At 44.8% G+C, this 461,373-nt stretch carries 378 protein-coding genes, 4 tRNA genes, 1 CRISPR repeat array and 1 riboswitch (2 of these 384 only partly in view); of the genes, 208 read left to right on the top strand and 174 right to left on the bottom strand.

Annotated features, from left to right (window positions below):
* The 4 genes from C1N53_RS07370 to C1N53_RS07355 all read right to left on the bottom strand — a co-directional run.
* Positions 1 to 4,666, bottom strand: the 5' portion of a protein-coding gene (locus C1N53_RS07370; RefSeq protein WP_137758699.1) for a PAS domain S-box protein. Its footprint begins 2 nt before the window's first position; 4,666 of the gene's 4,668 nt are visible here — the first part of the coding sequence; the start codon lies at positions 4,664 to 4,666; only part of the stop codon is in view: it crosses the left edge, with 1 base visible at position 1.
* Between the two features lie 204 nt (positions 4,667 to 4,870).
* Positions 4,871 to 6,229 (bottom strand): sigma-54 dependent transcriptional regulator, encoded by a 1,359-nt coding sequence (locus tag C1N53_RS07365; protein WP_137758698.1) that lies wholly within the window; start codon positions 6,227 to 6,229, stop codon positions 4,871 to 4,873.
* A gap of 333 nt (positions 6,230 to 6,562) precedes the next feature.
* Positions 6,563 to 7,390 carry a DUF1206 domain-containing protein gene (locus C1N53_RS07360; RefSeq protein WP_137758697.1) on the bottom strand — a complete coding sequence of 276 codons (828 nt, stop codon included), beginning with the start codon at positions 7,388 to 7,390 and terminating at the stop codon, positions 6,563 to 6,565.
* A 66-nt stretch (positions 7,391 to 7,456) separates the two neighbouring features.
* Positions 7,457 to 8,770, bottom strand: coding sequence for an acetyl-CoA hydrolase/transferase family protein (locus tag C1N53_RS07355; protein WP_256377501.1), 1,314 nt, complete (start codon positions 8,768 to 8,770; stop codon positions 7,457 to 7,459).
* A 191-nt stretch (positions 8,771 to 8,961) separates the two neighbouring features.
* Between C1N53_RS07355 and C1N53_RS07350 the strand changes: the two genes are divergently transcribed.
* Positions 8,962 to 9,543, top strand: a complete 582-nt coding sequence (locus C1N53_RS07350; protein ID WP_137758695.1) for a DUF4136 domain-containing protein — start codon at positions 8,962 to 8,964, stop codon at positions 9,541 to 9,543.
* 37 nt (positions 9,544 to 9,580) lie between these two features.
* On the opposite strand, the gene C1N53_RS07345 is transcribed toward C1N53_RS07350, so the two are convergent.
* Together C1N53_RS07345 and C1N53_RS07340 are read right to left on the bottom strand one after the other, a co-directional pair.
* Positions 9,581 to 11,563 (bottom strand): monovalent cation:proton antiporter family protein, encoded by a 1,983-nt coding sequence (locus C1N53_RS07345; RefSeq protein WP_137758694.1) that lies wholly within the window; start codon positions 11,561 to 11,563, stop codon positions 9,581 to 9,583.
* Between the two features lie 32 nt (positions 11,564 to 11,595).
* Positions 11,596 to 12,255, bottom strand: a complete 660-nt coding sequence (locus C1N53_RS07340) for an HD domain-containing protein (protein ID WP_137758693.1) — start codon at positions 12,253 to 12,255, stop codon at positions 11,596 to 11,598.
* Positions 12,256 to 12,669: 414 nt separating this feature from the next.
* Between C1N53_RS07340 and C1N53_RS07335 the strand changes: the two genes are divergently transcribed.
* From C1N53_RS07335 to C1N53_RS07165, 35 genes are all read left to right on the top strand, one after another.
* Positions 12,670 to 13,527: a DUF481 domain-containing protein gene (locus tag C1N53_RS07335; RefSeq protein WP_137758692.1), complete on the top strand. Its 858-nt coding sequence runs from the start codon at positions 12,670 to 12,672 to the stop codon at positions 13,525 to 13,527.
* A gap of 203 nt (positions 13,528 to 13,730) precedes the next feature.
* Positions 13,731 to 14,510, top strand: a complete 780-nt coding sequence (locus tag C1N53_RS07330; protein ID WP_137758691.1) for a polysaccharide biosynthesis/export family protein — start codon at positions 13,731 to 13,733, stop codon at positions 14,508 to 14,510.
* A 26-nt stretch (positions 14,511 to 14,536) separates the two neighbouring features.
* A complete protein-coding gene (locus C1N53_RS07325; RefSeq protein ID WP_137758690.1) occupies positions 14,537 to 16,924 on the top strand; it encodes a tyrosine-protein kinase in 2,388 nt (795 codons plus the stop codon).
* A gap of 200 nt (positions 16,925 to 17,124) precedes the next feature.
* The gene (locus C1N53_RS07320) at positions 17,125 to 18,060 is read left to right on the top strand and encodes a GDP-L-fucose synthase (protein WP_137758689.1); all 936 of its coding nucleotides are present in this window, start codon (positions 17,125 to 17,127) and stop codon (positions 18,058 to 18,060) included.
* Between the two features lie 9 nt (positions 18,061 to 18,069).
* On the top strand, positions 18,070 to 19,182 hold the full coding sequence (gene gmd / locus C1N53_RS07315; protein ID WP_137758688.1) for a GDP-mannose 4,6-dehydratase: 1,113 nt from the start codon (positions 18,070 to 18,072) through the stop codon (positions 19,180 to 19,182).
* 15 nt (positions 19,183 to 19,197) lie between these two features.
* Positions 19,198 to 20,061 (top strand): ABC transporter permease, encoded by an 864-nt coding sequence (locus C1N53_RS07310; protein ID WP_137758687.1) that lies wholly within the window; start codon positions 19,198 to 19,200, stop codon positions 20,059 to 20,061.
* 39 nt (positions 20,062 to 20,100) lie between these two features.
* Positions 20,101 to 21,381 (top strand): ABC transporter ATP-binding protein, encoded by a 1,281-nt coding sequence (locus C1N53_RS07305; protein WP_137758686.1) that lies wholly within the window; start codon positions 20,101 to 20,103, stop codon positions 21,379 to 21,381.
* A gap of 103 nt (positions 21,382 to 21,484) precedes the next feature.
* A complete protein-coding gene (locus C1N53_RS07300; protein ID WP_168193985.1) occupies positions 21,485 to 23,164 on the top strand; it encodes an FkbM family methyltransferase in 1,680 nt (559 codons plus the stop codon).
* Positions 23,161 to 24,381, top strand: coding sequence for a glycosyltransferase (locus C1N53_RS07295; RefSeq protein WP_137758684.1), 1,221 nt, complete (start codon positions 23,161 to 23,163; stop codon positions 24,379 to 24,381). The genes C1N53_RS07300 and C1N53_RS07295 overlap by 4 nt, the downstream gene beginning before the upstream one ends.
* 53 nt (positions 24,382 to 24,434) lie before the next feature.
* Positions 24,435 to 25,247, top strand: coding sequence for a glycosyltransferase family 2 protein (locus tag C1N53_RS07290; protein ID WP_137758683.1), 813 nt, complete (start codon positions 24,435 to 24,437; stop codon positions 25,245 to 25,247).
* Complete coding sequence (locus tag C1N53_RS07285; protein ID WP_137758682.1) at positions 25,237 to 26,076, top strand: glycosyltransferase family A protein; 840 nt, start codon at positions 25,237 to 25,239, stop codon at positions 26,074 to 26,076. The genes C1N53_RS07290 and C1N53_RS07285 overlap by 11 nt, the downstream gene beginning before the upstream one ends.
* The gene (locus C1N53_RS07280; protein ID WP_137758681.1) at positions 26,076 to 26,789 is read left to right on the top strand and encodes a hypothetical protein; all 714 of its coding nucleotides are present in this window, start codon (positions 26,076 to 26,078) and stop codon (positions 26,787 to 26,789) included. Before C1N53_RS07285 ends, C1N53_RS07280 begins: the two co-directional genes overlap by 1 nt.
* Positions 26,790 to 26,887: 98 nt before the next feature.
* Entirely contained in the window at positions 26,888 to 28,021 is a 1,134-nt protein-coding gene (locus C1N53_RS07275) for an acyltransferase (RefSeq protein WP_137758680.1), read from the top strand.
* A 58-nt stretch (positions 28,022 to 28,079) separates the two neighbouring features.
* Positions 28,080 to 29,066 carry a DUF563 domain-containing protein gene (locus C1N53_RS07270; RefSeq protein WP_137758679.1) on the top strand — a complete coding sequence of 329 codons (987 nt, stop codon included), beginning with the start codon at positions 28,080 to 28,082 and terminating at the stop codon, positions 29,064 to 29,066.
* Positions 29,067 to 29,174: 108 nt separating this feature from the next.
* Positions 29,175 to 30,179, top strand: a complete 1,005-nt coding sequence (locus C1N53_RS07265; RefSeq protein WP_137758678.1) for a glycosyltransferase — start codon at positions 29,175 to 29,177, stop codon at positions 30,177 to 30,179.
* A 23-nt stretch (positions 30,180 to 30,202) separates the two neighbouring features.
* A complete protein-coding gene (locus C1N53_RS07260; protein WP_137758677.1) occupies positions 30,203 to 31,180 on the top strand; it encodes a nucleotide-diphospho-sugar transferase in 978 nt (325 codons plus the stop codon).
* Between the two features lie 287 nt (positions 31,181 to 31,467).
* The gene (locus tag C1N53_RS07255; RefSeq protein WP_137758676.1) at positions 31,468 to 32,466 is read left to right on the top strand and encodes an exostosin family protein; all 999 of its coding nucleotides are present in this window, start codon (positions 31,468 to 31,470) and stop codon (positions 32,464 to 32,466) included.
* A 2-nt stretch (positions 32,467 to 32,468) separates the two neighbouring features.
* Entirely contained in the window at positions 32,469 to 33,548 is a 1,080-nt protein-coding gene (locus tag C1N53_RS07250) for a glycosyltransferase family 2 protein (RefSeq protein ID WP_137758675.1), read from the top strand.
* The gene (locus C1N53_RS07245) at positions 33,545 to 34,477 is read left to right on the top strand and encodes a glycosyltransferase (protein ID WP_137758674.1); all 933 of its coding nucleotides are present in this window, start codon (positions 33,545 to 33,547) and stop codon (positions 34,475 to 34,477) included. Before C1N53_RS07250 ends, C1N53_RS07245 begins: the two co-directional genes overlap by 4 nt.
* Before the next feature lies 1 nt (position 34,478).
* Positions 34,479 to 35,360: an FkbM family methyltransferase gene (locus C1N53_RS07240; protein WP_137758673.1), complete on the top strand. Its 882-nt coding sequence runs from the start codon at positions 34,479 to 34,481 to the stop codon at positions 35,358 to 35,360.
* Between the two features lie 69 nt (positions 35,361 to 35,429).
* Positions 35,430 to 36,662, top strand: a complete 1,233-nt coding sequence (locus C1N53_RS07235; RefSeq protein WP_137758672.1) for a glycosyltransferase family 4 protein — start codon at positions 35,430 to 35,432, stop codon at positions 36,660 to 36,662.
* Positions 36,663 to 36,945: 283 nt separating this feature from the next.
* The gene (locus C1N53_RS07230) at positions 36,946 to 37,662 is read left to right on the top strand and encodes an FkbM family methyltransferase (RefSeq protein WP_137758671.1); all 717 of its coding nucleotides are present in this window, start codon (positions 36,946 to 36,948) and stop codon (positions 37,660 to 37,662) included.
* 13 nt (positions 37,663 to 37,675) lie between these two features.
* The gene (locus tag C1N53_RS07225; protein ID WP_137758670.1) at positions 37,676 to 38,644 is read left to right on the top strand and encodes a glycosyltransferase family 10 domain-containing protein; all 969 of its coding nucleotides are present in this window, start codon (positions 37,676 to 37,678) and stop codon (positions 38,642 to 38,644) included.
* Positions 38,645 to 38,649: 5 nt separating this feature from the next.
* Positions 38,650 to 39,507 (top strand): glycosyltransferase family A protein, encoded by an 858-nt coding sequence (locus tag C1N53_RS07220; protein WP_137758669.1) that lies wholly within the window; start codon positions 38,650 to 38,652, stop codon positions 39,505 to 39,507.
* Positions 39,508 to 39,540: 33 nt separating this feature from the next.
* Complete coding sequence (locus C1N53_RS07215) at positions 39,541 to 40,515, top strand: glycosyltransferase family 2 protein (RefSeq protein ID WP_137758668.1); 975 nt, start codon at positions 39,541 to 39,543, stop codon at positions 40,513 to 40,515.
* Positions 40,516 to 41,727: a glycosyltransferase family 4 protein gene (locus tag C1N53_RS07210; RefSeq protein WP_137758667.1), complete on the top strand. Its 1,212-nt coding sequence runs from the start codon at positions 40,516 to 40,518 to the stop codon at positions 41,725 to 41,727.
* Between the two features lie 237 nt (positions 41,728 to 41,964).
* A complete protein-coding gene (locus C1N53_RS07205) occupies positions 41,965 to 43,224 on the top strand; it encodes a glycosyltransferase family 4 protein (protein ID WP_137758666.1) in 1,260 nt (419 codons plus the stop codon).
* 13 nt (positions 43,225 to 43,237) lie between these two features.
* On the top strand, positions 43,238 to 43,984 hold the full coding sequence (locus C1N53_RS07200; RefSeq protein WP_137758665.1) for an FkbM family methyltransferase: 747 nt from the start codon (positions 43,238 to 43,240) through the stop codon (positions 43,982 to 43,984).
* The gene (locus tag C1N53_RS07195; RefSeq protein ID WP_137758664.1) at positions 43,981 to 44,781 is read left to right on the top strand and encodes a hypothetical protein; all 801 of its coding nucleotides are present in this window, start codon (positions 43,981 to 43,983) and stop codon (positions 44,779 to 44,781) included. The genes C1N53_RS07200 and C1N53_RS07195 overlap by 4 nt, the downstream gene beginning before the upstream one ends.
* Entirely contained in the window at positions 44,774 to 45,952 is a 1,179-nt protein-coding gene (locus C1N53_RS07190; protein WP_137758663.1) for a glycosyltransferase family 4 protein, read from the top strand. The genes C1N53_RS07195 and C1N53_RS07190 overlap by 8 nt, the downstream gene beginning before the upstream one ends.
* A gap of 21 nt (positions 45,953 to 45,973) precedes the next feature.
* Entirely contained in the window at positions 45,974 to 47,353 is a 1,380-nt protein-coding gene (locus C1N53_RS07185; RefSeq protein WP_137758662.1) for a hypothetical protein, read from the top strand.
* 153 nt (positions 47,354 to 47,506) lie between these two features.
* Positions 47,507 to 48,370, top strand: a complete 864-nt coding sequence (locus C1N53_RS07180) for a glycosyltransferase family 1 protein (protein ID WP_168193984.1) — start codon at positions 47,507 to 47,509, stop codon at positions 48,368 to 48,370.
* Positions 48,367 to 49,518 (top strand): glycosyltransferase, encoded by a 1,152-nt coding sequence (locus C1N53_RS07175; RefSeq protein ID WP_137758660.1) that lies wholly within the window; start codon positions 48,367 to 48,369, stop codon positions 49,516 to 49,518. The genes C1N53_RS07180 and C1N53_RS07175 overlap by 4 nt, the downstream gene beginning before the upstream one ends.
* Before the next feature lie 2 nt (positions 49,519 to 49,520).
* Entirely contained in the window at positions 49,521 to 50,087 is a 567-nt protein-coding gene (locus C1N53_RS07170) for a WcaF family extracellular polysaccharide biosynthesis acetyltransferase (RefSeq protein WP_137758659.1), read from the top strand.
* A gap of 9 nt (positions 50,088 to 50,096) precedes the next feature.
* Positions 50,097 to 50,846, top strand: a complete 750-nt coding sequence (locus C1N53_RS07165) for a glycosyltransferase family 2 protein (RefSeq protein ID WP_137758658.1) — start codon at positions 50,097 to 50,099, stop codon at positions 50,844 to 50,846.
* Positions 50,847 to 51,051: 205 nt separating this feature from the next.
* Here C1N53_RS07165 and C1N53_RS07160 read toward each other — a convergent pair.
* Together C1N53_RS07160 and C1N53_RS07155 are read right to left on the bottom strand one after the other, a co-directional pair.
* Positions 51,052 to 51,125, bottom strand: a tRNA-Asp gene (locus C1N53_RS07160).
* Between the two features lie 55 nt (positions 51,126 to 51,180).
* Positions 51,181 to 51,254 (bottom strand) — tRNA-Asp (locus C1N53_RS07155).
* 219 nt (positions 51,255 to 51,473) lie between these two features.
* Between C1N53_RS07155 and C1N53_RS07150 the strand changes: the two genes are divergently transcribed.
* The 5 genes from C1N53_RS07150 to C1N53_RS07130 all read left to right on the top strand — a co-directional run bounded on the left by C1N53_RS07150 (position 51,474) and on the right by C1N53_RS07130 (position 55,694).
* The gene (locus C1N53_RS07150) at positions 51,474 to 52,424 is read left to right on the top strand and encodes an acetyl-CoA carboxylase carboxyltransferase subunit alpha (protein ID WP_137758657.1); all 951 of its coding nucleotides are present in this window, start codon (positions 51,474 to 51,476) and stop codon (positions 52,422 to 52,424) included.
* Positions 52,425 to 52,633: 209 nt separating this feature from the next.
* Positions 52,634 to 53,476, top strand: a complete 843-nt coding sequence (locus tag C1N53_RS07145; protein ID WP_137758656.1) for an MBL fold metallo-hydrolase — start codon at positions 52,634 to 52,636, stop codon at positions 53,474 to 53,476.
* 1 nt (position 53,477) lies between these two features.
* Complete coding sequence (locus C1N53_RS07140; RefSeq protein ID WP_137758655.1) at positions 53,478 to 54,254, top strand: patatin-like phospholipase family protein; 777 nt, start codon at positions 53,478 to 53,480, stop codon at positions 54,252 to 54,254.
* Positions 54,255 to 54,415: 161 nt separating this feature from the next.
* On the top strand, positions 54,416 to 54,970 hold the full coding sequence (locus C1N53_RS07135) for an autotransporter outer membrane beta-barrel domain-containing protein (RefSeq protein ID WP_137758654.1): 555 nt from the start codon (positions 54,416 to 54,418) through the stop codon (positions 54,968 to 54,970).
* Positions 54,971 to 55,142: 172 nt separating this feature from the next.
* Positions 55,143 to 55,694 (top strand): 1-acyl-sn-glycerol-3-phosphate acyltransferase, encoded by a 552-nt coding sequence (locus C1N53_RS07130; RefSeq protein ID WP_137758653.1) that lies wholly within the window; start codon positions 55,143 to 55,145, stop codon positions 55,692 to 55,694.
* Between the two features lie 234 nt (positions 55,695 to 55,928).
* Here C1N53_RS07130 and smc read toward each other — a convergent pair whose 3' ends face one another.
* Positions 55,929 to 59,468, bottom strand: a complete 3,540-nt coding sequence (gene smc, locus C1N53_RS07125) for a chromosome segregation protein SMC (RefSeq protein ID WP_137758652.1) — start codon at positions 59,466 to 59,468, stop codon at positions 55,929 to 55,931.
* Positions 59,469 to 59,611: 143 nt separating this feature from the next.
* On the opposite strand from smc, the gene C1N53_RS07120 reads away from it, so the two are divergent.
* Entirely contained in the window at positions 59,612 to 60,139 is a 528-nt protein-coding gene (locus C1N53_RS07120) for a hypothetical protein (protein WP_137758651.1), read from the top strand.
* Positions 60,140 to 60,759: 620 nt separating this feature from the next.
* Here the strand turns inward: C1N53_RS07120 and C1N53_RS07115 are convergent.
* Both C1N53_RS07115 and C1N53_RS07110 read right to left on the bottom strand, forming a co-directional pair.
* A complete protein-coding gene (locus C1N53_RS07115) occupies positions 60,760 to 61,434 on the bottom strand; it encodes a DUF4159 domain-containing protein (protein ID WP_137758650.1) in 675 nt (224 codons plus the stop codon).
* A gap of 31 nt (positions 61,435 to 61,465) precedes the next feature.
* Complete coding sequence (locus tag C1N53_RS07110) at positions 61,466 to 62,182, bottom strand: 16S rRNA (uracil(1498)-N(3))-methyltransferase (RefSeq protein ID WP_137758649.1); 717 nt, start codon at positions 62,180 to 62,182, stop codon at positions 61,466 to 61,468.
* A 680-nt stretch (positions 62,183 to 62,862) separates the two neighbouring features.
* Between C1N53_RS07110 and C1N53_RS07105 the strand changes: the two genes are divergently transcribed.
* Both C1N53_RS07105 and C1N53_RS07100 read left to right on the top strand, forming a co-directional pair.
* Positions 62,863 to 64,296, top strand: a complete 1,434-nt coding sequence (locus C1N53_RS07105; protein ID WP_137758648.1) for a peptide MFS transporter — start codon at positions 62,863 to 62,865, stop codon at positions 64,294 to 64,296.
* Between the two features lie 171 nt (positions 64,297 to 64,467).
* On the top strand, positions 64,468 to 65,100 hold the full coding sequence (locus tag C1N53_RS07100) for a hypothetical protein (protein ID WP_137758647.1): 633 nt from the start codon (positions 64,468 to 64,470) through the stop codon (positions 65,098 to 65,100).
* A 79-nt stretch (positions 65,101 to 65,179) separates the two neighbouring features.
* Here the strand turns inward: C1N53_RS07100 and groL are convergent, their stop codons facing one another.
* The 11 genes from groL to C1N53_RS07045 all read right to left on the bottom strand — a co-directional run bounded on the left by groL (position 65,180) and on the right by C1N53_RS07045 (position 77,411).
* On the bottom strand, positions 65,180 to 66,814 hold the full coding sequence (gene groL, locus C1N53_RS07095; protein WP_137758646.1) for a chaperonin GroEL: 1,635 nt from the start codon (positions 66,812 to 66,814) through the stop codon (positions 65,180 to 65,182).
* 39 nt (positions 66,815 to 66,853) lie between these two features.
* Positions 66,854 to 67,144, bottom strand: a complete 291-nt coding sequence (groES, locus tag C1N53_RS07090; RefSeq protein WP_137758645.1) for a co-chaperone GroES — start codon at positions 67,142 to 67,144, stop codon at positions 66,854 to 66,856.
* Between the two features lie 259 nt (positions 67,145 to 67,403).
* Positions 67,404 to 67,790 carry a preprotein translocase subunit SecG gene (gene secG / locus C1N53_RS07085; RefSeq protein WP_137758644.1) on the bottom strand — a complete coding sequence of 129 codons (387 nt, stop codon included), beginning with the start codon at positions 67,788 to 67,790 and terminating at the stop codon, positions 67,404 to 67,406.
* 1 nt (position 67,791) lies between these two features.
* Positions 67,792 to 69,105, bottom strand: coding sequence for a hypothetical protein (locus tag C1N53_RS07080; RefSeq protein WP_137758643.1), 1,314 nt, complete (start codon positions 69,103 to 69,105; stop codon positions 67,792 to 67,794).
* Between the two features lie 25 nt (positions 69,106 to 69,130).
* Positions 69,131 to 69,661, bottom strand: coding sequence for an LptE family protein (locus tag C1N53_RS07075; protein WP_137758642.1), 531 nt, complete (start codon positions 69,659 to 69,661; stop codon positions 69,131 to 69,133).
* Positions 69,645 to 70,922, bottom strand: coding sequence for a sigma-54-dependent Fis family transcriptional regulator (locus tag C1N53_RS07070; RefSeq protein WP_137758641.1), 1,278 nt, complete (start codon positions 70,920 to 70,922; stop codon positions 69,645 to 69,647). Before C1N53_RS07070 ends, C1N53_RS07075 begins: the two co-directional genes overlap by 17 nt.
* Positions 70,923 to 71,026: 104 nt before the next feature.
* Positions 71,027 to 72,460 (bottom strand): tRNA (N6-isopentenyl adenosine(37)-C2)-methylthiotransferase MiaB, encoded by a 1,434-nt coding sequence (miaB, locus tag C1N53_RS07065; RefSeq protein ID WP_137758640.1) that lies wholly within the window; start codon positions 72,458 to 72,460, stop codon positions 71,027 to 71,029.
* A 280-nt stretch (positions 72,461 to 72,740) separates the two neighbouring features.
* Positions 72,741 to 74,039, bottom strand: coding sequence for an anthranilate synthase component I family protein (locus tag C1N53_RS07060; RefSeq protein ID WP_137758639.1), 1,299 nt, complete (start codon positions 74,037 to 74,039; stop codon positions 72,741 to 72,743).
* An 11-nt stretch (positions 74,040 to 74,050) separates the two neighbouring features.
* Positions 74,051 to 75,526: a DUF3808 domain-containing protein gene (locus C1N53_RS07055; RefSeq protein WP_137758638.1), complete on the bottom strand. Its 1,476-nt coding sequence runs from the start codon at positions 75,524 to 75,526 to the stop codon at positions 74,051 to 74,053.
* Positions 75,527 to 75,575: 49 nt separating this feature from the next.
* On the bottom strand, positions 75,576 to 76,307 hold the full coding sequence (locus tag C1N53_RS07050) for a zinc ribbon domain-containing protein (protein WP_137758637.1): 732 nt from the start codon (positions 76,305 to 76,307) through the stop codon (positions 75,576 to 75,578).
* A gap of 3 nt (positions 76,308 to 76,310) precedes the next feature.
* Complete coding sequence (locus C1N53_RS07045) at positions 76,311 to 77,411, bottom strand: Nif3-like dinuclear metal center hexameric protein (protein ID WP_137758636.1); 1,101 nt, start codon at positions 77,409 to 77,411, stop codon at positions 76,311 to 76,313.
* 224 nt (positions 77,412 to 77,635) lie between these two features.
* Between C1N53_RS07045 and lpxK the strand changes: the two genes are divergently transcribed.
* The 3 genes from lpxK to C1N53_RS07030 all read left to right on the top strand — a co-directional run bounded on the left by lpxK (position 77,636) and on the right by C1N53_RS07030 (position 81,441).
* A complete protein-coding gene (gene lpxK / locus C1N53_RS07040; RefSeq protein ID WP_240773417.1) occupies positions 77,636 to 78,694 on the top strand; it encodes a tetraacyldisaccharide 4'-kinase in 1,059 nt (352 codons plus the stop codon).
* A 38-nt stretch (positions 78,695 to 78,732) separates the two neighbouring features.
* Complete coding sequence (locus C1N53_RS07035; RefSeq protein ID WP_168193983.1) at positions 78,733 to 80,703, top strand: putative porin; 1,971 nt, start codon at positions 78,733 to 78,735, stop codon at positions 80,701 to 80,703.
* A 132-nt stretch (positions 80,704 to 80,835) separates the two neighbouring features.
* Entirely contained in the window at positions 80,836 to 81,441 is a 606-nt protein-coding gene (locus tag C1N53_RS07030) for a tRNA-(ms[2]io[6]A)-hydroxylase (RefSeq protein WP_256377488.1), read from the top strand.
* Between the two features lie 167 nt (positions 81,442 to 81,608).
* On the opposite strand, the gene C1N53_RS07025 is transcribed toward C1N53_RS07030, so the two are convergent.
* Entirely contained in the window at positions 81,609 to 82,874 is a 1,266-nt protein-coding gene (locus C1N53_RS07025) for an asparagine synthetase B (protein WP_137758634.1), read from the bottom strand.
* A 135-nt stretch (positions 82,875 to 83,009) separates the two neighbouring features.
* On the opposite strand from C1N53_RS07025, the gene C1N53_RS07020 reads away from it, so the two are divergent.
* The gene (locus C1N53_RS07020; RefSeq protein ID WP_137758633.1) at positions 83,010 to 84,251 is read left to right on the top strand and encodes an ABC transporter permease; all 1,242 of its coding nucleotides are present in this window, start codon (positions 83,010 to 83,012) and stop codon (positions 84,249 to 84,251) included.
* Positions 84,252 to 84,368: 117 nt separating this feature from the next.
* Here C1N53_RS07020 and C1N53_RS07015 read toward each other — a convergent pair whose 3' ends face one another.
* Complete coding sequence (locus C1N53_RS07015) at positions 84,369 to 84,989, bottom strand: OmpH family outer membrane protein (RefSeq protein ID WP_240773416.1); 621 nt, start codon at positions 84,987 to 84,989, stop codon at positions 84,369 to 84,371.
* Positions 84,990 to 85,080: 91 nt separating this feature from the next.
* Positions 85,081 to 86,400, bottom strand: a complete 1,320-nt coding sequence (gene mtaB / locus C1N53_RS07010) for a tRNA (N(6)-L-threonylcarbamoyladenosine(37)-C(2))-methylthiotransferase MtaB (protein WP_137758632.1) — start codon at positions 86,398 to 86,400, stop codon at positions 85,081 to 85,083.
* A gap of 403 nt (positions 86,401 to 86,803) precedes the next feature.
* Here mtaB and C1N53_RS07005 point away from each other — a divergent pair, with 403 nt between their 5' ends.
* On the top strand, positions 86,804 to 88,996 hold the full coding sequence (locus tag C1N53_RS07005; RefSeq protein ID WP_137758631.1) for a glutamine synthetase III: 2,193 nt from the start codon (positions 86,804 to 86,806) through the stop codon (positions 88,994 to 88,996).
* A 219-nt stretch (positions 88,997 to 89,215) separates the two neighbouring features.
* Positions 89,216 to 91,189 carry a (E)-4-hydroxy-3-methylbut-2-enyl-diphosphate synthase gene (ispG, locus tag C1N53_RS07000; protein WP_137758630.1) on the top strand — a complete coding sequence of 658 codons (1,974 nt, stop codon included), beginning with the start codon at positions 89,216 to 89,218 and terminating at the stop codon, positions 91,187 to 91,189.
* 67 nt (positions 91,190 to 91,256) lie between these two features.
* Here ispG and C1N53_RS06995 read toward each other — a convergent pair whose 3' ends face one another.
* From C1N53_RS06995 to C1N53_RS06975, 5 genes are all read right to left on the bottom strand, one after another.
* Positions 91,257 to 92,669 (bottom strand): sialate O-acetylesterase, encoded by a 1,413-nt coding sequence (locus tag C1N53_RS06995; protein ID WP_137758629.1) that lies wholly within the window; start codon positions 92,667 to 92,669, stop codon positions 91,257 to 91,259.
* A 93-nt stretch (positions 92,670 to 92,762) separates the two neighbouring features.
* Complete coding sequence (locus tag C1N53_RS06990) at positions 92,763 to 93,989, bottom strand: AGE family epimerase/isomerase (protein WP_137758628.1); 1,227 nt, start codon at positions 93,987 to 93,989, stop codon at positions 92,763 to 92,765.
* A complete protein-coding gene (locus tag C1N53_RS06985) occupies positions 93,986 to 95,203 on the bottom strand; it encodes a glycosidase (protein WP_137758627.1) in 1,218 nt (405 codons plus the stop codon). The genes C1N53_RS06990 and C1N53_RS06985 overlap by 4 nt, the downstream gene beginning before the upstream one ends.
* A 51-nt stretch (positions 95,204 to 95,254) precedes the next feature.
* Positions 95,255 to 97,132 carry a sodium:solute symporter family protein gene (locus tag C1N53_RS06980; protein WP_137758626.1) on the bottom strand — a complete coding sequence of 626 codons (1,878 nt, stop codon included), beginning with the start codon at positions 97,130 to 97,132 and terminating at the stop codon, positions 95,255 to 95,257.
* A 36-nt stretch (positions 97,133 to 97,168) separates the two neighbouring features.
* Entirely contained in the window at positions 97,169 to 98,332 is a 1,164-nt protein-coding gene (locus C1N53_RS06975) for a glycoside hydrolase family 26 protein (protein WP_137758625.1), read from the bottom strand.
* A 536-nt stretch (positions 98,333 to 98,868) separates the two neighbouring features.
* Between C1N53_RS06975 and C1N53_RS06970 the strand changes: the two genes are divergently transcribed.
* From C1N53_RS06970 to C1N53_RS06960, 3 genes are all read left to right on the top strand, one after another.
* Positions 98,869 to 99,741, top strand: coding sequence for an AraC family transcriptional regulator (locus C1N53_RS06970; RefSeq protein WP_137758624.1), 873 nt, complete (start codon positions 98,869 to 98,871; stop codon positions 99,739 to 99,741).
* A 105-nt stretch (positions 99,742 to 99,846) separates the two neighbouring features.
* Positions 99,847 to 100,149 carry a Dabb family protein gene (locus tag C1N53_RS06965; RefSeq protein WP_137758623.1) on the top strand — a complete coding sequence of 101 codons (303 nt, stop codon included), beginning with the start codon at positions 99,847 to 99,849 and terminating at the stop codon, positions 100,147 to 100,149.
* A gap of 46 nt (positions 100,150 to 100,195) precedes the next feature.
* Positions 100,196 to 101,002: an NIPSNAP family protein gene (locus C1N53_RS06960; RefSeq protein ID WP_137758622.1), complete on the top strand. Its 807-nt coding sequence runs from the start codon at positions 100,196 to 100,198 to the stop codon at positions 101,000 to 101,002.
* Positions 101,003 to 101,098: 96 nt separating this feature from the next.
* Here C1N53_RS06960 and C1N53_RS06955 read toward each other — a convergent pair whose 3' ends face one another.
* The gene (locus tag C1N53_RS06955; protein ID WP_137758621.1) at positions 101,099 to 103,432 is read right to left on the bottom strand and encodes a glycoside hydrolase N-terminal domain-containing protein; all 2,334 of its coding nucleotides are present in this window, start codon (positions 103,430 to 103,432) and stop codon (positions 101,099 to 101,101) included.
* A 243-nt stretch (positions 103,433 to 103,675) separates the two neighbouring features.
* A complete protein-coding gene (locus C1N53_RS06950) occupies positions 103,676 to 103,885 on the bottom strand; it encodes a hypothetical protein (RefSeq protein WP_137758620.1) in 210 nt (69 codons plus the stop codon).
* A gap of 203 nt (positions 103,886 to 104,088) precedes the next feature.
* On the opposite strand from C1N53_RS06950, the gene C1N53_RS06945 reads away from it, so the two are divergent.
* Positions 104,089 to 105,075 (top strand): GlxA family transcriptional regulator, encoded by a 987-nt coding sequence (locus C1N53_RS06945; protein WP_137758619.1) that lies wholly within the window; start codon positions 104,089 to 104,091, stop codon positions 105,073 to 105,075.
* Between the two features lie 59 nt (positions 105,076 to 105,134).
* Here C1N53_RS06945 and pulA read toward each other — a convergent pair whose 3' ends face one another.
* The gene (gene pulA, locus C1N53_RS06940; RefSeq protein ID WP_168193982.1) at positions 105,135 to 107,066 is read right to left on the bottom strand and encodes a type I pullulanase; all 1,932 of its coding nucleotides are present in this window, start codon (positions 107,064 to 107,066) and stop codon (positions 105,135 to 105,137) included.
* Between the two features lie 93 nt (positions 107,067 to 107,159).
* On the bottom strand, positions 107,160 to 107,936 hold the full coding sequence (locus C1N53_RS06935; RefSeq protein WP_206077624.1) for an NUDIX domain-containing protein: 777 nt from the start codon (positions 107,934 to 107,936) through the stop codon (positions 107,160 to 107,162).
* A 147-nt stretch (positions 107,937 to 108,083) separates the two neighbouring features.
* On the opposite strand from C1N53_RS06935, the gene C1N53_RS06930 reads away from it, so the two are divergent.
* Entirely contained in the window at positions 108,084 to 111,587 is a 3,504-nt protein-coding gene (locus C1N53_RS06930) for a ThuA domain-containing protein (protein ID WP_240773415.1), read from the top strand.
* Positions 111,588 to 111,646: 59 nt separating this feature from the next.
* A CRISPR array of direct repeats spans positions 111,647 to 115,736; the repeat unit is 30 nt; unit sequence CTTTCTATACCTCTAAGGTGCTATTGAAAT.
* A gap of 219 nt (positions 115,737 to 115,955) precedes the next feature.
* Here C1N53_RS06930 and cas2 read toward each other — a convergent pair.
* From cas2 to C1N53_RS06885, 9 genes are all read right to left on the bottom strand, one after another.
* Complete coding sequence (gene cas2, locus C1N53_RS06925; RefSeq protein WP_137758617.1) at positions 115,956 to 116,219, bottom strand: CRISPR-associated endonuclease Cas2; 264 nt, start codon at positions 116,217 to 116,219, stop codon at positions 115,956 to 115,958.
* A 53-nt stretch (positions 116,220 to 116,272) separates the two neighbouring features.
* Positions 116,273 to 117,358 (bottom strand): type I-B CRISPR-associated endonuclease Cas1b, encoded by a 1,086-nt coding sequence (gene cas1b / locus C1N53_RS06920; protein WP_137758616.1) that lies wholly within the window; start codon positions 117,356 to 117,358, stop codon positions 116,273 to 116,275.
* 58 nt (positions 117,359 to 117,416) lie between these two features.
* Entirely contained in the window at positions 117,417 to 117,962 is a 546-nt protein-coding gene (locus tag C1N53_RS06915; protein ID WP_137758615.1) for a CRISPR-associated protein Cas4, read from the bottom strand.
* Positions 117,963 to 117,970: 8 nt separating this feature from the next.
* Complete coding sequence (locus tag C1N53_RS06910) at positions 117,971 to 119,044, bottom strand: CRISPR-associated protein Cas7 (protein ID WP_137758614.1); 1,074 nt, start codon at positions 119,042 to 119,044, stop codon at positions 117,971 to 117,973.
* A 15-nt stretch (positions 119,045 to 119,059) separates the two neighbouring features.
* Entirely contained in the window at positions 119,060 to 120,403 is a 1,344-nt protein-coding gene (locus tag C1N53_RS06905) for a hypothetical protein (protein ID WP_137758613.1), read from the bottom strand.
* 6 nt (positions 120,404 to 120,409) lie between these two features.
* On the bottom strand, positions 120,410 to 122,629 hold the full coding sequence (gene cas3 / locus C1N53_RS06900) for a CRISPR-associated helicase Cas3' (RefSeq protein WP_137758612.1): 2,220 nt from the start codon (positions 122,627 to 122,629) through the stop codon (positions 120,410 to 120,412).
* 6 nt (positions 122,630 to 122,635) lie between these two features.
* Positions 122,636 to 123,226, bottom strand: a complete 591-nt coding sequence (locus C1N53_RS06895) for a hypothetical protein (protein ID WP_137758611.1) — start codon at positions 123,224 to 123,226, stop codon at positions 122,636 to 122,638.
* A gap of 4 nt (positions 123,227 to 123,230) precedes the next feature.
* Positions 123,231 to 123,899: a CRISPR-associated endoribonuclease Cas6 gene (locus C1N53_RS06890; protein ID WP_137758610.1), complete on the bottom strand. Its 669-nt coding sequence runs from the start codon at positions 123,897 to 123,899 to the stop codon at positions 123,231 to 123,233.
* Between the two features lie 238 nt (positions 123,900 to 124,137).
* Positions 124,138 to 125,058: a YafY family protein gene (locus tag C1N53_RS06885; protein ID WP_137758609.1), complete on the bottom strand. Its 921-nt coding sequence runs from the start codon at positions 125,056 to 125,058 to the stop codon at positions 124,138 to 124,140.
* Between the two features lie 203 nt (positions 125,059 to 125,261).
* Here C1N53_RS06885 and C1N53_RS06880 point away from each other — a divergent pair, with 203 nt between their 5' ends.
* On the top strand, positions 125,262 to 125,669 hold the full coding sequence (locus tag C1N53_RS06880; RefSeq protein WP_137758608.1) for a helix-turn-helix transcriptional regulator: 408 nt from the start codon (positions 125,262 to 125,264) through the stop codon (positions 125,667 to 125,669).
* 166 nt (positions 125,670 to 125,835) lie between these two features.
* Here C1N53_RS06880 and C1N53_RS06875 read toward each other — a convergent pair whose 3' ends face one another.
* The 5 genes from C1N53_RS06875 to C1N53_RS06855 form a co-directional block, all read right to left on the bottom strand.
* Positions 125,836 to 126,075, bottom strand: a complete 240-nt coding sequence (locus C1N53_RS06875; RefSeq protein WP_137758607.1) for a WYL domain-containing protein — start codon at positions 126,073 to 126,075, stop codon at positions 125,836 to 125,838.
* Positions 126,047 to 126,697, bottom strand: coding sequence for a WYL domain-containing protein (locus C1N53_RS06870; protein ID WP_137758606.1), 651 nt, complete (start codon positions 126,695 to 126,697; stop codon positions 126,047 to 126,049). Before C1N53_RS06870 ends, C1N53_RS06875 begins: the two co-directional genes overlap by 29 nt.
* A gap of 196 nt (positions 126,698 to 126,893) precedes the next feature.
* Positions 126,894 to 127,988, bottom strand: coding sequence for a hypothetical protein (locus tag C1N53_RS06865; protein WP_137758605.1), 1,095 nt, complete (start codon positions 127,986 to 127,988; stop codon positions 126,894 to 126,896).
* Between the two features lie 13 nt (positions 127,989 to 128,001).
* On the bottom strand, positions 128,002 to 129,330 hold the full coding sequence (locus tag C1N53_RS06860; RefSeq protein WP_137758604.1) for a YaiO family outer membrane beta-barrel protein: 1,329 nt from the start codon (positions 129,328 to 129,330) through the stop codon (positions 128,002 to 128,004).
* 364 nt (positions 129,331 to 129,694) lie between these two features.
* Entirely contained in the window at positions 129,695 to 130,069 is a 375-nt protein-coding gene (locus C1N53_RS06855) for a hypothetical protein (protein ID WP_137758603.1), read from the bottom strand.
* Between the two features lie 454 nt (positions 130,070 to 130,523).
* On the opposite strand from C1N53_RS06855, the gene C1N53_RS06850 reads away from it, so the two are divergent.
* Positions 130,524 to 130,889: a hypothetical protein gene (locus tag C1N53_RS06850; protein WP_137758602.1), complete on the top strand. Its 366-nt coding sequence runs from the start codon at positions 130,524 to 130,526 to the stop codon at positions 130,887 to 130,889.
* A 12-nt stretch (positions 130,890 to 130,901) separates the two neighbouring features.
* On the opposite strand, the gene C1N53_RS06845 is transcribed toward C1N53_RS06850, so the two are convergent.
* Positions 130,902 to 131,231 (bottom strand): hypothetical protein, encoded by a 330-nt coding sequence (locus tag C1N53_RS06845; RefSeq protein ID WP_137758601.1) that lies wholly within the window; start codon positions 131,229 to 131,231, stop codon positions 130,902 to 130,904.
* 80 nt (positions 131,232 to 131,311) lie between these two features.
* Between C1N53_RS06845 and C1N53_RS06840 the strand changes: the two genes are divergently transcribed.
* Positions 131,312 to 131,914: a pseudouridine synthase gene (locus C1N53_RS06840; RefSeq protein ID WP_240773414.1), complete on the top strand. Its 603-nt coding sequence runs from the start codon at positions 131,312 to 131,314 to the stop codon at positions 131,912 to 131,914.
* A 120-nt stretch (positions 131,915 to 132,034) separates the two neighbouring features.
* Positions 132,035 to 133,414, top strand: a complete 1,380-nt coding sequence (locus C1N53_RS06835) for an alpha-L-fucosidase (protein WP_137758600.1) — start codon at positions 132,035 to 132,037, stop codon at positions 133,412 to 133,414.
* A 62-nt stretch (positions 133,415 to 133,476) separates the two neighbouring features.
* Here the strand turns inward: C1N53_RS06835 and C1N53_RS06830 are convergent, their stop codons facing one another.
* The 3 genes from C1N53_RS06830 to C1N53_RS06820 all read right to left on the bottom strand — a co-directional run bounded on the left by C1N53_RS06830 (position 133,477) and on the right by C1N53_RS06820 (position 135,967).
* Positions 133,477 to 134,925, bottom strand: a complete 1,449-nt coding sequence (locus C1N53_RS06830; protein WP_137758599.1) for an amidohydrolase family protein — start codon at positions 134,923 to 134,925, stop codon at positions 133,477 to 133,479.
* Positions 134,926 to 134,945: 20 nt separating this feature from the next.
* Positions 134,946 to 135,437, bottom strand: a complete 492-nt coding sequence (locus C1N53_RS06825; RefSeq protein ID WP_137758598.1) for a GAF domain-containing protein — start codon at positions 135,435 to 135,437, stop codon at positions 134,946 to 134,948.
* 170 nt (positions 135,438 to 135,607) lie between these two features.
* The gene (locus C1N53_RS06820) at positions 135,608 to 135,967 is read right to left on the bottom strand and encodes an STAS domain-containing protein (protein ID WP_137758597.1); all 360 of its coding nucleotides are present in this window, start codon (positions 135,965 to 135,967) and stop codon (positions 135,608 to 135,610) included.
* A gap of 673 nt (positions 135,968 to 136,640) precedes the next feature.
* On the opposite strand from C1N53_RS06820, the gene C1N53_RS06815 reads away from it, so the two are divergent.
* Complete coding sequence (locus C1N53_RS06815) at positions 136,641 to 139,490, top strand: PA14 domain-containing protein (protein ID WP_137758596.1); 2,850 nt, start codon at positions 136,641 to 136,643, stop codon at positions 139,488 to 139,490.
* Positions 139,491 to 139,572: 82 nt separating this feature from the next.
* Here the strand turns inward: C1N53_RS06815 and C1N53_RS06810 are convergent, their stop codons facing one another.
* Positions 139,573 to 143,547 carry a CheR family methyltransferase gene (locus C1N53_RS06810; RefSeq protein WP_137758595.1) on the bottom strand — a complete coding sequence of 1,325 codons (3,975 nt, stop codon included), beginning with the start codon at positions 143,545 to 143,547 and terminating at the stop codon, positions 139,573 to 139,575.
* 235 nt (positions 143,548 to 143,782) lie between these two features.
* On the opposite strand from C1N53_RS06810, the gene C1N53_RS06805 reads away from it, so the two are divergent.
* On the top strand, positions 143,783 to 144,823 hold the full coding sequence (locus tag C1N53_RS06805; RefSeq protein WP_137758594.1) for a chemotaxis protein CheB: 1,041 nt from the start codon (positions 143,783 to 143,785) through the stop codon (positions 144,821 to 144,823).
* Positions 144,824 to 144,845: 22 nt separating this feature from the next.
* Here C1N53_RS06805 and C1N53_RS06800 read toward each other — a convergent pair whose 3' ends face one another.
* From C1N53_RS06800 to C1N53_RS06790, 3 genes are all read right to left on the bottom strand, one after another.
* Entirely contained in the window at positions 144,846 to 145,127 is a 282-nt protein-coding gene (locus tag C1N53_RS06800; RefSeq protein ID WP_137758593.1) for a hypothetical protein, read from the bottom strand.
* Positions 145,128 to 145,337: 210 nt separating this feature from the next.
* A complete protein-coding gene (locus C1N53_RS06795; RefSeq protein ID WP_137758592.1) occupies positions 145,338 to 146,378 on the bottom strand; it encodes an SDR family oxidoreductase in 1,041 nt (346 codons plus the stop codon).
* Between the two features lie 248 nt (positions 146,379 to 146,626).
* On the bottom strand, positions 146,627 to 148,219 hold the full coding sequence (locus C1N53_RS06790) for a hypothetical protein (RefSeq protein ID WP_137758591.1): 1,593 nt from the start codon (positions 148,217 to 148,219) through the stop codon (positions 146,627 to 146,629).
* Positions 148,220 to 148,598: 379 nt separating this feature from the next.
* Between C1N53_RS06790 and C1N53_RS06785 the strand changes: the two genes are divergently transcribed.
* Positions 148,599 to 149,213 carry a PAS domain-containing protein gene (locus tag C1N53_RS06785; RefSeq protein ID WP_137758590.1) on the top strand — a complete coding sequence of 205 codons (615 nt, stop codon included), beginning with the start codon at positions 148,599 to 148,601 and terminating at the stop codon, positions 149,211 to 149,213.
* Between the two features lie 66 nt (positions 149,214 to 149,279).
* Complete coding sequence (locus tag C1N53_RS06780; RefSeq protein ID WP_137758589.1) at positions 149,280 to 150,182, top strand: ZIP family metal transporter; 903 nt, start codon at positions 149,280 to 149,282, stop codon at positions 150,180 to 150,182.
* Here C1N53_RS06780 and C1N53_RS06775 read toward each other — a convergent pair.
* The gene (locus C1N53_RS06775) at positions 150,148 to 151,503 is read right to left on the bottom strand and encodes a sensor histidine kinase KdpD (protein ID WP_240773464.1); all 1,356 of its coding nucleotides are present in this window, start codon (positions 151,501 to 151,503) and stop codon (positions 150,148 to 150,150) included. The two genes, C1N53_RS06780 and C1N53_RS06775, sit on opposite strands and share 35 nt — an antisense overlap.
* Before the next feature lie 549 nt (positions 151,504 to 152,052).
* On the opposite strand from C1N53_RS06775, the gene C1N53_RS06770 reads away from it, so the two are divergent.
* The 11 genes from C1N53_RS06770 (at position 152,053) to C1N53_RS06725 (ending at position 163,669) form a co-directional block, all read left to right on the top strand.
* Entirely contained in the window at positions 152,053 to 152,988 is a 936-nt protein-coding gene (locus tag C1N53_RS06770; protein WP_137758587.1) for a ring-cleaving dioxygenase, read from the top strand.
* Between the two features lie 66 nt (positions 152,989 to 153,054).
* Positions 153,055 to 153,120, top strand: a riboswitch (Fluoride riboswitch).
* Between the two features lie 233 nt (positions 153,121 to 153,353).
* The gene (locus C1N53_RS06765; RefSeq protein ID WP_137758586.1) at positions 153,354 to 154,754 is read left to right on the top strand and encodes a voltage-gated chloride channel family protein; all 1,401 of its coding nucleotides are present in this window, start codon (positions 153,354 to 153,356) and stop codon (positions 154,752 to 154,754) included.
* A 72-nt stretch (positions 154,755 to 154,826) separates the two neighbouring features.
* Positions 154,827 to 155,522, top strand: a complete 696-nt coding sequence (locus C1N53_RS06760; protein WP_137758585.1) for a response regulator transcription factor — start codon at positions 154,827 to 154,829, stop codon at positions 155,520 to 155,522.
* Positions 155,519 to 156,886 (top strand): ATP-binding protein, encoded by a 1,368-nt coding sequence (locus C1N53_RS06755; protein ID WP_137758584.1) that lies wholly within the window; start codon positions 155,519 to 155,521, stop codon positions 156,884 to 156,886. Before C1N53_RS06760 ends, C1N53_RS06755 begins: the two co-directional genes overlap by 4 nt.
* Before the next feature lie 261 nt (positions 156,887 to 157,147).
* Positions 157,148 to 158,572, top strand: coding sequence for a DUF5982 domain-containing protein (locus C1N53_RS06750; RefSeq protein ID WP_168193981.1), 1,425 nt, complete (start codon positions 157,148 to 157,150; stop codon positions 158,570 to 158,572).
* Positions 158,573 to 158,905: 333 nt separating this feature from the next.
* Entirely contained in the window at positions 158,906 to 159,442 is a 537-nt protein-coding gene (locus C1N53_RS06745) for a YceI family protein (RefSeq protein ID WP_137758582.1), read from the top strand.
* Positions 159,442 to 159,594 carry a hypothetical protein gene (locus tag C1N53_RS22490; RefSeq protein WP_168193980.1) on the top strand — a complete coding sequence of 51 codons (153 nt, stop codon included), beginning with the start codon at positions 159,442 to 159,444 and terminating at the stop codon, positions 159,592 to 159,594. The genes C1N53_RS06745 and C1N53_RS22490 overlap by 1 nt, the downstream gene beginning before the upstream one ends.
* 17 nt (positions 159,595 to 159,611) lie before the next feature.
* Positions 159,612 to 160,322, top strand: a complete 711-nt coding sequence (locus C1N53_RS06740) for a pirin family protein (protein ID WP_137758581.1) — start codon at positions 159,612 to 159,614, stop codon at positions 160,320 to 160,322.
* Positions 160,323 to 160,332: 10 nt separating this feature from the next.
* Positions 160,333 to 161,268 (top strand): ring-cleaving dioxygenase, encoded by a 936-nt coding sequence (locus tag C1N53_RS06735; RefSeq protein ID WP_137758580.1) that lies wholly within the window; start codon positions 160,333 to 160,335, stop codon positions 161,266 to 161,268.
* A gap of 11 nt (positions 161,269 to 161,279) precedes the next feature.
* Positions 161,280 to 161,912 carry an alpha/beta hydrolase gene (locus tag C1N53_RS06730; RefSeq protein WP_137758579.1) on the top strand — a complete coding sequence of 211 codons (633 nt, stop codon included), beginning with the start codon at positions 161,280 to 161,282 and terminating at the stop codon, positions 161,910 to 161,912.
* 110 nt (positions 161,913 to 162,022) lie between these two features.
* A complete protein-coding gene (locus C1N53_RS06725) occupies positions 162,023 to 163,669 on the top strand; it encodes an ABC-F family ATP-binding cassette domain-containing protein (RefSeq protein ID WP_137758578.1) in 1,647 nt (548 codons plus the stop codon).
* Between the two features lie 142 nt (positions 163,670 to 163,811).
* Here C1N53_RS06725 and C1N53_RS06720 read toward each other — a convergent pair whose 3' ends face one another.
* Positions 163,812 to 164,954 (bottom strand): putative sensor domain DACNV-containing protein, encoded by a 1,143-nt coding sequence (locus C1N53_RS06720; protein WP_137758577.1) that lies wholly within the window; start codon positions 164,952 to 164,954, stop codon positions 163,812 to 163,814.
* Between the two features lie 296 nt (positions 164,955 to 165,250).
* On the opposite strand from C1N53_RS06720, the gene C1N53_RS06715 reads away from it, so the two are divergent.
* A complete protein-coding gene (locus C1N53_RS06715) occupies positions 165,251 to 165,448 on the top strand; it encodes a hypothetical protein (protein WP_137758576.1) in 198 nt (65 codons plus the stop codon).
* A gap of 109 nt (positions 165,449 to 165,557) precedes the next feature.
* Here C1N53_RS06715 and msrB read toward each other — a convergent pair whose 3' ends face one another.
* From msrB to C1N53_RS06700, 3 genes are all read right to left on the bottom strand, one after another.
* On the bottom strand, positions 165,558 to 166,013 hold the full coding sequence (msrB, locus tag C1N53_RS06710) for a peptide-methionine (R)-S-oxide reductase MsrB (protein WP_137758575.1): 456 nt from the start codon (positions 166,011 to 166,013) through the stop codon (positions 165,558 to 165,560).
* Between the two features lie 77 nt (positions 166,014 to 166,090).
* Positions 166,091 to 167,461, bottom strand: coding sequence for an alpha-amylase family glycosyl hydrolase (locus tag C1N53_RS06705; protein ID WP_137758574.1), 1,371 nt, complete (start codon positions 167,459 to 167,461; stop codon positions 166,091 to 166,093).
* A 59-nt stretch (positions 167,462 to 167,520) separates the two neighbouring features.
* Complete coding sequence (locus C1N53_RS06700) at positions 167,521 to 168,090, bottom strand: TetR/AcrR family transcriptional regulator (protein WP_137758573.1); 570 nt, start codon at positions 168,088 to 168,090, stop codon at positions 167,521 to 167,523.
* Between the two features lie 257 nt (positions 168,091 to 168,347).
* Between C1N53_RS06700 and C1N53_RS06695 the strand changes: the two genes are divergently transcribed.
* From C1N53_RS06695 to C1N53_RS06680, 4 genes are read left to right on the top strand one after another with little or no spacing between them, the layout of a single operon-like run.
* Positions 168,348 to 172,364, top strand: a complete 4,017-nt coding sequence (locus tag C1N53_RS06695) for a response regulator (RefSeq protein ID WP_137758572.1) — start codon at positions 168,348 to 168,350, stop codon at positions 172,362 to 172,364.
* Positions 172,354 to 173,184, top strand: a complete 831-nt coding sequence (locus tag C1N53_RS06690; protein ID WP_137758571.1) for a protein-glutamate O-methyltransferase CheR — start codon at positions 172,354 to 172,356, stop codon at positions 173,182 to 173,184. Before C1N53_RS06695 ends, C1N53_RS06690 begins: the two co-directional genes overlap by 11 nt.
* The gene (locus C1N53_RS06685) at positions 173,184 to 173,756 is read left to right on the top strand and encodes a chemotaxis protein CheB (RefSeq protein ID WP_137758570.1); all 573 of its coding nucleotides are present in this window, start codon (positions 173,184 to 173,186) and stop codon (positions 173,754 to 173,756) included. The genes C1N53_RS06690 and C1N53_RS06685 overlap by 1 nt, the downstream gene beginning before the upstream one ends.
* A gap of 7 nt (positions 173,757 to 173,763) precedes the next feature.
* Positions 173,764 to 174,966, top strand: coding sequence for a response regulator (locus tag C1N53_RS06680; RefSeq protein ID WP_240773413.1), 1,203 nt, complete (start codon positions 173,764 to 173,766; stop codon positions 174,964 to 174,966).
* Positions 174,967 to 175,087: 121 nt separating this feature from the next.
* On the opposite strand, the gene C1N53_RS06675 is transcribed toward C1N53_RS06680, so the two are convergent.
* The gene (locus tag C1N53_RS06675; protein ID WP_137758568.1) at positions 175,088 to 175,513 is read right to left on the bottom strand and encodes a hypothetical protein; all 426 of its coding nucleotides are present in this window, start codon (positions 175,511 to 175,513) and stop codon (positions 175,088 to 175,090) included.
* A 514-nt stretch (positions 175,514 to 176,027) separates the two neighbouring features.
* On the opposite strand from C1N53_RS06675, the gene C1N53_RS06670 reads away from it, so the two are divergent.
* A complete protein-coding gene (locus C1N53_RS06670; RefSeq protein ID WP_137758567.1) occupies positions 176,028 to 177,638 on the top strand; it encodes a peptide chain release factor 3 in 1,611 nt (536 codons plus the stop codon).
* Positions 177,639 to 177,723: 85 nt separating this feature from the next.
* Here C1N53_RS06670 and C1N53_RS06665 read toward each other — a convergent pair whose 3' ends face one another.
* Positions 177,724 to 178,566 (bottom strand): AraC family transcriptional regulator, encoded by an 843-nt coding sequence (locus C1N53_RS06665; RefSeq protein ID WP_137758566.1) that lies wholly within the window; start codon positions 178,564 to 178,566, stop codon positions 177,724 to 177,726.
* Positions 178,567 to 178,793: 227 nt separating this feature from the next.
* Here C1N53_RS06665 and C1N53_RS06660 point away from each other — a divergent pair, with 227 nt between their 5' ends.
* Complete coding sequence (locus C1N53_RS06660) at positions 178,794 to 180,347, top strand: M20/M25/M40 family metallo-hydrolase (RefSeq protein ID WP_137758565.1); 1,554 nt, start codon at positions 178,794 to 178,796, stop codon at positions 180,345 to 180,347.
* Positions 180,348 to 180,613: 266 nt separating this feature from the next.
* Positions 180,614 to 183,046 carry a TonB-dependent receptor domain-containing protein gene (locus tag C1N53_RS06655; RefSeq protein ID WP_137758564.1) on the top strand — a complete coding sequence of 811 codons (2,433 nt, stop codon included), beginning with the start codon at positions 180,614 to 180,616 and terminating at the stop codon, positions 183,044 to 183,046.
* 76 nt (positions 183,047 to 183,122) lie between these two features.
* On the opposite strand, the gene C1N53_RS06650 is transcribed toward C1N53_RS06655, so the two are convergent.
* The gene (locus C1N53_RS06650) at positions 183,123 to 184,496 is read right to left on the bottom strand and encodes a nodulation protein NfeD (RefSeq protein WP_137758563.1); all 1,374 of its coding nucleotides are present in this window, start codon (positions 184,494 to 184,496) and stop codon (positions 183,123 to 183,125) included.
* A 110-nt stretch (positions 184,497 to 184,606) separates the two neighbouring features.
* Here C1N53_RS06650 and C1N53_RS06645 point away from each other — a divergent pair, with 110 nt between their 5' ends.
* The 3 genes from C1N53_RS06645 (at position 184,607) to C1N53_RS06635 (ending at position 187,808) form a co-directional block, all read left to right on the top strand.
* A complete protein-coding gene (locus C1N53_RS06645) occupies positions 184,607 to 185,356 on the top strand; it encodes a DUF4905 domain-containing protein (protein ID WP_168193979.1) in 750 nt (249 codons plus the stop codon).
* A gap of 14 nt (positions 185,357 to 185,370) precedes the next feature.
* Positions 185,371 to 186,351 carry a LysM peptidoglycan-binding domain-containing protein gene (locus tag C1N53_RS06640; RefSeq protein WP_240773412.1) on the top strand — a complete coding sequence of 327 codons (981 nt, stop codon included), beginning with the start codon at positions 185,371 to 185,373 and terminating at the stop codon, positions 186,349 to 186,351.
* Between the two features lie 191 nt (positions 186,352 to 186,542).
* Positions 186,543 to 187,808, top strand: coding sequence for an asparagine synthetase B (locus C1N53_RS06635; protein WP_137761417.1), 1,266 nt, complete (start codon positions 186,543 to 186,545; stop codon positions 187,806 to 187,808).
* 103 nt (positions 187,809 to 187,911) lie between these two features.
* Here the strand turns inward: C1N53_RS06635 and C1N53_RS06630 are convergent, their stop codons facing one another.
* From C1N53_RS06630 to C1N53_RS06620, 3 genes are all read right to left on the bottom strand, one after another.
* Positions 187,912 to 188,394: an ankyrin repeat domain-containing protein gene (locus C1N53_RS06630; protein WP_137758561.1), complete on the bottom strand. Its 483-nt coding sequence runs from the start codon at positions 188,392 to 188,394 to the stop codon at positions 187,912 to 187,914.
* A 66-nt stretch (positions 188,395 to 188,460) separates the two neighbouring features.
* The gene (locus C1N53_RS06625) at positions 188,461 to 192,348 is read right to left on the bottom strand and encodes a hypothetical protein (protein ID WP_137758560.1); all 3,888 of its coding nucleotides are present in this window, start codon (positions 192,346 to 192,348) and stop codon (positions 188,461 to 188,463) included.
* 230 nt (positions 192,349 to 192,578) lie between these two features.
* Positions 192,579 to 194,654, bottom strand: a complete 2,076-nt coding sequence (locus C1N53_RS06620; RefSeq protein ID WP_137758559.1) for a M13 family metallopeptidase — start codon at positions 194,652 to 194,654, stop codon at positions 192,579 to 192,581.
* A gap of 318 nt (positions 194,655 to 194,972) precedes the next feature.
* Between C1N53_RS06620 and C1N53_RS06615 the strand changes: the two genes are divergently transcribed.
* The gene (locus C1N53_RS06615) at positions 194,973 to 195,191 is read left to right on the top strand and encodes a hypothetical protein (protein ID WP_137758558.1); all 219 of its coding nucleotides are present in this window, start codon (positions 194,973 to 194,975) and stop codon (positions 195,189 to 195,191) included.
* A gap of 59 nt (positions 195,192 to 195,250) precedes the next feature.
* On the opposite strand, the gene C1N53_RS06610 is transcribed toward C1N53_RS06615, so the two are convergent.
* Entirely contained in the window at positions 195,251 to 196,492 is a 1,242-nt protein-coding gene (locus tag C1N53_RS06610) for a DUF563 domain-containing protein (RefSeq protein ID WP_168193978.1), read from the bottom strand.
* A 1,227-nt stretch (positions 196,493 to 197,719) separates the two neighbouring features.
* On the opposite strand from C1N53_RS06610, the gene C1N53_RS22765 reads away from it, so the two are divergent.
* A complete protein-coding gene (locus C1N53_RS22765) occupies positions 197,720 to 198,130 on the top strand; it encodes a response regulator transcription factor (RefSeq protein WP_240773411.1) in 411 nt (136 codons plus the stop codon).
* Between the two features lie 9 nt (positions 198,131 to 198,139).
* Positions 198,140 to 198,388: a response regulator transcription factor gene (locus tag C1N53_RS22760; protein ID WP_240773410.1), complete on the top strand. Its 249-nt coding sequence runs from the start codon at positions 198,140 to 198,142 to the stop codon at positions 198,386 to 198,388.
* 56 nt (positions 198,389 to 198,444) lie between these two features.
* Here C1N53_RS22760 and C1N53_RS06600 read toward each other — a convergent pair whose 3' ends face one another.
* Positions 198,445 to 199,965, bottom strand: a complete 1,521-nt coding sequence (locus tag C1N53_RS06600; RefSeq protein WP_137758556.1) for a hypothetical protein — start codon at positions 199,963 to 199,965, stop codon at positions 198,445 to 198,447.
* Positions 199,966 to 200,114: 149 nt separating this feature from the next.
* Positions 200,115 to 200,588, bottom strand: coding sequence for a MaoC family dehydratase (locus tag C1N53_RS06595; protein ID WP_137758555.1), 474 nt, complete (start codon positions 200,586 to 200,588; stop codon positions 200,115 to 200,117).
* A gap of 719 nt (positions 200,589 to 201,307) precedes the next feature.
* Here C1N53_RS06595 and C1N53_RS06590 point away from each other — a divergent pair.
* The 3 genes from C1N53_RS06590 to rlmH all read left to right on the top strand — a co-directional run bounded on the left by C1N53_RS06590 (position 201,308) and on the right by rlmH (position 207,569).
* Entirely contained in the window at positions 201,308 to 202,864 is a 1,557-nt protein-coding gene (locus C1N53_RS06590) for a GAF domain-containing protein (RefSeq protein WP_137758554.1), read from the top strand.
* Positions 202,865 to 202,908: 44 nt separating this feature from the next.
* Entirely contained in the window at positions 202,909 to 207,024 is a 4,116-nt protein-coding gene (locus C1N53_RS06585; RefSeq protein ID WP_137758553.1) for a chemotaxis protein CheB, read from the top strand.
* Positions 207,025 to 207,095: 71 nt separating this feature from the next.
* Positions 207,096 to 207,569, top strand: a complete 474-nt coding sequence (gene rlmH / locus C1N53_RS06580; protein ID WP_137758552.1) for a 23S rRNA (pseudouridine(1915)-N(3))-methyltransferase RlmH — start codon at positions 207,096 to 207,098, stop codon at positions 207,567 to 207,569.
* Between the two features lie 102 nt (positions 207,570 to 207,671).
* On the opposite strand, the gene lepB is transcribed toward rlmH, so the two are convergent.
* The 6 genes from lepB to C1N53_RS06550 are packed head-to-tail and all read right to left on the bottom strand — an operon-like array spanning position 207,672 to position 212,575.
* Positions 207,672 to 208,778 carry a signal peptidase I gene (lepB, locus tag C1N53_RS06575; RefSeq protein ID WP_137758551.1) on the bottom strand — a complete coding sequence of 369 codons (1,107 nt, stop codon included), beginning with the start codon at positions 208,776 to 208,778 and terminating at the stop codon, positions 207,672 to 207,674.
* 12 nt (positions 208,779 to 208,790) lie between these two features.
* The gene (gene dapB, locus C1N53_RS06570; RefSeq protein WP_137758550.1) at positions 208,791 to 209,510 is read right to left on the bottom strand and encodes a 4-hydroxy-tetrahydrodipicolinate reductase; all 720 of its coding nucleotides are present in this window, start codon (positions 209,508 to 209,510) and stop codon (positions 208,791 to 208,793) included.
* Complete coding sequence (locus C1N53_RS06565) at positions 209,511 to 210,170, bottom strand: DUF5683 domain-containing protein (RefSeq protein WP_137758549.1); 660 nt, start codon at positions 210,168 to 210,170, stop codon at positions 209,511 to 209,513.
* Between the two features lie 6 nt (positions 210,171 to 210,176).
* Positions 210,177 to 211,091, bottom strand: a complete 915-nt coding sequence (locus C1N53_RS06560; RefSeq protein WP_137758548.1) for a ParB/RepB/Spo0J family partition protein — start codon at positions 211,089 to 211,091, stop codon at positions 210,177 to 210,179.
* A gap of 13 nt (positions 211,092 to 211,104) precedes the next feature.
* Positions 211,105 to 211,887, bottom strand: a complete 783-nt coding sequence (locus C1N53_RS06555; protein ID WP_137758547.1) for a ParA family protein — start codon at positions 211,885 to 211,887, stop codon at positions 211,105 to 211,107.
* A 7-nt stretch (positions 211,888 to 211,894) separates the two neighbouring features.
* Complete coding sequence (locus tag C1N53_RS06550) at positions 211,895 to 212,575, bottom strand: metal-dependent hydrolase (protein WP_137758546.1); 681 nt, start codon at positions 212,573 to 212,575, stop codon at positions 211,895 to 211,897.
* A 129-nt stretch (positions 212,576 to 212,704) separates the two neighbouring features.
* On the opposite strand from C1N53_RS06550, the gene C1N53_RS06545 reads away from it, so the two are divergent.
* Positions 212,705 to 214,312: an ABC transporter substrate-binding protein gene (locus C1N53_RS06545; RefSeq protein ID WP_240773409.1), complete on the top strand. Its 1,608-nt coding sequence runs from the start codon at positions 212,705 to 212,707 to the stop codon at positions 214,310 to 214,312.
* A gap of 3 nt (positions 214,313 to 214,315) precedes the next feature.
* On the opposite strand, the gene purU is transcribed toward C1N53_RS06545, so the two are convergent.
* From purU to dinB, 10 genes are all read right to left on the bottom strand, one after another.
* Entirely contained in the window at positions 214,316 to 215,152 is an 837-nt protein-coding gene (purU, locus tag C1N53_RS06540; protein ID WP_137758544.1) for a formyltetrahydrofolate deformylase, read from the bottom strand.
* Between the two features lie 177 nt (positions 215,153 to 215,329).
* Positions 215,330 to 216,139 (bottom strand): YsnF/AvaK domain-containing protein, encoded by an 810-nt coding sequence (locus C1N53_RS06535; RefSeq protein WP_137758543.1) that lies wholly within the window; start codon positions 216,137 to 216,139, stop codon positions 215,330 to 215,332.
* 53 nt (positions 216,140 to 216,192) lie between these two features.
* Positions 216,193 to 216,702 carry a YsnF/AvaK domain-containing protein gene (locus C1N53_RS06530; RefSeq protein WP_137758542.1) on the bottom strand — a complete coding sequence of 170 codons (510 nt, stop codon included), beginning with the start codon at positions 216,700 to 216,702 and terminating at the stop codon, positions 216,193 to 216,195.
* A gap of 382 nt (positions 216,703 to 217,084) precedes the next feature.
* A complete protein-coding gene (locus C1N53_RS06525; protein ID WP_137758541.1) occupies positions 217,085 to 217,663 on the bottom strand; it encodes a hypothetical protein in 579 nt (192 codons plus the stop codon).
* A 96-nt stretch (positions 217,664 to 217,759) separates the two neighbouring features.
* Positions 217,760 to 219,604 carry a membrane protein insertase YidC gene (gene yidC, locus C1N53_RS06520; RefSeq protein ID WP_137758540.1) on the bottom strand — a complete coding sequence of 615 codons (1,845 nt, stop codon included), beginning with the start codon at positions 219,602 to 219,604 and terminating at the stop codon, positions 217,760 to 217,762.
* Between the two features lie 29 nt (positions 219,605 to 219,633).
* Positions 219,634 to 221,247, bottom strand: coding sequence for a CTP synthase (locus C1N53_RS06515; protein WP_137758539.1), 1,614 nt, complete (start codon positions 221,245 to 221,247; stop codon positions 219,634 to 219,636).
* 176 nt (positions 221,248 to 221,423) lie between these two features.
* A complete protein-coding gene (locus tag C1N53_RS06510; RefSeq protein ID WP_137758538.1) occupies positions 221,424 to 222,134 on the bottom strand; it encodes a LytTR family DNA-binding domain-containing protein in 711 nt (236 codons plus the stop codon).
* A gap of 139 nt (positions 222,135 to 222,273) precedes the next feature.
* Positions 222,274 to 223,365, bottom strand: coding sequence for a sensor histidine kinase (locus C1N53_RS06505; RefSeq protein ID WP_137758537.1), 1,092 nt, complete (start codon positions 223,363 to 223,365; stop codon positions 222,274 to 222,276).
* Positions 223,366 to 223,626: 261 nt separating this feature from the next.
* Positions 223,627 to 226,131, bottom strand: a complete 2,505-nt coding sequence (locus tag C1N53_RS06500) for a zinc-dependent metalloprotease (protein WP_137758536.1) — start codon at positions 226,129 to 226,131, stop codon at positions 223,627 to 223,629.
* A 101-nt stretch (positions 226,132 to 226,232) separates the two neighbouring features.
* Positions 226,233 to 227,312, bottom strand: coding sequence for a DNA polymerase IV (dinB, locus tag C1N53_RS06495; RefSeq protein WP_256377487.1), 1,080 nt, complete (start codon positions 227,310 to 227,312; stop codon positions 226,233 to 226,235).
* Between the two features lie 237 nt (positions 227,313 to 227,549).
* Between dinB and C1N53_RS06490 the strand changes: the two genes are divergently transcribed.
* The 3 genes from C1N53_RS06490 (at position 227,550) to C1N53_RS06480 (ending at position 230,839) form a co-directional block, all read left to right on the top strand.
* Complete coding sequence (locus C1N53_RS06490; protein WP_137758534.1) at positions 227,550 to 228,833, top strand: sorbosone dehydrogenase family protein; 1,284 nt, start codon at positions 227,550 to 227,552, stop codon at positions 228,831 to 228,833.
* A gap of 195 nt (positions 228,834 to 229,028) precedes the next feature.
* Positions 229,029 to 229,907 (top strand): cysteine synthase CysM, encoded by an 879-nt coding sequence (cysM, locus tag C1N53_RS06485; protein WP_137758533.1) that lies wholly within the window; start codon positions 229,029 to 229,031, stop codon positions 229,905 to 229,907.
* A 77-nt stretch (positions 229,908 to 229,984) separates the two neighbouring features.
* Complete coding sequence (locus C1N53_RS06480) at positions 229,985 to 230,839, top strand: pirin family protein (protein WP_137758532.1); 855 nt, start codon at positions 229,985 to 229,987, stop codon at positions 230,837 to 230,839.
* Positions 230,840 to 230,911: 72 nt separating this feature from the next.
* On the opposite strand, the gene C1N53_RS06475 is transcribed toward C1N53_RS06480, so the two are convergent.
* Together C1N53_RS06475 and C1N53_RS06470 are read right to left on the bottom strand one after the other, a co-directional pair.
* Complete coding sequence (locus tag C1N53_RS06475; protein WP_137758531.1) at positions 230,912 to 231,868, bottom strand: pseudouridine synthase; 957 nt, start codon at positions 231,866 to 231,868, stop codon at positions 230,912 to 230,914.
* Between the two features lie 286 nt (positions 231,869 to 232,154).
* Positions 232,155 to 234,596, bottom strand: coding sequence for a zinc-dependent metalloprotease (locus C1N53_RS06470; RefSeq protein WP_137758530.1), 2,442 nt, complete (start codon positions 234,594 to 234,596; stop codon positions 232,155 to 232,157).
* A 417-nt stretch (positions 234,597 to 235,013) separates the two neighbouring features.
* Here C1N53_RS06470 and C1N53_RS06465 point away from each other — a divergent pair, with 417 nt between their 5' ends.
* The 15 genes from C1N53_RS06465 to C1N53_RS06400 all read left to right on the top strand — a co-directional run bounded on the left by C1N53_RS06465 (position 235,014) and on the right by C1N53_RS06400 (position 249,866).
* Positions 235,014 to 236,693 carry a GMC oxidoreductase gene (locus tag C1N53_RS06465; protein WP_137758529.1) on the top strand — a complete coding sequence of 560 codons (1,680 nt, stop codon included), beginning with the start codon at positions 235,014 to 235,016 and terminating at the stop codon, positions 236,691 to 236,693.
* A 34-nt stretch (positions 236,694 to 236,727) separates the two neighbouring features.
* Positions 236,728 to 238,194 (top strand): Gfo/Idh/MocA family protein, encoded by a 1,467-nt coding sequence (locus C1N53_RS06460; RefSeq protein ID WP_137758528.1) that lies wholly within the window; start codon positions 236,728 to 236,730, stop codon positions 238,192 to 238,194.
* Positions 238,195 to 238,244: 50 nt separating this feature from the next.
* Positions 238,245 to 238,808: a gluconate 2-dehydrogenase subunit 3 family protein gene (locus tag C1N53_RS06455; RefSeq protein ID WP_137758527.1), complete on the top strand. Its 564-nt coding sequence runs from the start codon at positions 238,245 to 238,247 to the stop codon at positions 238,806 to 238,808.
* Positions 238,809 to 238,962: 154 nt separating this feature from the next.
* Positions 238,963 to 240,120 (top strand): Gfo/Idh/MocA family protein, encoded by a 1,158-nt coding sequence (locus C1N53_RS06450; protein WP_206077623.1) that lies wholly within the window; start codon positions 238,963 to 238,965, stop codon positions 240,118 to 240,120.
* A gap of 8 nt (positions 240,121 to 240,128) precedes the next feature.
* A complete protein-coding gene (locus C1N53_RS06445; RefSeq protein ID WP_137758526.1) occupies positions 240,129 to 241,184 on the top strand; it encodes a sugar phosphate isomerase/epimerase in 1,056 nt (351 codons plus the stop codon).
* A 23-nt stretch (positions 241,185 to 241,207) separates the two neighbouring features.
* The gene (locus C1N53_RS06440) at positions 241,208 to 241,693 is read left to right on the top strand and encodes a c-type cytochrome (protein WP_137758525.1); all 486 of its coding nucleotides are present in this window, start codon (positions 241,208 to 241,210) and stop codon (positions 241,691 to 241,693) included.
* 78 nt (positions 241,694 to 241,771) lie between these two features.
* The gene (locus C1N53_RS06435; protein WP_240773408.1) at positions 241,772 to 242,452 is read left to right on the top strand and encodes a DUF1080 domain-containing protein; all 681 of its coding nucleotides are present in this window, start codon (positions 241,772 to 241,774) and stop codon (positions 242,450 to 242,452) included.
* 30 nt (positions 242,453 to 242,482) lie between these two features.
* The gene (locus tag C1N53_RS06430) at positions 242,483 to 243,775 is read left to right on the top strand and encodes a nucleoside permease (RefSeq protein WP_137758523.1); all 1,293 of its coding nucleotides are present in this window, start codon (positions 242,483 to 242,485) and stop codon (positions 243,773 to 243,775) included.
* A 181-nt stretch (positions 243,776 to 243,956) separates the two neighbouring features.
* On the top strand, positions 243,957 to 245,243 hold the full coding sequence (locus C1N53_RS06425; RefSeq protein ID WP_137758522.1) for a sugar MFS transporter: 1,287 nt from the start codon (positions 243,957 to 243,959) through the stop codon (positions 245,241 to 245,243).
* 15 nt (positions 245,244 to 245,258) lie between these two features.
* A complete protein-coding gene (locus C1N53_RS06420) occupies positions 245,259 to 246,146 on the top strand; it encodes a hydroxypyruvate isomerase family protein (protein ID WP_137758521.1) in 888 nt (295 codons plus the stop codon).
* Positions 246,147 to 246,197: 51 nt separating this feature from the next.
* Positions 246,198 to 247,085 carry a sugar phosphate isomerase/epimerase gene (locus C1N53_RS06415; protein WP_137758520.1) on the top strand — a complete coding sequence of 296 codons (888 nt, stop codon included), beginning with the start codon at positions 246,198 to 246,200 and terminating at the stop codon, positions 247,083 to 247,085.
* Positions 247,086 to 247,292: 207 nt separating this feature from the next.
* Entirely contained in the window at positions 247,293 to 248,342 is a 1,050-nt protein-coding gene (locus tag C1N53_RS06410) for an NAD(P)-dependent alcohol dehydrogenase (protein WP_137758519.1), read from the top strand.
* Positions 248,343 to 248,493: 151 nt separating this feature from the next.
* Complete coding sequence (locus tag C1N53_RS22485; protein WP_168193977.1) at positions 248,494 to 248,661, top strand: DUF6728 family protein; 168 nt, start codon at positions 248,494 to 248,496, stop codon at positions 248,659 to 248,661.
* 8 nt (positions 248,662 to 248,669) lie between these two features.
* A complete protein-coding gene (locus C1N53_RS06405) occupies positions 248,670 to 249,020 on the top strand; it encodes an MmcQ/YjbR family DNA-binding protein (RefSeq protein WP_137758518.1) in 351 nt (116 codons plus the stop codon).
* A gap of 348 nt (positions 249,021 to 249,368) precedes the next feature.
* Positions 249,369 to 249,866 (top strand): MarR family transcriptional regulator, encoded by a 498-nt coding sequence (locus C1N53_RS06400; protein WP_137758517.1) that lies wholly within the window; start codon positions 249,369 to 249,371, stop codon positions 249,864 to 249,866.
* A gap of 110 nt (positions 249,867 to 249,976) precedes the next feature.
* Here C1N53_RS06400 and leuS read toward each other — a convergent pair whose 3' ends face one another.
* Positions 249,977 to 252,748 carry a leucine--tRNA ligase gene (gene leuS, locus C1N53_RS06395; protein ID WP_137758516.1) on the bottom strand — a complete coding sequence of 924 codons (2,772 nt, stop codon included), beginning with the start codon at positions 252,746 to 252,748 and terminating at the stop codon, positions 249,977 to 249,979.
* A gap of 225 nt (positions 252,749 to 252,973) precedes the next feature.
* Between leuS and C1N53_RS06390 the strand changes: the two genes are divergently transcribed.
* Positions 252,974 to 253,615, top strand: coding sequence for a DsbA family protein (locus tag C1N53_RS06390; protein ID WP_137758515.1), 642 nt, complete (start codon positions 252,974 to 252,976; stop codon positions 253,613 to 253,615).
* On the opposite strand, the gene C1N53_RS06385 is transcribed toward C1N53_RS06390, so the two are convergent.
* Positions 253,607 to 254,350 carry a spheroidene monooxygenase gene (locus C1N53_RS06385; RefSeq protein WP_137758514.1) on the bottom strand — a complete coding sequence of 248 codons (744 nt, stop codon included), beginning with the start codon at positions 254,348 to 254,350 and terminating at the stop codon, positions 253,607 to 253,609. The two genes, C1N53_RS06390 and C1N53_RS06385, sit on opposite strands and share 9 nt — an antisense overlap.
* Positions 254,351 to 254,459: 109 nt before the next feature.
* The gene (locus tag C1N53_RS06380) at positions 254,460 to 254,963 is read right to left on the bottom strand and encodes a pyridoxamine 5'-phosphate oxidase family protein (protein WP_137758513.1); all 504 of its coding nucleotides are present in this window, start codon (positions 254,961 to 254,963) and stop codon (positions 254,460 to 254,462) included.
* Between the two features lie 132 nt (positions 254,964 to 255,095).
* On the opposite strand from C1N53_RS06380, the gene C1N53_RS06375 reads away from it, so the two are divergent.
* Positions 255,096 to 255,683 carry an ACP phosphodiesterase gene (locus C1N53_RS06375; protein WP_137758512.1) on the top strand — a complete coding sequence of 196 codons (588 nt, stop codon included), beginning with the start codon at positions 255,096 to 255,098 and terminating at the stop codon, positions 255,681 to 255,683.
* A gap of 67 nt (positions 255,684 to 255,750) precedes the next feature.
* Here the strand turns inward: C1N53_RS06375 and C1N53_RS06370 are convergent, their stop codons facing one another.
* From C1N53_RS06370 to C1N53_RS06350, 5 genes are all read right to left on the bottom strand, one after another.
* Positions 255,751 to 256,266 (bottom strand): peptidylprolyl isomerase, encoded by a 516-nt coding sequence (locus C1N53_RS06370; protein ID WP_137758511.1) that lies wholly within the window; start codon positions 256,264 to 256,266, stop codon positions 255,751 to 255,753.
* Positions 256,267 to 256,380: 114 nt separating this feature from the next.
* Positions 256,381 to 258,321, bottom strand: coding sequence for an AAA domain-containing protein (locus C1N53_RS06365; RefSeq protein WP_137758510.1), 1,941 nt, complete (start codon positions 258,319 to 258,321; stop codon positions 256,381 to 256,383).
* Positions 258,322 to 258,452: 131 nt separating this feature from the next.
* The gene (locus C1N53_RS06360; protein ID WP_240773407.1) at positions 258,453 to 259,019 is read right to left on the bottom strand and encodes a hypothetical protein; all 567 of its coding nucleotides are present in this window, start codon (positions 259,017 to 259,019) and stop codon (positions 258,453 to 258,455) included.
* A 175-nt stretch (positions 259,020 to 259,194) separates the two neighbouring features.
* Positions 259,195 to 260,187: a zinc dependent phospholipase C family protein gene (locus C1N53_RS06355; protein ID WP_137758508.1), complete on the bottom strand. Its 993-nt coding sequence runs from the start codon at positions 260,185 to 260,187 to the stop codon at positions 259,195 to 259,197.
* Between the two features lie 48 nt (positions 260,188 to 260,235).
* The gene (locus C1N53_RS06350) at positions 260,236 to 261,609 is read right to left on the bottom strand and encodes a DEAD/DEAH box helicase (RefSeq protein WP_137758507.1); all 1,374 of its coding nucleotides are present in this window, start codon (positions 261,607 to 261,609) and stop codon (positions 260,236 to 260,238) included.
* 140 nt (positions 261,610 to 261,749) lie between these two features.
* Between C1N53_RS06350 and C1N53_RS06345 the strand changes: the two genes are divergently transcribed.
* Positions 261,750 to 262,862 carry an AI-2E family transporter gene (locus C1N53_RS06345; RefSeq protein ID WP_137758506.1) on the top strand — a complete coding sequence of 371 codons (1,113 nt, stop codon included), beginning with the start codon at positions 261,750 to 261,752 and terminating at the stop codon, positions 262,860 to 262,862.
* A gap of 46 nt (positions 262,863 to 262,908) precedes the next feature.
* Here C1N53_RS06345 and C1N53_RS06340 read toward each other — a convergent pair whose 3' ends face one another.
* Positions 262,909 to 263,778 (bottom strand): DUF2911 domain-containing protein, encoded by an 870-nt coding sequence (locus C1N53_RS06340; RefSeq protein WP_137758505.1) that lies wholly within the window; start codon positions 263,776 to 263,778, stop codon positions 262,909 to 262,911.
* Positions 263,779 to 264,364: 586 nt separating this feature from the next.
* Here C1N53_RS06340 and hisG point away from each other — a divergent pair.
* From hisG to hisB, 4 genes are all read left to right on the top strand, one after another.
* Entirely contained in the window at positions 264,365 to 265,237 is an 873-nt protein-coding gene (gene hisG, locus C1N53_RS06335; RefSeq protein WP_240773406.1) for an ATP phosphoribosyltransferase, read from the top strand.
* Positions 265,237 to 266,526: a histidinol dehydrogenase gene (gene hisD / locus C1N53_RS06330; RefSeq protein WP_137761414.1), complete on the top strand. Its 1,290-nt coding sequence runs from the start codon at positions 265,237 to 265,239 to the stop codon at positions 266,524 to 266,526. The genes hisG and hisD overlap by 1 nt, the downstream gene beginning before the upstream one ends.
* Complete coding sequence (gene hisC, locus C1N53_RS06325) at positions 266,519 to 267,565, top strand: histidinol-phosphate transaminase (protein ID WP_137758504.1); 1,047 nt, start codon at positions 266,519 to 266,521, stop codon at positions 267,563 to 267,565. Before hisD ends, hisC begins: the two co-directional genes overlap by 8 nt.
* Before the next feature lie 73 nt (positions 267,566 to 267,638).
* Positions 267,639 to 268,739, top strand: coding sequence for a bifunctional histidinol-phosphatase/imidazoleglycerol-phosphate dehydratase HisB (gene hisB / locus C1N53_RS06320; protein WP_137758503.1), 1,101 nt, complete (start codon positions 267,639 to 267,641; stop codon positions 268,737 to 268,739).
* Between the two features lie 61 nt (positions 268,740 to 268,800).
* Here hisB and C1N53_RS06315 read toward each other — a convergent pair whose 3' ends face one another.
* Entirely contained in the window at positions 268,801 to 269,199 is a 399-nt protein-coding gene (locus C1N53_RS06315) for a hypothetical protein (protein ID WP_240773405.1), read from the bottom strand.
* 709 nt (positions 269,200 to 269,908) lie between these two features.
* Here C1N53_RS06315 and C1N53_RS06310 point away from each other — a divergent pair.
* The 17 genes from C1N53_RS06310 (at position 269,909) to C1N53_RS06230 (ending at position 287,982) form a co-directional block, all read left to right on the top strand.
* Positions 269,909 to 271,318, top strand: coding sequence for an anthranilate synthase component I family protein (locus C1N53_RS06310; RefSeq protein WP_137761413.1), 1,410 nt, complete (start codon positions 269,909 to 269,911; stop codon positions 271,316 to 271,318).
* Between the two features lies 1 nt (position 271,319).
* The gene (locus C1N53_RS06305; RefSeq protein WP_137758501.1) at positions 271,320 to 271,883 is read left to right on the top strand and encodes an aminodeoxychorismate/anthranilate synthase component II; all 564 of its coding nucleotides are present in this window, start codon (positions 271,320 to 271,322) and stop codon (positions 271,881 to 271,883) included.
* A gap of 75 nt (positions 271,884 to 271,958) precedes the next feature.
* Complete coding sequence (gene trpD, locus C1N53_RS06300) at positions 271,959 to 272,966, top strand: anthranilate phosphoribosyltransferase (RefSeq protein WP_137758500.1); 1,008 nt, start codon at positions 271,959 to 271,961, stop codon at positions 272,964 to 272,966.
* A gap of 44 nt (positions 272,967 to 273,010) precedes the next feature.
* Positions 273,011 to 273,826 carry an indole-3-glycerol phosphate synthase TrpC gene (gene trpC, locus C1N53_RS06295; RefSeq protein ID WP_137758499.1) on the top strand — a complete coding sequence of 272 codons (816 nt, stop codon included), beginning with the start codon at positions 273,011 to 273,013 and terminating at the stop codon, positions 273,824 to 273,826.
* The gene (locus tag C1N53_RS06290; RefSeq protein WP_137758498.1) at positions 273,823 to 274,443 is read left to right on the top strand and encodes a phosphoribosylanthranilate isomerase; all 621 of its coding nucleotides are present in this window, start codon (positions 273,823 to 273,825) and stop codon (positions 274,441 to 274,443) included. Before trpC ends, C1N53_RS06290 begins: the two co-directional genes overlap by 4 nt.
* A gap of 84 nt (positions 274,444 to 274,527) precedes the next feature.
* Positions 274,528 to 275,718, top strand: a complete 1,191-nt coding sequence (trpB, locus tag C1N53_RS06285) for a tryptophan synthase subunit beta (protein WP_137758497.1) — start codon at positions 274,528 to 274,530, stop codon at positions 275,716 to 275,718.
* On the top strand, positions 275,708 to 276,484 hold the full coding sequence (trpA, locus tag C1N53_RS06280) for a tryptophan synthase subunit alpha (protein ID WP_137758496.1): 777 nt from the start codon (positions 275,708 to 275,710) through the stop codon (positions 276,482 to 276,484). Before trpB ends, trpA begins: the two co-directional genes overlap by 11 nt.
* Positions 276,485 to 276,487: 3 nt before the next feature.
* The gene (gene aroF / locus C1N53_RS06275) at positions 276,488 to 277,498 is read left to right on the top strand and encodes a 3-deoxy-7-phosphoheptulonate synthase (RefSeq protein ID WP_137758495.1); all 1,011 of its coding nucleotides are present in this window, start codon (positions 276,488 to 276,490) and stop codon (positions 277,496 to 277,498) included.
* Between the two features lie 266 nt (positions 277,499 to 277,764).
* Positions 277,765 to 278,208, top strand: a complete 444-nt coding sequence (locus C1N53_RS06270) for a DUF2141 domain-containing protein (RefSeq protein ID WP_137758494.1) — start codon at positions 277,765 to 277,767, stop codon at positions 278,206 to 278,208.
* 54 nt (positions 278,209 to 278,262) lie between these two features.
* The gene (locus C1N53_RS06265; RefSeq protein ID WP_137758493.1) at positions 278,263 to 279,042 is read left to right on the top strand and encodes a hypothetical protein; all 780 of its coding nucleotides are present in this window, start codon (positions 278,263 to 278,265) and stop codon (positions 279,040 to 279,042) included.
* Positions 279,043 to 279,052: 10 nt separating this feature from the next.
* Complete coding sequence (gene mgtE, locus C1N53_RS06260; RefSeq protein WP_206077622.1) at positions 279,053 to 280,396, top strand: magnesium transporter; 1,344 nt, start codon at positions 279,053 to 279,055, stop codon at positions 280,394 to 280,396.
* Between the two features lie 315 nt (positions 280,397 to 280,711).
* Complete coding sequence (gene hisH, locus C1N53_RS06255; RefSeq protein ID WP_137758492.1) at positions 280,712 to 281,293, top strand: imidazole glycerol phosphate synthase subunit HisH; 582 nt, start codon at positions 280,712 to 280,714, stop codon at positions 281,291 to 281,293.
* Entirely contained in the window at positions 281,290 to 282,012 is a 723-nt protein-coding gene (gene hisA, locus C1N53_RS06250; RefSeq protein WP_137758491.1) for a 1-(5-phosphoribosyl)-5-[(5-phosphoribosylamino)methylideneamino]imidazole-4-carboxamide isomerase, read from the top strand. Before hisH ends, hisA begins: the two co-directional genes overlap by 4 nt.
* Complete coding sequence (gene hisF / locus C1N53_RS06245) at positions 282,006 to 282,764, top strand: imidazole glycerol phosphate synthase subunit HisF (protein ID WP_137758490.1); 759 nt, start codon at positions 282,006 to 282,008, stop codon at positions 282,762 to 282,764. Before hisA ends, hisF begins: the two co-directional genes overlap by 7 nt.
* A gap of 37 nt (positions 282,765 to 282,801) precedes the next feature.
* The gene (locus C1N53_RS06240; RefSeq protein ID WP_137758489.1) at positions 282,802 to 283,236 is read left to right on the top strand and encodes a hypothetical protein; all 435 of its coding nucleotides are present in this window, start codon (positions 282,802 to 282,804) and stop codon (positions 283,234 to 283,236) included.
* Between the two features lie 47 nt (positions 283,237 to 283,283).
* Complete coding sequence (hisIE, locus tag C1N53_RS06235) at positions 283,284 to 283,892, top strand: bifunctional phosphoribosyl-AMP cyclohydrolase/phosphoribosyl-ATP diphosphatase HisIE (protein ID WP_137758488.1); 609 nt, start codon at positions 283,284 to 283,286, stop codon at positions 283,890 to 283,892.
* A 172-nt stretch (positions 283,893 to 284,064) separates the two neighbouring features.
* Positions 284,065 to 287,982 (top strand): choice-of-anchor I family protein, encoded by a 3,918-nt coding sequence (locus C1N53_RS06230; protein WP_137758487.1) that lies wholly within the window; start codon positions 284,065 to 284,067, stop codon positions 287,980 to 287,982.
* A gap of 96 nt (positions 287,983 to 288,078) precedes the next feature.
* Here C1N53_RS06230 and C1N53_RS06225 read toward each other — a convergent pair whose 3' ends face one another.
* The 9 genes from C1N53_RS06225 to mbhE form a co-directional block, all read right to left on the bottom strand.
* A complete protein-coding gene (locus C1N53_RS06225) occupies positions 288,079 to 288,936 on the bottom strand; it encodes an alpha/beta fold hydrolase (RefSeq protein WP_137758486.1) in 858 nt (285 codons plus the stop codon).
* Between the two features lie 62 nt (positions 288,937 to 288,998).
* Positions 288,999 to 290,777: a chloride channel protein gene (locus tag C1N53_RS06220; RefSeq protein WP_137758485.1), complete on the bottom strand. Its 1,779-nt coding sequence runs from the start codon at positions 290,775 to 290,777 to the stop codon at positions 288,999 to 289,001.
* 258 nt (positions 290,778 to 291,035) lie between these two features.
* Positions 291,036 to 291,437: a monovalent cation/H(+) antiporter subunit G gene (gene mnhG / locus C1N53_RS06215; protein ID WP_137758484.1), complete on the bottom strand. Its 402-nt coding sequence runs from the start codon at positions 291,435 to 291,437 to the stop codon at positions 291,036 to 291,038.
* A 9-nt stretch (positions 291,438 to 291,446) separates the two neighbouring features.
* Positions 291,447 to 291,710 (bottom strand): monovalent cation/H+ antiporter complex subunit F, encoded by a 264-nt coding sequence (locus C1N53_RS06210; RefSeq protein ID WP_137758483.1) that lies wholly within the window; start codon positions 291,708 to 291,710, stop codon positions 291,447 to 291,449.
* Entirely contained in the window at positions 291,707 to 292,201 is a 495-nt protein-coding gene (locus C1N53_RS06205) for a Na+/H+ antiporter subunit E (protein ID WP_137758482.1), read from the bottom strand. The genes C1N53_RS06210 and C1N53_RS06205 overlap by 4 nt, the downstream gene beginning before the upstream one ends.
* Positions 292,198 to 293,730, bottom strand: coding sequence for a proton-conducting transporter membrane subunit (locus tag C1N53_RS06200; protein ID WP_137758481.1), 1,533 nt, complete (start codon positions 293,728 to 293,730; stop codon positions 292,198 to 292,200). The genes C1N53_RS06205 and C1N53_RS06200 overlap by 4 nt, the downstream gene beginning before the upstream one ends.
* 5 nt (positions 293,731 to 293,735) lie before the next feature.
* On the bottom strand, positions 293,736 to 294,101 hold the full coding sequence (locus C1N53_RS06195; RefSeq protein ID WP_137758480.1) for a Na+/H+ antiporter subunit C: 366 nt from the start codon (positions 294,099 to 294,101) through the stop codon (positions 293,736 to 293,738).
* A 4-nt stretch (positions 294,102 to 294,105) separates the two neighbouring features.
* Positions 294,106 to 294,657 carry an MnhB domain-containing protein gene (locus C1N53_RS06190; protein ID WP_137758479.1) on the bottom strand — a complete coding sequence of 184 codons (552 nt, stop codon included), beginning with the start codon at positions 294,655 to 294,657 and terminating at the stop codon, positions 294,106 to 294,108.
* Positions 294,654 to 296,981, bottom strand: coding sequence for a hydrogen gas-evolving membrane-bound hydrogenase subunit E (mbhE, locus tag C1N53_RS06185; protein ID WP_137758478.1), 2,328 nt, complete (start codon positions 296,979 to 296,981; stop codon positions 294,654 to 294,656). The genes C1N53_RS06190 and mbhE overlap by 4 nt, the downstream gene beginning before the upstream one ends.
* 166 nt (positions 296,982 to 297,147) lie before the next feature.
* On the opposite strand from mbhE, the gene C1N53_RS06180 reads away from it, so the two are divergent.
* Positions 297,148 to 298,074: a universal stress protein gene (locus C1N53_RS06180; protein WP_137758477.1), complete on the top strand. Its 927-nt coding sequence runs from the start codon at positions 297,148 to 297,150 to the stop codon at positions 298,072 to 298,074.
* Between the two features lie 89 nt (positions 298,075 to 298,163).
* Here C1N53_RS06180 and C1N53_RS06175 read toward each other — a convergent pair whose 3' ends face one another.
* The 4 genes from C1N53_RS06175 to C1N53_RS06160 form a co-directional block, all read right to left on the bottom strand.
* On the bottom strand, positions 298,164 to 299,240 hold the full coding sequence (locus tag C1N53_RS06175) for an alanine racemase (RefSeq protein WP_137758476.1): 1,077 nt from the start codon (positions 299,238 to 299,240) through the stop codon (positions 298,164 to 298,166).
* Between the two features lie 3 nt (positions 299,241 to 299,243).
* Positions 299,244 to 299,696, bottom strand: a complete 453-nt coding sequence (locus C1N53_RS06170) for a GNAT family N-acetyltransferase (RefSeq protein WP_137758475.1) — start codon at positions 299,694 to 299,696, stop codon at positions 299,244 to 299,246.
* Positions 299,680 to 301,209, bottom strand: coding sequence for a sodium:solute symporter (locus C1N53_RS06165; protein WP_137758474.1), 1,530 nt, complete (start codon positions 301,207 to 301,209; stop codon positions 299,680 to 299,682). Before C1N53_RS06165 ends, C1N53_RS06170 begins: the two co-directional genes overlap by 17 nt.
* A gap of 333 nt (positions 301,210 to 301,542) precedes the next feature.
* A complete protein-coding gene (locus C1N53_RS06160) occupies positions 301,543 to 301,740 on the bottom strand; it encodes a hypothetical protein (protein ID WP_137758473.1) in 198 nt (65 codons plus the stop codon).
* 427 nt (positions 301,741 to 302,167) lie between these two features.
* On the opposite strand from C1N53_RS06160, the gene C1N53_RS06155 reads away from it, so the two are divergent.
* The gene (locus C1N53_RS06155) at positions 302,168 to 303,370 is read left to right on the top strand and encodes an aspartyl protease family protein (protein WP_240773404.1); all 1,203 of its coding nucleotides are present in this window, start codon (positions 302,168 to 302,170) and stop codon (positions 303,368 to 303,370) included.
* 2 nt (positions 303,371 to 303,372) lie between these two features.
* Here the strand turns inward: C1N53_RS06155 and C1N53_RS06150 are convergent, their stop codons facing one another.
* Positions 303,373 to 303,648 (bottom strand): hypothetical protein, encoded by a 276-nt coding sequence (locus tag C1N53_RS06150; protein ID WP_137758471.1) that lies wholly within the window; start codon positions 303,646 to 303,648, stop codon positions 303,373 to 303,375.
* A 571-nt stretch (positions 303,649 to 304,219) separates the two neighbouring features.
* Between C1N53_RS06150 and C1N53_RS06145 the strand changes: the two genes are divergently transcribed.
* The 11 genes from C1N53_RS06145 to C1N53_RS06095 all read left to right on the top strand — a co-directional run bounded on the left by C1N53_RS06145 (position 304,220) and on the right by C1N53_RS06095 (position 316,512).
* Positions 304,220 to 304,909: a GNAT family N-acetyltransferase gene (locus tag C1N53_RS06145; RefSeq protein WP_137758470.1), complete on the top strand. Its 690-nt coding sequence runs from the start codon at positions 304,220 to 304,222 to the stop codon at positions 304,907 to 304,909.
* Between the two features lie 32 nt (positions 304,910 to 304,941).
* Positions 304,942 to 306,153 carry an argininosuccinate synthase gene (argG, locus tag C1N53_RS06140; protein ID WP_137758469.1) on the top strand — a complete coding sequence of 404 codons (1,212 nt, stop codon included), beginning with the start codon at positions 304,942 to 304,944 and terminating at the stop codon, positions 306,151 to 306,153.
* The gene (gene argC / locus C1N53_RS06135) at positions 306,135 to 307,145 is read left to right on the top strand and encodes an N-acetyl-gamma-glutamyl-phosphate reductase (protein WP_137758468.1); all 1,011 of its coding nucleotides are present in this window, start codon (positions 306,135 to 306,137) and stop codon (positions 307,143 to 307,145) included. The genes argG and argC overlap by 19 nt, the downstream gene beginning before the upstream one ends.
* Positions 307,146 to 307,436: 291 nt before the next feature.
* The gene (locus tag C1N53_RS06130; RefSeq protein ID WP_137758467.1) at positions 307,437 to 308,588 is read left to right on the top strand and encodes an aspartate aminotransferase family protein; all 1,152 of its coding nucleotides are present in this window, start codon (positions 307,437 to 307,439) and stop codon (positions 308,586 to 308,588) included.
* Positions 308,588 to 309,538 carry an acetylornithine carbamoyltransferase gene (locus tag C1N53_RS06125; RefSeq protein ID WP_137758466.1) on the top strand — a complete coding sequence of 317 codons (951 nt, stop codon included), beginning with the start codon at positions 308,588 to 308,590 and terminating at the stop codon, positions 309,536 to 309,538. The genes C1N53_RS06130 and C1N53_RS06125 overlap by 1 nt, the downstream gene beginning before the upstream one ends.
* A gap of 40 nt (positions 309,539 to 309,578) precedes the next feature.
* Positions 309,579 to 310,382, top strand: a complete 804-nt coding sequence (gene argB, locus C1N53_RS06120) for an acetylglutamate kinase (RefSeq protein WP_137758465.1) — start codon at positions 309,579 to 309,581, stop codon at positions 310,380 to 310,382.
* A gap of 57 nt (positions 310,383 to 310,439) precedes the next feature.
* The gene (gene proC, locus C1N53_RS06115; protein WP_137758464.1) at positions 310,440 to 311,258 is read left to right on the top strand and encodes a pyrroline-5-carboxylate reductase; all 819 of its coding nucleotides are present in this window, start codon (positions 310,440 to 310,442) and stop codon (positions 311,256 to 311,258) included.
* A 141-nt stretch (positions 311,259 to 311,399) separates the two neighbouring features.
* Complete coding sequence (locus tag C1N53_RS06110) at positions 311,400 to 312,479, top strand: M20 family metallo-hydrolase (RefSeq protein ID WP_137758463.1); 1,080 nt, start codon at positions 311,400 to 311,402, stop codon at positions 312,477 to 312,479.
* A 208-nt stretch (positions 312,480 to 312,687) separates the two neighbouring features.
* A complete protein-coding gene (gene argH, locus C1N53_RS06105; RefSeq protein ID WP_137758462.1) occupies positions 312,688 to 314,019 on the top strand; it encodes an argininosuccinate lyase in 1,332 nt (443 codons plus the stop codon).
* A 57-nt stretch (positions 314,020 to 314,076) separates the two neighbouring features.
* A complete protein-coding gene (gene rmuC / locus C1N53_RS06100) occupies positions 314,077 to 315,405 on the top strand; it encodes a DNA recombination protein RmuC (RefSeq protein WP_137758461.1) in 1,329 nt (442 codons plus the stop codon).
* Between the two features lie 312 nt (positions 315,406 to 315,717).
* On the top strand, positions 315,718 to 316,512 hold the full coding sequence (locus C1N53_RS06095) for a thymidylate synthase (RefSeq protein WP_137758460.1): 795 nt from the start codon (positions 315,718 to 315,720) through the stop codon (positions 316,510 to 316,512).
* Positions 316,513 to 316,574: 62 nt separating this feature from the next.
* Here the strand turns inward: C1N53_RS06095 and C1N53_RS06090 are convergent, their stop codons facing one another.
* From C1N53_RS06090 to C1N53_RS06080, 3 genes are all read right to left on the bottom strand, one after another.
* Positions 316,575 to 317,291: a 3-ketoacyl-ACP reductase gene (locus C1N53_RS06090; protein ID WP_137758459.1), complete on the bottom strand. Its 717-nt coding sequence runs from the start codon at positions 317,289 to 317,291 to the stop codon at positions 316,575 to 316,577.
* 114 nt (positions 317,292 to 317,405) lie between these two features.
* A complete protein-coding gene (locus tag C1N53_RS06085; RefSeq protein ID WP_137758458.1) occupies positions 317,406 to 318,572 on the bottom strand; it encodes a Gfo/Idh/MocA family protein in 1,167 nt (388 codons plus the stop codon).
* Positions 318,573 to 318,770: 198 nt separating this feature from the next.
* Positions 318,771 to 319,613: a prephenate dehydrogenase gene (locus tag C1N53_RS06080; protein WP_137758457.1), complete on the bottom strand. Its 843-nt coding sequence runs from the start codon at positions 319,611 to 319,613 to the stop codon at positions 318,771 to 318,773.
* Positions 319,614 to 319,823: 210 nt separating this feature from the next.
* Here C1N53_RS06080 and C1N53_RS06075 point away from each other — a divergent pair, with 210 nt between their 5' ends.
* A complete protein-coding gene (locus tag C1N53_RS06075) occupies positions 319,824 to 322,370 on the top strand; it encodes a family 20 glycosylhydrolase (RefSeq protein WP_137758456.1) in 2,547 nt (848 codons plus the stop codon).
* 132 nt (positions 322,371 to 322,502) lie between these two features.
* Entirely contained in the window at positions 322,503 to 323,111 is a 609-nt protein-coding gene (gene pncA, locus C1N53_RS06070; RefSeq protein ID WP_137758455.1) for a bifunctional nicotinamidase/pyrazinamidase, read from the top strand.
* A gap of 285 nt (positions 323,112 to 323,396) precedes the next feature.
* On the opposite strand, the gene C1N53_RS06065 is transcribed toward pncA, so the two are convergent.
* Positions 323,397 to 324,470, bottom strand: coding sequence for an oxidoreductase (locus C1N53_RS06065; RefSeq protein ID WP_137758454.1), 1,074 nt, complete (start codon positions 324,468 to 324,470; stop codon positions 323,397 to 323,399).
* Between the two features lie 185 nt (positions 324,471 to 324,655).
* Between C1N53_RS06065 and C1N53_RS06060 the strand changes: the two genes are divergently transcribed.
* Genes C1N53_RS06060 through C1N53_RS06050 form a run of 3 tightly spaced genes read left to right on the top strand, consistent with a single transcriptional unit; the run spans position 324,656 to position 327,654 of the window.
* The gene (locus C1N53_RS06060) at positions 324,656 to 325,897 is read left to right on the top strand and encodes an MFS transporter (protein ID WP_206077621.1); all 1,242 of its coding nucleotides are present in this window, start codon (positions 324,656 to 324,658) and stop codon (positions 325,895 to 325,897) included.
* Between the two features lie 24 nt (positions 325,898 to 325,921).
* Positions 325,922 to 326,881 carry a ketopantoate reductase family protein gene (locus tag C1N53_RS06055; RefSeq protein ID WP_137758453.1) on the top strand — a complete coding sequence of 320 codons (960 nt, stop codon included), beginning with the start codon at positions 325,922 to 325,924 and terminating at the stop codon, positions 326,879 to 326,881.
* Between the two features lie 38 nt (positions 326,882 to 326,919).
* A complete protein-coding gene (locus C1N53_RS06050) occupies positions 326,920 to 327,654 on the top strand; it encodes a carboxypeptidase-like regulatory domain-containing protein (protein WP_137758452.1) in 735 nt (244 codons plus the stop codon).
* A 33-nt stretch (positions 327,655 to 327,687) separates the two neighbouring features.
* Here C1N53_RS06050 and C1N53_RS06045 read toward each other — a convergent pair whose 3' ends face one another.
* From C1N53_RS06045 to C1N53_RS06030, 4 genes are all read right to left on the bottom strand, one after another.
* The gene (locus tag C1N53_RS06045; protein WP_137758451.1) at positions 327,688 to 329,136 is read right to left on the bottom strand and encodes a carbon starvation protein A; all 1,449 of its coding nucleotides are present in this window, start codon (positions 329,134 to 329,136) and stop codon (positions 327,688 to 327,690) included.
* Between the two features lie 154 nt (positions 329,137 to 329,290).
* Positions 329,291 to 330,115 carry an aminotransferase class IV gene (locus C1N53_RS06040; protein ID WP_137758450.1) on the bottom strand — a complete coding sequence of 275 codons (825 nt, stop codon included), beginning with the start codon at positions 330,113 to 330,115 and terminating at the stop codon, positions 329,291 to 329,293.
* A 111-nt stretch (positions 330,116 to 330,226) separates the two neighbouring features.
* Complete coding sequence (gene dprA / locus C1N53_RS06035) at positions 330,227 to 331,354, bottom strand: DNA-processing protein DprA (RefSeq protein WP_137758449.1); 1,128 nt, start codon at positions 331,352 to 331,354, stop codon at positions 330,227 to 330,229.
* Positions 331,355 to 331,376: 22 nt separating this feature from the next.
* The gene (locus tag C1N53_RS06030) at positions 331,377 to 331,724 is read right to left on the bottom strand and encodes a MerR family transcriptional regulator (RefSeq protein WP_137761410.1); all 348 of its coding nucleotides are present in this window, start codon (positions 331,722 to 331,724) and stop codon (positions 331,377 to 331,379) included.
* Positions 331,725 to 331,925: 201 nt separating this feature from the next.
* On the opposite strand from C1N53_RS06030, the gene alaS reads away from it, so the two are divergent.
* The 3 genes from alaS to C1N53_RS06015 are packed head-to-tail and all read left to right on the top strand — an operon-like array spanning position 331,926 to position 337,167.
* A complete protein-coding gene (gene alaS / locus C1N53_RS06025; protein WP_137758448.1) occupies positions 331,926 to 334,562 on the top strand; it encodes an alanine--tRNA ligase in 2,637 nt (878 codons plus the stop codon).
* An 18-nt stretch (positions 334,563 to 334,580) separates the two neighbouring features.
* Positions 334,581 to 336,038, top strand: coding sequence for an Asp-tRNA(Asn)/Glu-tRNA(Gln) amidotransferase subunit GatB (gene gatB / locus C1N53_RS06020; protein WP_206077620.1), 1,458 nt, complete (start codon positions 334,581 to 334,583; stop codon positions 336,036 to 336,038).
* Between the two features lie 10 nt (positions 336,039 to 336,048).
* A complete protein-coding gene (locus C1N53_RS06015; RefSeq protein ID WP_137758446.1) occupies positions 336,049 to 337,167 on the top strand; it encodes a TlpA disulfide reductase family protein in 1,119 nt (372 codons plus the stop codon).
* Positions 337,168 to 337,308: 141 nt separating this feature from the next.
* Here the strand turns inward: C1N53_RS06015 and C1N53_RS06010 are convergent, their stop codons facing one another.
* The 3 genes from C1N53_RS06010 to C1N53_RS06000 all read right to left on the bottom strand — a co-directional run bounded on the left by C1N53_RS06010 (position 337,309) and on the right by C1N53_RS06000 (position 339,242).
* Entirely contained in the window at positions 337,309 to 337,968 is a 660-nt protein-coding gene (locus C1N53_RS06010) for a hypothetical protein (protein ID WP_137758445.1), read from the bottom strand.
* Positions 337,969 to 337,987: 19 nt separating this feature from the next.
* On the bottom strand, positions 337,988 to 338,512 hold the full coding sequence (locus C1N53_RS06005) for an acyl-CoA thioesterase (RefSeq protein ID WP_137758444.1): 525 nt from the start codon (positions 338,510 to 338,512) through the stop codon (positions 337,988 to 337,990).
* A 67-nt stretch (positions 338,513 to 338,579) separates the two neighbouring features.
* Positions 338,580 to 339,242, bottom strand: a complete 663-nt coding sequence (locus tag C1N53_RS06000) for a protein-L-isoaspartate(D-aspartate) O-methyltransferase (RefSeq protein WP_137758443.1) — start codon at positions 339,240 to 339,242, stop codon at positions 338,580 to 338,582.
* Positions 339,243 to 339,601: 359 nt separating this feature from the next.
* Here C1N53_RS06000 and C1N53_RS05995 point away from each other — a divergent pair, with 359 nt between their 5' ends.
* On the top strand, positions 339,602 to 340,186 hold the full coding sequence (locus C1N53_RS05995; protein WP_137758442.1) for a riboflavin synthase: 585 nt from the start codon (positions 339,602 to 339,604) through the stop codon (positions 340,184 to 340,186).
* A gap of 2 nt (positions 340,187 to 340,188) precedes the next feature.
* Here C1N53_RS05995 and C1N53_RS05990 read toward each other — a convergent pair whose 3' ends face one another.
* Positions 340,189 to 340,770 carry a phosphatase PAP2 family protein gene (locus tag C1N53_RS05990; protein WP_137758441.1) on the bottom strand — a complete coding sequence of 194 codons (582 nt, stop codon included), beginning with the start codon at positions 340,768 to 340,770 and terminating at the stop codon, positions 340,189 to 340,191.
* Positions 340,771 to 340,772: 2 nt separating this feature from the next.
* Positions 340,773 to 341,675: an oxygen-dependent coproporphyrinogen oxidase gene (hemF, locus tag C1N53_RS05985; RefSeq protein ID WP_137758440.1), complete on the bottom strand. Its 903-nt coding sequence runs from the start codon at positions 341,673 to 341,675 to the stop codon at positions 340,773 to 340,775.
* A 122-nt stretch (positions 341,676 to 341,797) separates the two neighbouring features.
* On the opposite strand from hemF, the gene C1N53_RS05980 reads away from it, so the two are divergent.
* Positions 341,798 to 343,876 (top strand): thiamine pyrophosphate-dependent enzyme, encoded by a 2,079-nt coding sequence (locus C1N53_RS05980; protein ID WP_137758439.1) that lies wholly within the window; start codon positions 341,798 to 341,800, stop codon positions 343,874 to 343,876.
* A gap of 49 nt (positions 343,877 to 343,925) precedes the next feature.
* On the opposite strand, the gene C1N53_RS05975 is transcribed toward C1N53_RS05980, so the two are convergent.
* Both C1N53_RS05975 and C1N53_RS05970 read right to left on the bottom strand, forming a co-directional pair.
* Positions 343,926 to 346,343, bottom strand: a complete 2,418-nt coding sequence (locus C1N53_RS05975; protein WP_137758438.1) for a T9SS type A sorting domain-containing protein — start codon at positions 346,341 to 346,343, stop codon at positions 343,926 to 343,928.
* A 342-nt stretch (positions 346,344 to 346,685) separates the two neighbouring features.
* Positions 346,686 to 349,112, bottom strand: a complete 2,427-nt coding sequence (locus C1N53_RS05970; RefSeq protein ID WP_137758437.1) for a BamA/TamA family outer membrane protein — start codon at positions 349,110 to 349,112, stop codon at positions 346,686 to 346,688.
* Between C1N53_RS05970 and C1N53_RS05965 the strand changes: the two genes are divergently transcribed.
* On the top strand, positions 349,103 to 349,873 hold the full coding sequence (locus C1N53_RS05965) for a TrmH family RNA methyltransferase (RefSeq protein WP_371415960.1): 771 nt from the start codon (positions 349,103 to 349,105) through the stop codon (positions 349,871 to 349,873). The genes C1N53_RS05970 and C1N53_RS05965 overlap by 10 nt on opposite strands.
* 52 nt (positions 349,874 to 349,925) lie before the next feature.
* Here C1N53_RS05965 and C1N53_RS05960 read toward each other — a convergent pair whose 3' ends face one another.
* Genes C1N53_RS05960 through C1N53_RS05950 form a run of 3 tightly spaced genes read right to left on the bottom strand, consistent with a single transcriptional unit; the run spans position 349,926 to position 352,465 of the window.
* Positions 349,926 to 351,047 carry an outer membrane beta-barrel protein gene (locus C1N53_RS05960; RefSeq protein WP_137758436.1) on the bottom strand — a complete coding sequence of 374 codons (1,122 nt, stop codon included), beginning with the start codon at positions 351,045 to 351,047 and terminating at the stop codon, positions 349,926 to 349,928.
* A gap of 12 nt (positions 351,048 to 351,059) precedes the next feature.
* Positions 351,060 to 351,914, bottom strand: a complete 855-nt coding sequence (locus C1N53_RS05955) for a hypothetical protein (protein ID WP_137758435.1) — start codon at positions 351,912 to 351,914, stop codon at positions 351,060 to 351,062.
* Positions 351,915 to 351,931: 17 nt separating this feature from the next.
* Complete coding sequence (locus C1N53_RS05950) at positions 351,932 to 352,465, bottom strand: RNA polymerase sigma factor (protein WP_137758434.1); 534 nt, start codon at positions 352,463 to 352,465, stop codon at positions 351,932 to 351,934.
* A gap of 350 nt (positions 352,466 to 352,815) precedes the next feature.
* Here C1N53_RS05950 and C1N53_RS05945 point away from each other — a divergent pair, with 350 nt between their 5' ends.
* The 3 genes from C1N53_RS05945 (at position 352,816) to C1N53_RS05935 (ending at position 358,917) form a co-directional block, all read left to right on the top strand.
* Positions 352,816 to 353,139: a DUF6660 family protein gene (locus C1N53_RS05945; RefSeq protein ID WP_371415959.1), complete on the top strand. Its 324-nt coding sequence runs from the start codon at positions 352,816 to 352,818 to the stop codon at positions 353,137 to 353,139.
* A gap of 202 nt (positions 353,140 to 353,341) precedes the next feature.
* Entirely contained in the window at positions 353,342 to 357,733 is a 4,392-nt protein-coding gene (locus tag C1N53_RS05940) for a CusA/CzcA family heavy metal efflux RND transporter (protein WP_137758432.1), read from the top strand.
* The gene (locus C1N53_RS05935; protein WP_240773403.1) at positions 357,733 to 358,917 is read left to right on the top strand and encodes an efflux RND transporter periplasmic adaptor subunit; all 1,185 of its coding nucleotides are present in this window, start codon (positions 357,733 to 357,735) and stop codon (positions 358,915 to 358,917) included. Before C1N53_RS05940 ends, C1N53_RS05935 begins: the two co-directional genes overlap by 1 nt.
* Positions 358,918 to 359,203: 286 nt before the next feature.
* Here the strand turns inward: C1N53_RS05935 and C1N53_RS05930 are convergent, their stop codons facing one another.
* Complete coding sequence (locus tag C1N53_RS05930) at positions 359,204 to 359,914, bottom strand: arylesterase (protein WP_137758431.1); 711 nt, start codon at positions 359,912 to 359,914, stop codon at positions 359,204 to 359,206.
* 152 nt (positions 359,915 to 360,066) lie between these two features.
* On the opposite strand from C1N53_RS05930, the gene C1N53_RS05925 reads away from it, so the two are divergent.
* Both C1N53_RS05925 and C1N53_RS05920 read left to right on the top strand, forming a co-directional pair.
* Entirely contained in the window at positions 360,067 to 360,759 is a 693-nt protein-coding gene (locus tag C1N53_RS05925; RefSeq protein WP_137758430.1) for an ABC transporter ATP-binding protein, read from the top strand.
* 62 nt (positions 360,760 to 360,821) lie between these two features.
* A complete protein-coding gene (locus C1N53_RS05920; protein WP_371415958.1) occupies positions 360,822 to 363,398 on the top strand; it encodes an ABC transporter permease in 2,577 nt (858 codons plus the stop codon).
* A 100-nt stretch (positions 363,399 to 363,498) separates the two neighbouring features.
* Here C1N53_RS05920 and C1N53_RS05915 read toward each other — a convergent pair whose 3' ends face one another.
* The 4 genes from C1N53_RS05915 to C1N53_RS05900 all read right to left on the bottom strand — a co-directional run bounded on the left by C1N53_RS05915 (position 363,499) and on the right by C1N53_RS05900 (position 368,312).
* Complete coding sequence (locus C1N53_RS05915; protein WP_240773402.1) at positions 363,499 to 364,656, bottom strand: MFS transporter; 1,158 nt, start codon at positions 364,654 to 364,656, stop codon at positions 363,499 to 363,501.
* Positions 364,657 to 365,040: 384 nt separating this feature from the next.
* On the bottom strand, positions 365,041 to 365,403 hold the full coding sequence (locus tag C1N53_RS05910; protein WP_137758429.1) for a CoA-binding protein: 363 nt from the start codon (positions 365,401 to 365,403) through the stop codon (positions 365,041 to 365,043).
* Between the two features lie 133 nt (positions 365,404 to 365,536).
* Positions 365,537 to 367,117 carry an NAD(P)/FAD-dependent oxidoreductase gene (locus C1N53_RS05905; RefSeq protein WP_137758428.1) on the bottom strand — a complete coding sequence of 527 codons (1,581 nt, stop codon included), beginning with the start codon at positions 367,115 to 367,117 and terminating at the stop codon, positions 365,537 to 365,539.
* A 229-nt stretch (positions 367,118 to 367,346) separates the two neighbouring features.
* Complete coding sequence (locus tag C1N53_RS05900) at positions 367,347 to 368,312, bottom strand: tryptophan 2,3-dioxygenase family protein (RefSeq protein ID WP_137758427.1); 966 nt, start codon at positions 368,310 to 368,312, stop codon at positions 367,347 to 367,349.
* A 307-nt stretch (positions 368,313 to 368,619) separates the two neighbouring features.
* Between C1N53_RS05900 and sdaAB the strand changes: the two genes are divergently transcribed.
* Genes sdaAB through C1N53_RS05880 form a run of 4 tightly spaced genes read left to right on the top strand, consistent with a single transcriptional unit; the run spans position 368,620 to position 373,224 of the window.
* Positions 368,620 to 369,297 carry an L-serine ammonia-lyase, iron-sulfur-dependent subunit beta gene (gene sdaAB / locus C1N53_RS05895; RefSeq protein ID WP_137758426.1) on the top strand — a complete coding sequence of 226 codons (678 nt, stop codon included), beginning with the start codon at positions 368,620 to 368,622 and terminating at the stop codon, positions 369,295 to 369,297.
* Positions 369,298 to 369,311: 14 nt separating this feature from the next.
* On the top strand, positions 369,312 to 370,802 hold the full coding sequence (locus tag C1N53_RS05890; RefSeq protein ID WP_137758425.1) for a TolC family protein: 1,491 nt from the start codon (positions 369,312 to 369,314) through the stop codon (positions 370,800 to 370,802).
* A gap of 6 nt (positions 370,803 to 370,808) precedes the next feature.
* Positions 370,809 to 372,209, top strand: a complete 1,401-nt coding sequence (locus C1N53_RS05885) for an efflux RND transporter periplasmic adaptor subunit (RefSeq protein ID WP_137758424.1) — start codon at positions 370,809 to 370,811, stop codon at positions 372,207 to 372,209.
* Positions 372,210 to 372,234: 25 nt separating this feature from the next.
* Positions 372,235 to 373,224 carry an NAD(P)H-dependent glycerol-3-phosphate dehydrogenase gene (locus tag C1N53_RS05880; RefSeq protein WP_137758423.1) on the top strand — a complete coding sequence of 330 codons (990 nt, stop codon included), beginning with the start codon at positions 372,235 to 372,237 and terminating at the stop codon, positions 373,222 to 373,224.
* Between the two features lie 79 nt (positions 373,225 to 373,303).
* On the opposite strand, the gene C1N53_RS05875 is transcribed toward C1N53_RS05880, so the two are convergent.
* Positions 373,304 to 373,585 carry a hypothetical protein gene (locus tag C1N53_RS05875; RefSeq protein ID WP_137758422.1) on the bottom strand — a complete coding sequence of 94 codons (282 nt, stop codon included), beginning with the start codon at positions 373,583 to 373,585 and terminating at the stop codon, positions 373,304 to 373,306.
* Between the two features lie 371 nt (positions 373,586 to 373,956).
* Between C1N53_RS05875 and C1N53_RS05870 the strand changes: the two genes are divergently transcribed.
* Positions 373,957 to 374,355, top strand: coding sequence for a (deoxy)nucleoside triphosphate pyrophosphohydrolase (locus C1N53_RS05870; RefSeq protein WP_137758421.1), 399 nt, complete (start codon positions 373,957 to 373,959; stop codon positions 374,353 to 374,355).
* A 65-nt stretch (positions 374,356 to 374,420) separates the two neighbouring features.
* The gene (locus C1N53_RS05865; protein WP_137758420.1) at positions 374,421 to 375,809 is read left to right on the top strand and encodes an rRNA methyltransferase; all 1,389 of its coding nucleotides are present in this window, start codon (positions 374,421 to 374,423) and stop codon (positions 375,807 to 375,809) included.
* A gap of 98 nt (positions 375,810 to 375,907) precedes the next feature.
* On the opposite strand, the gene C1N53_RS05860 is transcribed toward C1N53_RS05865, so the two are convergent.
* The 4 genes from C1N53_RS05860 to pdxH form a co-directional block, all read right to left on the bottom strand.
* Positions 375,908 to 377,092: a class I SAM-dependent rRNA methyltransferase gene (locus C1N53_RS05860; RefSeq protein WP_137758419.1), complete on the bottom strand. Its 1,185-nt coding sequence runs from the start codon at positions 377,090 to 377,092 to the stop codon at positions 375,908 to 375,910.
* A gap of 118 nt (positions 377,093 to 377,210) precedes the next feature.
* Positions 377,211 to 377,789 (bottom strand): Maf family nucleotide pyrophosphatase, encoded by a 579-nt coding sequence (locus C1N53_RS05855; RefSeq protein WP_137758418.1) that lies wholly within the window; start codon positions 377,787 to 377,789, stop codon positions 377,211 to 377,213.
* Positions 377,755 to 379,053, bottom strand: coding sequence for a DUF1015 domain-containing protein (locus tag C1N53_RS05850; RefSeq protein WP_137758417.1), 1,299 nt, complete (start codon positions 379,051 to 379,053; stop codon positions 377,755 to 377,757). Before C1N53_RS05850 ends, C1N53_RS05855 begins: the two co-directional genes overlap by 35 nt.
* Positions 379,054 to 379,111: 58 nt before the next feature.
* Positions 379,112 to 379,762, bottom strand: a complete 651-nt coding sequence (gene pdxH, locus C1N53_RS05845) for a pyridoxamine 5'-phosphate oxidase (protein ID WP_137758416.1) — start codon at positions 379,760 to 379,762, stop codon at positions 379,112 to 379,114.
* Positions 379,763 to 380,009: 247 nt separating this feature from the next.
* Here pdxH and C1N53_RS05840 point away from each other — a divergent pair, with 247 nt between their 5' ends.
* The 6 genes from C1N53_RS05840 to C1N53_RS05815 all read left to right on the top strand — a co-directional run bounded on the left by C1N53_RS05840 (position 380,010) and on the right by C1N53_RS05815 (position 384,064).
* Positions 380,010 to 380,579 carry a YqgE/AlgH family protein gene (locus C1N53_RS05840; protein WP_137758415.1) on the top strand — a complete coding sequence of 190 codons (570 nt, stop codon included), beginning with the start codon at positions 380,010 to 380,012 and terminating at the stop codon, positions 380,577 to 380,579.
* Between the two features lie 30 nt (positions 380,580 to 380,609).
* The gene (locus C1N53_RS05835; RefSeq protein ID WP_137758414.1) at positions 380,610 to 382,754 is read left to right on the top strand and encodes a DUF349 domain-containing protein; all 2,145 of its coding nucleotides are present in this window, start codon (positions 380,610 to 380,612) and stop codon (positions 382,752 to 382,754) included.
* Between the two features lie 130 nt (positions 382,755 to 382,884).
* Positions 382,885 to 382,957 (top strand) — tRNA-Thr (locus C1N53_RS05830).
* Positions 382,958 to 383,012: 55 nt separating this feature from the next.
* A tRNA-Thr gene (locus tag C1N53_RS05825) sits at positions 383,013 to 383,085 on the top strand.
* Positions 383,086 to 383,508: 423 nt separating this feature from the next.
* The gene (locus C1N53_RS05820; RefSeq protein ID WP_206077619.1) at positions 383,509 to 383,694 is read left to right on the top strand and encodes a CPCC family cysteine-rich protein; all 186 of its coding nucleotides are present in this window, start codon (positions 383,509 to 383,511) and stop codon (positions 383,692 to 383,694) included.
* 94 nt (positions 383,695 to 383,788) lie between these two features.
* Positions 383,789 to 384,064 (top strand): hypothetical protein, encoded by a 276-nt coding sequence (locus tag C1N53_RS05815; protein WP_137758413.1) that lies wholly within the window; start codon positions 383,789 to 383,791, stop codon positions 384,062 to 384,064.
* A 125-nt stretch (positions 384,065 to 384,189) separates the two neighbouring features.
* Here the strand turns inward: C1N53_RS05815 and ltrA (C1N53_RS05810) are convergent, their stop codons facing one another.
* The 3 genes from ltrA (C1N53_RS05810) to C1N53_RS22480 all read right to left on the bottom strand — a co-directional run bounded on the left by ltrA (C1N53_RS05810) (position 384,190) and on the right by C1N53_RS22480 (position 387,814).
* Positions 384,190 to 385,428, bottom strand: a complete 1,239-nt coding sequence (gene ltrA, locus C1N53_RS05810) for a group II intron reverse transcriptase/maturase (protein WP_137757598.1) — start codon at positions 385,426 to 385,428, stop codon at positions 384,190 to 384,192.
* Positions 385,429 to 385,851: 423 nt separating this feature from the next.
* Entirely contained in the window at positions 385,852 to 387,285 is a 1,434-nt protein-coding gene (gene ltrA, locus C1N53_RS05805) for a group II intron reverse transcriptase/maturase (protein ID WP_137757599.1), read from the bottom strand.
* 361 nt (positions 387,286 to 387,646) lie between these two features.
* The gene (locus C1N53_RS22480) at positions 387,647 to 387,814 is read right to left on the bottom strand and encodes a hypothetical protein (protein WP_168193975.1); all 168 of its coding nucleotides are present in this window, start codon (positions 387,812 to 387,814) and stop codon (positions 387,647 to 387,649) included.
* A gap of 9 nt (positions 387,815 to 387,823) precedes the next feature.
* Here C1N53_RS22480 and C1N53_RS05800 point away from each other — a divergent pair, with 9 nt between their 5' ends.
* The 5 genes from C1N53_RS05800 (at position 387,824) to C1N53_RS05785 (ending at position 393,030) form a co-directional block, all read left to right on the top strand.
* Positions 387,824 to 388,366 (top strand): hypothetical protein, encoded by a 543-nt coding sequence (locus tag C1N53_RS05800; protein ID WP_137758412.1) that lies wholly within the window; start codon positions 387,824 to 387,826, stop codon positions 388,364 to 388,366.
* A gap of 264 nt (positions 388,367 to 388,630) precedes the next feature.
* Positions 388,631 to 388,786, top strand: a complete 156-nt coding sequence (locus tag C1N53_RS22470; RefSeq protein ID WP_168193973.1) for a hypothetical protein — start codon at positions 388,631 to 388,633, stop codon at positions 388,784 to 388,786.
* A gap of 668 nt (positions 388,787 to 389,454) precedes the next feature.
* Positions 389,455 to 390,678: a group II intron reverse transcriptase/maturase gene (ltrA, locus tag C1N53_RS05795; RefSeq protein ID WP_137758411.1), complete on the top strand. Its 1,224-nt coding sequence runs from the start codon at positions 389,455 to 389,457 to the stop codon at positions 390,676 to 390,678.
* A gap of 116 nt (positions 390,679 to 390,794) precedes the next feature.
* On the top strand, positions 390,795 to 391,583 hold the full coding sequence (locus tag C1N53_RS05790) for a hypothetical protein (protein WP_137758410.1): 789 nt from the start codon (positions 390,795 to 390,797) through the stop codon (positions 391,581 to 391,583).
* Positions 391,584 to 391,863: 280 nt separating this feature from the next.
* Positions 391,864 to 393,030 (top strand): hypothetical protein, encoded by a 1,167-nt coding sequence (locus C1N53_RS05785; RefSeq protein ID WP_137758409.1) that lies wholly within the window; start codon positions 391,864 to 391,866, stop codon positions 393,028 to 393,030.
* Here C1N53_RS05785 and C1N53_RS05780 read toward each other — a convergent pair.
* The gene (locus C1N53_RS05780) at positions 393,020 to 394,060 is read right to left on the bottom strand and encodes a potassium channel family protein (protein ID WP_137758408.1); all 1,041 of its coding nucleotides are present in this window, start codon (positions 394,058 to 394,060) and stop codon (positions 393,020 to 393,022) included. The genes C1N53_RS05785 and C1N53_RS05780 overlap by 11 nt on opposite strands.
* A gap of 120 nt (positions 394,061 to 394,180) precedes the next feature.
* Between C1N53_RS05780 and C1N53_RS05775 the strand changes: the two genes are divergently transcribed.
* A complete protein-coding gene (locus tag C1N53_RS05775) occupies positions 394,181 to 395,194 on the top strand; it encodes a metal-dependent hydrolase (protein WP_137758407.1) in 1,014 nt (337 codons plus the stop codon).
* A gap of 67 nt (positions 395,195 to 395,261) precedes the next feature.
* Here C1N53_RS05775 and C1N53_RS05770 read toward each other — a convergent pair whose 3' ends face one another.
* Positions 395,262 to 396,566, bottom strand: a complete 1,305-nt coding sequence (locus tag C1N53_RS05770; RefSeq protein ID WP_137758406.1) for a cytochrome P450 — start codon at positions 396,564 to 396,566, stop codon at positions 395,262 to 395,264.
* A 280-nt stretch (positions 396,567 to 396,846) separates the two neighbouring features.
* Between C1N53_RS05770 and C1N53_RS05765 the strand changes: the two genes are divergently transcribed.
* Complete coding sequence (locus C1N53_RS05765; RefSeq protein WP_137758405.1) at positions 396,847 to 397,575, top strand: hypothetical protein; 729 nt, start codon at positions 396,847 to 396,849, stop codon at positions 397,573 to 397,575.
* A 30-nt stretch (positions 397,576 to 397,605) separates the two neighbouring features.
* On the opposite strand, the gene C1N53_RS05760 is transcribed toward C1N53_RS05765, so the two are convergent.
* Positions 397,606 to 398,529: an N-acetylmuramoyl-L-alanine amidase gene (locus C1N53_RS05760; protein WP_371415957.1), complete on the bottom strand. Its 924-nt coding sequence runs from the start codon at positions 398,527 to 398,529 to the stop codon at positions 397,606 to 397,608.
* Positions 398,530 to 398,946: 417 nt separating this feature from the next.
* On the opposite strand from C1N53_RS05760, the gene C1N53_RS05755 reads away from it, so the two are divergent.
* Both C1N53_RS05755 and C1N53_RS05750 read left to right on the top strand, forming a co-directional pair.
* Positions 398,947 to 399,741 carry an alpha/beta fold hydrolase gene (locus C1N53_RS05755; protein WP_137758403.1) on the top strand — a complete coding sequence of 265 codons (795 nt, stop codon included), beginning with the start codon at positions 398,947 to 398,949 and terminating at the stop codon, positions 399,739 to 399,741.
* A 103-nt stretch (positions 399,742 to 399,844) separates the two neighbouring features.
* Positions 399,845 to 400,909 carry an aldo/keto reductase gene (locus tag C1N53_RS05750; protein ID WP_371415956.1) on the top strand — a complete coding sequence of 355 codons (1,065 nt, stop codon included), beginning with the start codon at positions 399,845 to 399,847 and terminating at the stop codon, positions 400,907 to 400,909.
* Between the two features lie 81 nt (positions 400,910 to 400,990).
* Here C1N53_RS05750 and C1N53_RS05745 read toward each other — a convergent pair whose 3' ends face one another.
* From C1N53_RS05745 to C1N53_RS05730, 4 genes are all read right to left on the bottom strand, one after another.
* Positions 400,991 to 402,085, bottom strand: a complete 1,095-nt coding sequence (locus C1N53_RS05745) for an aromatic acid exporter family protein (RefSeq protein ID WP_137758402.1) — start codon at positions 402,083 to 402,085, stop codon at positions 400,991 to 400,993.
* A 147-nt stretch (positions 402,086 to 402,232) separates the two neighbouring features.
* Positions 402,233 to 403,627 carry an MBL fold metallo-hydrolase RNA specificity domain-containing protein gene (locus C1N53_RS05740; protein ID WP_137758401.1) on the bottom strand — a complete coding sequence of 465 codons (1,395 nt, stop codon included), beginning with the start codon at positions 403,625 to 403,627 and terminating at the stop codon, positions 402,233 to 402,235.
* A gap of 108 nt (positions 403,628 to 403,735) precedes the next feature.
* Positions 403,736 to 406,642 (bottom strand): PD-(D/E)XK nuclease family protein, encoded by a 2,907-nt coding sequence (locus C1N53_RS05735; protein WP_137758400.1) that lies wholly within the window; start codon positions 406,640 to 406,642, stop codon positions 403,736 to 403,738.
* Between the two features lie 30 nt (positions 406,643 to 406,672).
* Entirely contained in the window at positions 406,673 to 407,101 is a 429-nt protein-coding gene (locus tag C1N53_RS05730) for a VOC family protein (protein ID WP_137758399.1), read from the bottom strand.
* Between the two features lie 316 nt (positions 407,102 to 407,417).
* On the opposite strand from C1N53_RS05730, the gene C1N53_RS05725 reads away from it, so the two are divergent.
* The 6 genes from C1N53_RS05725 (at position 407,418) to C1N53_RS05700 (ending at position 413,443) form a co-directional block, all read left to right on the top strand.
* Positions 407,418 to 408,140: a peptidase-C39 like family protein gene (locus tag C1N53_RS05725; protein ID WP_137758398.1), complete on the top strand. Its 723-nt coding sequence runs from the start codon at positions 407,418 to 407,420 to the stop codon at positions 408,138 to 408,140.
* A 3-nt stretch (positions 408,141 to 408,143) separates the two neighbouring features.
* A complete protein-coding gene (locus C1N53_RS05720; RefSeq protein WP_137758397.1) occupies positions 408,144 to 409,616 on the top strand; it encodes a RimK family protein in 1,473 nt (490 codons plus the stop codon).
* Positions 409,609 to 410,865, top strand: a complete 1,257-nt coding sequence (locus C1N53_RS05715; protein WP_137758396.1) for a glutamate-cysteine ligase family protein — start codon at positions 409,609 to 409,611, stop codon at positions 410,863 to 410,865. Before C1N53_RS05720 ends, C1N53_RS05715 begins: the two co-directional genes overlap by 8 nt.
* Positions 410,859 to 411,578: an N-formylglutamate amidohydrolase gene (locus C1N53_RS05710; protein ID WP_137758395.1), complete on the top strand. Its 720-nt coding sequence runs from the start codon at positions 410,859 to 410,861 to the stop codon at positions 411,576 to 411,578. The genes C1N53_RS05715 and C1N53_RS05710 overlap by 7 nt, the downstream gene beginning before the upstream one ends.
* A 157-nt stretch (positions 411,579 to 411,735) precedes the next feature.
* Positions 411,736 to 412,350, top strand: coding sequence for a YqaE/Pmp3 family membrane protein (locus C1N53_RS22975; protein WP_371415955.1), 615 nt, complete (start codon positions 411,736 to 411,738; stop codon positions 412,348 to 412,350).
* Positions 412,351 to 412,531: 181 nt separating this feature from the next.
* On the top strand, positions 412,532 to 413,443 hold the full coding sequence (locus tag C1N53_RS05700; RefSeq protein WP_137758394.1) for a DnaJ C-terminal domain-containing protein: 912 nt from the start codon (positions 412,532 to 412,534) through the stop codon (positions 413,441 to 413,443).
* 26 nt (positions 413,444 to 413,469) lie between these two features.
* On the opposite strand, the gene C1N53_RS05695 is transcribed toward C1N53_RS05700, so the two are convergent.
* Entirely contained in the window at positions 413,470 to 414,207 is a 738-nt protein-coding gene (locus tag C1N53_RS05695) for a pseudouridine synthase (protein WP_137758393.1), read from the bottom strand.
* A 106-nt stretch (positions 414,208 to 414,313) separates the two neighbouring features.
* Here C1N53_RS05695 and C1N53_RS05690 point away from each other — a divergent pair, with 106 nt between their 5' ends.
* A complete protein-coding gene (locus C1N53_RS05690; RefSeq protein ID WP_137758392.1) occupies positions 414,314 to 414,514 on the top strand; it encodes a hypothetical protein in 201 nt (66 codons plus the stop codon).
* Positions 414,515 to 414,533: 19 nt separating this feature from the next.
* On the opposite strand, the gene C1N53_RS05685 is transcribed toward C1N53_RS05690, so the two are convergent.
* Both C1N53_RS05685 and C1N53_RS05680 read right to left on the bottom strand, forming a co-directional pair.
* Positions 414,534 to 414,797, bottom strand: coding sequence for a hypothetical protein (locus C1N53_RS05685; RefSeq protein WP_137758391.1), 264 nt, complete (start codon positions 414,795 to 414,797; stop codon positions 414,534 to 414,536).
* Positions 414,798 to 414,877: 80 nt separating this feature from the next.
* A complete protein-coding gene (locus tag C1N53_RS05680; protein WP_137758390.1) occupies positions 414,878 to 415,297 on the bottom strand; it encodes a hypothetical protein in 420 nt (139 codons plus the stop codon).
* Positions 415,298 to 415,771: 474 nt separating this feature from the next.
* On the opposite strand from C1N53_RS05680, the gene C1N53_RS05675 reads away from it, so the two are divergent.
* The 5 genes from C1N53_RS05675 (at position 415,772) to C1N53_RS05655 (ending at position 419,251) form a co-directional block, all read left to right on the top strand.
* Positions 415,772 to 416,056, top strand: coding sequence for an excinuclease ABC subunit C (locus C1N53_RS05675; RefSeq protein WP_137758389.1), 285 nt, complete (start codon positions 415,772 to 415,774; stop codon positions 416,054 to 416,056).
* A 204-nt stretch (positions 416,057 to 416,260) separates the two neighbouring features.
* The gene (locus C1N53_RS05670; protein WP_137758388.1) at positions 416,261 to 417,256 is read left to right on the top strand and encodes a cation diffusion facilitator family transporter; all 996 of its coding nucleotides are present in this window, start codon (positions 416,261 to 416,263) and stop codon (positions 417,254 to 417,256) included.
* Positions 417,257 to 417,363: 107 nt separating this feature from the next.
* Complete coding sequence (gene msrA, locus C1N53_RS05665; protein WP_137758387.1) at positions 417,364 to 418,029, top strand: peptide-methionine (S)-S-oxide reductase MsrA; 666 nt, start codon at positions 417,364 to 417,366, stop codon at positions 418,027 to 418,029.
* 121 nt (positions 418,030 to 418,150) lie between these two features.
* Entirely contained in the window at positions 418,151 to 418,573 is a 423-nt protein-coding gene (locus C1N53_RS05660; protein ID WP_137758386.1) for a phage holin family protein, read from the top strand.
* A gap of 255 nt (positions 418,574 to 418,828) precedes the next feature.
* Positions 418,829 to 419,251 (top strand): BLUF domain-containing protein, encoded by a 423-nt coding sequence (locus tag C1N53_RS05655; RefSeq protein WP_137758385.1) that lies wholly within the window; start codon positions 418,829 to 418,831, stop codon positions 419,249 to 419,251.
* A gap of 20 nt (positions 419,252 to 419,271) precedes the next feature.
* Here the strand turns inward: C1N53_RS05655 and C1N53_RS05650 are convergent, their stop codons facing one another.
* Entirely contained in the window at positions 419,272 to 421,209 is a 1,938-nt protein-coding gene (locus C1N53_RS05650; protein WP_240773401.1) for a thiamine pyrophosphate-requiring protein, read from the bottom strand.
* Between C1N53_RS05650 and C1N53_RS05645 the strand changes: the two genes are divergently transcribed.
* Positions 421,187 to 422,953 (top strand): alpha-amylase family protein, encoded by a 1,767-nt coding sequence (locus C1N53_RS05645; RefSeq protein WP_137758384.1) that lies wholly within the window; start codon positions 421,187 to 421,189, stop codon positions 422,951 to 422,953. The genes C1N53_RS05650 and C1N53_RS05645 overlap by 23 nt on opposite strands.
* 26 nt (positions 422,954 to 422,979) lie before the next feature.
* On the opposite strand, the gene C1N53_RS05640 is transcribed toward C1N53_RS05645, so the two are convergent.
* The 3 genes from C1N53_RS05640 to C1N53_RS05630 form a co-directional block, all read right to left on the bottom strand.
* Positions 422,980 to 424,062, bottom strand: coding sequence for an AI-2E family transporter (locus tag C1N53_RS05640; protein ID WP_137758383.1), 1,083 nt, complete (start codon positions 424,060 to 424,062; stop codon positions 422,980 to 422,982).
* Between the two features lie 99 nt (positions 424,063 to 424,161).
* Positions 424,162 to 426,531 carry a glycoside hydrolase family 65 protein gene (locus C1N53_RS05635; RefSeq protein ID WP_137758382.1) on the bottom strand — a complete coding sequence of 790 codons (2,370 nt, stop codon included), beginning with the start codon at positions 426,529 to 426,531 and terminating at the stop codon, positions 424,162 to 424,164.
* A complete protein-coding gene (locus C1N53_RS05630) occupies positions 426,531 to 427,484 on the bottom strand; it encodes a ribokinase (protein ID WP_168193972.1) in 954 nt (317 codons plus the stop codon). Before C1N53_RS05630 ends, C1N53_RS05635 begins: the two co-directional genes overlap by 1 nt.
* Positions 427,485 to 427,706: 222 nt before the next feature.
* On the opposite strand from C1N53_RS05630, the gene C1N53_RS05625 reads away from it, so the two are divergent.
* Together C1N53_RS05625 and C1N53_RS05620 are read left to right on the top strand one after the other, a co-directional pair.
* Positions 427,707 to 428,864, top strand: a complete 1,158-nt coding sequence (locus C1N53_RS05625; RefSeq protein ID WP_137758380.1) for a zinc-dependent alcohol dehydrogenase — start codon at positions 427,707 to 427,709, stop codon at positions 428,862 to 428,864.
* 184 nt (positions 428,865 to 429,048) lie between these two features.
* Positions 429,049 to 430,227, top strand: coding sequence for a Gfo/Idh/MocA family protein (locus tag C1N53_RS05620; RefSeq protein ID WP_137758379.1), 1,179 nt, complete (start codon positions 429,049 to 429,051; stop codon positions 430,225 to 430,227).
* Between the two features lie 40 nt (positions 430,228 to 430,267).
* Here the strand turns inward: C1N53_RS05620 and C1N53_RS05615 are convergent, their stop codons facing one another.
* The 5 genes from C1N53_RS05615 to C1N53_RS05595 all read right to left on the bottom strand — a co-directional run bounded on the left by C1N53_RS05615 (position 430,268) and on the right by C1N53_RS05595 (position 437,272).
* Positions 430,268 to 430,960, bottom strand: coding sequence for a YetF domain-containing protein (locus tag C1N53_RS05615; protein ID WP_137758378.1), 693 nt, complete (start codon positions 430,958 to 430,960; stop codon positions 430,268 to 430,270).
* A gap of 82 nt (positions 430,961 to 431,042) precedes the next feature.
* Positions 431,043 to 431,753: a DUF421 domain-containing protein gene (locus C1N53_RS05610; RefSeq protein WP_137758377.1), complete on the bottom strand. Its 711-nt coding sequence runs from the start codon at positions 431,751 to 431,753 to the stop codon at positions 431,043 to 431,045.
* Between the two features lie 525 nt (positions 431,754 to 432,278).
* Positions 432,279 to 433,412, bottom strand: coding sequence for a lipopolysaccharide assembly protein LapB (locus tag C1N53_RS05605; RefSeq protein ID WP_137758376.1), 1,134 nt, complete (start codon positions 433,410 to 433,412; stop codon positions 432,279 to 432,281).
* Positions 433,413 to 433,477: 65 nt separating this feature from the next.
* Complete coding sequence (gene gyrA / locus C1N53_RS05600; RefSeq protein ID WP_137758375.1) at positions 433,478 to 436,054, bottom strand: DNA gyrase subunit A; 2,577 nt, start codon at positions 436,052 to 436,054, stop codon at positions 433,478 to 433,480.
* A 438-nt stretch (positions 436,055 to 436,492) separates the two neighbouring features.
* Positions 436,493 to 437,272 carry an SDR family oxidoreductase gene (locus C1N53_RS05595; RefSeq protein WP_137758374.1) on the bottom strand — a complete coding sequence of 260 codons (780 nt, stop codon included), beginning with the start codon at positions 437,270 to 437,272 and terminating at the stop codon, positions 436,493 to 436,495.
* A gap of 439 nt (positions 437,273 to 437,711) precedes the next feature.
* On the opposite strand from C1N53_RS05595, the gene C1N53_RS05590 reads away from it, so the two are divergent.
* Positions 437,712 to 438,314: an outer membrane beta-barrel protein gene (locus C1N53_RS05590; RefSeq protein ID WP_137758373.1), complete on the top strand. Its 603-nt coding sequence runs from the start codon at positions 437,712 to 437,714 to the stop codon at positions 438,312 to 438,314.
* Between the two features lie 79 nt (positions 438,315 to 438,393).
* Here C1N53_RS05590 and C1N53_RS05585 read toward each other — a convergent pair whose 3' ends face one another.
* The 3 genes from C1N53_RS05585 to C1N53_RS05575 form a co-directional block, all read right to left on the bottom strand.
* Positions 438,394 to 439,665, bottom strand: coding sequence for an ectonucleotide pyrophosphatase/phosphodiesterase (locus C1N53_RS05585; RefSeq protein ID WP_137758372.1), 1,272 nt, complete (start codon positions 439,663 to 439,665; stop codon positions 438,394 to 438,396).
* Positions 439,666 to 439,792: 127 nt separating this feature from the next.
* Positions 439,793 to 440,242 (bottom strand): RES family NAD+ phosphorylase, encoded by a 450-nt coding sequence (locus C1N53_RS05580; protein WP_240773400.1) that lies wholly within the window; start codon positions 440,240 to 440,242, stop codon positions 439,793 to 439,795.
* 11 nt (positions 440,243 to 440,253) lie between these two features.
* Positions 440,254 to 440,682, bottom strand: coding sequence for an antitoxin Xre/MbcA/ParS toxin-binding domain-containing protein (locus C1N53_RS05575; RefSeq protein WP_137758370.1), 429 nt, complete (start codon positions 440,680 to 440,682; stop codon positions 440,254 to 440,256).
* Positions 440,683 to 440,869: 187 nt separating this feature from the next.
* Here C1N53_RS05575 and C1N53_RS05570 point away from each other — a divergent pair, with 187 nt between their 5' ends.
* The 3 genes from C1N53_RS05570 to C1N53_RS05560 all read left to right on the top strand — a co-directional run bounded on the left by C1N53_RS05570 (position 440,870) and on the right by C1N53_RS05560 (position 443,314).
* Complete coding sequence (locus C1N53_RS05570; protein WP_137758369.1) at positions 440,870 to 441,610, top strand: hypothetical protein; 741 nt, start codon at positions 440,870 to 440,872, stop codon at positions 441,608 to 441,610.
* Between the two features lie 86 nt (positions 441,611 to 441,696).
* Positions 441,697 to 442,398: a tetratricopeptide repeat protein gene (locus tag C1N53_RS05565; protein ID WP_137758368.1), complete on the top strand. Its 702-nt coding sequence runs from the start codon at positions 441,697 to 441,699 to the stop codon at positions 442,396 to 442,398.
* A gap of 37 nt (positions 442,399 to 442,435) precedes the next feature.
* On the top strand, positions 442,436 to 443,314 hold the full coding sequence (locus tag C1N53_RS05560) for an OmpA family protein (protein ID WP_137758367.1): 879 nt from the start codon (positions 442,436 to 442,438) through the stop codon (positions 443,312 to 443,314).
* A gap of 84 nt (positions 443,315 to 443,398) precedes the next feature.
* Here C1N53_RS05560 and C1N53_RS05555 read toward each other — a convergent pair whose 3' ends face one another.
* The gene (locus tag C1N53_RS05555) at positions 443,399 to 443,908 is read right to left on the bottom strand and encodes a DUF2062 domain-containing protein (RefSeq protein WP_240773399.1); all 510 of its coding nucleotides are present in this window, start codon (positions 443,906 to 443,908) and stop codon (positions 443,399 to 443,401) included.
* Between the two features lie 338 nt (positions 443,909 to 444,246).
* Here C1N53_RS05555 and C1N53_RS05550 point away from each other — a divergent pair, with 338 nt between their 5' ends.
* Positions 444,247 to 447,048: an outer membrane beta-barrel protein gene (locus tag C1N53_RS05550; RefSeq protein ID WP_137758366.1), complete on the top strand. Its 2,802-nt coding sequence runs from the start codon at positions 444,247 to 444,249 to the stop codon at positions 447,046 to 447,048.
* 130 nt (positions 447,049 to 447,178) lie between these two features.
* On the opposite strand, the gene C1N53_RS05545 is transcribed toward C1N53_RS05550, so the two are convergent.
* Positions 447,179 to 449,632 carry an outer membrane beta-barrel family protein gene (locus C1N53_RS05545; protein WP_137758365.1) on the bottom strand — a complete coding sequence of 818 codons (2,454 nt, stop codon included), beginning with the start codon at positions 449,630 to 449,632 and terminating at the stop codon, positions 447,179 to 447,181.
* Between the two features lie 212 nt (positions 449,633 to 449,844).
* Here C1N53_RS05545 and C1N53_RS05540 point away from each other — a divergent pair, with 212 nt between their 5' ends.
* Positions 449,845 to 450,861, top strand: coding sequence for a sensor histidine kinase (locus C1N53_RS05540; protein WP_137758364.1), 1,017 nt, complete (start codon positions 449,845 to 449,847; stop codon positions 450,859 to 450,861).
* A 162-nt stretch (positions 450,862 to 451,023) separates the two neighbouring features.
* Positions 451,024 to 451,785 carry a LytTR family DNA-binding domain-containing protein gene (locus C1N53_RS05535; protein WP_137758363.1) on the top strand — a complete coding sequence of 254 codons (762 nt, stop codon included), beginning with the start codon at positions 451,024 to 451,026 and terminating at the stop codon, positions 451,783 to 451,785.
* A gap of 30 nt (positions 451,786 to 451,815) precedes the next feature.
* On the opposite strand, the gene C1N53_RS05530 is transcribed toward C1N53_RS05535, so the two are convergent.
* From C1N53_RS05530 to mnmA, 5 genes are all read right to left on the bottom strand, one after another.
* Positions 451,816 to 454,257: a TonB-dependent receptor gene (locus tag C1N53_RS05530; RefSeq protein WP_137758362.1), complete on the bottom strand. Its 2,442-nt coding sequence runs from the start codon at positions 454,255 to 454,257 to the stop codon at positions 451,816 to 451,818.
* 13 nt (positions 454,258 to 454,270) lie between these two features.
* On the bottom strand, positions 454,271 to 454,930 hold the full coding sequence (gene rpe, locus C1N53_RS05525) for a ribulose-phosphate 3-epimerase (protein ID WP_137758361.1): 660 nt from the start codon (positions 454,928 to 454,930) through the stop codon (positions 454,271 to 454,273).
* 78 nt (positions 454,931 to 455,008) lie between these two features.
* Positions 455,009 to 456,667 carry a S8 family serine peptidase gene (locus C1N53_RS05520; protein ID WP_168193971.1) on the bottom strand — a complete coding sequence of 553 codons (1,659 nt, stop codon included), beginning with the start codon at positions 456,665 to 456,667 and terminating at the stop codon, positions 455,009 to 455,011.
* Positions 456,668 to 456,674: 7 nt separating this feature from the next.
* Positions 456,675 to 457,400, bottom strand: a complete 726-nt coding sequence (locus tag C1N53_RS05515; protein WP_137758359.1) for a hypothetical protein — start codon at positions 457,398 to 457,400, stop codon at positions 456,675 to 456,677.
* Positions 457,401 to 458,531, bottom strand: a complete 1,131-nt coding sequence (gene mnmA / locus C1N53_RS05510; protein ID WP_137758358.1) for a tRNA 2-thiouridine(34) synthase MnmA — start codon at positions 458,529 to 458,531, stop codon at positions 457,401 to 457,403.
* Positions 458,532 to 458,765: 234 nt separating this feature from the next.
* Here mnmA and C1N53_RS05505 point away from each other — a divergent pair, with 234 nt between their 5' ends.
* Entirely contained in the window at positions 458,766 to 459,392 is a 627-nt protein-coding gene (locus C1N53_RS05505; protein WP_137758357.1) for a hypothetical protein, read from the top strand.
* Positions 459,393 to 459,530: 138 nt separating this feature from the next.
* Positions 459,531 to 460,436: an alpha/beta hydrolase gene (locus C1N53_RS05500; RefSeq protein ID WP_137758356.1), complete on the top strand. Its 906-nt coding sequence runs from the start codon at positions 459,531 to 459,533 to the stop codon at positions 460,434 to 460,436.
* 27 nt (positions 460,437 to 460,463) lie between these two features.
* Here C1N53_RS05500 and trmB read toward each other — a convergent pair whose 3' ends face one another.
* Together trmB and C1N53_RS05490 are read right to left on the bottom strand one after the other, a co-directional pair.
* Positions 460,464 to 461,117, bottom strand: a complete 654-nt coding sequence (trmB, locus tag C1N53_RS05495) for a tRNA (guanosine(46)-N7)-methyltransferase TrmB (protein ID WP_137758355.1) — start codon at positions 461,115 to 461,117, stop codon at positions 460,464 to 460,466.
* Positions 461,118 to 461,373, bottom strand: partial view of a folylpolyglutamate synthase/dihydrofolate synthase family protein gene (locus C1N53_RS05490; RefSeq protein WP_137758354.1) — the final stretch only. 1,040 nt of this gene lie beyond the right edge of the window; the window shows 256 of its 1,296 coding nt (coding positions 1,041-1,296); its start codon lies beyond the right edge, outside the window; its stop codon occupies positions 461,118 to 461,120.

Raw genomic sequence — 461,373 nt, 5'->3', positions numbered from 1 at the left:
ATTGATCCTGCCTCAGTTTTTCAATTACCTGCTGCATAACCTGGGTTAAATATTGAATATTGCTATGAATATCCGCCAGGTTTTCTGATTTTTTAGCATCTGTCTCGATTTGACGCACTACCTCCTTCAGTTTTTCAATTCGCATCGTGTCAATAGTAGATTTTAGCTTGTGGGCTGCTGAGCTAACACCAAGCCAGTCGGCCTGTTCTGCTTTCGTACTTAGCTCTTCTACAGTAGCCGGCACGGTATCCACGAACAGTTGCTTGGTCCGGTTTATAAATGCCTCATTTCCTCTCGACATCTTGTGCAGCAACGACAAATCGTATAGCTGCTCCTGGCTTTCGTTTGAATTCTCTTTTTGTTCTATAGGTCTGTTATTTCTTTCGTTTGTCACTTTTTTATGGGGCAGTAATGCTTCTATTTTAGAAAATAATACTTCTTCATCAAAAGGTTTGGATATGTAATCATTCATTCCCGCACTCATATACTTTTCCGCATCGCCTTTTAAGGCATTAGCTGTTAAGGCAATGATTGGGATTCCGGCTATTGTCGGATTCTGATGAGAACGGATATGTAGGGTGGCATCTATACCACTCATTTCGGGCATTTGAATGTCCATCAGGATAATGTCGTACCTGTTTTGCTCCACCAGTTCTGTTGCAGCCCGGCCGTTATAGGCAACATCAACAGCAAAGTTCCATCCTTCCAGAATAGACTTAGCCAGGAAAACGTTTACCTCATTATCTTCAGCCAAAAGTACTTTTACACTCGCAAGGCTATAAAAATCGGTCTCCTGCGCCTGGTGAATAACCATTTGCTGGTCTTTCGATTTAGGATAAGTGATCTGTATTTTAAAGATACTGCCCCTGCCTTCTTTGCTCTCTACCCAAATGCGGCCGCCCTGCATTTCCATCAGGTTTTTACAGATGCTCAGCCCAAGACCGGTACCCCCATATTTTCTGGTAGTGCTGGAGTAAGCCTGGGTAAAGCCTTCAAAAATAGTTTCGAACTTGCTCGTGGGTATTCCTATACCTGTATCTTCTACGGTAAAGCACAGCGTGGTGGCATCTTCTGTTTCTTCCACTATTTCGCCACTTAACGTGACGCTACCGCTATCTGTAAATTTGATGGCATTGTTGAGCATGTTCAGCAGTACCTGGTTCAGGCGGTACGGATCTCCGATCAGCAGCTGGTGTCGGAGGTGGAATGGCTTAAAGTGATAGCCGATTTCCTTTTCTTCAGCCTTGTAAATAAAAGTCTGAAACGCTGCCTTAACCGTATCTAAAATATTAAAAGGGATAGACTCCAGTTCCAGTTTACCAGCTTCTATCTTAGCTATATCCAGGATATCGTTGATAACGACCAGAAGATTATCGGCAGATTGCTTTATTATTTTGAGGCAATTCTGCTGAGAGCCGTTTAACGCTGTTTTACTTAATAAACCAGCCATGCCCAAAATTCCGTTCATTGGTGTTCTGATCTCGTGGCTCATGTTTGCCAGGAAATTTTCTTTTACCCGGGCAGACTCTTCAGCCGCTTCTTTTGCTTTTACGAGTTCGCGCTCCGTGAGCATCCGATCAGTTATGTCTTGGGCAATAGCAATGATAAAGGGTTCCACATCAGGCTCCTGCACCTTGTAGGTCTGGTATTGCAGGTAGCGTTCTTCTTTTTCTTTGTTTAAAATGGTTAAAACTCCCGGGACGACGCTCTCTGTTTCGAACTGTTGCAAATAATCTTTGAAATAGGCCTGGTAGCGTAGCGGGAAGAAGCTATTGATCTTTCTGCCCACCATTTCATGTTCCTGGTAGCCGAGCTTCTCGAGTAAGTAAGGGTTAACAGAAAGAATGGTACCTTCCATGTCATGCGTACAGATATAGGCCTGGCTGTAGTTAACCAGGTCTCTGTATTTCTTCTCGCTGTTTTTTATCGTTTCTTCAGAGTTTTTCCGGTCAGAGATATCCCTCAGCGAAGACTGCACCTTTTTTATTTCGCCGTTCTCATCTAATATAGGCTTAATATCAGTCTCAACCCACAGATAATCCCCCTGCTTATTACGCTTTCTATACTGCACCGAAACATTCTTTTTCTGCATCAGGGCTGTTGAAATTTTTTCTGATACTGCCGGAACATCATCAGGATGCGTGAAATCAAAGGGCGACAAACCTATAATTTCTTCAGGCATAAAGCCCAGCAGTTCTTCTGAGGCCCTGGAAACATATAAATAGGTACCGTTGATATCGTGTAAAGAAATAAGATCTTTAGAGTTTTCGGAAAGCAGGCGGTGTAGTTCCTCACTCTGCGCAAGGCGCTGTGTGGATAGTTTCTGGTCTGTTATGTTCGTGGAAATACCTAAAATGTGCACTTCTCCTTTAGCTGTCGTAATAGGCCGTTTAACCGTATTTAGCCAGACTACCTCGCCGTTAGACATAGTATACTTTTCCTCTACCACAATCTCGCGCTTCTCTTCAACTACCTGACGGTCAATCTGCGTATATACATCGCCTTCCTCTTCTAAAAAGGCAAGTTCGAGGTTAGTAGAGCCGATGATTTGCTCTACCGGCCTGTCCAGCAGATTCGCGAATTCCTGGTTAGCCAGCACAAACTTACTCGAACCATCTTTTACATAGATCAGACTCGGGCTGCTATCCAGAACAAGCTGGATAAAATCGTTTTTCTCTTTTACCTCTTTGGCTGTTTCCAGTTCTTCTGTAATATCACGAATGATAGCCAGTATCTGATCAGCATTGTACTTAATTATTCTGCCCTCGAAATGCTTGATCGTATTTTGTAATTCCAGCTCATATTCTGTTTTCTCTGAAATCCCGGAGCTTAATACGCGGGAGATAATTTGCAGCGTAGGAGTGGTTATTTTATCCGGCAAAGATTCTTTGATGTGTTTTCCTACAACCTTATCCTTTGAAACCAGTAAATGCTCCTGCTCCACATTCTTCATGTCGAGGCAGATACCGTCTTTGTCGATAATAAAGATCAGGTCAGGAATAGCCGCCAGAATGGCTCTGTTCTGGGCTTCGCTGGCAACAATAGCATCCTGTGCCTTGCGCAAGTCTGTAATGTTCAGTCCGTGACTTATGACCAGGTTTACCTCTCCTTTCTGGTCCAGAACAGGGTTTAACCGGCGGATATGGTAGGAACTGTTGCCTTTAGCGTCTGTTAACTTTTCTTCGAACTCAATTCTTTTCTTTAGCTCGAAAACGCTTTCGAGGTGGTTTTGCCGGTTCTGGAAACGCGCAAAAGGAACATTTCTGTAGGTGCAATAATCTTCGTTGTTCTTACCGATCAGCCACTCGCGTATGCCCTGATCCGGAATGGCAGCAGGATTTACAAAAAGGTACTGCATCCTGTTGTTATAAACAGCTATGTCGGAAGGAATGTGGTTTAGAATAGACTCGTAAAACTCTTTTTGTTCCAGAATCTGCCTGTTCTTCTCCCGTAATTGAGTAACATCCTCCGAAGAACCGATAATCTGTGTTACCTGTCCGTTCTCTTTTCTTTTAAAGACCGTTTCCCGGCAATAAAGCTCTTTTAATTCCCCGCTTTTAGTGGTAATGCGATAGGTTACTTCCAGCACCTGGCCATCCGCAGCCACACACACCTGTTCTATATGGTGAAGTACTTTATCCAGATCTTCCGGCACTACTTTGTCTGCCAGTTGTTGGCTCGAAACGGTTTCTATTTCATCGAGATGGAAGCCCAAAACAGAAGCAACGTGCTGGTTAGCGTACACCAGTTTCTTCTGTTCAACATCATAGATGTAGATAATATTAGGAACCGTGCTCGTAATTTTTCGCACCATCTGCTGGCTTTCTTCCAGCGCAAGCTCGGCTTTACGTCTTTCTGTTATATCAGTTAGATAAATATTAACGTAGCCTTTGGATTTTAACGGGACGAAAAAAAGAAGATAGTATTTTTCGTTGATATAGGTTTCAAGAGAGTTTTTTGTTCCTGCAGTTTCAAACTTGCTCAGTTTCTGCATCAATAGCCGTTTAAAGCCATTCTCCCAGTTCTTTCTTACTCCGTTAAACAGCTGCTGGCCGGCATCATTCATAAAGATTATTTCGCCACTATAGCTGAGCCTAATAACCGGGTAAGGATAATCAGCCTGTAGCTCAGACAGGAATTCCAGGGTATTTCTGGCTTGAATCCGGGCTGTTATATCTCTGTAAATAAAAGCACAGCCATGCGTTAGTTCATCCAGTTTCACCTGAAAGCTTTCCTGCTCAAGTACTACCCCATTCGGTAAAGTAAATTCCTCTAGGCTCGTGCTGAACGCATCAGGCTGACATATTAAGTTAGAAGAAACATTGTTAAGTAGTCGAAAGCGATTCAGATAATCAGCCGGATAGCCCAAAAGTTCGTTTGGATGCTGATCGATGCCAAAGAAAGTACAAAAGGTCTGGTTAATCAGCATTATGACACCGGTTGAATCTATCACCAGAATAGCTGACTGGGAATAGTTAAAAAGGGATAATAACACTGTATTAAATTTCTCTTTCTGAGCCATAAGAGCTCCGCTAACTGCTTTATCGTTTCGCAGGTAGTGCAGCTCTTTCTCATATTCCTGCGCCAGTTCCTGAGCCTTAAGGCGAGCCTGCCTCTCTTGCTCCAGTTCCTGGCGAAGTAATGCTACATCATGAATCATTTCCATTGAACAGGATTTACAACCTACAATTTAAACCAAAAAATTATGTTATGGTTCATGATCGGATAAATCATTGTGGTAAAGTAAAATAAGCCTTTCCAATCTTATATTGTTGCTATAACTGATTGGACTTTTAGTTGATAACAGTGGAAAAGGTATGTTCTAAAAGAGAACAAAGGTTATAGTTCAGTTACTGCAAGGGCTTCGGTATTATTTCACCCGAAGCTCTTTATTCTGTATCATACGGTAAATAGTAGATTTACCAATGTCGAGTTTGTCGGCCACAAGCAAAACATTCTGATCATACTTGTCCAGGTAGTATTGTATGATGTCTGCTGTGAACTGTTTCAGGGTTCTCTCCGTAGCCAGGAAGTCTTTTTCGGCGTTGTTCGCATGAAAATTGATGTCATGCTCCTGTATCACATCTTCATCGGCCAGTACAACAGCCAGTTCTACCAGGGCCTTCAGTTCGCGCACGTTACCCGGGAAAGAGTAGGAGAGAAGCTTTTCCTGCGCTCCCGAAGATAAAGTTTTTCTGGCCATGCCGTTTTCCTTGGCGAAGGCATCTATAAAGTGCTTGGCAAGTACCAGGATATCGCTGCCGCGCTCACGCAGGGCAGGCAGGTGGATAGGCAAACCAAGCAAACGGTAGTAAAGGTCTTCCCGGAAGTTACCTTTTTTAACTTCATCCGCCAGGTTCTTGTGAGTAGCTACAATTATGCGCGCATCAACAGGAACTACAGTATTTCCACCAACCCGGGTTATTTCTTTTTCCTGCAGCACACGCAGTAATTTTGCCTGTAGGCTGATGTCCAGCTCGCCGATTTCATCTAAGAAAATAGTGCCTTTATTGGCCTCTTCGAACTTGCCTAGGCGGCGGGACACAGCTCCGGTAAAGGCTCCTTTTTCATGACCGAAAAGCTCGCTTTCGATAAGTTCTCTGGGTATGGCTGCTACGTTTACGGCCACGTAGGGCATCTTTTTTTTGATGCCGTTGTAGTGAATAGCTTTTGCAACCAGTTCCTTACCTGTACCTGTTTCTCCTGTTATCGAAACCGTGATGTTGGTTTTGGCAGCTTTATCCATCATCGTGAAGACACGTTTGATAGCTTCGCTATTGCCTATGATAATGTTGCCGAAATCGTACTTCTGGCCTATCTGTTCCCGCAGCTGGTTAATCTCTTCCCGCAGCGATACGTTTTCCCTGATTTTGTTAACCGTATTCCAGACACGTTCAGGTGTTTCTTCATCTTTTACGATATAATCGTAAGCGCCTTTTTTGAGCAGATCAACAGCAGTAGCCACGTCTTCCTGGCCGGAAATAATAATAACCTGCGTATCCGGATTCTGCTCTTTGATTTTCTTTAGTACTTCATCGCCATTTTTATCAGGTAAAGAATAGTCCAATGTAACAACATCAGGCCGCTCATACATGCTGGTAAGACAATCCTTGGCAGAATGAAATTTCTTAAGTTCGTAATCGGGATTTAAAGAAAGATGATACTCAAGCAACTCGCTATACCATACATCGTCATCGAGGATAAAAATCTTGAAATTGGAATTTTTCATGAAAGTACTCTAGCACACTCAGTTCTGATTATCAAATATACTACAATATGATACCAAATAAACATTAATTAGTAAAGTTTTCCATTTTGGGAAAATGTAAATAATTAAATTATTGATAATCAATGTTTTGTTATAATGGGCAAATCTTTGCTAAAGGGCATGAAATCCTGATATTCTGCCGGGTTTAGCAATGCTCAGGGTACAGTGTTTACGCAGCGTGTTTTCAGTATGCTGCTGATTATTGCAAGCTGCACTAAAAAGGTAAAATATTGATAATTAGCTTATTAATGGGTGTCTGCCACAGGTGACTAATTAAATACCTCTTGCGGCTAATTATAAAGCCTGGTACCGGGCCCTTACAAACATAAAGATTCCATAGCAAATCAGTCCAAGTGCTACAGTACCGAGTAAAAAGGAACCATAGGAAGATTCCTGTAAAAATCGGAAAGCACTGGTGGTATTCCCCGCTTCCTGCGGGTTTGCATCCAGGGCGGCTTTCAGGAACAGGTAACCAATGATGTTTAAGACTACTCCTCTTGCCAGATAGCCAACCTTGCCTGTTTTTAGAAGGATGTTCTCGGTGGTTCGGGTGTGGTGCGCCCGCTGAACAGATTTTTTATACTTACCTGAAAATGAACGGTAAATTTGGGACAACCCCCAGATCATGGTGCCGATTGCCACTGCGCCTGCCAGCCATTGCCCGAAAGGTTGCTGCAGTAACTCCCTGGCCAGCGTTTGCCTTGAATCCTCGCCTCCATCGGAACCCCGGCTGCCCATAACCATCTTAGCAGCCAGCACAGCAAATGAGCCATATACAATCCCGCTGAAGGCGTAGCTGATACGGCGGCCAATGCCCATGGGGTCAGAACCTTTCTGTTCGGTATCCTTCACAGCCTGTATAATCCTCCACAAAGCAAAACATAGCAGTCCCACAGCAATGAGCGCCAGCAAAACCTGTCCGAATGGCTGTTGCAAAATAAAACTGAACACGCTGCTGCGGCTGGCATCTTCGGTTGAGTTGCCGTTGATGCGGAAGGCTGCCATAAAGGCGATTGTGCCAACAAGGCAGTATACAATACCTTTGGCCGTTAAGCCAAATTTAGCAAAACGCTCTACCCAGTGCGGCGGCGGAGAAGGTACATAGGTGGCAATATCTTCCATAGATAGTAAGAGCAACAATATAGCTGTTGCTCTTACACGGAAATTTCCTGTTTATGTTGCTTCTGCTTACAGATGTTTGAAGCGGGAATAGGCTTCCCGTTCCAGGTTCTCCTGGTGGTCGGGGTGAGCAATACGAATAAGCTCTTTTGCCCTCTGGCGCAGATTTTTTCCGTATAAATAAGCGACACCATATTCTGTAACCACATAGTGTACGTGAGCCCGGGTAGTGGTAACAGCCGCTCCCTGGTTGATGAAAGGCGTAATTCTGGAAATACCTTTGGCCGTGACAGAAGGAAGCGCAATAATAGGCTTGCCTCCGGCTGACAAGGCCGCGCCTCTGACAAAGTCCATCTGGCCGCCAATGCCGGAGAACTGCTTTGTGCCAATGGTATCAGCCACTACCTGGCCTGTTAAATCTATTTCGATGGCACTGTTTATTGCCGTTACCTTTGGGTTTGAGCGGATAATGGAGACATCATTCACATAATCGGTGCGCTGCATCAGGATAAGCGGGTTGTCATCTACAAAATCGTATAGTTTGCGGTTTCCCACTATAAACCCTGTTGCTATGCGGCCCGGGTGACGGTATTTGTGTTCGTTGGTGATCACACCTTTTTCGATGAGCGGCATCACGCCATTGGAAAACATTTCAGTATGGATACCCAGTTCTTTGTGGTTGGTAAGGCTACCCAGTACAGCATCGGGAATAGCGCCTATACCCATTTGCAGGGTGGCACCATCTTCCACCATTTCTGCTATATAACGGCCAATTGTTTCCTCTTTGCTTGTGATACGCTCGCTGTAATCTACTTCCGGTAAGGCCTCGTCTACCTCTACCAGCACATTAAATCGGCTCACATGAATCAAGCCATCGCCATGTGTTCTCGGCATTTGCGGATTTACCTGCGCAATTACATGCTTTGCGCTCAGTACAGCTTCGCGGGTTACGTCTACAGAAACCCCTAATGAGCAGTAGCCATGTTTATCGGGTGGCGAAACATGCACAATTGCTACATCTAAGGGCAGGATACCGGAACGGAACAAGTGCGGGATTTCACTTAAAAAAACTGGTACATAGTCTCCGCGGCCGCTGTTTACGGCATCCCGCACATTGGCAGAAACAAAGAGCGAGTTAATAAAAAACGAATCTTGATAACGTTCTTCCGTCAGGGGGATTTCTCCATAAGTTGTGATACTGACAAGTTCTACATTTCGGAGCTCTGAGGCACGTTCTGCCAATTTGTGAAGCAGGTACTGAGGTGTGGCAGCGCTTCCCTGCATAAACACACGGTCGCCTGATTTAATTACTGACAGTGCCTCTTCGGCTGTCGCATAGTTAGGATTCGTATGAGTCATTTTCTTATAAACTTTATAGGCTATACCTTTAAGCTCTGCCAGATGTTTTTAATATTTGCATTTCTAATTTGCTGCAAAGCTATACAGCCTTGCTGGCAGCAGGAATGATATTAATCACCTGAAAGAAAACCGTTAATCGTTGCTTTTTTAACTCTTTTGTTTCGGGTAAACGTTTATAAGTAAAACTATTGGAAAGCTTTAACACTGTACTCTACATGAAGAACAGATTTGCCTCAGGCCTTTGCTCGTTACTTTTATCTGTTTTATTTACTGCCTGTGTGGCCACCTCGGGCATTAACCGTACCAGCAGCATAGCTGCGCCCGAAGCAGCATTGGGTAAACCCAAAACCTATGCGTGGTACCAGGACCAGCCCGCTGCACCAGTTGAATTTGAGAAGAGCTTTGGTAAAAGCCTGGATAAAAACCTGAGACAGGCTATTGAGGCAGAACTGAAAGAAAGAGGCTATCAGAAGGTAACCTCTGATCCGGATCTGCTTGTTGCATACGATGTAAGTGTTTCGGTTCCGCTTGAAAAGGATGCCCCCGGCACCTATCCTCCAGGCTTTGGCTACAGCTATGCATATATGGCAGGCTACCGCTATAACTATAAACACGAAGATATGCCCGGTTATCGTTCTGTAGACTTGTTCAAACAAGGCACCCTGATCGTTGACCTGGTTCAGCCACAGACGAATGAACTCCTATGGCGGGGTTGGTCGGAAGAAGCCATTTCAAATTTCAATGCCAGCTATAAAAAGGTGCAGGCGCAGGTAGAAAGCGTTTTGGAAGAACTGTAAGTTCTTCCAAAACGCTTTCTGTAAAATACCAGTGCTGTTATTTCAGGTTATTGTTAAAGCGCATCACGTCCTCCGGCCTTCCCACCACATAAACCAGGTCTCCCTGCCGAAGCTTGGTTTTGGCATTAATATCCAGCAGGGTAGTGTTTTCCCTTTTGATGGCTACGATCGTGATGTTAAATCTGAGCCTGAAATCCGCTTCCAGCAGTGTTTTATCTACAATCGTTTCATCTTGTGTATACACCCGAAGGCTGGCAACCTCTATATCCGGTAAGTCAAAACCAATATTCGATACTGCATTAGCATTGCGTGTGAGGCTGCGGAGCATTTCATAGTTATCGGCCCTGATGCTGTTCGTGAACTCCTGGATTTCATCCCGTGGCATCAGGTATTTGGAAAGAACCCGGGTAAAGATTTCAATAGAAGTTTCAAACTCCTCCGGTATAACTTCATCTGCTCCGAGGCGGTAATTCTCTTCCATTTCCTGCACAAAGCGGGTCCTGACAATAATGTGTACCTTCTCACTTATTTCCCGAATGCTAACGATAATTCGCCTGGTGGCTTCCGGGTCTGAAATAGCAACCACCACGACACGCGCTTTCAGAATATGCAGGTGAGACAGGATAGTGCCATGTACCGCATCACCATATAGGATAGGTTCTCCCTGTTCCCGCTCTGTTTTTACGGTAATGGCATTTAGCTCAACAATAATGTAAGGTATGTTCGCATGTTTGGCTGCTTTGGCTACATTACGTCCATTTATCCCGTAGCCGATTATCACGATGTGGTCGTTCAGGTCGTGCAACAGATCATGATGCGTTTCTTCATGGGGTAAGGTTTCTTTCTGGTGTGGAGCCAGTTTCAGGCTGATCTTGGAAGAAATAGGGTGATAATACTGAATAATAAAAGGAGTAATAGCCATAGTGAGCAGCGAGATCGAAAGGAAATACTGGTAAACCTCTGGTGAGAGCAGACCGCTTTCGATACCGGTTTTCGATAAGATAAAAGCAAATTCACCTACCTGGAAGAGCGACAGACCTACCAGCATGGATGTACGGACAGGAAAATGAAGCACTTTTGCTGCTGTGAAAGCAACCAGGCATTTGAGAATTGCTGCTGCCAAGGTTAAAAGCAAAATTACCGGCAGGTGCTGCACCATAAAGCTGGCATCGAGGAGCATACCTATCGACACAAAAAAGAAACTTGTAAATATCTCCCGGAAAGGCAGAATATTGCTTGTTGCCTGATGGCTGTACTCAGATTCTGAAATAATTAAACCTGCCATAAAAGCTCCCAGCGCCAGAGAAAGACCCAGGGAGGAGGTCAGCCAGGCAACAGCGAAGCAGATCACGACCACGCTTAAAATAAACAGTTCTTTGCTTTTGGTTTGTGCCACCAAGTATAAAAGCTTTGGTACCAGGTAGCGCGCACTGATCAAGACGAAAACGATCACAAACACACCCTTAAGCGCCATGAGCAGCAATTCGGTGAGAATATCATCTGAATCCCCGGCCATTAAGGGGGTAACCAGCATCATGGGCACCACAATAATGTCCTGGAAGATTAAAACACCCAGCACTATTTTACCGTGCGGACTGTTGATTTCACCTTTGTCCTGTAATAGTTTCAGCACAATGGCTGTACTACTTAAGGAAAACAGGAAACCAATAAAGGTTGCATGTGTGAGTGGCATGCCTGTACCCCAAAGTATAGCCGCAACAAAACCAATGGTCAGGAAAACCTGGGTTGTACCGCCCACCAGTACTGTTCTTTTTATAAGTGCCAGATTGCGGAGCGAGAACTCCATCCCTATAATAAACAGCAGCAGGATAACGCCTATCTCTGCCAGTATTTCAATGTTATGGGTATCGGCAATAAGGCTAAGGCCATGCGGACCCGTAATAATGCCCGTAGCCAGGAAGCCCAGGATAGTGGGCAGCTTCAGTTTCTGAAAGATGAGGATTACGACTACTGAAAGCCCTAAAATGATAACTATATCCGTGAGTAAGGGTATTTCCATCCTTCAGAATTTTAATAATTTTTAATCGTATATTATCGCTCCCCATCCCATTCGGCCAGAAACCGGGTAACAAACTCATCCATGAAATCGTGGCGTTTCGCAGCCAGTCTTCTGGCAGAAGCTGTATGCATACGGTCCTTTAGCAGGAAGAGCTTTTCGTAAAAGTGGTTGAGGGTGGGCCCGCTGTTTTTCTTGTATTCCTCGAAACTGGTATGCAACACAGGCGCTACAGCAGGGTTATGCATTTCACGGCCTTTATGGCCTCCATAAGCAAAGGCCCTTGCAATGCCTATAGCTCCTATGGCATCAAGCCTGTCGGCATCCTGCACAACCTGTGCTTCCAGTGAGCTGACAGCCGAAGAGGTTCCGGCACCTTTGAAAGAAACTTCATCTATCACCTGGCAAACCCGCACAATCTTACTTTCGGGCACCTGTTGCTGCTCCATCCAGGCGCGGGAAAGTTTTGCCCCCATGGTTTCATCCCCGTTATGGAATTTATGATCCCCAATGTCGTGCAAAAGGGCCGCCAGTTCCACTACAAACATATCCGCCTGCTCTTCTTCGGCCAATGCTTTTGCTGTTCGCCACACCCGCCGGATATGCCACCAGTCATGGCCGGATCCTTCTCCTGTTAACAGATTTTGTACATGCCGGGCAGTATTGTCAATTATTGAGGTGGAGTATGTGCTCATAGTATAATGGCTGAAAAGAAGAACTGCAATTTGCTTACAAAGTCGTGGTATTACAAGTATGCCTTTCTTTTACCTGAAAAAACCGGTGAAATTCGCGTTAATATCACATAAGTTTTGCAAGAGGTATGGCGTAATGCCCTACCTCTTTTAAGAGGACGAAGTTATACCATGAAAGATAAGCCAGTTATTCATAATTTTCCTTAGCCATTCCTAAACTTTAATGTAGTGAAAAATTTCAAAGGAATATCAAGTCATATTTTCAAAATCAGATTAGCTACTGTCTTTGCCCTCGCTTACTCCAGGTAAAAATTTCCTGTGCTGCACAACACCGTTGAAAAACTTGTCACGGATAGGTATTGCTTTAGCTGCATTTAGTTTTGTTACTAATCCACCTGAAAGGTTATATTTGTCTCTATGGATGCACCTGATCTAGCTTTAGCTAAATTTACAATTGCCTTGCCTCGTACATTTCTCTTTACAATTTTGTTTATCTTATTGTCTACCACTGTAAAGAGCCAGATCCTGAATATAGAACGAGCCCGAATTAGTAAGGATACCACCCATTACTGGACAGGGAAAGGTGGCGTGGACTTTTCTATGTTCAACCGGAATGCAGGAAAAGATAACCCAAATAATTACCTTAGTTTAACCTTGAATGCCGATATCGCTTACATTTCTAAGTACCACGCCTACATGCTTTTTAATAATCTGAATTATGTGCTGATCAATTACACATCCAGGGAAGAGCGGAATACGGTGGCTAATAATGGATTTACCCATTTCCGGGTAAACCTCTGGCACCGCCGTAAGCTGACGTACGAGCTTTACACGCAATATCAGTACGACGATGCACGGGGTTTAAACATGCGGCTGTTAAATGGAGGCGGGGTTCGGTATACCTTGCGCCATACAGATAAGGTGAGCTTTTTTGTTGGTTCAGGTTTTATGTGGGAGCGGGAAGAGTGGCGTGATCCGGAAGTGGAAGGACTGGTACGGGTCTCTGATCTGCCGAAATCTTCTAACTACTTTAGTGCCAGGGCAAAGTTCAGCGAAGCGGTGGGGCTGAATTCAATAGTTTACTTCCAGACAGGTTACGATCATCTGATCGATGCTTTCCGGAACAGGGTGAGTGGTGATGTCAGCCTTAATACGCAACTAAGCAAACATTTAACGATGCGCACAGGCTTTAACTGCACCTTCGAGAACCGGCCAATTGTACCCGTAACGAATTTTATCTATTCCATTACGAACGGAATTCAGGTCTCATTTTAGGAATAAACCATGTGAAATCTATACCAAGATATTAATTTCACCTTTTAATGTATGCTCTTAAGAAGTTGAGCAGTAGAATGCTGTTAATTTTCTGAAAGCAGATGAACAACAAGCTTTTTGAATTATTTTTATTTTTACATAATGAAATAAATTTAGCCTGCTTTTTGTTGCAGGTAAAATCCCAACCATGTTGAATTGCTTACATGACGCATAATCGCTTATTATTAACAGGAGTATGGCTGCTGATTTTTATCCTGGGATCTTGTGTCCCACAAAAGAAAATCACGCTCCTGCAGGATAATCCACCTGTTTCTAACCAGGGCCAGGCCGATGCTTTGCTGAAAACTTATTCGCTGCAGCAGAAAGTGTATACCTTAAAAGCGGGCGATGTCGTTTCCCTTCAAGTGCATAGCACCACAGCTACCGAATTCAACTTTCTGAATGCAGATGCCGGGGCAACTGGATCTGATCCGCTGTTAAGTGGCTATACAATAGATGCAGCCGGCGATATTCTTTTGCCTGTCGTTGGAAAAGTAAAGCTGCAGGGACTTTCTCTGCCAGATGCAAGAATTAAAGTGACAGAAGCCTTAAAGCCGATGCTGGAGAACCCGACCGTTACTCTTCGCTTGCTTACCTTCCGGTTTACTGTTTTAGGAGAAGTGCCCGGGCAGGGGCAGTACGTTACCTACCAGGACAATCTGAACTTGCTGGAAGCAATTGCAATGGCTGGCGGTTTCAGCAATTACTCTAACAGGAGCAGGATAAAGCTTATCCGATACGAGGAAGGGCAGGCAAAGCTTTATACTTTCAGTGTTTTAGATGATGACATTATCAGCCAGTCGAACTTTTTTCTTCAGCCGAATGATATGATTGTGGTTGACCCCTTGCCGGCTCGTAACTTACGGGAAAACTATGTGGCTAATATCGGGCTTACGATCTCCATTATTACCGCTATCAGTGTTTTAGTTACCAGGTTCTTTTAGAACTTCATATTTATACGACAGTTAAATTGGAAAACAAAGCTTTAAAGCCACAAGACAACGGCCTTGATATACAGAAACTACTTTTAAAGGCCCTTTCCTACTGGTATTTTATTGTTGCTGCTGTTATTGTAACAGTGTCTATTGCTTATATTATAAACCGCTACACTATTCCGGTTTATGAGGTAAAGTCATCGGTAATGGTAAACGAACCGGTGGAAGAAGGTGCTTCGGCTGCAGGTCTCTTATATGGGGCAGAGTTTTTTCCGGGAGCCAAAAGCCTTACCAATGAGTCGATTGTGCTTAAAACCAAAGCGCTGGTGCTGCATACCCTCAAAAAGATCGATTTTGGCGTTTCCTACTATTTGCAGGGTAATATCAAGCTTACCGAAGTTTATGGAGGTGCTTCACCTATTCATGTCGAATTCGATTCAGCGTCTGCCAATGTTCCTTATGGGGTTATGTTTAATTTCAATGCCAGGCCAAACAGGCACTATACCTTATCCTCTGAAGATACTTATTGGAATAGCTTATTAGCAGGCAAGAGCTTTGAAAATGGCAGGTACTATGTCGTAAATAATTTTACTTTTAAAATCACCTACGCTGGCGACGGCTTCAGTAAAGACCAGCCGCAGGTAATTTTTAAAATCAATAACCTAGATGAACTGGCCTCTTATTATGCCGGCGCATTGGATGTTTCTTCTCTGGGACGAGATGCATCTGTTTTGACGCTTAAGTTGTATGGGACCAATCCGGGTAAGGAGATTGATTTTCTGAATGCCCACATGATTTCCTATCAAGAGAATAACCTGGCTATCAAAAATAAAAATGCCACCAACACACTGACTTTCCTGGATGAACAGCTGCTGCAGATAGGAGACTCTTTGTCGTTTGTGGAAAGCAGGTTAGAGAACTTTAAGAGAAGCAACAGTGCCCTGGAAATGAGCAGTGAAGGTGGGAGAGTGGTGCAGGATGTGCAGACGCTTGAAGATCAGAAAGCTTCTCTGTTAATGAATGAGCAGTACTTTAAATACCTGGAAGCTTATATCAGGAAAGGTATTGAACTTGAAAAGGTTGTCGTTCCTGCTAATCTTGGAATGGAAGATCCTATTCTGAACCAACTGGTAGGAGCGCTGGTTGAAAAACAAACGCAGATAGAAGTTCTGACACAAAATGACATTCAGGCAAACCCCCTGATCGCGAACCAACTTAAAGTGCAACGGCAGGAGCTGAATGAAATCAGGAAAAATATCTTTGAAAGCTTGTCCAGTTTGTCTGCTGCAAACCAGATGGCACTGCGCGAACTGAATAAAAAAATTGCGGTAGCTTCCAGAACTTTAAGTAGTCTTCCTTCAGCAGAAAGACAATTTATTAACATACAGCGGCTCCACAGTCTGAGTGAAAAGCTTTATGTGTTCCTGATGGAAAAAAGAACAGAAGCAGGAATTGCAAAGGCGGCTAACACTTCTGATGTGACCATTATAACGGAGGCAGCCGTAAGTGCCCAGATAGCGCCTACCACTTCTAAAAACTATACCTCCGCTCTTTTTATAGGGATAGCCATTCCGTTGGCGTTGATTTTTGCCAAGGAGTTCTTTAATAATAAAGTTACCACCTTAGATGACTTAAAGCGACTTACCAGTATTCCGCTTCTGGGTTTAGTTGGTCGTAATACCAAATCCAGCTCACATTTGATAGAGCTTAATCCTAAGTCAGCCCTGGCAGAGGCCTTTCGAACATTAAGGTCTAACCTGAAGTTTATGATTAACTCGAATGTGACAACGGGTGGGAAAATCATTGTGATTACCTCTTCTATCAGTGGAGAAGGCAAAACCTTCGCCGCCAAGAATCTCGCTTACATTCTGGCTATTTCAGGGGAGAGAACGCTGCTTATTAACGCAGATATGCGCAAACCTAATAACAATACAGAATTAGGCGTTAAAAGCATGTTAGGCTTAAGTAACTATTTAGCCGGAGAAGTACCAATCGAAGCAGTGCTGCATCACACGCTGCAGGAGCATCTGCACATTATGCCTTCAGGGGAAATCCCTCCAAATCCATCTGAGTTGCTGCTCAGCCAGCGGTTTAAAGTGCTGATGGAGCATGTAAAGCAAATGTATGACTACATAGTGATAGATACGCCTCCTGTTGGCATCATATCGGATGGCATGGAGCTGATGCAAATGGCTGATGCCAATATTTATATGGTACGGCAGAATTATACCCTTAAAAACTTTCTCAGCAACATTCATAGCCAATACGAATCAGGAAAAGTTAAAAACCTTTCGATACTCTTTAATGATGTAAATTATAAGAAAGCACAGTATGGCTATGGTTATGGCTATGGGTACGGCTATGGTTATGGCTACTATGCCGAAGATGCTGAAACAAAACCTTGGTGGAAGAGAATTGGCTGATAAAAGAGCAAAGTAAATTATTTTAAATAAATATATAGTTATTAGTAAATATTAGTGAAAATGAGAGGAATACTGTAAAAATACTTGTTCTTTTGTAAATATTTTTCTAAGTCTGTAATATAGATGAATATATTTACTCAAATATAAAAACTCTTTTTTCCATTTGACGTTTTCAACACTGTTTCAATTTTTTTAATTCTATGGAAATTACTTCAAAGATCTATGTTGTTGGGCATAGGGGTATGGTTGGCTCTGCAATTACTCGCAAATTAAAAGAAGCCGGCTATAACAATATTATCACCAGTACATCATCTGAATTAGATTTAAGAAATCAGCAGGCAGTGTTTGATTTCTTCGAAGAAAACAGACCTGAGTATGTTTTCTTAGCTGCAGCAAAAGTAGGGGGAATTCATGCTAACAATACGTACAGAGCTGAATTCTTATATGACAATCTTATGATTGAAGGCAATGTGATTCATGCCTCACATACGTATAATGTAAAAAAACTGCTTTTTTTAGGCTCCTCCTGCATTTACCCCAAAATGGCTCCACAGCCATTAAAAGAAGAGTATCTGTTAACCGGTGGACTGGAAGCTACAAATGAGCCCTATGCCATTGCAAAAATTGCTGGTATAAAACTATGTGAAGCTTATCGTGATCAGTATGGAGATAACTTTATCAGTGTTATGCCAACTAATTTGTTTGGCTATAACGACAATTATGATTTAGAGAACTCTCACGTGTTACCGGCATTGATTCGTAAGTTTCATGAAGCAAAGCAAAACAATGAACCTTCTGTTACCGTATGGGGCACTGGTAGTCCAAGAAGAGAATTCCTTTTTGCGGATGATCTGGCTGAAGCATGTATCTTTTTGATGGACAATTATAGTGATCGTGGCCTGATCAATATTGGAACAGGTGAAGATATCACTATTAAAGAACTTGCAAGTTTAATTAAGGATGTAGTTGGTTTTGAAGGTGAACTTACTTTTGATACAACAAAACCCGACGGAACGCCAAGAAAATTAATGGATGTTTCCAAATTACATAGCCTGGGCTTTCACCACAAAACAGAATTAAGGAAAGGCATCGAACTGGCCTACCAAGACTTTCAAAAATCTTTAGTAACAGCTTAAATCACCTTTATGAAAACCGCATTAATTACAGGTATTACAGGCCAGGACGGAGCTTATCTGGCAGAATTATTATTAAGCAAAGGCTATAAAGTTCACGGCGTAAAGCGTCGTAGCTCCTTATTCAACACGGATCGTATAGACCATTTATACCAGGATCCGCACGAGAAGAATATCAACTTTAAGCTGCATTACGGCGACTTAACCGATTCGACCAACCTTATCCGCATCATTCAGGAAACACAGCCTGACGAAATATATAACCTGGCTGCCATGAGCCACGTGAAGGTAAGTTTTGATACACCGGAATATACCGCCAATGCGGATGGTATCGGAACACTTCGTATTCTGGAGGCTATCCGTATTCTGGGGTTAACTAAAAAAACCAAACTTTACCAGGCATCTACTTCAGAGCTTTATGGCTTAGTTCAGGCAGTACCACAGTCCGAAACAACGCCTTTCTATCCGCGTTCACCTTATGCCGTGGCTAAAATGTATGCTTACTGGATTACCGTAAACTATCGTGAAGCTTATGATATGTTTGCCTGCAATGGTATCCTGTTTAATCACGAATCACCACTCAGAGGAGAAACTTTCGTTACACGTAAGATTACCAGAGCTGCTGCCAGAATAGCCATGGGCTTACAAGACTGTGTTTTCCTGGGTAACCTGGATGCCAGACGTGACTGGGGCCATGCGAAAGACTATGTGGAAGCCATGTGGTTGATCTTACAGCAAGAGAAGCCGGAAGATTTTGTCATTGCCACAGGCGTTACCACTACAGTGCGTGATTTCATTAAATTAGCTTTTGCTGAAGTAGGCATTGAAGTTGAGTTCAAAGGAGAAGGCGTGGAAGAAAAAGGCTATATCGCTGCCTGCAACAACCCGGAATACCAGGTGGAGATCGGCAAAGAAGTAGTAGCCGTTGACCCAGCCTATTTCAGACCAACTGAAGTTGACCTGCTGATTGGTGATCCAACTAAATCGAAAGAAAAACTTGGCTGGACTCCAAAATATGATTTGGCTGGCCTTGTGAAAGACATGATGGAGGCTGACCTTGACCTCTTTAAGCGTGACACTTATCTGCTGGAAGGTGGCCACCGCATATTGAATTACCATGAATAAGTGTTAGATTTGTGAATGCAATCTAATTCGAAAGATGAAGAAAAGTGGGACCTGGTCATTGAGCCCAGGTCCTCTTTTTTTGATTTAAAATTAAAGGAGGTTTGGAGGTATCGGGACCTTCTTTGGCTTTGGGTGCGGAGAGAGTATGTTGGTGCTTACAAGCAGACAATTTTTGGACCGCTCTGGCACTTTTTTTCTCCAATTTTTGGAACACTGATATACATCTTTGTGTTTGGAAAACTTGCAGAGTTACCAACTGATGGTGTTCCGATGTTTTTATTTTATAATGCAGGATTGGCTATTTGGAATTTTTTTAGTGGCTGCTTTAGTAGTTCCTCCAATGCTTTTCTTAATAATGCGGGCATTTTTGGTAAAGTCTATTTCCCAAGACTCATCATGCCCATTGCCAGTATAATCTCCAGTCTAATTAAATTTGGCATTCAATTCTCCTTTTTTCTCATCATTTATTTTTATGTTATATTAGTAGAAGGTTATCAACCGAGTGTAGGTTGGGGTTTATTTTTCATACCTGTTACTTTAATACTATTAGCAGGTACTGGTTTTGGCTTTGGAATTTTGGTTTCTTCTATAACTACAAAATACCGTGACTTAAATATGCTGATAGGTTTTGTTATGCAGTTACTAATGTATGCGACTCCTATTATCTACTCTTACACATCTGTAGAGCCCGCATTAAAAAAATACCTGGTTTTTAATCCTCTTGTTGCGCCTGTTGAAGCTTTTAAATTCGCGTTATTTGGAGTGGGCGAGTTTTCTGCGTTTTCATTAGCTTACAGTTTTTGCTGGATGATTTTTTTGCTGCTCATTGGGATGATTGTTTTTAACAAAGTTGAGAGAAACTTTATGGATACTGTTTGATCGCTTTAAGATGTATCGAACATTTTATTAAATTATCGAATGAGTGACGTTGTTATCAAAGTACAAAACTTAAGTAAGCAGTACCGTCTGGGGCAGGTTGGTACAGGCACCTTAAAAGATGACTTTAAAAGGTGGCGTTACCAAATGATGGGAAAGGAAGACCCTTTCTTAACAATTGGTGAAGTAAATGACAGGACAAAGAAAACTACTGCTAATTATGTATGGGCTTTAAAAGATATAAACTTTGAAGTAAACCGAGGGGACGTATTGGGAATAATAGGTAAAAATGGCGCTGGCAAGTCTACTTTACTTAAAATTCTTTCTCGTACAACTGGGCCTACAACCGGTTCTCTTAAAATGAAAGGCAGGATTGCCAGCCTACTTGAAGTTGGTACAGGCTTTCATGGAGAACTTTCAGGAAGGGAAAATATTTTTCTGAATGGAGCAATCATGGGGATGAGTAAGGCTGAAATCCGGAACAAATTCGACGAAATTGTAAATTTTGCTGGTGTAGAAAATTATATAGATACGCCTGTTAAAAGATACAGTAGCGGGATGTATGTTAGATTAGCTTTCGGAGTTGCAGCTCATCTGGAGCCAGATATATTAATTATTGATGAAGTGCTTGCAGTAGGTGATGTAGAATTTCAGAAAAAGGCAATAAGTAAAATACAAGATGTAAGCAAAGGCGAAGGCAGGACTGTATTGTTTGTTAGTCATAATATGTCTTCTATAGAAAGTTTGTGTAACAAGGGGATATTGCTTCATAACGGTACAGTTATATTTTCGGGCAATAGTGTCGATACAGTGCAGCAGTATATACAAGAGAATACAACAATAACTAATTCTGATCTGGCTACAAGATCTGATAGAACAGGGACTGGTGAATTAAAATTCAGTAGCGTTAAACTGCTAGATGAAAGAGATGTAGAGACAGATATATTTAAGCAGGGAGACGATATTATTATAGAGTTACATTACGATATTTTTAATAAAGCATACAATTTTTCAGGTAGTCATTTTTCTATTAATGTCTTTGATAAACAAGGTAATCTTGTAGTATGCCATCAAACATTTCTTAATGGCTTAGCTTTTTCTAATGCTGACATCATATCAAAACAGAAAATACAATTTAGATTAACGCATTGCCCTTTAAAAGCCGGTGAATATCAGCTAGCATGCGATATAATCAATGCTGGTAAATATATAGATGCATTAGAGAGTATTATATCATTTACTGTTATTGAAGGAAATGTTTATGATAATATACGTCCCATTACACATGGATTGGTTGCAGTAAATGGGAAGTGGTATATTTAATTCTATGTTCACCACACCCATTCTCCTTTTAATATTCAATCGTCCGGAAACGACACTTCAGGTCTTGGATAGGATAAGAGTTGTGAAGCCATGTAGTCTCTATGTGGCTGCCGATGGTCCCAGACCCGGTAAGGAAGGAGAGGCCGAATTGTGTAACCAAACCAGGCAACTTGTAAAGAATGGGATTGATTGGGACTGTGAATTGAAATTCCTCTTTAGAGATGAAAATCTGGGATGTGGATTAGCTCCGTCATCTGCCATAACATGGTTTTTTGATCATGAAGAGGCAGGTATAATTCTTGAAGATGACTGCCTGCCTTCGCCCTCTTTCTTTACTTATGCAGCTTATTGCCTGGAGAAATACCAGCACAACCCGAAGATAATGCATATTGGCGGTAACAACTTTTTAGATAACAGTTGGGGCGAACATACTTATTTCTACTCTGCCTATAACCATGTATGGGGCTGGGCAACCTGGCGTCGGGCGTGGCAATTGTATAATTTCGATTTATTAGCATTTGATAAAGCTAAACTCTACAGATCTATGAATGCTTATTTCCCCAAAGAAATAAGTAAAAGCTGGGTTAGCTTTTATAAGTCTTTAACAGAAAAGCATAAAGAAGATCCGGAACGCAGGTGCGACTTCTGGGATTATCAATGGTCCTTTTGTATCTGGTTAAACCAAGGTTTGTGTGTATACCCAAATGTTAATCTTGTTTCAAATATTGGTTTTGGACCAGGAGCTACGCATACGTTTGATGTAGCGCATAAATTTAGTAATTTGCCATATCAAAAACTTCAACGTATTTCTTCACCTCCTCACATAAAACAAAATAAAGAAGCTGACCTTCTATCGAGTGAAGTTGTATTCGCTTTAAAATCTAAGTCTGATTCAAAGGAGCTTACTGTACAATTGCAACAACTGAATCATTTCGCGCTTATGAAAATGAAGCAAATTGCTGGTCGTGTTATTCCTCGAACTATTAAAGAAAGTATTAGAACTGTTTTATACCCAAATAGATTACACCAGGAAGTTAAAAAAAGCGATGAGCAACTTGAGTTAGAAAGAATTAATAACATTCCACGATACATTGAGGGAATGACATCTCTTCTTACTGGTAGCTTTAGTTTTGTGGATAGTGCCTCCTTTATATTTATGTATGATGAGATATTTAAAAAGAACATTTATGCTTTTAATTGTGCTGATAAAAATCCTTACATTATAGATTGTGGTGCTAACATAGGTCTAAGTATCTATTATTTTAAAACTTTATTCCCTGAAGCTAAAATTCTGGCATTTGAGCCTGACCCAAAAGTGTATCAGGTGCTTCAGGCAAATGTACAAGGGCTAAGTGATGTGGTACTAAAAGAAAGAGCATTATGGGATGAAGAGACCAGCATGGAATTCTTTTCTGAAGGTGCGGATGGTGGCAGCTTAAATGAAGTATCCGGAATAGTAGATAGGGTGGAAATTCTGACTGAAAAACTCAGCACTTATATAACCCAAAAAGTCAATTTTCTAAAGATTGATATTGAAGGGGCAGAGCTTAAGGTTTTAGCAGAATGTGAAGGTAAATTACACTTTGTACAAAATATTTTTATTGAATATCATTCTTTTGTTGAGAGCAGCCAGGAACTTGCAGCATTATTGGCAATACTAGAGAGAAATGGTTTCAGGTATCATATCAATAGTCCGGGTTTATCTTCGGGACAACCCTTCATGCATCTGAATACATACAATGGGATGGATATGCAGTTAAACATTTATGCTTTTAAGAAATGAAAGTGCTGCACGTTTCTACCTATAAAACGGGTGGTGCAGGCATTGCAGCTTTCCGGCTGCATAAAGGCCTATTAGCTTTAGGGGTTGCTTCTGAATTCTTGTACTTAAACCATGAAACAGAAAATTTCTTAAAAAAGCCTGCACCTCCGTTGCCGCCGCCACTCCCTTTATACAAAAGAATTTTTTCTAAGATCATAAGCAAAGCTGTCAACAGATCACAAAATAAAAATGATGTTACTACTGGCTCAGCAGATGAAGCGAAAGGTAGTTACGAAGCTTTTACTTCACCTATAACTGACCTTGACATTACGCAGCACCCGGCTTACGAGGCAGCCGATATTGTGCACCTGCATTGGGTGGCAGACTTTCTGGATTATCCATCCTTCTTTTCAAAGAATGTAAAGCCGATCGTGTGGACCCTGCACGATATGAATCCCCTACAAGGAGGCTTTCACTACCTAGGTGATGCTGCAGCAAACCCTCATTTGGCCGCTCTTGAACTTAAGTACCTAAATATGAAAGAGGTGGCGCTATCAGCTGTGCGTAGCATGTCTGTTGTGGCGCTGTCAAGGTGGTTATTACAGCTGTCTACTAATAAATCAATACTAAATCGCTTTTCACATACTCTAATTCCGAATGGTGTTGATATAAATGTTTTCAAGCCATTAAATAAAGGTTTTGCAAGAGAAGCTTTGGGGTTGCCTGCAGCTAAAACAATTGCATTGTTTGTAAGCGAACGGCTTAGTGTCAGAAGAAAAGGGTTCGATCTGATGCAGGATGTTATAAGTAAGTTCAGTGATCAAGATCAGGTATTATTTTGTGCAGTGGGTATACAAGATACGGCACCAAAACCTAATACTGTTTATCTCGGTGCTATACGAGATGAGCAACTTATGGCTATTGTTTATGCCGCCTGTGATGTCTTTATCTTGCCAAGTCGAGAAGATAACCTTCCCAATGTTATGCTGGAAGCTTTAGCATGTGGAACTCCTGTTGTCGCAACTAATGTTGGAGGCATACCTGATGTTGTTATTCCAGACTTTAATGGCCTGCTTGCTCAGGATACAACTGGTGAAGCCTTATATGAAGCGCTTCAGATATTTATAGAAAGAAAAAGCTTATTTGATTCAGGTCAGATAAGAGAAGATCTCTTGAAGAAGTATACTATAGCAAAACAGGCATCTGCTTATTTAAAACTATATAATGAAATTTTATAATTGCTTAATTCTTATAATTAAAGTAGTTGCAGAAAGATACCTGAGTTTTTAGTATGAAAATTAGTGTACTTACAATATGCTTTAATGCTGAAGCCTATATTGAGCGAGCCATTCAATCGGTATTACAGCAGCGACATGCTGATTGGGAGCATATTGTAATTGACGGTGGAAGTACAGATGGTACTGTTGACATATTAAAAAAATATAGTCATTTGAAGTGGATCTCGGAGCCGGATCAGGGCCAGTCTGATGCTATGAACAAAGCCTTTGCCTTATCAGGCGGTGAAGTAATCGGCTATTTAAATGCAGATGATTATTATCAGGATGATGTGTTAAGCGAGGTGATACAATTGTTTAACAGTCCTGCTTTGCCTGATATTGTAACCGGGAAGCTCAGAATTCTCTGGAACGGGGAGGTTGTATATAGAGATGCTGTAGATGACTATAAATTTATAGCTCATTACTGGTTGCATAAGTTTCCTGCTAATCCCGTTAGCTACTTTTATAAAAGAGATGTACAGCTTAAAACAGGGAACTTTCCAGTGGATAACCATCAAACTATGGACTACTGGTTTCTGCTCAGAGCCTTTCGGAACAGAAAGATCTGCAGTACAGAAATTGAGTTTGGGGTTTTTGATCTGCATGCTGATACCAAAACATTTTCCAGTCTCTCTAATAATAGTCTTAACGATAAACTGCTGCGCGAATACCTGAATTATGCTAACACATTGCCTTTATTTCATAAAATAGTATTTCTGTATCCATGGTTTAAGCTTACATATGGCAAAAAAATTTATGAGCGGTTATATTATCTTGAAATCAGAACCAGGATGTTTATTAAGACTCGTTTGTTAAATGTCAGATAAGGCTGTAATTTCCATAATTATTCCCTGCTATAATTCAGGAGATTTTTTGACTGATGCCATAGAGAGCGTGTACAACCAAACTTTTACTGGTAACTATACTATCATCATAGTAGATGACGGTTCAACAGATGGTACTACGCATGTGCTATTGAAGCAACTGCAACAGCAAGATCAGAAGATAAAAATTTTTTACCAGGAAAATAAAGGTCCGGCGGCTGCCAGAAATAGAGGAGTAAGAGCATCTGATTCTAAGTATTTGCTATTTCTGGATAGTGATAATAAACTTAGACCCGAGTACATCTATAAGGCACTAAAAGTGCTTGAAGCAAATGAAGAAATTGGTGTGGTGTATGGTGCTCCCAATTTTTTTGGAGATTCTACAGTTCCCAGGTTCACCCCACATGAATTTGATATGTATACAATGCACAGAGGGAATTGTATAGACATGTGTGCAGTTGTAAGACGAGAGGCGTGGAGCAGTGTAGGAGGATTCGATGAGAATAGATTGCTGATTGGCCATGAGGACTGGGATTTATGGATCATGATAGGAGCAAAAGGATGGAAATTTCACTACATTCAAGAAGTCTTGTATGATTATAGGGTAAGGGAAGGCTCTGTTATTGTGAATGCGAATCAAGGCGACAAAGTGGCCAAGGTATTGGAATACTTTCATGTGAAGCATAAAGAAATATTACTAAGGAATTTCAATCAGCTGTATCAAAAAAAGCTTTTTTATGAGCAGGAACATAAAAATCCTTTTCGGCTTTTTGCAAAATATTTTTATCATGAATTTTTAATTAATTTACTCCCACCCAAGCTAAAGAAGTAATGATAAAGACTTTATTGAAAAGTATTCCCTTGATTAAGAAGTATACTGACGCTAAGACAGAGCTGGTAAAGAATAATTATGCTTTAAGGTTAAGGATAGAATATTTAGAAAAAGAAAATAACATTTTATGTAAAGAAGCTAACCGCTATAAAACGAAATGCAAGATACAGTCTTCTGATACTTTAAAATTAGTTGTAGGTAGCGGAGGTATATCTATAGATGACTGGATTCTTACTGACATTGACACCTTAGATATAACGGAGTATGAGGATTGGGAATTTTATTTTAAAGAGGGATTGGTTGATGTGGTTTTCGCTGAACATGTTTGGGAGCACCTTAACATAGTACAAACAGATGAAGCAAATTTGAATATTTTTAAATTTCTGAAACAATTTGGACGGCTTCGTATTGCGGTCCCAGACGGGTTACATCCAAATTCATCATATATTGAGTATGTAAAGCCGGGTGGAAACGGTCCTGGTGCTGATGATCACAAAATACTTTATACTTACCATTCTATTACTGAAAGTTTAAACAAAGCGGGTTTTACCGTAGAACTTCTGGAGTATTGGGACGAAAGAGGAAACTTTAATTTCAACGAATATGATGAAGCTTTTGGTAAAGTTAAGAGATCAAGCAAACATGATAAAAGTAATATAGGTGGGAGACTTGAATACACTTCATTGATTGTTGATGCAATAAAGGAGAAGTAATTAATGGTGATAACTACACTCGCTTTTTTAAAGGTTGGCTAAGTAGCCTCTTATCGAAGAAGTTAATTTAACTATATTTATCAATTACGTTTTGAACAATGTTAGCTCACCATAATAATTTCGATTTTCTTAGGTTGTTGTTTGCAATACTTGTTATCATTACCCATTCATATACCCTCACAGGCGTTTTCTATAACGATGGGATGTACCAATTAACTAATAAACAGATTACTTTTTCAAGAATAGGCTTATATGGGTTTTTTACTATAAGTGGTTATTTAATTTTGCAGAGTTTGAATAACAGCTCAAGCTTGTCTGAGTATTACATAAAAAGGGTTTTAAGAATTTTCCCAGGGTTATTTGTAGTACTTGTTTTAACAGTGATATTTTTTTCCTTACTGTCCAATACATTTAGCCCAATTGGTTATTTTACCCTCTCAAAAGAGCCCTATACTTATGTGATTAGCAACCTTTTGCCCTTCGGACCTTTTCAAGGTACAATATTAGATACTATCAAAAACAACCCATATCCTGTGTTCATAAATGCATCAATTTGGACTTTACGTTATGAGGTACTTTTCTATATAGTGCTTAGTTCTATCTTCTTTATTAGGAGGAGGAAGCAAATTGTTAATCTTTTATTAGCAGTGACATTTATTGTGTTATATGTGCTTAGATTTCATGATAGTAATTTTTTACAATTTGTATTGTTTAATCAGTTTAATATAGAGCCTGATACATTTATATTAGCAAGTCAACAAACTAATTATAAGATGACTGGTTTTAGACCTTTCGCATTGATAGACTTTGGGCTTTATTTTACTGCAGGTGCTTTGTTATCATCATTTAGATTTGATTCTTATAAGAATAAGGGAAAACTTGCTAGTATATTATTTATAGTTTCATTGATTGCTATAGCTTATAATATTTATGTTCTATTAGAAGTTTTTATGTTCCCCGTCATTATTTTAACAATAGGTTTAGCTAATACAAAATGGATTGGGGGGCTTAATAGTAAGATTGGTGACCTTTCTTATGGAGTGTATATATATGGATTTGTAATACAACAAGTTTTATTACATTTTTTTGACTTTAATCAGTTGGAGTTAACATTAGCAACTATACCGATTGCGCTAATAGCTGGTTACTTTTCATGGAACCTGATAGAAAAGCGGTTTATCAGGTTGAAAAATTCAAAACAAGTCGAACCACGCATACTGGTTTCGAGATAGTGTTTCTATGAATTACGTCAATATATCTTATTTTACTAGCCTAAATTATTTTTAAATAGTGATTATTGCACATCCAGAGTACAATGTAGATAGAAATCTTCCAAGGAATTTTGAAGAAAAAGACAGGGTGTTATTTCAATTTGCTCTGTCTGTTAAAATAACTCCTACAACTGTGGAAGTGGTAAATAATGTGGATATATTAAGAAATACTATATTTAACAGATATAAATTAAAGTTTTATTCAAATCACGCTCTCTTACAAAAAGACTCTATAAAGGAAAAAATTTGTAAGCTGCTAATGTTATGTCGTTCCTCTAAGAAAGTTGATAAAGCTATCTGGATTATTGACTCATGGAGTAGTGGCTATTTTCATTGGTTTACAGATGCTCTTCCAAGATTAATTGCCTCTGAAAAATTACTAAATAACCATGTTGTTTTGCTTCCTAAGGCATATCAGAAAGAAGAATTTATCTTACAATCGCTTGAAATGTTGGATATGCAGGTTGAGTTCTACTCCACTATACAGCGAGTACATTTAGCTGAACTAATATTGCCTTCCCATACTGCACCTGTGTCTGGAAACTATAACCAGGTTTACATAAATAAAGTAAGGGATAAATTTTTGAGGGAGAACAATCTTGCCCCAACTAGAAAAATTTATATAAGCAGAAAAAAAGCCAATAAACGCAAAATATTAAATGAAGATTCTATAGTTCCTTTACTTGAATCATTTGGATATGAGTTACATTATTTTGAAGATTATGAATTTAAGGATCAGTTAACTTTGATGCATCAGACTAAGTATTTGGTTTCACTACATGGAGCTGGTTTAACTAATATGCTTTTTATGGCAAAAGGCGGAAAGATTCTTGAGCTTAGAAACGCTAATGACCCTTATAATAATTGCTATTTTTCGTTAGCGTCAGACTTAAATCATAATTACTACTACTTGTCAAATATTGGTAATACAAGTGAAACCCATAACGTTAATATAACAGTAGACATTCCAAGTTTAATAGAAGTGCTTGAGCTAATGGAAGCTTAAAATTGTTAAATAACTTGTAAGTTGATTAAAACGGTTTAGGTATAACTGCAATTCCTTTGAATATATTAAACTTTTAATTTATTTTAAATTACTATTATTAAAAATATTGTGTTAAATAATCTAGCGTTCACAATCTGTTCTATTAATTACCTTGCTCAAGCTATAACATTAGGCAATTCGCTTAAGGATTCAAATCCAGAAGTAGGATTCAGGATATATCTGGTAGATAAGCTAAAGGGCAAAGAGGATGTTAAGGATAGGATTCCTTTTACAATGGTAGAAATAGAGGATGTGCCTGTAACTGACTTCGAAGGCATGATTGTTCGATACAATATAACTGAATTAAACACTGCTGTAAAGCCTTTTATTATTGATTACATTTTTAAAACAGAGGCAGATGTAAATAATATTGTATATTTTGACCCAGATATAATGGTTTTTGGAAGTCTTGAGCCATTAAAGAAACGGCTCTCTGAGTATTCCATTGTACTTACACCTCAGATTTTATCGCCCAGTAATGAGCATCCTCATGGTATTGATGAAAAAAGTTTTTTAGCAACCGGGGTTTTTAATTTAGGTTTTTTAGCACTCTCAAGGCATGAAGAAACCTTCAGGTTCCTTGATTGGTGGAAGTTACGACTCATTGATCAATGTTATAATAATTCAACACTACAACTATTCTACGATCAGAAGTGGCTTAATTTCGCCCCAATATTTTTCAATACGGTGTATATTGAAAAAGATCCAGGCTACAATATGGCTGGGTGGAATTTACATGAGAGAAAGCTGACAAAGAAGAATAATACTTATGTGGTAAATTATAAAACTGATTTGGTATTTTACCATTTTAGTAGCGTTAAGGTTCATTCTGATAATATTTGTGAATATTTAACACTAAAATTAGATGCTAGGCCTGATTTGAAAGATGTAATTGATACCTATAGAAGCAACTTATTAACGAATGGTAACGATCTTTTTAGTTCTTATTCGTGTTACTATTCGAAGTTTTATAGAGGAATGACGGTTTATTATCCAAGGTTTCATTGGGTTACTATTTACAGAAGAACAAGAATTAATCTAGGGAAGCTTAAAAGACTTATTTTTAAAGATTAATTAATTAGCTTTTTACATTAATTATGTTTGAGACACCAATACTTTTTCTGATTTTCAATCGTCCCGGTACTACAAAAAAAGTATTTGAAAAAATCCGTGAGATCAAACCTAAGATTTTGTTTGTTGCCGCAGATGGTGCTCGTGAAGGTAATATACAAGAAGTAAACAATTGTACTCTTGCCCGCCAAATTGCAACTGATGTCGATTGGGAATGTGAAGTAAAAACCTTATTCAGAAATAAAAATTTAGGTTGTAAAGTAGCAGTGAGTACAGCTCTTAACTGGTTTTTCAGTGAAGTAGAAGAAGGAATAATTTTAGAAGATGATTGTCTTCCATCTCTTTCTTTTTTTAAGTATTGTAAAGTGCTCCTGGAAAAGTTTAGATACAATCCTGAGGTTATTACTATAAATGGTTGCAATTACGGTTATCAGTATGATAAAGCTTCTTATTTTTATTCAAGACATTTTAATGCTTGGGGATGGGCTACCTGGAGAAGAGCATCAGAAGCAGTTTTATATGATCTTCCTGATTGGGATAAATTAACTGAAGATAATAAAAACTCTTTTTTATATGGCAGGCTTAAACTTTCACCAGTTGATCTAGATAAACCTTGGATTGAATACTGGAAAAAAATTTTTGACAGTATTTCTGATGGAGCATTAAATACATGGGATTATTTCTGGCTTTATTATCAGCTAAAGAATAAAAAGTATTCAGTTTTACCTGCCGTTAATCTTATTAAAAATATTGGCTTTGATGAAATGGCTACACACACAACATTTGCCACACATCCAGCTGCTCTATTAGATGCAAATGAACTTCCGTTCCCTTTGAAGGAGAATAAAGAAGTTAGAGTGAATATTGATTTTGAAGCAAATGCTTTACAGCCAATCAGTTATATGTATATAAGGAAGCAAAATTATTTCTACATAAAGAAACAACTTTTAAAAATTCCCTTCTTCAGGCAAATGATTTGCTTTAAAAAGAAAATGTTTAGTTAATATAGAGTGGTGTCCTTCCTGTCATGCCAATCAATGGTGTACACTATATAGGTGTTGATTTTAATAATCTTGCTTTATTAGAGGAGCAAATGGCTAAGGGGACCAATTTTTTAAAACAGGTTGGAGAACAGTGCAGGGAATGGGTACTTAAAAATTATTCGCCTAAGGCAACAGCTAGTCGGTTTATTAATTTGATTGATAAATTCTGATATACTATTAGAAGTGAGAACAATTTATTCAGGAGGCTGAAAATCATAAAATGTAATTCAGTTTTAGAGGATATTAAAATGAGCAAAATCTATATTACGAGTTGTGATATGACTCCGGAAGGGGGTAGGGCACAAAAACGAAAGATGCTTGAGCTATATGAATTTTCTGATAAAACGCATTATATTACAGATGATCCTGTTTCTGCCGAATATATATTGATTTGTGATGCAGTTTGGGAAAATTATGGCAAAAAAATTAGAGATAATAAACTTCTTAGAGAGCATCCTAATAAGTGTTTCATTCTTTCTAATCAAGATAATCCTTATTATTATGCACGGGGGGTACTCACAAGCGCTGAAAAATCTGGTAACTTTCTGAACAGATATAGAACCACATCTTATTCTGCATATTATGATCCTTACCATAATCCCTTTATACTTTTACATCCTGCAGAGCAACAAGTTATAGGAGGTAAAGATTTTCTTTTCAGTTTTGTAGGAAGGAATTCTCATACTATACGAGATGCAATTTTTAAACAAGAGTTTAATAGAAAAGATATATTTATTAATAACACTTCTGATTCTTTCAATTTGTGGGATTTCCCTGATCGAAAACTACAGGAAGAATATTATAATATATTATTAAGATCAAAGTTTGCACTTTGTCCCAGAGGTTTTGGAGTTAATTCAATTAGGTTGTTTGAAGCTATGAAGCTTGGAGTCTCACCCGTTATCGTTTCAAATGATTTTATGTTGCCACTTGGACCAAAATGGGATGATTTCGCAATAATAGTAAATGAAAATGATATCCTTGAAATAGAAACTATTGTTGAAAATTATGAAAATAAGTACCAGGAAATGGGGTATAAAGCTAAAGAGAACTTTGAAAAGTATTTTTCTGATACCAATTATTTTAACTATGTAATTGAAAACATAGAAGATATAGCTGCGAAACAAATTGTCCCAGAGGTAGTAATTCTTTATTTTCTCGACGCTAAAATTTTTTTTAAAAGAATTTCTGGGTTCATAACCAGGGCTAAAAACAGAAGTTCAAGTTATATCAGAGAATTGATATAAACATGTCTAAGGATACATCAATTGCCCCTCCCCTTAATATTGGCAGTAATATATTGGAAACAGAAAAATGGCCGTGGTCATTTACCAAACAAACTGTAAATTATGATACTACAATTATTTGGCCCAAGATTTCTATAGTTACCCCTTCTTTTAACCAAGGAAAGTTCATTGAAGAGACAATTAGATCTGTATTAGCCCAGAACTATCCTAACCTGGAGTATATCATTATAGATGGTGGAAGCTCTGATGAGACAGTAGATATTATTAAAAAATTTGAACCTTGGATTTCTTATTGGATTAGTGAGCCAGACAGGGGCCAAAGCCACGCCATCAATAAAGGATTGGAAAGATGTACTGGAGAGATATTTAACTGGCTAAATAGTGATGATTGGTTGGAACCGAATGCCTTATATGAAGTGGCTAAAACCTTTATCGATAATCCTTCTTCAAAAGTTGTTTCAGGATTTGAGAACCACATTTATGCTACTGGTGAAGTTTCTTTACATGAAGGCACCATGGTTCAAAAGACACTTTCTGAAACTATAGAGATGATTCATATAACTCAACCATCTACTTTTTTCCGATTAAGTGATCTTAAACATATTGGAACCATATCAGAAGATCTACATTATCTAATGGACGGGGAAATGTGGGTGAAGTTCCTGCTGATACATGGGCAAAAAGATTTTTATAAGATAAAAAAAACACTGGTTAATTTTAGACTTCATGAGCAGTCTAAAACGTCTATGTTCCTTTACAATAAGTTTTTGCTGGAAAGGAACAGCCTTATTATAAACCTTCAGCAGTTTATTGGTATCCCTGACACAATAACAGATTTTTGGCTAAAGCATGTATTTAATGCTAATGAAGTGATTCATTTTAATAGAAACTGGGTTTTTAATACTGAACATATTTCTCCCAAACAGCTTCGGCTATATTTCATAAATAAATATATTAACCTTCAATTTCATGCAAAAGCCTACGAAAAAGCGAAATGGGGTATTAAGCTTTTGATTAAGAATAAATCGTTGGACTTATTCTTAATCAAAAGCTTACTTAAATTAATAGTTAAAAAAAGATGATCAATTCGGTTCAAAGACCACTTGTTTCTGTTCTTATTCCCTGTTATAATGTTTCAGAGTTTGTTGAAAGAGCAGTTTATTCAATATTGAACCAGAGTTATGACCATTTGGAAGTTTGGTTAATTGATGATGCCTCAACAGATAAAACCCTTTCAATTTTAAATAAAATTGAAGACAAAAGAATAAACATTGTTAGTTTTGAAGAAAATACCAAAAAAATTGGGGCAGTAAATAGTGTTCTTAAAAAGGTAAACGGTAAGTTTATTACATTTCAAGATGCAGATGATTGGTCTGACCCTGATCGCATAGCAGAACAAGTAAGTCAGTTTTTGTTAAATCCAGATTTAGGAATTTGTTTTACAGGCTATAAATATTTTGGAAATTCCAATGCTCAGCCTAGACAGATTGCTCTTACTGATGTTGACTTAAAGAAAGAATTCTTGAACTTTTGGAAGAATAGGGATATAATAGTAGCACCAACTGTTTGTTCCTCGATGATGATAACGCAAGAGGTTTTAAAGAGCACCGGGGGATACCATGAATATTTCAGGGGCAGAGTTGCTGAAGATATTCACTGGATTTATCGAATTCTTAAAAACTACCCAGGCATTACTGTAAATAAACCTTTGTATCATTACAATATTAGAGAAGGGTCTTTTACGCAACAACAATTCACTGGTAAAAATGCAAAGCAGGCTTATTCCTGGCATTTGCTTTCTAAAATAATTCATAAGGATATTTATGAGAACATTGATCTGTTAATGGATGTAAATAAAGAGGAGCTTCTTAAAACTGAATTATTAGCTTGTGAAGAAGCACTTACTGAAAGTATTTTAGCCGCTCGGCAGCTACAAGAAAATTATGAGAGAAGTATGAGTTTCAGAATAGGAAAATTGCTTCTTAAACCTATACACTTATTTTATAAGTAATATGAATAAAAGATTAATTAACAAATTAAAATATTTTATTACCAGCTTAATAAGGGAGGTCCAGAAAGAACAAAATACACAAGTTGACCAAATTAAGACAGCAGGTCAATATGTGTTAATGAAAAAGCTTTTAACTCCAGCTGAGATGCCAACTTTCGGAGAGGTCGGATTTTCTGTTCATTCAGAGTTTGAAGAAGATGGTATTCTGCTCTACATTTTCTCTCTGATAGGAACAACAAATAAACGTGTTGTAGAAATTTGTGCTGGCGATGGAACACAATGTATGGCAGCCAACTTAATTTTGAATCATGGCTGGTACGGATTATTATTCGATGGTGATAAAGGTTCGGTAGAGAGGGGGAATACCTTCTTTGCAAAACACCAATCCACATTTGCTTATCCTCCCAGGTTTGTGAATGCATGGTTAACAAAAGATAACATAAATGAATTGATAGCCGAAAATGGTTTTTTTGGAGAAATTGACTTATTAAGCTTAGACATAGATGGGAATGACTATTATATAATGGAGGCAATAGATGTAGTAAAGCCTCGTGTTATAATATGTGAAACCCATAACATTATACCAAGCGACCTATCTTTAACTATTCCATACAAAGAAGATTTTTACTACAGAGATGGGAATCAGCATGTGGAATTCAGATCCGTTTCACTTTTAGCCATGAAAAAATTATTAGCTAAAAAAGGATACAGGCTTGTAGGAGGGCATCGGTACGGTTTTAATGCTGTTTTCATTTTAAATGGTGTCGGAGAAGACTATTTTCCCGAAGTGAGCATAGAATCTGTTCATGATAATCCTTATACTAAACATCGGGTAGAAACAGACTGGGATAAGGTTAAACATCTTCCTTGGGTACAGATCTGAGCTGGATCTTAGTATCAGTAGCACTTGTTTGTAGCTCTGCTGAGTAAACAATATTACACTACTTGCCCAATGGCTACTATCCTGACTATTATTCCATATTCATTTTACCCTCCTGTAAATGGTGGTGCACTACGCTGTTTCTATCTTCTCCGGGAAATGGCACGGTACCATACCATTTATGTACTTACCACCCAGGATCCTGAAGATTTTCACCATCAAGGGGAACCTGAATTCCCTGACAATGTGTGCATAATTAGTACGTATGGCGCAAATAAGTATCACTCTATTTTCAACATTCTACCGTCGAGGATCGCTGATGCGCTAAACTACAGGTACATAGTGAGATCTGTGTCCGCAACAGCCAATGAAACGCTTTTAAGGTCTTACTCAACCCTGCAGAAGCTGCTCCATGAACAATCATTTGATATTATTTTTTATGAAAGCTTGAACGCTCTGGGGCTCTTCGGAGATATTATCAGACGAAAAACTCCTACTGCTTACCATTTGTATGATGCCCACAATGTAGATTCTAGGTTATGGCTGCAGCAGGCTAAAGCGCAAAAAATTAAAAAGTTGAAAGCATATGCAAAGGATGCACTCTCTCTTGAAGAGAAGCTTTACAAGAAGGCAAATGCTTTTTTTTGTTGCAGTGAAGAAGATTATAGAAAACTAACTTTTTTGAATAAAAACAAAATACAAGGTGTTGTTATTCCGAATGGAGTAGACCTAGCCGAGAAACCTCTCGATGAGCGTAATGATAAACATTTGAGTAAGCAGCTCATTTTTTGTGGAAGCCTGGATTATCTACCAAATATGGAAGGTCTGCTTTGGTTTTACGAGAAAGTTTATCCTATGGTGAAAGGTAAAATTCCTGGTGTTAGCTTAACTATAATAGGGAGTAATTCTCAACCAAATACGTTTCAAAATTTGATGAATGACTCGTCTGTTGATTTTGTGGGTAGAGTAAGGCGTGTTGTGCCCTATTACCATCGATCTGCTATTGCTATTGCACCTTTACTAAGCGGGAGCGGTACCCGTCTTAAAATTTTGGAAGCCATGAGTTTAGGTAACCCGGTGGTATCTACTAAAGTGGGAGCAGAGGGCATTCTATATAATAATGGGGAGCATCTATTGATAGCAGATAGTGCGGAGCAGTTTGCAGAGCAAATTGCAAGTTTATTAAGCGACAGTTTGAAATTTAATACAATGAGAACTCAGGCATATGAATTGGTGAAAGCTAATTATAACTGGAAGATGATAGGGGATTTGGTTAATAACTATATTAGTAAATTAGCCAGTTAATAATGTTCAGACGAAAATGATTCTTAGCAGTGCCTTGCCCCCTACTATTTGGTTCAGGATTATATTATTAGCTTACTTATTACACACAGTATTCTCTTTCTTCGGATTCTCCGGACCAAAATATCTTTGCCAGCATAGTTGCAGGTTATAGTTTTGCTATTAATAAAGTAAGATGACACACCAGGAAAAAATGTATTTAGTCCGGTCAATTAAAGTATGCATAAAAGAAAAATTTGAAATTCATAATTAGGTTTTTGCCTTAAGATTTTATAAGATATAAAATATGCAGTATTACTCACAATATGGACAGGATAGCTTTATAGTTAAAAACTTATTTAAACATAAACGGAATGGTTTTTCTCTAGATGTGGGAGCTTATGATGGTATAAATATGAGTAATACATTTGTTCTAGAAAAAGAATTGGGTTGGAAAGGCATATGTATTGAGCCTAACCCTGTAGTTTATGAGCAACTTAAAAATAATCGCTCTTGCACAATACTAAATTGTTGTATCAGTGACAAAGTTAGTAATGTACAGTTTATGGCTGTAAGTGGTTGGGGAATTATGCTGAGTGGTATCTTAGACTTCTTTGACAAAGGACACATTCAACGCATAGATCGCACAATTGAAGAACACGGAGGAAGTAAAGAACTTATAGAAATTCCATCTCTGCCGCTTCAAAACATTCTAAATGAGTATAATATAAATGAAGTTGATTATTGTAGTATTGATGTTGAAGGAGGAGAACTCAAAGTTTTAGATTCTATAGATTTTGCAAAAATAAATACAAAGATACTCTCAATTGAAAACAATTATGGAACAGAACACATTAGAAATTATCTAAAACCTTTTAGGTATTCCTTACTAACAAAGATTGGTGCCGATGAAATTTATGAAAAGAATTCAAGAAATCTACTTCTAATATTAAGATTCAAGATGAAAATGATGAAGAAAGATTTATCTCAGTTCATAAAATTCTTGTCGAATAAGAAACAATAAAAAAATACTTGTATTGAGCGCTAAAATTAAAAAGCCGTTCAAAATTTGGTTTTCCGATATGTGGCCAAATTTTGATTTTCAAAATAACTACTTTACTATTTATTTAAGTCAACACTTTGATATAGAACTAAATCCTAAACCAGATTTCCTTATTCATTCTGTCTATAGCAAAAATTATTTGAAGTTTAACTGTTATAAAATCTGTATTACTGGAGAAGATACTAGGCCCAATTTCAGCGAAAGTGATTTCCACATCGGGTTTGATTATAATGACAGTCCCCGTTATCTAAGGTGGCCTCTCTTCTTGATGAACAAGTATAGCCCAGATTATTTAATAGAAGAGAAGGATGTTAATTTGATATTTAAAAAAAAGCAAAGGTTTTGCAGCTTTGTTGTAAGTAACTCATATGCTAACGAAAGAATAAACTTTTTTAATAAGCTCTCTGAGTACAAAAGAGTAGATTCTGGAGGAAAGTGCTTAAATAATATTGGTTCGCCCGTTGTTGATAAATTTGAGTTTATAAGTAAAAGTAAATTTAATATAGCTTTTGAAAATTACTCTTCTTCCGGTTATACCACAGAAAAAATTTTTGATGCCTTTATTGCAAACTGTATTCCTATTTACTGGGGAAACCCTTGTGTAGAGGCTGATTTTAATGAGAAAGCATTTATCAACGTCCATAAATATAATTCTATTGATGAAGTTATAGCATATATAAAATATTTGGATAGGAATGATGATGTCTATAAATCTGTTTTAAGTGAACCTGCTTTTCTTGATAACAAAGTTCCTGAACAATTTCAATTGAAAAAGTTCGTAGAGTTTTTCGCTTTCATTTTTGAGCAATCAAACCAAAAGAAAAAAGTTTATAAATTCGCTCACAAAGGCATATACCTGTGGTATCATATTAAAGCAGAGTTGAATCGTTACAAAGCAAAGTTGGCCAGATTTAAAAATAGCCTGCTGAGCAAAGTATCTTAAATAGAATGGGAAATCGTCCTTTGATTAGTGTATTGATGACAGCTTATAATAGAGAAAAATATATAGCAGAGGCAATAGAAAGTATTATAGGGTCTGTTTATAATAACTGGGAGCTTATTATTTCAGATGACTGCTCTACTGATACTACTTTAGAAATTGCAAAAGCATACGCAGCAAAGGACAACCGGATAAAGGTATATAGTAATGAGTATAACTTAGGTGACTATCCTAACAGAAACCGTGCAGCTAGTTTGGCATCTGGTGAGTTTCTGATGTATGTTGACTCTGATGATTTACTGTTCCCTGATGCGATGGAGCAGTGCCTGGGGCTTTTTGATCAATTCCCTGAAGCTTCGTTTGGTATTTATAACCCTGATGCTACCATAGCAAAGGCTTTAGAGGCAAAGCAAATTATTAATCAGCATTTCTTTGTAAAACCCTGTTTGTTAATTGGACCGGGTGGTACTATGATTAAACATGATTTTTTCAGGCAGATTGGTGGCTATCCTACTAAATACGGTCCAGCTAATGATTGTTATTTTAATTTAAAAGCAACTTCTAAAGTTATCACTATATTGTTGCCTTTTGAGCTAAGTTATTATAGAAGACATGAAGGGCAGGAAATAAATAATAAATATGCTTATTTGGCTAATAACTATCTTTACCTTAAAGATGCATTAAATGAACTTAATTTACCTTTAAGTTTATCGGAGAAAAATTTTATACTAAATAAAAACAAGCGTCGATTTTTAATAAATATTATAAAATACTATACCAGGACTAAAGATTTTGCTAGAACAAGAATAGCGCTGAAGGCAACTGATTATGGTATAAAAGATTTAATGAATGGAATATTTCATTAGAGTTATGAATATTTTTTACTAATTGACCTTGTTATGCTGCCGAAAGTCTCAATTATAATTCCTATATACAATGGTGAAACCTTTATTTCTAATGCAATTACTGCACTTTTAAAGCAGACATATCAGAATACAGAAATTATAATTGTTGATGATTCTTCGGTAGATGCTAGTTATGAATCTGCTAAGAAATTTGAATCTCCTAAAGTAAAAGTATTTAAGCAAAAGAATGCTGGTGCTGGTGTTGCTCGTAATACAGGGTTAGTACACGCAACAGGAGAGTACATTCAGTTTATGGATGTGGATGATTTCTTGTCGGAAGATAAAATAGAGAGGCAAATTAAAGCTTTAAAAGGTCAAGAAAACAAAGTAGCCGTATGCAATTACATTAGTTTCTTAGATGAAAGTGAAATACTGGGCAAGCCTACTCCTGGGGATCAATCCCACTTTATCTACTCTTCTGATTCACCCGTTGATTTTTTAATTAATCTCTGGGGTGGTTATGGTAATCCGAATTTTATCCAGACAAACTCATGGCTAACGCCTCGAAAAATAATTGACAAAGCAGGAGAGTGGCGTAACTATAGGTGCCCAGATGATGATGGTGAGTTTTTTGCACGCGTACTATTAGCCAGTGAGGGAGTTGTGTATGTGCCAGGTGTTTATAATTACTACAGAAGATTGGTTGCTGATGGCAGTTTAAGTAACAATACGAATAAAAAGCATTTGCAGAACACTTTGCTCACTATTGATTTAAAACACCATTACCTGCACCAACACGTAGAAAATTCTGCACTCAATATGGCAATGGCTACGCAATATCTAAATTTTGCCGTATCTACATACCCTCGCAACAAACTGCTATCCCAAATTGCTTATAAAAGATACAAGTCCTTGGGGGTAAAGGTTCTTCCACCCAAGCTAGGGGGGGAACTGGTTGAAGTGGCGAAGAATTTGTTTGGGTGGAAAGCAGCCAGAATATTAAAGTTTTATTTAAGGGAGCAGCGGTAAATGAAAAGATTACTGTTTTTAACTTCAAATAATTTAGCCACTAATCCACGATTGGTTAAGGAACTGCGACTTGCAGAAAATCAATTTGAATGCACTGTTTTTTCCTTTGATTTTTCTAATTGGAGTGATCCTTTAGATGAGAAACTTAGATCCTCTTTGGCGAATGTTGTTTTCAATCGTCTCTCCGCTAGTAAAAAACCATTATTTACATGGCTCTTAAGCTCTGTTATTGAAAAAGCTGCTAAAATTCTATACCCGCTGAGCAGGAGAAGCATGCTATTAAATGCATTTGGTCATTCTAAAAGAAGTTTTTTGCTTTGGGTGGTTTTAAAGTGGCATAAACCTACTTATGACTTAGTTATTGCACATAACTTAGCTTCTTTGTATCCAGCATATATCTTTGCTAAAAAGAATAAAATTCCCTTTGCCTTCGATGTTGAAGATTATCACCCGGGAGAAAAAATTGTAGATGACTTCGAGAATGAGCGCTCCAGACGGATATTCCTGATGAAGCAATTATTGCCAGCCGCTGCTTATATAAGTTATGCTAGTCCCTTGATTGGTGAGGAAACGTTGAAGCTTATAAAAAATCTGAACCGCAGTTCATCTATTCTGGTTAACAACTCCTTCTCTACTAAAGAATTTGCACCTCCAGTTGATAAATATAGTAGCAAGCTGCATTTTGTCTGGTTTTCTCAACATATAGCTGCAGGTAGGGGGTTAGAACATATTATTCCTGCGCTCTATAAGTTCAAAGATTCTGTTCAGATCACCTTGATCGGTAAACTGAATTCTACCTTTTTTAAATCGTATTTACAAACTTATTCTGATATTCTGGATATTCAAGAGCCGAAGCCTCAGTCAGAACTGCATAAGCAGCTAGGAGCGTACGACGTTGGACTTGCATTCGAGTCGGGAGCAGCCGACTTTAATAGGGATATTTGCCTAACGAATAAGATGTTTGCTTACGTACAAGCCGGATTGTTTGTAATAGCCACTAATACTAAAGGGCAAACTTTATTTTTAAAACAAAACCCATGGTGCGGCATGCTCACAGGAGTTACATCAACTGAGCTGAATAAAGCACTAAAAGAACTTATTGCTCAAAAGCAGGAAATAAGGAAAAATGCTAGATCTCGATTTGAAAATGGCAAAACATTGGCCTGGGAGAATGAAGAGGAGAAGCTACTTAATTTATGGAAAGTAATTTGAAAGGCTCAATACATTCAAAATTTATAGTATACTGAAATTCATAATGTATTGAGGCTTCATTCTTTTAAACTATAATAACAAATATACTTTCTTCAATTACAGACTTCTAAGAATTGTTTTCTAATGTCTGCTTTTTATATATGATCAGTAAATAAGTTATTTATATTTTGCTGGAATGGCTATAAATTAAGAAATTAAAGAATATGTTCAAAGTAAAAATATAGCAGTTTCAATTTTTTGAAAAACTTACTCATCATATACCCGCACTGGCCGCCTTCTAATCTAGCGGGAGTTCACCGCCCCAGACTAATTTCTAACTTTGTATCTGAGTTTGGATGGCATCCAATTGTGCTAACAGTGTTGCCTGGATACTATGAAGAGGTACCTGACCAAGATATAGCTAAAACAGTTGCAGATAATGTGGAGGTAATTTATACGAAGGCTTTTAAGCTTACTACCCCACGTTTGATAGGAGACATTGGATTAAGAGCATTTACTTTTTTATACAAGGAAGCTCTGAAACTAATTAGAGAAAGGCAGATTGATTTTGTCTGGATTCCAATACCTTCTTTTTATACGGCACTTATGGGTAGAATTTTGCACGAAAGAACTTCTGTTCCCTATGGCATAGATTACATTGACCCATGGATAAGAGATATCCATAATCGTAAGAACTGGCGTTCAAAACTTAGTCTACAGATTGCTAAAATTCTTGAGCCAATAGCGGTAAAGAAGGCGTCTTTATTATCCGGTGTCTCCGAAGCGTATTATAAACCAGTTAGAGACAGGAATTTTAAGAACAAAGAAATTGAGCACATTGGAATGCCGTATGGTTTCGATCCTCATGATCATGAAATTGTTGTTGATAATATTTTGTTTCCATGGTCAGACATTCCAGATTGCCATCCACTAGTTTATGCCGGCGCTTTTTTACCAAATTCTCATTTGTTTATCAAAGCTATGTTTAGTGCTGTCAGTAAAATGGTCAAAAATGGAGCATGGGACAGCAGAAAGCATTTTTACTTTCTTGGTACTGGCTTTTATGATGGTAAGTCTATTGCAGATTATGCCAAAGAATATGGTATTCAATATTTAGTGCATGAGTTTAGAGAGCGTTTTCCCTTCTTACATGTGCTTAACTATCTTTCAGCAGCCTATGCTGTAATGACCATAGGAAGTACAGAAAAACATTATACAGCCTCGAAAATTTTTCAAGCTTTATTAAGTAAGAAACCCGTTTTAGCTGTTTTTCATGAAGAAAGTAGTGCTGTTTGTTTACTAAAAGAATGTAAAGCACTCCGATTTCTGGTTGAATATAACCCAAGCATAAGCTTTTCAGAATTAGAGGGAGAGTTCACGAAGAGGTTACAGTTTCTTTTCGAAAATAAAGTAGTATGGGAGCCGGATTTAAGTAATTTAGAGCAGTATTCATCTAAAAATTCAGCTAAACTTTTAATTATGCATATAGAATTAGCTTTGAAGGACCAAGGCTCATAAACCTTAATTTATCATGCAGAAAATCAAAGTATTATTAAGGTATATCAACAGGTTTGGCATTGCATTTACAGTAAGCTTTTTAGTACAGCGCTTTATACTGAAGAAGAGTATAATCAAGCTTAACCTAGATAGTTTGAAAAGGCCAATTTATTTAAGAAATAATTATTCTGATTTTCAGGTTTTTACACAGATATTCTTAAATGATGAGTATTTAGTAGACAATTTATCTTCTCCTAAAGTTATTATTGATTGTGGCGCTAACATAGGATTAGCTTCTTTGTTTTTTATAAGCCGCTATCCCGATAGTAGTATAATAGCTCTTGAACCTGCAGCTGAAAACTATAAGATGCTTTCTAAAAATTTAGGTAAATATCATAATGTTTCAATTCTTAATAAAGCTCTGTGGAGTAGTAAAACTTTTATCTCTATAAAAGATAATGGTTGGGGAGATGCTGGATTTATAGTAGAAGAGTGTCAGCAAAATATCACGGGTTGTATCGAAACCATAACCCTTAATGACTTAGTTGAACAATACGAGCTAAATGAGATTGATCTACTTAAAATGGACATTGAAGGAAGCGAAGAGCAAATATTTTCGGGTGATTATAGTTCTTGGTTAGGACAGACTAACAATATGTTTGTGGAAATACACGAAAATTTAAAACCGGGTATTACAGACAAAATTCTTAGAATTACTTCGACCAATTATAGTGTTAATACGAATGGCGAGTATCATATTTTTTCTAGAATTTCATCATGATAGCTTTTGTTATACCTGTCAAACCTAAATTTAATTCTAAAGACTGGGGAAATGACAATGCATTACTGTCTAGAACTTTAAAATCTATTTGTAATCAAACAAATAGTGGCTTTTTAGTTTATGTAGTTTATCATGATCTACCTGAGCTAACCTTTGATCATCCTAATATCAAATTTATTCAATATCCTTTTAGCTATCTTAACAGTGATAGCATCGAAGATTTAGAAGATTATGCATTAAAATATTATAGCAGGAAGTATGCTGAATATATGTTTGATAAAGGGAAAAAAATAACTTTTGGCTGTGATAAAGCAAAGAGAGATGGTTGTAATTTTATAATGGCGGTTGACAGTGACGATCTTGTTTCAAATAAAATTGCAAAATTTGTAAACAGTTCTTCAGCTTCTAAGCCTGGATGGGTAATAGAGAAGGGGTATATCTACCTCGAGAATTCTAAATTTTTAATTAAATCCAAGCTCTTGCAGGGAATTAACGGTAGTACGCATATTATCAATAGCAATTTAGTCCCTATTCCTGATCTCGAAACTAATAGGCTATTTGATTTTAATTTTTTTGAATCGCATGGTTATTTAAGAACTAGAATTCAACAATTATATAATATGAATTTAGAAACATTACCTTTTTACGGTGCTATCTATATAGTTCATAAATTCAATTCATCTGCTATTTCTGATCTTGTAACTAAATTTAAAATTAAGACTTATCTGAAATATTTAATTTTTGGAAAATTGTTAGATAGTAAGACCAGAGAAGAATTTTCTTTATACAATGTATAAAATTAAATCCTCCGCAAAAAAATGCAGGATAGCAATTATAAGTAGTCATCCGATTCAATATAATGCACCTCTTTTTAAATTATTGGCAGCAAATCCTTATTTAAAAGTAAAGGTCTTTTATTCCCTGGGCGAATCTTACTTGAGAGTAAAAGATAAGGGGTTTGCAAAAAAAATTAAATGGGACATTCCATTATTAGAAGATTACGAATATAAATTTCTGACAAATTCTTCAGGCAACCCCAGCACTTCCAGTTTCAATGGCATAGTCAACCCAACGATCATTGATGATATTACTGAATTTAAGCCAGATATCATTTTAGTTTATGGATGGAGCTTTGATAGTCACTTAAAAGTTCTTAGGCATTTCAAAGGTAAAGTTAAAATATACTTTAGAGGGGATTCAACATTGTTAAATGAAAAACCAGGAGTTAAACGTTTCATACGTAAACTATTTCTAACCTGGGTGTATAGTCATATAGATAAAGCTCTTTATGTTGGAACAAATAATAGGCAGTATTATTTGAAGTATGGTTTAAAAGAGAAGAATTTAGTTTTCGCACCGCATGCCATAGACAACGCACGATTCGGAAATGATATATTATATAATCAGGAAGCGTTTCAACTGAGGGAAAGTCTAAAAATTTCAAAATCAGCTACTGTTTTTGCCTTTATAGGCAAATTTGAGGAGGTAAAAAATCCTCTTTTACTTCTTGCTGCGTTCAAGAAGATCAAGTTAAATAATATTGCTTTGCTGATGGTGGGGGATGGCGTTCTGGAGTCTGCATTAAAGCAGGAGGCAAAAGAGGTAGCCAATGTTCATTTTTTACCTTTTCAAAACCAATCCATTATACCATCGATTTATAGAATGGCTAACGTTTTTGTTTTGCCTTCTGTAAGTGAAACCTGGGGATTGGCTGTGAACGAAGCAATGGCATGTGGTTTACCTGTAATAACAAGTAGTAAATTAGGGTGTGCCGTTGATTTGGTGAAAGAAGGCAGGAATGGTTATATATTTGAATCTGAAAATTTGGAATCTTTATCCGAAAAACTGGTGTTGTGTGCATCTAAACCTATAGCAGAGTTGAAGGAAATGGGTTTGGTCTCTAAGGAGTTGATAGCAGATTGGAATTTTGATAGAGTTTGTCACGCATTCCTGGATAATTTACCATAAAATATAGTTTATTCAGTTCAGATGGACAAGCTTATAAAGCACAAAGTATCCGATAAAATCTATTTTCAATTTTTCTCACTATTGATAGTGGGTATATTGATCCTTGTATTCAGCTCTTTGTCATTTCTTGCATTAGTCGGTGCACTTTTCTCACTTTATATTCTAAATAATTTAATGTTTAGTTTTGGCGAAGGCATCCCAATTAATTTGTTAATTGTTTTTTTGGCTTGTCTTCAGTGGATAATAGGACCTATTTTAAGTTATTATACAGGTATAAATCATCCTTTTTACGGCATGCAGGTGCCAGAAGAAGAGTATTTTAATTACATTATTCCTGGTGTAATTCTATATCATCTAGGGTTGTTACTTCCTGTGGCAGGGGTTAAAGATATCCCTAAAACGACTGTTAATGATTTGCATTCAACAACTTCACTTAAAACCAAGGCTGCTTATTATCTTATTGATATTGGATTTATTTCTTCTTTTGCATCTGCTTTTGCACCAGCATTCCTTATTTTTTTTCTACACCTACTCTCACAGCTAAAATTTATAGGCTGCTTTTACCTATATACCAGTAATACGTCAAAAAAAATAGTACTTTATATTGTATTCGGCTCCTTGGTTTTAGATGCTTTGGCAGCAGCTATGTTTCATGATCTGTTATTATGGGGACTTTTTTTCCTGTTTATTTTTTGTATAAAAAATAAGGTGTCTCTTACGAAAAGGTATTCAGCATTATTACTGGTGATGTTTTCATTGCTTGTCCTACAATCAGTTAAGTATCAATTCAGGAACGTTGCTTGGTCTGGTTCCTCCCTAAGTACACTAGATCGAACAGAATTATTTTTTGGGATGGTGAAGGAGAGTTTACTCTCTCCTGGAGCATTGTTCGATTCTAAAGCCAATGTTACTACCATCACTCGCTTAAACCAGGGCTGGATCATCTCCAGGGTGATGACCTTTGTGCCTAATGTAGAGCCATTTGCGGAAGGCGAGACAATTGAGGGTGCTTTCAGTGCTGCGCTTTTACCCAGGTTCATTTCAGAAAACAAGGCAATGGCCGGAGGCCGGGTAATGATGGAGCGGTTTACTGGAATTATTTTACAGGAAGGAACCAGCATGAACATCAGCCTGATTGGGGAAGCCTATGGGAACTATGGTAAAGAGAGAGGAATGCTGTTTATGTTTTTCATTGGGCTGGTGTATAGCTTTATGTTACGCTATATCTTTCTCAAGTGTAGAGAAAATCCAACCTTACTGCTTTGGATTCCATTCCTTTTTCTGCAGGTGATCAAGGCTGAAACAGACCTTACCACTACGCTCAATTACCTCACAAAGGCAGCCATCACAATGTTTATAGTGTTTTATGGCTTTAGAAAGGTCCTGAAACTGGAGCTTTAGAAACGGGAATGTGCCATGCTTGTTAGTTTCTTTTTCCGTAAACCAAGTCTCTCTTTTTACAGCATTGAAACTCTGTTCAATGTTATCATTAAGAATCTCCTAAACCATAGCTCTAATAAAATTTTTTTACCCTATAAAACAGCCATTCATCCCGTGGCTTTAATAAAAAATTGCTTTTATGCTGCCCGCAGACAGGGAGACATTAACCATATTACGGGGGATGTAAACTACATTGCCTTGGTATTAGATGGAAAAAAGACTGTCTTAACCATTCACGATATTGAATCCCTAGCTGGTTCTAATTGGTTGAAGAATCTTTTACTTTCCCTTTTCTGGCTAAAGCTTCCGGTTAAAAGGGCTGCATTTATTACTGTTGTTTCACATCACAGTAAAAAAAAGCTGATTCAGGCCACAGGTGTATCTGAGAGTAAAGTGGTGGTGATACCTAATTGTATACAGATTCCGGAGGCAGCCTACAAGCCAAAGGAAACTATAAATAAGCAGGAACCGGTTTTGCTCCAGGTGGGAACTAAAAGCAATAAAAATCTTTCAATGCTGGTGGAAGCTGTTACAGGCTTGTCCTGTAAAATACTTATTTTAGGTAAATTAACGGAGGATCAGGTAAATTTATTAAATCGACAGGGCATTCGTTATGAAAATTATTTTAATTTGAAGTATCAGGAGGTGTTGGAGCTTTACTACAAAGCGGATATACTTACTTTTGTTTCAACGTACGAAGGATTTGGAATGCCAATTTTGGAAGCGAACGCTTTAGGAATACCTGTTATCACCAGCAATACTGCCTCTATGCCCGAGGTAGCGGGAGAGGGGGCTCTCTTCGTAAACCCTTACAAGGCTTCAGAAATAAGGGCCGCCATTGAAAAGTTAATTGAAGATGACCAGTTAAGAGCTTCTTTAGTAAAGGCTGGCAAGGTAAATGTTGCCCGTTTCAGTCCGGAAAAAATAGCATCGCAGTATGAGGCTTTATATGCCCGTGTAACTGAAACAGCCAAGTGAAACCTTTACCTAAGATATTAATTTTTATAGACTGGTACCTGCCGGGGTTTAAAGCCGGGGGACCTATACAGTCGTGTGCCAACTTGGTTGCTCATCTTAAAGCCTATTTTCAGTTCTATATTATTACCCGCAATACCGATTATTGCTCAGATATACCCTATCCTGGTGTAGCTTCTGACTCCTGGAATGAGGTGGAGGGCGTTCAGGTATATTATCTGTCTAAAGATAAAATCAATTACCGAAATATTAAACGGTTAACAGCAGCAGTACTGGCTGATTATATCTATATCAATGGTATCTATTCTTTAAATTTTTCTTTGATACCATTAGTCGTAGCTAAAAGGCTGAGTCATAAGCATATTATAGTGGCAGGGCGCGGTATGTTTGCCCAAAGTGCTGTGCAGGTTAAAGCAACAAAGAAAACCCTTTTCTTTAAAATTGTCAGGCTTCTTCGGCTTTACCAGGACGTTACGTTTCATGCTACCAACCCAAAGGAGGCGCAGGATATTAAAGGACTTCTTGGTAGTGAAACAAACGTGTGGGTTGCTGCCAACATGGCAAAAGCTGTTAACGCTGGTTCACTTTCTGCAAGAGAAAAAAAAGCAGGGGAATTGAAGCTTGTAAGTATAGCCAGAATATCTCCTGAAAAGAATACATTGTTTGCATTAGAAGTTCTGTCAGCTTACGAGGGCACCGGAAAAATCTGTTTCGATATTTATGGCCCGGTTTATAATATTGCCTATTGGGAGCAGTGCCAGAGAGTAATTGCTAAAATGCCGCATAATGTATCTGTCAGGTATAAAGAAAGCCTTGATCGTGAACTTGTATTTGAAACGTTAAAACAGTACCATGTCCTTTTTATGCCGACTCAGGGTGAAAATTTTGGACATATTATCCTGGAAAGTCTCACAACGGGTTGTCCGGTTATCATCAGTGATCAGACACCCTGGAAAAATCTGCATGAAAAGAAAGTTGGTTATGACATCGCCCTGACAAACCATCAATCATATATAAAAGCCATTGAGGCTTTTCTGGGCATGGAACAGGAGCAGTACGATCAAATTTCAGCAAATGCTTTTAATTGCGCCATCAGCTTCATACACGATCCAACTCATATAGAAGCTAACAAAGCCTTATTTAAAGTGTAACTATGCAGGCTACTCAAAATAAAGTATCCCTCCGAAGCTACAATAACAGCTGGTACAAACCAGGTGGAAACGCATTGAAGCGCACCTGTTGGTATTTTGTAAATATCTTTTTCTTTTTGAACCCGCTTAATCCGTTCAGTAAACTTAAAGTATGGCTCTTGCGGCTCTTTGGGGCAAGCGTGGGGCAGGAGGTAGTGCTAAAGCCTGGCATCCGTATCAAGTACCCATGGCTTTTAGAGATCGGCAGCTATGTCTGGATAGGTGAGAATGTCTGGATTGATAACCTGGTTCAGGTAAGGATAGCTGATAATGTGGTGCTGTCGCAGGGGGCAATGCTACTTACTGGAAGTCATGACTACAAGAAAAAAGGGTTTGATTTGCTGGTGGGTGCTATAGACATACAGGAAGGCGTCTGGATCGGAGCGAAAGCGTTGGTATGTCCTGGTGTAAGCTGTGGTTCGCATAGTGTTTTAGCAGCTGGTTCGGTTGCTACAACTGCTATGGAGCCTTATACTGTATACCAAGGCAATCCTGCAACTGCAAAGCGCACCAGAACAATACTTGCTTAGCTTCTGGAAATGGTAAAGGTTTCTATCATCACGGTTGTTTTCAACGCGTCTAAGACCATTGCTGACACTATACAATCGGTGCTGGAGCAGACGTACTGCAATATAGAATATATTGTGGTAGACGGACTATCTACGGATGGGACCATAGACGTTGTCAGAAGCTTTGGTGATGCTGTGTCTGTTTTCGTTTCAGAAAAAGACAACGGTTTATACGATGCCATTAACAAAGGTATAGGATTGGCTACCGGCGATGTAATAGGCTTGTTACATGCGGATGATATTCTTGATAATCCTGGCACTATCGGTTTAATAGTTGAGACTCTAAATCAGTATGGAGCAGACAGTGCTTACGGTGATCTTCTCTATGTGAAGCAGGATAACACGAGCAAAGTGTTCAGAAACTGGAAAGCAGGAAGCTTTACAAAAAGGAGTTTCCTGTATGGCTGGATGCCTCCGCACCCTACATTTTATGTGCGAAAAACCTGCCTGGAAAAATACGGATTCTATAATACTCATTTTAAGACTGCGGCAGACTATGAACTGATGCTCCGCCTGCTGTATAAGTACCAGGTCAGTACAGTATACATTCCGGAAACATTGGTCCGGATGCGGGTGGGGGGGAAGAGTAATGCTTCTATAAGCAACAGGCTCAAAGCCAATCAGGAAGACTACCTGGCCTGGCAGGTAAATAATCTGAAACCGTTTTTCCTGACGCGCTACCTAAAGCCTTTGCGGAAAATTTTTCAGTTTATAAGATAGTCTAATCAGAAACAGAGACTAACCTCGAATAAAAAAGTCTCTGTTGGTGCGAGCGCCCGCGCTATCTTTTTATAGATCTTTTCTGAACTCGGCCTTTTTGCAGGAAAGAGCTAATGATGTTCCTTTGACAGGGGAAAATAATAACAGGCCATCTTGTAAAAACTTCTAAAACAAAAAAGCCTGAGACTTTCATCTCAGGCTTTCGCGGTCTGGACGGGACTCGAACCCGCGACCTCCGCCGTGACAGGGCGGCATTCTAACCAACTGAACTACCAGACCAATACTTTAAAAAATAGAGCCTTTTGCTCTTGCTACGTTACCGCAGTTTTACCTGCGGTCTGGACGGGACTCGAACCCGCGACCTCCGCCGTGACAGGGCGGCATTCTAACCAACTGAACTACCAGACCGTTTTCGTTTAACTTCTTCCGTTAAAGTGATGCAAAGGTATAGGGTTAATTTTAATTGTGCAAGAGCTGGCGAGTATTTTGCGGTATAAATATTTTAAAAAAAATATAAAGCATTCAGAACCAACTATATTATTTTTTATATCGAGCTAAATTTTTTTTCTACTTGATGCGCTTCGCGATAAACTCTTAAATTTGTAATCCAAAATAGCGACAGATACTATGCTTTTAGATTTCGAACAGCCAATTGCCGCCTTAGAAGGCAAGTTACAGGAGATGAAAAAACTGGCCAGTGAAAGCCAGGTGGATGTTTCAGAGGCAGTAAAGGCACTTGAAGAGAAAATCAAGACTCTGAAAAAAGAGACCTATGCTAACCTTACCCGTTGGCAGCGTGTCCAGCTTTCGCGTCACCCGCTCAGGCCTTATACCTTGGACTATGTAGAGGGCATAACGGATAAGTTTGTAGAACTGCATGGCGATCGTACAGTAGGCGATGACAAAGCGATGGTTGGCGGTTTTGGTGAGATTGACGGGCGTTCGGTTATGTTTATAGGGCAGCAGAAGGGCCGGAATACAAAGCAACGCCAGATGCGTAATTTCGGCATGGCAAATCCTGAAGGTTATAGAAAAGCATTACGCCTGATGAAAATGGCGGAGAAGTTTAACAGACCTATCGTTACTTTCATTGATACACCGGGTGCCTTCCCAGGGCTGGAAGCAGAAGAACGCGGACAGGGCGAAGCCATTGCTCGAAACCTGAAAGAGATGTTTATGCTGAAGGTGCCGGTTATTTGTATCATCATCGGTGAAGGAGCTTCTGGTGGTGCATTGGGCATAGCGATTGGCGATAGGGTAATGATGTTGGAAAATACTTGGTATTCGGTTATTTCACCGGAGTCGTGCTCATCAATCTTATGGCGTAGCTGGAACTATAAAGAACAGGCTGCTGAGGCGTTGAAACTTACAGCTACCGATATGTTGCAGCACAAATTGATTGATGGCATTATAAAAGAGCCGCTTGGTGGTGCACATACAGAACCTGACAAAATGAAGCGCCTGCTTAAAAAGCAAATTATTAAGCTTTTAGATGAACTTGATGCCGTTGATCCGGAAGAGCGCATCATGCAGCGAATAGAAAAATTCGGTTCGATGGGCGTTGTGCAGGAGAACTAATACTATTTATATTTAATCCTGTCCCCCTTCAAAGGAGGACAATTCCTGTTTTTGTAATTCAATGACTAACATCCAGCATGAAAATAACGTGCTATAGCATGTGCTTTCAATTTATTTAATCTGATTTTTTAATATAGCGTACTTAATCTAAAGTTCCGAAAATTTCCAGTCTGGATAATTTCTATTTTTTAATTTCAAATTTAAATCAGGTGAAGCTACACGTTATCGATACAGGATTCTTTAAGCTGGATGGTGGTGCTATGTTCGGGGTGGTGCCCAAAACGTTGTGGCAAAGAACAAATCCTGCCGATGAAAATAATCTGTGCACCTGGGCCATGCGTTGCCTGCTGATTGAGGATGGCGACCGGTTAATCCTGATCGATAATGGCATAGGAGATAAGCAGGACGCCAAGTTCTTTAGTCATTATTACCTACATGGCGACGACAACCTCCTTAAATCGCTGCATAAAGCTGGTTTTGCGCCCGAAGATGTTACGGATATGTTTCTCACGCACCTGCACTTCGACCATTGTGGAGGCGGTGTGAAGTATAAAGCAAACAGCCAGGAGCCAGAGCTTGTTTTTCCCAACGCAACCTACTGGACTAACAAAGACCATTGGCAGTGGGCAACAGAGCCGAATGCGCGTGAAAAGGCATCCTTCTTGAAAGAAAACCTGCTGCCAATGCAGGAGAGCGGACACTTACAGTTTATTGATCAGCAGGCACCATCTCCTTTTCCTCAGTTCGATATATTTTATGCTGATGGGCATACCGACAAAATGATGGTGCCCATCATATCTTACAAAGGGCAGAAGATAGCTTATATGGCCGATTTGCTGCCTTCTGTGGGGCATATTCCACTGCCGTACGTTATGGGCTACGATACAAGGCCTTTACTGACATTGCAGGAGAAAGAGCTTTTTTTAAAGCGGGCAGCTCAGGAAAAACTCATCCTGTTCCTCGAGCATGATGCTGCGCACGAGTGCTGTACAGTTGCAGAAACTGAAAAAGGGATTCGCCTCGACAGCACCTTCTCCTTGAGCGAAGCCTGATATGAAAATAGGCTTAGCACTTTCAGGAGGAGGCGCAAGAGGCATAGCGCACCTTGGTGTTCTAAAAGCGTTTGATGAATTAGGAATCAGGGTGAATGTAATTTCAGGAGTCAGCTCAGGGGCAATTGCCGGTGTGTTCTATGCTGCAGGTTATAAACCCTCTGAAATCCTGAAGCTCATTAAAGAGCTGAGTGTGATTAAAGTAGTCCGTCCTACCTTCAGAAGATCCGGGCTTATGAACCTGAGCGAAGTAGAAAAGCTCTATCATCAGTACTTAGGAGAGCACATCAAATTTGAACATCTAAAGATTCCCGTAGTTATTGGTGCCACTGAAATGTCTCAGGGTATTAATATTTACTATTCGAGCGGCGAATTAATTAAGCCGCTTTTAGGCACTACAGCTGTTCCTGTGCTTTACCAACCCGTTGAATTTGAAGGTAAAAAGTTAAACGATGGAGGTTTGTTAAATAACCTGCCCATCGATGTCATTCAGCAGGAGTGCGATCTAAAGATAGGAGTACATGTTAATCCGATTAACCACCAGGCAAATCTTACGAATCTGCGCAGTTTAACAGAACGAACGGTTCAGCTGGCAATTAACAACAATGTGAGGCCGAATATGCATTTGTGCGACCTGCTACTGGAACCGCAGGAGTTGAAATATTACAGGTTAACAAGTTTTTATAAGGCACAGCAGCTATTTGACATAGGGTATCTGTATACCATGCAGATGGCGGAACATATCCAGGTAAAAATTAATAATATTAAATTTACATAATATTTGTATTTTTTTTATAATACGGTGTAGAAATTGTCAATTTAAATATTAATTTTACCTGCAGTTATTTTTTATGCTTCGTGCAGGTTATGAAACAATATTTACTCTTTTTTTTATTGGTATTATCCAATTTGTGCTTCGCTCAAGAAAACAAGAGCTACTTGATTAAAGCTAAAGTAAAGGCTGGTTCTATTCTTTTAGGAGGTAACATTCAGGGCTCTGTGTTAAGCGTATCCGATCAGATTACCAACCCGCAGGTGAAAGATGAAAGGCAGGAGATCAATCTTTTAGTTAACTCTAAAGTAGGATACTTTATTCTGCATGACTTTGTGGCCGGGCTTGATGTTAACCTGAGCCATGACAGCAGAAGAAATAAACTAGATGCCGAGAGCCTGCCTTTTCGGAGAACGTATCTGTTAGGAGGTCCATTTGTTCGGTACTACTTGGATAATGGCTTTTTTGGAGAGTTAACAGTTGCTGCCGGTCTCGACAACACCTACACAAAAAATAAGCTTAATGTTTGGGAAACGTCTTTCGGAGTAGGATATGCTCATTTTATAAATGAAAAAATCTCTTTAGAACCATATATATCTTACAGATATTTTAACGAGTCTTACGATGGAGGAACGCGTACTTCCATGGGCCCTATGTTCGGCTTCGGTGTTCAGTCATACATACTTCGCCGAAAAGCACACGTTATAAAAATAGCTTTATAACCTTTTATTACCTCTTCAAGTAGCCGTAATTGTTTTATGACTTCACTGGTCAAAAAGCAGTTACGGCTAATATTTTCAGATATAGTCACGGGTAAATATTCTTTTTCATTTAACTTTATAGTTTCTTGTCCGAATTAACAGGCACAGGTTATACAAATCGAAAGAAAGAAGCATGTTTGGTAAATTATTAGCTAAAGCAATATTCAAGGTAAGTGGCTGGAAGTTAAATGGGAATCTAACACCCGAAAATCGCCGTTGTGTTATGATTGCCGCACCTCATACCAGTAACTGGGACTTTATATATGCCAGAGCGGCTTTTTACCTCATGGATGCTCCCATACGCTTCACCATTAAAAAAGAGTTTATGGGTTTCCCCTTCGGTGGCCTACTAAAAGCTATGGGAGCCTTGCCGGTAGATAGGTCCAAAAACACTAAAATGGTAGATGCCATGATTCGGATCTTCCAGGAAAACAAAGAAGATATGTGTGTGATGGTAACACCGGAAGGAACACGTAAGTACCAGCCCCGTTGGAGAAGGGGATTTTATTATGTGGCAGAGGGTGCTGGAGTTCCTATCGTATTGGGTTACCTGGATTATGCTAAAAAAGAAGCAGGCATAGGCCCTACGTTTTATCCTAGTGGTGATATTGAAACCGATATGAAGTTTATTTTAGATTTCTACCGCACCAAGACCGCTAAATTCCCGAAAAATGGCGTAAGGTAAAATTGCATAATTCGCACTTTACGGATATTTATATTGCAGAAGCCGGAATTAGGCCTGCATGCATCAGTCATATGAACTACTGAACTGGTGGCTTGCCAGCAACAGCTTTTAGCTCTTCAACCGCCAGCAGGTATGTCTTGTGCCAAAGATTTATTTGAGTAGCTATGGTTAAAACAAGAGCCCCTGAATTTAATCAAATTCAGGGGCTCTTGCTTTGGGAGGAAATAGGCAAATCTAAGCGATTTGCCTTAAATCAACCGGAATTACCCGGGAAATGCCTGCCTCTATCATGGTAATGCCATACATTACGTCTGTTGAGGCCATGGTACGTTTATTATGCGTTACCACAATAAACTGAGAGTCGTTAGAGAACGTGCGGATGATATTGTTAAACTTATCAATGTTAGCATCATCCAGCGGCGCATCTACCTCATCGAATATACAGAATGGAGCTGGTTTAAGCAGGTAAATCGAGAACAGCAGCGATATGGCTGTCAGGGTTTTCTCTCCACCCGAAAGCTGGTTAATTGTTAATGGCCGTTTGCCTTTTGGCTGTGCCATAATTTCGATGCGGGACTCTAAAGGGTTCTTTGGGTCGGTAAGCACCAGGTCGCAATTATCTTCCTCTGTAAACAGGCTGCGGAATACTTTTATAAAGTTGCTCTTGATCTGGTTAAAGGCATTCATAAACTTCTCTTTGGCTACAGTATCAATTTCATTGATTGTATCGATGAGAATGTTCTTCGCATTTACCAGGTCGTTGCGCTGCTCTGTAATGAATTTGTTGCGCTCCTCAATTTCGGCATAAGCTTCTGCCGCCATTGCATTCACAGGGCCCATTTTATCTAAAGCCGTTTTAACTTCAGCTATGTGTTTGTTTAGTTCATCGTTTGTGAGCGGAATCAATAAACCTTCCTGTTCCGGAATAGGCTGCTCCAGTTCTTCGGTCGTAATATTAAATTCAGCCCCTAAGCGCTCCTGCACCGATACCAGTTTAATTCTGGTGTCGCTGATCGTCTGCTGCATGCGCATCAGTAGCTCGTTAGAGTTCTGGCTTTTCCGTTGAAGCTCCCGAATGGTTTTTTCCTTTTCATCGAGTTCGCCACGTAAGCTGAAGTACTTTTTCTCGATCTCTTCCAGCTCATAGCCGAACTCCCGGCGGGCTTCGGTCATGGTATGTACGATAGCCTCGTTTTCTTCGATAAAAGCGGTTGCCTCTACTGTTTCTTCTTCTGATTTGGCCAGCTCCTGACGTAGTCCTTCAATACGCTCCTGGTTCGTTTCAACAGATTTCTGCTTATAGCTGATTTCCTGCTGCAGGCTGGCAAAGCGGTTCTTGAGTTGGTGATACTGGATGTTCTCCTGGTTATACATACCTGAGATCACCGCTATCTGCTCCTGCTGCTGGTTTACCAGCGATGTCTGAGCGGCTAGTTTCTCTTCCAGGTACTTCAGTTCCTGCTGGTCTTCCTCGGCCTGCGGACTAACCTCCTGGCTCTGAACCTGCAAATCTTCGAGCCGCTGCTGCAGTTCAAACTGCTTCTGATCAAAATTGCGTTGGTTTTGCTGGTGCTGCTCGTGCTTGATTCTTACCGTAAGCAGGTCCTGCTGCAATTTAGCAACTTCTTTTTCTAACAGTTTGATGCTGTCTTTCCCGGATTCACCTTTATAGTTCAGCAAAATCTGGTTTTGTGTGTTGATTCGGCTTTGCAACAAATCCACCTGGCTGCTAAGCTCTTCCACCTCTTTGGCTAGTGATTCCAGATTTTGCTTGCGGCCGAGCCTGTTCCCGTCAAAAACACCTACCGATCCACCGGAAAGACTAAGCGGCTTCTTTATAGCTGAACCGTCTTTCAGGATAAAGGTGCGGTAGTCTTCAGAAGAAAAATCGTCTTCGGTATCATCGCTGATATATACATTGTTGAGCATGTACTTCAGCAGACTGCTGTATTTCTTTTCAGCTGAAACCACCTCATAGGCAGCCGTTAGTTTACCGTCGCTAAATGTGGCGGTGGGCTCCAGTTCCTCTATTTCTGCTAAAATAATAAAGTTAGCCCGGCCTTTATTTTCTCTTTTTAACAAAGCCGTTGCTTCCAGGGCATCCTGTAGTGTTTCCACCACAAAAAAGTTCATGTAGGGCTCCAGGTAGCTTTCAATTAATCCCTTGTAGGCAGGCTGGCACACCAGTATATCTGATAGGAGAGGAGCAGGCTTGTTCCAGTTGTCTGACTGGCAGAGAAACTTAATGGCCTCCGGAAAGCCTTCCATATTTTCAACCAAAGACTTGGTCAGGTTATACTGGTTCTGTTTTGCATCGCGGGTACGGTTCAGCTCCACCAGTTGCTCTTTCAGTTGCTCAATACCTTCCTCTGTCTTTTCAATGTTCTGCAGTAGAGTTTCTTCTTTAGCCTGAAGCCTTACCAGTTCGCTTGTCTTTTCTTCCAGGTTTAACTGCGCTTCCTGTAGTTGCTCAACTAGCAGGCGGGCATCTTCATCAGCACTTAGTTGCTGCTGCTGCATCTTTTCCAGTTCATCGTTAATGTTCCGGATCTGCACCTGGTTTATTTCAAGTGATTTATGCAATTGAAAAACAGCGTTCTGTTTGTTGCGCTGCTGCTGCGTTAAGTCCTGTAGTTCCTCTTGCAGGAATTGCTTTTGTTCGTTGGCCTCCTGTAGTTGCTCCTTCAGATCGCTCACCTGCTCCTCGGCTGCTGCAAAGTTGTCCTGTACTGTTTCCAGTTCTTCCCTCAGAGCCACAATGCTTTCTTTGGTATGATCGAGGTTGGCTGTGTCCTGGCTAATCTGCTGGCGCAATTGCTGCATGCGTTCCTTCAGAAAATTACTCCTTTCAGATTTCAGCTTTATATCGTTTTCCAGCTGGCGTAGCTTTGCCGTTTGCACCTGCATGGTTTTCTGGCTTTCAGCCAGCGCTTCCTGTGTGCGGTTCAACTCTTCTTTCTGATCGACAATGGCATCTTCGGCCTCTGTTACAGCAGCAACATATCCTTCTTTCAATAATGTTTCCTGCTGCACATCCTGCTCCAGGCGGCTTAGCGTATTCTGGTATTGTGCTATGTTACGACGAGCAAATTCGAGGCTATGGTTTTTATAGTCTTCCTTTAACTGGAAGTATTTAATTGCCTGCTTTGCCTGCCGTTCCAGGGTTTTCATGTTTTTGCCGATCTCAAACAGCACGTCCTCCACACGTTCCAGGTCAGCATCGGTTTCCTCAAGCTTCTTAAGTGTCTGTTTTTTACGCACTTTAAATTTTGAAATACCGGCAGCTTCTTCAAACAGAAGGCGGCGTGAGTTCTCTTTGTCATTCAGAATCTCATCCACCATTTTCAGCTCGATAATAGCATAGCTGTCAGATCCGATACCTGTATCCAGAAAAAGTTCGTTGATGTCTTTCAGGCGGCAGGGAACGCTGTTTAGCATGTATTCGCTGTCGCCGTTGCGGTAATACTTCCGGGTTACCGTCACCTGCGAGTACTCCGTAGGCAGAATCCCCTTGTTGTTGTCGAAGGTAATAGACACTTCGGCCATTTGTACAGGTTTACGTGTTTTGGAGCCGTTAAAAATCACGTTCTCCATTTTATCGGAGCGTAAATTACGTGTTTTCTGCTCGCCCAATACCCAACGGATGGCATCTACAATGTTGGACTTGCCACAGCCATTCGGACCAACAATACCTGTAATTCCTTCGTCAAAGTTAATGACAACACGGTCGCCAAAACTTTTAAAACCTTTAATCTCTAATCTTGATACTTGCATTCGCGTTAGCGGAAACTCTCTGATTGAATCTCAAAAATAAGACTAAATCTGTTAACAAAGCATGTGTGGGAGCTATTATTCTCTATAATTATAAATTGTACTCATGTTTATTTTAGCTATATTTGATTTAACACACAACCTGTATGGAAGACTTTAAAGTTATTTTCTATATACTGCTTGCCGTAGGGTATTTTCTGTTTACGGTCTGGCGCAAAGCATTTAAAAGTGCTGACGAAAACACCCCTCCTGACAATGTGCCGCAGCGAAGGCGCCAGGAGCCAGCTGCCGAAACAAGGCCCAGGCCACAGCAGCCAATCCAGCCCAGCACTTCTTATGAAGATATTTTAAGAGAATTAAAACCTAAAGCAGAACGGGCGAAAGAGCATGGCCGGGAACTGGTGAACAATTTTCCTGCACCGGCAGCCCGTCCAGAACCAGTTGCAGAAGAAGTGTTTACGACGGAGAAGTTAAAGCCCAGGGTGCTCTCGTGGGAGAAGCCTGCTGAAGCGAGAGAGGCCGCCAAGCGCTCGATGGAAATCAGGAATAGAAAGAGTAATGCTGGTTCTCCGAAACAAGCAGCTCCCCAGTCCTCATACGCTAAAATGCTACGAAGCCCGAACGGTATGCGTGATGCTGTTATATTATCAGAAATCTTGAAAAGAAAGTTTTAGATAAAGTTTAAGTTATAGGGGAACAACTTTCGTGTATAGCTAAGTTGCCTCTTACGGATATGTAACTACACAATTGTCCGCAGATGTATTCATTCCCCAATGCCCTTTGAAGCTAATCTTAATGGGATACTTTTTGAAACCGCTAATAGATAGATCTTCAAGTATATTTCAGGTTTATGAGCAACGGGTAAAAACCTATGTCCCCCTTTAGAGGAGGGACGTTTTATTCTCGGGTAATATCCCCTTGAGGACAATCTGAAGCGGGAGCTTTAGAGTTGCTAGCGGAGCTAAATAGGGGTGTAAATTTAGGAGGTAAGGTGTTTGAATAAAGTTCTTTGGGACTAATCGCAGCCTTAAACACTCCTCTGGCTCCCCTCAAGGGGAGAATTTGCTAGAATGAAACGACCCTTACCCCCTTCAAAAGGGGACGAGATTGTACCTAAAATGGCAAACTGACTATTCATAATTTTCTTTAACCACTCTTACACTTAGGTGATAAAACGAGCAGGAAACAGGTGGCACAAAAAAACTCCTTTTCGAAACTCGCACCTGCGCACTTATGGTAGATTTTCCCTATAAGATAGCTTCGTAGGGGGACATTAACACGTCTGTGTAACGGCTTATAAATACTGTGTCAGCGCATAGGATAGGATGTTTGCGCCCATGCGGAGGGCCTGCTGCCGTTTCTCTTCCGGATCGTTGTGTACTTCGGAGTCTTCCCATCCATTGCCTAAATCGGTTTCGTAGCTGTAGAAGCATACCAGGCGACCCTTATGAATAATACCAAAGCCCTGTGGCGGCTTGTTGTCGTGCTCGTGTATTTTGGGTAAGCCATTCGTGAAAGTATACTTTTGCCTGTAAATAGGGTGGTCGAAAGCTATTTCCACAAACTCATACTCCGGAAAAACCTTTTTCATTTCTTTCCTGATATACTTGTCCAGGCCATAGTTATCATCTACATGCAGAAAGCCGCCGCTTATCAGGTAATTCCGAAGGTTTTCAGCCTCTGCATCCGAAAACACAACATTGCCATGGCCTGTCATGTGCACAAAAGGATAACTCATCAGTTCCGGGCTTCCAACTTCTACAACAGCTTCTTCCGGAGCAATATTCATGTTCAGGTTCTGATTGCAGAAGCGGATGAGATTTGGCAGCGAAGTTTTGTTGGCATACCAGTCTCCGCCGCCATTATACTTAAGTTTTGCAATTTTGAAGCTATATTTCTGTGCAGACACAGAAAAAGCAAGCCCATTAAGGAGCACCAGTAGCAGGATGCTAAACTTTAAGTATCTCATTATAAAGATCTGGTTCATATATCTGTATGGCTTAGGCGGGTGCATGAATATCATGGAGCACCTGCAAGGTGTGGCAGGCAACTAAACCGGCAGTCTCTGTTCTTAACCTGCTTGTGCCTAACGTAACTGGGCGAATTCCTCTTTCGTAAGCTGCCTCAATCTCAGAACGGGAAAAGTCTCCTTCTGGCCCAATCAGAATGCAATGCGCCCTGTTGTGTCTGTAATAATCTTTCAGTCCTTTGGTTGCATCATCTTCCAAGTGTGCAATAAAGGTATCTTCGGGTACACAGGTTTGTAAAAATTTCTGATAGGGCACCATGTCATGCAGCAACGGCAGGTATCCTTTTTTAGACTGCTTCATGGCACTTATGGCTATTTTTTCCAAGCGATCAAGACGTAAATCCTTTCGTTCAGAGTGTTCACACTTCAGGAATGATATTTCACTTACACCTACTTCTACGGCTTTTTCTACAAACCATTCAATCCGGTCAAGGTTTTTTGTTGGAGCTACCGCTATGTGTGCCACATAAGGCACCTTCCCAAATTCCAGTTGCTTGTCGATTACCTGCAACTGACACTTTTTCTGGTGCGCATCCTGAATAATAGCTGTGTACAGGCCACCACAACCATCAATGAGGTTTACTGAATCTCCCTGCTGTAGCCTCAGCACACGGGTACAGTGCTTCGATTCTTCTTCGCTTAAACTATAAAAATCTGAATTAATGTCGGGTGTATAAAAAATGTGCACAGGTTAAATTTATAATTTTAAAACTTTCGCGAAAGGTTTGCTTGTAAAGGCAACTGTATTCTTCCTGTATCTTTTTCCTATTGCCTCTTTACGGGAAGAAGCCTAAGAAACAATAAAGCCATCTTTTCTAAAACATCACTTTTTTATTAGATGAAGCATCAGCAATAGGTCTTATGCCTTTTTTGCTATACGAAAGTATTCATTTGAAGGTGAATTTGAAAGTGCATCAAAAAATCTATGTCTTTTGTAGTGAGGTTCAGTAATTAATGTTTCGGCCCCAAACACAGGATGTGTTTGATAGGCAATATCTTCCGGGGTATTATGTAAAGCTGCTTTGGGTATGGCCGTTGTTTTGACAGGAGTTGCATATTACTGATTAGCTTAATGTCAGGTCTAAATTTGTTGTTATGTGCCGAAACTGATATATTTACTACTTAAGGTTGTAATAGCATAGAAGAAACTATAGCAAATGTAATCATTCAATGGTTAACTCTATCAGTTTTCACCTTTACGTTTCCTGCTATTCTGATACAGGTATAAGTGAAGCATGGGGCATTGGATACGGAGCAGTTACAGCAGGCCACACCTTCTAATGCTCTATAACTATATTTTAAGTAGATTTTTTGCTGATCTTGCTGAACAGGTTTTAGAACTTTTAATTTAAATATATACTAGATTTTATGTCAACATCCCAAAATATCTCCGGAGGGAAGGCGCCAAGTTTTATTGAGCCGCACGGTACGCTCTTTGGGCATCCCAAAGGACTGATGATTTTGTTTTTCACTGAAATGTGGGAGCGTTTTAGCTACTATGGTTTAAGAGGTATTCTGGTTCTTTTCTTAACATCTACCACAATGGGTGGTTTCGGTTGGGATAAAGAAAACGCACTCCTGTTATTATCTATTTATACAGCCATGGTTTATATTATGGCTATACCTGGTGGTATTCTGGCTGATAAGGTATTTGGCCAGAGAAAGGCGGTGATGTATGGCGGCTTTATTCTGGTAGCTGGCCACTTTCTGATGGCTATTCCATTGCAGTTCACATTTTATTTTGCGTTAGCTCTGATTGTTTTTGGCACGGGTTTACTTAAACCCAATATTTCCACTTTAGTTGGGGAGCTGTACAAGCAGGGTGATCCCCGCCGAGATGCCGGATTTACTATCTTCTATATGGGGATTAATGTGGGGGCACTTCTGGCTTCGATTATAGTAGGCTATGTAGGCGAGCGCATCGGCTGGCACTATGGCTTCTCCTTGGCTGGTTTTGGTATGCTACTGGGGCAGCTGGTATTTATTACAGGCCGCAAGTATCTGGCGCATATTACCGACATCGTGAAGCCAGAAGATAAGATCTTTACAAAAGACGAAGATGATTTCTCAGCACCTGCCAAAAAGAGCTTCACCAAGAACGAAAAAGACCGTGTGTTAGCCATTATCCTTTCCTTCGTAATTGTGCTTGTGTTTTTTGCTTCTTTTGAGCAGGCTAGTGGCCTTATGAATCTTTATGCCAAAGACTATACCGATCGGTTTGTTTTTGGCTGGGAAGTTCCCGCTTCCTGGTTGCAAGGCTTGAACTCTTTCTTCATCATCACTGCTGGTCCGCTTGTGGCCTGGTTCTGGGTTGCTTTGGGCAGAAGAAACATCAACCTGTCTTCTATCTTTAAAATGGGACTTGGTACAGCGGTACTGGGCATCGGATTTATATACATGGTAGCGGCTGCCTTAGAGCGTACAGATGCAGTGGATGGAAAGTCTGCTCTTTCATGGCTGGTGCTGGCTTACCTGTTTCAGACGTTAGGTGAACTGGCCCTTTCTCCTGTTTCGCTTTCCTTTATCACCAAAGTTGCTCCGAAGCGAATCGTAGCTTCTATGATGGGACTCTATTTTGCCGTAACGGGTATGGGTAATTTCCTGGCAGGTCTGATAGGTATTTGGGCGCAGCGCCAGGGCGAGCTGCAAATATTTGCCGGTATTGCTGTTGTAACCATTGTGCTTGGCGGCTTATTGATGATTCTTTCCAGAAGAATTAATCGCCTGACGCACGGAGCTGAGGATAACAGGCAGAAAGAAGTAGATGCACAGACAGGGCAGTTGCTGGAAGCAGGGCTGTAATTTCTGCTTTAACTCCTTCTGTATTAATAATATAACTATAGTGGCCTTTGCTGTTATAACAGCAAAGGCTTTTTTTGTTTTCAAAAATTAAACTTTTTCAGGAAATATAATTGTTAGATGGCTTTAAAGGAGTTCTTAATTTAAAACTTTCAAGATTCACTTTTAGCCAAAATGAAACTTTCTGTTCATGCCTTATACAGTAATATACTGTTAATGGCCATGCTATGCATCTCGTCATGCAATGTAGTACCCTCTCTTGAAGAAGTTTCTGATCCGGGTCAGAAAAACATTCCTGCTTCAACCACAAGCCCAGTACTGGCTCCTGCTGTTTACACGATAAAGAAAGGAGAGCAGTATTCCACCAATGCGATTAAGTTCGTTTCTGCCTCATCTATGCGTTTCGAAGCTACTTTCGATCAATCTGCTGTTTATACCACGGCGGCAGCCTCCAACCAGGCAGACATTAATAAACTATATGGGCTATCAGACGGAAATACACATCATCATACCAACAGTGCCCGTTTTGGCTGGAGATGGTTTAACAACCGACTTGAGATTCATGCCTATACATATAGAAACATGGCGCGGATGTCGGAACTGGTGGATATAGTAGAGCTGAATAAGCCGTATACCTATGAAATCAGGCTTGAGGACAATAAGTACATATTTGTTCTTAATGACAAGCGTGTAGAACTACCGAGAGCTTTTACCGGAAAAGGAGAGGGCTACATGTTGTATCCTTATTTTGGTGGGGATGAAGTAGCGCCACATGATATTCAGATCAAGATAAAAGATTTGAAATAAGCGGTATAGCCGCTAAAGCAAAAGCCCTGAACCTATAAGGTTCAGGGCTTTCTTTATAGCATTTACTATGGGAATCAGATTACATCATGCCACCCATTCCGCCCATGCCGCCTGGCATAGCTGGAGCACCTTTTTCCTCTTCAGGATCTTCTGATACCACGCACTCAGTCGTTAACAGAAGGCCAGCGATAGAAGCAGCGTTCTCCAAAGCAAGACGAGTTACTTTTGTTGGGTCGATGATACCTGCAGCAAACATGTTTTCATATTTGTCGTCGCGGGCATTGTAACCGTAATCAGCTTTACCTTCGCGTACTTTCTGTACTACTACAGAACCTTCGCCACCAGCGTTAGCTACAATTGTTCTTAATGGAGCTTCGATAGCGGTTTTGATAATCTGAACACCTGTCAATTGGTCTTCGTTCTCAGCCTGAAGGTCAGTTAAAGCATCAATCGCACGGATCAGGGCAACACCACCACCTGCTACAATACCTTCTTCAACAGCAGCTCTTGTAGCGTGCAAAGCGTCATCTACACGGTCTTTCTTCTCTTTCATCTCTACCTCAGTAGAAGCACCGATGTACAGAATAGCCACACCGCCAGAAAGTTTTGCTAAACGCTCCTGTAGTTTTTCTTTGTCATAGTCAGATGTAGTTGTTTCCATCTGCGCTTTGATCTGGTTTACACGAGCAACGATATCATCTTTTGTGCCGGCACCATTTACAATAGTAGTGTTGTCTTTGTCGATGATCACTTTCTCAGCCTGACCTAAATAATCAAGCGTAGCGTTCTCTAATTTATAACCTCTTTCTTCAGAGATAACAGTACCACCAGTCAGGATAGCGATATCTTCCAGCATTGCTTTTCTTCTGTCACCAAAGCCAGGAGCTTTAACAGCAGCAATTTTAAGAGAACCACGCAGTTTGTTAACTACCAGTGTAGCCAAAGCCTCACCATCTACATCTTCTGCGATGATAACAAGGCCTCTGCCAGTCTGAACCACTTGCTCCAAAACTGGAAGCAGTTCTTTCATGGTTGAAACTTTTTTGTCGTAGATCAGGATGAAAGGATTGTCGAAGTCAGCTTCCATTTTCTCCGCGTTAGTAACGAAGTATGGAGACAGGTAACCACGATCAAACTGCATACCTTCAACAGTTTTTACTTCTGTTTCAGTACCTTTTGCTTCTTCAACAGTAATTACACCATCTTTACCAACTTTGTCCATGGCATCGGCAATCATTTTACCGATTTCAGCATCGTTGTTGGCAGAGATAGTACCTACCTGTGCAATTTCAGATGAGTTCTCAATTTTCTTAGACTGTGAACGCAGGTTCTCAACAACAGCTGTAACCGCTTTGTCGATACCTCGCTTCAGGTCCATTGGGTTTGCACCAGCTGCCACGTTTTTGATACCGGCGCTATAGATAGCCTGTGCCAGTACAGTAGCAGTTGTAGTACCATCACCAGCCTGATCGGCAGTTTTAGAAGCTACTTCTTTTACAAGTTGTGCACCCATGTTCTCGATGGCGTCTTTCAGCTCAATTTCTTTTGCTACAGACACACCGTCTTTTGTGATAGTAGGGGCACCGAATTTCTTATCGATAATAACATTGCGGCCTTTAGGACCTAACGTAACTTTAACAGCATTTGCCAGTTTGTCTACACCGGATTTAATCTTGGTGCGTGCATCGGCATCAAATGTGATGTTCTTAGCCATAGTTATATTGCTTTGAATTTAGTTTTGAAGTGAATAGAATTAAAGAATAGCCAGAATATCAGACTCGCGCATAATCAGGTAATCATTTCCGTCTACAGAGATTTCTGTACCTGCATACTTGCCATACAACACTTGGTCACCTACCTGCACCTGTGGCTTTAAAGTGGCACCTTGCTCAGATACTTTACCTTCGCCAACGGCTACTACCTCACCGCGCTGCGGTTTCTCTTTAGCAGTGTCAGGGATAATAATACCAGACTTGGTTTTTTCTTCTGCTGCAGCAGGAGCTACGATTACTCTGTCTGCTAATGGTTTAATGCTGATTGACATAGTTTGTTTATGTTATTTAGTTTTATTGGTTAATAATTTAACGTTGAAACCAATTCTCTACTATCATTTCTTGTGCCAAGCAGCTATGACTGCCAGTTTAAGCCATTTTTTCAGTTTCCGGACATGTTTTACCTGACAATTTTGTCATTTTCTGTCATACAAAAGGAACTTTTTTGGCAAAGAGCGCAGCAGAGTTGGCAGATGTTATAAATAAAAAAGCCGGCCCATTTGAGCCGGCTTTCATATCTATAGATGAAGCTTAGTTATTGGCAGCTGTATCAAGCATAGTTGGAATTTCGTTCGCATCCGGAATAGCTGCTGTCGTGTCTTCAGATGCCGGGGCACCTAATGGACCAGTTGGCAGGTTAGACTGACGCGCACGCTCTTCGTTTACACTTCGCTGTACAGCAGAGTCGCCGGCAGAATCAAGCATCATGTGTGTACCTAATGTTAAAACAACCAGGGCAACTGCAAAACCCCAGGTTAATTTCTCTAGAAGGTCGCCTGTACGTTTTACACCCATTAACTGGCTGGTACTTCCGCCAAACTGGCTGGATAAACCGCCGCCTTTAGGATTTTGAGCTAGTACAACTAAAATCAGAAGTACGCAAATAAAAACAATGATGCTGATAAGGGCGATGTACATATTATGTTAAGTTTTGTAATTTTTCTATCTGTTCGGCAAAGTAAACCTTTTTTTCCGGATTTTTCAAAATCAGTTGTTCATATATTTTAATAGCCTTCTTTACTTTCCCCTGATTCAGGAATATAGAAGCCAGGCTTTCAGAGGCAATTCCTTTCTTTATCTTCGTGCTTTTAAGCGACAAATCTTCCTGAGGCTCGGCTTTCACTTTAAAGTTTGCCATGGTTTTAAGCCTCGGGTTCAGCTTTAAAAACTGATCTATAATGTCTAGCTCCTGGTTCAGCACAGGCGCTATTGGCTCCGCGGTTTTCTCCAGTTCATGTGTTTTGCTATACTCCAGTATAAGTTCCGGGTGAAAACCCCTTGGCTTAGCTCGTGTAAACTCCTGATCCTTTACCTGTAAGACTTCGCCCATTCTGCTGGAAGATAGCCCGTAGCCAAGTACATCTTCTAAATAAAGCCTGTCAATTTCGCTGGAAGAGTAGCTTATGTCGGCCTGAAAATCTTCTGAAGGAGTATTTTCCTGCTCTGCTACCTCCTCATCTTCTGCATATAAACTGCTTTCTGCAGCATATTCGGTTTCCGCTACAGGCACAAAGGCTACATCTATAGCAAGTGTGTCAGGTGCTGCCATTGGCTCATCGGCCGTGGAAGCTTCAGGCGTTTCTTTCGAAACGGAACCATCTTCAGCGGGGGAGACTGGAAGTGAAGCTGGTAAAAGGAGAGGCGTTTTATGCTCTAGCAGGTCAGTGGATGATGAGCTTAAGCTATTCAGAGTAAGCAACATGGCCAGTTCAGAATCAAAATCGTGCTGTTCTGATGCTACTGCTTCCTCTTCCTCTTCCTCTTCCTCTTCCTCTTCCTGTGATTCCGTTCTTGCTGGTGAATCTGTTTCCGGAAGTAATTCGATTTCAGTTGTTGCCTCTTCCGGAGCAGGCGTTTCTTCTATCGCTGGTACTTCAACAACGGCTTCTATGCTTGTTTGCGGTGTATCCTCTGCCTCTGCAAAGGGGACTTCAATGGCTTCTGCTGCCTGGTCTTCCTCAGGCTCTGGCAAGTCATCTGCAAAAGCAGGTTCAAGCACTGGCTGAGCATGAATTACTCTTTTCAGCACCTGCCTGTCGGTAGCATAAGAAGATGCTTTGCGCAGGCGCTGTGCCGAAAGCATGCTGCCATGTTCAAAAGCAGATTTGGCAAGTAACAGGTGAGCAGTCTGGCAATAAGGAAAGGCAGCAGCCACCTTCTCCAGCTCTTCTGTCTGCTGGTCGGTGATGTTTGATGCTTTCTTTATTAATTCTAAAAATGCCGATTTGTTCATGCTGTACTTTTATTCCTAAGCTAAACTACCAGTTAGCTACTGATTTGGTAAAAACATCTGCAATCAGGCGCTCTGAAAGCTGGTTAATGTCGTTTGTTGATATTTGCGTAACATCAATTTCACGGCTAAAGTCCTGTGAAATCGTAAACTGCTGGTCAAAATCAGCTTCAGGATCCTTTGTGTTGGTAAAACGTACCTGAACAGCTAGTGTCAGACGGTTCAGACTTGCCTGGTCCTGGTTTCCTTCCCGCTGTATAGCGGCAGGTGCTACGCTAAAACTAACAATTTGCCCTTCCAATTGCAAATCGCCATCGCGCTGCAGAATCGTCAGGTTCGTATTCCGGCTATAATACTGTTTAAAATTATTAGTGATTAACTGGGTTAAGTTGGCTGGCCCTTCCCCTGAAGCATTCTCAAAAGACTGAATGGAGATGGTTCTGATATCGGAGCCAATGTTAGTACCTGTAAAAGAATAGACTCCACAGCTGTTGCATATTCCTATAACAAGAAGCAGGAGGGAGTTTACTACCCATTTTGTTTTAATTCTCAATATCATATTGCTTTAGCTTGCGATATAGTGTTCTCTCCGAAATACCCAGATCCTGGGCCGCATACTTGCGTTTGTTGTTGTGTTTTTTCAGTGCCTTTAAAATGAGCTCTTTCTCTTTATCCTCCAGCGACAGGCTTTCTTCTTCTGTTTCGTGAGGGATGTCTTCTACTTTCTGCTCCTCCTCGTACTCGTGTACCTGGTTGTGCTTAATCGGGAGGTAATATCCTTCTTTCGGTTCTGCCTGCTGGTAGTTTCGCCCGTTGTAGCCAGAGGTATCCATATTCTCGAACAGGTGACTGTGCTCTTTTAGCAGGTCTTCGTCGTTTGGCTGGTGCGTCATCATTTCAAAAACCAGCTTTTTGAGTTCAGACATGTCACGCCTCATGTCGAACAACACTTTATATAAGATATCGCGTTCCGAAAAAGGCTGCTCGGCTACATTTTCTCTGTTTACAAGGGCCGGAAAATTACTGCTTTGTTCCCGTGGCAGATATTGGCCTAAGCGGGAGGCATTTAATTCTCTGTCGTATTCGAGAACGGAAATCTGTTCTACAATATTTTTTAACTGGCGAATATTGCCCGGGAATCTGAACTTTAGGAGTTCCTCTACCGCATCTGGAGTTAAGGTAATCGGTTTAACTTTATATTTCTCAGCAAAATCACTCGCAAATTTACGGAATAGCAGGTAAATATCGTCGCCTCGCTCGCGAAGGGGAGGTACTGTAATCGGCACGGTGTTCAGGCGGTAATACAAGTCTTCCCTGAACTGGCCTTTTTCAACGGCACTCATCAGGTTCACGTTGGTAGCGGCAACTACGCGCACATCTGTCTTCTGAACTTTTGAAGAACCTACTTTGATAAACTCTCCGTTTTCGAGTACACGTAGCAGGCGGGCCTGTGTCCCCAAAGGCATTTCCCCGATTTCATCCAGAAAAATAGTGCCGCCGTCAGTTACCTCAAAATATCCTTTACGCGCTTCCTGTGCTCCTGTAAAAGAACCTTTTTCATGCCCGAACAATTCGGAATCTATGGTGCCTTCTGGTATGGCGCCGCAGTTAATGGCGATAAACTGCCCGTGTTTGCGGGGGCTCAGCTGATGAATGATCTTAGAGAAAGATTCTTTACCACTGCCACTCTCCCCGGTAATCAGCACCGTCATATCGGTTGGAGCTACCTGTACCGCCACCTGCACTGCATAGTTCAGCAAAGGAGAATTGCCGATAATACCAAAACGTTGTTTTGTACTCTGGATATCTATATTGCGCATGAATTTAATTTGCTAATGAAAAAATGTGCTAAGGTGCTAATAGAATGAGTGCTAATGATAAGACAATAAATATTAGCACATTAACAAATTAATGAATTAGCACATTAGTCAACCGCTTCACCGAACAGGGTGCCAACGCTGCAGTCGTGTACCAGCACGTTTACATAATCGCCTTTTTGGTAGTGCTTCTTGTCGAAGATCACTACTTTGTTCTGGTCGTTTCGGCCACTCAGTTGATCTTGGGATTTTTTGGAAAAGTTCTCTACCAGTACTCGGTGCACTTTACCGATGTCACGCTTGTTGCGGGCCAGGGAAGTTTCCCGCTGTTTATTTATAATTTCATCGAGCCTTCTTTTCTTCACCTCCAGCGGAATGTCGTCTTCCAGTTTTCTGGCCGCCAGCGTACCCGGGCGTTCCGAATAGAAGAACATATAAGAGTAATCGTACTGCACATATTCCATAAGCGAAAGCGTATCCTGGTGTTCTTCTTCCGTTTCGGTGCAGAATCCGGTAATCATATCAGAAGAAATGCCACACTCTTCGCCCAGTATATTTCTGATCGCGTCAACCCGGTTGATGTACCAATCACGGTCGTAGGTGCGGTTCATCAGTTCCAGTACACGGGAATTTCCACTCTGCGCAGGAAGGTGAATGTATTTGCAGATGTTGTCATACTTCTTCATCGTATACAGCACCTCATCTGTAATATCTTTTGGGTGTGAGGTCGAGAAGCGAACACGCAGGTCAGGACTTACAAGCGCCACTTTCTCCAGCAGTTGGGCAAAGTTAACTGACTCCGTTCCGCCTTCAGATGCCCACTTATAGGAATCTACGTTCTGGCCCAGCAGCGTTACTTCCTTGTAGCCTTGTGCTACCAGGCTTTCTGCTTCGCGCACAATAGAATGTGCGTCGCGGCTACGCTCACGGCCACGCGTAAAGGGCACCACGCAGAAAGAGCACATGTTGTCACAGCCACGCATAATCGAGATAAAGGCGCTCACGCCGTTGCTGTTTAACCTGATCGGGTTAATGTCAGCGTATGTTTCTTCACGGGAAAGAAGCACATTTACTGCTTTCTGACCGCCATCTACTTCATTGATCAGGTTAGGCAGGTCACGATAGGCATCAGGACCTACCACAAGGTCAACAATTTTCTCTTCCTCCAGTAAAGATTTTTTCAGGCGTTCGGCCATACAGCCCAGCACACCGATTACCATACCCGGATTTTTGCGCTTGTGGTAATTGATCTGGCCTAAGCGGTTGCGAACAGTTTGCTCTGCTTTTTCACGGATGGAGCAGGTGTTCAGGAAAACCACATCCGCATTTTCTATGGTGGAGGTGGTATCGAAACCCTGTTCATGCATGATAGAGGAAACAATCTCGCTATCAGAGAAATTCATTGCACATCCATAGCTTTCTATGTATAGCTTGCGTGACTTCCCTGTATTGGTTTCTACTGTAATATGTGTATCGCATGAGGCTGCTGCCTGCTCTGGTGTGCGATTATCTATAAAATCTAAATCTACTATCGTATTCATAGGGATACTCTTTCAGCTGCAAATATACAAATAAGATTACAAATGATGTGACAGAATGACAGGCGGTGAAAAGAATTATGAATTAAAAGTTATGAATTAAGAATGTGGGGTTGAGATTAAGTATGTATAGTTTTAAGCGGACCTTACAATACACTCTTTATCGAAGTTGAACAATTAGAGGTTTATGCGAGACAGTACCATTTAGGGTACTAAGAAAATTTAAACTTCTTACCATTCATAATTTCTAATTCGTCATTCACATTTGCTGAAGGAGCAACCATCAGCCCTGGCCAAGTACTTTTAAAATAGCCTGCGCCTTCAGCAGGCATTCCTGGTATTCTTGCTCCGGGTCTGAATCGTATGTGATAGCACTGCCCACCATAAAGGAGAGATATTGGGTGGAGGCATTATACTGGATGCTGCGAATAACCACATTAAAGTCGGCATCCTGCTCTGGTGTAAGGTACCCATAGGCTCCAGCATATAAGCCACGCTTTGTATTCTCTATCTCTTCTATTAGCTCCATAGCCCTTATTTTAGGTGCGCCTGTCATGCTTCCCATTGGAAATGCACCTCGCAGGGCATCTGTCAGATCTTTTCCCGGCTGCAACTCACCAGTGATAGTCGATATCATTTGCGAGACCTGTTTGAAGCCGTAAATACCGAACATCTCTTCTACGCGAACAGTGCCTGTAGAGCAGGACTTTCTCAGATCGTTGCGCACCAGGTCAACAATCATCATGTTTTCAGCCAGTTCTTTTTCGCTGTTCCGCAGCTGCTGTTGCAGCAGTACATCTTCTTCTGGTGTTGCACCGCGCCGTATAGTTCCTTTGATAGGTTGTGAGGTAAGTTTTCTGCCCTCCTTTTTAAGAAAGCGCTCAGGAGAAGCACAGACTAAATATTTATCTTCAGCTTTGAGGTAGCCCGCAAAAGGAGTGGGTGATGTTGTATTTAAAGCCAGAAACAGATCCAGCGGAGTGACGACAGCCTGTTCAGCGTAAAATTCGATGCAATAGTTTAGTTCATACACATCGCCCTCCAGTATGTGATTTTTTATACGCTCTACAGTTGCTTTGTAAGTGGTCGGATTTACCCGTTGTTTTACTTGAACTGACTGGTTCCCTTTTGCAAAAGGAGCAGGGGTGAGTAGAATGGCATCTATAATAGCGGCAATGGAATCTACGCTGCTTGCTATGCTTATACTTTCTGCACTGTCAAAGAATATCGTCACCTCCGGCCGAAAGAAGAAGATCAGCGGAAAGCCTATATGATCGTGGTTCTTGCTGCTGAGGGTTTCAATCTGATTCTTCAGGTCATAGTTAAAGAAGCCGCAGTAATAGTCCGGGGTACGCTGGATTATTGTTCTGAAGCTGCTAAGCGCAGACGTTTCATCTATAGGCAAAGCCGGGCCATCTGAAACAGCCAGCATATGTTTAAAGCCCTGGTAAGGGTATGGGATATTGTTTGAAGTATAGTAGGCTACCAAAGAAAACTGATTTGCCCAGGCCAGTGCCCTTAAGCGGAATTCTTCAAGAGATACTGGTAAAGAAGAAACAGAAACCGTTGATTTAAATATCATAAAACAATTTCCTATAGCGAAGAAAGTGCAAGCTTGGCTTTAGAGTCTATGCTATTCTTATAGGCATGGTCCTTATAGTTTATGGCCGCCTGAAAGCAGCTTTTTGCCTTTGCTTTATTGTTTTCTTCGAGGTAGATGTAGCCAAGCTGCAATGCTGCATTGGGTGCAAAATATAAAGTAGATGTACCTGAAGCATTAATTGTAAACTCATAAAATTTTTTCGCCTGTGCCATATCTTCCAGTCCATGATATATACGTGCCTTGCGGTACAGGTATTCCAGCTTAACCGGATGCGGGGTATCTTTGGTTAAGCTAAAATCATTAAGGTCTGCCAGGGCCTCACGGTAATAGCCTCCGTCAGAGCGCAGGCGGGCCAAAAGCAGTTCTCTTTGAAGTTGTGTCTCTTCCTGCACAAAGCGTGCTGCATAAATGTCTTCATCTACCAGGGTTTTGCCCACTTCGCTTATTCTGCTGTAGTAACGGCCGGCCATCTGCTGGTTGTTGCTAAGCCAGTATGCCTGAAAAAGCTTGAAGTTAGCTGCCTTTAAATGATTCGTACCTTCATGATTAGTCAGAAAATATTGGTTTTCCTGGATGGAACGTTCAAACTGCCCTTTCGCCAGGTACACATCGGCAGCCATGTAGTGCAGGTAAGGGAAAGAAAGGTAATCTTTTCCGCCTGGTCGTTTTAAATAGTACTGCAAGGCCGCATCGCTTTTCTTTATTTTCTTAAGCATATGAATGGCCGTGAAAGTATAAAGCAGGTTATCCGGGTTCTGTTTCAGCAGCGTGTTTATTGTGGACATAACATGCTGCTCCTGTTGCTGATCGATTAGTTGTTCCAGTACAAGTTTAAGTAATACAGCCTCTTCCTGAAAGGGATTCTCCTGCGAAGCTGCTGCCTGTAAATGCTGCATGCCGGCTTTTACACTCCCTTTCATGCCTATAATGTTTAGTAACCACTTGTAGTTATCCGGTACGGAGCCTACCAGTGCCAGCAATACACCATAGGATTTTTTGTTTGGAATAAAAGAAGGATAGCTTTTAGCATTAGCCTGGTATTGCAGGAAAGCTTTACGAAACTCCCAGGCAGCCGCCAGTTTACTATCAGCCAGCAGGTAGCTGATTGCCAGCTGTAGCCTGATTTCTGCCACACTGAACCCCACCCAGGGAGACTTCTCTTTTAAACTACTCAATTGCGCCAGCCTTTTTTCCTGGGCGTTAATCAGCTTTTTAAAGCTGCCAGGATGTTGCTGTACCATCAAGATCAGAAAATCCTGGTAGTTCGCAATAAGTATAGCGGTGGCATTAGCAGGGCTGTCCTGTAGTTCTGCCGCTATCAGACCTCTTCCTTTGTCAATTTTTAGTTTAATTGTTTCTTGGTAGGCATTGGCCACCCGCCAATTAAAGGCAGAGGCTGCCAATGCGCTTTGCAGCGGAAGAAGCGTAAGGAAGATTATTAAAAAAAAAGGATGGTGATTAGCCATCCTTTTAAGATATTGTTTCAAGCGATTACCGCTTAGCATAAGAATTCAATTAATAAATGCGGTGCTCTACGCCTGCTAATATTCTGCCGCAGTGCTCGCACACAATAACTTTTTTCTGTGCAGCAATATCTGCCTGGCGCTGAGGAGGCACGGTGTTGAAGCAACCGCCACAGGCATCGCGTTTAACAGGAACAACAGCAAGGCCGTTACGTACGTTTTTGCGGATACGGGTATAGGCGCTTAAAAGACGATCTTCGATCTTTGCTGCAGCGGTTTCTCTGTCCTGCTCCAGTTTCTTTTCTTCGTCTTCGCTTTCAGAAACGATCTGCTCCAGCTCGTTTTTCTTGTTATCTAAATCTTTTTTGCGTTCTTCTAAACGGTGCTTGGTACCTTCAATCTCGTTGTTCTTCTGATCGATCTGGTAGTAAGCTTCTTTAATTTTTTTCTCTGCTACCTGAATCTCAAGTTTCTGCAATTCGATTTCTTTTGTGATGGCATCGTATTCGCGGTTGTTGCGTACATTCACCTGCTGGTCCTCGTACTTGCGAATCAGGCTTTCAGCATCTTTTATAGACTGTCTGCGCTGAGCGATGGCATCGTTCAAGGCGGCAACCTCATCGTCGAACTTACTAACCCGCACCTCATAACCTTCTATCTCATCTTCAAGATCACGAACTTCTTCAGGCAAATCGCCTCTTACGCGTCTAATTTCGTCTAGTTGAGAATCGATGCTCTGGAGATGTAATAATGCATCTAATTTACTGGCTACCGTACTTTCCATGAATTAAAAAGTGTATCTGACAGGGTTCGTGTTAGTTTCTGATAAATCGACTGCAAAATTAAGGAAATTTTTTGAAATTACGTCATAAAAAATCTCCTTTGTAAATACCTCACTTTCGTAGTGACCGATGTCGGCAATCATCAGCTTGTCTTCGGCATCGAAAAACTCATGGTATTTCAGGTCGGCAGTAACCAGTGCATCAGCACCATGGCGGATACTGTCTTTGATCAGGAAGCTGCCTGCACCGCCGCAAACTGCCACTTTTTTAATTTTTTTTGCACCTACAGAAGTATATCGAAGCCCCTGTAGTTTCATTTTCTGTTTCAGGTACTGCAGGAACTCTTCTTCGGAAAGAGCTTCTTTAAGTTCGCCGATCATACCAATGCCTACTTCCTGGTTCCGGTTTTCCAAAGCGGTAATATAATGCGCCACCTCTTCATACGGATGTGCCTCCACCAGGGCCTTCATGATGTTATGCTGTAAATAAGCCGGGAATATAAGCTCTAGTCGGTTTTCCTGCACCTGCTCCGGCTTTCCAGCTTGCCCTATGGCGGGATCTGCTTTGTCGGATGGTAAAAACTGTCCCGTTCCCTGCACCCGGAAGCTGCAATTATGGTAGTTACCAATCTGACCTGCGCCTGCTTTATGAAGTGCCTGCAGTACATGGTCTGTATCTGCTACCGGAACAAATGTGACCAGTTGTAAGAGCGTTTGAGATTTGCTTGCCAGTATCTTAGGCTGATGTAGCTCCAGTTTTTCTGCAACCTTGGCGTTAACGCCGTTGTGCACATTGTCCAGGTTTGTGTGGCAGGCGTAGATAGCAACATGATGTTGAATGGCTTTAATGATAGTGCGTTCCACATAACTTCGTCCCGTCAGCTGTTTTAAGCCTTTAAAAATAACCGGATGATGTGCTACAATAAGATTGCAGCCTTTAGCGATAGCTTCCTCCACTACTTTTTCAGTACAATCCAGGGTTACCAGCACGCCCTTTACCTCATCGCCCGGGTTACCGGTTTGTAAACCTGCGTTATCATAACTTTCCTGGTAGGGGACAGGAGCCAGTTGCTCCAGCACTTTAATCACGTCTTGTATTTTAGTCATACCAGTTATAGGAGTAACTTCTAATTTTGATTTTATATTATATACTGTGCTGCACCGTAGGCATCTCCAAAGGTTCCAAGCTATAAAACTTAGATAATCAGTTATAACTAGCAGTGCCGGTCAATACTTACATAAAGCGATGGCAGCGTGTGGCAGGCATCACTTTTCGCGCTAAGATGCGTTTGCGGTTAAAATTATTGTAATTTTGCTACTGCAACAACAACATGGTGAAATATCTTAAACTAATGCTATGGCCATTTTCGCTCTTGTATGGAGCTGTTATGGCTGTACGAAATACTTTGTACGATAAGAAATGGCTTGCTTCTAAGGAGTTTGGATTGCCGGTATTGGCTGTAGGAAATTTAACAGTCGGAGGAACAGGTAAAACACCCCATGTGGAGTATCTGCTTCGTTTGCTGCAGGAGAAATATCGTATTGCCACCCTGAGCAGAGGCTATAAGCGCAGGACCAGGGGCTTTGTGCTGGCCGATAAAAAGGCTACAGCGGCTTCTATCGGCGATGAACCCTATCAGTACTTCCGGGATTTCAGCCAGGTGCAGGTAGCAGTGTGCGAGGATAGGGTAAAAGGGGTGGAGCTCCTGCTGGAGCATACTCCGAGCCTGGACGCAATACTACTAGATGATGCCATGCAGCACCGCTCCATTAAGCCCTCTTTGAATTTACTGATTACTGACTACAACCGCCCGTTTTACAAAGACTTTGTCTTGCCTGCCGGTTTGCTCCGGGAGTTTAGAGGAGGGGCGAAACGTGCTGATGTAGTACTTGTAAGTAAGTGTCCTAATGATCTCATTTCGAATGAGGTTGAACAAATAAAAAGCCAGGTCAGGAAATTTGCAAGGTCGGCGGTGCCTGTGTTTTTCACCTCTTATGTTTATGCGAATCCGGTAGCGATTGGCAGTACAAAGGCGCTGCAAAAGCATGTGTTTCTCCTAACAGGTATAGCGAATGCAGCACCTCTAAAAGACTATTTGCTGCAAGAGGATTATACAGTGCTGCATCATTTTGCTTATCCTGATCATCATCAGTACAGCAAAAGCGATCTGAGTACACTGCAGCAGGCTATTGCTTCAAATAAAAAAACGGGGGCTGTTATATTAACTACCCGTAAAGATGCCGTTAAGCTTTTATCTGAAGAATTGATTGGTATTACCAGTCAGCTCCCTTTGTTTTATATTCCAATTGAGGTCAGCTTCCTTAAAGATAAAGCAGTGTTTGATCAGTTGATACTGGATCATATAAGCAGTAAACAAGCCATTAAATAAATATGATGTATCCCGTGCAACTTACTTGTTGCGCGAAAATGCGTAATTTTGCAGACGTGAAGAAAAGCAAGCTAATAGCAGTACTGATTTTTGTATTTAGTTATATGGCAGGTAGTGCTGCCTATGCTCAGATAGTAGACGATTCCACCCGCCAGATTTATGGTCCGCGAACAACCTTAAACCTATTTGAACGGGATGTGCTGCAGGGTCGCTATATAGAGCAGCGTATAGATACCGCTATACAAAACCTGAACAACGAACGCTTCTGGTACCAGGATACTTCTTTTTACCAGCACCTGGGAAATATTGGTACAGCCTCAAAACCCATTCTTTTCAGCATGCCCCAGAGAATAGGGGTACGTTTAGGTAGAAATGCTTTTGATCGCTATGCCTACGATCCTCAGAATATTAATTATTTTGATACCCGTTCCCCGTACTCGCATCTTTTTTATGTGCAGGGACAAAGAGGAGAGCAGGTCTTTGAAGCTACCTACGCCCGTAATATCACTGAACGCTGGAATGCAGGTCTTGCCTACCAGATAATTTCTTCTTCGCGGCAGATTGGTACACCCGACAGAGGGACTAGAGGTGGCAACTTCGCTAACAGCAGTGCATTTAAGTTTTTCACGCATTATCGTTCCACCAATGATAAGTATGACCTTTTTGCAAACTTTACCTTGCAAAAGGTTTCCCAGCTTGAAACAGGAGGTGTTCGTCCCGAGGAGCTGGAACCTGGGGTTTATGAAGTAGCTGATAGTTTATTCGGGTACGAAACAGAGATACTTAACCTTAATAATGCTTTAACGCAGGAGAGGCGGAATAACCTGCACCTGTTGCACATCTATAAAATTTTAGGGGAAGATCTGAAAGCTTACCATGGCCTTGACTGGGGCAGACAGCAGAATACGTTTCGCGATCTAAATCTGGTTGGTGAAGAACTGCTGAATGGTACGCTGCATTTTTATCCTGATACCCTATATAGTGGTGTAAGAACGGACGACCGTACCAATTACCGGGAACTACAGAACGAGTTAGGTTTTACCGGTAATAGTAAATTTTCTTTTTTTAAAGCTTATTTAAAGCATAGAAGATCGTCGATAGAAAACAGAGCCCTTCAAACGTTTTCTAGAGCAGTAGGAGATACCAGCCTTGTTACGGAAAATACAGCTTTTAACCAGCTTTTTGTAGGTGGGCAGTTCAGGCTCAACTATAAAGAAAAAGCCGTTCTGATGGTAGATGGGGAGCTGCAGTTGGTGCGTGACTACCGTTTGAAAGCATTGGCCCGAATTACAAACGTGGAGCTGTCCCATCACCGGGTTCTACGGTCTGCTTCTCTTACGGAAGAAAGAGTGTTGAGCAACCACTATGAATGGAACAAGGATTTTACCACTGTCCTCTACGACCAAAGTATGTTTGCCTACGGCAGCAGGATTGGCAGGAGGCAGTTTGTCAGGTTCTCCTCGCATTTTACAAACATCCTGCGGTATATTTATTTCAATAAGGTGGATCAGCACAATCCGCTGGATACCAGAATGGAGCCAGTACAGTATGATGGCAATCAGACGTTTTACGGAGCAAGGCTGGAGCATCATATACGCTTTGGCTCTATTCATTTCGAAAATTTTGTTGCCTATACCAATACCGATGAGGCTGAGGTTATTCGTATACCGGAGTGGTTGTTTAATTCTAAACTATATTTTCAGGGAGGCTTGTTCAATAGTGCCCTGTTCGGCCAGTTCGGGGTTGAAATGCATATGCCTACTGCCTATAATGCTGATGCCTATAATCCGGTTATCCAGCAGTTTTACCCGCAGGACTTTTTCCAGGTTCAGACGTATCCTGTACTGGATGTCTTTGTTACAGGGGATATAAAGAACGTGAACTTCTTCCTGAAAATGTCTCACGTGAACCAGGGACTGATGCCGCAACCAGGTTATTTTGCGACACCCTATTATCCGGGCATGCGTCGCAGCTTTATATTCGGTTTAAAGTGGATGTTCTTTGACTAATCTTTCGCTGAATAAGCCTGGTTGTAAAGTTTTTTATAGAGCTCTAAGCAGCCATTAATAGTAGAAAATCAGAGCACCAAGTTGTCAGGATATTCTAGTTGTAATTCTAATTTTCAAGTTGACAAAGTACTAGTGGAAACACAACCAACCAAAACGATACTTCGCCTGCAGTTGCCTACCGATCCGCGTTGGGTTAATATTGCCGAGATGAATATAGAAGAGATACTGGTAGACCATGCCTACTGTGAGCAGAAAGCAGCTACATCAGGTATCTCACTCATTGTAAAGTATCCGGATAAGACAAAGCTGGTTGATGAGATGACAGACCTGGTGGCAGAGGAGTGGAGTCATTTTGAACGTGTGCTGGCTGAACTAAAAAAGAGGGGCTATAGCCTGGGGCGCAACCGCCCCGATGAATATGTGGTGGAGTTGGCGAAGCATATACGCAAAGGCGGGCAGCGTGAGCGACAGTTAATGGATCATCTGCTGATAAATGCCCTGATTGAGGCCAGAAGCTGTGAACGTTTCAAGTTACTCTGGAAAAACATCAAAGACGAAGGACTGCAGAAGTTTTACTATGAGTTAATGGTTTCTGAAGCAGGACATTATGTAAGCTTTGTGAAGCTTGCGAAAGAGTATATGCCGGCTGAGGTAGTGGACGCCCGGCTAAAGGAGCTCCTGGAAATTGAAGCCAACATCATTCGCAACCTGGAACCACGCGCTGACAGAATGCACTAAACTTTAATGTGCTAATTATTTAATGTGCTTAAAATTATGTTACATAGTTTTGAGCTTAGTACTTTATATTAAAAAGATAAACCTAATTACCTATAATAACACCTGCCCATAATCTTATATCGAATATTAGCGCATCAGCACATTTAATAATTAGCAAATTATTAAAATTAAGTTTTCTGTTTCTTTTTCTTAGCTGCCGGAAACAGGATGTTGTTGAGGATAAGGCGGTAACCAGGGGAATTCGGGTGCAGAGCAAGATCGGTAGGATCTTCGCCTACCAAATGCTGGTAATCCTCCGGATCATGCCCGCCATAAAACGTCCAGGTGCCGCGGGCAAAGGTGCCATGCATGTACCGAATCTCACCTAACTCTTTGTTCTCTCCCATAACAGTTACATCCGGCTTTACTGTACTTTTTCTGAAGGCGGTTGTTTGCCCCATAAATCCTTTTATGGTTTTAGCGTGGTTCTGGGTGAGCATGGTGGGCAGCGGGTCCCATTTTGCCGAGAAAGTAAAGAGCTGGAAGAAATCGTTGGCTTCAGAAACATTCCGCTCCTGAGGCTGCATATCAATGTTAGAGTATTCGTACTCCAGTGGATTTCTTACGATCCTGAAGTCTTTGAAAGCAAAGGTTTTAGTATAATCGAACTTTTCCTGCGCATTCGGATCGGCCCCGTCGCCGTCGTACATAGCTTCTATAAAATCTACCCCATCTGCTGCCAGCGCTATATCGTACGTATCAGTAGCAGAACACATCGCAAATAAAAAGCCGCCTCCTGCACAGAAATCTTTTATTTTCTTCACAACGCTTAGCTTCAGTTGCGATACTTTAGCGAAGCCGTGCTTCTGGGCCGATGCTTCAGCTTCCCGCTGCTGCTCCTGGTACCAGGGATAATGTCGGTAGCTGGCGTAGAACTTTCCATACTGGCCGGTAAAGTCTTCGTGGTGCAGGTGAAGCCAGTCGTACTTTGGCAGATCTCCGGCCATTATTTCATCATCATAAATAATGTCGTACGGAATTTCGGCATAAGTCAGTACCAGCGTTACGGCATCATCCCAGGGCATTTTTGACTTAGGAGAGTAGACAGCCACCTTCGGGAGTTTCTCCAGTTTCATAATGTCCATGTTCGCTTCCGGATCGCTGATCTGGTTTAAGATGGTATTATATTGGGCATCCGAAATAACCTGGTAGCTCACGCCACGCACAATCAACTCATTTTCTACCTGGGGCACATGCTGGAATGCAAATGCACCACCCCGGTAGTTCAGCAGCCAGTCAACAGGCAGCTCTCTTGACAGTACCCAATAAGCTACTCCATACGACTTCAGGTGGTCTTTCTGAGATTCATCCATGGGAACAAGTATGGTGGAAGCCCAACCAGTAAAAGCCAGCAAAAATGTGCAAATAAAAAGAGGGATGGATTTAAGAAGCATTATACTTTTATTATCTTTAACAAATATATACTTTCAGTTGAATATTGCTGCATCTATCTGCCACGGATGCTGCGCAATAACTTTTTATTGTTAACGAAAATAAGCGTTAAAGTGCACAAAATATTTTTATAAGGAATGAACGTACTCGAAAACATTTTAGAAGGACTTCGTGCCATACAAAGCAATTTGTTGCGCACAATCCTGACAGGCCTCATCATTGCGATCGGTATTATGTCGCTGGTTGGCATCCTGACGGCGGTGGATAGTATGAAGTATTCGCTTGAGCAAACTTTTTCGAGCCTGGGCGCTAATTCGTTTGATATTCGCCGTTATAACAATTTTGGAGGCAGCCGCGATGGGCGGGCCAATAAGGTTTACCCGATCATCTCCTACGATAACGCCCGCAGGTACAAGCAGCTGATGGAAGACAATGCGGTTGTCAGTCTATCGGCGCATATTTCCGGGGCTACTGTTGTAAAAAATGAGATTGACAAAACAAACCCGAACATCAATATTGTTGGTGGTGATGAAAATTACCTGCAAACTCAGAACCTGATTCTGGGAAGGGGGCGAGGTTTCTCCAGTTTTGAGCTAGAATACGGCACCAATGTGGCCATTATAGGAAGCGAGATCAAAGATAAATTATTCCCGAAGACGGATGCCAACGGTAAGTTTATTACGTTTTTGGGCAGACGCTTTAAAGTAATAGGTGAACTGGAAAAGAAAGGCGGCAGCATGGGCGGCGGCGGCACAGACAGAACCATTATTATACCCTTGGAAACCGGGCGCCAGATACCGAGGGCTGAGAACACGCAGCTAAATTATAACATTAAAACAGCCATTGCCAAACCTAACGAACTGAATTATGTGATGGGGGAGGCAACAGGGATCATGCGTAACATCCGGCAGGATGCGCTCGGGCAGGAGAACTCTTTCGAAATCAGAAGAAGTGATTCGCTGATGCAGAGCCTGAACGAGATCTCCGGGTTTCTGAAAATGGGTGGCTTTATTATTGGTTTCATCACCCTGCTGGGTGCCTCTGTAGGTTTGATGAATATCATGATGGTTTCAGTTAATGAAAGAACTCAGGAGATAGGAGTAAGGAAAGCTTTAGGGGCAACTGCGAAACAGATCAGGCAGCAGTTCCTGATCGAAGCCATTGTTATCTGTATTCTAGGCGGTATCGTTGGCATTGTGCTGGGTATCCTGATGGGGAATGGCATTGCGTCGCTGATAGGAGAGGGTGGTTTTATTGTGCCGTGGATATGGGTATTTGTTGGCTTATCCATCTGCGTGTTTGTCGGGGTAGCTTCGGGGTATTACCCTGCCTCACGTGCCTCGAAACTAGACCCGATTGAGTCGCTGCGATACGAATAAGAACTCAGGCTGACGCATAGCTGCTTAAACAGAAAAGGCCTCTTCTACTTGAGAAGAGGCCTTTTCTGTTTGATGAGGTTCTTGGCTTAAAACAGCTTTTAAACCATTGCCTGGAAATTATTTTTTTGGAGTTTCTTTTTTAGCAGATGCCTTTTCAGACGCATACTGCTCGTTCAGACCTTTCACTACGTCTGTGGTGATATCTAAAGTAGAATCGCCATACAAAATAGCGCTGTTGCCTCTCTGGTAGGTAAGCACCATTTTATATCCTCTTTCTTTGCTCAGATTTTGCAGATAAGCTTCTACTTTATCATAAATCTTTTTCATTTCCTCTGACTCTTCCATCGCCAGCTCGTTGCCTGTTTGCTGGCTTAGCGCCTGCAACTGCTGTTGTCTCTGTGCCAGGCGTTGCTCTGTAGTGCTACGCTGCTGCATGGTCATACCCTGGGCAGTCTGCTCATAGTTGGCAACATCTTTCTGGAAAGCATCAGCTCTTCTGCGCAGATCTTTCTCCGCATCCTGAGATTTTGTCTGCAGGCGGGTACGTATCTCTTTAAAGTACTCGTAATTAGTTAAAAGAGAGTCGGAGTTTACATACACAGTAGCAGGAGTTGCGGGTGTTTCTGCTTCGGTAGAAGTAGTAGTAGCAGCCTGCGGGTCAGCTTGCTTAGATTGGTTGTTGCATGCAGCCAGTAAAGCTACCAGTGATGCTCCCAAAACAAATTTTGTTACTTTCACGATTTAGATAAATTATACTAGTTGTTGATTTTCTTAAGACCAGAGAACAATTAAAACTTAAATATATAGCTTTTCTGATTAACTATACTATTTAATGGTGAAGAATCTCCCGGTAAGTTTCTTCTGCCTCCATTAAGTTGCCCGGGTTGATACCTGTCAGACGCACATGCTTGGTTTCGTTGATCAGAACAGGGTCGTATTTGGCAGCCACACGAACATAGTTCTCTGTAAATCCCTCCATCACACCATCTTTTACATCTTCCTCAAACAGCACATTAAATTCTCGCCCGATGTTCTGTTCGTAGAAGTAGCGCTTCTTTTTCTCAGACAGGATGCGAAGCATATCTGCTCTGCGGTTGCGCTCCTTTATGCTCACTTTTCCTTCCATACCAGGAGCCAGCGTATTTTCGCGCTCAGAGTAAGGGAAAACGTGCAGGTAACTTACATCCAGGTCATTTATAAAATTATAAGTATCCAGGAAGTCTTCTTCCGTTTCTCCCGGAAAACCTACAATTACATCAACCCCGATACAGCAATGCGGCATTAACGCTTTTATTTTTGCCACCCTGTCAGCATACAACTCACGCTGGTAACGGCGGCGCATCAGGCGCAGTATTTTGTTGGAGCCGGACTGCAAGGGCACATGAAAGTGGGGCATGAAGCGGTTGCTCTGCGCTACAAATTCAATAATGTCGTTGCTGAGCAAATTCGGCTCGATAGAGGAGATACGGAAGCGTTCAATCGACTCAACCTGGTCCAGGGCCTGTACCAGCTGGTAAAATGTTTCTACCCGTTTGCCGTTCTGCAGTCCGAAGTCACCGGTATTCACGCCTGTCAACACAATTTCTTTTACCCCGGACTTAGCGATTTCACGCGCCGATTGCACCACATGCTCTATACTGTCTGACCGGCTGTTGCCCCTGGCCAGTGGTATGGTGCAGAACGAGCAGGAGTAGTCACAGCCATCCTGTACCTTTAAAAAGGTGCGGGTTCTGTCGCCGAACGAGTAGGAGTTATGGAATGTATTGGCCTCACTTATTTCACTGGCAAACACCTGTGGTTTTTCCTTTTTCTCGAAGCCCTCCAGTATATCAACCAGCTGAAATTTCTCTGCGGCACCTAATACAGCATCCACACCCGGTATTTCACTTATTTCTTTAGGCTTTAACTGTGCATAGCAACCTACAATCGTAATAAAGGCATCAGGAGAATGCTTAAGAGCCTCCTTCACAATTTTACGACATTTCTTATCTGCGTTATCCGTTACAGAGCATGTATTGATAACGTATATATCAGGTGTATCAGTAAACTCTACCTTTTCGAAGCCACGTTCCTGAAATATCCTCCCGATCGTGCTGGTTTCGGAGTAGTTAAGCTTACAACCTAACGTATAAAAAGCTACTTTTTTCATAATCAGGCCGCAATTTACAAAAAATATAGCGAAGAAGAAAAACAGCCTTTTCTAAGCTGTTAATTACAAGCTGTTTAAATAATGGCTGGAGAATGATGATGTACGCACATTTACGCACCTTTAGGCTTACACACGTCTTCCTGACAAAACAGAAGCGGATGGCTCTGCCGGATCTGCTTCTTTAGCCGTTTAAGCTGCTTATACTGCGCGGCTGTGGCAGCAGCTTGAACAAATAGCTTAAATTATGTTAAAATTTAAGTGTTGCCTTTGTTTTTAGGAGGTAGTTTCTAAAAAACAGATGTGTTTTTTAAGAATACCCTATAAAAAATAATGTATGAGTTCTTGCAAACTTATTTTTATCTCTATATTTGCTACACCTTAGAACACCCAACTAATTTGATTCATGGCAACACTACGATTTAAGGCGCTAGAGCTCGTAAGCCAGCGTAAAACGGGAGAAATTACCTCACCCTCCCAAAAAATTTCTGACTACTATGGGGAGAACGTATTTGGCCTGGAGGCAATGCGTGCTAATATGTCCTCTGATTACTTTAAGCGTCTGCGTCGTACCATTGAAGCGGGCGAAAAAGTAGACCGTAACCTGGCAGATGCTGTGGCAGCTGCCATGAAATCCTGGGCCATCAGCAAAGGTGCAACCCACTACACACACTGGTTCCAGCCATTAACCGGAGCTACCGCCGAGAAACACGACTCCTTCTTTGATCTTACTTCTGAAGGAACTGCCATTGAGAGTTTCAAAGGAAGTGCGCTTGCACAGCAGGAGCCGGATGCCTCTTCTTTCCCGAACGGTGGTATCCGTAATACATTTGAGGCCCGCGGTTATACTGCCTGGGATCCTTCTTCTCCGGCATTCATTATTGAGGGTACCAATTCAAAAACACTTTGCATTCCTACTATCTTCGTTTCATACACTGGCGAAGCGCTCGATTATAAAACACCTCTGTTAAAGTCTTTGAAATTATTAAACGATGCTGCTGTGCCTGTTTGCCAGTACTTCGATAAAGACGTAACAAGAGTAAATACAACATTAGGTATTGAGCAGGAGTACTTCCTGGTTGACAAAGCGCTGTATGCTGCACGTCCTGACCTGGTTATGACTGGCCGTACCTTGTTTGGTCATGCTCCTGCTAAAGGCCAGCAGTTAGAAGACCATTACTTTGGTTCTATCCCAAGCCGTGTACATGCTTACATGGTTGATTTTGAAAAGACGGCACACAGATTAGGTATTCCGCTTCGCACACGCCATAATGAAGTGGCACCAAGCCAGTTCGAATGTGCGCCTACCTTCGAAGATGCGAGCTTGGCTGCTGACCACAACCAGCTGTTAATGGACATCATGGATCGTGTGGCTGAAAGACACGGTTTTAAAGTGCTGCTTCACGAAAAGCCTTTCAAAGGTGTAAACGGTAGCGGTAAGCACAACAACTGGGCGATGAGCACTAACACGGGTGTAAACCTATTAGCACCTGGCAGAAAGCCGAAAGAAAACCTGCAGTTCCTCACGTTCTTCATCAACACTATAAAAGCGGTTTATAAGCACGCTGACCTTTTACGTGCCAGTATTGCTTCAGCCAGCAACGACCACCGTTTAGGTGCTAACGAAGCGCCTCCGGCCATTATGTCCGTTTTCGTTGGCCAGCAGTTAACAGCTGTTCTGGATGAATTAGAGCGTACTGCCAAAGTACCGATGGAGAAAGGCGATAACATGTACATGAAACTTGGTATCGATAAAATTCCTGAAATTTTACTGGATAATACCGATCGTAACCGTACTTCTCCTTTTGCCTTTACAGGTAATAAATTCGAGTTACGCGCTGTAGGTTCTTCTGCAAACGTATCTAATCCAATGACTGCCCTGAACACCATGGTGGCAGAGCAACTGGTAGAGTTCAGGAAGTCAGTTGACGATCTGATCGATAACCAGGGCATGAAGAAAGAACTGGCGATTATACAAATACTTCGTGAGTATGTTGTAGAGTCTAAAGCGGTTCGTTTCGAAGGAAACGGTTATTCAGAAGAGTGGGCACAGGAAGCTGAGGCACGCGGCCTGTCGAACGTTAAATCTACGCCAACGGCACTGGATGTTCTCAAGCGTGAGGACGTGGTGGAGCTGTTCACGAAGTTTGGTATTTTAACGGAAGTTGAATTACATGCCCGTCATGAAATCTTACTGGAGGAGTACATCAAGAAGATCCAGATTGAGGCACGTGTGCTGGGCGATTTAGCTGTTAACCACGTTATTCCGACTGCCGTTGCTTATCAGAACAAACTGATTAACAACTACCGTGGCTTAAAAGAGCTGGGCCTGGAGGCAGAGTATACCGAAGCAACATTAGAAGCTATCAAAAAGATGTCGCGCCATATCACAACCATTCAGAAGAATGTAGATGAAATGATTGAGGCTCGTAAAGTAGCTAACAAGATCGAAGATGCGCGTGAGCGTGCCATCATGTACCAGGAGAAAGTATTCAGCTATTTCGATACCATTCGTTACAGCGTAGATAAGCTGGAACTGATGGTAGACGACGAAGACTGGCCTTTAGTAAAATATCGTGAACTGATGTTCAACCGATAATACCTTAGAATTATATAGAAAAGGCAGCCCAAAGGCTGCCTTTTCTATTTTAGGTAGCTGGGTTTTCCGTTCCGGTAATCTCGAGGATGGTTTAATGGTAAATTAACAAAAGGAAGTAAAGAATAAACCTTAAATTTGTGATCATTATCAGTTGAACAAAGCAAGCCCAACTTTAGTTAAGAGTACGGAGCCAATGCCCGTGCTATAAGTTTACGCTTTATGAATAAGAACTACTGTCCTAGCCTGACCGAATACAAACGCCGAAAATCCATAGTGGTAAACATTGGCGGAGTGCCCATGGGAGGTGATTATCCTATTCGGGTGCAATCCATGACTACAGTAGATACCATGGATACCATTGGCTCTGTAGAACAATGCATTCGTATGATCGAGGCTGGCTGCGAATACATCCGTATTACGGCACCAAGTATAAAAGAGGCTGAAAACCTGAAGCATATCAAAGAGGAATTGCGCAGCAGAGGGTATGATGTGCCGCTTATTGCCGACATACACTTTACGCCCAATGCGGCAGAGGTTGCCGCCCGTATAGTTGAAAAAGTACGGGTGAATCCGGGCAACTATGCCGACAAGAAAAAATTTGAGGTTATAGAATACGACGATGCGTCTTATCAGGCAGAGCTCGACAGAATAAGAGAGCGGTTTCTGCCACTGGTGCGCATTTGCAAGGAGTACGGTACTGCCATGCGTATCGGTACCAACCACGGATCTTTGTCCGATCGGATTCTGAGCAGGTACGGTGACACGCCGCTTGGTATGGTGGAAAGTGCTTTGGAGTTTCTGCGGATCTGTGAAGCAGAAAATTACCACAACATTGTTATTTCCATGAAGGCCTCCAACACGCAGGTAATGGTACAGGCTTACCGCTTGCTGGTGCAGAAGCTGGAAGAGGAGGGAATGCAGCCTTACCCTTTACACCTGGGCGTAACAGAAGCCGGTGAAGCTGAAGACGGTCGTATTAAATCTGCTGTAGGCATTGGAACATTACTGGAAGATGGCCTGGGCGATACCGTGCGTGTATCGTTAACAGAGGCTCCGGAAGCGGAAGCACCAGTGGCTAAGGCCCTGATCGACCGCTATACACACCGGGCTGAAAAAGCTACTCTCCTGAAGCCGATCTGTCAGGTTCCCATCGATCCGTTTCAGTATCACCGTCGAGAGACACTAGAAGTCGGGAATATAGGAGCGTTAAACGTGCCGCGCGTGGTGGCCGACCTCAGCCGCCTGGCAAATATCCAGTATGCCGACCTGAAATGTGTAGGGCACTTGTACTCTATGCTGCTCGATAAGTTCAATATGAATGATCTCGGGGCAGATTATATCTATACCGGCAACGAACCCATTCGCTTTATGCTGCCAAACGGCTTGAAAGAGATTGTGGATTATGATGCCTGGCTGCTGGCTGAGCAACGGGAAGAACGTCACCCGCTTTTCAGTGCTGCTCAATACAGGAGCGGCATCGAACGACATGCAGCCTTAAACTTTGTGCTTCTATCGCTGGATGATTTAACTCCTGAGCTGATAGAAAAACTAAAGCAGGACCATACTGCTGTGCTGATGCTGCAGACAACAAATGAACATGCCATGGCGGAGCTGCGGAAGTGTTTCTTCCGTTTGATGAACCAGGGAGTACAGAACCCGTGCATCATTAAAAGAGCTTATGGTGAAATGACCCAAGATCAGGTACAACTGTATGCTGCTACGGATATCGGTGGCTTGTTGATTGACGGCTTGGGCGATGGCGTGATGCTGGGAACAGAGCTGCTGCCTGCTATGGAAAAAACAGCGTTGCTGGCAACCGTAGAAACGCTCAACAACCTGGGCTTCGGTATACTGCAGGCCGCCCGCACGCGCATGAGCAAAACAGAGTATATCAGTTGCCCGAGCTGTGGGCGCACATTGTTCGATCTGCAGGAAACTACTGCCATGATACGCAAACGCACCGATCATCTGAAAGGTGTGAAAATCGGGATCATGGGGTGTATTGTAAACGGTCCTGGTGAAATGGCGGATGCCGATTACGGCTATGTTGGTGTCGGGAAAGACAAGATTGCGCTTTACCGTGGCCAGACAGTTGTAAAAAAATCTGTACCTGCCGATCGGGCGGTTGATGAACTGATTGAACTGATCCGGGAAGATGAAAAATGGATCGAACCTCTGAAACTGGTAGAGTAGGAGAGATAAAACAAAAAGCGCTTGTTCACCCGGAACAAGCGCTTTTTGTTTAAAAGGAGTAGCGGTGTTACTTCAAGGACACAGGTTCTGCTTCTGTTCGGAAACTCGAGGCAGGTAAACCTTCTGCATTAAAAAGGTTTGGCTCTGCTGTGTTGCTCCAGGCAAACCGTACTGCCACAGGTTTTTTAACCTGCTTTGCCTGCACCACAATAGTACTGCCTTGTATCTTGGCACTGGCTTTCACAAATTGCTGATCGGCTCCGGCAATTTCGAAATTTGTCAGCTCATTCCCTTTTGCTACAAGGCCTTTTCCGGCATAATCAAAGTATAGCCTGACCTTATTGCCTTCTACTTTCATGCTACGGTACAAAGGCCCGGAGGCAGGCAACTCTTGTTTGCCGTAGGCTTTGTGCAGGGCCAGATCAGCCAATCGCTGTCCTACATCACTTTTATTTCTAGGGTGTATATCGTCTTTATTGCCGATATCGCTTACGACTACCATACCCGTATTTTCTGTTTTCTGCAGCACCCTGCGCTGAGCATCTCTTAGCAGCACCCCCTGCTGGGGCACATCATATTGATAGGGGGCAATTTGCACGTAGTAGAAAGGGAATGCCTGGTTCCACCGGGTGCGCCAGTTCTGAATAAGTGCAGGTAAGAGTTCGGCATAGTTTGCAGGGCTTCCTGTGTTCGATTCTCCCTGGTACCACAGCACACCTGCCAGACGATAAGGAACTAATGGAGCAATCATGGCATTGTAAATTTTGGCTGTTTTTACTGGTCCCCAGGGTACTTCCTGTAGGTTAGCAGCATCTTCTGCCAGTATTTTATTTTCTTCAATTGTTTCTTTGCTTACCCATGCTTCGGCGGGTGTGCCTCCCCAACTGCTGTTTATCAGCCCAACCGGCACCTGCAGGGTCTGGTGCACTTTTCTTCCGAAGAAATAGCCAACGGCGCTAAAGTCGATCATGGATTCCGGCGTGCAAACCACCCATTGCCCATCCAGGCTCAGCTGAGGAGTATCGGCAGTTCTGTGAGAAACACTAAAGAAGCGGATAGAAGGATAGCTGGCCAGCGGCACTTCTCTTTCTGCGTGCTCTATACCAGCTCTCGCAGTCCATTCCATGTTGGACTGACCAGCGCAAAGCCATACTTCTCCGAGCAGCACATCTTCTATCTTGATGGTATTATACCCTTTGATCTCTACCGTATAAGGTCCTCCGGCAGCGGGTGTCTGAAGTATCACTTCCCATTCTGCCAGGTTGCTTGCCTTGGTTTTAACAGGTTTATGGTTCCAACTGGGTGTTACAGTTACCTCTTCCCCCGACTTAGCCCAACCCCATATTTTAACCTCGGCATTTTGCTGCAACACCATATGATTGCTGAACACAGCAGGAAGCGTCACATTTGCTTTTACCTGGCTTATACTCAACAGAAAGCATAAGGCATAAAGAAAGGATGTATAGTGTTTACTGCTCATAGTTGTTACCGATCAGAATTGCTTCAGTTTATTAAACGCTAATAAGTTACTAGTATAAGGAATATCTATGATTTATAGTATCTATACCTGGTACTAAGTCAGCAGATTTTCACAGCGGCTCATTACCTCCAAACAGGCGCGTGAGTTGTGGTACGGACATTTCCAGAAGCCTACCTTATCTTCGGTTCGCATTAAGCTATAGTCGTTGTAAACGCCCCAGTACCATTCTCCATGTTCCTTGTCCAGCAAATATTTTTTGGCAAACTCCCAGGCTTGAATGGAATGCGCCAGGTAATGCGCTTCATTCGTTAACTGGAAAGCGTTCAGGAAACCTACCATGGCCTCTGCACTTACCCACCATTCCCGGTGAGTGTCATAGTGGTTTTCCGTTCTTTTAAGCTCATGATACAGGCTGCCATCAGCCTGCAGACCTTCTAGGGTAGCTGCTGCCATGCCAGCTGCCACAGATTCCACCTGGTGCAACAGCTCCGGGTTGCCAAGTACTTCTGCGGCTTCATGCAGCAGCCACGAAGCTTCAATATCGTGCCCATACGAAACCAAATCGGCTGTTGATTGCCAGTCCCTGGTAAAGAACAGCATCATGTGCCCGGTATTCATGTCTATTATGTTATCCAGGAACAACCTTATCAAGCCTTCCAGCTGAAGCGCCAGCTGCTGATCAGGCCATGACCGGTAAAGGCTGGCATAAGCCTCCAGTATATGGAGGTGGGTGTTCATGGTCTTCGGGTCGTTCCGGTCTTTCGCGCTCAGGCGCAGGTCTTCCAGCAGTTCACCTTCCCGGCTGAAAGCCTCCAGGTAGCCGCCCTGTTCTTTATCGAAGCTGTATTGCTCTATCCATTGAAACAATTCCCGGCACAGTGTCAGAGCCCCTGCATCCTGTGTAGCTGAATAATACTCGCTGAGGCCGTACAGGGCGAAGGCCAGTGCATAGATCTGCTTGCGGGTGCTAAGCGCGTTTCCCTGTGCGTCTACCGACCAGTAGATGCCACCATGGGTTTTATCAAAAAAGTGGTTAACCAGGTAATCATAAGCTCTTTTTGCCGCGGTAGCGTATGCGGCTTTTCCGGTATGGCGGTAGGCAGCCGAGAACGACCAGAGTATACGGGCGTTCAGAATAGCTCCTTTCGGAGCTACCTGGTTTACCCGCCCGCCACTATCGATCTGTCCCACAAAACCACCGCCCGCTTCATCTAGTGTGTTCTCCAACCAGAAAGCAAGAATACGTTCCAGTTCAGCTGTTACCTCGGCCTGGTAGGTTTGCAGACTTTCACCTGTAGTTGTCCCTTTCTCTATCCTCATGAAGCGCTTTCGAGAGTTGCCAATGATTTGCCTTTTGCTTCAAGAAATGCAAGGTTATGATCGATGATCCGGTTGATCTGCTGCACAGAAGCTGCTGAGCGGAACTTGTCTTCCGGTGTATGCACCACATAGTCTAGTAGCTGTTCCACTGTAGAAGTAGCCACATGCATGCGGGTATCCGAGGAGCCGTAATAAATGAAGACGGTGCCGTCATCATCCAGAATCCAGCCATTGGCGAACGTTACGTTAGAGACATCGCCTATGCGCTCTTCACCCTCCGGAGCTATAAAATAGCCACCTGGTTTGTAGATAACCTTTGTCAGGTCTTCCAGGTCCGTCATGAACATATACAGCACGTAGCGCAGACCGGCAGCGGTATTGCGCACCCCGTGCGCCATGTGCAGCCAGCCTTTTTCTGTTTTAATAGGAGCGGGTCCCTGACCGTTTTTAACCTCGTATACTGTGTGGTATTGTTTCTGATCCACGATCAGCTCTTTTTCCACCACAGCGTTTTCTATAGTGTCTGCCAGTCCAAAACCAATACCACCGCCAGTGCCCGCTTCAATAAAGCCGTCCTGCGGGCGTGTATAAAAGGCGTATCTGCCGTTCACAAATTCTGGGTGCAATACCACATTGCGTTGTTGCGGAGAAGGTGTCTTTAGATCCGGCAGGCGTTCCCAGTTTACCAGGTCACGGGTACGAGCAATACCTGCCTGAGCTACTGCCGAAGACTCGTCTCCTGGTTTTGCGTCCGGATCTTTGCGTTCTGTGCAGAAAACACCGTAAATCCAGCCATCCTCGTGCTGCGTTACGCGCATATCATACACGTTAACGTCTGGGTTTTCAGTTTCAGGCATAGTGATCGGGCGGTCCCAGAACCTGAAGTTGTCAATGCCGTTGTCGCTTTCGGCTACCGCAAAAAAGGATTTTCGGTCGCTTCCTTCCACACGCACTACCATCAGGTATTTCCCGTTTAATTTAATGGCACCGGCGTTAAAGGCAGCATTAATGCCAAAGCGCTCCATCAGGAACGGGTTCGTTTCTGGATTAAGGTCATAACGCCAGAAAAGAGGAGCATGCTGCGCTGTCAGGGCAGGATACTTGTAACGGTCTATCACACCATTTCCCAGCGCTAATTTCTCGTTCGGGCGTGTAACCAGTTCCTGGTGAGCTGTCTGCAACGCTTCAAGCCTGGTTTGAAATGTAGTATTCATCAGCAGTAAATTTAGAATATGATTATTGTGGCTGCCTGTAAAGCAGCTGTTTTAGCTATGTGTGCTTACTAAAGTCTTTTTTAAAGTCGTGGCAAAACCCGGCTTGTCGTTGGGCAACCGGTCCCACCAGGTTTTCTTCAGGATAATGCCGCAAACCAGCAGCAATGCGCCCGAAAACATCAACTCAGTATACATGCCCAGCACCAGGTAAATAGGCATCACCGTCAGGCACATCTGGCCCGCGACACCTATAACTACATTAAACATATCCAGCCAAAAGTTTTTGTTTTCCTTTATGGCAGGGTAGTCGGCTTGAACCTGTGCTGCAATCGGTTTCCAGAATCCCCACGGACGCACATTCATGTAAAAGTCTTTCAGGGTTTCCATATCTGTTGCAGGCGCTGCATAGGTTCCGATTATGCTGCCAGCCAGCGAAATGAGGAACAGGAGCGGGAAATAATACAGGTCTAACGTTCCGGCAAAAACATACGGGAAGGTGAGCGCGGAAACAATACCTGCCAGCATTCCCCAGAAGAAGCCGCTGCTGTTAAAGCGCCACCAGTACCACTTCAGCATATTCGCCGAGATATAGCCTCCGTACAAGCCTGCAACAATCCAGTTAAGCAAGGTGTTAACGTCTTTTGCAAAGAATCCAAGTACTACGCTCAGGGCTACCACCACTATACCTGTTATGTAATTCATGCGGGAAACAGTCTGGTTAGAAGCTTTCGGGTTGACATACTTCAGGTAGATGTCGTTTACTAAGTAAGCCTGCGCTGCATTTAAAGTACCTGCAAAGGTGCCAATAAAAGCTGCGAACAAGCCAGCCAGCAACAGCCCCATAACTCCGGTTGGAGCAAAGTTCTGTATGGCAGCCGGTAAAATCCTTTCGAAGTCGATGCCGGAAGCCGACTCCAGGTTCAGTTGGTTATAGTTCAGCAGGGCCAGTACGGCAAAACCAATGATCATTAAATAACGTGTCGGGATAAGCACCAGCGACACAAAGCCACTCATTTTAGCTGCATCTTTCGGGGAGCGGGATGAGAGGATCTTCTGCATGTCATAGTTCGGAGCCGGACCAGCCAGGCTGGCCAGGATGCCTTTGAAGAGCATCATAGAGAAGAAGATTCCAAAAAGAGAATAGCCATCCTGGTCTATTTTGTCATTCACTTCATCAATGATACCGGTCCAGTCCATGTTCAGGGTGGCGCCGAAGAAAGGTGTTTTCCATTCTTCCGGCACATTTAACTGGGCTACTTGCAGGTTATTGACAGCTAACACACCAATGATGACAGCTGCTAGCGTCATGATAATATACTGCAGCACATCTGCCCAAACAATACTGGCCATACCACCCATAATAGAGTAAAATACAGCAAAAGAGGTAAGGATAAGGCCGTAGAAATGCGGTACAAACTCAGCGGGAATATCGAATGGCATATATGGCTGCACAAAAGACCAGGGCACAAAAATCTCTACAAATTTACCGAGGCCGATAAAGCCATATGCCAGAAAGCCAAGGCAGCTTAAAAGAGCAAAAATGACTACGATACTATGGGCTTTGTTGGAGCCTTTGCCTGTGCCAAAGCGGGTAAGCATCCACTCGGCACCCGTGGTAACGTTAGATCGTCGTAGCCAGGCTGCCAGGAACATCATCAGGAAAACCTGGTTAAAGGAAGGCCAGAGCCAGGGAATCCAGATGCTTTTCAAGCCATACACGAAAGCCAGCATCACCATCCACATCGTGCCGGAAATATCGAACATACCCGAAGCATTCGATAAGCCAAGGGCATACCAGGGAAGGGTATTGCCACCGAGCAGGTATGCTTCTTTATTGGCCTTTGCCCTGTTTTTCATGATCAGGCCGATAGCTGCCACAGCCACCAGGTACAGCACAATGATGCCTATATCTATAAGAGATAATCTCATGTAAAATTGATTAATGGTGGGTGCTTGTTAATTTTGTTAGCGCTTATTTTTTCTGCTTTTAGGGATTGGACTGTATATGTTTTCCCGTGCCGCACTTTTCATCAGCCACACATCGGGCTTGCTGGCAAACTTCTTGAAATCTTCAGCACTCTTCTGACCGGGATAAGGGGCATAATAGTGGTCTGGGCGGCCGTTACGCCATACAAGTACATAGGCCAGTCCTGCCTCTTTTACAACAGGGTAGAGGATGTTTGTCCACCAGTCTGCTACAGGTAAGGTTTCCAGGCCTGTTTCGGACAGAACCCATACTTTCTTTTTTTCCTGCCCGATGGCTCTTAAGGTTTCTACCATGCAGCGCGCGTCCGCCACAAAGGCTTGGTTGATTTCCGCATATTGAGTGGTGTCTTCAGGCAGGCGGTGGTAGATATCAAATCCAACTATGTCTACATAATTATCTCCTGGGTAACGCTCCAGGTAATCTTCTCTGGAGGTAAATCTGTCGGTAGAGTAGGCGTAAAGCACGTTGTTTACTTTCTTTTTGCGCAGGTAATGAACTGTGTGCTGCCAGAACTGCTTGTATTCTTCAGGAGAACAGTGTTCGCGGCCCCACCAGAACCAGCTGCCGGTGTGCTCGTGCAGCGGGCGGAAAACCACCGGAATCAATTCGCCTTTCGGACCTTTCAGGCTGAGCAGGAAGGTGGCCAGCTTATCGAGCCAGCCCTCATAGCGTTGCATTGCCTCAGGATTACGGAAGAGGTGCTGTATTGTAGCATCCATTTTGTCCCAGCTGGTTTTAGTCGGGTCCAGAGGGTTGTTCAGGTGCCAGCTAAAGGTATTGAGTCCACCCATTGCGTATACCTGCTGCACATAGGTTCTCATTTTATCGAAGGGCACGCTATCCAGGTTTACAGGACTGCCCAGTTCCAGGTACCCCAGGTCCCAGCCAACTACGGCCGGAAATTCACCGGCTACCTCTTTTACATCAGAGCGGTTTTCCTGGTAAGCCCATCCCATGCCATAAGCCAGTGCATCCTGGTGGCCGAACATAATCCCTTTTTGTGACAGGCTTTGCAGGTTTTTGTACAGGTGCTTTGTTTCAGAAGTAGCCTTCGGGTTAACAGGCTTCTGCTGCGCCACTAAAGGTATACAACTGACCTGAAACAGCAACAAAGCAAATAGGCTTACTATAATTCTTGGCATAGAGAGAATAGTATAGAGTTAGTTATCTGATCGTAAAGAGTCTGCTCCTGTTCACCTTTCGAATGCTTCTTTAGCCTAAGCCGTAACATTCGTATAGCTCCCGGCTTACCTGTACACACCTGCTGGCAACGAAGCATTTGTAAGTGAGCAATCAATAATACGCACCTTGCTAAGGCTGCTCTTTCTGTTACAAAAATAGAGGTAATTCAGCCACTGGAATAATACTTTTTTATCAATTATTTGCTCTGATATCTTATCTATTTGCTATTTATTAACCAAAGCAATTCTTTTAACAGCTGTTAACAGTGCATATAGTATTACTTTGCTTTAACTATCAAGCTGCTTTAAATCACTATTTATTTAGCCTTATCGCTGATATTGCTCTTTTGCTGTCAAATATTTTGCTAAATTAACTTGTTATCCTGGCACGTATAGGTTAAAATTGTTTCATAACAGGCTGCTACGTTTTATCGTTGCTCTTATTTTAACATTATCGGGCTGCTTCCGGTAAATGTTCTAACAAAAATCACCCGAGCATGAGTGCTATCTACCGTGAGATTACTCCTTTAACAGAGAATGACTGCTTTACCATTTTTTCGAGACAGAAGCAGGAGTTTACATTTCCGTTGCACTACCACGATGAATTTGAACTGAATTTTGTATGTAATGCGGCAGATGCCAAACGTATCGTAGGCGATCATACAGAGGTTATCGGCGATGTTGACCTGGTTCTGGTTGGCAGTAATCTGCCGCACGGGTGGTTCAACCACCAGTGCAGGAGCAACGATATCTATGAAATAACGCTGCAGTTTCATTCCGACCTGTTCGATGAGAAGTTTCTGAGCCGAAACCAGCTGAGCTTTATTAAAACGCTTCTGGAGCGATCCAGCAAGGGCATTGCTTTTTCAAGGGAGACCGCTTTGGAGTTGAAGCCGAGGCTGGAGAAACTGGCAAAAATGAGTGGGTTCGACTCGGTTGTAGAACTTATATCTATTTTGCAGGGCCTGGCTACTTCTCGGCAAATGCGTACTTTATCAAACAGTTCTTTTACGTCTGAGCAGTTTACCTACTACAGCCGGCGCATTGAAAAAGTGTTTGAGTTCATGCAAAATAACTACGATAAAGAAATCTCTCTCGCCGATGTGGCCAAAGTTGTGAGCATGCCCGAAGTTTCCTTTAGCCGCTTCATTAAAAAGCGGACAGGCAAAACCTTTATCGAAAGCCTGAACGAGATCAGGTTAGGGCACGCTTCCCGCATGCTCATCGATACAACCGAAACCATATCGGAAATCTCGTACAAATGCGGCTTTAACAATCTTTCCTATTTCAACCGGATCTTCAGGCGCAAGAACGGCTGTACTCCAAAGGAGTTCCGCCAGAACTATTCGGGTTCACGTGTTTTTATTTAATGCCTCTATTTTGTTTCAGAAGGCAAGGAGCAGCTAAATTTTTATATTTTAATTTGTTAATGCCTCTTGTTATGCTTTATTTTCAGCAAACTTAATTTTAACTATATGTTTGTACACCATGTGTTTTTCTGGCTCAGCAATGCCGGGTCAGCCGAAGATAGAGCGCAGCTACTTGAAGGCTTGAATTCTTTGAAAGAGATCGAAGAGATACGGCAGCTGCATATTGGCGTTCCTGCCGATACTAACAGACCTGTAATAGATAGCAGCTACGAATTTTCACTGCTGATGCTCTTCGAAAGTAAAGAAGCGCACGATGCTTACCAGGTTCACCCGGTGCACCAGGAATTTGTACAGAAGTGCTCCTCGCTCTGGAGCAAAGTTGTGATTTATGATGCGGTGGAGGCTTAATAAGCTTCTATTTTTCCTGTAACTATTGTTCCAATTAAATATAATCATGAAGAAACTTAACAGACAATTTAGTATAGTAGCCTTTGCGGCGCTGTTTTTTAGTCTACTGGCAGCTATGCCGCTTGCCGCACTTGCACAGAAACAGAATTTTTACCAGCTGAAGGTGTATCACCTGAAAGATAAGGAGCAGGAGGCAAGGCTCGACCAGTATATACAGCAGGCCTATATGCCTGCCTTGCATCGGGCAGGTATCAGTAAAGTGGGCGTATACAAACCTATTCCCGGTGAGGGCTCTAATCCGACAGATGAACAGCTGGTGTATGTGTTTATTCCTTTTACGTCAGCAGATCAGTTCTTTGGATTAGATCAGAAGCTGGAAAAGGACAAGCAGTATGCTGCTGCCGGCCAGGACTACATTAATGCAACTCCAGCCACCGCGCCTTATGCGCGCATCGAGTCTATTCTGATGCAGGCTTTTACAGGAATGCCTTCTTACAAGGCTCCGGGCTTAAAGTCATCACCTGCTGAAAGGGTATATGAGCTGCGCAGCTACGAAGCTGCTACCGAAAAACTGCATCAGAACAAGGTGGATATGTTTAACAACGGTGAAATCAAGATATTTGACAAACTTGGCTTTAACGCTGTTTTCTATGCAAAAGTGCTGGCAGGCGGTAAGCAGCCAAACCTGATGTACATGACCAGCTTCGAAAACAAAGCCGAACGCGATGCCAAATGGAAGGCTTTCGGAGACGATCCGGACTGGAAGAAATTATCGGGCATGTCGGAGTATGCCAATAATTTTTTACGTGCCGACATTTACCTGTTACACCCGGCTCCTTATTCTGAAATATAACCCAGGAAGGACAATTGTTACTTACACGAAGAAGCCAGGCACTGCTGCAGTGCCTGGCTTCTTCGTGTAAAAGTGGGTAAGCGATACTGCATAGGCTTATAGCTGCTTTAGTTCTCCGTTAAAAGTATAGGTTTTGCCTTTCTGCGTTTTAAAAGATATCACTTTATCACCGTACCGAAGCTGGCAGGCATTGCCGAGTCTGGAAAGGACCTTTACCTGTTTCAGCTGTCCGTTTTCCCAATCCAGATCGGCTTCGAAGCCGCCGCGGGCACAAATGCCGTAAATATAACCCTGCGTCCAGGCGGCAGGCAGGGCAGGTAAAAGCTGTATTTCTCCGGCATGGCTTTGCATCAGCATCTCGGTAATTCCGGCGGTTGCCCCAAAGTTTCCGTCAATCTGGAAAGGCGGATGGTTGTCGAACAGGTTTGGCAGGGTAGACTTCTGCAGCAGCGCCTGTAAATTGCTGTAAGCAGCTTCTCCATCCTGTAAGCGGGCAAAGAAATTTACAATCCAGGCGCGGCTCCAGCCTGTGTGCCCTCCGCCATGCGACAGACGGTGCTCAATAGTTTTACGGGCAGCTTCTAGTAATTCCGGGCTTTTCTGCTTGGTTATCTGTCGGCCGGGGTGCAGGCCGTAGAGGTGAGATATATGGCGGTGCCCGGGCTCAGCTTCTTCAAACTCTTCCGTCCACTCCATTATCCGGCCATCACTTCCAATTTTAGTTGGTGCCAGCTGTGCCAGCGCTTTCTCCATCTGCTTTCTGAAAGCCGCATCCTTTTTCAGCACTTTACTGGCTTCGATGGTATTGCCCAGCAGGTCCCGTATAATCATGTGGTCCATGGTTGGCCCCATCACCATCGTAGCTATTTTGCCTTCGGCAGTTTTAAACGTGTTTTCAGGGGAGATAGAAGGACCGGACACCAAATGACCTGTGGCAGGATTTCTTACCAGCCAGTTTATGCAGAACTCCGCCGTCTCTTTTAAAACCGGGTAAGCCAGTTCCGCCAGGTATTTTTTATCTTCAGTAAACAGGTAGTGCTCCCACAGGTGCTGGGCACTCCAGGCAAGGCCCATCGGCCACATGGCCCACTGGGGCTCTCCGTATGGCTCCGTAAAGAACCAGGGGTCCGTCGTAAAATGTGCCACAGTTCCTTTGATACCATACATTTCCAGGGCTGTTTTTCGGGCATCCGACCGCATGTTATACAGAAAACGAAGGAAAGGCAGGTGCATTTCCGACAAATTGGTTACTTCGGCGGGCCAGTAATTCATCTGAATGTTGATGTTGATGTGATAGTCGGCACTCCAGGGCGGGGTAAGTCCATCGGCCCAAATGCCTTGCAGGTTGGCGGGTAAACTGCCAGGGCGTGAGCTACTGATGAGCAGGTACCTTCCGAACTGATAGTATAACTGCAGCAGTTCCGGGTCTGGGTTTCCCTTCTGTACAGCCAGCAGCCGGGCGTCGGTCGGGAAGAGGGAGGCATTGGTTTTTCCGAGATCCAGGCGAACCCGGTGGAAGTACTGCTGGTAGTCGGCAATGTGCTCCTGCTGTAGTGCGGCATAAGGCTTGGCTGCCGCCCTGGCGAGCTGTGAGGCAGCAAGCGCGGCAGGCTCCAGCCCCGCGTAGTCTGTAGCGGCAGTAAGCAGTATAGTGGCTTCATCAGCATTTTGCAGGCGGATGCTATTTCCCTGCACCTGTACGGTGCCACCTTTGTGCAGGAGCTTCATTTTAGCCACCATTCTTACACCAGTGCCATCACCCACATGCTCAGTCATGGTTATTTCATCTCCGGTTACCTGTATGGCTGCTTTGCTGCCCGGCCTGCTCAGCTGCACCGAAAAAGAGAGAGAGGCTGTTTTATCGGCTGTTAACCTTACGACCAGTGCCTGTGCCGGAGCACTGGAGAAAATTTCTCTGCGGAAGTTTACCTGGTTGGCCTGATAGGCGACACGTGCTATGGCATTGTTTAAGTCCAGTTCTCTGCTATAGCCGGATGCCGCTCCGGCATCGCCTTCAAAGCGTAGCCTCAGGTCGCCCAGTGTCTGGTAGGAACTGTTCACTTTTTTGTCACCCATCATCTTCTCCCGGGCAAACTGCTGGGCGTCGTCGTATTTACCGGCAAAAAGCAGTTTTCTTAGCTCTGGCAGGGCGGCACGGGCTTCGGGGTTTACAAAATCGGCTGGCTTTCCGGTCCAGACAGATTCTTCGTTAAGCTGAATTCTTTCTTCGGTGATGCCGCCAAATACCATAGCTCCCAACCGACCGTTTCCTACGGGCAGTGCTTCGTTCCAGTTAGTGGCGGGGTGGCTGAACCAAAGCTTGCATTCATCGGTGCTTTGTGCCCGCGAAAAAGCTGGAAAAATACTGGCGAAGCATAAAGCAAGACCGAAAGTAAGTATGGTAGCCGGGATGGAAGCTTTCAATTTCATGCAGTGTGATGAGGTGTAAACAGATACGATTTATATCTCGATTTAAATATCGTTATTTTTACACTACTTAAATGGTGATTTCACCGGAAACGCTTGTTTTAAGGTATAAGATCGCACAAATTATCTAGGCAAAGAAGCTGCTAAGGCAGGTAAAATGCCCTCTTCTCACTACAGGAGGTTAAGAGATCTTCCGGTGCCTTTATAACCTGAATTGCTGCATGCGTCCGCTTTGGGCTGAGAGCTTTAATCTAAAATGGTGCAGCTATAACCGGCTTCCTGTAGCAGGACAATAACTTTTTCAGCGTCAAAATCTACTCCCTCTATTCTTAAAATCTTGTCACAATCCTGCAGGTCAAAGTTTATGCGGCTGGCCGGGAAGTGCGTTAAGAGCAGAGCAACAAGTTTACGGGATTGCCCTCTGTTCCTGACATTGGTTTTGAAGACTTCAACCATAGCTGTGTTGCAAAATTGTCTCATATGCTGGCAATGTAATTTTGTGCTAAATGCTTCTGAAATTCCCGGGAGCTTCTTAAATTTAGCTCTTGATCCCGAGTGGCTTACGATACAAACTTAGCTTTTTGAAAGCAAGCAAAGACGGTGCCCTTACGACAAAAAGGGGGTTGATTGCGACATTGCTATACTTTATTTTCACCTGTATGAAGCACATATCTATTCTGGTACCAAAGGGAGCGATCTTAGGCAGCCTGGAAGGTTCCCGCCAATTATTTTCACAGGTTAACACCTTCGTGCAGGCAAGGGGAGAAGCGCCTTTGTTTAACGTGCAACTGGTTGGCCTTTCCAGGGAAACGCCTTTGAGTGGCGGCCTGTTTACGGTGAACACCGATAAGGTGCTGGAGGATGTAGACAAAACTGATCTCATTATTATTCCCGCCGTTGATGGAGACCTGCAGGTGGCACTGGAGAACAACAAAGCTTTTTTCCCCTGGATTACCAGGCAGTACAACCAGGGGGCCGAGGTAGCCAGCTTGTGCCTGGGTGCTTTTATACTGGCTTCAACGGGATTATTAAAAGGCCGTAAATGTGCCACCCACTGGATGGCTTCCAATGCTTTTCGGGCAATGTTTCCGGATGTAAACCTGGTAACCGAAAAGATCATTACCGATGAGCAGGGAATTTACTCCAGCGGTGGTGCCTTCTCTTACCTAAACCTGATCCTGTACCTGATCGAGAAATACGCAGGCAAAGAACTCGCCATCCTTTCTGCCAAAATTTTTGCTATCGAAATCGATCGCGTCAGCCAGACGCAGTTTGTTATTTTCCAGGGACAGAAAGAACACGGAGAAGAGCAGATCCGGAAGGTACAGGAGTATATAGAGGCTAATTTCCAGGAAAAGATGACGGTGGAGGAACTGGCTGCCATGTCTTTTCTGAGCCGGAGAAATTTTGAGCGCCGGTTTAAAAAGGCAACTTCCAATACAGTAATGGAATACATCCAGCGGGTAAAGATAGAAGCTGCTAAATCAACCCTGGAGTCTACGCAGGAAAACGTAAATGAAGTAATGTACTCCGTTGGTTATACCGATACCAAAGCTTTTAGAACGACTTTCAAAAAGATAACCGGCATTTCACCGGCAGCTTACCGCAACAAGTATAACAAAGAGGCAGCAGTGGTAATGCATTAAAGGCTTTACAGGTTTTGGTTCCGGCGATAACGCTATATGCTCCGGAACCTGCAGGGCTGCTACTCCTGGAACAGGATCAGCGTGGAAATGGCCGGAATCCGGACTTCCCCTTTTACCTGTTTACCACCCGCCAAATCAATTTCTTTGCCCTGGGCCGCAATGCGCCATTCACCCTGTAAAGGAACATGAACAGCTTCTTTTCTGGCATTGTAATACACCATGATAGTGCTCCAGGTATCGCCGTGGGCATGGTCTTTCAGCTGATAGCCGATCAGGCCGGGTTCGGTGGCGACAAAGGCCAAATGTTGTTGCAGCATAGTAGCAGCAGGCATCCGGAAGGCCGGATGCGCTTTGCGCAGCGCTATCAGGTTTTTGTAATAATAGAACACATCCTGGTGATCCGTTTTCCAGTTCCAGTCGATCTGGTTGATGCTGTCGGGGAGATTATAGCTGTTGTGCTCCCCTTTTTTCGTGCGCAGCATTTCGGCACCTGCATGTATAAAAGGAATGCCCTGCGACGTTAGTACGACAGCATCGGCCAATAAATTCATCTGCTTTAGTTCTTCCGCTGTTGCCTCGGGGCAGGAGATTTTCAGCTTGTCGTAGAGGGTATGGTTGTCGTGGCAGGAAACATAGGAAACCGCCTGCCAGGGCTGGCTGGCCCAGAACTCTTTAGAATAGTTTACCAGCTGTGGGTTTACCTGCGGGTGTCTGGTGCTGCCAACTATTCCGAACTTAACTGATTCTTCTGTGTGGGAGGCGCCGCTAACAAAACCTTTGGAGGTATCTTCGAAAACAGAGCCTTTTAAGCCATCACGCAAATCGTCGCTGAAGGCAGCCACCTGGTGCATCTGGTAGGTATTGGCTTTTAATGCTTTCCGGTTGTCGGGCAAAGGACTTTTGCCTGCCGTCCAGCCTTCTCCGTACACTACAATGTTCGGGTTAATTTTTTTCAGTTCTGCTGTAAGCTGGTTCATGGTTTCTATATCATGGATAGCCATCAGGTCGAAGCGAAAGCCGTCTATGTGATACTCTTTAGCCCAGTACTTGCACGACTCAATGATATAGTGGCGCATTATGGGGCGTTCGCTGGCGGTTTCGTTGCCGCAGGCCGAAGCATCCGACCAGTCGCCTTCCGGTGTTTGCCTGTAATAGTAGCCGGGTACCTCCAGGTTAAAGTTTGATTTCTCTGTCTCCCCGGTATGGTTGTAAACTACATCCATCACTACGCCCAGCCCATTGTCGTGCAGGGCCTTCACCATCTGCTTGAATTCCCGGATGCGCACCTCCGCCTGATAAGGATCTGTTGCATAAGAGCCTTCCGGTACATTATAATTCTGAGGATCGTAGCCCCAGTTGTACTGCGGCACAGTGGCTGTTTCATCTACGGATTTATAGTCGAAGGAGGGGAGCAGGTGGATGTGCGTAATGCCGAGTTCCTTGATGTGGTCCAGGCCCGTTGCCAGCCCACCGGGATTTTTTGTTCCCTGTGCTGCAAGACCCAGAAACTTGCCCGGGGCAGAGCTGCCGGCACTTGGGCTGATGGTCAGGTCACGCACATGGGCCTCGTACAGCACGATGGCGTTCGGTGATGCAACAGCCGGCCCCTTATCGTATTCCCACCCGGCCGGATTGGTGGTAGCCAGGTCTGTTACCATGGCACGCTTGCCGTTTACACCAACGGCCTGGGCATAGATACCCGGTGTTTCATCAAGCCATTGCTCTTTGGTTTTCACCTGGTAGGTATAGTATACGCCTGCCAGGTTCTGATCTACTGTAATCTGCCAGAGGCCATTTGCCTGCTGCTTCATAATGGCTTTCTGATAGGCCTCTCCGCCATCACCCTTCCGGTATAGTTTCAGCTCTACTTGCTGCGCAGCAGGCGACCAGATTTTAAAAGTAGTCTTCTGGGGCGTATAGCTTGTCCAGAGGTCTGTTTCGGCAAATGCAGGGTGTTCCTGCGCAAAGGCGCTATAGTGAAAGTGGGTCAAGGTCGTGAAGAAGCTTATGAGTAGAAGATATTTTTGTTTGGCTGAAAGCATGAGGATAGGGAAAACAGAGATTAAATGGTATATGTTCGCATTTTACCAGCCTCCCCGCAAGCCGTCCTGCAGTGCCTGGTGGTATTTCTCCAGATCGAAGCTATACAGGTCCGGGGCTTTGTGGGCCACACCACTGCGGCGTTCATCCAACTTCCGGAGGATGTTATAGGCCATGATCTTGCGCTGAAAGTTGCGACGGTCCAGCTTCTTACCCAGAATTGCTTCGTAGAGCCGCTGAAGCTCCGGAATGGTAAACTTATCCGGTAGCAGGTTATACCCGATGGGCTGGTGGTTTAACTGCATCCTTAGCGTTTCAAGTGCCTTCAGCAAGATCTGGTTATGGTCCATCATCAGAGAACCAATCTCTTCCAGGTCCCACCAGGTACAGGCCTCCGACAATGGATCGGGTGTGGGCGTTACCTGCGAAAATTCTACCAGGGCATAAAATCCAATGGAAATAAAGCGTTGTCTAAACCAGTCTTCAGCAAAGTTACTGTCGGAGATGGACGTAAGCTGATCGGTGTTCAGATGAAGCTCAGACCTATCGGGATTGCTGAACACGTAGAACTGCTGCAAAAAGATGTTGTTGATGCCGGTGCGCTCTTTCAGTATACGGCTGGCGGCCTCTTCTATAGGCTCCTGCTGTTTCACAAAACCTCCTGCCAGAGCCCATTGCTGGTTGTGTTTCATCTTCAGCAGCAATACCTTCAGCTGGTTTTCATGAAACCCGAACAAAACACAATCCAAGGAGATGTGTGCCAGGTAGTTTTCTTTGTTTACCATTTTTTGGTCGCGCTTGTCTTTATCCTGCCCATTCATGCCAGGCAATATAAATAATTTATGGTTTTTGTTTTTTTTAATTTAGAAATAAACTAACATTATGTCAAAGTAACACAATGAATAAATTCTGCATATTTTGCTTGTTTTAAATATGTGATTAATCGCTTTAAAAAAAACCTTCACCTTATGTTAAAAAACTACACCTTTAAACGGATGCACAGCCTCTGCTTGCTCTTGCTCCTGTGCCTGCCAGGATTCTGGTCCTGTACAGGCGATACCGAACCGAAGCGGATGCTGGTGTTCAGCAAAACTGCTGCTTTTCGCCATGCCTCTATACCTGCCGGACAAGCTGCTTTGCTGAAGATAGGGCAGGAGCAGGGGATGCTGGTGGACATGACCGAAGATGCCGGCATGTTTAATGAAGAAAACCTGAAACGCTACAAAGCTGTTGTTTTCCTGAATACGACAGGCGATGTGCTGAACGCAGAGCAGCAGAATAACTTTGAGCGCTATATTCAGGCCGGTGGCGGCTATCTGGGTATTCACGCTGCTTCGGATACGGAATATACCTGGCCCTGGTACGGGCAGTTGGTAGGTGCCTATTTCGATAATCACCCGATGCCGAACAATGTGCAGAAAGGTACTTTTCTGGTGGTGAACAAAGATAACGATGCCACTAAGTTTCTGCCGGAGAAGTGGGAGCGTGAAGATGAGTTTTACAGCTTTAAGCAGATCAGCCCGAATATTAATGTGCTAGTGGCTATAGATGAAAAAACCTACGAAGGCGGCACCAACGGCGAAAACCACCCGATGAGCTGGTACCAGGAATTTGACGGCGGCCGCTCTTTTTATACCAGCGTAGGGCATACCGACGCTACCTTTACAGAACCCCTTGTGTTACAGCACCTGGCTGAAGGTCTGAGATATGTAACAGGAGGCGATAAGCCCGCTAAGCTTGACTACGATAAGGTGCGCACGCCACGAATGCCCGAAGAGAACCGTTTTTCTAAAGTAGTACTCGATGAAAAACTCGAAGAGCCGATGGAGCTGACGGTATTCCGCGACGGAAGGGTCCTGTTTATCGAGCGACGCGGTAATGTAAAGCTATACAGTCCTGCAACCGGCAAAATATCCGTAATAGCCACCATACCTGTCAGCACGAAGTATACCGATAAAGAGGGTAAAGTAACAGAGGGTGAAGACGGACTGCTGGGCCTGGCGCAGGACCCGAAATTCGAAGAAAACCACTGGATATACCTCTACTATTCAGAAGCAGGCGATGTTGCCCGCAACATCCTGACCAGGTATGAAATGCGGGGTGATGAGCTGGTGCTCGACAGCAAAAAAGTACTGCTGGAGGTGCCGGTGCAGCGGGAGCAGTGCTGCCATACCGGCGGGTCCATTGATTTTGATGCCAACGGAAACTTATACCTTTCGACCGGCGACAATACCAGCCCCCGTGCCACAGCCTATGCTCCCGTTGATGAAAGAGCCGGACGAAACCCCTGGGATGCTCAGAAATCCTCGGCCAACACCAACGACCTGCGCGGCAAAATCCTGCGGATCCACCCCGAAGCAAACGGTACTTATACCATACCGGAAGGCAATCTTTTTCCGAAAGGAACTGCTAAAACAAGACCTGAAATCTATACCATGGGGCACCGCAACCCGTTCCGGATTTCGGTTGACAAGAAAACAGGCTTTGTTTACTGGGGCGAGGTTGGCCCGGATGCCAACGATCCGGAAGATGGAAAAGGCCCGGCAGGTTACGATGAGGTAGGACAAGCCCGGAAAGCGGGTAACTATGGCTGGCCGCACTTTATCGGGGACAACAAGCCGTACAATCACTTCGACTTTGCCGGCAACAGAAGCGGCGCAGCTTTCGACCCAGCCAGACCGGTTAACAATTCCCCCAACAACACTGGCTTAAACCAGCTCCCTCCGGCGCAGAAAGCCTTTATCTGGTATCCGTACGGCGAATCAGCTGAGTTTCCACTGGTAGGTTCCGGTGCCCGCACCGCTATGGCCGGGCAGGTATATTACCAGGATCAGTTTAAGAATGCCAAGCGTGCTTTCCCGGCTTATTACGACGGCAAACTGTTTATCTATGAGTGGATGCGCGGCTGGATCATGGCTGTGACCATGGATAAAGAAGGCAACTATGTATCTATGGAGCCGTTTATGCCAAACCATAAATTCTCTAACCCCATGGACATGGAATTTGGTCCGGAAGGGGATCTGTATGTGCTGGAATACGGCACAGGCTGGTTTCAGGCAAATGATAATGCCCGCCTGGTAAAAATTGAGTACAACGGCGGCAACCGTAAACCAGTGGTGCAGGTGGCAGTAGATAAACCGGCTGGCGCTTTACCGCTGGCAGTACAGTTTACCTCGGAAGGCACACAAGATTTCGACCATGATGCGCTGGACTATAAATGGACGATTTCTTCTGCCGCAACAGGTACCAAAACCCTGAAGGAAGCCAATCCTTCCTTCACCTTCGATAAAGCGGGCGTTTACAAAGCCACACTTACCGTGACAGACGCCAAAGGGGCAGCCAGCAGCCAAACACTGGAAGTACAGGCTGGAAACGAACCGCCCGTGCTGACGTTCGACATCCTGGGAGGTAATAAAACGTTCTTTCTGCCGGGCAAAGCTTTTCAATACGAAGTGAAAGTAGAAGACAAGGAAGATGGAAGCTTAGCGAGTGGCGGTATACAGCCCGAACAGGTAGCAGTAACCATTGATTACCTGCCGGAAGGATTCGACCAGGTAGATATTGCCCTGGGGCACCGGAGTGCCGACGCTTCTGCGGCCTATGTAAAAGGGCAAAAGTTGGTGGAGGCCAGCGACTGCAAATCGTGCCATAGCATCGACAAGAAATCGATTGGACCCACCTATAAGCAGGTAGCCCAAAAGTATAAGAACGATGCCGGTGCCGCCGAGCGACTGGCTAAGAAAGTAATAAGCGGGGGCAAAGGCGTGTGGGGCGAAGTGGCCATGAGTGCTCACCCGAAATTGCCTGCTCCTGATGCCAGGGAAATGGTGGCGTATATCCTGAGTCTTTCAGAAGAAAAGACGGCTGCTCCGTCGTTACCCGTGAAAGGGACTTATACCACAGCTCTTCCAAAAGGCGATAAGGGAGTGGGGGTGTATGTGCTACGGGCGGCTTACCGCGACAAAGGAGCCAACGGAATACCTGGCTTGCCTTCTGAGCAAACCTATGTGATGCGCAACCCGGGAGTAGCGGCCAGTTCTGCAGAAATAACACAGGCCATTCAGAAATTCAAGATCCCGGGTGGTCCTGAAATGATGATTGTGTCGGGAACCGGATCGCATTTTGGTTTCAGGCAGATCGACCTGACCCATATCAGCCAGCTTACCTGCACCGTGATGGCACCTCAGGAATTCCTGAATGCAGCAGGTGGTACTATAGAGGTACGTCTTGGAGCGCCTGACGGAAAAGTGATAGGCCAGTCGGAGATGATCAGGCAAACCACAACGCCTGCCCAGTCGACGCCTCCACAACAAGCCCGCATTGCGTTGCAGCCAACGGAAGGAATGCACGACCTCTATTTTGTCTTTAAAAACGAAAAAGCGGCTGCAGGTCAAAACCTGATGATTATGACCCATATCTTATTTGAAAGTAGCAAGAGTGGAGATGGTAAACTGGTAGCTGCCAGAAAGTAAGCTCCCGCTCCAGCAAAGAAAGCTGCCCTGTGTTTCGCAGGGCGGCTTTTTTTGTGGTGGAGTTTGTTAAGTTTAGGTGCGATTGAAATAACTACAGTCGAGGCGGTAGTTATAATGGAACTATGTTTTCTATACCTCTAAGGTGCTATTGAAATCACGTCCGGGCGCACCTCTTCGTTTCGGATACCCCTCTTTCTATACCTCTAAGGTGCTATTGAAATTCGCAAGATGAACTATACCATGCCGAAGCGCCAGTTTACTTTCTATACCTCTAAGGTGCTATTGAAATCAGGATGAGTAAAAACTGGGTTAGCAGCTGCACTCCTTTCTATACCTCTAAGGTGCTATTGAAATCGCCGCAGCCATGAAGGACCTCGAAGAGTTTATCGACCTTTCTATACCTCTAAGGTGCTATTGAAATCTGGCTCATGCGGGTGTATGGTGCGTATGGATAAGGCTTTCTATACCTCTAAGGTGCTATTGAAATTAACTATGTTGCGAAAAGCGGTGTCGAGTTGATCGTCTTTCTATACCTCTAAGGTGCTATTGAAATCAAGCCACTCTCCTATATCGAAAGGCTCAAAATCAACCTTTCTATACCTCTAAGGTGCTATTGAAATTCAATGGCTCCTCGCACCCACTGAGCTATGGTAATGCCTTTCTATACCTCTAAGGTGCTATTGAAATATTTAAGAGCAGCCTCCCGATGATAGTTTATAGCTGCTTTCTATACCTCTAAGGTGCTATTGAAATTTGCGCTCACCAGGCTGTCGCTGAGGGGTGTTCCGTCCTTTCTATACCTCTAAGGTGCTATTGAAATCATCTACCCTGGAATCAAAAAACCTTGTAGGAGCCACCTTTCTATACCTCTAAGGTGCTATTGAAATGTGCTTCAACGCGTAATTTCTCTATCAACTACTTCCACTTTCTATACCTCTAAGGTGCTATTGAAATTCAGCACCAACACTGTATCGGAATAGTCTACCGCATCCTTTCTATACCTCTAAGGTGCTATTGAAATTCTACCGCATCCGGATCCGGGATGTCCTGAAAGTTCACTTTCTATACCTCTAAGGTGCTATTGAAATACTCAAATTTTGTCCGCATTTTGTGCGTAAGGAATTACTTTCTATACCTCTAAGGTGCTATTGAAATACAAACTGAGCCGCATCTTCGAATCAGGGCTTGTGGACTTTCTATACCTCTAAGGTGCTATTGAAATCAGCCTCAGAGCACTCAACAGTCTGGTGGAGGAAGCCCTTTATATACCTCTAAGGTGCTATTGAAATGCGTTTACTTTTTTAAGCAGGGTGCTGCTCTTTAGGTCTTTCTATACCTCTAAGGTGCTATTGAAATTAAGCTCAGGCAGCTACTACGAGGCTACCTGGTACAGCCTTTCTATACCTCTAAGGTGCTATTGAAATAACGCTACTGGTAACGAGCTGTATAATTTTAAGGACTTTCTATACCTCTAAGGTGCTATTGAAATGCTGGAAGAATTCTTGCCAGAACTGCAGGAAACAAGCTTTCTATACCTCTAAGGTGCTATTGAAATGGCCACACCTTCAGATAATGAATCTGAGGTTTGCCAACTTTCTATACCTCTAAGGTGCTATTGAAATACCGATAGAGGAAATCGTAACGGCATAGGTACCAACCTTTCTATACCTCTAAGGTGCTATTGAAATCAACGCTTTATGCTTTACGCGACTTAGAGCAGCTAATCTTTCTATACCTCTAAGGTGCTATTGAAATCCCAGTCATTAAGCACCAGTTTCACTCTTACACCATCTTTCTATACCTCTAAGGTGCTATTGAAATTCGTTTTCAAGATGCCTCCAGCTGTATTTATAGGATGCTTTCTATACCTCTAAGGTGCTATTGAAATAGATCAGGAGGCGTACATTGTTGGCTAAATCTGAAGCTTTCTATACCTCTAAGGTGCTATTGAAATGCTGGCTTATCCTTATCTGCATAGCCTGGTTAAGAAACCTTTCTATACCTCTAAGGTGCTATTGAAATCTACTTAAACTGGGGCGGCACCATGACTTTTGAGGAACTTTCTATACCTCTAAGGTGCTATTGAAATTTTCGAATAATAATCATAAAAATAAATTTTAAAAGCCTTTCTATACCTCTAAGGTGCTATTGAAATCCCCTGCTTTGTAAAGCCTAACCGAAACGATTATGGTCTTTCTATACCTCTAAGGTGCTATTGAAATCGGCACTACTCTGCCTGCTGTTCTGGTGGGCCTGATGTCTTTCTATACCTCTAAGGTGCTATTGAAATTAGATATAATCCGTAATGACTGTCGGATCTATATCAGCTTTCTATACCTCTAAGGTGCTATTGAAATCGGAGACGGCCCGTAAGCTACTGGAGCAGTACGGGCTTTCTATACCTCTAAGGTGCTATTGAAATTTACCCGGTCCGTCGGCTTCACGCTTCGGTATCGGACTTTCTATACCTCTAAGGTGCTATTGAAATGCGCATTGATTGAGTGAGGCCAGTTGATCACCTCTTCCCTTTCTATACCTCTAAGGTGCTATTGAAATGCCCCTCTCCTTAATCCAAACTAAAACACTATACAGCCTTTCTATACCTCTAAGGTGCTATTGAAATTCGCTGAACTCGGAAGAAGACGTACTTACTTTACAGTCTTTCTATACCTCTAAGGTGCTATTGAAATCCTTCTCGTTTGACTTCCAGACCGTGGCTAGCCCACCTTTCTATACCTCTAAGGTGCTATTGAAATCCTACAGTAATTTACTCAATATTCAAGCGCTCTTACGCTTTCTATACCTCTAAGGTGCTATTGAAATCCTACAGTAATTTACTCAATATTCAAGCGCTCTTACGCTTTCTATACCTCTAAGGTGCTATTGAAATTTCGTTATAAGAAAGATAGCTTTCATCAAGCTTAACTTTCTATACCTCTAAGGTGCTATTGAAATCAGCTTATTTGGTTATCCATCATGCGGAGCTTGAAGTCTTTCTATACCTCTAAGGTGCTATTGAAATTTGCCCGGAACAGCTCTCTTTCAAGGGCTGTAGTTTCTTTCTATACCTCTAAGGTGCTATTGAAATCAGCAGATAGTCTATCCGTCAGCCATCCAATCACAGCTTTCTATACCTCTAAGGTGCTATTGAAATTTACCTCACGCCGGAGCTGCTTCGTGTACTGAAACCCTTTCTATACCTCTAAGGTGCTATTGAAATCCACCAGTGTATTCAAGAGAACCAAAGCGTTCATACAACTTTCTATACCTCTAAGGTGCTATTGAAATGGTCAAGAAAGGAGACTATTATAGGATTAAGACTATCTTTCTATACCTCTAAGGTGCTATTGAAATCTATTGTTCCGAAAGTATGCGTATTGCGGTTCTCGCCTTTCTATACCTCTAAGGTGCTATTGAAATTCTTCAGTTGCGTGGACGCTCTACAGTAGTGAAAGACTTTCTATACCTCTAAGGTGCTATTGAAATTACGCATATCTATCAACGTGTATTTATCACCAACTTCTTTCTATACCTCTAAGGTGCTATTGAAATGGCGGCAGGCTACGAATCAACACCTGCTGAAGAGCCTTTCTATACCTCTAAGGTGCTATTGAAATCAACTGCTACTGCCTTGAAACCGTCGCTATTCTCTTCTTTCTATACCTCTAAGGTGCTATTGAAATTGCAAAACCCCGGAGCCAGTGCACCTGCACCACCTGGCTTTCTATACCTCTAAGGTGCTATTGAAATACCCCCTCAAAAGTCAAATCATATTTGTGCTTGATATCTTTCTATACCTCTAAGGTGCTATTGAAATTTTCAGTTCTTTTAGCCAAACCCAGATCATCCGTTAATCTTTCTATACCTCTAAGGTGCTATTGAAATGTAGCGGCAAAACATCAGACACAACAATATTGTTAACTTTCTATACCTCTAAGGTGCTATTGAAATCTGAATCTACTGCCTCTGTAAGTGAGTTAATAATATCTTTCTATACCTCTAAGGTGCTATTGAAATACTAACGGCCCTTCGAAGAATACCTTTAATAACTGACTTTCTATACCTCTAAGGTGCTATTGAAATGCGTAATCAATCACGCGCATGGATTGCTAATACACTCTTTCTATACCTCTAAGGTGCTATTGAAATCCACCGCTAAAATAAACAGAAAAAGCCTTACAAAGCGCATTTGCAAAGCTTTTTGATTGGTAATTGGAGCTAAAAAAAGCGTCAGGTGCCGGTAGTGTAAAAAAGCCGTGTAGCTGACGACTTATTTATCCGGCTCGTTTTTAAGTATTTACATTATGCAGTGTTGTTAACTTTGGGTTTAAACAGAAGGAATAAGCGCAGGTTTTGATTAGCCGACGCTCACAGAAAACGCTGAGGACTGCCTTTGTCGAGGCCCATCACATGGCGTTCATGGTAACGCTCCTCCCGTAATCTGTAGATTACCACCCCGTCATCGTCATCCAGGAGCATATTTATTTCGTGGCGCAGACGTTGGTATTGCGCCTCTGTTAGCTCTCCTTCAAATACGGAATTCTGTACCCAAGTGAGGTATTTGCGGAAGAGCTTAAGCATTTTGCCTACACGCTTCTGGTTCATGTCATATACGGCTATAAAATAAGGCATCTTGAAAAGATTAATTTGTCAATACGTCAAAGAACTAAGTACCGGAAATAGTATTACCACCACATGTGGAGGCCCTGGTAAGGGTCCTGTTTGGCATCGCAGAGGTGGCGCACCAGTTTGTGGCACTCCAGCCGTACCAGCCGCTCGTAGGAAATGTGGCGGTTCAGTTGCCGGTGCAGTACTGTTTTCTGGAGGCGCTGGTCCAGGTGCGCCATAAAAATTTTACGGCCTTCCTCTTTCAGGTAGCAGCCGCCCAGGCGCTGTTCGAAATGCTTCGGCTGAATTTCACCGTTCTTCAGCAGTTTGAAAATGGCACGGTCAATAAGCAGCGGCTTAAAAATCTCGGCCAGGTCCAGCGAGAGCGAGAAACGGCGGTCGCCGGGCTCGTGCAGAAACGATACCGTAGGATCAAGGGCTGTGCGGTAAATCTGCCGGAGCACGATTGAGTAGCACAGCGAGTTGCCAAAAGAAATAAGCGCGTTCAGCGGGTTAGACGGTGGCCTGCGCTCCCGCTTATCAAAAGGAAACTTTTGTGCTACCGCTTCGCCCAGCATCAGCTGCCAGCTCTGGTAATAGCAGTCGCGGGCACGGCCTTCGGCGCTCATGAGGGTCGGTATGTCGGGGCAGGAGGGGATACGGCTGCGTTCACCCTCTATCTGCTCACAGCTTTCCTGCAGGGCCAGGGCCTCCGGCTCGGGCAGGCGGGGCACGTAGTACCGCATTACCCGCAGAATGTTAAAAAGGGCCGCATCCACAAACTCCTTTGCCAGCACCAGGCGCTTCTTCGGACTCAGGTAGTGCTGCGCCTGCGCCATCCGCACGCGGCCGCTGATAACGGGCTGGCGCGGATAAAGCGAAGCGGTATAGTTGCCGTAGTAGTCGAAGAAGAACACCGGAATACCCTGCTGTGCCAGGAAGGTAACCAGCTTTGTGTTGATGTCGATCTCGCCGAAAAGGTAGAGGCTTTCAACGGATTCCACAGCAAAGGGCAGCCTCTGGCCGTCAGCAGGTTGGCTGGGTAAGCCTTCCGTATCTTCCTCATCCGGGATACGGCAATCCATTATTGTTTTTTCCAAAGCCAGTGTATTGTGCTGGCGGCGCAACCGGCCACTGGAGAAGAGGTAAAAAGGACGCTTCATGGGTAGCTTAAACAGGTAAGGTGAAAAAGAGGAAATACAGAATAAAATGTTTGCTGCACTACCCATAGCAGAGCTCTTCGAAGGCGCACTTGCGGCAGAAGTCGCGTTTGCTGATGCGGGCCGGAGGGTGCGGCTCCTCCAGCAGCCTGATAAGTTGCCTGAGTTGCAGTGCCAGCACCTCTTCGTGCTGCGGCTCCAATGTAACTGGCTCGGAGCGGCGCAGGGCCGGATAATCGATCTGGCCTCTGTAAGCTGCTCCACCATTTGCCGTTACACCGTTCAGCTTCAGGAGCCACAGGTAAAAGCGCACCTGGCTCAGGTGCGCCTCCTGGCAGGAGCGGCCTTTCTTTGTCTCGTGCAGCACACCGTCCTTCAGAGCAGCCCTGTCTACACGACCTGTCAATGGAATACCGTCCGAAGTAGTTGCATACAGGTCCAGGTGCTTTTCGCTGCGGCTGTAGCTGGTCTCGTCCAGCAGCCTGCCCAGCGCCACGTCCTCCGATTCCTGTTCCATGCGGATACCCTGGTGGTGCAACCACGCTTTACGGGGGCAGATGAGGAAGTAGGAGAAGACGGTGGCGGTGATAGTGGCGGATTGAACCATGATAAAGCTTAAGCTAAAGCGACCTCCTGAAGTTGGTTTTCATACGGATAACGCTGCATCATTTCAATTAGATTTTCTTCAGCTTTTTCCAAAGCATCTGCTGATTCTGTATTGGTTCTTATATAACCAGCGGCAGGTAGGGTTATGAAAGTTGCTACATTTTCTAAACTATCATCTACTATTGGCTCAACTTTATCCTCTTCTTCTTTTAGTTTGGTACGGATAGCAGCTGCCAGCTTATTAGCATTTGGACTTATAGCTACTGCCAGAGTCTCCATTAAGCTGAAAGTGCGTGATTGGTTGGTTGTTACACGCCAGTTAATTAATGCATGGGCAATGGCAGGAATAACTTTGTCTCGCAATTCTTTAGGAGCAATCAAGGACTTGCCAAATACCGTTTCACCTTCTATCCAGCCTTCAGCTCTAAGTTTTTCGGCCGTTTCAGGCCGGATCTCTGGTTCAAACTCGTTAAGCGAAACTGCAAAAAGAGTACGTAGATCAAGCGCCACATCATGCACAAATAAGCCTGTTGTACGTGCATTGTCTGGCACCCATTTTCTATGTAAGCTTCTGTTTGTACCAGTTAATAAATCTTGCACTTCTTCCGTTGACAAGACTTTGCCATTTGCATCTTTAATAATTATGTCCTGGTTTTCTGGTTTGTCACTACGATCAAACGTTAAATTTTCCTTTACATAAGTAGCTAAAAGTGGATGCAGAGGGCGCATCGCTGATATTGAAAAGGGACTCCTTCTTTTTAAAGTACGGTTTTCACCTCCGCTTTCTGCTTTCATCCAGCCTCCTAATAACTGATCTATGTATGCAGGGTTACAGGCACTCCATGCTTCACCTTCCCCTAACTGCTTTTTCTTGTCTACATTAAAAACAAAAGTTGTAGGAGCGAAGGGCATATTTAGTTCACTAGAGACAGCCTCTAGAATAGAACGTTTTACTTGTTGGCCGCTGGAATAAGCCATACTTTTACCAAATTGGGCATCCCGAAATGTCTTTTGACCTTTCTCTACACAAAAAACAGTGTGCTCGGCGTGTTTTAGAGCACGGAAGTAGATGAAGTGATTCATATGATTTTGATTTAATTATTTTACAGGTTCTTGAACAGGTTTAGAAGAAAACTCAGCATAGCGGAAGCGGATAAGGGTTATAAAGTAACTCACATTATCCGCAGGCATTCTGTTTACTGTTTTGCCTAATTCAACAAGCACATCCTTGTTGTCGGCCTCTTCAACTATTTCAGCAAGCTCTCGCATGAACTGCGGCTTTCGAGCTGTATCTAAAACAGATTTTACTTTATTAGACCTGTCTTTTCTTGCTTTTCCTGCACCTGCTTCATATTGTAGGAAAGCTTGGGCTGCTTCACCGGCAGTATCCCAGAGTTCATCATTGTTTAACATTGCTAATAACCAGGTTTGATATGTTCTAAATGAGATAAATTTTTCTTGATCAGCTTTGGAGAAATTAGGCAAGCTGACAGCATCTTTTCCAGTAGGAATCAGACCTCTTAGGCCTTTAGGCTCAAGTGCCTGTACACCTATAGCGCCCATTTGGCAAGCTCTTTGAAAGCTAAATGCAGTACCATATAGCGGCTCAATTCTTTTAGCGTCTTGATGATATTGATCATTAAAAAGCTTTTTGTAGAGTTGGATAGGGCGTTGTATTTGTGGCAAACGAAAAGGCACAAAACCAAGCGTTTTATTGGTTTGACCGAGACTGTACACGTAGCCTGTCAGATCTGTATTAGGAAGTGTTCTGGAAATACCAAAAAGCACAGAGGTCCAGCTAGCGGTGGTTAGTTCTAAACCACCGCCAGCTATGGAGCCAAAAGGATTGAAGTTTTGTAATGGATCATAGGCTCTGTAGTCCCTACTAAATACATGGGAAAGCCATTGGCCGTTCCATGTGTTAATCTGATTTCCTCGCAGGCCTGTATAAGTTGCATCATTTAGGTATTCGCGATAATACTGCCAACCTTTAAAAACTGTCATCAGTATTTTGGGATGTTTGAAGAAAATAGAAAGTCCTCCGGCTACACCTATACCTAATCCACTACCTATCCAGGAACAATAAACATCATCTACTGTAGAGAACATGGCTAATGCAGAAACTTGTCCTGAGGTTGTGGCAAACTCTTTTTCTTCGGAAGCAGGAAAACCAATAGCTATACTTGCATCCTTTAAACCAGCACCAATCTTTTCATGGAGATTCAGTAGCTTTTCCTGCCGTTCAACTTCTGTAAGGGCATCAGGCTTTTGGCCCTTCTTCATTTGCACAAAAGGAGAGTTTGTCACCCATTGCATGTATTTTGAGTGATTGTAGAATAGTTCGAAGTAAACTTTTTCAAAAAAATCTTTAGGGCTAAGGTGCTCTTCATTCTCTTGATTGTAAAGTTCCAAAAGTTTTCGGCCTATGTTTACAGCTATCATATTATCTTAAATAAATCTGTACTTATTTGTATAATGCTCCGGGTTTGCTAAATCCATCAGCAGCCCTTTCTCAATATTGTAAGCACTGTTAGGTACAATGAAAGGCCTGGTTCCTAAAGATGACTGATCCAAATGCTGGTGTGCCATTGAGTGGTAACGTACAGGAATTTCATACTTCATCCGATCTTCGTAATCAGCTCTTTCGTAAGCCTCCTGGTCTGCTTGAGTTATACAGGTTACGCTATCAATGTCAAGCTTTTCCAGCAGAACAGACTTAGCCTTGTGTTGCAGTTTATCAATTCGCCAGCGTCCTTTGCTGAAAATTGCCTCCTTCTCTACTGTAGTATCTTCGATTTCAGGAAATACAGCGTCTATTCTTGCCTGTAAACTCTTCTCATCCAGCACCTCCTGATCAGGGAGCGCAGCGTAGCTTCGCTGAAGGATTTCCAGTTCATATGGTTTAGCATCGTCATTAGATTGCGGGGGAGCCAAAACATATACAGGTTTATATTTGCCAATTGTGGTTTCAGTACGTTTCCTGTTGATTCGGCCAAAGCGTTGGATAAGTACATCAATTGGTGCACATTGCGTTATCATTAAATCAAAGCTGATATCCAGACTTACTTCAACTACTTGAGTAGCAACTACAATGCAAGCGCCTTCTGCTGTATTAAATTCTTGTATTGGGCTACCTTTCTCGTCTAATCTGTTGCCCGTGAGCATTTTTTCCAGTTGCTGCCTGTCTTTACGCTTAAAGCGGCTATGAATAAGCATTTTGGGTACCGATGAAAAATGCTCTTCCAAGTACTTAAACCACTCTTGAGCTGTTTTAACCTTATTAGCTACTAAAAGAACTTTCTTTCCTTTTTTTGTATCTGCCACGGCAGCTTTCAGAAGCTCATGGCAAGCTTCAAAATCATCACTTTTGAAAATTTTGTGGCGGTTGAATTTCTCTAATTCCTCATCTGCTAGACGTACCTGATATACATTACCTTCTCCTAATATCTCAAGAATCTGGTTATAGAGGCAGGAGGGCATTGTTGCTGTACCAATGTGCAGCCTGCAATTCAGGTTTTTAAGCATTTCAATAATTTTGAGCACAATGGCACGCGTCACTTGGGTATAGGTATGAATTTCATCCAGAATAACATCGCTGTCTCTTAAATCCATAATAACTGCCTCATATCCGTTGGTGCCGAACACAATGCCTGCCATCTGGTGCGGGGTAAGTACTTTAACGGAAGCGCCTATGTGTCCCTGAAGAATCTTTTCCTCAATCTTTCCTTTTTCAATATTTAAGCTGGAGGAAGAATGAAGCAGTCTAATATCTAAACCAGGATTATCAGCTCTTAGGTCGCTACAAAATCTTTGGTGCATGGCATTGATAGAAGCTTGAAACGGTAACGTATAGAAAACTCTACCAGAGCACCTTCTCATCAAGAAATCAGTTTTCCCGGCGCCGGTTGGCGCTGTAACTAATGTGTGTTTTTTTTCTGATAAAGCTGAGATGAGCGATAAGGGGTGTAATTTGCTCTCCCTGTTGTAATACCTTAAATTGGGTATCTTGAACATAGGAGCGAGTTGAGCCGAAGTCTTATGAATTAATGCAGACGCAAAGTGATCAGCACCCATCAATAAGCCTTTCCATTCAGAATAACCAGGCTCTGCTGTGTCACAATAGCTAACTGTTTTATAATAAGCTGATTCTGCTTCTTCTCTGGAGATAGATCGTGTCTCAATACCCAATAAAGATAAAAGTTCAAGAGCTTCTTTGTTCCAGTCCTCCCACTCATTAAGATGATTTTCTAAATTGATTCCCTCGTCAAACCGCTCATATTCCAGATCACATATACCCAGCAGCTTCACATCTTTTTTACTTGATTTATGATGGGCAACAATCATCTCTATGAGGGCAGCATGTTCATGTTCTGGGAATAAGGGTAAAAAAAACAGTGAGGCAATTTCATGTCTGAATGGTGGCTCATTACTATCATGTTTATATCCAGGCTTTAATTTCTTCTGAAAAGCTTTGCTGGCTTTGCCAATATCATGCAGTAAAGCGCCAGTCCGTGCCAACGCTATATCTAATCCTGCATGTACTGCTACTTTTTCTGCTACCATGGCCACATGTAGCAAGTGGTCATACAGCGTAGTATAATCAGGCTTGCCCTTTGCTTTAAGATGTGAAAGGTTTGAGGCAGTGATGGTATTTGAAATGGCTTCCATATTGTTTTAGGATAAGATTCTTACGGGATTACCATAGGTTTTTAATGAGCCATACATGGGTTCAGCATCACTCCAGCGGTTATGACCCACTAAGAAAGCATGCTCACTTTGCTCAAACATAAGTTCAAAGCCAGCATACTGCTCTTGGTTTGTATCAAATTCAAGTTCTGTTACAGTTACTATTTGCTCATCAGGTAAGAGTACATCTTCATTTCTACATAAGCAGATATGTTGTTGAGAGGCTATTTGAGCATCTTTCTCTGACGCAAAAGCTAAATACAAAACAGGATTCAGTAATATCCCCCGATATAATATAGAGCGTGGCCTTTCCATTTTCTTGCTGCTTTTATTCCAGCCTCTGGTTTGCGTCTGCTCCATTTGCATTGACATGCCAGCGTATCTGAGCCGATGCCTTTTGATTTTCTGTATACCCGAGGTGCCTAATAGTTGAGGGAAGAGCTTTTTCTCAATCCCCTCTGTAATAGAAGGCGTTAGAAATTGCTGACTATATGTTTCAATGTCTCTTACTGCGGTCCAAGGCTTAATAAAAGCAAAAGGCCCTGTAAATTTTACTAAGTAAAGTATAGTTTCACTCATATTGCTAAAGATTTAAAGCCCCAAAACCACTGCCTGTCAGCTCTCCGGCACCCACTAACCAGGCAAACTCCACTGCCTCCGGCGAACCCTCTACCACCACAGGGCAGATGCTGCCTTTGTGCCTGATGCCTTTTATTTCTACCAGCTTTTGCTGCGGTGTCAGGAAAGAGCGGTCGAAATAAACGGAAACGCCATCGGAAGAGAGGCCTGCTTTTTCAAGCTTGTGCCGTAATGTGGCAGTTAGCGCTATGTCGGCGGCAGGTGCATCATGCAAAAGGTATTCGCGGGTGCCATCAGGCCTAACCTGTCGCGCTACGATGGGCCCATCAGCCAGAAAACGATATTGTTCACCGAAAGCTGGAGCCGGAAGTTCCTGCACTTCATAAACCCGCATCCCATAGAAAAGCTCTGGACTGTTAATAATGCCCATTAACAGTTTACTGGTTGCCTCTTCATCATAAAAGGAAATCTGCCATGTGGCACCAGTGGGGAAGGAGAGGGCTACTTTTCTGGCCGTTCCACCCCTCAGCCACCCAAAGCTGTACAGGCTCAGTCCGTCGTGCAGATCATTCTCAGGCCCCAGCCAGCGGTGCAGCCGCTTGGTAAGCTCGTGCAGGTGGTTAAAGGGCACTGGCTGCGTATTGGGTGATAGTTTTAAGAGTATCTTTTTCATATGCTGCAATTATTGAGACAATAGTAAAGATGTACTGCGCCAAAACACGGCGCAGTAAGTAAAAAATTACCAAGAAGGTGCAATTGATAAGGTAAGCCTAAACGAAATTCAACTAATTTCTATACCAAGTAGGTGTTTGTTGTATTAAATGTAGTTAATTTTTCTTTAAACAAAATTAAACTATGGGAATATTTGAAATAATTTTAATTTTTTTTTTCTGCTGAAGCCTCGATCTAGTCTACTCTCTGTACTGACTTACCATTTGCTGCACCCGCTCTCTGATCCTCTCCCGCAGCTCCACCGGCTCCAGCACCTCCACGTGCTCACCGAAGCCAAGGATCGCTGCCTCTAATTCCTTACACACAATAATCCGTAAAGCGACCGTTATGCCTGTTTCATCTTCCGCTACCACAGTCTGGCTGTGGTGAATCGGAACAGTTCTGACATAAGGTGACATTATTTGATCCACTCGCAGCACTACATCTGCCACCTCATGGTCTGGGCCGATATAAACCCCCAGCGCATCCTGCTTCAGGACCAGGAACTCCGCCCTTCTGTCTTCCCGAACAGGCACAGCGGTTAACCGAGGCTCCTGGATACGCTCCAGGCCGAAAGTCTTGAAACGCTTTCCTACGGCGTCCCAGGCGGCCAGGTACCAGCGGTTGCGGTACTCCAGCAGCATAAGCGGGTCTAGCTGGTACGGTTTCGGTTTAGGTGAGTGAAAGGTCTGATAGCTGAATGAAACCTGCCGTTGCATGCGCAGCGCCTCCCATAGAACGGGTAAGTGTTGTAAACCCTGTTGGTTAGGGCTCTCTTCCAGCAGCAGGTATTTGCTGGTGCGCAGGGCATCAGAGGAATTGGTTAAAAAAGCCAGCCGCTCGCTACGCTCCAGCAACTGGAAAAACTGGCGAAAATTAGACAGGTCCTCATCCTCGGGTTGGTGCAGGTAATAGCCTCTCCGCCTGGAGCAGTATTCAACCCGGATGCCGTAAAAGTCCTCTATGTCTCGTTTATCACGGTCAAATGTTCTGGGTGAAAGTGAATCCAGTTCCTCATCCTGCAAACGTTCCAGTATTTTAGCTTTGCTAGGGTACAAAAAAGGGGGCTGCACCAAGCGTAATATGGTCAGGTGCCGACGTAAAATGGCAAGTTGGCTCATTAAAAAGATTGGTGGGTATAATTTGAAAGTTTTAATAAATATATGGATTAAAATATATTTTTATAAGGTGATTGCAAAATTTTATTGAATATATTCGATTAATACGAAGGGGAGGTACCTGGTAATTTTGATTTATTTCAGCTTTGCGCCATAAGCGCCATAAATGGATTTCTACTCCAACTAAAATTTAATATATTTACTGAATGGAAACGACATCAACACGACCTTCTGCTGTACATATGGGCAGGAAGATCAGCCGCATCCGGGAGCTGCGCGCCATGAAGCAGGAAACCCTAGCATACGAGCTGGGAGTGAGCCAGCAGACCGTTTCACGTATCGAGCAGAGTGAGCAGGTAGAGGAGGCGATTTTGCAGAAAGTGGCGAAGGTGTTGGGAGTATCGGCTGAAGCTATTAAGAACTACAGCGATGAAGCTGTTATCTATAATATTCAGAATAATTACGAAGGCTCACATGGTATCTATAACCAGTTAAATCCGATTGAAAAAATAATTTCGCTTTACGACGAAAAAATCGCCCTGATGGAACGGCTGCTGCAAAGCGAGCGGGAGAAGGTGGAGTTACTGAAGGGGCTCGGAAGGAAAGATAAATAACCTGGTATACCTTTGGGGTGCTAAGTGCAGTAGAGCCACCAGATAAGTTCTTAAGCTTATCAGGTGGCTCTACTGCTGAGTTATTTTTACTTGCAGCAGGGGTATTTTTCTTTTCCTGTTGGCGTAGGATGCAAAGTATGCTTGGCTTTCCTGTTCTTTTTACCCTTCAGGTCCAGAGTATCTGCTCCAGCACCTCCACATGCTCACCATAGCTCAGGACAGCCATCTCCAGCTCCGGATTAATAATAATGCGCAGGCAGATCGTCGTGCCGTTTGCATTCTCCTCCACAATGGTCTGGCTGGCGTGTAGGGGCACGGTTTTGATATAAGGAGTCATGTGGGTATCTACTCTTAGCAGCACCTCTGCCACCTTATGGTCAGGGCCTATATAAAACTCCCAGCGCATCCTGCTTCAGCGCCAGAAACTCGGCTCTTCTGTCTGTCTGCACCGGCACCTGTGTTAGCTGGGGTTCCTGCATCCTCTCCATAAAACGTTGTTCTTCCGCATCCCAGGCGGCCAGGTACCAGCGGTTGCGATACTCCAGCAGCATAAGCGGGTCCAGCTGGTAGGGTTTTGGTTCAGGAGCGTGAAAAGTCTGGTACTTAAACTGGAGTTGCAGCTGCATTCTTAGCGCTTTCCAAATAACAGGTAAATGCTGAAGTCCCAGTTGGGACTGGTTTTCTTTCAGCAGCAGGTATTTGCTGGTCCGTAACGCATCAGACGAATTGGTGAGGAAAGCCAGGCGCTCGCACCGCTCCAGCAACTGGAAAAACTGCCTGAAATTAGAAAGGTCTTCGTCTTCAGGCTGGTACAGGTAATAGCCTCTGTATTTACGGGAAGGTTTTATCCGAATGCCATAGAAGCTTTCTATTTCCCGTTTATCCCGATCAAATGTTCTGGCGGAAACCGATTCTAAATCTTCCTGGCGCAAACGCTCTAATATTTTAGCTTTGCTGGGGTATAGGAATGGTGGCTGCACCAGACGTAATATGGTCAGGTGCCGACGGAGAATATCAAGTTGGCTCATAAAGAATTAATATCTGTATTATATAATTAAATATAAGTATATATTAATTTAATGAGTATTAAAAGTTGTAATTATATTTAGAATTTATATAGCTTGAAGTAAAATTGTTTAAGAAGATTTTGCGGTATCATACTTCTGGCACCAGCTCAAATGTAAAACCATGTAAAAAGTGTTTAGTTGGAGATATTGCTCTTTACTACTTCACCTCTTCCCGTAGTACAGCTTCAAATTTCTGGGAGAGTTCGTAATTGGTGGAGAAATGGTGTATTACCACTGGCTTGGGTAAGGTAAGAATTTCACGGGCTACGGCACGCATTTCAGCCTGGGAAGATTGTTCGTTAAGGGGCAGGTTGTAGTAGGGCAGGTTATATTGAGTCGCTACAGCAGCCTCTTTTTCGATATGCGGTTTGTCATCGGCAACGCTTGGGTCCAGCAAAGATACAATGCTGCCTGCCTCGCCGGCCACCAGGTAGCCGAAATATTCATCATCAGTAGGAAGCGGGATCAGGTAGATAGCTGGTGTTATCTGTATAATAGGTCCTCTTTCAAAGGCTGCGATGTCCTGTAAGGTGCGGGCACTTCCTTCCAGTTCGTTTTGCAGCGGCTGATTACTGGCAAGCAGGATTTTCTTTACCATGTTCACCCGGTCTTTTCCGAGGTAACAATGAATGTAATACTTACCTTTCGGATGAAGGGCAAGGGCTTTCAACTTTTGGATGGAGGCGGAGTTATCACCAATCCAGGGAAGCATGGGTGCTTCAATCAGTTCTATGCCAACTTCTTCGGCCGCTTCTCTTTCCTGTTCCAATAATATGGGTTCGAAGGGCACTACCAGCGGGTGCAGCAATGTGATTACACCTGTGTAACCTTCAGCTTTAAGTTGCTCCAGTTTTTCTTCTTCCGGGTAGGCACCTATGGCAAAACCGGGTGCCACCTGGTCTGTGCCGGCCGATCTGGATTGTATGTTCTCCGGGTTTAGGAACAGGTAAAGCGCATAGCCTGCCAAAGCAACGGGGGCAAGAACAGCTGCATAGCGCAAGGGAGAGTGGCTTCTGGAAAAAAGGGAAACCAGGTAAAAGGAGATCGCAAAGGTAGTAATCACCAACAGGATTATACAGGTGCCGACTGCCGCAGTTTCTGTCAGGCTGCTGTATTCGTTTTCACGAATAAACGTTAAAATAGCCCGAAGCGGCACCAGCAACAGGTAAGCACCGGCTGCAAAACCAGTGCAAAGCCACGTAAACAGGAACAGGGGCCAGTTTAGCGAACGCAATGGGAATATGTTGCTCATATAATCATTAATGCTAAAACCTCCGCTGATATCCTATGGCCAGGTAAACCTGGTTGCCATTGGTTTCGGGCAGGAACTCCACGTTTTCGTAACGGCCACTGAGCGTCACTACATTCAGCCTATGTATGGTAAAATGATAGGCGGCTCCAACCCGGAATGTCTGCAAATTATAAACCGTATTTAACTGAACTGCCTGGCTTCTGTCGTCGGGCGTTATGCCTTGGCCGATGGAAAAGGAGAGGAAGTCATCAGCCCCCTTCAGGTAGTAGCGTGTAGTAAAAGCGTATGAATGAGATAGCTGATTCTGCCTGGGCGTTAAGTAGGTGCGGGCATTAAACCAGAACTTGTGGTAGTATTTACCCACCGATGCGGTATAGGTCCAGGTATCGTTTTCGAAGTGAAGATAGCGGAAGCCGGCCTCTGCTTCGAAGGCCCTGGGCAGGTTGGCAAAAAGCGAAAAACCTGCTCTCACCTTCGGGAATACCGGGTAATCTGGTGAGTAGCCCAGGTTAGCATAGGTATAAAAAGTTTGGGAGATGCGGGGGTAAGCTTCGGCCTCTACCTGAACACCGCTTTGTGCATAGCGGTTGGCATAATTTAACCTGCCTGCGACAGAGCCTGCACGGGTCTGCCTGGTATAATCGATGCTGATCATGTGCCAGTCGTTGGCAAACTGCCTGTCGAAATAAGTATAGTCGTAAGAAAGGCCTATCCTGCTTTTGGAGCTATAGTCCCGGAGCTGTTCTGCCAGCGAGCGCAGCTGGTTGTTGGAAGGATCAATGGCCAGTAAGCTGTCTGTTAGCACATAGGCTTCCTGAAAACGCGTAAGAGCAGCCAGGGCTTTGATTTTACGCTGCATCAACGGCCTGGAAGCCGGGTGGTACTGCAGCCCCTGTTCGCTGTAGGAGAGGGAGGCTGTAAAGTTTTCCTGGTAATACGAAATATCCGCGATAGCTACAGCGGCATCCTCGTAATCGGGTTTGCTGGCCATTGCCTGCTGCAGCACCTGAAGCGATGCCTCAGGCTGGCCGTTCCAGTAATACACTCTGCCTAAAAACACTTGTATGTCGGCATTATCCGGGTTCTGCTCCAGGGCTTCGAGGCAAAGCCGAATGGCAGCATCGTAATTTTTTTGATTGAAAGCTAAATCACGCGCCTGCTCAAACTTCTCTTCCGGGGTAGTTGTCTGTCCGTAGGTGCTGGTGGCAGAGAAGATACAAAAGCAAAGAACAAAGAGAACTTGTTTAGCCTTTCTGAAAAGAAGCAGTTTCCCTGCCTGCGTGCTATGGCTATTGCTAAAGTATTGGCGTCTAAAATCTAAACCTGCGCTGGTCTTCGTCATAGGTGCGTTATAGTCGTTGGGTACAGATCCGGCTTATAAAGCTTTACCCGGATAAGCTGCTACTGTTATAAATTAGCTTAAGTTTTGCCTGCGGCCACTACTTTACATCAGGTTTCCGGCAGCAAGCCGGCAGATAAACCCGGTTAAAATAGTTTTATATTTATACTTTTTCACCACCAGCTAAAACCTGGCTGTTAAAAGAAATTGTATTTAAAATATTATTAAGCTATTAGGCTGAAAATTAACGTGTAAATGTAGTTAATTATCGATGATTAACCTAAATATTAAAGTTTATCAAAATATGATTATTTGATCCTGCCGGTATGGCAGTACAGGGCTTCCGAAACGAGGTTGTCGTTGCCTGCTATGCTACACTTTCAGACGGGTCAGGAATAAAATTAACCTGTGTGTCGTGCTCAAATTTTATATAGGATCGTACCCAGGGCGCATCTCCGAGCATGCGCCATTTATGGCCTTTCCCTGTAGTGTCTGTGGCGATTAAAATTTCTCCCGCCTGCAGTATAAAAGTGTCGCCCAGGCTGGTGGTAAATTCCAAGGTTCCTGCCAGCGTTATGACAAACTGTGTGGTGGGTGCCGTATGCCAGTCGTACTCAGAGTTAGGAGGTGTCTGCTTAAAATGAATGGAGGTAGTGAGGGTGCTGATATCTTCTGCTACATAACCTGCAGCCACATAGGAATGGCCGTCGTTTCCGGTATAAAGTTTATAAGCCTTTATCATAAATTGTCTGTTCTTTCGGTTTGGCATGCAGGACCTATGCAAAGGCCTGCTTGCTGTACAACATTTAAAACTATTCTGCTTGTACCCCGAAAGGTAGCTTTTTTGTTTCAAATGCTGCTGCTCAGCTATTAAACTGTTTTACCTGCCGCAGGGCAATTGCAGGGGTGCCCTTTCCTTCACTTAGGTTTTATAGCTGCGGAAGCATCATGTGGTTCAGGTACATTTCTGACAGTTAAGTAATTACAACAGCTAACAACAGGTGTTTACTCCGTATTTATGCCCAATTATAAAATTAAACCACGACTTTCATACTTGTGCGGCACTTAATGAGTTAAAATTATGTATGTTGAAATATAAAGAATAAATTAAACTTTTAAATTATACATAGCAGAAGACCTATTTAAGGATATACTCCTGCTTTCATGCTGCGCTTTTATAAAATACAATATCGAATATGAAAACTGTTGACTTGAGGAGTGGTTATGTTATTACCGGATTTGCTGATTTTGAAGCCGCTTTTGCAGCTTCGGAAGATCTTTGCAGTAAAGGTTATAAGGTGATTTATTTGAATGAAGCAAGCCATGTACTTGAACATGAGGTAATCTCTTATGTAAGGGAAATCAACAGGGCAGATGAAGTGACCTACCAGAACTACCATGCTGCCTCTCACGAGAATGCTTTTACAACAGCTTTAGACAGTTTTAAATCGGCTTTGGAGGTGCTTCAGAACCAAAGCGGACACCAGATACGTTTTATCGTAATTTTTTCTGCTGCAAAAACAAAATCATTTAAGGTACGCGAAAAACTAATTACACTGTAAGGGCAGCAGGCGCTACCTGCTGCTGACCCTGGCAAAGCCTTTCGTATAGTCTCTTTTGCCGGTTAGTTCATCCACCTCGTACCAGATGTCCAGCACATAAGCTGGTGTCAGGTAGGTAGTGGCGAATTCTTCTCTGCCGTTAATGGTTTTATAGTCGGTTACCATTTCGTAGCCTTCTTCCTTTGCTTTATAGTACGCCTCATCGTCGTCGTAAACATCGAGGTAGCTGTTGTATACCTGGTGGTATCTGTCGGTAACGGTTTCGTATAAACGTTGCAGGACCGACGATTCAAAATCCATGTAATTGTCTTCTGTTTTTGTCCAGCTTCCTTGCTGCTCCATAGGGTTGTTTGTATTAGGCGTGCGCAATGTGCATTAGCTGTTTTGCCTGCATGTAAGATAAACCGGAAAGTTGGCTACCTTTGCGGCGAAACAGAGCAATTAAAATTACGATTATTTTCCTGATGGTGCATAGGCATTTTCTCCTGCATAAACCCTATGGGTATATCAGCCAGTTTGTTTGCGATAATAAAAAGAAAAAACTTTTAGGAGAGCTGTATGACTTCCCGGAAGGCACCATGGCTATTGGCCGCCTCGACGAAGACAGCGAGGGCCTGTTGCTGCTGACCACTGACGGGAAAATGAGCGAGCACGTCCGCAGCAAAAAAATTGAAAAAGAGTATTATGCCCAGGTGGATGGCCAGATACACGATGAAGCGATTGCCCGGTTGCAGCAGGGTGTGGAAATAGGCGTCGGCAGTAAGCGCTATACTACTGTTCCATGCAAGGCCGCCAGGCTGTTAACAGACCCCGGTTTCGCCGAACGAAGCCGCAAAATCCGGGATGATCGCCACGGCCCCACCAGCTGGATCTCCTTAACGGTAACGGAAGGTAAATTCCGGCAGGTACGGAAAATGACAGCTGCCGTGGGTTTCCCGACCTTACGCCTGGTGCGTGTAAGGGTGGGGGAGTATACTTTAAACAACCTGCCTGCCGGGGCAGTGGTGGAGGTGAACGGGTTTTGATGACCTGCGGCGGCCATTTAATCAGCTATATCAGTTCTCTTTTATTTGACTCGCAAATACTTCTTTTTAACTTAAGGTAATATTCCGGTGGCCCCGTTTCCGGCTCAAACTTACCTGCTCATGAAAAGAAAACTATGTATGGCTATGTTTTTAGTGCTAGCTGCTTTAAAAGCTGCATCTCAGCAGTATGCCCCTGAATGGGAGTCGCTGGATCAACGGGAAACTCCTGCTTGGTGGAAGGACGCTAAATTCGGCATTTTTATTCATTGGGGACCTTATGCGGTGCCGGCTTATGCTCCTGTTGATGAGGTGGAAGGGGTGTACGAAAAATATGCGGAACATTACGAAAACAGGTTACTGCAAAAAAACGAGCTGTTCCTGAAGCACCATACCAGGCATTTTGGCGAAAACTTTACGTACCAGGATTTCGCTCCGATGTTCAAGGCCGAACATTTCAACCCGGATAAATGGGCAGAACTCTTTCGAAAGTCAGGGGCGAAGTATGTAGTCCTGACTTCCAAACACCACGACGGCTTTTGCCTTTGGCCAAGTGCGCAAAGCCCTCGCTGGAATAGCGTAGCCATAGGCCCGCACCGCGACCTGGCGGGAGAGTTAACAGAAGCAGTAAGAAAGCAGGGACTGCGCATGGGCTTTTATTATTCTCTGCTGGAGTGGAGCCACCCGCTGTATACGGAGGCTACTTTAGACCAGTGGGTCGATCAGCACATGCTCCCCCAGATGAAAGACCTGGTAACACGTTACAGGCCAGAGGTAATTTTCTCAGATGGAGAATGGGACTATACCAGCGACAAACTGAAGAGCGAAGCTTTTCTGGCCTGGCTCTACAACGAATCTCCTGTTAAAGAAACAGTGGTGGCAAACGACAGGTGGGGAAGTGAGACCCGCAGCAAGCATGGCGATTACTATACCACCGAGTATAACCTGGTGCACAACCAGGAAGGAATAGGGGCAGCAGCAGCGCATCCCTGGGAAGAGAGCAGGGGCATTGGCACCTCCTATGGCTATAACCGTTTCGAAACTACCGACCACTATTATACTTCCAAGCAGCTGGTTGATCTGCTGATTGAAAAAGTAAGCAACGGAGGCAATCTGCTGCTGAACATCGGTCCTAAAGCCGACGGACTGATACCTGTTATTATGCAGGAGCGGCTGCTGGATATCGGGGAGTGGCTACAGGTAAACGGAGAAGCTATATACGGCACGTCTGCCTGGGAAAAGAGACCGCACGAAAGCAATGGGCAAACAATTTTTTATACCCTTAAAGGAGACGATGTATATGTTATCTGTACAAAATGGCCGGAAAAACCATTCACCATTAAAGGTATTGGCAAAGGAGGTCGTGTTCGTATGTTAGGCACTGAAGTAAAGGTGAAAGCTGCCTATAGAAACAACACGCTTACAATTACGCCACCGGCAATACATCCCGGCAACATGCCCTGCAACTATGCCTGGGTATTCAAGGTCGAGCATGGCAGGTAAAAATAAACCTTCATTTCACCTGCTCCGCTACCTGTATGGCAGTGGAGCAGGTGAAATGTAAGTTACTTCCTCAGCATTCTCCCGGCACGGCTCTCGCGTATCTGTTCGTTCTCTTTTACCAGCTCGCCATTCAGAAGCACATACCGGAAGCCGGTAGCCAGCTGGTTTGTCTGAATATAGGTGGTGTTCTCTTTTACTTCCTCCGGGTTAAAGAGGAGCAGGTCGGCCTTGTAGCCTTCCCGCACGAAGCCTCTGTCTGCTAGACCAATGGTTTCGGCGGTAAAGCCTGTCATTTTACGCACGGCCTCTTCCAGTGGGAAATGCTGCTTTCTGGTAACGTATGTCTCCAGCATTTTTGCAAAGGCACCGAAACTTCTGGGGTGGTTCATGCCGGGGCTGCCATCGGTGCAAAGCATAATGTATGGGTCCTGGATCAGGGTTTCCTGCAGCACCTCGTCCATGATAAAATAAGCACCGAAAGCTCCGTAGGGCCCGATGTCGTGCATCAGTACTTCTTCAAAAGGCTTGTTACGTTCTTCGGCAATCTGAGCCAGGTTCTTTCCCTTAAACGGACCAGAGCCAATGAGTGTGGCTTCCGGCCCGTTTCGCTGGATGATCTTGTTACGCAGAAAATCCAGTAGTTCTGCACCACGCTGCTGCTTTACTGCCTCGTAATCGAAGGGCTTCTTGGCCCATTCCGGGAAAAGAATCTCGATGCTGGTATAGCTGGCGTAATAGGGGTAAAAGTCTGCGGTTACCTGTATGCCACGTGCCCTTGCCTCGCTTAGCTGTGCCAGAATTTCCTCTGCTCTTTTCCGGCCTTTGCCATATACTACTTTAATATGAGATACCTGCACAGGGCAATATTGCCCCTGCGAAAGCAGTTCCTCGATAGCCGGGGCGATATGGTCGTTGTGTTCGCTGCGCATGTGGCTCATAATAAGTCCGCCTTTCCGGCCAACCGTTTGTGCCAGCCTGTCCAGTTCTGCCTGCGCTGCATAATAACCCGGGTTATACTCCAGGCCGGTGGTTAAGCCAAAGCAGCCGGCATCCAGCGCATCTTCGAGTAGCCGCTCCATCGCTTGAAAGTTTTCTTCCGAAGGCACAGGCGCATACTGTGTACCTGAAAGCATGCGAATGGTATTATGGCCGGCGAACATCGCTATGTTCACGCCTGGTTTTACAGCATCCACCTGCTCCATCCAGCCCCGCACATCTTCGTGTTCGGGGCTAAAGCCGTCCTGGCCGAGGCAAATGGTTGTAATGCCCATGGCCAGAAAATTATGGAAAGCCGGTTCTTCCAGGGGTTCACCGTGGGCATGGGCATCTATAAAACCGGGGGTCAGCACCAGCCCGCTGGCGTCAATGGTTCTTTCTGCCTGGTGTTCAGTAGAAAGGCTTTTATCAATTAGCGCAATGGTGTCGCCTTGCAGCAGCACATGGGCTGTATAAGGTGTTGCCCCGCTTCCGTCAATAACAGAGGCATTGGCAATCAGGAGGGAGTAGCGCATGTAGGCGTAAAGGTTTAAGTTCAGGAATTAAGGTGCTTGGGTGCATTTGATTTTAAAATTCGGCTGATTTCGGCACCGATCTGAAGCAGGTTATCCGATTCTTCTTCTGTGAAATCATAGGGAACAGGTTTGGCGACTCCAAGTGTGCCATACAATTCGCCTTCTAAAAGCATCGGAACGGCAATAGAGCCTTCCACTTTCGTTTCTCTGGCTGCCGGACGTGCCACTCCGGATTCATCTGTCTGCAGGTTACACATTTCGACAGGCTGCTTCCGTTCTGCCGCTATTCCTGCCATGCCTTTCCCAATCGGGATCTGTTCCATTTTAGGGAGCAGGAAGGCTGGTATACCTTGCTGTGCCTGCAACAGGAGCAGGTTGGAGTTTTTATCCAGGGTATGGATGGTGCCGGTGGAGCAGTCGAAGGCGGCAATAATTTCGAGCAGCAGTTCCTGCCAGTTAGGCTCTGCCAGCCTTTGTTGCAGGTCTTCCAGAATAGAGGTTACTGAGGGCATAAAGCTTTATTTATTTTCTGTGAACAAATCCTTTTTAGTAGCATAAAACGGCATACCGCCCAAAAAGTAATAAAATAAGCGCAGGTACAAAACTTATTTCCTTACTTTTTGGGCGGTACAGCTATCAGGCAGGCCGGTGGGATGTGCTTTTGCAGCTGCTTCAGCTGCTGTTACAAAGGGTTGTTCTCCAGCAGGTGATGAAGCTCTACATCGGTATGGAGCACATGAATCTTCTTGTCAAGGCCAATTATTTCGAGCACATTTAAAATATGAGGAGGGACGTGGCAGAGCGAGAGCTGTACATTTTTTTCCTTGCAGAGCAGTTGCAGGGAAAGTAAAACACCTATACCGGCAGAAGAAATATAACTTAACGCTGCACAATCCAGGATAAGGGAGGTAATGTCACAAAGGGTGTTCACACCTTCCAGTTCTTGGTGTGCTTTTACAGCCGTGTTGGCATCCAGTTCTCCAATTAGACGCACTAGTAGCTTTTGGCCGTTTTTCTGCTTTTCTGTTTTAAAGGTACTCATGGCTAAACTTCCTCAGAAGTGTTGAAAGGTTGAATTTTCCGGACTGTGCCCGGCTGACGATGATACAATAAAACAGCTATTTGCATTAACAGTAGAAATAATTGCTTTATTCAGTCAAACAAATCTAAGTATTTAAATAAATAATACCATATATTTTTTACTTAATTTTTATGTGGTTAATACGTAAAGACTTTACTAATCAATAAGTTAATACTTAATGTTGGTATAAAAAGTCTTCACTAATCCTTCCCGGGCAAACAAGATGGGGTAAACTTGGTGCAATTTTGAAGTCAGAAAGCAGGTAATGTTGTATTTGGAGTAGCACAAAACATCAAATCTAGTATATGATATTTTTAATATAATTTTAGTCATATACTATAATATTTGAGATTACCGATTCAGGTTTAACACTATTGTAGCGCCCTTTTTAGTGCCCCTTATGGTAATATATAAATGTTTTAATATAAAAATTTTCACATCAGGTAGACTTTTTATTTGCAGAATTAAAAATTTTCCCTCTATATTTGAAACAATTACATATTGTACTATAAATGTTTCGAATGTTCTTTTTTTGTTTAATCTCTTTTGCTGATTACTAAAAAAATTGCTATAGGTAAATTTTTAATACTAAAAGTCACAACAAGTAAGTATTTTTTCAACTAAACTAGCGTTTATGGAGTTAATCAACAACTACACACAAAACATCTGCAACCGGGCCGTTTCCATGCTTATTGCAGTAGTAGTCGGATTACTAATCTCATCTCAAACTAGTGCTCAGTCCTACAGTGGACCATTTGTAATCACGAAAGGTGGTACCTACACCGGAAACTGGGAATCACGGGATTCAGAAGTGCCCGCCGTCGAAATCAAAACTTCTGAACCTGTAACCATCATTAATTCCAACATTCGCGGAGCTGGTTATTTAATTAAATCCTGGAGTTACCGGGCGAACATTACTGTTCGAAACACCAATGGCTACGGCTTGCCTCCCACACCGTGGAGAAGCTACAAAAAGCCACGTCGCTTTTTGATTGTTGATGATTTCAGAAATGTAGTGGTAGAGAACTGTTACATGGAAGGTACGGCAGGTATAGCGCTTTCTGTACGCTACAGCGGTAACGGAACAGAGTCTGAAACCATCAAAATCCGTTACAACAAGGCAAAGAACATCGATGGACGGGTGTACGGAGGTATGGAGATCTCCAACTTTGTTAAGTTTAACTTCCGTGGCGAAGTACCTCACGCAGAGATTGCCTGGAACGAGGTATTTAACGAGCCAAACAACTCGCTGGTAGAGGAAAACATCAACCTCTACAATTCGCGGGGCACGCCTCATTCACCTATCCGTATTCACAACAACTTCTTAAAAGGAGCTTATCCGATTCCTGCTACTGCCAGTGTTTACTCTGGTGGCGGTATTTTGTCTGACTCCCCGCAGGATGGTAAAAGCGATCCGAAGTCGATGGTGACGGCCCACTTGAAGGTATATGAAAACCATACAGTAAACATCGGCCAGCACAACTATGGTATTGCATCCGGAAACAACATCGAGGTGTACAACAACCGCGCTATCAACTCCGGCCTTTTCGATGATGGCACACCCATGAATACCTACAACAATGGCCTCTATGGGTACGACTACTATAAAACAGGAGCTACCTTTAACAATGTGATGCGCGACAACGTGATCGGGGTAATGCGAAAAGACTACAGAGTGGAGTCTAATTATTTCCCGGATGGCACTGTAAAAGATGTTAACAATACGTTCCTGCCAGGGAAAATAACAAAGCAGGATGAAATTAACGAGTACAATACATGGTTGCAGAAGGTGCAGCGAAATGGTTTAACCATTGGCCCTGCCTCGCAATCAAATGCAAACAAGGCTCCGGCGGTGAGCATTGCTTCTCCTGCTGCCAACGCAACGCATGAGCATGGAAAGGCTTTAACAATAACTGCCAATGCCTCCGATCCGGATGGTTCTATTTCGAAGGTAGAGTTCTTTGATGCAGGTAACAAATTAGGTGAAGCTACTCAAAGCCCTTATGCTATTACCATTGATAAGCCTAAAATGGGTAGCTACTACCTGACAGCGACTGCAATTGATAATAAAGGTGCGACATCTACTTCCAGTGCTGTAAGTATTACAATAAGCAATAAGCCATCGCAGAACGATAATAATGGCAATGGTAACGGCAATAACGGTAACGGTAATAACAACGGAGGCAATAGCGGCCAGCCTATTACCGGCGCTATAACCCGTGAATTCTGGGATGATGTGCACGGCGGCATCGGCGATATTCCTGTGTCTAAAAAGCCTTATGCTACTTCTACGCTCAACACGTTTGAGGCGCCTTCCAATGTGGGCGATAACTACGGCCAGCGCCTGAGCGGCTACATCACGGCACCTGCCACCGGCGAATACACCTTCTGGATCTCCGGCGACGACATGGCCGAGCTTTGGCTGAGCAGCTCCGAGAGCCCGTCTCAGAAGGAGAAGATTGCCTCTGTCGGCAGCTGGACCGGCACCCGCGAGTGGGACAAGTTCTCTTCTCAGCAGTCGAGGAAGATCAGGCTGGAGGCCGGCAAGCGCTACTACATCGAGGCACTGCACGTGGAAGGCGGCGGGGGAGACCACCTGGCCGTAGGCTGGCAGCTGCCAAGCGGAGCCATGGAAAGACCTATCGGTGGGAACAGGTTCTCTGCTGATGTGGCGGAAGCCCCTGCTACCAACGGCAGCCTTACCCGTGAGTTGTGGGATGATGTGCACGGCGGCATCGGCGACATTCCTGTGTCTAAAGCGCCTTACGCTACTTCTACGCTCAATACGTTTGAGGCGCCTTCTAATGTGGGCGACAACTACGGCCAGCGCCTGAGCGGCTACATCACGGCACCTGCCACCGGCGACTACACCTTCTGGATCTCCGGCGACGACATGGCCGAGCTTTGGCTGAGCAGCTCCGAGAGCCCGTCTCAGAAGGAGAAGATTGCCTCTGTCGGCAGCTGGACCAGCGCCCGCGAGTGGGACAAGTTCTCTTCTCAGCAGTCGAGGAAGATCAGGCTGGAGGCTGGCAAGCGCTACTACATCGAGGCCCTGCACGTGGAAGGCGGCGGGGGAGACCACCTGGCCGTAGGCTGGCAGCTGCCAGGCGGAGCCATGGAAAGACCTATCGGTGGGAACAGACTTTCCCCGATCGACCTGATCTATACTGCTTCCAGCACTTCCAATGCTACCTTAGCCGAAGAGTTCAACCCATCTTTTACAGAGAAAGTAGCTGCTTATCCAAATCCTTTCAGCGACAGACTCATGATCGATTTCAGCGGACAGGAAGCCGAGATAACGCAACTGGCACTATATGACCAGTCCGGTAAGCTTGTTTATAGAAAAGAGGCAAAAGAACTGAACGCAGGAAACAGAAGTTTAGAACTCGACTTAACAGGAATGGACATCAAATCTGGTCTGTTCATTCTTAAGTACGTTGATTCGGAAGGGAAATCAGGCAATATGAAAGTCATTAAAAAGTAATTACCAGCAAGTACAAAAAGAAAGGCTGCTCTTCTGAAAGGGCAGCCTTTCTTTTTGTACTATGGAAAAAGAGAGGAATTGTTTAGAGTTGAAAAGCGATGGTAAAAACAGTTCCTTTATGCGGGGTAGAGTCTACCGAAAACTTTCCTTCCAGTAACTTTATCCTGTTCTGAATACTGTTCAGGCCGATGCCTTTTAACTGTTGCAGCTCCTTCTTATCTATCCCGATGCCATTATCCTCTACCTTCAGGATTACATCATTCCCTTCCCTTACCAGGTATACGCTGGCCTGTGTTGCTTTGGAGTGTTTCACTATATTGTTCAGGAGCTCCTGTATGATCCGGTACATGGCAAGTTCTGCGGTATAGTCCAATCGTTCGCTAAAGCCGGTTATTTCGGAAGTAATCTGTAACTGATGATTGCGTAGCCGTGATATACTTTCCTCGATAGCGGTTGGCAGGCCAAAGTCTTTGAGCACATTGGGAGTAAGTTCAGCCGAGATGTGCCGTGTAACCGCTATGCTTTCCTTCAATAATATATCTACCTTCTCTTTTATGTTTCTCTCCTCGGTACCCATCGGCGTCATGTTGGCCAGGTTCAGTTTGGCTGCATATAAGATTTGCCCCAAGCCGTTGTGCAAGGCTTCAGAAATTCGGTCACGCTCCGCTTCCTGCGTTTTAAGGATAGCCTTCAGTATTTCGCGCTGCTGCGACAGCCTGAGTCTCACATTTGTTTCATCGGCATCTTTCTGTTCCTGGATATCAGTTGCAGTGCCAATCCAAAGCATGATTTTACCCTGCTCATCCCGGATGGGAACATCCTTGATGAGGTGCAGGCGGTAACGATTTTCGGCTTTATTAAAAATGCGTGCCTGGCCGGTATGCACTTCACCTGTTTTCAGGCAGTTTTTATATTCCAGTATAAGACTCTCCAGGTCATCGGGGTGAAATGCTTTAGTCCAGCCCCAGCCAACAGATTCTTCTTTTGAAAGACCCGTATAGGTATACCAGACATCATTAAAGGTCTCGTTTTCGCCGGTTAATTTATTTGTCCAGGTAATGTTCGGAATAGCTTCCAGTAAGGTACGGAAGCGTTCAGCGTTGGATTTGATTTCTAACTGCTGCTGCTGCAGTACTTTCTCCGCATTTTTCCGCTCCGTTATATCCTGAATGGTAAGCACCAGGCCGTTGTTAAACTTAACCGCATCCAGGTGAAGCCAGCGCGTTTCGCCGTCCAGGTTCTGAGATTGCTCTTCATGCAAATGTTCCCCTGTTTGCACCACATGTACAAATTTTTCGAACATGCCCTGTTGCAACAGGGAAGGATATTCTTTCCAGAGCGATTTTTCGAGTAGCTCTGTTTCAGAACGGTTCAGAAATTCCTGCGCTTTATGATTTAAAATAGTAAAGGCAAAATCAATAATCGTGTGGGTCCGGTTAAAGATAGCCTTAAGCGCCATTACTGCATTCGGAGAGCTGTCTAAGATACCCTCGTGCAGCAGATGAAGATTTTTAAGCTCGTTTATCTGGATAAAAATAACAATCGCGCCATCGATTTTGCTTTCCTGTGTAATATAGGGCAGAATGCGCATCTGGTACCACTGCCCGTTTTTATCCTGCACCTCTTTCTCTATTGTTTTGGTAGTGCCGATAACATGGCGTATATCTTCAATCAACAAATCGTAGCGCAGATTATTGGAAATCTGGTAAATGGAACGACCAATATCGCTTTCTATTAAATTAATGAGATTGGTGGCTGCAGGTGTAAACTTGCGGATGCTGAGTTTCCGGTCAACAAATATCTGCCCGATGTCAGTACTTCTGAAATAATTGTTCAGGTCGTCGTCGAGCTCCATTAAAGCTTTTATCTTGTACTGATGTTCTGTATTGATTGTGTGCAGCTCCTCGTTAAGCGACTGTAGCTCTTCATTGGTGCTTTGCAATTCCTCGTTGCTCGACAGCAGCTCTTCATTAGTGCTTTGCAGTTCCTCGTTCGATGTTTCCAGCTCTTCTACCACTGCCTGAAGGTCTTCTTTGGTATGCTGCAGTTCAATTTCAAGTTCCTGCACCCGCAAATCCTGATCAGTATCTGTAGCCGTAACAAGCGGGGTGGTGGCCACCGGCATTTGCAGGTTGTCGTTAAAGAGTACCAGTATAAAATTCTGAGATAGTTTTTTATTGTCTAGATATGGCTTCACCACCACATTAACAAAGTGCATGCCGCTACCAAAATGGATCGGCATATTATAAGCAGCTATTTTTTCCCTGGTACGAATGGCTTTTCGCAGCAAGGTGGCTAAAGAAGCCGACAGATCGGGTGATACCAGCTTGAGCAGGTTAAACGTAAAGTTATGCTCCGGCAAATCTATATAGTTTTTAAATTTTCCTGCTCCGTGTAATACATCAAAGTTTTCGTCTATATATATAGCTGCATAGCCGGATTCTTCCAGGATGGTTTCACTTAACAGATCGTTAAAGCTGTTCTCCAGTACCTGCCTGGCAGACGGGTCTCGCGGAAAAGCAGATAAAGGGGGAGTAGCCGAAACTTTTTTGCTGATGTTGTTGTGCCCGAAAGCATCTATTCCGATAGAAAACTTAGGATCTATGTTGCGGTAGATCTTCCATTTTTTACTGACTTCGGCAAAGCTTTTCTGTTCGCCTATGCTTTCGCTGGAACCCAGGAAAAGATAACCGCCTACCAGCAGCCCATAATGAAACTTGTCTATTACTTTCTTCTGCAGCGGCTGGTTCAGGTAAATAAGCATATTACGGCAGCTTACCAGGTCTATTCTGCTAAAGGGAGGATCGTTGATAACATTATGTGGCGCAAAGATAACCATGCGGCGTACCCGTTGGTTTACCCGGTATTTTCCTTCCTCTATAATAAAGTATTCGTTGCGCTTTTCTTCCGAAACATTTTCCAAGCTGGAGGACTGGTAGCAGCCTTTACCGGCAAACTCCAGGGCATCCCGGTCTATATCAGAGGCGAAGATCTTCACTTCCAGTTCTTTTTTTACTTTATCCATGTACTCCCGTAGCAGGATAGCAATAGAATAGGCTTCTTCGCCGGTGGAGCAACCTGCCACCCATACTCTTAGCTGATCTGTCACTTTCTTGCTATCTACAAGAACCGGAATTACTTTTTTTCCCAGGATGCTGTAAGCTTCCTGGTCGCGAAAAAATTTGGTAACACCTATCAGAAATTCTTTGCTCAGGATTTCGATTTCCGCAGGGTTCAGGTTCAGGAAGTCCAGGTAATCGTGCAGGTTGTTTATTTCATTAAAAGCCATTCGCCTGCTGATGCGCCGGACAATAGTGGGCATCTTGTAGTTGCTGAAATCTATTCCGGTACGCTCATGAATCATCTCCAGCATGTGCAGCACAGCCGTTTCGCTGTTGCTCATTACCTGCTCTGAAAGCCGGTTGGCAATAGGCGCAACTTTTACATAATTCATTATTTCAGCAGGCATTTCCTCCGGCGGCACTACAAAATCAGCATAGCCGGTGTTCATGGCATTTAAAGGCATACTGTTGTTTCTTGCTGTAGCCGGGTCCTGCACTATTACCATGCCACCTGCTTTCTTTATAGCCACAATGCCCTCGGTGCCGTCGGTGCCGTTTCCTGACAAAATGATGCCTATCGCCCGAAAGCCCTTATCTGCGGCTAAAGACTTAAAAAAGGTGTCTACTGTTTCAGAGCGGTTGCTTCGGTCTTTATCGTGCAGGTATAAGCGGTTGTTCTTAATGATGAGTTCTTTATTGTTTGGAATTACATACACCCGGTTTACCACAACCGGCATATTATCCTGGGCTTCTTCTACACGTAAAATCGTTTGCTCCGATACCAACTCTGTCAGCATGCTGATGTGCTGCGCCGAAAGATGCTGCACAATAACGTAAGACACACTATCGTTTGGCACAGCGCTGAAAAGCGCTGAGAAAGCCTGTAAGCCCCCAGCCGATGCACCTACGCCAATCACGAAAAGGTCCTGGGTGTTATCGGGCTGTGTTTTGCTGTTTATACTACGTTTCGTGTTTTTCCTACCTGTGTGTGTCATGCTTTTTTCCTGCACAATGGCGCTCTGTTATATCCTTCAGGCAATTTACGCTTTTAAATGATTAAAATCCGGAAGGGGATTTCTTGTGGATTGGTTTGACAGTTCTGATATGTATAAATACCCTGTTGTTCTTAAGAAGAGGAGGTGGCATTTTAGCCTGCTTCAACTCTATATGTTCTCCTGCGTAGAAACTAGCCATTACAGGTAAAGCTTGTATACACGCTAAAATACATTAATGGAAAGAAAAGCCACTAAAATTATAGTAATAGGCACTTCGGCTGGTGGCATGCAAGCTTTATGCAAACTTTTGGCGGCAGTACCTGAAAACTTACCCGCATCTGTGTTAATTGTGCAACATCTGAGCACCGATTCGTCTGCTCCTTTTCTGGTAAACCGCCTGAACCAGTTTACGAAGCTTACCTGCAAGGTGGCCAGGCACGAGGAGAAGATAGAGCCCGCCACTGTTTACATGGCTCCGGCAGACAGGCATCTCCTGCTCAGGGATAATGAGCTTTTGGTTGTTCGCGGGCCCCGTGAAAACCAGTTCAGACCTAGTATAGACCCGCTGTTCCGGTCGGCCGCTGCATATCATGGCCCTAATACGATTGGTGTTATTTTAACCGGCTTTATGAGTGATGGTGTGCTGGGGATGGAGTGCATCAGCCGCAGTGGTGGAACCACGGTGGTGCAGGACCCCAGCGATGCTGAATTCCCGGCTTTGCCCCTGAATGTTCTCCGGCACATAGCGGTAGACCATGCGGTTGAATTAAATATAATGGGAAACCTTCTGGTGGAACTGGTACAAGAACATGTGTCAGGATCCGTTACAGTGCCTTCTGATATTTGGGCGGAGGCTAAGATAGCCGAAAAAGTTATGACAAGCAGTACCATGACCAGCATAAATGAACTTGAAAATTCCGGTGAGAGAACATCTTATTCATGCCCTGAGTGTGGCGGAGGGCTCTGGGATATGTCCGAAGAGGGCAATATTACACGTTACAGGTGCCATTCAGGGCATGCCTTTTCAAGAGAATCGCTTCTGACAAGCATGACTAACCACGTAGAGGAAACACTTTGGGTGGCACTGCGCACGTTGGAAGAACGTCGTAACATTCTCCTGAATATGTCGCAGAACGAATCCAACAAGGGAAACCGCCGCTGGGCAACCATGCAGGAAGAAAAAGCCGAAGAAATGAAAGTGCATATCGAGCGGCTTCGTTTACTGTTGTCTCAATCGGCTCTATCCGATGATGAACAGATGGGAGAGGTAGGCTAAGGGGTAATAAGGTGTAAAGCGCTTATTTATTTTTGATCATTTTTTCTACAGAGACTTTTGCATTGATCAAGCTTTTGAGGCAGGAGTAATCTATGGTGCGGTATACTATCACATCCACGCCATACGAATAACTGTTTAGCGTATTCATAAAGGCTTCTGGTAATTTAATCTCCTTTTCGATCTTCTGGTTAGTGGATTTAAGCAACAACCCGTTCTGAATAAAATAAATTGCGAAGCAGGGAATTTCCCCGTTAAGAACCATTCTTTCAAACTTCTCTAATTCTTGCTGTAAAATTTCTGCCATACAAGTTTGTGTTCATGGTTAGCTGTCAGGTAAATATAACTTATCTGATAATCAATTAATTCCTGAATAATTACGGGTTTTTAATCCGTTTTAGTTTGACGGAATCCGTATTTATGACTACAATAACCAGAGGATATTAAAATAAAAAAGCCGCAGCACGGCACCTGTAGAAGGATACCTGCTGCGGCTTTAGTATAATTTGGTTTCTTGCTATTTCACCTGCTCGGCTGCGTTTTTAGCCATTTGCTTTAGTTTGTTGTTTCCAAGCAAGGCTACCGCTGCAGCACTGGCGGCTGCCACTACTGCCCCTGTTATAACAGGATTTAAAGCAGCACGGGTATAGAAACTGGTTTTCATCACGTGCCCCTCGTAATTACCATGCACTTCTCCGTCTCTTCCCGGTTTGTGCAGGGAACCCTCAAAATGGCGCGCCTTTTCCTCGCGCAGCTGTTGATCTATCAGCATGGTTTCCCCAGCCAGATCCATCAGTTTTGGCGCATACTTATTGGTGCTGCTCATCATTTTACCGCCACTACCTACTATAATATCGCGCTTAGGTGAAGCAGCAGCATGAAGAATCGCATAAGCTACTTCTTCCGGTGCATAAACTGGTGGCGGAAGTGTCAGCTCTTGCTTCGTATAATTCTTAGCGTGCTGCGGGTAAGGAGTATTGATGGCAGAAGGCTTGATAAGTGTTACGGATACAGGTGCGTTTTCTTCTTCCAGTTCGATGCGAAGGGCATCGGTGAAGGCTTTTACAGCATGCTTCGTAGCTGAGTACATGCCCTGTATCGGAATGGCCACATCAGAAAGTACACTACCAACATTGATAATGGCGCCGCCTTTCATCTTTAGTTGCTTGGCAGCAATGAGCGAGCCTGAAACAACGCCCCAGAAATTCGTATCGAAAAGCCTGCGGCTGTCTTCTTCGCTAACATCTTCCAGCCTGCCATAAATGGAAACGCCGGCATTGTTAACCCAGGTGTCGAAACCACCGAAATCTTTCAGGGCGGCATCGGCGATACGCTGTATATCTTCGCTTTTGCCCACATCGGCTACAACATGAATGGCACGGCCGCCTTCCATGTTTATCTGCTCCACGATTTCTTCCAGTGCTTCTTCGTTGCGGGAAGCGAGCACCAGTTTTGCTCCTTTTTTAGCAGCAGCCCTGGCTGTGGCCAGGCCTATGCCGCTCGAAGCCCCTGTAATTACGATTACCTGTTCCTGTATTGGTTTCAGTGATATTGCCATTTTTTCAGTATGTTTTATTTTGTACTATTGGACTTTGTAACTAGTTATGCATACGTAAAAAATGCGCAACAAAGTTGCTGTATTAATAATTTGATACAGAATAGTTTATAGCTAATATAGTATAAAAGAGGGCAGGGGGATAGGATCCGGAGCAAATGTAAAATCAGCTTCAAAAAAAAGTACCTGCCTCAGAACAAGCATAAGGCCTGGTATCTGAAACAGGTACATTGTGTAAGACAGGGGTTTGCCTATTCTTCCGGACTGAAATCCTTGAAGGTTTTGGCAATATTTTCGTCTGACGATTTATTCTTGTTCTGCCAGCTGGCATCCAACTCGAGCGCTACCAATCCTTTTAGGTTCATAACCGCTACAAAATCGTCTACATCTTTCATAAATTCCTGCTTGCGGCGCGACGATTTAAGGGCATACTTGCGGGCAAAGATATCTCCTTTCGTTTGCAGCTCATTGCGCTTTTCCATGATGTAGTTCAGCCTTTCCACCAGGTCTTTGGTAGAGCGACCTATTACCTCTGTCGCTTCCAGGGTGCCTATGGTCATAACGGTTGTGCCACCAATGGTTGTAATCTTCTTCGAATCAGTCGGGTCTTCTATCACAACAGGAGAAATACCCGTTACCGCTCCAAGCGTGGCATTGGTAAGCGATCTGCCTTTTTTGCCTTTGCGGGCGCGGTTGTATTTTTTCTTCAGGTCCTTTTCGGCATCCTTCAGCTGCTCCATCAGATCCCAGGCTCTTACCAAAGAAGAGCGGTACTCGCTGTAGAGCTTCCGGTCCTTTTCCGCTTCGTTTATGGCATTCAGAATGGTGAAATTAACCGTGCGCTCATCTCTTTTATGTGATTTATCTATCACAAAAAAAGTGACGTTGAAGGATAAAGAATCCAGCGGGTCCTGCACAAAGTCATACCCGGGCTTCCAGATAAATTCGTATTGCGTGGCTGTGTTTTTTACCAGGGCACTTTGCGGCACTTTGGGATTCTCTGAAATAAAGCTTACGGAGGAAATATCGGCTTCCCCGTTCGGGTCCGAAACCTGGAACTTCAGGTTGATGGTGGCATCCTCTTTATAACGGAAGCTTTTCTGCGAGGGTATCATCTGCATGTTCGGCTCCAGGTCCTGCTGGGTAATGGCTATTTTAAAGCTTCCTTTGGTGCGTGCTTTGGAAGGCTGGTCTTCTACAAAGAACTCCAGCATCATGGGTGACTTCTGAAGTTTGTTAAATTGGGTATAGGAAGGTTTCCAGGTAAATTCGCCCTGCTCTGAAAGCTTGGCGCCTTCCGGCATACTTTCTATATTAGGTATAATCACAATGGGATCACCGTCTTCGTCGCCAATAGCAGATGCTTCTATGGTATAGGTGTTTTGTGCATTGTAGCGCACATAAAATGGTTTTAGCTCGCCTACAAAAGGAGGGCGGTTTACGTGCTCCACTTTAAATTCCACAACCTGTTTTACGCTTTCTTCCCGATCGTTCCTGGCCTCAAACATCAGCTGCAGGTTACGGCTGCCGCTCAGTCTGTCTACAAAGTCATAGCTGGGTATCCAGGAAAAGAGGCCTGTAGAGTCGAAGTGCATGCCTTCTACTCTGCCCTGCAACAGGTAATAAGTTACTGTTTTGCCTGATCCGCCGGATGATTGAACATCAAACTCTAGTTTCTGACCTTCCTTAATCACATTCCAGCCCGGATCATTAGGAAACTGTAGTTTTAAAGGAGCGCGTTTTGCTGCAGGAGAAGGTGTTTCGGGTGTAACATTAGCTTCCTGGGCCGAAACTTCAGAGAAAAGCATCAGTGCAGCAGAAATTAAAAAAATGCTCTTTTTCATAAAAAAGAAACTAGACGTAACGTTAAGGGTGTTTGGAGCTTTAAAGTTACTAAAAGACTTTAGAGTTAACAAAGCAGTTCCGGATGTCTGAGCTTCAATTAAGCTTTTAATTAAAATATAATGCTGCTTTCTGATCCACCACCGGTATAGACTGCTTTATTCAGCGCCAGCGAATACATACCCGGGGAAGTACAGTTGGTGGTTTGTACCTAGTTTTAAAAAGGTATTTTTACTTTTCACCTCAGCCCAAAAGCAGAATGACAGGGTAATTGTTATTTTTTATTTATATTAGCTAGAAGATATATTTTTATTTTTTAAAGTAAGCGGAGCTGACTAAAAAAAGCACTGGCTACTTTTTTTTAACAATCCACTGTTTAAGATGCTCCTGAAAGATTTCGAGGAAACGAAAAAGCTGTTAGATAACTCAACGCTATTCTATATTATCACCACCGACATGACAGGTGTTTACACCTATCTGAATACAAACTACATTCAGACCTTTGAGCATGTGCATGGCTCAATTCTGGGGCAGCCTTTCGAAATTACCATGCACCCAGACGATGTAAAAACCTGTGAGGAGGTATCTGTCAGGTGCTTTGAAAATCCAGGTAATGTATATCCGGCCACTATCCGGAAGCACGATGGAAAAGGAGGCTATATCATAACGCAGTGGGAGTACAAAGCAATTTTCAATGAAAACAACGAGCCGGAGGGTGTATTTTGCCTGGGCTATGACATTACCAACTATATGGTGCAGCAGGAGCAACTAAAGGCCACCCAGTCTTTGCTGAACCTCAAGAACAACCAGCTGGAGGAAATTGCCTGGCAACAATCGCACATACTCAGGCGACCACTATCTAATATCATGGGGCTGGCCATGATCCTGGAGAAGATGGAGGTAGACCAGAACCTCAAAAATATCTGTGCTATGCTACTGGAAAGCAGCTACGAACTCGATGAAGTTATCCGGAAGACAGTGGATAAAACCCTCTAGATTATCTAAGATGCAAGTATAACGTATAGGTGACAGTTTACATGTTGCTATCGAAACGTTCATTTTATGCCTCTTTCCTTACAAGCTGCCTTCTGGGGTTTAGTGGTGGGTTCTGCCTCGGTGCTGGGTGCCTCACTTGGTTACTTTCTAAAAATACCGCAGCGCCTGGTAGCAGGTGTGATGGCTTTTGGAAGTGGCGTTTTAATCTCAGCTTTGTCTTTTGAACTTGTGGAAGAAGCCTATGAGCAGGGAGGCTTTATGGCGACGGCCATCGGCTTTTTCTGCGGAGCTGTTATTTTTTCCGGGGCTAACTGGTTGCTGGCAAAGAACGGGGCAAAACACCGGAAGCGGTCCGGTGGCCTGCAGCCTTCGGAACAGGAAGATGCCGGAAGCGGACTGGCCCTGGCTGTCGGGGCTTTGGTGGACGGTATTCCTGAATCGATTGTGCTCGGCATCGGCTTCATCAGCGGCGGTGCCGTGAGTGTGGTAACAGTGATCGCCGTTGGGCTGTCGAATCTTCCGGAAGGGCTTTCAAGCGCCTCCGGCATGAAAGAAGCCGGCAGAAAACTGCCATATGTTTTTTTGGTGTGGGGAGGCATCGCTGTCGCCTCTGGCATTTCGGCGTGGTTAGGCTACACCATCTTCAGCAACTTTCCACCTACAGTATTGGCGGCAACCACGGCGGTAGCTGCAGGCGCTATTCTGGCAATGCTGGCCGATACCATGATTCCGGAGGCCTTTGAGAAAGTACATAATTTTAGCGGACTGGTGATGGTGATTGGTTTTCTGACAGCCTATATGCTAAGCAAAATGGAACAGGAAAACGATCCAAAAGCTGACGTGCCTGCCAGGCCCGCCACATCCGTTCTTATACCGCCTCCGGTTACGGTGCCTGTTACAACCCTTAAAGCCGAGGGGTTAGAAGGAGCCCTTGTCAGGACACATCAGCATGAGCAGGCAAAGCACTGATGTTTTTACTATAAGCCAACGGCAACTGTACTATAAAAGTAGTGCCTGATACCGGAGATGTTTCGAACCAGATTTTACCTTTTAATGCCTCTGTGAAATCGCGGCAAAGCACCAGACCCAACCCTACACCTCGCTCACGATTAGTGCCTACTGCCGTTTGCTTCCCGTTCAGCTCAAATACATCCGGGCTCAGGATAACTGGTTTTCCATTGCCGCTATCTTCCACCTGTATGCGCAGCGCGTCCTGGTGCTGTGTGGCACGAATACAGATATTGCCTCCTTTGGCCGTGAACTTTACGGCATTGTTTACCAGGTTACGAATGATCAGCTGGAGCATATCGGCGTCCGCCATTACATAATCCTGTTGCGCTAAAGTGTTAGTAAGAGTTATTTCTTTGCCAGCGGCAATGTTCTGAAAAAGATCGAGTGTCGGGGTAAGCAGCTCATACACGTTTACGGCTTCTACTCTGATCTCGAGTCCTTCCATCTGGCTTCTGGACCACGACAGCACATTGGTTAGCATATCCAGGGTGCTTTTAGTTGCCTTCATCAGGTCGCTTTTAAGTTCGAGCCTTTTGTTTTCGGGCAGATTAACTTTTACCAATAGCTCCAGGTAGCTTTGTACATTGGCAAGGGGAGCTCTGAGGTCATGGGCTACAATAGAGAACAGCCTGTTTTTCTCTTGGTTCAGCATCTGGAGTTCTGCTGCTGCTTTTTCAGCGGATGTACGGGCAGTATTATAGCTCCTGATCATAGTGCTGGTACAGGAGAGCACCAGTATAATCATGATCAGGTAGGTGGAAAGCATATCGACAAAATAGCTTTCCCGGTTGCTATAGTCACCGAAAACAACCTGGGGAAATAAATATTCAGCCAGCACAACGCCCAGCACCAGGCTCAGGTTTATGGCAGTCCAGATGCCATACTGTCTTTTTGGTGCCACGGCTATAATTGGAAAATAGGAGAGGGCCATCAACAGCATGGTTGGCCCTTTTAAGCCGCCGTTAAAAAAATAGTTGAGTGCAAAGGCTATATTTATAGTGATAGCCGCTAGTGTAAAACTAAAACTATGTTTGCCGGCAAAGCGCGAAAGGTAGTAAGCATAACCAATAAAAAAAGCCAGTACTACTGTTAAACTGGCCGTTAAATACAAACCAACAAAATAGTTGAATGGGATATTATAAGCAATAGCAACCGCTGTGATAAGCGTGAAGCTGTTATAGATACGATGCTCCAGCGGAAACTCCGCCTTGCTTCCTACAAGATGATCCCATCCTGCCTTTAAACTCCCTAAAAATTTGTATATCCTGAAAGCACTCATCGCCACTAATAATGCAGCTGTAAAATTAGAAATATCTTATTAAGTTGTTCATAAAAGAGAATATTAATTTTTTGTGTTATTCATAAGTCCCCTACAACAGTTTATGAAGTTTATTATTCTTTTTATCCATATGAAGTATTTAGCAGACAGATACTTGTTTCAGTTAAAGTCATTAAATAACGCCATCTGCTTTCTTTACTAATGTTCGAACATTGACGGAAGGCTACGATGGATTATTATACTGCTAAATGGTAAAATTCAAATTGAGTAGGATTATAATTTTGTGCCTTTTTCTGACAATTTAGTACCATAACAGGTGTGTAACTGTAATTTATGCTGGCACTAAAAAGCATTTCAGGTGCATGAGTAAAAGCCGCAGCTGTAAAAAATATATACGGATAATCACTATCAACTTTTAAGTACATCTGGCAAAATATGCCTGATTAAAGTATTAACTGTAATAAATAACCAAAATGCATGTTTGCAGTAACTAAATTTCGGTAAGGCTCATATAATACCGGAAGCACCCTCTGTATTTACCTATTTATTATGAGCGGAAAAATTTTAGGGATTCATCATATAACTGCCATTGCAGGCGAGGCCAGGCGAAATCTTCATTTTTATACACACGTTTTAGGTCTACGCCTCCTGAAAAAGACTGTAAATTTCGATGATCCCAAAACATATCATTTCTATTATGGCAATGGCGTTGGCACGCCGGGCACCATTCTTACTTTCTTTCCCTGGGGCCGGATCGTGACGGGCAGAAGAGGTACACAAATGGCCACTGAAATTGGCTATTCGGTGCCGGAGGGTAGTCTTGAATTCTGGCTTGATCGTTTTCAGCAGTATAATGTAACCTATAACAAGCCTTCAGAAAAGTTCGGTGAGCCTTACCTTACGTTCCTGGACCCGGACGGACTGAAGCAGGAGCTGATTGTTTCAGGTTCTTCAGATGCCAGAAGTGCATGGGAAACGGCAGAAATTAAAGCCAGTGCTGCCATTAAAGGTTTTCACTTGGTTAGCCTTACATTACAAGAAGTGAAAGCAACTGCGGAAATCCTGACAGAGGTTTTCGGCTATAAACTGGCAGGCCGACATGTAAACCGGTACCGTTTCAAGACAGATGCCGTTGAAGGGGCTGCCATCGTAGACCTGGTGGAAGTACCCAACGAGATGCGCGGTCACCTGGCAGGCGGCTCTATTCACCATGTAGCGTTTCGGGTAAAAGACCAGGCCGAACTGATGGAGTACCGCGAAAAGATCCTTGCCAGAGGATTGCATATAACAGAGCAGATCGACCGGAATTATTTTTACTCTTTATACTTCCGGGAGCCGGGAGGGGTGCTTTTCGAAATAGCGACAGATGTGCCAGGCTTTACCACGGATGAACCGCTGGATGAACTGGGGACACACCTGAAGCTGCCCCCACAGTACGAAGACCGCCGCGAAGAGCTGGAGCAGGTGCTGCCCCAACTGGACTAAACCAATGTAGGCTTTCTGTAAAATCAGGTATGCAAACCGTATAGTTTCCGATTAAAACAGCTATATTCGCTCTATGGAAATGGTGCCTTCCATGTAACAAACCGCCGCAAGGCTGATGGCGCCTACAATTTAACATGCGCTGCAGAAATAAACTCTGTGGGATGGCTGAATTGTAGGTAACCGAACTCAATCCTCCCTTCATACTACAGTAAATTGCACGACCAGCGCATGTGCTGCTTTGTCTGAAAAAGCCACTGCTATTGTTTCCGGCACAGTATCAGCTGCCGGCTTACGCAGCGATGTGTCCCAACAGGTGAGGTACAGCAAAAAAATTTTATATTTTGCGCCTTTACAATGTATTTGTTATGATGATGCCCCCAAAGAAGCTACGCTTTGAGCAACTGCATGTGCTAACGTATTCTGTCCGCTGGACCTTACTGGTTATACCCATTGCTGTTGCCATTGGCAGCGTGGTAGCACTTTTTCTCTGGCTCCTGCACAGTGCCATAGAGCTTCGGTTTCAGTATCCCTGGCTCCTATACCTTTTGCCGTTGGCAGGTGTATGTATACATTTCATTTACCAGTCGGTTGGCAAGTCATCAGAAAAAGGCAACAACCTGGTGATGGAAGAAATTCACCAAGCCGGGGGAGGAGTGCCAAAGCAGATGGCCCCCATTATTCTTATTACAACAATTATAACGCACCTGTTCGGCGGTTCTGCAGGGCGGGAAGGAACGGCCGTACAAATAGGAGGAAGCATAGCCGCCATGTTCGGGAAGTGGTTTAAGCTGAACAGCCTCGACCTGCGGCTGGTGCTTACAGCCGGAGTGGCGGCAGGTTTCGGGGCAGTATTTGGCACCCCGTTAACAGGAGCTATTTTTGCCATGGAAGTGCTAACCATAGGACGGATACAATACGACGCTCTTTTGCCTGCACTCATAGCCAGCGTCATCGGCGATTTTACTGTTACCGCCTGGGGTGTTCATCACACACAGTATCATATAGAGGTGCTGCCAGAAGTTCCTTACTTTCTGTCGGAGTACCTGCGCATAGATTTACTTTTGCTCGTAAAAGTGATAGTGGCTTCTGCCGCATTCGGACTCGCCAGTACCATTTTTGCGGGCCTGGTGCAGGAGATAAAGAGCGTGATGCTAAAGTTAATTAAAAAGAAATGGCTTATACCCGTAGCCGGCGGTTTAACTATTATAGCTTTAACTTTTGCCGTTGGTAAACCTGATTACCTGAGTCTGGGAGTTGATGCCGAATACCCTGGCGCTGTTACCATTCCGGGTGCTTTTGCGGCAGTTGGTGCCGACACCTGGAGCTGGCTCTGGAAAACCGTTTTTACGGCGGTAACGCTTGCCACAGGCTTTAAAGGAGGAGAGGTAACGCCACTGTTTTATATGGGGGCCACCTTGGGCAATACTTTGTCTGGTATCTTAGATGCTCCTGTCAGCTTGTTTGCTGCACTTGGGTTCATAGCTGTGTTTGCGGGAGCCACCAACACCCCTCTGGCCTGTACTATAATGGGCGTGGAGTTGTTTGGAGGAGAGCACATCCTGCTGTTTGCAGTTGCCTGTTTCACTGCCTATCTGTTCAGCGGCCATTCCGGCATTTACAGTTCACAAAAAATTGCTGTGCCCAAAATCACTGATCCTGCTTTTGCAGATGATGCCTCTCTGGCTGAAGCATACAAGCGAAAAGGCTACCTGCATCAGAAGCTGGGAAGATACTCCACCCGCTTCAGGCGAAAAGACTTGAAATAGAAGCAAAGAAGCATGTGAGCAGAACATCCATTTTGATAGCCACAGAATTTAGTATAAATTTTATCAAAGAACATGCATCCGATTTTAATCATAGAAGATGAGCAACGCGTGTCTGACCTGATCAGGCGCGGACTGGAAGAGCAGGGCTATGCTACAGAAGTTGCCTACGACGGTGAAACAGGTAAAAAACTGGTTATTGGCAGGGAGTACTGCCTGATAATTATGGATATCATCCTGCCTAAAATAAACGGACTGGACCTGTGTAAGGAACTGCGTCAGGCAAAACCAGATATCCCGATCATTATGCTCACAGCACTTGGCACCACCGACGATAAGGTAGAAGGTTTCGACGCAGGTGCTAACGACTACCTGGTAAAGCCCTTCGATTTCAGAGAACTGCATGTCCGCATCCGGGAATTGCTTAAACGGAGCAAAGCTACTACTGCCGGTGGCAGTGGTTCTGTGTTGAAAACAGCGGATCTGGAAATGAACCTGCAGACAAAATCTGTCAGCCGTTCCGGGAAAGAAATCAGTCTGACACCCAAAGAATTTGCCTTACTTGAATTCATGATGCGTAATAGCGGCAGAGTTATTTCCAGGGTGGAGATTGCGCAGCATGTATGGGATACACATTTCGATACAGGCACTAATTTTATTGATGTTTACATTAACTACCTTCGTAAAAAGATCTACAAAGCATTTCCGACTAGGTTGATTCATACGAAACCGGGCATGGGGTTTATTTTTAAGGAGGAAGGTGAGAAATGAAAATCCGCCACAGGCTGACCTTGTTGTTTACGGCCATTATGGGCGCCATATTACTTGCTTTCGCATTTGCTATCTACTTTAGCTATGCCAGTAACCGCGAAGAAGAGTTTTACCGCCAGCTCCGGCAGCAGGCCATTACAAAGGCCAACCTGCTTTTTGATGCACAGGTAGATCCGGAAATACTGCAGACCATTTACCGGAACACCCGCAATTCTCATTACCAGGAAGAGGTTGCCATTTATGATACGGGGTTTAACCTGCTCTACCACGATGCTGTAGACCTTGATTTTGTGAAAGAAACCGCCGATATGATGGCGGAAATCAGGCAAAAGCAGGAGATACAGTTTAAACAGGAGGGGCTGCAGGTGGTGGGATTCTTGTTTTCATACCAGGGAAAAAACTATATCATTACGGCAGCTGCCTACGACGAGAACGGCTATACCAAACTGTGGAACCTGCGCCTCTCGTTGGTGGTTGCCCTGGTGGTAGGTATCATTATCATTTTCCTCACCGGGCGCTTCTTCTCCCGCCAGGCCCTGCAACCTGTAGCGGCTATGGTAGACAAAGCCGGGCGTATAACAGCCACTAACATCGACCTCCGGCTGCCCGAAGGTAATGGGAAAGACGAAATTTCAGAACTAGCCATTACCTTTAACCAGATGCTCGACCGGCTGGAGGGCTCCCTGGAGTCGCAGCGCCATTTTGTTTCAAACGTATCGCATGAACTGCGCACTCCACTGGCCGCCATTATTGCCGAACTCGAACTGGCCCGGTCGCAGAAAAGAACATCCGAAGCCTATGAATCAGCGATAGATAATGCCCTGAGCGATGCCAGAAAGCTCACGCGCCTTTCGACCGGTATGCTGGACCTGGCAAAAGCAAGCTATGATCAGGCAGCTATCAAATTTAAAGAAGTGCGCCTGGACGAACTGCTGCTCGATGCCCGTTTACAGGTTTTAAGAGCGAACCCCGACTACCACATTCACATTGCCTTCGATACAGCCTTTGAGGATGATAACGACATTGCCATCCTGGGGAATGAATATTTGCTTCGGACAGCTTTTTCTAATTTGATGGAGAATGGATGCAAATTCTCACCTGCCAGGCAATCCGATATCACGATTGGCTTTGATGCTGTTCAAACACATATTTGTTTTAAAGACCAGGGCATTGGCATTCCCCAAGAAGAGCAGCAACAGGTATTTGAAGCTTTTTACAGGGGCTCAAACAGAAGCTATGCAGAAGGTAACGGTATCGGTTTATCTCTTACCCATAAAATTGTAAAACTCCACAAAGGTGAGATTTCACTGGTATCAGAACCAGGTTTAGGAACTACCTTTACCCTTTCTTTCCGGCATTTATAGGTTTGTTCTGTTGCTGTTTCTCATTTACAGCATCCGCAGATATAGCTTTACCAGCTATTGCTGTAATGATTTTCTAATTTTTTTATAAAGGTTCTCTAACAGTCCCTCTGCTACCGGGCAGTTAATTTTGCGGCCATACAACCGAAAAAGGAGGCAGAAATGTTCAGAAAAGGGAATCTATATAAGTTCATACGCACACCTGTTACAGTAGCAGCTTTCTGCTGCCTTCGCCTAGGTTCTGCCGCAGCGCAAACTGATACCATGGGAATCAGAACAGATATCTTGCACCTGCCTTTTCGTATTTCCGAAGAAAAGAGGCTCAGTGATGAAGACATCCTGAATAAAAAAGAAGGTGTTTATGTAACGGGCCTGCCTGAACTTACCGTGGACCCGATCAGGGGGCTTACTGTTGGCGCCAATGCTTTCCTGTTTAACAACAGAGACCGCACAGATCCATTTTTTTACTATACGCCCTATCGCATCCGCTATGGTATAGGGCTGCGTGTCGCCCAGAATGGACGTGTAGACGGTGAACTGAGCGTGGATATTCCTTTTGCATTCAATACCAAATGGCGCCTCAGAGGCGATTTTATTTACGCGAACGACCCGAACTGGCAATATTTCGGCATCGGCAGCCAAACGCTTCAATCTCTTACTTATCTGGATAAGTCCTCCGGCAACCTGGTGGAAAATGCGCGTTTTCCGGATTATTACCGGAACCTGGCCCTCACCCGGCCTGGCAGAGGAACTGCCTATAGCGAAGAACCCAACAGAACCTATACCGATGTGCATTATAATGAAGTAGACTATACCCAGATGCTCTTCGGTTTAGCAGCCGAAAGAACGTTTTTTGAGGGCAGGATGCGCCTGATGTTCGGAGCTGAACTTCTGTTCATCGGCATTGACCAGCATGATTACAAAAAATCACCGGAAGCCATCGACAGGCATACTGGCGAAGACACGGAGGCCTTACAGGCCAGAACCAGAATTACAGATGATTATGAGGCGCAACAAAGGGGAGATGTCAATTCTACCTGGGCCAGGTATAACATTGGCGGTTATAAGGGCGGCAGAATCGGTTTGCTGCAAACCGGCCTGATGTGGGATACGCGGGACCTGGAGCCAGATCCGTCGCATGGGATTTTTGCAGAGTATGCACAGGAGATTTCTGCTACCTGGACTGGCTCTGAATTAAACTTTACCAAGCACTTACTGCAGGGCATGTTTTACCGGAAGGTATTGCCTTCAGTTATGGGTCGCACTGTTTTTGCCGGCAGAATGGCTGTAGGATACATCAGGGGCAGTTATATCCCTTTCACGGAGGTACTGGACCTTTGGGGTTCATCTGAGGGTGGGGGTATTCCGGTATTGGGCGGCTCCAGGGCGCTGCGTGGTTATCGCGAAGGCCGCTTTAGTGGTATGGTTACTTCGCTTGTAAACCTGGAACTGAGGACAAGATTTTACCAAAAGCGGATCTTTAACCAACACCTGGCTTTTTATGCCGTGCCGTTTTTAGATGGCGGGCAGGTCTGGGATAGCTTCGGTGACATAGAATTTAATAATGTAAAACATAACAAAGGCCTCGGTGCGCGGATTGCCTGGAACCAGGCCACTATTTTAAGGTTCGACTACGCCCGATCAAAAGAAGATGCTCAATTCTTTTTTGTTTTTGGACATACTTTTTAATTGTTTTTTCTCCTGGCTACAAGCTGTTGCTACCTGGCTAAAGGGAGCAACAGCTTGTTTCGTTATAGCCCCAGTAGCATAGCTTAATGAATTGCACAATTCACTAAAGTGTAAAAATCGTGTTGTCTTCTGCCTTAACAGTGGGAAATATTCCATGTAAAGCTCTTGTAGTGGCGATCTGGCCAGCTTCTTCCACCGTCGCAGCAGTAATATGGCAGCATCTTTAAAAAAAGTGAATCTTTTTAAACTAACTATTGTATATACATTAAATGTTTATACATTTGTATATCCTTAACGGAAACAGAAAAAATAAAACCTAAAGCAATAGAAAAAATGGCACACGTAAAATGGTCTTTAGACCCAACCCACAGTGAAGTTCAGTTTAAAGTGAAACACCTGATGATCACTACTGTAACTGGTTATTTTCAGAACTTCTCCGTAGAAGCGGAAACAGAAGATGAGCAGTTTACCAATGCAAGCAGCGTAGTATTTACTGCCGATGTTAACTCCATCAGCACCAACAATGAGCAACGCGATACACACCTGAAATCACCTGACTTTTTTGATGCAGCACAGCACAATGAAGTTCGTTTCGTAGGTACTAACTATGAGAACGTAGGCGGTGACGAGTATAAACTGCATGGCGACCTGACTATAAAAGGTACTACAAAGCCCATAACTGTAAACGTGGATTTCGGAGGTATTGTCGTAGACCCATATGGCCAGACAAAAGCCGGATTTACAGTAACCGGTAAGATCAGCCGCAAAGAGTTTGGTTTAACGTGGAATGCTGTTACCGAAGCAGGCAGTGTCGTAGTTAGCGATGAAATTAAGCTGCAGGCCGAGATACAACTGGTAAAACAGGCGTAATGGAACTGCCGGATGTCAGACATAGGGTTTTAACGGAAGGTAAAGCCATGGCTTCTGAAAAAATGGTTCAGCAGCAGTGGCCGGAGAACAAAAAGCTAATAAAACCAGTCAAAAGGGAGGAAGCAGGTAAAATACTTATGTCTGACATCTGACATTTAACAAATAAACTATGAAACACATCATCTATACATCAGAAGAAAGAGGATTAAAGGACCTGGGTTGGTTGCAGAGCAATTTAACGTTCAGCTTTTCTGATTACTACCACCCCACCCGCAGAAGCTTTGGCCTTTTAAGGGCTTTCAATGATGATTTTGTTGCTCCTGAAAACGGCTTCGGGCTTCATGCCCATGCCAACATGGAAATTATTTCGGTGATGCTGGCAGGTGCTATGAACCACATCGACAACCTGGGCTACAAAGAGGTCGTGCAAAAGGATTGGGTGCAGATTATGAGTGCGGGCAGCGGCATGCGCCACGAAGAGCATAATGTGGGCGATGAGCAGGTGAATTTTCTGCAGATCTGGATTGAACCGAAGCTGCAGAATATTACGCCGCGCTATCAGAAGAGGTACTTCCCGGAGGAAGGCCGTAAAAACAAACTGGTTACCATTGTGAGTAACGAAGAGGGGCAGGCCCATTGCTGGATAAACCAGAATGCAAAACTTTCCCTCGGCTATTTTGAGAGAGAACAAGAGGTGCAGTATACGCTGAACCCTACGAATAAAAGTGCATTTGTTTTTAACATCAGCGGAAGTTTGCTGGTTAACGAAGAGCCCCTGGAACAGAGAGACGCTATCGGTATCTGGGATACGGATCAGGTGCACATCAAATGCTTGACCGAAAGTAGATTTCTGCTTATAGAGGTTCCGATCAATAATTAATCTGATGAACATGGTAAATAGAATTTTAGGCCTGCACCACATCACAGCAATTGCTGATCAGGCCAAACGAAATCTGGATTTTTATACAAAAGTGCTTGGGCTGCGCCTGCTTAAGAAGACCGTGAACTTCGATGATCCGGGCACTTACCATCTTTATTATGGCGATGAAAAAGGCAGCGCCGGCACCATCCTTACTTTCTTTCCTTACGAGGGAGCCCGCCGCGGCAGGGCAGGCACTGGTATGGCGACACAGATTGGATATGCGGTGCCGGAAAGCAGCTTCGACTTCTGGATCAGCCGCTTTCGAGAACACAAGATATCGTTTAACCAGCCAGCGGAAAAGTTCGGTGAACAGTATATTACTTTCCAGGACCCGGACGGTTTACAGCTGGCTCTTATCATACCTAAAAACGGGGATAAGCGGCAGCCATGGGAGACTGCGGACATAAGGGCCGAGGTTGCTACCCGAGGCTTTCACAGTGTAACCTTAACATTGCACAATGTGAAGCAAACGGCTGCTGTTCTGACAGATATTTTAGGCTATACCTTACTGGAGCAGTCGGGCAACCAGTACCGCTATGTGACCGATGCCGTAGAAAATGCCGCTATTATCGATTTAGTGGAGCTTCCTGCTGCAAGCCGTGGAGAAGGCGGAGCGGGAACCAATCATCATATCGCTTTCCGGGTGAAAGATGAGGAGGTGCTGATGGCTTTCAGAGAAAAAGTTGCGCGCAGCGGGCTGAACATCACAGGTAAAATTGACCGCAACTACTTCTACTCGCTGTATTTCAGGGAGCCGGGAGGCGTTTTGTTTGAAATTGCGACCGATAACCCAGGTTTTGGCATAGACGAACCTTTCGATCAACTGGGAAAGCACCTGCTTTTACCTCCGCAATACGAACCTAGCAGAGCGAAAATAGAAGCAGTACTACCAAAACTGGATTAGCAGCTAATTACATGTTTACACATACAAAGCATATCCTGACGCAGGGGAAACCGCTGGAGCAAACGGGCAAGGCCCTGATCATGGTGCATGGCAGAGGTGCTACGGCTGAAAGTATACTGTCGCTCGGCGAGCATTTGGCAGTAGCGGATTATACGCTTTATGCTCCGCAGGCGACAAACCATACCTGGTATCCTTACAGCTTTATGGCACCCGCCACACAAAACCAGCCTGCGCTTGATTCCGCCTTAACGCTGCTCAACGAAACCATTCTCCATATTCAGCAGCAGGGGGTCGGCAGTAAAGACATCTACCTGCTGGGTTTTTCGCAAGGCGCCTGCCTCACGGCGGAGTTTGCTGCCCGCAATGCCCAGTCGTACGGAGGGCTGCTTATTTTTACCGGTGGCCTTATAGGCCAGCAACTGGATACCAGCAACTACGAAGGCCGCTTTAACGGCACACCTGTGCTGCTTACCACAGGTGATCCTGATATGCATGTGCCGGTAAGCCGGGTAAATGAGACAGAGAAGATCATGACGGAAATGGGAGCAGAGGTTACCAAGAGGATTTACAAGGGAAGGCCACATACCATACTGCAGGAAGAGCTGGAGGTGGCTAATGCCATTTTAACGGCTGCAAAAGTATAAAGCGGTTTTCTACAGCACGAAAGAAACGTAGAGTCCGCAACTTATATCGAACTATACTTGTTCGGTTTTGAAAGTTTACCTACTATCTTTGCAGCCTTAAAAGTATACCTATGATTTCAGTTGATGCGGTTGCCGTTGAATTTAACGGCGCAGCACTTTTCAGTAACGTTTCCTTTAATATAAACGAAAACGACCGGATCGCCCTGATGGGGAAGAACGGAGCCGGAAAATCCACGCTTCTAAAAATCATCGCCGGTGTTAACAAACCTACGAAAGGGAAAGTATCAGCACCCAAGGAGGCTGTTATTGCCTATCTGCCACAGCACTTGCTGACAGAAGATAACTGCACTGTTTTTGAAGAAACGTCAAAAGCCTTCGGGAAAGTGCTGGAGATGAAAAAGCAGATGGATGAGCTGAACGCTCAACTGGAAACCCGCACCGATTATGAGTCGGAGGAATATTATGCGATAATTGAGCAGGTGTCCGAACTGAGCGAGAAGTACTACTCTATAGAAGAAATCAATTACGATGCGGAAGTAGAGAAGACGCTGAAAGGCCTGGGCTTTAACAGGGAAGATTTCGGCAGGCCTACGCGTGAGTTCAGCGGAGGCTGGCGCATGCGCATAGAACTGGCTAAAATCCTGTTACAGCAGCCGGACCTGATCCTGCTCGATGAGCCAACCAACCACCTGGATATTGAATCTATTCAGTGGCTGGAAGACTTTCTGGTGAATAATGCAAAAGCGGTTATCGTTATTTCCCACGACAAAACCTTTGTAGACAATATTACCAACCGCACGATCGAGGTAACCATGGGCCGTATCTACGACTACAAAGTTACCTATAGCCAATACCTGCAACTGCGCAAGGAACGCCGGGAGCAGCAGCAGAAGCAATTCGAAGACCAGCAGAAAGAGATTGCGGAAATTCAGGGCTTTATTGAGCGTTTTAAGGGCACTTACTCTAAAACGCTACAGGTGCAGTCGCGTGTGAAGATGCTGGAAAAGATGGAAATCGTGGAAGTAGATGAAGTAGATACTTCTGCCCTGAACCTGAAGTTTCCGCCTGCCCCGCGTTCCGGAAATTATCCTGTGATAGTAGAGGGGCTTTCAAAGTCCTATGGCGACTATACCGTGTTCAAAGATGCTTCCCTGACTATTAACCGTGGCGAAAAAATAGCTTTTGTCGGTAAAAACGGCGAAGGTAAGTCTACACTGGTGAAAGCCATCATGGGAGAGATAGACTATGATGGAAACCTGCAGCTGGGCCATAATTGTATGGTCGGTTATTTTGCTCAGAACCAGGCATCTTTACTGGATGAGAACCTGACCGTTTTTCAGACCATCGACGAAATTGCCATTGGTGATGTGCGTACCCGGGTTAAAGACTTGTTGGGAGCCTTTATGTTTAGCGGCGACACAATTGAGAAAAAAGTAAAGGTTTTATCCGGAGGGGAGAAAACACGCCTGGCCATGATCAAGCTTTTACTGCAGCCTGTCAACCTGCTCATTCTCGACGAACCCACCAACCACCTCGATATTAAAACGAAGGATATACTCAAAGATGCCCTTAAAGCATTTGATGGTACACTGATCCTGGTGTCCCACGACCGTGACTTCCTGGACGGACTGGCAGATAAAGTATTTGAATTTGGCAACAAACGCATCCGGGAGCACTTCGAAGATATCAATGGATTCCTGCGCAACAAGAAAATGGAAAACCTGCGCGAGATCGAAAGAAATGTGGCAGCAAAATAATCAGTACAAGTCCTCCCTTTAGAAGGCACAAATAAATGAACTGCGGCAACTATAAAAAATCCCGCCTTTGATATAAGGTGGGATTTTTTTATTAACTAAGTGCAATTATTATGTTAAATATAATCTTCCTTAGCATAGCATGCTACAGCAGCAGTGAATCGATCCGGTGTGCCTGTACTACATTTTCGCAAGGCGACCAGGAGAAGATCGTGAAGCGACCATCCTGGGAAGCAATAAGGGCAATGGCATTTCGCTGGTCATGCACAAACTGGGCTGCTGAAAGATGCCTTGTGCCACCATTCTGAGCCGGATGAACAATTTTAGGCTTTCCACCAACAACAGGTTCTGTTACCAGTATCTGTTCAACCGTTTCAGCACCGGCAGGACGGCCGATTTTAGCTCCGAATGCTAACAAGTTATAGCTATCATCAATAATAGTGGCTCCGTCTACCGCTGTTAATCCCGCCACACTGGCAATTTCCTGCTGTAGTGCTGCCTGCCACTGAGACGCTTTTTTCTCCTGCTCACTCTGTTTCATCATTTCTGCCAGGCCGCAAAAAACAGGTTGTACAGCGTAGGAAATAGGATGTACGATAGACTGCTTCCAATCCGTAGTGCCTCCGGGTACCACTAACAGAGAGCCGCCGTGGGCATGGGCACGCATCGATACGGCCAGTTGCACAAGCACATTAGCAGTGTCGCCCCAGGTAGTAGGGGAGTTGAAGCCAAGCAAGGTAGAGATAAAGCTAGGGCAGTCGGGTAAAAAGGCGCTTTTCTCATCCACCAGTTTCACCTGGTCTCCTTTTAAAACAGCAACATTCACATATTTGCCATAGCCACTGCTGCGGCGGTGTTTTACCACCAGGAGCCCTGGCTCCGATACATCCACTACAAAACACAGGCTTGGTATTTTCCTGGTCGATCCCCAAACGTATAGTTCCCCGTTCTCCATCCACACACCCAGGTGTATGCCAGGGCGCTCTACACCTGGTGCTATTTTTATGAGGTAATCCGGGTGTAAAGGCAGCGGCTTTTTCAGTAACATAGGCTGCTCTGCCTGATCGGGAGGGAGCAAGGCCAGAGAAATTTTGGGGGACAGGCCTTCTTCCCGACGCAGGCTAAACCAGAATGCTGCATCCAGAATCAGCTCGATCACCTGCTTTTTTGGCGCAAAAGCCAGGTCCTTTACGTCTGAATGGTCAGAGTGGGCTAAGAGTTGTGCAAAATGAGACTCAACTGATTCTGCCACTGACTTGGCTGCCAGGTAGGTGGATGTACGTGCCATAGATTACTAATTCTACTTTAAAAAGACTGACACAAAATTTAACTATAATGAAGAGCATCAGCTGTTGCAAAGGTAAGTATAATGTATTCATAGCAGTTATTCAAAACGCATATCTGCGCCTTCTGCTAAACCTAAGCTTTCTACTATTGCGTATGAGGTTATTAAAAACAACTATGGATCCACTTAAAATTATGACAGCCATAGCGCTACCTGCAGCTACAGTCGTGCTGGGGGTACGCCTCTTCAGATTATTCACATATAAAAATTAACAAACGCTAAACTTTATAAAAGAAACTATGGAAAACTATCAGGGGAAAAACTCATTTTCAAGCTTGCTGAAAAATCCGGCGGACATTTTAGAAATTGTAAGAGATCCGGGCAAAGCAGGTCTTGATTTTTACAAATCACTTTCTGTAAAGCAGAAACAGTACCTGGCTTTTGTAGCTGGTATTGGTATTATTATTTACGGATTTACACTGAATAAAAAGAAATAAGCGAGAGCAGTTGCTATTTGCTGCTGCTAAAAAGGGTGCAGCACCTGTTGTGTAACAGGCGCTGCACCCTTTTAATTTGTCGGGAAGCCACCGGCAGCTGTAGAAATGTTTAAACTTCCGCTGACTGTACCCGGTTTAAAACTTCGGAATTAATGCAAAAGCGTAAGCCGGCTGGTGCTGGTCCGTCGTTGAAAACGTGTCCCAGGTGGCAGTCGCACACGTTGCACATCACCTCCATTCTGTGCATTCCATGGCTATCATCAAAAGCAAATTTAAGGGCGCTTTTCGAAACGGGCTGTTTAAAGCTGGGCCAGCCGGAGATGGCATGGTACTTTTCGATAGCGTTAAACAATACGCTGTCGCACCCGATGCAACTATAAATGGCTGGATCATACGAACGGCAGTACGCGTTTCGATAGGGCTTTTCAGTTCCTTTTTGCCGGGCAACCTGGTATTGTGCCGGAGTCAGAAGCTCCTGCCACTCTTCTTCTGTTCTTTCAACTCTTCTGAATGGTTCAGGATTACTGTATTTCGCGAATTTTAAGACATCTATCCAGCGCAGCATAGTAGTACAATTTGGTCATGGCCGTCTTTTAACAGCAGCGGCTAGTACAGGGTTCCATTACCTGTAGCTGGGCATGGCTACACAACCAGTAGTATACTTACCCAGTTGGACGGAACGGGCAGTTGAACTTTAGCTTCTTTTACAGTAAAAGCCTGAGAAGGGTCTAACAGGTTTACCAGCTTGCTTTCGTCGGCCAGCGCTACTTTTAGCATTAGTTCTACAGGGGTATCAGCGGCATTAACAGCCACTAAAATTGTTTCCTGTGCTGTACAACGCATAAAGGCCAGTTGCTCCTGTGCCACGTGTACCTGCTCATACGCACCATGTTGTAAAGCCCGATGTGTTTTCCGTATTCTGGCAAAATTTCTGATGACTTCCGCCAGATCAGGATGCTGCTTTGGGTGGACCTGATCAGGAGCAGGCAGGGCAGGCCGTAAGGGGGCATCGGTATGGGGTAGTTTAGTACCCGGAATGCCCCATTCACTGCCATAGTAGATGGAGGGAATACCGGGCATGGTGTAAAGCAGGGCGTGAAGCGGATATAGGTGCGCCGGGTTCTGAAGTGTACTGCCGATGCGGTTCACATCGTGGTTATCGGCAAAACTGTACAGCTGAAGGTGTTTATAGATGCCCTGACTACCAAACTGCCGGTTAAGCGACCAGGCTATCTCGAAATAATTGCGGTCATTATGGCTGGAGTACAAACCTTTATAGCACTCATAGTTGGTGACAGAGTCCAGCATCTGAGGATTGGCCCATTTCCGGTAATCCCCGTGAATTACTTCTCCTAGTAGCCAGAAGTCCGGCCTAAGCCGATGGCAGAAACCGGAAAGCTCCTGCAGAAAATCAGTGTCCATTACATCCGCTGCGTCCAGCCTGAGGCCGTCGATGCCGAATTCCTCTACCCATTGCTGTACAGCTTTAAAAATGTGAGCTTTCACCTCCGCCTGCTGCAGATTCAGTTTAACCAGCTCATAATGGCCGTTCCAGGTTTCATAGGTAAAGTTATCGCCTTTAGGGCTTCGCAGGCCAAAGTTAACACCTGAAAACCAATGCCGGTAAACGGAGCTTTCACCGTACTGCATTAAGTCACGGAATGCATAGAAGTGGCGGCCAACGTGATTGAACACGGCATCTAAAACGACCTTAACTCCTTTGGAATGAAAATGGGCGATCACTGCTTTAAGGTTTTCATTCGTGCCAAGCCTTCTGTCTACTGTAAGATAGTCCGCTGTGTCATAGCCATGTGAGCCGGATTCAAACACGGGCCCCAGGTATACAGCTGTGCATCCGAGCTCGGCTATGTGGTCTACCCATGCATGCACTGCCTCCAGGCGCGGCTCAGGTGCCGTACTAAAATCGTTTTGTTCAGGAGCCCCGCATAAACCCAAAGGATAGAGGTGGTAAAATATGGCTTCTGTGTTCCAGAAAGAAAATTCTTGTTTCATAAAATATTATACATACCGTTAGGTACACAAAGGTAGGCAAAAAATTTCCTCCAAAGAATTTAAGAGTAAATGCCGTAGGAAAATTGTTTAACAGCCTGTTGGGCTGTTTGCTTGTTTAATGCAAGGTGGTGGTGCCACGATTGCACGATGTATGTGTTAATCATACCCAGGAAAGTGGAAGCATATACCTGGTGCCTGCCTTTCATGTTGCCATGATCGTTTGCTGCCAGTTCGAAGAGGCTTTCTATAACCTGGTGCTGTTCTTTGATATAGGGCGTAATAATCTGCGACGCTTCACTTTCAGGATTTGTGAACCAACTAGACAGGTGCATCTGGTAAAGCACAGGGGCATAACTGGCGAAACTGAAATAACACGCCACCACTTTCTCAAGACTTAGCGGAAGATCTCCCTGGTAAGCAGCCGCTTGTTTCAGCTGCCCTACAAAAGGGGAAAACTGCTCCTGCATAAGCGCCACCAAAACACCTCTTTTACTGCCAAAGAAATGGTAAAGGGTGGGTTTTTTTATTCCCACTGCTTCCACTATCTGCTGCACACCTATGGCATCGTAACCGCTGGCAGCGAACAGTTCAAGAGAAGATTGCAGAATGGCGACACGATTATCAGGCATATTTTAAAATTTTAATCTTCGCAAAGGTAATTTTTTAAACAAAAACTTTCTTCAAATGTATTACGTAGTGGATGCCTTATATTACACTATATAAATGTATCGATTCATTGCCCCTATGGTGGAAGATAAAGAAAACAGGAGAGCTTTAGGTGAAGCTTATTTGATGTTGCAACACTTTAACAAGGATATATTGTTTAAGATTTTTTAATTTGCATATCAAAGGTGTCGCGCCTTTCCTCTTGAATATACTCGCAAAGATGAACTTTATAAAAAACCTTAAGATCAGGGATAAACTGATCATGCTTTTATCCCTGTTACTGATTCCTCTTATTTTCTTTGTTTATGCTTCTATACGATTTCAGATAGAAGAAAACGACAAACTGGAGAATGAAATCGTGAAGCTGGAGGAGTCGGAAAGGATTTCTGATTTTATTCATGCTTTTCAGAAGGAACGGGCAAGAATTTTAGCGGCCTCGGAAGGGGAGCTGGTTTATCTGCTCGAAGCAAAGAACCAGCGTTCTTATACAGATGACACCAAAAGAGAACTGGAGGCCTTTGCCGAACGTACTGGCCGAAGAATTCCTAATCTGGCTGCTGTTAATAACCTCGACAACTACAGAAATGACCTAGATAATAACAGGCTGGATGTAATAGCTTTCAGGCAGTATTCAACTAATCTGATATTTAACTTTTTAGAAAGGGTTGATGCAAACGTTATCCAAACAAACAATCCTGCCTTAAGCATGCAGCTTTCAAGTTTCCAGAACCTGATTGAGGCTAAAATACAGTTGGGCAGAATCAGGAGCTTTCTGATGCGTGTGATGCATAACGAGCAGTTAAGCTATGAAGATTTTGCTTCTATCACCTCTCAACGGGAATTCTATGAAAGGGCCATCAATGAATTTGTGTTGAACGGAGATAAAGCGCATGTGCAGAAAGTGCTGGAAATTCTGGAAACAACTAATTATAAAGCAACTGCCGGAGTTTTGGAGCAGATTCGCCAGAATCCTCAGGTTAAACTGAATTCTTATAACGCGGTTACTGTATTCAATCAGTTTTCAGAATCTATCGAAGCGCTGAATGCCGTAGAAAAAAGTCTGATAGCCACTATCAGAAACAAAGCCGATGAAGAAAGCAAAAGGATGCAGATTTCTATGGTGATTATTTCGGTAACTATGGTCGTTGTGCTGCTGCTCACCTCGCTGCTTTCCTACTATATTATCAGCCTTATCGCTTCTTCTTTGTCGGCTTTACGGGTGGCTGCTGACCGGATTCGGGTTGGTGCTACCGATGTTACTATCAGGATTGACAGCAAAGATGAAATCGGGGAAGTGGCAGAGTCTTTTCGTGGTGTGCTGCAAAAGAATGTATACCTGTCGGATGTGGCCCGTGCAATTGGAGAAGGCAACTATAACCTGGATGTGGAAGTGCAAAGTCCGGAGGATGTGTTGAGCTATTCCATCAAAGACATGAAGGAAAACCTGCAGCGCTTCACAGAAGACAATGAAAGAAGAAGCTGGGTGCTCACAGGTGTATCTGATCTGAATAATCTGATTACCGGAGAAAACGCGCTGCATAGTATGGCTGAAAAGGTGATCTCCTTTTTATGTGCCTATACTGGTTCCGAAGCAGGCATTATGTACCTGCACCACGATAACGGCAGCCTGACACCTGCTGCTATGTATGGCGTAGATCAGAGCCTGGAGCAGTTACCCGAATTTAAAATTGGTACCGGAATGGTTGGGCAGGCTGTAAGCGAAAACCAGATTAAGGTGCTGGATAACGTTGAAGATAATTATCTGAAGATTAAAACAGGACTTTCTGAGATAGATCCGGCATCTATCATGATCATTCCCCTGCAGTTTTCGTCCACTATTGTCGGGGCAATAGAGCTTTGCTCCAGAAGGGTATACAGCCAGACGCACGAGCAGTTCTTTAAAACCATTGCCGAGCGGGTGTCCATTATCATCCATACCCTGAAGGCGCACCTGCAGACCCAGGAGCTGTTATACGAAACGCAGAACCAGGCAGAAGAGCTGGAGACACAGCAGGAAGAGCTACGCCAGTTAAACGCCGAATTGAAGGCTTCGGAAGAAGAACTTCGCGTAAGCCAGGAAGAGTTGCAGGAGAAAAATTCGGAACTGGAAGAAAAGGCACAGCTGCTTGAAGAGCAGTATGAAGAGCTTCGCGGAAAAAACAAAGCCCTGGAAGATGCCCGCGAAGCCATCGAGCTGAAGATGCAGCAGGTAGAAACGGTGAGTAAGTATAAGAGCGACTTCCTGGCTAATATGTCGCACGAGCTGCGCACGCCTCTCAATAGTATTCTTATCCTTTCCAGGCTGCTTTCAGATAACCCGGACCAAACGCTAACAGCCAAACAGATAGATCATGCCCAGATTATCCATAATTCAGGCAACGACCTCCTGAAGCTGATCAATGAGATTCTTGATCTTTCGAAGATAGAATCGGGTATGATTAAGCTGGAACTGGAACAGATCAGGCTGCGGGATATTTCCATGGAGCCACTGTTCGGGGAAATGGCCGCTAAAAAAGATATCCGGTTTAGAGAACACTATCAGCTGAACGGGTATAACACCATTACCACCGATCGTTTCCGGCTGGAGCAGATCCTGAAGAATTTTATCGGGAATGCCATCAAATTTACGGAGCCGGGTGGCGAGGTAGAGCTTTCGGTTTACGCCGTAGAAAATAAACCGAGGTTCAGTTCAGAAAAGCTTCGGGAGCAGGCAGAGGTCATTGCCTTTGAGGTGCGTGATACAGGTATCGGTATTCCAAAAGATAAACAGAGCCTGATCTTTGAAGCCTTTCAGCAAGCCGATACCTCCACAACGCGTAAATACGGCGGCACCGGACTCGGGCTTACCATCAGCAGAGAACTGGCGGCTCTTTTAGGAGGAGAACTGATGCTGGAAAGCGAGCCGGGCCGGGGCAGCACCTTCACACTTTACCTGCCAATAGATTTGCAGCAGGAAATCAGGAAGGCACCGGCAAAGCCAGCCGAAAGCGTTCCGGAGTATAAACCGAAAGCCAGCTCCATCAACCAGATGTTTGAGCGCATGGAGACGAAGGAGAAGAAAGAGATTGTCGTGCTTATCATAGAAGATGATAAAGGCTTCAGTGATATTCTGGCTGACTTTGCCCTGGCGAAGAAGTTTAAGGTACACCAGGCCTATTCCGGCGCCGAAGGCTTACAGATAGCCAGGACAGCGCAACCAGACGCTATCTTGCTCGATATACATCTTCCGGATACAACCGGTTGGGATGTGCTTCGCGAGATCAGGGAAGATAAAGAGCTGCGCCATGTAAGCGTGCATGTCATGTCGGCTTACGATAAAGATGTAACAGGCGATTACCATGACAACGACGAATACCTGCCAAAGCCGGTTACGCTGGAGATGCTCAACAAAGCCTTTAGTTCCATAGCGGCTATTTCAGACCGGTCTATCGAAAACATCCTGATTGTGGAAGACAATGAGGTGGAAAACAAGGCGGTGGCGGAACTATTGCTGGCGCATGGTTTGCATTCAACGGCAGCCTACTCAGCCGAAGAGGCAGAACGGGTACTGGCTAAACAGAAGATCGACTGCATTATCCTGGACCTGAACCTTCCGGGTATGAAGGGCTATGACTGGATGAAAGCCATCAAGTCCAAGAAAGGTTTGCTGGATATTCCGATTATCATTTACTCCGGTAAAGACCTGAGCGAGCAGGAGGAAACACAGCTGAAGGAGTTTGCCAATACGATTATCATTAAAAATGAATACTCGTACCTGCGCCTGCTCGATGAAGTCCAGCTGTTCCTGCACAAGGTTAACCAGAAGCTTCCGTCATCGGAACAAGACTTTAAGATGAAGCTTCATGTGCCGGAAGAAATTCTGCAGGGGAAAAAAGTATTGGTTGCCGACGATGATGTACGCAACATTTACTCGCTGAGCAGCTTGCTGGAGCTGCACGGCATGCAGGTAGTGGCTGCTTACGATGGCAAGGAAGCCCTGGAAAAACTGCAGCAGGAGACAGGAGTAGACATGGTGCTGATGGATATTATGATGCCTGAAATGGACGGTATAGAAACAATAAAACGAATTAGGGATGAAATCCGTTTTAGAAAGCTCCCGATTATTGCCCTAACCGCCAAAGCCATGAAAGAAGATAAAGAGAAGTGCCTGCAAGCAGGAGCTTCTGATTACATACCAAAACCAGTAGACACAGACAAATTACTTACGTTAATGCGGGTGTGGCTTTATGAAGCTTGAGAATGAGGAGAAATTTGAGCAGGAGGCGGAAGATCTGATCAGGCATATTCAGGTGCAGTATGGTTATGACTTTACGGGCTATGCCCGGGCTTCAGTCTACCGCCGCATAAAGCGGTTTATGGTTAACAAGGCCCTGGTATCGGTTGCCGACTTGAAAGCTGCGGTAACAGCAGACAGCTATTTTTTTGAAGGCTTTCTTCAGGAAGTCACGGTGAATGTAACAGAGATGTTCCGCGACCCGACGTTTTTCCTGTCGTTGCGGGAGAAGGTATTACCCATTCTGTCTACGTACCCGTTCATAAAAATATGGGATGCCGGTTGTTCAACCGGAGAGGAGCTTTTTTCGCTGGCCATTCTGCTGGAGGAAGAAGGGCTGTTAAACAGAACCAAAATTTACGCGACCGATATTAACCAGAAAGTTTTGAAGCAGGCGAAGGAAGGAATATTCTCTGCCTCTCAAATCGCTTCTTATACGGCAGGTTATTATGCCTCGGGTGGGGAAAAAGAATTTTCGAGCTATTACCTGAGTAACTATGGCAGCATAAAATTCGATTCGAACCTGGTAAAGAATGTAGTGTTTTACCCGCATAACCTGGCTACAGACTCTTCATTTAATGAGTTTCACCTGATCCTGTGCCGGAATGTGCTCATTTATTTCAACCGGCATTTACAGGAAAAAGTGTTCACGCTTTTCGATGCAAGCCTGGTGGAGCTGGGGTATATGGCCCTGGGTAAAAAAGAAACATTAGCGATGTCGCAGATCAACAGCAAGTATCATGTTGTTGATAAAGAAAACCGGATATATCGCAAAATAAGCTGATGGAAAAGGTAACGCAACTAATTGTGATGGGAGGCTCCTGGGGAGGTATTCAGGCCTCGTTGCACATTCTGAAAGCTTTACCGGCCAATTATTCTGTACCGATCATACTGGTGCTGCACCGCCTGCGCAACAATGACGGTAACTTAGAAAGCGTTTTTAAAAATAAGCTTGCCCTGGTGCCGCATGAAATAGAGGAGAAAGAGAGGCTACAGCCCGGGTACGTATACCTGGCTCCGGCAAACTACCACGTGCTGCTGGAAAAGGATCATACGTTCTCACTGGATGTATCGGATCTGGAGAATTACTCTCGTCCTTCCATTGATGTTACGTTCACCAGTGCAGCTGATATTTTTGGAAAAAACATGACAGGTATACTATTGAGTGGGGCCAGTAAAGACGGCAGTTCCGGCATAAAAAGCATTTACGAGAAAGGGGGAAATGTGCTCGTACAAGACCCTTCGGAAGCAGAAGTGAATACCATGCCCTTGTCTGCTATTCAGTTAGTGCCTTCCTGTACAGTTTTAAACCTGGCTGGTATACAAGATTATTTACTTTCATTACATGATCACTGAACCTCACATGAATCCAGTTTCTCCGCTACAAGCTTCTGTTCATCCGGTAAAGATATTACTGGTGGATGATAAGGTGGAGAATCTTGTAAGCCTGGAAAGTTTGCTTTCGACGGAGGAAGAGGCTATTACCTACCTTTTTGCCAGATCGGGTGAGGAGGCACTGAAGATTGCGTTGCAGGAAGAACTGGCCCTTATTCTGCTTGATGTTCAGATGCCGGGCATGAACGGCTATGAAGTGGCCCGCTACCTGCGCGACATCTCCAAAACACGGGAAATACCGATTATTTTTGTAACTGCCATAGACGAGCAAACCTCTCATGTAGTGGAAGGTTTTGAAGCAGGGGCTGTGGATTTCCTGTTTAAGCCGCTGCACCCTTACATCACCAAAGCCAAAGTGGCTACTTTTGTGCGTTATTACCTTCAGAAGAAAGAACTTGAAAAAGTAAATAAGCGCACCCAGGAAATTAACCAGGAGTTGGAGGAGCGTGTGAACGAACGTACCAAAGAGTTACTGCGTGTAAACCGCGATCTCGATAACTTTGTTTATACGGCGTCTCACGACCTGAAAGCGCCCATCAATAATATTGAAGGCCTTGTGGTAGCGCTTTCGGAAACCCTTCGTGAAAAGGAGGCTTACCTGGATGAGGTAAAACCGCTGATGCACATGATGGACGATGCCATTAAACGCTTTAAACTTACCTTACAGGATTTGACGGAAGTGGCCAAGATACAATATGAAGAGGCCGCTTCAAGAGATATAATCAACTTTCAGGATATTCTGGAAGATGTAAAATTAAATATTGTGGACCTGATCCAGGAGCATGAGGCCATCATAGAAGATGATTTTTCCGAAGCTCCGCAAATCATTTTTTCCAGGAAGAACTTAAAGAGTATCGTCTACAACCTGGTTTCAAATTCCATCAAGTACCGCAACCCGGACCGAAAGCCTTATATCAGGATCCGTTCTTACAAAGAAGAAGAGTATACTGTTTTTGAAGTGCAGGATAACGGGCTGGGCCTGAAAGAAGAGGACCAGGCAAAAGTTTTCGCCATGTTCAAAAGATTGCATGCACATGTAGAAGGAACCGGCATGGGCATGGCCATTGTAAAAAGAATTGTCGACAATTGCGATGGTAAAATTGAACTTGAAAGTCAGTTAGGCATCGGTTCCACCTTCAGAATTTATTTGAAGTGTGGTGAAATACGCTAACGCTTCTAAAAAACCCAAAAGCGGGTATCTGGAAGTTAAAGTTTCAGAAGGATATAGTTCACCATAGGTTTAAAGCAAGAGCCATACGAAAGCTGTTGCAGAACTCTACTGCCACGCTGGCTTAAACTGCGATCTGGTGGAGCAGGCTGTTATTGGCAAACACTTCTTCGTGCTCATCTAAAATGCGCAACGTTGAGGCATTGGCAGCAAACCTTTCGGGTAACTGATAAACAACTCTTCCTTTTTCTACCGTAGAGGGGGCAACCGCCTGTAATGCCTGGTGCTGAGGCATTAAACGGTTAATGGCAACCGATAGCATCAAGTTTGATTCAGCAGACTCAGGTTGTACGCCTTCCATAAAGGTGTAGGTGAAACGGTCGAAGCTGATTTCCTGCTTCTGGCATTGCCCATCAATAAACGTGTGAATGTCTTTACACTTGCCAACATGCACCACTTTATCTTTTGCATAAAGGGCAAAAATGTAAGTTCCGCTCTTATTGTTAGAGGAAACTCTTAGTTTGTTTTCGGATATAATGTTATGTGTCATAGACATTTAAAAACGTAGGTATCAGAAACCTCTCTTCACTTCCAACCATCTTCACTGATTCCTTCTACAGGCGCTTTAGCCTGTGTTTGTTTCCAAATAGTTAATCTCAGCTAAGCCTTAACTGCGCCTTCAGAAACTTTTGTCTTCCTTACGTAACAAATCGAAAAAAAGCTGCCTGAAAAGTGTTAAAATGAGTATAATTTCTGCTAAAAAAGTACAAACACAAGTTCTCGGGCAATAACTAGGTATTTATACGGTGAGTAATCGCCTGTAAACTGCTTCTAATCCTGCTCAACGCTTATGCATGCCCTAATTGATATTCAGGTAAATGAAACTAACGATGCTACGGCTTATGTTTTTTAGAGCGGGAGAAATGCGTAATTTTGCAGATCGGGTTTTACTTTGAAACCTCTTCACTTCAGGTGCTGGCTTTCTTCCTGTAGAAACGCTTCCTGAATGGAGATGAAACAGATAAAAAAAGACTGATAAATACTATTAGTCGAAGCATATATAAATGGTAGATAAAGAAATTCAAAAACGCAGAACTTTTGCTATTATCAGTCACCCGGATGCGGGCAAGACAACTTTAACAGAAAAGCTGCTACTCTTTGGCGGTGCTATCAATACTGCCGGTGCGGTGAAAAGCAATAAAATCACAAAAAGTGCCACTTCAGACTTTCTGGAGATAGAAAAACAAAGAGGTATATCGGTGGCGACTTCTGTTATGGGCTTCGACTATGCCGGACACAAAGTAAACATACTGGATACACCTGGTCACCGCGACTTTGCTGAAGATACCTATCGTACGCTTTCGGCTGTAGATAGTGTTATACTGGTAGTAGACTGTGTGAAAGGGGTAGAGGAGCAGACACGAAAACTGATGCAGGTTTGCCGCATGCGCAATACTCCTGTAATCATTTTCATTAATAAAATGGACCGGGAAGGGCGAGATCCCTATGAACTGCTGGATGAGCTGGAGAAAGAGCTGAACATTCATACACGCCCCCTTAGCTGGCCCATTGGCATCGGAAGCACATTTAAAGGAGTGTACAATATCTACGAAAAGCAGCTACGTTTATTTTCAGTTAACAAAACCAAACTGTCTGACGATGCAGTAGAGATCGCTGATCTTAACGACGCCTTGCTAGATGAGTTGATAGGAGAGAAATTTGCTGAAAAGCTGCGGGGCGATGTTGAGTTCCTGGAAGAGTATTACGAAGGCTTTGACCTGGGGCTTTACCGGGAAGCTTACCTGGCACCTGTCTTTTTTGGCAGTGCAATTAATAATTTCGGGGTAGGTGAGCTGCTTGATACCTTTGTTAAAATTGCGCCACATCCACAGCCACGTGAGGCTTCACAGCGTGAAGTGAAACCAACAGAAGAAGCATTTAGCGGTTTTGTATTTAAAATACATGCCAACCTCGATCCCAACCACCGCGACAGAATTGCTTTTTGCCGGGTTTGTTCCGGCAAGTTCGAGCGTAATAAGTTATACTACCATACCAGGCTCGACAAGAAGATCAGGTTTTCCAGCCCTACCAGCTTTATGGCTAACGAAAAGAACCTGGTAGAGGAAGCCTGGCCCGGGGATGTGGTAGGGCTTTTCGATACCGGCTCTTTTAAAATAGGCGATACGCTTACAGAAGGTGAATTATTGCACTATAAAGGCATTCCAAGTTTCTCACCCGAAATCTTTAAAGAAGTTGTTAATAAAGATCCTTTTAAAACCAAGCAGCTGGAAAAAGGCATCATGCAGCTGACAGACGAGGGGGTTGCGCAGCTTTTTGTGCAGCAGCCGGGTAGCCGTAAGATCATTGGTACGGTAGGGGAGCTTCAGTTTGATGTAATCAAGTTCAGGCTATTGCAGGAATACGGCGCCACCTGTGACCTGTATCACCTGAATTACTATAAAGCCTGCTGGATTACGTCGGATGACAAAGATGCGCTTGCCAAGTTTATAGCGTTCAAAGGCAGCAGCATTGCTTACGACAAAGATAGCAATCCGGTGTTTTTTGCTGATACCGCCTGGGGCTTACGCTCTGTGCAGGAATATTACCCAGCTATAAAATTCCATTTTACCTCAGACTTTAAGCTGGAAACAGAACAGATGAATCAGGCTTATTAAGGAATTATAGCATGTAAACAAAACAGCTTGCTCATGCTCATTAAGCAGAAGCAAGCTGTTTTGTTTTAAACTTCTCTTATTTGTGTCAGGCAATGCTGCCTCTGAAGTCTTTGGGAGACATGCCATAGTATTTTCTGAAAATTTTGCTGAAGTGGCTGATGTCAGAAAAGCCGAACTCATGTGCAATCTGCGAAAGGGTAAGGTTGCTGTAATGCAGCCTGTTTTCGACTTGTCGCAGTTTATACTTCAGAATATACTGCTGCAGCGATTCACCGGTCTGGTTTTTAAAGAAAATACTTAGGTAATTTTTCGAGAAACAAAACTGTGTGGCTATCACCTCCATCCGGAGCTTTTCAGGAGTATAGATGTGCTGCCTGATATACAGCAGAATTTCTTCTACGATCCGGGAGCTTTTGCTCGAAACCAGGTGATTCTGCCTGGACAAATTACGGGCAATTATACTCAGGATCACTTTTAAAAGATGATCCATGATCAATCCGTAGGTATACTCGTGCCTGTTGCTGTATTCGTAGAGCAGGACTTCGAGCAGGTGGTAAAGCTGTTTTTTATCTTCTTCCGTCCTGATGACAGACCCACCGGACTGATAAGGCGAGTTTAGCAGCATCCCGATCATATCTGTCCAGCCTTTGCCGCTACCAACAGACGAGCCGGTCACAAAAGACTCTGAAAAGCGAATAAATGTAAAAGAGGTTTTGCTGGCAATTTCAAATAAGTGGTAATCTTCCGGGCCAAGTAAAAACACATCTCCTTTCTTGTAAGTGAAAGCATTGTCGTTGATAAGGTGTTTCCCGCAGCCTTCCCTGATGAAGATAATTTCGAAGTAGGTATGCTTGTGCATCGGGTGCGGCCAGGTTTCCTCCTCGAAAGAGTAAATGTTAAAGGCATCGTATTGTATGTACCGCTTCATATAGCAAAACCAAACCAGAAAGATTTTACAATATTACTTGAAAAGCAGCTTCGGTATAGGCAATTAGATGACAATATTTCTTTGCCCGAAGAAATATTAAGCAGGCCGGTACAGCTAATAATGCTGCCGGAGTTTTAATTAACGACTTCATTCTTTAATTTGCCTTCACTTTCAGAATAGTTTTTCCTGAAGCTATTCTATACTTTCTAACCCTTATATATTAAAAGATGAAAAAAACAGTACGATCATTCTGTATGCTCCTGCTGTTATCGGGCAGTATGAGCTTGGTACAGGCTCAGAACACTGTAGTAGATAACATTGTGAAGGAAGCTACCGAAAACTCACAACTTGAAAAGCTTGGTTATGAGCTGATGGATGTGGTGGGCCCCCGCCTGGTGGGTACGCCGCAAATGCAAAAAGCACATGATTGGGCAGTTGCCAAATACCAGACCTGGGACATTCCGGCCAGGAACGAAAAATGGGGTGAGTGGAGAGGCTGGGAAAGAGGAATAACGCACGTAGATATGATTCACCCGCGTGTAAGAACGCTGGAGGCGATGCAGTTGGCCTGGAGCCCTGGCACTTCTAAGAAAGGAGTAACGGCAGAATTAATTCTCATTCCAGATGTGCAGGATTCCGTTGCCTTTAAAAAATGGCTGCCAAACGTGAAAGGCAAAATAGTCATGATTTCGATGAGCCAGCCTACGGGCCGACCTGATTACAATTGGAAGGAGTTTGCAACGCCGGAGTCTTTTGAGAAAATGAAGGAAGCCCGCACCGCACAAACCGAAGCATGGCGTCAGCGAATTGCTAAAACCGGCTTAAATGCCCGCACCTTGCCTGTTGCCCTCGAAAATGCAGGAGCTGTGGGCATTGTTATGTCTAACTGGTCGAACGGTTTCGGTGTAAACAAAATTTTTAGCGCCTATACCAAGAAAATTCCTACCATTGATGTGGCCCTGGAGGATTACGGCATGCTCTACCGCTTAACTGAGAATGGAGAAAAGCCAAAGATCAGGATTCAGGCTGAATCCAGGAATACAGGCAAAGTTCCTACATTTAATACCATTGCAGAAATTAAAGGTACAGAGAAGCCGGAAGAGTATGTAATTCTTTCTGCTCATTTCGATTCGTGGGATGGCGCAACGGGTGCTACAGATAATGGAACAGGTACAATTATGATGATGGAAACCATGCGTATCCTGAAGAAGTTGTATCCTAACCCTAAAAGAACCATTCTGGTAGGGCATTGGGGCAGCGAAGAGCAGGGCCTGAACGGTTCCCGTGCTTTTGTGGAAGACCATCCGGAAATTGTAAAAAACGTGCAGGCTCTTTTTAACCAGGATAATGGTACAGGCAGAGTGGCAAATATTTCCGGCCAGGGCTTTTTACACGCCTATGATTACCTGGGCCGTTGGCTAAATGCGGTGCCAAGAGAGATTACCAGCTCCATCGAAACAACTTTCCCGGGTTCTCCAGGTGGGGGAGGCTCTGATTATGCTTCTTTTGTTGCTGCCGGCGCGCCTGCCTTCTCATTAAGTTCTTTAAACTGGTCTTATGGAACATATACCTGGCACACCAACAGAGACACCTTTGATAAAATTGTGTTTGATGATGTTCGTAGCAATGTTATTCTTGCGGCTATACTGGCCTATATGGCAAGCGAAGACCCTACAACAACCTCACGTGAGCAGATTGTGCTGCCGGTTAATCCACGTACGGGCCAGCAAATGACCTGGCCTGCACTGCGTTCCCCAACTCGCAGTGGCGGTTTGGATTAAGCTGTATCTATCTCACAGCTATAGAAGTTAAGTATACCTGGCAACGAGGGCGGCTGTTTCCGGAAGGGAGCAGCCGCTTTTGCTTTACTTTAAGTTCGTTTTTGATGAACGGACACCTATTGCAGCATTCGGTGATAGCGACTTTCATAGAGTTTCAGGTCCTGTTGGTCGAGAAACTGTTTTATTGTGTAGAAAGTACCTTGCATTACATAGTACTGTAAACTTTCTTTGTAACACCAAAACAACAACGCAACATAATAAACACTATGAAAAAGTTATTCTCTCTATTTCTGTTCTTTATTCTCTGTGAATCTGCCTTTGCACAATCCGAACATCTTTTATCGGGTACGGTAGTTGATGCAAAGGGAGAGGCAGTAGGTTTTGCCAATGTGGCCGTTCTGGAACTGGCTACCTCTAAAGTAGTGACAGGTGCCATAGCCGGTATGGATGGACAGTTTAAGATTAAAATGCCAGCAGCAGGTGACTATCAGCTCCAGATCAGCGCCGTAGGCTATGCAGCGTACAAAACAGCTCCATTTCAAATTACGGCATCTTCCGTTTCAAAAGATTTTGGAAAGCTTCAGGTGAAAGAAGATGCTCAAACACTTGGAGAAGTAGAAGTCCTCTCGCTGCGGCCTAATATCGTAACTCACCCTGACAAGATGGTAGTTAGTGTAGAGGGGACCGCAATGGCAAGCGGAAGTACAGCGTACGAAGTGCTCTCTAAATCTCCCGGAGTATGGATTGACCAGGATGGAAACCTGCAGCTGAATGGCAAAGCAGGTGTACAGATCATGATCAATGGCAAACGATCTTATTTATCCGGAAAGGAACTGCAGAACCTGTTACAGGGGATGTCAGCAGAAAACATTAAAGAGCTGGAAATTATCACCAACCCCTCGTCTCGCTTCGATGCAGAAGGGGCATCGGGTGTTATCAATATTAACCTGAAAAAGCAACAGCAGGCAGGGATGAATGGCAGTGTAAATGCCGGCTACCAGTACAACAACTATAGCTCCTATACAGGTGGAGCCGAAATCAGCCATAAAAGTGGTCAGTGGAATTCATTTGGGAGCATAGATTTTGCTGAACGTGTGCGCTACCGTGATGCCTCAATGAACCGTATTTTCACAAACGAAAACGGAAGCAAAAGCAAGTATGACCAAAAGATTTTCGAAGAAGGGAAGCGTACCCAACCTTCTTTAAGAATCGGAACAGACTACGATCTGAACGAACGGCATAGTATCGGTGCAATGGCTAATCTGTCGTTTAACAGTAACAGCAATTCCTTTGAAACCGACTCATACTTACGTGATGGTGAGGCAGCGAATGATCTCTACATCTATTCTTATAATCACTCCAAAGGCAGCTATCAGAATGGCACCTTTAATGTGCACTACCTCGGCAAGCTGGATACAGCAGGCACAACTCTATCAGCTGATCTTGACTATGTAACCATCAGCAGTCACGATGACTTTGACTTTACGAACAGGTATATGCCGCTAAATAATACAGCCGCACAGACACACGAGCTGCTATTAAGTACCAATCCTGTGCATTATGACATTTACTCTGCCAAAATTGATTTTGCCAAACCACTTCACAAAACAACTAAACTTGAACTGGGCGTAAAAGCAAGCCAGGTAACCTCTGACAACGATCTTAGTTTTTATGTAACAAACGGCGATCAGAAAACTATCGACCCGGATCGTAGCAACCATTTTATTTACAAAGAAAGGATTTATGCCGCTTATGCGAATGTGTCTGCCAGCATCCATAAGCGCCTCAGCATTCAGGGTGGTGTACGGGCAGAGCACACTTCTTCTACGGGCACCTCACTCAATTATATGCAGCCTACGGTGCGTAATTATCTGAATCTGTTTCCGAGTATTTTTGTGCAGCAACATGTGTCGGAAAATTACCAGATCAGCTATAAGTACAGCCTCCGCATCAACAGGCCAAATTATCAGAACCTGAATCCTTTTATATTTTACCTCGATCCGTATACCTCAATACAGGGAAACCCGAACCTGCGGCCACAGTATGTTAATTCGTTTGAACTGGCCCAAACGTTCAGAAAAACATACAACCTGGTAATTGGCTATGCTTATACTAGAGATTTTATGGCTGAGATCCCGAACCAGAATGCCGAAACCAATACAACAGTGTTTCAGCAGCAGAACATAAAGAGCCTTGAAAGTATCAATGCTACACTGGTACTGCCTGTCCGGATTTCCGGTAAATGGGACATCAATAATAATATAATAGGCATGTACCAGGAATATGCCAGCTTCGCTGAAGGAAAACCGGTTATGAACAGCCAAGTTACTCTGATTGCACAGTCTAACCACACCATTGTATTGCCCCATGGATTACGCCTGGAAGTAAACGGAGCTTACCAGAGTCCGACGGTTTATGGTTTGTATCGCATGCAGGACCAGGCCTGGATAGATGCCGGATTAAAGCGCAGCTTTTTAAACGATAAGCTAACAGCTACTTTGTATGCTTCCGACATTTTCAGAAGCAGGATCATGCATGTGGAGGCGGAGCTGAACGGCAATGTAAATGCTATAGATCAGTACCATGGCGCAAGAGCAGTGAGGTTCAGTCTTCGTTACCGTTTTAACAAAGGCTCAGAGTTTCAGGCCAGGAAAAGAAACGTGAACCTGGATGAACTGAACCGGACAGGAGGAAACTAAAACCTATAAACAGGCATCCCCGGCACGATCTGTTGCCGGGGATGCCTGTTCAAAAGAAAAGGGCAGGTATAGCCCGTTAAGAAACAACTTCCCGGGCCACCTTTTTCTTTACCCTTAAAGAGAAGGTACTCTGGTCGATTACTTCCACTGCTTCTCCTTTTTCAATAAAACCATCACGGGCCTGGGCATCATAAAGAATATCATCAATGATAATACGTCCGGTAGGTGCCATACGGGTGAAAGCGACTCCGGCCTTACCCACCAGGTGTGCAGCCGTATTCGCAGAGCGATAACCCTCATTGCTCTGAAAGGTGTTGTTCAGGACCAGGCGCTGCATGGCCCGGCTATTCAACATACGCTTCCAGGTTAAGAAGACAATGGCTACTGCGCCGATCATACCAATAACAACAGACAGCATACTTCTACGGATATCATCAGAAGAAACAAAGGTGAAATCGAATGCCTGGTTATTGACCATAATGAGTAAGAGCGATAGAAAGACCAGCGCGATACCGCTTATACCCGCTACTCCAAAGCCGGGAATAACCAGCATTTCCAGCCCAATGAGAACAAGCCCGATTGCAAACAGCAGTATTTCCCAATGCTCAGCCAGCCCGTTCAGGTAGTGGGGTGTCAGGTATAGGGCACCGGCGATGATGGCAGCCAGAAGCGGAAATCCTACTCCGGGTGTCTGTAGTTCGAAATACAGGCCTCCTAACACAAGCAAGATCAATATGCCGCTTACGAAGGGGTTCAGAAAGAAAGCAATTATGTTGTCGGTGGTGCTGAGTTCGTAGTTGATCACCTCCGCATCCTGCAGCTGAAGCTGCGCCAGCACTTCCTCTATGCTGTTGGCCCGGCCATCGCAGAAGTCAAACTTGAGCGCTTCTGTAGTTGTTAACGTAAGTACCTGTCCGGCAGACAATGTGGTGTCTACGCTTGCCTCGACCATTGCCTCTGCCAGGTGGGGGTTACGGCCATTGGCTTCGGCTGTAGAGCGCATAATAGACCGCATGTACGACTGGTATTTGCCAGGTGCTGCCGAGCCGTCTGCCCCGACCACGGTTGCGGCACCAATGTTTGCACCCGAAGCCATATAGATGCTGTCGCAGGCAAGGGAAATAAGAGCCCCGGCAGAAGCCGCATTCTTATTGACAAATACATAGACTGGCTTTGGGTACTCCAGCAGACGCTTTCTGATTTCATCGGCATCATTTAAGGCACCTCCAAAGGTGTCGAGCTCAAGCAATACATGATCTGCCCCTGCACGGGTAGCTTCGTCCAGCGCCAGTTGGGTGTAGCGGTTGGTACGCGGGTCAATTTCTGTCTCAATTTTCATGACAAAGACTTTTTGCTTTGCTTCCTGGGCAAACATGCGCAAAGGCAGAAATAAAATGCCCAGCAGGACACAGAGCAGCAACTGGTACCGGTTCTTATAGTTTAATTTCATAAATTGCAGGATAATAAATTATTATCCTAAATTAACAAAAAAAGGTTATTCTTCCTCTTCTTTACAGATACGATTTTGGCGCTCCGGTGTGGCGTATTTGCCTTGATACCGTGCAAAGCAGACTGGCCATCGAGGTACGGGATGCGGAGGTGCTTTTGGCGCATTTCTTTTCCCTGGACGCTCGGATATTTAACCTGTTGCCGATCCAGTTGGAGAATACCCTGACCTGGTGGCTCGGCCTGGAAGACGCCCACGATGGTTTGGTTTTTCTGCATGGCTACGGCGATCAGCAGATGGGAGAACATAAAGGTATACGAGCATTTGCTGTACCGGCTAACACAATGCAATGGGAGCAGGATACGTTACGTTTTTATGGCGTAGGAGAGCAGGGGCTTCTGGTGCAGCCTGCCGATGCGGCTACCAGCTTTAAGGTTGTAAACTATAGAACAGGCGCTGAAACAGGGGAAGTAATATCGCAGCAGCAGGTAGTAGATGCCATAGCCGGTTTTCATGAGGAGCGTTATAAAAACTGCATTTTTCCGATGCATTACCGGCAAGGTGAAGCTTATTTTACAATGGTTCAGGAATTTCTGGAGGCGCAGCTTAACATTAAGGCAACAGGTGCGATAGAATATGCTGAAACAGAAAAGTTTATCATCAGCAGTTATTACGAAAAAGACAGGGAAGATAAGCTGAATAATGGCTTAACAGTTTTTGATTTGCGCGGAAATTTATACCTTCATGTAACGCTTGGCACCAGATTAAAAGGGATTGGTACCGATACTTTTTTTATCTTTGGGAAGAATTTATACTTTATTCAGGATAGGAACTCACTGGTAGTTCACAGTCTTCATTTTTAGCTTATTTTTGAGCCATGGTTCGAAACTTACTTTTTACACTTTTAGCTGCACCTTTGGTCTCTTTTTCTGCTTCAGCTTTAGAAATGCCCGCTGTTCGGGATTCTGTCGGAGTTGAACGTAAAAACGGAAAGCTGTTTGTTCAGCACCGTGTAGAGCCGAAAGAAACTCTTTACGCCCTTTCAAGAAAATACAGCGTGCCTGTTTCACAGATTGTGGAAGCAAATCCGAAGGTGGAGTCTACTATTGCTATTGGCCAGATTGTGCTCATTCCGAGGCAGGAAAAAGCAACCAGGGCAGCGGCTCCTGCAAAAGCAAGTCCGGCAGCCGTTGCAACAGATGCCCCGGCCTCTTCCCGCACTTTTACTGTAAATGATAAAGGTGACAAACTGCATGTTGTGGAACCAAAGCAAACGCTTTATGCCATCTCCCGCATGCACCATGTATCGGTGGAGGATATCAAAAAATGGAATAACCTTTCTTCTGACCAGGTAAATATCGGCTCTTCGCTGGTGGTTGGAAAAGGCGGTGCCACTGCTTCTAAAAAACCATTGTATATACCTGAGCCTGATGATTCTATGGTAGAGGATAAAACCATAGAAACGGCTACCGCCTCTGTAGAGACAGCAAGTACTGCTACGCCTGTAACGACTGTCAGCACTCCGGCTCAACCCGTGGTTAATACCGCTCGCGCCGACGAAGATGAGGAAGCAGGCTCCGGCATGAGGCGGGTGATGGAAAGTGGTATGGCCGAGGTGATAGACCCCAAATCAGATACCAATAAATACCTCGCTTTGCATAAATCAGCACCCGTGGGTACTATTATGCAGGTAAAAAATATGATGAATGGTCAGGTGGTTTATGTTCGGGTGATCGGAAAGCTGCCTGATACAGGCGCTAACGACAAGGTTGTAGTGAGAATTTCTAAAAAAGCCTGCCAGAAGCTTGGTGTGGTAGATCAGAAGTTCAGGGTAGAATTATCTTACATGCCTTCTTAGAAAGTACTTTCATTAAAATTAACAGGTCCAACAAAATAGCCTGTGCCGCAACGCACAGGCTATTTTGTTTTTGGGCAGCTGTGTTTCTATATCTATAGCTTCTGTGTATATGTCAGATTTTAAGATAGTTATAGTTGATGTTCTGACTATTCCTTCTTATATTTGGTTAGGTACCAAACAGGCCAGATATGATGAGCAAAACTTTCCTACTCAGCATCGCCTTCTTTTTTCTGCTGGCTCACGTTTCTGCTGCAGCACATCTTTTTATAGCCATGGATCAGTCGCAGAAAGACCACCTGAAAGCCTATGGAATTGCTTACTGGATGCTTCAGCAGGAACAGGAGGTGGACTGGCTCCTGAATTACCGCGGTGGCAGCTTTGCCTTTCAGCATTCCGAAAAATGGGAGCGGGAGCTGCTGGTGAGGGGCGTCAGCTATAGTGTTATCTCCGAAGCGCAGTATCATGCTATTTTAACAGAGATAGCTAGCGTAGAAGCAAACATGGAGGTAATGAAACTGGAGAAGCTACCCCGCATTGCTGTTTACTCTCCAAAACTGAAGCAGCCCTGGGACGATGCCGTTACGCTTGTGCTTACTTATGCTGAAATACCCTATGATATGCTTTACGACGAAGAGGTGCTGGCGGGCGGTCTGCTTAAATATGACTGGCTGCACCTGCACCACGATGACTTTACCGGGCAGTACGGGAAGTTTATCGGCCGGCGGCGGAACCAGGAATGGCTGCGCAGCCAGCAGCAGGAATCTGAAAATGTGGCCCGTCGGTTTGGCTATACCAAAGTGTCGCAGATGAAACTGGGTGTGGCCAAAAAAATGAAGGAATTTGTTGCCGGTGGCGGATTTATGTTTGCCATGTGCTCTGCCACCGATACCTACGACATAGCCCTTGCCGCTGAAGGAGTAGATATTGTAGATGCTGTTTTTGACGGGGATGGAGTGGATCCTAAAGCGCAGCAAAAGCTGGATTACAGCCGTACGTTCGCTTTCCGAAATTTTGCCATCCGCCTGGAGCCTTACGACAGAGGGTTTTCAGACATAGATAATTCACGGTGGGAGCGGAGCCTGTCTCAGGAAAACGATTTTTTTACGCTCTTTACTTTTTCAGCCAAATGGGATCCCATTCCTACCATGCTCACACAAAACCATGAAAAAACTGTGAAAGGGTTTATCGGCCAGACCACTGCCTTTAAAAAAGAGCTTATAAAATCGGATGTAACCGTTATGGGTGAAGCAGCTGTGGTGGATGAAGCACGCTATATTCACGGCACACTGGGCCGCGGCACCTGGACCTTTTACGGCGGGCACGATCCGGAAGACTATATGCACTCTCCCGGAGAAGAGCCGACAGATCTGGCATTGCATCCTAATTCGCCGGGGTATCGGCTCATCCTGAACAACATTCTGTTTCCTGCATCTAAAAAGAAAAAGACCAAAACCTGAACGCTCAGGAGGTGAACAGGTGCTGCAACTACAGCTATACTGTAAAACAGAAAGCCGCCGGATTAAACAGGCGGCTTTGTTTAGTTTGGGTGATGCAGCTGAACTATTGCAGGAGTTCTATGGCTTCTGTATTGCCCTGCTGATACGCCAGGTCTAAAGCCGTGAGCCCCCGCACATCTCGTATAGTTTTGTCGGCCCCGTATGATAACACGAGCTCTACAAGTTTATTACGGCCAAATAAAGTGGCAAACATAAGTGCTGTTCCGCCATTGCCGTTCTGCATGTTGAGCTCAGCACCGTTTTCTATCAGCAGCTTCGCTATTTCCGGATATCCTTTAAAGCACACACCCATCAAGGCTGTATTGCCGCTCAGGTCCTGCACATTGGGATCAGCCTTGGCTTCGAGTAATAATTTTGTTGCTTCCAGGTGGCCATCGTAGCTGGCCACAATAAGAGGTGTAAAGCCTTTGGCATTCTGAATGTTCAGATCAACTTTCTGCTCAAAAAGTTGTTTCAGGTAATCCACATCTCCCTTGCGGGCTGCATCAAAAATAATATCTTCCTGGCTGGTAGAGTAGAAGGTCATGTTAACTTATGTTTAGGTGAAACAAGTTCTGCTTATAGCATACGCGTACAAGCCTGTTTTGTATAATTAAAATTCCATAAATAAGCCTGCTACTTTTTCAACCAGTGGAGGCATCAGGCTGGTGGCAATGCCATTGATCATGGCTTTACTCATGTGGTTAAAAACTGACTTCTGGTAATCCCGCTCCACTTCAATGGTGCCTTCTCTGAAATTTCCTTTTCTGCGCGGGTTGTTAGATTTGAGCACCATATGGTTGAGCAAGTAACTGGCAGCATTTAAAAAGAATCCTGGTTTAGCAGGGTTGTCTTTCTTTACCAGTTGCAGATCCAGGTTCTGGTAATAGAAATTTATCTGTCCTGTTGCCAGATGCTCTGTTGCATTAACTTTAAAATTGACGTGGTTGATTTTGCCGCTTTCAAACTTAATAAAAGCGATATTTTCCAGGAGCGGGTTAAACTCCTCAAAATTCATTCGCTGGAGCGTACCTTCGTAAGAGTATTTGTCTTCGGGATGATTCAGGTCAAAGAGAAACTGTACTTTTAACTCGCTTTTGCCCATTAGCTGCGTAACGCCTTTAGCCGTCAGGAAATTTTTCTTCCCTATCAGCACCGAGTCGTTTGTTATGTTTGAGAGCCTCAGGTGCATGTCGTCGAGAACCAGCTGTCCGGGTTTTAAGCCATTTGGCGAAATTTCTGAATAAGTAAGTTTGCCATTATAAACCGCAGCGGAATCGACAAGCAGGTAAGCTTTGATCTGCCGCAGCATCTTTTGTATGGTAAATGGTTTCTTGTTTGGGTCACGCGGCACCCGGTTGTCCCGGTAGATATCGATAACCGGGTCATGCACGTTAATCCGATGCACCAGTATATCCTGCATATTAAACAGCGCCTTTGTGTCTATATCCAGTAGCTGTATTAGCGGCACATGTATTTCATAGCGATCACTGGAGTATGGCAGTTTCTTTGTGAAATCCTCTCTGCTTAATAAAGGCGTAAAAGAAACATTCTTTATCTGCAAGGATTGTTCACGAAGAGAAGAGGTTATTTCCCCCACCTCCAGCACATACAGGCTATCCGGCATGGTATACGTGTAGTTCTGTAAGTGCAGACCCAGGTTTGCCGCCGTAAACATCTCCAGCGGGTCATTGGTTTGCATGGAAACCGCCCGCAGTCCTTCCAATACCAGCGAAACCTCTGCCAGCGACTGTGAGCTGACGATGGTATCCTCCAGAACTTTCAGCTGAAAATTACCATCGCTTATTCTGAGGCGGTTTACCTGGAAAGTTTCTACAACTTCGGCAGCCTCTCCCAAGATGGCTTCTTCATCTTCTTGCTGGCTGCCGGCAACCACACGTTGATCCTGTAAAATAGCTACTTCGGGCTCATTAAGAATGATTTCTGAAATGTTGAATCTCCCTGTCTGATAGGATTGAATTATATCGAGTCCTTTGATTGAAAAATTAGCGGCCGAAACATTAAATAGGTTTCTGCTGGCCTGGTTTTCCTGTTTCAGGCTGTCGTTAGCATCTTTGTTAGATCGTAGTTTGATAGACCTGGCAAATAACTCCTGCTTTTGAGTCGAGTAATGTATGCTATCCAGCAGAAATGTGTACAGCCCGTTTGGTGTATGGTAGGAGTAGTCCTGAGCCGTCAGTATCAGGTCGTCGATCGGAAACTTATCTTCCGGACTGTTAACGGTTTGAGGAGTAAGGTTCAGGTTTAAAAGAGTGGCAGAGGCCTGTTTGAGCACCTGTGTGCGTATAATCTTTTCTTTATTTTCGCGGAGGGTAAAGGTGCCATGCCGGAGCCTGATCGCATTTACCCGGATATGGTTAATTACCTGAAACAATTCGGAGGCCTGTGCCTGCTCGTCCTGGTTTTGTTGTGCGTCTACAATATCTCTGTCCTGTAAAATGTTGAGATCCGGTGCCTGTAAAACCACTTCGTTTACCTGAAGGTTTTTCGACCGATAGGATTCCAGCAAATCTATTTCATCTATACTTAACATAGTAGCAGCTATATCGAACAGGTAAGGCTTTGCTGTGTTGGCATGTTTTAACCGTTCATTGGCTTCCGGATCAGACGATACGCGAATTGTTTGTGCTGTAAGCTTTTTTTGAAGGGAACTGTAATAAACGCTTCCCAAATAAAAAGACTGGGTATGATCAGGCAGGGTGTACGTATAATCTCTTACCTGCAAGACGATATCCTGCATGGGGAGACGCTCTTCCGGAGCATAAAAAAACACCGAATCCAGCTCCATGTTGCGCACTATCAGTGTTGCATGCGCCAGCTTTTGGGTACGGCTGACAGTATTTTTTTTGGTATAATGGGTGAGAGAACCATCCTGCAGCTCCAGGGCATTCAGGCTGATTTGCTTCACAAATCCTGAAAGGGCAGCATAGGTTTCACGTAAGGTTTTCTCGGCGCTTTCAGACTTCAGGTGAAGATCGCGAACGGCTGTGATGGCCGGTTGCTGCAGCACTACTTTGTCTAAAGAGAGGCGTTCTGTTTTATAAGCCTCCAGCAGATCAGTGTTGTTTATTTTCAACCTGTTTGCCTGCAGGCTGTAAACAACCGGAACAGCATGCCCAGTTGTTTTCAGGCGGTCATTCTTACGCGTATCACCTTCTAAGTTTATCGACTCTAATTGTATCAGCTGATCGCTCGAAGAGAAACGACAACTGCCGATAGCCAGGTTGTAAGGGCTCTGCGGGTGCTGATAACGATAGTCTTTTGCTGCTAATTCAACTGCTTGCAGAAAGAACTTTTCTCTTGTATGAAATAATGAAACTGAATCCAGCAGGATATCTCTTACCGCAATGTCAGCTTTCTGAAGCTCGTGGATGGTAGTGATTTCATCGATTTTGTTCCGGAGAATAAAATAGCCATCGTTAACGCTGAATGAGGCAACGCCTACTGCTTTCAGATAAGGGGAAAGGTCTGCATAAAGGTCTTTTAATTGTGGCTGATCGGTTGCAGAGGGAATATTGCTGTTTTTAAGGATGGATAGTGCTGCTTCGTTCAGCTCTACCTCTTGCATAAGCAGTTGTTTGGATTTATATGCTTCTACCACATCCAGACCTGTTACTTTTAAAAGCGGCACTTTCAGGTCGTAAATCGATCTGCTCGATTCTTCCGGTGCAAGTGCCATGTTCGCCTGGTGATTCGATATGACTTCAAAGCCTTTCAGCGTAAGCTCACCTTGTTTGGAAGAATAAGCCAGATGTGCCATCCGTACGGCATACACACTATCCGGCGAATGATACTCATAATCCCCAGCGGTTAATTGTACATCATCTGCCTCAAATAAACGGGTATGGTCGGGTTGGTCAAGCGAATCCAGGCGGAAATCCATTATCTGTAAGGTGGCATGGTGGAGGTCGTGACGCGGTAAATTACCTTTGTTAAAGGTAGTATAGTGGTAGGTGCCGTCGTTTATATTTATTTCTTTGATGCTGAATGATCTGATAAAATCAGTCAGAGCAGTCTCTTTCTCCTGTTCATTCTGCTTCTGTACCTGATCGTCACTTGTAAGCCGCACTTCCGGCCGGTCCAGCAAAATGGTCTTAATGCCCACATGCTTATTAAAAATAATATCTATAAAATTAACGTGATCGATGGAAAAAAGAGGGGCTTTGATATCAACTAAATAACGCCCGGCTTTACCGGCTGCCACTTGTTGCACATGCAAAGTAGAGTCGTAGGAGAGATGCAGGTTTTCAATGGCCACTTGCCCTGATAGCAGGCTTAGCGTCAGGTTCTCAAACTCCAGTTTATACAAGCCATCAGAACTGTTAGCTATTCCTTTTTTCAGGTATTTTTCTGCCAAAGGCTCTGCCAGAAAAAGAAGTGCCAGGTGCGCCAGCAGAATAAGCCCTACCACGCATGCCAGCACAATACCTGTAAATTTAAGTGCTTTTCGGCCAAAGCTAGCTTTAGCATGTTCTGACATGGGTGAAATATGCTGTTATGGGTGTAGTTAAGTAGCAGTAAAAAAAAGAATACTACTTCTACGCATATATAGGTATAAGAGGTTTTAAGGGAGCAAAAAAGGCTGAAAAATAATCCAATTTCTTCAGCCGTGTTTGTTAATGAGCAGAAGACACAACAGCCTTAAATGCAAAAAGCCGTCCCAACTTAAGTCGGAACGGCTTTGCTGCTTATGGTATTATTCCTGAATACTTACCAGATTCTGATTCTTTCTTCAGGACTCTTGTAAAGCTTATCACCTGGCTTCACATTAAATGCTTCGTACCAGGCATCCATGTTTACCGGAGCTCCGATTGTTCTGTATTCTCCGGGTGAGTGTGGGTCTGTCACGATTTGCTGCGCTGCACTTTCCGGCAATATATTGCCTCTCCACACCTGTGCCCACGATAAGAAGAAACGCTGATCCGGTGTAAAACCATCGATTTTCTTTTTAGACTTACCTTGCTTGGTCATTTTAAAGGCTTCGTAAGCAGCACTTAAACCACCCAGGTCACCAATGTTTTCGCCTAAAGTTAATTTACCGTTTACATGGATCGTATCCAGAACAGTATAGCTGTTGTACTGTTCCTCCAGTTCTTTTGCTTTCGCTTTAAACTTAGCTAAGTCCTCGGCAGTCCACCAGTTGCGCAGGGTACCGTCTTTGTCGTACTGGCTACCTGAGTCGTCGAAGCCGTGAGAAATCTCGTGGCCGATAACAGCCCCGATACCACCATAGTTAACGGCATCATCCGCGTTCGGGTCGAAGAAAGGGAACTGCAGAATACCCGCCGGGAATACGATCTCGTTCATCACCGGGCTGTAGTAAGCATTAACAGTTGGAGGTGTCATACCCCACTTCGTTCTGTCAACCGGCTTACCTAACTGGCTGATCATGTCGTTGTAGCCCCACTGACCAGCATTTCGGATGTTCTGGAAGAAAGTATTACGGTTGATGTTTAAGCCTTCGTAGGTTTTCCATTTAGACGGATAGCCAACTTTTGGAGTAAAAGCATGCAGTTTGGCAAGTGCTTTTTCTTTTGTCTCGCCGCTCATCCACTCCAGCTTGTTAATCCTGATCTCATAAGCTTTAATCAGGTTGCTGATCAACTCATCCATTCTGGCTTTTGCCTCAGGCTTAAAGTGTTTCTGCACATAAAGCTGTCCAAGCAGTTCACCAATGGTGTTGTCGGTGAGCGAAGACATGCGCTGCCAACGTGGTGTCTGCACCTTCTGGCCTGATAAAACCTGCGAATAGACAAAGTTTGCATCTACGAAATCAGAGCTGAGATAAGGCGCTGCAGACTTCAGTACATTCCATTGCAGATAGGTTTTCCAGTCTTCCACCGGCGTGGTTGTCAGCTGGCTGTTTAGAGCTGTAAAGAAAGCAGGAGAGTTTACCAGTACGGTATCCTGACCGGTTACTTTCATTTTGGCCATCAGTGATTTCCAGTCCAGGTTTGAAGTGGTTTTGCTGAAATCAGCTACGGCAAATTTATTGTATGTTTTATATGGGTCGCGCATTTCTACACGGCTCATTTGTGCTTCAGCCAGGTTTTTCTCCAGGTTAAAGATGGTCTCAGCATTTTTCTGTGCTGTAGCTTCAGGCACACCTGTTAAAGTGAAAAGCTTAACAATATAGTTTTTGTAAGCTTCCTGGATGCGTGTAGAGCGTGCATCATTTTTCAGGTAATAATCACGGTCAGGCAAGGTGGTTCCGCCCTGGCTGATCTGCGGCACCATGTTGTTCACGTTCTTGCGGTCCTGCCCCACGTAGAAGCCGAACATAGGAGAAGCAGCGCCAGAAGTTCTGAGGAAAGCCACCTCGTTCAGCACACCGTTTAGATCCTTGATAGCAGCGATTCTTTCCAGGTCAGGCTTAATCGGGGTATAGCCAAGTTTATCGATGGCAGCACTGTCCATGGCAGCTGCGTAAAAGTCGCCTACACGCTTTTCGATAGAACCTGCAGGAGCATTGGTTTTTGCAGCGGATTCGTTTAAGATGGTTTTTACAGCGTTGATGTTAAAGTCGCGCAGCTCGTTAAAGCTTCCCCAACGCGTTTCTTTAGCCGGAACCTGATTGTTTTTTAACCAGGTGCCATTGGCATAGGTATAAAAGTCATCTCCGGGCTTTACACTAAGGTCCATGTTGGCCTTGTTAATGAACGGAGCTTTGTTTGGAGCTTTCTGAGCAGAAACTTCGATAGAGCAAAGTGCCGCAGCCCCGAACAGGATAAGACGTAGCTTGTTTTTTACAGCAAGCTTATTATCGCTGTAATTTGCTTTAGACATAGATGTGTTAATTGGTTAGTTAGTCTGGTTTTAAAAAAGAACGAATGCAAAATAAACAAATCTTTAGAAAGGCTGTACAGTTGCTGCTAAAAACAGTGTTTTAACATATATGTTCAGTAATACATCCATTTCTGTCATTCGTTGGAAGCGATTAAACCAAATATATTATAAAAGCATTTTTGGCATGTTTATAGTTCCCGATCCAGATGCTAGACCGTGCATGCAGGAGGTGGAATGAAACATTATTATCCTGTAAAAGTTAAATAAGGAGAGCCAACACAGGTGATGGACCGGCTGTAAACTTAATATTGAAAGACTATGGAAACGAATAAAGATAAAACTGCTGCAGAAATTCAGCAGGAAGGTAATAAAGTAAGCGGAGACACGGCTACAAGCAATTCAGAAGCTAAAGCCAGCAGCGAAACAGAAAAGCCTGCAGGAGAACATGCAGCGGAGATGCCGGATGAATCTACAAAGAAAGAACACATGACAGGATACAATGAACTGCCTGAGCAGGAAAAAGTAGGAGGGGAGTAAATAAAAAAAGTAAAGGCAGGTATTTCTGTACCTGCCTTTACTTTTTTAGATCTATAAATTTAATCTGTATAGGCAGCACCTACTACACTCTGTCTTTTATCTTTGGCTGTATCTTTTTTAAGCAGTTGCAGCAAGCGTTCTATATCCACCAGCACATCTTCCCGCTGGCCTTGGGAAGCATTGGTTATAGGCCTGATTCCCTCGCAAATAATGTAATCGTAATCGAGGCCAATTTTAGGAGCGATGTCATAGAAGGGTTCTATCACAAATCCTTCGTTGAAAATCTCGATAAGCCGGGTACCCGGTTTACAGAAAAGCATGTTAATCAGTCCGGCACCAGTTGCCGAAACCACTACTTCAGCCTGCGAGAAAATTTTAATTTTCTCTTTGATGGACAACTGGCTGGAAACGATGGTTTCAAAACCCTGCGCCTTTAATTCTTTTTCGAGCTGTATTTCGTTTATAACGTTGCGCATTTTAGAGTCTTTCCGGCTGATGTAAATCCGCGAAGGATACAGACCAGGCAGTTCACCCTCGGGTATGGCATTCGAAAAGGCATTCTGAATAAAATCGCAGAGCCATACCGGAACCAGCGTATGATTGCCGCGTGGTGCTGTAGAAGCAATAATACAGTCTGCTGCCAGGTGCGGACAGGTATCGCTGGTAATAATTTTTTCGGCAGGTATACCAAGTAATTCCAGCGTTTCCCGCTGATAATCGTAACGGAGACTTGGAACCAGGAAATAATCTACTCTATCGTACAGGCCGCTTTCTTTGAGCAGGTGAAGGCGTGGGAGTACATCCAAAAACCAGTGACTGATATTATTTAAACCGGCACCACCTGTTAACAGGGTAAATACAGTCCCCTTTACTCGCTTAGGGATGGAGAAATAACGCTGCTCAAAAATATTGTTCAGGTTCGGCTCTACTACTTTTCCATCCACAAGACTGAGTGATACATTTTCTACAACCCGGTTATACTTGGTCACAATGGCAACGCTGCTTTCATTGTCTGTATAAACCCTGCCTGAAGGAATTTCGGCTATAATATAATCTGTCAGCACTTCCCGCTTCGGCTTCCAGTAATCAGAACAAGCTTCGAACAGGGCATCCGGTATATCCAGGCGTGTGAGTTCATTCTCATAAACCGGGTGAACGATCAGTTCGCTGCTGTTGGTGCTGAAAATACCTTCTGCATTTATTTTGCACACTCCGCTTGGGCGGTACCGGGTATTATGTGGTACAAAACGTTGTACAATTTTTTTGAATCGTCTATTTATTTTATGGTAGAGTGTTTTCATATGGTCTTCCTTTCTCAACAACCTTTCTTGACTTCTGGCACTAACCGCTGCTAAAGAGCTGTTTAGAGCTGAAGCTTCCCTCGCAATTATAAATATATATATGATGTTACAGACATTATTCCGAACGCTTTTTTCAGTTGGAATGCTGGATAAAAACCTGGTTACGTTTTTATCCAGCATATAAATCGATGTCTGTTTAAATGTTTCCGGGTGCTACGTATGAGCCTTTCTGTTTATAAGTTTTCAGGACGTGTTCAGTAGCATAAAGTCTGGATACAGACTGACCCCTAAAGCATGTTCAACATCTTTAGTCTCCATAGTGCTGGTTAACGCTTCCATGCATTTGAACTCAAGGTGGAGTAAGGAAGCTATGTCGGAAAGAAGTATTCATTCTAAATCTTTAATACTTAATTTACTTATACCATACTAATCCCTTACTTGAAAGGTTGTAATTATTTAGTTAATGAATAACAATTGGCAAAACAGCTTTTTTAAATAATATATTATGATTTAAATATACCATTTATGATCACAATAGCTGCTGTTAACTACGGAGCAAGTTGGTTTAAAAAGGTATTTTGCTTGTATAAGTACCTATTACATCAGTCAGGTTGCTACATTTAGTGGTGCATGCCGTTAAATCATTATCAGCAGGATCGGTATTATCTTTCAAGGTGCATAGTTCATAGGTTTTATTTGTAGTTAAAGTTTGTTCGATCTATTGCTGATGAATGGTTTTAGAAGTTTACTCTGAATGGGTGCCAGAGTGAATTTCTTTTGCCAGAGATAAGGGAGCTTAAAATCGTTATGGTTTTATAGCTCCCTTATATTTTTGCTGTAGGCCATGTTATAGCGTTTAGGCACCGGCTTATCTGTAGTTTTAAAATTTAAAGACTACATGCTGCAGCGGTAATTATTGCTTGCATGCAGTTTTTAAAAGTCTAACTGGTTTCTTTTCAAATTACATTGCTGTTACTGCAGCCAGGTTTTTAACAGAACTTGCGCACTAACTATAACCTTGGTGTGTCCAAAAAACAAGCCTCTACCACTTCCTGTTAATTTGTTGTCGAAATACTTATTTCAGCCGTTTTAATACCGAATTAGTATACTTATAGTAGGTAAAGATTCGCACTATGGTTTGTTGTAATTAAATTTAGTCTTAATTATAAAATTTAAGGAACAAAATACCTAGTAATATAGGTATAGATGTAAATACCTTACAATGTTATGGAACAAATTGAAAACGACTTGGTTAAAGTAATCTTATCAGATGATCACAAAATTATCAGGGATGGCATTCGTGCCATGCTTAAAGAGGAGAAAACAATAGCCATTGTAGGAGAGGCAGCTAGTGGCGATGAACTGATAAGCTTACTAAGCAGAACAGTAGCTGATGTTGTTTTGCTGGATATTAACATGCCGGGCAGAAGCGGATTCGAAGTAGCAGCCGATCTTCGCACTCAGTTTCCGGAGGTAAAAATTCTGTTCTTATCTATGCTCGACAATGAGCGATATGCTTTTAAAGCGATAGAAAGCGGTGCTACCGGCTATTTGGTAAAAGATGCAGGAAAAGATGAACTGACTTCTGCTTTACACCTGGTAGCAAAAGGGATTACCTATATCAGCCCCAGTATTTAACTGAACATCATGAATGGCAAGCAAAGTGTTGCCTCGACAGCAGAGTCTTCGAATAACAAGCCTGCGCATGAACTTTCGAAGCGGGAATTGGAAGTACTGCAACTTATTGCCGAAGGATATACCAATGGCGAAATAGCTGAAAAATTGTTTAACAGTAAACGCACCATTGAAACGCATCGGCAGAATCTGCTGGAGAAAACGAATTGTCGCAATACAGCTAGCCTGATAAAGTTTGCGATGCAGCATGGTATACTCTAGTCTCTGAGGTGTTACTGCTTCAAATTATTTTCTGAGGTTTTGGATTAAAGTAAAAGCTATGGTTTCCTGTCGAAGGCCATAGCTTTTGCTTTTCTGGTTCTGGCCACTTTCAGATCAGGGGCTTTCAGTTTGCCTGCTTTTCCTTGCTGATCGTAAATAACGGTATAGCGCTTTGCCCCGCGTACGCTTGCATTCACCGTATACGATTCTGTTTGAGTGCCTCCCACAATGCTTAGTCTGATTCCTTTTTTTACATGGCCTGTCACCTTAAATGTGTCTTTGCCTGATAAACCGTATACAACCAGCTCTTGTGTTTGCCCTGTTTCAAAAACCCTGCTATACATTCTTTCCTGGCCATCGCTCCCGAATACCTCAACCAGGGTATTTCGATCATCCAGGCGGGTAATCTTAAAAATTTCAGCTTCGTTTGTACCTGTTATTATTACCTTTCTGGCGAGCAGCTGATAATAGGCCTTTGCCAGCTCTGGCAGTTTGTCTCTCCGCTGCTGCAGTTTCTGGAGCAGCGTTCCTCCGGAAACAGCATAAACAGGCGGAGGTAAATTCCTGACAGCATGCTTTAAAACATCATCTGTAAGTTGTGCCTGGATACTTTTAGCCAGCGAATCAAACTGTGTTTCTGTAACACCTGAAAGCAAGCGGTTGTCCATAAACTTGCTTTTCACAAGTAAAGCTTTCAAGTTTTTGTAGTTGCCTTTAAACGAAGTAAACTTCTGGTATCTGAACCAGTCTCCAAAAACTTCCGGTATGAAGCCTTGTGAGAAATTATAGAAAGCCTGATCTCTGTCTTCCGGAACCGGCAAATAAACAGTGTGTCCATTCTGCTTTCGTGCTGCCCATTCCCACTGCCCGTCGTGGCGGTCGCGGTCGTTGAGGAAGAGGTCGAACAAGCGGGCTTTGGCAAAAGCTGTTTCATCTACATACTGTCCTTGCTGCTTATACCTTTCTTTCAGCATTTTCTTAGTGCTTAGCAGATCGTTTGCATCGCTTAGGCCTTGTGCCCTAAGGCTCTTAAGAGAGGTTTTCTCCTCGAGCAGGTATACTTTGTCGCCGGCTACTGCTCTGAATTCCTCCGGTACTGCCTGCTCGTTGGGTAGGTAATACAGCGCAGGACTAGGTTGCATGATACCGGCTGCTTCGGCCAGGGGAGCTACCACCAGGGCTGCATATGGGTGCAGCGCGGCTGTTTGATCGCGTAGAAAATCCGCTGCAAAAGTTTTCTGCAGAAAAGGAGAGAGTCCGCCTGAAGGATCTTTATCGACAGAGCGCAGGGCATAGGCTGCACCCGCACTGTCGTTTAAAGTAAGGCTCAGAGTTTGCATGCTGCCCCCTTGCTTTACTACAGTCAGGCCGCCTTTTTCTTTATCCAGGTGTAGTACTCTGGCTTTAACGGGAGCATACCAAACTTCCCGGTAGTGCCTGCCAAAAACCAAGCGGTGAAAGCCACTACGCCTATAGTGTTTCCCAGCCTGTACAATGACACTATCTGCTGTTAATAGCATCTGCGGGTCCCCTGCCAGTGGGGACGTATGGTATAGTCCTTTCCTGGCACAGCCCATGTTAAAACACAAGATTAAAAGCCATAAAAGCCTGTACCTGTACAGGCCGAGAAAATGGAGGTGCATTCACCCTATTACGCACAAACGGTATAAGGTTTCAGAAGCAGCACTCTTCGTTTTGTTAACCTACTGAATATGATAGATTTATTTTATAATTTCGGGTTGAAATGATAAAGGAAGGTAATAACACCGGTAAAGGCTGGCTTTTTCTGGTGCTCGATTTCGAGGCTAACTTCCAGCTGTGCTTTCGAAATGCCTCTCAGGTCTTTTAAAGATAAAAGCTTTGCCCGAAGTCTTACGTTGGCATTTACAGCTACTGCCTGGTTAAAGCGCAAACTCTCAATTTCATAGTTTACCTGCATCTTCAGGTTTTCTATGCTTACTATCTGCGACCAGAGGTAAGGCAGTAGCGAAAGCGTCAGGTATCCATGCGCAATGGTTGATTTGAATGGTGATTCTCTTTCTGCTCGTGCTGCATCCAGGTGAATCCATTGATGGTCTAAAGTAGCATCAGCAAAAAGGTTGATCTGCTCCTGTGTAATCGTGTGATAATCTGAATAGCCTATTTCTTTGCCTTCAAACTCTAAAAACTCTTCGAAGCTACTGATGGTAATTTTGCTCATTATGTGTGTAAGAAATTATAATATGAAAAGACTCTTGCCGTGTTTAACAGTAATGTATAGCTATACATTGTTTATTTTCATATTCTGGTTATCAACTGGCTGGCTTAAGGAATATGCTAAATTAGCTTTTAAAAGATATAGCAAGCAAGAAATATAGCTGATATTATAAGCAGAAATACGTTTTAGCATCTGACACTGTTAAACCTAATATAAAACGGTGCAATTCTGCAGAAACAGCAAACCGACTACAACCTCACAAAACTCGGTTAACAGATGTCATCAGCTTGAAATCCAATATGCTTTATTTTTCGTATGGACTTTAGTTGGTGTAAAAATCCTGAAAAAACAGTACAATATTTCACCTGCTTCTTTCTCAAGATTGACTTAAACAATAAAGGCATCGACTAAGAATATTGCCTTTACAGTTTCTAGAATGGGTATTTTAGATTAATTTTGAATTGTATAAGCTTTGAATTTTAAGTACAGTGGCTAGTTAGAGTATTAGTTTTCAACTTGAAATGATGAGCTAAAAGGCTTTTAAATGAATTAGCAGCATTTGATTGCAGGCATAATTCTTAATTTCTGCTGCCTTCAGTTTGGCAGCATCAGTAGCACACCCCTTACGCATACTCCTGCTTTTTCAGGGGCATTATCCCGGAAAACCAACTGTTTTCCACCTATTATTACCTAACAGCTTTTAGAAGCTTAACAACTACCCTATGGAAAACCAGACGGCACCTATCAATTTAACTATCGAAAAGAATTATGATTCCGAATTCTGTGGCAGCATTCCGCTGCACCTGGTAAACCTGATTCAGCCTCATGGTGTGCTCCTGGTTCTTGAAAAGCAGTCGTTACGCATCATACAGTTAAGTGAAAATGTGCACGATTTCTTTGCTACATCACTGGAAAGTATATTAGAGCGCCCGCTATCAGACTTTCTGCCTGATGAACAGTACCGGGCTGTTTCAACCAGAATTGCGACGCAAAGCAGTAACGATAAGATTCCCTTCAATTTTACTTTTACAATTGAAGAAAGCGAAGTAGCGTGTACGGCATTAATTCATCCGAAAGAGGAATATGTGCTGGTAGAACTGGAGAAGAGTACTCCCTATACAGCAGCCAATTCGTTTATGGTGCTTTACCAGCGCATAAAATACATTACTTCCGAATTAAAACAGGCTACTTCCACGGCCGATACCGCCCAGGTGGCGGCTGAAGCTTTAAAAGAGTTTACTGGTTTTGACAGGGTGCTGTTCTATCAGTTCGATCCACAGTGGAACGGAATCGTCATAGCACAGGCAAAAGAAGAGGAAATGGATGATTACATGGACCTTCGTTTTCCTGCCTCCGATGTGCCTAAGCAAGCCCGTGACCTCTACTTTAAAAATCCGTACCGGCTCATCCCTACACGCGAATATGAGCCGGTCAGGTTGCTGCCTATTGTAAATCCGCTAAGCCAGAGCTTTACCGATCTTTCGGAATGTAACTTGCGAAGTGTTGCATCTGTTCACCTGGAGTACCTGCACAACCTGAACATTAAGGCTTCCATGTCGCTGCCACTGATTATAGAGGACAAGCTATGGGGGCTTATTTCTTGCCATCACCAGGAGAAAATGCTTCCGAGCTATGAAATGCGTTCAGCCCTGGAATTACTTTCGGGTATTATTTCTGCCCAGCTGGCAGCTAAAGAAAAAGAGAAAGCGATTCTTCGCCGGGTAAAGCTTCGCGGCATTTACGCGCAGCTTTTGGAGCAGCTCTATTCCAGCAGCAGCTTTACCGAAGGGTTACTGAATAAATCGTCGGGTGTACTGGAATTGTTAAACCTTTCGGGAGTTGCTGTGTTGTATGGAGGGAGTATAATGACAAGTGGCGCCACTCCGGACCAGCAGGAAATAAAAGACCTGGTAGCCTGGCTGCGCAGAAACAAGAATGATAAACTCTTTATCACAGACAATCTGCCTAAGCTGCATACACCAGGTAAATTCTACAAAGATCTGGCAAGTGGGCTAATCGCATTATCAATTAATGCAGAAGAAGGAGAGTACATATTAGGATTTAGACCTGAGGTATTGCAGACGGTGAGCTGGGGCGGTAACCCGAACCAGGCCATCCAGATGGAAGCCGATGGAAAGACGTATCATCCGCGTAACTCTTTTGCCACCTATAAAGAAACAGTCAAATTCACGTCTCTGCCCTGGTATGAGGAAGAAGTGGAGGCTGCCGAAGCTCTGAGAAGTGCCGTATTGGAAAAGATAATTAAAGAAAGATACTAAGGTTATACTCCCTTTCGTGCTATAGACAAGCTTTAAAACTATTTATGAAAAAAAGTGCACCCTTTTTACAGGATTCCTCACAGCCAACAGATCATTACCTTGTTGGAATAGGTGCCTCTGCAGGTGGACTGGAAGCAATTCATAAACTTTTTGATCACTTTCCAGGTAATTCCAGTTTTTCTTTTGTTATCATTCAACATTTGTCCCCTGACCACAAGAGCCTGATGGCTGAACTGCTTTCTAAGCATACCAGCATGCAGGTGCAGGAGGCCGGGGATAACATGCGCACGAAACCCAACTGCGTGTATGTGCTGCCAAGTGGCAAGCAGCTTACCCTGGAAAAAGGACGATTACGCTTAGCCGACAAAGTACGGAGCAGAGAACCAAACTTTGCCATAGACCTATTTTTTGAATCCATGGCAAAAGACCGTGGACAATATGCGATCGGTGTTGTTTTGTCAGGAACAGGTACAGACGGCACCAAAGGAATTAAAGCCATAAAAAATGCCGGTGGCATGGTTGTGGTGCAGGCTCCCGAATCAGCAAAATTCAATGGTATGCCCAGAAGTGCTATCGATGGCGGATATGTAGATTTTGTTCTGCCGCCAGAGCTAATGCCGGAGGAAATTATAGAATATACCCGCAAAGTGCCCCTGGTAAAATCATTGGCTGAAAGGCAGGTGCAGGAAGACGACGATGAAGTTCTGGCAGAAATCCTTGACTTGATCTGTACGCATACCAAGTCTGACTTTAAAGAGTATAAGAAGCCAACCATATACCGCAGAATCCAGAAGCGAATGGATCACCTGAAAATATCAGGGCTGCAAAGGTATCTGACCTACATGCATGAAAATCCTGCCGAGATTAAGGTACTCTGCCAGGAATTTCTGATTGGTGTCACTAAATTCTTTCGTGATCCGGAAGCATTTGAACTCTTACAGGAAGAGGTGCTTCCCAATATTCTGCAGCAGAAAGCAGACGATGATGCTGTGAAAATATGGGTGGCAGCCTGCAGTACCGGCGAAGAGGTTTATTCGCTGGCTATTCTGTTTCACGAATGTTGCCTTAAAGCCGGACGCGAGCCAATGGTTAAACTTTTCGCAACCGATATAGACCAAAGAGCATTAAGTATCGCTTCAAAGGGTGTTTATCAGGCATCAATTGCAAAAGATGTTTCTCCGGAACGGCTGGAAAAATACTTTCATAAAAAAGGAAATGTCTATGTTGTAAAGGAAGAGATCCGGCGGCTGGTGGTTTTTGCACAGCACGATCTGCAGCGGGACCCTCCGTTCAGCAAAATAGATCTGATTACCTGCCGTAACATGCTCATTTACCTGAACCCCGGACTTCAGAAGAAGGTTTTGGCGGTTTTTCCTTATGCTTTAAATCTGCATGGCTACCTTCTGTTAGGCCCCAGTGAACACATTGGCGAGTTAAAATCTTTTTTCTCTGAAGAAAACAGGAAATGGAAGCTGTACCAGAAAGTAAAAGAGAGCCGCAATATTTACCAGAACTATGGTGTTACCGATTATGCGCCTGCTGCTACAGCGGGTAACACAACCTCTTATAAACTGGCGCAGCAAACACACTATAATGATAATTTTATAGATGCTGTTTCGGAGGAAGTTAAAGTTACAGGCATTTATGTAGACGAGAATTATCAGCTGCTGCACGGCATCGGCGACATAAACCGCTTTCTTAAATTTCCGAACAAGCGCCTGAATTTTAACTTGTTAAAAATGGTGCCAGATGCGCTAGCCGTCACACTTAGTGTAGGGGTGAGTAAAGCTCTTAAAGATGAGCAGAAGGTGGTACGACAGGTGACTATAAAAGCTGCGAACCAGGAGCGACTGGTACAGGTAACCATTAAACCGATCGCTTCTGATAAGAACCTTCCGAAGGTTATCCTGATTTTATTGCAGGATGTGGGAGAAGTGACACCAGTGCATCGGGATTACCAATCAACAACAGTTCCGGATACGGACCTCTTTCAGCAGGTTACCTCACTTGAAATTGAATTAAAAGAAGCCCGTGAAAACCTGTATCTAACGGTGCAGGACCTGAGCAGCTCTAATGAGGAGTTGCAGTCCAGCAACGAAGAATTAATGTCTTCCAACGAAGAGCTGCAAAGTTCTAACGAGGAAATGCAGTCGCTAAACGAGGAGCTGCATACGGTCAATTCCGAGCACCAGCTTAAAATTAAAGAGCTGCAGGAGCTGAATGAAGACCTGGACAATTACATCAGAAGCTCCAACATAGGGCAGCTGTTCGTAGACCATAACCTCATCATCAGAAAGTTTACACCTTCGGTAAAAGAGTTCATCAATATTATTGAGAGCGATCTTGGCAGGCCCATACATCACCTTTCCCATAACCTGAAATACTTTAACCTGGCCGAAGATATCAGGCATGTGAACAATACGTCAGACAATCTGGAGCAGGAGGTGGAAACCGTTGATGGCAAATCTTTCCTGGTAAGAATTATTCCTTACCTGAAGCAGGATGGCAATAAAGACGGTGTAGTACTAAGCTTTATTGATGTAACAGCCATTAAAACGCTCAGCAATGTGGTGCAGGGAGTGCTGAACAGTTCACTGAGCAGTATTATGGCCTTTAAAGCAGTGCGCGACGAATACAATGGTATCAAAGATTTTACCTGGAGCCTTCTGAACAAACGCGCGGAACAACTCATCGGGAAATCTTCAGCAGATATTTATGACCACAGTGTAATTTCTGAATTAAACTTTCTGAAGAAGAACGCGCTCTTTAAGAAGTTTGCTGCAGTGGTAGACGGAGGGGAGGCTCTGCACATGGAGCAGTATCTCGAAATTAATGGTCATAAAGCCTGGTATGAAATCTCTGCTGTGAAAATGGGAGAGGGAGTAGCGGTTACAATTGCTGACATTACTGAGAAGAAAACTAACGAAGAGAAAATACTTGCTGCATACGAAGAGCTTAAAAAGGCGGAAGAAAACCTGATTAAACTCAATAATGAGCTGGAGCAAAGGGTAAAAGAAAGAACTCAGGCACTGGCTGCCAGCGAAGAACGTTTCCGGCTCGTTTCGATGGCAACCAACGATGTTGTGTGGGATTGGAGCCTGGTAGGAAACACGCTCTGGTGGAGCGATAGCCTTCATACAGTTCTGGGCTATGAACCAACAGACATGGGAGAAGGTGTAAACGGTTGGTTCAATAAAATTCATCCCCAGGATAAAGAAAGAGTAACCAAAGGACTGAACAATGCCATTAATATGGGCAAAGATCAGTGGTCTGATGAATACCGGCTACGCAAAGCGGACGGATCGTATGCTTTTGTTTCGAACAGGGCCTACATTCTCCACAACGAATACAAAATACCTTACAGGGCTTTAGGTTCTTTCATAGACCTGACCGACCTGAAAACTACTCAGGAGATGTTGCAGTACACCAATGAGCACCTGCGCCGTGTAAACGCCGACCTGGATACTTTTGTGTATACTGCTTCGCACGATTTGAAAGCACCAGTAGCCAACATTGAAGGCTTACTGTTGTTACTGGAAGAGCAGATCGAATCTTCTGAACCCTTGCCGGGTGAGCCAACCACACCTGTTTTTGAGATGATCAAAGACTCTATCAGCCGCTTTAAGAATGTTATTAAAGACCTGACGGATATTGCGAAAGTGCAGCGGGATGTGGATGGAGGTTCGGAACAGGTAGATCTGTACGATATTATCACGAATGTTAAGGCCAATATTCAGGATATGATGAAGACGGAGCAGGCACAAATCAAAATTGATTTTGAAGAGGTTTCTCAAATCAGCTTCTCCCGTAAAAACATGTACAGCATCTTGTATAACCTGATTAGCAATGCTATCAAATACCGATCACCCGACCGTAAGCCTGAGGTTGTCCTGAAAACGGAACGTGTAAACGGTTATACCTTACTTATTGTTAAAGACAATGGCCTGGGTATTAAAGAAGATAACCAGGCTAAACTCTTTACACTTTTCAAACGCTTTCATTCACACGTAGAGGGCACCGGCATGGGGCTTTATATCGTGAAACGACTGATTAACAATGCAAAAGGTAAAATTAGTGTGGAAAGTAAAGTAGGAGAGGGCACCACCTTTAAGCTCTACTTTAAGAACGAAAAAGAAGAAGTAGCGGAAGCTGCAGAGTAACATAAGAAGTCAGAAAAACAGATTTGGTAAATAAGCCTTTAAAAGCGAGTTTTGCGAAAAGGAAGTACCCGATGAAGATAAAGCTGATAGCAATAGGCAAAACAGATGAAAAATTCCTTGAAGAAGGCATTGAGAAATATTTAAAAAGATTAAAGCATTACCATCCTTTTGAGTTTATTATTATACCGGATATAAAACAGGGTGGCAAGTTTAGTGCGGAGCAGCTAAAGGAAGCAGAAGGAAAGTTAATTCAGCAGAAACTACAGGAAGGAGACCATGTAATCCTGCTGGATGAAAAAGGGAAAACGTTTACTTCTTCAGAGTATGCTACATTTCTTCAGAAGAAACTAAACACAGTAACCACAAATTTAATTTTTATAATTGGAGGAGCTTTTGGTTTTTCACCTGCACTTTATGAAAGGGCCAACGACAAAATATCTCTTTCAAAGATGACATTCTCACACCAGATGGTAAGGTTGTTTTTTACCGAGCAATTGTACCGGGGCTTTACTATACTTAGGGGAGAAAAATACCATCATGATTGATTCGTACTCATCGAGTGGTTGTTGAGGATGTTAACCTAAGTAAAGCAGAAAGGGCAGCCTAATTTATGGCTGCCCTTTCTGCTTTACTTAGGTAATGCTATACTAATCAATCGTATTAAACAAGCGGCTCCATCTGATCTTGTTCAGGAAACTGCCATTCTCATCCGTCGACATCCAGATCATAACAGCTTTCCCTACTATATGGTCTTCCGGTACATAACCCCAGTAGCGGGAGTCCAGGGAGTTATGGCGATTATCGCCCATCATAAAATAGTAGTTTTGCTTAAAAGTATACTCATTTACCTCCTGGCTATTGATAAACAATTTACCATCTCTTACTTCTGCATTCTCGTTATGCTCATACACTAAAATTGCTTTTTCATAGAAAGGAAGTGATTCAGGAGTAATGGCAACAGTAGCGCCTTTTTTCGGGATATAAATTGGGCCATAGTTGTCTCTGTTCCAGTTATACTTACTCGGCACGTTCGGGAAAACACTCGGTTCTTCTTCACCTGGTTCAGCTTTAAGCAATGTAACATCTTTGATAAAATCCAAAGAGGCTATTTCTTCAGCCAGTTCAGGTGTGGCATCTATATAGTATCCTTGTGTAGAGTATTGCACATCCTGAATTCTAATGTTTCTGTCGAGGAAAAATTTCTCGTTCAGGCGCTGCTTAGGTGTAATATGGTATTTATACTGCACTTTCTCGGGCGTGGTCATGGCCTCACCATTGATAAATACCTGCATATCCCGAATCTCAACAGAGTCTCCGGCAATGCCTATACAACGCTTGATATAGTTAGTTTTAAGATCAGCCGGGTGTTCTTCTTCAGGCGGATAGTTAAATACCACTACATCGCCATTTTTTACACTAGAGAAACCTGGCAGGCGGTAAGAAGGCAACTGAATAGCATCGGAATAAGAGGGAATGCTTGTTCCCCAGATAGTCTGATGTGTTAGAGGCACCTGAAGCGGCGTGATTGGCGTGCGCGGACCATAATGAAGCTTACTTACAAACAGAAAGTCACCTACTAAAAGTGATTTTTCCATGGAAGGTGTCGGTATGGTATACGCCTCAAAAGTGGCCCACCTGATTAAACTGGCAGCTACTACAGCAAACAGAATAGCATCACCCCATTCGCGGGCAAAGCTTTTCTTCTTTTTAGGCTCTTTTGTAACTGGCTTTTTTTCCCAGAACTTTACTTTCATGTAAATTGACTATTATGATAGATTCAGCATGTCTTTCATGCCGTATACACCTTGCTTGCCAACAAGCCATTCTGCAGCCATTAAGGCTCCACCGGCAAAACCGGCGCGGCTATGGGCAATATGCCCCAACTCTATCTGATCAATGTCGGAGCTATAGGTAACAATATGGGTACCTACCACTTCCGGTTCCCTTTCAGAAATGATGTTCAATTTCTCTGAATCAGAAGCATCGTCGCTGGACCAGCCAGATAAGGCAGGATAGTTAGATAAAATGCCTTCGGCTGCTGTAATACCTGTACCGCTTGGCTTGTCAACTTTCTGCAGGTGGTGTATTTCCCTGATTGAAACCTGGTACTCTTTATACTCCTGCATTTTACTTGCAATATATTCGTTAAAATGGAAAAACAAATTAACGCCTACACTATAGTTGGAAGCATAAAAAAAAGCTCCCTTATTTTTCTGGCATAAAGCTTTAGCTTCATCAAATTTATCAAGCCAGCCGGTAGAACCGGAAACAACCGGAATGTTATGCTGCAGGCAATAGGAGATATTGCTAAAAGCGGCTTCAGGATGTGTAAACTCTATGGCAACGTCTGTGTTATCTGCCTTATAATTTGCCAGTGTTTCGGCATTTGTATTATCTACAGTTCCTGCAATCTGATGACCTTTGTCGAGAGCCATCTGCTCTATGGTTTTACCCATTTTGCCATAGCCAATCAAAAGAATTCTCATTTATCTGGTGTAAAGTGTTAGTGATAGCCCGGGGGTATAGTTTGTTGTAGCCGGGATATTGATCAGGTTTGGTTGCACCCGAATGCTTAGGTCGTTGCTTACGTCGAAATCTTTCAGGTGAGCATGTACATAAGCTTCTGCAATATTTAATCCGTACGCCACAACTGAGAGAATAATAGTTAAGTCGCGGTTACGACGGTAATAATCCCGGAAATATTTAAGACTAGATGTCCCGTTTGCACGATCAACTCCTAAGACAGGATGATCAGCATATTGGTCAGTCGGTTCGCCTGCACTTCGGGCTAAATAAGCGTAGCGTAAACTCTGGTAGGTAGAATTATTGGTTACTAAAAAATAACCGCATACCACTCCTGTAGCATAAACAATCGGCATTTTCCAGTAAGCCCTGTTATAGGCTTGCCCCATACCTGGTATAATGGCAGAATATAAGGCAGCCCTACCTGGTTTACTAAGATTTCGCAAACCACTCAAGAAAAAGCGCCTGCGTTCCGTAGAATCGCCTTCTATAGTAATCTCACCAAGTGTAGCAGTTTCAACAGAATCGGGACCGGCTGTAATTACCTGTGCGTGGCTGCGTACGGGCAACAGGTATAACAGTAAGCCAAATAGAACAACAGCCAGACCAGATGATATTTTCATACCTGTTTAGTAGTTTAAAATTTCCAGTATTCTGTTCAGCTCATCCACCGACACAAAAGGAATTTTAATTTCACCTTTACCATCGTTGTTGGCTTTCACCTGGATTTTGGTGCCGAACTGAGAGGATAACTTACTTTCTACTGTTTTTATTTCGTCTTCGTATTTATTAAATACAAGTTTTTGCTGCGGATCCGGTTTCTTATTGGCATTCTGAAGATTACGCACCAGCTCTTCAACCTTTCGTACAGATAACTCTTCTGCTACCACTCGCTTGTAAACCTCCAGCTGCTTGTCAATACTATCGATATTGATCAGCGCACGTGCATGTCCCATAGAGATCATGTTGTCGCGGAGGCCAATCTGGATATCGGGTGGAAGCTTTAGCAGGCGCAGGTAATTAGTAACTGTAGTACGTTTTTTACCGACACGGTCACCCAGCTCTTCCTGCTTCAGATTACACTCCACCAACAGGCGCTGATAGGAGAGGGCAATCTCTATCGCATTCAGGTTTTCACGCTGAATGTTCTCGATCAAGGCCATTTCCAGCATCTGCTGGTCGTCTGCCTTACGAATAAAAGCGGGAATTACGGTTAATCCAGCAATTTTAGAAGCCTGAAAACGACGTTCACCGGCAATTAACTGGTAGCTGTTCTCTCCAAGCTGGCGAACAGTAATAGGCTGAATAATGCCTTGTATTTTAATAGACTCAGCCAGTTCTTCCAGTGCTGCCTGATCGAAATGCGTACGCGGCTGGAAGGGGTTGGTCTGTATCTGATCAATAGCTATATCTGCGATGGTATTGACTGTGTTTAAGGTTTCAGAATCAATTTTACCGGTATACTTATTCCCCTCTAAGAGAGAGGTAAGGCCTCTGCCGAGGCCGCCTTTGCGTTTTGCGGTTGGGTTATTGTTATCAGACATGTAAAAGAGGGTGTTATTTTGCCAGCACCACGCTGTTCTTCTCTGCAATTTCTCGGGCAAGGTTCAGGTAGCTTAGGGCTCCTTTACTTTCTGCGTCATGCAGAATAGCCGGAATACCAAAGCTGGGAGACTCGCTCAGCTTCACGTTTCTGGGTATAATAGTTTCAAAGACCAGCTGCTGAAAATGGGTTTTAATCTCTTCCACTACCTGGTTTGATAAACGAAGCCGCACATCGTACATGGTCAGCAGAATGCCTTCAATCGCTAACTCAGTATTCAGCCTGGATTTAATGATCTTAATGGTATTGAGCAACTTTCCGAGACCTTCCATGGCGAAGTACTCACACTGCACCGGAATCACCACCGAGTCAGCCGCTGTTAAGGCATTTACGGTGATCAGTCCCAAAGAAGGAGAACAGTCGATGATTATAAAGTCGTAGGCTTCTTTTAATTTGGCCAGGGCTTCACGCATCTTTTCCTCGCGGTTCGGCAGGTTGATCATTTCCACTTCAGCACCCACCAGGTCAATGTGCGACGGGATCAGGTCGAGGTAGGAGATAGAAGGCGATTGCAGAATCATTTCATCTGCTTTCACATCTTCTACCATACATTCGTAAATACTGGTGGTAATACTGGCAGGATCAAAGCCCAGACCGGATGTGGCATTAGCCTGCGGGTCTGCATCTACCAGTAGTGTTTTGTATTCCAAGGCTGCCAGGCTGGCGGCCAGGTTAATGGCCGTTGTAGTCTTTCCTACACCACCTTTTTGGTTAGCAACCGCAATTATTTTTCCCATTCTGCAATTATAGGTTTATACTTTCGCCTATCTCCATTAATATAAGTTCTTTACCGGCCATCTTCGCTACTTCCTTTACCTCCTCGTGGTCGATCTCAATGTATGGAAACGTGTCGTAGTGCATGCCGATCAATTTATCTACCTGCACAAAATCAGCGGCAATCAGCGCATTATGAATGTCCATGGTAAAGTTATCTCCGATTGGCATCAGGGCAAAGTCCAGGTCAAACTGTTCCGGAATCAGCTTCATGTCGTAAGTAAGCGCTGTATCACCGGCAAAGTAAAAGGCTTTATCTTCCGTTTCTACCACAAAACCTGCTGCAGTGCCAGCGTAAGTACCATCTGGCAAAGAGCTGGAGTGTATGGCATTCACCATTTTAACGGTTCCGAACGGAAGCGTTACTTTACCTCCTGTGTTCATCGGATGTGTTTTCTCAACACCTTTTTGTCCGAACCAGTTCGCTATTTCAAAAGTTGCTACAATGGTAGCATTGTTATTCTTTGCGATACGCTCCGCATCATGTACGTGGTCCTGGTGACCGTGCGAGATCAGAATATAATCTGCCTTAATGCTATCTACATCAATGTTAGAAGCCAGTTCATTAGGAGAAATGAACGGATCAAACAGAACACGGTGTTCTCCAATCTGGAAGAGGAAGCAGGATTGCCCGTAATAAGTTATTTCCATAAATGTCGCAATTTAGTACTTACTTATGTACGCAAATACATTAAACTTGCACAAATATACATTATTTAGCCATAAAGATTGATGCATTTCAGAACACTCTGCCTTTTTTTGTTTGGCATTTTTACCCTTATGCAGTCTTGTACCGATTCAGGTAATTCAGGATCAGATAAAAAGGTTTTTCGGTACAACCAGCCGGAAGCTCTTTCTTCGCTCGATCCGGCATTTGCCCGAAACCAGGCAAATATCTGGGCCACCACACAGCTCTATAATGGCCTGGTAGAACTGGATGCTGACCTGAAAATCGGCCCCAGTATAGCTAAATCCTGGGAGGTTTCTGAAGATGGCAGGGCTTATACATTTTATCTGCGAAGTGATGTCTTTTTCCATGATAGCAACGTTTTTCCGAATGGTAAGGGCCGTCGTGTAACCGCCAGTGATGTGGAATACAGCTTTAAAAGAATCATGGACCCGGCTACGGCCAGTACGGGTGCCTGGATCTTTAATGACAAGGTACTCACCAATGCATCGGGTATAGTGTCTGATACTGCATTTAAAGCAGTTAACGACACAACCTTTAAGGTATACTTGAATGAACCCTTTATTGCTTTCTTAGAAATTCTTACCATGCCTTATGCGTATGTTGTGCCCCGCGAAGCAGTGCTGGCATATGGCAAGGATTTTAGGGAGCACCCGGTCGGAACAGGACCTTTTGTCTTTTCCCTCTGGGATGAAGGCAACGCCATTGTCATGCATCGCAACACCAACTACTGGAAAAAAGATGAACAGGGTCAGGCTCTTCCTTACCTGGACGCAGTGCAGATATCTTTTATAACAGACCGCAAATCGGAATTCCTGACGTTTATGCAGGGAAAACTGGATTTCCTTTCTGGTATCAGGGAAGGCTCCCGTGACCTGATTTTAAACAATGACGGCTCCGTACAGGAAGATTTTGTAGGCAAGTTTGTGGTACAGAAAGTGCCCTACCTGAACACAGAGTACATTGGTTTTCAGCTAGACCCAACAAACCTCAAAGAGCCTAACCCGGCATGGCAGGATAAGCGGGTAAGACAGGCGCTGAGCTATGCGATTAACAAAAGAGAAATGATCGCCTATTTCCGGAATAACATTGGTATTGCCGGACACTCGGGTATGGTGCCGCCTTCTTTGCCTTCGTACAACGACAGCCTGGTACCGGGCTATTCCTATAACCCTGCAAAGGCGCTGGCACTATTACAGGATGCTGGTTATACAGCTCAGAATCCTTTGCAAATGCGCCTGGCAACAGTGGTAGAGCATAAAGAGCTGGCAGAGTACATGCAAAAGAAATGGGCTGAAGTAGGTGTAAGGGTGCAGGTGGACATCAATCAGTCACCGGCACACCAGGAAACCGTGGATAATGGCCGCTCACCGTTCTTTATGAAATCCTGGTTAGGCGATTATCCTGATGCCGAAAATTACCTGGCACTTTTCTATAGCAAGAATTTTTCGCCGGCAGGACCTAATAAAACACATTTTGCCAATGCGGAATTTGACCGGCTGTATGAGCAGGCCAAACTGGAACGCGATGTGCAAAAGCGGTGGGCCCTGTACCAGCAGATGGATAGAATAGTAGTGGAGGAGGCGCCTGTTATTGTGTTGTATTATGACGAAGTGGTGCGCCTGACGCAGCATAACATAGAAGGGTTGGTGGCAAACCCTATGAATACCCTAAAACTGGAACGGGTAAAGAAACTATAAGTCTTATTCAAAAATTATGGTCTTGTTTTTGTAAACGAATACCTGCTCGTTAAGCACCAGCTTCAACGATTTTGCCAGCACTATTTTTTCAACGTCTCGCCCTGCCTGTGCCATTTCGCGGGCGCTATGGGTATGGGCAACAGGTATTACGTTTTGAGCGATAATGGGGCCCTCATCCAATTGATCATTTACAAAGTGAGCTGTAGCACCTATAATTTTTACGCCGCGTTCATACGCTTGTGCATAGGGATTGGCACCAACAAATGCCGGTAAAAAAGAGTGATGAATGTTAATGATTCTATTAGAGTAACAGGAAACGAAGTCAGCGGATAAAATGCGCATGTATTTGGCCAGCACAACAAACTCCGGCCTATACTGTTGTACCAGTTCCAGAATTTGCTTCTCGTGCTCTTCTCTGCTGATGCCTTCGTGGCTGATACAGTGAAAAGGGATGTTAAACTTAGCTGTAAGCTCCTGCAGCGTATCATAATTGCTGATCACGCAAAGAATAGTGGCATCCAGTTCATTAAAAGCGTGCCGCACCAGCAGGTCGCTGAGGCAGTGATGCTCTTTGGTTGCCATTAACACAATGTTCTTCTTTCTTTTATCTGTTAATCTTATTTCCACCGTTTCCGGCAGCGCCTCATATAAATCCTGCAGCAATCTTTCCCGATCAAATTCGCCGGAAAATTCTGTTCTCATAAAGAAGTAGTTAAAGTTGCGCTCTACAAATTCGCCGTTGCTGATAATATTGACTTCATGCTTATACAGCACACCGGTTATCTTATAAACCAGGCCCCTCTGGTCGCTGCAGTTGATTAAAAGTACATGTGAAAGCATTCTTAACTGATAAGTTTCAGCTGTAAATTATGCTTAATTTTTATATTAAATTAATTTTGTGATAAGTTTGTTCACCTAACGCTCTTTTCGTAAAGTTATTAGGCGTATAGCTAAGCGCTAAAACAGAAAAGGCAGCTGATAACAGCTGCCTTTTCCATTCCATTTAGTGTATTAAAATTAAAGTCCTCTATTGCCATTCGGACCTAAGTCTTCTCTCCGCATGTCGCTGTCTGGTAGTTTATCTACTTCAACGTCTGTTTTACGCTCGGTACCCCGAACGGTCTCATTGCGCATTTCTGTGTCTTTAGAAACTCTAACCTCTTCTACAACACGAGCCTCTTTGTTTACAACAGGAATTTCGGAATGTTCTCTTATTTCCATTTCACCTTGTTGAAAGCTCTTAAAGTCTTTTTCGTTAGCAGGACGATCCACTCTGTTGCGTTCCACATGCACGTGCTCCTCACGTAGTCGCAGGTTCTCTTCTACCGGGCGCTCAATAATGCGGCTTCTCAGACGCACACCGCCAGATTCAGCTTCACGTTTTCCAATATGCGTTTTTTCCTCGATAATCGGAATTCTGGTGTCGCTGCCTTGCAAATTGCTAGCTCCTGTACGGGCAGTAGAGTCTATTCCTGCTGATGGAGTGTTTTTCAGTTGTGCTGATCTTTCTTCTACATCAACTGCTCCACTTTTATCCAGTATATCACAGGCGCGTTCAGCTTCCTGGCGATCATTGGCATGTACAGTTACAATCCAGCCTTTTCTGGCTGCAGTGGTGTGTTTATGTGATTCGTCGCTGTCTCCAAATAAATTAGAGAAGAAGTTGCCTACTTTATCGCTGCTTCTGTCGGAGTCGTTTAACCGCTCTCCGTCAGAATTGTTTAATATATCAATTTTACTTGAAGCTATATTATTACTCTCCAGGCTTTGCGCCGCCATTTGGGCGTCAATTCCTTTTTCGAATATTCCTACAACTGTTTGTTTCATAGTTTTAAAATTTAAATGTAATAGTTAAAAATAGATCAGGTATTTAGTCCCTTTTAAGGATTTTGTTTAGGTTCTGATGTTCTCGTAACAACAAGTTCTTCTTTTCGAAGGCTTACCTGTTGTGAGGCAGGTGTTTCAATTTTCCTTTTTGTAACATGAAGCTCTTCTACTACCATAAGCTTTTTTACAACTACAGAAACTTCGCGCAAAACAGGTATAATCATTTTATCTCCTTCATAGCGTACAGCAGGCGCTGAATCCACAAACTCATTCACGGCAATTCTTTCAACCTCAACTTCTTCGTTTACAGTTGGAATATCTACTGTTACCTCTTCGTGCAGCACATTTTTGTTAATGAAAACCCTACCGGTTTCCACCACTTTTTTATCAACGTTTAGCTGTTCTTCGATAACCGGAATGGTTCTTACACTATTATCGTGAAAGGCTTCAGGTTCACTGGCAAAGCTCTCTGAGGCTATGTTGTTCTTTTGCGGATTATGAATACTCTCCTGTAGCTTTTGCTCGAATTCCGAAAGTTCTTTATTATTTTTATCTCTGCTCATGTTTGGTAGTATTCCAATATAAGTATATAGCTTGTGTTTGTTGATTTTGCACTTGCTTCACACTTATCTTACGAACATATACCTAGCAGGTTTTTATGTTGCAATGATAGAAATACTGGCCAAAATGGTGTTTTCATACGATAAATTGGGCCTGCTACTTAATTAATTAGGTGAACGCACCCTTAATAGGGGTGAATAAAAATTGCATCAAAATCATAAAAAGATTATTGCATATTTCAGGCAATAAAATGCTGTTACAAAAAGATGGTAATTAAGTTAAAATTGAACTTAATTGATGAAGAAGCCATAGTAAAACTGCAGAATGTTTTGCGGGTATACGCCGCTTAACAGCATATGGGCAAAAGGAAAAGCCCCAGCCTCTTTATTGTTGTATCTCTTTCAGCTGTCCTTCTTCTATTAAAAACGCCTTAGGTTCACAATCATGGCAATTGTTATAGTTGATGGTCGAATCAGGAGGGTTCAGAATAAAGGCTTTGCTGTTTTTTGAATAACTTGCTCCCGTACTACTTTGAAGCTTGTCTATTATTTTACCATTCTGCCTGTCTATGATATAATGTGTACGGCAGGTAGTTCCACAGCTAACTGATACGACGGTGTACTGCCCGGCAAAGTTCACACCTTGTCTTAGCCCTTCCTGTAATGCTGTACCATGTTGCTTTACATCATACTGGCTGTTTCTGTCCAGTGCAGCCAGTTTACCGCCATACATGTTTGTTACCTGGTAACTTTTATTCGAAAGCCATTCTTCTGTCGTGATCTGGTAGCGCTGGTACAGGTTTGAACTATCCCCGGAAATATAAGGCGTTTGTACTGAGTCTTCTTTCAGTTGGTTTTCCAGTTTAGGGTGGGTGCTGGCAATTGTTTTACCTTCGTCGGAACTAGACTGGCAGGCAAAAGTGATAAAGGGGAGCAACAGTATATATTTATAGGTTATTTTCATCTTTTATTCTTTTTGCTGAATAATGATGTACGCTTAAAAACAAAAAACGCTTCCCCAGTTAAAGGAAAGCGTTTTTTGCAGATTGATTAGGTATAGTTATTTTTTATCAGATTTAATGCGCTTTTGTTGCTCTTTTTCAGCTGCTGCACGCATGGCTTCCTGCATACGCTCTGTAAAAGAAGGTCCGCCTGTTTTTTTCTTCTCTTTGCGCTTGTCTCTGTTCTCTTCCAGTCTTGCTCTGATCTTGGTATCATCCACAAAAGAACGGATCAAGGCCTGCTGACCAAATGTTACCATATTCGAGACAAAGTAGTAGAAGCTTAGTCCGGCAGGGAAGGAGTTAAGCACAAACATAAAGATAACCGGCATCAGGTAGCTGTAAAACTTCATTGGTCCCTGCATAGCCGTATTCATCTGGTTATTGTACCAAGTAGTAAGTATAGTGGAAGCGGTCATGAGCAAAGTGAACATACTCACGTGATCACCATAAAAAGGAATCGTAATTGGTAATCGCGCAAATACATCGTAAGTTGAAAGGTCGTCGGCCCACAGAAATGCCTCCTGGCGAAGTTCAATAGAGTTCGGGAAGAAATTGAACATGGCGAACAGGATCGGAATCTGGAGCAGAAGCGGAACGCAGCCACTGATCGGGCTAACACCCATTTCAGAATAGAGCTTCATGGTTTCCATCTGCGTTTTCTGCATATCGCCTTCATTACGCTCTTTGATGGCATCAATCTCAGGCTTCAGCACCTTCATTTTGGCCATCGACACGTAAGATTTGTATGTCAGCGGGAACAGGATCAGCTTTATATAAAGCACCAGCAGGATAATAATGATACCGTAGTTACCAATGAAGTTTTCCAGGAAATCAAAAGCCGGAATAATAATCCATCTGTTCACGTAAGAGAAGATTCCCCAACCCAGATCCAGGTTCTTGTGGAAGTCATCTCCCATGGTTTTAAGTACCTTGAAGTCGTTCGGACCAAAGTAGTAAATAAACTGCCCATTACCTGCCAGAACACTTTGAGCAGGAATGTTTAATTCAGAAGAAAAAGTTTTTACAACTGCTGTATCTGCAGGATCGGTGCTGGAAGTGATTTTAGCGCCTGAGAAGACATCTGTCGCAATGATACCTGCTGTAAAGAAGTTCTGCTTGTTGGCTACCCATTTAACCGGCTCGGCAAGTGTGGTGGTTTCAGTACCTTCTGCTACATTCAGCTTATCAAAGCCATCTTCTACGGTATAGTAATTCACGGCTGTTTTCGCACGATTCTGCTTGATGTCACGCTCCAGCTGCTTTACTCTGTCGTTCCAGGTGAAAACAAGGTTTTCGCCGCTTATCTGGTTATTAAGGCCAGTAAATTCAAGCTTATATCCTACCTGGAAACCAGTTTCATAAACGGTATAGATCTGATCTATATATTGCCCTTCCCCAATTTGAGCACGGAAACCTATGGTCTGTGTGGCAACATCGCCGGAAGCGCCCTGCTGCACCTGCGACGGCACAAAATACAGGTCAGAAAGTTTAACCGCACGGCCTTCGTTGCTGGTGAACTGCACATCTGTTTTGCTGCTTTCGCTGTCGAACAGTATCAGTGGGCCGCCTTGATAAGTCTTATAGTTCTTTAATTCAACCTCTTCAACCTGGCCGCCTTTTGTATTAAAAGTAATACGCAGGTCTTTGCTCTCCAGAACAGTTGTAGTAGCTTCGCCACGTGCCGCTGCTCCGAAAGAACCAAGTGCCGATGCCCGGCGAGCCTGCTCCAAAGAATCGTTCGGAACAGTCTGTGCTGCACCAGCCTGTGTACCAGGCGCTATCTGAGCAGTTGTCTCCTGAGGTGCCTGCTGCACCTGGTCTGGCTCACCCGCAAAGAAAAAAGAGTAAACCAGCAAAAGAACCGCGATGAGTCCAAAGCCAATGGCTTGATTTCTATCCATTTAATAAATAATTGAGTGTATGTATGTGGTTAGTTTGACTTATTGTAATTCATAGCAGCTTTTACAAACTTAACAAAAAGCGGATGTGGATTAAGCACTGTGCTTTTCAGTTCCGGGTGATACTGCGCTGCTACAAACCAAGGGTGTTCCGGCAGTTCTATCACTTCAACTAGACCTGTGTCTGGATTTATACCCGAAGCAATCATGCCGGCCTCTTCAAAAGCAGCCAGGTATTTATTGTTAAATTCGTATCTATGACGGTGACGCTCAGATATTTTGGACTTGCCGTATATAGAGAATGCTTTTGTACCTCTTTTTAGTTCACAAGTATAAGCACCCAATCGCATGGTGCCGCCTTTTTCAGTAATTTCTTTTTGGCCCTCCATTAAATCGATAACAGGATGCGGGGTGTCAGGTATCATTTCAGTAGAAGCAGCGTCTTTTAACCCAAGCACATTTCGGGCAAACTCTACAGAAGCACATTGCATGCCCAGGCAAATTCCAAAGAATGGAATTCTGTTTTCTCTTACATAGCGTATAGCTTCCAGTTTACCTGCAAATCCACGCTCTCCAAAACCAGGTGCTACCAATACGCCGTCCATGTCATGTAAGAAAGAAGCCACGTTCTCGGCATTGATATTCTCTGACTGAAGCCATTTAATGTTTACCTTACATTCGTTGGCTGCCCCTGCATGAATAAAGGACTCAATAATGGATTTATAAGCGTCTTTTAGCTCTACATACTTGCCTACCAATGCAATATTAACTTCTGCCGTCGGATTTTTGAGGCGGCCCAAAAATTCCTTCCAGGCATCCAGGTCTGGGTCGGCACGGTGTGGGAGTTTTAGTTTATTGATAACACGTTCATCGAGCTTCTCCTTTCGCATCAGCAGTGGTACATCGTAAATTGTATCAGCATCAAGCGATTCTATAACAGAGTTTACTTTTACATTACAGAAGAGCGCAATTTTCTTGCGCATTTCAACCGGAATCGGATGCTCTGAGCGGCAAACAAGAATATCGGTTTGTACTCCTGCTTCAGAAAGAGACCGAACAGAGTGCTGTGTAGGTTTTGTTTTCAGCTCACCGGCTGCTTTCAGGTAAGGGAGCAGCGTCAGGTGAATCACACATGATTCGTTTACACCCAGCTCCCAGCGTAGCTGGCGCACGGCTTCGATAAACGGAAGCGATTCGATATCGCCTACGCAACCACCTATTTCCGTAATGACTATATCGTATTCGCCGGATTGCCCCAGTAAAAGCAGGCGGCGTTTTATCTCGTCAGTAATATGAGGTACAACCTGAACCGTTTTACCCAGAAAAGCCCCCTGGCGTTCCTGCGTAATCACATGGTGGTAAATACGACCGGTAGTTACATTGTTTGCCTGAGAAGTAGGCCTGTTCAGGAAGCGTTCGTAGTGCCCTAAGTCAAGGTCTGTTTCTGCTCCGTCTTCCGTTACAAAGCACTCACCGTGCTCGTACGGATTCATGGTTCCAGGGTCGATGTTAATATAAGGGTCGAACTTTTGAATAGTTACAGAGAATCCTCTTGCCTGCAGCAACTTAGCAAGAGAAGCAGAGATAATGCCTTTGCCTAATGAGGAAGTAACACCACCTGTAACAAAAATATATTTAGTAGCCATAAGTTTGTATTAACTATATGGGCTGTAAAGTTAAGGGTAATATTTGATATTCCTGTTATCACTTCCATTGCTTCTGGTTTTACATAGCATATCTTTCTTAAAATTCAAGGGGAATTTTGCCGCAATTCTTACTTCGTGTTGAAATTTGGGGTGCCTTTTCTTAATGCTGATTTACTTTATGTGGAAGTAAGGGCGAGTCGCTGCAGCAGATCATCTCTATACATTGTGGAGAGAGGTATAGCATTTCCTGCCACTATAACCTGGTGCCGCTCAATTTTTTCAATTTTAGAAAGCGAAATAATATAAGACTTGTGTACCCGCAGGAAAGACTTATTTACAAGCTTCTCCACCGCATCTGTCATAGTCATTCTGGCAACTGTTCGTTGTTGCGACTCCTGAAAAGTAAGATAATTGTCGTCTGCTTTTACATACAGCAGATTTTCCAGGTTAATGCGCACCATAGAAAAGCCATCTTTCACAAAAAGAAATTCCTCTCCTGGGTTCAAACTATCAGTTAAGCCAGCACTTATTTGTTCCTGCACACGGGTGCAGGCTTTCAGAAACCTGGCAAAACTGATGGGCTTGAGAATATAGTCGGTGGCTGCCAGCTCAAAACCCTCCACAGCATAGTCAGGGTAGGCGGTGGTAAAGATTACTTTGGTTTGTGGTGGAACAAGTTTGGCAAATTCAATTCCAGTAATGTCTGGCATGTTGATGTCCAGGAAAATCAGGTTTACCTTCTGCTGCTGTATGTAATTCAAAGCCTCCGCTGCACTCACAAAAACATTTTCCAGTTCCAGGAATGGTACTTTAAGGGCATGCGACTGAATTACTTTTAGCGCTATAGGTTCGTCGTCGATGGCGATGCAGGAGATACTGGAAGACATTTATTACAAGATAATGTTGATGTTATTCCTTTAGAAATCCGTAGCTTTAGATAAGATTACCTAAATATAGTTTAATTTTAAATTATACTTCTCTAAAAACCGTTCACCTTCGGTATAAATAAGGCTTTTACAGCTGGGTTTAGGAGAAGGTAATTTTCAAATCGACAACAAAGTTTTCTTTATTCGAAACATAAAGATCGTGCTTCTGGGGGTATAGGAGACTCAATCGCTTTTTTGCATTGACTATGCCCGTACCCGCACCTTTCGTAGTTGTATTTTCGCGCAATACTTTGTTACTCACTACTAAATGTAGTTGATGATTTTCGACTACCAGTTTAATATGAATAAAACAATCCTGATCTATGCTAACCCCATATTTGAACGCATTCTCAATAAAGGGTATAAGTAGCATAGGTGCTATAGCATAAGGCTGTCCGTCGTAGCTGATTTCTTTTTTTACTATAATATTATCTTTTACAGGTAGCCTCAATCTTTGCAGGTGCAGGTAATCTTCTAAAAATTTTATCTCATTAGAGATTAAGGTAAAGTTCTGCTGTGTTTCAGTTATGGTATAGCGCATGATGCCTGCTAACTGGTCTATACTTTCTGCTGTACGGGGAGCTTTCTCTTCTAAGGCTGTTCCAAATAAACTATTGAGCGTGTTAAAAAAGAAGTGAGGGTTTATTTGTGCTTTTAAAGCTAATAGCTCTGCCTGTGATTTTTCAGAAAGTGTTTCAGCAATGTTTATTCTTTTATATATATAATCTCTAAGGATCGAATAAAAGAGAAACCATAAAGACAAAGTAACAGCAAAAGGAAGAGCATCTATTATACTTGAGTGTAAACGATTGAATAATGCATCAACAACTACAGTTAAGGACACGCCTGCTGCTCCGCAAGCAAATGTACTGATGACAAAGAGCATCATGTTTTTTCTTTTAAAGACAAAGTGGTAGTTAGCTTCGGCTAGTAGAGAAAAAAAAGGGATAAATAACCATAGCAAACCTTCAGTATTGTGACTTATAATTCTTTGCCAAACAGTTACGGGGGTGCCATCTTCATATGTAATATAGTTCCCCCAAGTTTGGAGTCTATAAAGGTATAGTATGGTATCTGAAAGATTAAGAACAAACCATACTGAGACCGCAAGAAGCAACCATTGCTGCCAAAAGCGGAGTTTATACTGATGTAATTTTTTAAAAGGCATAATCATTTTCTTTCTTTTCTTCAAAAGAACAGGAAAAGGTGGAGTGGTAAAAATGAATGGGGTGAAACCGGAAAAGGAGGGGGTAAAAGAAGAATATTATCTATTTTGGAAATAAAAAAGCCCCGGCTCATCAGCCGGGGCTTCCGTTATATAAGGTAATAAGTATCTGGAAAAAATAGTTTTCTTTTAAAGAAAAAGCATGTTTTGATATAAAAATTGTTTATCAACTATTTACATAACAAAAAGTCTTATGTCTAATGTCTTGATACTTGTATCCTTTTATCACTAACTCTTGGGATTTAATATAGTATCTATTCGTACCAGCGCATCCTGCAGATGGTACTTGGTCATGGTATCCTGCGTTTTGGCAATAGAGGCTTTGATTTGCCCCTGAAGCGTCATCAGCTCGCCACGCACCATCGGACGGATATCAGACTGCGCCACATTTACAGCCGTACCTCTGGAGAAACGGCTGCCTGAGCTGCTACCTGTACTTTGCTCGTCCTTCATCAGGGAAGCCATGCTTTCCAGGTAGCCTCTTTGCAGGTTACGGCGGTACATATCCACTGTTTTACCTGTTGCAATTTCTGACCAGATGCCTGTTCGCAAATCAGCCATCATTTCCGGTAAAGTATAGGTCTTGTTCCCAAGTGATGCCTGGGCCTGCAGAATGCGACCCATTCGGTCTGCATCCAGTACATTGTTCAGCACCCTTACCTGTGCCTGGCTGATACGGTCTACAGTGCCGGCCCCTTCAAACTTGCGCAGGATGTTCTCGTCCAGCAACCAGGTGGGGGTAGCGAAAGTCTGCTCGTTCAGGAACTGCATCGCACGCTTCTGCTTTTCCTTTGGCACATAAGAGTAAACATCGCCTTTCTGACCTCCGGCTTTATAGTTCTCGTAAATACCGCCAATGTTTGCTGTTACGTGCCCCATATAGCGGTTCCACTGGCCGACAACCTGTCCATACATTTCCTCCAGATCCGCATAATCCTGGTTATTAGCCGTAGTCCATGACATCAGGTTCGGCATAATGCGCTTTAGGTTTGCAATACCGTAGGTACTTGCTTTCATGGCATCGTCGCCTAAATCCTCGGTTTGAGATGATGGGTCAACCGGGTTGCCTTGTTGACGGCCGAAACGGTACTTCGGGTCGTTCTCATGCTCCTTCACCCAGGCATTCAGTTTCGCTACGTTATCATATCCATTATTTTCAGGGAAATAGGTATAGCCCCATTTTACCGAGTATTTATCGTAAACACCTATGCCCGGCATTAGAGCCACACCTTTGTCTTCGGGCTGCGCCACATAGTTAAAGCGGGCATAATCCATAATAGACGGTGCAGTTCCCATCGCCTTGGTAAATTCTGCATCACGTAGTTTATCTACCGGGTAAGCAGCGCTGGAACCCATGTTATGAGGTAAGCCCAGCGTATGGCCGACCTCATGTGCAGCCACAAAGCGGATCAGCTCACCCATTACTTCATCTTTAAACTGAATGCTGCGGGCATCCGGATTAACGGCAGCAGTCTGTATAAAATACCAGTTGCGTACCAGGTTCATCACATTGTGATACCAGCCAATATGGCTTTCAAGAATTTCTCCTGAACGAGGGTCGTGCACATTGGGACCATAAGCGTTCTGTGTTTCTGAAGAGAAATAGCGGATAACAGAATAACGGGCATCTTCGGTGCTGAACTCAGGATCTTCTGCCGGAGATGGAGGATCTTTGGCTAAAATGGCATTTTTAAAACCTGCTGCTTCGAATGCTTTGTTCCAGTCTTCCACGCCTTTTTTCAGGTAAGGGCGCCATTTAAGCGGAGTGGCAGGATCTATATAGTAAACAATAGGCTTTACAGGCTCCACCAGTTCGCCACGGGCATAAGCCTCTTTGTCTTTTGGCTCCAGTTTCCAGCGCACGATATATCGGCGCTTAGCGGCACGCTGCTCATCAGTTCCGTAATCGGTCTGGCTGATGGTGAAATACCCTACGCGCTGATCGAATCTACGGGCAGGCATTGGTCTTTTAGGAAGCAGCACCATCGAGTGGTTCAGTTCCAGAGATATGGTACTTGAGTTTGAGTTTGAAGGTGCTTCTTTTGCTTCATAAGTCATCAGAGAGCGGGCCTCAATGTTCATCGGGAAGCTTTTAACACTTTCAATAAATGAGCGCTTATCATCCAGGCGGCTTACTTTGTACTGGTCACGTCTTCTTTTGTCGAGGCCTAAGGCAGGCACGTCTTTTGAGAAGAAATCGGTTACCTCTACCACCTGTGTACCGTTGTTGTAGGCTTTAATATCGAAGGCCTGTATAACAGGGGCAAAGTTTGAGTTTGTAACAGAATGAAAAATTTCAAGCGTATCGGCCGCCACATTTTGGGTAGACATCACGCGGAGCAGAATTTTATCGCCTTTCTTTTCCCAGCGCAGCATCTGCGTGTCGAGCTCTTCTCCGCCGTAACCAATGTTAGTGGCTGTTTTGGCAATACGGCTAACCAACAGCATGTCGCGGTTCAGCAAAGTATCCGGAATCTCGTAAAAGTACTTGTCGTCGAAGCGGTGTACTTTAAATAGGCCATCATCTGTTACGGCTTTAGCTGTGATAACTTCATTGTAAGGCCTCGGTTTGCCATCATCGCGTTTGGCAGCAGGTGCCGCTGAAGCCTCAGTAGCTTGCTTTTTAGCCTGTTCTTTTTTCTGCTTCTTGGTTTGGGCATACCCCGGAGGTGCCAGAAGAGCACCAGCCAGCAAGAGGATGGCAGCTTGTGCCAGACGTACTTTCTTACTCATAAAAAAGGTGGGTGATTAGTTTAGGTTAAAAGGTTTAAAGATAAATTATGTTAATTTGTTACTTCTAAGACTAAGGCGAAACCGTAAAGTTTAAAATACACTTAAAACTCTATGGTTAGCTGATAGCCTTCCTGTTTCTGATGCTGGTAAAACAGGTTGGAGGCAGAGATACCCAATAAGCGGACAGGGTAGAGGGGAAACTGCGGGGTGTACAGCAATTCGCGTGCAATTGTATAAATAGCATCAGCACTGTTAAAGTTGCTGAGGTAAGTTTTGCTCCGGGTGTTTAAGGTAAAATCGAAGTATTTAATTTTTAGAGTGATGGTTTTAGCTGAGGCCTGCAGCCTTTCCATGTCATAGGCTACCTCCCGTGCCAGCTTCTCCAACTCAGGAAGCATTTCTTCCGCTTCAGCCAAGTCTACTTCGAAGGTACGTTCAGAACCAATTGATTTGCGGATACGGTGCGGCTGTACTTCCCGGTTATCTTTTGCCCTGGCAATGTTAAAATAGTAGTGCCCGACTTTCCCAAAGTTCCTGACCAAGTCTTCCTCACTGCGTTGCCTTAGATCGGAGCCTGTGAGAATACCCATACTTTGCATTTTAGTGGCTGTCACCTTGCCGATACCATGAAACTTTTCTATAGCCAGTCCGGCTACCAGTTCTTCTGCTGTATCGGGTGTAATCAGCTTAAAGCCATCCGGCTTATTCATGTCTGAAGCAATCTTTGCCAGGAACTTATTAAAAGAGACTCCAGCGGAAGCCGTTAAACCTGTTTCTTCCAGAATACGCTTTTTAATTTCCTTTGCAATAATACTGGCAGATGGCATGCCGATTTTATTTTCCGTTACATCCAGGTATGCCTCATCCAGCGAGAGAGGTTCCACCAGGTCGGTGTAGCCATAAAAGATTTCCCGTATCTGCCGTGATACAGCGCTGTATACATCAAAGCGGGGCTTCACAAAAACAAGATGTGGACAACGCTGTGCTGCAATTTTAGAGGCTAGGGCAGAATGAACCCCGAATTTGCGGGCTTCATAACTGGCCGCAGCTACCACCCCTCTGGCCCTTGAACCGCCAACAGCTACAGGCTTACCACGCAGTTCCGGGTTATCCCGCTGCTCCACCGACGCATAAAAAGCGTCCATATCTATGTGTATGATTTTACGGACTGGCTGACTCAAAACAGAGACAAGTTTGCATTGCAAAGTACGCAATTATCAACTAAAAACCGGCCTTGTCTCTTGCTCCTTTTATACTTGTTTTATGAACCTATATAGAATTCGAGGGCAGATTAACGATGAGCAGCCGAAGGAGCCCATATAGATCATGTTCTGTTTTTGTTTTAGGCTTTAAGGTCTTTCTGCCCGTATACACTTGCTTGAAATTCATTATCATTTACATAATGCACTCAACCAACTATGAAAAAATTTAAGTATACGCTAATGGTATTAGCTGTAATGGCAGCTACGTATGGTTGCAACTCCAAGCAAAACCACGATGAAAACAGCCATGCGCAGCAACAAGCACAGGATAGCACAACTGTAGAAACAGCCGTACAAACCCTGAACCTGCCGGCACCTGACACAACACATGATGCCGAGAAGAGAAGCAATGTGATTGGCTGGTCAGATGGCCGCACGCCACAGGCACCAGCAGGTTTTTCAGTCACAACATTTGCCGGAGACCTGAAGCATCCACGGTGGATTTATGTGGCCCCCAATCAGGATATCTTTGTTGCAGAAAGCGATGATGAAGAGAAAAGCGCGAACCGGATCACCCTCTTCCGGGACACCAACAAAGATGGGAAACCTGATGTGCAGGAAGTGTTTGCAGAAGACCTGAACCAACCTTTAGGCATGCTGGTGCTGAACAATTACTTTTATGTGGCAAATACCGATGGCTTAGTGCGTTACCCTTACCGCAACGGCCAGACAAAGCTAAGCGGCAAAGGGGAAAAAATTGTCGAACTGCCTGCCGGTGGTTATAACCATCACTGGACACGGAACATCATTCCTAATGCCGACGGCAGTAAAATTTACATCTCAGTAGGCTCTGCCAGCAACGTAGGAGAGTATGGCATGCAGGAAGAGAACAGAAGAGCCGCTATTCTGGAAATTAATCCGGATGGGTCGGGTGAACGGATTTTTGCCAGTGGTCTTCGCAATCCTGTAGGAATGGCCTGGGCACCGAACAGCGCTACGTTATGGACATCTGTAAACGAACGCGACAACCTGGGTGATGACCTGGTGCCGGATTACTTAACAAGTGTGAAAGACGGAGGTTTTTATGGTTGGCCTTTTGCCTACTTCGGCCCTAAAGAAGATCCGAGAAGAGCCGGAGAACGGCCAGACCTGGTGCAGCAGACTATTGTGCCTGATGTAGCCTTAGGTTCTCATACTTCCTCGCTTGGCCTGGCCTTCTATACAGGTAATGCATTTCCTGCCAAGTATAGGAACGGGGCTTTTATCGGGCAGCACGGCTCCTGGAACCGTTCCGAATTCTCCGGTTATAAAGTACTCTTTGTTCCTTTCAACAACGGCAAGCCTGCTGGTAAACCTGAAGATTTCCTGACAGGATTTATAGCTGAAGGAGGTGGCGAAGATGTATATGGCCAACCGGTAGGCATAGCCGTATTACCTGACGGCGCGATGCTGATAGCCGACGATGCCGGAAATACGGTCTGGAGAGTCGCAGCTGAGTAAGATTAAGCAGCTTCATAAATTTAATGGCTCCTCCTTTAACAGGTGGAGCCATTGTGTTTCCAGTTAACACCTGCTGGGCACCAACAAAAGTGGCGGTGCAGCAGGAATGATCAGGAAAAAGCGCTGCTGTTTAAAGGTGACAAAAATAAGCCTTACCTTTGCTCGTAGAAATAAATACAGGTATAAAAATCTGATATGGCATATTTACTTGATTTTATAGGAAATACTCCTTTAGTGGAGCTGAAAAATATTAATGCCAAGCCTGGTGTTCAACTGCTTGCAAAACTGGAGGGCAATAATCCTGGTGGTAGTGTAAAAGACAGGGCTGCATATGGCATGATTAAAGGAGCTTTGGATTGTGGCAAGCTAAAGCCGGGCATGAAGCTGATAGAAGCGACCAGCGGAAATACAGGAATAGCCCTGGCTATGATTGCACGTTTATTCGGAGTGGATATTGAATTGGTTATGCCTGCCAACGCGACTTTAGAGCGTGTTAAAACCATGGAAGCGTTTGGTGCAACCGTAACCCTGACTCCAGCTGAAGGCTCTATGGAAGCTGCCATTGACTATGTCAACAACAAGTTCGCAGAAGGTGGCTACCTGGTGCTGAACCAGTTTGCCAATCCGGATAATTACATGGCCCATTACCATTCCACCGGACCTGAGATATGGAGAGACACGGCAGGAAACATCACACATTTTGTGTCTTCTATGGGCACGACAGGTACAATTATGGGTGTTTCACGCTATCTGAAAGAGCAAAATGAAGCAGTACAGATTGTAGGCACACAACCCGTGGAAGGTTCACAGATTCCGGGGATTAGGCGATGGCCACAGGAGTACCTGCCTAAGATTTTCGAAAGAGAACGAGTTGATACGATCATTGATGTTTCGCAGGCAGATGCAACCGCTATGACCAGAAGATTAGCCCGTGAAGAAGGCGTGTTTGCCGGCATGAGTAGTGGCGGGGCCGTATTTGCAGCCACGAAACTGATAGAAACCTTAGAAGAGGGCGTGGTAGTTTGTATTATCTGCGACAGGGGCGACCGCTATTTATCTTCAGACTTATTCTAATAGCTTCATATACTTAAAAAGAAACATATTTGTTTTTTAATTTGTATATACATTAATTGCCTATACAATTTTAAATTATGAGAACAGTAAAGAATATATATAAAGCAGTTTATGCTCCTATAGCCGACTTGGTTACTTACAGAGCTTTACCTACCCGAGAAGTAGAGTACATAGATCCGTTTCTTTTTCTGAACCACCACGGTCCGCAGACCTATCGCCCGAACAACCAGGGCTTGCCCTTTGGTCCGCACCCGCACAGGGGATTTGAAACACTTACTTTTATACTGGAAGGGGATATCATGCATGAAGATACCGGAGGCGGTAAAAGTGTGATAGAAGCAGGCGGTATACAATGGATGACAGCAGGAAGCGGATTAATTCATGCGGAGGTGTCTTCTGACAAATTTAAGAAAGAAGGGGGACCCATGGAGATTTTGCAGCTATGGTTTAACCTGCCCGCCAAATACAAAATGGATGCTCCAAGCTATATCGGGCTTCAAAAAGATAAGATTCCGGTAGTGACGGAAAACGATGGCAAAGTAAAGGTACATGTTGTTTCGGGTAATTGGGGTGATGTAAAGGGACCTGTAGAATCCCTGAGTGATATTCACATGGCTAGCATAGCACTGGAGAATGAAGGCCGTTTTTCGACACAGGTAGCCGCTGAAAGAAATATTTTCTTCTACGTAGTGCGGGGTGCTGTTAGAGTAAACGGTGAAACTGTAGAAAAGCTCCATCTGGTAGAGTTCGGGCATAACAGTACCGAAGTAGAAGTGGAGGCCACAGAAAATGCTGTTATCCTATTTGGCCATGCCTTGCCTTTTAATGAGCCGGTTGTTGCGCAGGGGCCGTTTGTTATGAATTCGGAGGCTGAAATTATGCAGGCCTACCAGGATTACCAGAATGGAAAAATGGGCAGATGGCAAGGGTAATCGCTATAGGATTACATTTCAAGAGTCCCTGTAAATAAAAATTTGCAGGGACTCTTGCTGTTTTAAATCACCTTACCTGGATTTGCGTGATGCATTTCCTCTGCCCACCGAACCTTTGGTTGTGGTTCTGGAAGAACCCCTTGTGCCTCTTTTAGTTGGGCCTCCCGTTGTTTTAGATGTTTTTCTTTTTGCTGCTGCACCGGCTGGTCTGCCAGGCCTGGCTGGCGCGCTTTCAGACCTTTTACCGTTAAAGGTATTTGTTCCTCTTCCGGCTGAACTGCCAGAGCGAGAGGCTCCAAAAGGTTTGCGACCTGCTACTTTCGAGGAGAGAACTTTTTTCAGTTCGTCTACCTCAACCGGGGTTAAGGTGCGCCAATGTCCTGTTGCCAGTTGGCTGATCGTTAGGTTTTGGATACGGGTTCTTTTAAGCTTTACCAGCTTATACCCCTGCGCTTCAACCAGGCGCTTCACGTGGTGGTTCGTTCCCGGTTCCAGCACTATTTTAAAGCGGGTAGGGTCTAATCTGGAAATGTGGTTCTTTTTTGATTCCTCACTAAACTCAGCAGGCCCGCTCACCTCACTCATTTTCTCCAGAAAAGCCGGAGTAATCACTTTATCTACTGTTACTATATATTCCTTCTCATACTTATAATCTCCCTTGGTCATTCTGTTTACCAGGTCTTTATCGTTACTTAGGAAAATAAGTCCTTCCGCATCACGGTCCATTAAACCGATGGGTTGTAAAGAAGCAGGATGATTAATGGCACTGATGATATTATTGCGAACAGATCTGTCGGCACTGGTTGCAATGCCAGCAGGTTTGTTTAAAGCCAGGAAAACAGGTTCTTCCTCCCGTACTGAAAGAATCTGGTCGTCTATGCGTACTTTATCTTTAGCAGTAACCATGGTGCCCGGCTGCGGAATTTTACCGTTAACTGTAACTCGTCCCTGTTCAAGCAGCTCATCAGCTTCTCTACGGGAGCAAAAACCAGCATCACTTATATACTTGTTTAATCTTTTCGGTTCCATAATGTATAGGGCATTGAGCAGGTATAGAATAGTTTACTGCTTTTATGCAATGCCAGTTTAAATTGAAACCGCGAAATTACAGGAAAAGGATTGCTTTACCTATTTCTGCGCCTGAAGTATTCTTGATGTAAGCAACACCAGATTTTCTGAGAATTACAAACCGATGGAATCAAGCGCGAATAATTACTCATTTATCATGTACATGAGCTTCTAAAAACAGCTTATACTGTTATAAAAAAAAGAAGGACCAGTAGTATTATGCTGGTCCTTCTTTTTTAAGTGCGTTTTATTCACATCCTAAAACGCCGCCGCTTCCTATGGGCGCGCCAGGTGGTAAGTCTAGTACTTTAGCAGGTTTAACTTCTTCAGGATTTTCTATTCTTGCCAAAGCGAAAGTTAAATGTACTTTATAAGCATCGGTACGGGTACGTTTCGCCTGTTTTGCAGCGTAGTATTTTATGTCTGAAAGAGCTTCTGCTGCAATTGCGCGAGCCTGATAAGAGGCATTCTCATTCTGCGTGAGTGCCAGCAGATGGGATAGCACAACTTGTTCTGTCTGAAACTGCACTTCTCCTGCAAGACCTTTTTCACGGTTGCTTTTCCAGGTATTATCTATAAGTTGTTGAGTTACATCCTTTAAGGAGAGGCTGTTGCCCCGCGCGCCCAGTTCCACTAAGCGGGAGGCACGCTGAGGATGCAGCAAAAAGGAAACTGTAAAATCAGCGGAAGCCTCGGCCGCGGCAAGAGGATCGAAGGTGAGACCGGTTCGCTTGACAAAAAGCTCACGACTGCTGCGTATACCTGGTGCGCGAGGCGGTATTAGCCTGATGATATTTTCCGGCAAGGTAAGTACTGCCGGTGAAAGCGTCTGTAACATGGCATCAAGGGCTTTTTGCTGCTCCTGTTTTTGCAGGACTTCCGTAATTACCTGTCCATCTCCCCGCACCGCATAGGTATAATTTACACCGCCCACCAGTTTAGCTGCAGCCTCTGTCTGGTACCGGTGGAAATTATAGATTGGCACCAGCACATCTTCCAGGGTACTTAAGGCGGCACCTTGTTTAATATTGTTTTGAGAAAAATGCTGAAGCGCCTTCTGCCTTACCTGTAGCACCCGCAGCAGTTCATCGGAGGCGCTGCTGCCGTTATCCCAGAGGTGTGCCAGGGGATGAGCTCCACCGGTAGCGCGGGCATCCTGATCCGAAATAAAAAGCAGGCCTTTGCTTCTGCCTTCAGCCAGTATGTCATCCAGCGCTTTTTTCTCGTTAGTACCCTGTTGGAAATCCTGGTAGCCATAGGTGACGGCAATTTTATCCCATTCGCCTATACCGGTTGCATATGCATTGTTCAGGTCAATAGCTCCTGAACTGCTGAGGTGTACCATCGGGTGCGGATAATCCATGACAGAGGCATTGTTATTGGCGGCATAGTTATGCATGATACCCAAAGTATGCCCCAACTCATGCGCAGAAAGCTGCCGGATACGCGCCAGGGCCATCTTCATCAGAGCCTGGTTAACAGGTTTTCCTTCTTCATAAGGTGCCAGTAAGCCTTCGGCAATCAGGTAGTCCTGCCTGACACGCAGAGAACCCAGAGAAACATGCCCTTTTATAATCTCCCCTGTTCTGGGATCTGTTACAGAGGCGCCATAGGACCAGCCACGGGTGCTGCGGTGTACCCACTGGATCATATTGTAGCGTACATCCATCGGATCGGCTGTGTCGGGTAATATTTCTACCTGAAAAGCATTCTGATAACCTGCTGCCTCAAACGCTTGGTTCCACCACCTGGCACCTTCCAGCAAAGCCGAGCGGATTGGCTCGGGGGCTCCATTGTCCACGTAGTAAACGATAGGTTTTACAGCTTCTGAAACAGCTGCAGCAGGGTTCTTTTTCTGCAGGCGGTGACGCGCAATGAATCTTTTCTCAATGTTTTCATCAACAGGTGTGGCATAATCAAAATAGGAAATGCCAAAGTAACCTGCCCTCGGATCTGCAGCGCGTGGTTTATAATTGTTATCCGGCAGTTCTATAAAAGAATGGTGCTGGCGCAGGGTCAGGGCCTGCACATCAGGGGCCACTTCGCGTACAAAGCGACCGGCATCATCTCCGCCGGTAAACGTAAGGGTGCTTTCAAACTCGGTGTTTTTCGTAAAGTTTTTGGTGCGTGGCAAATAGATGGCAGAGCGGCTATTGTCAAGGCGGTAGCTACCTTGTCTTGTTCGCCGGATACTGCCAATAACATCGTGTGCATCGCGTAGGAGGAAGTCGGTTGCATCAACTAATACTCGACCACCTTCTTCGGCTTCTGCTTTAAATCCCCATAAAATGGATTTGGCAAAGGATTCATCAACTGCCCGCTTTTCATGCGCATTATCTGTAACGGCACGATAGGAGAGGTTAGGCTGCACGAGCATGATTTTCGGACCGGTTTTTTCAAAATACACTACCCGCTCTCCGCCTAGCTGCCCTCTGTCCAGCCCGATGTCGTTGGAACCTAAGCCCGCGGGCAATGAATTGACATATAAAAACTCCTTATTCAGCTTATCAACTTCAAGCCATATTTTACCGGCAGCTTCATCATAATAAAAAGTAAAATATCCCTTGTACTGTTTCATACCAGTTGTTTTAGAAGCAATGGTAGACAACTTCTGCGCATGGCCGGGTGCATGTACAAATGGGAGTAGAATGAGTAACAGGATTACGCTCCTGAAGCAGTTTTTTAACATAAGTAACAGGTTTAGTTAGATTAGGAACTATTAAGGTTATCCTATATTAGGTATTTCTGATAGAATAAAAAAGTTAAAGTGTAAAGCATTGCTTTTACCTGAATGATAAATCCGCTGATAGTATTTTTTTATTCTTGCTTCATATGCTTTAATCTCCTGAAATTTTATCAATTAACGAGTTCATTTGGCAACTGCCATTACTTTTAACATGATTTTATTAAATGATATAAAATTTAAATGAGTACTCACTTTAATTTCGATAAATTATTAAATATATTTATCTATTTGATTTTCAGTAAATTATTTAAATTTATTGTCATAACATCGGTATTAGATAACTGAAAGCGTAGCCGAGCCCTTTGTTTTAGCAATTAGAATTTCCTATACTTAGCTAGTAAAAACACTATAGTCACCCTTATGGCCGAAAATATATATGATGCGATTGTGGTGGGTTCTGGTATTTCTGGAGGATGGGCAGCGAAAGAACTCACTGAAAAAGGATTAAAAACTATCATGCTGGAGCGTGGTCGGAACATTGAGCACGTGAAGGACTATGTAAACGCTAACAAGCACCCCTGGGAGTTTGCTTACCGGGGAGGGCGATCACAGCAGATGATGGAGGACCATCCTGTTCTGAAGCGGGATTATGTGCTGAACGAGGCAAACCTTGATTATTGGGTTAACGAAAAGGAAAGTCCGTATACCGAAACGAAGCGCTTCGACTGGTACAGAGGCTATCATGTGGGAGGAAGATCGCTGATGTGGGGCAGGCAAAGCTACAGGCTCAGCGATCTTGATTTCGAAGCAAATGCCAAAGATGGCATTGCCGTTGACTGGCCGATCAGGTACAAAGATATTGCTCCCTGGTATAGCTATGTGGAGAAATTCGCTGGTATAAGCGGGGCCAAAGACGGACTGGCACATTTACCGGATGGGGAGTTTATGCCTCCAATGGAAATGAATTGTGTTGAAAAAGACGTTGCAGCCCGCATTAAAAGCCATTACAAGGGAAACAGGCATATGATTATCGGTCGCGTTGCCAACATAACGCAGCCGCACCACGACCGCGTTAACTGCCAGTACCGGAACAAGTGCTGGTTGGGTTGTCCTTTTGGCGGTTACTTCAGCACCCAGTCTGCTACACTGCCTGCTGCTATGGCAACAGGTAATTTAACCCTCAGGCCCTTTTCTATTGTTACCAAAATCCTGTACGACAAAGACACTAAGAAAGCGAAAGGAGTAGAAGTGCTCGATGCCGAAACAAATCAAACCTATGAGTATTTTGCCAAAGTAGTTTTCTTAAATGCTTCCACACTAAATTCTACCTGGGTGTTGATGAACTCAGCCACAGATGTGTGGGATGGAGGCCTGGGCAGCAGCAGCGGTGTACTGGGCCATAACCTGATGGACCATCATTTCAGATGTGGAGCTTCCGGTACAGCTGAAGGCTACGACGATAAATATTATTATGGCCGCAGGCCGAATGGCATCTATGTGCCGCGTTTCAGAAACCTGAACGGCGAAAAGCGGGACTACATCCGCGGCTTTGGTTACCAGGGTCGTGCAGGCAGAGACGGCTGGAGCCGTGAAATTGCTGAAATGTCTATTGGTGCTGATTTTAAAGAAGCACTGACGGAGCCGGGAGAGTGGTCTATGGGTATAGGTGCTTTCGGTGAAACGCTGCCATATCATGAAAATCTTGTAAAGCTGGATCATACTAAAAAAGATAAATGGGGTTTGCCTACGCTGGCCATCGATTGTGAAATCAAGGACAACGAGAAAAAAATGCGCAAAGACATGATGGAAGATGCCCGCGAAATGCTGGAAGTTGCCGGCATTAAGAATGTGAAGACCTATGACAATGGCTATGCAATGGGACAAGGCATACACGAAATGGGTACAGCACGTATGGGCCGCGATCCTAAAACTTCTGTGCTGAACCAGTGGAACCAGGTATGGGATGCTCCAAATGTGTATGTAACTGATGGCGCATGTATGACTTCAGCTGGTTGCCAGAACCCATCGCTCACTTATATGGCCTTAACAGCAAGAGCAGTAGATCATGCGGTAGGCGAAATGAAGAAACTGAATATCTGATCCCAATTTTAGATTTATTTTAAAATCATTTAAGATGGCAGAAGAAAAAGACAAAGGCGAGGCCTTGTCAAACTCCAGGAGAAACTTTCTGAAAGCAGGAGCACTGGCCGCCGCCGGTTTTATGATTGTACCACGCCATGTGCTCGGAGGAAAGGGCTTTATAGCACCAAGCGATAAACTCCTGATTGCCGGTATTGGCGTAGGAGGGAAAGGCGAAAGCGACATCAAGAGCTTTTATGACAGCGGTAAAGCTGAGATTGCTTTTTTATGTGATGTAGACGACAGAAGAGCCGCTACGTCCCGCGAAAGATTTCCGAAGGCTAAATACTACAAAGACTGGCGGGAACTTTACGACAAAGAAGCTAAAAATTTTGACGCCGTTTCTGTGTCTACTCCCGACCATAACCACGCGGTGCAAACCCTGTCAGCCATGCAGTTAGGCAAACATGTTTACGTGCAAAAGCCACTGACACATGATATATATGAAGCCCGTATGCTGACAGATGCGGCAAAGCGATATAAAGTTGTGACGCAAATGGGTAACCAGGGAGCATCAGGCGACGGTGTTCGTCAGCTTCGGGAGTGGTACGATGCCGGTATCATAGGAGATGTACATACTATCTACTGCTGGACCGACAGACCGGTATGGCCGCAGGGGATTCCCTGGCCCGGCGGAAAGGCCGAAGTTCCTAAAGAACTCGACTGGAACCTGTGGCTAGGTACAGCTCCGGAGAAGGATTATGTAGAGAAACTGGTGCCGTTTAACTGGCGCGGCTGGTGGGATTACGGTACAGGCGCATTAGGGGATATGGGATGCCACTTAATTGAAGCCCCTTTCAGTGTGCTAAACCTTAAGTATGCCACCGATGTGCAGGCTAGTGTCGGCAGTGTGTATGTCGATGAGTTCAAGCGCGGCTATTTCCCGGAAAGTTGTCCGCCTTCCAGCCACGTCACTCTTACCTTCCCAAAAACAAACAAAACCAAAGGCCCTGTTACCCTGCATTGGATGGATGGAGGTATACAGCCTGTGCGTCCGGATGAACTCGGCCCTAACGAACTTTTTGGCGACGGCGGTAACGGCACACTATTTATCGGTACAAAAGGAAAAATGATGGCCAGTACTTATGCCGAAAACCCGCGCTTGCTGCCAACTTCTAAAACAGAAGAAATTAAAGTAAAACAGAAGCTTGCCCGCGTACCAAACGGAGCACAAGGCCATTATGCGCAATGGGTAGAAGCTTGTCTGGCTGGTCCTGGCAAAAAGGAAGTAAGCTCTCCTTTCGAAATGGCTGGTCCGCTAACCGAGGCATTGCTGATGGCTAACCTGGCTATTCGTGGAATAGATATTCGTAAACCTCGTCAGAATGGGAATGGCTTCGACTATCCGGGCAGAAACATCAAGCTCCTGTGGGATAACCAGAACATGCGCATAACCAACTTCGACGATGTAAACCAGTTTGTAAAGCGTGAATACAGAAGTGGCTGGACACTGGGTGCCTAGGCAAATCCAGTGTGAGCTAATAAATACAATGAAGTGTAGCAACAAATAATATGAACAGAAGAGAAGCAATATCAGCTGTTGCCTGGCTTTTGGGAGGAACGGTAGTAGGAGCCGATCTGCTGGTGTCCTGTACTTCTAAGCCAGTACAGGTTAATTCTTTATTTAATGCAGACCAAGTGGCGCTTTTAAACGAAGTAGCCGAAACTATTTTGCCGGCAACCAGTACACCGGGTGCAAAAGAGGCAAAGGTCGGCGACTTTATGGCCCAGATGGTGCTGGACTGCTATAAGAAAGAAGACCAGGAGGTATTTACAGCAGGAATAAATAAACTTGACCAGGCAAGCAAGGCAAAATACGGTGACACGTTCATGTACCTGGATAAGGCAAAAAAAACTGCTTTGCTAACAGCACTCGACCAGGAACAGAAAGAGTACCAGTCTTCTAAAAAAAGCGAAGACCCGAATCATTATTTCAGGATGATGAAAGAACTGACACTGGTAGGGTACTTTACCTCAGAAGTGGGTGCTACGCAGGCGCTACGTTATGATCCGGTGCCCGGTAAATACGACGGCTGCATGCCTTATAAGAAAGGAGATAAGGCCTGGGCTACCTGATCACTTCATCTATAGCTTGCTTAAAAAGAAATAGCATTAGAGATGGATTTGACAACTTAAAAGAACTACTTATGACAATTTTGCTATATTCGTTTTCTGGAATGAGTCTTTTTGCAAAATTTTCGTTCAAGCCTTTTAAAAAATAAAACTTTTGATGAATCAGAAACTCAGATTAGGTATGATCGGTGGTGGACAGGGAGCCTTTATTGGAGCTGTGCACCGTATTGCCGCCCGTATAGACGGTGAATATGAACTGGTTTGCGGTGCGTTCAGCAGCAACCCGGAAAAGTCTAAAACCAGTGGTGAACTGCTGGGTATATCACCGGAAAGGGTGTACGGATCTTACCAGGAACTTTACGAAAAGGAAAAGCAGCTTCCTGAACATGAGCGCGTGCAGGTAATTAGCATAGTAACACCTAATCATGTGCACTTTGAGCCTACCAAAATGGGGCTGGAGTATGGCTTTCATGTAATACTTGACAAACCCATGACCTTTTCGCTGGAAGAGGCGCTTGCGCTTCGGAAAGTAGTGGAAAGCACTGGCAAACTTTTCTGCCTGACACATACCTATACAGGTTATCCTATGGTAAAAGAAGCCAGGCAACTGGTGGCATCCGGCAAATTGGGGAAAATCAGAAAGGTATACGTGGAGTATCCGCAAGGCTGGCTCAGCACCTTTGAAGAGGGTGGAGAGAACAAACAGGCATCCTGGAGAACCGACCCGAAACAAAGCGGCATCGCCGGTGCCATGGGAGATATTGGCACGCATGCCTTTAATCTGGCTGAATACGTAACAGGTTTGGAAACAATACAGTTATGTGCAGATATTAATGTAGTAGTTGAAGGACGTATGTTAGATGACGACGGTGCTTCCTTCCTGAAGTTTAACAATGGAGCAAGCGGTGTTTTGTTTGCTACACAGGTTGCTGCCGGCGAAGAGAACAACGTAAAGATAAGAGTGTATGGTGAGAAAGGCGGCCTGGAGTGGCAGCAGGATATGGCCAATACACTGCTGGTAAAATGGCTGAATCGTCCGACTGAAATCTACAGAACGGGCGGTGGCTATGTCAGCTCCTTTGCACAACACAACACCCGTACTCCCGGAGGTCATCCGGAAGGATATTTAGAAGCCTTTGCCAACCTGTACCGCAACTTTGCCCTTTGTGTGAAAGCTGCCATCAAAGGGGAGAAAGCTCAACCAGAATGGCAGGATTACCCGGGAATAGAAGAAGGGGTTCGTGGTATGGCCTTTATTGAGAACGTAATTGCCTCCGGTAAGTCAGATAAAAAATGGATCGATTTCACTATCTAATATAAACTATGACAACTATAAAAGGACCTGCTATATTTCTGGCTCAGTTTTTAGGAGATCAGCCGCCATTCAACGACCTGGAGTCCATTTGTAAATGGGCGAAAAGCTTAGGGTTTGAAGGAGTGCAGATTCCAACCTGGGCAACAAGTTACTTCGACTTGCAGAAAGCGGCAGAAAGTAAAACTTACGCAGATGAAATCAAAGGCATGGTGGAAAGCCATGGCTTGCAAATAACAGAACTATCGACACACTTACAGGGGCAGCTGGTGGCTGTAAACCCGGCTTACGATAAGATGTTTGATGGATTTGCCCCGGAAGCTTACCATAATAACCCGAAAGCACGCCAGGAGTGGGCCGTACAGCAATTAAAATATGCAGCAAAGGCTTCTCAGAACCTGGGGCTTAACGCGCACGCCACCTTTAGTGGTGCCCTGCTATGGCATACGGTCTATCCATGGCCACAGCGCCCGGCCGGTTTAGTAGAGGCTGGTTTCAAAGAACTCGCTGATCGTTGGCTGCCAATCCTGAACACCTTTGACGAATGTGGTGTGGACCTTTGCTATGAAATCCACCCTGGAGAAGATTTGCATGATGGCATTTCTTATGAGATGTTCTTGGAAAAAGTAAATAACCACCAGCGCGCATGCCTGCTGTACGACCCATCCCACTTCGTTTTACAGTGCCTGGACTACCTGTCGTACATCGATCATTACCATGAACGCATTAAAATGTTCCATGTAAAGGATGCAGAGTTTAATCCAACCGGAAAACAGGGGGTTTATGGCGGCTACCAGAATTGGGTGGAGCGTGCCGGCCGTTTCCGTTCCTTAGGCGACGGTCAGGTTGACTTCAAAGCTGTGTTCAGCAAACTGACGGCTTACGATTTTAAAGGTTGGGCCGTTATGGAATGGGAGTGTGCCCTGAAACACCCGGAAGACGGAGCACGGGAAGGTGCCATTTTCATCAAAGATCATATTATACGTGTCACAGAGAAGGCATTCGACGATTTTGCTGCCACAGGAATAGATGAAGATTTCAATAAACAAATTTTAGGTCTGAAATAACAAACAACACACAACAACACTATATGAAAAAGATTATGCTTGCTGCCAGCTGCGTGGCTTTTATGGTTGCCTGCGGCGGAAACAGTAATTCTGAATATGACCAATATTATAGCGACGATAAAGCAGCTTCTGAAGCTACTACAGATGATAATATGACGGCTGCTACCAGGCAGTCGGAAGTAGATACCAATGCTACCAATATTGGTACTGATCGCACAGAGACAGCTGCTACGGCTGCACAGGGAAATTTTGAAAAAGGTGCCAAACTGATAGAGATGTCTGATTGCCTCGCCTGCCATAAGGTAGATCAGAAGCTGGTTGGGCCATCTTATGAAGATGTAGCTAACAAGTATGAGTTCAACGATAAAAACGTAGATTACCTGTCGCAGAAGATTGTTAAAGGCGGTAGCGGTGTTTGGGGACAAGTACCTATGTCACCTCACCCTGACCTGAGTGCAGACGATGCCAAGGAAATGGCTCGCTATGTATTATCACTAAGAAAGAAATAGTAAATGAAAAAGCTCCTGATCCCTGCATTTGCACTTGCATGTTGCGTTGCTTGCCAGCCCACCCAGGATAAAACAACTATGGATAATAACCAGGACATCACACAACAGCCTTCAGCTACTGATGGGGAATGGATATCTCTTTTCGACGGCAAAACCTTAAACGGCTGGCATTCTTATGGCAGAAGCGCTGTAGGCAAAGCCTGGAAAGCAGAGAATGGTGTGCTTTTTCTGGATGCCTCCAACAAGGCTGACTGGCAAACACAGGATGGAGGTGATATTGTAACGGATCAGGAGTTTAGCGATTTTCATTTAAAGCTAGACTGGAAGATTTCAGAAAACGGCAACAGTGGTATTATCTTCTACGTGCACGAAGATACCAGCCAGTACGACTATACCTGGCACACAGGCCTGGAAATGCAGGTACTCGACAACAACGGACACCCGGATGCCAAAATCCACAAGCACCGTGCCGGTGATCTGTACGACCTGATTGCCAGTAGTGAAGAAACCGTGAAGCCTGTGGGGGAATGGAACGAGGTAGAGATTATCAGCAATAAAGGCAGCCTGGTCATGTTTCTGAACGGAACTGAGGTAGTGTCTACCACCCTGTGGGATGATAACTGGGCCTCTCTTGTATCGAACAGCAAATTTGCATCTATGCCGGGTTTTGGCATCTACAAGTCCGGCAGAATTGCGCTGCAGGATCATGGCGATAATGTATGGTTTCGCAATATTAAAATCAGAAAATTACAAGAGTAAGATTTAAATTCAATTATACCTAAACACGGAATGACACCCATAATCCGAATTAAATTATCCCTTATGATGTTCCTGGAGTTTTTTATCTGGGGCTCATGGTTTGTTACACTAGGCACTTTCCTGGTGCAAAATTTAAGTGCTTCTGGCTTAGAATCTGCCAATGTTTTTTCTACGCAATCTTTGGGGGCTATTATTGCTCCGTTTATCATAGGCCTAATTGCTGACCGTTTTTTTAACGCCGAGCGTATTCTGGGCGTGTTGCACCTGGTTGGAGCATTGCTGATGTACCTGATGTATAGCTCAGACAATGTTTCTGAATTTTATCCGTACGTGCTGGCTTACATGATTGCTTACATGCCAACACTGGCTTTGGTAAATTCCGTGTCCTTCCGCCAGATGAAGGATCCTGAAAAAGAATTTTCATCTATTCGTGTCTGGGGAACCATCGGATGGATTGTAGCAGGTCTGTCCATCAGCTATATTTTCCATTGGGATTCTGCCGAAGGAGTACGGGAGGGCTTTCTGCGCAATACGTTCATGATGGCCTGCATTGCTTCGCTGATCCTGGGAATTTTCAGTTTCTTTTTAACGAAAACGCCTCCTGTTAAAAGTGACGGTGCTAAAAGCACCAGCATCGTCGAAATTCTGGGATTAGATGCCGTAAAATTACTTAAAGACAAAAACTTCCTAGTCTTCTTTATTTCTGCTATTCTTATCTGTATCCCCTTGGCTTTCTATTATCAGAATGCCAACCCGTTCTTAACAGATATTGGACTGGCAAACCCAACTGGTAAAATGGCTATCGGTCAGATTTCCGAAGCAGTTTTCCTGCTGATGCTGCCGATTTTCTTTACCCGCTTCGGTTTTAAAAAGACAATTTTGATAGGCATGCTGGCCTGGGCGGTGCGTTATGCCTTGTTTGCCTTCGGAAATGCTGATGAACTTGCTTTCATGCTGATCATAGGAATTGCCTTACACGGGATTTGCTACGATTTCTTCTTTGTATCCGGTCAGATCTATACAAACTCTCATGCCGGTGAAAAGCATAAGAGCTCTGCTCAGGGTTTGGTTACACTGGCTACCTATGGTGTAGGCATGTTAATTGGTTTCTGGGTAGCTGGTTTTATCAGCGACTATTACACTTCAGCAGGTGATGCCCGTAACTGGCAGAACATCTGGCTTATACCGGCTGGAATTGCGGCCCTGGTAATGGTGCTGTTCATCATTTTCTTTAAAGATGAGAAAAAAGAAGCACAAAGAATTGCCCAAGATAACGACTATACAAAGGTAGTTGGCTCCAGCACAGCCGATCAGCCTTTATAGAAACAGTTAAGCTGCCCTTGCTTTTGAGCAAAGCAGTCCTTCCCAGCAGGTGCATTAGCCATAAGCACCTGCTGGTATTGTCTTGCGACGAAATGGTTTCGCAGATTTATAATAGTGAATTAAGAGTTACCCTTAACTATACAACAGTTTAATATAATTTCTCTAACAAATTCAAAATCATATGCAGACCATTCAACGTTCAAAACTCTTCTGGGCAAGCTGTTTTGCCTTGTTAGTTACTTCGCTATCTTTTGGTATACGGGCAGGTATCTTAAACCAATTAGGAATAGATTTTCAGTTGAGTGCTTCTGAGCTCAGCACCATCACGGCTACCGCCTTCTGGGGCTTCCCGCTGGCCATCGTAGTCGGGGGATTTATTGTGGATGCTATCGGCATGAAGCGCCTTCTGGTTGCCGCCTTCGTTTTCCATTTAGCCGGTATTTTGCTTACGGTGTTTGCACAAGGCTACTGGACTCTATTTCTTTCAACCTTGCTGATCGGTATCGCAAATGGTACCGTAGAAGCTGCCTGCAACCCGCTGGTTGCTACTTTATACCCTGAAAACAAAACAACAAGATTAAATTATTTCCACCTGTGGTTCCCTGGCGGCATCGTAATTGGTACCTTACTGGTGCTATTGCTGTCTAACTTCGGGATCGGATGGCAGGTTCAGGTGGCCTTTATGATCATCCCAACCCTGATCTATGGCTATCTGTTCTTTAAACTTGATTTCCCGGTAACAGAGCGTGTGGCCTCTGGTTACTCAACAGCTGATATGTACAAAGCTGTTGCATCACCATTGTTTATCTTCATGTTTGTATGCATGTTCGGTACAGCTATTACAGAACTGTTTACCGGCCAGTGGATTGATGTTTTACTTCGTAATGTAACTGATAACGCCCTTCTTATCCTTACCTTAACAACAGGTGTGATGGTGATAGGCCGTGCATTTGCCAAACCGGTTGTCGGGAAGCTAAGCACTTCCGGAGTGCTGTTCTTTTCGGCTATTCTGGCTGCGGCAGGCATTTACCTGCTCAGCACACTTACCGGCAATGCCATCTTCTTTGCAGCACTGGTATTCGGTATTGGAGTTTGCTACTTCTGGCCTACAATGATCGGCTTTGTAGCAGAAAACATCCCTCGATCAGGCGCACTAGGCCTGAACCTGATGGGCGGGGCAGGTATGTTTGCCGTGTCTGTTTACACGGTATTTATGGGTTCTTTTTATGATAATATTGTTTTAAACCATTTACCTGGGGGTGCAAACCTGGAGGATTATGTTAAAGCCACGGAAGGTTCCGTTATGGCAGAAGCCTTGAACAATGCGAGAAATCTTGCTGGTCCGGAAGTGCTACAGGCCACCCTGATGATACCGATTTTCCTGACTTTCGCTTTCGGAGGACTGTTCCTTTACATGAGGTCCAGGAAAAACAAGGTTATGAACAAGACCAATTACGCAACCGCATAATTTACAAAATTATACATGGCAACCAATCAAAACAGAAGGGCAGCAGTGAAAGGCATTTTAGCCGGTACTGCTGCATTAACCGCTACAGGAATGTTACCATCTTTTGAAACCAAAGCCGGTTCTCTGGCCAACCTGAAGCTAAAGGGAAATGTGAACCATGCTGTATGCAGGTGGTGCTACAACGATCTTTCTTTAGAAGAACTTTGCAAGGCAGCAAAAGAGATCGGGCTGAAAGGAATTGACTTGGTTGGACCAGCAGATTGGCCTGTGCTGCAAAAGCACGGGATTTACTCTTCGATGTGTAACGGTGCCGAAATAGGTCTGGATAAAGGTTGGAATAATACCACATACCACCAGGCCCTTATTAAGAACTATACTGAGATGATTCCACTTGTTGCCAAAGCAGGATATAAAAACCTGATCTGCTTCAGTGGTAACCGTAATGGTATGGATGATGAAACAGGACTTAAAAATTCGGCAGAAGGACTTCGCAAAATGATGTCTTTAGCCGAAAAACATAAGGTGACCCTGGTAATGGAGCTACTCAACAGCAAGATCGACCATAAAGACTATATGTGCGACCGAACCTCCTGGGGTGCAGAACTGGCAAAGCGTATCGGTTCCGAAAACTTTAAGTTGCTGTATGATATCTACCATATGCAGATCGACGAGGGAGATATTATCCGAAACATCCGGGAGTATCACCCATACATTGCGCATTACCACACAGCCGGCGTACCAGGCCGTAACGAAATTGATGAGTCGCAGGAACTATACTACCCGGCAATCATAAAAGCCATTCTGGCTACAGGTTTTAAAGGTTATGTAGCCCAGGAGTTTATACCTAAGCAACCTGATAAAATTGCGTCTCTTCGTAAATCCGTACAAATCTGTGATGTGTAAGGTTTACCAAATTTTACTAAATTATATAAAGGACATCATACCCACTATTTAATGACAACAAGACGATCGTTTTTGCAACAGGCTGGCATGCTATCAGCTGGCGTATTTCTGGCTCCTTCGCTGTTTGGCTGTAAAACAGGCAATACTACAACCGATAAAGAAGTAGGTATACAGCTGTACACGCTCAGAGAACAAATCTCCAAAGATGTAAACGGTGTTATTGGTAAAGTTGCTGAGGCAGGTTATAAGAACGTGGAAACCTATGGTTACTCCACCGAAAGCAAATTCTGGGGGCTGGATCCTAAAGCTTTCAAGCAGCTGATGGATAGCAATGGCCTTAAATCAGCCAGCGGCCACTACGATTTCAACGGCTATTTCCGCGACGGAAACGATGATGTAATTAAGTCGTATATCGAGGCGGGTTCTGCGATAGGCCAGACATATATAACGGCTCCTTATATTATTGAACCTCTTCGTCCTGACGCAGATGCTTATAAAGGGATAGCTGAAAAGCTTAACCGGGCTGCAGAACTTTGCAAGAGTGCCAATATGCAGCTGGCTTACCATAACCACGATTTCGAATTCCAATCCCACGGTGGTACTACAGGGTACGAAATTCTGCTAAGCGAAACAGATGCAGACCTGGTAAAGATGGAACTTGACCTGTATTGGGTGGTTCGTGCCGGTTTAAAACCCCAGGACCTGTTCCAGCAAAACCCTGGCCGCTATGTTATGTGGCACGTGAAGGACATGGATAAGGCAAGTCCGAACCTGAATACAGAAGTAGGTGCAGGCTCTATCAACTACAAAGAAATTTTTGAGCATGCAAAACAGTCTGGTGTGCAGTACTATTTTGTTGAGCAGGAAAACTTCGCCATGGATCCGTATGCCAGCATACAGCAGAGCATCAACTATGTGAAAAGTGACCTGATGAAGTAGACACACCAGCAGTGTTGGTTTACCTGAAGCTGCTAATGTTCCTCATCATCAACTAACCGGCTTTATTGCTCACCGAAAGCAGTAAAGCCGGTTTTATTTTATAGCAGCGGACTTCAAGCCTTCTCAGGGCTAATTTTGCCTGGGCACCAACTATCCCGTAGCTTAGCCGTTTTAACTTCTATCTGTAGGATAAAACAAAATCAAACTATGATTGCAACAAAAGCATATGCGGCCTTTGATGAGGAGACTCCGTTGGCACCTTTTAATTTAGACCGGCGGGAAGTGGGTGAGCACGATGTGCAAATCGAAATCAACTATTGTGGTGTTTGCCATTCTGATTTACACCAGGTAAAAAACGAATGGGGCGGAACCATGTACCCGATTGTACCCGGCCATGAAATTGTAGGTAAGGTAACAAAAGTAGGCAGTAAGGTTACAAAATTTAAAGAAGGTGATTTAGCGGGCGTTGGCTGCTTTGTAGACTCCTGCCGTACCTGCCCAAGTTGCCAGGAGGGCCTGGAGCAGTATTGCGAAGTACACAATGTGGGCACCTATAACAGCTATGAGCTTGATAAGAAAACCATTACTTACGGCGGTTATTCCTCTCAAATTGTGGTTGACGAGAACTATACCCTGAAAGTACCCGCAAACCTGGACCTGGCCAGAACAGCGCCTTTACTTTGTGCCGGTATCACAACTTATTCACCCATCATGCAATGGAAAATAGGCGAGGGGCACCGGGTAGGAATTGTAGGTTTAGGCGGTCTTGGCCACATGGCTGTTAAAATTGCTGCTGCCAAAGGAGCCAATGTTACGGTACTGAGCACTTCACCGGGAAAAGAGCAGGATGCCAAGGAGCTGGGGGCGCACAATTTTGCCGTAACAAGAGATCCGGAGCAGCTGAAATCGCTGCGAAATTCTTTTGACTTTATCATTGATACCGTTTCAGCTCCGCATGACTATAACCTGTACCTATCTATGTTAAAGTGCGACGGGACTATGATCTTATTAGGAGCTCCATCAGAGCCTTCGCCAATGGCAGGCTTTAGCCTGATACCGAAACGCCGGCGCATTGCTGGTTCTATGATAGGTGGTATACAGGAAACACAGGAAATGCTGGATTTCTGTGCCGAACATAATATCATGTCTGACATTGAGCTTATCTCCATTAAAGAGATCAACACAGCTTATGACCGTATGTTACAGAGCGATGTAAAGTACAGGTTTGTGATAGATATGGCTACACTGAATGATTAAAAACAGAAAAGGCCATTGCAGAAAGCACAATGGCCTTTTTCTTATTTTAAGGTATAGAAACTACTACTGCGCTAAATCTTTTTTTATCTTTAGATGTTCTTAAAGCAGCGGCACTGATACTTTAATAGCCGCGCTTAACCTGATTACAAATATGAAAAAAGGATTATTTAATTTTTCAGAGGTGTTCACTTATTTCTTTCGAAAGAAAGACCCCAACAGGAAAACCAATTTTAATCTGCGCACCATGCACACCATTAATAAGATTTCAATGCTGATGTTTTTGGCTGGTGTACTATATTTTATCATCAAACACATATAGTTCTTGCTGTGCATATCGAGGATTTCAGAGACTATTGTATGGCCAAAAAGGGAGTGACGGAAGAACTTCCTTTTGATGAGGATACGTTGGTCTTTAAAGTTTGTGGTAAAATGTTTGCCCTGTGCAGCTTGTCGGAATACAGCAATGGCATATCTTTAAAATGCGTACCGGAGACAGCTTTGCAACTTCGGGAAACATATACCCAGGTGAAGCCAGGTTACCACATGAACAAAGCTCACTGGAATACAATTTTACCAGAGGCAGGTCTACCAGATGCGTTACTCAAAGAATGGATTGATCTTTCTTATCTGCTGGTAGTGCAGAAACTGACCAAAGTCCAGCGGCTGACACTTCTGTGATTTGTATAAGGTGTCTCTATCTCCTTCTATATTCTCTCTACAGCCTCTTTTTTATTCATATATTAGAATTAGTCTTAATAAACGAGATTGCATTATTAAGGGATGCTGTTTCTGCTATACTTAATCGTTTCGTACAGCTGTAAAAATAAATTCATAATTGCCAGCCTTTATTATAGTTGATATTTGATTGATTATTAGATATTTATATCATTCTATTAGAAACTTTTTATTGTTAAATTGTTTTAGCTAAAGCTACTTTTTTTTAGCTGAAATTTAATTTTTAATGTATAGAAGGTGTAACTGATTTTTTTTTTTACTATCATTATAGTAAACTCACCTTAAAGAATAATGATTGAAAACGAAATTGGGATTAATTCCTTCCGAAATGAGTGGCAAAAGGCAAGTATAAGCATTTTGTTTACGCATGGCATGCTGTTTAACAGCTATGAGCGATTTTTTAAATCGTATGATCTGACAACACAGCAGTATAATATCTTAAGAATTCTGTATGATCAGTATCCGGACCCGGTCTCTACTTCTTTTTTACGTGAAAAGATGATGGATAAAATGTCTGATGCTTCGAGATTGGTGAATCGTTTAGCAAGCAAAGAACTGGTTTTAGTTTCACCTAATACCTCCGACAAACGTCTGGTAAACATTCTTATATCGGAGAGGGGTATCAACACCATAAAAGAAATAACGGGCAAAGCCTTTCTAATGGATGAAATGCTGCAAGGTTTAACCGAAGAGGAGGCAATGCAGTTAACGGATCTACTTTATAAATCAAGGGAATCAATCCGAAAAGTAAACGAAAGTCGTGCAGCGGCAGCCCAGGATCACAGTTAGACTCAGCAAACAAACACATTATGTATGAATAAACTTTGCTTCTAAGCTACAAAAAAACAAGCCGCTAAGTACAAAACTTAAGCGGCTTGTTTTTAGTAAGATGGAGCTTATTATACTACCACGTTAATAATTTTGTTTGGTACTATAATAATCTTCTTTGGTGCTTTTCCTTCTAAAAATTTCTGAACGGTTTCAGATTGCAGAACGGCTTGCTCCATTTCCTCTTTTGGAGTATCAGTGGCAAAGCTGAGTTTGGCACGCATCTTACCATTAATAGAAACCGGATATTCAAAGGAGTTTACAGCTAGGTGAGCTTCATTCCAGGAAGGAAAGGTAGCATAGGTAATACTCTCCTGATGCCCCAGCTTTTCCCACAGCTCTTCGGCAATATGCGGTGCATAAGGTGCCAGTATAATGGTAAGCGGTTCCAGTATAGCACGCTTGTTTGTCTTCAGAGCTGTTAACTCGTTTACACAAATCATGAAGGTACTCACAGAAGTATTGAAAGAGAAACGCTCGATGTCTTCTTCTACTTTTTTAATCGCCTTGTGTAGCGACTTCAATTCATCAGCTGTTGGCTCTGCATCAGAAACAGCAAAATTACCCTGGTTGTCGTGGAAAAGCTTCCAGAAACGCTTCAGGAATTTATGCACACCATCCATACCATTGGTATTCCAAGGCTTAAACTGCTCCAGCGGACCCAGGAACATCTCGTACATACGCAGCGTATCGGCACCTAAGCGCTCCACAATATCATCCGGGTTTACCACATTATACTTCGACTTCGACATCTTCTCGATTTCAACCCCGCAGATATACTTGCCGTCTTCCAGGATAAACTCCGCATTTGCATTTTCAGGTCTCCAATTTTTGAAAGCCTCCAGATCCATCACATCATTCTCAACAATATTGACATCTACATGCAGCGCTGTTGCCTCGTACTGGTCTTTTAGGTTGAAAGAAACATAGGTATTGCTGTCTTTCACGCGGTACACAAAATTTGACCTTCCCTGTATCATCCCCTGGTTGATCAGCTTCTTGAACGGTTCCTGCTCCGGTACATAGCCCATGTCGTACATAAACTTATTCCAGAAGCGGGAGTAGAGGAGGTGACCTGTGGCATGCTCTGAACCGCCAATATAGAGATCCACGTTTCGCCAGTAGTTCACTGCTGCATCAGATGCAAATGCTGCATCATTCCGGGCATCCATGTAGCGGTACCAGTACCAGCTGGAGCCTGCCCAACCTGGCATTGTGCTCAGTTCATACTGATGTTCTCCTTTGTATTTCCAATCCTGAGCCCTGCCAAGTGGTGGTTCACCGGTTTCAGTAGGCAAATATGCATCGATTTTCGGAAGCTCCAGCGGTAACTCGCTTTCTTCCAGCAAGTGTGGGATGCCATCTTTAAAGAATACCGGCACAGGTTCTCCCCAATAGCGCTGGCGGCTGAACACCGCATCACGAATCCTGAAATTCACTTTGCCTTTACCAACTTTCTTATCTTCCAGAAAATTTATCAGAACCGGTAAGGCTTCCTGGTAAGTCAGCCCGTTTACTAAACCTGAGTTGATGTAGCGGCCTTCTTTGGTGGCATCTGCCTGTGTTTCCAGTTCTTTCTGGGCATCCAGTATCTGGATAATCGGCAGATTAAAATGCTTTGCAAAATTCCAGTCACGCTGGTCTCCGGATGGCACAGCCATCACCGCACCTGTGCCATAACCAGCCAGCACATAGTCGGCTATATAAACTGGTACTTTCTCGCCGTTAAACGGATTAATAGCATAGGCTCCAGTAAAGGCCCCTGTTACGGTTTTCACGTCAGCCATACGCTCACGCTCAGACCGGTTCTTGGCGACAGATACATAATTTTCAACTTCAGAACGCTGAGCATCGGTAGTGATCTGCTCTACCAGTTCGTGCTCCGGTGCCAGTACCAGAAAAGACACACCGTAAACAGTATCAATCCGGGTTGTGAAAACTTTGATGCTGGCTTCACCGCTTTCAAGCTGGAACTCCATTTCTGCACCTATAGATTTCCCGATCCAGTTGCGCTGCATTTCTTTTACAGGCTCCGGCCAGTCAATATCATCCAGGCCCTGTAGCAGGCGGTCAGCATAGGCGGTGATGCGCATCATCCACTGCCGCATACGCTTGCGCTCTACCGGGTAACCGCCACGTTCCGATACACCGTCTTTTACTTCATCGTTTGCCAGCACCGTACCTAAGGCAGGGCACCAGTTCACAATGGCATCGGCCACATAAGTTAACCTGTACTGCAGCAATACCTTGGCTTGCTCCTGCTCCGACATTTTTTTCCAGTCTTCAGCAGTAAAAGAGGCGGTATCTTCGTCACAGGCGGCATTTACAGCTGCATTACCGTTTTGCTCAAAGGCAGCTATTAACTGGCTGATCGGCTCTGCTTTATCTGTGCTATAGTTATAATAGCTCTGGAAAAGCTGCATAAAGATCCACTGCGTCCACTTGTAGTACCCCGGATCAGACGTACGCACTTCTCTTTGCCAATCAAAAGAGAAGCCGATGTTCTTAAGCTGCTCCACATAGCGCTTTATATTTTCCTCGGTAGTTACAGCAGGGTGCTGCCCGGTTTGAATGGCATATTGTTCGGCTGGCAAGCCAAAGGCATCAAAACCCATTGGGTGCAAAACGTTATAGCCTTTTAAGCGCTTATAACGGCTTACAATGTCAGAGGCAATATAACCAAGAGGATGACCAACATGAAGTCCGGCACCTGAAGGGTAGGGGAACATATCGAGTGCATAGTACTTGGGCTTATCTTTGCTTTCTATGGCTTTAAAAGTCTGGTTTTCTTCCCAGTAGTTTCGCCACTTCTTTTCTATCTGGCTGAAATGATACTCTGACATCTATTTTTTATTGCTTTTCAAATGGAAAGCAAATTTAGCATCAATTCTTTAAATGTCTGCCCCTAAATCAGGATTGTTATCAGTAACCTGCACATTTAAGGCTTTTCTTATTCGCTGGCCCTGCCGGCACAGCTCCGGTATGGCAACAACAGTCCCCCGACAGGTATTCTGCGCTTACAGCCAAATATGTTACCTTTGGAAATCGCATATATAATAAAAGAACCGATGAATGAACTGCAGCAGAAACCGCACCTGATTTATGTAATGGATCCGATGTGCTCCTGGTGCTATGGTTTTGCGCCTATCATAAACCAGGTAAAGCAGGAACAGGAAAAGCAGCTGGGATTTAAATTAGTGATGGGCGGCTTACGGCCAGGCACAAACTCCACCCTGGAAGAAGCTTCCAAAGCAAGTATGAAACAACACTGGCTGGATGTGGCGCAGGTTACAGCACAACCGTTCGACTATAATTTCTTTGAACGATCTGATTTTGTATATGATACTGAACCTGCGAGCCGGGCTGTAGTTACCATGCGTTACATGAAACCAGAAGCAGAGTTTGCTTTTGCAAAAGCCATTCAACACGCGTTTTATGCGCAGAATCAAGATATAACCAAAACAGAGGTTCTCCTGGAAATTGCCACCCGATTTGGAGTAGATCAGACTGTTTTTATAGCCAGCTTTGCCTCCGAAGAAGCGAAAGAGAAAACAGCACAGGATTTTTTAATAGCCAGGCAGCTTCAGGCAAACGCTTTCCCGAGTCTTTACCTGCTAAGCACTGCGAAAGTGTTTCTGATTAACCGTGGTTACAGCTTGTATGAGGCTGTCAGCAGCAGATTAACAGAGGCTTTGCAGAAATTATTCTGATACATTACTCAGGCTTGATAGTGTAACCGGATCAACGCCGTTCCAGGTGCCTTCGCTGGCAATCGGTATAAAACGTGCGAAGAGTTCTTCACTGTACCAGTTCTCAGCGCGAGTGCGTTTCATTACTTCCTGGTGCAAGGGGTTATGGTAAGCATACTGTTTCATGGCTGCAGCCGATTCCCAGACACTAAAGGTTGCCTGGCGCACAAAAGGCAGCTCACCTAATCCGATAGAACAGATCAGACCCTGGGCATTTTCTAGCGCTTTACTAGTTTTAGGAACAAATTTCCAGAAACCCGGCAAGGCACGCCAGTTAATGCTGGCACGCGTTAAAACGGCAATAGGACCTTCAGCAGCTTTTCGATGACTAAAGGGTTCAAAAGGACTTTGCTTATCCCATAAGCCATGCGATTGAAGCGGTTCAAGGTATAAGGTCCAGCTTTCAAATGTATGCTTTTTATACTCCTCCAGCAGGCACGAATGATGCAGGAATGCTTTGGCTGCTTCTTCACTTTCCCAGGTACAAAGCAGGCCATAACGGTAAAAGTTGGGCTTAATGCTGAACCCCTTGCCCTGGCCGCTGCCAAGCAGTTTGAAAAAGAGGAGCCCGGGCACCTTTTGCAGGTGCGGAACAGAGGTACCCATTTGTGCCAGTCCCCAGCGCACATGGCCTGGCTTTATGCCAAAAAGGGTGAGGGTGGTGAGGCGGGCTTCGCCAGGTATAGGTGCAGCCAAGAGAAAAATAGTTAGCTATCGGTTTTAAGGTAAAGGTAACATAGAAACACCTGCCACACAAAAATGTTTGGCAGGTGCTTTTTTTAGTATATCGGTGTAAAACGAGATACTACAGATTGATTTTTTTATTTTCGCCCGGATGCGGCTGTTCGCCTGTAATAGCAGCCTTGGCCATGCCATATAAATGCACCATCACACTGTTAGGAGCATCCCAGTATTCAGCTTTGTCAATCGTTACTTTAATCAAACCGATATTCGGATCGTCTTTACCTTCCGGAAACCACGATTTCATAGCCGGATTCCAGAGCTCTTCTATTTTTGACCTGTCTTTTGTAACCATGGCACGGCCTGAAACTGATACATACAGGTTGTCTGAGGGCTTCGCATAACTCAGGTTTACATGCGCATCATTTTTCAAGATTTCGTCTGACTTGGCTGACTCATACCCGGTAAAGAACCACAGAACTCCTTCTTCCTTCACTTCCATATTCCGCATCGGTCGGCTTCTCAGGCTGCCGTCGCTGTCTTGGGTGGTCATCATACAGGTGTCAATATCATTTATTTTATCTACCAGCTTTTGCAGGTTTTCTTTCGTATTTTGATCAATGTTCATAGTTTTAAATTTACTTTATGTACGTGTTCTGATTACGCGCTATAGTTGCTCAGGGTTTATATGGAGCAGATGCGGCTATAGTTTTAACAATCCACGTATGATGATGTTCAGCACGAAATAAAAAAAGCTTCAGTGAATTTTTTAGCACATATTTTTCTCTCCGGCGATGATGAAGAATTGCTTTTGGGCAACTTTATAGCAGATAGCGTAAAGGGGAAACAGATGCATTTATACCAGCCGGGAATAGCTAAAGGCATTCGCCTGCACCGCCTCATCGATACCTATACGGATATGCATCCGGTAGTAATGCAGACCAAGCGCAGGCTCAGGCCGCACTATGGAAAGTTCTCTCCGGTTATTGCCGATATTTTTTATGATCATTTCCTGGCAAAACAGTTCGGAAAGTTTTCTGCAGAACCTCTGTCTGCCTATGCAGCACGAATTTATAGTTTAATACAGCAGCACCACCATATACTGCCGGCCAGAGTGCAGTACATGTTACCGTACATGGTGGAGCAGAACTGGTTGCTAAGCTATGCTGCTTTGCCTGGTATCAAACAGGTTTTAACCGGCATGAGTCGGCGTACCACGTTTTATTCCGGCATGGAGACAGCCAGTGAAGAGCTGGAAAAGCAATATAGCGCTTACCAGGCTGATTTTGAGGCTTTTTTTCCTGACCTACAAGCGTATGTGCAGGTTGTTAAAAAGGACTTGGAGTAGGTGAGGCCATAAAAAAAGAAGCTGCCTGACAGGCAGCTCCCTAAAACGTAATCTAGTAGTAACAGGCTTAGTGGTGGTGATGACCACCTGGTCCGTGCACATGCCCGTGATCCAGCTCTTCCGGAGTGGCAGCACGCACATTTTCCACTGTTCCTTTAAAATAGAGTTCTTTTCCAGCCAATGGATGGTTAAAATCCATGGTTACTGTATCTTCGTTAACTTCGGCTACACGCCCCTGCAACTGGTTTCCTTCGCTATCGGCCATCGGTATAAAATTACCTTCTTCCAGCATGTTTTCGGGTATGCTGCCGTCTACCTCGAACACCTGTTTCGGCAGTTCAACTACAGCATTCTCATCAAAATCGCCGTAGCCACCCTCCGAGTCTAGTTTAAAGTCAAAAGCATCGCCGGTATTCAGGCCTTCCAGCTGATCTTCGAACTGATCGGGCAAACCACTCATACCATATATGAACACCATAGGATGCTCTTTGCTCGCTGTTTCGATAAGGCTTTGCTCACCGTTCTCGTCTAAAATTCTTAGCTCGTAAGAGAGCGTCACTACGCTGTTTTTTTCAATCTTCATGCTTCAGGTTTAAAATGTTATAGGATACTGTAGTTAGAGAAAGATATAAAAAATATACAGTTAATCATATCTATCTCTCTAAATTCTTACTCATACTTAGCAAGAGATGTTTCTTTATGGCAGACAATCTGTTAGCTCCCAGGCACTTTTATACGCATGAATAGACTCAACGTATGCAAGAAAATCGCTATAAAACGGATGCTGCGACAAGGTGGCACTATCTCCAACTATCACCAGTTTCTTTTTGGCGCGGGTCATGCCTACGTTCATGCGGCGAATGTCGCTCAGGAATCCGATCTCGCCTTTGTCGTTGCTTCGCACCATGCTGATATAGATAATATCCCTTTCCTGTCCCTGAAAACTATCTACGGTACCTACCGATAGTTGGCGCTTTATAAGCAGGTCGTGCAGCAGGGGAGTATGCTCTACTTTATCCTGCAGGTAATTGATTTGTGCCCTGTAAGGAGCAATTACGCCAATCTTTAAGGATTCAGTCTCAGCTGCCGGTTCATACTCTTTCAGCAGCAGGGCCAGGTGGTTCAGCAGCAGATCGGCTTCTTCCGGGTTGGCAGAACTTTGTGTTTCCGCCATGTCCGTTTCGTTATAGCCGCAACCGGCTGTATCTATAAATTCAACGGCTAGTCCAGGTGCAAACTTTGCGTTATAGGTGTGCAGATCGCTCTCCCGCACGCTTTCGTGCGCCTCCAACTCGCCTTTGTAGAACTCCTGGTTAGAGAACTGCATAATGTGCTGGTGCATCCGGTACTGTGTTCTCAGCATAACTGAAACGGCCGGCTGCCGCTGAATGCATTTCTCGAACAACGTGAGGCCTAAACCTCCATTTTCTGCTTCAAAAGATTTAACTGTAGGCGGAAGCTGAAAATGGTCACCAGCCAACACCACGCGGTTTGCACGGGAAATCGGAATCCAGCAGGCCGGTTCCAGCGCCTGGGCCGCCTCATCGATAAACACTGTATCGTACTGCATGTGACGGATAGATTTATTGGCGGCCCCCACCAGAGTACAGGTAATCACCTGCACGTTGTCCAGCAGGTCATCTGTAATGTAATGCTCTATCTGGTCAGCCTCGTCGAGCAAACGGTTGCTTTCTGCTTTGTAAAGCTGGCGCTGGTTACGCTCTTCATAGCCGAATTTTCGCTTGTACTGGAAGGCAAGGCGCTTATACTCTTCTGCTACTTTGCGCAGTTCTTTCAGGTCTTTATAAGCTTTGTGGGCCATTACCTGTGCATCCAGCGTATGCTCCAGCAGCACATCAGATACACGCGATGGATTTCCTATCCGAATCACGTTAACGCCTTCATTTGCCAGCTTCTCTGTCAGCAGGTCTACAGCGGTATTCGAAGGGGCCGTTACCAGAAGCCTTTTCTGCGTCTGCAGCGTTTGCAAGATAGATTGCACCAGGGTAGTGGTTTTACCTGTTCCCGGCGGACCATGGATGATAGCCACATCCTGGGCCTGCGCAATTTTCTGTACTGCTTCGTTCTGAGAGGCATTAAGAGAGGGTATTCCGGCTACAGTTGCATTGGCAAAAGAAGGAGTTTTCACGCCTAAAAGAATATCGCGGAGTTCCGCCAGCCGTGTACCCTGCGTTTCCTGCACTTTTTTCATGGCTATCTCCATTTCACGATAGCTCATCTCATCAAAAGTCAGGTCAATGCCAAGCTTGCCGTCGTCTATCCAGTCAGGCAGATCTTCTTTGTTGGTAGCCAGAAGTACTTTGTTGCGCTTCAGGCCGACTATTACACCATTCAGGCTGTTGCGTTCCCCCTGGTTGCTGAAAAGAGCAGCTGCCTTACCTGTCTGGAACAGGTGTAGCTGGTCACGACCGGAAGTACGCTCCAGTTCCAGCACAACCTTATTGCCGAAACCAATTTCTTCTTTAGAAATAACTACCGGATACCAGCAAAAACCCATGGCTTTGCGCTCTGTAATTGAGCTTTTCAAGCTTTTAGCCTTGTACTGCTGGCGGTCTTCTTCCTGTTCAATTTTTAGCAGTTCCTGAACCTGCTTCAGTTCTTTAAATATATCGATCATCTATATCAAAAAAGAAAAGGCTGGATACTTGCACCAGCCCTTGTACTTGCACGTTTATATAAAACTTCTTTGAGGTGCAGCAACTTATAACAGTTGGAACAGCTTAATAAATTCCTTTATCTGACAATCGCCTAGCTGGCTTTACTTTTTCTTTTAGGTTTAGCCAGCGCTTTGTTTAGCCTTACCTGCAGTACAACAGCATATAAAACAAACAAAAGCAGGCCGCCGGCCAGTATTGCAATAATTTTGTCTTTCCCGTAACGCAGATCCTGAGAAGCAGCCAGTTGATCGTCTTTTCCTTTCATGGCTTTTTCATGTTTTTTGATCTGCGCCTGAAGGGTGGAGATCTGACTTTTTAACTCGCCGATGTGGCTATCAATCTGGCGTTGGTCCTGTACTTTTATCTGGTCGACACGCTGTGTTTCAACAGTGGTTTCAGCAATTTTCTTTATACTCTGCTCTCTAACGGCAGCAATCAGTTCAGAATCTTTTTTGATGATGCCTTTCAGCGTTTCAATGATATTGAGCAGGTCCTTTTTAGATTTCTTGCCCCAGAAGTTACTGTTTTGCTGGTTATAGTACTGATACTCCAAGACCAGTTGCTCACGCTCGTTCATAAGGCGTGTCAGTTTGTCTTCCTGTGCCCGGGCATTGGCAAAAAATAGCAAAAGAAGGGCTAAGGCCAGTAATTTCTTCATCTTCACTTCTTCCTGTTAATATAAAATTACACGCAAATATGGCTCTTGATATTGGATAAGGCGAGCATTATTTTTCAAATATCTGTTTAACAAGGTATAAAACCTGAAACAAGCGGCAAAACACCGGCCACTGTTAGGCGGAGCGAGAGCTTTGCCGCCAGGGCATTTGCAATGGTTATTCTTCTGTTTTTTTCTGAGCCGCCAGCACACGCTGCTCCTGAAAGAGCCTGTTCTTTTTCCATGACTTGTTTTCTTTCTTAAGAGCTTTCTTCTCGGCCTTGCTGAGTTTTCCGGCCATTAGCTTTTCCATATCCGGTTTACCGCCATCTACCCAGGCAGTGTACCAGAAACTGGCAATTGCTTCGGCGGCCCCTGCCATTTGTTGCTCCACCATAGGCCCCAGCAATTCCTGGTATTTTTTTGCAAAGTCGTCAGCATAATACTGTCTCACCCTGCCGTTCCGCTCTACATTTACAAATTTAGTTGCTGTTGTAAAGCTTTTACTTGCTTCCCGCTCCAGCTCCAGGGTTTGCGGCACCAAAGTATTGGTATGTCTTACAACAGTCCAAATGGCCTTTTCTGCATCTGGCAGATAAACTGCTTTTTTATTCTGCAGCTTATAAGTTGCAGCATGCATTTCAGGTACTTTCGATTCCCAGAGGCTGTGCAAGCCTTTCTGGTTGCTCAGCTGGCCATCGTAATTAACAGTGGTGTGCAAAGGCACATGCGCATCGGCAATATAGTGCCCCAGATCAGCTGCATAAAAGAGGATGCTATCTGCCTGTTGTGTTTTAAAAGCATTCGTTAGCTTTTGCTGCATTTTTACCACATGCCAGGGTACAATACCGTATTTCAGCAAGGTATCAGCCGTATACCTGGCTGCAGCTGCTTCCCAGTCTTCCGGCATGGTGTGCACCGCATCTTCTCCAAAAACATCTATATCTATGAAGTGACGTGGAGCTTCGGCCGGATCGCTGTTCCTGCGTTCGTCCGGACGCACCGACTTTTCTACCAGGTAATCCTGGTGCTTGTAAAAGAAAGCCTGCATAGGTTTCGGAAGACCATAGATAGCTAACTGGTGTATGACTTTGTGGCCAAAAAAGCCCCAGCCATAAGATGCAGCACTGCCTATAACCAGGCAAAGGGCAAGAAGGGTAATCTTTTTCATTAAAAGGTTTCGGAATATAAGCTATGAATTGAAAACATAATTAACTCACTACTGCACCAGGCTCACCCTGAATTTGCGGCCTTTAATTTTGCCGTTGCTCAGCAGTTTGACAATTTCCCGGCTTTCTTTTTCGGGAACCGCCACGTAGCTGCTCTTGTCCTGCACTTCAATTTTACCGATTTGTCCGGCTTCTAAACCGGCTTCTGCTATCAAAGCGCCCACTATATCGCGCGGACTGATTTTGTCTTTTCTTCCTGCCTGAATATAGATGGTGGCAAACCGGGGTTCTGAGGCTTGTTGCGTATGAGCTGCAGAAAGAGTACCGGCATCCAGCCACTCATCCATGCGCACCAGTTCCCAATCGCGCAGCTTCTGTTCGCCTTTTGGAGTAGCCAGGGTATAAACAGTTCCATTTCTGCCGGCTCTGCCTGTACGGCCGCTTCGGTGCAGGTAGGCTGCTTTGTCATCCGGTAATTCATAATGTATGATGGCGTGTAAGGCATCTATATCCAGGCCTCTGGCCGCAACATCGGTGGCTACCAGTATGGCAACGGAGCCATTACGGAACAGGGTCATGGTTTGGTCGCGGTCACGCTGCTCCATGCCGCCATGCAAGGCTTTTACCGAAAGGCCATGCGCCTGAACAAAGGCTGTCACTTCGTCGGTTGCTGCACGTGTATTTGTGAACACTACCGTACCTGAACCAGACTGTTGCTGTAACAACTTTACAAGCACTTCCTGCCGGTCTGCCTGCTCCACTTTCAGCCCCACAAACTTTACCTGGTCGGGTACGGTGGTAGCGGTGGCTTTAATAAATTTTGGAGCTTTCAAAGAGGCGCTTATCAGCTCTTTTACCCCTTCCGGCATGGTGGCAGAAAACAAAATAGTCTGCCGCTTACGTGGGAGGGCAGCAATAACCTGGTCCAGTTCCTCCTCAAAGCCCATTTCGAGCAGCTTGTCCGCTTCGTCCAGCACCAACTGCTGTACATGTGCCAGGTTCAGTGTGTTCCGGTTTAAATGGTCGGTAAGCCTTCCGGGTGTTCCGACCAACACCTGTGGCGGGTGGGCCAGCGAAGCTCTTTCCTGGGAGAAGGCATGCCCGCCATAAAAGGAGCTTATTTTCAGGTTTGGCATTAGTTTGGCAAACTGCTTTAGCTCCTGCCGCACCTGTAGGGCCAGCTCACGGGTTGGCACCACAATCAGGGCCTGCACCTGTTCCAGGTTTGCATCCAGCCGATGCAGCAGCGGTAAGCCGTAGGCTGCTGTTTTACCGCTTCCTGTCTCTGCCTGTCCTGCTACATCTGCTCCGTCTAAAATGGCAGGTATAGCAGCTTCCTGTATGGCAGTAGGCGTAAGGTATGCAAGCGCCTGCAGTTGTTCCAGTAGCTCATTCCGTAAGTTAAGTTGTGCAAAGGTGCCCATTTTTTATCATGAAGTTCTGGTGCAAAGGTACACATTATAATTGAGGGAGAACGGAAGAGGAATGCGACTCTTTTTTAAAGTCTACAGCATTCACACCAGAAAAAAGTACCTTTTACTCTATAAATTCAGTATGCAAAGGCATGAGTAGATCTGTAAAAAAGCTCCAGAGGTTAACATATAGCTTGTTATTTCTGATCATGCTGGTATTCGTGCTGATCGTGGCAAGGGAGTTCCTGTACCCGATCTTTATGGCCGTTTTATTTGCCTATTTACTCTATCCGCTGGTAAAGATCTGGGAACGCTGGGGCATCCCGCGCATTATTGCTAACTTCTTCGCCATTATTCTTTCCATGGCTTTACTGGTGAGTCTGTTTGTGCTGCTCTACAAGCAGCTCTCTGTTTTTCTGAACGATTTTCCGGAGCTGCAGGAGCAGGCCATGCGTAACATCGACAAGCTGCAAATGGAACTGGAGGATCATTTTGGAGGTGCAGAAGGGCGTGACAGAGAAATGTGGCTGCGGAAGCAGATCATCAATGCCTTCGAGTTCAGCGGGGGCTTTATCAGTGAACTTTTGCTGGCCATGACGGGCACGCTCACAAAGTTTGGCCTGATGCCCGTGTACATTTTCCTGATGCTGTATTACCGAAACAAATTCCACACGTTCCTGCTACGGGTAATGCACTCGGAGAATTACCCTGTAACAGAGCAGATCATCAACGATATATCACATGTCACCAAACGCTATATGAGTGGTGTTGTCATTGTGATTCTCATTCTGTGCCTCATTAATTCCACAGGGCTGCTGCTGATAGGAGTGGAGTATGCCGTGCTGCTGGGGATCTTATCTGCCCTGATGAATTTTATTCCTTACTTCGGAACATTGATAGGCGGGGCAATTCCTTTGCTCTATACGCTGGTGGTACAGGGCGATCCGCAAAAGGCTTTCGGGGTGCTCGGCTTCTTTCTGCTGGTGCAGTTCACCGAGAATAATATTCTTACACCTAACATTACAGGAAGTCAGGTGAACATCAACCCCTTGTTCACAATTTTAAGTATAATTGTAGGAGGTATGATCTGGGGATTACCGGGAATGTTTGTAGCGGTTCCTTTTCTGGGTATGTTCAAAATTTACTGCGACCACCATAAATCTATGCACCCTTACGCATTTTTACTGGGCACAACCGGTACCGAAGAACACGCCCTTACCTGGGAGAAAATCAAAGGCTGGTTCAGAAAGAAAAAGCAGCCCTAGAGCATGACAATGGGTACTATAACTGTTAGCCGAGCAAAGTCAGGTGCTAAAACTTCCTTTTCTTCCAGTCGTTATAGGCTGTTTCTATTTCTTTTGCATAGGTCTTATAAGCCTGAGGATCTGTACCACCTAACTGAATGGCTTTTGCGGAAAGAGAAGCCGCCATCTGAAATTCTTTGTTGTAAGCATACAGCCTGGCTTTTACCCAATTGTTGTAAAAGTTTTCCTTAATGGCAATAGACTTATTTATCCACTGCAGTGCCAGCTCATGATACTCTTTCTTCTGCATCATATAATCAGCGCTTTGAGCCCAGATATACCAGTCATCAGCGCTTGCCTCTGCCAGGGCTTTTTTGATGTTGGCTAAAGCCTTTTTTTCAACTTCGGTTTCAATGCGAACTGTAACTTTAGAATTCTCCCATACCAGGTTCAGGTTACCGGTAGTAAGCCCCACATCTGTGAAATTAAATTGCATGGTTTCATTAAAAGAGGTGGCCTGTGGTTTAATGCGCAAGTATGCCACATCATCCAGTTCATTATAACCTTCCAACCCCCAAAGCGTAGTGTCCTTGTTCAGGATCAGGTTCCAGGAAGAATCACTTTCAGGCAGTATAAAAACCGAGTAAGCACCCGCCGGAACGCGTTCATTGTTCAGAAAAAGGTCGTCTGAAAATTTGATAACGGTAGCTTCGTTTGCACCGGCACGCCATAATTGGCCATAGGGTACCAGCGATCCGAAAATCTTGCGGCCTTTAACTCCAGGGGCATGGTAACTGATAGAAATATCAGTCAGGCCAATGGTTTGCTTTACAAATGCCTCGGGACTTGGCTGTGGGAGTTTTAGCTGTGCCTGGGCCGCTTCCGTGAAAGCCAGCACCACAAAAGTTGCCAGAAAGGTATAGATTAACTTCTTCATAATGCTTCACTAACGCAGTATCCTATAGAGCTGTCACCGAAAAAATTATGCCAGCTATATGATATTCGCTATACAAGGCACAAAAATAGCAAAAAAATCAGCAAATGAGGGTCACCCGGCGTCCTGGAAATTTTCTACATTATTCAGAATAGGCTATGTCAGAAGTCTTATATCCTGTAAAAGTGCTAAATCATCCAGTTGGTGACTTGTTTACACCAAAAACTATGTTCCTACTACTCAGGCAGTCATGCAGTGAAGTTTAAAGCAGCTGTTGTTTCAGTTTGAACAGGGGCTGTTTACTTATAAAGAAGCCACAGGCTGAAAGGTCAGGTCAGAAATAAATTGAAAACTTTCTGCGGTTTTTTCGTTTATCCGAAAATCCTGCTAGTTTTGCAGCACATCATGAACGGAAAACAGTTCTATATCGCCACAACTCTTCTTTTTGCAGCACCGGTTGCAAGTGGCTCTACTGTACATTTCCATCACATCCATCATTCCTCCTAGGAGGAAGTTAATCATCATATAGCCCCCGAAGGGTTTTTAAACCCGATCTGCAATTTGTTTTAAACATTTTGCCTTTCTTTACATGTTCATACAACTAAACAATATGCTTCGGATTGCCATACAAAAATCTGGGAGACTCAGCGAAGACTCTCTTTCACTTATACGCGAATGCGGTATTTCTTTTATCAGCAGCAGCCTCAAACTAAAAACCGAATCAACCAATTTTCCGCTCGAGATACTTTTCCTGCGCGATGACGATATACCTGGCTATGTAGCCGATGGTGTTGCCGATATTGGCATAGTAGGAGAAAACGTGCTGGTGGAAGAGGGAATGCAGGAATTAGCGGTAGAAGAGCTTGGGTTTTCCAAGTGCCGCCTTTCTTTAGCTGTTCCCAAAGCAGACGATTACAAGGGAATAACAGACCTGGAAGGTAAAAACATTGCCACTTCTTATCCTAACCTGCTACAGGCTTACCTGGATGAAAAAGGCGTTAAAGCTCATATTCACACCATCAGTGGTTCCGTAGAAATTGCCCCAAGCATTGGCCTGGCCGATGCGATCTGCGACATCGTGAGCTCTGGCAGTACGCTTATCAGCAACGGCCTGAAAGAAGTTGAACGTGTTTTCAAGTCGCAGGCGGTGCTCATTGCTAATAAGTCGCTGAACGAGGAGAAAAAAGCCATACTGGAGAAACTGCTCTTCCGGATACATGCGGTACAGCGTGCGCAGCGTGCTAAATATATCCTCTTAAACGCCCCAAACGACAAGATAGACGAAATTACCAGGCTTTTACCTGGCGCCAAGTCTCCTTCTATTTTACCACTGGCAGAAGAAGGCTGGAGTTCTCTGCATTCTGTTATCAACGAAGACGACTTCTGGGAGATCATTGACAAGCTTAGAGAAGCCGGAGCACAGGGCATTTTAGTTGTACCTATAGAGAAAATGATTGTATGATCCGGAAAATGAAATACCCAGCCAGGGAAGCCTGGCCCGGGCTTGTGCAAAGGCCGGTAAAAGACCTGGCGGAGCTGGAGCCGGAAATCAGGCAAACCTTTCAACTGGTGCAGGAGCAGGGCGACCAGGCCCTGTTGCAGCTGGCAGAAAAATTTGATGGTGTAAAACTGAACAGCCTGCTTGCCTCAGCAGAGGAGATAGCAGCAGCAGAGGCAGAAGTATCACTGGAACTGAAAGAAGCCATTCTTCAAGCTTACAGCAATATACAGTTGTTTCACGCACAGCAGGAAGAAACACTTCGGCCCGTGGAAACCATGCCGGGTGTACGCTGCTGGCGCAGAAGTGTGGCAATTGAAAAAGTCGGTTTGTACATACCTGGTGGTACGGCACCTCTTTTCTCCACGCTCCTGATGCTGGGGGTGCCGGCAAGAATTGCGGGTTGTCGGGAAGTGGTGCTTTGCACACCTCCTTCTAAAACCGGCTCGGTACATCCTGCTATACTGTACACGGCTTCTTTGCTGGGCATAAACAAGATTGTAAAGGCCGGAGGCGCACAAGCTGTGGCTGCCATGGCTTTCGGAACAGAAAGTGTACCGGCTGTGAGTAAAATTTTCGGTCCGGGAAACCAGTATGTAACGGTTGCAAAACAGCTGGTAAGCAAAGCAGGCGTAGCCATCGATCTGCCTGCCGGTCCTTCTGAAGTGCTTGTGATGGCCGATGACGCTGCACACCCTGCTTTTGTTGCGGCCGACCTCTTATCGCAGGCCGAACATGGCGCCGATTCGCAGGTGGTTCTTTTAACAACCTCCGAAGCTTTGCTGGATAAAGTAAGCGAAGAACTGCAGAAGCAACTGGCTGCCTTACCCCGCGAAGCCTTTGCCTCTCAGGCATTAACTAACAGTATGGCCATTGTGTTGCAGAACGACCAGGAAATGTTGGCTTTCTCTAACCTGTACGCTCCGGAACACTTGATCCTGGCTGTAGAGAACTACGAAACCCTGGCTGATGGCGTGGTAAACGCCGGCTCCGTATTCCTGGGCAACTTTACGCCTGAGTCGGCCGGTGACTATGCTTCCGGTACAAATCATACGCTGCCTACCAACGGCTATGCCCGTGCCTATAGCGGTGTTTCCCTGGATAGCTTCGTTAAGAAAATCACTTTCCAGCATATCTCACCGGAGGGCATTAAAAGTATAGGCAAAACAGTGGAAGTAATGGCAGAGGCTGAAGGGCTTCAGGCCCATAAAAATGCAGTTTCTATTCGACTAAAGGAGGTTGAAAATGTTTAATATTGAAAAGCTGGTACGCCAGAATATACGGCAGATGAAACCTTATTCCTCTGCACGCGATGAATTTAAAGGAACTGCCACCGTTTTTATCGATGCCAACGAAAATAATATTGGCAGCCTGGCAGGCAACAACTATAACCGTTACCCGGACCCGCACCAGAAAAAGCTGAAAAGCCGCCTTGCTAAAATTAAAGGGGTGGAGCCGGAACAGATATTTCTGGGGAATGGCAGCGACGAAGCCATAGATCTTTTGCTGCGCCTGGTATGCCGCCCCGGGCAGGATGCGCTGCTACAGCTACCACCTACTTATGGCATGTACGAGGTATCAGCAAACCTGAATGAGGTGCGTATTGATACCGTGCAGCTAACAGCCGATTTCCAGATTCCGGTTGAGGAAGTACTCCGTCAGCTAAAACCAGAGACAAAGATCGTCTTTATCTGTTCTCCCAATAACCCAACAGGTAACAGCATTAATCCGGAAAGTATTGAAGCTATACTGGATGCTTTTGATGGTCTGGTAGTAGTAGATGAAGCCTATATTGACTTCGCCCATAACCCCAGTTGGACCACCCGCTTACAGGAGTTTCCTAACCTGGTTGTGATGCAAACCTTGTCAAAAGCCTGGGGAATGGCCGGATTACGCTTGGGTATGGCCTTTGCCTCTGCTGAGATCATCACTTATCTGGATAAAATCAAGCCGCCTTACAACATAAACGAAGCTACACAGGAACTGGCACTGGCTGCCCTGGAGAAGTCGGAAGAGCTTAAATTTATGGTTGAAGAAATTGTGCAGGAACGGGAATTGCTGACACATGCTTTGCCTCGCCTGAAGTCTGTTCTGAAAGTATACCCGTCTGATGCCAACTTCTTACTGGTTAAAGTAACAGATGCAAACGGATTATACAACTACCTATTAGGCAATGGAATAGTTGTAAGGAACCGCTCCAGTCTGAAAGGCTGTGAAGGCTGCCTGCGCATATCAGTGGGTACGCTCGAAGAAAACCAGCAGCTCCTACAATCCATAGAAGAATTTAGATAACGACTCCTGTACCAGGTGGCAGGAAATATCTTTCATGCCACCTGGTACAGGGTTACTTGACATGCATTTAGAAATGAAAAAAGCATTATTTATTGACCGAGATGGTACTATACTGGTAGAACCCAAAACCGATTACCAGGTCGACTCCTTCGAAAAGTTTGAGTTTGTTCCGAAAGCAATCCGTAACCTCTATCAAATCTATACTGCACTGGATTACGAATTTGTGATGGTTACAAACCAGGATGGCTTAGGCACCGACTCTTATCCTGAAGACACGTTCTGGCCTTACCAGAACAAAATGCTGGACATACTTAAAAGTGAAGGCATTGAGTTTGCCGATATTCTGATTGATCGCAGTTTTGAGCACGAAGGGCTGCCAACACGAAAACCAGGTGTTGGCATGATGAAGAAGTACCTCGAAGGTGCATACGATTTAGCGAATTCCTATGTGATCGGAGATCGCCTGACAGATGTGCAGCTGGCAAAAAACCTGGGTGCAAAGGCTATACTGATTACAGAAAGTCCTAAAGCAGATGTAGATTTTTGCACCAACGACTGGGATGAAATTTTCTCTTTTCTGAAAGGAGGCGCATCCAGAACAGCCACTGTCAGGCGACAAACCTCAGAAACCAGTATTTTGGTAGAGCTAGACCTGGACGGCTCCGGCAAAATGGAGATTGAAACCGGTTTGGGCTTTTTCGACCATATGCTGGAGCAGGTGGCCAAGCATGGAAACCTCGACCTGAAAATACAGGTGAAAGGCGATCTGCATATAGATGAGCACCACACCATTGAAGATACCGGGCTTGCCCTTGGAGAAGCTTTTGCAAAGGCTTTAGGAGATAAGCGCGGCATCACCCGCTACGGCTTTTTCCTGTTGCCAATGGATGATGTACTGGCACAGGCAGCACTGGATTTCAGTGGTCGCCCCTGGACGGTCTGGAATGCGGCCTTTCATCGTGAAAAAGTAGGAGATATGCCGACCGAAATGTTCTTCCACTTTTTTAAATCTTTCAGCGATACGGCCAAAGCTAACCTGAACATAAAAGTAGAGGGTGAAAATGAACACCACAAGATTGAAGCTATCTTTAAAGCATTTGCCAGAGCTATTAGAATGGCAGTACAGCGAAACCTGAACGATAACACCATTCCAAGCACAAAAGGTACCCTATAAATAATAAGGGCAGCTGTAGTAGCTGCCCTTATTTTATTTCTTTTCTTAATTTCTATAGCTTTTAAACAGAGCGTAACCAGTCTTCCGCTGTATCTACATTATCGAAGGTTTTTACAAAAGAGGTATCAGAGGCACTTCGGAGCGATTTATCTGTAGAGAGCCTGCTTAATGTACTTGGTGAGTAAACCCAGGCGAAATATTCTAACCCGGCTTCACGCATTCTTGGAAACCAGTCCTGTCCTACAAATTTAGAAGCACCCGACCAGATTCCTTCAACATTTGTATTGTCATTCAGTACTCTGCTGCATTTATACTCTTTTACGAAGTCCAGAATCTTTTCACAACCAGCTGTTACAGTGTCGTAATTTACGTAGCCTCTCCAGTTAACATATATCCAGTGATCAGCAGCATTATACTCTATGGCAATGTAAGTATCTCTAAATAGTATTTCGTTTCTCATCAAATTCATTGGGTGGTAAAGCTTGATGGATTCAAATCAGTAAATTATTCACAAAGCTACATCCATTAATTAATTTTTAAAAATGGCTCCTTATGATACCTAAAAAATAACAACTCTACAAAAATCGCACCTAATATTCCTTTTTATCTATCTTCAAATAGAACTGTCGGATTTTAAAGAGATTAATTTTTATTATTAACATCATTAGCCTCAGTCATTACTCAAAAATGGAAGAAATAGCATCCGAAATTCCCTTTCAGAGACAGGTTTAATTTCTGATTTAAAGGTTATCCCACTATACTCCGACAATGTTCTTTTGTTGCCTCTGCAGTTGCCACAGATCAGCTTTGCAACAGTAAGTCACTGGTTACCTTTCTTATAAAAATATACCGCTACCTGCAATTGTTATCGGTAAACATGAACCGGCCAGTACAAAGGAAGCTATCACAGACACAATAAAAATTTTTTTGATTTAATTTTGGTGTTTTCAATTTTGCCTCTACATTTGTGACACAGAGATAAGCGAAAGAACATTTCTGTGATAGTTTGAAAACATGAGACTAAATAATATACATACAGCTTGGTGGTGGCACGTTTCAGAAAGGATCGTGAGCAGCACCGCTATATAGCATTATAAGCACCTGAAAGATAACTGAAAGTCCGCTGTTCACTTGTGATAGCGGACTTTTTTTATACCCTTAACCAAGCCATAATGAAGTTTAAGATCAGCACCTCATACAAACGCCTTCTTGCAGATATCCTGACTCCTGTAAGTGTTTACCTGAAGTTGCGCGACCAGTACCAGAACAGCATTTTACTGGAAAGCTCCGACTATCATGGTGCAGAAAACAGCTACTCTTATATCTGCTGCAGTACCATAGCCAGCATAAAAGCTGAAAACGAATTGCTTACCGAGCTTTTTCCGGATGGCAGCACCAGGCAGACACCTATTACTAAAGAAACAGATATTCCCGGCAAACTTGCCGCGTTTGCTGCAAGCTTCGAAACCGAAAAAAACAACTTTAACTTCATCCATAACGGCCTTTTCGGCTATATGAATTATGATGCGGTGCGCTACTTCGAAGACATAGACCTGCATCTGCGATCGGACAAGCAGGAGATCCCGGACCTGTTCTATGCCATTTACAGATACGTGATCGTTATCAACCATTTTTCCAATGAGGCCTTTATCTTCTCCCACACCTATAACCAGGAAGAACCAAACGGTATTGAGAAGCTGGAGGCATTGCTGAACAGCCGAAACATACCGAGCTATGGCTTTGAAATAACAGGTGAGGAGGAATTCAACATCAGCTCGGACGACTTTCTGCAAAACATAGAAAGGGCAAAGCAGCATTGCTTCAGAGGAGATGTTTTCCAGCTGGTACTTTCCCGCAGATTTAAGCAGGCTTTCAAAGGCGATGAGTTTAATGTATATCGTACCCTACGATCTATCAACCCTTCGCCTTACCTGTTCTATTTTGATTATGGCAGCTTTAAGATTTTCGGTTCCTCTCCCGAAGCGCAGCTGGTCATAAAAGACCAGAAAGCCAGTATTTTCCCGATTGCAGGCACATTCAGGCGCACTGGAGATGACCTGGCGGATGCTGCTCTGGCAGAAAAGCTTTTGGCAGACCCGAAAGAGAATGCCGAGCACGTGATGCTGGTTGATTTAGCCCGTAATGACCTGAGCCGCAACGGATCGGAAGTAACAGTAGAAACCTTCAGAGAAGTACAATACTATTCGCACGTTATCCACCTGGTATCCAAGGTATCGGGTAAACTGCATAGCCGCGAAGATTCCTTACCGATGGTAGCCAGCACTTTTCCGGCAGGTACCCTCTCAGGAGCTCCCAAACACATGGCCATGCAACTGATCGACCGCTACGAAACCACCAACCGGGCCTTCTATGGCGGCTGCATTGGCTTTCTGGACTTTGACGGCAACTTTAACAGCGCTATCATGATCCGTTCCTTCCTGAGCAAAGACTATAACCTGTACTACCAGGCAGGAGCTGGTATTGTGGCAGCTTCTAATCCTGTCAGCGAGCTGCAGGAGGTAGATAATAAACTTATGGCCCTTAGAAAAGCGTTACAATTGGCGCAAGAGATTAACTAATATGAAAGTTCTGGTAATAGACAATTACGATTCCTTTACCTATAACCTGGTGCACCTGATGCAGGAACTGGGTGCCGAGGTAACGGTACGCCGAAACGATAAAACCACCCTGGAAGAAGTAGGCGAATACGACAAGATTATGCTTTCACCAGGCCCGGGTATACCCGACGAAGCAGGTCTTCTGAAAGAAATCATCCGTACTTTCGGAGCCAGCAAGAGTCTCTTCGGTGTTTGCCTGGGGCATCAAGCCATAGGTGAAGTATACGGAGGTAAGTTGTTTAACAGCAACGAAGTATGGCATGGAGTAGCTACACCTGTGCAGGTGGTGCGTGAGGACGAAGTGCTCTTCAAGGATTTACCAAAACAGTTTAACACGGGCCGTTACCACTCCTGGTTGGTAGAGAAAGAGCTTCCGGATAGCCTTTTAGCTACTGCTGTTGATGAAACAGGCAATATTATGGCCCTCCGGCACAAAGAATATGATGTGCGTGGGGTACAGTTTCACCCGGAGTCAGTGCTGACAGAACAGGGGAAAACGATCATCAAAAATTGGCTGGAAAGCTAGCAGCATAACTATCTACTTTACGACAAAGGACAGCCGCTTCCTTTGTCTTTCATCCTAAATTTCCTTTGTCAGAATATGAAAGACATATTAAACCATTTATTTGAGCATAAAACGCTGAGCCGCACCCAGGCACGGGAAGTACTGGTTAATATTACAAAAGGCATTTACAACCAGAGCCAGATCACCAGCTTTCTGACAGTATACATGATGCGCAGTATTACAGTTGAGGAACTGGAAGGTTTCCGGAACGCGCTGCTAGAGCTCTGCCACCGTGTAAACCTGGATGCCTACAACCCGATCGATCTGTGCGGCACCGGAGGCGATGGAAAAGACACGTTTAATATCTCTACGCTGGCCTCTTTTGTAGTGGCAGCCAATGGTATTCATGTAGCCAAACATGGCAATTATGGCGTTTCTTCTGCTTGTGGTTCTTCCAATGTGCTGGAGGCGCTGGGTATCCGGTTTACGACAGATACCGGCTTGCTGGAACGAAGTATAGAAAACTATAGCATCTGCTTTCTGCACGCGCCATTATTTCACCCGGCTATGAAAAGTGTTGGGCCAATCCGCAAAGATCTGGGCATTAAAACTTTTTTTAACATGCTGGGACCTATGGTGAATCCTGCTTTTCCGAAACGCCAGCTGGTGGGTGTTTTCAGCCTGGAGTTGGCCCGCATGTATGGCTACCTGTACCAGCAGGCAGATACCCATTTCAGCATTATTCACAGCCTTGACGGGTATGATGAAATTTCGCTGACCAGCCCTTTTAAAGTGATCTCCGACCAGAAAGAGCAGTTGCTGGACGCTGACCTACTGGGCTTACCTCATGTTCGTTATGAGGATATAAGAGGAGGGGGAACAGTAGAAAAGGCTGCCGGCATATTTATGCAGGTTTTAAAAGGAGAAGGAAGCGTGGCCCAGAATGCTGTAGTGGCAGCAAATGCCGGAATGGCTATTCAATGTGCCCGTCCTGAGCTTTCGCCCCGCGAAGCAGTAGCCATTGCTAAAGAAACACTTGAATCTGGTAAGGCTTATACTTTATTTAACAGCCTTATAAACGATAAAAATTTAGTTGAAGCATAGTGTGAAATTATCTATAGTTTATCTTTAAATTTTAAATCAACCCAATGAATATACTTGAGCAGATTATAGCTGATAAACAGAAGGAAGTGGCCGAGCGCAAAGAGCTGTATCCAACTAAACTGCTGGAGAAAAGCCTTTATTTCGGCACCCCTTGCATGTCGCTGGAGCATTACCTGTTGCGCCCGGATAAAACAGGCATTATTGCTGAGATCAAAAGAAAATCTCCATCAAAAGGCGATATCAATCCTTATGTTTCGGTAGAGCGAACTTCTATCGGCTATATGCAGGCCGGGGCTTCTGCACTTTCTATCCTGACAGATACCAAATACTTTGGAGGTAAAAACGAGGACCTAGTGATTGGTAGAAAATTTAATTATTGCCCGATTCTGCGGAAAGACTTTATGGTAGATGAATACCAGGTTGTTGAAGCGAAGTCGATTGGTGCCGATGCTATCCTGCTGATTGCCGCTGCTTTACCGGCTAAACGTATTCAGGAACTGGCAGCCTTTGCCCGTACATTCGGTTTAGAGGTGTTGCTGGAAGTGCATAGCCTGGAAGAGCTACAGGAGAGCCTTTGCGAGGGTATAACGGTTGTAGGTGTAAATAACCGCAACCTGAAAACATTTCAGACTGATGTGGCTTTATCATATGAACTTTCCCGGCACATACCTTCGGGCATGACCAAGATTTCTGAAAGTGGTTTGCGTAATCCGCAAACACTGGTAGAACTGAAAGAAGCCGGTTATAACGGTTTCCTGATTGGAGAAAGTTTTATGACCAATAGCAGGCCGGAACGAGCAGCAGCCGCTTTTATGAAAGAGTTCAGAGTGCTACAGGAGAAAAAGGCGGCGCTGGTATGAAAATAAAGGTCTGCGGGATGCGGGAGCCGGAGAACATCCAACAGGTGGCGGCACTGCAACCAGACTACCTGGGCTTTATTTTCTTTTCAGGCTCCCGGCGTTATGCATTACCCGGTATAGATGCAAGCAGTTTGGCAAATTTGCCTGCAGGTGTGCAGCGGGTAGGGGTATTTGTGAATGAGACGACCACAGTTATTCTGGACCTGGCAAGACAGTACAATCTGGAACTGGTACAGTTGCATGGTTCCGAAACACCTGCGCAGTGCCTGGAGCTACAGCAGACTGGTTTAAAAGTAATTAAAGTCTTTTCGGTAGGGGAAAGCTTTAACTTTGATGTGCTGGCTCCTTTTGAAAATACCTGCGACTTCTTTCTCTTTGATACCAAAGGGAAAGAGCATGGCGGCAATGGTTTTGTGTTTGACTGGGAGCAGCTAAACCAATATCCTTCTCCTAAGCCATACTTCCTGAGCGGCGGGCTTAACCTGGAGAATATCAGCGGGATAAAAAGCATCAGGAGAAAGCCATTTGCTATTGATGTAAATAGTGGTTTTGAGCTGCAGCCGGGGCTGAAGGAGGTGGAGAAGCTGAAGCGCCTGATGGAGCAAGTTAAGAGTTGAATTATCAGACAACAGACAAAAGACAAACGACTCTGAAGTAACAGTCCTTCGTATTTTGTCAAATAGTCTTTCATCCAAAAATATATGAAATACTCAGTAGACGAAAACGGTTTTTACGGAAAATTTGGGGGCGCTTACGTTCCAGAAATGCTTTTTCCGAATGTAGAGGAACTGCGTGCCAATTACCTCAACATCATGTATGAGCCAGCATTTCAGGAAGAGCTGCAGGCACTCCTGAGGGATTATGTTGGCCGCCCTACGCCTTTATATTTTGCCAAGCGCCTTTCAGAAAAATATAACACCAAAATTTACCTGAAACGGGAAGACCTGAACCATACAGGCGCTCATAAAATAAACAATACCATCGGGCAGATCCTGCTGGCAAAGCGTCTTGGTAAAAAGCGCATTATAGCCGAGACCGGCGCCGGGCAGCATGGCGTGGCCACGGCAACTGTGTGTGCTCTTATGGGGCTGGAATGCATTGTATACATGGGTGAAGTAGATATCGAAAGACAAGCCCCTAATGTTGCCAGAATGAAAATGTTAGGAGCTACCGTTACTCCGACAACCAGCGGCAGCAAAACGTTGAAAGACGCTACCAATGAGGCCATTCGCGACTGGATCAACAATCCGGAAGACACTTACTATATTATCGGTTCCGTAGTTGGCCCACACCCATACCCCGACATGGTTGCCCGCTTTCAGGCAGTAATTTCAGAAGAAATGATGGCACAGCTGCAGCAGAAGGAAAACCGCGATTACCCTGATTATGTAGTGGCTTGTGTGGGTGGTGGCAGTAACGCAGCCGGAGCTTTCTATCATTACCTCGACAGACCTGAAGTGAAACTGGTAGCGGTAGAAGCCGCCGGACTGGGAGTTCATTCAGGAGAATCGGCTGCTACATCGGTACTGGGCAAAGAAGGTATCATCCACGGAAGCCGTACGTTGCTTATGCAAACGGAAGACGGACAGGTAGTGGAGCCTTACTCCATTTCTGCAGGCCTGGATTATCCGGGCGTAGGGCCATTGCACGCACACCTGCACCAGTCGCAGCGGGCCATTTTTGAAAGCATCACAGATGATGAGGCGCTGCAGGCAGTACTGGAACTAACGCGCCTGGAAGGCATAATTCCGGCCCTGGAGAGTGCACATGCACTGGCTGCTTTGGGTAGAATAGGCGCTAAACCTGATGATGTAGTGGTGGTAAACCTTTCCGGCCGTGGGGATAAAGATCTGGCAACTTATTTAAAAAGATTTCATTTCGATGGAGAATAGAATCCAAAGACTCTTTGCAGAAAAGCAGCAGGGGCTGCTGTCGGTATATTTCACAGCAGGCTATCCCAATCTGAACGATACGGTATCCATTATTCTGGAGCTGGAGAAAAACGGTGTCGACCTGATTGAAGTAGGTATGCCTTTTTCAGATCCGCTGGCAGATGGACCCACTATTCAGCAGAGCAGCGAAATAGCCATCCGGAATGGCATGACCATTCCGGCACTATTCGGGCAACTGCAGGATATCCGCCGGCACACCCAGATTCCGCTGGTTCTGATGGGGTATCTGAACCCGGTGATGCAGTACGGGGTAACGCGTTTCTGCCAGAAATGTAAAGAAGTAGGCATAGACGGCATTATTTTGCCTGATCTTCCACTTGCTGATTATGTGCGGGAGTATAAACCCATCTTTGAAGAAAATAACCTGAGCAAAGTGTTTCTGGTAACACCCCAGACGCCAGAGCAGCGCATCCGGGAAATCGACAGCCATACCAATGGCTTTGTTTACATGGTTTCTTCTGCCTCCACAACAGGTAGTACAAACGGAAAAGCTGTGGCTAATACTGCTTATTTTCAGCGTGTTGCCCAAATGGGGCTCCGAAATCCCGGTATGATTGGCTTTGGCATTCACAACAAAGAAACTTTTTCACAGGCCTGCAACCACGCGCAGGGAGCAATTATCGGCAGTGCTTTTATCAAGGCACTGGCACAGGAAGGAAGCCTGGCACAAAACATCCGTACTTTTATTCAAAATATTCGAAACTAGAACATGGTCATAAGATTACAGCAGGGAGTACCTGATGCTATAAAAGAAAATATTCTGCTAAAAGTAGAAGAGATAGGTTACAAAGCGAACGAAGTAAAGACACAGGAGGGACACTACCTGGTAGCTATTGGCAAAAAGGATTTCGATATCCGCCACATCGGTCAGCTGGATGGCGTCGCTGATATTTACCATGTATCAGACGAGTATAAACTTATATCCCGTAAATGGCGGGTGGAGCCTACTCATATCGATTTAGGAGATGGTGTGGTGATAGGAGAAGGACAATTCAGTATTATGGCTGGCCCTTGCTCTATTGAAAACGAACGGCAGATTGAGCTGGTAGTGGAACACTTAAAAGCCAATAATGTAAAAATTATGCGGGGAGGTGTTTTCAAACCTAGGAGCTCTCCTTATGCTTTCCGGGGTCTGGGCATAGAAGGCCTGAAAATGTTTCACCAGATCTGCAGCGCCAATGGCATTAAAATCATAACTGAGGTGATGCAAGTTTCCCAGATTGAAGAAATGATTGATTATGTGGATGTGTTCCAGGTAGGAGCCCGTAACAGCCAGAACTTTAACCTGCTCGATTCGCTGGGAGAAGCGCAGAAGCCTGTGCTGCTGAAGCGCGGCATTTCAGGAACTATAGAAGAGCTCCTGCAGGCAGCCGAATATATTTTTTCGAATGGCAATGAGAAGATTATGCTTTGCGAGCGCGGTATCCGTGGTTATGAAAAAGCATACCGCAACATCCTGGACCTGAATGCCGTGCCGGTGCTTAAAGAGAAAACGCACCTTCCGGTAATCGTTGATCCGTCTCATGGTATCGGCATCCGGGATTATGTAGAAGAAATGTCTCTGGCTGCGGTTATGGCCGGAGCCGACGGAGTTATCTATGAAACGCACCAGAAACCGGAAGAAGCCTTTTCGGACGGACAACAGACTGTAAATTTTCAGGAGTCAGAACGCCTGATCCGTCGTATGCGTCAGGCGTACGAGCTCCGCGAAAATTTCTAGTGTTATTTCATCCAGCTGCCTATTCTGCTGTTTCAGTATAGCAGGAAGGGCAGTTGGTATGGATGGCAGGCTGCAAACATAGTTCGGCTGAACTCGTAAGGCTTACAAAAATGTTCCACTTATTTCTGCCAAACCTTCCAACAGGGCTCTGCCAGATGAAGACTTAGATAAACGGCTGATTGTGATTCCTTTATGTCAAAGAGCTATTCTAAATCTTAATTAAAAGCGCATCAGCCTTGTTGGTATGAGTAAGGCTTTTCTCAACTATGACTTCAGTACTATCTTTCCTGTTACTCCTGACAAGTTCCTTCTTATACCTTCAGCCGGCGCCTCAGTTTTCCGGAACAATGGTGATAGAGCTCAGTAATTTGCCAGCTGATAAAAGCGGTACCGTTTATATAGGTATTTACAACAAAGCAGCGGATTTTCCGGAAAAAGGAAAAGCTGCCTATAATGCCAAAGTAAAGGTAACGAAGCAGGATAAAGCTGTAGCGAAAATAGAAAACGCAACGTTTGGTGAATATGCCATTGCTTTGTTCTACGACACCAACAATAACGGCACCATCGATACAAACTTCCTGGGAATTCCGAAGGAACCTTATGGTTTCTCCAACAGCCTATACCACGCCACGCGCGCAACCAGTTTCGAGGAAGCTAAGTTCAGTTTCACGCAGAATAGCTCAGCTGTAAAAATTAAGCTAAAGAATTAATATACAGGTTTAATTAACCTGAAAGCGCCCATTTCATAAGCATCCATTCTGCCTATGATAAAATCATACAAAACGCCAGTTTACCGTTCTAAATCTGTGCAGGGCAAACCTGTGGAGAAAAAAGTACTTCAACTTTATCTTTACATGCTGCTCATAAGTACCTGTGCCTGTTCTTCTTTAAGAGAGTCATCCAAATACCAGTTTTCAGAAGGTATCTATAAAATAACAGCAACTGGCACTACACCAGGCAGGGTATATGTTGACATAACGGAGGATACACTCACCATGTATCCCATGGTAACCACAACCGCAGGCATTGTACTGGATACACTTAACAAAACTGTTTTTGCCATTCCGGTGGAGCGTGAGACACAGGCAGAAAAGGCATATACATTCTCCAAACCTTCTTTCGATATAGATGTTCTTACTATTCCGCTTAAATACAGGCCAGGCACCGCAGGTATTCCGCACCAGTTAAACACCAGTTTCCAGGGAGCTGTATACCTGGGCGTCAGAAACGATCTGTTCAGAATCAGGTATAAAAACACGCCGTTACGTAACTACAGAAGAAGCTTTAACCACTTCGGCTATAGCATTGGCTTTTTTACAGGCTTGGGTTCATCGCTCATCAACGAATCTTTCACTTCTAACCAGCTAGCGTATGAATATGACGGTGTCGTTTTTCTGAATGGTGTGGCGGGTATCATTGGTTTGAATAACTTTACACCTGGATTAGCAGTCGGTACAGACCATCTGCTGGATAAGAACAGACAAGACTGGATTTATCAGCATAAACCTTGGGTAGGGCTGGTATTTGGCCTTAACTTAAATTAAAGCACCATATATGAACTCAGCAACAAATGATCTGAACCTAAAGGATCTGCGGAACAGGCACCCAAACGATATTTCTGAAGTAATATGTGAGCTTAACTCCAAAGAACGCGTGCTGGCCTTTCTGCTGCTGCCAGGAGAGTTAAAGGCCGAGGTCTTTACTTATTTTAACCATGCGGTTCAGGAGGAAATACTGAAACAGCTGGGCTCTACCGATACAGCAGAAATGCTTGAAAATATGGCCCCGGACGACCGCACCGAGATTTTTGAGAATTTCCCGGATCTGCTCATCAAAGAATCTATCAACCTGCTTTCCCCGGAAGAAAAACGTATCGCGTTAAACCTGCTGGGATACCCTGAAAAGAGCATTGCACGTCTCATGACACCTTATTACATTCAGGCCCGCAAAGGCTGGAGTGTTAAGCAGGCTTTGAACAACATTAAGCGCTACGGTAAAAAAGCAGAAACACTTAACCATATTTATGTGGTTGATAAGGACAATAAGCTCATCGACGACATCCGGATCGGAAAGCTGCTGATGGCAGATGAAGAGCAGACAGTGGAGTCGTTGATGGACTATACCTTTGTGAGCCTCACCACCACCATGACCAAGGACGAAGCCATAGAACAGTTCAATAAATACGACAGAGCCGTAATGCCTGTGGTATCAGAAAGCGGTGTGTTAGTGGGTATAGTTACATTCGACGACATTTTTGATGAAATAGAGCGAAGAGACACCGAGGATATTCAGAAGTTTGGGGGTTTGGAAGCGCTGGAATTGTCGTATACCGATACACCCCTGTTGACGCTGGTTCGTAAACGCGCCAGCGTACTGATCATCCTTTTCCTGGGAGAAATGCTGACAGCTTCAGCTATGGGCTTTTTTGAGGAAGAAATCTCACAGGCTGTAGTGTTGGCTCTCTTTATTCCGCTCATTATCTCCAGTGGTGGTAACTCCGGTTCACAGGCCGCCACGCTTATCGTTCGGGCTATGGCCATTAAGGAGCTAGGGCTAAGAGACTGGTGGTATGTGATGCGTAAAGAAATTCTTTCTGGCCTTATGCTGGGGCTTATACTCGGTGCTGTAGGTTTCCTGCGCATATTTCTCTGGCAGCAGGCAGGCTTTTACGATTACGGAGAGTATGCTATACTGATCGGATTAACAGTCGGCTTGTCTTTGATCGGCATCGTGTTATGGGGAACACTATCAGGATCTATGATTCCGTTCCTGCTTCAGAAGCTCGGGCTGGATCCTGCAACGTCGTCTGCTCCGTTTGTGGCTACGCTGGTAGATGTAACCGGGCTGATCATTTATTTTACGATTGCAGCGTCTATTCTTCGTGGCACATTACTTTAAGGCTACCTTGTTAGCAGACTGTAATTTAGCAATGTAAGGTTAAACAAAACATCTTCCTAAAGTTTTTACATGGGGAGTAGCTGAATTGTAACCCGCATACACTATATTTGTGAATATGAGAAGCAAGACCACACATATGCATTACCATTGTATTCGAAGCTTGGGTTTCGGAGCAGTATGCCTATGGATTTGCTAACAGAAGAAAGAAATATCCAAGAGCCTGACTCCATCAAGAGCCAGGCTTTTTTATTAGCAGCAGTGGTAACAGCTGCTTCAGTTTTAATTCCTGATTCATAATTTCTTATTTAAGCAGAAATGAATTTAATTATAGTAGATTATAAAGCCGGAAACGTGCAATCGGTTATGTTTGCCCTGGAGCGCCTGGGCGTGCAGGGAACGCTGAGCTGTGACGCTGAAACCATAAAGGCTGCTGACAAAGTTATTTTTCCGGGAGTGGGAGAAGCTTCTTCGGCCATGGCACAGCTTAAAGCCCGTAACCTGGATCAACTGCTTCCCACCCTGGAGCAACCTTTTTTTGGCGTGTGCCTTGGCATGCAGCTATTGTGCCAGCATTCCGAGGAAGGAGACACCAACATGCTCGGCATCATTCCAACTAAAGTTAAGCGTTTTCAAACAGATCTGAAGGTGCCGCACATGGGCTGGAACCAATTGGAAAACCTGCAGTCTCCTTTGTTTACAGGTATAAACGAGCAGGAGAATGTATACTATGTGCACAGCTACTACGTGCCTGTAGGAGATTGCACAATAGCACAAACCGCTTACCCGGAGCCTTTTTCAGCTGCTCTGCACTATAAAAACTTTTATGCTGCCCAGTTTCACCCGGAGAAAAGCGGACCAGCCGGCAGCCAGATTCTCAAGAACTTCTTAGCTTTATGATGGAAATTATACCTGCCATAGATATTATAGGCGGCCAGTGTGTGCGCCTGACGGAGGGCGATTTTGCCCAGCAAACCACGTACAACAGCAATCCGCTGGAAGTAGCCAAGCAGTTTGAAGCGCATGGCATTAAGCGGCTGCACCTGGTTGACTTGGACGGTGCAAGGGCCCGGAAACCTGTTAACCTGGCTGTGCTGGAAAGCATTGCTGCTAATACCAGTCTCACCATAGATTTTGGCGGAGGGCTGCAGTCCGATGAGGCGCTCAGGCAAGCTTTTGATGCCGGTGCCACGCAGATCACGGCGGGTAGTATTGCTGTGCGTGAACCTGAAAAGGTAAAGCAATGGCTCATGCAGTACGGTGCGGATAAAATCATAATCGGGGCTGACTTCAAAGGCAATAACATCGCCATCAGTGCCTGGACGGAAGAAAGCAACCACCCTTTACAAGACTTTATGTCGGATTATCTGCAAACAGGCGCAAGGCTTTTTATCTGTACAGATGTAAGCAAAGATGGGAAGCTGCAGGGGCCAGCCACCGATACTTACCAGCAGCTGAAGCTGGCGCTGCCAGCAGCTGAGCTAATTGCCAGTGGCGGAGTAACAACGGTAGACGATCTTAAAGCTTTAGATAAAATGGGAGTGAAAGGTGCCATTATCGGGAAAGCCATCTACGAAGGCACTATTCAGTTAAAAGACTTAGAACAATTCTTATGCTAACAAAACGTATTGTTCCCTGCCTCGACATTAAAAACGGGCGCTGTGTAAAAGGTATTCAGTTCGAAAATATACGTGATGCCGGAGATCCTGTAGAGCTGGCCAAATGGTACGCCGAGCAGGGGGCTGATGAACTGGTGTTCCTGGACATTACCGCCACCAATGAAGAACGCAAGACTTTTGCAGAACTGGTTCGTGACATAGCACGCCATATCGATATACCTTTTACAGTGGGCGGAGGCATAGGAGCAGTTGCGGATGTGGAGGTGCTGCTTATGGCCGGGGCAGATAAAGTTTCTGTCAACTCAGCGGCTATACGTAATCCGGGTTTGGTCGAAGAACTTGCCAAGCGGTTCGGAAGCCAGTGCATTACAGTGGCAGTAGACACAAAATTTACCGAAGCTACCGGATGGAAGGTCTATGCACGCGCCGGTACAGTGGAAACAAAACATGCCACCGTAAACTGGTGCCGCAACGTAACTGACCTGGGAGCAGGGGAGATACTGCTGACCAGTATGAACAACGACGGCACCAAAGCAGGGTTTGCCCTTGATATTACAGGTGAAGTCTCTAATGCTGTCACGGTGCCTGTTGTTGCATCCGGAGGTGCCGGTACCATGCAGCATTTCGCGGATGTGTTTCACCAAGCCAATGCTGACGCCGCTTTAGCAGCCAGCCTGTTCCATTTCAGGGAACTGGAGGTGCCCGTTCTGAAAAAATTCCTGCAGGAACAGGGAGTTGATGTGCGGATTTAATCTTAGATTGCTTTAAATTTTTAGCCTTTACCTTTTAATGAAAAAGTCACTTTTACTTTTCGCTTTATGCTGTCTGCCGTTCCTGGGCATTTGCGGCGGGAAAATTATAAAAATCAATTCTATCGGGGGAGATAAAGCTGCTCCGGCTTATATTTTCCATACCGGAGAAATAGAGGGAGCCAAAGAAAACGCGGTGCAATACATCCTGATCACCGAAGCCGATTATAGCAACCTGTGTGACATCATCCTGAAAACGCATACCAGCTATTTCTCGCAAAGCTGCACAAGTACAGATTTTTCAGCAGCTTATAGCATTGCCGTGAGTGAAGAGCAGAAGCTGGTACTCATGGTGCCTCCTTTTGGCAGGAACTGTGCCAAGGATTACTTCAACTACCTGATCAGCGAGTCCAAAAAAACGAATTCTAAGAAAGCTTTAATAAAAGGTTTATCTGGTTTGGTAAGCAGTATCTGATGCACGACCACTAAACTTTTATCATTTTTACGCTTAACCCTACAACATTGAAACTTGATTTTGAAAAAAGCGGAGGATTAGTCCCTGCTGTTGTACAGGACAGTATAACAGGACAGGTTCTCATGCTTGGCTATATGAACCAGGAGGCACTGGAAAAAACACAGCAGGAAAGATTGGTTACTTTCTTTTCCCGCACCAAAAACCGCCTCTGGACAAAAGGAGAAACATCTGGCCACACGCTGGAAGTAATCAGCATTGCCCAAGACTGCGACAGCGATTCGCTTTTAATTAAAGTAAAACCCAATGGCCCAACCTGCCACACCGGTGCTACCAGTTGTTTCGGAGAGGAAGAAACCTCAAACAGAGCAACAGCCATTCGCTTTATAGCAGAACTGGAGCAGGTGATTCAGCATAGAAAAACAAATCCGGCAGAAGGTTCTTATACAAATTTCCTGTTTGATAAAGGCGTGAATAAAATTGCGCAGAAAGTAGGAGAGGAGGCTGTAGAAACAGTGATTGATGCCGTGGCAGGTAAATTAGACACCATGAAGGGCGAAGCAGCTGATCTGCTGTATCATTTGCTGGTGCTGCTAGCTGCTACCGGACTGGAGTTGAAGGATGTGGTGGCGGTTCTGGAAGAGCGTCATAAAAAGTAACATCTATTATCTCTATGCTCTTCTTCAGCAATGGCCTTGCTTGCTAGCAGCGCCATTGCTGAAGAAGAGCATAAACAAATGATAATATTATCATAAAAATTAGGTAAAGTTCTCATAACAGGCTGCTAATAACTTAGCTGAATGTAATCATTCAACCAACTAAAGCTATGTTATGAGAAAAAAACTACGCAGTTTTCTATTCCTGGTATTGTTGAGTTCAGGGGCACAGGCGCAAACGCTGCTGCATTACTGGAACTTTAACAACACCAGTAGCCTGGAAGCACATCTTACTCCTGTTTCCATTCTGGATGGTGCTTCTATAAAGCATATAGCCGGTGGAACCAGTGCCATTGCAGAAAAAGAGGGTACAGGCCAGGGGTTCGACCGGGAAAACCTCAATGCCCGAAATGGAGATCCGGCAGGAAACCATCTTCGTTTTAACAATCCGATTGGCGGTGCGCTTCTCTTTCATATACCGACTACCGGTTTCCGAAACATCCTGATAAAATATGTGAGCATGCGTTCAGGTTCAGGGGCCGGAACACAGCTTATTGAATACACAACAAACGGAACCGACTATACCCCTTTCACGACCATAGCTCCTAACAACGGAACACCTCAGCTTGAAACCCTTGACTTTTCAGGTATAGCAGCTGCCAATAATAACGATAACTTTAAGATCAGGATAAGCTTTGAGCAGGAGGCCGGAGGACTGGTAGGAAACAATCGCTTTGATAATTTTACAGTTGAGGGCGAGCAGGCAGGAGCCGATGTTCTGCCTCCGAGCCTAACATTTTCGCCCGCTGCCAACGCCGTGCATGTAGCGGTAGATGTTCATCCAAGCATTACCTTTAACGAGGATGTCCGCTTACGCGACAACACTGCTATCACCAATAATAATGTGGCAAACCTGGTAGAATTTAAATTACAGGATGCGCAAGGTACTGCCATTGCTTACAGTGCAACCTTTGCCGACAGAACCATCACAATTATACCGGCTACATCTTTGGCACCGAATCAGACTTATTACATTGCCCTGAAAGCCGATGTAGTAGAAGACTTCAGTGACAATGCAGTTGAAACTTCGCCATCGTTTACATTTACCACGATTGCGCAGCAAACACAGTTTCAGCCTGGCGACCTGCTTTTTGTAGCCTATCGTATGAATGCAACAGGTACGGAAGATGAAGTAGCTTTTATCACGTTGGTAGATATACTGCCCGGAACAATGGTTCATTTTACTGATGCCAAGTATACAGACAATACCCAGCCGCAATGCGAAGGCGGGCTTACCTGGGTAGCCCCTGCCACCGGCATTGCAGCAGGAACTGTCATTCGAATTCAGAATGATGTACCAAGCACAAGCCACGGCACTGTTTACGGCTCTAAATTCGGCTTAAGTTCCGGTGGCGACCAGGTACTTGTGTATACCGGAACGCCTCAAAATCCATCCTACATCACGGCCTTGAGCTCCAATGCCTGGGTAGAGGCAAACACATCCTGTAGCGGCAGTCTTTCTAAATTGCCCGCATCACTTACTCTTGGTCATCATGCCATCAGCCTGAGCGGTGCTCCGGGCAATACAGCAGGTAACACCGCTAATGCCTTTTATAAAGGCCGGACAACAGGTACAAAAGCAGAACTACAGGCGGCTATTCTGATGCCTGAAAACTGGGAGGGTACTGCATCGGGAACAGCAGCCCAGCGCTGGCCTGAGTGGGCATTCCCTGGTCCACCAGCTGTAGCTAGTGCCCGTGTCCTTAATCAGAACACCCTGGAGCTGGCCTTTAACAAGGAGCTTGCAGCTGCATCGGCTGCTATGCTGGCAAATTATACTGGAATAGACGGGCTGCAGTCTGCTCTATTGGCTGATGATGCTAAAACAGTCACGCTTCTTTTCAGTACCGCCTTCGCATCCGGAGCAACTTATACCTTACAGGTGGCTGGTGTAAAAGACAAAGAAGATAGAGTAATGCATAGTGCCTACACCTTCTCCTTTACCTATAACACCACCATTTCCTTTGCCACTAAGTTTTTATCTGTCAGTGAATCAGCAGGTACAGCGGAGGTAACAATAAATATCGAAAATCCTGCTGAGGCGACAGCAAAGCTGGTTCTCAAAGCTGCCCCATTCAGTACAGCTACCGCTTCTGACTTCACTTTCAGCACACAAAGCATTCAACTAACCGGTGCAAGCGGTACCAGCCATACCCTCAGCATCCCGATCATCAACGACACGGAAGAAGAGCAGGACGAATATTTTGTGTTAAGCCTGGAAGATATAACAGGTGCAACACTAACTGGCAGCCAATACCTGACAATCTATATCAGAGACAATGACAGGAAAGCAACGCAACCAAACCAGGAGATACGGTTGGCGCATGTATCCAGCTTTGAACCGGTAGGCGCCAATGGCAGTACCACCGAAATTGTAGTACATGATCCGGCTTCGCAACGCCTGTTCATGACCAGTTCTGTACAGAACAGGCTGGATATTGCTGATTTTTCAAATCCGGCTGCCATTACCCTTATTAAGTCGATCGACATGGCACCTTATGGCGGTATTACCAGTGTAGCTGTTCGTGATGGCATTGTAGCTGTTGCCAGTCCGAATGCCGACGAGCAGCAAAATGGTTCTGTTATATTTATGAATACAAACGGAGACGTGCAGGCACAGGTAACAGTAGGAGCATTGCCCGATATGGTTACTTTTACTCCGGATGGAACAAAAGTTTTAACGGCTAACGAAGGACAACCGAACGATGCCTATACCATAGATCCGGAAGGCTCGATCAGTATTATAGACATTTCAGGAGGCATTGCTAATTTAGGACAGGCACATGTTACCACTTTATTGTTTACAGCCTACAACGAGCAGGAGGCAGCACTGATGGCTGCCGGCGTTCGTAAGACAAAATCCACCAGTACTTTATCGCAGGATTTGGAGCCGGAGTATATTTCTGTTTCACCTGATTCGCGTAAGGCTTGGGTAACGCTGCAAGAGAATAATGCCATAGCCGAACTCAACCTGGAAACAAAATCCATAACTGCTATCTGGCCTTTAGGCACAAAAGACATGAGTGCTTTGGGCAACGGTTTCGATGCTTCCGATAACAGTGGCGTGGTGCATCTTTCCAACTGGCCGATCAAATCTTTCTATATTCCGGATGGAGTAGCAAACTATACCGTAGGCAGTACAACATACCTGGTTACTGCAAACGAAGGAGATGAGAAAGAGTACGGCAGCTTAAACGAACGTACCACCGTAGGAGCTGCCACTCTCGATCAGGCCAAATTCCCACATGCAGCTGTGTTAAAAGACAACCATAACCTGGGCCGTTTGCGCATTACCAACCTGCATGGCGATACCGATGGCGATGGCGACTTAGACGAGCTGTACATGCTTGGTTCCCGCTCTTTCTCCATCTGGAATGCCGAAACAAAGGAGTTGGTATATGACAGTGGGGATGATTTTGAATTATACACTTCTACAGAACCTTCCATAGCATCGCTTTTTAATTCAGACCACGAGGGCAATGGCTTTAAAAGCAGGAGCCGGGCTAAAGGACCTGAACCAGAAAATGTTACCGTAGCTACGATCGATGGTGCCGTGTATGCCTTTGTCGCGCTGGAGCGGGTAGGTGGCGTGATGGTTTATAATATTTCGGACCCTGCCAATGTTAAATTTGTAGATTACCTAAATACCCGCAACACGGCTACCTATGCCGGTGACCACGGCCCGGAAGGAATTATTTACATCATGGCACAGAACAGCCCTGATGGCAAACCTTACATAGCTGTTGCCAACGAAATCAGCGGAACGGTTTCAGTATTTGAAGTACAGAAAACGATTACTTCTGCTAAAGGAGAGGTATTGGCTACGAAACAAAACTTTCACCTTTACCCCAACCCAGCTACGGGCAAAGAAGTGTTTTTCAGCAAACAGGTAGATGTGCAGGTGCTGGATGTAACCGGCAAGCTATTATTTACAGGCACAGCTTTAAAGTCAATTGATATCTCAGGCTTTAAAACAGGATTATACTTTGTGCGCACATCAGAAGGGGCTGTAAGAAGACTAGTTGTTAAATAAACTATAGTTGCTTTATTATGTTAACCAGCAGCAGGAAGTGTCCTGTTGCTGGTTTTTGTTTTGCAGAAGGGGTAAAGTATTGCGCCTGGAGCTTGCTTATAAAAATGCCTTAATAGCCTCTGTAACCTCACTTCCTTTTTCTTCCTGCAAAAAATGCCCTGCATTAATTTTTATGGTCTTTGCTTCGGGAAAGCTGCTGGTCCATTTATGCAGCAAACTCAAGGGCAGCAGCTTATCTTTATCACCCCAGATAAATAGTATATTCTTTCCTTTCAGTTTCTCACGCTGTTCCCAAAGCGATTCAAAAAAATCAGCAGACTGGTGAAGCGCTTTTGCAAAATGCCAGGTACCCAATCTGGCGGAGGAGCTGGCAAGTGGCTTGAGGTAGTGCTGGTGTACATCTTTCGGAAGGTGCTTCCGCTTGTGATACCCCTGCGGAAGCAGCACCCTGGGAGAAAAAGCTAAACTAATGTACAGAAACTTGCCAAAGCTGCTACTCATAAACCTACTGATTTTAATCAGCTGCCGCTGCTCTTCCAGCGACCACATCCAGGTGTTCAGAATCACCAGGTTCTTTATTTTCTCCGGATGTTTAAGCGCATAATTCAAACCGATACTGCCTCCGAAATCATGTACTACCAAAGTAATATTATCCAGTTGTAAATGCTCCAGCAGCTGCTCCAGGTTTTGTGCATGTGCTTCAGGGGTATAGGCAAATCCGGGAGGTTTATCTGATAAGCCGAACCCAAGGTGATCGGGTGCGATGCAGCGATAAGTCCTGCTGAGCGACTTGATCTGCTGCCGCCAGAGAAAGGACCAGGTAGGCGTACCGTGCACAAACACGATGGGCTCTCCGCTTCCTTCGTCAACGTAATGCATTCTCCCGGCCGGCAGGCTAAAGGTATGGTGGCGAAAAGGGTAAAGGATGCGATCAAGCCATTTCGGAGAATTCATCGTTTCGGTTTTATAGGTTTTGGTGTGCAGCTACCGCAGAACAATTAAAAGCGGCAGAGTTACTACATCTCTGTTGTTTTGATAAGAAGCTTTCTATACTTGGTAAAGATGCTGGATTTAGACACAAAACCAACATATTTCTCATTGTCAACGACAGGCAGATTCCAGGCACCGGTCTCATCAAACTTTTTCATTACGTCTGCCATACTATCGTCTATCTGGATCAGGGCCATTGGTTTGATCATAAGCTGCTTTACCATTACCTGGTCATACTGCTCCGTTTTAAACATGATCTCACGCACGTTTTCCAGCAGGATGATTCCTTCCAAGCGCTTATCCTGACCAACAACAGGAAAAATATTACGGGTTGAGTGCGCTATAACCTGAACCAGTTCACCTAAGTTGGCTTCGGCCGGTACCTGCTGAAATTCCGTTTCAATCAGGTGCCGGATCTTCAGGATGCGAAGAATTGTCAGGTCTTTGTTCCGGCCAAGAAGCTCGCCTTTCTGGGCAAGCTTTTTGGTATCGAGGGAGTATGGTTCGTAATATTTCACCAGGGCAAAAGAAGTAGCCGACACGATCATAATCGGGATCATGAGGGTATAGCCTCCCGTAATTTCGGCAATCAGGAAGACTGCGGTAAGAGGTGCGTGCATTACACCGCTTAAGATACCGGCCATTCCCACCATGGTAAAGCTGCTTTCGGGTATTTTGCTTACCTGCAGCATGTTCAGCAGCCTGGAGAAGAAGAAACCCAAGTGTGCCCCTACAAACATAGAAGGAGCAAAGTTTCCGCCGTTACCACCCGATACAATGGTTAACGTTGTGGCAAACACTTTTACCAGTGCCAGTGCTCCTACAAAGCAAAGGATAAGCCATTCGTTTGAGCCAAAAAATGAAAGCCAGCTATCCTCCAGCAATACAGAAGGATGGCTGTTTTGCAGCAACTTAATACTTTGGTAACCTTCCCCGAACAGAGGCGGGAAAAGCATAATGAGCAGCCCCAGCAGGATTCCTCCTACTATAGCCCTCTGATAAACCTGGTTCTGAAAAGGAGCAAAAACATCTTCTATACGGTGCACCATGCGGGTATAGTAAACCGAGGTGATGCCGCAAAGAATGCCGAGCAGCACATAATATGGCACGTTATAAGCCTGAAAAGCGTCCATTTGTTCGACAGAGAAAAGTATTTCTTCCTTTAAGATGATGCGCGAACAGAGTGCGCCTACTACAGCCGAAATAATTAAAGGAATGAAAGCTGAAATGGTAATGTCTGTCAAGAGTACCTCAATTGCAAAAAGCACACCGGCAATGGGCGCGTTAAACACGGCAGCAATACCTGCCGCAGCGCCACACGCTAAGAGCAAGGTTCTGTCCCGAAAGTTCAGGTGATATTCGCGCCCGTAATTAGACCCGATGGCAGAACCAGTAACCACAATAGGAGACTCCAGACCTGCCGAACCACCAAAACCTGCTGTAATTCCACTGGTAAGTATGTGTGAATACATCTTATGCCGCTCTACCAGGCTCGACTTTTGCGAGATAAGGAACAAAATGTTGGCTGTACCTTTGCCGATGTTGCCTCCGAAAAAGAACTGCACCAGCGTAACCGTGAGCAGGATACCAATGATAGGAAATACGACAAGCCAGATGGGCTGATCCAGGAGCCTGTTTCCGTAAGCCAGCAGTTCGTGAATGTAATGCACAAAGGTTTTGAGAACTACTGCTGCCAGACCTGCTGTTAAACCAACCAGCACACTGGAAATGAGCATAAAGTCGCGGTCAGAAGTATGTCTTCTTAACCATAGTAAAGGAATTTTATACTTTTTAGTATAAGGCATGCCTGCAAAGGATCTTTCTTGGTTCCCAACCGGGAATTAACCCCTAAAGTTAGAAAACGAGGATGGTAGTCGCTAGATTTTTTATGTTTTTGCTAACCAATTCTCTTCCATCAACATCGACACCGGTTGTGTGTTCGGCGGTAAACTTGCGGCCTTAACTTACCCGGACCATAAACTTACTTCTGTGGATGCACGCAGGACCTATGCTGTTCCTGCCAGGCCTTTTACAGGTGAAGAGAGGCGGGCACAGTAAAGCATTCAGCTGGCGGCTTTGTCGTTGTCGCCTTTTTTCTCAATCAGTTCCAGCCTGTTCTTCTTAAGATAAGTTTCAAACTCTTCGATATTCGTTTTTTTCCAGAGCGTTACTTTTTTATGTATGGCAGAACGGGTAATGGCATGGGCAGCCACAGGAGAGGTGATGAGCGTAAAGAAAAGTATGCCCAGTATCTTCAGCATGATTTCAGTATCGTTGAAATACACGCCAATACCTACCACTATAAAACCCATGCCTAATGTTGCTCCCTTCGTAATGGCTGACATACGCGTATAAAAATCTGGCAGGCGCAGCAGGCCAATGGCAGCTACCAGCATAAAGAATACCCCAGCCAGAATAAAAGCACTACTGATGATTTCTTTTATAAATTCAATATCCAGGTTCATAGGCTATGTTTAACGGCGCATCATATAATAGGTAAACGAGATCGAACCCAGGAAACCGAACAGTGAAAGGATCAGGGCAACATCAATCAGCTCAAAATCTCGCGTCAGTTTACTGTAAATAGCAATAAGACCGATTACATTTGCCACAATTAAATCGAAAGCGGTGATGCGGTCCAGCAGACTTGGACCCATGGCAAACCTGATGGCAGCCAGCAGCAGACAAACACCCAGCACAAAAAATGCTATCAGCAGGGAAGTATCAAACAGGTTCATGTAGTTATCTCTAAAATTCTTCTTTCAAATCCGTTTTTCAGTTCCAGTTTAATCGACTCTACATCTTCGTCGGCAGCGTAAAGCAGATGCACATAGAGTTCCTTTCTGTCTTCAGAAACATCCACGCTCAAAGAGCCGGGAGTAAGGGTAAGCATGTTGGCCAGCAGGCTAATCTCCAGGTCGGTTTTGGCTTTAAGCGGTAAAGCAATAATAGCGGGGTTCATAAAATACCGTGGCGTAATAATATCATAAGCGATTTTTAGGTTTGCCATGATCAGCTCCTTCAGAAAAAAGAAAAACAGCCCGATGACCTTCGGCATTTTCCTGAAATATTCCCTGTTATAAACAAGCGCACTCAGCCAGAGGATAAAGAAAGCACCCAGAAACACCAGAAAGGTTACAAAGGCGTTGAAAGGCAGCCACTCCTGCTGCACCAGCACCCAGTTTACCACATAGGCGGCTATAATACAGTGTATGAGAAATGTTTTCATGGCGTTATCCTTTCTGCCTGTGGTTTATGTAATACGGCATTAATGTAGTTTTCGCTGTTGAGCAGACCGTCGGCAGCCTGTAAGGTAAAGTCCACAAAGGGTTCTGCATAAACACCCATTGCCAGGATAAAGCCTAAAAGCAGGAGCATAGGCAGTTGCAGTATACCTCGGAAAGGCTGCGTCGGGAGCAGGGCAATGGCAGCGTCTGCTGGTTTATCTTTCAAGAAAACCTGGTTCCAGATCCTGGTCAGGTAAATGATTGTGATAATACTGGCACCAACCGCTATACCTGCTATGGTGTAAAAGCCGCTTTCGAAACCGGCTCTTGCCAGCATTAGCTTGCCCCAGAAGCCGGAAAAGGGCGGTATACCCGCAAGCGACAAAGCCGACACAAAGAAAATACCTGCCAGCAGGGGCCGGTGCTTATACACTCCACCCAGATATCGGAAGCTGAAAGTGCCGCGCTCCTGTGCTACGGCCCCGCCAACCAGGAACAGGTTGGCCTTTACCAGCATGTTCTGGATGATGAAAAAGATAGAACCTGCAATAGCAAGCGGTGTAAAAATGGCGAGCCCCATCAGCATATAACCAATCTGGCTTACAATGCTGAAGGAAAGCACTTTTCTGTAGTCGGTTTGTATAGCGGCTCCCAACACACCAATAACCATAGAAAAACCCGCCATGCAGAGCAGGATGCTATTTGTAATACCGGGCTCCACCTGGAAGATTAGCGTAAACAGCCTGATCAGCACATATACCCCCACCTTGGTCAGGAGCCCTGCAATAATGGCTGAGATAGCGATAGGAGGCGTGTGATAGGAGGCAGGCAACCAGAAAAACAGCGGAAATGCTGCCGCTTTGATACCGACACTCACGATAAAGAACATGCTGGCTACCACAAATAAACTTTGCGTATGAGGCAAGTTGCGGGCCTGAACAGCTATTTCAGCCATATTAAGCGATCCTGCAACACCATATACCGTTCCGATGCCTACCAGCAGAAGCCCGGAGGCAATCAGGTTGATGGTTACATATTTCAGGGCGCCCTCTAACTGCTGCTTTGTGCCTCCTATTGTAATCAGTACAAAAGCGCATATCAACAGTATTTCAAACCATACATACAAGTTAAAAAGGTCTCCGGTCAGCAAAGTACCTCCAATACCCATCTGCATAATCAGCACCACCGGATAATAGCCAAACCTGATCCTGGCTTTGTCTAAATCATAAAACGAATATAAAACAACCGCTAAACCCACCAGAGCACTGGCCGTGAGCATCAGGCAACTGAAAAGGTCTGCAATAACCGTAATGCCATAAGGGGCAGGCCAGCCACCGATCTGTATAGTTAAAATTCCTCTCTCCACCACCTGCTGAAACAACCATGCGGTGCTGGCCAGCAGGCAAAGCTGGGTGAGCAGTGCCACCACTTTCTGACTCAAAACAGCCCTCCAGCAGAAAATACACAGAATAGCTCCTGCCAAAGGCACCAGCATCGGTAACAGCAATATCAGGTTGTCTTGTATCAGCATCGGGTTTAGTTTTCGGTAGAATCTATTTTATCGGTATTGTTTAACTCATCTATATTATCGGTGCCTGCTACCTGGTACAGGCGCTTTACCAGTACAATAGCAAAAGCCTGCAAGCCAAAACCTATAACAATGGCCGTCAGAATCAAAGCCTGCGGAACAGGATCGGCAAAGGGCTCTACAGCCACATCGGCATCTGCCGGTATAATGGCACTCTGTTCGCGTGTAAGCCTGCCGATGGCAAATACATACAGGTTACTTGCCAGTCCAAAAACCATCAGCCCTACAATTAATTTAAAGAGGTGCCTGTGTAAGATCATGTATAAGGAGGCCGCAAACAGCAAACCCACTCCGATTGCAAAAATTAAATCCATAGGGTTATTCTTTAGACATGACTAATGTTATTTTAAGCACCACGGCCGAAACCAGCAGGTAAACGCCTATATCAAATAACAGGGTTGTTCCTACTTTGCCTATTAGCGGCAACTGCGCTTTTGCCCATACGCCTGTTAAAAAAGCCTCTCCTAAAAACAGGGGAATCAATCCGCTGATTAACGAAAGGGCAAGCCCCACCGGAATCACATTCAGAGGTTCTATTACAAACTGCCGGACCAGGACCTTGTCCTTGTCCTCGCGTGAGTACCAGGGAAGGAGGCCACGCAGGCGATAACCAATGTTCCGGGTGTAGTAGCTCAAAGATGATTCCCGCTCCTTTCTTTTAAGAGAGTAAACCCGTTTCACAAAAAGCGTATCCTGGGTTTCTGCTGCTCCATGTATGAGCACATGAAAAATAAAAGGTATGGCCAGAATGAGCCCGCCGATAAAACCTCCGCCAGGATGGTTATGCCCCCTGATCAGGATGTAAAACGAAAAGAATATAAACAGCGGGAAAAACAGGCGTAGCGCTGCTGCAAGTATAATGGTTTTCATAGCTGATCTCCTTTCTCCGGGTATAGTTGTAGCAATGAGAAAATCCCAATCACTGCCACTGCCAGCACAGTGATTTCTCCCAGTGTGTCGAATGCCCTGAAATCCACCAGAATCACATTTACAATATTTCTGCCTTTGGCTTCCAGCCAACTGGCTGCGCCATAATAGGCTTTCAGTTCCGAATCTAAAGGGAACTGCCGCACCATAACCATCACATAGGACATGGTAGCACCAAACAGCACAGACAAAGAAATGTACTTCAGGTTGATTTTCGGGCTCTTAACCATCGGGCTTAGTTTGGGCAGTTTATGCAGCACAAGCACAAATAGCACGGCTGTAAGGGTTTCTATCAAAAATTGCGTGGCGGCCAAATCGGGAGCTCCAAAGAAAATATAAGCCAGCGCTATCGCATAGCCAACCAGGCTCATGGTGGTAATGGCTATTAGCCTCGACCTGGTGGTGCTTACAAATATGGTGGCAGGTAGCATGAGCAGTATGAGCAGGTACTCGTTCAGCTCTATATCTCCGAAAGCAGTAAGCCAGGTTTGGGAACTCACAACACTGAACAGAGCTTCCTGCCAGATAGCTGCGACAACAAAAACTACGAAGGTGAGGATAATAATGGCCACATAACTCCTTAAGGAGCCATTCTGCACGTTTCTGATTAAGGCTACTGCTCCAACCGAAGCTGCTTTCTTTAATCCATAGTAGAGCTGTCCCGGACCGATTTTATAAAGCCGCTCCAGGTGCACCGGCCAGGTGGTGAACACATTAGTAAAGGTATAGGCAGCTATTCCAAGCGCGATGGTGAGCAGGGTGAGCATCAGGATGGTGTTAAAGCCATGCCAGAGTGCCAGATCAAGCCCTGCCTGCTGTGCACCTATCAGGGCAGCGGCCGCAGCGTTTAACAAAGGCGTAACCGAGGTGCCCGGCAGCAGCCCGAACAACAGACCAATCAAACTCAGCAGGAGAGGAGGCAGCCACAAAGCAGTTTCGGGTTGATGTGCTATAGTGGTAGGCTCACCTGATTTTCTAAAAAAGATGCCAAAGCCAAGCCGGATAGCCACTGCCACAAAAGCTACGCCGGAAAAGACAATGCAAATGGTGAGCGGTATGGCATACGCCGGTGCTTCGTATGTGCCCTCGTAAAGCAGTTCTTTTCCGATAAATCCGAAGAAGGGAAGAATGCCTGCCATGGATAAAGCCGATAGTACGGCTGCTGCAGAAAGCATGGGCATACGACGGCCAAGCAGATGCAGTTTTGTGGTGTCGCGGGTGCCGGTAGCATGGTCTACGGTGCCGGCAATCATAAACAAGGCTCCTTTGTAGAGTGCGTGCGCCAACAGGAACACCAGCATTGCCTGCAAGGCAAAAGGAGAGCCAATACCGATCAGGGTGATCAGGCTTCCTAAGGCACTGATAGTTGTATAAGCCAGTATTGCTTTCAGGTCGAGTTGCTGCAAAGCCAGGAAAGCTCCAACGACTGCTGTAACAGCTCCAACGGCCATTATGGTATAATTCCAGAGGTCGCTCCCGCCGAGCATAGGCGTAAATCGGGCTAGCAGGTATACACCCGCTTTTACCATAGTTGCCGAATGCAGGTAAGCGCTGACAGGTGTTGGGGCCGCCATAGCATTCGGTAACCAGACATGAAACGGAAACTGGGCAGATTTAGTGAAAGCCCCCAGCATGACTAGCAGCACAATGGGCACATATAAGTGATGGTCGGCCAACACCGAATGCATCTGCTGTAGCTCTACAATAGAATAAGTATCACCGGCTGTACCCAGCAAAATAAGTCCGGCCATCAGGCAAAGGCCGCCGCCGTTTGTAATAAGCAGTGCCTGTAAAGCCGAAGCCCGCGCTACTTCATATTTATGCTTATAGCTGATAAGTAGATAAGAACTGATACTGGTCACTTCCCAGAACACCAGTAAACAGAGTATATTGGCAGACAGCACTACGCCCAGCATAGCTGTCATAAAGAGCGTGAGGTACAGGTAAAACCTGCCCAGAAGTGCATCGCCTTTCAGGTAAGAGGCAGCATAGGCCATAATCAGGGTGCCAAAACTGGTGATCAGCAATGAAAAAAAGAGGCTAAGACCATCGAGCTGAAACAGCAGGTTCACCCCAAGAGAAGAAATCCAGCGAAACTCCTGCACCACTGTCTGCCCGTTCAGGACCGGAGCAAGAAAGGTACAAAAGTAGACAAACAAGGCCAGTGGCAACAGCACCATAGGCACCATAATCATTTTGCCCAGGAGGCGGTATAACTGTGGCGCAGCAAAAGCAACAAGAAGCCCTGCAAGTATGGCGATTAGCATGAAATATGTATATTATGTAAAGATATAGCTGTTTGTTTCGTAAGGTAGTTTAAACACATAGTACCCGCCTGCGCGGATTTAGTTACATTTTGAAGAGAAGGAGAGAGGGGTAGCGTAGGTGGAAATTTTTAATGTTATAACTCAAACCCACTCATAATCGAACATTATGAATACCTTAAAACGCTTAATGGTCGGGCTCGACCTGACAGAGATGGACGAGACACTGATTCGGTATACTGCTTTTTTGTGCCGCATCTCCTCCATTCAGAAAGTATACTTCATACACACCGAAAGAAGCCTGGATATACACGATGATGTATTTCATGATATTGACAGACAGGGCTTATCGGCAGGAGAGGCAATTCACACGGCTATTTCAGATAAGGTTCAGCCACACTTTAACAACCTGCCACAGGTACAACTGGAGATAAAAGTTCTGGAAGGTTCTCCGCTTAAAGAATTGCTGCATATTTCTAAGTCTGAACAAATAGACCTGGCGGTAGTTGGCAGAAAACTCCGCTTAAAGGGAAGCGGCTTATTGTCACAGAAAATAGTGCGCAACGGCCGGGTAAGTGTCCTTTTTGTTCCTGAAAATTTCGAACCGAAGCTTAAACGTGCTGTAATAAGTGTGGATTTTTCAGAATACTCTATGATGGCGATGGAGCGGCTGCTGAACTCAGCCCTTGTAAATCCAGACCTGGAGCTGGTTTGCCTGCATGTATACGAAGTACCAACAGGCTACATTACGCTTGGCATCAGCTACGAAGATTTCGATCGTCGCATGCAGGGGTTTGCCAAGGAAAAATTTGACCAGCTATTGCAGCGGTTCCCCGAGTTGAAAGCACGAACCACACTAAAACTGGTTAAGAAGCACAACGACGATGATATTGGCGAACTGATCGTACTGGAAGCTAAAAGAGCCAAAGGAGATCTATTGGTGGTAGGTGCGAAAGGAAAAACAGCCGCTGCCCTTTTTGTGGTCGGAAGCGTTACCGAAAAGCTGATGCACTACAACGACGACATGCCGCTTATCGTGTTCAAAAAGAAAAAAGAAGAGACAGGCTTTCTGGATGCGCTTTTAGGCACAGACTAAACCCTCACTTAAATAGGCCTGGGTTCCAGATGAAAGAACCCAGGCCTTCTCGTTACTTCTATAAGTAAGTCTTGAAGTAAGTCTTGCAATTATTCGGCCACCACTTCTTTGGTGATATATCTCGAGTTCATGATGCTGAGGGCACCCATATAGCGCAGGTTAAAAGTGAGGGTATCACCAACTTTATACTGCATCTCATTCTGCCCCAGTTCAACTACCAGCATATCCGAACTAGCCCCTATTACCTCCAGAGCCTCATCTTTCGGAAGCAGGAATTTTGGGTTAATGTCAAGTAAGCCGGCATCCAAAATAGCTCTGTGGGATGTTTGCCCGTACAGCGACTCATCTATTTCAAAGCTATGGCCGCTCGGGTTTTCGGCCAGAATACCAATGGGAATTTTAGGCTTTTCCTGCAGTTCTATGATTTCAGCACAAAACTCAAACACATCGTCGTGCATGCCTTCAAAGGTGTCCCCGGTAAAAAGATTTAACCCGAAAAACAGCGCTTCGCCAATCCTGAAATGGTTGACACCTTTAGGCAGTTGGTGATTAAACAGCAAGGGTATGGTTACGGATGTACCGCCGGACACCCAGGGTATTTCCAGGTTGAATTTTGCATCTATTACCTGCTTGTACAGGCTGAGCTGTATAAGTTTATCTTGTGTAGGCATAACACCATGCAGGCAGTTGAAATTAGCGCCAAGTCCAACTATAGTTATGTGTGGCAATTCGAAAACCTGCTCGTAAAACTTCACCAGGTCATCGCCCATTACTCCCTCCCGCAAATCTCCCATTTCAATCATGATCATGATCTTATGCGTTTTGCCTTGTCTGCCTGCCTCTTCCGAGATTAGGCGGATTATCTCCAGTTCCGTCTCAAAGCTGACATCAGCAAACTCCACAATTTCAGGAATGCTCTTTTTTGGTGCAGGTTTGATATAAACAGTCTGCACAGTCGGGTCTATATGTTTGATTGCTTTCAGGTTGGTTACCCTGGAATCATGTATTTCTTCTACCCCAAGGTCCAGTACTTCTCTCAGGAAAAGCTCTTCTCCGCAAAGCAATTTGGTAACAATACCCCATTCTATACCTCGCTCCCGGAATACCTTATTGAGATGGTTGTAGTTATGCTGAAGTTTCTTTCGGTGTAGCTTTAGTACAGCCATGGTTTATCGGTGTAGTCTATATTCTAAATATTTATTTGTAAAGCCCAGCTTCTCATATAATGTACGGGCCGGATTTTGCGGCTCCACATGTAGCGCAATACTTCCTTCCGTGTTATCGGCAGCCAGCTGAACAAGCGCTTTTCCTACGCCTTTCCCTCGCTGGCTGTTGTGAACGGCCACATAAACCAGTATATTTTCAGGTATATACCCGCTCATACCCGTATTATTCAGTATTAACGCCCCTACAATGTTTCCATCGTTTCGCGCTACCAACACAGCTCCTCCTTTTCCCTCGGCCTCCGAAAGCGCGTACGCCATGCATTTGGCAATGTCTTCACGCGCATCTCCGTATTCATCCAATTGGTGAAACAGAAAATCAATCACTTCGTCGCGCTCAAGCTCACTGTTATTGGCTGGTGTAAAAATGTAGTAGCTAATGTTATTTGTTTCTGTCATGTTCGATTCGGTTTTTATTCGGGTATAATAATGTTAACGTTAAATAAAGCACAAAGGAAGCCAGCAGGCCGAACATATTCGGATCCAGACCGAAGGGCAGACTGAAGCGCTCCTGTATCTGCAGCAGCACTGTAACCAGCCCGCCAGCCAGCATGGCCCAGAAAGCTCCGGCATTGCTGCGCCTTTTCCAGAACAAGGCACCTATAACAGGCACAAACAAACCGGACACCATAAAGGCATAGGAGTATAGCATCAGGTCCAGCACGTTCGTCATGGTAGAGGCCAGCCACAGCGCAAAGGCACCTACAAGCAGGGTAACTAACTGAGATAAACGCAGGGTGGAAGGCGCATCAGGATCCATTTTCCTGAAATAGGAAATAATGTCTGTTACAATATTGCCCGAAGAAGCCATCAGGCAACTATCGGCTGTCGAGAGAATGGCAGAGAAATAGGCAGACAGCATCAGTCCCATCAACCCAACAGGCAGCACCGTTCGGAGCAACATCGGCAAACCTGTTTCGGGATCCACAGCGCTTCCTGTGGCTGCGCCAAGTGCCTCAAACATCCCTTGTTCCGAGGCTACACGCGCTAAAATCCCCAGGCTCACGCCCATAAAAGCCATAATTGGCCATTCAAATAAACCTGCCAGGTACCAGGCCCGCTTCGCTGTCCGCTCATCGCGGCAGGCATAAATGCGCTGGTAAAGTGTCATGCCGACAAACCAAATGGGTATAATGGTAATGCTCCAGTTCACCAGTTCCTGCCAGGTAATGTTCGTAAGGCTTAAGAATTCTGGTGGGAGAGTCGTTCGGATGGCATTCATGCTCCGGGAAGACTGTTCCGCTAGCCAGGTCCAGTTGAATAATTGGCTAAAGGTAAGCGCACCCATATCACCACCTACTGCCAGGAAAGAGACAGGTATACCAATAAAAACGAGTCCTCCCATCAATATGGCCCATTGAATGGTATCGGTGTAAATAACAGCTTTTAAACCGCCCATTACAGTATACACCACTGCTATTACTCCCATAATCAGGAGGGCAGTGGTGAGGTCGAGGTTTGCGAAGGTGCCGCTAGCCAGTTTAGCGCCAGCCAGAATCTGCGAGCTGGTAAAGCCGGTATAGCCTATCGCAGAAATAACACCAGCCAGTAAAGCAACACGAGTATTAAAGTAATACCCGAAGATCTGGGGAAAGGTTAAAAAGCGCTGGAAAGCGCTTTTGTTCTTTACTTTGGGAATGAGAAAAACGGCTGCGAGCCAGGCACCCAGTAAACCAGTAAATAACATCCAGGAACCAGATAAGCCCAAGGCAAAGCCCAGGCCGCCTAAACCAATCGAAAAGCCTCCGCCTACATCCGTTGCCACAACAGATAAACCGATATGGCCACTACCCATTGTTCGTCCGCCTACATAATAGTCGTCAGCGCCCTGGTTCTTCTTTAAAAAGTAAAAACCCACGCCAAGCATGGCCAGCATGTAAAGGATAAAAATGGATAAATCGATAAAATGCATGTATTAGTAAAGTATAATTAATGAGTAGTAAATTCTCAGCTTCTCGAAATGAATATACTCATAAAAAAACTTAAAAATCGCATTTACAGCTGAATTGGCACCTATTTTAGCCTATTCACTATAAAAATAGAGGCCATCGAATCCCATAATTAATGATCTTTGCAAACAATCATCAGTTTAGTTTTTAGAAAATCATTTTCTAAAATTATACGAATATTTATATTTATTTCTTTGCACTAAATTGGGTTAAAAGAGTTTATTACATGAACAGGCTTTCCCCGCACTTCCTTCTAGCGGGGGAAAGCCTGTTCATTCAGATGGTGTAAAATTTATCTATAAGTCCTCTTCAGAGCTTTTATTAAGATCAATTTCAATGACAGGTATAGCCTCATTTTTAACAATATCATCCTCTTCATCCGCTTCTTCTGAAGCCGACTCTTCGTTCTCGTTTAAAAGGGCCAGCAACTGCTTTAATTTATCCTGAATCTCTGTAACTTCTTGTATCACTTTATCTTTAGTTTCTTTTTTCATAGTAGTAGTTAATGTTCTTCTGCCCGGTAAAAGTAAACGGTGCTATATCTAACGAAACACCCCCAGGAAGGATTTTGTGCGAGCGAAAGTAGCGTCAGGTAACAAGACATATTTTACTGTAATGCATGTGTCTGCCCATGGAAGAAGCTTGAAGTTGTCAATATATTTAAAGTCAAAACATTGACAGAAAAACCAGCAAAAAAATTTGAAAATGCGCTTTAGTGAGCAGTTTTTTCTTTTAAAAACCTCTTTTTTGGGATAAAATAATTTTAAAAGTGGCTTATTTACTTCAAAATTAGTAATTTATGTCTTCTTAAAAAGCTGTAAAGCGTATAAGAAAATATCGGATTTGTAAGGCAATTTTATTATATGTGGAGTTATGACAGGGGCATGCATCATATCGGTATTTTGTCTTCTGCTTAGCTTTGTGTCTCCGTTACAGGCACAGGTTTTTGAGTTTCCCAACGATTCTGTTACCTTCAACCATAACAGAAAGAGCGTTAAAATTCCTTTCAAGCTTGTCCATAACCTCATCATTATTCCAGTCAGGATAAACGACTCACAGCCTCTTAACTTTATTTTAGATACAGGTGTTAAAAACATGCTGATTACGAAGCTGCATTACAACGACTCCCTGCAGCTCAAAAATCCAAAGAAAATTTCCATACAGGGTTTAGGGGCAGGGGAAGCACTGGAAGCCATGCACTCTACCGGCAACAGGCTGTATTTAAAAGGCATATCAGGCGAAAACCAGATTGTATTCGTGCTGCTACAGGATGTGCTTGATTTATCGATGCGTATGGGCATGCCGATCCATGGCCTGATCGGCTATGATATCTTTAAAAATTTTATTGTAAAGGTAAACTACAGCAGCCGGGTATTAACCCTATACAAACCCGATGCGCAGGTGAAATTAAAAAAGAAATCTGAAGTTTATCCGCTGGAAATAGACGGAAACAAGGCTTATTTGTATGCCCATGTAAAGCAGTTTAATGGAGATACATTAAAGGTGAAGCTAATTGTAGATACAGGAGCCAGCAATACAATTTCTCTTTACCTGCCCAGCCATGAGCGCCTGGAGCTACCCCCTAAAGTTTTGGAGGCTTACCTGGGCCGTGGGCTAAGTGGCGATATAACCGGAAAGATAGGTCGAATCAACAGCATTTCGTTTGGAAGGCACAACCTCGAGAACCTGCCTGTTGCCTATCCTAACGAAGACGATATCAGGCTTGCACTCAATATATCGAACCGCAATGGTCACCTGGGTGCAGATATCTTAAAGAGGTTCACGGTTATTTTCGACTATCCGCATAAAAGAATTGTTTTCGAACCAAACAACAAGTACAAATCTCCCTTCAACTATAACCTGGCTGGTTTTGAAGTCTCTACGCCATTGCCGGGTATAAATATCTACTATATCTCCCATGTAGTTGCCGAGTCTCCCGCTTCCAAGTTAGGCATAAAAGTGGGGGATCAGCTTCTTTCTATAGACGGGAAAGACTGCATGGAGCTGGACATTAACCAGTTGCTGGAAGTACTCGAAAGCAGACCCGGGAAAAAGCTTAAACTGAAAATGAGAAGAGAACATATTCCATATCACCTCGACCTGGTGCTACAGGATAAGATTTAAATTTATTGCTTCAGATCCAGGTAGACCTGCAGAAACAAAAGCATTACCGCCAGTACAATCAGAAAAAGCCCTATGTTCACCCGTATCCTGGGGATAGGCTTTACAAACTGCCGCCCCTGCTCATCAACTCCCTTTAACCTGAGGTTTGATACAAGCAGGCCATTGCCGAAACTTAACCATATAGCAGCTGTCAGCGCTTCTCTGAAAATGATAAGTGTCGTTGTGCCGATCGCCGAAAACAGAATGCCTATGATAACGGCAAGTGAAAGGTTTTTCATTAAATGAGTTTGATAAAGGTCAGGAGGAGTACAAGTTTAAGCTATTTTAAGAGACAGTACAAAACTAATGCAATTCCGGAGCTATTTTTTCAGATAGGAGTCTTTAAATATTAAAAAAGGATAATTTTTGTAGTTAATTTATATTATAAAATGAATTTTATCAGATATTTTGCGGTTTAGTTGTATAAGTCAGAATTTATTGAAAACATTTGCAATGACTTAAGAGTAAAACAAAACTCTAAACTTTTTTATTTAATCTGAAATGAAAAAAAAGGTCCTTTTATCTGGCGCTACGCCATCGATAATGCACTCTTTCTCTAAGAGTGAGGATTTTTCTACCCGCTTTAGCAGGGTAGTTTTGAGGCACGCCCTTACTTCAATGCGACTCAGGCCCTAGGCCGATAGCATGCCTGACCACCTACGTAGCGGTCATCTTTCCAACACTACCTAATCTTGATTTTCCAGGCAATATTTACAAGGCAACTTCGCAGGAAGCCTCGTATGTTATTGTATTTATTTGTTTGATCTGGTGCTGCCAGCGCAGCTTCATTATTATATATTATATTCTTTAATGACCAACTTGTCTGAATTTGTAGTTGTTGTGGCCAATGAAAGCCACGTAACTTATGCGCAGCAAATCTGCGATGAGATGGAGTCTTCAGCCAAAGCCAGAGGTACTGGTATAGCCAAGCGCAAGCCTGAGTACGTGGCCAAGAAGATGGAGGAGGGGAAAGCTGTTATTGCACTGCACCCGGACGGAAAATGGGCAGGTTTCTGCTACATCGAGACCTGGGGTCATGGTAAATACGTGGCCAACTCCGGTTTGATCGTTTCACCGGACCTGCGCAAGAGTGGCCTTGCCCGCCAGATAAAACAACGGGTTTTCGAGCTTTCACGCACGAAGTATCCCGATGCAAAAATCTTTGGTTTAACCACAGCCCTGGCCGTTATGAAGATCAACTCCAGTTTAGGGTACAAACCTGTCACCTATTCTGAACTGACCGATGATGAGGAATTCTGGAAAGGCTGCCAGAGCTGTGTCAACTTCGAGATTTTAACTGCCAAGAACCGCAGCAACTGCCTTTGCACCGCCATGCTTTTCGATCCGGCACAGGCCACTGACTTTGTGCCACTGCCGGTAGTAGAGCAGAAGCAGGCACCAAAAAGCAGCCCGCTGCAGGAGCGCTGGAGACGTTACCGCCAGCACCTGGCCGTACAGCCGGTGGCCTTGGCTAACCAGGGCGAAAAACAAGCATCTTAATCAACTACCTATTTATAACTTAACCTATTGCCATGAAAAAAGTAGTGCTAGCTTTTAGCGGTGGGCTTGATACTTCGTATTGCGCCCTTTATCTGGCTAACGAACTAGGCCTTGAAGTATACTCTGCCATAGTAGATACAGGTGGTTTCTCGCAGGAGGAGCTGCAGGAAGTAGAACGTCGTGCGTATGCACTGGGTGTAAAGCAACACGTACACCTCGACGAAACAAACTATTTTTACAGGAGCTGCATTAAGTACATGATCTTCGGCAATGTGCTGAAAAATAATACTTATCCGCTTTCTGTAAGTGCAGAGCGTGTGACCCAGGCCTTAAGCATAGCTAATTACGCCAAAAGCATAGGCGCTGATTGTGTGGCTCATGGCAGTACGGGAGCAGGAAACGACCAGGTTCGTTTCGACATGGTGTTCCAGGCTATTATCCCGGATGTAGAAATTATCACTCCGATCCGCGACAAGAAACTTTCCCGTGAAGCCGAAATAGAATACCTGAAGCAGCATGGGGTAGAGATGGACTTCAAAAAAGCACAATACTCCATTAACAAAGGTATCTGGGGAACATCGGTAGGTGGCAAAGAAACCCTTACTTCGCACCTGCCTTTGCCGGAAGAAGCTTTCCCGACACAACTGAGCAAGCACGAGCCGGAGCGTATTACCCTGCACTTCCTGAACGGGGAGCCGGTTGGGTTAAACGATGAAAAGTTTGCAAACCCGGTGGAGGTGATCCAGCGACTACAGGAAATAGCCGGGCCTTTTGCTATTGGCCGTGATATTCATATAGGAGATACGATTATCGGTATAAAAGGCCGCGTTGGTTTTGAAGCAGCAGCACCAATGGTGATTATAAAAGCGCACCATGCCCTGGAAAAGCACACGCTTACGAAATGGCAGCTATACTGGAAAGACCAGCTGGCTACCTGGTACGGTAACTGGCTGCACGAAGGGCAACTGCTGGACCCAACCATGCGCAACATCGAGACTTTTCTGGAAAGCACCCAGCAAACAGTAACAGGCAAGGTACATGTACTACTGGCGTCTTACCGCTTTCAGGTTGAAGGCATTGAGAGTGAGCATGACCTGATGAGCGACAAGTTTGGCAGCTACGGCGAGATGAACCGCGCCTGGACAGCAGACGACGTAAAAGGATTCACAAAAATATTCGGTAACCAGACAAAGCTGTACCACACGGTAAACAGTGCTTCAGAAGAATGGGCAACGGAAAAATAAAAGCGGGCATCATAGGCGGAGCCGGTTATACAGGAGGCGAAATGCTGCGCCTCCTGATCAACCACCCGCACGTGGAGCTGGTTTTTGTGCACAGTAACAGCCAGGCCGGAAAACCTGTCACCAATACGCATACCGATCTTTTAGGCGATACAGAGCTAACTTTCTCTGATTCTTATGCGCAGGAGGTAGACGTGCTGTTTCTGTGTGTAGGACACGGCGCGGCAAAGACTTTTCTTTCAGAAAATGAATTTCCAGCTCAAACCAGGATTATAGATCTGAGCCAGGACTTTCGCTGGAAAGGGCTTGCCACTAATGCGGCACCTGTTACCCTGGCAGATAAAACCTTTGTCTATGGTTTGCCAGAGCTGCAGCGTGAAAAAATTAAGCAGGCACAGCATATTGCTAACCCTGGTTGCTTTGCCACGGCTATTCAGCTGGCTCTTTTGCCTCTGGCGGCTAAAGGTTATCTCACGGAAGAGGTGCATGTAAGCGGCATTACGGGTAGTACGGGAGCAGGTCAGAGTTTAAGCCCGACCTCGCATTACAGCTGGCGCAGCAGTAATATTTCCAGCTATAAGGTACTAAACCACCAGCACCTGAACGAAGTGGGGCGCAGTCTGCATGAACTACAGCAAGGAGAGCAAGTGCCAACGGTACACTTTGTGCCTTACCGCGGACCCTTTACCAGGGGCATCCTTTGCACCAGCTACCTGAAAAGTAACCTGACTCTGGAAGAGGCAACAGCGCTATACAGCACGTACTACAGCAGCCACCCGTTTGTATGGTTGTCTCCAGCCAATCCCGATCTGAAGCAGGTGGTAAACACCAACAAATGCCTGCTGTACCTCGAGAAACAAGGAGAAATGCTGGTAGTAACAAGCATGATCGATAACCTGTTAAAAGGCGCATCGGGCCAGGCCGTGCAAAACATGAACCTGCTTTTCGGGCTGGAAGAAACTGCAGGACTAAAGCTAAAACCTTCCGGGTTTTAGGAATTAGAAATTATGAATCAAAGATTTGAAATGACGGTAGAGCTTTAAAAACTAAAAGAAATCTGCTCATCATTACTAGTATTTAGTTCAGGCTTGGGTACAAACAGTTTAACAAAAAAAATTATTTTAGAATATATAATCGAATAAAAGCAGGCAAAGGCTATATCCTTTCGAGTTGAATTCATTCATAAATTCTAATTTATAATTCATAATTTAAATAAACCATGTCAACAGTAGTCGACTCTTTCTATTTTATCTATTGTCTAACGTCTTACATCTAATTTTACGCCAATGAACCTCTTTGATGTATATCCTCTCTTTGATATAAACCCCGTGCGTGGGCAAGGCTGCTACGTTTGGGACGACAAAGGCAACCGTTACCTCGATCTCTATGGAGGACATGCCGTTATCTCGATTGGCCATAGCCACCCGCACTATGTAAAACGCATAGCCAGACAACTATATGATATCGGCTTCTATTCCAATTCGGTGCAGATGCCCATGCAGGAAGAGCTGGCTGAAAAACTGGGGGAACTCTCCGGCTATACCGATTATAGCCTTTTTCTCTGCAACTCAGGCGCCGAAGCAAACGAAAATGCACTTAAAGTTGCTTCATTCCATACAGGCCGCAAAAAAGTAATTACTTTTAAAAAAGGATTTCATGGCAGGACTTCTGCAGCGGTGGCCGCTACAGACAATCCTTCTATTATTGCGCCCATCAACGAGACGGATAATTACATTTTCCTTCCGCTAAACGATTCCGCAGCATTCGAAGAAGCTATACTACAGTACGGAGACCAACTGGCTGCGGTCATGGTGGAGGGTATACAGGGCGTGGGCGGTGTATATATACCAGATACAGCCTTTTTACAAACTGTTGCGGCTGCCTGCAAAAAAACAGGTGCGCTGCTTATACTCGACGAAGTTCAGTCTGGCTACGGACGCTCCGGCAAATTCTTTGCACATCAATACGCTAATATTACACCTGATCTGATCACGGTGGCAAAAGGCATGGGTAACGGTTTTCCAATAGCAGGCGTGCTGATCAATCCGGCTATTGAAGCCCGTCATGGAATGCTCGGCACCACCTTTGGCGGCAATTACCTGGCCTGCGCAGCTGGCATTGCCGTGCTGGAAGTAATGAAGAAAGAAAACCTGGTGCAGAATGCCCAACAAATGGGGCAGCGCCTGATGCAGGAACTGCGTACCTTGCCAAACATACGCGAAGTACGCGGGCTCGGGCTGATGATAGGCGTAGAGTTGGAAGAACCATGCGGGCCTATCCGCAAGCAACTCCTGGAAGAGCACCAAATTTTTACGGGTTCCTCGTCAGATAAAAATACTTTAAGGCTGCTGCCACCGCTCAACATGGGCGCCCGCGAAGCCGATAAGTTTTTAACTGCTTTTGAATCTATTCTTTATTCTTTACAACCACAGTCTTAATGAAACAATATACTTCTGTGCATGATGTTACCGACCTCGATGCGTTGGTAAAAGAAGCGCTGCAACTGAAAGAAAATCCATCTCAGCATAAAAGCCTGGGGCAAAATAAAACCCTGGGTCTCATTTTCCTGAACCCTAGTCTGCGTACCCGCCTCAGCACACAGAAAGCAGCCCTTAACCTGGGCATGAATGTAATGGTGATGAACCTCGACAAAGAGGGATGGGCACTGGAAACTGAAGACGGAGCTATTATGAACGGTACTACTGTGGAGCACATCAAAGAAGCGGCGGCCGTAATGGGGCAGTACTGCGACATTATCGGAATACGCTCTTTCCCGAAGCTGCAGAACCGCGACGAAGACTATAGCGAATACCTGTTACATAAATTTATCAGTTATGCCAAAGTGCCGATTGTCAGCTTAGAATCAGCTACACGTCACCCCTTGCAGAGCCTGGCAGATTTACTGACCATCAAAGAAAATACACCTGCCGGAAAGCGGCCAAAAGTAGTATTAAGCTGGGCTCCACACGTCAAAGCCATACCACAATGTGTAGCCAATTCTTTTGCAGAGTGGATGCAGCAGGCCGATGTAGAACTGGTAATTACACATCCTGAAGGTTACGACCTGGCAGAGGAATTTACCAAAGGCGCAACCGTTACTACGAACCAGGACGAAGCCCTGCAAAACGCGGACTATGTGTATGTGAAAAACTGGTCGAGCTATACCCAATATGGCAAAGTACTTACAGATGGAGCAGGTTGGATGATGACCAATGAAAAACTTGCCCTGACGAATAATGCCAAGGTAATGCACTGCCTGCCTGTTCGCCGTAATGTAGAGTTGAGCGATGAAATTCTGGACGGACCTGATTCGCTGGTACTGGAGCAAGCCAATAACCGTACTTTCGCGGCTCAGGCAGTGCTGAAACGAATGCTGGAAAATCTGTAAAATAGCTACTGGATGTTAGCTAGCGTCTAAAATCTGAAAAATGCAAGACCTTACGATAGTTAAAATTGGTGGCAATGTGGTGGACTCTCCTGTAGAGCTGCTTCAATTTTTAAGAGACTTCGCTGCTTTACCAGGGTTTAAGTTGCTGGTGCATGGTGGGGGTAAAATAGCCACCACCATGGGGCAGCGCCTGGGAATAGAGCCTAATATGGTGGATGGCCGCCGCATAACTGATACAGAGACGCTGGAACTGGTCACGATGGTATACGGTGGTCTGGTAAATAAAAACATTGTAGCGCAGCTACAGGCCCTGAGCAGCAATGCGATTGGTTTAACAGGTGCCGACGCTAACTGCATACGAGCGACAAAGCGCCCTGTTAAAACCATCGATTACGGTTTCGTGGGTGATGTGGCAGGAGCAGAGGCAATTAACACCACCACCTTGTCCGCCCTGTTTCAGGCAGGACTGGTGCCTGTGCTGGCACCGCTTACGCACGACGGGCAGGGCATTATGCTCAATACCAACGCAGATACCATTGCCTCTGTTCTGGCAGTTGCCTTTGCCTCCTTATACCGAGTGAAACTGCTTTATTGCTTCGAAAAAAAGGGCGTGCTGCTGAACCCTGAGGACGATGATTCTGTGGTACGCCACCTAAACCCGGCAAAGTTCGAGGAAATGCGCATGACAGGCCAGGTTTCAAAAGGTATGCTGCCCAAGCTGGACAATGCTTTTCATGCTTTGCAGCAGGGCGTGTACCAGGTGGTGATCGGGCAGTCGCATTACCTGCAAGAAATGGCGTCCGATGCGCAGGAGGGGACTTTGCTCTCGCTGCAGGCTTCATAGCTTCTTCATACATTCTTAACTTTTAAGTAATAAATCACCCTTACCTTTTACCCGACAATGAATACAATCCACAAGAAAATAGCCATTATCGGTGGCGGCAACATGGGGAAAGCCCTGGCAAAAGGGCTTGTAGCTGCTGGTACATACACGGCCTCGGATATAACCTTAACCAGGAGAAACACCAGATTGCTGGAGGACATGGCCCAGGAAGGGTTTCAGGTAAAAGCTGATAATGCCACAGCTGTAGCAGAGGCAGATGTGGTGGTGCTGAGCATTTTGCCACAGCAACTGGATGCCGTGCTGGATAACATTGCCGAACAGGTCCAGGAGCAGAAGCATCTGTTTATATCTATTGTAACAGGTGTAAAGGTATCTGATATAGTAAAGCGCATAGGTAAAAGAGTAGAGGTGGTGCGGGCTATGCCCAATACAGCTATTGCCATTCGCGAATCCATGACCTGTATCTCCAGCCACGAAGCCTCAGCCGAGAACCGTGCTTTGGTGAAGGAGATTTTTGAAGCCGTAGGAGAGACCGTAGAAATAGAAGAGGAGCTGATGACTTCTGCCACCGCACTTTGCGCCTGCGGCATTGCTTTCTTCCTGCGTTCTATTCGTGCTGCGGCACAGGGAGGTACCGAAATTGGTTTTCATGCAAGCGAGGCCTTGCGTATGGCAGCGCAAACAGCCAAAGGTGCAGCTTCACTGCTTTTATTGAATGGCAGCCATCCAGAAAATGAGATTGATAAGGTAACCTCACCTAAGGGCTGTACCATTGCGGGTCTGAATGAAATGGAGCACCACGGCTTCAGTTCTGCGATGATCAAAGGCATTAAGCTGTCATCGGGCAAAGCAGAGCAGTTGTATAAGAGCGAGTAAAGGAGCTATTTCAAGGTGCCGGATGAGTCGCTGCAGGAAAAGAAAAGGTTAATTCTTTCATAAAGGTTTTAAACATCGGTTCATCTTATCTGATTCTCGAAATTAAGACTAAACACAAAGTTTAAGAAATACAGCAATAAAGTGCCAGACCACACAACACAACTCCATTTCCTTTACGAAGAGGCGCTAAACCTTCTGAAGAAACTGATCAGTATACAATCTTTTAGCAGGGAAGAAGATAAAACAGCCGATGCTATTTTTACTTTTCTGGAAAAGCACGAGGTAAAAGCGCACCGGCACTTAAACAACGTCTGGGCATTTAACAAATACTATAACCCATCTTTGCCGACGATCCTGCTTAACTCGCACCACGATACGGTAAAGCCAAACCCAGGGTGGACCTTAAACCCTTTGGAACCACTGGAGCAGGAAGGAAAACTGTACGGACTTGGAAGCAACGATGCAGGCGGCTGTTTAACCAGTCTGATAGCAGCTTTCCTGTACTTCTACCCGCAGCAAGCGTTAAAATACAATTTTGTACTGGCCGCAACTGCCGAAGAAGAGGTTTCCGGTACAAGCGGGCTGGAACTGGTGCTGCCTCAGTTAGGTGATATTGACTTTGCCATTGTAGGTGAGCCTACGCAAATGCACTTGGCTGTTGCTGAAAAAGGCCTGCTGGTACTCGATTGTGAAGCAAAGGGAAAATCCGGTCATGCAGCCAGAGAAGAAGGTGTTAATGCTATTTACGAGGCGCTGCAGGATATCAACTGGTTTCGTCACTATCAGTTTAACAAAATTTCGGAGACACTTGGTCCAATTAAGATGTCCGTTACCGTTATACAGGCAGGTACGCAGCATAATGTGGTGCCCGACACCTGTAAATTTACAGTAGATGTGCGGGTAACGGATGCCTATACGTTAGAAGAGGTATTACAAGTGATCAGGGAAAATGTAAAAGCAGACGTAACACCCCGTTCTGTGCGCTTACAACCTTCCAGTATTCCCGTAGATCATGCCATCGTACAGGCTGGCCTCAACCTTGGTCGCTATACCTACGGTTCCCCCACCACATCAGACCAGGCATTACTAAGGGTGCCATCCTTAAAACTTGGGCCCGGCGACTCTGCCCGTTCCCATACAGCAGATGAATTCATCTACCTGCACGAGATCAAAGAGGGCATACAGCTATACATCCAAATGCTGGAAAAAATAGCTTTTTGATAGTTAAGAATTCAGAGTTAAGAGTTTATAGTTAAGAAAAAAGACACAAGTAGCACGACACAAGACATATGGATTTTAATTCCTGAAAACAAAATATTATTGCTTCAACCTTATGCCTTGTAGTTTGTGTAAGTCATATACATATACTAAATAAATCATTACAAAATAATTAGCACATCAGCACATTAACCTATTAGCACATTAAAACATGAAACTTTGGCAGAAAGGCATCCCGGTACAGGAAGAAATAGAGCGTTTTACGGTTGGCAAAGACAGGGAGCTGGACCTGGAACTGGCTCCGTTCGATATATTGGGTTCTTTGGCTCATACCCGTATGCTGGCAAGTGTAGGCCTGCTGGAGCAGGACGATCTGGCTGCCGTTCAGGCAGAACTTAAGCAACTATACCTGGAAGTAGCTGCCGGTAAATTTACGATAGAGGATGGGGTAGAAGACGTGCATTCTCAGGTGGAGATGCTGCTGACACAACGCATTGGCGATGCTGGTAAAAAGATCCACAGTGGCCGCTCCCGAAACGACCAGGTGCTGCTCGACCTGAAGCTGTATATGCGCCATCGTTTAAGAGAGGTAGTGGAGGCAACTGAAACGTTATTTCATACACTTCAGTCGCTGAGCGAGGAACATAGAGAGAAGCTACTGCCAGGTTACACGCACTTCCAGGTGGCCATGCCTTCTTCTTTCGGTTTATGGTTCGGTGCCTATGCCGAAAGCCTGGTGGATGATCTGCTATTGGTGCAGGCGGCTTACCGCATCAGCAACAAAAACCCCTTGGGCTCTGCAGCAGGTTATGGTTCTTCTTTTCCGCTGAACCGCCAGATGACAACTGATCTGCTTGGCTTCGACAGTCTGAACTATAATGTCGTGTATGCCCAGATGGGCCGCGGTAAAACGGAGCGTAGCGTGAGCATGGCTCTCGCTTCAGTAGCTGCTACACTAGGCAGAATGGCCATGGATCTGTGCCTGTACATGAGCCAGAATTTCTCCTTTGTAACGTTACCCGACGAGTTGACCACCGGCTCCAGCATTATGCCGCACAAGAAGAACCCGGATGTCTTTGAAATTATGCGCGGCCGCTGCAACAAACTACAGGCTTTGCCAAACGAGATTGCACTCATAACAGGCAACTTACCTTCCGGATATCATCGTGAGATGCAGTTGCTGAAGGAAAGTCTGTTGCCGGCCTTTACAGAACTGCTCAGCTGCCTGGAGATGGCTAATTACATGCTGCCGAAGCTTATTGTGAAATCCGACATCATGAAAAACGACCTGTACAAGTATGCCTTTAGTGTGGAGACAGTAAATAACGAGGTGCTGCAGGGAGTGCCGTTCCGGGATGCTTACAAGAACATTGCGGCAGCCATTGCCGAAGGTACCTTTGAGGCTCCTTCCGAAGTAAACCATTCACACGAAGGCAGTATCGGAAACCTGTGTACAGCGCAGATAAAGAAGCAGATGGAGCAGGTAATCCAGAAGTTCGATTTTGCTAAAGTTGACCAGGCGATTGCTCAACTGCTCGCATAGTAAAAGGTTTAACTAATCTCATTAGCAACCTTTGCTAAAAATATTTACCTTTGGCACATGGAGATAATGGTAGGTATAGCGGCATTTTTAGGCGGGCTGGTGATGGCCTTCCTGGCAATGCGAAGCAGAGCGGGCAAATTACAGGAAGCAGCCAACCAGGCTGCTGTGGCCAATGGTGTGCTGGAGGGGCTGGCAAAACAGAAAGCACTGGAAAACGAGGACCTGAAAAAACAGCTGCGCGATGCCCAAACCGAAACACTTGACCTGACCAATGCCCTTACCAAGGTAGAGACGGACTACGAGCACCTGAAAAGCCGTATGCAGGACCAGGCAAAGGAACTGGAGCAATTGCGTGAAAAACTTCTGCAACAGTTCCAGAGCATTTCCAACCAGGTGCTCGTGAATAATGCCGAACATTTTAATAAAGCTTCCTCCGAAAACCTGGAGCGTATCCTGTCGCCGCTGAAAGAACGTATAAAAGAGTTTGAAGCTAAGGTAGACGCCACCTATGAGAAGTCATTGAAAGAGAGCGTTTCGTTGAAAGAGCAAATCTCTCAGCTGGCTTCGCTGAACCAGCGCATGAGCCAGGATGCCATTAACCTGACAAAGGCTTTGAAAGGGGAAAGCAAAACCCAGGGCAACTGGGGCGAATACCTGCTGGAAAGCCTGCTGGAAAAATCAGGACTGCGGAAAGGGGTACATTATGAGCGGGAAGAAGTACGCCAAAACGACGATAATAAAGTTTACCGTCCTGACGTGATCATACGTTTGCCGGATGCCAAGCACCTGGTTGTAGATTCAAAGCTATCGCTGGTAGCTTACGAAGCCTACTGCAGCTGTGAAGACGAAGACCAGCAGGAGCTATACCTGCGTAGCCACATCAATTCCATTCGCACCCACTTTACAGACCTAGGCAGAAAGAACTATCATCGGTTAAACGGCATAAACTCTCCTGACTTTGTGATGATGTATATACCGATAGAACCTGCCTTTAACCTGGCGCTGCAGCACGACCACGATATTTTCACCGATGCCTTCGATCGTAATATTGTATTGGTAACTACTTCTACACTACTGGCTACCTTACGCACTGTGGCAGGTGTGTGGCGGCAGGAAGACCAGAAGCGAAACGTTATTCGCATTGCAGAGGAAAGCGGTAAACTATACGACAAATTTGTAGGCTTTGTGGATGATCTGAAAACCATAGGCAAGCACATCGAAAACAGCCAAAGCTCCTACAGCGCCGCCATGAACAAGCTCACTGAAGGCAAAGGCAACCTAATCAGGAGGGTAGAGATTCTGAAAGAACTAGGTGCCAAAACCAGCAAAACCATTGATGACAGCCTGCTGCTGGAAGCCCAGGTAACGGAGCAGGAGGAAAGCTAGTATTGAATTAGAAATTAAGAATTAGGAATTAAGACATTCCGGTTGCTTCAGTGTATTTCAATTTATAATGGAGTAGGGTTTCAGTGCCTTACAAATACTTATAGACAGCGACAGTACTTCTTGGAAATAGTTTTACAAAAAACAAAAATTTGTGTCTTGATAATTGTGTCCTGTTTCCAAGAGAGATGTAATTTCAATTTCCGATAAGTTAGGAAGCAGTCTATATAAAAATAAAAGCAGTAAACGCTGCCTTTGCTTTTAACATATCATTATCTTTATCGTCAGTTAAACTGATATAGACTAGGAAGCACGATGAAGCAATATTTAGACCTGATGCAGCACATCCTGGATAAGGGTGTAAAAAAAGAAGACAGAACAGGAACAGGTACATTAAGCATTTTTGGTTACCAGATGCGCTTCAACCTGGCAGACGGCTTTCCCTTGGTTACGACAAAGAAAGTGCACCTGAGATCTATCATACATGAACTGCTCTGGTTCCTGAAAGGCGATACCAACATTAAATACCTTCAGGAAAACAAGGTAACAATCTGGGATGAGTGGGCAGATGAAAACGGAGACCTGGGGCCTGTGTACGGCTCGCAGTGGCGCAACTGGCCTACACCTGACGGCAGGCATATCGACCAGATTTCACAGGTTGTGCAGCAGCTGCAAAAGAACCCGAATTCCCGCCGCATTATTGTCAGCGCCTGGAATGTAGCCGAAATAGAAAATATGAAGCTGCCACCGTGCCACGCTTTTTTTCAATTCTATGTAGCCGAAGGCAAGCTTTCCTGCCAGTTGTACCAACGATCGGCCGATGTGTTTCTGGGTGTGCCTTTTAATATTGCCTCTTACGCTTTGCTGGTGCTCATGATGGCACAGGTAACAGGGCTGGAGCCAGGGGAGTTTATCTGGACAGGCGGTGATACACACCTGTACCTGAACCACCTGGAGCAGGCAAAACTGCAGTTGGAAAGGGAACCGAATGAGTTACCTGTTATGAAATTAAACCCTGATGTGAAGAGCATCTTTGACTTTACATACGAGGACTTTAAGCTGGAAAATTATAACCCTCATCCGGCTATAAAAGCACCGGTAGCTGTATAGGCTATTAAATTGTGTAAGAGTAAAAAAGCCGTCTGAAGTAACTTGAGACGGCTTTTCTGTTTTTATGGGTTGGTAGACCACATGCCCGCTTCTTTGATAAATATGCGGCGGTTTAGCTTTAACTGAGCTATAATAAACTCTGCAATATCTTCCGGGTGCATCACGCGTTCCGGATCGCCACCAATCAGGTTAGAGCTATACGCCAGGTCTGTTACAACGGTACTGGGTGTAAGAGCGCTCACCCGGATGTTGTGTTTCCTTACTTCCTGCATCAAGGATTCTGATAATCCCATTACGGCAAACTTGGAAGCACTGTAAGCGCTGGTAACGGCCGCACCTCTCTGACCTGCCGTAGAAGAAATATTGATAATGTCTCCGGACTGGCGTTCGATCATACCTGGCAGAATAGCACGGGTCATATAATAAACCCCCATCAAGTTAACCTGAATATTTCTTTCCCACTCAGCAGGCTCCAGTTCCAGGAACTTGCCAAATTTGGCTGTGCCTGCATTGTTGATCAGGATGTCTATTGTTCCGAGTGCTGCAACTGCCTGCTCAGCGGCCTGGTTTACTGCGTTTAAGTCGGCTACATCAGCCACTACCACGGCCACCTTTACACCAAGCGACTCAATTTCTGAAGCAACTTCTTTCAACTGGCTTTCTGTTCGGGCCAGGAGCGCCACGTTAGCTCCCTCTTTTGCAAGAGCAATGGCAACTGCACGGCCTATTCCTTTGCCTGCACCTGTCACCAATGCATTTTTTCCTGCTAATGATTCCATAGTATAATCTTCTAAAAGTTTGTATATACAAATGTATAACTAAAATGATGATAGCTGCAAATTCTTCTGAGGTAAGAGGGGCAGATGATAAGACAGATTTGCCTTTTCCTGTTGTCAGACAGCTACTCTTTTGCCTGTGCGGGCTGCTTCGTAAATAGCCATTAAAATACGGACATCCCGCATACCCATTTCACCTGGTACGATGGATACTTTGTTCTGCAGGATGCTTTCTGCAATGCCATCCATTTGCAAAGCCTGCTGATTTACGTGCGGAAAATTCATGTCTCCTTCGCTGGTTTCCCCATCAATGCCGGAGTAGCTGTAAGCCGGGTCCAATTCCCACCACCCGTTCTCCGCTTCACCACGAAGCATTCCTGCATTGTCGTTATAACTGGTGGTGCATTCCGCAAGGGTACCATCATCAAATTCCATCGTCCAGTTGATGGATTCTTCAACCTCGTCGAAAAAATCAGGCTTGGTTACCTCCCCGAATGTAGCTGTTACAGCTACAGGAGCTTTGCCCATTGTATAACAGGCACCCTGTACGCAGTAAATACCCACATCCATTAATGGACCACCTCCGGCCAGTTCCTTATCCAGTCGCCACACATCTTTATTACCAATCCTGAAGCTATCGGCAGCTTTAATGCTGGTAACTTTACCATATACCTGCTGCTGTCCAAGTTCCATTACCCGTATATTGTGGGGCTCAAAGTGCAGGCGGTAACCGATTGACAGCGTCACGTTGTTTTTCCGGCAAGCATCGATCATGCGCTGGCAATCTTCCACAGAGGTAGCCATAGGCTTTTCGCAAATCACATGTTTACCGGCATTTGCCGCACGAATGGTATATTCAGCATGCATGCCGTTCGGCAAAACAATATAAATGATATCGATATCAGGATTATTGGCTATCTCATCAAAATTCTCATAGTTGTACACGTTCTTGTCAGGAATATCATACTCCGACTTCCATTCTTCGATTTTAGAAGGAGTACCGGTTACAATGCCTGCCAGGTAACAGCTTTTTGTTTCCTGCAAAGCAGGAGCAAGTTGTCCTTTGCTATATCCTCCTAATCCGACCAAAGCAATGCCTAACTTTTCCCCCTGGCTGTTAGCCTGACCTTGTGCTTCTGTGTTTTCGCTGTTTTCGGAGTTACTGGATTGGCAGGAACTCAAGGAAAGGAGTGGCACGCCAAGGGCAGAGGTACCTACCACAATTGAAAAACCTTTTAGGAATCTGCGTCGGCTATGATGGGCGCTGAAATCGTTCTTGTTCATGAGAAATATAGTTTTCTAAAGCTTAACGATATTCTATATATGTATCAGCGCTTAAAAGGTTTACTAAATTTCAAAAACAAAGAAAATTTTAAATTATTTTCATAAGCCTGCCTTTGGCTAACATTTTTATCATTAAAGAATGAATACGAAGCGAGAACATATCGCTTCATATTCATTCTTCATCATAGCTGAAGAAGCTTATCCCAGTATCCTGCGAATGTCGTTGGCTTTGAGCATGAGCTGCTTGCTTTGCTCTTCATCTTCAGCATCTATGATATCTTTAAATGCCTGAAGCTGCTTGATATAACTGCCCAATGCTTCAGAAACATTCTTTTTATTTTGAGTAAAGATTGGCCCCCACATTTGCGGAGAACTTTTAGCCAAACGCACAGTAGAAGAGAAACCACTACCTGCCATATCGAAGATATTTTTTTCGTCACGCTCTTTATCCAGTACCGTGATGCCTAAGGCAAAGGAGCTGATGTGGCTCAGATGCGACACATAGGCCAGGTGCAGATCGTGTGAGATGGCATCCATGTAACGCAGAGGCATATCCAGCAAATGGCAGATTTCTTCTACCACTCGCAGAGAGGTAGCGCTGCTTTTCTCCCTGTCGCAGATAATCATGGTTTTATGTTCCAGTAACGCGGCAAAGGCAGCTTCGGGACCAGAATACTCTGTTCCAGCAATCGGGTGAGTGGCTACAAACTGTGCTCTGTTCGGATGTTTATCAGCCTCTTTGCAAATCTGCTCTTTCGTAGAACCTAAATCCAGGAGGGTAGCATGTGGCGGTATCAGGTCCAGCACCGGGGCAACCAGCGCTGCAATAGCATTTACAGGTATGGCCAACACCACCAGGTCGGCGGCTTTAACCGCTTCTCCTAAGGGCAGTATTTTATCAGCTATGCCAAGCGACAGTGCTTTTTCTGCATTTACAGCATTATTATCTACCCCGATTATCTGTATCCCTGCCCGCTTCGCTTTAATTCCTAAAGCTAAAGAGCCGCCCAAGAGGCCAAGCCCTATAACACTTATGATCATTTTTTTGCTTATTTCGGTAGCGGCACGTATACCGCCTTTACATTATATGCCTGCATCAGGCTTAGAAGTTATAATCTGTAAAGATGTAGAGAAGAATGTTCCGTTACAAACAATTTTGAATACCCGGATCGTTTAGCACTGGCACGTGCTGAAATAACTATAAAATTTAAATTTTATTAAATATATTGAGCTGACCAAACCGAAACATCTATGAAAGGAACCCTGCTTGCCCTGCTGCTGGTGCTTTGTACTTTTTCTTTATCTGCCCAAAATGCTCCTGCCTACAACCCCGAACATCTTAAAATTACGTGGGAGGTGTTGCAGAGCGGCTACGAAAACAAACTGCAGTTTCAATCGGCTTTCACTTTTACCAATACCGGTAAAACAGCTTTGCCTGCATCGGGCTGGAAACTCTACTTTAACTTCCACAGAAGAATAGATCCTAAAACCATACAAGATCCTTTTACGATCCGACACATCAACGGCGACCTGTACCAACTCAGTCCGGCCGAAGGCTTTAAGGGACTGGCTCCCGGTGCTTCACAGCTATTGAAATTTGTATCAAGTTATGTTATCGTGAACATGACGGATGCACCGTCAGGGTTCTACCTGGTGTGGAACCAGGCTCCGGAGAAAGGGCACTCCATCACACAGGTTGACATAAAACCGGCACCAGCTCCTGACCGGAGCTCAGGCATTACCCTGATCACCCCTTCAGATGTTTACAACCAGAACAAGAACATCCAGCATATACCAGTAGACCAACTGACCAAAATATTTCCTACTCCTGCCAGATACCAGGAAACAAAAGGCTCTTTTACGCTGACAGAAAACACCTCGATAGTTTCCGATGCTGCTTTTAGCAAAGAAGCAAACCTGCTGGCAGAAAGCCTGGCAGCTTTTTTTAACAAAAAACCAGCTATAGCTACTTCGGGCAAGGGCAAAGTAATCAGGCTGCAAAAGAAAAACGGACTGGAAGCCGAAGCTTACGAACTACAGGTAACGCCACAGGAAATAACTATTGCCGCCTCTACGCCTGCAGGCATATTTTATGGTTGCCAGTCGCTGAAAACTATGCTGCCACCTGCTGTACCAGGCAATAGTTCCAAAGCAGTAGCTATTCAGGCAGTGGAAGTTTCGGATGCTCCACGCTTCGGGCACAGGGCTTTTATGTTGGATGTCGCTCGTAATTTTCAGCAAAAAGAGCAGGTCCTGAAGCTGCTTGACGTGATGGCATTGTATAAATTGAATGTGCTTCACTTTCACCTGATAGATGACGAAGGCTGGCGACTGGAAATTCCGTCTCTTCCGGAATTAACGCAGGTGGGTGCGCGCCGCGGACATACCCTGGATGGCACAGATCATCTACAGGTTTCACTAGGTTCCGGACCCGATCCTTCTAAAGCGCCAGGCAGTGGCTATTACTCCCGCGAAGATTTTGTTCAGATAATTCGCTACGCCAACGACAGGCATATCCGGGTGATACCGGAGATAGAAACACCCGGACATGCCCGAGCTTCCATCAAAGCCATGGATGCACGCTACGAACGCCTGATGGCAGCAGGAAAAGCAGAAGAGGCGAAGCAATATCTTTTGCGTGACCTTCAGGATAAATCGACTTACCGTTCTGTACAAAACTGGAACGACAATGTGATAGATGTGGCGCTTCCTTCTACCTATGCTTTTATGGAAACAGTAGTGGACAATATAGTAGCCATGTACAAGGAAGCAGGTGCACCACTAAACACAATTCATTTTGGTGGCGATGAGGTACCTGCCGGTGTCTGGGAAAAATCCCCTGCGGTACAATCTCTTATCAAATCGAATACGGCTGTAAAAAATACCGATGACCTTTGGTACTACTATTTCGGCAAATTGAACAGCATGCTCAAAAGCCGGGGTTTGAGTTTGTACGGCTGGGAAGAAATCGGCCTGCGTAAGACAAAGGTAAACGGTAAAACCACCTATGTTCCGAATCCTGATTTTGTTAAAGAGAATTTCCAGGTAGATGTCTGGAACAACCTGGCAGGTGCTGAAGACCTGGCCTATAAACTGGCGAATGCCGGCTACAAAGTAGTTTTATCAAATGTAACCAACATGTACTTCGACCTGGCTTATACTAAAGAGTACGAGGAGCCGGGGCTGTATTGGGGAGGCTTTGTTGACATAGACAAGCCGTTCTATTTTATTCCGTTCAACTACTATAAAAATGCAAAAGAAGACAACCTGGGCCGACCAATCAATCCAGCTGTATTCAAGGGGAAGGAGCAGCTAAGTGAAAAAGGCAAACTAAATATTGTAGGGCTGCAGGCTGCGCTATGGTCGGAGATGGTAACAACTCCAAAACGAATGGAATATATGCTCCTGCCAAAGCTGCTGGGTTTAGCAGAGAGGGCCTGGGCAACAGATCCTGCCTGGGCAACGGAGGCTGATACTAAGAAAAGCGAGGAGCTTTACCGGCAGGCCTGGTCGCAGTTCACAAATATTGTTGGGAAAAGAGAGCTGCCACGTTTAGACCACTATGCCGGTGGCTTTAACTATCGTATACCTGCTCCAGGCGCAATTGTACAGAACGGTGCCGTTACAGCAAATCTGCAACTACCGGGTTTTACCATCCGCTATACCACCGACGGCTCAGAGCCAACTGCGCAAAGCAAGGTGTATACCAGCCCGATAGCTGAGAAAGGAACGATCAAAATGAAAGCCTTTAACAGCCTTGGCCGGGGTAGCCGAACGGTTACAGTGCAGCATAAATAAGTTGAGAGGTTTAATGCTAAAGATCACGCTTCTGAAAAGGTAGCGCCGAACCTAAAACTATTCCTGCCTGCCAGATACAGCCCATGCATTCGCTTTGCTGAACGTGCAGTCAAACTTCTAATATCTAAAAACATGAAAGCTTTACTGCTGATTGATATTCAAAACGACTTTATACCCGGGGGAGCTCTGGCTGTTCCGGAGGGTGATCAGATTATACCCATTGCCAACAAACTGCAGGAAAAATTTGACCTGGTTGTGGCTACGCAGGACTGGCACCCAAGCAACCACAAAAGCTTTGCTTCACAGCATCCGGGGCATGTCACTTTTGATGTAGTTGACCTGAACGGGCTGGAGCAGGTGCTGTGGCCCGACCATTGTGTGCAGGCAACAGGGGGAGCTGACTTTTCTCCTGAGCTGGAGGTACAGAAGATAGAGGCGATTTTCAGAAAAGGAACCAACCCAGCGATAGACAGCTACAGTGGCTTTTATGACAACGGGCATTTAAAAGCAACAGGTCTGGCCGATTACCTGAGAGGCAAACAGGTAACAGAGCTATACCTGGCTGGTCTGGCAGGCGATTACTGCGTTTACTTTTCAGCGAAGGATGCTATATCAGAAGGATTCAAAACCTATCTGGTAGAAGATGCAACCCTCCCAATTAACCATGAGCAGTTTGCGGCTGCCAAAGAAGATATCAGGAATAGGGGAGGGAATATCGTTAAAAGTACAGCTATTTTTTAGTTTATACAGCAATAGACCAAATTATACCCGCTACGATAGGGGAAGGAAAGGCCAAAAGGTTTTAAAGTCCTGCATAAACAACTCCTGCTAAATCAATCGTTAGCGGCCTTAAAACCGAAGTTATCCGTTTTACGAATCGTTTAATAACGTTTCGTATAACGGATACGGAAGAGGCTTTATTGATTAACAGTATGTTATAGATAGTTTAGCCAGAAACAATTGGATACAAAATCGCCTTCTGCAACCACTACCAGGTTAGAATTCATCTCTACTGCAAAGCCAGAACTACTGCTCCACAGCGTTCAGAAAAACGGTCCGCCTTTCCTGGTGGCTTTGGTATGCAGCTTCTATAACCTGAATGGTAGTTTGGGCCTGCTCCGGTTTCACCACAAGTTCTTCTTCACCCAGAATAGCATTATATACATTTTGATAAAGGGCCGTATAATCTCCTGTTTCGCTTTCTATTTTACCTCTGAACTGCAATCCATTGAAGGTGGTTTGAAGGCTGCCCCAGAGGTTTTCAGGTTCTATTCCCCAGGCTGAGTTTCCTTTTGGATGCTGATTAGCTTTCAATGCCTCTTCCTGCACATCCATCCCATATTTGGTAAAGGAGCCCTGATCGCCCAGCAGCCTGAAGTGGGGTCCGGTTTCCTTAACCAGCATGCCGGCTTTCAAAATAACCTTTAGTTGCGGGTAGTGTAAGGTCAGATCAAAATGATCGATGATACTGGAGCCCTGGCGCTGGGCCCGCAGATCCGCTGTAACGGCTTCGGGCTTTCCAAACAGGTATAACGACTGGTCGATCAGGTGCGCCCCCAGATCATATAAAATACCGGAGCCGGGATGATCCTCTTCTTTCCAGGTATCTTCTTTTATAAAGTTACGGAAACGGTCGAAATGTGCTTCGTACTCTACCAGGTTTCCCAGCAACTGGTTTTCCACTATTTTCTTTACAGTTTTAAAGTCGCTGTCCCATCTTCTGTTCTGGAAAACCGTGAGCACCTTTTGTTGCTGTTCAGCCAGCTGAATCAACTCCCGCGCTTCGGCAGAGGTAACGGTAAAAGGCTTATCTACGAGTACATGCTTTCCGGCTTCTAAAGCCTCTTTGGCTAAACTGTAGTGCGTGGCATTTGGAGAGGCCACCACCACAAGATCAATTTCAGGATCCTGTAAAATAGCTTTGGAATCTCCGACAATCTCAGCTTCCGGGTAATAAGTATTAGCTATATGTATATTAGCCTGCTTAGTTTCCCTTATTTTTCTGAGCTTTAACCCGGCAACATTGGCAATGAATGGCGCATGAAACACACGTCCTGCCATGCCGAAACCTATTAATCCTACCTGGATGTCTTTTTTCATCTTAAGCGTTATTTTGTGCTGGTGGAGTTGAGAGTATGCTTATATTATGTTCTGGCAGCGCAAAAGGCACAATTAAGCATGCCCGAAGATAGAAAGGAAGTTTTAGCATTACCAATCTTTCCAAAACTTAAAAACTCTGATACGTACATTTGCAGGGGCCTGGATCAGGAGGAGCTCCATTCGCTATGAAAGAACTTGCACACAATAAAACCTCAGAACCTTCGCTTTCAAAGCTAAACCTGTGGGTGATGGCTATTGCAACGGGTGTTGTGGTAGCAAACCTTTACTACAACCAGCCATTGCTTGGTAAGATTTCTGCTGAGTTTGGCGTTACGGAGGCTAAAGCCGGGGCCATTTCTATGCTGACACAGATCGGCTACGCAACCGGTATGTTGTTTATCATTCCTTTGGGAGATATGCTTCGGAGAAAAAGGCTAATCATGTTCGATTTTGTGCTCATCATTATATCGTTACTGCTGGCTGGCTTTGCGCCGAATATAGAATCGCTGATGATTGCCAGCTTCTTGATCGGAGCTACTTCTGTTATACCTCAGCTCCTGGTGCCTATGGCGGCACACCTGGCTAAGCCGGAAGAACGCGGAAGAACAGTCGGCTTTGTGATGAGTGGCCTGTTAATAGGCATTCTACTTTCGAGAACTGTAAGCGGTTTTGTAGGCGAACACTGGGGCTGGCGAGCCATGTTTTTTATAGCCACTGCCATTATGTTTGCCCTTTGGGGTATCTTGTTTTTGCTGCTGCCAGAGGTACAGCCTTCCTACAAAGGCAACTATAAAAGCCTGATGGTATCGCTGGTGCACCTCATCCGTACAGAACCTTTATTGCGCCTGGCATCGGCACGTGGGGCTCTTTGCTACGCCACCTTCGGGGCCTTCTGGACAACACTGGTTTTTCTTTTGGAAGAGCCACAGTTTAATGCAGGAAGTGATGTTGCAGGAGCTTTCGGTCTGATAGGTGCATTTGGCGCGCTGGCCGCTTCGTACATGGGCAAACTAACCGATAAACGGGATGCTTTTCAGATTACCACTATCACCATTGCACTCATTGTACTTTCGTATATCGTGTTTGGCCTTTCCAGCCGCAGTATAGCCGGACTGGTAGTAGGAGTGATCCTGATGGACCTGGGAGTACAGGCAACGCATATTGCCAACCAGACGCTTATTTTTGCTTTACTGCCAGAGGCACGTAATCGGCTGAATACCGTGTATATGTTTACATATTTTATGGGTGGTGCGGCAGGTACTTACCTGGCCAGCCATGCCTGGCATGTGTGGAAATGGAATGGTGTAGTTGCTGTTGGCTTAAGTTTTTCTGTTCTTGCGCTTCTCATTCACACCCGGTTTTTAAAGCGTAACCGTGAAATCAGGGCTATTCCAACCGTAAACACAGACGAAACCACCCTTAACTAAACATCAAATCTGTATTACCTAATCATGCAAACTGACAAACCAGACACCCAGATCATGCAAAACAAATTCAGAATAGCCATTATAGGGATTGGAGGAGTAGGCGGTTTTTATGGCGGTAAACTGGCGCAGAAATATGCTGCTTCAGAAGAACATGAAATCATATTTATTGCGCGAGGAGAGCACAAAGAGAAAATAAACTCAACAGGTTTATTGCTGGATTATGCAGGAGATCAAGAAACGATCAAGCCTGATCTGGTAACAGACGATCTGCAAAGTCTTGGAAAACTGGACCTGGTGCTTTTCTCCGTGAAAAGTTACAGCCTGCACACGGTAGCACAGGCATTAAAGTCAAGTATTACTGTCCAGACCTACCTTCTTCCGTTGCTGAACGGGGTAGAGAGCATCGAATATTTATCGCGCCTTTACCCGCAAAGTAAACTATTGTGGGGCTGCACCTACATTATCTCCAGTGTGGCGGCACCTGGCAAAGTAAAAGTTCAGGGAAAGTTAAACCGTCTGGTATGGGGAAATCCGGCATTAGCAACCGAAGAGTTGCAAACAGTAAAGCAGGTTCTGGATGACGCCGGCATTCATAACGAGCTGTATGAGAATATAAAAGACAAGGTTTGGGAAAAGTTTTCTTTTATTTCACCGTTGGCTACCTTTACCTCTTATACCAACCAGCCTGCCGGTAATATACTGGGGCAGCCGGAGCTTACAGAGCAGTTGCGCACCCTGATACAGGAACTGAAAGCAGTGGCAGATGCCAAACAGATTCATTTACCTGCAGATATTGTAGAAAAAAACATCCAGCTTTTACAGAAGTTTCCTAAAGACACCACGTCCTCTATGCACCGTGACTACCAGAACCACAACCAGACAGAGCTGGAAAACCTGACCGGGTACATCGTGCGAGAAGGAGAAAAAGAGGGCATTGCAACTCCATTCTACAAAAAAATCTACGAAAAGCTGAAAGAAAGCTAGTACTTGTTCTGTAGCCTGAAAATGACTATATTGAACGTATGGCAGAGAAAATTCAGATAGCGATAGCTAAACCATGCAAGGAAAACTGGCAGCAGATGCAGCCAACACAGCAAGACAGATATTGCGCTGCCTGTGAAAAAGTGGTTGTGGATTTCACAAGTTTTACTGAAAAGCAGCTACTGGATTACTTCAAGCATTATGAGGGACAAACCTGCGGCAGGCTTCGGACGGACCAGCTAAGGCTTTACAAACTTAACTCGCCGTCTTCTTTCATCAAATTTTCCGGTGTAAAGGCAGCTTTGGCAGCGGCTATAGCTTTGTTTGTTCCTGTTACAATTGCTTCAGGTAAAGCTCACCTTTCGCATTTTACTCCATTGCATTTTGATCAGACAAACAAAAATTTAGCTGATCATTATACTTCCCAAAGTGATTCTTTGATAACTATAAAAGGAAAAGTAGTAGAAAGTGAAAGCAAAGAGCCTCTTCCTGGTGTATCAATCACAGTAAAAGAGACTGATAAAGGTGTATTGACAAATGCAGACGGAACTTTCAGTTTATCTTATACAAGTTCTTCAGATATGATCATTCTTCAAACACGATATATTGGTTATGAAAATCATGAAATAAAGGTGCTGCTGAACGGAAATAAAACAATTTTGTTAAATGATCTTTTCATAAAGCCGGACTCAAATGTTTTGATAGGTGAAGTACTAATTGTTCACTCTAACCCAGCCAGCAGGTTATGGTGGCGTATAAAAAACTTATTTCATTGATTACAGCCTCTATACGCTCACCTTACGCTACCTTTACTTTACAGCCTCCAGTTCGGGCTCTTCCTTTTTGTTGATTTTTACCAGCGTTACCACCAGTAGCATTAACGCTACGGCTATACCAACAGCATAAGAGATATTAGTGGAGAGGCTAAACCCTTCCGGTGCAACCAGGATGTATGATGTAACCACGGCACTCATAAAGACAGCCGGCACCAGCGTTACCCAGAATGCTTTTCTTTCCTGAATCAGGTATGCTGTAATCATCCATAGCACCACGGTAGCCAATGTTTGGTTTGTCCAGGCAAAATAACGCCATACTATTCCGAAATCTACCAGCGTCAGGGCATAACCTGCTACAAACAAAGGAAAACTTATCAAGAGCCTGTTCCTGATCGAGCTCTGCTTCGATTTTGTAAAGTCTGCCACTATTAAACGCGCACTTCGAAACGCGGTATCGCCTGAGGTGATAGGCGCTGCCACTACTCCCAGCAGTGCCAGAATGCCACCAATCTTTCCCAGCAACGAATTTGAAATGACACTCACCACATAGGCGGCATTTCCCTGTTGCGCTACCAGCACATCGTTCAGTTCGCCAACTCCGCCAAAGAAGCTCATGCTAATGGCTGCCCAGATTAAAGCAACCACGCCTTCTGTTATCATAGCGCCATAGAAGATGCTTCTACCTTGCTTTTCATTTGTCATGCAGCGCGCCATCATAGGCGACTGTGAAGAATGGAATCCTGAGATGGCTCCACAGGCTACCGTCACAAAAAGCATCGGGAACAACGGGAATTTTTCAGGACTATGGTGCATATTGGAAAGATGATCCATGGTTAGCTCCGGAATAGGCAACCCCTGTGCCACCATCACCACCATGATGCCAATGGCCATAAAAAGCAGGGCTACACCAAAAACAGGATAAAACTTACCAATGATCTTATCGATTGGCAGTACCGTGGAAAGGATATAGTAAACAAAGATTATCCAGACCCACATGGTCACACCTCCGCCAATACCGCCTGTCATACCGTCCAATATCTTGGCTGGTCCCATAATGAACACGGCACCAAGCATGATCATCAGGATGATGGTAAAAACGCGCATCACCTGTTTCATGCCTGAACCCAGGTAGCGGCCTGTTGTTTCAGTTATACTTTCTCCCTTGTGCCGGAGCGAAAGCATACCTGAAAAATAGTCGTGCACACCCCCTGCGAAAACGGAACCCAGCACAATCCAGAGAAAGGCGGACGGCCCCCACATGGCACCTGCTACCGCTCCGAAAATAGGACCGAGGCCGGCAATATTCAGAAACTGGATCAGAAAGATTTTCCATTGAGGCATTGGCACATAGTCTACGCCGTCGTTCATAGTCAGCGCAGGCGTTTTTCGTGTCGGATCAACGCCAAACACTTTCTCAATGAATTTTGAGTATAAAAAATACCCAAGTACCAGGGCAACTATAGATAAGAAGAATGAAATCATAAATTATGTCAGACTAAAGTATGCGTTGGAATAGGTATACCAGTTAAAAAAAGAATAGCTCAACAAGTTAGAATTTAAATAACACAACAGAAGGCAATTATAAGGAGCTGCTTCTACCTATTCTATAAATGCTGTTACAACAACAATAGTGGTGTCATCTTAGTTTTAAGTCGGCTTGTAGCTTGTCTACAAAGGTACAGGAGACAGTCAAGTCCTTATTGTTCAGCTTGTGAATCAATTTAATACCTGTCACATTCCCGGCAAATACAGTTGCATTAGCCGGCAAATCATTAAGTTTCATTTTTACTTCTTGTACCGCTATGCCTTCACCTTTACAGTACCTGATGATGTTTCTACGCAGAATACCGTTCACACAGCCGGTTTCCAGCGCAGGAGTATAAAGGGTGTTGTTCCAATACCAGAACAAATTCGAAGAAATTAGCTCTGCCATAGAGCCGTCACAGCTTAAGAGAAGCAGATCGTCGAAAGCTGTTTCTTTTTTTTCTGTACCTGCCAGTACATATAACAGTGCATGAGGTCCTTTAAAAGAAGAAAAAGGAGAGTAGCTGGTATGAACTGTCTGGCAAACTCCCATGTGCACCGGAACTGCTTTTGCCGGAACCGTTGCCTGTACTGTCGCCAGCCATTCTGCAGCATTTGTTTCTGGTGTAAAAAGTCCTGCGCCTCCTCGCCATACCTTTAGTTTAAGGCGACCGTTTGCGAAGGCATTGTGGGTTTCGGCCAATCGTAACAAATTATTTTCTAATAGATTGATAGAAGTAAATTCTACCGGAAGTTGAAGCCTTAGCACCTTTGTGGCCTCCTGTATCCGTTCAACATGATCCTGCCAGAACCGGATGACACCATCTTTTACTATCATGGTTTCAAAGAAGCCGTCATTGTATTGAAAAGCTCTGTTGGAAAGGGAAAGCCGGAGTTCTTCGGCAGCCATCAATTGCCCATTAAAAAGGATATGCATTTTTTTGCTTTTGTGCAGGAAAAATAGAAACACAAAATAAGCATTATCATCCGTATGATAAAATTTATGAAGCCCCGTGAAGCCTTTGCCTGTAGTACCAGTAGAGTAGTGCTACAGCGTGAGCATAAACTTTTTACCTGGCATCTGTCTTACCACTCCTTTAAATTCAAGGCTAAGCAGGATAGAAGATAGCTGGTTGACAGGTATTTGGGTTTTCCAGCTCAGGTTATCTATCAGTTCCTCTTTGCTCTGCAAAAGCTGGTTCAACACCTTTACCTCATCTGCATTATAATCGGCCGGATCGAAAGCTGCCGAAGCGGCACGCGCAGGCTTATAAACGCCACTGTCCTCCAGATCCCAGTTAAGCAGCTCCACCAGGTCCTGCACAGAGGTATAGGCGACGGCTTTTAGCGTTTTGATAAGATAGTTTGTACCTTCGGAAACCGAAGAGGTGATATTTCCCGGCACAGCCATTACCTCACGATCGTAACTATGTGCAATATCGGCTGTGATTAAGGCGCCGCCTTTAATTGCGCCTTCTACCACAATGGTACAATCGCCTAAGCCTGCAATAATACGGTTCCGTTCCGGAAAGCGGGGAGCGTCGGGCTTAGTGCCGAACGTGTTTTCTGTGAGTACGCCGCCTTGTGTAAGCATGCGCTCGGCATATTTTTTATGAGCGGCAGGGTAAACCGTATCGGCTCCTGTAGCCATAACACCAATAGTATGCAAACCAGCCTGTAAAGCAGCCCTATGGGCATAAATATCAATCCCGTACGCCAGTCCGCTAACAATAGAAACCCCATAAGGCTTCAGTTCTTCTACGATGCGTTCTGTTACTGCCTGGCCATAGCTGGTGGCATTGCGGGTGCCTACAATGCTGATCATGCGGCGGGTATTCAGGTTGGCATTTCCGCGCAGGTACAACAGCACAGGTGCATCGGGAATGGCTTTCAGCCGCTCAGGAAAATCGGGATGCGTATAAAACAGCGTTTTAACATGCAGTTCCTGTGCCTGCTTTATAATACCCTCAGCTCTGCGCAATGCTTCCGTCTTACCGTTCAATAAACCCGTAGCTGTTTTGTCGCCGATACCGGGTATCTTCAACAGCTTTTCTTTGGGTGCTTGAAAAACCGCTTTTGCAGAACCACAGTAACTTACCAGCATCCGCACGGTAATGTCGCCGATATTGGGTAATAAGGTTAAAGCTATTTCGTATTGCGTCTGTTCATCTAGCATGGTAGCTCAGGGTACGCAGAAATCAGGCTTTTGTATTCAACTGTTCCTTAATTCCGATCAGAAAAGACTTTACTTTCTCCAGAGAATGAATGATCTCAATTTTGTCTTTTGTCTGCACCGACTTGTTTTTTAGGACTTCTTTTGCACCCTGAATAGTATACCCGCGTTCTTTTACAAGATGATACACCGTGCGAAGCTCTTCAATATCTTTAGGTGTATACTGGCGGTTGCCTTTCTTGCTTTTTTTAGGCTTTAACTGCTCAAACTCGGTTTCCCAGAAGCGGATAAGCGAAGGAGCAACTTCAAAAATGGCGGCTACTTCACCTATAGTATAATACTGCTTTACGATTTCTTTATCTTTATACGGCATAAGGTCTTTCAATTTTAAAGGCAGCCACTCACTAATTTTAAACATTTGCTACTCAATACGGCTAAAATATGCTACTTTTGCCATAAATGAGCCGAACAAACGTCAGTTGCTGCTGCTTGTTTTGCTAAGGCAAAAATTCGTTATTTTTCTTTATTAAACAACAAGTATAGCATTTAGTATTTAAATGCTTGAAAATCATAGATGAACTCAGCTGAGATAAGACAAAAGTTCCTGGACTTCTTTGCTTCCAAACAACACCAGGTAGTGCCATCGGCACCGCTTGTGGTGAAAGACGACCCCACCCTGATGTTTATTAACTCGGGTATGGCTCCTTTTAAAGACTACTTTCTGGGCAATAAACCTGCCCCTTACAAAAGAGTAGCCGATACACAGAAATGCCTTCGCGTAAGCGGTAAGCACAACGACCTGGAAGAAGTAGGCTACGATACCTACCACCATACCATGTTCGAGATGCTGGGCAACTGGTCGTTCGGCGACTACTTTAAAAAGGAAGCTTTGGCCTGGTCGTGGGAACTGCTAACGGAGGTCTATAAGCTGCCAAAAGACAGGCTGTATGTTTCTGTCTTTCAGGGCGACGCTTCAGAAAACCTGCCGGTGGACCAGGAAGCTTTTGATATCTGGAAAGGTATGATTGCAGAAGACCGCATCCTACTGGGTTCCAAAAAAGACAACTTCTGGGAAATGGGCGATACAGGCCCGTGCGGACCCTGCTCCGAAATTCATGTTGACTTACGCTCAGACGAAGAACGTGCGCAGGTAGACGGTAAAGAACTGGTGAACAACGACCACCCGCAGGTTGTGGAGATCTGGAACAACGTATTTATGGAGTTTAACCGTCTAGCGGATGGCACCCTTGTTAAACTTCCTGCACAGCACGTAGATACAGGTATGGGCTTCGAGCGTTTGTGTATGGCTATTCAAGGCAAGCGATCTAATTATGATACGGATGTTTTCCAACCGCTGATCCAATTTATTGCCAAAGAAGCTGGTGTTACCTATGGCGAAGATGAGAAAACCGATATCGCCATACGGGTAATGTCGGATCACATTCGCGCTATCGCCTTTGCCATTTCAGACGGACAGCTGCCATCGAACAACAAGGCCGGTTATGTTATCCGACGTATTCTGCGCCGTGCTGTTCGCTATGCATTCACATTCCTGAACTTTAAGAAGCCATTCCTTTACAGGTTAGCCGAAGTGCTGGCCGACCAGACAGCTCATGTTTTCCCTGAGCTGAAGGCCCAGCTAAGCTTTGTGCAGCGTGTGATTGAGGAAGAAGAGAATGCTTTCCTGCGCACGCTGGAGAACGGCCTAAAGCGCATTGAAGCGCAGGAAGACAAATTCCGTGAAAATAACAACACCATTGACGGAAAAACGGCTTTCGAGCTTTACGATACCTTTGGCTTCCCGCTGGATCTGACAGCACTCATTGCCCGTGAGAAAAGCTTTACCATAGATGAGGCTGGCTTCGGCGTGGAGATGGAGCAGCAAAAGAATCGTTCGCGCAATGCTGCTGTAAGTGAGCAGGGTGACTGGACTGTACTGCTGCCAGAGGCTGAAACAGAGTTTGTGGGCTATGATGTAGACACCACAGAAGCCCGCATTGTAAAATATCGCCAGGTTAAAACAAAAAATAAAACAGAATTTCATATTGTATTAGACCGCACGCCGTTCTATGCAGAGAGCGGAGGCCAAGTAGGCGATACAGGGAACCTGATTGCTGGTGACGAAAGAGTAGAAGTACTCGATACCAAAAAAGAAAACGATCTGATTGTTCATATTGTTAGCAAACTGCCTCAGGATGCAGAGGCAGTGTTTAAAGCTGGGATTGATGCTACGCGTCGGAATACCATTCGTAAGAATCACTCTGCTACACACTTATTGCAGTCTGCTTTAAGAAGAGTTTTAGGTGACCACGTGCAGCAGAAAGGGTCGTTGGTAAACGAAAAGCTATTGCGCTTCGACTTCTCCCACTTCTCTAAAATTACAGATGAGCAGTTGCGGGAGGTCGAAATATTGGTGAATGAGCGTGTACGCCAGGCAATTCCGCTAGGCGAAAGCCGCAATGTACCAATTGAGGAGGCTAAGGCTATGGGAGCAACCGCTCTGTTTGGTGAAAAATACGGTGACTTTGTACGCGTTATTACTTTTGACAATACCTATTCCGTAGAGCTCTGCGGCGGCACACACGTGTTTAACACAGGCCAGATCGGGTATTTTAAAATTATTTCTGAAAGTTCCGTAGCAGCTGGGGTGCGCAGAATCGAAGCCCTGACAGGTGGAGCAGCCGACGAATACATGCAACAGCAACTGAACGAACTGAATGCGGTGCGGGAAGTGTTAGGTTCACAGAACAATGTATCCAAAGCAGTTGAGAAGCTACAGGAAGAAAACAAAAGCCTGCAGAAGCAGTTAGAAGCGTTTGAGCTGCAGCAACTGAACAGCCTGAAGGACTCTCTGGCTCAAAAAGCAGAAACTTTAGCTGGCGTGAACTTTATTGCAGAGCAGGTACAGGTAAGCAACTCAGATTATCTGAAGAAGCTGGCCTTCGACATGCGACAGGTAGTAGATAACCTGGTGCTGGTATTGGCGGCTGAAATAGAGGGCAAGCCACAAATAGCAGTTATGCTGGCAGACAACATTGTCTCAGAAAAAAACCTGAATGCCAGCCAGTTGATTAGAGAGCTTGCCAAAGAAATTAAAGGCGGTGGCGGTGGCCAGACATTCTATGCAACTGCCGGCGGTAAAGACAGTGCTGGTTTACAGGCTGTGCCTGCCAAAGCACGCGAATTAGTTAGAAACGCATTAAACGGATAATCTGAAAAGATTAAACTGATGGATAAAGAGATAAGAGATAAATATCAGCCAGTTATTGGTTTAGAAGTTCACGCACAGCTGCTGACTCAAAGTAAAGCTTACTCATCGGACTCTACCGAGTACGGCATGCTTCCGAATACCAACCTGAGTGCCATTACCCTGGCACATCCGGGCACATTGCCGCGCATCAACAAAAAAGTAGTAGAAATGGCCGTGAAAATGGGCCTTGCCACACATTGCGAAATTACCCGCCATAATGTGTATGCCCGTAAAAACTACTTTTACCCGGACCTTCCGAAAGGCTACCAGCTTACGCAGGACAAAACCCCTGTTTGCACAGGCGGACACTTAGTGGTAAAAAACGAAGCAGGAACAGATAGCCACATCGGCATCACCCGTATTCACATGGAAGAGGATGCCGGAAAGTCGATGCACTTGCCCGGTGAAATTGAAACACTGGTTGACTTCAACCGTGCTGGTGTGCCTCTTATTGAAATTGTATCGGAGCCTGATCTGCGAGATTCTACAGAGGCCTACAACTATATGGTTGAAATCCGCCGCTTGGTGCGCTACCTCGATATCTGTGACGGTAACATGGAAGAGGGTTCGCTGCGTTGCGATGCCAACGTATCGGTGATGCTGAAAGGAGCGAAGCAATACGGCACCAAAGTAGAGGTGAAGAACATGAACTCTTTCCGGAACGTGCAGCGTGCGATTGAACACGAAATAGAGCGCCAGATCATGATCCTGGAAAATGGAGGCGTGGTAGAGGGCGAAACACGCGGTTTTGATGCGAACACGGGCACTACTTCCAGTCAGCGTTCCAAAGAAACCATGAATGATTACCGTTACTTCCCGGAGCCAGACCTTCCGCCGTTGGTGATCGAACAGGAATGGCTGCATACGATTAAAGAGAGTATGCCTGCCTTGCCTCAGGAGCTGTACAAGCGATTTACAGAAGAACTGGGCCTACCTGAATATGATGCTGCCGTACTTACCGATTCTAAAGAGATTGCCTTGTATTTTAATGAGTTAACACAGCACACTTCCAATTATAAAGCAGCCTCTAACTGGGTAATGGGTCCTGTAAAGTCGTACCTGAACGAACTGACCTTACACATTTCCGACTTCCCGCTGCAGCCACAGCAGATTGCTGAAATTATTGCCCTGGTAGACGAAAACAAAGTAAGCCATTCTATTGCTGCCAAACAGATTTACCCTTTCCTGCTGGAGAACCCAAGTAAAACGGCTTTGCAGGTAGCTGAAGAACAGAGCTTGCTGCAGCAGTCCGACTCCGATTCGCTGCAGCTGATTATTTCAGAAGTTGTAGCTGGTAATCCTGCTAAAGTTGCGGAATATAAAGCTGGCAAGCAGGCTTTAATTGGTATGTTTATGGGAGAGATCATGAAGAAGACACAAGGAAAAGCTGATCCGAAGATTGCCAATAAACTGCTTCGGGAAACTCTGAACGCTTAATAACATGAGTATGATGTATAATAAATTTATTGCTTTTGCATCTGCAGCCATTTTACTGGTGAGCTGCCAGGGTAACAAGCAGGCTGCTAACGGTAGCGGAAACTACGCCATTAAAGGAAAACTTAACAATGCTTCCGAAGGCAGGGTTTTGTTATTTGAACTAGGCGAAACGCAGTTAGTAGCCAGAGACACCGCTGCTATTGCTTCAGATGGCACCTTTAATTTTGAAGGCAAAGTAGCTGAACCAACACTTTATCGCCTGGCGCTGGAGAACCAGCAGCAGAATGGGTTAATGCTGGTGTTAGAGAATGCCAAGATCAATTTCGAGGCAGATGCAACAGACATAAATGGCACAGCCAAAGTAGAAGGCTCTGAAGAAACCAAAATTTTCCGCGAACTGGAAAACCTGGTAAACAGCGTACAAAAAGAGCGTCAGCAGTTAGAAGCTGATTATGCTGCAGCGATGCAGGAAGGAAAAGAAGAGGAAGCTGAAGCTATCAAAGAAAAGTACTTGAGTTCCGGCAAAGCTATTAAAGAATTCTTGCGCAAGCACCCGAATTCTATAGTTGCCGCCTTTGGTACGGCCAGCTTAGTAGATCCCGTACAGGATTTTGCTTTTGCAGACAGCATGTACAATGTATTTGCGGAAAATATACCGAACTCAAAGTATACCACCTTACTGAATGAGCGACTAAAAAGCCACCGCAGTACTGCCATTGGTGCTCTTGCTCCCGATTTTTCTTTACCAACGCCAGATGGAGGCAGTATAGCGCTTTCTTCTTTGAGAGGCAAATACGTGTTAATTGACTTCTGGGCAAGCTGGTGCGGTCCGTGCCGCCAGGAGAACCCGAAGGTAGTGCGTATGTACAACGAGTATAAAGACAAAGGTTTTGAAATTTTTGGTGTGTCGCTGGATCAATCGAAAGATAAATGGTTAAAAGCCATTGCTGATGATAAACTAACGTGGCCTCATGTTTCTGACTTGAAAGGCTGGCAAAGTGCAGCTGCTGAACTGTACGGCGTTAATTCCATTCCTCAAACTATCCTGGTAGATAAAGAAGGAAAGATTATAGCCAAAGGTCTTCGAGGAGCAGATTTAGAGCAAAAAATTGCCACCTTGTTGAATTAAACTGAAGGAAGCCACCTGCTAAACAAAAAAGCCATTCTACATAAAGAATGGCTTTTTTGTTTAGCAGCACTTAGTTTAGATCTATATCGAGCACTAGAAACGATTGCTTTTGTAGCTGTTGCAGTGTCTTAACAGAAGAAGCTATTTGAACACTTTTTGCAAGGCATTCCAAAGGAACTTCTTCTGTTCCTGGTTCTTATCGAGTACAGCCAGCGACTGTGAGAAAACAATAGGAACCTCCGCTACCTTTACAGGATTATAAAGCGTAAACTTGTCGTGTGGCTTATCTGTATGTAGCCTGCTGGCAAAGCTGATGATGTAGTTTACCTGTAGCTTTGTTACCAGTTCTTCGAAATTGGCTATCGTTCCGGAAATATTGTTTACAAAGGCTACATCAGCAGGCTGGAAACCGATGGCTCCCAAAATTTTTCTTAAAAACTCTGATTGAGGCAGGGCTTTAAACTCCTGGTCAGGCAAGGTAACCAACACAACAACACCCTTTTTGTTTTCACCGATAACCTCAAAAGACCCTGGTAAAACAGGTTCAATTTTGGGCATTTTAGGCAAAGCAATTGGTTTATGAGGTGTAGGCGCCGAATGCGGTACTTCCTGTGGTGCAGCAGGAGCAACTGCCGGAGGAGGCGTTTCAGGAGATGCGACTGGGCGAAGGTTAGTCTCTGCCATCTGCTCCTGTGACTGGTATAGGGCAGGCGCAGCCTCATCTGGCAAAATAAAAATTGTTTCTGAGAAGAAATTCTTCAGAAATGCACTGTTCAATTCATCTGCTGATAATGCTGCCATACCCTTGCTACCTCTTATATTATTCTTCTTTCAGATCAAAAATAGAGCGGAGTTCATTTGCTTCGCTCGGTTTCATTCTTCCCGCTAAGACCAATCGCAACTGTCGGCGGCGCAAAGCTCCCTCATATAATCTTAATTCTTCATCTGTTTCCGGTATAGCTTCCGGTACATCTATAGCGCGACCAGACTGATCTACGGCTACAAAAGTAAAGAAGGCCTCATTGGATTTTACTCTTCGGCCACTCGGAATATCTTCTGCAAACACTACAATGTGCACTTCCATGGATGAACTGAACGCACGCGTTACCTTTGCCTCCAGTGTTACCACATTTCCTAATTTAATACTTTCTGAGAAAGAAACATTATCTACAGAAGCTGTAACTACAATTCTGTTAGAGTGTTTTTGAGCAGAGATGGCAGAAACAATGTCCATCCAGTGCATCATTTTTCCTCCCATTAAATTATTAAGCGTATTGGTATCGTTTGGTAGTACCAGTTCCGTCATAATAACGTAGGACTCCTGTACTTTTTTTTGTTTGCGCATTATAGTTTAGTTTTTCCGGGCGCAAAGATACAGGTATACCGGCAAAGGATAAAATGAAGTTTATAGTTTAGCCCTTGTCGCTGCTCCAGCCTTCTCTGCCGAGCAGCGGCACAAACTTAAAATTGGTAAATTCTTCTTTGGTAAACTCGTTTTCTTGTACGCGGGTAATCCGAAGCATACGCTGCGTTTTCTCGTCGCCAACAGGTATAACCAGTATACCACCGATATTCAGCTGCTTCATCAGGCTTTTCGGAACAGTGGGAGCACCGGCAGTTACAATAATTTTATCATAAGGCGCATGCGAGGGTAAGCCCTCAGAACCGTCACCATGGAACGTATGAGGTTTGAGTCCGTAAGTTTTAAAGAACCTGATGGCTTTTTCGTAGAGTGGCCGGTTATATTCTATTGTATAGACGCTAGGGGTAATCTGGAGCAGTACACAGCACTGGTAACCTGAGCCAGTACCAATTTCCAGCACTTTATCCGTAGATTTTAACTTGAGAAGCTCTGTTTGAAAAGCCACCGTGTAAGGTTGGGAAATAGTTTGTCCTTCGCCAATCGGAAATGCTTTATCCTGGTAAGCCTGTTCTACAAAGGCTTTTTCGAAAAAGAAATGACGTGGTACAGTTTCTATAGCAGCCAAAACGCGCTCATCAAATATGCCTTTATCTCTCAAAAGTTTAACCAATGCGCGGCGCATTCCTTTATGCTTATACAAATCAGTCTGCATTTCTTTATTATCTTCTAAACATAAATTCTAAAACTACTTCACAGTTGCCTGTGCCAGGGGCGAATATTGCGAAAATACGTAAAGCTTCTTAAAATCGCTATTAAAGCGTATAAATGAGTGCAGGTGCATAATTGCTGACCGGCTATAAAAAGCTTGCAGCCAAAGGATTACTGATTGTGATAAAGCAACAGCTGTAACAGAAATAATAAAAGCCTTCAGGATAAAAGTGCACCATCATCATATAAAGTGGCTGTGCAAATTCATTTTACCCGTCATTCATTTTTTAATTTATCAACGTGAAGCTATAGCAGTAGAATTGAGTAAAACCTTATACTTTTGTTACCACAAAGAAAAAGCACATGTTTACAGGAATCATAGAAGCAATCGGCAAAGTAGAAGATATAAGATCAGAAGAAAGCAATAAGCACTTTACAGTATCATCTCCTTTTACAAATGAGCTTAAAATAGATCAAAGTGTAGCGCATAATGGCGTTTGTTTGACAGTGGTGGGTATTGACGCTGACAGGTATACCGTTACAGCCATAGATGAAACCCTGCAAAAAACTAATCTGAATGCGCTTCAGGTAGGAGATACTATAAATCTGGAGCGTTGCATGCAGTCAAACGGACGTTTCGATGGGCATGTGGTGCAAGGGCATGTAGACCAGGTTGGCGTTTGCGAGTCGGTAGAGGACCATAATGGCAGCTGGATTTTTACTTTCAGCTATGACGCCAGCTCCGGCAATGTAACTGTAGAAAAAGGCTCCATCTGTGTAAACGGTATCAGTTTAACTGTAGTAAACTCGCAGGAGGACCGTTTTTCTGTAGCCATTATACCTTATACTTACGAGCATACCAACCTGCAGCACGTAAAGCCAGGGAAGACCGTGAATCTGGAGTTCGATATTATTGGCAAGTATGTGGCGCGGTTGTTAAAAAAATGATGCTATGGCTTTTGCCTGACCATCTGTGGGTACTTCTTTACTAAAATCCAATACCCTAAAGCACATACATATGCCAGAAAGCTGCCCAGCAAAGCCCCTGCCATAGTATCTCCCGGGTAATGTACGCCAAGGTAGATCCTGCTATACGAAACCACTACTGCCCATACTACCAGCACGATCTTAAAAATTGTATAACGGTCGGAAAGGATCAGGTTAAAGAAAACGGCCAGTGCAAAAGCTGTGGAGGCATGCGACGACATAAAGCCAAACTGCCCTCCGCAGCCCTGTATAAAATTAACAGTCACGGATAGGTCTGGGTCGTGGCAGGGGCGGAGCCGGGCGAAGTAAGGCTTAAAAATTCCAGAAGCTATAAAGTCTGCTAAGCCAACTGCTGCAATAGCCAGGCCCAGCATAGCCATACTTTGTCTCCGGTAGCGGTAAACCAGGTAAGCAATCAGCAACAGGTAAAAAGGTATCCAAACGTACTTATTGGATACAAAACTCATTACAGCATCCCAGAAAGGATTATGCTGATCGTTGAGGTACAGGAAAAGCTCCTGATCCATTTTCTCCAGCGTTTCCATCCCTATACTTCAACAGAAAGCCAGTCAATGTCTTTTTTCAGATAGTGCAATGTTTTCTCCTCAGCACTGCCCGGCGCAGGCTGGTGATTATATACCCACGAAGCATACTGCGGGAGGCTCATCAGAATTGATTCTATGCGCCCGCCGGTTGCCAGCCCAAACTTGGTACCACGGTCATACACCAGGTTAAATTCCACGTAGCGTCCTCTACGGATCAGCTGCCATTGTTTTTCCTGCTCTCCAAAAGCAAGGTTCCTGTTCTGATTGATAATGGCGGTATAGGCTGGGGCAAAGGCATAAGCCACATCCCGCACAAAAGCAAAACGCTGTTCCAGTGAGAATTCTTCTGTTGCCATCAGTCTGTCGAAGAAAATACCGCCTACACCACGCGTTTCAGCACGATGCTGATTGTAAAAATAATCATCAGCCCATTTTTTAAACTCCGGATAATAAGAGGGATGATGTTTTGCGCACACCTCCTGCATTGCCTCATGAAATGCCCGTGCCTGGTTTAAATCCACATAAATTGGCGTAAGGTCTATACCGCCACCAAACCAGGCAGTTCCGTTACCAGCCTCAAAATAACGCACATTCATGTGTGTGATGGGCACCATCGGACTATGCGGGTGCATCACAACTGAAACTCCTGTTGCGAAAAATTGCGGATCAGGCATCTCCAGCATTTTTAAGAAAGAAGGAGACAGCTGACCATGAACCGCAGAAAAGTTAACACCGCCTTTTTCAAGTACTGCGCCATTTTCGATGATACGTGAAACACCTCCACCGCCTTCAGCATGCTGCCACTCATCCGCTTTGAATGCAGCACCACCATCGCATGTTTCCAATGCCTGCACCAGGTATTGCTGGAACTGTCGCATAAAGGCTTCAACTTCTTCTCTAAACATAAAATTCAGCGTATAAAAGGTTCGGGGTAGCGCAAAATTAAGCAATAAACACAGTAAACCTAGTTCAGCCTAAAATTTCAAAATGTACCTAAAAATACTTAATTTCGGAAAAAAACTTAAATATGCCAAAAGATACGCTCGAAGACTTTAAAATTGACATAAATACTCTAAAAAAAGCATATAAACTGATGATTACTGCCAAAATGATGGCAGATATGTATGAAGACAATAAAAGTGTTTGCAGCAAATATGTGCACAGTACTTCCCGCGGACACGAGGCCATTCAACTCGCTGCTGCTTTCCAACTTAAACCGTACGATTACGCCTCCCTTTACTACCGCGACGATTCCATGCTGCTGGGAATAGGGCTTACGCCTTACGAACTGATGCTGCAACTGATGGCCAAAGCAGATGATCCTTTTTCAGGAGGCCGCACCTACTATGGGCACCCTTCTCTAAAGCGCGAAGGATTTCCTACCATCCCTCACCAAAGCTCCGCCACAGGCATGCAGGCCATTCCTGCTACCGGTATGGCACATGCGATAGCTTACCTGGAAGGGCAGGGGCTGTTGCAGGGCGAAGAAAAGCCTGTGGTGCTTTGCTCGCTGGGCGATGGCTCTGTTACCGAAGGTGAAGTTGCCGAAGCTTTTCAGATGGCGGTTCTAAAAGGCTTACCTATTGTATACCTGGTACAGGATAACGATTGGGGCATTTCAGCTACCGGCAAGGAAATGCGTGCTATGGATGCCTACGAATATGCCGCTGGTTTTAAAGGAATGGAGCGTTTAAGAGTGGACGGCTCTGACTTCATAGAATCGCACGAAGGGATGCGAGTTGCCTTTGAGTATGCACGCCAGCTCCGCAAGCCTATACTGGTGCACGCTAAATGCCCGTTGCTGGGCCACCATACCTCCGGGGTTCGCAGAGAGTGGTACAGAGGAGATAACCTGAAACTGCAAAGTGCCGATGATCCTATTCCAAAACTCAGGAAGGCACTGCTGGAGATGGAAGTGGGCGAAGATGAAATCATACTGCTGGAAAGAGAGGCTCAGAAACTGGTGGAAGCACATTACCAGCAAGCGCTGGATGCTCCGGTGCCGGAACCAGACTCTTTCGACCTGCATGAGTTCGCGCCCACAACAATAACGGAGGAAACAGGAAACCGTACGCCCGCTGGTGCCGAGAAAGTGACCATGGTAGATGCCGCCTTACATGCTGTAGATGATATTTTAAAAACCTACCCGGAAGCTCTTTTCTACGGCCAGGATGTGGGCGGTGAACTTGGCGGTGTTTTCAGGGAGGCCGCTTTGCTGGCAAAAAAGTACGGAGATGCACGGGTATTTAACACGCCTATCCAAGAGGCATATATTATCGGCTCTACAGCCGGCATGTCGGCTGTAGGAGCTAAAGCTATTGTAGAGATCCAGTTTGCTGACTACATCTGGCCAGGTATAAACCAGCTGGTGGAGGAGCTCTCCAAAAGCTGCTACTTATCGATGGGCAAATTCCCGGTGCAATCGCTGATCAGGGTTCCGATAGGTGCTTACGGTGGGGGAGGGCCTTACCACTCCGGCAGCATAGAATCTACGCTGCTGAACATTCGCGGCATTAAAGTAGTGTATCCTTCCAATGCAGCAGATATGAAAGGATTAATGAAAGCGGCCTTTCTGGACCCAAACCCTGTGGTTATGCTGGAGCATAAAGGGCTGTATTGGTCTAAAGTTGCGGGCACAGAAACGGCTAAAACAATAGAACCTGATGAAGAATATTTACTTCCTCTCGGAAAAGCGCGTGTCATTCTGCATGCTGAGGAAGAACAGGTTAAATCAGGAAATTCCCTAACGGTTATAACATATGGCATGGGCGTTCACTGGGCATTGGCAGCGGCAAAACAATTTTCCGGACGTATAGAAATAGTGGATTTACGCACCCTGAATCCCCTCGATTTTGACACGGTACTTACTTCTGTTAAACGCCACGGCAAGGCGCTGGTGCTAACAGAGGAGCCACTGCTGAATTCGTTTGCAGAATCGTTGGCAGGCAGAATATCCAAAGCTTGTTTCCAGCACTTAGATGCACCTGTATTTACATTAGGCGCTGCTAATTTACCTGCTATACCTTTACATACCGAGCTGGAAAAAATGATGCTGCCTAATCCGGCTAAAGTAGCAGAGGCATTAAAAGAACTACTGAATTATTGAAAATAAAGGGCAGCTGCTTCTTTATATTTAGCGGCCGCTGCCCCTTAATTTAAAGTTTTATCATCCGCAGAGTTTCTGCACTTTCTTCCCCAATGAGCTGTAGTATGTATTGCCCTTGCTGCAACTGGCTTACATCAAGCTTATTATCTTCACCACCCTGCAGCTCATACTCAGAAACTTCACGTCCATCTGTACGATACACTTTCAAAGCATAAACTCCGGCAGGTCTTCTTCTCAAATCAATATGTGCTTCATCATGAGCCGGATTGGGTGCCACTGCCAATGGATCGGTGTAACCTACTGCAGCGGAATAGAGGACGACAATCTTACTGTATTCAAAGGATCCGTCTGCATCAACCTGCTTAATTCTGTAATATTTCTCACCAGCCGGTGCTTTGGAATCATGAAAAGAGTAGGTAACCTGTTGGTTAGTAGTTTTAGCCGCCTGTACCTGGCCCACTGCAGTAAAAGCCATGCCATCAAGGCTTCGCTCAATGGCAAAGTAGACGTTATTAATTTCCGAATAAGTTGCCCATTCCAGCCAGACACCCTTTGCGCCTGATTGGGCATTGAAATAAAGCCATGAAACCGGCAGAGGGTTAACCGCTGCTGTAATGGTATTGGATGCACTGTTATTGCCAGTAACCAGGTCAGGTTCGGTATGAGATTGAACAGCTGTAGTCGTGATAGTTGCATTATCATTGATGATGGCATAAATGACTAAAGTCCTGCTTTCACCAAGCAATAAGCTACCAATCATCCACTTACCTGTTGCCGGATCGTACACATTACTTCCATTGGAAGCTGTATAACTCTGAAAGGTAAGTGAAGCCGGTAAAAGATCTGTAACCACAACATTAGTGGCCGTATTTGGGCCAAAGTTCTGCACAACCACGGTATACTTTAACACATCCCCAACATAATAGGCAGGCTTGGAACTGACAGTATTGGTTACACCCACATCGGCCGAACAATCATAGGTAAAGGTAAGCACACCGCTCTCGGTAAAAGTAAAGCCATAGGCCCATGTGTTAATGGTAAGTGCATCTCCATCATCAGCTGTAGCACCCCATAAGTGCGCACCTTGGCTGGCGTTAAAGCCATTTAGCTCACTACTGAATTTCGCCTGGTTCAGGTTACTATCATCCCAGTACAGATAATCATTAACAGTACTGGGTACAGGCCGTACATTTTCAGATTTAAACCCTTTGGCATTTCCTTCGGCATCGTACACCGGGAAATTCATGGGTGAAGTATAGCTTTTATAAGTATAATTTAGTTTGGTGCCACTGGGCACAGCACTTCCATAAGCATCCCTTCCGTTCCAGATAAGTGTATGCTTACCTGCCGTAAAGGACCTTTCGATTAATACATCAGCAGTATTGGGTTTATAGCCATCTCCGTTTACGTCTATTTGCACCATAAAATTAGAGGCTACTTTGGCTTCGCTGGTAAACTCTACAGTCGGATTCCCACTGTCACATACAGTTTCAGCAGAAAAAGAGAATTCCGGGTCGTCGGCACTGGGCCACATTTCCTCATCCGGATTATTTACGAAATTCATGTACTGAGAATAGTCAGACTGGCCAATCTGGCTCTTGCGCCGCTCCTGGAAGGTTGTTCCAAAAGCAGGAGTAGATCCATACTCATTAGTTACAAACCTGAAGCCGAAGGGCCGCATACCTGCCAAAGTAATTTTCTTCACATAGTAGGTAGCACCATCAATCTGATTAGGTATAAGCGGAAAGAAAGCAAAAGTGCTGGAAAGCACATGGTTCGCAGCTCCGGCAGTAAAAGACCAGTACTTAGAATACACCCGACCCGGCTTCTCCCTGTTATCCGTTCCTACAACCGTCATATCCCACAAGTCGTACCAGCTCTTCTTAGCTTGAGAAGACATAGTACTTTCACCTACCTGGGTAAATTCGAGGTAAAAGTCATGGGTAACGCCTGTATTATTAGTATAGGAGATGGCACTATAACCATTGGTTCTGCCACCATAGTTTGGTCCGTTACGTGCTTGTGCCGTAGAGCCAATTACGCCATTCTGACCAGTATTCAGTGAGCTCTGGTTTGTGGAATTAGTATTTCGGGTTAAAGTTGTTGTGTTAACCTGTGTTCCGGCACCAGTACCATATTTTAGTGTCAGGATCAGATTGCTTTGAGTAGCAGTTTCGTTGGTCTTAATCCTCCTGACGCCATAATATACAGTCTCTCCAGGCTTGAGCCTCACATACAAACGATAATCCTCGGTAAACCTGGTATTGCCTAAAGTCCAGGTACTGGGTTTTAAAAAACCGTTTGAGATGCTTCCATCATCATGCTGCAAATAACCAACAGAGGTGTTATTGAAATCAGTCGAACCGTTAGTAGTTGTATTGGGAGTGAGTTGTTTAGAACCCTCTGCATGAACAAGCAAGGGCACCAGCAACACTACAAAAAATAGTTTGCATAAAGATTGTTTCATACTGTAGTAGGGTTAGGTGCGTTTATTTGCATTTACTCAAGTTCATGCAAATAATTTGTAACAATTTATAAGATAAATGCAATAAGCTGATTATCTGGTTAATTGTTACTCAAAACTAAATTATTCTGTTAAATTATCAGCAAGCTGATCAGAATAATTTTCAATAAAATTGCTGAATTTTTAAGTAGATGTATAAGGGAGGAGGGTAGAATGCTTTTTACTGCTAAGACAAAACGTAAAAAAAGGGAAAGCAACTGGAGATGTTTTTGCCTGCGAAGAGGCTTTCTCACGTCATTATTTCTTGGTATTATTATATCTATAAGTTGCTTCAGCTTTGTTTGTTTAGAATGGATATCCTATACCGATATTTAAAGAGCCTTGGTTTCCTCGCGTGAAGAAGTCGCCGAAACGGAAATTATCTAAAACAAACTTACTACCCGAAGCCGCAGCAGGATCATATACTTTGGTAGCAAAATCGAAACGTAGTATCAAAACAGAGAAATCGAAACGCAATCCAAAACCGGTGCCTACGGCTAACTCCTTATAGAACCGGTCAAATTTAAAGTCTCCGCCAGGTCTACTACTATTCTCCTTAATCCACCACACATTACCAAAATCAACAAAAAAAGCACCATTTAGTAAACCTACCATATTGAATCTGTACTCAGCACTCCCTTCCACAATAATTTCTCCAGGTTGTTCAGGCAAGAAAGTATTTTCCCGGTTATCTTCCGATAAAATTGAAGATGAAACAGATCCAGGACCAAGTCGCCTTGGTTGCCAAGCTCTTACACTAGTACCTCCACCTGCAAAGAAATACTTATCGTATGGAATTATGTCACCACCAAAAATAGGCAGTGCAATTCCTGAATTGAAACGATATACAAAGAACCTCTTCTCCCCAAGTGGGATATAACGTCTGTAGTCAGCATTAAATTTTGCGTAGCGAAAGGTACGAAGACCAAGAAAATCAAGATCAACTCCCAGCTGCTGAGAGAGTCCTCCTACTTCTACCAGACCTCTGAAATATTTAGCATCTCTGGACTGTATAAAATCATTGGTATTGTATATCAAGTTGAAAGAGAGATAGGAAATGAAGCCGCTCCGAAAGCTCTCCAGGAGTGATTTATTCCCGTAGCTTAAAGAATCCAGATCTCTATAAAAGGTAGAATCTATCCTATTAACATTTACAATGTTGATGTTGACAGGAGAAAAAACGTATTGTAAAGCTGGTGGTTGCAGAGGAGACTGAGAGCGTTGCAAAATGTAATCAAGTGATAATTCGTAATTTAATCGCTCATACTCAGATCGGTTAACATTCGTGTACCCTGTATAAAGCCTGGTACGCGGATTATTATTAACAAAAAGCTTTCTTCCTACAAATGGAAAAAGGAAAGAAGGAAATGATAAAGCTAAATCTCCTCCATATTCTCTGATCATTACAGTTTGCTGTGGATCTGAAATATTTACCTGTCCTTCAAAACCAAAACGTGCTCCTATATCCAAGTTCTCTGCGCCTCCGAAAATGTTCCTTACACGCAAACGGGCACTGGCGAAAGGCCCAGGCCTTCGTTCTGTGTAATTCAACCCTATTTCAGCTGTTTCTTGAAACCTGCTGGAGGGCGTCGCATTAACAAAGGCATTCAGCTTATATGTTGAGCTATCGGCAGTGTCTGCTAAGCGACTATATACGATATTGTTAAACTGAAACACATCCAGTTCTGATAACCTTCGTTGGGTAGTGGCTGTCCTCCTTTGGCTGTACCTGTCTCCGGGATACACATCCAGTTTCTGATCAAGCATCCTGGGTGAGAAAGCATGTCTGTAAGCAATATAATTGATGCCTTCATGTACAATGGTGTCACGCGGTATGCCAAAACGATCTGCATCCGTTTTAAAGTAAACATTTGCGATGGTATATACCGGGTGCGAGTTCCTGTTCTCCGGGTTCTGGATTACTGTTTTAAGCGCTATGCTGTGGGTGGTACTGCTGGAATCTACGTCAAAATAGATGTAGGCACGTGAAAACTCAAAATAGCCCCTGTTCCGCAACAGCTCATTTAGCCGATCCCGCTCCAGGGTAAGTATATCTTCATCGTATATATCTCCTAACTTTATCAATGACCTGTTTTCCCGCGATTGCACCAGGCGAAGTACGGCGGTATCCTGTATGCCATAATCTATTTTAGTGTACCGGTAAGGCTCATTTTCATTTATTTGCAGCGTTACATGTACTTTTTTTCCTTTTTCACGCTTCTGAAAGTCTGAGTTATGCTCAAAGTAGCCTTTAGAATTTAAATAAATATCCACCTGATTCATAGTTTGGGCCATGCGTGTGGAATCGTAAATAGCTGGTGGTTCACCTACCTGCATCAGGAAGTTGCCGTTTTCTTTCCGATCCTGCAAGCGGTCTACCCGGCTTTCCATCCGGGCCTGCAGGCGTCTTACTTTTGCGGTATCAGTACCAGCCTCTGCTATTTTGCGTTCGAAGCGGTTCTCTTGTGTGTCAATCCGTTCCTGTATTTTCTGAGGGTCATAGAACTTTACGCCAAAATAATAGAGTGATAGCAGCGGCGTTGAACCCAGAAAGGTTCTGTTAGGCCTTTGCTGGTACAATGCCTCAATGGAAACTCTCTCAATATTATCTAAACCCTTTGGGTCTATACTTAATAAAAGCTGTTCATCTTCAGCTAAATGCCTGGTTGGAACACAGGATACAATGCTAAAAATTGTAATTAACAGACCGAATATGTAAAATCGTGGCTTCAAACGTAAAGTCAGCTATGTTGTCGAAAGCAGTAAGTAAGTATATAAATTCGTTGCAAGTAAAGAAATACAGGAATCAACACCAAGCCTTTGTGGTGGAGGGAGCAAAAAGCGTGACCGAATTGCTTCATTCTGATTTTCAGTTGCAACACCTCTTCATAACAGCCGACTTTGAGAAAGAGCACAGGCAGGAGTTGCTGGGCTTGGCATACGATATTGCAACAGAACAGGAATTGGTAAAAGCCGGCACTTTTGCCAGTAACAATGCCGCCCTGGCAGTTGCCAGTATTCCCAATCTGCCTCCTTTACAAGTAAAACCATCTGATCTTGTTATTGCGCTCGACGATATCCGCGATCCAGGAAACCTGGGAACCATTATCCGGATTGCCGACTGGTACGGTATAGATACGGTTATTTGCTCCGAAAATTGTGCTGATTTTTATAACCCAAAAGTTATATCGGCTACCATGGGATCATTTACACGGGTAAAGGTGCATTATGTAAACCTGGAAGAGTGGGTAAAACAACATACGGATCATGTACAGATCTACGGGGCCTCACTGGCAGGCGACAATATTCACACCATGCAATTAGAGCCTACCGGAGTTATTCTGATGGGCAACGAAGCGAATGGCATACGACCAGCTGTTTCTCAACATTTAAACCACCTGCTCAAAATACCTGCCTTCGGACAGGCGGAATCGCTGAACGTAGCAACTGCAACTGCTATTATTGTAGATAATTTCAGAAGGCATACTTCATAAAAAAAGCAGGACCTATGGCAGGTCCTGCTTTTTCAGGTTATGTTGCTTCTATTTAGTCGAAGAACAATCTGAAACCGAAGCTAACCACATTTGACTCTGGTCCGCGATTCTCTTTGAACAGGGTGTTGGCATTATATTTTGCGAACAGGGTAAGATCATTATAACCTATAACTCCTGTTGCACCATACTGAAAGTCTGTCAGGTTAAAGTTGTTGCGGTCTTTATCTTTGCGGTTACGGCCATCCTCCGTATACTTCACCTTGCTGTGAGCACCTAAACGGTAGCCTCCGAACCCGCCTACACCAATATGGAACCCATCTTTTCCTCTGTTGCCTTTGAATTTAAGCATCGCCATCAAAGGCACATTTACACTGGAAGATGTGATCTTTGATTTCTGTATACTTATATCTGTCATGCGCTCAAAGGAAGTTACATCATTTACGTCACGTGGCCAGATGTTGCCATCAAACATATAGTTGTTAAAGGCGAACTCCAAACCAGATACGATGTAGAAAGGGCTTCTGCGACCACCAACCTGCGACAAGAGGTGATAGTTCAGGGCTACGTAGCGGGAACCCATCGTGCTAAGATCAGGCACAGCCTGTGCATCGTTATTGTTTGCCAATGCATTTAACCCGAGATCCATGTCAAAGTTAAAGCGGGTTGCCTTGTAGCGATCTTCTTTCTGTTTAGCTCTTGTGCTATCACGTTCAGCTCTTGTCGGAAAGTTTATCTTTACACGGGAAGTATCTCCACCTTCCTCTACTTCCACATCTACTTTAAACACCTTGTTGATGCGAACCTCGTGTCTTTCCTTTGTAACCTTGCCGTCACCTGACTTTTCTTCCACTGTAACCACTACCTGGTCGGAGGTGCCATTGCCCGAAGGAGTAACAGTTACGGTAGTGTTGGATGCTCCATTTCCCTGCAGTCTCTCAGTCTTTTGTACATATTCATTTACAACACGCATCAGCGAATCGAGACTGAATGTCTGGAAAGATTTCAACTGCTGCATATTTTCCACCTGGAGTATCATTTTAGCGCCGTTTGGCATTTTTACAACGATAGTATCCTGCGTGCCGAAGCGTTGTCCCACGGTAAGTCCGCCTTTAGCCGACACACCTGTAGCTGCAGCCAGTATAATGGCTGTTAGAAGTAGCATTATTCGTTTCATGGTATTTGTAGGTTAGAGATTGATAACTTTTGAAATTTTTTGTTTACCGATTTGCGTTTCGAGTGCGATCTTATCAGCATTTATACCTAGCTCTTTCAGCTCCACCCGCTCGCCGTTAGAGAGGTTTACAACCTGCTTGAAGATGTTTTTAGCCAGTCGCTGTTTTTTCTCAAATCCGTTGAGGTCATCTTCCGCTTCTGCAGCTGGGGCATGCCCGGCCGAAGCCACAGGATTGGCAGAACGCTTGATTACAATTTCAATAGGTGCCGCAGATGCAAAAGCAACGGGTGTTTCAGGTAGTTTGGCAAGTGCCTCCTCTGTAAAAACAGGTTTAACTTCCTGCTCTTTTGTAGCCAGCTGACTTATCTTATGCGGCTGTGGCGTAGCCCGCCATTCCCGCTCATCTGCTTTGGCAGAAGCATCAGCAGCCTTCGGGCTTACCTTGGCCATAGATTCGTGTCTGGTTTCCGGAGCAACAGTTGCAGGTGTTTTATCTGCAACCTCTGCTTCCGGAGCCGCTTCCTGAACAGGCGCTACGGCTATTGGTGCTGTGGTACCGGCAGGCTTGTCAGCAACAGCTGACTTTTCTTGTTCATCTGCCTGAGCTATAGTAGCATCGGTTGTAGCAGTATTATTTTGTTGTATCACATAAAACGTAGCCCCAACTGATAAGCAAACAGTTACGGCAGCCGCCGCCGCATAATTGTTTACCCACATCATAAAGCCACCGCGTTTTTCTTCTTTCTTCTCCGTGAGGTTTTCGGCCTCCATGCGCTCCTGCAACCTGTTCCAGAGATCGGCAGGTGGAGTGGGAGCTGAGTTTCTCAGTCGCTCTCCAAATAATTTGTCTATTTCTTCAGGTTTCATGTTTATCCTCCTAATACTTAACTTGCAATGGCCTCCTGGCCTGTTAATCTTTTCTGTAACATAGCGCGCGCTTTGCTCAACTGCGATTTTGAAGTGCCTTCTGTTATATCCAGCATATCGGCGATTTCTTTATGGGAAAACCCTTCAATAGCATACAGGTTAAATACAGCACGGTAACCAGCCGGTAAAGTTCGTAGCAGCTCCAGCAATTCGCCTTCATTGATATCATGATCGGCAGTGCCGGTACCGGCTACTTGTATATGGCTATCATCTATAGCCATGTGCATCGGTTCTTTTTTTCTAAGAAAGCCTAATGCTTCATTTACCATAATGCGTCTTACCCATCCTTCAAAACTTCCTTTAGCTTCAAACCGGCCTATGTTCTGGTAAATTTTCATAAATCCATTCAGCAAGGCTTCTTCCGCATCCATTTCGTTTTTCAGGTAGCGCATACAAACGCCGTACATTGGAGAAGCAAAGCGTTCGTACAGAAACTTCTGCGCTTTACTGTCAGCCTTACGGCAACCTGCTATCAATTCTGCTTCTGTCACGCTGGGTAAAATTTTTACAAATTCGCTTCTTTAATTCCGGCTTCAAAATCTCAGCTTTTTCGCTGCTCTTTGTCTTTTAGATGCATGCCCCAGGCAGGAGGTTGCCTGAGGTGTTCTAAATTTCTGCATTTTTTTTGAAAAGCCGGTCCTGCATTATCTATTATATTGATTATCAGCTTTAAAAAATATTTACTATACCTAATAAAAAGAGCTCCCCAGTAATCGATTCTATTTTCAGCAGCAGTAGAGTCGGCTATTTATTACTCTAATAAAGTTATAACATTGTTTAAAATGATTATGAATTACAGCAAAGCGTGCTGTCTTTTAAGGGGAGTGGCTATATTTGTGCTATGAAATTCTGGGCGCTTGGCTTTTCTATTTATTTGCTCTGGATGGCATGCCTGCCGTGCACCGATAAAATAATGGAAAAAAGCGAGCATCATCCAAACCTGGTTTCTACTGCCGACACCACCGGTCACTCTGCTTTTCACGACGATTCCTGTCCGGTTTTCTGCGGTTGCGGATGCTGTGCTACCTATACTATAAAAGTAGAACCCGAGCGATTTATTTTCAGGGCTTTAGTTAAACCTCAGACACGCCCTGTTACTTATCCCGAAATGCGAGTTTCGCATTATACCTTTTCGCTGTGGCATCCTCCCAGGCCACTGGCATAACTTAATTCTTTAAGCTGTAAAGGAAGCTCTTGCACAGCATCAGGCATTATGAAATGCCACGTTATGCCTTTGCATTTATACGGCAAACACCTGCAGCTCTTCTTTTTAATTTATGGTAGCCCTTGCAGCGCACCTGTACTGCCTTTGCATTTTTTGCAGTACAGCGCTATGCTGTATCGTTGCCTCATTTTATATATTTATCATGTTTCAGAAGATCATACAGTTTTCTATAAAGAATAAACTGGTGGTGGGGCTGATGGTACTCATACTTCTGGTATGGGGTGGGTATGCATTGTCACAGTTACCCGTGGATGCTGTACCCGATATCACTAACAACCAGGTACAGGTTGTTACCTCATCGCCAACACTGGCAGCGCAGGAAGTGGAGCGCTTTATTACCACACCCATCGAAATTTCACTGGCAAATGTGCCGAACGTGGTCGAAATGCGTTCTGTTTCGCGCTTCGGCCTTTCTGTTATAACGGTTGTTTTTAACGATGAGGTAGACGTTTACCTGGCCCGGCAGATGATCGGAGAACGCCTGGGTGAGGCTGCTCGCCAGATACCAGAAGAAATGGGCACTCCGGAGATGGCCCCCATCACCACCGGCTTAGGCGAAATTTACCAGTACACGCTGCACACCAGGCCCGACAGCCCGAAAGAATACAGCGCCACCGAACTCAGAACTATACAGGACTGGATTGTAAGACGGCAATTGCTGGGTACACCCGGAGTGGCCGACGTGAGTAGTTTTGGCGGTTATCTAAAAGAATATGAAGTGGCGGTTAACCCCGATAAACTTCGCAGCATGAACCTAACAGTAGCTGAAGTTGTGGCGGCACTGGAAAGTAACAACGAAAATACAGGTGCCGCTTATATTGAAAAAAGCCAGAGCGCCTATTTTATTCGGGGCCTTGGCCTGGTTAGCACGCTGGAAGATATAGAGCAGGTGGTGGTGGTGAACCGTGGAGGAATGCCCGTGCTGGTACGGGATGTAGCCCAGGTTCAATTTGGCCACCCAGTTCGCTACGGAGCCCTTACCCGAAATACAGAAGGTGAAGTAGTGGGTGGTATTGTGCTGATGCTGAAAGGAGCCAACTCTTCGGAGGTTATCCGGAATGTACAGCAACGGGTACAGGAGGTACAGGCTTCTTTACCCGAAGGATTGGTAATTGATGCGTACCTCGACCGCAGTGAGCTGGTAAGCAGAGCAACCAGTACAGTAGCCAAAAACCTGGTCGAAGGTGGCTTAATAGTTATATTTGTGCTGGTTCTGCTACTGGGAAACTTACGGGCCGGCCTGGTAGTAGCTTCCGTTATTCCGCTTTCCATGCTTTTTGCGATAGGCATGATGCATGTGTTCGGAGTTTCGGGTAACCTCATGAGTCTGGGAGCTATCGACTTTGGCTTAATAGTAGACGGTGCAGTCATTATTGTGGAAGGCGTACTTCATTTTATTGTCGTAAAAAATGAGAAACTTCCACTCCGAAAGCTAACACAGCAGGAAATGGATGCAGAAGTCGGAGAGGCTGCTGGCAATATCATGAATTCTGCCGCCTTTGGTATGCTCATCATCCTGATCGTGTACCTGCCCATTATGGCTCTGGTAGGAATAGAGGGAAAGATGTTTAAACCAATGGCTCAGACTGTAAGTTTTGCCATTCTGGGAGCGTTTATACTTTCTCTTACCTATGTGCCTATGGTGTCAACTTTACTGTTGAGCCGCAAAACAAAGCACAAGCCTAATATTTCGGATCGCATCATCGCTGCCTTGCAAAACTTGTATGCACCAGTTATACAATTTGCCCTGGGCAGCCGCAGGTTAGTCATCATATTTGCCCTGGCTCTGTTTGCCTTTAGTCTGTTTGTGTTCAGCCGTATGGGCGGTGAATTTATACCTAACCTGGAAGAAGGCGACCTGGCCATGGACCTTCGCCTGGTACCGGGAGCTTCGCTTACTCAAACCATCGAAACAACCACCAAGGTAAGTGAGATCCTGCTGCGGGACTTCCCTGAGGTGAAAGAAGTAATAGGCAAGATAGGCACTGCAGAAATTCCGACCGACCCTATGCCAATAGAAGCAGCCGATGTAATGGTGATACTGAAACCCAAAGATGATTGGACAAGTGCTTCGAACCGGGAAGAATTGGCCAATAAGATGGACGAGGCGCTTCAGGTGATCCCAGGCGTAAACTATGGCTTTCAGCAACCTATCCAGCTCCGCTTTAATGAGCTGATGACGGGAGCAAAGCAGGATGTGGCTATTAAGATCTTTGGGGAAGACCTTGACCAGCTTTCAGATCTGGCAAATCAGGTTAATAACATTATTGCACCCATAGCAGGTGTACAGGATGTTTTTGTTGAAGAAGTAACTGGTCTGCCACAAATTGTAGTGGAATATAACCGAGGCAACATGTCGAAGTATGGTGTGCAGGTGGCTGATGTGAATGCTGTATTACGCACGGCCTTTGCAGGACAGGCAGCTGGAGCGGTATACGAAGGCGACCGCCGCTTCGACCTGGTGGTACGCATGGAGAGCAACGCAAGAAAAAGCCTGGAAGATATCGAAAACCTATACCTTCCGTTGGCCGCAGGCGGACAAATTCCCATCGGTCAGGTGGCTGATATCAGGTTTGAAGAAGGCCCTATGCAAATATCCAGGGAAGAAGGCAGACGCCGCATAACCATCGGCTTTAATGTACGAAACCGCGATGTGGAATCCATTATTGCAGAGATAGAGGAAAAACTGAACAGCCAGTTAGCACTGCCTGCCGGGTACTTTATCACCTATGGCGGGCAGTTCGAGAACCTGGTGCATGCTAAAAACCGGCTCATGATAGCGGTACCAGCTGCTTTGCTGCTGATCCTGGTGCTCTTATACTTTACCTTTAAGTCAGTTAAGCAAAGCCTGCTCATTTTCACGGCTATACCACTTTCAGCCATCGGAGGGATTTTTGCCCTCTGGCTACGCGACATGCCTTTCAGTATATCGGCAGGAGTGGGCTTTATTGCCTTGTTTGGCGTGGCGGTTCTGAATGGTATTGTCTTGATCGGCTACTTTAATCAGCTGGAGCGGGAAGGAGTGAATGATCTTTATGAAAGGGTAATGCTGGGCACAAAGGTGCGGCTCCGGCCGGTTATCATGACGGCATCCGTAGCGGCCCTCGGTTTCCTGCCGATGGCACTTTCAGGTTCAGCTGGTGCCGAAGTACAAAGGCCGCTGGCAACCGTTGTAATTGGAGGATTATTTACCTCTACACTTCTTACACTGGTAGTACTGCCTGTTTTATACTTTACGTTTTCAGGCAGCAGAACACAAGCCGGCAACCTGTCTATGGGCACAGGCAAGGCGGGGCTTCTTCTACTGCTTTTAGGTACTCTATTACTGCCGCAGCATGTAAAGGCTCAGGAACAACCTTCGCAGGTTTATACGCTCTCAGGGGCTATAGAACATGCAAAGCAGCATAATTTAACAGTTCAGGGAGCTTCTTATACAATCCAGCAGGAACAGGCTCTTCGCAAAGCCGCAGTCGATTTGCCAAAGACAAACCTTTCCTACAGCCGGGGCCAGATAAGCACCGCCAGAACAGATGATTATATTTCGGTTTCTCAGCAGTTCTCTTTTCCGACAGTGTACCAGAAGCAGGCAAAGCTTGCTGATGCGGGTATACACCAGGCAGAAGTTCGCAAAAGCATTGTGGAACAAGAGCTGGTACGCGATGTGAAGCAAGCGTATTACCAGTTGCTTTACCAACAGGCACGGCTAAGATTATTACAGGCACAGGATAGCCTGTATGGTAGTTTTGCCAGAGCTGCCGCCATACGCTTCAGAACCGGCGAGACAGGTTACCTGGAGCAGGCAACTGCCGAAGCGAGAACATTAGGGCTGCGAACCGAAATGCAACAGGCAAAGGCTGATCTCAACATCGTAAACCAACAACTGCAATTACTGCTGCAGTCAGAACAACCTGTTTTTTTTACAGAAGAACAGCTTTCCAAACGCCAGTCGCCGTTGCTCACCGATTCGGCATCTGCAGATCGCCACCCGTACCTGGCCTGGCTACAGAGCGAATTAACAGTGGCTCAGCAACGAACCGACCTTGAACAAGCCAGGTTGTTACCCGATATCACGCTGGGGTATTTTAACCAGAGCTTTGTGGGAGAGAGCCCAAGGGATAACAGCGGTGTTGTTTATGGAACCGGAGACCGATTTAACGGCTTTGAGGCTGGCGTAGCCATCCCTCTTTGGTTTGGAGCGCAGCGTGCAAGAATTAAAGGCTCCAAACTTCAGGAGGAAGCGCTTAAAAGTCAGATAAGCTATCAGCAGCAGCAGATCAAAACCGAAGTACAAAAACTCTTACAGGAGCTTTACAAGCACCAGTATACGTTGTCATACTTCGAAGACGGTGCTCTGAAGCAGGCGACTCAAATGGAAAAGGCAGCCCAGTTAAGCTTTAGCACAGGCGACATTGACTATGTAGAATATGTGCAAGCCTTAGATCAGGCCTATCAACTTAAAAAGGAATACATCAACACTTTAAGAAATTATAACGAAGTGCTGATATTAATTGAATTTACAGCTGGAATAGAATAATGATGTATACTAGAAAATTTCTTACAGTTTTTCTACTGTCTGGTTTTATAGCCCTTTCATCCTGCTCTGAGAAGCAGCAGGAGGCTGAAAACACGGCAGCAGGCACGGCAGAAAAAGGGGAGGCAAAAAATACTTCTGACGAAGTGGCTTTTTCCCGGGAGCAGCAACAGGTAAGTGGTATTGCATTGGGTAACCTGGAAGCAAGAACACTCTCAACCCGCATACAGGCCAACGGGCAGCTACAACTCCCGCCTCAGAACAAGGCCAGCATCAACCCATTGATGGGCGGTGTGGTACAACAGATTAATGTAATAGAGGGCGAATACGTACAAAAAGGGAAGGTGCTTGCCACTATTCAGAACCCGGAACTTATTAAGCTACAGGAAGAATACCTGACTACACGTAACCAGCTGAACTTTGCTGAACTGGATTACGAGCGCCAGGACATATTGGCCAAAGAAGAAGTAGGTTCCCGGAAAAAGTTCGAGCAGGCAAAAACAGATGTGCAGGTGCAACGCTCCAGAATGAAAGCGCTGGGAGTGCACCTGACAACTCTTGGACTATCTACCCGCAAAATAGAAGCTGGAAATATCACTTCTACACTTTCTGTTGTGGCACCTATCAGCGGCTATGTAAGACTGGTGGAAGTGAATATAGGCACTTTTGCCCAGCCTGGTCAGGAGATGTTTGAAATTGTAGACAATCACCACCTGCACCTCGATTTAAATGTGTTCGAAAAAGACTTTCACCTGGTAGAAAAAGGGCAAAAGGTATTGTTTACACTTCCTAATGTTGCCAAGGAGCCAATAGAAGCCAAGGTATTTTCGGTAGGGAAGGCTTTCGAAGGCGACTCACGTATGGTAACCGTACATGCAGAGATTACCCATACTACCGACAGCAAGCTATTGCCAGGTATGTACATCAATGCACAGATACTCGCCGGCGATCAGAAAATTCCGGCCTTACCAGAAGATGCTGTAGTCCGGTACAAAGGCAAAAACTATATTTTCCACCAGCAGCAGCCAACAGTGTTTAAAATGGCAGAGGTAGAAACTGGCGTGACCGAGAATGGTTTTACAGCGGTTAGTTTAAAAGAGGATTTGCCTGCGGATACACAGTTCGTCACGAAAGGCGCTTATTATATATTGGCAGAGAAAATGAAATCAGAAGTATCAGAAGAATAGACGGCACTAAAAAAGAAATGGGTTCTCGTGATGAGAACCCATTTCTATATTCTGAAAAACTTTCAACTTTTAGCCATGCTTTTATACGAAAACCACTCTAGCGAAAGTTACGGTTGCAGAAAAAATATTTAAAAAAATTTGCCCTAAAATCAAAAACGGCAAGAGCTCCGTTTTTAAGGAAATCTTGCCGTTATATGATTGAAAAACTTTCAACTTTTAGCCGTTTATTTATACGGAGTAGATGTCATAGAAGGTTACATTTTTTCCAGGAAAAAAATTCTGACAATTAACTGTCCTCCCTTAATATAGGCTCCAATACAGCCCAGGTGTTCTGAGCCAATATCTTCTGGCCTTCTTCCGTCGGGTGTATACCATCTTTCTGGTTAAGCTTCGGAATGCCTCCTACACCTTCTAGAAGGAAAGGAATCAGTCTTACGTTTTCATCTTCGGCTAAACGTATGTATACTTCTCTGAACTCCTGCGTGTACTGCTGCCCCATACTCGGAGGAAGCTGCATACCTGCCAGTATAATTTCTGCTTCTGGGTATTTTGCCCGTACCTGCTGTATAATAGATTGAAGATTTGCATAGGTATCGCTTGGTGCTATGCCCCGCAATCCGTCGTTAGCGCCTAATTCCAGCACAAAAACATCTACCGGCTGGCGCAACAGCCAGTCTACCCGGCTTTTGCCTCCCGCTGAGGTTTCACCGCTTACCCCCGCATTCACAACCCGGTATGGCAGGTCAAGAGAATCAATACGCTCTTGTATAAGAGCAGGAAAAGCCTGATCCGGCTCCAGCCCGTAGCCAGCTGTTAAGCTGTTTCCAAAGAAAATAATATTCTTTTGCCGCTGTTTCTCGCTTTGTTGGTTAGGAGCATTGGTCTGTGCCCGGCCCTCCTGTTCTGCCTGTACCCGATCTTCGCGCTCAACCTGGCTGCAACTGCTGCAAAGGAGGGCTGTTACGAAACCAAGTACTAAAAAATTATTCTTTTTCACGTTTTATCTAATTTGATTTCTAATTTTATAAGCTGCCTCGTCAAAACTTTAACGTAGCAAATCAGTTAATAGGTTTTGGCCTTTTCAGGAGATAAAATAATCAGAAACTATTTTAGTTATTCCTTCAGAACAAAATTAACGCAAAATATAGCATGTCTACTATTCTCGAAATACGAGACCTTCAGAAAACCTACCATAGCGGCGATCGGCACCTTACGGTACTGCATGATGTTAACTTTTCCTTACAGGCAGGCGACACCTGCTCCATTGTGGGTCCTTCAGGTTCTGGCAAGACTACATTGCTTGGTTTATGTGCGGGCCTTGACCGTGCAAGCGCAGGTTCTGTCATTTTAAACGGCATAGCCCTGGATAATCTTTCTGAAGATAAACGCGCGCAGGTCAGGAACCAGTATGTCGGTTTTATATTTCAGAATTTCCAGCTTATCCCTACGCTTACCGCTCTCGAAAATGTCATGGTTCCCTTAGAACTCCGCGGAGAGCGCAATGTGCAGCGGCAGGCGCTGGAACTCTTAGGCAGAGTAGGTCTGGCTGAAAGGCACGATCATTATCCAACGCAGCTTTCTGGTGGTGAGCAGCAACGGGTATCGCTGGCAAGGGCTTTCTCCAACAGACCAACCATCCTTTTTGCTGATGAACCCACCGGCAATTTAGATGAGGAAACTGGTGAACGGGTGGAAAAATTGCTTTTCGACCTGAACGAAGAAGCCGGCACGACACTGGTGGTCGTAACGCATGACCTGGAACTGGCCCAACGCACGCAGCGCATCATACGCATTAAGGGTGGCACCGTCGTGTCTGATAACATGGCGGCCCCCAAACTGTAAGCAGGTAAAGCTTTGCTCGCTTAAACTATATCAATAAGGTTTTTAATTCTTTATAGATCATTTTGAAAGAAGAACTCGAAGAAGATAACCTGCCGAAACAACGGCTGCAGTTATCGTGGCTCCTTCAGATGGCCTGGCGGGATACCCGGCGCAACAGGGGCAAACTAGTCCTTTTTTTATCCTCCATTGTGCTGGGCATAGCTGCCCTGGTTGCCATTAACTCATTCCGGGATAGCCTGCAGGTAGCCATCGATGAAAAAGCCCGTTCTCTGATTGGTGCAGACATGGTCATAGCCATCAACAAAGAACCTGATTCTGTTTCGATTGCATTAGTAGACTCCATTGCAGCACTTGGTAAGCGGTCTGACGAAAACCGCCTGCTTTCGATGGTATACTTTGAGCGTACCAACGTTACAAGGCTGGTACAGGTACGTGCCCTGGAAGGAGAATTTCCTTATTTTGGCACTATTGAAACAGAGCCGGAAAATGCCAGCAGGTCTTTCCGTAATGGCCGAAAAGCATTGGTAGACTATAACCTTATGCTGCAGTACGACGCAAAGTCGGGTGATATAATCCGGGTGGGGCAGCAATCGTTTCAGATAGAAGGCGAGCTGCATCGTATACCTGGCCAGACTGCTCTAACAGCTGCCGTCGCTCCGGTTGTCTATATTCCTCGTCAATTTTTGCCTGAAACAGGGCTGATGCAGCGCGGGAGCCGGGTATCTTACTACTATTACCTCGACCTGCCCGATTCGGTGCAGCCAGATACGCTGGGTAACAGCATGAAAGACAGGTTTGAAGAGTATGGCATTTATTACGATACCGTGGAAACCAGGAAAGAAAGTATGGGCCAATCGTATGATGAGCTGGCTCGTTTCCTGGCCCTGGTTGGTTTTGTTGCCCTCCTGTTAGGCTGCGTAGGCGTAGCCAGTGCCGTGCACGTATATATGCGTGATAAACTTTCTACGATAGGTATACTGCGCTGCCTTGGTTTAAGTGGGAAGCAAACCTTCCTGATCTACCTGTTCCAGGTAATGGGCATGGGGCTCGTAGGTGGACTGGCAGGGGCTGTGCTGGGCAGTATCGTGCAGCTTATCCTTCCGGCGCTATTCAAGTCTTTTTTACCTGTTGACGTGGAGGCATACTTTTCTTTCGGAGCTGCTTTACAAGGCGTACTGCTGGGTGTTATTGTTTCGGTGCTTTTTGCCTTGCTTCCGCTTCTCACCATCAGGCAGGTTTCTCCGCTTATCACACTTAAGGCCAGTACCGAACATCTTACAAGCCAGAAAGATCCTTTGCGTTGGGGCGTTTATGGCCTGATTCTGGTGTTTATTCTTATCTTCTCCTGGTGGCAGATGGGAACCTGGTGGCAGGCTGGCACTTTCACAGGCGGTGTTATTGCTGCCTTTCTGGTGCTGGCTGTGCTCGCAAAGCTATTATCTTTTGCCGTTAAAAAATTCTTCCCGACGGGTTGGGGCTATGTATGGCGGCAGGGGCTGGCCAACTTATACAGGCCAAACAACCAGACACTGTTATTAATGGTATCGATCGGTTTGGGCACAGCGCTCATAGGTACTTTATATATGGTGCAACGCACTTTGCTCAGCGAAGTATCTATTGCGAGTAGTACAGGCCAGCCTAACCTGGTGCTGTTTGATATCCAGAATTCACAGCGGGATTCTATTGCTGCTTTAACCAAAGAAAAAGGACTGCCAATTATCTATTATGATCCAATGGTTACAGTGCGGCTTGAGCGGGTAAACAACCTGACAGGTGCTGATGTAAGAAAGGATTCTACGCTTGATATTCCTTCCTGGATGTTTACACGGGAATATCGCATCAGTTACAGGAACCACCTGACAGAAGCTGAAAAAAGCCTGCAAGGGTCCTGGAACAGCAACAACGATGTATCAGGAGAACTCATACCCGTCTCGCTGGAAGAACGTTATGCAGAGCGCATCAAAGCGGAACTTGGAGACACCATGGTTTTCAACGTGCAGGGAGCCATGATCAGTGCGAAGGTAAACCATATCCGAAAAGTGGAGTGGAACAGGGTTATGAGCAATTTCCAGATATTGTTTCCGGAAGGTGTTCTAGAAAACGCTCCCCAGTTTCATGTGCTCATGACCCGAAGCGATAACCAGCAGCAGGCCGCCCAGTTCCAGCGCCAGATCGTAGAACAATATCCGAATGTATCAGCTATCGGGCTGGACCTTATTCTGCAAACGCTGGACGAAGTGGTAAGTCAAATTTCTTTTGTGATTCAGTTTATGGCCTTGTTCAGCATTTTTACGGGTTTGCTGGTTTTGGTTGGCTCCGTTAATGTCAGCAAGTTTCAGCGGATACAGGAAAGCATCCTGTTGCGTACACTTGGCGCAAGCCGGAAACAAATTTTTGCCATTACAGCATTGGAGTACACTTTATTGGGTTTTCTGGCTGCAGCAACAGGTTGTGTTATTGCTTTTGGTGCCGCCTGGGCGCTGGCTGTCTACAGTTTCGAAGTAGAGTTTGTGCCAGTGCTATGGCCACTTCTCGTCATTTTTGTACTGGTAACACTTTTAACACTGTTGGTAGGCTTATTCAATAGCCGCGGAATTCTAAACCGCCCACCACTGGAGGTGCTGAGAAGAGAAGCTTAGAAGCATGCGCAGTCTTTGATTTATGTAAAACTTTACTGGTACCTGCACCATCTTCCTGTGTTTATGTTTTTAAACCATGAAATATAAACACAGGAAGTATTTACAAAGCTTTCGTGCGTGAAGCGATGATGGTGACAAAGAATCCCATTATTGCGATGATGGTGAAGGAAATACGAAGGCTTGTGGCACCAGCTACCAAACCAATCAGAGGAGGTCCTAAAAGAAAACCCAGGAAACTAATAGATGACACAGCCGCTAAAGCTACACCGGGTGACATTGCTTTTGATTTGCCGGCGGCACTGTACACGAGGGGTACGACAGAAGAAACACCGGCACCAACAAAAAAGAAACCAATAATGGACGAAATAAAATAAGGGAAAACAACGGCAATCATTAATCCCAGAGCTATTAAAACACCACTACCTTGCAGAATTCTTTTTAAGCCAAACCTGGCCGTAAGGCTGTCCGCTACAAATCTACCGGATGCCATGGTGCTCATAAATGCGGTATAACCTGCGCCTATCATGGCTTTTTCAGCTAATATTACCTTCCGGAAGTAAACACCACTCCAATCAAACATAGCTCCCTCACATATCATGGCACAAAAGGCGATCAGGCCTAAGTTCAGCAAAGATTTATCGGGCATGGCAAAAACAGGCTGATCTTCGCCTGTTTTCACATCTTCTGTCAGGATAAAGCGAGAAGCAACAAAAACACCAGCTATCGTTAACAACATAATCAGGAAAAAATGCTGGTAAGGCTGCATTTCAAGGCCAATCATCAGGGTGCCAATGGCAGCACCAAAAAAACCAGCGAGGCTCCAGAAACCATGGAAAGTAGCCATGATAGGTTTGTTATAGATCGCCTCCACACCAACAGCCTGTGTATTAACGGCAATATTTACGGCATTGGCAGCAAAGCCAAACACAAACAGAATTGCACATAGAACAGCTACATGGTTGGCAAGACCAATAGAGAAAAGAAAAATACTATAAAGCAGGAGAGAAGTAATGACAACAATCCGGCTGCCGACTTTCGCAATTAACCAGCCGGAGAATGGTAAGGACAACATTAATCCAATTGGCAACGAAAAAAGGACCATGCCCAATGCTGTTTCAGATAACTGCAGCTTCTCCTGTATACTTGGTATGCGCGAACCCCAACTGGCAAAGCAAAGTCCCTGCAGGAAAAACATACTTCCTACTGCTACTCGATAAGTCGTTTTAGAATACCTGTTGGCCAGGGTAGTGTTCATCATAATAATCGCGGCTATGAAACAAGAAGGCAAGTTACAACAAAACCTAAAAATAAATGTACCTACATTTAATATATCTGAATACTAGGCAGGTACTATACTTATTCAAAGTTGAAGTAACACATGAACCTCTACCATTTAAACTTATATATTCATGTACTTTACGGAACTATAGAAACTCAGCACAAGCTTTTTGGTTGGCAGGAAATTTATAAGGATGCGGGAGGGCAGGTGCCGTATAAGCAGGAAAAGACATAAAAATAGGGACCTCTTACACAGAAGTCCCTATTTTGTTAAGTGAACAAACATAGACAACAATGCCATCTGCCTGTTATATTTTCTTATAACGAACCCCTTTCAAAGAGGTTACACAAAAAAAATATTTTTTTAATAAGTACCGGAAGCCAACATAACCAGTGTGCAATGATGCAAGGCCTCTATATTATTTTCAGCAGCGAGCCGTTCTAACTCACGGTTTTCAGTGCCAGGGTTAAAGATGATTCTTTTAGGCTTGAGAGCAAGAATATAATCGTACCAGTAAGGCTGATTCTTAGGTCCTACATACAGCGTTACCGTATCAACATCTTCTTCTGTTTCAGACAAGTCATTTTTCATCTCTATACCTGCCACTTCTCCTTTCCGCAATCCTACCGGTACTACTTCATAGCCATTTTGCTTCAGCTTGTGTACTGCTCTATAGGCATAACGGCTTGGATTATCAGTGGCACCAACAACAACTGTCTTTTTCATATCCTTTTTTATTTCAGATCAAACAAGTATATACCTATTGTACAGCCGGTTCATCTAAAAAGTTGGGAAAACTGGCAATGCAAAACCTATATCCGGCTCACTTTTAAGTAGATATAACCACTTAATAATAGCCTTACCTGAACATCAAGCCAGCTTTTACTGCTGCTTTTTCAGCGCATCTTTCGCCATCCATGGCGGCAGAAACGATACCACCGGCATAGCCTGCTCCTTCGCCACAAGGGAAAAGTCTCTTTACCTGAACATGCTCCAGGGTTTCTTTATCGCGTGGAATACGAACAGGTGAAGAAGTTCTGCTTTCTACACCAATAATCTGCGCTTCGTTTGAAAGATAGCCCCTCATTTTATTGCCAAAGCCTTTAAAACCTTCACGTAAACGATAGGACATATCTGCTGAGAACAGCTCATTCATATCTACAGAGGCCAGACCTGGCTGGTAAGACGTTTCCAAGAGTGCCCCACTGGCCTTTTTACGGGTAAAATCCTGTAGCAACTGGGCAGGAGCCACCTGGGTGCCACCAGCCATAGCGCATGCTTTTTGTTCGAGCGCCTGCTGCATTCGCAATCCGGCTAAAGCACCGTACTTCTGCAGTTCCATGTCTTCCAGCTCTATTGCCACCACTATACCGGAATTGGCAAATCGTGAATCGCGGCGGCTAGGCGACATGCCATTTACCACCACTTCGCCGGGTGCCGTTGCTGAAGGCACAATAAAGCCGCCAGGGCACATACAGAAAGAGAAAATACCACGTTGCCTGTTGTTATAAACAGTTTGCTGTACCAGTGCATAAGAAGAGGCAGGTAAATAAGGTCCGCGATCGTCACAGTGATATTGAATACGATCAATCAAACTTTGCTGATGCTCTACGCGGACCCCCATGGCAAAAGGCTTAGCTTCAACGGTAATGTTGCTGGCATGCAGCAGCTCAAAAATATCGCGGGCGCTGTGGCCGGTTGCCAAAATTACAGCCTCTCCGGAGTATTCCTGTCCATCCTGCGTTACGACCCCGCGCATTTCACCGTTTTCAACTATAAAATCAGAGACTCTTTTGTCGAAAAGCACCTCACCACCGGCTGAGCGTACTGTTTCCCGTATGTTCTCAATAATTTTAGGCAGCTTGTTTGTACCTATATGCGGATGCGCATCAAAAAGAATATCGGGAGTGGCACCATGTTGCACCAGGATCTGGAGCACACGCTGCACGTCACCGCGTTTCTTGGAACGGGTATATAGCTTTCCATCGGAATAGGTACCGGCACCACCTTCACCGAAACAATAGTTAGAGTCAGGGTTAACAGTATGTTCTTTGTTGATGGCCGCCAGATCGCGGCGGCGGCTACGAACATCTTTGCCACGTTCCAGCACAACAGGCTTTAAGCCCAGTTCAATACATCGCAGGGCAGCAAACAACCCGGCTGGCCCGGCTCCCACAATAATTACCTGTTTCTTTCCGGTAACATCAGGATACGTATAAGCAGGACCAAGAATATCGGCAGGAGGACTATCCAGATAAACATCGGCCCGAACACGCAGCTGGACCTGGCGGCCACGGGCATCAATAGAGCGCTTTACCCGGTGAATGAATTTAACATCTTCAGGTTTTACACTAGCGCTCTTTAAGATCTCATTTTCAAGCAACAGGGCATCGTAGCCCACTTCTGGCGAAACCACCAGTTCAATTTCTTTCTTTCTCATTTACTGCAGGTAAGGTAGTTAACCTTAAACTTAAGATACTATTCTTCAGAAGCTGGATTTCAGACCTCTGATATTTAAAAACAAGTAATCATCTATTCACTCTTCCCAGTAAACTGAGAACCCCAGTTTACTGGGAAGATTTTTAAAGCTTCATAACACTTTATTCAGCAGACAAATTCATTCGCACATCAGCACATGGAAGAATTTTCTACTTATTAATTTTTCACGTTTAAAAATCACCGTTCAGGATTTTTTCTACCCAACCTTTTCCCCAGTTATCGTGTTCTTCCTGCGACCAAAGCTCCGGGTAAAATACGCGCTTCTGGAAGCGGGGAGGCAGGTACTTTTGCCAGTTAGTGCCACCGGTTGCGGCAATCACATCCGGATCGCGCTGCAGGTAGCGAACTGCAGACTTATAGTGCATAAGCGGCCAGTTTACGTTCACATTGCTATCCAGTTCACGCAGCATCCTGATCAGGCGGGGGTTCTGCTGATCTTCCTGAGGCAATCGTTTGTAAACAGACCATACATTCATCTGCTCATACTTTTTGGCAAACAGGATCAACTGATCCGTATACTTCTCTTCGAAGCGGAGCAGCGTTAATGTTTTGGAACCGGAGGCCATTTCTGTCGCTCCTTCCTTCCAATAAATACAGCCTATCATTTCCTCATGGGTACTTTGTAAACCTAAGGCAGCGCGTTTGTCTTTCGCCATCAGGTTTCGCAGGTCTGTAGATGCAATCTCGATCATGCGGTACTGCACCGATTGAAAGCCGCTGGCGGGCATTAAAGCCATCCTGAACTGCAGAAACTGCTTTGCATCCATGCCATCCACCATCACATCAAAAGAATCTATCAGGTTTTCGAAGTAGCGGTTTATACGCTTCAAGCGTTTGAGCAACATCTCTACCGTAATAGCCTTATCTTCACCTATCTGCCTGAATTCTTCGAGGCAAAGCTTAAAGTATAGTTCCGTTATCTGATGATACATGATAAAGATGTTCTCATCAGGTATCGTTGTTCTTGGGTTCTGCAGACTCAGCAGCGTATCGAGATGAATATAATCCCAGTAGTTTAGAAAGTCGGTATGGTATAAGCCTTCCAGATAAGCTGCCAAATCCTGCCCGAGCGGGACATACTTTTGTTCCAGCCTCCTTAATTGTTCCAGTACTTCTGGTTTAAAATCTTGGCTCATTTTCAAGTGTTATAGGTGAGAATCCTTAAAAACAGTGCAAATAAAGCAAAAGAATAAGACTTTAAGCCTCTTTAGCCGCCACAATTGCTTTATTATTTACCTAAGCTGTGGCACAGGCAACCGCATGGAGCAAATCTGCATCATAGCGAAAGAGAAGATACAGGCAGCTTGGTGCGGCTTAAAATCAGTTTCGTAGATCAAAAAGGGCAGTTAGTCTAAATAAACCATATTTAGGCTGGATAACATGCGATACTGACGCAGAATTGTTAAATTTGGGTTTTACGATATTACACTGCAACTTGCATACATGGCTGAAAAAAGTAGTGTATTTGATATGATCGGACCCGTGATGATCGGACCATCCAGTTCGCATACGGCTGGCGTGGTGAGGATAGCGAGAGCTGCTATCCGGGTGCTGGGGGCAGCACCAGAGAAGGCAACTATAACATTTTATAACTCTTTTGCCCGAACCTATGAAGGTCATGGCAGCGACAGGGCTATAGTAGCAGGTTTACTTGATTTTAAAACAGATGACAAGCGCATAAAAGATGCTTTTGTTCACGCAAAGGAGCGAGGGCTGCAATATACCTTCAAATCTGTTGGCAATGCCTCCACCATGCACCCGAATACAATCAAACTAAATCTTCAGGCGGGAGACCGGTCTGTAGAAGTTGTAGGGCAAAGCAGGGGCGGCGGTGTTATCAAGATTGTGGAAGTAGATGGATTTACTGCCAACTTTTCTGCGAACCAGCACACACTCATTATAGACGCAGACGATGTAAAAGGAAGCATTGCCTTTATAGCTTCTGTTGTAGCGCACGACGACTGCAACATTGCTACCATGAGTGTGTCGAGGAAAGGTAAAAATGAACTTGCAAGACAATTTTTAGAAATGGATTCAGGAATAAAACCTATTACGCTGGAGTATCTCAGGCAGTTGAGCTGGATAAAAAACATCATCTACATCCCAAATATCGACCTATAATATTAAATAACACTATGAAAAAAGTGCCTAACAAAATACTGCTGCTCGCTCTTGGACTTTCTCTTGCAGCCTCTTCGGGGGTTTCGGCTCAACAACAAACACAAGCAACAAATGGTAATGACGGCGCCTGGTCATTATTAGAAGCTGTTAATTATGCAAAAGCAAATAACCTGCAGGTAAAACAAAACGGATTAAACCGAAATTTAAATCAAGCGGAGTTAACCCAATCTCTATTCGGGCGCTTACCAAACATAAGTGCCAGTGGAAGCTTTGGATCAAATTCAGGTTCATTTCAAGATCCGGTAACATTTAGCCTTCTTACACAAAGCGCTCAAACAGGTAATTTTTCTTTAAGCGCGAACTTACCCCTTTTCGCCGGATTTCAGCAAACGAATGCTATAAAACAAAACAGGCTGCTTCTTCAGGCAAGCGAACAAGAATATTTATCAGCACAGAATGATGTGACTATTCAAGTGGTAACAGCTTATTTGAATATTCTTTTCGCAAATGAGTTGATGAAAACATCTGAACTTCAACGCTCTCTGACACAGCAGCAACTAGAACGAACAAGAACCTTATTCAGAGCGGGCAGTGTTGCAGAGAATGCAGTGCTTGATCTTGAATCGCAATTTGCTACTGATGAACTGAATCTCATCACTGCGCAGAATCAACGTGATGTAGCTCGCCTGTCCCTGATGCAGTTGTTAAATATCCCGACTACTGAAAATTTTGAGATTGAGATTCCGGCTATTCCTGATCCTGATCAGGCTCCGGTATTAGTAGACGGAAATCAAGTTTTCGAAATTGCTGAACAAACATTGCCAGCTATAAAAGCAGTAGATCTCAGATCAAGAAGCTCAGAAATTGGAGTAGACGTGGCAAGAGGGGCTTATTATCCTAGATTAAGTATCTTTGCAGGCTTGGGAAGCAGGTATTCCAGCGCTAGTCAATTCTTAACAGGTAGAGAGACAACAAATTTCGGATATTTACGGCAGGAGTTCTTTCCTAATGCCGATGGAACCGGCACAGGTACTACAGTATACGTACCTAGTCTACAGGTAACCCCTGTCTATGGTGATTACCCTTTCATAGATCAATTAAAAGATAACATCAACCAACAAGTTGGTGTGTCACTTCAAATTCCGATCTTTAACGGACTTCAGGTTAGAACTGGCGTTGCCAGAGCTCAAATAGCAAGAGAAAACGCACGTGTAAATGCGGATATTGCACGCAATAACTTAAGACAAACCATTGAGCAGGCGTATGTAGATGCTGTTGCGGCTCAACGCCGTTATGTAGCTGCGAAGGAGCAGGTAAATGCTTCTGAGAAGAACTTCAGAAACGCTGAATTGCGTCTCAACAGTGGCGTAATCAATGCTGTTGATTTTAATGTTATCGCTAACACATACCGCTCTGCTCAGTCGAGCTTACTTCAGGCTAAATACGAGTATACCTTCAAACTTAAAGTACTAGACTTTTATCAAGGCAAAGAACTTTCATTATAATAAATCATGGCTAGAAAGAAATCAAGACTCATTCCAATTCTGATCGGTGTACTGGTATTAATACTCGTTCTGGGTGTAGTCGCTAAAAAGGCAGGTTGGGTTGGCAAAGACGAAGGCACAGAAGTTGTCTTATCAGAAGCTAAACGAGTAGAGATAGTTGAAAAAGTAAGTGCTTCAGGTAAAATACAGCCTGAAACTGAGGTGAAGATAAGCCCCGATGTTTCCGGTGAAATTATAGAACTGAATGTAGAAGAAGGCGACTCGGTTGTGAAAGGACAGCTGCTCTTACGAATTCGACCTGACAATTACCAGTCGATGGTGGATGCGCAACAGGCAGGCGTAAACCAGACACGGGCAAACTTGTCGCAGGCGAAAGCCCGCCTGGCTCAGGCGAAAGCGAACCAGGTACAGGTAGAGCAGAACTATGAACGAAACAGGCAGCTTTTTCAGCAGAAAGTTATTTCTGAAGCCGATTTTCAGCAGATTGAAGCCAACTATCAGGCAGGAAAGCAGGAAATTGTTAGCCTGGAGCAGAGTGTACGTGCTGCGGAATTCAGCGTACAAAATGCGCTTGCCTCTTTAAAAGATGCGCGTGAGAACCTGAACAAAACAACCATTTATGCACCTGTTAGCGGTACAGTTTCTAAACTGAATGTGGAGCAGGGCGAGCGTGTAGTTGGTACTTCGCAGATGGCCGGTACTGAGATTATGCGTATTGCAAACCTGAACAACATGGAAGTTCGCGTAAACGTGAATGAAAACGACATCATTCGTGTAGGCATGGGCGACTCTGTAATTGTGGAAGTGGACTCTTATGCCAGCAAAGACGAAAAGTTTAAAGGTGTGGTAACCGCTATCGCTAACACAGCAAAAGACGCCACTTCATTGGAAGCCGTAACAGAGTTTGAAGTGCGCATCCGTTTGCTCAACGACTCCTATACGCATTTATCACAGAAGAACCAACGTCCTTTCCGGCCAGGTATGACAGCTTCGGTAGATATTATTACCGAGCGAAAAAGTAATGTTTTATCTGTACCTTTGTCTGCCGTTACAACCCGCACAAACCAGGGCGGTACTACAACTCCTGCCGCAGGTGAACAGCCAGGCGACCAGAATAATGCTTCGGCACAGCAGGGAGATCAGGCGCAGGCAGCTGCAGCTACACCAGCTGAAGAAGTTGTGTTTGTATACGATAAGGCAGAAAATGTAGTAACAACAGTAAAGGTTAAAACAGGTATCAGCGATTTTGATAATATCGAAATACTTAGCGGTATTAACGAGGGGCAGCAGGTAGTGTCAGGTCCGTTCAGGGCAGTATCTACTACTTTAAAAGATGGCGCTAAAGTAGCTGTAAAAGACTCTAAAACGTTAGATAAATCAGCTATTGCAGCAGAAAGCCCGCAATAGCGCAGGTTTCAATTGAAAATAAAATTTGGAAAAAGTAGCAGTTATAGGAGGAGGCAGCTGGGCAACAGCCATTGTAAAAATTCTTTCCGAAAACCAGTCTCAGGTACACTGGTGGATGCGCAACAGAGACGATGTGCAACACCTTATTCATTATAAACACAACCCGCGCTACCTAAGCGGTGTTCAGTTTGACCTACATTATGTGAAGCCTTCTAACGACATGAAAGCTGTTGTGGAAGTTGCTGATTGGATAATACTGGCCGTGCCAGCTGCATTTGTGCAGCTGGCACTTGCTGATTTATCGGAATATGCTTTCGAGGGCAAGGTGGTGGTTTCTGCCATCAAGGGAATGATTCCCAAACAAAATATCCTGATCACTGAATACCTGGAGCGCGAATATCATGTGCCAAACAGCCACCAGCTGGTCATAGCCGGACCATGCCACGCCGAAGAAGTGGCACTGGAAAAGCAGTCTTACCTGACCATTGGTTCTCATGATATACAGACGGCAGGGCGCTTCTGCGAGCTGCTCAACAACCGCTATGTAAAGGCAAACCCGCTGGACGATCTGGATGGCATTGAGTATTGTGCTGTAATAAAGAATATCATTGCACTGGCATGCGGTATAGCCCGGGGACTGAATTATGGCGATAACTTCCAGGCGGTACTTGTTTCGAATGCCATGCAGGAAATCAAGCGTTTCCTGCACCTGATTATGCCAATGCACCGTGAGTTGAGCGGCTCAGCCTACCTGGGAGATTTATTGGTTACAGCTTATTCCCAGTTCAGCAGAAACAGGACCTTCGGCAATATGATTGGCAGGGGGTATACGGTAAAATCAGCACAGATTGAAATGAACATGGTGGCAGAAGGTTATTTTGCAGTTCAGAGTATTTATGAGCTGAATAAAAAACTGCAGGTAGACATGCCCATTACAACTGCTGTATACCTTATCCTGTACGAAAAAATTTCGCCTGCCGTAGAGTTTGAAATCTTAAAAGAAAAGCTGAAATAAATACTGGCTGCAGCCTTAAATAATACGCTACAAGACAAAAACTTATACGCTGCCTGGTAGTTCAGATGTGGAACAAGATCTAAAGATCTGATTTGGATGCTTTCCTGTAAATTGCACCGTCTCCCAAACTTCTGTAAACACTGACAACCGTAGCGGAGAAACCCGACAGCCCGGCATACATAAGCATGAAGAGCATCAGCTCGGTAAAATGAAGGTATGTTACGGCGTAAAGCTTCAGGAAATATATTGTTATAAATCCCATTGTTACACCTGCCAGCCCTAAAAAAACGGCTCTTGGAAAAACCTGTACCGGCAGCTGATCAATCAGTGTTTTGCTTTTAAGATGCCAGTGCAAGGGCATGATTTGCTTTCTTCGTAAGGCAGCGTGCGTCATCAGTGTTGCAACCCAGCAGATAAAAAAGCCGAGCACAAAGCTATAGATTAAAAGGCAGGAGGTAATACTGTAATATCCGCTTACCGGTATATGAGTGTGCGTGCGCCAACACAAGAGTGTCAGCACCTGGGTAAGGAGCATGGTACTTAAAGCAACCGAAGAGCTTAAAGTAAAAAGATATCTGTAATTAGAGTTTAAAGACATTTCAGTTCTTGCTCTGGCATTTGAAAAATCATTACAGAAACAACCTTGTTCCCGGTTAAAGTGTATTACTAAACATACATATTTATATATCCTGTTTAACGCAATATAGACAAAATTTAAGAACAATTATACTGATGGATATTGTAAAAGTAACTTGCGCCATAATAGAACAACATGAACGTGTGCTGGTTACGCAAAGAGGACAGGCAAAAGATCAGGCTTATCTGTGGGAGTTTCCCGGTGGCAAAATTGAACCAGGAGAAAGTGAAGAAGCATGCCTGATCAGGGAAATAAAGGAAGAGCTAAATTTAGAGATATCTCCCTTAGAAAGATTAACTCCCGTTGAGCATGCCTACGCTGATAAAGTCATTTTACTAATTCCTTATATCTGCAAGTATGTAAAGGGAGCCGTACAACTCTTAGAGCACTGCAGCTACCAATGGTCGGAGTTATCGTCCTTGCCTTCGTACGACTGGTGCGAAGCAGATAAACCCGTTTTAGATGAGTACCTTCAAATAAAAGAGAGCCGCTGAATTAAATCTGTGCTAGTTTACGTTGAGAACAGATAGTAATACTTTTGCACTACCTTTGCAGCATAATGGAATTACCTCAATCTTTCAGTACCCGCATGCAGTCGATGCTGGATCAGGAATATGCCGCTTTTGAATCGGCTTTACATGATGCAGCCCCTGTAAGTATTCGTATTAACCGCCGGAAAGCAGAAATTCCCACCAGTCTGGAACCTGTTAACTGGAGTAAAACCGGCTTCTATCTTCAGGAAAGGCCCTTGTTTACCTTAGACCCCAGCATACATGCAGGTGCATATTATGTGCAGGAGGCCAGTTCTATGTTTCTGGAACAAGCGCTTGTACAAACAACAGATCTTACGGCACCCTTGCAGGTACTTGATCTGTGCGGTGCACCCGGAGGTAAGTCTACTCACATCGCCAGCCTTCTTTCTGAAGACAGCTTATTAGTTTCTAATGAGGTAATCCGGAGCCGTTCCCATATTCTGGCTGAAAACATAACCAAATGGGGAAGCGGCAATGTAGTGGTTACCAACAACGACCCGCGCGATTTCAGTAAGCTTCCTGCCTTTTTCGACGTTATGGTGGTAGACGCCCCCTGCAGTGGAGAAGGAATGTTTCGCAAAGATTCGCAGGCAACACAGGAATGGTCGGAAGAGAACGTGAACCTGTGCTCGCAAAGGCAGCAGCGCATCCTGATGGATGTATGGGACGCTTTGAAACCGGGAGGAATTCTAATTTATAGTACCTGCACCTGGAACGAGTCGGAGAATGAGCAGAATATGAGTTGGCTGGCAGAACAACACGACCTGGAGAGCCTTGCCTTAACACTGGATCCGGACTGGGGCATTGTAGCTACAAACCAGAATGGTATAAACGGCTACCGGTTTTACCCTCACCGGGTAAAGGGCGAAGGTTTTTTTATGGCAGTAGTTCGAAAATCAGGTTTGCATGAACCTGCTATAGGTAAAGCCAAAAAGAAAAAGTATAAGCTGACAGCAGCAGGAAAAAAAGAAAAAACGCTGGTGGAAAACTGGCTGGTGGAGGCGGATAATTTTGAAATTCTACAATATGGCGAAGTAATTTCGGCTATACCCCAGGCCATTTTTGAAGCAGTTGATGACATTTATCAGAAGCTGTATGTTATATACGCTGGCACAGAAATAGCCGAGGTAAACGGAAAAAAAACAAAGCCTTTGCAGGCCCTTGCACTCTCGCAGCACCTGAACCGAAAGGCCTTTAAAACCGTGGACTTAGACCTGGAACATGCCCTGCGCTACCTCCGCAAAGAAGACATCAGCCTGGGCAGCGGCGGGAACGACTGGGTTTTACTGCAATACAAGCAATTGCCGCTGGGGTGGGCAAAACAAATAGGGAGCAGAATAAACAACTACTACCCTAAAGAGTGGCGCATTAGGATGGAAATCCCGAAGGACCTGAAGGAAAGCCTGGGAAGTTAAAAAGTTAGAGGGTTAGAGAGCTGAGAAAGTCAGTTATCTGTATTTAACAAATATCGCATTCTTCAATGATCTACTTTTTAACCCTCTAACTTCAAAACTTAGTCAACCATCAGTACCAGTCCTTTCAGGTATTCTCCTTCGGGATGGAAAATAGAGATGGGGTGGTCGGCAGGCTGGGACAAGTGGTGCATGATTTTGATGCTTCGACCTGCTTCTATGGCGGCTGCCATTACTGTATTGCTAAAAAGATACTTATCTACAACCTGTGAGCAGGAGAAAGTAAAGAGTATCCCGCCGGGTTTAATCTTTTTCATAGCCTCTGCATTCAGGCGCTTGTAGCCCATCAGCGCATTATGGCGCACGTTCTGACTTTTTGCGAAGGCAGGAGGGTCCAGGATAATCACATCATATCGTTCCTCTTTGCCCTTCAGAAATTCAAACGTATCCATAGCAAAAGCTTCATGGCGTTCAGGAGCCTGGCTCAGCTCTCCATTCTTAACCGTCAGCTCAATTGCTTTTTTAGAAACATCCACAGAATGCACTTCTTTGGCTCCGGCATTCAGGGCATACACTGAAAAACCTCCGGTATAACAAAAAGTATTCAGCACCGATTTACCTTTGGAATAACGAGCCAGCAAATCACGGTTCTCCCGCTGGTCAATAAAGAAGCCGGTTTTCTGGCCGCTTTCCCAGTCCACGAAAAACTGGTTGCCATTTTCTGTAACAACAACACCTCCGGATGATTCACCGAACAAATAGCCGTTTTCTGCTTTAACCGATGCTTTGGGAGGCAAGGATTCGGCACTCTTATCATATACAGCTTTTAAAGCACTGCCCAGCACTTCCTGTAAAGCCTGAGCTACCATTTGCCTGGCATTATACATGCCAACAGTATGCGTCTGTACCACGGCTGTATCTTTGTATACATCAATAATTAAACCTGGTGCTCCATCGCCCTCTGCATAAAGCAGGCGATATACATCTGTTTGCTCATGGCCGATCAGGTGGAGACGCTTTCTGTAATCGTAGGCTTGCTGTACTTTATTTTTCCAGAAAGTATAATCCGGCTCTACCTGCTCAAACGAAAAAATGCGCACTGCAATAGAACCGGGCGCATAATGGCCTAAACCCAAAAATTCCCGTTTGCTGGAATATACTTCAACAATATCGCCTTCAACGGGCTCACCGTCTGCTTTTCGAATAGCCCCGGAAAAGACCCAGGGGTGAAATCGTTTTAAAGAGTGCTCTTTACCAGGAGCTAAGTATAATTTAATAAAAGACATGTTGTTATTTTAATCTAAAGCCGGATAAGAGGAAACACTATAGTTACATAGGGTGAGTTAATACGAAATTCTGATTCATAAATCAGGCACTTTCCCCTTATCCATATCTTTCTCATTTCTAATTGATAATTTTTAATTTAACCAGCTGTTGATACAGCTTTTGAACCGGTAGCCCCACTACGTTAAAGTAAGAACCTTCTATTTTCTCTATGCCAACCATCCCAATCCATTCCTGTATACCATAGGCACCAGCCTTGTCGTAGGGTTTGCAAGTGTTGATATAGTACGCTATTTCATCGTCAGTTAAAGCTTTAAAATAAACCTTAGTCACATCATGAAACACTGTTTTTTGTTTACTTGTCAGGATACACACTCCAGTAATTACCTCATGCGCTTTGCCGGATAACGCCTGCAGCATTTCAAAGGCTTCGGCATAAGAAGCAGGCTTATTTAAAATCCGTTCGCTAAGGCACACAATAGTATCAGCAGTTATCAGAGCCTCATCACTTAAATCCAGCCGGTAAGCATCTGCTTTATGGGAAGCCAGAAACTCCGCCACCTGCTCACGCTGCAAAGTTAGGGGAAAATCTTCTGCAACTTCTTTTACCTGTATTGTAAAAGCAAGGCCCAGTTGTGAAAGGAGCTCTTTGCGCCTGGGAGAATTAGAGGCAAGAATCAGCGGCCGCGTTAAATTCATCTTCTTTAATAGAGCTAAAAAGGAATCCGCAGATCACCTTCGGGTAAAAAAATGTTGATTTCTGAGGCATCAGGCTGCCACTGTAGCACACTTGTTTCACCTCGTCCATCGAAATTTCATTTGTGATGAGAGCCAGCCTGGCTTCTCCGGTATCTACTGCGCGTATACAAGTTGTGAAGTTGCGTTCGAACTGCAAACCAGCATATTTACGCTGTGCTGAGCGAACGATACCCAAAATCTTTTCAAAAATAAAATAATGCATCACCGTCAGGTCTAGCGCCTTTACTTCAGGCGGAAAGTTCCAATCGATGAGCGGGTGAACCTCCGGCTTGAGGCGCAGCTTGTAAGCATTCCCGCTCAGGTATAAACCAAATGCCCATTGCTTTCCAACAATCACCTCATTTAACTCGTTCGGATCTTCTTTGGGAGTAACAACAAAATACTGACGGAGTTCTTCCAGGAAGGCTTCATCCGTCATTGCTATATCCTTGAGAAGCCTGTGTGTTGGCAATATCCGTAAATCATCCGACTCCGTGTTAGTCAGATACATCATGTGGTAATTGTATGCCTCAAAGCCAGTGTGGTGCGGATGTTGGGCCAGCATCTTTTTGCGGTACTCTAAAGAACCTTCGTAGCGGTGGTGCCCGTCTGCCAGTAAAATTTTTTTATCGAGAAGCGTATCCAGGAACAAACGAATCACCTTCAGGTCGTGGATCACTCCCAGCACATCCCTCACGCCCTGGTAATCCTCCGTCTCATAAAGCGGCGACTGTATACACTCATCCATGTACTGTTCCAGTATAAAATCCGGATCGGTGTATAAGCCATGAGTGGGGCTGGAATTCAGTAAAGTTTTTTCCAGAAGTGCAATCCGGTCGTTTACTGCGCTTGGAATGGTGTTTTCATGCCGAAGCAGAATGCCTTCGCTCCAGTCGTAGGTTTTTATATTGCATATAAAGCCCTTGCGGCAGTACTCTTTTGTACTTCCTGGCAAGCGATAATACTGGTAGTAAACGTATATGCCCGGCAGGCCGTCCTGCTTTATAATACGGCTGTCTTTCCAGTGCTGCAAAAGTCTGGCAGCATCGTCAGCCGGAGAGCTACCGCGCGGCACAGACAAATGGATACTGTTTAGCTGGTTCTGATAAAGTGCTTCCCGCTGTTTGGCCGTTACTACATCAAAAAGGGGAGACGTAAGGGACTCCATGTCAGGAGTTAGTTCATTGCTGTAGCGCCAGGCTCTGAAAGGGAGTATTTCGGCCATTCAGGAAAGTTAGGGGTTAGAATTAATGTTTATAAGCCGGTTATTTGGAATTAAAGGATCAGGGTGCCAGGCGTTTCAATTGCCAGACCTGGTTTTCCAGTTCGTACAGGATGCGGTCGTGCAGGCGGTTTTGCCTGCCTTGCCAGAATTCCAGCCGGTCAGGTTGCAGCACATAGCCACCCCAATGCGGGGGTCTTGGAATTTCATCTAAACCGGAAAACTGCTCGGTAAACTTTTTATCAGAAGCTTCGAGTACTTCCCGTCCAGCAATTACCTGGCTCTGGGGCGAAGCCCAGGCACCAATCTGGCTCCCGGTTGGCCTGCTATGAAAATAGTGTTCAGAAACTTCCTCAGCCGCTTTTACCACACGCCCTTCTATACGTACCTGGCGCTCCAGCACAGGCCAGAAAAAGGTAATGGCAGCAAAAGGGTTCTGCGCCAGCTCACTTCCTTTACGGCTTTCATAGTTCGTAAAAAAAGTAAAGCCCTGCTCCGAAACATCCTTCAGCAGAACTACCCGTGACGAAGGCCGGCCGGCTGCATTAACAGTGGAGAGTACCAGAGCAGTAGGTTCAGCAGCTTCGGCTTTAATTGCCTCGTCGAGCCAGGTATTAAACTGCTCTATCGGATTTGGGGCTACAGAAGCCTCATCAAGCGCCTGCATGCTGTAGTTTTTCCGAATACTGGCGATGTTGTGTGTAAGTGCCATAAAAGATCCAGGTTTCCCCAAAATTATAAAATTATCTGTGGCTGCTAAATTATTTTCTGATGTACCAGCAGACTTAGAAGCTCTTTCTGATTGATATTGTGGCAGATTATGCCTATATTAAGGTAATATAAACTTGATACGTTACAATATTGTATGCTTTGCGTAAGATGTATGAAAGTGCAAACGTTTAGCAGATATAAACCTGCTGCTGCGCTATTTACAGAACACAAAAGCATTAAAGATACTGATGGAAGGAACGAAGTTGACTAAACCCCAAAGCGGGAGTATATTAATATCGGAACCCTTTATGGGAGATCCTAATTTTGAGCGGACCGTCATTTTGCTATGCAACCACGATGACGAGGGAGGTTCTTTTGGACTGGTGCTGAACAGGCTGTCAAACCTGATGCTCTCTGATGTCATGGAAACCTACAACGAAGCCTTTGACGCTGAACTGGGAGTAGGTGGCCCGGTGCAGTACAACACGCTGCATTTTGTGCACCGGATCGCCACTTTAAGCCAGGCTGTTAAGCTGAGCGAGGATGTATACTGGGGAGGCGATTTTGAAGAGCTTCGTACCATGATAAGTGCCGGACTGATCACTCCATCAGATGTAAAGTTCTTTTTAGGCTATTCCGGCTGGACAGCAGGGCAGTTACAGGAAGAAATTGATAAAAATGTTTGGATCGTAAATAACAATGCTACAAATAAATTATTTAATTTGGAGGCAGATAACCTCTGGCGCAATATTTTACGCCAGATGGGAGGTAAATACAAGGTCTTATCGAACTACCCGGAAGACCCGCGCCTGAATTAACGTACCAACGTTCGAAATAAAACTATCGCCATGACAACCGAAAACCGAAATATGGACACCACTGGAGCTGAGCAAAGCAAGCCTGAGAATCAAGAAGCTGTAAACCAGAATCAGAGCCAGCATGAATCTCCGCAGGAAATTGTAGAGAAACGCCTTGCCGAGATTGAAAGCAAGAATGAAACAGCGCCATCTTCTGGGCAGGAAGTTCCAAAAGAAGAACAGCCTGAAATTAAACCTGAGCTTACAACAGCAGCAGAGGAGGCTACTACGGCTACCATTACAGAAATATTTACGGAGGCAATAGCAGGGGAGACACCAGGCGATAGCGGGGAGGCTGCTAACAATAATCTGACAGGCACAGGAGCAATGGCAGCAGAATCGGCTTCGATTGCAGCCGGAGAACAGCGCAACAATACGTTTACCGACCATCACGAAGAGGAAGAAGGCGAAGAGGAGGCAGAGCAAATCGATTATAGTTCGCTTCCTATAGAAGAGCTGCGTGCGCAGCTTAATGCAGTACTGAAAAGCAACGACACCAACAAAAAGCATCGTGCCATTAACGAACTTCAGCGGGAGTACGATGTTAAATTTCAGGCAGAGCGAGGCGAGGCCCTGGAGCGTTTTAAACAGGAGGGAGGCACACAGGAAGATTTTGATTACCATGCGCCGCAAGAGCACCAGGAACTGGAAAGGCTGCTGGCTGCTTATCGGGAGGCCAAACATCATGAGCGCCGCCAGACAGAAGAGCAGCGCCAGCGGAACCTGAACCGCAAAAAGGAATTACTGGACACTATTCGCCAACTGGTTGAATCGGCAGAAACCAAGAGCAGCAACGACGAACTGAAAAAGCTGCAGAATGAGTGGAAATCTATAGGACCGGTACCAGCAGGAGAGGCTCAGGAACTATGGGACTCTTACCATGCTTTGCTCGATATTTTTTACAATAACCGCAGCATATTCTTTGAGCTGAAGGAGCTTGACCGCAAACGTAACCTGGATGCTAAAATGCACCTGATCGAACGCGCTGAAGCCCTGTCGTCAGAAGAATCAATTAATAAGGCTTTACAGGAGCTGCGCCACCTGCATGAAGAATGGAAAAGCATTGGCCCTGTTCCTAATGAGCAGCGCGACCAGATATGGGATCGCTTCATTCAGGCTTCAGAAAAAGTGCATGAGCGCCGCAGAACCTATCATGAAGAACGCAAAACAGTAGAACTGGCAAACCTGGATAAGAAGCGCGGCATTTTAGAGCGCTTGCAGGCCTTCCAGAACTTCAATACTGATCGCATCAACGACTGGCGCGATAAGACTGATGAAATTCAGAAGATAAAAGAAGAATGGGATGCTGCGGGTTTAGTTCCGAAAGAATTTGCCGAAGAAATAAATAAGACTTTCTGGAGTAGCTATAAAGGGTTCTTTCAGCATAAAAATCAATTCTTCAAAAGCCTGGACGAGCAGAAAATGCAGAACCTGCGCTTAAAGATAGAGCTCTGCGAAGAAGCTGAAAGCCTGAAAGACAGCACCGACTGGAATTCAACGAAAGAAAAGCTTATCCAGCTACAGAAGAAATGGAAGACCATTGGCAGAGTGCCGGACAAGCATTCTGATAAAATCTGGCAACGCTTCCGATCTGCCTGTAATGAGTTTTTCGACCGTAAGCAGGCACATGAGCAACATCGTGGCGCAGAAATTGAAAAGCTTTCAGCCGAGAAAGCAGCTATCTGCGACCAGATTTCAGACAGGCTTTCTGATCCAAGGGCATCCGGTTCGATGAATGAATATGAGTCTTTCCTGGACAAATGGCGTGAACTGGAAAAAACCAGCAAAACCAGCAGTCCGAAAATTGAGGATAAATTTACAGCCCTGCTGGAGCGTTACCTGGAGCGGGTGCCAGACCTTTCGAATGAAGAACGCAATAATATCCTGCTTCAGCTGCAGGTAGACCGGCTGAAGCAAAGCCCGGATGCAGGTCACAAACTGTATCAGAAGGAGCAGGCAGTTCGCCGGGAAATTCAGCAACTGGAAAATGATATCCAGACGCTGCGAACAAACATTGAGTTTTTTGCCCGTTCTAAAAATGCCGATAAACTTCGGGCAGAGTATGATGGTCGCATTGCAGAAGCCCAGAAAAGAATTGAAACGCTTAACAGGCAGCTAAGAGCCTTCAGAGCATAAAAATTTTATAATTGAGTTTCAAAAGCTTATGCAAAAGCTGCAAAAAAAATGAAAACTGTATTTGCAGATTAAAAAATAGCCCCTACCTTTGCATCGCTTTAGAACAATAAAGCACACCAAAAAAGAGTAAGCCTCCATAGCTCAGCTGGTAGAGCAACTGACTTGTAATCAGTAGGTCGTTGGTTCGATTCCGACTGGGGGCTCATCTCCAAAGCTAGTGTTTGTACTGCACCAGCTTTCGTAAACAAAATAGTACAAGCCTCCATAGCTCAGCTGGTAGAGCAACTGACTTGTAATCAGTAGGTCGTTGGTTCGATTCCGACTGGGGGCTCACAAAGAAAAAGCACCTGTTTCAAATTTGAAGCTGGTGCTTTTTGCATTTAGCCATTCATTTCTAATAGCTATTACTTTTACAAGGCTGCCCAAGTTCTTTTTTTATCCTCCAGCAGCAAATAACTATAGCCGTAGCAGCAAGTACACGTTTTATATTGCCAGATTAGCCATTTGCTTACACTGCATCTCCTAGATGTCCTTTAGTGCCTATGCCACCCAGCGGTTTGTATATTGGATAAAACTGCGAACCTGCTTGATCATTTACAGATAAATATTATATTAGCTCTTCAATATGTATAGTATAGGTACAAGCACGTTCTGTTTAAAATAAAGATCCAAGCTGGTAAATACCACACCATACATAGTGCAGATAGTAGGAGTAGTACTCCTGCTATACAATAGTTGTAGCGCATAGATGTTAATGAAAATCGAGTTAGATGAATATTGCCCTTGCTGTGGCTATAATACCTTTGAAGGAGAAGAACGATTGCAATACATTATCTGTCCGATATGCTTTTGGGAAGATGACCCGATTCAATTTTCTGAGCCTGATTATGAAGGCGGTGCAAACAGAGTATCATTAGTTCAAGCTCAAAAAACTTTGTAAAGTTCGGAGCTTGTGATAAAAAAATGAGAAGGCATACCAGAAAACCAAAAGAATCCAATGTCAGAAAATTAAACTGGCTGGATTAGTTGAAGTGATGAAGAAATTACTGACAGTTAAAAGCTTCATTATTGGAATCGGAATAATTCTGATTGATTTAGCTGTATACATCTTCTTCGGGCTGCTATTGATGAACTATGATGACTTCTATGATGAAAGCAAAGGTGAATATTGGAGTTGGGAGAGTATGTCAGGTTTTGACAAAGCCGTAGTGTCAGGTATCCATGTTTGGAATTTTATTAATGTTATGGGTGTGTGCTACTTAGCTTATAAAGCAATCAAGAAAGTAAAACAACGAGCTACAATCGAGTAGCCCGCCGTGAGCAAAATTACTCACGGTGAGGCTCTCAGTCGAGTAGCGCAAGGGAACCTCCCCCTTACGCCCTCACAGAACCGTGCGTAAGACTCTCGCCTTACACGGCTCCTATTATCCAACCTTCACGGCCTTACTCCCAGCTGCCAGTGCGCAAACAGGTTCGGAATGGCCTTAGCCACCTTCCCCAGCCAATCGCTTGCTCTGATTTTATGGCCCTGCAGTTTCTTATACTTCTGCCTGGCCCAGCTCTTGAGTACAAGGTTCAAATATCTCAATACCTCATAGAGTTCCGATTTGTAGAAGTGTCCGTAGTAGTTAATCCAGCCTTTCAGAACTGGGTTGATTTCCTCGGCCAGCCTTGTCAGGCTGCTGCCGCTTCTGCTGGTCAACTTCCATGCCCTTATCCTTTCCCGGATTGCCTTCCTGGCTTTATCGCCAACTGCCGGTAAGAATCCGATAAAATATTTACCCTGCTTATTCCGTGACTTCCTGCTTCTGAATGTATAGCCCAGAAATTCAAAAGACATGTTCGGGTAACTTTTGCGTCGGTCCTCGTCCCTGCAGTAAACAATTTTGGTCTTCTCCGGGTGCATCTCCAAGCCACATGCCTTTAGCCTTTCTGCCAGTGCTTCTTTAAGCGCTATCGCCTGCTGCTCGGTGCTGCAGTGTATCACACAGTCGTCTGCGTAGCGCTCGAACGGGCAACCGGGATACTTTATCCGCAGCCACTCGTCCATGCAGTAGTGCAGAAACAGGTTGGCCAGCAGCGGACTGATGACTGCTCCCTGCGGAGTGCCCTTTGTCCTTTCTGTGGTTATGCCGTTTCTTTGCTGCACAGGTGTTTTGAGCCACCGCTCGATGTAGAGCAGCACCCATTTGCAGTCTGTGTGCCTGCGCACTGCTTTTAGGAGCAACTCGTGCGGGATGCTGTCGAAGAAGCCTTTGATGTCCAGGTCCAGAACCCAGTCCTGCCGCCAGCACCGCTGCCTGGCTTTGCCCACCGCTTCCAGTGCGCTTTTGCCCGGCCTGTACCCATAGGAGTCGTCATGGAACACAGGCTCCAGTACTGGTGCCAATGTCATGGTGACTACCATCTGGGCAATACGATCCGTAACAGTGGGTATTCCTAGTGGACGGGTGCCCCCGCCGCTCTTGGGAATTTCCACCAGTAAGACGGGTGCGGGCATATAGCTTCCCGAGCTCATTCGGTTCCATAACCGGTAAAGGTGATTTCTGCTGTCCTGGTCGAACTCCTCGAGGTTTAGCCCATCCACACCTGCGCTACCTCCGTTTTGTTTTACACGCAGGTAAGCCTGGTGCACGATGTGCTTTGAGATGGTAAATGGTTTTGTCTTAATCATGTCAGTACCTCCTGCAGGCTTACCTGCAGTTTTCTTTGTGATAAAAACCGGATAATACATCCCCTTGGCTCCATCCCCATTACAGGGACTTCCACGCTACTACGGGATGTTCCGCCCGCGTGCCCTGCCTCGGTACTCTTACTCTTGTGGGTCTGCCACTTGAGCTTCTCCCTTCTCATCAGGACGACACGTTCTCACGTTCCGTGCAAATGCCTGTGTTAAGGTCACGCTGCCTTAATGCCGGATGCCGCATGAGCAGTAGCCAGGTTGCCCTCATGCTTATCCCGGGACAGTGGTGACTCCCGGTTTTGACATCACTTATTCGCTAACGACACTTCTTCAGCAGTTCACTTGCGTTCGTCTCCTTAACACCTACCTGCTACCTTTCCGGTAACTTTTCCTTGTCGCTCACGACCATGCCTTTTAAGCAAAGCCGCACAAGGCGGTTTGGAGCCTGCACCTGACTACCGGCTCCGAGGGGCCTGCCCTCATCATTTGCACAGCACCAAAGGACACTAAAAGCGTCCTTCGTTCGTGACACACCACCACTGTACAAGCGGTTCTCGCATACAGCGGTTCGTTAAGCTGTGGAGCTACTTTCTTGTAGTAGTCAAGCATTGATTCATACCCCCTGCGGACAAGCCGTTTCACCGTTACCGTCGTTATCAGGATTGGACTTTGAGCTACTGCCCATCCTCCTTTCCTGGTCCTGCTCCAGGCATACGCCTGCCACTTGGGAACGCCCAGCCGAATCAGGTTCTTCCTTTTCCGGTCCGGTCGTTTCCAGTCATGCCAGATGCAGTGCCTGAGCCTGTTTCGTATCCAGCTGTCGACCTCTTTGAGTTTGCCCTGTATACTTGCCAAACGGAAGTAGTGGACCCAGCCTCGCTGCGCCTCTTTCAGTTCCCGGACACGCTGCTCAAAAGAGCAGGGCGTTGTTTTGCGGGTGATGCTCTTTAGCTTTTGCTTTAACCTTTCCCATCCCTTCTTTGCCACTACCAGCTGGTATTTGCCCTTATCTCCCTTCTTATAGGTGGGCACGAATCCGTGACCCAGAATCTGAAAGTCTACTGGCCGCCTGATGCCGCTCTTCTCCCTGTTGATAGGCAGCTTGAGCCTGTTCCGCAGGAAGAGGAATACAGCGTTGCCTACTTTTCGAGCTTCATCTTCACTTTTGGTGTAGACGCTGAAGTCGTCGGCATAGCGCACGTAGCGCAGCCCCTGCCGCTCCAGTTCCTTATCCAGCTCGTGGAGCATGATATTGGAGAGCAGCGGTGAGAGCGGGCTTCCCTGCGGCACGCCCTTCCGACGTTTGACCAGTCTCCCGTTGATAAGGATGGGGGCCCGGAGCCATTTGCGGATGAGGCGTAGGGCGAGGGGGCATTTTACCTTCCGGTAAAGCAGTTGCAGCAGCAGGCAATGATCCACTTCATCGAAGAAGTTCTGCAGGTCGATGTCCACGATGTGCTGATAGCCCTCGTGGATGTGCCTGTGTGCCTGCTGCAGGGCCTGGTGGGCATTGCGGTTGGGGCGGAAGCCGTAGCTGTGCTGGGTAAAATCAAGCTCAAAGAGCGGTGCTATCACCTGATTAACGGCCTGTTGCAGTACGCGGTCGGTGACGGTGGGAATGCCCAGCAGGCGATTCTTACCGTTGCTCTTGGGTATGGCTACCCCTAGGATGGGTGGAGGCAGGTACCTGCCGTTGCAGATGTCGGTAGCGATGGCGTCCCTGTTTTGTTTCAGGTGCGTAGCCAGCTTCTCTACCGGCATACCGTCCACACCGGCCGAACCTTTGTTGGCCAGCACGTGCGTGTATGCCTTGAGCATGTTGCCCCGGTGGAGTACCTTCTCTATCATCTTTACTACTTTTACTGTAATCTCTGCCCCGCTTAAGGCAAGGCTGGCTGAGCCTCCTTGCCGAATTAAGAGCAACTTAACGTTCGGCCCTTCGGTAGCTTGTGAGACCTCCGGGTGCTTCCCGGCTCGTTACCTCTACCTACTATGGCCTCTGCTGACTTCTCCCTGTGTTCACGACAGAGGGAGACCTCCCCAGGTAAGAGCACATTCCTTCCTCCGATTCCTGCTGCATCTACACAAAGTCGCTTGTTGGTCAGGGGCTTTACAAAGATGTGCTTGCTTACCCACGACTCCCTGCCTCTTATGCAGTTTCTGTCCGTCAGTACCGGATTTTGCAGTCCCGCTTTCTTCACTGCACGCCTCACGACGAACCAGCTTGCGGCTTGCTAACAGGCTTCACCAACTCGCCTGTAAGGGACTTGCACCCTCTGGAATAATTTGATACCTTCAGTACCAGGTGCCCATACTGGGCGCACACACCACCTTTACGGTAGCTGCGCCACCGCAAAGCCAAATCCGTTGTATTCAAGCTTAAGTAATGGAAATATCTACAAGAAGTATAAAGGCAAATATCTTTGAGACTGCCCTTGCGTTCTTAGTTCTGCTTACCATTGTCTTCTCTGTCATTAATTTAATTGAAATAGATAATACAAATGCACATATAGGTAATCCATTCGCTGCTTATTATGCGAGCCCAACAATAAGAAGCATACAGTCTTTAAAATTTGTTTGCTATTGTTGTTTCTTGCTACTGTTTACAATTCTATGTTTTGACAAATACAAAAGGAACATAGCTGTTTTAACTAGCTACTTAACTTCAGCATTTGCAATTACAGCTTTGCAATGGTATGAACTATATTATGGTTCTACCTTCTATTATGGAGAAGTAAGAGATAAACAAGGATTAGGTTTTCCTATCCTCAGCTCCTTTATGGTGACTCTTATAATCTGGAAAATTAATTACTCAAAAAATAGAGATGTAGACTTAACAATAAAGCTTGTACTGACAGTAATTATCAACCTTAGTTTGTACCAGCTTTATGATCAAGTTTATGATTCATGGAAGTTGTGGCAGTCATAAATTAAAAATGCCTGCATACAACAAAGTATAGCAGGTTGCTTCGGCTTCGCCTCGCCCATCAGATGCTTGACACTCAATCACTTTGGGTATTGGCTTTCTTTTCATGACTCCGAAATAATTTCTCTGAAATTTGAAGAAGGAAAACCGACTGTTGAAATGAAGGTCTATGCTTTTGAAATGACTGACAAAGTTGTGAACTGTTACTTTAATCTGGTTAAATATTGCATCATCAACTTTGAGTTTGTGGGCTTGTAGAAAAGTGAGATGGATAGATTCAATCACCCAAATGCAGTAGACGGATTAAGTTTTGGGAAAGAAGGAAATAACTTATTTTGCGAAATCAACGCAGCTTACGGAGTTGATGGTTTGTTGACTTCCAAAAAAATACGAATGGTAAAATTAGAACCTGTAGAAAAATAACTATTCCCTAATATGGTGCAGCTTTAACCCTTGTTACGCTTCGGGCTTCTGCTGCACGAGTAACGTGTGTGTCTTGAACCGATTCTTTGGAAGAAGGAATCGGGTGCTGTACAAAAGATGGAGGACTCTTTAGGGTATTGGAAAGCTTGCGGAGGTCGAGTGAAATGACTGGCCGGTGCTACCATGAAGTCTATAGAGGGTAGGCCCTCCGCAGACGACTGTCAGGAGTAGTCTGCAAACCACCTTATGCTGCCGGGGGCGGAAACTCCCCTGGTGGTGAACGATAAGGAAAAACGGGAGCTATGACTCTCGAAGGTGCGCATTGTCGAGCTGAATAGAGTGAACCAGCGACTGAAGCCTCGTTACGTGCTGGAAGCGATGCTGAAAACGGGCAGTTACGTATGTGCCCGTGATTAAAGTGTGACAGACGCCCTGATTTCCGGTCACACAGCATCCGGGGTAAAGCTGGCAGGAAGGCAATGCAGGCTTTTGCATGGAACAAGAGAAGTCGCTCCCGTCCCGCTCACCTAAAAGGGAGCAGGCGTGTCGGGACGGCACGAGGGAGCGGCGGCGGACCAGGCCGTAGTAGTGAGGAAGCTACTGAAAGGTAGTGGAGCCAAGGGCCTGGCCTGTTCGTATTTCATCAGGAAGAAACAACCAGAGATGGGATGATCGATTACTATGAGATAAAGTCACAACCGATTACCAGAGTAATGGTCTGGCGGGCCTACCATAAGGTGAGAGCCAACAAAGGCAGTGCTGGCGTGGACCAGATGGGCTGGAAAGAACTGGAGCGGGACCTGCCCCGTCAGCTATACAAGCTGTGGAACCGGCTCAGCTCGGGCAGTTACTTTCCTCAGCCAGTCAAAGAAGTGGCCATCGTCAAGAAAGGCGGAGGAGAGCGTAAGCTTGGTATTCCGACCATTCTGGATCGTGTTGCGCAGGAAGTGGTCAGGGCGCACCTGGAGCGGGTGGTGGAGCCTTTGTTCCATGATAGCTCTTTCGGTTACCGCCCCGGCAGGAGCTGCCACCAGGCGGTGGAGAGGCTGAGCCAGCGGGTCCTGTGCCATGACTGGGCCATAGACCTGGACATACGAAACTTCTTTGACACGATTGACCATGACTTGCTGCTGCAGGCAGTGAAACACTACTGCCCCGACAGGTGGGTGCTGCTCTACCTCGGGCGCTGGCTCAAAGCGGGCATCGTTCAGAGGGACGGCACGTATCTGGACCGTCTGACGGGTACACCCCAGGGAGGCGTCATCAGTCCGCTGCTGGCCAATGTGTTTTTGCACGTTGCCTTTGACAAGTGGATGGAGAAGCATCACCCTGAGAAGTCTTTTGAGCGCTACGCGGATGACATCGTGGTGCACTGCAAGTCAGAGAAGCAGGCGCAGTATGTGCTTGCCGCCATCCGCAGACGTTTAGAAGCTTGTAAGCTACAGCTGCATCCGGCCAAGACCAGAATAGTAAACCTGCGGGGAGAGTCTGCAAAGAAGTATCCTCGCAGTCTGGACTTTCTGGGCTTCAGCCTGCGCCCCATATGGTGCAGGACGAGTAAAGGGCCGCGTCTGCTGATAACCACCGCTATGAGCAAGAAGTCGAGGAGCAGTGTGCTGGGCAAGTTCAACCGTATGCGAATACACCGGTGGCGCAAACCACTGGAGCAAGTAGCCTCGGAGCTGAGGCCAGTCATACAGGGAGTAATCAACTACTACTGTAAATTCTGGCCCTACCATACCCATTCTGTATGGCATCAGCTCAACTGTCGCCTGCTAAAATGGGCGAAGTGGGAGAAGGGCATGTATAAGAAGGAAGCCTTAAGATGGTTTAGAGCAAGGTATAAAGAGAAGCCTAATCTTTTCCCGCACTGGAAATTGGTACGTCCATAATGTTGATTACATTAGTGATGAGAACAGGAAGAGCCGTATGACGGGAGACTGTCACGTACGGTTCTGTGAGAACCCAAGGGTGAAACTCCCTTGGGTGACTCGCCTATATGCCATAAATGAATAGAAGAATCAGGAAATATATTATATCAACTGTCATCCTTGCGACAGCACTTTTAGGTTGTAAAGAAGGAACTTCTAAATCCAATGTAGAAAAAGCAATAGCTGACGTGACGAATAATTTTCCGCAATTACCGAAGGGAAATTTAAGTCAAACAGATTTTTACAGGCTGGTAAGGACTGTATCAATAGGAGAGAAAAGGATTCATTTACAACTTAGGGCAACACCTGACTCAATAAATGACCAACAGCAAATTATAATTCTTATAAATCCCATTGGTGAAGCTTATGCTATTCCTTTTTTCTCAAACACTTATCGAGACTACTGGGGCTTTGAGTTTGAAACACCAATTCAATCAGTTGAAAGGACAGGATCAACATTTAAAAAAGAGTTTATTACAGCATTAGATAACCTTAGACTTAATGACACTTTAGGTACAGGTCGGCAAATTTTCTATGAAATGCTTCAGTCATTGTTACAAATAGAGAAAGTGTCAGAAAATGATAGTTCTCTTTTTGAAGTTATATTTATTACAGGTAAGAAGTATGACTATAATTTACCTGTAGAAACCATAGATAGTTGTCTTGCAAGGAAGAGCAGGAACTTGAAAGCAATCATGAAGTCAATCCATCCAGCTGAGCACTATTATAACTATAATGCCTATTGGGACGCTGAGAACAAAAGGATTTATCAGATAACTAATCAGGGTAAAAACAGGTGGGGAAAGTTTGAATTAGAAATGAAAACGTATAGGCAAGATTGTATAATACACCCAATCGACCTTTGATTAACCGAAAATAGCCTATACAACCTTTCAAGCTCTGTTTTTAGGATGTCTGGTATTCAGAAGCCTTCTGTTCTTATAAATGAAAATGGAGGAATTTTAACTTCCTTAAATAAACAGATGCCACTCCCTATGCACGCATCAGCTTTCAGGGATTAGGTTCTATATGTCGCGCATCTTTTTCCTGAAACTCTAACCACACCGGCCACAGACTTGCTTTGGAGCTTCGGTATATCTTAAGTAAATTGCCTGCCGAACCTACCGTCTCACTTTAACTTGTATCATGCAGTTAATTGAAGTAACCACACCAAAACTTGCGCAGGAATTTCTGCTTGTGCAGGTAAGGCTATATAAGAACGATCCCAAATACATCAGGCCACTAGATAAAGATGTAAATGATGTCTTTGATCCTAAAAGAAACCGCCTGCTACGGAATAGCGAAGCAATCAGGTGGATTCTCAGGAATGATACAGGTGAGACGATAGGCCGTGTGGCAGCCTTCATCAATAAAAAAACGGCCAATTCATTTGCGCAACCTACGGGCGGAATCGGCTTCTTCGACTGCATCAACAGCCAGGAAGCAGCCAATAAATTGTTCGATGCCTGCCGCAATTGGCTACAGGAAAGAGGCATGGAGGCCATGGACGGTCCTATCAACTTCGGGGACCGGGATAAATGGTGGGGTTTACTGGCCGATGGCTTTTATCCGCCTACCTATACCATGAACTACAACTACCCTTACTACATCCAGTTGTTCGAAAATTATGGTTTTCAGGTATTCTTTAAGCAATATGTGTACTACCGCAAAGTAAGAGACAGCCTTACACCAGAATACTTCGAGAAGTCGCAGCGGATACTAAATGATCCTAATTACTCTTTCAGGCACATGGATCTGAAGCAGATGAAAATGTATGCCGAGCACTTTCGCACAGTTTACAACAAAGGCTGGGTAAAGCACGAAGGTGTAAAGGAAATGAGCGAGGCACAGGCCATGAGCGTGATGAAGACCCTGAAGCCTGTTTTAGATGAAAAGATTGTCTGGTTTGCCTATTACAACAATGAACCAGTAGGCTTCTTTATTTCCATACCGGAACTTAACCAGCTCTTTAAATACGTTAACGGGAAACTGAACTGGTGGGGAAAACTTAAATTTGCCTACCACAGGTGGAGAGGCGCCTGTAAGGCCATGTATGGGCTGGTGTTTGGCATTGTACCAGAGCACCAAGGCAAGGGGGTAGAAGCCGCCATGGTCGTTTCGGCCGCTAAAGTAGTGCAGGATAGCAACCGGGTACCTTACGAAGAATTACAGATGAACTGGATCGGCGACTTTAACCCGAAAATGATGAAAGTTGCGGAGCAGGTGGGAGGAAGGATTTACAAGACCTACCATACATACCGTTTCCTGTTCGACCGAACTAAAGAGTTTAAGCGCATGACCATCATTCGCTAAGCATTTCAGGCAAGTCCAGGTCTGGCCTGAAAACAGGCTTGTTCAGATCTTCTAAGCTCCAGCCATCGTTCAGGAGCATAGATTTTAGTATTTTGCGTCTTTTGTCTAGTTGCGCCAGCCTTTCCTGCAACGGAGTTAAGGTAGGAATACCACTCTTGCGCAATTCATCAACGGGTAGAGGCGCAGAAATTTCTTCGGCAGGATCTAAGAAGGTATTGGTGAGAGTGTCCAGAAAGGAGGAGATGGCTTTCCGGGCTGGCACCAGGTATTGTGGCTGGGGGTGAAGGTGTTCCGGTATATAAATCAACATTATAGATAAGGCTTCGTCCAACTCGGCCAGGTTTGGCAATAAAGCTGTTAACTTCTCACTGTTATGAAAGTAGTGCAACACCGGGTACGACAGCTGCAACTGTCCCTGTCTAGCAATATCAGCGGTTATCTGGCTAAGTGGCAGCTCCAGCATCCTGAAATTTCCGTTTTTCCAGTGGTTTAGCAGGATGCTTTGAGCACTCGAGCCAAGCGACGCTATCAGAATACTCAACGTTCTGCGTTCTGTAATGGCCGATAACACCGGAACCATATAGGTAACCGCAATCGTGATCAGGATCAGGCCGGAGAAAGAGATAATAGCAGAATAAATTTTCCAGCCGCCAGTGGATGCTACAAAATCGCCGTTCCCCATGGTAGAGAGGATATAGCCCGTGTAGTAAATAACTTCTTTATAAGTGGCAGCTTCGCTTGTCACGCTGTTTACAACAGCGCCCGGATAAGAGGCAAAAACCAATGCATTGCCTATCCAGACAAACAATACCCAGTTTATAAGTACACCACATACAATGCAGATTCCGGCAGCGTTCAAAAAATTCCTGTTATGCAATTTCTGACTCACTTTAAAGAATATTCCCCAGATAAAAGTTGTTATTTTACCACTTAATGGTCCAGCGCCATGAGGTGAAAATGTTGTGTAAAGCAAATCGTAAACAGCAAGCGACATTATGAATACGCCTGCAACAAATAAGAACAAATTCATCTGGAGCTTTAAATTGAAAATTGTTGGTTTTGGTGTATATACCCCTTATGCGTTAATTGAGTTTACAAAAGCCTAAGAAGGAGATTGTTCTGATGGCGCAGCAAGACAGGCAAGCGTAATATGGATTCACTTACACAGATTGTTTTAGGAGCCTCGGTAGGAGAGGCCGTTTGCGGGAGAAGGTTAGGAAACAAGGCTACGTTGTGGGGTGCCATAGCAGGCACTATTCCTGACCTGGATGTATTGTTCAACCCCTGGCTGGACATGGTGGAGCAGCTCAGTTTTCATCGCTCTCTTACCCATTCATTCTTATTTGCAGTTCTCGTATCGCCCGCGCTGGGTTGGCTGCTGCATCGCCTGTACAGGCACACTGCAGCTACTTTTTTCGATTGGACCTGGCTCTTTTTTCTGGGTTTTACCACACATGCTCTGCTGGATAGCTTTACCACCTGGGGAACTCAGCTGTTCTGGCCATTCAGTACATACGGCGTGGCTTTTTATAATATTTTTGTAGTTGACCCTTTCTATACGGTTCCGTTTTTAGCCTTTGTTCTGGCAGCAGCCTTCCATAACCGTCACTCCCAAAAAAGAAGAAGACTAAATACACTGGGCTTGCTCATCAGCTCGGCCTATCTCATCTTTTCTTTTGTGGCTCAGGCAAAAGCAAATAAGGTGTTCGAAAAGAATTTGCAGCAGCAGCATATCATGTATACCTCTTATATTAGCAAACCCACACCTCTTAATACCTTCTTTTGGGCAGTAACGGCCAAGACTGAACATGGCTATTACACCGGATTCTACTCCTTGTTCGATCGCGAGGAAGAAATTTCATTCCATTACGAGCCCCGGCAGCAGCACCTGCTCCAGGCTTACAGAGGCGATGAGAAACTGGAAAGGCTGCTGGAAATTACCAAAGGCTATTATGCCGTTTCAGAAGCTGAAAAAGGCATACACATCAGCGACCTACGCTTTGGGCAGTTCGATGGATGGCGCAAAAGCGGAGGGCGCTATGTCTTTGTTTATCATGTATGGCAGAATGATGTGGGAAAGCTGCAGTTCGAGGAAATTAACTATAGGCCGAAACCAGATCAGGCATATCTGAAGGCCTACCTGAACAGAATCTTTGGAAAATAAAACACAAGAATAACAAACGCTGCTTTTGCAGGTTTAGAACTGCAAAAGCAGCGTTTGTTATTCTTGTTCAGGAATGGTGAAAGGGGCACTTCGCAGCGGCGGAGGCAACAGGAGAGAAGTCACCTGTTTTCTTTACCTTTGTTATAATAAAACCACTCTTTGGGAAGGTTGGCAGGCGCTGCAAACTAAAACTCAGATCCTGCTCCGGCACCTCATACTCCATGCAACGTGTTAGCATGTTTACTGCCAGCTTCATGGCTTCAATGGTAATACGTTCGCCCGGACAGCGGTGGCCGAGGGCATGGTCGCCTCCGCCCTGAGGTATAAAATCATAGCGGCTGCCATCCCATGCTTTGAATCTTTCAGGATTAAACTGCTCTGGATTGTCCCACACCTGCCCGTCATGCAACAGGCCATACACATCCAGCAATACCAGTCTTCCTTTTTTAAACTGATGCCCGTTCCATTTAAAATTTGTACGAGCCCGTGCACCCAGAAAAGGAGCAAAAGGGTATAAGCGGCGTACCTCCTGAACAAACATTTCTGTATAAGCGTCACTCCCGTGCAGCAATTTCATACGCTCATCCGGATGTTTATGTAAGGCCAGTGCCGCAAAAGAAATATAGGCAGCAATGGCTATGATAGGTCTTGTGGCATTAATGAGTTCAATGGCCGCCTTTCGCGTGCTAAACTGCTTCCCGTCTAAATCCCGGTAATGCGCTATTTCATAAGCGGCAGTACCGGGCGTAGCTGCTAATGTTCCCTTGCGGATGTTGCGAATGATATCGCCAATCCAGTTTTCAATCCTGTTCCGGGCACTTCTCCCGCGCCAATGCCTTGGCCCCACTGCTCCGAAAGCATCCACCATAGCCCAGTTGTCTAAGGCTTTCTTCCTGACCTCTGTTGGTTCTAAGGGTACACCCGCCCAGGCATAGGCTGTCAGGCACATAATTTCCAGTGCATCTTCGAATAAAACAGTAGAAGTGGTTTTTTCCCATTTACCCAAGTAAGCTTTCCAGAACCTCGCCATATGATCCAGCAATTGCTGAATATTTTTTTCGGGCAGCATCAACGACAGAAATACGCCTTTCAAATGCCGGTGTGGTGCATCATCCATGGTATGAATGGCATTTTCACCCATCAGCGTTTTCTGAATTCTTTCCGGAACAGCACCATTTCTTATAAATTTCTCCTGGTCATAAAAAATGCGGGTGGCTTCTTTTCCATGAATGCAAGTAGTTTTAAAACCTAACAAATCTATCTGGAATATGGGAGAATGATTTCGCTCTGTTCCTCTCTGTATAAAAGGATAGCCGTCTCTTAAAAAGGCCTTAGCACTCTTTAAGGCATTTTCTGAAGGAGTTTGTGCCATAGTTAGTGATTATTGTAGTTGGGGTGCTACAAATGAAATACAAATTGTTATACCTATTATTATAAAGTATATCTATAAACCTACGGGATAGGTTAAGTTGGGTTCTGAATTTCGAACCAGTCACTCTTCCACCTGAAAGCCAAGTCTTGCTACCAAACTTTATTTTTTTAAAGCAGATTAAGCATTGCAATAACGTAATTGTGGTAAAATATTTGCTTATGCTATATAGATAGAGTATATGTTTTACTCGGCACAACCTGCATATATAAAAGCTAAGACTATGAAATTAACTGTTACTTTTCTATTGTTTCTGTCCCTTTTCACCTTTAGCAGCAGCTACGCACAGGAGCAGGTGGAAGAGGAAGAACGCAGGCCTGTCGGTTCTGTTTACATCGGAGCCGTTTATATGCAACCGGTAGGCGCTTTTCGTTCCACATACCCGAACGGAGACGCAATAGGTGGCACATTTGGCTTGCTTGTAAATCCGCTGAAAAGAGCAACAGCGCTCGAAGTAGGAGCACAGGTGAGCTATTTGAGCCAGGGAATCCACAAAGTTGAAACGAACAATACTGCTTATCACGACGTCCTGAAAACTGCGCACAGCATTATCCCGATTCACCTGGTTGCCCGTTTAAAGTCCCAGACTACTTCTTTGGTTAAGCCCTACCTAGACGGGCTGGCAGGTATAAGCATTTTTAACACCAGAACGAAGATAAAAGAAGATCTACTCGATTTTATGCAGGATGGCCACCAGCCGGTTATACTCAACAAGCACAACTCCACCGGTATCAGTTATGGGCTTGGCGCCGGCTTACTATTTCACACAGGTAAATCGAAAGAGACAATGGCAGATATTCGCCTTGTATATCTTTACAGCCCGATTGAGAAGTATGTGCAAAGAGGGCATGTAACTGTATTACAGGATGGTTTTCCGGCTTATAGCTTTTCCTTGTCAGAGACCAGTATGTTTATGCTACAGCTGAATTTAGTAGGAATTTTAACGAATTAACCTTTAATAATATTTCTGTAGCTACCGCTTCTAAAGGCCTGATAGTTTCTGCTGCGACTTATAATCCAGAATCATGCCTTCGCAGATCCAGTTTGCCAGTGCCTGCCTGTTATTGGGTATCACAAATCGCCGCTGATCTTTATCGTTTCGGATATTCCCTAATTCAATGAAAACGGCCGGTGGATGGCTATACTTAATTACATACAGGCTGCTTCTGTGCGAAACGTTTCCAAAGTAATCGCGGTTAGGCTGGTAACGCTTATAGTTGGAAGTAAAGATCTGGTGTATGCTATTGGCCAGGTTTAGGCCCAGCGGACTGTTTTCGTGGTGATAGAAGAAAACATCGATGTTCTGGCTTTTACTGCGGCTGTCTACATGAATAGCCAGCATGCGCTGGTAAGCACCTTTGTGTTTGGCATGCAGGGCGTTTACGGCATTGGTTCTGCCCCGCAGGCGCTCCTTCTGGCTGAGCGGAATCTTTACGTTCGGATAATGTACCTCATCCGCATCCATTTCCAGTATCGGCTCATCCCGGATACCATCGTCCGGATCCTGCACAATCATATATACAATAGCACCATGCTCCATTAGTTTACGGGCTAATCGTATGGTTACATCATAGGCATACTCATCTTCAGCCAGCAAATTTGCACCGTATTTACCAACGGCACCTGGATCTGGCCCGCCATGCCCTGCCGATAAATAATATACAGCCCCCTGTAACTGGCGATCCAGCACATCTACCCGGGCATATTTTTTTCCGAATAAAGGCACATATAGCACAGCAGGGGAGGCTTTGGCCACAGTACTGTTTTTTACAGAAGCTGCGTCACCTGAACTTTCTCCTGAAGAAGACTTAGGCAGCATGTATTTCCTGCCGGCATACAGGCTATTGCCTTTGCCCAGGTTTTCCTTGTTAAGTTTCAGAAATGCATTCAGGTCTGAGGGCGCCAATCCGTGTCTTCTCAATAAAGTATAAATGCCATCGCCTTCTTTGGCAACAACTTCTAAATGGCCGGATTGACAAAAGGCAGGTAAGCAATTGAATGTAAGTAAGCTAAAAAGTATTATAAGAAAGCGCAAAGCAGTATAATTTAAAAGAAAAAACTTTGTAGGCGATACTACTAAAAAAATCCCATTTATAAAAGGCATGGGGTAATTCAGGTGTAGTTATGACTTCGAAAGCAGGTACGGACACAGGTAAATATTTGATGAGAATACTTATAAAAAAATCAAAATAATTACTCAGTGGCTAAAGAAAAATCTGTGTTAAATACTTATATTACAAAAACAAAATATGAAGGCTGCGTTAATGCCATCAAATTAAAATAAAGTATAGTGGAGACAGAACGGGCATGAAAAGGTGGTAATATGGATGTACTGGAAAGAAATAATGTTAGAGTTTTTGGCAGAGGCGAGCAACCTATGCTATTTGCGCATGGCTTTGGCTGCGATCAGAAAATGTGGCGGTTTATCACCCCTGCCTTTCTGGATAGATATAAAATAATTTTATTCGACCATGTTGGTTCAGGCAATTCGGCTAAGTCGGCGTATCATAAAGAAAAATACGATTCCCTGAAGGGCTACGCCACCGATATACTGGATATTTGCCAGGAGCTTGCCCTGGAAAACGTTGTTTTTGTCGGGCATTCGGTTGGTGCTATGATGGGAATATTAAGTGCGATACAGGAACCTGCTGTTTTTAAAGATCTGATCCTGGTAGGGCCATCTCCCTGCTATATCAACGATGAAGACTATACAGGAGGATTTACGCGCTCCGATGTAGAGGCGATGCTCGGTTTTATGGAAAAGGATTATGAAGGCTGGGCAGAGACCTTTGCTTCCTTTATCATGGGAAATCCGGGGCATCCGTCGCTAAGCGAAGAACTGGCTAACAGCTTTTGCAATACGAACCCGGAAATCGCCAGGCACTTTGCCGAAGTTTCTTTTTTATCAGATAACAGGGCAGACCTGGTAAAAGTGCAGCCTCCTTCTCTTATCCTGCAGTGCTTTAACGACATGATCGCACCCGATGAGGTAGGAGAGTATATGCACCAGAACCTGAAGAATTCAACACTGGTAAAGATGAAAGCAACCGGCCATTGCCCTAATCTCAGTGCCCCTCTTGAAACGATTGCCGCCATAGACCGGTACTTGAGAAATTAATTGCTGATGCGCATTCCTAACCATATGCCCGGTGCCAGCGGAAACCAAGCGATGTTTTGGCACCCAGCTAATTAAATAGAAGTGTTAACACTGCATAAGCTTTATGATACCTGAAAAAACGGCATCGGGGTTTCCTGTAGCTACTCGTGTACGTATGGATAAAAAACTAACTGTATGTAAAATGGAAAAGAAAAAGCTTGGATTGCAGGGACTTGAAGTTTCTGCACTCGGCCTTGGCTGCATGGGCATGTCGGATTTCTACAGCAACCGCGACGACGCTGAATCAGTTGCCACCATACACAGAGCATTGGAACTAGGTGTAAACTTTCTGGATACTGCTGATATGTATGGTGTAGGTGCCAACGAAGAACTGGTGGGCAAGGCTATCCGCGACAGAAGAGACCAGGTACTAGTGGCTACTAAATTCGGTAACGTAAGAGCCGAAGACGGCAGTTTTCTGGGCATCAACGGCAAACCGGAATATGTAAAGAAAGCCTGCGAAGCCAGCCTGAAACGCTTAGGCATAGACTACATCGACCTGTACTACCAGCACCGCGTGGATAAAGAAACACCGATAGAAGAAACAGTAGGGGCAATGGCCGAACTCGTTAAGGAAGGCAAAGTTCGTTACCTGGGGCTATCCGAGGCATCAGCTGCAACAATCAGAAAGGCAAACGCTGTTCATCCTATAACCGCCTTGCAAACTGAATACTCGCTCTGGAGCCGCGATGTTGAGGATGAAATATTACCTGCATGCAGAGAACTTGGAATAGGGTTTGTTCCCTACAGCCCATTAGGCAGGGGCTTTCTCACCGGACAGATCAAGCACTTCGATGATCTGGCCGAAGATGATTACAGAAGGCAGTCCCCACGCTTTCAGGGAGACAATTTTCAGAAGAACATTGATCTGGTAAAGAAGATTGAGGAACTGGCCTCACAGAAAGGTTGTCAGCCTTCTCAGCTGGCTTTGGCCTGGTTACTGGCACAAGGAGACGACATTGTGCCTATACCTGGAACAAAACGCAGAAAGTACTTAGAAGAAAACGTTGGAGCGCTGGATGTTTCGCTAAGCGAGGATGAGTTGCAGCAGATTGATGCCATGGCACCCAAGGGCGTGGCAGCCGGCGATCGTTACGCCAAACCGCAAATGGGCAACCTGAATGTATAAGTATAAAATAATTTTATAAACGGCAGATACAGGCTACTGTCAGAAGTCCCGGCACTATCCGATAGTGCCGGGACTTCTGACTTACGATGAGGCAGTAGCTTCTGCTTTAAACCAGATTGGGTTTTGCATCTCGGTTTCGGTAATAATGCGGCTCAGGTCTGTGAGAATACTTCCCATATCGCGAAGCGTCTCCAGGGAAGAAATGTTTTTCAAGTTCCTCAGGCTTAATGCTTGTTCTTCACGCGCAACCCTGATCTTATACCGGAGTTCTGCCAGGCGTGCTTCAGACGAATCGATGATGCTCTCGCCAAACGCAACAATACAATCGGCTGTAGCCTCCATAGTAAGTTTAAGCTGTTCTTTATCGGCAGCCTCCATTTGAAAAAAAGCATTGAGCTGTAAATCTACCAGGCCTCTGCGTATTCCCCTTATCTGGATGGTTATGCTTTCAAGTTTACTCACGTGCACAGCCAGTCGACTGAGCCTGGTGCGCTTATGTGTTAGCAGGGGGTTGTATTTCAGGCTTTGCTCCGCCAGTTCCAGCGCCTTTCGGCATGTCTTGCTTTCACTGATCAGGGCATCTACTTCTGATCTGCCCGTTTTACGCACTTTTCCGTCATTATCCATTAGCACGCACAGGCTTATGAGCGTTACAGCCGAAAGGTTGCTGTACTTCAGAATCTCAGTCTCTACATCAGGCACCGCATTTTGAGGCACTATCAAGGCATTTATAAGTACTGCCATGGCCGAACCAAGCATCGTTTCAATTACTCTTTCATAAGCATACTCTCCCTGCCCCTGTCCAAAAGCAAGCACCAGGAGAGAGCTAATCGCTACCTGAGAGATAATTTGAGGGTTCATGCGCAACGCTTTTGCGATGGCCATGCCCACCAGTATGACAAAGAAAATGGAGACAGCGCCTACCTTGAACCACAGACCAAAGAGCATACTGATTAGCACTCCGCCCACTATACCGATGATACGCTGTGTGGCTTTATCTACAGAGTCAGCCACAGTAACCTGCACAGTAATAATAGCGGCTACAGCAGCGAAGAAAGGATACTCCGCATGAAGCAGTGTAGCGGCAATAAGCCAGGAGAGAGCCGCTGCAAAAGCTGTTTTCACAATTTGCAGGGTAAGCCCCATCCTGTTTAATATGTCTACTGCTTTCTTCAAGATAATGTGATCTACAGCACTTTCTGTTTAAATTAATTATAACAAACTCCGCTTACCTGGATTTTTTTCCTGCCATCATAATCCGGCAGTATATTTACAGCAAAGTTACAGGAAGGCGCAGCAAGTGCAAAATAACCCTTCTGAAACCTATACCTCATACACCCGATCCATCTCTGCTACTGTCACTTTCAGACTCTTATGCATTTCTTCGATCTTTCCTTTCAATACATTTGCTGAAGCTGGTTCACCGTGGTTCAGAAAAACCTGCTTTGGGCTTTCTTTTAAAGGCTTTAACCACCAAAGCAGATCAGCCTGGTCGCCGTGAGCAGACAGAGAGCCAATCTGGGTTACTTCTGCTTTCACTTCATAGGCATCACCGTCTATCCTGATAGAAGGTGCACCGCTGCTGAGTTGGTGGCCCCTCGTACCTTCCGACTGGTGCCCGACCAGCAGTACAGTGTTCTTTTCATCTCCGACCAACTGCTTCAGGTAATACAGGATGCGGCCTCCGGTTACCATCCCGCTTCCTGCTATAATGATTTTCTGCTTCGGCCCGTCCGCATCCAGTACCTGGAGCGTTTCTTCAAAGCTGCTGACCACGTGCACATTTTGTGTCAGGTTATCGCATTCAGTGTCCGTCAGGTTGTGCCACTGCCTGTACTTCTGAAATATCTGCGTCACATTCTTACCCATGGGCGAATCCAGGTAAATGGGTAAGGGTGGTATACTCTTTTCCTCCATCAGGTTGTTGAGGAGCATAATGATTTCCTGTGCCCGCTCTACCGCAAAACTGGGGATGATAAGCGAGCCGCCTTTTTCAAATGTCTGGTTCACCACATCCTGTATGGCCTGGTATGGCGAAATGCTGCTGTCGTGCAGTTTATCGCCATAAGTAGATTCCATTATAATATAGTCGGCGCTATTAAAGCGATGGGGAGCATCCAGGATCAGGGGCATCTGCTGCCCGACATCCCCGGAGAAAATGAATGTTCTGTTCTGGCACTGCAACTCAATAGATGCCGAACCTAAAATGTGGCCGCTTTTCTGAAACCGGAGCTTTACATCCTCCTTTACCTGAACCCATTCGTTCTCCTGGCAGTTCTGGAACAGCTCCATCGTCAGGTCAACGTGCTTAGAACGGTACAATGGTTTTACTGGCTTTTTGCCTTTCTGTTCCCGCCTCCGATTCTTCTCCCTGGTGTCTTCCTCCTGAATACTGGCGCTGTCATGCAGAATTGTTTCAGTAATATCGCAGGTAGGAGCGGTGGCATAGATAGGCCCCCGGAAGCCTTTCTTAACAAGTACAGGTAAATAACCGCAATGGTCGAGGTGGCCGTGGGTGATGATAATGGCATCCAATTCAGCCGGTTGAAAGGGCAGATGCTTTACTTTATTGAGCTTGCGCTCCGACTTGTTTCCCTGGAACAAGCCACAGTCTATTAAAATCTTATAGTTTACAGTTTGAAGTAAGGTTTTAGAACCTGTTACAACACCGGCAGCTCCTAAAAAGCGGAGCTGCACCTTTTCCTTCTCATTTGTCATATAGCGTATTTAGGCATGCCACAAACATGCGTCTGCTGGTTTGTGTGGAGACTAATACGTGCTATCCTTGTTCCGGGTCTGATCTTTCACCGCTTTGGCTGCAAAACATTACCGCGCACATATTCCCCGGTAAGGGCAGTACTGGCAAACGTCCAGGTCGTGGGTTTTATGGATTGGCTCCTCCGGATCAAGCATTCTCCTGACAACGCCTGCAAGCAGATCTTCCGAGGCCTTTACAAAATCCTTCGGCGTAGCGCCATCTGCTTCTACAAAATTATATTCAGAAGAAAGTACGCCTGCATCCAGGTTTCGGAACGAAAGTATACCTGATTTGGGCGCTATGGCTCCAGGGGCTACATGCTGGCCATTGCGCAGTATGCTGTGCGGGTCCTGCTGCAGGGTGCGCTGCAGAATGTACTGGTAAAGCCACAACTGGCGGGCTTTATCATACTTCGGATCAGTAGTGAAATGCAGCTCCACTTCCTCCGGCTTTATCACCAGCTGGTTGCGCTCTACTTTACCTGTTTTATAGTCTATCACCCGCAGCGCATGTCCCGTCAGGTCGATACGGTCGGCTTTACCTGCTACACGCACCATAATTTCCTCGTCGCCTACCTGTACCGGAAGTGTGGCCGATAAAGTATCTTCGAGGCGCAGGATATAAAGCGGCAGCTCTGAAGAATCTTTCAGGTGAAGCAGGTATTTCTCCAGCACCTGTATAGCCACTTTGTAGAGCAGGTAATTCATACCACGGTCCGGAGTGGCGCCACGCGTAGCCGCAACAAACTCCTGCCTGACTTTAACAGGAAGCTGCTGCAGCATTTGCGCCACATCCTGAACCTGAATAGATTTACCGCTTGCCTCAAACGGGCGGAAAAAATCTTCCAGCACCTGGTGAACCAGCGTACCGAATTTATCTGTACCCAGCTGTTCCTCCACCTCATCCATCTCTTTTATTTTAGCAATGCGGCTGAAATAGTATTGCAAGGAACAGTTGATGTACATGTTCAGGTGAGAAGGGTAAAGCCCTTTTTGCAGCTCCTTTTTAAGCTGTTCCAGTGTTTGTGCATCTTTTTCTATGCGGATGTCTTCGTCATATTTTTTCGACTGTTTCTGGTCTACGGCAGCGACCAGATCTCTGAACCTGATGCGCCTGTTGCGCAGGGCCAGGTCGTTTTGCAGTTGCAGAATAAAGCGGCTTTTCTCACCGGAACCATAGGTATCAGAAGGTAAGACATACAGCAGGTTTACACGCTTGGCACGCTGCAGCAGGCGGTAAAAATTATAAGCCATCGCACCTTCCGTTTCAGCATAAGTAGGCAGCCCGAATTCCCGCAGCACATCATAAGGCATCAGCGACTCATGCCGCTTCGGAGCAGGCAGGGTATTTTCGTTAACCGACAGAATGATGACGTTTTCGAAATCCAGGGCACGTGTTTCGAGCATACCCATGATCTGCACATCCGAAATAGGCTCTCCGCTAAAAGGAAGCCGGGTAGAGGCAATCAGCTCGTACAGGAATTTTCGGAAACTACGGACCCCGATCTTATGCTCCCGGCAATCGAAAATGGTGTCGAGCCTTTTTACCAGCGTATAGAAAATGTAGAGGTATTCTGTTTCAATGGTATTCGGCTGGTGGCTGTATACCTCGCGCAGCATCTCAATGAGCTGGTACATAGCCGCAATAATATCGTCACAGTCGCGCCAGGTTTTAAAAAGCGTTTCAAACAGCGGTTGATGCTGCCCCATTTCCAGCAGATCCTGGGCTGTAAGCAGCACCTTGTTATCGGCTACAATTTTATCGGTTACTTTCTGAATAAAGCCATGATACTGCTGCTGCTCCGGCTGCTCATTCAGGTATAGCTCATACCTCCTGATAAAAGGGTGGGAGAGCAGCTTGGTTACAGAAAGGTGATGGTACTGATATACTTTAAAGCCTGTATCCTGCAACTGCGTTACTCCCGTCAGGTGCACTTCGAACAACAGATCGATCAGGTTAAACAAAGGAGTTCCCTTAAAGCTCAAACCCATAGTGACGTTGTAGTTAGGCACTTCATCGGGGATGGAGTGCAGCACCGGCAGCAGCAGGGTTTCATCGGGCATGATAACAGCTACCTGTGCGTGCTTGTCTTTGCTGCGGATTTCCTGCAGCAACTGCCCCACCAGTTTGCCCTGCATACTGGCGTTGGCCACACCAATGGCATTTATTTCTTTTTCATCTGTCAGCAACAGATTTTGCTGCCAGCGCCACTCCGGCAGATTCCAGGTGCTCTTGTACTTCCGCAGGAAGCTGCCCGCCCGGTTCGACATACCTTCCTCCATATAGAAGTCGTCTGAGTCGAAGAGCACTTCAGCTTTCTCGTGCTTCAGCAGTGCCTTTATAATTACTTCTTCTGACCTGGTAAGCGCATTAAGACCGATAAAGATAAACTGGTGGCAGGTAGTTTCTTTGGCAATAGCATGAATGTTCTCCGCCACCTTCCGGAAGGCAAGTCCTGTATAGGCCTGCTTGTTTTTGTGCAGGCGCTTCTTCAGGTTCTGGTACGTTTTTTCAATGTTCTCCCATAAACTGAAGTACTTCTTAATAGTAGGCGAGATTTCTTTTCCCAGAAACTTAGGGTCCCAGCGTTCCAAAGCCTTTGCTTCAGACAAATAATCGAAAAGCTTGCCTGTATCCACCAGGTTCTGGTCGATGCGGCTGAAATCTTCCAGCAGGGTGCCGCCCCAGGTTACAAACTGATCAAAGTCCAGCAAAGGATCCTGTTCCTGCATCAGGTCAAACAGCTCCAGTTGCAGGTTAATCGGTTCCAGCACATCAATTTTCGCCAGGCGGCAGATAAAGTCTTCCATACCCGACACTTCCGGTGACCAGATCGGATCGGGTGCAGCTTGTGCCAGTGCATTTTTAAAGAAAAAACTGGCCCTGCGCGAAGGTAGAATAATGCACAGGTCACTGATTTGCTCTTTATACTTTTCGTAAACGTACTTAGCCGTTAGCTCCAGGAAAGTTTGCACAAAGGGTAATCATTTTTAAAATAAACAAAGCTAAGAGAGGGTACTGGTATTCCCGTTTGCATCGAGTGGCAGGAAAGGGTTGTACGCAATTTCCCACAGGTTTTCGTCAGGGTCTGCCACATAGCTGCTGTACCCACCCCAGAACACTTTTTCCGGACGCTTTAAAACAGTAGCGCCTTTCTCTTCAAGTGCGGCTACCAGCTCGTCTACTTCCTGCTCCGACCTTACGTTATGTGCCAGCGAAAACCGCCTGAAGCCTTTTCCATCAGCCGGCACTCCGGCATCATCTGCCAGCGACTCCTGCGGAAACAAGGCCAACTGCATGCCGTTAAGCTGAAAGAAAACGATTCCATCTGAGCTGCCCTCAGCTGGTTGCCAGCCAAAAACTTTCATATAAAAATCTTTTGAACGCTGCAAGTTTCTCACACCAAGCGTTATAAGGGTTATTCGCTGTTCCATTTGTGACGAAGGCTTTTGTTTTGTTTTATACTTCTGAGATGGAGCCGGAGCCACCTTCTCAGAAAGAACTCCTAAAGATACTTTAATCTGCTCAGAAGCCCTTCACCCGTCGCCAGGAAATAATAAAGCTATCGTTGAAAAACCTTTGGGAAAGGGTAGCACAACTATATAAAAGCTAGGCCGCAGCAGGTCTGAAAAATAGTATAATTTTCATGTTTTTTTGCTGATAGATTCCAGCTAATGTACAAGAACTTACTTTGCAGCAAGCGTATAAAAACCATCAGAATTTTCTACAGATCATGATAAAGCATAAGCAGTGATTCCTATCAAGATTCATACCCAGCCAGACGACTCAACCTGCGGGCCCACCAGCCTGCATGCTGTTTACCGGTATTTTAAAGACAACATTTCCCTAAGCGATGTTATAAAAGAAGTACCGTCTCTTGATGAGGGTGGTACGCTGGAAGTGCTGCTGGCCTGCCACGCGCTGCAAAGAGGCTATCATGCCAGGATTTATACCTATAACCTGCACATTTTCGACCCGACCTGGTTTACGCTGGATAACGATGGCATTATTGCAAAACTTGAAGCACAGTTACAGGTAAAGAGCGGAAGCAAGTTTCTTCGCGCCACCCGTGCCTATATTGATTTCCTGCACCTGGGCGGGGAGCTCAAATGCACCGATCTGACGAAAGGCTTATTAAAGGATTATTTCGAAAGACAGATTCCGCTACTCACCGGCCTGAGCGCTACCTATCTGTATCAGAGTGCCCGTGAGTTTGGCAACGAACAGGGAGATTCTGTGTACGATGATGTAAGAGGTTATCCGATGGGCCATTTTGTGGTTTTGTGTGGTTTCGCCGACGACCAGAAGCGGATTGTTGTCGCTGATCCATACCAGGAAAACCCTTATTTTAAAAACAATTACTATGAAGTAAGCGCTTCGCGCCTGCTCAATTCTATCATGCTGGGCATGGCCACCTACGATGCCAATTTACTGGCCATAACGCCTGGCAGCAACAAAACCAACATAGATTAAAACATGCGAAAAATTGTAGTTGTCGATTATCTCAAGGATTGGGATGAGGCAACAGAGGATGTGGAGGTAGTGGAAGCGCAGCAATACTTAACCGATACCACTTATACTGACATAAAGAATGCCCGTATTTTTAACCTGTGCCGCTCGTACAGGTACCAGAGTGCCGGCTATTATGTCTCGCTGCTGGCTGAGGCCAGAGGGCACAAGGCTATCCCCAGCGTAACCACCATGCAGGATTTGAAAAGCCCTACCATTGTGCGTGCCATCACAGTTGAGTTAAACGAACTGATACAGAAAAGTTTGAAAGGGTTGAAATCTGACACCTTTACCCTGAGCATCTATTTTGGCCAGAACCTGGCAGAGAAATACGACAAGCTTTGCAAACAACTACACGACCTTTTTCAGGCACCTTTGCTGCGGGCGCAGTTTGTGCATAAAGAAGAGTGGGTGCTCCAAAGCATTTCGGCTGTACCCGTTAACGAAGTACCTGCCTCGCACTGCCGCTACCTGCCAGGTTTTGCAAAGGTTTACTTCGCCCGCCACCGCTTTTCAGGCGCAAGGGTATCCAAAAAGGTATACGATCTGGCCATATTGGTTGATCCGCAGGAGAAAGCACCTCCCTCCAACGAAAAAGCGCTGCAGTATTTTGTAGAGGCGGCGGAGCAGCAGGGGTTCTATACCGAGCTCATCACAAAAGACGACTACCGCAGGTTAGCAGAGTTTGATGCGCTGTTCATTCGTGAGACAACAGCTGTAAACCATCACACCTATAAATTTGCACGCAAAGCCTCCGCCGACGGCATGGTGGTGATAGACGATCCGGTTTCCATTCTGCGCTGCACCAATAAAGTGTACCTGGCAGAGCTGCTCACAAAAGCCAAAGTACCTGTTCCCAAAACCATGATCATTCATAAAGATAACCGCGACCAGGTAGAACAGGAGTTGGGATTGCCTTGCGTGCTTAAAAAACCGGACAGTTCTTTTTCGCAGGGTGTGGTAAAGGCCAAGGATACAGAAAGCCTTCAGAAGCAGCTGGATGAAATGCTGGCAGACTCAGAACTGATTATCGGTCAGGAGTTTACACCAACTGAATTCGACTGGCGCATCGGCATCATTGATAAGCAACCGCTATATGCCTGCAAGTATTTTATGGCCAAAGACCATTGGCAGATCTACAACTGGGAGGGCAAAAAGAAGCAGGACGAAGAGGGCGATGACGAAGTGGTGCCTTTCGAAGAAGTGCCTTTTAACGTGCTGCATACAGCCTTAAAAGCTGCAAGCCTGATCGGCGACGGGCTTTACGGCGTAGATATCAAAGAAATAGACGGAGAGGCCTACGTGATCGAGATAAACGACAACCCAAGTATTGATGCAGGTTGTGAAGATAAAATACTCAAAAAAGATCTTTATGCCGCCATTATAAAATCGATCAGGAGAAGAATAGACCAACACAAAAACGGGAAAACAGATGAGTAAGCGGCCACAAGTCCTGCACCTTTTCGAAGGGTACGGGGTAGAAATGGAATATATGATTGTGCGGGAAGATACACTGCAGGTATACCCGATTGCAGATAAACTTATTTACGATGAAGTCGGGGCTTACCTGTCTGATGTGGAGTTCGGAGAAATAGCCTGGTCGAATGAACTGGTGCTGCATGTGATCGAGCTGAAAACCCAGGGACCGGTTCCGTCACTTGCAGGCTTGCATGCAAAATTTCAGGAGCACGTGCAGCAGATAAATCAGAAGCTGCAAAAGTACCAGGCCCGGCTCTTGCCTACTGCTGCCCACCCGCTCATGAACCCTTACACCGAAACACAACTCTGGCCGCATGAGCATAATGCCATTTACGAAGCCTACAACAGCATCTTCGATTGCCGCGGGCATGGCTGGTCGAACCTGCAGAGCACACACCTGAACCTTCCTTTCGGTAATGATGCTGAATTTGAAAAACTTCATGCCGCCATACGAATGGTGCTGCCACTTATACCTGCCATTAGTGCCTCTTCTCCGGTACTGGAAGCTAAAGTAACAGGCTTTAACGACACCCGCCTGGAAGTGTACCGCCTGAACCAACAGAAGATTCCTGTAATTACCGGACAGGTGATTCCGGAGCTGGCCTTTTCTAAATCAGCTTATGAAGAAATGATCCTCCAGCCCATGTACCAGGCAGTGGCGCCTTATGATGTGGCCGGTGTATTGCAGGAAGAATTTCTGAATTCGCGCGGGGCCATTGCGCGTTTTGAGCGTAATACCATTGAAATAAGAATTATTGATATCCAGGAAAGCCCAATTGCAGATATTACCGTACTACAAGCAGTGGTGGGTGTTATAAAAGCCCTTGCGCTGGAAACGTGGGTAAGCCTGGAAGAACTGAAGCAATGGCCGGAAGAAAAGCTGGCCGGGATTTTCAGACAGGTTATTCAAAACGGACAGCAAGTCATCCTGCAGGATGAAGCGTTTCTGCAGTCTTTCGGCTATAAGAAGGCAGCCAGTTGTAGCGTAAGAGAGCTCTGGACACACCTTGTACAGGAGACGGCCATACTCGAGGAGCAACCCGCCTTAGCGCATACCATGAACATTATACTAACCAGGGGAAATCTCTCTAAACGCATCTTAACTGCCTTAGGCGAAGACCCTTCTGAAATACAAATAAAAGAAATATACGGCCGTTTAGCAGACTGTCTGCAAAACGGGAAAATCTTTTTACCGGAAGAACCATGTTAAAGCTTTTGCTAACCTGTGAGCATGGCGGTAATCAAATTCCGCCGGAGTATAGCCATTTGTTTGAAGATAGAACAGAGCTGTTGCAGTCGCACCAGGGTTATGATATAGGAGCACTGGATTTGTTCCGCGTTTTACAGGAGATAGCAGACTTCAGCTTTTACTCGGAAACTTCACGCCTGCTGATTGAACTGAACAGGAGCCTGAACCATGGAAAATTATTTTCCGAAGTAACCAGGGTACTTCCTGAAGAAGAAAAAAGAAAGATCATTCAGGCACACTACGTGCCTTACAGAAGTCAGGTAGAACAACTTGTAGACGATTTCATTTCTGCCGGGCGAACTGTATTGCACCTTTCGGTACATACCTTTACTCCGGTTCTGAATGGCGAAGAACGACAGGCGGATATCGGATTGCTGTACGACTCCAGGAAAAAAGAAGAGCAAACCGTTTGCAGGGAGTGGAAAAAGGCGATAGCCGCAAAAGACAAGGGGTTACTGGTGCGCTACAATTACCCGTACCTGGGCACAGCCGATGGTTTTACCACCTACCTCAGAAGAAAGTTTGACAAAGGTGGCTATATAGGGGTAGAGCTGGAGGTTAACCAGAAGTTTCCGCTTGCCAACCAGCAACACTGGGAGCAGATAAAGCACCTGCTGCGCGATACGCTGGCCGTGAACATTGCTCCGCAACGGGTAGATCCAACAGGAATATAAGCAGCAGAACATAAGAAATAGCGGAAGAAACAACCTATTTCAGGCAATTGGAGTAATATAACCGTATTCTATATTAGAACCTGATTGTATTTCAATTTTCACATAGTTGCTATACAATTGCATTAATTAATTTCTTATTCTAAACATTTAAAAAACTATGAAGATCAAAAGTATACTTAACCTGGTTGTGGTGATGGTATTGGCTCAACTGATGTTTTCTTGTAACTCTGCCAAGTATTATGATTTCGGTTCTCACTCAACCGCTTATCATCAGAAAAAGGAGAAGCCAGCTCCGGCACAGGAAGCAGAAGCGCTTAACCTTTCGGAAGTAGCATTAGCCGCAGCTGACGAAGAAGCAGCAAAGAAAGACACAGAACCTACGCTGGAAGCGACAACTGCTCCTGCTCCGGTTATCGTTCCCAATAAAGCTCCAAAAGCCAATGTAAAAGCAGTAGCCGAAGAAGCCAATGCTGCAGAAGAAGTAAAAACTGTTTCAGAAGCTGAAGCAATGGCCATGGCAAAAGAAAGAATTGCCAGCATGACCAAAGCGGAGAAGAAAGAGCTTAAAAAAGAAGTGAAAGAAGCCATGAGGCAAAGCAGAGGTGGCGGTGCTAATATTGTTGAAATCATACTGGCTGTTATCTTACCTCCTTTAGCTGTGTTCCTGCACGACGGAATAGGTACCTCTTTCTGGATTAATATTATCCTGACGCTATTGTTCTGGATACCAGGTATTATCCATGCCTTGCTGGTGGTAACAGACACGATCTAAATTTAATTTTAACGTTGAATTGAAAGGCTCTGCATCATATGCAGGGCCTTTTTACTGTAAGCAATATTCGCTAATTTAGTTTTCATAGGCAGCAGAAGTCATTCCCCCTGAAACTTTACATGCTGCTCCGAACCGCGAAAGAGCTTGCACAAGGTATAACAGGAATAAGACACAAACATACATGGACTACAAGGACTACTATAACATTCTAGGAGTAGCAAAAACGGCAACCCAGGCAGAGATAAAGAAAGCTTACCGGGCCTTGGCTAAGAAGTACCACCCAGATAAGACCAAAGGCGACACCGCTGCCGAAGAAAGATTTAAGGATATAAGTGAAGCTTACGAGGTAATCGGGGATGAAACCAAGCGCAGGCAGTACGACCAGTTAGGAGCCAACTGGAAGCAGTATCAGCAACAAGGCAGTGGCTTCGGAGGCCAGTACCAGGGTGCAGGTGCCTATGGCAATGCAGATGATGTTTTTGGCAGCGACTTCTCTGACTTCTTTAAGCAGTTCTTCGGAGGAGGTGGCTTTGGCGGCGGCTTTGCAGGAAGAAGAGGCACCCAGGCCAGAAAAGGGCAGGACTATGAAGCTGATATGTCTATCACGCTGCAGGAAGCCTATAGTGGCACGGCACACTTGCTAACGCTCGACAACCAGCAGCTTCGGATCAACACGAAGCCGGGTGTTGCCGACGGACAGGTGCTTCGCATCAAAGGCAAAGGTGCTCCGGGCACAGGGGCAGGTGCTGCAAACGGCGATTTATATATTAAAGTCTCTGTTCAGCCCCATCCGACCATCGAACGCAAAGGCGACGACCTGCACACAGAGCTCCCAATGGATATGTATACAGCCATACTGGGTGGAGAGGTACAGGTTAATACTTTGGCAGGACAACTTAAATTTAAAGTACCAGCCGGTACTCAAAATGGTAAAGTATTAAGGCTTCGCGGAAAAGGAATGCCTGTATACGGTAAAGCAGATCAGTTCGGTGACTTATATGCAAAAGTACAGGTAATGCTTCCCGTTAACCTGGACAGTGAAGACAGAGCCTTACTGGAGCAGCTGCGCGACAGACAGCAGGCTCGCTCATAGGCCCTGCTGGCTGGTTCGGCCCTGAATTACAATGCCTCTGAAGCAGGCGGAAACACCGCAGCAGGTAATACATCTTTCCAGCCAAACTGCGTGCAAAGCCGGGCCATGTTCTGCGGCACCGGAGCATGTACCTCCATATACTGCTTTGTTACAGGATGCTCGAAACCCAGCATGGCGGCATGCAGCAGCAGAAAAGGACTCTGCAGCTCATCAAAAAACATTTTGTTATGCCGCCAGTCGCCATGCCGTTTATCGCCAACTATATAATGGCGCAGATGCGCGAAATGCTTCCGGATCTGGTGCATGCGCCCGGTTTCCGGCACAACCTGCACCAGGGAGTAACGGGCAGTCTGGTACCTGCCAACCGGTATAGCCAATTCAACAGTGCCCAGCTGTTTATAATGTGTTATAGCATCCTGAGGTGCTTTATGCTTATGGTCTTTGTCTGGTTTTACAGGATTGTCAATGGTGCCTTCCGGAGGAGTATAGCCACGCACAATCGCATAGTATAATTTCTCCATCTGGCGCTCTTCAAATGCTTTCACAGTCAGCGTTGCAACCTTAGAGCTCTTGGCAAAAAGCAATACACCGGAAGTGCCTCTGTCGAGCCTGTGGACTGTGAACAAATGATATCCCAGCTGATCGCGGAGTATCTGTAACGCAAATTCTTTCTTTTCTTCTGCTATGCGGGTGCGGTGTACCAGCAAACCATTCGGTTTGTTTACCGCCACATAATAATCGTCCTCAAAAAGTATCTCCAGCACTGGCTATAGGTATAAGTGGGTTGCAAAATATAAAACTTAACCTTAAATCAGAAATCAGGTTAAAGCGTAAAAGAGTACATTTGCAGAAATAACAGGAGAAGGAGCTATGCCTTTATCATTTGATAATTTACGGAAAGGGAAGAAGTACAGCATGCGTAACTACGACGAAGTATTTGATTTTCAGGTAATGGAAATTCCAGAAGAAGGCGTATTTAAGGTTAAGGATTTAAACACGCTGGAGGTTTACCTGCTCAATGACCTGTTACAGTATGGCAAAGGCAAAGATTTTGACTTGAACGAACTTTAATTTCCCGCTGCAGCTGTTATCAGGAAAACTTGGTTATTTTACCTTTTAGGTCCCAGTGGCTTTTCAGTATTTCCTGGCTGTTGGGTTTACGTACAATCTTTCGGGCATATCGCTCTCCGGCAATTGCGCCATCATCTCTTCTTGTACCTATAAACAGTGTTACAGGCTCTCCAAATTCATTCGTGACAAACGTAATATCTTTGCCATTATAATTATCATCCAGGCGGCTGGATGGTGCGTAAATTTTACTAAGCTTATTTTCGAGTTTCGGATTCAGGGCCATAACAGTTCTTTTCTTAAAGATTTGTTACGAAGCAGCATATGGCAGGTTTAGCTTCCGCTCATTTTCTTCCACCAGAAGCCTCAGGAGTGATGCAGCAGTTCCCCATCCAGCAGCCATTCGTTTGCAAGCTCAGCCTTACTAAAAGCTTCTATCGCAATTTTATCTTCTACCAAAGTGGTAAACTTTTCAGCAATCTGGTATAAAACAATTTGGTACAGCGCTTCCCGGGGTGCTACCAGTGCAATACGCTGCAAACCTGAACCCAGCATACTCTTAGCTAGTCTTTCGGCTTTCCACCGCTGCTGATCAAGCGTAAGCATAATACCCTTTGTGTTGTCGCAAAGCCAATATTTTACCTGGTATTGTGTGGCTAGCTCAATTGCTATATTCGTGTATTCCCTAAAGTCGTCTGTTGAAGGATAAGCCAGCCATTTTGTAACCATAACTTTTTCCTCTCCTTTTAAAGTTATGGAATAATATTCATTCGTGTATAAGTTCATTTTGTTAGTGCTGGAAGCAACAGCTAGGTATTGAAGACTATGTAAGTATTTTTACTGATGCGTTAAATTACTAATAAATATTTCAATTCAAAATTATATAAAACAATTAATTAGTTTAAACATTAATTACAAAAATTAAATATATAATTCTCGCTATCTTTTAATTCAATTCTTATAATATAATTTTCTCTGAATTATACTTTTATGAACCACACAAGAGTTAAATTTTTTATTTCATTTTTATAAAATAAAACCTACCACTGCTTGAAAGGCTTACTTTTATTAAATAAAAAATTAAAAATGTGCTTAATCACTTAACAATAGCAGCTAAGTTACTTCTGCCACACCTGTATAATATAATTGCATCAGGAAATTTTTAAACTTCGAAATAAGGCAGTTTTCCCCTCCAGCAACTTCCACCAAAACTGATACTGACAGTCTACGTATAAAATTCCGGGACAAAATAAGACGACTATGCAATTACAACAAGCCCATTACTTTGTATACATTTTTGGAAACAGGCCCGGAGCAGATGTACAGATAGGAATTGCTGGTGATATTCCGGAGCAGATGCAAAGGCTTCATAAAGCACCATCACCCGAAAATTGTAAACTGGTTTATTACGAACATTACAGTCTGGAAGAAATGGCCCGCCACAGAGAAAACCAGATCAAGAGTAATTCCATAGACACGACCTACCACTTAATAGAGTCTATGAACCCAAACTGGCTCGATTTAAGCGATATGTTGCAGGAGTAAATAAATCTTATGAAACAGGGGAACGATGGCTCTACAGCCATCGTTTTTTGTTTTATAGGAACGTCTTTTAACCGATTTAAAACGAGCATATTAAAACTGGCAGCCTGAACTGGTAACAGAATTGTGCCTCCACAGCTGTGCAAAATCTTTATCTTTATACTGAAATTAAAACCAGGTGCAGAAAAAACTGTTCCTGAACATTACATGCTCCACATCATAAAAAATCTTCGGGAGAATATAAGGCTACAGTTATATGTGGTTTTGATTGGCTTGCTGCTGCTCATAACGAAGTTTGTCGCTTACTTTTACACCAACTCCAACGCTATTCTGACCGATGCGCTGGAGTCTATCATCAATGTGGTGGCAGGTTCGGTGTCACTGTACAGTCTGATCTTGTCGGCTCGTCCACGCGACATTAACCATCCGTACGGGCATGGTAAAATAGAATTTCTGGCTGCCTCGCTCGAAGGTTCACTTATTTTAATTGCCGGAACCATTATTATTGTTAAGTCTTTCTACAACCTGTTTTCCCCAGTAGAGCTCCAACAGCTTGATGCAGGTATCATACTCACAGCTGTTGCCGGCCTGATTAATTTCGGTACAGGCTATTTGATCGTTAAGAAAGGGCAGCAGAATAAATCAATGGTGCTGGTGGCAGGAGGGAAGCACCTGAAATCTGATGCGTATTCCACTGCAGGTATATTAGCAGGTTTGCTGCTCATTTACCTGACCGGGCAGGTCTGGCTGGATAGTGTCGTGGCGATTGTTTTTGGCCTGGTTATCTGCTACACCGGCTACCGTATTGTACGATCTTCTTTGGCTGGCATTATGGATGAAGCCGATTATGAGCTCCTAAAAGAAATTGTTGATGTGCTGAATGAAAACAGGCGTGAAAACTGGATTGATATACATAACCTCCGGGTGATTAAGTATGGCGCTACCCTGCACATCGACTGCCACCTGACTGTGCCCTGGTACCTGAACGTTTTGCAGGCGCACGACGAAGTAGAGGCTGTAGGCAAACTGGTAAGAGAAAAGATCGATCCAAGTATAGAATTGTTTATTCATACAGACCCTTGTATTGCACCTTCCTGTACGGTATGCGAAAAGCCTGATTGCAACAATCGCCGCCAGGACTTTAAGCAGCGTGTTAAATGGGAGTTCGAAAAAGTGATAGCTGATAAAAAGCATGGTGTATAGCATAGCTTGTAACCGAATAATCTAAAACTTTTTGTGAACCAATAAGTTCTTTAAAACCGGATTCATGATTGATCCGGAATAAACATAAGGCGACTTAAACTAAAATTATGCTACATAGAATTATATGGCTGATGCTGCCACAGCTGTTCTGGCTGGTATCCTGCTCCGAAGCATCCACTGGAGAAAAAGCACCAACGCAGGCTTCTGCCTCTTTAGACGAGGCTATTGCAGATTCTGCAAAATTAGAGAAAGCAACCTTTGCAGGAGGCTGCTTCTGGTGTACCGAAGCATTTTTTGAAAGGCTGAAAGGTGTTAAGAAAGTAGTTTCGGGATACGCAGGCGGACACGTAAAAAACCCGACTTATCAGCAAGTAAGCGCAGGTACTACCGGCCATGCAGAATGTGTGCAGATCTACTACGATCCACAGTTGCTGACATACCAAGACCTGCTGGAGGTGTTCTTTGCCACCCACGACCCAACCACCTTAAACAGGCAGGGCCCCGATGTCGGGGAACAATACCGCTCTGCCATCTTTTACCACAACCAGGAGCAAAAGCAACAGGCGGAACAATACATCAGCAGCCTGGAAAGTGCAAGTGGGTTTCTGAAGAAAGTAGTAACCAAAGTAGAGCCTCTTAAAGCTTTCTACGAAGCCGAAGATTACCACCAGGATTTCTACCGCCAGAACCCGGATAATGTGTACATGCAACGAGTGGCAGAGCCTAAAATGGATAAGTTTGAACAGAAGTTTAAGGACAAGCTGAAAAACTAGCAGGCTGCCGGCCGTGCAGGAATAGGTCTATACAGGTTAATTCTGAGCTAAACCTATCATTTTTGTTTAACGCCACGTATGTTAGGGGAATTAGAACGTTTAACCTAACTACATAAAAACTATGAATTTTATTATTAACTTATTAGTTACGGCAGGTGTAATTGTGCTGCTGGCTTACCTGATGCCAAGTGTACATGTAAAAAGCTTCTGGACCGCTTTATGGGTGGCTTTCCTAACAGCTATTTTTACGGCAACAATAGGCTGGATTTTAGGCGGTGTGTTAAACCTGGTAACTTTCTTCTTACTGGAATCTATAGTTGGTTTGATTGTAACAGCTTTAATGCTTAAACTGGTAGATAAGCTGGTCAGCAATTTTAAAGTAGATGGGTTTCTGCCAGCACTTATCATTGCCATTGCCGTAGCTATAGCACTTGCGCTTGTGAACTGGGCCAGGGGCGATAACAGAGATGACTATGCGAGACTGGATACCGCTAAACTGCAGACAGAACAGTTGCTGGCATCTAACAATGCTCTATTAAAGTAGAGCTATGATTCTGAATTGGCCGTTATTGCTTTCGGCCCAGATTTTAAACCAGTTAAACAAAACTGCCTGTGCAATAAGTACAGGCAGTTTTGTTTAACTGGCTGTTTTAACCACCAAAGTATGGCAGTAACCATCTGTTTACTTTGTTTAACTTTACCTTTTAGCTACCTTTACAATTGTTACCACACCTAATTTCAGGCAATCGCTTTTAACTTTTTTACTTTAAACAACTTATTAACCGTAGCTTCTGGTAAAATGCATCATTTGGTATATTTGAGTTCGGCAGTCGAGGAGATGAATGATGAACAATTAGCACACATCTTACAAAAGTCGAGAGAAAACAACAGCAAGAATGGGATAACCGGAATCCTCTTATACAGTGATGGAAACTTTATACAAGTGCTGGAAGGAGAGAAGCAGGCGCTGTTTAACACCTTTAACAGAATAAAGTATGACTACCGGCACAGGGGCATTATAGAAATGCTCAACCAGCCACTCAAAAAGCGTAATTTCCCCGACTGGTCGATGGGCTTTAAAACCATAGCCGCTTCTGAATTTACCAGATTTGCCGGCTTTGTAGATTTGCAGCAGCGCACGTTCCTGAACCAGGAGTTGCAGCAACAGGAGCAGGACGCTATCACCTTACTCAAAATATTTGCTGCTGATAACATCAGGTAGCACTTCTGACAAAAACCAGTCTATTCCAGTTTTTGCTGAACGGCTTTCCGCAACGGGTCTTCCAGGTGCTCCATGGCCGCTTCGTCGCCCTGTTCTATTGCCTTCGCCAGTTTTTCAGCAAAATCCTTGGCTACTTCAGGCGTAAAGGTGAGTATCTCCGGATCGGTAACTGCATCTATTACAACCGGCCGATCGGCACTTAAAGCCTTTTCCCAGGCAGCTGCCACCTGCTCCGGGCTTTCGACCCTTATTCCGATAAAGCCAAGCGATTCGGCGTAGCGGGCATAGTTAAAGTCGGGTATTTCCTGCGACTCCTTAAACTTTGGCTCACCCTGCATCAGGCGTTGCTCCCAGGTTACAAAGTTGAGGTCGCGGTTATTGAGCACTAGTACAATTAATGTAGGGCTTTGCCACTGCTTCCAGTACTTCTGAACAGTTAAGAGTTCGTTGTTTCCGCCCATCTGCATGGCACCATCGCCTACAAAAGCAAAAACTGCACGATCGGGGTGAGCAAACTTAGCGGCAATAGCATACGGCACAGCACAACCCATGGTCGCGAGTGTGCCTGAAACAGAGAACTGCATGCCTTCCCGAATGCGAATGTGCTGGGCCGTCCAGCTGGAAGAAGAGCCTGAATCCGAGGTTAAGATGCAATTATCAGGCAGCCTCGGCGACAGCTCTTCGAACAGGAGACGCGGGTTGAGCGGGTTAGCTTCTCTTTGCGCCCATTTACTTATCAGGTTCCACCAGTTCTTTACATTTTTTTCAATTTCCTGCTGCCAGCTCCGGTCTGCTTTTCTTTCCAGAAGAGGCAGCAAGGCACGCAAAGTTTCTGCACTGTCACCTGATAAGTTTACATCCATCGGGTACCGGATGCTTTGCATGCGGCCATCCAGTTCAATCTGTATACCTTTCGCTTTTCCTTCTTCCGGCAAAAATTCGGCGTAGGGAAAGCTGGAGCCAATCATAAGCAGGGTATCACAGCTACGCATCATTTCGTGGGAGGCATTTGTGCCGAACAAACCAATGGCCCCTGTTACAAAAGGCAAATCATCTGCTAATGCCGCCTTGCCTAAGAACGCTTTGGCTACACCTGCACCCAGTACATCGGCTACCTGTTTTACTTCTTCGGCTGCATGTAAAGCTCCGGCACCTACCAGCACGGCTACTCTTTTGCCAGCATTTAACAATTCGGCAGCACGTTGCAAATCTTCTTGCTGCGGAATTACACGTGGTGCCGAATACCCGATGCCCGAATGAACATTCTGATGCTCATGCGGCGGCTCCTCATATGTTTCAATCTGCAGATCGTTCGGGATGATAATACAGGTAACCGTACGCTGTGAAATTGCGATCCGGAAGGCCCTGTCGATGAGGTGGCGGATCTGAGACGGATCAACTGCCATCTGAATATACTCGGAGGCAACATCTTTGAACAAAGACATCAGATCTACTTCCTGCTGGCTGTTCCCGCCCAGTGCCGTCATGGCTTTCTGACCGACAATGGCAACCACCGGCTGATGATCAAGCTTTGCATCGTATAAACCGTTTAGCAAGTGAATGGCTCCAGGACCAGAGGTAGCCAGGCAAACTCCCACCTGTTTGGCAAACTTGGCATGGGCACAGGCCATCAGAGAAGCCATTTCCTCGTGGCGTGTCTGGATGAAATCTATCTTGCCCTCCGCCCGGTTTAAAGCTCCCATAATGCCATTGATGCCATCGCCCGGATACCCGAAAATACGGATTACACCCCAGGCCGTCAGCCTGCTTATCAGAAAATCGCTTACTGTCTTGTTCATAGTGCTCAGGTTACCTGCATAAGTATACCTGAGAATCGGGTTCGGGTTGCGCATGATTACAGGATAGCCTTTGCCGGGAGCGTAACCTTCGCCTGCACCTGCTTCGTTAGCTAAGCGTACAGCACAAGCACCCTCCATGAAAAGACAATTAGCAGCCACTGCCCTGAGCTTTTTTTTAATCTTTCAGGCTACTCCGGAATCACTTGCACAAAAAAATGCTTCTTCAACTAAAAGGCTGGCCACACCGCAACAGGTAGAGAGCCTCTGGTATAAGAACAGCATTATTTACAGTGTCGATATAGATGCCTTCAAAGACTCAGACGGTGACGGAACAGGCGATTTCAACGGTCTTACCCAGCAGTTGGATTACCTGCAGCTGCTGGGGGTGGATGTGCTGTGGCTGGCTCCCTTTCAGCCTTCTCCGAAGTTGGACAATGGGTACGACATAAGCGATTACTATGGGGTAAATCCTAAACTTGGCACACCAGGCGACTTTGCTGAGTTTATGTATCAGGCCAGGAAACGGGGGATGCGTGTGATAACGGATTTAGTGCTGAACCATACTTCCGATCAGCATCCGTGGTTTCAGGAGGCTAGGCAAAACCCCAACTCCCGCTTCCGCGACTGGTATGTATGGTCGAAAGACAGGCCCAAAGACTGGAACAAAGGAATGGTTTTTCCGGGTGTACAGGAGGCAACCTGGAGCTATGATGAAAAAGCGGGCGCATACTACTCGCATCGGTTCTACAAATTTCAGCCAGACCTGAACTATCAGAACCCGGCAGTGCAGCGCGAGGCAGAGCGAATTATTGGTTTCTGGCTGCAACAAGGCGTAGACGGATTCCGACTGGATGCCGTGCCCTTCATCATAGAAGACCCCAGGTCTGATCGGGAGAAACCAATCCATTATTTTGAGCAGATCAGCAGCATCAGGCGTTTTACGCAATTCAGAAACGGGAATGCTATTATTTTAGGAGAGGCCAATGTGTTGCCTGATGAAAACCAGCGGTACTTTGGAGAGGAAGGAAACGGCATCCAGATGATGTTTAATTTCTATGTGAACCAGCACCTGTTTTACACCCTGGCTTCAAAAGAACTGAAGCCTCTGAAAAAAGCCCTGGAAGGTACTCGCGATATTCCGCCCACCGCACAATGGGGAAACTTCCTGCGCAACCACGACGAGCTGGACCTGGGCAGACTTACAGAGAAACAACGAAACAAGGTATACCAGGAATTCGGGCCCCAGAAAAACATGCAGTTGTATGAGAGGGGCATCCGGCGCAGACTGGCTCCCATGCTTCATAATCGCAAGCAACTGGAACTGGCCTACAGCCTGATGTTCTCCCTGCCCGGCACTCCTGTTATCCGCTACGGCGATGAAATTGCGATGGGAGACGACCTGAGCCTGAAGGAAAGAGAGGCGGTACGTACTCCTATGCAATGGTCTGCAGGCAAACATGCCGGATTTTCTACCTCAGACCAACCGCTTGAAAACCCCGTTATCGACAAAGGAGAGTTCGCCTACCAGCAGGTAAATGTAGAGGCGCAACTGCGGGAGCCGGGTTCTTTTCTTAACTGGACAGCCAATCTTATCCGCGTCCGGAAGCTGTGCCCAGAAATAGGCTGGGGCGACTGGCAGATACTGGAAACGGGTTCGCCCTATGTGCTGGCCATGCAATATGCCTTTAAAGGGAATCATGTAGTGCTGCTACAAAACTTCAGTGAAACGCCACAACAGGTTAGCTTTTCCTCTGGTGCTACTGCAAAAAACAGGCTGGAGAACCTGTTGCAACCGGAAACACTGCAGGCTGATGATAAAGGCCAGGTAAAAACACAAGTAGAAGGCTATGGTTACCGCTGGTACAGAATAGGAGGGATGCTGCCTTTGCATGATATCAAATAAGCAACAGAGAGTTGAAGCTTGTGGTATTATTTCCGCAACACGCTCTTTACTTTTTCAAGCCACTTCATTTCGTCCTGGTCATCCTCTATTAGAAAACTATAAGGGTGCAGCTTGGGCACATGGGCACAGACAATCCGGATAACAGCAAATAAAGGTTCAAACAAAATCATGCCCGGTATGCCCCAGATCAGTTCCCCGAGCACAATGGCAAATATGGTCATAATAGGCTTAATATTCAGTTTATTACCCATTACCAAAGGCTCTATGATATTATTATCGATTACCTGAGCAGCAACCAGGATGATTATAACGGGTAAAATCATGCCGGTAGAACCACTTACAAACGCCATCAGTATGGGGAAAGCACCACCAACAAAAGCCCCCACATAAGGAACAAGCGTTGGCAGTACAGCGATAATACTGATAAGCAGCGCATTCTTAAGCCCAAGTATGGAGAAACCAATCCCATAGCAAACTGCCAGAAAGATCATGGAAATTAGCCGCCCGATCAGGTACTGCCCCGATACTTTCGTTATTTGTTGCAGGGTTTCCCGGGTGGCAGGTTTGCTTTCGCTAGAGAACACTCTCAGGAAAAACTGCTCGTAAGTTTCGCGTTTCCACATCAGGAAAAAGAAATAGAGGATCACCAGCGCAAACGAAGTAAGCAATCCGAAGAATCCGCCTACCACTGAAGTTAAAAACTGATTGGCCGACTGTGAAATTTTCGATATTTGCTCTTTGGCAAACTGTACCTGTTGTTCCGGGGCCACGCCGTACTTTTGCTGTATCCAATCCTGCAGGTTATCCAGGGTTTGCTGTAGCTGTTGCTGTATCTGGGGCAGGTCTTTTGAAAAGCTGGCTGCCTGCAACGAAATGACCAGGATAATGCCGGCTATAAACAGCAGGATGATAAGAATACACAACAGTGTAGCCCATATACGTCCCACGCCTCTTGCCTCCAGCCAATTGCTCACAGGCACCATGAGCATCGAAAGCGCTATGGCAAAGAACAGCGGTATAAAGAACGGCTTTCCATAGTAGAGAGCTACCACTGTGAGAATACCCAGGAGCAATACTGCATTAACACGGTAAATGGAGATGTTTTTCATAGTTCAGGATCAGGTCATACAATCTTTTCCAGGGTTACAGAAGCAGCTTTGCCAGGCCGATGTAAATCATACAAGGGTACTATACTGGTATAGCTCTTTTTAGATGCTGGATTCAGAACTTTCTTTTGAAGCAACCTCTTCGGGCAGTACAGGCGGTTTTTCCCATGCACCGGAAGCGCGCTCTGCCTGGCACAGGAGTTCCTTATTTCGAAACTGAAGTGAAAAGTATACACGGCCCAAGGCCTGCGGCAAATCAGGATGCATCTCCAGTTTACCGTCCTGTACCTGCCAGCCCAGGTAATGGTGTTGCAGCACAGCCAGTGTACCGCCCATAGCAGCCATATGAATGCCCTCAGCCGTTCCTTTATCTTCCGATGATATATCTACCTGTTGCGTTTCCTTAAAAAACGTCCAGGAAACAGCGGGATCAAAGGCCGCGAAAGCTCCTGCGAACACAACTTTGGAGAGCGTGGATTCGTGCGCCGTATGGGCAAGATGGTGTTCCAGCGTCCGGTGGAGCAGGTCTTCCTTCACCTCATAGCCATTGCGACGAAACAGGGCGGTAAGTTCTTCAGGCCTGAAAAGGTACAGCAACACAGGGGTATCGGCTTGTTTGGAAATCTGGTAATGCTGCACCGAGTCGTGCGTGCTTTCCAGTACCCAGTCGAGCCGCTCTGTTCCGTGCTTTTGCCGTAAGGTGTACAGGTCAAATTTTTGCAGCTCTTCAAAGCCTTCGAATTGGGAGAGCGTGCCATCGCTGTTAAATACAAACCGCATCTTCCGGCTGATGGTATCCCATTGTTCCAGTTCATCGGGTGTCAGTTTCAGCTTCTCCAGTAGTTCTTGCTGCGCTTGCTCGGGCAGGAGTTGCAGCAATGCTCCGGCGTGAGAAAGCGTCCAGACAGCCATTAGGTTGGTGTAGCTATTGTTGCTGATCCCTGGCTTATCCGCATGCTGATAGGCTGTATGGTATTCGTCAGGACCCACTACGCCATGAATTTCGTAGCGGTCCAGGTGTTTGTTGTAGGTAGCTATGCTGGCCCAGAAGCGGGCAATCTCCAGGAAAAGCTCCGCACCACAATCAGCCAGAAAGGCAAGGTCGTTGGTTATCTGCACATAGTACCAGATGTTGTAGGCGATGATAGCCCCCACGTGGCGCTGCAGGAACGTATAGTCGTGCATCCAGCGACCTGAGAGCGGGTTCAGCTGGAAAGGCGGGGTTTCTTCCTCGCCATCGCTGGCGCTGCGCCAGGGATACATAGCACCCGCGAATCCATGTTGAGCAGCCAGTTGCCGGGCTGCATGCAGGCGGCGGTAGCGGTAATGCAGCAGCGACCGGGCCGACTCAGGAAAATGAAAAATCAGGAACGGGAAGATAAACACCTCATCCCAGAAAACCTGGCCATGATATTCTTCGCCCTGCCAGCCGCTTGGAGGTACACCGGCATCCATCTCAGCAGTGTAAGGCGAGAGGTTCTGCAGGATATGGAATATGTGCAGGCGAAACAGAAGGAGCTGTTCCTGATTGTCCATCGTTAGCTGGCAACGGTGCCAGAGTTGCTGCCAGGCTGCTTCGTGGGCTGTAAGCAGTGTATTGAAGTCGGGAGCGGCAAGCAGCGCTTCGCGTGCCGCCTGCCGACACTCCCCGGCAGGCATGTTGATGGAAGTATAAAGCGCTGCAATTTTCTCTATGTTCACTTTGTCGCCTTTCTGCAGAAACACCTGCATCGTACTGAAAATCTTTTCCTTTTCAGGTTTTACTGAAGCAATTCCAGTCAGGGCGGCACCATTTACTTTTACCTGTGTTCGTGCCGTAAAAGCCATGGTAAAATCGGATTGTACCGTGCGGGCGATCAGTTCCAGGTTATTGTCGGCCCAACTGCCTGTCTGCTGTATTTCCAGGTGATGCCGGTTATAAGGAGCATAGCGCGGTACTTTGTTGTTGGTGATGTGGCCGTCGAGGCCAGTCCGTATTTCGAGGTTTCCCGACCAGTTTTCTGCCGTTATTTCCAGGGATAGGCACATCAGGTGCGGCTGGGCCATGCTGATGAAACGCCGTTCCCGGAGCAGGGTACGCCGGCCCTGCTGATCGCTGAAATACACCGTGCGACTTAGCAGACTTTTCTGCAGGTGCAGCGTTTGCCTGTAAGACAGAATCGTTACATCCTCCAGCGAAAACCAGGGACCCTGCTCCACACGAAAAGAAAGCGGGAGCCAGTTCGGCAGGTTCACCATCGATTCATTCTTTACCTCCTGCCCCTGTATATGGCTTGTCAGCTCGTTGTAGCAGCCAACCCGGTAAGTGCCCGGATAATGAATTTTATCATCGCCCGACTCTGGCGCAGCGGCCCTGGAAACAATGCATCCGTTTCCGATTGCCAGCAAAGATTCACGCCTCCCCTCATCTTCCGGGTCGTAATGGTCAAACTGAATAACCCAGGCACCATCTTCAGCTCTTGCCGTCTCCATTAAAGCTTTTTTGTTTGGGTGATTAATTGCTTGTAGTAGAATCCGATACCTTCCCGATCAGGGTATGCCGGTTGTGAGCCATAGCCTGTTACCGCGGCCTGGGAGGCAGCCGAGGCAAAACAAGCCGCTTCCTTTAGCGGGCGCTTCTCCAATAAGGCAACGGCAAGCGCCCCTGCAAAGGCATCTCCAGCTCCGGTGGCATCCACCACTTCTACCTGAATGGCAGGTATATGCAGTATTTCTTCCTGTGTGGCAGCCACGCAGCCACCATCTTCCATTTTTACAACTGCATGGGCTATCCCCAGTTCGACCAAACGCAGGGCCGCCTCCTTTGCACGAGATACTGTGTCTGGTTTTATACCAGTCAGGTCTTCTGTTTCGGAGGCATCGGGCACCATGTAATTTATCTGGGGATATAGCTCTTGGTTTACCCGGTCGGCAGGAGAGGGATCTAACAGCACTAAAAACCCTTTTTTATGAGCAACCACAATAGCTCTTTCTACGATAAAGGGCGCAATTTCATAATCCACTACAAGTACAGAGCCCTCCGGAGCCTGATGAATTGCTTTTTCAACTTCATCGCCATCTTCGTGCTGCCACACATCGTTGGCATTGGCAGCCAGGATGATCTGCTTCTTACCGTCTTCGGGAACGGCTATCATCGAAACGCCTGTTGTCTCCTGTTCGAGAGCACGTACATAGCGTAGTTCAACCCCCATTTCCTGTAGCGAGCCAAGTGCCTGTTCCTGTAAATCGTCTTTCCCCACGTGAGCGATCAAAGAAGCCTGAACCCCTAACTTGCGTGCCAGATAAGCTACGTTAGCCGCCTTGCCACCACTTAGCCGCAGGAAGTCGTGCCCCAGCATAGTGGTGGTAGTGCCCGGCTTTTTGTCTACACGTACCTGAAAATCTGCGTTTACGCTGCCAAGCGAAAGAATAATGCCTTGTGTCATCAGATATTTTTTTACACTCCTGCAGAATTGCCCTACTGCATACGGTAAACAGCTTATCCGGATGCTACGAAGTTCTTTTGGTTTTATTAGAGATGTGTGAATACAGGCGACTAAGCAATACATTTATATTAATTTTCCTCTGTTTTTTTAAACCGTTTCTTAACAAAGTAGCTACTGAACCGTTTCTAAGTACAATTGATCATATAAACACAAAATAGAACTATGAAAGCAGTACGATTTCACATGCCTAAAGTAATGAAGGTGGACAATGTGCCGGATCCGGGTATAGAGGATGCGCGGGATATTATACTGAAGGTAACCAGCACCGCCATTTGCGGCTCCGACCTGCATATTTACAACGGGAAGATTCCGCAGATAGAAAACCTGATTGTTGGCCATGAGTTTATGGGGGAAGTAGTAGAAACAGGTAAGGCCATTACAAACCTGAAAAAAGGAGACAGGGTGGTAGTGCCCTTTCCGATCAGTTGCGGGCAGTGCTTCTTTTGCCAGCACGACCTTTACCCGCATTGCGAGAACTCGAACGAGAAACACTACGGCCCGGAAGGAGCCTTGCTAGATCAGAAAGGCGCCGCCTTGTTTGGCTACACCAACCTGTATGGCGGCTATGCCGGCGGACAGGCTGAGTACGTTAGAGTGCCTTTTGCCGATGTAGGTCCACGCAAAGTGCCTGATATGCTGACAGACGAGCAGGCACTGTTCCTAACCGATATTTTTCCGACAGGTTACATTGCCGTAGACTGGGCCAATCTTAAAGGTGGAGAAACTGTGGTAGTATTCGGATGCGGTCCTGTAGGTATTATGGCACAGAAGTCGGCCTGGCTAAAAGGAGCTGGCAGAGTAATAGGCGTAGATATTCAGCCATACCGCCTGAAGAAGGCTCAGGAATCTGCGAATTCTGAAGTGATCAATGCTGCAGAGCAAGATGTTATACAACTTGTCCGGGACATGACACAGGGAAGAGGTGCCGATGTGTGTATTGATGCCGTGGGTATGGAAGCGGATCGCACTATCCTTGAAAAGGCCCTTAACACGATACGCTTGCAGGCTGGTACGACTAATGTGCTGGAAAACTGTTTTAGCGCCGTGCGAAGAGGAGGCGTTGTTTCTGTAGTGGGTGTTTATGGCTCCTACTACGATAAGTTCCCGCTCGGCCAGTTCTTCGACAAAGGCTTGATTATGCGCGCCGGACAGGCTCCTGTGCAGGCTTACATCGACACGCTGCTGAAACTGGTGGAAGACGGCAAGGTTGTACTGGATGATATAATCACACACAAACTTCCCTTGTCCGAAGCCCCGCATGCTTATAAAATCTTCAATAACAAGGAAGATGATTGTGTAAAGGTAGTGCTGAAGCCATAAAGTAAATTCTCTTGAAGCCAACAGCCCTTTTAAGTAAATGCCATTTTAAGTTTAAAGGGGCTGCTGGTTTCTGAGAAGTTGCAGAACGCAGTTTGAAGCCTCATACATATGCCAATAATCCAGCCAATTTATTAGTACCTGTAAAGCATCTAAATCATTTGTAACATCCTCAGCTTCCTTGCTCATGAAAAACAACATTCATCATAGTGCTTCAGACAGAAGAAGATTTATCAAAGGCTTTTCTTTTGTGTTAGGCAGTACTGCCTTTGGCCTTCCGTTGCTCTCGTTGAGTTCCTGCCAGTCAGGCGGTAAAACCGACGAGCAGAGTACGGAGGAAATACAGGCGGCGGCCAACAGCCGGAAATTAGGTATAGCACTGGTAGGACTGGGGCAGTATAGCACAGAACAGTTGGCACCGGCACTACAGGAAACAGCACATTGCTACCTGGCTGGTATTGTAACCGGTACACCATCTAAAGCGGAAGAATGGAAATCGAAGTACAGTATTCCGGACAAGAATATTTACAATTACGAAACGTTCGATCAGATAGCAGACAACCCGGACATAGACATTGTATACATTGTCCTGCCGAACAGCATGCACGCCGAGTATACGATACGAGCAGCTAAAGCCAAAAAACATGTGATTTGTGAAAAGCCTATGGCAACCACCGTGGCAGATGCACAGCGTATGCTCGATGCCTGCAGGGAGAACAATGTAAAGCTGGCCATTGGTTACCGCCTGCATTACGAGCCATTTAACAAGCGCGTTATGGAGCTGGGTCAGCAACAGGTTTATGGTAAGGTACAAAGCATAGAAGCCGCTAACAGCCAGGACATGACCAAGGACAGCCCGGATGTGTGGCGACTGGACAAAGAACTATCGGGTGGGGGACCTTTGATGGATGTCGGGATATATTGTGTACAGGGCGCCTGCTATACTTTAGGAAAGGCACCTGCGGCTGTTACAGCCACGTTCGGAGAGGTAACCAACCAGGAATACTTTAACAACGGCGTGGAACAGTCGATCAGTTGGCAGATGGAGTTTGAGGATGGCGTTATTGCCACGTGCAGAAGCAGTTATGCCGAAGAAGAGAACCTGCTTTCTGGAAAGGCGGAGAACGGCTGGTGGAAAGTTGATCCGGTATATGCATACGAGGGGAAGAAAGGGGAGACCAGCGAGGGCAAAATGGACTTCCCGGATGTATATGAGCAGGCGCTCCAGATGGACGGGCAGGCTCAGCGCTTTGCCAGCAACCAGGAGTCTATTGTGCCCGGTGAAATGGGTCTGCGGGACATGAAAATTCTGGAAGCAATTTATGCATCAGCCCGAAGCGGTGGCAAAAGGATAATGATTTTGTAGAAAAGTTAATTTGTAAGACTAAAACAATAGGGAAGGGGGCTTACGTTATAATAGCATCGAGCCAGTCTTGATGACCACAATCCGGGCATTCAAATTCAGTTCGTTTAGCGTCCTTTGTCAGTACGCCACAGCTACCACAAGCATAGATATTTTCAGCTTTTGGTTGCTCTTCCAGAAACTCTTCATCCCAGCGTGGTATAATGGAAAGCCCAGGTTTTTCTTCTTCATAAATCATGGTTGTAAAATTACCACTGGCTTCCAGATAGGACCTCCTGATACGGCCTAAATTAGTGAGGCCCAAGCTTCTGAATTCTGCAAAAAGCCTCTCGCGGGTTATCCGGTTAAGTTTCATGACATCAAGTAAAAGCTGGCCGTCTTCAACCAGTACACTTAAATCTCCCTGTGCCAGCGTTTCGAATTTTTGCTTTTTATAAGAATAATGGGCAATAAGGCGGTGAACAGCAACAACAATTAAAGCGATGATAACAGCCGGCAGTAAACCCCGCTCAGGCGCCAGCACCGGAACACCTATTGCGGCTGCCATAGAAACCAAAGCAGCAATTTCCACGCTGCTCATCGTATTGGCCATGCGCTTACCCATCAGGCGCATCGACACCATCAGCAACAGGTACACAAAAAAGATCCTGATGACAACTTCAACTAAAAATATCCAGGGTATATCGCCCAGGATAATCCGCATTATATCCGTTACGTCAACATCATCTGCTCCCATATACTTTCTAAGATTTTATTATGCTGCCTATAGCCGAACTGCTTAAACTAGCGACAGCTAAAGGTTTAAAGTTAACTTAGGGCTAGGTTGTTTCTTCCTCTAATTTTCCAATGGTTTCTACCCATCTGTTAGCACCACAAAACTTACACTCCTGATCAGGCTTGTTATCACTCTCGACAGTATGCCCACAACGGAAACAGGCAAAATGTCCTTCAATCTTTTTCTCCTCATCCCACAGCTTTTTATCCTGTTCCGGCAGTATACTGAGGCCAATACAAGGATCTGCCTTTTTGTAAAGACTAAACATGCCGTAGGCTTCCTGATACACCCGTTTTACCTGTCCAAGATGTTGCACATCCATTCGCCTTAATTCTGAGAAAAGCTGCTCACGTGTGGTAGAAGACTTTTGCATTTCATCCAGTAGTAGCCGCCCGTCTTTTACCACAAGGCTTTCTTTGCCTTGCGTTAAAAACTCGATCTTTTGGTTTTTAAAAGCCAGGTAATTCCAGCCTCTTTGAAACAACAGGGTAAAAAAGAGAGCTAAAACAGTAGGAATTATACCTCGTTCAGGAATCTGCATAGGAACAGAAACAATGGCACCCAGCACTAACATAATGGCCATTTCGGTTAGGGTAAGCTGTGCACTCATCCGTTTACCGAGTAAACGCAAAACGATAACAAGCAGTAAAAATATTACCAGTGTTCGTATAAAAACCTCTATTGTAAATTCCCAGGGGGCGTCACCAATCAATATGCGCTTCCAGTCGGATAAATGAATATCTTCTTTTTTCATATTTAATATGCAAGATGTTGCCTTAGCACTAAAACATCATCTTTTTACCAGCACATGTATTACGGCGCTTCAATACCAAACGTTTGTTGGTTTAATACTTAATGTACCTGTGCAAATACATATAGAGTTAAACAGCATAATTTTCATTAGTAGAGACTAGACCTTTGTTCTAAATAATTATCAAATCAGGCAGAACTATTCAAAATATTATAAATCATTAAAATTTAGAAGTAAGTTGAAATATGAAATCCTATTTAACATAAAGTATATTATTAGTGACACTTATTAAAGATGATTTTAATCGCATATTATAAGTCTTATAATTTATATTATGTTAAGTACATTATTTCAGGAGGCGCTTCAATGTGAAAACCTGTAGCCTGTCCTGCCTTACAGTTTATCTCACCTTGTGATACTTCTGAATGATTTTACTGATCGTAGAAAAGATGGCTGTGTTTGCCCCTAAAATCAAAAAGCCTCTGAAGCTGTTGCTTCAGAGGCTTTTTGATCCAGAATTATAGATTCTTAGTTGCCCATCAGTTTGCTGATTCTTTCAGCATCTTGAGTACGGTTTAACCTGGTGTACACACGGTTCAGGTTCTGCAGTGTGGCTTGATCGTCTGGCTGAATCTGGTGTGCTTTTTCGAAATATGGTAAAGATGCTGCAAAATGCTTTTTAGCTTGCTCTTCTAAGGCTTTACCTTGTTTCTGATACGTTTTGTAGTCCATTTTAGCAGCTTTGTTATTCACTTCACTGCCTCTGTTGTACTCCAATACAGCTAAGTTATAGTTAGCATCAAAGCTGTTCGGATCAATTGCCAAAGCTTTTTTGTAGCTGGCAGTTGCACCATCCAGATCTTTTTTGCGCTCTAATAAGTTACCCATTACAGCATGTAAGCTGGCATTGTTCGGGTCTGCAGTAATCGCATTTTGTAGTTTAGCCATTGCTTCATCACCACGGTCAGCCTGTAGGTAATATCTTAACTCTTCCTGCATCAGGTATACATCGTTCGGATGCTCTTTTAACCCTTCAGCAAGTGCAGCCATGACTTTGTCGTCAGAAGCTTCCGTTTGCTGCAGTAATTGCACCTTCGTACGGTATACATTCTGGGTCTTATGCCCCATGTTAATCAGCTGATCATAGTATTTGATAGCCGAAGCAGGCTCTTCTTTTCCAATAGAGGCATAAGCAGCATAAAGCACTGCGGTTGTATCAGTTGGATTAATTTTGCTGGCCAGTTCATACTTTTTAATCGCATTGTCCCAATCCTGCGTGTTGTGAAATTCAACTGCCTGGTTTAACACCTGACCATATAGTAAGTTCAGGCGCTCAGGAACCTGCTTTCCGAACTCACCGTTTTTACCGTCAATTTCAACCGTCTTGTTAAATGAGTTAAGCACCACTTCCGGTGTTTTGTCATCCGTCATTTTACCATAAACAGGATTACCGATCATGTCCTGGTAAATAATACCGTGCATGAACCAGGTTTTAGCTTTATCCTTGGTTTTAGGGTGTTCAATAGCTTTGTCGATCTCAGTCTTTGCCTTGTCTAAAGTACCGTTCTTATGATTAAGGGTAGCAGTATTAACAGCAGAGTTCTGAGCGGAAGCAGCTTGTATACTTGCGGCTGCCAAGGCTGTTAAAAGTAACTTTTTCATATTTGTCTTAGAAATAGTTTATGGTTAGTTAACGTTTTTAAAGTCCAATTTAATTCCCAGTAGAATTATAATTCTGTGTCTTCTGTGTCTACATCTTCCAATGCTTCCGGATCGATCTTATCTTCCGGATTGAGTGTTTCTTCCGGCTCCGGCTCAGATTCCATCAGCACAAGCTCTTCCATCACGATTTCTTCTTCATCTTCTTTCTCAATTTTAGCTACAGAAGAAATCTGATCTCCCTCATTCAGTTTTATAAGTCGAACACCCTGTGTTGCACGGCCTATCACCCTGATATCAGACACACGGAGCCTGATGGTAATGCCGGAACGGTTAATGATCATGAGATCATCCCCATCAACCACACCTTTGATAGCCACCAGTTTGCCGGTTTTATCTGTAACGTTCAAAGTTTTAACACCTTTACCACCACGGTTGGTGATGCGGTACTCGTCCAGCAGCGAACGCTTGCCATAACCGTTTTCAGAAACTACAAGCAGTTCGGTGCTTTCACTCTCTACACAAACCATACCAACAACTTTATCGTCTGGTCCGGCAAGTGTTACGCCTCTCACACCAGCTGCGTTGCGTCCCATTGGTCGAACCTGGGTTTCGTTAAAGCGGATAGCTCTCCCCGACTCCAGCGCAATAATAATTTCGCTGTTGCCAGTTGTCAGCTGCACATCTAGCAGTCGGTCGCCTTCGTTGATTGTGATCGCATTAATACCATTCGTTCTTGGGCGGGAATAAGCTTCCAGTACTGTCTTCTTAATTGTACCCTGCTCTGTACAGAATACCAGGTTATGGTTTAACACAAAGTCCTGGTTCTTCAGATCGCGCACATTCAGTACGGCACGTACCTTGTCATCTTTCTCTATATTGATGAGGTTCTGTATAGCACGTCCTTTGGTAGTCTTCCCTCCTTCCGGAATTTCATATACTTTCATCCAGAACACACGGCCAAATTCTGTAAAGAACATCATGTGGTGGTGCGTATTGGCAATGAACACGTGCTCTGTAAAGTCGCTTTCCTTAGAAGCTGCCACACCTCGTGAACCTACGCCACCACGGCTCTGGCTACGGTATTCGCTTAAAGAAGTTCGTTTGATATAACCTTCATGAGACAACGTAATGACCATGTTCTCTTCCGGTATCATATCTTCATAAGATATATCGCCTGTCGAAGCCTCAATAGAAGTACGCCTTTCATCACCGTAGCGGGCTCTGATGTCGGTCAGTTCATCCTTAATTATCTGCATGCGCAGGCCTTCGTTAGCCAATACTTCTGTCAGGTAATTAATGGTTTTCATGATCTCTTCGTACTCGGCCACAATTTTGTCGCGTTCCAGGCCAGTCAGGCGTTGCAGACGCATATCCAGGATAGCCCGTGCCTGAATTTCAGTCAGGTTAAAGCGTTCCATCAAGCCGCTGCGGGCAATTTCAGGATCACGCGAAGAACGGATCAGGCTAATTACTTCGTCCAGGTTATCCAGGGCAATGAGCAAACCTTCTAAAATGTGAGCACGCTTCTTCGCTTCGTCCAGTTCGTACTGTGTTCTGCGGATAACCACCTCATGCCGGTGCTCTACAAAGTAATGGATAAGCTCTTTCAGGTTCAGGGTCATCGGGCGGCCATTCACTAGCGCCACATTGTTAACCCCGAAAGAAGATTGTAAAGCAGTATACTTATACAGGTTGTTCAGAACAACATTCGGAATAGCATCCCGCTTCAGGTCGTACACAATGCGCAGGCCGTCCCGGTCAGACTCATCCCGAAGGTCAGAAATGCCTTCAATTTTTTTCTCGTTGATCAGGGCCGCTGTTTTCTCAATCAGCGTCGCCTTGTTTACCATGTAAGGAATTTCCGTAACAATAATCTGCTCCTTACCGGATGCTGTTGTTTCGAAGCTGGCGCGGCCACGCATCAGCACACGGCCTCTGCCTGTTTCAAAAGCAGATTTCACTCCATCAAAACCATAGATGATACCCCCAGTCGGGAAATCGGGTGCTTTTATATATTGCATCAAATCCGCAATGGTAATCTCACGGTCATCAATATAAGCAATTACACCATTGATAATTTCGGTCAGGTTATGAGGGGCCATGTTAGTAGCCATACCTACCGCAATACCGGAAGTTCCGTTCACAAGCAGGTTCGGGAATTTGGCAGGAAGAACTGAAGGCTCTTTTAAAGAGTCGTCGAAGTTCGGCACAAAGTCCACGGTATTTTTTTCAAGATCAGCCAGCAGTTCGTCGGCTATTCGCTTCAAACGCGCTTCCGTATAACGCATCGCTGCCGGTGAGTCGCCGTCTATGGAGCCATAGTTTCCCTGGCCATCTACCAGCGGGTAACGAAGCGACCATTCCTGTGCCATACGAACCATTGTTTCGTAAACGGAGGAGTCGCCGTGCGGGTGGTATTTACCTAATACCTCTCCTACTATCCTGGCTGATTTTTTATAAGCTTTGTTATAAGATACCCCCAGTTCGGACATACCGTAGAGTACACGGCGGTGTACAGGCTTCAGGCCGTCTCGAACATCAGGTAAGGCTCTTGAAATGATAACAGACATTGAATAATCGATGTATGCTCCACGCATCTCGTCTTCAATGTTGATCGGTATTATTCTTTCGCCTTCGTTCATGTTTAAGGTCTAAATAATAAAGGGTTGATCGTTTTAATTATAACAGGCAGTTTGTGCTGCGCTGCTGTTTAAGTACTACTATAAAAAGGGTAATTTTTAATCTTTCGTTTGCTTCGGAAGCTTTTCCCCAATTCTCGGGTTCTGCTTTTTAAGGAGTGGCTGCCCTCTGTAGTCTCTGCCATCATGTGCATGCACCATACGCACCTTGCAGGAAGAAATAGGGCATCTTGGCTTACAGGAGAAAGCTGACAGAAGAAGTATCGCTAAACTTATTCTTAATAACACTCGGTTTATCGCCATGCAGTTTAAATTAAGAAAAGCGCCTCAGATAATACCTGGCGCTCCCCGTCTTTAGTACACAAAAGTACACATTTAAACTCTAAATTACTAGCTTTTCAGGCTAAGATTGTAGCCAGCGCTGTATTGCAGACCTGCTACTTATTCAGGCTGAAAGCCATTGATCGTAAATCCGCCATCAACTGCGACGCACTGCCCGGTTATGTAGGCAGCCGCCGGCATACTCAGAAAGGCCGCTGCAGCAGCTACATCTTCCGGTTTTCCGATCTGTTTCATGGGTGTGCGACTTATCACGGCCTCGTAATAGGCTTCCTGCTGAAGCACTGTTTGAGCCAGTGGCGTGCTGATGTACCAGGGAGCCACGGCATTAACGCGAATATTGTCTGCGGCCCACTCAGCTGCCAGGTTGCGTGTTAGCTGCACCATAGCTGCTTTTGTCATGCCATACAGCACGCCTGTTCTAACGTGGGTTAAGCCAGCCACAGAGGTTACGTTAATGATATTTCCTTGATCGGCCTGCTTCAGCAAAGGGTAAAACTGCTGGCAAAGCTCAAAGGCTGAGCGCAGGTTTGTATTCAGGATAAAATCATATTCCTGGGCAGAATAGGCGGCAGTAGGCTTGCGAATGTTCGTCCCGACATTATTCACCAGAATATCTAATTGCCCCCATTGCTCCAGTACCTGCGCCACAAGTTTTTGCCGCCCCTCGGGTGTGCTTACATCGGCCTGGCATATATGTAACTTTTCCGCGTGTTGCTGCTGCAGCAAAGTTAAATCCTCGGTATGGCGGGCAACAGCCAGCACTTCTGCACCCAAACCAATAAATTCTGCAACTATAGCTGCTCCTATTCCTTTCGATCCTCCTGTAACTACCGCTTTTTTACCTGCAAGTGTCCACCTGCTTTGTGTATGCATTTCCATAGATATCTTTTCAACTTTCAGACAAAGTACGTCTTTTTTGTTATTCCTCCCGATGCATGCGTTGAACAACACATGCTTTTAAAGAACTGATATGAACAGCGACTAACCTTTTTAGTACAATTTCACAAATCATCTTTTTGCACTCATTACTCTTTTACCGAACGCTATCTCTGCATAAAAGCACACTTTGCCTTGCCTGCCGCATCACTTTATTAAACTTTAAAGCCATTCACAAACAAATACTTATAATAAAATAAACTCACTGACTATCGGGTTGTGTTATCAACCTGCTTCTGTAAGCTATTGTCTACACTTTAGATTTTTTCCAATTTTTGGTCTTTTTCCTGCTTCTAAACAAAGTTGTTTTTCTGTCGTTAGAAATTATAGTACAATTTTTCAGCATGCACTTTTGCTGCATAAGAACCTAAATTTTATAACTATGAAAAAATTAACTATCCTTTCCGCTTTATTTCTAGCGATTACTTTTCACTTATCCGCTCAAACTGTAGATGATCTGCCAAGACCACAAACAACTGCGCCTGTAGCAGGCGATGCTGTGCAACAAGGCAATTGGATGGTTGGAGGACAAGTGGGCGATATCGGGTTTAACTTTAAATCCGATAATTTCAGAATCAATATTCAACCCAGGGCCGGTTACTTCATCAGCGACAATGCAGCCATTGGTACGGAGGCGCAGTTAGGCCTGCAGATTTACGACGGGGGCGAGATTTTCAGCTATGGCCTGACTCCTTTTGTGCGTTACTATTTTCCGGAAGGCGCAGCACCGACACACAGGTGGTTTGGCGAGGCATTGGTTGGATTTGCAGGCAGTTCACTGAAAGACAGTGAAGATGATGCTATCTTCTCTTCTGTACTTGGCATCCGAGCCGGCTATGCTCATTTTGTGGCCGATAATGTGGCTCTCGAAGCGACTTTAGGCTATTCAAGAACAAACGCTGATATTTCTGTAGGAAACAGTGTTTCCGGGCTTGCCGTAGGGCTTGGTTTCCAGATTTACCTGCCTGGCCGAAACAACCAGTAAAATGCAGCCTTTGTAACATACAGCCAAACAAAAGAGCCGCTCTGGTTATGGAGCGGCTCTTTTGTTTGTGTCCTTTGCTTTACTTCTTTTCTTTTAGCACTTCCTGCGCTACTTTATGGTTCCCGTCGATTTTCTGGTTGATTTTAAGACCGAGAATCTCCGTCACAATCGGGTAAACATGTACATTTTCAAAAGATGGCAGTTCAACTCCTGACTTAAAGGCCGGTCCCCAGGCATAGAAAGTGGCATGCATTTCTTTTACTGCTTTAGGATCGTAGCCATGTGCTCCGGGCGATGGCTTGCGTCGGCTGAAGTGAAAAACCTTTGGAGCATACGATAAAAGCATAATGTCTCCAATTCTGCCGTAAGTGTCATCAGCAGAACCATACTTCAGCTTTTTGGGCAGATTAGACTTCAGATATACCTCATATTCAGGCGATGCCTCTTTCTTTAACTGCTTATAGGTGCTCTTGATGGCACTTTTATCTTTGGCATGCAGCTCTACGACCATTCCTCCTCCTGAAACCATAAATTTGGCAGTATCTATGGCTGCAGGCAAAGACAGGGTATTTTCCTGGTCTATCTGTATCATGCCATGATCCGAGACAAAAATATAGTTGACGGGCAAGCCTGTCTGTGCCACTGCCTCTGTTAACTTTTTAATATTTTCATCCAGCTCCGCCACTGCTTTTTCAGTTTCAGGCGCATCCGGTCCAAAGCTGTGCCCGGCATGGTCTACCTCCGGCAGGTAAAACGTAATCAGGTGCGGTCGGCGCTCTTCCGGCAGGTTTAGCCAGTCTACCACCGTCTGGATTCTTTTCCCGATAGGCAAGCTTTCATTGTACTTATAATGGTAGGTAGGAAACACACCCTGAATCGGCGCCTCTGATCCTACCCAGTAAAAGCTCGCCGTCACCATCTGTTGCTGCTCGGCCAGCACCCACAGAGGTGTGCCACCATACCAGCTCCCGTCTTCAACCATGGCCCTGTCTCGCATAGAGTAAGTTTGCTTCCGCTGCGGATCATAGAAGGAATTGTTCACCAGGCCGTGGTGCGCCGGATATAAGCCGGTTACAATGCTGTAATGGTTAGGAAAAGTTTTAGAAGGAAAAGCAGGTAACATAGAATGGGCCTGCACCCCCTGCCTGCGCAGATTTAACAGGTTTTCTGCCTGGTATTTTTCGGCATAGTCGTAGCGAAATCCATCTGCAGAAATAAGTATAACATAGGACTTTTGCTGTTGCTGCGGGCTGTTTACACGCCCCCGAACAATTTGCTGTGTGGTATCTACCTGTGCCTGCAGCGAAAAGCAGCTCACAAGCAGCAGCATTAATAAAGTGTAGCGTTTCATTCCCGCAAATATACAGCTTCGCCAATAGATCAAGGTTAAGCCCCTGTTAATTTTATGGCTGCCCCTGGCTCTGCTTAGGGCATAACAAATGCATGGGAATACTGCCTGTACGACAGATGCCTGACACTTACGTTTTTACAAAAAGCCTTTTATCAAAATCAAACGGCTCAATTTTTACTATTTCTATTTGCTGAAATGCGCTGTGCCGGGGATTGATTAAATAGTTATAGTTACCCTGCACGGTAGCTGAAGGCACTTTTAATACAAGGCTGGTAGAGGCGTCAATAAACTGGTCTCCTATTTCCTGCGTGGCATTTATATGCGGGAAAGATTTCCAGTCGACCGGCAGTGCCTGCAGATCAATTTGTGTGATGCTTGCTGTATCCGGTAAGGCGATGTGCACCAGCTTATAATCCTGTGGCACTATACCGAGAGGCATGTGCACGGCTACTTCAACAGTGCATAGGGCGATAGATTCGCTTGTATACAGCACCGGCACGCCTTTGCTATTCCAACGGCCTCCTGCCAGTTCTGCTCCTCTTCCCGATAGATCATTGGCGAATTTGCCTTTGCTCAAACGGTAAACGATCATGCCAGAACACCGTATTCTATACGCGTGAGTTCATCTTTTAGCAGATTAATTCCGAAGGTATTATCCAGGAGCTCTTTTGGTTTCACTCCCCCCAGGGCAACATTGGTGGCATCTAGCCAGGCATCGAATTTTTCTTTCTCACCGAAAACCTCTATGCCCTTGTTATACACCAGGATTATTTCCAATATCTTTTCCGAATGCAGGGGATCAAACGTACGTTTCTCTTTTTTATACCGCTGAAACGTCCGCTCAGACAGGTGCAGAAAATTAGACCATTCAGCAGTACTGAACGGAAACCTGATGGCTATGCTGTTAAATATAGCATAGGTAATGCCTTCTCTCACCGCACTGATCAACATAAACACATCTTTGTCATCTACCAGTTTGTAGCTGAGGCTATCACTAATGTTTAAGGCATGTCCCATAATTTTTCTACTGCATTGTCTTCCCTCAAATATACGTAATTTGTCAATTAATTACCGACAATTGTCGCTGAATTTTCCGATTCGATCGATATGAGACAAAAGCACAGAGGCTCCAGAGGTATTTTTTCTATAAAAAAGCACTATTTAAAGGCTAACTGCGTTCTTGCCTAAACCAACCGGTTCAGAAATGATAAAAAAATTACTTGTAGCAAGTATGGCTATAGCAGGATTTAGCGCCTGCAATACACAAAACGCTATTACCGAACATACAGCACAGGCCGCAGCAAACACAGATAAACCAGCCCTTAGCCTGCAGGATATTATACCCGCACAACAGGCGACTACACCGGAAGAAAAGCAAAAGCAACAGGAATTTGTTACCAGGCACCTCGACCGCTTTAAAAGCCGCCGAATGGCCGGGGCCTTTTATGTAGCCGAAGCGCAACGTACCTTTAACGAAGGTAAAACAGACTCAACAGATATTCTTCTGAACAGGGCCTGGCTCATGGACAGCACCAATCACGATATTTTCTGGGTATATGGCTTAACCTACGGGCAACAAAAAGAATACGACAAGGCCATATATGCTTTATACTATGCCCTGGAGTTTGACAAAGAAAACCCTCGCCTGCTCACCGATATAGCCACCAGCTATTTAGGCAGGTTTTACGAAGAAAGTAACCTCGATGACCTCCACCAAAGCAGGAAGCTACTGGAAGAGGCGGCAAGGCTCGACAAAGACAATCCTTCAATTTTTTATAAACTGGCTGTAAACAGCTATTACTTAAAAGAATACAGCAAAGCTTGGGAGTACCTGCATCAGAGCATTAAGCAGGATAAAAAGCAGGAAGATAAAACATTTATTTCGGCACTGCTGGAAAAGCAACAGGACCCGGAAGGCATTTACAGCAGACAGAATGTCCAGTAGTTTTGTTGCATCCTACCAAACTAAGCCTTACTTTTAAAGCTCTGATAGCCAATAGTGCAACTCTAGTTAGATTAAATACCTTTATAATGAAAAGATTACTTATGGCAGGTGTGGCTTTCTTGTTTGCAGCCACCATTACCTTTGCCCAGGACCAACCAACTCCTGCAAGTCCTCGTGTACTCCCGATGTTTGGCAATGTAGCTAAAACTGAACAGCAGCAGAAAGCAGATGAGAAATTCCTAAGCAGCTGCGACAAAAGCTTTACTAACCGGAAAGAGGCCAGTGATTTTTTTATGGAGCGTGGCTGGGAATATTTCAGGGAAGGACAGGTGGATACCGCCGTATACCGCTTTAACCTGGCGTGGCTGCTAAACCCGGACAACAGCAATGCTTACTGGGCTTTTGGCTTGGTTACTGCCGGCAAAGGCAAAGCCGACGAAGCTATTACCTTCTACGAAAAAGCCTTAACGTATGAGCCTAAAAACTCGCTGTTATTATCAGACCTGGGAGCTGCATACCTGCAAATGTACCAGGCCAACAACAAGAAGAAGATCCTCAAGAAGGCCATCGATTTTCTGAATCAGTCTGTTTCTACCGACTCCAGCAATGCCTATGCCCTGTATAATCTGGCGCGCACCATGTACTTCGAAAAGAAATACACGGACTCCTGGACATACCTGCACAAAAGCAGGCTACTCGATATGCAACAGATTGATTATGTGTTTCTGGCAGATCTGATGGAAAAAATGCCGGATCCGCAAGGCTTCTTCAAATCAGACTCAAAATAACCTTTCGTAAACGTAGTAAACTTTTTGCCCCATTAGTATGAAAAAGAATCTTATCAGAGCAACTGTGCTTTTGATGGCAGGCTCTATGTCTCTTTCTTCCTGTGTTGTTTCCAAGAAGAAGTATGATGACCTTTTAGCACGTAAAAATGCTTTAGAAGTAGATAAGTCTAATTTAGAGCAGGAGAAGACCTCGCTGGAACAACAGAGAGCTCTCTTAGAAGAACAAAAAGCAAATCTGGAACAGGAACGGGCATCCCTGGAAAAGCAACGTGATGAATATCAGAAGAACCTGCAGCAGGCTCTGAAAGAAGGAAAAGTATTGGGTGAAAACCTGACCATGAGCAAAACGCAGATCGACAAGTTAAGTGCCGACCTGAAAGTACGGGAAGAAAGGCTGAAAGAACTGCAGCGCATTCTCGATGAAAAAGACAAGGCTGTTAAAGACCTGCGCACAAGAGTAACCAACGCATTACTGGGCTTCAACGACAAAGATCTGACCGTGAACATCCGGAACGGAAAAGTATATGTGTCGCTGGCTGAGCAGTTACTCTTTAACTCAGGTTCTACTAAAGTAGACCCGAAAGGTGTTGACGCGCTTAAAAAGCTGGCGCAGGTGCTGAAAGAGCAACAAGATGTAAATGTGGTGGTGGAAGGCCATACAGATGATGTGCCGATGGCAAAAGGAACAGTGGGCATGCAGGATAACTGGGACCTGAGTGTATTACGTGCCACTGAAATTACCCGTATCCTAACCCAGGCTGGCGTACAGGGTGAAAGAGTAACACCTTCCGGCCGTAGCTTGTATGTGCCCCTCGATGTTACCAAAACCAAAGAGGCGCGTCAGAAAAACCGTCGTACCGAAATTATCCTGACGCCTAAACTGGATGAGTTGTTCCAGATACTGGAGTCAGCTTAATAACTACAGTTCCTCACAAAAACCCCGGCCTTGTAACATTACGAGGCCGGGGTTTTTTTATATAGCTGATGCAGAAGCGGCATCCTACTCAGGTAAAGTAGCCGGCACCACCTCTTTCTGCTTAGGCAGCGTAAGTTTGAACAAAGGCAAAAGCATATAATACAGAAGCACGCCTGAAGGAAAGGCCAGTAGCGCCCAGGCAGAAATTCCGGCCAGGTTGGCTTTCCAGAGCATGTTTAGCGCATCGAGCCAATCTGACTTAAACATAGCCACTATTTCATCCAGGGAAAGACGCAGCTCCGATAAGCTGAACATAAAAATGCCTGCTTTAATGAATGGGATGAAAAGCAGCAACTGCAAGGGCTGCACCAGGTAACTTACAAGCACGGTGGCGGCAATGTTTAACCTGAAACGCGCCGCGATAGCAGTTCCCAGCACAGTGGTTGCTCCGAAAGCCGGAATTACGCCAACCACAGTACCCACCGTAACCGTTGCTGCCAGCTTCTTTGGTGTCATGCCTTGCTTCAGCAGGTTGAGAACAGGCTTTATCAGCCGGGTCTTAACAAAATCGGTTATGGCTTCTAAAATAGACAATGCCTTGGAGCGGGGAAAAATGGTTTATACTTCTACGACTACTCTAACAACTAAAAAGTTGCATTGTTCAGGAAAATAAAGTGCCGTTCGTCAAACTTTATACCCATCGGCTCCAAAGGTAACCTCCTCTGTCTGCAGAAATCCGCTGAACCTGAAACCACATCAAAAGAATGCAGCAGTAAACCTAGGCAACTTCAAGTAAAACGTTATAGCAGTAAAAGAAGCAATTTTGACTGATTGGTTCATTTTTTAAAAAATATTTTCGAATCATTTAAACTAAAGCAGTAGCTGCCTGTCTAAACTTTAATAATGCGCAACAGCGATAACAAACTATCAAAATGCAAAAACTGCTATTCTCTCTATTACTCACGCTGAGTATAATCCAGGCTTACTCCCAGACTTTTCCTGTGACAGGATCCGTCGAAAGTGCTCAGGACAATTCGGCCTTGATAAGTGCACGGGTTATTTTAACACGTACCTCCGATCAGGCTGTTTTAAATGCTTCTACCGATGTGGAAGGCCGCTTCCGGTTTGAGCGCGTTACACCGGGGCAGTATGCCCTTGAAATTAACTACTTGGGCTTTCAAAAGTATACCCGTGAAGTTCAGGTACAAAATGGTCCGTTAAACCTGGGAACGCTCAGAATGCAGGTAGAGTCTACCACTTTGCAGGAAGTACAGGTAATCGGACGTGTACCAATCGGTGAGCAAAAAGGCGACACATCACAGTTTAACGCGAAGGCTTTTAAAACAGCCCCGGACGCCAGCGCCGAAGATCTGGTAACCAAAATGCCAGGCATTACCATTCAGAACGGTACCGTTCAGGCGCAGGGAGAAGATGTAAAACAGATCTTTATTGACGGCAAGCGCTATGGCGGCGATGATGTAAATGCCGCCATCAGAAGCCTGCCGGCCGATATGATTGAAAGCGTACAGGTATACGACAGGCAAAGTGACCAGGCAGCCTTTAGTGGTTTTGATGATGGCAACAGAGCCAAAACCCTGAATTTTGTAACCCGAAGAGACCGTCGTGTAGGCCAGATGGGTAAAATATCTGCCGGTTATGGCACAGACGACCGCTATATGGTTGGTGCCGCTTTAAACATCTTTAACGGTGAAAGAAAAATTACCCTTACCGGTCTTACCAACAATATAAACATGTTCGATTTCTCTGTGGGCGAAACGCCAGGTGGTGGCATGAGAGGCAGAAGAGGCGGCTGGGGCGGCGGAAGCCCGAACGGCATCATCAATACCAATACGTTTGGTATTAACTATAACGACATGTGGGGAAAGAAAATGGAAGTAAGCGGCAGCTATACCTACAACGACCGGGATGTGTTGAATAACCAGACAAGAATTCGCCAGTATACGGGCGGGTCAAGCATTGGTGACTTGCTGGATGAGCGCAGCTTAAACAACAACAGTGATGAAAACCATCGTTTCAACTTCAGGTTGCAGTATAATATTAACGAGAACAACAGGTTGCTCATTTCACCTAATCTGTCTGTGCAGCGTAACAATTCATTTGTGTCTCGAAACTCACTAACCAACAATAGAGAAGGTGAACAGTTGTCATTCAATTTCAACACCAATGATAGCAAAAACGACAACTATAATTTCAGCAACAATATCTTATACTCACACCGCTTCAGCAAGCCAGGCAGGGTATTTACCACAAACATTAACACCAACTATAGCAGCACAGATGGCTATAACTTTAACGATGCCAATACCATAGACTACATTAATGCTGATAATAATGCGGAGCTGCATCAGTACACCGATATAAGCAGAGAAAACTTTTCATGGTCGGGTAACGCTTCTATTTCGGAGCGAGTGGGCAGCAACGCTTTATTGCAATTAGAGTACGGCATCAGCAACCAGATGAACGACTCCGACAGAAGAACATTTGATTTAGAAGAATCCACTTCTACTTACTCCTTGTTGAACAGGCCCTTGAGCAACACCTTCGAGAGTAATTACATTTCGCAAAGCATTGGCCCAAGCTATCAGTACAGAACAGATAAGACCCGCTTCCAGGTGAATGCCCGCTATCAGTACGCTACACTTGAAAGCAATAACATTTACCCTGAAATATATCCGCTGTCAAGAAGCTTTAACAACGTTTTGCCTTCTGCTGAGCTGGAGTACAAATTTACACAAAGCCGCAGCCTGAACATTAACTACCGCACCAACACCAATGTGCCGTCGGTAGACCAGTTGCAGGAAGTGCTGGATATCTCAAACCCGCTGCAGCTTAGAATCGGTAATGCAGGCTTAGACCAGGATTACCAGAACAGGCTTTTCGTTCGTTACAGAAACTTTAATCCTGAAACCAATCAGGTGTTCTTCATGGGTATTTTCGGAACCATGACGCAAAACTTTATTACAAATGCAGTTTATAGCGATCCGGCCATCATAGAAAACTATACCGAAGGATACGATGACATTTCGAGAGGAGCCCGTTTAAGCAGAACAATAAACATGGATGGCTACTGGAGTGTAAGATCCTTCTTTAACTACGGCCAGCCCATTAACCTGATCAGTTCGAACATCAATTTTAACGGCTCTGTTGGCTATACCAGAATACCGGGTATGCTGGATGAAACCATCAACTTTGCCAATACCACGAATATGGGAGCAGGCCTTAACTTAAGCAGCAACATTAGCGAGAAGGTCGATTTTAATGTTTCCACGAACGGTAACTATAACCTGGTAAAAAACACAGCCCAGGTAACCCGTAACAATAACTACTACACGCAAAATACAAACCTGCGCCTTAACTGGATACTGCCTTTGGATTTCGTTTACCGCACAGAGCTGAACCACCAGTACAACTCAGGTTTATCGGCGGGTGTAGATCCATCTTATATACTCTGGAATATGAGTGTGGGCAAGAAATTCCTAAAAAGCAAGCAGGCAGAACTCAGCCTGAGCGTAAACGACTTGTTAAACCAGAACACCAGCATCCAGCGAAATATTACAGAGTCTTATGTAGAGGATGTGCAGGCAACAGTGCTGCAGCGCTTCTTTATGGTAACGTTCTCTTACAACCTGAAGCGATTCAGCAGCGGAAGCGCTCCGGAAGAGAACGACAGAGGCGGCTTCTACCCTGGTGGCCCTGGCCCAAGAAGGAATTAAGTGATAATGTTTGAATAATTATTAAAGACCTGTAGTTTCTACAGGTCTTTTTTTTTACCCTTTGTGCATGCACCAGGTTAGGATTAGTGAACAGCAGCTGCAGAACAAGTTCTATAGTGTGACTTTGTACTTACAGCCTTCCCTCCTCTTCGCCTGTGCCAGTGCGGCGGTTGCGGGCTGTTTTTACTTTGTTGCTGCCGAACTTATAGTCGAAGGTAAGGTTGAGGCGACGGCTCTCCCACTGGTTTTGCCAGTACATGTCAACGTTGCCATAGTTAATTGTACTTCTGAATCTGCTGGTATTGAACACATCGCGAAGCTTCAGGCTGATAGTGGCCTTGCCGTCCAGTAAAGTTCGTTTAGCACCCAAATCAATCTGGTAATTTGATTTGGCGCGGTACAAACCTTGTACCGAAGGTGAGCTATAGTAGCCATAAAACTGTAGTTTATAATCTTTCGGAAGATTAAAATTCTGATCAACGCTAACCGACCAGGTAAACTGCTCGCTGTTGTAGTCTATATCCCGCACAGGCGAAGAAACCGTTGCAAAAGCACCTTCGAGCTGCAAGGTAGAGGTCCACCAGCTGTTTACAGGTATAGTGCCGCCGCTGCCGATACTCAGGTAGGTTGATTTGGCCAGGTTTTCAGGCCTGCTGATGCTCACCTTGGTTTCATCGTTCTGCTCGATCACGTTCATTACAAAATCGTTCGACTCCAGGTAACTCAGGCTCAGCAACTGAAAACTTTTATAGTTGTAGTTAAACTGCAGCGAGTTGGAGAAGGAAGGCTGCAGAAACGGATTTCCCTCCAGGGCTGTATAAGGATCAGAGAAAAAGGTAAAGGGATTTAAATTTCTGTAAGACGGGCGGCTGATGCGGCGGCTGTAGGATACTGAAAACTGGTTATCGTCGTTAGCGCTGTAGCTCATAAGCAAGCTCGGGAAAAACTTCAGGTAATCGGGATCAACCACCTGGTCTGTGTTGGCAGAACAACCCTTGCCGTTTGTTTGCTCAGCTCGGAGGCCAGCTTTCATGCTGAGCTTCTGGCTGAACTTCCTGCTCAGGCTCAGGTAAGCAGCATGTATATTTTCATCATACACAAAACTGTTGGTGCGCTTTATATCGTTTAGCCATCCCTGCTCCTGTAATTCTTCAAACCGGATCTCGCTATCGGTGCGCACCCAGCTGCTCTTTAAACCTGCCTCGGCTTTGTAGCCCTTGCCAAACGGATGCACATAATCCACTTTTACAGATCTGATGCTTGCCCCGCCACTGCTAAAACTGCGGAGTTGCGCAGGAGCCTGCGTAGCTTCACCGGCAGCACCATAAAAGTTATTTGTAAAATGCTCATCGGCATCCAGGCTGTAGTTGACATAGTCGGCATCAAAAGAGAGGGTACGACCTGTGCTGTCTATGTCAAATTTATAGTTCAGGTTCAGGCTATAGTTGTCAGTGTTTGATTCTTTCGGGTTGTGCATGCTCATACTTCCGAAAGCCTTGCCAGCGGCATCGTAGTTTACAGAGTTGCTGGTGGTAAGGGTGTTTTCAGGTGAGGCATACCCTTTTGCCATGAGGCCTACTGTGTGCTTTTTGCTGATGAAATAATCCGCTCCTGCCGTTACATTATAGCTCTTGGTAATCGGGTGCCAGTAGTTTACCTGGTTATACAGGCTGTCGTTGATGTTGCGCTTTAAGGTAAGGCGGTTAAAGGAATTGTAGTGGCCTGCATTGAGGCGGGTATAAAGGCTTACTTTGCCTGTGTTATAGTTCAGGTTCAAGCCGCCCCATACTTTTTCATAGGCCCCTTGCCCGACTCCGAGATTTGCTGTTCCGTTCATGCCAAGTGTCTCGTCTCTTCTTAACTGGATATTGATAACGCCTGCCGTTCCCGCTGCATCAAAAGAAGCAGGCGGGTTCGCCATCAGTTCTACTTTGCTTACTGCCGAGGCAGGCAAAGACTTCAGGTAGTTTTGCAATTCTGCACCCGACATATAAGTCATTTTACCGTTGATAAGGACATTCACACTGCCGCTTCCCCTGAAGATAATGTTATCATCCTTGTCCAGCCTGACACCCGGCGCATACTTGAGCACCTCCAGCGCGTTGTCGCCTGCTGTGTTCAACTGCTCTACGTTCATCACCACACGATCGGCCTCCTGCTCCAGCAAGGGCTTCTGTCCTTTCACCACTACCTCCTGCAGTGCATTGTCTCTTTCATGCAGGACTATGGCAGGTACCTGAACCTCCTGCTGTTTTACCTCAAAAGGAATGCTTTTGGCTGGAACGTAACCAACCATTAAGGCTTTGACGGCATACCTGCCTTGTTTTACCTGAGCAAAGGTATAGGCACCAGCCGCATCTGTCATTTCGGAGGCTACCACGGCCGAGTCGGGTAACTGCAGTAAAACCACCGACACATAATCGAGCGGCTTTTGTGTGGAGGCATTAATTACAGTACCTTTCACTGTAGCGGCTGTTTGTGCCTGGGCATTAACTGCAAAAAAGCAGAAGGCTATAGCCAGAACTATCTTTCCGAAATTCTTTTGTCCTTTGTTCTTTGTGGAAATAGTAGCTGTTTTTTTCATGGCGCAAGCAGGTGTTTCGTTGATGTTGAGCCAAAGATGCAGTCCGCCTTTTGCTATTGAAATTAAACTATCCGAACCTGCCAAAACATTATCCGAAACCTATATTCCTGCTAAACCAGGACTGCTATAAGCAATGCAGGGGTTTACATCGTAAAACCATGTGTTAGTATAAAAAAAGTGCGGCTAAAGGAAGTTATGGCTAGCTTTAGAATATGAATGTGACGCAAAAAAAGATCGGGCTGCACCTGCTGGGGTGGACGCTCTACATCGGTTATACAGTATTAGGTTACTTCCTCTACAACTGGGATTACAAAATACTGCTGCTCAACCTGAGCCAGGATTTGTTGCACCTGGTGGAGTTTTACCTTTGCTATCTGCTGGTTTTCCCGCTCTGGATGAAAAAAAGAAACTGGCTGATCGTTTTGTTTGGCGTTGCGGGAATTATGCTGGTCTATACCACCCTTCGTTATACGGTAGAGGAAGTGCTTTTTCAGGCTTTTTTTGGTTTCCGCAATTATAGTCCCGGCACTACGCTTTCTTATTATATATTTGACAACCTGTATTGGTCTTTACCTGGCATTTTTCTGGGGGCTGTAGTGTGGGCTTTTGAAGCCACCTTACAAAAAGAACGCGAGAATCGTACCCTGAAACAGGAAAAAGTGCAGGCCGAACTGGCTTTCCTGAAAACCCAGATCAACCCGCACTTCCTATACAATACCTTAAACTACTTGTACTCGCTGGCTTATCCTGTGTCTGATAAACTGGCCGATGCCATCATAAAGCTATCAGACCTGATGCGCTACATGCTGTACGAGAGCAAAGACGGCAGAGTAGAGCTACAAAAAGAGGTGGATTACCTGCAAAACTACCTGAACATTTACCGTCTCCGCTTCGAAAATAATTTCTTTGTTAACTTTACGATACAAGGGCATGTAAACGGGCAGCGGGTCCCATCGCTGGTACTGATTCCTTTTGTGGAGAACGCCCTGAAACATGGTGTTGTAGACGACGCATCGGCACCCATTACCATTAATTTGCAGTTGGAAAATGCGAATTTGTGTTTTAATGTGAGCAACCGGATCAATCAAAATCAAAAAGACCAGACCACCGGCATCGGCCTTGCGAATATCCGCCGCCGCCTCGACCTGCTTTACCCGAACCTCTATACCCTTGAGATTAGTGAGGATGGAAAAAAATACGAAACAAAGCTAAAGCTGCAACACATCTGAAGCAGGGTTTTGAGGAAAAATGGATGGACAGAAATTAATAAATCTGATGCTTTCGCAATGGAAATGGCTAATCTGAATAAACAATTTTAATCCTCAAAATCATCTTATCCTGCAAATCCTGGTGCAGACAATAACTTTTAACCCATAAACTTTCTAAACAAAATGATTCGCTGTATTGCTGTTGACGACGAAGCCTACGCCACTAAGATTATTGCCGACTATATTCAGAAAATCCCCAATCTGGAGTTGGTGGGCACCACTACCAGCCCGATAGAAGCTATTAACTGGGTGCAGGAAGGGCGTGTGGACCTGGTGTTTCTGGATATACAGATGCCGGAGCTGACGGGCATACAGTTTATGAAAATATGTGGCAGCAGGTGCAAAGTGATTCTGACTACCGCCTACCCGGAATATGCCCTGGAAGGCTATGAGCACGATGTCATTGACTATCTTCTTAAGCCAATCCCTTTCGACCGCTTCCTGAAGGCAGTACACAAGGCGCAGGCAGTGCTTCAGCAGCCAACCATACAGGCTTCTTCAGCCAGTCATGATAACCCTCCGTTGGCCACAGCCACTACTGGTGCCGGACATCCTGCTCAGGCTAGCCCTTACATGTTTATAAAAGGAGAAAGCAAAAACAAATTCATTAAAATCGATTACGACGATATCCTGTATATAGAGGGACTAAAGAACTATGTTTCCGTTTATATGCAGGGACAAAGACTGGTAACTTACCTTACTCTTAAGAACATGGAAGAACAGCTTCCGCAGCCACCATTCTACCGCATCCATAAATCTTATATAGTTTCGATTGATAAGATCAGGATGGTTGATGGAAACACTGTTTATATTGCAGATAAAGTTTTACCCATTGGAGAGAGCTTCCGCGAAAATTTTCTGAAGCTCATTCGGGAGCAGGATTAACTGGCAATGGCAGCCTGAACATGAATGGCGTTAGAACCGGGCTATAAAACGAAGGTTAAGCCTGCGCCCGGTCAGGAAATTGGGAACAGCATAAGTAACATTATTAAGATCCGTAACATAACTGTATGAGAGGCGGTTATTGGCAGCAATCAGATTCAGTACTTCAAGGCCGATCCACAAACTTTCCAGGGAGAATTTGTCAGTGTTGGTGATGGCAGCATCTCCCAGTACTATCAGTTTAGAAAAACCTACGTCTACCCGTTTGTAAGATTTGCCTGAAAAGGCATTGCGATATTCCGGCCTGAATGGCGGGCCAAAAGGTAGCCCTGTCCCATAGGCTAAATTCAAGTTCATTCTTACCGTGGGGTTATCCGGTAAATGATCCTGGAAGAAAACTCCGATATTCAGCAACTGGTTTGTAGGGCGGTTGATATAGCCCAAAGGCGCTTTACCTGATATCTGGCCTTGTGCATCGTAGGTGAAAGTGGAGTCTCCTTCCACATCTTCTTTTGTGCTAAGTATGCCCAGGCTTAACCACGATTCGGCTCCTTTTATAAACTCTCCGTTTACCCGCACATCAAGGCCTGTCGCATATGCTTTCGCATTATTTTGAGCATAATACCGAAGTCGCACATTATCAACATCGTAGGGAATGACATTGGTCATGTGTTTATAGTAAGCCTCAGTAGTAAGCATAAAATCCCTGTCCCAGGCTTTAAAACTATAATCGGCACCTACTATAGCATGTAAAGAGCGTTGTGCCCTGATCTCAGGGTTTAGCTGCCCTTGCATGTTGCGCAATTCCCGGTAAAAAGGTGGCTGGTAATATAAACCCAAAGCTGCCTTATACGACAGATCAGGGTTCCTTCTGGAAATTGCCGCATACTGGATGCGGGGAGTAAATGTAAATTCTTTTGAGTAGGTCCAGTAGCTTGCTCTTACGCCATAGGTAATGGTTCGCAGCGAATCAAACTTATAAGTATGCTGTAAATAACCATTATAGCGTAAGCTTCTTAAATCTAACGTTGAATTCAGATAATAAGCAGGATTTACAAAGTCAGCTGAATCTACAAAACCATATTCTGATGAACGGTCCTGTATATCTTCTACCCCGGCCTTTACACCAAACTGAACCTGGCTGCGCCGGCTCTTTTGCCAGCTGTTCCGGATCTCCGCAGTCAGCACTCTTGCCAGTAAGGTATTCCGCGCATGATCGTATTGCGAGCCAACACCCCTGGATTGCATGCACTCGCCATAGTTACCGCCTCCGGTGCCGTTTACGTCACACAAACGGTAAGCAGCTTCAATATCCCTGAATTCTCTTTCCCGTGAGTATATACCTGATAATATGATTTCAGATAATAAGGCTCTGTTAAACCTATGGGATAAATTTATACCCAGCTGTGAAGTGCTGTACTGCATCAGCTCCCGCCCATCATACCCGACAAACAAACGCATTGCATTCTGGCGTGTTCCGAAGGTAGTCACCCTCGACTCCGGCACTACCAGGTAACTGTTCCGGGCATAGCTGGCCAGAATACCCAGGGTAGTGCGTGCCGGCTCAGTTTGAGAACGGGAAAGATCAATATTGATATAGGCCTGTGCATCCGAGAAGTTTGGCCTGTACTGCCCCTCCACCTGCAGGCCCTGCAACAGGTATTGGCCGGTTTTATACCGTGTGCCCAGCAAATAAGATATGCGCTTGTTCTTCGAAGCGGCCTCTAAATGGAGGCTTCCACCTGTTAAACCGCCAGAAACAGAGCCTGCTAATTTACCGGGAGTTTTATAGCGAATGTCGAGCACAGAAGAAAGCCTGTCGCCGTACTTGGGTTGCCAGCCGCCAGAAGAAAAGTTGATGCTTCCTACCAGATCAGGATTGACAAAGCTAAGCCCCTCCTGTTGCGCATTGGTGATGAGGAACGGACGGTAAATTTCAATCCCGTTCACATAAACCAGGTTTTCGTCGTAATTGCCACCGCGAACAGAGTAGGTTGAAGAAAGCTCGTTGTTACTGCTAACACCAGGCAGCGTTACCAGGATTTGGTTAAAGTCGCCAAAGGCAGAAGGCATCTCCTTTGTTATACGCGGGTCTAAGCGGGTCAGCCCGGCCTGCTCCCGGGCATCTGTCCTGTTTCCGTGAATATCCACAGCGTTGAGCTGACGCTGGTCAGGCGAAAGGACCAGTTCCATATCTACTGCAGCAGCTCCCAGCTGCACCGTTTTTTGCAGTTCATGGTATCCCAGGTAACGGATAATCAGCGTGACTTCGCGGTCTGGCTGAGAGGGTAGCTGTATCCTGAACTTTCCGTCAGCTGATGTCTGCACTCCAGCAGTGGTGCCTTTTATACTGACGGAAGCCTGCTCTAACGGTTCACGCTGGTGGTTTAGCACTATACCTGAAACAATAACCTGTTGAGCTGCCACACCTAAAGGAAACAGTAGCACCAACCAAACCGATAGATATTTCAGCATGAACAGGTTATACTTAGTCTTTTAAAGTACTTTTTAAGGCAGCAATGGTTTGTGCAGGATCAGCAGCGGAAAAAACAAAGCTTCCGGCTACCAGCACATCAGCCCCTCTTTCCAGAAGAAGTGGCGCATTCTTCTGGTTCACACCACCATCAATTTCTATGAGAGCCTTGGAGTTTCGGGATAAGATCAACTCTTTCAGTGCCTCAATTCTGTTATAGGTATTCTCAATGAATTTCTGCCCGCCAAAGCCAGGGTTAACAGACATCACACACACCAGGTCCAGGTCAGCGATTACATCTTCGAGTAAGGCTACCGAAGTGTGTGGATTAAGCGCTACTCCGGCCTTTGCTCCCGTAGCTTTAATCTGCTCAATGATTCGGTGCAAGTGAACACAAGCCTCGTAGTGTACTGTTATGTTTTCGGCGCCGGACTTTCGGAACTGCTCAATATATAACTCAGGCGACTCAATCATCAGGTGCACATCGAGCGGCTTTTGTGCATGGCGCTGAATTGCCTCCAGTACAGGAAAGCCAAATGAAATGTTTGGCACAAATCTGCCATCCATGATATCGATGTGCAGCCAGTCGGCCTGGCTCTTGTTCAACATCTCAACTTCAGATTGCAAATTGGCAAAATCAGCTGCCAATACAGAAGGGGCTATAATTGGTCTCATAAAGCAAAGATAGGATTTTGAACTTTGTTTGTTGCCTTAAATTTTTTCTGAAAAAAAGAACCGCTATACATACTTAAACTAAAGCTTCAAAAAGCGAACAGTAGTAGCCTTACTGCCAGTACTAACGCGACATAGATAAATTCCCTGCTTCGGAATAGACGCACCTATACTTAAAGTATGCTGGAAGTGATGGGCCTGCAGTTCCTGCTTATACAGTAGTCTTCCTGCAGTATCAAAAATGTGTACCACAGCTGTTCCCTTGCTGTAATCTCCTCCCAGCGTTAGCGTAAGCGCATTGTCTTTTACCGGATTGGTAATAATTACTTCGTCCCGAACAGGTAAGCGGGGTATTCCAGCGGCTGAATTCCTGTAGTCGGGAATGCCATAGCCTAATCTGTTATCTGGTGAAGCAGCCTGGCTACCGATGCTCCGGATATAGTTGAGCATCTCTATGTTGCTTCTGTTGCTGAAGGCCTGCCACAGGCAGGCAGCCATACCGGCCATTATAGGGCTTGAAAAAGAAGTGCCGTTGCTTTGAACCACCTGGCCGGCAGGTGTGAACACATAAGCCAGCTGACCTAAGGCCACTACATCGGGTTTAATTCTTCCATCAGCAGTAGGACCATAAGAACTAAAGGCCGCCAGATTACCAGCAGCATTAACAGCACCCACTGTCAGTACAGAATCAGCATCGGCAGGAGCCCCAATACGTTGCCAGACCGATGAACTTGCGCCGTCGTTCCCGGCACTTACCACAACTAGTATACCCTTTGCCGCAGCATAATCAGCAGCACGGGTTATGATAGCTGTGTTGCCGTCCATCTGGTTATAGTTATAGCTTTGAGAAGGAGCATCAAACACTTTGTAGCCAAGAGATGAGTTGATAATGTCTACTCCGGCACTGTCTGCAAACTCTGCGGCCAATAACCAGTTAATTTCTTCTAGATTATGCTCCGAGCTAACATCTTCGGTTCGGAACAGGTAGTAGTCTGCCCCGTAAGCCGTTCCTATCATTTGGCCGGGGGCATAAGCAGCCATAGTAGAAAGTACCATCGTACCGTGTGCATTGCTGCCATACACATTTGCTGTATTGGCTACAAAATCGTAAGTCGCTCTTATCTGGTTATTCTGAAATAGATGGCTGAAAGCCGGCAATGTATTTACAGCCGGAAAACCGGTGTCGAACACGGCAATGCTCATGCCGCTTCCATTATACCCGGCAGCATGTAAATCTAACAGTCCCAGCATAGCCGCCTGCTGCCTTGCCTGTCCGTAATCACTGCTCTGTAAGGCACTGCTGAAGGCAAAGGCATCCTCCGCAGCCACTGGTTTAGCGACAGACTGCGCCCCATTGCTGGAAGCGGTTATCCTGTTCAGGTTCTGAGAGGCTTTAACAAAAGGCAGGTTTTGTGCTTCTGCCAGTTTTTCGGAACTGCATTGCACAACAGCCGCATTAAACCAGCGGGAAGTATACCACACCGAAATACCCAGTTCCCGCAAGGCTGCTACATAAGCAGGATTAACAGGTAGATCCTGTGGTGTAATTGAAATGTTTTGCTTCTGCCTTCTTTCGATGGCTTTAGCTGACAGGAACCGGTGCGGGTTCTGAACCGAAAAGGGAGAATCGACTTTATCCTTGAAGTAAATCAGATGCTTCTGTTCTTCTGCGGCAAAGGCTAAATCCTGGAACAGGCAAACCAGCGCTAGCAGACAGATCAAAAACTTACTATACCTCATGTGTTCTTTACATTTTTCCGTACGATAGCAGCACTTCTTCGCGCTTATGCCCATTTAGGATATACCCTTCCCCATAAGGGCAATCGCTTGAGCCTATCTGGTTACAGTAAGCTGCTTTGTTAAATAAGCGATAGATCATGCCAATATCCTGTGCGTAAACTTCTTTCCGGTCGCTGAGCATGATAAAGTTGCTGGCAGGCTTTCCCTGTACCACTGTAAGGGTCTGGTTATAGGTAGAGCCATTTACAGTAAACGGCTCCCCTACAGATGCATAGGTATACTTCTCTTTACCATCGTTCTCGCTGTTCACAGTGCGATTGTTGTAAGCATCTGCACTCCAGGCTTTACCATTCTTAACCGGGAAAACCAATTTCACAGATTTAACATTATCTTTCGTCAGAATAACGCTGGTACTGAATTTTGCTACTACCATCACAGAATCCTCCACCCAAGATGCTTGTGCATCAGGGCGAACGGATCGAATGATCTTGTACACCAACGTATTCGTCTGGTCTACAAAAGATTCGGCAACTTCCTCTTTCAGCTGAAACCGACTGGTATCGCCTTCGTTATCCAGAAACTTGATATCCGTTACACTGTAAACGCGGTAATCCCCTACTTCCAAGGGATAGTAGCCATAACCAACAACACCAGGATCAGTTTCAATAAAAGTCTCTTTGCATGCAGCCAGACTGAACAGGGCCAGCAACAGGAAAAAGGAAAGCCTCTTCATTTAAGCAGGAAGAATTTGGAGCGCAAACTCTGAATTGTAATTAGATTCAATCCATCCACCGCCAACCACATCGTTTCCTTCATAAAAAACAGCGGCCTGACCAGGGGCAATGGCATGCACCCCGCTCAGGAAATGCACTTTCATTTTATCGCCCACCTGCTCAATTATAGCTTCTGTACCCGGATCGTTGTAACGAACTTTTGTTACCGTAGCAATTGGCTGATCGATAAGGTTTGCATACTTGCCCATACTCAGTTTTCCGACTGTCATGGCGTTTTTAGCCAGATCTTCGTAGTTGCCGAGCACCACCCTGTTAGTATCTTTCTCTATTCTTGTTACATACGCCGGGAAACCTAAAGCTATACCTAAGCCTTTGCGTTGCCCTATTGTATAAAAAGGATAGCCTTCGTGCTTTCCGACAACTGTGCCGTTTTCGAGCACAAACTCTCCCCCAGCTACCTGCTCTTCCAGGCCTTCAATTCTTCTTTTCAGGAAACCACGGTAATCATTATCCGGAATGAAGCATATTTCATACGATTCCGGCTTGTTTACCAGTTCAGTAAAGCCACGATCCAGCGCCATCTGCCGGATTTCGGTTTTACGAAGTTTACCGAGAGGGAAAATCGTACGGCTTAAACTTTCCTGTGAAATGCCCCAAAGAGCATACGACTGGTCTTTATGTTCGTCCAGACCTTTAGAGATAATATAGCGGCCGTTTTCCTCCCGCACGTTGGCGTAATGCCCGGTGGCTATAAAATCACAGCCCAACTGATCGGCGCGACGAAGCAAAGCATCCCACTTGATATGGGTATTGCAAAGCACGCATGGGTTCGGCGTACGTCCGGCAATGTATTCATCCGTAAAATGATTAATTACATAATCGCCAAACTCTTCTCTGATATCTATGATATAGTGGGGGAAACCTAACTGAACCGCAATATTGCGGGCATCATTTATGGAGTCCAGGCTACAGCAGCCAGTCTCCTTCTTGTTACCACCGCTCGAAGCATAGTCCCAGGTTTTCATAGTCATTCCGACTACTTCATAACCTTGCTCATGCAGCATAACGGCAGCAACAGAACTATCTATTCCACCGCTCATGGCAACCAGTACTCTACCTAATTTACTCATTTATGTAAAATATGCTTATCCGTCTTAATATAAATTTTACCACAAATATAGCAACAAGTATACACTAATAAAGATTCAGCCGCTTAAATAAAGGTGCAACTAAAGTGCAGGGGCAATATAAAACCAGTCAGAGAATTTAAAATAATCGTAAAAAAAATGGCATCAAAGGCATTTTGGGGTTTACTTTGGAAAAATTTAAGCTATAGAACAAGCAATCACCAAAATAATATTTTTATGAGCCTGAGCACTTCTGTTATAGTTAGTGGTATAAATAATTTAAGTGATGCACGATATTGTGCCGGAATGGGTGTAGACATTGTAAGCTTTAACCTGAAATTAGATAGTCCGCAGCGTGTTTCATCAGAAGAACTGAAGGAGATCCTGGGTTGGGTAGCAGGTGTAAAACTGGCCGGTCAGTTCGAGAGAGCCAGACCGGATGTTATCAACGAGTATGCCTCTGAATTTAACCTCGACTATATTCAGCTCGATACGCCCTACCTGATAGATGAAATTGATGAGATAAGCTGTCCGGTTATTTTAAAAGTATATATTAATAAAGACACTGTTGAAAGTGAGCTGCTGGAAATGCTGGAGCTGTACAGCTCTGTAGTTGATTCTTTCCTGATTTACTCTTCTGACTTTACGGCCATTGATGAGACAAACACTATGCTGTTGAAATCCATTGCCAGATCGTACCCGGTATACATTGGCTTCGGGCTTACCAAAGACAACATACATACCATCATGAAAACCATCAAGCCTAAAGGCATTGGTTTACTTGGCGGTAATGAAATTAAGCCCGGCCTGAAAGATTTCGATGAGCTTCAGGATATCCTGGAAGAAATTGAGGAACAGGCATAGGATAAGCCTTGCTTAGTTGTAAGTAAAACTGCCAATTTAGATTATGCTGAGTTGGCAGTTTTTATGTTGATCTGTATTTTGTATACTGGTACAGGTAATCAACCAAAATAAGACCTGACAATATACCGCCAAACACATATGAAGCCATTTGTCTGCTTACTTCTAGCTTCTATTGCTATCCTAAAGCTTTCTGATGTACTCGCACAGGAAAAGCCACAAGAGATTCCTTTGTATTCTACAGCTGTGCCAAATGAAAAGGCAGTGAAGGGAAATGAGAAACCAGAAGACAGAGTGCCTACCCTGAGCATTTTTCTGCCTGAGAAAGGACATGGCAACGGGACAGCTGTAATCGTTTTTCCGGGAGGTGGTTACACGCACCGGGCCATGAACCACGAAGGCTTTGATGTAGCGCGTAAGCTGAATGAACAGGGAATTGCTGCTTTTGTGGTGAAATACAGATTGCCCAATCCTGCTTTCAACCCTAAACCTGAAATAGCTCCTTTGCAGGATGCCCAACAGTCCATACGCTTGGTAAGGACAAAGGCACAAGAATGGAATATTGATCCAACGAAAGTAGGCATTATGGGCTTCTCTGCCGGTGGCCACCTGGCTTCCACAGCCGGAACTCATTTTACCCAAACCACCATTGATAATCCTTTGAAAGTAAACCTAAGGCCTGACTTTATGCTCCTGATTTATCCTGTAATCAATGGAGATCCGCAGGTGGCCCATAAAGGTTCTTTTGAGCATCTGCTAGGCAAGAATGCAACATCTGAAAAAGTGCAGGAATTTTCGAATGACCGGCAGGTGACGGCTCAAACCCCTCCTACGTTTCTGGTGCATGCTTCGGATGATGAAGTAGTAAAGCCCGAAAACAGTATTCTGTTTTACCAGGCTTTACTAAAGTTTAAAATACCAGCCGAATTGCACATTTACCAGCAAGGCGGGCATGGTTTCGGCCTGAACAACAAAACCACGCAAGACAGCTGGTTTGACAGATGCGTTAACTGGATGAAGAGCAATAAGATCATTCCCGCTTCTTAACGCCTTTCACCAGCCAACTGCTGATGATCAAACCTTGAACTGCAGGTATTTAATAGGGATTCCTTCCTGCAGGTATCTTTTCTCATAGGTTGTATAGATACTCATGGTATGTTCCTGCAGGTCGGATGTATACAGATCACGGGTAAATTTCAGCTGCTGCACATCTCGTTCCTGTAAAACCTCCAGTGTATAGTCAAAAAGATCGGCATTATCGGTTTTCAAATGCACAAGCCCTCCCTCTTTCACAATCTGCTGGTAAATGTCCAGGTAACGCGGAGCTGTTAAGCGGCGCTTAATGTCACGGTCACGGGGTCTTGGGTCTGGAAACGTAATCCAGATCTCATCTACTTCTCCTGCTGCAAACTGAGAAGCAATCTGGTCAACATATATGCGGAGGAAGCCAACGTTATCCAGTTCTTCTTCCTGGGCCATGGTACTTCCCTTGTACAGACGGGCACCTTTTATATCTACTCCTATAAAGTTTTTATCAGGGAAAAGTCTGCCCATTCCTACGGTATACTCGCCCCTGCCACAGCCAATTTCCAATATTAGTGGCTTATCATTCTTAAAGAAGATTTCTCTCCATTTTCCGGCTAAGGTTCCAAATCCGGCATCACCTTCCTGCACAACGTTCTCACGTGCAGCAATAGCTTCAAATTTTTTTAATTTACTACGCGACATTTAAAGTTCTTCGATTTCTGCGACCACAAAGGTACTGCCTCCGATAAAAATAACCTCATCTGCGGTTGCATTTAACTTGGCGGCCTGCACTGCCTCGGCAACAGTAGCATAAGCCTCTCCCATAAGGCCAGCTTCATGAGCACTCGCCTGCAATTCAGCTACCTCTAAGGCTCGTGGAATTTGCGGCTGACAGAAATAGTACTGGTAATTCTTAGGCAGCAACTGAAGGATAGAAGTTACATCTTTATCGTTTACT

Source organism: Pontibacter sp. SGAir0037, assembly GCF_005491705.1.
Taxonomy (GTDB): domain Bacteria; phylum Bacteroidota; class Bacteroidia; order Cytophagales; family Hymenobacteraceae; genus Pontibacter.
Note: the sequence above shows the minus strand (reverse complement) of the source record. Positions and strands in the feature narration are given on the sequence as shown.

Coding starts and splice junctions, on each gene's coding strand:
- C1N53_RS06910 (WP_137758614.1), bottom strand. CDS start 119,044: ATGAATCACTTCATCTACTTCCGTGCTCTAAAACACGCCGAGCACACT.
- C1N53_RS06125 (WP_137758466.1), top strand. CDS start 308,588: ATGAAACAATATACTTCTGTGCATGATGTTACCGACCTCGATGCGTTG.
- ltrA (WP_137757598.1), bottom strand. CDS start 385,428: ATGATTAAGACAAAACCATTTACCATCTCAAAGCACATCGTGCACCAG.
- C1N53_RS07260 (WP_137758677.1), top strand. CDS start 30,203: ATGTTTGAGACACCAATACTTTTTCTGATTTTCAATCGTCCCGGTACT.
- proC (WP_137758464.1), top strand. CDS start 310,440: ATGAATACAATCCACAAGAAAATAGCCATTATCGGTGGCGGCAACATG.
- C1N53_RS05535 (WP_137758363.1), top strand. CDS start 451,024: ATGATTCGCTGTATTGCTGTTGACGACGAAGCCTACGCCACTAAGATT.
- C1N53_RS06490 (WP_137758534.1), top strand. CDS start 227,550: ATGAAAAAATTTAAGTATACGCTAATGGTATTAGCTGTAATGGCAGCT.
- C1N53_RS05690 (WP_137758392.1), top strand. CDS start 414,314: ATGCCTTTATCATTTGATAATTTACGGAAAGGGAAGAAGTACAGCATG.
- trpB (WP_137758497.1), top strand. CDS start 274,528: ATGAAATACTCAGTAGACGAAAACGGTTTTTACGGAAAATTTGGGGGC.
- C1N53_RS06620 (WP_137758559.1), bottom strand. CDS start 194,654: ATGTCTAAAGCAAATTACAGCGATAATAAGCTTGCTGTAAAAAACAAG.
- pncA (WP_137758455.1), top strand. CDS start 322,503: ATGAAAGCTTTACTGCTGATTGATATTCAAAACGACTTTATACCCGGG.
- C1N53_RS06530 (WP_137758542.1), bottom strand. CDS start 216,702: ATGAGCAGAGATAAAAATAATAAAGAACTTTCGGAATTCGAGCAAAAG.
- C1N53_RS22765 (WP_240773411.1), top strand. CDS start 197,720: ATGGAACAAATTGAAAACGACTTGGTTAAAGTAATCTTATCAGATGAT.
- alaS (WP_137758448.1), top strand. CDS start 331,926: ATGAACTCAGCTGAGATAAGACAAAAGTTCCTGGACTTCTTTGCTTCC.
- C1N53_RS07120 (WP_137758651.1), top strand. CDS start 59,612: ATGGAAGACTTTAAAGTTATTTTCTATATACTGCTTGCCGTAGGGTAT.
- C1N53_RS05820 (WP_206077619.1), top strand. CDS start 383,509: ATGAAAATCGAGTTAGATGAATATTGCCCTTGCTGTGGCTATAATACC.
- C1N53_RS07100 (WP_137758647.1), top strand. CDS start 64,468: ATGAAACTTTCTGTTCATGCCTTATACAGTAATATACTGTTAATGGCC.
- C1N53_RS06650 (WP_137758563.1), bottom strand. CDS start 184,496: ATGAAATTAAACTATAAGAACCGGTACCAGTTGCTGCTCTGTGTCCTG.
- C1N53_RS06700 (WP_137758573.1), bottom strand. CDS start 168,090: ATGCCTGATAATCGTGTCGCCATTCTGCAATCTTCTCTTGAACTGTTC.
- C1N53_RS07340 (WP_137758693.1), bottom strand. CDS start 12,255: ATGAGCACATACTCCACCTCAATAATTGACAATACTGCCCGGCATGTA.
- C1N53_RS07045 (WP_137758636.1), bottom strand. CDS start 77,411: ATGACTAAAATACAAGACGTGATTAAAGTGCTGGAGCAACTGGCTCCT.
- C1N53_RS06590 (WP_137758554.1), top strand. CDS start 201,308: ATGGAAAACCAGACGGCACCTATCAATTTAACTATCGAAAAGAATTAT.
- C1N53_RS07020 (WP_137758633.1), top strand. CDS start 83,010: ATGAACGTACTCGAAAACATTTTAGAAGGACTTCGTGCCATACAAAGC.
- C1N53_RS05840 (WP_137758415.1), top strand. CDS start 380,010: ATGGAAGGAACGAAGTTGACTAAACCCCAAAGCGGGAGTATATTAATA.
- C1N53_RS07290 (WP_137758683.1), top strand. CDS start 24,435: ATGAAAATTAGTGTACTTACAATATGCTTTAATGCTGAAGCCTATATT.
- C1N53_RS06860 (WP_137758604.1), bottom strand. CDS start 129,330: ATGACGAAGACCAGCGCAGGTTTAGATTTTAGACGCCAATACTTTAGC.
- ltrA (WP_137757599.1), bottom strand. CDS start 387,285: ATGATAGAGAAGGTACTCCACCGGGGCAACATGCTCAAGGCATACACG.
- groES (WP_137758645.1), bottom strand. CDS start 67,144: ATGTCAATCAGCATTAAACCATTAGCAGACAGAGTAATCGTAGCTCCT.
- C1N53_RS06945 (WP_137758619.1), top strand. CDS start 104,089: ATGAAGCACATATCTATTCTGGTACCAAAGGGAGCGATCTTAGGCAGC.
- C1N53_RS07170 (WP_137758659.1), top strand. CDS start 49,521: ATGCAGGCTACTCAAAATAAAGTATCCCTCCGAAGCTACAATAACAGC.
- C1N53_RS05615 (WP_137758378.1), bottom strand. CDS start 430,960: ATGGGAGCAGATGATGTTGACGTAACGGATATAATGCGGATTATCCTG.
- C1N53_RS07310 (WP_137758687.1), top strand. CDS start 19,198: ATGCAATCTAATTCGAAAGATGAAGAAAAGTGGGACCTGGTCATTGAG.
- trpD (WP_137758500.1), top strand. CDS start 271,959: ATGAAAGACATATTAAACCATTTATTTGAGCATAAAACGCTGAGCCGC.
- C1N53_RS06615 (WP_137758558.1), top strand. CDS start 194,973: ATGGAAACGAATAAAGATAAAACTGCTGCAGAAATTCAGCAGGAAGGT.
- C1N53_RS06980 (WP_137758626.1), bottom strand. CDS start 97,132: ATGAGATTATCTCTTATAGATATAGGCATCATTGTGCTGTACCTGGTG.
- C1N53_RS06655 (WP_137758564.1), top strand. CDS start 180,614: ATGAAAAAGTTATTCTCTCTATTTCTGTTCTTTATTCTCTGTGAATCT.
- C1N53_RS07245 (WP_137758674.1), top strand. CDS start 33,545: ATGATCAATTCGGTTCAAAGACCACTTGTTTCTGTTCTTATTCCCTGT.
- C1N53_RS05910 (WP_137758429.1), bottom strand. CDS start 365,403: ATGAAAAAGACAGTTGTTGTTGGTGCCACTGATAATCCAAGCCGTTAT.
- C1N53_RS06960 (WP_137758622.1), top strand. CDS start 100,196: ATGAAGAAACTTAACAGACAATTTAGTATAGTAGCCTTTGCGGCGCTG.
- C1N53_RS06630 (WP_137758561.1), bottom strand. CDS start 188,394: ATGACCTTCTACTCTACCAGCCAGGAAGATATTATTTTTGATGCAGCC.
- C1N53_RS06305 (WP_137758501.1), top strand. CDS start 271,320: ATGAAAGTTCTGGTAATAGACAATTACGATTCCTTTACCTATAACCTG.
- rpe (WP_137758361.1), bottom strand. CDS start 454,930: ATGAGACCAATTATAGCCCCTTCTGTATTGGCAGCTGATTTTGCCAAT.
- C1N53_RS05530 (WP_137758362.1), bottom strand. CDS start 454,257: ATGCTGAAATATCTATCGGTTTGGTTGGTGCTACTGTTTCCTTTAGGT.
- C1N53_RS06460 (WP_137758528.1), top strand. CDS start 236,728: ATGGCAGAAGAAAAAGACAAAGGCGAGGCCTTGTCAAACTCCAGGAGA.
- trpA (WP_137758496.1), top strand. CDS start 275,708: ATGGAGAATAGAATCCAAAGACTCTTTGCAGAAAAGCAGCAGGGGCTG.
- C1N53_RS05905 (WP_137758428.1), bottom strand. CDS start 367,117: ATGAGAAAGAAAGAAATTGAACTGGTGGTTTCGCCAGAAGTGGGCTAC.
- C1N53_RS06685 (WP_137758570.1), top strand. CDS start 173,184: ATGGAAAAGGTAACGCAACTAATTGTGATGGGAGGCTCCTGGGGAGGT.
- C1N53_RS05835 (WP_137758414.1), top strand. CDS start 380,610: ATGACAACCGAAAACCGAAATATGGACACCACTGGAGCTGAGCAAAGC.
- C1N53_RS06600 (WP_137758556.1), bottom strand. CDS start 199,965: ATGGGCTGTGCCAGGAAAGGACTATACCATACGTCCCCACTGGCAGGG.
- C1N53_RS07130 (WP_137758653.1), top strand. CDS start 55,143: ATGTTTGGTAAATTATTAGCTAAAGCAATATTCAAGGTAAGTGGCTGG.
- C1N53_RS05720 (WP_137758397.1), top strand. CDS start 408,144: ATGCGAAAAATTGTAGTTGTCGATTATCTCAAGGATTGGGATGAGGCA.
- cas2 (WP_137758617.1), bottom strand. CDS start 116,219: ATGCCTTATTTTATAGCCGTATATGACATGAACCAGAAGCGTGTAGGC.
- C1N53_RS22760 (WP_240773410.1), top strand. CDS start 198,140: ATGAATGGCAAGCAAAGTGTTGCCTCGACAGCAGAGTCTTCGAATAAC.
- C1N53_RS05975 (WP_137758438.1), bottom strand. CDS start 346,343: ATGAAACAATCTTTATGCAAACTATTTTTTGTAGTGTTGCTGGTGCCC.
- C1N53_RS07025 (WP_137758634.1), bottom strand. CDS start 82,874: ATGCTTCTTAAATCCATCCCTCTTTTTATTTGCACATTTTTGCTGGCT.
- C1N53_RS05850 (WP_137758417.1), bottom strand. CDS start 379,053: ATGGCCGAAATACTCCCTTTCAGAGCCTGGCGCTACAGCAATGAACTA.
- C1N53_RS06445 (WP_137758526.1), top strand. CDS start 240,129: ATGACAACTATAAAAGGACCTGCTATATTTCTGGCTCAGTTTTTAGGA.
- C1N53_RS06810 (WP_137758595.1), bottom strand. CDS start 143,547: ATGACACACACAGGTAGGAAAAACACGAAACGTAGTATAAACAGCAAA.
- C1N53_RS06480 (WP_137758532.1), top strand. CDS start 229,985: ATGAGAACAGTAAAGAATATATATAAAGCAGTTTATGCTCCTATAGCC.
- C1N53_RS06060 (WP_206077621.1), top strand. CDS start 324,656: ATGAAAGAACTTGCACACAATAAAACCTCAGAACCTTCGCTTTCAAAG.
- C1N53_RS05770 (WP_137758406.1), bottom strand. CDS start 396,566: ATGGCACAAACTCCTTCAGAAAATGCCTTAAAGAGTGCTAAGGCCTTT.
- C1N53_RS05715 (WP_137758396.1), top strand. CDS start 409,609: ATGAGTAAGCGGCCACAAGTCCTGCACCTTTTCGAAGGGTACGGGGTA.
- C1N53_RS06470 (WP_137758530.1), bottom strand. CDS start 234,596: ATGTTAAAAAACTGCTTCAGGAGCGTAATCCTGTTACTCATTCTACTC.
- C1N53_RS07235 (WP_137758672.1), top strand. CDS start 35,430: ATGGCTACTATCCTGACTATTATTCCATATTCATTTTACCCTCCTGTA.
- cas3 (WP_137758612.1), bottom strand. CDS start 122,629: ATGGAAGCCATTTCAAATACCATCACTGCCTCAAACCTTTCACATCTT.
- yidC (WP_137758540.1), bottom strand. CDS start 219,604: ATGGATAGAAATCAAGCCATTGGCTTTGGACTCATCGCGGTTCTTTTG.
- C1N53_RS05540 (WP_137758364.1), top strand. CDS start 449,845: ATGAATGTGACGCAAAAAAAGATCGGGCTGCACCTGCTGGGGTGGACG.
- C1N53_RS06190 (WP_137758479.1), bottom strand. CDS start 294,657: ATGAAAACCATTATACTTGCAGCAGCGCTACGCCTGTTTTTCCCGCTG.
- C1N53_RS06075 (WP_137758456.1), top strand. CDS start 319,824: ATGAAAGGAACCCTGCTTGCCCTGCTGCTGGTGCTTTGTACTTTTTCT.
- C1N53_RS06635 (WP_137761417.1), top strand. CDS start 186,543: ATGAGCAAAACTTTCCTACTCAGCATCGCCTTCTTTTTTCTGCTGGCT.
- C1N53_RS06990 (WP_137758628.1), bottom strand. CDS start 93,989: ATGAGGATAGAGAAAGGGACAACTACAGGTGAAAGTCTGCAAACCTAC.
- C1N53_RS06845 (WP_137758601.1), bottom strand. CDS start 131,231: ATGGAGCAGCAAGGAAGCTGGACAAAAACAGAAGACAATTACATGGAT.
- C1N53_RS06535 (WP_137758543.1), bottom strand. CDS start 216,139: ATGAAACAAACAGTTGTAGGAATATTCGAAAAAGGAATTGACGCCCAA.
- C1N53_RS07200 (WP_137758665.1), top strand. CDS start 43,238: ATGCAGAAAATCAAAGTATTATTAAGGTATATCAACAGGTTTGGCATT.
- C1N53_RS06720 (WP_137758577.1), bottom strand. CDS start 164,954: ATGGCACGTACATCCACCTACCTGGCAGCCAAGTCAGTGGCAGAATCA.
- C1N53_RS05855 (WP_137758418.1), bottom strand. CDS start 377,789: ATGAATTTAACGCGGCCGCTGATTCTTGCCTCTAATTCTCCCAGGCGC.
- C1N53_RS06915 (WP_137758615.1), bottom strand. CDS start 117,962: ATGGTTCAATCCGCCACTATCACCGCCACCGTCTTCTCCTACTTCCTC.
- C1N53_RS05640 (WP_137758383.1), bottom strand. CDS start 424,062: ATGAAAAACATCTCCATTTACCGTGTTAATGCAGTATTGCTCCTGGGT.
- C1N53_RS06500 (WP_137758536.1), bottom strand. CDS start 226,131: ATGAGTAAGAAAGTACGTCTGGCACAAGCTGCCATCCTCTTGCTGGCT.
- C1N53_RS22490 (WP_168193980.1), top strand. CDS start 159,442: ATGGAACTGCCGGATGTCAGACATAGGGTTTTAACGGAAGGTAAAGCC.
- C1N53_RS06765 (WP_137758586.1), top strand. CDS start 153,354: ATGATGATGCCCCCAAAGAAGCTACGCTTTGAGCAACTGCATGTGCTA.
- C1N53_RS06850 (WP_137758602.1), top strand. CDS start 130,524: ATGAAAACTGTTGACTTGAGGAGTGGTTATGTTATTACCGGATTTGCT.
- C1N53_RS06935 (WP_206077624.1), bottom strand. CDS start 107,936: ATGAATGGGCAGGATAAAGACAAGCGCGACCAAAAAATGGTAAACAAA.
- mbhE (WP_137758478.1), bottom strand. CDS start 296,981: ATGCTAATCGCCATACTTGCAGGGCTTCTTGTTGCTTTTGCTGCGCCA.
- C1N53_RS07105 (WP_137758648.1), top strand. CDS start 62,863: ATGTCAACATCCCAAAATATCTCCGGAGGGAAGGCGCCAAGTTTTATT.
- C1N53_RS06665 (WP_137758566.1), bottom strand. CDS start 178,566: ATGAAGCGGTACATACAATACGATGCCTTTAACATTTACTCTTTCGAG.
- C1N53_RS07250 (WP_137758675.1), top strand. CDS start 32,469: ATGTCTAAGGATACATCAATTGCCCCTCCCCTTAATATTGGCAGTAAT.
- C1N53_RS06420 (WP_137758521.1), top strand. CDS start 245,259: ATGGCAACCAATCAAAACAGAAGGGCAGCAGTGAAAGGCATTTTAGCC.
- C1N53_RS06050 (WP_137758452.1), top strand. CDS start 326,920: ATGGCAGAGAAAATTCAGATAGCGATAGCTAAACCATGCAAGGAAAAC.
- mnmA (WP_137758358.1), bottom strand. CDS start 458,531: ATGAGTAAATTAGGTAGAGTACTGGTTGCCATGAGCGGTGGAATAGAT.
- C1N53_RS06760 (WP_137758585.1), top strand. CDS start 154,827: ATGCATCCGATTTTAATCATAGAAGATGAGCAACGCGTGTCTGACCTG.
- C1N53_RS07305 (WP_137758686.1), top strand. CDS start 20,101: ATGAGTGACGTTGTTATCAAAGTACAAAACTTAAGTAAGCAGTACCGT.
- aroF (WP_137758495.1), top strand. CDS start 276,488: ATGGTCATAAGATTACAGCAGGGAGTACCTGATGCTATAAAAGAAAAT.
- C1N53_RS06715 (WP_137758576.1), top strand. CDS start 165,251: ATGGAAAACTATCAGGGGAAAAACTCATTTTCAAGCTTGCTGAAAAAT.
- C1N53_RS05995 (WP_137758442.1), top strand. CDS start 339,602: ATGTTTACAGGAATCATAGAAGCAATCGGCAAAGTAGAAGATATAAGA.
- C1N53_RS05875 (WP_137758422.1), bottom strand. CDS start 373,585: ATGCCCTTGCACTGGCATCTTAAAAGCAAAACACTGATTGATCAGCTG.
- C1N53_RS06370 (WP_137758511.1), bottom strand. CDS start 256,266: ATGAAGATTGAAAAAAACAGCGTAGTGACGCTCTCTTACGAGCTAAGA.
- C1N53_RS06800 (WP_137758593.1), bottom strand. CDS start 145,127: ATGGCAGAAATTTTACAGCAAGAATTAGAGAAGTTTGAAAGAATGGTT.
- C1N53_RS06200 (WP_137758481.1), bottom strand. CDS start 293,730: ATGCTGATACAAGACAACCTGATATTGCTGTTACCGATGCTGGTGCCT.
- C1N53_RS06675 (WP_137758568.1), bottom strand. CDS start 175,513: ATGACACATAACATTATATCCGAAAACAAACTAAGAGTTTCCTCTAAC.
- msrA (WP_137758387.1), top strand. CDS start 417,364: ATGCTACATAGAATTATATGGCTGATGCTGCCACAGCTGTTCTGGCTG.
- C1N53_RS06145 (WP_137758470.1), top strand. CDS start 304,220: ATGACCAACTTGTCTGAATTTGTAGTTGTTGTGGCCAATGAAAGCCAC.
- C1N53_RS06805 (WP_137758594.1), top strand. CDS start 143,783: ATGGAAAGAAAAGCCACTAAAATTATAGTAATAGGCACTTCGGCTGGT.
- C1N53_RS05750 (WP_371415956.1), top strand. CDS start 399,845: ATGATACCTGAAAAAACGGCATCGGGGTTTCCTGTAGCTACTCGTGTA.
- C1N53_RS07295 (WP_137758684.1), top strand. CDS start 23,161: ATGAAAGTGCTGCACGTTTCTACCTATAAAACGGGTGGTGCAGGCATT.
- C1N53_RS05860 (WP_137758419.1), bottom strand. CDS start 377,092: ATGTCTTTTATTAAATTATACTTAGCTCCTGGTAAAGAGCACTCTTTA.
- C1N53_RS06390 (WP_137758515.1), top strand. CDS start 252,974: ATGAATGAACTGCAGCAGAAACCGCACCTGATTTATGTAATGGATCCG.
- C1N53_RS22470 (WP_168193973.1), top strand. CDS start 388,631: ATGGATAGATTCAATCACCCAAATGCAGTAGACGGATTAAGTTTTGGG.
- cas1b (WP_137758616.1), bottom strand. CDS start 117,358: ATGAAGCGTCCTTTTTACCTCTTCTCCAGTGGCCGGTTGCGCCGCCAG.
- C1N53_RS06660 (WP_137758565.1), top strand. CDS start 178,794: ATGAAAAAAACAGTACGATCATTCTGTATGCTCCTGCTGTTATCGGGC.
- dapB (WP_137758550.1), bottom strand. CDS start 209,510: ATGAGAATTCTTTTGATTGGCTATGGCAAAATGGGTAAAACCATAGAG.
- C1N53_RS06455 (WP_137758527.1), top strand. CDS start 238,245: ATGAACAGAAGAGAAGCAATATCAGCTGTTGCCTGGCTTTTGGGAGGA.
- C1N53_RS05915 (WP_240773402.1), bottom strand. CDS start 364,656: ATGATGAACACTACCCTGGCCAACAGGTATTCTAAAACGACTTATCGA.
- C1N53_RS06430 (WP_137758523.1), top strand. CDS start 242,483: ATGACACCCATAATCCGAATTAAATTATCCCTTATGATGTTCCTGGAG.
- C1N53_RS07075 (WP_137758642.1), bottom strand. CDS start 69,661: ATGATATTGAGAATTAAAACAAAATGGGTAGTAAACTCCCTCCTGCTT.
- C1N53_RS06585 (WP_137758553.1), top strand. CDS start 202,909: ATGAAAAAAAGTGCACCCTTTTTACAGGATTCCTCACAGCCAACAGAT.
- C1N53_RS07080 (WP_137758643.1), bottom strand. CDS start 69,105: ATGAACAAATCGGCATTTTTAGAATTAATAAAGAAAGCATCAAACATC.
- C1N53_RS05935 (WP_240773403.1), top strand. CDS start 357,733: ATGATGTATACTAGAAAATTTCTTACAGTTTTTCTACTGTCTGGTTTT.
- C1N53_RS06130 (WP_137758467.1), top strand. CDS start 307,437: ATGAACCTCTTTGATGTATATCCTCTCTTTGATATAAACCCCGTGCGT.
- hisA (WP_137758491.1), top strand. CDS start 281,290: ATGATGGAAATTATACCTGCCATAGATATTATAGGCGGCCAGTGTGTG.
- C1N53_RS06435 (WP_240773408.1), top strand. CDS start 241,772: ATGGATAATAACCAGGACATCACACAACAGCCTTCAGCTACTGATGGG.
- C1N53_RS05520 (WP_168193971.1), bottom strand. CDS start 456,667: ATGAGGTATAGTAAGTTTTTGATCTGTCTGCTAGCGCTGGTTTGCCTG.
- C1N53_RS06150 (WP_137758471.1), bottom strand. CDS start 303,648: ATGAAAAACCTTTCACTTGCCGTTATCATAGGCATTCTGTTTTCGGCG.
- C1N53_RS22485 (WP_168193977.1), top strand. CDS start 248,494: ATGAAAAAAGGATTATTTAATTTTTCAGAGGTGTTCACTTATTTCTTT.
- gatB (WP_206077620.1), top strand. CDS start 334,581: ATGGATAAAGAGATAAGAGATAAATATCAGCCAGTTATTGGTTTAGAA.
- C1N53_RS06820 (WP_137758597.1), bottom strand. CDS start 135,967: ATGAGTACCTTTAAAACAGAAAAGCAGAAAAACGGCCAAAAGCTACTA.
- C1N53_RS06955 (WP_137758621.1), bottom strand. CDS start 103,432: ATGAAATTGAAAGCTTCCATCCCGGCTACCATACTTACTTTCGGTCTT.
- msrB (WP_137758575.1), bottom strand. CDS start 166,013: ATGCTGCGCTGGATAGATGTCTTAAAATTCGCGAAATACAGTAATCCT.
- lpxK (WP_240773417.1), top strand. CDS start 77,636: ATGGTGAAATATCTTAAACTAATGCTATGGCCATTTTCGCTCTTGTAT.
- C1N53_RS06345 (WP_137758506.1), top strand. CDS start 261,750: ATGAGTAGATCTGTAAAAAAGCTCCAGAGGTTAACATATAGCTTGTTA.
- C1N53_RS06270 (WP_137758494.1), top strand. CDS start 277,765: ATGACTTCAGTACTATCTTTCCTGTTACTCCTGACAAGTTCCTTCTTA.
- C1N53_RS06890 (WP_137758610.1), bottom strand. CDS start 123,899: ATGAAAAAGATACTCTTAAAACTATCACCCAATACGCAGCCAGTGCCC.
- C1N53_RS06560 (WP_137758548.1), bottom strand. CDS start 211,091: ATGTCTGATAACAATAACCCAACCGCAAAACGCAAAGGCGGCCTCGGC.
- C1N53_RS06350 (WP_137758507.1), bottom strand. CDS start 261,609: ATGGGCACCTTTGCACAACTTAACTTACGGAATGAGCTACTGGAACAA.
- C1N53_RS05560 (WP_137758367.1), top strand. CDS start 442,436: ATGAAAAAGAATCTTATCAGAGCAACTGTGCTTTTGATGGCAGGCTCT.
- gyrA (WP_137758375.1), bottom strand. CDS start 436,054: ATGAACGAAGGCGAAAGAATAATACCGATCAACATTGAAGACGAGATG.
- C1N53_RS06010 (WP_137758445.1), bottom strand. CDS start 337,968: ATGGCAGCATTATCAGCAGATGAATTGAACAGTGCATTTCTGAAGAAT.
- C1N53_RS06930 (WP_240773415.1), top strand. CDS start 108,084: ATGTTAAAAAACTACACCTTTAAACGGATGCACAGCCTCTGCTTGCTC.
- groL (WP_137758646.1), bottom strand. CDS start 66,814: ATGGCTAAGAACATCACATTTGATGCCGATGCACGCACCAAGATTAAA.
- C1N53_RS05955 (WP_137758435.1), bottom strand. CDS start 351,914: ATGAAACCTGAAGAAATAGACAAATTATTTGGAGAGCGACTGAGAAAC.
- cysM (WP_137758533.1), top strand. CDS start 229,029: ATGGCATATTTACTTGATTTTATAGGAAATACTCCTTTAGTGGAGCTG.
- C1N53_RS05670 (WP_137758388.1), top strand. CDS start 416,261: ATGCTCCACATCATAAAAAATCTTCGGGAGAATATAAGGCTACAGTTA.
- lepB (WP_137758551.1), bottom strand. CDS start 208,778: ATGAAAGTAAAGTTCTGGGAAAAAAAGCCAGTTACAAAAGAGCCTAAA.
- C1N53_RS05775 (WP_137758407.1), top strand. CDS start 394,181: ATGGATTCACTTACACAGATTGTTTTAGGAGCCTCGGTAGGAGAGGCC.
- C1N53_RS07255 (WP_137758676.1), top strand. CDS start 31,468: ATGAGCAAAATCTATATTACGAGTTGTGATATGACTCCGGAAGGGGGT.
- C1N53_RS06905 (WP_137758613.1), bottom strand. CDS start 120,403: ATGATAGCTGTAAACATAGGCCGAAAACTTTTGGAACTTTACAATCAA.
- C1N53_RS05800 (WP_137758412.1), top strand. CDS start 387,824: ATGGAAATATCTACAAGAAGTATAAAGGCAAATATCTTTGAGACTGCC.
- C1N53_RS06240 (WP_137758489.1), top strand. CDS start 282,802: ATGAAAAAGTCACTTTTACTTTTCGCTTTATGCTGTCTGCCGTTCCTG.
- C1N53_RS06045 (WP_137758451.1), bottom strand. CDS start 329,136: ATGATTTCATTCTTCTTATCTATAGTTGCCCTGGTACTTGGGTATTTT.
- C1N53_RS06770 (WP_137758587.1), top strand. CDS start 152,053: ATGAGCGGAAAAATTTTAGGGATTCATCATATAACTGCCATTGCAGGC.
- C1N53_RS05605 (WP_137758376.1), bottom strand. CDS start 433,412: ATGAAAAAGTTACTTTTAACAGCCTTGGCAGCCGCAAGTATACAAGCT.
- C1N53_RS05765 (WP_137758405.1), top strand. CDS start 396,847: ATGAAATTAACTGTTACTTTTCTATTGTTTCTGTCCCTTTTCACCTTT.
- C1N53_RS06170 (WP_137758475.1), bottom strand. CDS start 299,696: ATGACAGAAACAAATAACATTAGCTACTACATTTTTACACCAGCCAAT.
- C1N53_RS05780 (WP_137758408.1), bottom strand. CDS start 394,060: ATGAATTTGTTCTTATTTGTTGCAGGCGTATTCATAATGTCGCTTGCT.
- C1N53_RS05885 (WP_137758424.1), top strand. CDS start 370,809: ATGGCTAGAAAGAAATCAAGACTCATTCCAATTCTGATCGGTGTACTG.
- C1N53_RS05685 (WP_137758391.1), bottom strand. CDS start 414,797: ATGGCCCTGAATCCGAAACTCGAAAATAAGCTTAGTAAAATTTACGCA.
- C1N53_RS05635 (WP_137758382.1), bottom strand. CDS start 426,531: ATGGAGACGGCAAGAGCTGAAGATGGTGCCTGGGTTATTCAGTTTGAC.
- C1N53_RS06975 (WP_137758625.1), bottom strand. CDS start 98,332: ATGCCAAGAATTATAGTAAGCCTATTTGCTTTGTTGCTGTTTCAGGTC.
- C1N53_RS06195 (WP_137758480.1), bottom strand. CDS start 294,101: ATGGATTTAATTTTTGCAATCGGAGTGGGTTTGCTGTTTGCGGCCTCC.
- C1N53_RS05565 (WP_137758368.1), top strand. CDS start 441,697: ATGAAAAGATTACTTATGGCAGGTGTGGCTTTCTTGTTTGCAGCCACC.
- C1N53_RS06795 (WP_137758592.1), bottom strand. CDS start 146,378: ATGGCAATATCACTGAAACCAATACAGGAACAGGTAATCGTAATTACA.
- C1N53_RS05660 (WP_137758386.1), top strand. CDS start 418,151: ATGAATTTTATTATTAACTTATTAGTTACGGCAGGTGTAATTGTGCTG.
- C1N53_RS06000 (WP_137758443.1), bottom strand. CDS start 339,242: ATGCAGACTGATTTGTATAAGCATAAAGGAATGCGCCGCGCATTGGTT.
- C1N53_RS05675 (WP_137758389.1), top strand. CDS start 415,772: ATGCAATTACAACAAGCCCATTACTTTGTATACATTTTTGGAAACAGG.
- C1N53_RS06610 (WP_168193978.1), bottom strand. CDS start 196,492: ATGAAAACACTCTACCATAAAATAAATAGACGATTCAAAAAAATTGTA.
- C1N53_RS06815 (WP_137758596.1), top strand. CDS start 136,641: ATGGAGTTAATCAACAACTACACACAAAACATCTGCAACCGGGCCGTT.
- C1N53_RS07150 (WP_137758657.1), top strand. CDS start 51,474: ATGCTTTTAGATTTCGAACAGCCAATTGCCGCCTTAGAAGGCAAGTTA.
- C1N53_RS06870 (WP_137758606.1), bottom strand. CDS start 126,697: ATGAGCCAACTTGATATTCTCCGTCGGCACCTGACCATATTACGTCTG.
- C1N53_RS07055 (WP_137758638.1), bottom strand. CDS start 75,526: ATGGCTAATCACCATCCTTTTTTTTTAATAATCTTCCTTACGCTTCTT.
- C1N53_RS05595 (WP_137758374.1), bottom strand. CDS start 437,272: ATGGAAATGCATACACAAAGCAGGTGGACACTTGCAGGTAAAAAAGCG.
- C1N53_RS05585 (WP_137758372.1), bottom strand. CDS start 439,665: ATGAAACGCTACACTTTATTAATGCTGCTGCTTGTGAGCTGCTTTTCG.
- C1N53_RS06410 (WP_137758519.1), top strand. CDS start 247,293: ATGATTGCAACAAAAGCATATGCGGCCTTTGATGAGGAGACTCCGTTG.
- argH (WP_137758462.1), top strand. CDS start 312,688: ATGAAACTTTGGCAGAAAGGCATCCCGGTACAGGAAGAAATAGAGCGT.
- C1N53_RS05980 (WP_137758439.1), top strand. CDS start 341,798: ATGCCAAAAGATACGCTCGAAGACTTTAAAATTGACATAAATACTCTA.
- secG (WP_137758644.1), bottom strand. CDS start 67,790: ATGTACATCGCCCTTATCAGCATCATTGTTTTTATTTGCGTACTTCTG.
- C1N53_RS06265 (WP_137758493.1), top strand. CDS start 278,263: ATGATAAAATCATACAAAACGCCAGTTTACCGTTCTAAATCTGTGCAG.
- trmB (WP_137758355.1), bottom strand. CDS start 461,117: ATGTCGCGTAGTAAATTAAAAAAATTTGAAGCTATTGCTGCACGTGAG.
- ltrA (WP_137758411.1), top strand. CDS start 389,455: ATGATCGATTACTATGAGATAAAGTCACAACCGATTACCAGAGTAATG.
- C1N53_RS06360 (WP_240773407.1), bottom strand. CDS start 259,019: ATGAAGAAATTACTGGCCTTAGCCCTTCTTTTGCTATTTTTTGCCAAT.
- C1N53_RS06750 (WP_168193981.1), top strand. CDS start 157,148: ATGGGAATCAGAACAGATATCTTGCACCTGCCTTTTCGTATTTCCGAA.
- C1N53_RS06055 (WP_137758453.1), top strand. CDS start 325,922: ATGCAAACTGACAAACCAGACACCCAGATCATGCAAAACAAATTCAGA.
- C1N53_RS05990 (WP_137758441.1), bottom strand. CDS start 340,770: ATGGAAACGCTGGAGAAAATGGATCAGGAGCTTTTCCTGTACCTCAAC.
- hemF (WP_137758440.1), bottom strand. CDS start 341,675: ATGTTTAGAGAAGAAGTTGAAGCCTTTATGCGACAGTTCCAGCAATAC.
- C1N53_RS05570 (WP_137758369.1), top strand. CDS start 440,870: ATGATAAAAAAATTACTTGTAGCAAGTATGGCTATAGCAGGATTTAGC.
- C1N53_RS22975 (WP_371415955.1), top strand. CDS start 411,736: ATGAAGATCAAAAGTATACTTAACCTGGTTGTGGTGATGGTATTGGCT.
- C1N53_RS06090 (WP_137758459.1), bottom strand. CDS start 317,291: ATGGAATCATTAGCAGGAAAAAATGCATTGGTGACAGGTGCAGGCAAA.
- C1N53_RS07185 (WP_137758662.1), top strand. CDS start 45,974: ATGGACAAGCTTATAAAGCACAAAGTATCCGATAAAATCTATTTTCAA.
- purU (WP_137758544.1), bottom strand. CDS start 215,152: ATGCTTTCACATGTACTTTTAATCAACTGCAGCGACCAGAGGGGCCTG.
- C1N53_RS06755 (WP_137758584.1), top strand. CDS start 155,519: ATGAAAATCCGCCACAGGCTGACCTTGTTGTTTACGGCCATTATGGGC.
- C1N53_RS05655 (WP_137758385.1), top strand. CDS start 418,829: ATGCATCATTTGGTATATTTGAGTTCGGCAGTCGAGGAGATGAATGAT.
- smc (WP_137758652.1), bottom strand. CDS start 59,468: ATGCAAGTATCAAGATTAGAGATTAAAGGTTTTAAAAGTTTTGGCGAC.
- C1N53_RS05730 (WP_137758399.1), bottom strand. CDS start 407,101: ATGGAACAGCGAATAACCCTTATAACGCTTGGTGTGAGAAACTTGCAG.
- C1N53_RS06515 (WP_137758539.1), bottom strand. CDS start 221,247: ATGGCTACTAAATATATTTTTGTTACAGGTGGTGTTACTTCCTCATTA.
- C1N53_RS05960 (WP_137758436.1), bottom strand. CDS start 351,047: ATGAAACGAATAATGCTACTTCTAACAGCCATTATACTGGCTGCAGCT.
- C1N53_RS05645 (WP_137758384.1), top strand. CDS start 421,187: ATGAAAAGACAATTAGCAGCCACTGCCCTGAGCTTTTTTTTAATCTTT.
- C1N53_RS06355 (WP_137758508.1), bottom strand. CDS start 260,187: ATGAAAAAGATTACCCTTCTTGCCCTTTGCCTGGTTATAGGCAGTGCT.
- C1N53_RS06705 (WP_137758574.1), bottom strand. CDS start 167,461: ATGAAACAAGAATTTTCTTTCTGGAACACAGAAGCCATATTTTACCAC.
- C1N53_RS07275 (WP_137758680.1), top strand. CDS start 26,888: ATGTTAGCTCACCATAATAATTTCGATTTTCTTAGGTTGTTGTTTGCA.
- C1N53_RS05500 (WP_137758356.1), top strand. CDS start 459,531: ATGAAGCCATTTGTCTGCTTACTTCTAGCTTCTATTGCTATCCTAAAG.
- C1N53_RS07195 (WP_137758664.1), top strand. CDS start 43,981: ATGATAGCTTTTGTTATACCTGTCAAACCTAAATTTAATTCTAAAGAC.
- C1N53_RS05710 (WP_137758395.1), top strand. CDS start 410,859: ATGTTAAAGCTTTTGCTAACCTGTGAGCATGGCGGTAATCAAATTCCG.
- C1N53_RS06555 (WP_137758547.1), bottom strand. CDS start 211,887: ATGGGAAAAATAATTGCGGTTGCTAACCAAAAAGGTGGTGTAGGAAAG.
- C1N53_RS06835 (WP_137758600.1), top strand. CDS start 132,035: ATGAAAAGAAAACTATGTATGGCTATGTTTTTAGTGCTAGCTGCTTTA.
- C1N53_RS06175 (WP_137758476.1), bottom strand. CDS start 299,240: ATGGCTGTACTAAAGCTACACCGAAAGAAACTTCAGCATAACTACAAC.
- C1N53_RS06885 (WP_137758609.1), bottom strand. CDS start 125,058: ATGAGCCAACTTGCCATTTTACGTCGGCACCTGACCATATTACGCTTG.
- C1N53_RS06695 (WP_137758572.1), top strand. CDS start 168,348: ATGAACTTTATAAAAAACCTTAAGATCAGGGATAAACTGATCATGCTT.
- mgtE (WP_206077622.1), top strand. CDS start 279,053: ATGAACTCAGCAACAAATGATCTGAACCTAAAGGATCTGCGGAACAGG.
- C1N53_RS05610 (WP_137758377.1), bottom strand. CDS start 431,753: ATGAAAAAAGAAGATATTCATTTATCCGACTGGAAGCGCATATTGATT.
- C1N53_RS07035 (WP_168193983.1), top strand. CDS start 78,733: ATGCGTAATTTTGCAGACGTGAAGAAAAGCAAGCTAATAGCAGTACTG.
- C1N53_RS06080 (WP_137758457.1), bottom strand. CDS start 319,613: ATGATCATAAGTGTTATAGGGCTTGGCCTCTTGGGCGGCTCTTTAGCT.
- C1N53_RS06085 (WP_137758458.1), bottom strand. CDS start 318,572: ATGAACAAGAACGATTTCAGCGCCCATCATAGCCGACGCAGATTCCTA.
- C1N53_RS06220 (WP_137758485.1), bottom strand. CDS start 290,777: ATGCCTTATACTAAAAAGTATAAAATTCCTTTACTATGGTTAAGAAGA.
- C1N53_RS05925 (WP_137758430.1), top strand. CDS start 360,067: ATGTCTACTATTCTCGAAATACGAGACCTTCAGAAAACCTACCATAGC.
- C1N53_RS05575 (WP_137758370.1), bottom strand. CDS start 440,682: ATGGGACATGCCTTAAACATTAGTGATAGCCTCAGCTACAAACTGGTA.
- C1N53_RS07165 (WP_137758658.1), top strand. CDS start 50,097: ATGGTAAAGGTTTCTATCATCACGGTTGTTTTCAACGCGTCTAAGACC.
- C1N53_RS06205 (WP_137758482.1), bottom strand. CDS start 292,201: ATGAAAACATTTCTCATACACTGTATTATAGCCGCCTATGTGGTAAAC.
- C1N53_RS06995 (WP_137758629.1), bottom strand. CDS start 92,669: ATGAGCAGTAAACACTATACATCCTTTCTTTATGCCTTATGCTTTCTG.
- rmuC (WP_137758461.1), top strand. CDS start 314,077: ATGGAGATAATGGTAGGTATAGCGGCATTTTTAGGCGGGCTGGTGATG.
- dprA (WP_137758449.1), bottom strand. CDS start 331,354: ATGCTAGATGAACAGACGCAATACGAAATAGCTTTAACCTTATTACCC.
- C1N53_RS06040 (WP_137758450.1), bottom strand. CDS start 330,115: ATGCATATCCTTTTTAATGGGCAATTGATGGCTGCCGAAGAACTCCGG.
- C1N53_RS06565 (WP_137758549.1), bottom strand. CDS start 210,170: ATGAAAATATCATCTGGTCTGGCTGTTGTTCTATTTGGCTTACTGTTA.
- mtaB (WP_137758632.1), bottom strand. CDS start 86,400: ATGAAAAAAGTAGCTTTTTATACGTTAGGTTGTAAGCTTAACTACTCC.
- hisC (WP_137758504.1), top strand. CDS start 266,519: ATGTTTAATATTGAAAAGCTGGTACGCCAGAATATACGGCAGATGAAA.
- C1N53_RS06225 (WP_137758486.1), bottom strand. CDS start 288,936: ATGAATTCTCCGAAATGGCTTGATCGCATCCTTTACCCTTTTCGCCAC.
- C1N53_RS06790 (WP_137758591.1), bottom strand. CDS start 148,219: ATGAAAAAGAGCATTTTTTTAATTTCTGCTGCACTGATGCTTTTCTCT.
- C1N53_RS06595 (WP_137758555.1), bottom strand. CDS start 200,588: ATGAGCAAAATTACCATCAGTAGCTTCGAAGAGTTTTTAGAGTTTGAA.
- C1N53_RS06690 (WP_137758571.1), top strand. CDS start 172,354: ATGAAGCTTGAGAATGAGGAGAAATTTGAGCAGGAGGCGGAAGATCTG.
- C1N53_RS06425 (WP_137758522.1), top strand. CDS start 243,957: ATGCAGACCATTCAACGTTCAAAACTCTTCTGGGCAAGCTGTTTTGCC.
- C1N53_RS05900 (WP_137758427.1), bottom strand. CDS start 368,312: ATGAGCCAAGATTTTAAACCAGAAGTACTGGAACAATTAAGGAGGCTG.
- hisH (WP_137758492.1), top strand. CDS start 280,712: ATGAATTTAATTATAGTAGATTATAAAGCCGGAAACGTGCAATCGGTT.
- C1N53_RS07360 (WP_137758697.1), bottom strand. CDS start 7,390: ATGGAAGATATTGCCACCTATGTACCTTCTCCGCCGCCGCACTGGGTA.
- hisG (WP_240773406.1), top strand. CDS start 264,365: ATGTTCATACAACTAAACAATATGCTTCGGATTGCCATACAAAAATCT.
- C1N53_RS07210 (WP_137758667.1), top strand. CDS start 40,516: ATGAAAAGATTACTGTTTTTAACTTCAAATAATTTAGCCACTAATCCA.
- C1N53_RS06745 (WP_137758582.1), top strand. CDS start 158,906: ATGGCACACGTAAAATGGTCTTTAGACCCAACCCACAGTGAAGTTCAG.
- C1N53_RS06855 (WP_137758603.1), bottom strand. CDS start 130,069: ATGATAAAGGCTTATAAACTTTATACCGGAAACGACGGCCATTCCTAT.
- C1N53_RS07215 (WP_137758668.1), top strand. CDS start 39,541: ATGCTGCCGAAAGTCTCAATTATAATTCCTATATACAATGGTGAAACC.
- C1N53_RS07335 (WP_137758692.1), top strand. CDS start 12,670: ATGGATGCACCTGATCTAGCTTTAGCTAAATTTACAATTGCCTTGCCT.
- C1N53_RS06095 (WP_137758460.1), top strand. CDS start 315,718: ATGAAGCAATATTTAGACCTGATGCAGCACATCCTGGATAAGGGTGTA.
- C1N53_RS06030 (WP_137761410.1), bottom strand. CDS start 331,724: ATGCCGTATAAAGATAAAGAAATCGTAAAGCAGTATTATACTATAGGT.
- C1N53_RS06315 (WP_240773405.1), bottom strand. CDS start 269,199: ATGAGAAACGAAATACTATTTAGAGATACTTACATTGCCATAGAGTAT.
- hisF (WP_137758490.1), top strand. CDS start 282,006: ATGCTAACAAAACGTATTGTTCCCTGCCTCGACATTAAAAACGGGCGC.
- C1N53_RS05890 (WP_137758425.1), top strand. CDS start 369,312: ATGAAAAAAGTGCCTAACAAAATACTGCTGCTCGCTCTTGGACTTTCT.
- C1N53_RS05940 (WP_137758432.1), top strand. CDS start 353,342: ATGTTTCAGAAGATCATACAGTTTTCTATAAAGAATAAACTGGTGGTG.
- C1N53_RS06965 (WP_137758623.1), top strand. CDS start 99,847: ATGTTTGTACACCATGTGTTTTTCTGGCTCAGCAATGCCGGGTCAGCC.
- C1N53_RS07070 (WP_137758641.1), bottom strand. CDS start 70,922: ATGCGCAATATAGATATCCAGAGTACAAAACAACGTTTTGGTATTATC.
- C1N53_RS05505 (WP_137758357.1), top strand. CDS start 458,766: ATGAGCCTGAGCACTTCTGTTATAGTTAGTGGTATAAATAATTTAAGT.
- C1N53_RS06525 (WP_137758541.1), bottom strand. CDS start 217,663: ATGAAAATAACCTATAAATATATACTGTTGCTCCCCTTTATCACTTTT.
- C1N53_RS06160 (WP_137758473.1), bottom strand. CDS start 301,740: ATGAAAAAAGAAACTAAAGATAAAGTGATACAAGAAGTTACAGAGATT.
- argC (WP_137758468.1), top strand. CDS start 306,135: ATGGGCAACGGAAAAATAAAAGCGGGCATCATAGGCGGAGCCGGTTAT.
- C1N53_RS07365 (WP_137758698.1), bottom strand. CDS start 6,229: ATGAAAAATTCCAATTTCAAGATTTTTATCCTCGATGACGATGTATGG.
- C1N53_RS05740 (WP_137758401.1), bottom strand. CDS start 403,627: ATGACAAATGAGAAGGAAAAGGTGCAGCTCCGCTTTTTAGGAGCTGCC.
- C1N53_RS06730 (WP_137758579.1), top strand. CDS start 161,280: ATGTTTACACATACAAAGCATATCCTGACGCAGGGGAAACCGCTGGAG.
- sdaAB (WP_137758426.1), top strand. CDS start 368,620: ATGGCTGAAAAAAGTAGTGTATTTGATATGATCGGACCCGTGATGATC.
- C1N53_RS07050 (WP_137758637.1), bottom strand. CDS start 76,307: ATGGAAAGTACGGTAGCCAGTAAATTAGATGCATTATTACATCTCCAG.
- ispG (WP_137758630.1), top strand. CDS start 89,216: ATGAATAAGAACTACTGTCCTAGCCTGACCGAATACAAACGCCGAAAA.
- C1N53_RS06825 (WP_137758598.1), bottom strand. CDS start 135,437: ATGCCCTCAGTAACCTCTATTCTGGAAGACCTGCAACAAAGGCTGGCA.
- C1N53_RS06550 (WP_137758546.1), bottom strand. CDS start 212,575: ATGGAAATAACTTATTACGGGCAATCCTGCTTCCTCTTCCAGATTGGA.
- C1N53_RS07230 (WP_137758671.1), top strand. CDS start 36,946: ATGCAGTATTACTCACAATATGGACAGGATAGCTTTATAGTTAAAAAC.
- C1N53_RS07060 (WP_137758639.1), bottom strand. CDS start 74,039: ATGATATTTAAATCAACGGTTTCTGTTTCTTCTTTACCAGTATCTCTT.
- C1N53_RS06875 (WP_137758607.1), bottom strand. CDS start 126,075: ATGCGCTGGGAGTTTTATATAGGCCCTGACCATAAGGTGGCAGAGGTG.
- C1N53_RS05865 (WP_137758420.1), top strand. CDS start 374,421: ATGGAATTACCTCAATCTTTCAGTACCCGCATGCAGTCGATGCTGGAT.
- C1N53_RS06950 (WP_137758620.1), bottom strand. CDS start 103,885: ATGGTTGAAGTCTTCAAAACCAATGTCAGGAACAGAGGGCAATCCCGT.
- C1N53_RS07220 (WP_137758669.1), top strand. CDS start 38,650: ATGGGAAATCGTCCTTTGATTAGTGTATTGATGACAGCTTATAATAGA.
- C1N53_RS07140 (WP_137758655.1), top strand. CDS start 53,478: ATGAAAATAGGCTTAGCACTTTCAGGAGGAGGCGCAAGAGGCATAGCG.
- C1N53_RS05945 (WP_371415959.1), top strand. CDS start 352,816: ATGAAATTCTGGGCGCTTGGCTTTTCTATTTATTTGCTCTGGATGGCA.
- C1N53_RS06865 (WP_137758605.1), bottom strand. CDS start 127,988: ATGAGCAACATATTCCCATTGCGTTCGCTAAACTGGCCCCTGTTCCTG.
- argG (WP_137758469.1), top strand. CDS start 304,942: ATGAAAAAAGTAGTGCTAGCTTTTAGCGGTGGGCTTGATACTTCGTAT.
- C1N53_RS06340 (WP_137758505.1), bottom strand. CDS start 263,778: ATGAAGAAGTTAATCTATACCTTTCTGGCAACTTTTGTGGTGCTGGCT.
- C1N53_RS06475 (WP_137758531.1), bottom strand. CDS start 231,868: ATGGAACCGAAAAGATTAAACAAGTATATAAGTGATGCTGGTTTTTGC.
- C1N53_RS06880 (WP_137758608.1), top strand. CDS start 125,262: ATGGAAACGACATCAACACGACCTTCTGCTGTACATATGGGCAGGAAG.
- C1N53_RS07280 (WP_137758681.1), top strand. CDS start 26,076: ATGATAAAGACTTTATTGAAAAGTATTCCCTTGATTAAGAAGTATACT.
- C1N53_RS06725 (WP_137758578.1), top strand. CDS start 162,023: ATGATTTCAGTTGATGCGGTTGCCGTTGAATTTAACGGCGCAGCACTT.
- pdxH (WP_137758416.1), bottom strand. CDS start 379,762: ATGGCACTTACACACAACATCGCCAGTATTCGGAAAAACTACAGCATG.
- C1N53_RS06735 (WP_137758580.1), top strand. CDS start 160,333: ATGGTAAATAGAATTTTAGGCCTGCACCACATCACAGCAATTGCTGAT.
- C1N53_RS07190 (WP_137758663.1), top strand. CDS start 44,774: ATGTATAAAATTAAATCCTCCGCAAAAAAATGCAGGATAGCAATTATA.
- trpC (WP_137758499.1), top strand. CDS start 273,011: ATGAATATACTTGAGCAGATTATAGCTGATAAACAGAAGGAAGTGGCC.
- C1N53_RS06985 (WP_137758627.1), bottom strand. CDS start 95,203: ATGAATACTACATTTCAAACCAGGCTTGAAGCGTTGCAGACAGCTCAC.
- C1N53_RS06670 (WP_137758567.1), top strand. CDS start 176,028: ATGGTAGATAAAGAAATTCAAAAACGCAGAACTTTTGCTATTATCAGT.
- C1N53_RS05755 (WP_137758403.1), top strand. CDS start 398,947: ATGGATGTACTGGAAAGAAATAATGTTAGAGTTTTTGGCAGAGGCGAG.
- C1N53_RS06210 (WP_137758483.1), bottom strand. CDS start 291,710: ATGAACCTGTTTGATACTTCCCTGCTGATAGCATTTTTTGTGCTGGGT.
- C1N53_RS06005 (WP_137758444.1), bottom strand. CDS start 338,512: ATGCGCAAACAAAAAAAAGTACAGGAGTCCTACGTTATTATGACGGAA.
- C1N53_RS07240 (WP_137758673.1), top strand. CDS start 34,479: ATGAATAAAAGATTAATTAACAAATTAAAATATTTTATTACCAGCTTA.
- C1N53_RS07285 (WP_137758682.1), top strand. CDS start 25,237: ATGTCAGATAAGGCTGTAATTTCCATAATTATTCCCTGCTATAATTCA.
- C1N53_RS06895 (WP_137758611.1), bottom strand. CDS start 123,226: ATGAGTGAAACTATACTTTACTTAGTAAAATTTACAGGGCCTTTTGCT.
- C1N53_RS06290 (WP_137758498.1), top strand. CDS start 273,823: ATGAAAATAAAGGTCTGCGGGATGCGGGAGCCGGAGAACATCCAACAG.
- C1N53_RS05790 (WP_137758410.1), top strand. CDS start 390,795: ATGAATAGAAGAATCAGGAAATATATTATATCAACTGTCATCCTTGCG.
- hisB (WP_137758503.1), top strand. CDS start 267,639: ATGAAAAAAGCATTATTTATTGACCGAGATGGTACTATACTGGTAGAA.
- C1N53_RS06400 (WP_137758517.1), top strand. CDS start 249,369: ATGATTGAAAACGAAATTGGGATTAATTCCTTCCGAAATGAGTGGCAA.
- C1N53_RS06165 (WP_137758474.1), bottom strand. CDS start 301,209: ATGCATTTTATCGATTTATCCATTTTTATCCTTTACATGCTGGCCATG.
- C1N53_RS05680 (WP_137758390.1), bottom strand. CDS start 415,297: ATGAACTTATACACGAATGAATATTATTCCATAACTTTAAAAGGAGAG.
- C1N53_RS06380 (WP_137758513.1), bottom strand. CDS start 254,963: ATGAACATTGATCAAAATACGAAAGAAAACCTGCAAAAGCTGGTAGAT.
- C1N53_RS05590 (WP_137758373.1), top strand. CDS start 437,712: ATGAAAAAATTAACTATCCTTTCCGCTTTATTTCTAGCGATTACTTTT.
- C1N53_RS07005 (WP_137758631.1), top strand. CDS start 86,804: ATGGCAACACTACGATTTAAGGCGCTAGAGCTCGTAAGCCAGCGTAAA.
- C1N53_RS06625 (WP_137758560.1), bottom strand. CDS start 192,348: ATGTCAGAACATGCTAAAGCTAGCTTTGGCCGAAAAGCACTTAAATTT.
- C1N53_RS06015 (WP_137758446.1), top strand. CDS start 336,049: ATGATGTATAATAAATTTATTGCTTTTGCATCTGCAGCCATTTTACTG.
- C1N53_RS06545 (WP_240773409.1), top strand. CDS start 212,705: ATGCAGTCTTGTACCGATTCAGGTAATTCAGGATCAGATAAAAAGGTT.
- C1N53_RS05515 (WP_137758359.1), bottom strand. CDS start 457,400: ATGAAGAGGCTTTCCTTTTTCCTGTTGCTGGCCCTGTTCAGTCTGGCT.
- C1N53_RS06970 (WP_137758624.1), top strand. CDS start 98,869: ATGAGTGCTATCTACCGTGAGATTACTCCTTTAACAGAGAATGACTGC.
- C1N53_RS05785 (WP_137758409.1), top strand. CDS start 391,864: ATGCAGTTAATTGAAGTAACCACACCAAAACTTGCGCAGGAATTTCTG.
- C1N53_RS05870 (WP_137758421.1), top strand. CDS start 373,957: ATGGATATTGTAAAAGTAACTTGCGCCATAATAGAACAACATGAACGT.
- C1N53_RS07320 (WP_137758689.1), top strand. CDS start 17,125: ATGGAAATTACTTCAAAGATCTATGTTGTTGGGCATAGGGGTATGGTT.
- C1N53_RS06465 (WP_137758529.1), top strand. CDS start 235,014: ATGGCCGAAAATATATATGATGCGATTGTGGTGGGTTCTGGTATTTCT.
- C1N53_RS05620 (WP_137758379.1), top strand. CDS start 429,049: ATGAAAAACAACATTCATCATAGTGCTTCAGACAGAAGAAGATTTATC.
- C1N53_RS05625 (WP_137758380.1), top strand. CDS start 427,707: ATGAAAGCAGTACGATTTCACATGCCTAAAGTAATGAAGGTGGACAAT.
- C1N53_RS06415 (WP_137758520.1), top strand. CDS start 246,198: ATGACAACAAGACGATCGTTTTTGCAACAGGCTGGCATGCTATCAGCT.
- C1N53_RS06180 (WP_137758477.1), top strand. CDS start 297,148: ATGAATACCTTAAAACGCTTAATGGTCGGGCTCGACCTGACAGAGATG.
- leuS (WP_137758516.1), bottom strand. CDS start 252,748: ATGTCAGAGTATCATTTCAGCCAGATAGAAAAGAAGTGGCGAAACTAC.
- C1N53_RS06680 (WP_240773413.1), top strand. CDS start 173,764: ATGAATCCAGTTTCTCCGCTACAAGCTTCTGTTCATCCGGTAAAGATA.
- C1N53_RS06065 (WP_137758454.1), bottom strand. CDS start 324,470: ATGAAAAAAGACATCCAGGTAGGATTAATAGGTTTCGGCATGGCAGGA.
- C1N53_RS06785 (WP_137758590.1), top strand. CDS start 148,599: ATGCTCCTGAAAGATTTCGAGGAAACGAAAAAGCTGTTAGATAACTCA.
- C1N53_RS06830 (WP_137758599.1), bottom strand. CDS start 134,925: ATGCGCTACTCCCTCCTGATTGCCAATGCCTCTGTTATTGACGGAAGC.
- C1N53_RS06510 (WP_137758538.1), bottom strand. CDS start 222,134: ATGTCTTCCAGTATCTCCTGCATCGCCATCGACGACGAACCTATAGCG.
- C1N53_RS06740 (WP_137758581.1), top strand. CDS start 159,612: ATGAAACACATCATCTATACATCAGAAGAAAGAGGATTAAAGGACCTG.
- C1N53_RS06365 (WP_137758510.1), bottom strand. CDS start 258,321: ATGATCGATATATTTAAAGAACTGAAGCAGGTTCAGGAACTGCTAAAA.
- C1N53_RS06230 (WP_137758487.1), top strand. CDS start 284,065: ATGAGAAAAAAACTACGCAGTTTTCTATTCCTGGTATTGTTGAGTTCA.
- C1N53_RS07330 (WP_137758691.1), top strand. CDS start 13,731: ATGACGCATAATCGCTTATTATTAACAGGAGTATGGCTGCTGATTTTT.
- C1N53_RS06780 (WP_137758589.1), top strand. CDS start 149,280: ATGCCTCTTTCCTTACAAGCTGCCTTCTGGGGTTTAGTGGTGGGTTCT.
- C1N53_RS05545 (WP_137758365.1), bottom strand. CDS start 449,632: ATGAAAAAAACAGCTACTATTTCCACAAAGAACAAAGGACAAAAGAAT.
- C1N53_RS05630 (WP_168193972.1), bottom strand. CDS start 427,484: ATGACACAAGGCATTATTCTTTCGCTTGGCAGCGTAAACGCAGATTTT.
- C1N53_RS06440 (WP_137758525.1), top strand. CDS start 241,208: ATGAAAAAGATTATGCTTGCTGCCAGCTGCGTGGCTTTTATGGTTGCC.
- C1N53_RS06450 (WP_206077623.1), top strand. CDS start 238,963: ATGAATCAGAAACTCAGATTAGGTATGATCGGTGGTGGACAGGGAGCC.
- C1N53_RS07350 (WP_137758695.1), top strand. CDS start 8,962: ATGAAGAACAGATTTGCCTCAGGCCTTTGCTCGTTACTTTTATCTGTT.
- C1N53_RS05550 (WP_137758366.1), top strand. CDS start 444,247: ATGCAAAAACTGCTATTCTCTCTATTACTCACGCTGAGTATAATCCAG.
- rlmH (WP_137758552.1), top strand. CDS start 207,096: ATGAAGATAAAGCTGATAGCAATAGGCAAAACAGATGAAAAATTCCTT.
- C1N53_RS05700 (WP_137758394.1), top strand. CDS start 412,532: ATGGACTACAAGGACTACTATAACATTCTAGGAGTAGCAAAAACGGCA.
- argB (WP_137758465.1), top strand. CDS start 309,579: ATGCAAGACCTTACGATAGTTAAAATTGGTGGCAATGTGGTGGACTCT.
- miaB (WP_137758640.1), bottom strand. CDS start 72,460: ATGAATACGATAGTAGATTTAGATTTTATAGATAATCGCACACCAGAG.
- C1N53_RS05815 (WP_137758413.1), top strand. CDS start 383,789: ATGAAGAAATTACTGACAGTTAAAAGCTTCATTATTGGAATCGGAATA.
- C1N53_RS06640 (WP_240773412.1), top strand. CDS start 185,371: ATGGTTCGAAACTTACTTTTTACACTTTTAGCTGCACCTTTGGTCTCT.
- gmd (WP_137758688.1), top strand. CDS start 18,070: ATGAAAACCGCATTAATTACAGGTATTACAGGCCAGGACGGAGCTTAT.
- C1N53_RS07345 (WP_137758694.1), bottom strand. CDS start 11,563: ATGGAAATACCCTTACTCACGGATATAGTTATCATTTTAGGGCTTTCA.
- C1N53_RS06775 (WP_240773464.1), bottom strand. CDS start 151,503: ATGAGTGCTTTCAGGATATACAAATTTTTAGGGAGTTTAAAGGCAGGA.
- C1N53_RS07115 (WP_137758650.1), bottom strand. CDS start 61,434: ATGAGATACTTAAAGTTTAGCATCCTGCTACTGGTGCTCCTTAATGGG.
- mnhG (WP_137758484.1), bottom strand. CDS start 291,437: ATGAACCTGGATATTGAATTTATAAAAGAAATCATCAGTAGTGCTTTT.